Annotated in this window: 441 protein-coding genes, 5 tRNA genes and 8 pseudogenes (2 of these 454 only partly in view); 188 read left to right on the top strand and 266 right to left on the bottom strand. The window is 45.4% G+C overall.

The features are described from left to right. The 3 genes from gyrA to H3H32_RS12095 form a co-directional block, all read right to left on the bottom strand. Window positions 1-907: the start of a DNA gyrase subunit A gene (gene gyrA, locus H3H32_RS12105; RefSeq protein WP_182462953.1), read on the bottom strand. 1,607 nt of this gene lie to the left of the window's left edge; the window shows 907 of its 2,514 coding nt (coding positions 1-907); it begins with the start codon at window positions 905-907; its stop codon lies beyond the left edge, outside the window. A gap of 266 nt (window positions 908-1,173) precedes the next feature. Then, entirely contained in the window at window positions 1,174-1,623 is a 450-nt protein-coding gene (locus H3H32_RS12100) for an RES family NAD+ phosphorylase (protein WP_182462952.1), read from the bottom strand. A gap of 9 nt (window positions 1,624-1,632) precedes the next feature. Next, window positions 1,633-2,016 (bottom strand): Xre family toxin-antitoxin system antitoxin, encoded by a 384-nt coding sequence (locus H3H32_RS12095; RefSeq protein WP_182462951.1) that lies wholly within the window; start codon window positions 2,014-2,016, stop codon window positions 1,633-1,635. Between the two features lie 128 nt (window positions 2,017-2,144). Between H3H32_RS12095 and H3H32_RS12090 the strand changes: the two genes are divergently transcribed. Further along, complete coding sequence (locus H3H32_RS12090; RefSeq protein WP_182462950.1) at window positions 2,145-2,723, top strand: DUF4142 domain-containing protein; 579 nt, start codon at window positions 2,145-2,147, stop codon at window positions 2,721-2,723. Window positions 2,724-2,891: 168 nt separating this feature from the next. Beyond that, window positions 2,892-3,692 (top strand): metallophosphoesterase family protein, encoded by an 801-nt coding sequence (locus H3H32_RS12085; RefSeq protein ID WP_182462949.1) that lies wholly within the window; start codon window positions 2,892-2,894, stop codon window positions 3,690-3,692. Between the two features lie 18 nt (window positions 3,693-3,710). Here H3H32_RS12085 and H3H32_RS12080 read toward each other — a convergent pair whose 3' ends face one another. Beyond that, window positions 3,711-4,577, bottom strand: coding sequence for an alpha/beta fold hydrolase (locus H3H32_RS12080; RefSeq protein ID WP_182462948.1), 867 nt, complete (start codon window positions 4,575-4,577; stop codon window positions 3,711-3,713). Window positions 4,578-4,664: 87 nt separating this feature from the next. Here H3H32_RS12080 and H3H32_RS12075 point away from each other — a divergent pair, with 87 nt between their 5' ends. Then, on the top strand, window positions 4,665-5,042 hold the full coding sequence (locus H3H32_RS12075) for a VOC family protein (protein WP_182462947.1): 378 nt from the start codon (window positions 4,665-4,667) through the stop codon (window positions 5,040-5,042). A gap of 13 nt (window positions 5,043-5,055) precedes the next feature. On the opposite strand, the gene H3H32_RS12070 is transcribed toward H3H32_RS12075, so the two are convergent. From H3H32_RS12070 to H3H32_RS12060, 3 genes are all read right to left on the bottom strand, one after another. Next, the gene (locus H3H32_RS12070; protein WP_182462946.1) at window positions 5,056-5,562 is read right to left on the bottom strand and encodes a shikimate kinase; all 507 of its coding nucleotides are present in this window, start codon (window positions 5,560-5,562) and stop codon (window positions 5,056-5,058) included. Window positions 5,563-5,667: 105 nt separating this feature from the next. Then, complete coding sequence (locus tag H3H32_RS12065; RefSeq protein ID WP_182462945.1) at window positions 5,668-6,813, bottom strand: BT_3928 family protein; 1,146 nt, start codon at window positions 6,811-6,813, stop codon at window positions 5,668-5,670. An 85-nt stretch (window positions 6,814-6,898) separates the two neighbouring features. Next, window positions 6,899-7,435 (bottom strand): DUF1599 domain-containing protein, encoded by a 537-nt coding sequence (locus tag H3H32_RS12060; RefSeq protein ID WP_182462944.1) that lies wholly within the window; start codon window positions 7,433-7,435, stop codon window positions 6,899-6,901. Between the two features lie 73 nt (window positions 7,436-7,508). Between H3H32_RS12060 and folP the strand changes: the two genes are divergently transcribed. The 6 genes from folP to H3H32_RS12030 all read left to right on the top strand — a co-directional run bounded on the left by folP (window position 7,509) and on the right by H3H32_RS12030 (window position 17,210). Further along, on the top strand, window positions 7,509-8,366 hold the full coding sequence (gene folP / locus H3H32_RS12055; protein WP_182462943.1) for a dihydropteroate synthase: 858 nt from the start codon (window positions 7,509-7,511) through the stop codon (window positions 8,364-8,366). 81 nt (window positions 8,367-8,447) lie between these two features. Continuing rightward, a tRNA-Lys gene (locus H3H32_RS12050) sits at window positions 8,448-8,520 on the top strand. A gap of 881 nt (window positions 8,521-9,401) precedes the next feature. After that, window positions 9,402-13,979 (top strand): glutamate synthase large subunit, encoded by a 4,578-nt coding sequence (gene gltB, locus H3H32_RS12045; RefSeq protein ID WP_182462942.1) that lies wholly within the window; start codon window positions 9,402-9,404, stop codon window positions 13,977-13,979. A gap of 6 nt (window positions 13,980-13,985) precedes the next feature. Then, window positions 13,986-15,476, top strand: coding sequence for a glutamate synthase subunit beta (locus H3H32_RS12040; protein WP_182462941.1), 1,491 nt, complete (start codon window positions 13,986-13,988; stop codon window positions 15,474-15,476). 366 nt (window positions 15,477-15,842) lie between these two features. Beyond that, window positions 15,843-16,391: an RNA 2'-phosphotransferase gene (locus H3H32_RS12035; RefSeq protein WP_182462940.1), complete on the top strand. Its 549-nt coding sequence runs from the start codon at window positions 15,843-15,845 to the stop codon at window positions 16,389-16,391. A gap of 33 nt (window positions 16,392-16,424) precedes the next feature. Then, a complete protein-coding gene (locus H3H32_RS12030; protein WP_182462939.1) occupies window positions 16,425-17,210 on the top strand; it encodes a nucleotidyltransferase domain-containing protein in 786 nt (261 codons plus the stop codon). A 111-nt stretch (window positions 17,211-17,321) separates the two neighbouring features. Here the strand turns inward: H3H32_RS12030 and H3H32_RS12025 are convergent, their stop codons facing one another. The 5 genes from H3H32_RS12025 to H3H32_RS12005 form a co-directional block, all read right to left on the bottom strand. Further along, window positions 17,322-18,032 carry a DUF2461 domain-containing protein gene (locus H3H32_RS12025; RefSeq protein WP_182462938.1) on the bottom strand — a complete coding sequence of 237 codons (711 nt, stop codon included), beginning with the start codon at window positions 18,030-18,032 and terminating at the stop codon, window positions 17,322-17,324. Between the two features lie 503 nt (window positions 18,033-18,535). Beyond that, window positions 18,536-18,766: a hypothetical protein gene (locus H3H32_RS12020; RefSeq protein ID WP_182462937.1), complete on the bottom strand. Its 231-nt coding sequence runs from the start codon at window positions 18,764-18,766 to the stop codon at window positions 18,536-18,538. Between the two features lie 81 nt (window positions 18,767-18,847). Continuing rightward, on the bottom strand, window positions 18,848-19,030 hold the full coding sequence (locus H3H32_RS12015; protein ID WP_182462936.1) for a hypothetical protein: 183 nt from the start codon (window positions 19,028-19,030) through the stop codon (window positions 18,848-18,850). Window positions 19,031-19,146: 116 nt separating this feature from the next. Next, on the bottom strand, window positions 19,147-19,332 hold the full coding sequence (locus tag H3H32_RS12010) for a hypothetical protein (protein ID WP_182462935.1): 186 nt from the start codon (window positions 19,330-19,332) through the stop codon (window positions 19,147-19,149). 134 nt (window positions 19,333-19,466) lie between these two features. Further along, window positions 19,467-19,610 (bottom strand): hypothetical protein, encoded by a 144-nt coding sequence (locus H3H32_RS12005; protein WP_182462934.1) that lies wholly within the window; start codon window positions 19,608-19,610, stop codon window positions 19,467-19,469. Window positions 19,611-20,394: 784 nt separating this feature from the next. Between H3H32_RS12005 and H3H32_RS12000 the strand changes: the two genes are divergently transcribed. Both H3H32_RS12000 and H3H32_RS11995 read left to right on the top strand, forming a co-directional pair. Further along, on the top strand, window positions 20,395-20,622 hold the full coding sequence (locus H3H32_RS12000; protein WP_182462933.1) for a hypothetical protein: 228 nt from the start codon (window positions 20,395-20,397) through the stop codon (window positions 20,620-20,622). Window positions 20,623-20,960: 338 nt separating this feature from the next. Next, a complete protein-coding gene (locus H3H32_RS11995) occupies window positions 20,961-22,001 on the top strand; it encodes a hypothetical protein (protein ID WP_182462932.1) in 1,041 nt (346 codons plus the stop codon). Window positions 22,002-22,088: 87 nt separating this feature from the next. Here the strand turns inward: H3H32_RS11995 and H3H32_RS11990 are convergent, their stop codons facing one another. Next, window positions 22,089-23,024, bottom strand: coding sequence for an AraC family transcriptional regulator (locus H3H32_RS11990; RefSeq protein ID WP_182462931.1), 936 nt, complete (start codon window positions 23,022-23,024; stop codon window positions 22,089-22,091). A gap of 115 nt (window positions 23,025-23,139) precedes the next feature. Here H3H32_RS11990 and H3H32_RS11985 point away from each other — a divergent pair, with 115 nt between their 5' ends. The 3 genes from H3H32_RS11985 (at window position 23,140) to H3H32_RS11975 (ending at window position 25,735) form a co-directional block, all read left to right on the top strand. Then, window positions 23,140-24,654, top strand: coding sequence for an aldehyde dehydrogenase family protein (locus H3H32_RS11985; protein WP_182462930.1), 1,515 nt, complete (start codon window positions 23,140-23,142; stop codon window positions 24,652-24,654). A gap of 89 nt (window positions 24,655-24,743) precedes the next feature. Continuing rightward, window positions 24,744-25,124, top strand: coding sequence for a DUF779 domain-containing protein (locus H3H32_RS11980; RefSeq protein WP_182462929.1), 381 nt, complete (start codon window positions 24,744-24,746; stop codon window positions 25,122-25,124). A gap of 176 nt (window positions 25,125-25,300) precedes the next feature. After that, window positions 25,301-25,735: a DoxX family protein gene (locus H3H32_RS11975; RefSeq protein WP_182462928.1), complete on the top strand. Its 435-nt coding sequence runs from the start codon at window positions 25,301-25,303 to the stop codon at window positions 25,733-25,735. Window positions 25,736-25,865: 130 nt separating this feature from the next. On the opposite strand, the gene H3H32_RS11970 is transcribed toward H3H32_RS11975, so the two are convergent. Then, entirely contained in the window at window positions 25,866-26,918 is a 1,053-nt protein-coding gene (locus tag H3H32_RS11970) for a spore photoproduct lyase family protein (RefSeq protein ID WP_182462927.1), read from the bottom strand. Between the two features lie 243 nt (window positions 26,919-27,161). Between H3H32_RS11970 and H3H32_RS11965 the strand changes: the two genes are divergently transcribed. After that, window positions 27,162-28,709, top strand: coding sequence for a c-type cytochrome (locus H3H32_RS11965; protein WP_182462926.1), 1,548 nt, complete (start codon window positions 27,162-27,164; stop codon window positions 28,707-28,709). A 5-nt stretch (window positions 28,710-28,714) separates the two neighbouring features. Continuing rightward, complete coding sequence (locus H3H32_RS11960) at window positions 28,715-29,242, top strand: YceI family protein (RefSeq protein WP_182462925.1); 528 nt, start codon at window positions 28,715-28,717, stop codon at window positions 29,240-29,242. 26 nt (window positions 29,243-29,268) lie between these two features. Here the strand turns inward: H3H32_RS11960 and H3H32_RS11955 are convergent, their stop codons facing one another. The 5 genes from H3H32_RS11955 to H3H32_RS11935 all read right to left on the bottom strand — a co-directional run bounded on the left by H3H32_RS11955 (window position 29,269) and on the right by H3H32_RS11935 (window position 32,544). Then, a complete protein-coding gene (locus tag H3H32_RS11955) occupies window positions 29,269-30,087 on the bottom strand; it encodes an ATP-binding cassette domain-containing protein (RefSeq protein WP_182462924.1) in 819 nt (272 codons plus the stop codon). Further along, a complete protein-coding gene (gene modB, locus H3H32_RS11950) occupies window positions 30,084-30,749 on the bottom strand; it encodes a molybdate ABC transporter permease subunit (RefSeq protein WP_182462923.1) in 666 nt (221 codons plus the stop codon). Before modB ends, H3H32_RS11955 begins: the two co-directional genes overlap by 4 nt. A gap of 112 nt (window positions 30,750-30,861) precedes the next feature. Continuing rightward, window positions 30,862-31,599 (bottom strand): molybdate ABC transporter substrate-binding protein, encoded by a 738-nt coding sequence (gene modA / locus H3H32_RS11945; RefSeq protein ID WP_182462922.1) that lies wholly within the window; start codon window positions 31,597-31,599, stop codon window positions 30,862-30,864. A 46-nt stretch (window positions 31,600-31,645) separates the two neighbouring features. Then, window positions 31,646-31,918, bottom strand: a complete 273-nt coding sequence (locus tag H3H32_RS37475) for a cytochrome-c peroxidase (RefSeq protein ID WP_240543754.1) — start codon at window positions 31,916-31,918, stop codon at window positions 31,646-31,648. A 110-nt stretch (window positions 31,919-32,028) separates the two neighbouring features. Beyond that, a complete protein-coding gene (locus H3H32_RS11935) occupies window positions 32,029-32,544 on the bottom strand; it encodes a molybdopterin-dependent oxidoreductase (RefSeq protein WP_182462921.1) in 516 nt (171 codons plus the stop codon). A 229-nt stretch (window positions 32,545-32,773) separates the two neighbouring features. Here H3H32_RS11935 and H3H32_RS11930 point away from each other — a divergent pair, with 229 nt between their 5' ends. Then, entirely contained in the window at window positions 32,774-33,361 is a 588-nt protein-coding gene (locus H3H32_RS11930) for a hypothetical protein (protein WP_182462920.1), read from the top strand. Beyond that, a complete protein-coding gene (locus H3H32_RS11925) occupies window positions 33,358-34,764 on the top strand; it encodes a glycosyltransferase family 39 protein (protein WP_182462919.1) in 1,407 nt (468 codons plus the stop codon). The genes H3H32_RS11930 and H3H32_RS11925 overlap by 4 nt, the downstream gene beginning before the upstream one ends. 47 nt (window positions 34,765-34,811) lie before the next feature. On the opposite strand, the gene H3H32_RS11920 is transcribed toward H3H32_RS11925, so the two are convergent. The 18 genes from H3H32_RS11920 to H3H32_RS11835 all read right to left on the bottom strand — a co-directional run bounded on the left by H3H32_RS11920 (window position 34,812) and on the right by H3H32_RS11835 (window position 52,837). Next, window positions 34,812-35,357 (bottom strand): DNA-3-methyladenine glycosylase I, encoded by a 546-nt coding sequence (locus H3H32_RS11920; protein WP_182462918.1) that lies wholly within the window; start codon window positions 35,355-35,357, stop codon window positions 34,812-34,814. 358 nt (window positions 35,358-35,715) lie between these two features. Continuing rightward, on the bottom strand, window positions 35,716-36,960 hold the full coding sequence (locus H3H32_RS11915) for an RNA polymerase sigma factor (protein ID WP_182462917.1): 1,245 nt from the start codon (window positions 36,958-36,960) through the stop codon (window positions 35,716-35,718). A gap of 63 nt (window positions 36,961-37,023) precedes the next feature. Continuing rightward, on the bottom strand, window positions 37,024-37,362 hold the full coding sequence (locus H3H32_RS11910; protein ID WP_182462916.1) for a YciI family protein: 339 nt from the start codon (window positions 37,360-37,362) through the stop codon (window positions 37,024-37,026). Window positions 37,363-37,375: 13 nt separating this feature from the next. Next, window positions 37,376-38,050 (bottom strand): succinate dehydrogenase cytochrome b subunit, encoded by a 675-nt coding sequence (locus tag H3H32_RS11905; RefSeq protein ID WP_182462915.1) that lies wholly within the window; start codon window positions 38,048-38,050, stop codon window positions 37,376-37,378. A gap of 17 nt (window positions 38,051-38,067) precedes the next feature. Further along, the gene (locus tag H3H32_RS11900; protein ID WP_182462914.1) at window positions 38,068-38,517 is read right to left on the bottom strand and encodes a carboxymuconolactone decarboxylase family protein; all 450 of its coding nucleotides are present in this window, start codon (window positions 38,515-38,517) and stop codon (window positions 38,068-38,070) included. Window positions 38,518-38,594: 77 nt separating this feature from the next. Beyond that, a complete protein-coding gene (locus H3H32_RS11895) occupies window positions 38,595-39,500 on the bottom strand; it encodes an oxidoreductase (protein ID WP_182462913.1) in 906 nt (301 codons plus the stop codon). A gap of 76 nt (window positions 39,501-39,576) precedes the next feature. Further along, window positions 39,577-40,482, bottom strand: a complete 906-nt coding sequence (locus H3H32_RS11890; protein WP_182462912.1) for a helix-turn-helix domain-containing protein — start codon at window positions 40,480-40,482, stop codon at window positions 39,577-39,579. A 209-nt stretch (window positions 40,483-40,691) separates the two neighbouring features. Beyond that, the gene (locus H3H32_RS11885) at window positions 40,692-41,774 is read right to left on the bottom strand and encodes a dipeptidase (RefSeq protein ID WP_182462911.1); all 1,083 of its coding nucleotides are present in this window, start codon (window positions 41,772-41,774) and stop codon (window positions 40,692-40,694) included. Between the two features lie 211 nt (window positions 41,775-41,985). Continuing rightward, a complete protein-coding gene (locus tag H3H32_RS11880; RefSeq protein WP_182462910.1) occupies window positions 41,986-42,318 on the bottom strand; it encodes a helix-turn-helix transcriptional regulator in 333 nt (110 codons plus the stop codon). Beyond that, a complete protein-coding gene (locus H3H32_RS11875) occupies window positions 42,318-42,653 on the bottom strand; it encodes a type II toxin-antitoxin system RelE/ParE family toxin (protein WP_182462909.1) in 336 nt (111 codons plus the stop codon). The genes H3H32_RS11880 and H3H32_RS11875 overlap by 1 nt, the downstream gene beginning before the upstream one ends. Before the next feature lie 178 nt (window positions 42,654-42,831). Further along, window positions 42,832-43,653: a DUF3050 domain-containing protein gene (locus H3H32_RS11870; RefSeq protein WP_182464321.1), complete on the bottom strand. Its 822-nt coding sequence runs from the start codon at window positions 43,651-43,653 to the stop codon at window positions 42,832-42,834. Window positions 43,654-43,871: 218 nt separating this feature from the next. Continuing rightward, window positions 43,872-45,152: a sensor histidine kinase gene (locus tag H3H32_RS11865; RefSeq protein WP_182462908.1), complete on the bottom strand. Its 1,281-nt coding sequence runs from the start codon at window positions 45,150-45,152 to the stop codon at window positions 43,872-43,874. A gap of 107 nt (window positions 45,153-45,259) precedes the next feature. Further along, complete coding sequence (locus H3H32_RS11860) at window positions 45,260-46,633, bottom strand: sigma-54-dependent transcriptional regulator (protein WP_182462907.1); 1,374 nt, start codon at window positions 46,631-46,633, stop codon at window positions 45,260-45,262. A 108-nt stretch (window positions 46,634-46,741) separates the two neighbouring features. Then, a complete protein-coding gene (locus H3H32_RS11855) occupies window positions 46,742-47,896 on the bottom strand; it encodes an ABC transporter permease (protein ID WP_182462906.1) in 1,155 nt (384 codons plus the stop codon). Window positions 47,897-47,982: 86 nt separating this feature from the next. Further along, window positions 47,983-49,230 (bottom strand): ABC transporter permease, encoded by a 1,248-nt coding sequence (locus H3H32_RS11850; protein ID WP_182462905.1) that lies wholly within the window; start codon window positions 49,228-49,230, stop codon window positions 47,983-47,985. 90 nt (window positions 49,231-49,320) lie between these two features. Beyond that, the gene (locus tag H3H32_RS11845; RefSeq protein ID WP_182462904.1) at window positions 49,321-49,983 is read right to left on the bottom strand and encodes an ABC transporter ATP-binding protein; all 663 of its coding nucleotides are present in this window, start codon (window positions 49,981-49,983) and stop codon (window positions 49,321-49,323) included. Window positions 49,984-50,096: 113 nt separating this feature from the next. After that, window positions 50,097-51,566, bottom strand: coding sequence for a TolC family protein (locus H3H32_RS11840; RefSeq protein WP_182462903.1), 1,470 nt, complete (start codon window positions 51,564-51,566; stop codon window positions 50,097-50,099). A gap of 11 nt (window positions 51,567-51,577) precedes the next feature. Continuing rightward, the gene (locus tag H3H32_RS11835; protein ID WP_182462902.1) at window positions 51,578-52,837 is read right to left on the bottom strand and encodes an efflux RND transporter periplasmic adaptor subunit; all 1,260 of its coding nucleotides are present in this window, start codon (window positions 52,835-52,837) and stop codon (window positions 51,578-51,580) included. A gap of 350 nt (window positions 52,838-53,187) precedes the next feature. Between H3H32_RS11835 and H3H32_RS11830 the strand changes: the two genes are divergently transcribed. Further along, window positions 53,188-55,476 carry a GH92 family glycosyl hydrolase gene (locus H3H32_RS11830; protein ID WP_182462901.1) on the top strand — a complete coding sequence of 763 codons (2,289 nt, stop codon included), beginning with the start codon at window positions 53,188-53,190 and terminating at the stop codon, window positions 55,474-55,476. A gap of 142 nt (window positions 55,477-55,618) precedes the next feature. Here the strand turns inward: H3H32_RS11830 and H3H32_RS11825 are convergent, their stop codons facing one another. From H3H32_RS11825 to H3H32_RS11815, 3 genes are all read right to left on the bottom strand, one after another. Further along, on the bottom strand, window positions 55,619-56,371 hold the full coding sequence (locus H3H32_RS11825) for an SDR family oxidoreductase (protein ID WP_182462900.1): 753 nt from the start codon (window positions 56,369-56,371) through the stop codon (window positions 55,619-55,621). Between the two features lie 114 nt (window positions 56,372-56,485). Further along, the gene (locus tag H3H32_RS11820) at window positions 56,486-57,094 is read right to left on the bottom strand and encodes a Crp/Fnr family transcriptional regulator (RefSeq protein ID WP_182462899.1); all 609 of its coding nucleotides are present in this window, start codon (window positions 57,092-57,094) and stop codon (window positions 56,486-56,488) included. 20 nt (window positions 57,095-57,114) lie between these two features. After that, entirely contained in the window at window positions 57,115-57,603 is a 489-nt protein-coding gene (locus H3H32_RS11815; RefSeq protein ID WP_182462898.1) for an HPP family protein, read from the bottom strand. Window positions 57,604-58,388: 785 nt separating this feature from the next. On the opposite strand from H3H32_RS11815, the gene H3H32_RS11810 reads away from it, so the two are divergent. Continuing rightward, the gene (locus H3H32_RS11810; RefSeq protein WP_182462897.1) at window positions 58,389-60,125 is read left to right on the top strand and encodes a T9SS type A sorting domain-containing protein; all 1,737 of its coding nucleotides are present in this window, start codon (window positions 58,389-58,391) and stop codon (window positions 60,123-60,125) included. Between the two features lie 69 nt (window positions 60,126-60,194). On the opposite strand, the gene H3H32_RS11805 is transcribed toward H3H32_RS11810, so the two are convergent. From H3H32_RS11805 to H3H32_RS11795, 3 genes are all read right to left on the bottom strand, one after another. Next, entirely contained in the window at window positions 60,195-61,274 is a 1,080-nt protein-coding gene (locus tag H3H32_RS11805; protein WP_182462896.1) for a DUF4421 family protein, read from the bottom strand. 365 nt (window positions 61,275-61,639) lie between these two features. After that, window positions 61,640-62,614, bottom strand: coding sequence for an NADPH:quinone oxidoreductase family protein (locus H3H32_RS11800; protein WP_182462895.1), 975 nt, complete (start codon window positions 62,612-62,614; stop codon window positions 61,640-61,642). Between the two features lie 143 nt (window positions 62,615-62,757). Beyond that, window positions 62,758-64,137: a hypothetical protein gene (locus H3H32_RS11795; RefSeq protein WP_182462894.1), complete on the bottom strand. Its 1,380-nt coding sequence runs from the start codon at window positions 64,135-64,137 to the stop codon at window positions 62,758-62,760. 136 nt (window positions 64,138-64,273) lie between these two features. On the opposite strand from H3H32_RS11795, the gene H3H32_RS11790 reads away from it, so the two are divergent. From H3H32_RS11790 to H3H32_RS11780, 3 genes are all read left to right on the top strand, one after another. Further along, window positions 64,274-65,113, top strand: coding sequence for an alpha/beta fold hydrolase (locus H3H32_RS11790; RefSeq protein ID WP_182462893.1), 840 nt, complete (start codon window positions 64,274-64,276; stop codon window positions 65,111-65,113). Between the two features lie 12 nt (window positions 65,114-65,125). Then, on the top strand, window positions 65,126-65,773 hold the full coding sequence (locus tag H3H32_RS11785; RefSeq protein WP_182462892.1) for a 3-keto-alpha-glucoside-1,2-lyase-like domain-containing protein: 648 nt from the start codon (window positions 65,126-65,128) through the stop codon (window positions 65,771-65,773). Between the two features lie 356 nt (window positions 65,774-66,129). Continuing rightward, on the top strand, window positions 66,130-67,230 hold the full coding sequence (locus H3H32_RS11780) for a hypothetical protein (RefSeq protein ID WP_182462891.1): 1,101 nt from the start codon (window positions 66,130-66,132) through the stop codon (window positions 67,228-67,230). A 5-nt stretch (window positions 67,231-67,235) separates the two neighbouring features. On the opposite strand, the gene H3H32_RS11775 is transcribed toward H3H32_RS11780, so the two are convergent. The 9 genes from H3H32_RS11775 to H3H32_RS11735 form a co-directional block, all read right to left on the bottom strand. Beyond that, on the bottom strand, window positions 67,236-67,931 hold the full coding sequence (locus H3H32_RS11775; RefSeq protein ID WP_182462890.1) for a LytR/AlgR family response regulator transcription factor: 696 nt from the start codon (window positions 67,929-67,931) through the stop codon (window positions 67,236-67,238). Between the two features lie 284 nt (window positions 67,932-68,215). Continuing rightward, window positions 68,216-69,856, bottom strand: coding sequence for a sensor histidine kinase (locus tag H3H32_RS11770; protein ID WP_182462889.1), 1,641 nt, complete (start codon window positions 69,854-69,856; stop codon window positions 68,216-68,218). A 142-nt stretch (window positions 69,857-69,998) separates the two neighbouring features. Further along, entirely contained in the window at window positions 69,999-72,647 is a 2,649-nt protein-coding gene (locus H3H32_RS11765) for an ABC transporter permease (protein WP_182462888.1), read from the bottom strand. An 88-nt stretch (window positions 72,648-72,735) separates the two neighbouring features. After that, window positions 72,736-75,429: an ABC transporter permease gene (locus tag H3H32_RS11760; protein WP_182462887.1), complete on the bottom strand. Its 2,694-nt coding sequence runs from the start codon at window positions 75,427-75,429 to the stop codon at window positions 72,736-72,738. A 111-nt stretch (window positions 75,430-75,540) separates the two neighbouring features. Continuing rightward, window positions 75,541-78,177, bottom strand: coding sequence for an ABC transporter permease (locus H3H32_RS11755; protein ID WP_182462886.1), 2,637 nt, complete (start codon window positions 78,175-78,177; stop codon window positions 75,541-75,543). 124 nt (window positions 78,178-78,301) lie between these two features. Further along, window positions 78,302-80,947 carry an ABC transporter permease gene (locus tag H3H32_RS11750; protein ID WP_182462885.1) on the bottom strand — a complete coding sequence of 882 codons (2,646 nt, stop codon included), beginning with the start codon at window positions 80,945-80,947 and terminating at the stop codon, window positions 78,302-78,304. A gap of 16 nt (window positions 80,948-80,963) precedes the next feature. Then, on the bottom strand, window positions 80,964-81,299 hold the full coding sequence (locus H3H32_RS11745) for a PadR family transcriptional regulator (protein ID WP_182462884.1): 336 nt from the start codon (window positions 81,297-81,299) through the stop codon (window positions 80,964-80,966). Between the two features lie 430 nt (window positions 81,300-81,729). Next, window positions 81,730-83,961, bottom strand: a complete 2,232-nt coding sequence (locus H3H32_RS11740) for a B12-binding domain-containing radical SAM protein (protein ID WP_182462883.1) — start codon at window positions 83,959-83,961, stop codon at window positions 81,730-81,732. Between the two features lie 180 nt (window positions 83,962-84,141). Further along, window positions 84,142-84,342: a hypothetical protein gene (locus tag H3H32_RS11735; protein WP_182462882.1), complete on the bottom strand. Its 201-nt coding sequence runs from the start codon at window positions 84,340-84,342 to the stop codon at window positions 84,142-84,144. Between the two features lie 312 nt (window positions 84,343-84,654). Here H3H32_RS11735 and H3H32_RS11730 point away from each other — a divergent pair, with 312 nt between their 5' ends. From H3H32_RS11730 to H3H32_RS38230, 3 genes are read left to right on the top strand one after another with little or no spacing between them, the layout of a single operon-like run. Next, window positions 84,655-85,857 carry a glucuronyl esterase domain-containing protein gene (locus H3H32_RS11730; RefSeq protein ID WP_182462881.1) on the top strand — a complete coding sequence of 401 codons (1,203 nt, stop codon included), beginning with the start codon at window positions 84,655-84,657 and terminating at the stop codon, window positions 85,855-85,857. 16 nt (window positions 85,858-85,873) lie between these two features. Next, window positions 85,874-86,068 carry a SpoIIAA family protein gene (locus H3H32_RS11725; protein WP_182462880.1) on the top strand — a complete coding sequence of 65 codons (195 nt, stop codon included), beginning with the start codon at window positions 85,874-85,876 and terminating at the stop codon, window positions 86,066-86,068. Next, window positions 86,020-86,232: a SpoIIAA family protein gene (locus H3H32_RS38230; protein WP_182464320.1), complete on the top strand. Its 213-nt coding sequence runs from the start codon at window positions 86,020-86,022 to the stop codon at window positions 86,230-86,232. The genes H3H32_RS11725 and H3H32_RS38230 overlap by 49 nt, the downstream gene beginning before the upstream one ends. Window positions 86,233-86,355: 123 nt before the next feature. Here H3H32_RS38230 and H3H32_RS11715 read toward each other — a convergent pair whose 3' ends face one another. Further along, window positions 86,356-88,872: a bifunctional UDP-N-acetylmuramoyl-tripeptide:D-alanyl-D-alanine ligase/alanine racemase gene (locus H3H32_RS11715; protein WP_182462879.1), complete on the bottom strand. Its 2,517-nt coding sequence runs from the start codon at window positions 88,870-88,872 to the stop codon at window positions 86,356-86,358. 80 nt (window positions 88,873-88,952) lie between these two features. Further along, a complete protein-coding gene (corA, locus tag H3H32_RS11710) occupies window positions 88,953-90,077 on the bottom strand; it encodes a magnesium/cobalt transporter CorA (protein ID WP_182462878.1) in 1,125 nt (374 codons plus the stop codon). A gap of 104 nt (window positions 90,078-90,181) precedes the next feature. On the opposite strand from corA, the gene H3H32_RS11705 reads away from it, so the two are divergent. Beyond that, entirely contained in the window at window positions 90,182-91,369 is a 1,188-nt protein-coding gene (locus H3H32_RS11705) for a hypothetical protein (RefSeq protein WP_182462877.1), read from the top strand. A 224-nt stretch (window positions 91,370-91,593) separates the two neighbouring features. On the opposite strand, the gene H3H32_RS11700 is transcribed toward H3H32_RS11705, so the two are convergent. After that, on the bottom strand, window positions 91,594-92,526 hold the full coding sequence (locus H3H32_RS11700; protein ID WP_182462876.1) for an alpha/beta hydrolase: 933 nt from the start codon (window positions 92,524-92,526) through the stop codon (window positions 91,594-91,596). Window positions 92,527-92,886: 360 nt separating this feature from the next. Between H3H32_RS11700 and H3H32_RS11695 the strand changes: the two genes are divergently transcribed. Then, on the top strand, window positions 92,887-93,534 hold the full coding sequence (locus H3H32_RS11695; protein ID WP_182464319.1) for a DNA-3-methyladenine glycosylase family protein: 648 nt from the start codon (window positions 92,887-92,889) through the stop codon (window positions 93,532-93,534). Here the strand turns inward: H3H32_RS11695 and H3H32_RS11690 are convergent. The 6 genes from H3H32_RS11690 to purL form a co-directional block, all read right to left on the bottom strand. Then, on the bottom strand, window positions 93,487-94,896 hold the full coding sequence (locus tag H3H32_RS11690) for a DUF4403 family protein (RefSeq protein ID WP_309547154.1): 1,410 nt from the start codon (window positions 94,894-94,896) through the stop codon (window positions 93,487-93,489). The genes H3H32_RS11695 and H3H32_RS11690 overlap by 48 nt on opposite strands. A gap of 29 nt (window positions 94,897-94,925) precedes the next feature. After that, window positions 94,926-95,087 carry a FeoB-associated Cys-rich membrane protein gene (locus H3H32_RS11685; protein ID WP_182462875.1) on the bottom strand — a complete coding sequence of 54 codons (162 nt, stop codon included), beginning with the start codon at window positions 95,085-95,087 and terminating at the stop codon, window positions 94,926-94,928. A gap of 65 nt (window positions 95,088-95,152) precedes the next feature. After that, a complete protein-coding gene (locus H3H32_RS11680) occupies window positions 95,153-95,701 on the bottom strand; it encodes a YfiT family bacillithiol transferase (RefSeq protein WP_182462874.1) in 549 nt (182 codons plus the stop codon). A gap of 216 nt (window positions 95,702-95,917) precedes the next feature. Then, complete coding sequence (locus H3H32_RS11675; RefSeq protein ID WP_182462873.1) at window positions 95,918-96,718, bottom strand: inositol monophosphatase family protein; 801 nt, start codon at window positions 96,716-96,718, stop codon at window positions 95,918-95,920. Window positions 96,719-96,738: 20 nt separating this feature from the next. Further along, window positions 96,739-97,356: a Uma2 family endonuclease gene (locus tag H3H32_RS11670; protein ID WP_182462872.1), complete on the bottom strand. Its 618-nt coding sequence runs from the start codon at window positions 97,354-97,356 to the stop codon at window positions 96,739-96,741. Between the two features lie 21 nt (window positions 97,357-97,377). Beyond that, window positions 97,378-99,636 (bottom strand): phosphoribosylformylglycinamidine synthase subunit PurL, encoded by a 2,259-nt coding sequence (purL, locus tag H3H32_RS11665; protein WP_182462871.1) that lies wholly within the window; start codon window positions 99,634-99,636, stop codon window positions 97,378-97,380. 174 nt (window positions 99,637-99,810) lie between these two features. Here purL and H3H32_RS11660 point away from each other — a divergent pair. The 3 genes from H3H32_RS11660 (at window position 99,811) to H3H32_RS11650 (ending at window position 103,115) form a co-directional block, all read left to right on the top strand. Next, a tRNA-Ser gene (locus tag H3H32_RS11660) sits at window positions 99,811-99,895 on the top strand. Window positions 99,896-100,108: 213 nt separating this feature from the next. Continuing rightward, window positions 100,109-102,328: a DEAD/DEAH box helicase gene (locus H3H32_RS11655; protein WP_182462870.1), complete on the top strand. Its 2,220-nt coding sequence runs from the start codon at window positions 100,109-100,111 to the stop codon at window positions 102,326-102,328. Further along, a complete protein-coding gene (locus tag H3H32_RS11650) occupies window positions 102,321-103,115 on the top strand; it encodes a DUF2290 domain-containing protein (protein WP_182462869.1) in 795 nt (264 codons plus the stop codon). The genes H3H32_RS11655 and H3H32_RS11650 overlap by 8 nt, the downstream gene beginning before the upstream one ends. A gap of 103 nt (window positions 103,116-103,218) precedes the next feature. On the opposite strand, the gene H3H32_RS11645 is transcribed toward H3H32_RS11650, so the two are convergent. The 4 genes from H3H32_RS11645 to H3H32_RS11630 all read right to left on the bottom strand — a co-directional run bounded on the left by H3H32_RS11645 (window position 103,219) and on the right by H3H32_RS11630 (window position 107,875). Then, window positions 103,219-103,830 carry a hypothetical protein gene (locus H3H32_RS11645; RefSeq protein ID WP_182462868.1) on the bottom strand — a complete coding sequence of 204 codons (612 nt, stop codon included), beginning with the start codon at window positions 103,828-103,830 and terminating at the stop codon, window positions 103,219-103,221. Window positions 103,831-104,481: 651 nt separating this feature from the next. Next, the gene (locus H3H32_RS11640; protein WP_182462867.1) at window positions 104,482-105,144 is read right to left on the bottom strand and encodes an outer membrane beta-barrel protein; all 663 of its coding nucleotides are present in this window, start codon (window positions 105,142-105,144) and stop codon (window positions 104,482-104,484) included. A gap of 363 nt (window positions 105,145-105,507) precedes the next feature. Continuing rightward, window positions 105,508-106,413: an NAD(P)/FAD-dependent oxidoreductase gene (locus tag H3H32_RS11635; RefSeq protein ID WP_182462866.1), complete on the bottom strand. Its 906-nt coding sequence runs from the start codon at window positions 106,411-106,413 to the stop codon at window positions 105,508-105,510. A 232-nt stretch (window positions 106,414-106,645) separates the two neighbouring features. After that, window positions 106,646-107,875: a GTP-binding protein gene (locus H3H32_RS11630; protein WP_182462865.1), complete on the bottom strand. Its 1,230-nt coding sequence runs from the start codon at window positions 107,873-107,875 to the stop codon at window positions 106,646-106,648. 341 nt (window positions 107,876-108,216) lie between these two features. On the opposite strand from H3H32_RS11630, the gene H3H32_RS11625 reads away from it, so the two are divergent. Next, window positions 108,217-108,783, top strand: coding sequence for an outer membrane beta-barrel protein (locus tag H3H32_RS11625; protein ID WP_182462864.1), 567 nt, complete (start codon window positions 108,217-108,219; stop codon window positions 108,781-108,783). A 161-nt stretch (window positions 108,784-108,944) separates the two neighbouring features. Here H3H32_RS11625 and H3H32_RS11620 read toward each other — a convergent pair whose 3' ends face one another. The 15 genes from H3H32_RS11620 to H3H32_RS11550 all read right to left on the bottom strand — a co-directional run bounded on the left by H3H32_RS11620 (window position 108,945) and on the right by H3H32_RS11550 (window position 127,831). Beyond that, complete coding sequence (locus H3H32_RS11620; protein ID WP_182462863.1) at window positions 108,945-110,717, bottom strand: hypothetical protein; 1,773 nt, start codon at window positions 110,715-110,717, stop codon at window positions 108,945-108,947. 91 nt (window positions 110,718-110,808) lie between these two features. Beyond that, entirely contained in the window at window positions 110,809-112,425 is a 1,617-nt protein-coding gene (locus H3H32_RS11615; RefSeq protein ID WP_182462862.1) for a RagB/SusD family nutrient uptake outer membrane protein, read from the bottom strand. Between the two features lie 20 nt (window positions 112,426-112,445). Continuing rightward, the gene (locus H3H32_RS11610; protein WP_240543753.1) at window positions 112,446-115,835 is read right to left on the bottom strand and encodes a TonB-dependent receptor; all 3,390 of its coding nucleotides are present in this window, start codon (window positions 115,833-115,835) and stop codon (window positions 112,446-112,448) included. A 112-nt stretch (window positions 115,836-115,947) separates the two neighbouring features. Then, window positions 115,948-117,033: a FecR family protein gene (locus H3H32_RS11605; protein ID WP_182462861.1), complete on the bottom strand. Its 1,086-nt coding sequence runs from the start codon at window positions 117,031-117,033 to the stop codon at window positions 115,948-115,950. An 83-nt stretch (window positions 117,034-117,116) separates the two neighbouring features. Then, window positions 117,117-117,731 (bottom strand): RNA polymerase sigma factor, encoded by a 615-nt coding sequence (locus H3H32_RS11600; protein ID WP_182462860.1) that lies wholly within the window; start codon window positions 117,729-117,731, stop codon window positions 117,117-117,119. Window positions 117,732-117,908: 177 nt separating this feature from the next. Beyond that, window positions 117,909-118,286 (bottom strand): hypothetical protein, encoded by a 378-nt coding sequence (locus tag H3H32_RS11595; RefSeq protein WP_182462859.1) that lies wholly within the window; start codon window positions 118,284-118,286, stop codon window positions 117,909-117,911. A gap of 93 nt (window positions 118,287-118,379) precedes the next feature. Then, entirely contained in the window at window positions 118,380-118,883 is a 504-nt protein-coding gene (locus tag H3H32_RS11590; protein WP_182462858.1) for a DinB family protein, read from the bottom strand. A gap of 107 nt (window positions 118,884-118,990) precedes the next feature. Continuing rightward, window positions 118,991-119,734: a SanA/YdcF family protein gene (locus H3H32_RS11585; RefSeq protein WP_182462857.1), complete on the bottom strand. Its 744-nt coding sequence runs from the start codon at window positions 119,732-119,734 to the stop codon at window positions 118,991-118,993. Then, window positions 119,734-120,102, bottom strand: coding sequence for a VOC family protein (locus H3H32_RS11580; RefSeq protein ID WP_182462856.1), 369 nt, complete (start codon window positions 120,100-120,102; stop codon window positions 119,734-119,736). Before H3H32_RS11580 ends, H3H32_RS11585 begins: the two co-directional genes overlap by 1 nt. 78 nt (window positions 120,103-120,180) lie before the next feature. Further along, window positions 120,181-122,895 carry a DNA gyrase/topoisomerase IV subunit A gene (locus H3H32_RS11575; protein ID WP_182462855.1) on the bottom strand — a complete coding sequence of 905 codons (2,715 nt, stop codon included), beginning with the start codon at window positions 122,893-122,895 and terminating at the stop codon, window positions 120,181-120,183. A 155-nt stretch (window positions 122,896-123,050) separates the two neighbouring features. Continuing rightward, entirely contained in the window at window positions 123,051-123,983 is a 933-nt protein-coding gene (locus H3H32_RS11570; RefSeq protein WP_182462854.1) for a D-2-hydroxyacid dehydrogenase, read from the bottom strand. Window positions 123,984-124,110: 127 nt separating this feature from the next. After that, window positions 124,111-125,403: an acetylxylan esterase gene (locus tag H3H32_RS11565; protein ID WP_182462853.1), complete on the bottom strand. Its 1,293-nt coding sequence runs from the start codon at window positions 125,401-125,403 to the stop codon at window positions 124,111-124,113. 72 nt (window positions 125,404-125,475) lie between these two features. Next, entirely contained in the window at window positions 125,476-126,756 is a 1,281-nt protein-coding gene (locus tag H3H32_RS11560; protein WP_309547153.1) for a lipoprotein N-acyltransferase Lnb domain-containing protein, read from the bottom strand. Continuing rightward, entirely contained in the window at window positions 126,737-127,465 is a 729-nt protein-coding gene (rsmI, locus tag H3H32_RS11555; protein ID WP_182462852.1) for a 16S rRNA (cytidine(1402)-2'-O)-methyltransferase, read from the bottom strand. The genes H3H32_RS11560 and rsmI overlap by 20 nt, the downstream gene beginning before the upstream one ends. A 138-nt stretch (window positions 127,466-127,603) precedes the next feature. Further along, entirely contained in the window at window positions 127,604-127,831 is a 228-nt protein-coding gene (locus tag H3H32_RS11550; protein ID WP_182462851.1) for a 4a-hydroxytetrahydrobiopterin dehydratase, read from the bottom strand. A 438-nt stretch (window positions 127,832-128,269) separates the two neighbouring features. Here H3H32_RS11550 and H3H32_RS11545 point away from each other — a divergent pair, with 438 nt between their 5' ends. The 4 genes from H3H32_RS11545 to H3H32_RS11530 all read left to right on the top strand — a co-directional run bounded on the left by H3H32_RS11545 (window position 128,270) and on the right by H3H32_RS11530 (window position 134,725). Beyond that, window positions 128,270-129,583 (top strand): glycoside hydrolase family 2 TIM barrel-domain containing protein, encoded by a 1,314-nt coding sequence (locus H3H32_RS11545; protein ID WP_182462850.1) that lies wholly within the window; start codon window positions 128,270-128,272, stop codon window positions 129,581-129,583. A 141-nt stretch (window positions 129,584-129,724) separates the two neighbouring features. Next, the gene (locus tag H3H32_RS11540) at window positions 129,725-130,561 is read left to right on the top strand and encodes an FkbM family methyltransferase (protein ID WP_182462849.1); all 837 of its coding nucleotides are present in this window, start codon (window positions 129,725-129,727) and stop codon (window positions 130,559-130,561) included. Window positions 130,562-131,682: 1,121 nt separating this feature from the next. Then, window positions 131,683-132,072, top strand: a complete 390-nt coding sequence (locus H3H32_RS11535) for a hypothetical protein (RefSeq protein WP_182462848.1) — start codon at window positions 131,683-131,685, stop codon at window positions 132,070-132,072. A gap of 1,438 nt (window positions 132,073-133,510) precedes the next feature. Then, on the top strand, window positions 133,511-134,725 hold the full coding sequence (locus H3H32_RS11530; protein WP_182462847.1) for a site-specific integrase: 1,215 nt from the start codon (window positions 133,511-133,513) through the stop codon (window positions 134,723-134,725). Window positions 134,726-135,315: 590 nt separating this feature from the next. Here the strand turns inward: H3H32_RS11530 and H3H32_RS11525 are convergent. Beyond that, entirely contained in the window at window positions 135,316-136,524 is a 1,209-nt protein-coding gene (locus H3H32_RS11525) for a DUF4062 domain-containing protein (RefSeq protein WP_182462846.1), read from the bottom strand. A 545-nt stretch (window positions 136,525-137,069) separates the two neighbouring features. Between H3H32_RS11525 and mobF the strand changes: the two genes are divergently transcribed. Both mobF and H3H32_RS11515 read left to right on the top strand, forming a co-directional pair. Next, complete coding sequence (gene mobF, locus H3H32_RS11520; protein ID WP_240543752.1) at window positions 137,070-139,826, top strand: MobF family relaxase; 2,757 nt, start codon at window positions 137,070-137,072, stop codon at window positions 139,824-139,826. Beyond that, a complete protein-coding gene (locus H3H32_RS11515) occupies window positions 139,804-140,202 on the top strand; it encodes a hypothetical protein (protein ID WP_182462844.1) in 399 nt (132 codons plus the stop codon). The genes mobF and H3H32_RS11515 overlap by 23 nt, the downstream gene beginning before the upstream one ends. Before the next feature lie 158 nt (window positions 140,203-140,360). On the opposite strand, the gene H3H32_RS11510 is transcribed toward H3H32_RS11515, so the two are convergent. The 6 genes from H3H32_RS11510 to H3H32_RS11485 form a co-directional block, all read right to left on the bottom strand. After that, a complete protein-coding gene (locus tag H3H32_RS11510; RefSeq protein WP_182462843.1) occupies window positions 140,361-140,594 on the bottom strand; it encodes a hypothetical protein in 234 nt (77 codons plus the stop codon). Between the two features lie 337 nt (window positions 140,595-140,931). Continuing rightward, on the bottom strand, window positions 140,932-143,058 hold the full coding sequence (locus tag H3H32_RS11505; RefSeq protein ID WP_182462842.1) for a hypothetical protein: 2,127 nt from the start codon (window positions 143,056-143,058) through the stop codon (window positions 140,932-140,934). Between the two features lie 152 nt (window positions 143,059-143,210). Beyond that, window positions 143,211-144,161 carry an ArdC family protein gene (locus H3H32_RS11500; protein WP_182462841.1) on the bottom strand — a complete coding sequence of 317 codons (951 nt, stop codon included), beginning with the start codon at window positions 144,159-144,161 and terminating at the stop codon, window positions 143,211-143,213. 255 nt (window positions 144,162-144,416) lie between these two features. Beyond that, window positions 144,417-144,707, bottom strand: coding sequence for a JAB domain-containing protein (locus H3H32_RS37470; protein ID WP_240543751.1), 291 nt, complete (start codon window positions 144,705-144,707; stop codon window positions 144,417-144,419). Between the two features lie 137 nt (window positions 144,708-144,844). Further along, on the bottom strand, window positions 144,845-145,816 hold the full coding sequence (locus tag H3H32_RS11490) for a DUF8464 domain-containing protein (protein WP_182462840.1): 972 nt from the start codon (window positions 145,814-145,816) through the stop codon (window positions 144,845-144,847). 3 nt (window positions 145,817-145,819) lie between these two features. Then, the gene (locus H3H32_RS11485; protein WP_240543750.1) at window positions 145,820-146,071 is read right to left on the bottom strand and encodes a helix-turn-helix domain-containing protein; all 252 of its coding nucleotides are present in this window, start codon (window positions 146,069-146,071) and stop codon (window positions 145,820-145,822) included. A gap of 371 nt (window positions 146,072-146,442) precedes the next feature. On the opposite strand from H3H32_RS11485, the gene H3H32_RS11480 reads away from it, so the two are divergent. Continuing rightward, the gene (locus tag H3H32_RS11480; RefSeq protein WP_182462839.1) at window positions 146,443-146,649 is read left to right on the top strand and encodes a helix-turn-helix transcriptional regulator; all 207 of its coding nucleotides are present in this window, start codon (window positions 146,443-146,445) and stop codon (window positions 146,647-146,649) included. A gap of 348 nt (window positions 146,650-146,997) precedes the next feature. Here the strand turns inward: H3H32_RS11480 and H3H32_RS11475 are convergent, their stop codons facing one another. The 3 genes from H3H32_RS11475 to H3H32_RS11465 form a co-directional block, all read right to left on the bottom strand. Beyond that, complete coding sequence (locus tag H3H32_RS11475; protein ID WP_374191835.1) at window positions 146,998-147,966, bottom strand: IS3 family transposase; 969 nt, start codon at window positions 147,964-147,966, stop codon at window positions 146,998-147,000. Next, complete coding sequence (locus H3H32_RS11470) at window positions 147,921-148,298, bottom strand: transposase (protein ID WP_182462837.1); 378 nt, start codon at window positions 148,296-148,298, stop codon at window positions 147,921-147,923. The genes H3H32_RS11475 and H3H32_RS11470 overlap by 46 nt, the downstream gene beginning before the upstream one ends. A 684-nt stretch (window positions 148,299-148,982) precedes the next feature. After that, window positions 148,983-150,164, bottom strand: a complete 1,182-nt coding sequence (locus tag H3H32_RS11465; RefSeq protein ID WP_182462836.1) for a tyrosine-type recombinase/integrase — start codon at window positions 150,162-150,164, stop codon at window positions 148,983-148,985. 501 nt (window positions 150,165-150,665) lie between these two features. Here H3H32_RS11465 and H3H32_RS11460 point away from each other — a divergent pair. Then, window positions 150,666-152,846 (top strand): AAA family ATPase, encoded by a 2,181-nt coding sequence (locus H3H32_RS11460; RefSeq protein ID WP_182462835.1) that lies wholly within the window; start codon window positions 150,666-150,668, stop codon window positions 152,844-152,846. Window positions 152,847-152,947: 101 nt separating this feature from the next. Continuing rightward, a pseudogene (locus H3H32_RS11455) lies at window positions 152,948-154,112 on the top strand (IS3 family transposase). Between the two features lie 167 nt (window positions 154,113-154,279). Here H3H32_RS11455 and H3H32_RS11450 read toward each other — a convergent pair. Then, complete coding sequence (locus H3H32_RS11450; RefSeq protein WP_182462834.1) at window positions 154,280-158,473, bottom strand: hypothetical protein; 4,194 nt, start codon at window positions 158,471-158,473, stop codon at window positions 154,280-154,282. Between the two features lie 330 nt (window positions 158,474-158,803). Between H3H32_RS11450 and H3H32_RS11445 the strand changes: the two genes are divergently transcribed. Further along, window positions 158,804-160,003, top strand: coding sequence for a sensor histidine kinase (locus H3H32_RS11445; RefSeq protein WP_182462833.1), 1,200 nt, complete (start codon window positions 158,804-158,806; stop codon window positions 160,001-160,003). Beyond that, the gene (locus H3H32_RS11440; protein ID WP_182462832.1) at window positions 159,969-160,718 is read left to right on the top strand and encodes a LytR/AlgR family response regulator transcription factor; all 750 of its coding nucleotides are present in this window, start codon (window positions 159,969-159,971) and stop codon (window positions 160,716-160,718) included. The genes H3H32_RS11445 and H3H32_RS11440 overlap by 35 nt, the downstream gene beginning before the upstream one ends. Window positions 160,719-161,321: 603 nt before the next feature. Here the strand turns inward: H3H32_RS11440 and H3H32_RS11435 are convergent. Both H3H32_RS11435 and H3H32_RS11430 read right to left on the bottom strand, forming a co-directional pair. Then, complete coding sequence (locus H3H32_RS11435) at window positions 161,322-161,492, bottom strand: hypothetical protein (RefSeq protein ID WP_182462831.1); 171 nt, start codon at window positions 161,490-161,492, stop codon at window positions 161,322-161,324. Window positions 161,493-161,558: 66 nt separating this feature from the next. Continuing rightward, window positions 161,559-161,732 (bottom strand): transposase, encoded by a 174-nt coding sequence (locus H3H32_RS11430; RefSeq protein WP_182462830.1) that lies wholly within the window; start codon window positions 161,730-161,732, stop codon window positions 161,559-161,561. Window positions 161,733-161,790: 58 nt separating this feature from the next. On the opposite strand from H3H32_RS11430, the pseudogene H3H32_RS11425 reads away from it, so the two are divergent. Together H3H32_RS11425 and H3H32_RS11420 are read left to right on the top strand one after the other, a co-directional pair. Beyond that, window positions 161,791-162,069, top strand: a pseudogene (locus H3H32_RS11425) (IS701 family transposase); the annotation flags it as partial. 198 nt (window positions 162,070-162,267) lie between these two features. Beyond that, window positions 162,268-162,420, top strand: a pseudogene (locus tag H3H32_RS11420) (IS3 family transposase); the annotation flags it as partial. A 165-nt stretch (window positions 162,421-162,585) separates the two neighbouring features. On the opposite strand, the gene H3H32_RS11415 reads toward H3H32_RS11420, so the two are convergent. Then, window positions 162,586-163,191: a hypothetical protein gene (locus H3H32_RS11415; RefSeq protein WP_182462828.1), complete on the bottom strand. Its 606-nt coding sequence runs from the start codon at window positions 163,189-163,191 to the stop codon at window positions 162,586-162,588. A 1,093-nt stretch (window positions 163,192-164,284) separates the two neighbouring features. Between H3H32_RS11415 and H3H32_RS11410 the strand changes: the two genes are divergently transcribed. The 3 genes from H3H32_RS11410 (at window position 164,285) to H3H32_RS11400 (ending at window position 167,036) form a co-directional block, all read left to right on the top strand. Then, complete coding sequence (locus H3H32_RS11410) at window positions 164,285-164,773, top strand: hypothetical protein (RefSeq protein ID WP_182462827.1); 489 nt, start codon at window positions 164,285-164,287, stop codon at window positions 164,771-164,773. A gap of 48 nt (window positions 164,774-164,821) precedes the next feature. Beyond that, complete coding sequence (locus H3H32_RS11405; RefSeq protein ID WP_182462826.1) at window positions 164,822-165,352, top strand: hypothetical protein; 531 nt, start codon at window positions 164,822-164,824, stop codon at window positions 165,350-165,352. A 127-nt stretch (window positions 165,353-165,479) separates the two neighbouring features. Next, window positions 165,480-167,036, top strand: a complete 1,557-nt coding sequence (locus H3H32_RS11400; RefSeq protein WP_182462825.1) for a T9SS type A sorting domain-containing protein — start codon at window positions 165,480-165,482, stop codon at window positions 167,034-167,036. A 341-nt stretch (window positions 167,037-167,377) separates the two neighbouring features. Here H3H32_RS11400 and H3H32_RS11395 read toward each other — a convergent pair whose 3' ends face one another. The 6 genes from H3H32_RS11395 to H3H32_RS37130 form a co-directional block, all read right to left on the bottom strand. Beyond that, window positions 167,378-170,404: a lantibiotic dehydratase gene (locus H3H32_RS11395; RefSeq protein WP_182462823.1), complete on the bottom strand. Its 3,027-nt coding sequence runs from the start codon at window positions 170,402-170,404 to the stop codon at window positions 167,378-167,380. Window positions 170,405-170,744: 340 nt separating this feature from the next. Beyond that, complete coding sequence (locus H3H32_RS11390; protein ID WP_182462822.1) at window positions 170,745-171,515, bottom strand: LytR/AlgR family response regulator transcription factor; 771 nt, start codon at window positions 171,513-171,515, stop codon at window positions 170,745-170,747. After that, window positions 171,481-172,644, bottom strand: coding sequence for a sensor histidine kinase (locus H3H32_RS11385; protein WP_182462821.1), 1,164 nt, complete (start codon window positions 172,642-172,644; stop codon window positions 171,481-171,483). Before H3H32_RS11385 ends, H3H32_RS11390 begins: the two co-directional genes overlap by 35 nt. A gap of 167 nt (window positions 172,645-172,811) precedes the next feature. Beyond that, window positions 172,812-172,976: a transposase gene (locus H3H32_RS37140; RefSeq protein ID WP_240543748.1), complete on the bottom strand. Its 165-nt coding sequence runs from the start codon at window positions 172,974-172,976 to the stop codon at window positions 172,812-172,814. Continuing rightward, a complete protein-coding gene (locus H3H32_RS37135) occupies window positions 172,942-173,301 on the bottom strand; it encodes a hypothetical protein (protein ID WP_220472634.1) in 360 nt (119 codons plus the stop codon). The genes H3H32_RS37140 and H3H32_RS37135 overlap by 35 nt, the downstream gene beginning before the upstream one ends. A gap of 41 nt (window positions 173,302-173,342) precedes the next feature. Beyond that, entirely contained in the window at window positions 173,343-173,450 is a 108-nt protein-coding gene (locus H3H32_RS37130) for a winged helix-turn-helix domain-containing protein (RefSeq protein ID WP_240543821.1), read from the bottom strand. A 502-nt stretch (window positions 173,451-173,952) separates the two neighbouring features. Between H3H32_RS37130 and H3H32_RS11375 the strand changes: the two genes are divergently transcribed. The 7 genes from H3H32_RS11375 (at window position 173,953) to H3H32_RS11345 (ending at window position 178,734) form a co-directional block, all read left to right on the top strand. Beyond that, on the top strand, window positions 173,953-174,369 hold the full coding sequence (locus H3H32_RS11375; protein ID WP_182462820.1) for a hypothetical protein: 417 nt from the start codon (window positions 173,953-173,955) through the stop codon (window positions 174,367-174,369). Window positions 174,370-174,373: 4 nt separating this feature from the next. After that, a complete protein-coding gene (locus H3H32_RS11370; RefSeq protein ID WP_182462819.1) occupies window positions 174,374-174,682 on the top strand; it encodes a hypothetical protein in 309 nt (102 codons plus the stop codon). Window positions 174,683-174,690: 8 nt separating this feature from the next. Then, window positions 174,691-174,972, top strand: coding sequence for a hypothetical protein (locus tag H3H32_RS11365; protein ID WP_182462818.1), 282 nt, complete (start codon window positions 174,691-174,693; stop codon window positions 174,970-174,972). Between the two features lie 27 nt (window positions 174,973-174,999). Beyond that, the gene (locus H3H32_RS11360) at window positions 175,000-176,127 is read left to right on the top strand and encodes an ATP-binding protein (protein WP_182462816.1); all 1,128 of its coding nucleotides are present in this window, start codon (window positions 175,000-175,002) and stop codon (window positions 176,125-176,127) included. Between the two features lie 158 nt (window positions 176,128-176,285). Continuing rightward, window positions 176,286-176,648, top strand: coding sequence for a hypothetical protein (locus H3H32_RS11355; protein WP_182462815.1), 363 nt, complete (start codon window positions 176,286-176,288; stop codon window positions 176,646-176,648). 2 nt (window positions 176,649-176,650) lie between these two features. After that, on the top strand, window positions 176,651-177,835 hold the full coding sequence (locus H3H32_RS11350) for a hypothetical protein (RefSeq protein ID WP_182462813.1): 1,185 nt from the start codon (window positions 176,651-176,653) through the stop codon (window positions 177,833-177,835). A 605-nt stretch (window positions 177,836-178,440) separates the two neighbouring features. Next, window positions 178,441-178,734 carry a transposase gene (locus H3H32_RS11345; RefSeq protein WP_182462811.1) on the top strand — a complete coding sequence of 98 codons (294 nt, stop codon included), beginning with the start codon at window positions 178,441-178,443 and terminating at the stop codon, window positions 178,732-178,734. 235 nt (window positions 178,735-178,969) lie between these two features. On the opposite strand, the gene H3H32_RS37465 is transcribed toward H3H32_RS11345, so the two are convergent. Continuing rightward, window positions 178,970-179,314: a beta-barrel domain-containing protein gene (locus tag H3H32_RS37465; protein WP_240543747.1), complete on the bottom strand. Its 345-nt coding sequence runs from the start codon at window positions 179,312-179,314 to the stop codon at window positions 178,970-178,972. Between the two features lie 295 nt (window positions 179,315-179,609). Beyond that, a complete protein-coding gene (locus H3H32_RS37460) occupies window positions 179,610-179,942 on the bottom strand; it encodes a biotin/lipoyl attachment domain-containing protein (protein ID WP_240543746.1) in 333 nt (110 codons plus the stop codon). Between the two features lie 407 nt (window positions 179,943-180,349). Between H3H32_RS37460 and H3H32_RS38425 the strand changes: the two are divergent. Beyond that, window positions 180,350-181,208, top strand: a pseudogene (locus tag H3H32_RS38425) (IS982 family transposase). A 167-nt stretch (window positions 181,209-181,375) separates the two neighbouring features. Here the strand turns inward: H3H32_RS38425 and H3H32_RS11330 are convergent. From H3H32_RS11330 to H3H32_RS11310, 5 genes are all read right to left on the bottom strand, one after another. Then, window positions 181,376-181,669 carry a hypothetical protein gene (locus H3H32_RS11330; RefSeq protein ID WP_182462810.1) on the bottom strand — a complete coding sequence of 98 codons (294 nt, stop codon included), beginning with the start codon at window positions 181,667-181,669 and terminating at the stop codon, window positions 181,376-181,378. Between the two features lie 170 nt (window positions 181,670-181,839). Continuing rightward, window positions 181,840-182,478, bottom strand: a complete 639-nt coding sequence (locus H3H32_RS11325; RefSeq protein WP_182462808.1) for a DJ-1/PfpI family protein — start codon at window positions 182,476-182,478, stop codon at window positions 181,840-181,842. Between the two features lie 32 nt (window positions 182,479-182,510). After that, on the bottom strand, window positions 182,511-182,918 hold the full coding sequence (locus tag H3H32_RS11320) for a hypothetical protein (RefSeq protein WP_182462807.1): 408 nt from the start codon (window positions 182,916-182,918) through the stop codon (window positions 182,511-182,513). A gap of 118 nt (window positions 182,919-183,036) precedes the next feature. Then, window positions 183,037-183,804 (bottom strand): copper chaperone, encoded by a 768-nt coding sequence (locus tag H3H32_RS11315; protein ID WP_182462806.1) that lies wholly within the window; start codon window positions 183,802-183,804, stop codon window positions 183,037-183,039. A gap of 15 nt (window positions 183,805-183,819) precedes the next feature. Then, window positions 183,820-185,436, bottom strand: a complete 1,617-nt coding sequence (locus H3H32_RS11310) for a tyrosinase family protein (protein WP_182462804.1) — start codon at window positions 185,434-185,436, stop codon at window positions 183,820-183,822. A 948-nt stretch (window positions 185,437-186,384) separates the two neighbouring features. Between H3H32_RS11310 and H3H32_RS38225 the strand changes: the two are divergent. Together H3H32_RS38225 and H3H32_RS38220 are read left to right on the top strand one after the other, a co-directional pair. Beyond that, window positions 186,385-186,714: pseudogene (locus H3H32_RS38225) on the top strand (DUF7010 family protein); the annotation flags it as partial. A 19-nt stretch (window positions 186,715-186,733) separates the two neighbouring features. After that, window positions 186,734-186,967 carry a DUF7010 family protein gene (locus tag H3H32_RS38220; protein ID WP_374191822.1) on the top strand — a complete coding sequence of 78 codons (234 nt, stop codon included), beginning with the start codon at window positions 186,734-186,736 and terminating at the stop codon, window positions 186,965-186,967. A gap of 225 nt (window positions 186,968-187,192) precedes the next feature. Here H3H32_RS38220 and H3H32_RS38215 read toward each other — a convergent pair whose 3' ends face one another. After that, window positions 187,193-187,396 (bottom strand): hypothetical protein, encoded by a 204-nt coding sequence (locus H3H32_RS38215; RefSeq protein ID WP_374191834.1) that lies wholly within the window; start codon window positions 187,394-187,396, stop codon window positions 187,193-187,195. 63 nt (window positions 187,397-187,459) lie between these two features. Next, window positions 187,460-187,696 carry a hypothetical protein gene (locus tag H3H32_RS11295; protein WP_182462802.1) on the bottom strand — a complete coding sequence of 79 codons (237 nt, stop codon included), beginning with the start codon at window positions 187,694-187,696 and terminating at the stop codon, window positions 187,460-187,462. 220 nt (window positions 187,697-187,916) lie between these two features. Between H3H32_RS11295 and H3H32_RS38210 the strand changes: the two genes are divergently transcribed. Beyond that, window positions 187,917-188,084, top strand: a complete 168-nt coding sequence (locus tag H3H32_RS38210) for an integrase core domain-containing protein (RefSeq protein ID WP_182462800.1) — start codon at window positions 187,917-187,919, stop codon at window positions 188,082-188,084. A gap of 820 nt (window positions 188,085-188,904) precedes the next feature. On the opposite strand, the gene H3H32_RS38205 is transcribed toward H3H32_RS38210, so the two are convergent. The 5 genes from H3H32_RS38205 to H3H32_RS11260 form a co-directional block, all read right to left on the bottom strand. Then, on the bottom strand, window positions 188,905-189,252 hold the full coding sequence (locus H3H32_RS38205; RefSeq protein WP_182462798.1) for an HNH endonuclease: 348 nt from the start codon (window positions 189,250-189,252) through the stop codon (window positions 188,905-188,907). 159 nt (window positions 189,253-189,411) lie between these two features. Next, window positions 189,412-191,049, bottom strand: coding sequence for a nucleotidyltransferase domain-containing protein (locus tag H3H32_RS11275; protein ID WP_182462797.1), 1,638 nt, complete (start codon window positions 191,047-191,049; stop codon window positions 189,412-189,414). A 12-nt stretch (window positions 191,050-191,061) separates the two neighbouring features. Then, complete coding sequence (locus H3H32_RS11270; RefSeq protein WP_182462796.1) at window positions 191,062-191,832, bottom strand: SMODS-associated NUDIX domain-containing protein; 771 nt, start codon at window positions 191,830-191,832, stop codon at window positions 191,062-191,064. 58 nt (window positions 191,833-191,890) lie between these two features. After that, complete coding sequence (locus H3H32_RS11265) at window positions 191,891-192,049, bottom strand: hypothetical protein (protein ID WP_182462794.1); 159 nt, start codon at window positions 192,047-192,049, stop codon at window positions 191,891-191,893. Window positions 192,050-192,103: 54 nt separating this feature from the next. Next, window positions 192,104-192,328 (bottom strand): DUF2188 domain-containing protein, encoded by a 225-nt coding sequence (locus H3H32_RS11260; RefSeq protein WP_182462793.1) that lies wholly within the window; start codon window positions 192,326-192,328, stop codon window positions 192,104-192,106. Between the two features lie 110 nt (window positions 192,329-192,438). Here H3H32_RS11260 and H3H32_RS11255 point away from each other — a divergent pair, with 110 nt between their 5' ends. From H3H32_RS11255 to H3H32_RS11225, 7 genes are read left to right on the top strand one after another with little or no spacing between them, the layout of a single operon-like run. Continuing rightward, window positions 192,439-193,113, top strand: a complete 675-nt coding sequence (locus H3H32_RS11255; RefSeq protein WP_182462792.1) for an RNA polymerase sigma factor — start codon at window positions 192,439-192,441, stop codon at window positions 193,111-193,113. After that, window positions 193,103-194,380: a hypothetical protein gene (locus tag H3H32_RS11250; RefSeq protein WP_182462790.1), complete on the top strand. Its 1,278-nt coding sequence runs from the start codon at window positions 193,103-193,105 to the stop codon at window positions 194,378-194,380. Before H3H32_RS11255 ends, H3H32_RS11250 begins: the two co-directional genes overlap by 11 nt. 16 nt (window positions 194,381-194,396) lie before the next feature. Further along, window positions 194,397-194,990 (top strand): DUF4186 family protein, encoded by a 594-nt coding sequence (locus H3H32_RS11245; RefSeq protein WP_182462788.1) that lies wholly within the window; start codon window positions 194,397-194,399, stop codon window positions 194,988-194,990. A 7-nt stretch (window positions 194,991-194,997) separates the two neighbouring features. Continuing rightward, entirely contained in the window at window positions 194,998-196,002 is a 1,005-nt protein-coding gene (locus H3H32_RS11240) for a hypothetical protein (RefSeq protein ID WP_182462787.1), read from the top strand. Then, window positions 195,993-197,216 carry a hypothetical protein gene (locus H3H32_RS11235; RefSeq protein WP_182462785.1) on the top strand — a complete coding sequence of 408 codons (1,224 nt, stop codon included), beginning with the start codon at window positions 195,993-195,995 and terminating at the stop codon, window positions 197,214-197,216. Before H3H32_RS11240 ends, H3H32_RS11235 begins: the two co-directional genes overlap by 10 nt. Continuing rightward, on the top strand, window positions 197,213-197,746 hold the full coding sequence (locus H3H32_RS11230; RefSeq protein WP_182462784.1) for an ASCH domain-containing protein: 534 nt from the start codon (window positions 197,213-197,215) through the stop codon (window positions 197,744-197,746). The genes H3H32_RS11235 and H3H32_RS11230 overlap by 4 nt, the downstream gene beginning before the upstream one ends. 10 nt (window positions 197,747-197,756) lie before the next feature. After that, complete coding sequence (locus H3H32_RS11225; protein WP_182462782.1) at window positions 197,757-198,278, top strand: AAA family ATPase; 522 nt, start codon at window positions 197,757-197,759, stop codon at window positions 198,276-198,278. Between the two features lie 165 nt (window positions 198,279-198,443). Here H3H32_RS11225 and H3H32_RS11220 read toward each other — a convergent pair whose 3' ends face one another. The 3 genes from H3H32_RS11220 to H3H32_RS11210 all read right to left on the bottom strand — a co-directional run bounded on the left by H3H32_RS11220 (window position 198,444) and on the right by H3H32_RS11210 (window position 202,781). Beyond that, complete coding sequence (locus tag H3H32_RS11220; RefSeq protein ID WP_182462780.1) at window positions 198,444-200,126, bottom strand: hypothetical protein; 1,683 nt, start codon at window positions 200,124-200,126, stop codon at window positions 198,444-198,446. Window positions 200,127-200,443: 317 nt separating this feature from the next. After that, a complete protein-coding gene (locus H3H32_RS11215) occupies window positions 200,444-201,730 on the bottom strand; it encodes a T9SS type A sorting domain-containing protein (RefSeq protein WP_182462779.1) in 1,287 nt (428 codons plus the stop codon). A gap of 112 nt (window positions 201,731-201,842) precedes the next feature. Continuing rightward, window positions 201,843-202,781 carry a hypothetical protein gene (locus H3H32_RS11210; RefSeq protein WP_182462777.1) on the bottom strand — a complete coding sequence of 313 codons (939 nt, stop codon included), beginning with the start codon at window positions 202,779-202,781 and terminating at the stop codon, window positions 201,843-201,845. A gap of 377 nt (window positions 202,782-203,158) precedes the next feature. Here H3H32_RS11210 and H3H32_RS11205 point away from each other — a divergent pair, with 377 nt between their 5' ends. Further along, window positions 203,159-205,069 carry a hypothetical protein gene (locus tag H3H32_RS11205; RefSeq protein ID WP_182462775.1) on the top strand — a complete coding sequence of 637 codons (1,911 nt, stop codon included), beginning with the start codon at window positions 203,159-203,161 and terminating at the stop codon, window positions 205,067-205,069. Window positions 205,070-205,524: 455 nt separating this feature from the next. Here the strand turns inward: H3H32_RS11205 and H3H32_RS11200 are convergent, their stop codons facing one another. The 6 genes from H3H32_RS11200 to H3H32_RS11180 form a co-directional block, all read right to left on the bottom strand. After that, window positions 205,525-205,674, bottom strand: coding sequence for a hypothetical protein (locus tag H3H32_RS11200; RefSeq protein ID WP_182462774.1), 150 nt, complete (start codon window positions 205,672-205,674; stop codon window positions 205,525-205,527). A 114-nt stretch (window positions 205,675-205,788) separates the two neighbouring features. Next, a complete protein-coding gene (locus H3H32_RS37440) occupies window positions 205,789-206,187 on the bottom strand; it encodes a Fic family protein (RefSeq protein ID WP_240543743.1) in 399 nt (132 codons plus the stop codon). 37 nt (window positions 206,188-206,224) lie between these two features. Further along, window positions 206,225-207,322 (bottom strand): Fic family protein, encoded by a 1,098-nt coding sequence (locus H3H32_RS11195; protein ID WP_240543742.1) that lies wholly within the window; start codon window positions 207,320-207,322, stop codon window positions 206,225-206,227. A 150-nt stretch (window positions 207,323-207,472) separates the two neighbouring features. Next, window positions 207,473-207,952 (bottom strand): hypothetical protein, encoded by a 480-nt coding sequence (locus H3H32_RS11190; RefSeq protein WP_182462772.1) that lies wholly within the window; start codon window positions 207,950-207,952, stop codon window positions 207,473-207,475. Window positions 207,953-208,017: 65 nt separating this feature from the next. Then, on the bottom strand, window positions 208,018-209,352 hold the full coding sequence (locus H3H32_RS11185) for a radical SAM/SPASM domain-containing protein (RefSeq protein WP_182462770.1): 1,335 nt from the start codon (window positions 209,350-209,352) through the stop codon (window positions 208,018-208,020). Continuing rightward, window positions 209,300-210,160 carry a recombinase family protein gene (locus tag H3H32_RS11180; protein WP_182462768.1) on the bottom strand — a complete coding sequence of 287 codons (861 nt, stop codon included), beginning with the start codon at window positions 210,158-210,160 and terminating at the stop codon, window positions 209,300-209,302. The genes H3H32_RS11185 and H3H32_RS11180 overlap by 53 nt, the downstream gene beginning before the upstream one ends. An 851-nt stretch (window positions 210,161-211,011) precedes the next feature. On the opposite strand from H3H32_RS11180, the gene H3H32_RS11175 reads away from it, so the two are divergent. Continuing rightward, entirely contained in the window at window positions 211,012-211,284 is a 273-nt protein-coding gene (locus H3H32_RS11175; RefSeq protein WP_182462766.1) for a hypothetical protein, read from the top strand. A 27-nt stretch (window positions 211,285-211,311) separates the two neighbouring features. Next, window positions 211,312-213,282, top strand: a complete 1,971-nt coding sequence (locus H3H32_RS11170) for a tetratricopeptide repeat protein (protein WP_182462764.1) — start codon at window positions 211,312-211,314, stop codon at window positions 213,280-213,282. A gap of 44 nt (window positions 213,283-213,326) precedes the next feature. Here H3H32_RS11170 and H3H32_RS11165 read toward each other — a convergent pair whose 3' ends face one another. Next, window positions 213,327-213,764 carry a hypothetical protein gene (locus H3H32_RS11165; RefSeq protein WP_182462763.1) on the bottom strand — a complete coding sequence of 146 codons (438 nt, stop codon included), beginning with the start codon at window positions 213,762-213,764 and terminating at the stop codon, window positions 213,327-213,329. Between the two features lie 67 nt (window positions 213,765-213,831). Here H3H32_RS11165 and H3H32_RS11160 point away from each other — a divergent pair, with 67 nt between their 5' ends. Continuing rightward, window positions 213,832-214,116, top strand: a complete 285-nt coding sequence (locus tag H3H32_RS11160; protein ID WP_182462761.1) for a hypothetical protein — start codon at window positions 213,832-213,834, stop codon at window positions 214,114-214,116. Here H3H32_RS11160 and H3H32_RS11155 read toward each other — a convergent pair. Together H3H32_RS11155 and H3H32_RS11150 are read right to left on the bottom strand one after the other, a co-directional pair. Beyond that, the gene (locus tag H3H32_RS11155) at window positions 214,113-215,051 is read right to left on the bottom strand and encodes a relaxase/mobilization nuclease domain-containing protein (protein ID WP_182462759.1); all 939 of its coding nucleotides are present in this window, start codon (window positions 215,049-215,051) and stop codon (window positions 214,113-214,115) included. The two genes, H3H32_RS11160 and H3H32_RS11155, sit on opposite strands and share 4 nt — an antisense overlap. Beyond that, on the bottom strand, window positions 215,020-215,400 hold the full coding sequence (locus H3H32_RS11150; RefSeq protein ID WP_182462757.1) for a plasmid mobilization protein: 381 nt from the start codon (window positions 215,398-215,400) through the stop codon (window positions 215,020-215,022). Before H3H32_RS11150 ends, H3H32_RS11155 begins: the two co-directional genes overlap by 32 nt. A 320-nt stretch (window positions 215,401-215,720) precedes the next feature. On the opposite strand from H3H32_RS11150, the gene H3H32_RS11145 reads away from it, so the two are divergent. The 4 genes from H3H32_RS11145 (at window position 215,721) to H3H32_RS11130 (ending at window position 219,031) form a co-directional block, all read left to right on the top strand. Then, entirely contained in the window at window positions 215,721-217,430 is a 1,710-nt protein-coding gene (locus H3H32_RS11145; RefSeq protein WP_182462755.1) for a type IV secretory system conjugative DNA transfer family protein, read from the top strand. Window positions 217,431-217,566: 136 nt separating this feature from the next. Next, a complete protein-coding gene (locus tag H3H32_RS11140) occupies window positions 217,567-217,899 on the top strand; it encodes a hypothetical protein (RefSeq protein ID WP_182462754.1) in 333 nt (110 codons plus the stop codon). After that, the gene (locus H3H32_RS11135; RefSeq protein WP_182462752.1) at window positions 217,883-218,587 is read left to right on the top strand and encodes a hypothetical protein; all 705 of its coding nucleotides are present in this window, start codon (window positions 217,883-217,885) and stop codon (window positions 218,585-218,587) included. Before H3H32_RS11140 ends, H3H32_RS11135 begins: the two co-directional genes overlap by 17 nt. A gap of 96 nt (window positions 218,588-218,683) precedes the next feature. Continuing rightward, a complete protein-coding gene (locus H3H32_RS11130; protein WP_182462750.1) occupies window positions 218,684-219,031 on the top strand; it encodes a hypothetical protein in 348 nt (115 codons plus the stop codon). Window positions 219,032-219,141: 110 nt separating this feature from the next. Here the strand turns inward: H3H32_RS11130 and H3H32_RS11125 are convergent, their stop codons facing one another. From H3H32_RS11125 to H3H32_RS11115, 3 genes are all read right to left on the bottom strand, one after another. Then, the gene (locus H3H32_RS11125; protein WP_182462748.1) at window positions 219,142-219,552 is read right to left on the bottom strand and encodes a hypothetical protein; all 411 of its coding nucleotides are present in this window, start codon (window positions 219,550-219,552) and stop codon (window positions 219,142-219,144) included. A 2-nt stretch (window positions 219,553-219,554) separates the two neighbouring features. Continuing rightward, the gene (locus H3H32_RS11120) at window positions 219,555-219,824 is read right to left on the bottom strand and encodes a helix-turn-helix domain-containing protein (RefSeq protein WP_182462746.1); all 270 of its coding nucleotides are present in this window, start codon (window positions 219,822-219,824) and stop codon (window positions 219,555-219,557) included. A 343-nt stretch (window positions 219,825-220,167) separates the two neighbouring features. Next, window positions 220,168-220,254, bottom strand: a tRNA-Ser gene (locus H3H32_RS11115). Between the two features lie 1,463 nt (window positions 220,255-221,717). Here H3H32_RS11115 and H3H32_RS11110 point away from each other — a divergent pair. The 3 genes from H3H32_RS11110 (at window position 221,718) to H3H32_RS11100 (ending at window position 223,016) form a co-directional block, all read left to right on the top strand. Then, window positions 221,718-221,990 (top strand): hypothetical protein, encoded by a 273-nt coding sequence (locus H3H32_RS11110; RefSeq protein WP_182462744.1) that lies wholly within the window; start codon window positions 221,718-221,720, stop codon window positions 221,988-221,990. Between the two features lie 173 nt (window positions 221,991-222,163). Continuing rightward, window positions 222,164-222,493, top strand: a complete 330-nt coding sequence (locus tag H3H32_RS11105; RefSeq protein ID WP_182462742.1) for a hypothetical protein — start codon at window positions 222,164-222,166, stop codon at window positions 222,491-222,493. Window positions 222,494-222,869: 376 nt separating this feature from the next. Further along, on the top strand, window positions 222,870-223,016 hold the full coding sequence (locus tag H3H32_RS11100) for a hypothetical protein (protein WP_182462740.1): 147 nt from the start codon (window positions 222,870-222,872) through the stop codon (window positions 223,014-223,016). Window positions 223,017-223,395: 379 nt separating this feature from the next. Here the strand turns inward: H3H32_RS11100 and H3H32_RS11095 are convergent, their stop codons facing one another. Continuing rightward, entirely contained in the window at window positions 223,396-223,992 is a 597-nt protein-coding gene (locus H3H32_RS11095) for a helix-turn-helix domain-containing protein (RefSeq protein WP_182462738.1), read from the bottom strand. A 135-nt stretch (window positions 223,993-224,127) separates the two neighbouring features. Here H3H32_RS11095 and H3H32_RS11090 point away from each other — a divergent pair, with 135 nt between their 5' ends. The 32 genes and pseudogenes from H3H32_RS11090 (at window position 224,128) to H3H32_RS10955 (ending at window position 239,448) form a co-directional block, all read left to right on the top strand. Beyond that, entirely contained in the window at window positions 224,128-224,403 is a 276-nt protein-coding gene (locus H3H32_RS11090) for a hypothetical protein (RefSeq protein WP_182462736.1), read from the top strand. An 8-nt stretch (window positions 224,404-224,411) separates the two neighbouring features. Continuing rightward, on the top strand, window positions 224,412-225,068 hold the full coding sequence (locus H3H32_RS11085) for a helix-turn-helix domain-containing protein (protein WP_182462734.1): 657 nt from the start codon (window positions 224,412-224,414) through the stop codon (window positions 225,066-225,068). Further along, window positions 225,061-225,195: pseudogene (locus H3H32_RS38460) on the top strand (hypothetical protein); the annotation flags it as partial. The gene H3H32_RS11085 and the pseudogene H3H32_RS38460, both read left to right, overlap by 8 nt. A gap of 58 nt (window positions 225,196-225,253) precedes the next feature. Continuing rightward, on the top strand, window positions 225,254-226,231 hold the full coding sequence (locus tag H3H32_RS11080; RefSeq protein WP_182462733.1) for a P-loop NTPase family protein: 978 nt from the start codon (window positions 225,254-225,256) through the stop codon (window positions 226,229-226,231). 1 nt (window position 226,232) lies between these two features. Continuing rightward, entirely contained in the window at window positions 226,233-226,907 is a 675-nt protein-coding gene (locus tag H3H32_RS11075; protein WP_182462732.1) for a hypothetical protein, read from the top strand. Next, window positions 226,904-227,170 (top strand): hypothetical protein, encoded by a 267-nt coding sequence (locus H3H32_RS11070; RefSeq protein WP_182462731.1) that lies wholly within the window; start codon window positions 226,904-226,906, stop codon window positions 227,168-227,170. The genes H3H32_RS11075 and H3H32_RS11070 overlap by 4 nt, the downstream gene beginning before the upstream one ends. 1 nt (window position 227,171) lies before the next feature. Continuing rightward, the gene (locus H3H32_RS11065) at window positions 227,172-228,257 is read left to right on the top strand and encodes an adenine nucleotide alpha hydrolase family protein (RefSeq protein WP_182462730.1); all 1,086 of its coding nucleotides are present in this window, start codon (window positions 227,172-227,174) and stop codon (window positions 228,255-228,257) included. Then, the gene (locus tag H3H32_RS38420; protein ID WP_445265558.1) at window positions 228,247-228,450 is read left to right on the top strand and encodes a DUF7220 family protein; all 204 of its coding nucleotides are present in this window, start codon (window positions 228,247-228,249) and stop codon (window positions 228,448-228,450) included. The genes H3H32_RS11065 and H3H32_RS38420 overlap by 11 nt, the downstream gene beginning before the upstream one ends. Window positions 228,451-228,508: 58 nt before the next feature. Next, entirely contained in the window at window positions 228,509-228,865 is a 357-nt protein-coding gene (locus H3H32_RS11060) for a hypothetical protein (RefSeq protein WP_182462729.1), read from the top strand. A gap of 570 nt (window positions 228,866-229,435) precedes the next feature. Further along, a complete protein-coding gene (locus H3H32_RS11055; RefSeq protein WP_182462727.1) occupies window positions 229,436-229,648 on the top strand; it encodes a hypothetical protein in 213 nt (70 codons plus the stop codon). A 124-nt stretch (window positions 229,649-229,772) separates the two neighbouring features. Continuing rightward, complete coding sequence (locus tag H3H32_RS11050; protein WP_182462726.1) at window positions 229,773-229,973, top strand: hypothetical protein; 201 nt, start codon at window positions 229,773-229,775, stop codon at window positions 229,971-229,973. Next, complete coding sequence (locus H3H32_RS11045; protein ID WP_182462725.1) at window positions 229,970-230,170, top strand: hypothetical protein; 201 nt, start codon at window positions 229,970-229,972, stop codon at window positions 230,168-230,170. Before H3H32_RS11050 ends, H3H32_RS11045 begins: the two co-directional genes overlap by 4 nt. A gap of 256 nt (window positions 230,171-230,426) precedes the next feature. Further along, the gene (locus H3H32_RS11040) at window positions 230,427-231,146 is read left to right on the top strand and encodes an AAA family ATPase (protein WP_220472683.1); all 720 of its coding nucleotides are present in this window, start codon (window positions 230,427-230,429) and stop codon (window positions 231,144-231,146) included. 366 nt (window positions 231,147-231,512) lie between these two features. Next, window positions 231,513-231,731, top strand: a complete 219-nt coding sequence (locus H3H32_RS11035; protein ID WP_182462724.1) for a hypothetical protein — start codon at window positions 231,513-231,515, stop codon at window positions 231,729-231,731. Next, window positions 231,718-231,966: a hypothetical protein gene (locus tag H3H32_RS11030; protein ID WP_182462723.1), complete on the top strand. Its 249-nt coding sequence runs from the start codon at window positions 231,718-231,720 to the stop codon at window positions 231,964-231,966. The genes H3H32_RS11035 and H3H32_RS11030 overlap by 14 nt, the downstream gene beginning before the upstream one ends. Before the next feature lie 147 nt (window positions 231,967-232,113). After that, a complete protein-coding gene (locus H3H32_RS11025) occupies window positions 232,114-232,353 on the top strand; it encodes a hypothetical protein (protein ID WP_182462722.1) in 240 nt (79 codons plus the stop codon). A 330-nt stretch (window positions 232,354-232,683) separates the two neighbouring features. After that, window positions 232,684-232,959, top strand: coding sequence for a hypothetical protein (locus H3H32_RS11020; RefSeq protein WP_182462721.1), 276 nt, complete (start codon window positions 232,684-232,686; stop codon window positions 232,957-232,959). 324 nt (window positions 232,960-233,283) lie between these two features. Then, window positions 233,284-233,577, top strand: a complete 294-nt coding sequence (locus H3H32_RS11015; protein ID WP_182462720.1) for a hypothetical protein — start codon at window positions 233,284-233,286, stop codon at window positions 233,575-233,577. Further along, a complete protein-coding gene (locus H3H32_RS11010) occupies window positions 233,574-233,804 on the top strand; it encodes a hypothetical protein (RefSeq protein WP_182462719.1) in 231 nt (76 codons plus the stop codon). The genes H3H32_RS11015 and H3H32_RS11010 overlap by 4 nt, the downstream gene beginning before the upstream one ends. After that, window positions 233,801-233,932 (top strand): hypothetical protein, encoded by a 132-nt coding sequence (locus tag H3H32_RS37840; RefSeq protein WP_256432991.1) that lies wholly within the window; start codon window positions 233,801-233,803, stop codon window positions 233,930-233,932. Before H3H32_RS11010 ends, H3H32_RS37840 begins: the two co-directional genes overlap by 4 nt. Window positions 233,933-233,940: 8 nt before the next feature. Further along, a complete protein-coding gene (locus H3H32_RS11005; RefSeq protein ID WP_182462718.1) occupies window positions 233,941-234,186 on the top strand; it encodes a hypothetical protein in 246 nt (81 codons plus the stop codon). After that, on the top strand, window positions 234,183-234,509 hold the full coding sequence (locus H3H32_RS11000) for a hypothetical protein (protein WP_182462717.1): 327 nt from the start codon (window positions 234,183-234,185) through the stop codon (window positions 234,507-234,509). Before H3H32_RS11005 ends, H3H32_RS11000 begins: the two co-directional genes overlap by 4 nt. Then, on the top strand, window positions 234,506-234,859 hold the full coding sequence (locus H3H32_RS10995) for a hypothetical protein (protein ID WP_182462716.1): 354 nt from the start codon (window positions 234,506-234,508) through the stop codon (window positions 234,857-234,859). Before H3H32_RS11000 ends, H3H32_RS10995 begins: the two co-directional genes overlap by 4 nt. Before the next feature lie 88 nt (window positions 234,860-234,947). Continuing rightward, complete coding sequence (locus tag H3H32_RS10990; RefSeq protein ID WP_182462715.1) at window positions 234,948-235,265, top strand: hypothetical protein; 318 nt, start codon at window positions 234,948-234,950, stop codon at window positions 235,263-235,265. After that, on the top strand, window positions 235,262-235,387 hold the full coding sequence (locus H3H32_RS37835) for a hypothetical protein (protein ID WP_256432990.1): 126 nt from the start codon (window positions 235,262-235,264) through the stop codon (window positions 235,385-235,387). The genes H3H32_RS10990 and H3H32_RS37835 overlap by 4 nt, the downstream gene beginning before the upstream one ends. Further along, window positions 235,384-235,575: a hypothetical protein gene (locus H3H32_RS10985; protein WP_182462714.1), complete on the top strand. Its 192-nt coding sequence runs from the start codon at window positions 235,384-235,386 to the stop codon at window positions 235,573-235,575. Before H3H32_RS37835 ends, H3H32_RS10985 begins: the two co-directional genes overlap by 4 nt. Further along, complete coding sequence (locus tag H3H32_RS10980; RefSeq protein ID WP_182462713.1) at window positions 235,572-235,787, top strand: hypothetical protein; 216 nt, start codon at window positions 235,572-235,574, stop codon at window positions 235,785-235,787. Before H3H32_RS10985 ends, H3H32_RS10980 begins: the two co-directional genes overlap by 4 nt. A gap of 272 nt (window positions 235,788-236,059) precedes the next feature. Continuing rightward, on the top strand, window positions 236,060-237,115 hold the full coding sequence (locus H3H32_RS10975; protein WP_182462712.1) for a DNA cytosine methyltransferase: 1,056 nt from the start codon (window positions 236,060-236,062) through the stop codon (window positions 237,113-237,115). 41 nt (window positions 237,116-237,156) lie between these two features. After that, window positions 237,157-237,360 (top strand): hypothetical protein, encoded by a 204-nt coding sequence (locus tag H3H32_RS10970; protein ID WP_182462711.1) that lies wholly within the window; start codon window positions 237,157-237,159, stop codon window positions 237,358-237,360. Next, complete coding sequence (locus H3H32_RS10965; protein WP_182462710.1) at window positions 237,357-238,115, top strand: hypothetical protein; 759 nt, start codon at window positions 237,357-237,359, stop codon at window positions 238,113-238,115. The genes H3H32_RS10970 and H3H32_RS10965 overlap by 4 nt, the downstream gene beginning before the upstream one ends. A 15-nt stretch (window positions 238,116-238,130) precedes the next feature. Then, complete coding sequence (locus H3H32_RS10960; RefSeq protein WP_182462709.1) at window positions 238,131-238,688, top strand: hypothetical protein; 558 nt, start codon at window positions 238,131-238,133, stop codon at window positions 238,686-238,688. Between the two features lie 370 nt (window positions 238,689-239,058). Then, window positions 239,059-239,448, top strand: coding sequence for a hypothetical protein (locus H3H32_RS10955; protein ID WP_182462708.1), 390 nt, complete (start codon window positions 239,059-239,061; stop codon window positions 239,446-239,448). A gap of 60 nt (window positions 239,449-239,508) precedes the next feature. Here H3H32_RS10955 and H3H32_RS10950 read toward each other — a convergent pair whose 3' ends face one another. The 18 genes from H3H32_RS10950 to H3H32_RS10860 all read right to left on the bottom strand — a co-directional run bounded on the left by H3H32_RS10950 (window position 239,509) and on the right by H3H32_RS10860 (window position 256,350). Beyond that, entirely contained in the window at window positions 239,509-240,018 is a 510-nt protein-coding gene (locus tag H3H32_RS10950) for a D-Ala-D-Ala carboxypeptidase family metallohydrolase (RefSeq protein ID WP_182462707.1), read from the bottom strand. A gap of 282 nt (window positions 240,019-240,300) precedes the next feature. Beyond that, window positions 240,301-240,534 (bottom strand): hypothetical protein, encoded by a 234-nt coding sequence (locus H3H32_RS10945; protein WP_182462706.1) that lies wholly within the window; start codon window positions 240,532-240,534, stop codon window positions 240,301-240,303. 31 nt (window positions 240,535-240,565) lie between these two features. Beyond that, window positions 240,566-240,907 (bottom strand): HNH endonuclease, encoded by a 342-nt coding sequence (locus H3H32_RS10940; RefSeq protein WP_220472631.1) that lies wholly within the window; start codon window positions 240,905-240,907, stop codon window positions 240,566-240,568. Between the two features lie 98 nt (window positions 240,908-241,005). After that, on the bottom strand, window positions 241,006-241,272 hold the full coding sequence (locus tag H3H32_RS10935; protein ID WP_182462704.1) for a hypothetical protein: 267 nt from the start codon (window positions 241,270-241,272) through the stop codon (window positions 241,006-241,008). 611 nt (window positions 241,273-241,883) lie between these two features. After that, window positions 241,884-242,276: a hypothetical protein gene (locus tag H3H32_RS10925; RefSeq protein WP_182462702.1), complete on the bottom strand. Its 393-nt coding sequence runs from the start codon at window positions 242,274-242,276 to the stop codon at window positions 241,884-241,886. A gap of 1 nt (window position 242,277) precedes the next feature. Then, window positions 242,278-242,637: a hypothetical protein gene (locus H3H32_RS10920; RefSeq protein ID WP_182462701.1), complete on the bottom strand. Its 360-nt coding sequence runs from the start codon at window positions 242,635-242,637 to the stop codon at window positions 242,278-242,280. Window positions 242,638-242,980: 343 nt separating this feature from the next. After that, on the bottom strand, window positions 242,981-243,559 hold the full coding sequence (locus tag H3H32_RS10915) for a hypothetical protein (protein WP_182462700.1): 579 nt from the start codon (window positions 243,557-243,559) through the stop codon (window positions 242,981-242,983). Then, a complete protein-coding gene (locus H3H32_RS10910) occupies window positions 243,556-243,834 on the bottom strand; it encodes a hypothetical protein (RefSeq protein ID WP_182462699.1) in 279 nt (92 codons plus the stop codon). Before H3H32_RS10910 ends, H3H32_RS10915 begins: the two co-directional genes overlap by 4 nt. A 109-nt stretch (window positions 243,835-243,943) precedes the next feature. Continuing rightward, window positions 243,944-245,572 (bottom strand): hypothetical protein, encoded by a 1,629-nt coding sequence (locus H3H32_RS10905; protein ID WP_182462698.1) that lies wholly within the window; start codon window positions 245,570-245,572, stop codon window positions 243,944-243,946. Beyond that, entirely contained in the window at window positions 245,559-246,488 is a 930-nt protein-coding gene (locus tag H3H32_RS10900) for a hypothetical protein (RefSeq protein ID WP_182462697.1), read from the bottom strand. The genes H3H32_RS10905 and H3H32_RS10900 overlap by 14 nt, the downstream gene beginning before the upstream one ends. Before the next feature lie 4 nt (window positions 246,489-246,492). Beyond that, complete coding sequence (locus H3H32_RS10895) at window positions 246,493-248,316, bottom strand: hypothetical protein (RefSeq protein WP_182462696.1); 1,824 nt, start codon at window positions 248,314-248,316, stop codon at window positions 246,493-246,495. Then, window positions 248,276-248,821 carry a hypothetical protein gene (locus H3H32_RS10890; protein ID WP_182462695.1) on the bottom strand — a complete coding sequence of 182 codons (546 nt, stop codon included), beginning with the start codon at window positions 248,819-248,821 and terminating at the stop codon, window positions 248,276-248,278. The genes H3H32_RS10895 and H3H32_RS10890 overlap by 41 nt, the downstream gene beginning before the upstream one ends. Continuing rightward, window positions 248,821-251,004 (bottom strand): hypothetical protein, encoded by a 2,184-nt coding sequence (locus H3H32_RS10885; RefSeq protein ID WP_182462694.1) that lies wholly within the window; start codon window positions 251,002-251,004, stop codon window positions 248,821-248,823. Before H3H32_RS10885 ends, H3H32_RS10890 begins: the two co-directional genes overlap by 1 nt. A gap of 2 nt (window positions 251,005-251,006) precedes the next feature. Continuing rightward, on the bottom strand, window positions 251,007-252,521 hold the full coding sequence (locus H3H32_RS10880) for a hypothetical protein (protein WP_182462693.1): 1,515 nt from the start codon (window positions 252,519-252,521) through the stop codon (window positions 251,007-251,009). Next, window positions 252,518-254,563, bottom strand: coding sequence for a hypothetical protein (locus H3H32_RS10875; RefSeq protein WP_182462692.1), 2,046 nt, complete (start codon window positions 254,561-254,563; stop codon window positions 252,518-252,520). Before H3H32_RS10875 ends, H3H32_RS10880 begins: the two co-directional genes overlap by 4 nt. Before the next feature lie 119 nt (window positions 254,564-254,682). Continuing rightward, window positions 254,683-254,901 carry a hypothetical protein gene (locus tag H3H32_RS10870; protein ID WP_182462691.1) on the bottom strand — a complete coding sequence of 73 codons (219 nt, stop codon included), beginning with the start codon at window positions 254,899-254,901 and terminating at the stop codon, window positions 254,683-254,685. Window positions 254,902-255,047: 146 nt separating this feature from the next. Continuing rightward, window positions 255,048-255,902: a hypothetical protein gene (locus H3H32_RS10865; RefSeq protein WP_182462690.1), complete on the bottom strand. Its 855-nt coding sequence runs from the start codon at window positions 255,900-255,902 to the stop codon at window positions 255,048-255,050. 127 nt (window positions 255,903-256,029) lie between these two features. Further along, a complete protein-coding gene (locus H3H32_RS10860) occupies window positions 256,030-256,350 on the bottom strand; it encodes a hypothetical protein (RefSeq protein WP_182462689.1) in 321 nt (106 codons plus the stop codon). Window positions 256,351-256,487: 137 nt separating this feature from the next. On the opposite strand from H3H32_RS10860, the gene H3H32_RS10855 reads away from it, so the two are divergent. From H3H32_RS10855 to H3H32_RS10840, 4 genes are read left to right on the top strand one after another with little or no spacing between them, the layout of a single operon-like run. Next, complete coding sequence (locus H3H32_RS10855) at window positions 256,488-257,057, top strand: TerD family protein (RefSeq protein WP_182462688.1); 570 nt, start codon at window positions 256,488-256,490, stop codon at window positions 257,055-257,057. Between the two features lie 6 nt (window positions 257,058-257,063). After that, a complete protein-coding gene (locus H3H32_RS10850) occupies window positions 257,064-257,774 on the top strand; it encodes an HAD family hydrolase (RefSeq protein ID WP_182462687.1) in 711 nt (236 codons plus the stop codon). Then, a complete protein-coding gene (locus H3H32_RS10845; protein WP_182462686.1) occupies window positions 257,767-258,579 on the top strand; it encodes a phosphoribosyltransferase family protein in 813 nt (270 codons plus the stop codon). The genes H3H32_RS10850 and H3H32_RS10845 overlap by 8 nt, the downstream gene beginning before the upstream one ends. Beyond that, the gene (locus H3H32_RS10840) at window positions 258,579-259,298 is read left to right on the top strand and encodes a TerC family protein (protein WP_182462685.1); all 720 of its coding nucleotides are present in this window, start codon (window positions 258,579-258,581) and stop codon (window positions 259,296-259,298) included. Before H3H32_RS10845 ends, H3H32_RS10840 begins: the two co-directional genes overlap by 1 nt. A 271-nt stretch (window positions 259,299-259,569) precedes the next feature. Here the strand turns inward: H3H32_RS10840 and H3H32_RS10835 are convergent, their stop codons facing one another. The 13 genes from H3H32_RS10835 to H3H32_RS10775 form a co-directional block, all read right to left on the bottom strand. Then, window positions 259,570-259,800 carry a hypothetical protein gene (locus tag H3H32_RS10835; RefSeq protein ID WP_182462684.1) on the bottom strand — a complete coding sequence of 77 codons (231 nt, stop codon included), beginning with the start codon at window positions 259,798-259,800 and terminating at the stop codon, window positions 259,570-259,572. Continuing rightward, on the bottom strand, window positions 259,800-262,244 hold the full coding sequence (locus H3H32_RS10830) for a tape measure protein (protein WP_182462683.1): 2,445 nt from the start codon (window positions 262,242-262,244) through the stop codon (window positions 259,800-259,802). The genes H3H32_RS10835 and H3H32_RS10830 overlap by 1 nt, the downstream gene beginning before the upstream one ends. Before the next feature lie 6 nt (window positions 262,245-262,250). Continuing rightward, entirely contained in the window at window positions 262,251-262,427 is a 177-nt protein-coding gene (locus H3H32_RS10825; RefSeq protein ID WP_182462682.1) for a hypothetical protein, read from the bottom strand. A gap of 116 nt (window positions 262,428-262,543) precedes the next feature. After that, window positions 262,544-262,966 carry a hypothetical protein gene (locus tag H3H32_RS10820; RefSeq protein WP_182462681.1) on the bottom strand — a complete coding sequence of 141 codons (423 nt, stop codon included), beginning with the start codon at window positions 262,964-262,966 and terminating at the stop codon, window positions 262,544-262,546. 2 nt (window positions 262,967-262,968) lie between these two features. Then, window positions 262,969-263,394, bottom strand: a complete 426-nt coding sequence (locus H3H32_RS10815; RefSeq protein WP_182462680.1) for a phage tail tube protein — start codon at window positions 263,392-263,394, stop codon at window positions 262,969-262,971. A 22-nt stretch (window positions 263,395-263,416) separates the two neighbouring features. Then, the gene (locus H3H32_RS10810) at window positions 263,417-263,848 is read right to left on the bottom strand and encodes a gp17 family tail completion protein (RefSeq protein ID WP_182462679.1); all 432 of its coding nucleotides are present in this window, start codon (window positions 263,846-263,848) and stop codon (window positions 263,417-263,419) included. Beyond that, a complete protein-coding gene (locus H3H32_RS10805) occupies window positions 263,848-264,270 on the bottom strand; it encodes an HK97-gp10 family putative phage morphogenesis protein (RefSeq protein ID WP_182462678.1) in 423 nt (140 codons plus the stop codon). Before H3H32_RS10805 ends, H3H32_RS10810 begins: the two co-directional genes overlap by 1 nt. Continuing rightward, on the bottom strand, window positions 264,267-264,575 hold the full coding sequence (locus H3H32_RS10800; RefSeq protein WP_182462677.1) for a hypothetical protein: 309 nt from the start codon (window positions 264,573-264,575) through the stop codon (window positions 264,267-264,269). Before H3H32_RS10800 ends, H3H32_RS10805 begins: the two co-directional genes overlap by 4 nt. Further along, the gene (locus tag H3H32_RS10795) at window positions 264,575-265,189 is read right to left on the bottom strand and encodes a phage gp6-like head-tail connector protein (RefSeq protein WP_182462676.1); all 615 of its coding nucleotides are present in this window, start codon (window positions 265,187-265,189) and stop codon (window positions 264,575-264,577) included. Before H3H32_RS10795 ends, H3H32_RS10800 begins: the two co-directional genes overlap by 1 nt. Next, window positions 265,190-265,405 carry a hypothetical protein gene (locus H3H32_RS10790; protein WP_182462675.1) on the bottom strand — a complete coding sequence of 72 codons (216 nt, stop codon included), beginning with the start codon at window positions 265,403-265,405 and terminating at the stop codon, window positions 265,190-265,192. Between the two features lies 1 nt (window position 265,406). Continuing rightward, entirely contained in the window at window positions 265,407-265,763 is a 357-nt protein-coding gene (locus tag H3H32_RS10785; RefSeq protein WP_182462674.1) for a hypothetical protein, read from the bottom strand. Between the two features lie 62 nt (window positions 265,764-265,825). Further along, window positions 265,826-267,091 carry a phage major capsid protein gene (locus H3H32_RS10780; RefSeq protein WP_182462673.1) on the bottom strand — a complete coding sequence of 422 codons (1,266 nt, stop codon included), beginning with the start codon at window positions 267,089-267,091 and terminating at the stop codon, window positions 265,826-265,828. Between the two features lie 14 nt (window positions 267,092-267,105). After that, the gene (locus tag H3H32_RS10775) at window positions 267,106-267,813 is read right to left on the bottom strand and encodes an HK97 family phage prohead protease (protein ID WP_182462672.1); all 708 of its coding nucleotides are present in this window, start codon (window positions 267,811-267,813) and stop codon (window positions 267,106-267,108) included. Window positions 267,814-267,909: 96 nt separating this feature from the next. Here H3H32_RS10775 and H3H32_RS10770 point away from each other — a divergent pair, with 96 nt between their 5' ends. Further along, a complete protein-coding gene (locus H3H32_RS10770) occupies window positions 267,910-268,278 on the top strand; it encodes a hypothetical protein (RefSeq protein WP_182462671.1) in 369 nt (122 codons plus the stop codon). Between the two features lie 3 nt (window positions 268,279-268,281). On the opposite strand, the gene H3H32_RS10765 is transcribed toward H3H32_RS10770, so the two are convergent. The 27 genes from H3H32_RS10765 to H3H32_RS10640 form a co-directional block, all read right to left on the bottom strand. Continuing rightward, the gene (locus H3H32_RS10765; RefSeq protein WP_182462670.1) at window positions 268,282-268,491 is read right to left on the bottom strand and encodes a hypothetical protein; all 210 of its coding nucleotides are present in this window, start codon (window positions 268,489-268,491) and stop codon (window positions 268,282-268,284) included. 15 nt (window positions 268,492-268,506) lie between these two features. Then, the gene (locus H3H32_RS10760) at window positions 268,507-269,451 is read right to left on the bottom strand and encodes a hypothetical protein (RefSeq protein WP_182462669.1); all 945 of its coding nucleotides are present in this window, start codon (window positions 269,449-269,451) and stop codon (window positions 268,507-268,509) included. Beyond that, entirely contained in the window at window positions 269,451-269,819 is a 369-nt protein-coding gene (locus H3H32_RS10755; RefSeq protein ID WP_182462668.1) for a hypothetical protein, read from the bottom strand. Before H3H32_RS10755 ends, H3H32_RS10760 begins: the two co-directional genes overlap by 1 nt. 13 nt (window positions 269,820-269,832) lie before the next feature. After that, window positions 269,833-270,072, bottom strand: coding sequence for a hypothetical protein (locus H3H32_RS10750; protein WP_182462667.1), 240 nt, complete (start codon window positions 270,070-270,072; stop codon window positions 269,833-269,835). A gap of 5 nt (window positions 270,073-270,077) precedes the next feature. Beyond that, window positions 270,078-270,206 (bottom strand): hypothetical protein, encoded by a 129-nt coding sequence (locus tag H3H32_RS37830; protein WP_256432989.1) that lies wholly within the window; start codon window positions 270,204-270,206, stop codon window positions 270,078-270,080. Window positions 270,207-270,472: 266 nt separating this feature from the next. Then, window positions 270,473-271,039, bottom strand: coding sequence for an NUMOD4 domain-containing protein (locus H3H32_RS10745; RefSeq protein WP_182462666.1), 567 nt, complete (start codon window positions 271,037-271,039; stop codon window positions 270,473-270,475). 98 nt (window positions 271,040-271,137) lie between these two features. After that, entirely contained in the window at window positions 271,138-271,995 is an 858-nt protein-coding gene (locus tag H3H32_RS10740; RefSeq protein ID WP_182462665.1) for a phage minor head protein, read from the bottom strand. Between the two features lies 1 nt (window position 271,996). Next, entirely contained in the window at window positions 271,997-272,188 is a 192-nt protein-coding gene (locus H3H32_RS10735) for a hypothetical protein (protein ID WP_220472630.1), read from the bottom strand. Window positions 272,189-272,368: 180 nt separating this feature from the next. Continuing rightward, on the bottom strand, window positions 272,369-272,572 hold the full coding sequence (locus H3H32_RS10730) for a hypothetical protein (protein ID WP_182462663.1): 204 nt from the start codon (window positions 272,570-272,572) through the stop codon (window positions 272,369-272,371). Between the two features lie 52 nt (window positions 272,573-272,624). Then, on the bottom strand, window positions 272,625-273,035 hold the full coding sequence (locus H3H32_RS10725; RefSeq protein WP_182462662.1) for a hypothetical protein: 411 nt from the start codon (window positions 273,033-273,035) through the stop codon (window positions 272,625-272,627). A gap of 3 nt (window positions 273,036-273,038) precedes the next feature. Beyond that, on the bottom strand, window positions 273,039-273,302 hold the full coding sequence (locus tag H3H32_RS10720; protein ID WP_182462661.1) for a hypothetical protein: 264 nt from the start codon (window positions 273,300-273,302) through the stop codon (window positions 273,039-273,041). Next, window positions 273,302-273,553, bottom strand: coding sequence for a hypothetical protein (locus tag H3H32_RS10715; protein ID WP_182462660.1), 252 nt, complete (start codon window positions 273,551-273,553; stop codon window positions 273,302-273,304). Before H3H32_RS10715 ends, H3H32_RS10720 begins: the two co-directional genes overlap by 1 nt. After that, a complete protein-coding gene (locus tag H3H32_RS10710) occupies window positions 273,550-273,888 on the bottom strand; it encodes a hypothetical protein (protein ID WP_182462659.1) in 339 nt (112 codons plus the stop codon). Before H3H32_RS10710 ends, H3H32_RS10715 begins: the two co-directional genes overlap by 4 nt. Window positions 273,889-273,943: 55 nt before the next feature. After that, window positions 273,944-274,504: a hypothetical protein gene (locus tag H3H32_RS10705; RefSeq protein ID WP_182462658.1), complete on the bottom strand. Its 561-nt coding sequence runs from the start codon at window positions 274,502-274,504 to the stop codon at window positions 273,944-273,946. Continuing rightward, complete coding sequence (locus tag H3H32_RS10700) at window positions 274,488-275,861, bottom strand: phage portal protein (RefSeq protein WP_182462657.1); 1,374 nt, start codon at window positions 275,859-275,861, stop codon at window positions 274,488-274,490. Before H3H32_RS10700 ends, H3H32_RS10705 begins: the two co-directional genes overlap by 17 nt. After that, complete coding sequence (locus tag H3H32_RS10695; RefSeq protein ID WP_182462656.1) at window positions 275,858-276,031, bottom strand: hypothetical protein; 174 nt, start codon at window positions 276,029-276,031, stop codon at window positions 275,858-275,860. The genes H3H32_RS10700 and H3H32_RS10695 overlap by 4 nt, the downstream gene beginning before the upstream one ends. A 3-nt stretch (window positions 276,032-276,034) precedes the next feature. Further along, window positions 276,035-277,513: a phage terminase large subunit gene (gene terL, locus H3H32_RS10690; RefSeq protein WP_182462655.1), complete on the bottom strand. Its 1,479-nt coding sequence runs from the start codon at window positions 277,511-277,513 to the stop codon at window positions 276,035-276,037. Further along, window positions 277,513-278,049: a terminase small subunit gene (locus tag H3H32_RS10685; RefSeq protein WP_182462654.1), complete on the bottom strand. Its 537-nt coding sequence runs from the start codon at window positions 278,047-278,049 to the stop codon at window positions 277,513-277,515. The genes terL and H3H32_RS10685 overlap by 1 nt, the downstream gene beginning before the upstream one ends. Window positions 278,050-278,113: 64 nt before the next feature. Next, window positions 278,114-278,410 (bottom strand): hypothetical protein, encoded by a 297-nt coding sequence (locus tag H3H32_RS10680; RefSeq protein ID WP_182462653.1) that lies wholly within the window; start codon window positions 278,408-278,410, stop codon window positions 278,114-278,116. Next, window positions 278,407-278,847 (bottom strand): hypothetical protein, encoded by a 441-nt coding sequence (locus tag H3H32_RS10675; RefSeq protein ID WP_182462652.1) that lies wholly within the window; start codon window positions 278,845-278,847, stop codon window positions 278,407-278,409. The genes H3H32_RS10680 and H3H32_RS10675 overlap by 4 nt, the downstream gene beginning before the upstream one ends. 75 nt (window positions 278,848-278,922) lie before the next feature. After that, window positions 278,923-279,174, bottom strand: a complete 252-nt coding sequence (locus H3H32_RS10670) for a hypothetical protein (protein WP_182462651.1) — start codon at window positions 279,172-279,174, stop codon at window positions 278,923-278,925. Window positions 279,175-279,657: 483 nt separating this feature from the next. Continuing rightward, on the bottom strand, window positions 279,658-280,149 hold the full coding sequence (locus H3H32_RS10665; protein WP_182462650.1) for a hypothetical protein: 492 nt from the start codon (window positions 280,147-280,149) through the stop codon (window positions 279,658-279,660). A 313-nt stretch (window positions 280,150-280,462) separates the two neighbouring features. After that, entirely contained in the window at window positions 280,463-280,711 is a 249-nt protein-coding gene (locus H3H32_RS10660; RefSeq protein WP_182462649.1) for a hypothetical protein, read from the bottom strand. Between the two features lie 57 nt (window positions 280,712-280,768). After that, complete coding sequence (locus H3H32_RS10655; protein ID WP_182462648.1) at window positions 280,769-281,119, bottom strand: hypothetical protein; 351 nt, start codon at window positions 281,117-281,119, stop codon at window positions 280,769-280,771. 5 nt (window positions 281,120-281,124) lie between these two features. Next, window positions 281,125-281,412, bottom strand: a complete 288-nt coding sequence (locus H3H32_RS10650; RefSeq protein ID WP_220472629.1) for a hypothetical protein — start codon at window positions 281,410-281,412, stop codon at window positions 281,125-281,127. Further along, window positions 281,409-281,738: a hypothetical protein gene (locus tag H3H32_RS10645; protein WP_182462646.1), complete on the bottom strand. Its 330-nt coding sequence runs from the start codon at window positions 281,736-281,738 to the stop codon at window positions 281,409-281,411. Before H3H32_RS10645 ends, H3H32_RS10650 begins: the two co-directional genes overlap by 4 nt. A gap of 62 nt (window positions 281,739-281,800) precedes the next feature. Then, entirely contained in the window at window positions 281,801-282,724 is a 924-nt protein-coding gene (locus H3H32_RS10640) for an RNA ligase family protein (protein ID WP_182462645.1), read from the bottom strand. 99 nt (window positions 282,725-282,823) lie between these two features. On the opposite strand from H3H32_RS10640, the gene H3H32_RS10635 reads away from it, so the two are divergent. Next, a complete protein-coding gene (locus tag H3H32_RS10635) occupies window positions 282,824-283,039 on the top strand; it encodes a hypothetical protein (RefSeq protein WP_182462644.1) in 216 nt (71 codons plus the stop codon). 71 nt (window positions 283,040-283,110) lie between these two features. On the opposite strand, the gene H3H32_RS10630 is transcribed toward H3H32_RS10635, so the two are convergent. The 16 genes from H3H32_RS10630 to H3H32_RS10555 form a co-directional block, all read right to left on the bottom strand. Beyond that, window positions 283,111-283,452, bottom strand: a complete 342-nt coding sequence (locus H3H32_RS10630) for a hypothetical protein (RefSeq protein ID WP_182462643.1) — start codon at window positions 283,450-283,452, stop codon at window positions 283,111-283,113. Window positions 283,453-283,643: 191 nt separating this feature from the next. Continuing rightward, a complete protein-coding gene (locus tag H3H32_RS10625) occupies window positions 283,644-283,886 on the bottom strand; it encodes a hypothetical protein (protein ID WP_182462642.1) in 243 nt (80 codons plus the stop codon). 23 nt (window positions 283,887-283,909) lie between these two features. Beyond that, on the bottom strand, window positions 283,910-284,284 hold the full coding sequence (locus H3H32_RS10620; protein WP_182462641.1) for a hypothetical protein: 375 nt from the start codon (window positions 284,282-284,284) through the stop codon (window positions 283,910-283,912). Window positions 284,285-284,561: 277 nt separating this feature from the next. Beyond that, window positions 284,562-285,101, bottom strand: coding sequence for a helix-turn-helix domain-containing protein (locus H3H32_RS10615; protein WP_182462640.1), 540 nt, complete (start codon window positions 285,099-285,101; stop codon window positions 284,562-284,564). 1 nt (window position 285,102) lies between these two features. After that, window positions 285,103-285,450, bottom strand: coding sequence for a hypothetical protein (locus H3H32_RS10610; protein ID WP_182462639.1), 348 nt, complete (start codon window positions 285,448-285,450; stop codon window positions 285,103-285,105). 270 nt (window positions 285,451-285,720) lie between these two features. Next, window positions 285,721-286,014 (bottom strand): hypothetical protein, encoded by a 294-nt coding sequence (locus H3H32_RS10605; RefSeq protein WP_182462638.1) that lies wholly within the window; start codon window positions 286,012-286,014, stop codon window positions 285,721-285,723. Between the two features lie 507 nt (window positions 286,015-286,521). Continuing rightward, complete coding sequence (locus tag H3H32_RS10600) at window positions 286,522-286,734, bottom strand: hypothetical protein (protein WP_182462637.1); 213 nt, start codon at window positions 286,732-286,734, stop codon at window positions 286,522-286,524. A gap of 128 nt (window positions 286,735-286,862) precedes the next feature. Beyond that, window positions 286,863-287,162, bottom strand: a complete 300-nt coding sequence (locus H3H32_RS10595; protein ID WP_182462636.1) for a hypothetical protein — start codon at window positions 287,160-287,162, stop codon at window positions 286,863-286,865. Window positions 287,163-287,220: 58 nt separating this feature from the next. Further along, window positions 287,221-288,420, bottom strand: coding sequence for a site-specific integrase (locus tag H3H32_RS10590; protein WP_182462635.1), 1,200 nt, complete (start codon window positions 288,418-288,420; stop codon window positions 287,221-287,223). Between the two features lie 257 nt (window positions 288,421-288,677). Next, window positions 288,678-288,764: transfer RNA gene (locus H3H32_RS10585), tRNA-Ser, on the bottom strand. 82 nt (window positions 288,765-288,846) lie between these two features. Further along, window positions 288,847-289,947, bottom strand: a complete 1,101-nt coding sequence (locus tag H3H32_RS10580; protein WP_182464313.1) for an asparaginase — start codon at window positions 289,945-289,947, stop codon at window positions 288,847-288,849. A gap of 76 nt (window positions 289,948-290,023) precedes the next feature. Further along, complete coding sequence (locus H3H32_RS10575; protein WP_182462634.1) at window positions 290,024-290,833, bottom strand: TatD family hydrolase; 810 nt, start codon at window positions 290,831-290,833, stop codon at window positions 290,024-290,026. A gap of 77 nt (window positions 290,834-290,910) precedes the next feature. Beyond that, entirely contained in the window at window positions 290,911-291,927 is a 1,017-nt protein-coding gene (locus H3H32_RS10570) for a glycosyltransferase (RefSeq protein WP_182462633.1), read from the bottom strand. Further along, window positions 291,914-292,561 carry a polysaccharide deacetylase family protein gene (locus H3H32_RS10565; protein ID WP_182462632.1) on the bottom strand — a complete coding sequence of 216 codons (648 nt, stop codon included), beginning with the start codon at window positions 292,559-292,561 and terminating at the stop codon, window positions 291,914-291,916. The genes H3H32_RS10570 and H3H32_RS10565 overlap by 14 nt, the downstream gene beginning before the upstream one ends. Window positions 292,562-292,637: 76 nt before the next feature. Continuing rightward, window positions 292,638-293,768: a glycosyltransferase family 2 protein gene (locus H3H32_RS10560; protein ID WP_182462631.1), complete on the bottom strand. Its 1,131-nt coding sequence runs from the start codon at window positions 293,766-293,768 to the stop codon at window positions 292,638-292,640. Between the two features lie 105 nt (window positions 293,769-293,873). Beyond that, complete coding sequence (locus H3H32_RS10555) at window positions 293,874-294,845, bottom strand: lysylphosphatidylglycerol synthase domain-containing protein (protein ID WP_182464312.1); 972 nt, start codon at window positions 294,843-294,845, stop codon at window positions 293,874-293,876. A 47-nt stretch (window positions 294,846-294,892) separates the two neighbouring features. On the opposite strand from H3H32_RS10555, the gene ruvC reads away from it, so the two are divergent. The 6 genes from ruvC (at window position 294,893) to H3H32_RS10525 (ending at window position 299,638) form a co-directional block, all read left to right on the top strand. Further along, a complete protein-coding gene (gene ruvC, locus H3H32_RS10550) occupies window positions 294,893-295,483 on the top strand; it encodes a crossover junction endodeoxyribonuclease RuvC (RefSeq protein WP_182462630.1) in 591 nt (196 codons plus the stop codon). 84 nt (window positions 295,484-295,567) lie between these two features. Further along, window positions 295,568-296,680 (top strand): sensor histidine kinase, encoded by a 1,113-nt coding sequence (locus tag H3H32_RS10545; protein WP_182462629.1) that lies wholly within the window; start codon window positions 295,568-295,570, stop codon window positions 296,678-296,680. Continuing rightward, window positions 296,677-297,420: a LytR/AlgR family response regulator transcription factor gene (locus H3H32_RS10540; RefSeq protein WP_182462628.1), complete on the top strand. Its 744-nt coding sequence runs from the start codon at window positions 296,677-296,679 to the stop codon at window positions 297,418-297,420. Before H3H32_RS10545 ends, H3H32_RS10540 begins: the two co-directional genes overlap by 4 nt. Window positions 297,421-297,538: 118 nt before the next feature. Further along, entirely contained in the window at window positions 297,539-298,297 is a 759-nt protein-coding gene (locus H3H32_RS10535) for a dioxygenase family protein (protein ID WP_182462627.1), read from the top strand. A gap of 84 nt (window positions 298,298-298,381) precedes the next feature. Next, window positions 298,382-298,909, top strand: coding sequence for a hypothetical protein (locus tag H3H32_RS10530; RefSeq protein WP_182462626.1), 528 nt, complete (start codon window positions 298,382-298,384; stop codon window positions 298,907-298,909). 6 nt (window positions 298,910-298,915) lie between these two features. Then, complete coding sequence (locus H3H32_RS10525; protein WP_182462625.1) at window positions 298,916-299,638, top strand: pirin family protein; 723 nt, start codon at window positions 298,916-298,918, stop codon at window positions 299,636-299,638. A 23-nt stretch (window positions 299,639-299,661) separates the two neighbouring features. Here the strand turns inward: H3H32_RS10525 and H3H32_RS10520 are convergent, their stop codons facing one another. Further along, on the bottom strand, window positions 299,662-300,510 hold the full coding sequence (locus H3H32_RS10520; RefSeq protein ID WP_240543740.1) for a toxin-antitoxin system YwqK family antitoxin: 849 nt from the start codon (window positions 300,508-300,510) through the stop codon (window positions 299,662-299,664). Between the two features lie 96 nt (window positions 300,511-300,606). On the opposite strand from H3H32_RS10520, the gene H3H32_RS10515 reads away from it, so the two are divergent. Then, a complete protein-coding gene (locus H3H32_RS10515; protein ID WP_182462624.1) occupies window positions 300,607-301,029 on the top strand; it encodes a secondary thiamine-phosphate synthase enzyme YjbQ in 423 nt (140 codons plus the stop codon). An 83-nt stretch (window positions 301,030-301,112) separates the two neighbouring features. Here the strand turns inward: H3H32_RS10515 and H3H32_RS10510 are convergent, their stop codons facing one another. The 3 genes from H3H32_RS10510 to H3H32_RS10500 form a co-directional block, all read right to left on the bottom strand. Continuing rightward, window positions 301,113-301,997 (bottom strand): hypothetical protein, encoded by an 885-nt coding sequence (locus tag H3H32_RS10510; protein WP_182462623.1) that lies wholly within the window; start codon window positions 301,995-301,997, stop codon window positions 301,113-301,115. 221 nt (window positions 301,998-302,218) lie between these two features. Beyond that, the gene (locus tag H3H32_RS10505; protein WP_182462622.1) at window positions 302,219-304,255 is read right to left on the bottom strand and encodes a thioredoxin domain-containing protein; all 2,037 of its coding nucleotides are present in this window, start codon (window positions 304,253-304,255) and stop codon (window positions 302,219-302,221) included. A gap of 221 nt (window positions 304,256-304,476) precedes the next feature. Beyond that, window positions 304,477-306,120: a T9SS type A sorting domain-containing protein gene (locus H3H32_RS10500; RefSeq protein WP_182462621.1), complete on the bottom strand. Its 1,644-nt coding sequence runs from the start codon at window positions 306,118-306,120 to the stop codon at window positions 304,477-304,479. 123 nt (window positions 306,121-306,243) lie between these two features. On the opposite strand from H3H32_RS10500, the gene H3H32_RS10495 reads away from it, so the two are divergent. The 9 genes from H3H32_RS10495 to H3H32_RS10455 all read left to right on the top strand — a co-directional run bounded on the left by H3H32_RS10495 (window position 306,244) and on the right by H3H32_RS10455 (window position 316,214). After that, window positions 306,244-306,699, top strand: coding sequence for a hypothetical protein (locus H3H32_RS10495; protein ID WP_182462620.1), 456 nt, complete (start codon window positions 306,244-306,246; stop codon window positions 306,697-306,699). Between the two features lie 636 nt (window positions 306,700-307,335). Beyond that, window positions 307,336-308,106 carry a polysaccharide biosynthesis/export family protein gene (locus tag H3H32_RS10490; protein ID WP_182462619.1) on the top strand — a complete coding sequence of 257 codons (771 nt, stop codon included), beginning with the start codon at window positions 307,336-307,338 and terminating at the stop codon, window positions 308,104-308,106. A 17-nt stretch (window positions 308,107-308,123) separates the two neighbouring features. Beyond that, complete coding sequence (locus H3H32_RS10485) at window positions 308,124-310,472, top strand: GumC family protein (protein ID WP_182462618.1); 2,349 nt, start codon at window positions 308,124-308,126, stop codon at window positions 310,470-310,472. A gap of 11 nt (window positions 310,473-310,483) precedes the next feature. Next, window positions 310,484-311,143, top strand: coding sequence for a sugar transferase (locus H3H32_RS10480; RefSeq protein WP_182462617.1), 660 nt, complete (start codon window positions 310,484-310,486; stop codon window positions 311,141-311,143). Window positions 311,144-311,166: 23 nt separating this feature from the next. Beyond that, a complete protein-coding gene (locus H3H32_RS10475) occupies window positions 311,167-312,528 on the top strand; it encodes an oligosaccharide flippase family protein (protein WP_182462616.1) in 1,362 nt (453 codons plus the stop codon). Further along, window positions 312,512-313,153, top strand: a complete 642-nt coding sequence (locus tag H3H32_RS37965) for an acyltransferase (protein ID WP_182462615.1) — start codon at window positions 312,512-312,514, stop codon at window positions 313,151-313,153. The genes H3H32_RS10475 and H3H32_RS37965 overlap by 17 nt, the downstream gene beginning before the upstream one ends. Continuing rightward, window positions 313,150-314,562 (top strand): hypothetical protein, encoded by a 1,413-nt coding sequence (locus H3H32_RS10465; protein ID WP_182462614.1) that lies wholly within the window; start codon window positions 313,150-313,152, stop codon window positions 314,560-314,562. The genes H3H32_RS37965 and H3H32_RS10465 overlap by 4 nt, the downstream gene beginning before the upstream one ends. Window positions 314,563-314,573: 11 nt before the next feature. Then, the gene (locus H3H32_RS10460) at window positions 314,574-315,446 is read left to right on the top strand and encodes a glycosyltransferase family 2 protein (RefSeq protein ID WP_182462613.1); all 873 of its coding nucleotides are present in this window, start codon (window positions 314,574-314,576) and stop codon (window positions 315,444-315,446) included. A gap of 27 nt (window positions 315,447-315,473) precedes the next feature. After that, window positions 315,474-316,214, top strand: a complete 741-nt coding sequence (locus H3H32_RS10455) for an acyltransferase (RefSeq protein WP_182462612.1) — start codon at window positions 315,474-315,476, stop codon at window positions 316,212-316,214. A gap of 48 nt (window positions 316,215-316,262) precedes the next feature. Here H3H32_RS10455 and H3H32_RS10450 read toward each other — a convergent pair whose 3' ends face one another. The 3 genes from H3H32_RS10450 to H3H32_RS10440 are packed head-to-tail and all read right to left on the bottom strand — an operon-like array spanning window position 316,263 to window position 319,218. After that, window positions 316,263-317,465, bottom strand: coding sequence for a glycosyltransferase family 4 protein (locus H3H32_RS10450; RefSeq protein WP_182462611.1), 1,203 nt, complete (start codon window positions 317,463-317,465; stop codon window positions 316,263-316,265). A 2-nt stretch (window positions 317,466-317,467) separates the two neighbouring features. Then, a complete protein-coding gene (locus H3H32_RS10445; protein ID WP_182462610.1) occupies window positions 317,468-318,421 on the bottom strand; it encodes a glycosyltransferase family protein in 954 nt (317 codons plus the stop codon). 8 nt (window positions 318,422-318,429) lie between these two features. Then, window positions 318,430-319,218, bottom strand: coding sequence for a WecB/TagA/CpsF family glycosyltransferase (locus tag H3H32_RS10440; protein ID WP_182462609.1), 789 nt, complete (start codon window positions 319,216-319,218; stop codon window positions 318,430-318,432). Window positions 319,219-319,403: 185 nt separating this feature from the next. Between H3H32_RS10440 and H3H32_RS10435 the strand changes: the two genes are divergently transcribed. From H3H32_RS10435 to H3H32_RS10420, 4 genes are all read left to right on the top strand, one after another. Next, complete coding sequence (locus H3H32_RS10435) at window positions 319,404-320,198, top strand: tyrosine-protein phosphatase (protein WP_182462608.1); 795 nt, start codon at window positions 319,404-319,406, stop codon at window positions 320,196-320,198. Between the two features lie 34 nt (window positions 320,199-320,232). Further along, complete coding sequence (locus tag H3H32_RS10430) at window positions 320,233-321,096, top strand: alpha/beta fold hydrolase (RefSeq protein WP_182462607.1); 864 nt, start codon at window positions 320,233-320,235, stop codon at window positions 321,094-321,096. 96 nt (window positions 321,097-321,192) lie between these two features. Continuing rightward, a complete protein-coding gene (locus H3H32_RS10425) occupies window positions 321,193-322,509 on the top strand; it encodes an MFS transporter (RefSeq protein ID WP_182462606.1) in 1,317 nt (438 codons plus the stop codon). A gap of 77 nt (window positions 322,510-322,586) precedes the next feature. Then, window positions 322,587-322,661: transfer RNA gene (locus tag H3H32_RS10420), tRNA-Val, on the top strand. 93 nt (window positions 322,662-322,754) lie between these two features. Here H3H32_RS10420 and H3H32_RS10415 read toward each other — a convergent pair. The 3 genes from H3H32_RS10415 to H3H32_RS10405 form a co-directional block, all read right to left on the bottom strand. Beyond that, window positions 322,755-323,126: a type II toxin-antitoxin system VapC family toxin gene (locus H3H32_RS10415; protein ID WP_182462605.1), complete on the bottom strand. Its 372-nt coding sequence runs from the start codon at window positions 323,124-323,126 to the stop codon at window positions 322,755-322,757. Further along, the gene (locus H3H32_RS10410; RefSeq protein ID WP_182462604.1) at window positions 323,127-323,291 is read right to left on the bottom strand and encodes a hypothetical protein; all 165 of its coding nucleotides are present in this window, start codon (window positions 323,289-323,291) and stop codon (window positions 323,127-323,129) included. A 98-nt stretch (window positions 323,292-323,389) separates the two neighbouring features. Next, a complete protein-coding gene (locus H3H32_RS10405) occupies window positions 323,390-324,511 on the bottom strand; it encodes an acyltransferase family protein (RefSeq protein WP_182462603.1) in 1,122 nt (373 codons plus the stop codon). Between the two features lie 318 nt (window positions 324,512-324,829). Between H3H32_RS10405 and H3H32_RS10400 the strand changes: the two genes are divergently transcribed. Next, complete coding sequence (locus H3H32_RS10400) at window positions 324,830-325,561, top strand: TlpA family protein disulfide reductase (protein ID WP_182462602.1); 732 nt, start codon at window positions 324,830-324,832, stop codon at window positions 325,559-325,561. Window positions 325,562-325,740: 179 nt separating this feature from the next. Beyond that, window positions 325,741-328,113, top strand: coding sequence for an alpha-L-rhamnosidase-related protein (locus H3H32_RS10395; protein WP_182462601.1), 2,373 nt, complete (start codon window positions 325,741-325,743; stop codon window positions 328,111-328,113). Between the two features lie 386 nt (window positions 328,114-328,499). Here the strand turns inward: H3H32_RS10395 and H3H32_RS10390 are convergent, their stop codons facing one another. The 3 genes from H3H32_RS10390 to H3H32_RS10380 all read right to left on the bottom strand — a co-directional run bounded on the left by H3H32_RS10390 (window position 328,500) and on the right by H3H32_RS10380 (window position 334,346). Continuing rightward, complete coding sequence (locus tag H3H32_RS10390) at window positions 328,500-329,933, bottom strand: TolC family protein (protein WP_182462600.1); 1,434 nt, start codon at window positions 329,931-329,933, stop codon at window positions 328,500-328,502. Next, complete coding sequence (locus H3H32_RS10385; protein WP_182462599.1) at window positions 329,926-333,129, bottom strand: efflux RND transporter permease subunit; 3,204 nt, start codon at window positions 333,127-333,129, stop codon at window positions 329,926-329,928. The genes H3H32_RS10390 and H3H32_RS10385 overlap by 8 nt, the downstream gene beginning before the upstream one ends. Window positions 333,130-333,257: 128 nt before the next feature. Then, window positions 333,258-334,346 (bottom strand): efflux RND transporter periplasmic adaptor subunit, encoded by a 1,089-nt coding sequence (locus tag H3H32_RS10380; RefSeq protein ID WP_182462598.1) that lies wholly within the window; start codon window positions 334,344-334,346, stop codon window positions 333,258-333,260. 643 nt (window positions 334,347-334,989) lie between these two features. On the opposite strand from H3H32_RS10380, the gene H3H32_RS10375 reads away from it, so the two are divergent. Next, window positions 334,990-335,691 carry a response regulator transcription factor gene (locus H3H32_RS10375; RefSeq protein ID WP_182462597.1) on the top strand — a complete coding sequence of 234 codons (702 nt, stop codon included), beginning with the start codon at window positions 334,990-334,992 and terminating at the stop codon, window positions 335,689-335,691. Window positions 335,692-335,806: 115 nt separating this feature from the next. Here the strand turns inward: H3H32_RS10375 and H3H32_RS10370 are convergent, their stop codons facing one another. Continuing rightward, window positions 335,807-336,724, bottom strand: a complete 918-nt coding sequence (locus tag H3H32_RS10370) for an MBL fold metallo-hydrolase (protein ID WP_182462596.1) — start codon at window positions 336,722-336,724, stop codon at window positions 335,807-335,809. A 203-nt stretch (window positions 336,725-336,927) separates the two neighbouring features. On the opposite strand from H3H32_RS10370, the gene H3H32_RS10365 reads away from it, so the two are divergent. The 6 genes from H3H32_RS10365 to H3H32_RS10340 all read left to right on the top strand — a co-directional run bounded on the left by H3H32_RS10365 (window position 336,928) and on the right by H3H32_RS10340 (window position 342,443). Beyond that, a complete protein-coding gene (locus H3H32_RS10365; protein WP_182464310.1) occupies window positions 336,928-337,824 on the top strand; it encodes a helix-turn-helix domain-containing protein in 897 nt (298 codons plus the stop codon). Between the two features lie 146 nt (window positions 337,825-337,970). Continuing rightward, on the top strand, window positions 337,971-339,170 hold the full coding sequence (locus H3H32_RS10360) for an iron-containing alcohol dehydrogenase (RefSeq protein ID WP_182462595.1): 1,200 nt from the start codon (window positions 337,971-337,973) through the stop codon (window positions 339,168-339,170). A 10-nt stretch (window positions 339,171-339,180) separates the two neighbouring features. After that, window positions 339,181-340,035, top strand: a complete 855-nt coding sequence (locus H3H32_RS10355; protein ID WP_220472628.1) for a carboxymuconolactone decarboxylase family protein — start codon at window positions 339,181-339,183, stop codon at window positions 340,033-340,035. A 215-nt stretch (window positions 340,036-340,250) separates the two neighbouring features. Continuing rightward, window positions 340,251-341,294, top strand: a complete 1,044-nt coding sequence (locus tag H3H32_RS10350) for an NAD(P)-dependent alcohol dehydrogenase (RefSeq protein ID WP_182462594.1) — start codon at window positions 340,251-340,253, stop codon at window positions 341,292-341,294. A gap of 45 nt (window positions 341,295-341,339) precedes the next feature. Continuing rightward, window positions 341,340-341,735, top strand: a complete 396-nt coding sequence (locus H3H32_RS10345) for a cupin domain-containing protein (protein WP_182462593.1) — start codon at window positions 341,340-341,342, stop codon at window positions 341,733-341,735. Between the two features lie 117 nt (window positions 341,736-341,852). Then, window positions 341,853-342,443, top strand: coding sequence for a DapH/DapD/GlmU-related protein (locus H3H32_RS10340; RefSeq protein ID WP_182464308.1), 591 nt, complete (start codon window positions 341,853-341,855; stop codon window positions 342,441-342,443). A gap of 89 nt (window positions 342,444-342,532) precedes the next feature. Here H3H32_RS10340 and H3H32_RS10335 read toward each other — a convergent pair whose 3' ends face one another. From H3H32_RS10335 to H3H32_RS10310, 6 genes are all read right to left on the bottom strand, one after another. Beyond that, window positions 342,533-343,744: an MFS transporter gene (locus tag H3H32_RS10335; RefSeq protein ID WP_182462592.1), complete on the bottom strand. Its 1,212-nt coding sequence runs from the start codon at window positions 343,742-343,744 to the stop codon at window positions 342,533-342,535. Between the two features lie 26 nt (window positions 343,745-343,770). Beyond that, on the bottom strand, window positions 343,771-344,430 hold the full coding sequence (locus tag H3H32_RS10330; RefSeq protein ID WP_220472627.1) for a FadR/GntR family transcriptional regulator: 660 nt from the start codon (window positions 344,428-344,430) through the stop codon (window positions 343,771-343,773). A gap of 91 nt (window positions 344,431-344,521) precedes the next feature. Further along, window positions 344,522-345,292: an MBL fold metallo-hydrolase gene (locus tag H3H32_RS10325; protein ID WP_182462591.1), complete on the bottom strand. Its 771-nt coding sequence runs from the start codon at window positions 345,290-345,292 to the stop codon at window positions 344,522-344,524. A 120-nt stretch (window positions 345,293-345,412) separates the two neighbouring features. Continuing rightward, window positions 345,413-348,601, bottom strand: coding sequence for an efflux RND transporter permease subunit (locus tag H3H32_RS10320; RefSeq protein WP_182462590.1), 3,189 nt, complete (start codon window positions 348,599-348,601; stop codon window positions 345,413-345,415). A gap of 68 nt (window positions 348,602-348,669) precedes the next feature. Further along, the gene (locus H3H32_RS10315) at window positions 348,670-349,797 is read right to left on the bottom strand and encodes an efflux RND transporter periplasmic adaptor subunit (RefSeq protein WP_182462589.1); all 1,128 of its coding nucleotides are present in this window, start codon (window positions 349,795-349,797) and stop codon (window positions 348,670-348,672) included. Between the two features lie 112 nt (window positions 349,798-349,909). After that, window positions 349,910-351,250: a TolC family protein gene (locus tag H3H32_RS10310; RefSeq protein WP_182462588.1), complete on the bottom strand. Its 1,341-nt coding sequence runs from the start codon at window positions 351,248-351,250 to the stop codon at window positions 349,910-349,912. A 438-nt stretch (window positions 351,251-351,688) separates the two neighbouring features. Between H3H32_RS10310 and H3H32_RS10305 the strand changes: the two genes are divergently transcribed. After that, window positions 351,689-353,431 carry a glutamine--tRNA ligase/YqeY domain fusion protein gene (locus H3H32_RS10305; RefSeq protein ID WP_182462587.1) on the top strand — a complete coding sequence of 581 codons (1,743 nt, stop codon included), beginning with the start codon at window positions 351,689-351,691 and terminating at the stop codon, window positions 353,429-353,431. 120 nt (window positions 353,432-353,551) lie between these two features. Here H3H32_RS10305 and H3H32_RS10300 read toward each other — a convergent pair whose 3' ends face one another. Further along, window positions 353,552-354,877, bottom strand: a complete 1,326-nt coding sequence (locus H3H32_RS10300; RefSeq protein WP_182462586.1) for an ABC1 kinase family protein — start codon at window positions 354,875-354,877, stop codon at window positions 353,552-353,554. Between the two features lie 88 nt (window positions 354,878-354,965). Next, window positions 354,966-355,643 (bottom strand): TetR/AcrR family transcriptional regulator, encoded by a 678-nt coding sequence (locus H3H32_RS10295; protein WP_182462585.1) that lies wholly within the window; start codon window positions 355,641-355,643, stop codon window positions 354,966-354,968. Window positions 355,644-355,759: 116 nt separating this feature from the next. On the opposite strand from H3H32_RS10295, the gene H3H32_RS10290 reads away from it, so the two are divergent. The 3 genes from H3H32_RS10290 to H3H32_RS10280 all read left to right on the top strand — a co-directional run bounded on the left by H3H32_RS10290 (window position 355,760) and on the right by H3H32_RS10280 (window position 358,510). Further along, entirely contained in the window at window positions 355,760-356,311 is a 552-nt protein-coding gene (locus H3H32_RS10290) for an ABC transporter permease (RefSeq protein WP_182462584.1), read from the top strand. Window positions 356,312-356,384: 73 nt separating this feature from the next. Next, on the top strand, window positions 356,385-356,951 hold the full coding sequence (locus tag H3H32_RS10285; protein ID WP_182462583.1) for a DUF4890 domain-containing protein: 567 nt from the start codon (window positions 356,385-356,387) through the stop codon (window positions 356,949-356,951). A gap of 113 nt (window positions 356,952-357,064) precedes the next feature. Next, entirely contained in the window at window positions 357,065-358,510 is a 1,446-nt protein-coding gene (locus tag H3H32_RS10280) for a tetratricopeptide repeat protein (RefSeq protein ID WP_182462582.1), read from the top strand. Window positions 358,511-358,580: 70 nt separating this feature from the next. Here the strand turns inward: H3H32_RS10280 and H3H32_RS10275 are convergent, their stop codons facing one another. The 5 genes from H3H32_RS10275 to H3H32_RS10255 form a co-directional block, all read right to left on the bottom strand. Beyond that, a complete protein-coding gene (locus H3H32_RS10275; protein WP_182462581.1) occupies window positions 358,581-359,189 on the bottom strand; it encodes a Uma2 family endonuclease in 609 nt (202 codons plus the stop codon). Window positions 359,190-359,225: 36 nt separating this feature from the next. Next, the gene (locus H3H32_RS10270) at window positions 359,226-361,379 is read right to left on the bottom strand and encodes a ComEC/Rec2 family competence protein (protein ID WP_182462580.1); all 2,154 of its coding nucleotides are present in this window, start codon (window positions 361,377-361,379) and stop codon (window positions 359,226-359,228) included. Continuing rightward, the gene (locus H3H32_RS10265) at window positions 361,376-361,828 is read right to left on the bottom strand and encodes a GNAT family N-acetyltransferase (protein WP_182462579.1); all 453 of its coding nucleotides are present in this window, start codon (window positions 361,826-361,828) and stop codon (window positions 361,376-361,378) included. The genes H3H32_RS10270 and H3H32_RS10265 overlap by 4 nt, the downstream gene beginning before the upstream one ends. A gap of 125 nt (window positions 361,829-361,953) precedes the next feature. Beyond that, entirely contained in the window at window positions 361,954-363,312 is a 1,359-nt protein-coding gene (locus H3H32_RS10260; protein ID WP_182462578.1) for a M43 family zinc metalloprotease, read from the bottom strand. Further along, a complete protein-coding gene (locus H3H32_RS10255; protein WP_182462577.1) occupies window positions 363,293-364,258 on the bottom strand; it encodes a PhoH family protein in 966 nt (321 codons plus the stop codon). The genes H3H32_RS10260 and H3H32_RS10255 overlap by 20 nt, the downstream gene beginning before the upstream one ends. Window positions 364,259-364,617: 359 nt before the next feature. Here H3H32_RS10255 and dnaB point away from each other — a divergent pair, with 359 nt between their 5' ends. The 3 genes and pseudogenes from dnaB (at window position 364,618) to H3H32_RS10240 (ending at window position 369,049) form a co-directional block, all read left to right on the top strand. Beyond that, entirely contained in the window at window positions 364,618-367,221 is a 2,604-nt protein-coding gene (gene dnaB, locus H3H32_RS10250; RefSeq protein WP_182462576.1) for a replicative DNA helicase, read from the top strand. Window positions 367,222-367,267: 46 nt separating this feature from the next. Further along, window positions 367,268-368,347 (top strand): annotated as a pseudogene (locus H3H32_RS10245) (replicative DNA helicase). 126 nt (window positions 368,348-368,473) lie between these two features. After that, on the top strand, window positions 368,474-369,049 hold the full coding sequence (locus tag H3H32_RS10240) for a DUF2911 domain-containing protein (protein WP_182462575.1): 576 nt from the start codon (window positions 368,474-368,476) through the stop codon (window positions 369,047-369,049). A 95-nt stretch (window positions 369,050-369,144) separates the two neighbouring features. Here the strand turns inward: H3H32_RS10240 and H3H32_RS10235 are convergent, their stop codons facing one another. Together H3H32_RS10235 and H3H32_RS10230 are read right to left on the bottom strand one after the other, a co-directional pair. Next, window positions 369,145-369,945, bottom strand: a complete 801-nt coding sequence (locus tag H3H32_RS10235) for an LOG family protein (RefSeq protein ID WP_182462574.1) — start codon at window positions 369,943-369,945, stop codon at window positions 369,145-369,147. A 293-nt stretch (window positions 369,946-370,238) separates the two neighbouring features. Next, entirely contained in the window at window positions 370,239-371,450 is a 1,212-nt protein-coding gene (locus H3H32_RS10230; protein WP_182464306.1) for a pyridoxal phosphate-dependent aminotransferase, read from the bottom strand. 250 nt (window positions 371,451-371,700) lie between these two features. Between H3H32_RS10230 and H3H32_RS10225 the strand changes: the two genes are divergently transcribed. Beyond that, entirely contained in the window at window positions 371,701-372,522 is an 822-nt protein-coding gene (locus H3H32_RS10225; protein ID WP_182462573.1) for a hypothetical protein, read from the top strand. 152 nt (window positions 372,523-372,674) lie between these two features. Continuing rightward, window positions 372,675-373,166, top strand: coding sequence for a hypothetical protein (locus H3H32_RS10220; protein WP_182462572.1), 492 nt, complete (start codon window positions 372,675-372,677; stop codon window positions 373,164-373,166). Window positions 373,167-373,331: 165 nt separating this feature from the next. Here the strand turns inward: H3H32_RS10220 and H3H32_RS10215 are convergent, their stop codons facing one another. Continuing rightward, window positions 373,332-374,213, bottom strand: a complete 882-nt coding sequence (locus H3H32_RS10215) for a TraB/GumN family protein (protein ID WP_182462571.1) — start codon at window positions 374,211-374,213, stop codon at window positions 373,332-373,334. 170 nt (window positions 374,214-374,383) lie between these two features. Between H3H32_RS10215 and H3H32_RS10210 the strand changes: the two genes are divergently transcribed. Together H3H32_RS10210 and H3H32_RS10205 are read left to right on the top strand one after the other, a co-directional pair. Then, the gene (locus tag H3H32_RS10210; RefSeq protein ID WP_182462570.1) at window positions 374,384-377,797 is read left to right on the top strand and encodes a methylmalonyl-CoA mutase family protein; all 3,414 of its coding nucleotides are present in this window, start codon (window positions 374,384-374,386) and stop codon (window positions 377,795-377,797) included. 25 nt (window positions 377,798-377,822) lie between these two features. Continuing rightward, a complete protein-coding gene (locus H3H32_RS10205; RefSeq protein WP_182462569.1) occupies window positions 377,823-378,905 on the top strand; it encodes a glutaminyl-peptide cyclotransferase in 1,083 nt (360 codons plus the stop codon). Between the two features lie 3 nt (window positions 378,906-378,908). On the opposite strand, the gene H3H32_RS10200 is transcribed toward H3H32_RS10205, so the two are convergent. Continuing rightward, window positions 378,909-379,553 carry a hypothetical protein gene (locus tag H3H32_RS10200; RefSeq protein ID WP_182462568.1) on the bottom strand — a complete coding sequence of 215 codons (645 nt, stop codon included), beginning with the start codon at window positions 379,551-379,553 and terminating at the stop codon, window positions 378,909-378,911. 277 nt (window positions 379,554-379,830) lie between these two features. On the opposite strand from H3H32_RS10200, the gene H3H32_RS10195 reads away from it, so the two are divergent. Continuing rightward, the gene (locus tag H3H32_RS10195) at window positions 379,831-380,847 is read left to right on the top strand and encodes a bile acid:sodium symporter family protein (RefSeq protein ID WP_182462567.1); all 1,017 of its coding nucleotides are present in this window, start codon (window positions 379,831-379,833) and stop codon (window positions 380,845-380,847) included. A gap of 120 nt (window positions 380,848-380,967) precedes the next feature. Then, a complete protein-coding gene (locus tag H3H32_RS10190; RefSeq protein ID WP_182462566.1) occupies window positions 380,968-381,390 on the top strand; it encodes a hypothetical protein in 423 nt (140 codons plus the stop codon). Window positions 381,391-381,485: 95 nt separating this feature from the next. On the opposite strand, the gene H3H32_RS10185 is transcribed toward H3H32_RS10190, so the two are convergent. Next, complete coding sequence (locus H3H32_RS10185) at window positions 381,486-381,731, bottom strand: hypothetical protein (RefSeq protein ID WP_182462565.1); 246 nt, start codon at window positions 381,729-381,731, stop codon at window positions 381,486-381,488. Between the two features lie 323 nt (window positions 381,732-382,054). Between H3H32_RS10185 and H3H32_RS10180 the strand changes: the two genes are divergently transcribed. The 4 genes from H3H32_RS10180 (at window position 382,055) to H3H32_RS10165 (ending at window position 387,142) form a co-directional block, all read left to right on the top strand. Continuing rightward, complete coding sequence (locus H3H32_RS10180) at window positions 382,055-382,459, top strand: hypothetical protein (RefSeq protein ID WP_182462564.1); 405 nt, start codon at window positions 382,055-382,057, stop codon at window positions 382,457-382,459. Between the two features lie 115 nt (window positions 382,460-382,574). Next, window positions 382,575-383,963, top strand: coding sequence for a GH1 family beta-glucosidase (locus H3H32_RS10175; RefSeq protein WP_182462563.1), 1,389 nt, complete (start codon window positions 382,575-382,577; stop codon window positions 383,961-383,963). 512 nt (window positions 383,964-384,475) lie between these two features. Then, the gene (locus H3H32_RS10170; RefSeq protein WP_182462562.1) at window positions 384,476-385,726 is read left to right on the top strand and encodes a DUF4249 domain-containing protein; all 1,251 of its coding nucleotides are present in this window, start codon (window positions 384,476-384,478) and stop codon (window positions 385,724-385,726) included. Between the two features lie 132 nt (window positions 385,727-385,858). Next, window positions 385,859-387,142: an acetyl-CoA hydrolase/transferase family protein gene (locus tag H3H32_RS10165; RefSeq protein ID WP_182462561.1), complete on the top strand. Its 1,284-nt coding sequence runs from the start codon at window positions 385,859-385,861 to the stop codon at window positions 387,140-387,142. A 27-nt stretch (window positions 387,143-387,169) separates the two neighbouring features. Here the strand turns inward: H3H32_RS10165 and H3H32_RS10160 are convergent, their stop codons facing one another. The 6 genes from H3H32_RS10160 to H3H32_RS10135 form a co-directional block, all read right to left on the bottom strand. Next, on the bottom strand, window positions 387,170-387,508 hold the full coding sequence (locus H3H32_RS10160) for a hypothetical protein (protein ID WP_182462560.1): 339 nt from the start codon (window positions 387,506-387,508) through the stop codon (window positions 387,170-387,172). 73 nt (window positions 387,509-387,581) lie between these two features. After that, window positions 387,582-388,472 carry a sugar phosphate isomerase/epimerase family protein gene (locus H3H32_RS10155; protein WP_182462559.1) on the bottom strand — a complete coding sequence of 297 codons (891 nt, stop codon included), beginning with the start codon at window positions 388,470-388,472 and terminating at the stop codon, window positions 387,582-387,584. A gap of 139 nt (window positions 388,473-388,611) precedes the next feature. Next, window positions 388,612-389,655 carry an alpha/beta hydrolase family protein gene (locus tag H3H32_RS10150; RefSeq protein ID WP_182462558.1) on the bottom strand — a complete coding sequence of 348 codons (1,044 nt, stop codon included), beginning with the start codon at window positions 389,653-389,655 and terminating at the stop codon, window positions 388,612-388,614. 185 nt (window positions 389,656-389,840) lie between these two features. After that, window positions 389,841-391,163, bottom strand: coding sequence for a PQQ-dependent sugar dehydrogenase (locus H3H32_RS10145; protein ID WP_182462557.1), 1,323 nt, complete (start codon window positions 391,161-391,163; stop codon window positions 389,841-389,843). Between the two features lie 207 nt (window positions 391,164-391,370). Next, complete coding sequence (locus H3H32_RS10140) at window positions 391,371-393,083, bottom strand: GMC oxidoreductase (protein ID WP_182462556.1); 1,713 nt, start codon at window positions 393,081-393,083, stop codon at window positions 391,371-391,373. Window positions 393,084-393,197: 114 nt separating this feature from the next. Continuing rightward, window positions 393,198-393,707: a gluconate 2-dehydrogenase subunit 3 family protein gene (locus H3H32_RS10135; RefSeq protein WP_182464305.1), complete on the bottom strand. Its 510-nt coding sequence runs from the start codon at window positions 393,705-393,707 to the stop codon at window positions 393,198-393,200. Window positions 393,708-394,072: 365 nt separating this feature from the next. Here H3H32_RS10135 and H3H32_RS10130 point away from each other — a divergent pair, with 365 nt between their 5' ends. The 4 genes from H3H32_RS10130 (at window position 394,073) to H3H32_RS10115 (ending at window position 398,687) form a co-directional block, all read left to right on the top strand. Then, on the top strand, window positions 394,073-395,536 hold the full coding sequence (locus H3H32_RS10130) for a S41 family peptidase (protein ID WP_182462555.1): 1,464 nt from the start codon (window positions 394,073-394,075) through the stop codon (window positions 395,534-395,536). A gap of 302 nt (window positions 395,537-395,838) precedes the next feature. After that, complete coding sequence (locus H3H32_RS10125; RefSeq protein ID WP_182462554.1) at window positions 395,839-396,912, top strand: Kelch repeat-containing protein; 1,074 nt, start codon at window positions 395,839-395,841, stop codon at window positions 396,910-396,912. A 62-nt stretch (window positions 396,913-396,974) separates the two neighbouring features. Then, entirely contained in the window at window positions 396,975-397,325 is a 351-nt protein-coding gene (locus H3H32_RS10120; RefSeq protein WP_182462553.1) for a DUF4907 domain-containing protein, read from the top strand. Window positions 397,326-397,337: 12 nt separating this feature from the next. Continuing rightward, window positions 397,338-398,687 carry a DUF4270 family protein gene (locus tag H3H32_RS10115; RefSeq protein ID WP_182462552.1) on the top strand — a complete coding sequence of 450 codons (1,350 nt, stop codon included), beginning with the start codon at window positions 397,338-397,340 and terminating at the stop codon, window positions 398,685-398,687. A gap of 211 nt (window positions 398,688-398,898) precedes the next feature. Here H3H32_RS10115 and H3H32_RS10110 read toward each other — a convergent pair whose 3' ends face one another. From H3H32_RS10110 to H3H32_RS10100, 3 genes are all read right to left on the bottom strand, one after another. Further along, complete coding sequence (locus H3H32_RS10110) at window positions 398,899-401,376, bottom strand: glycoside hydrolase family 95 protein (protein WP_182462551.1); 2,478 nt, start codon at window positions 401,374-401,376, stop codon at window positions 398,899-398,901. Between the two features lie 175 nt (window positions 401,377-401,551). After that, a complete protein-coding gene (locus H3H32_RS10105) occupies window positions 401,552-402,274 on the bottom strand; it encodes a LolA-like protein (RefSeq protein ID WP_182462550.1) in 723 nt (240 codons plus the stop codon). A gap of 135 nt (window positions 402,275-402,409) precedes the next feature. Next, the gene (locus H3H32_RS10100) at window positions 402,410-404,974 is read right to left on the bottom strand and encodes a TonB-dependent receptor (protein WP_182462549.1); all 2,565 of its coding nucleotides are present in this window, start codon (window positions 404,972-404,974) and stop codon (window positions 402,410-402,412) included. A gap of 692 nt (window positions 404,975-405,666) precedes the next feature. Here H3H32_RS10100 and H3H32_RS10095 point away from each other — a divergent pair. The 3 genes from H3H32_RS10095 to H3H32_RS10085 all read left to right on the top strand — a co-directional run bounded on the left by H3H32_RS10095 (window position 405,667) and on the right by H3H32_RS10085 (window position 409,100). After that, window positions 405,667-405,927 (top strand): hypothetical protein, encoded by a 261-nt coding sequence (locus H3H32_RS10095; RefSeq protein WP_182462548.1) that lies wholly within the window; start codon window positions 405,667-405,669, stop codon window positions 405,925-405,927. A gap of 20 nt (window positions 405,928-405,947) precedes the next feature. Next, window positions 405,948-406,376, top strand: coding sequence for a hypothetical protein (locus H3H32_RS10090; RefSeq protein WP_182462547.1), 429 nt, complete (start codon window positions 405,948-405,950; stop codon window positions 406,374-406,376). Between the two features lie 354 nt (window positions 406,377-406,730). Then, window positions 406,731-409,100 carry a T9SS type B sorting domain-containing protein gene (locus tag H3H32_RS10085; RefSeq protein ID WP_182462546.1) on the top strand — a complete coding sequence of 790 codons (2,370 nt, stop codon included), beginning with the start codon at window positions 406,731-406,733 and terminating at the stop codon, window positions 409,098-409,100. Here the strand turns inward: H3H32_RS10085 and H3H32_RS10080 are convergent. From H3H32_RS10080 to H3H32_RS10070, 3 genes are all read right to left on the bottom strand, one after another. Then, entirely contained in the window at window positions 409,083-410,792 is a 1,710-nt protein-coding gene (locus H3H32_RS10080) for an N-acyl-D-amino-acid deacylase family protein (RefSeq protein ID WP_182462545.1), read from the bottom strand. The genes H3H32_RS10085 and H3H32_RS10080 overlap by 18 nt on opposite strands. A gap of 196 nt (window positions 410,793-410,988) precedes the next feature. Then, the gene (locus H3H32_RS10075; RefSeq protein ID WP_182462544.1) at window positions 410,989-411,537 is read right to left on the bottom strand and encodes a YceI family protein; all 549 of its coding nucleotides are present in this window, start codon (window positions 411,535-411,537) and stop codon (window positions 410,989-410,991) included. A gap of 469 nt (window positions 411,538-412,006) precedes the next feature. Further along, window positions 412,007-413,563 (bottom strand): serine hydrolase, encoded by a 1,557-nt coding sequence (locus H3H32_RS10070; RefSeq protein ID WP_182462543.1) that lies wholly within the window; start codon window positions 413,561-413,563, stop codon window positions 412,007-412,009. 97 nt (window positions 413,564-413,660) lie between these two features. Between H3H32_RS10070 and H3H32_RS10065 the strand changes: the two genes are divergently transcribed. After that, a complete protein-coding gene (locus H3H32_RS10065; RefSeq protein WP_182462542.1) occupies window positions 413,661-415,172 on the top strand; it encodes a M28 family peptidase in 1,512 nt (503 codons plus the stop codon). A 102-nt stretch (window positions 415,173-415,274) separates the two neighbouring features. Here the strand turns inward: H3H32_RS10065 and H3H32_RS10060 are convergent, their stop codons facing one another. Both H3H32_RS10060 and H3H32_RS10055 read right to left on the bottom strand, forming a co-directional pair. After that, window positions 415,275-415,952, bottom strand: a complete 678-nt coding sequence (locus tag H3H32_RS10060) for a response regulator transcription factor (RefSeq protein ID WP_182462541.1) — start codon at window positions 415,950-415,952, stop codon at window positions 415,275-415,277. Between the two features lie 163 nt (window positions 415,953-416,115). Continuing rightward, window positions 416,116-417,489: a hypothetical protein gene (locus H3H32_RS10055; RefSeq protein WP_182462540.1), complete on the bottom strand. Its 1,374-nt coding sequence runs from the start codon at window positions 417,487-417,489 to the stop codon at window positions 416,116-416,118. 349 nt (window positions 417,490-417,838) lie between these two features. Between H3H32_RS10055 and H3H32_RS10050 the strand changes: the two genes are divergently transcribed. Next, entirely contained in the window at window positions 417,839-419,014 is a 1,176-nt protein-coding gene (locus tag H3H32_RS10050; protein WP_182462539.1) for a serine hydrolase domain-containing protein, read from the top strand. Window positions 419,015-419,138: 124 nt separating this feature from the next. Further along, window positions 419,139-420,374, top strand: coding sequence for a TlpA family protein disulfide reductase (locus H3H32_RS10045; RefSeq protein ID WP_182462538.1), 1,236 nt, complete (start codon window positions 419,139-419,141; stop codon window positions 420,372-420,374). Between the two features lie 69 nt (window positions 420,375-420,443). Here the strand turns inward: H3H32_RS10045 and H3H32_RS10040 are convergent, their stop codons facing one another. Next, window positions 420,444-420,662, bottom strand: a complete 219-nt coding sequence (locus H3H32_RS10040; RefSeq protein ID WP_182462537.1) for a VF530 family protein — start codon at window positions 420,660-420,662, stop codon at window positions 420,444-420,446. Window positions 420,663-421,116: 454 nt separating this feature from the next. Between H3H32_RS10040 and H3H32_RS10035 the strand changes: the two genes are divergently transcribed. Beyond that, window positions 421,117-423,789, top strand: a complete 2,673-nt coding sequence (locus H3H32_RS10035; protein ID WP_182462536.1) for an MGH1-like glycoside hydrolase domain-containing protein — start codon at window positions 421,117-421,119, stop codon at window positions 423,787-423,789. Between the two features lie 135 nt (window positions 423,790-423,924). Beyond that, window positions 423,925-424,536 (top strand): FAD-dependent oxidoreductase, encoded by a 612-nt coding sequence (locus tag H3H32_RS10030; protein ID WP_374191833.1) that lies wholly within the window; start codon window positions 423,925-423,927, stop codon window positions 424,534-424,536. Window positions 424,537-424,673: 137 nt separating this feature from the next. Here H3H32_RS10030 and H3H32_RS10025 read toward each other — a convergent pair whose 3' ends face one another. After that, window positions 424,674-426,071 (bottom strand): amidohydrolase, encoded by a 1,398-nt coding sequence (locus tag H3H32_RS10025; protein WP_240543738.1) that lies wholly within the window; start codon window positions 426,069-426,071, stop codon window positions 424,674-424,676. A gap of 392 nt (window positions 426,072-426,463) precedes the next feature. Between H3H32_RS10025 and abc-f the strand changes: the two genes are divergently transcribed. Continuing rightward, window positions 426,464-428,056 carry a ribosomal protection-like ABC-F family protein gene (gene abc-f, locus H3H32_RS10020; protein ID WP_309547152.1) on the top strand — a complete coding sequence of 531 codons (1,593 nt, stop codon included), beginning with the start codon at window positions 426,464-426,466 and terminating at the stop codon, window positions 428,054-428,056. A 203-nt stretch (window positions 428,057-428,259) separates the two neighbouring features. On the opposite strand, the gene H3H32_RS10015 is transcribed toward abc-f, so the two are convergent. From H3H32_RS10015 to H3H32_RS10000, 4 genes are all read right to left on the bottom strand, one after another. Continuing rightward, a complete protein-coding gene (locus H3H32_RS10015; protein ID WP_374191821.1) occupies window positions 428,260-430,392 on the bottom strand; it encodes a M3 family metallopeptidase in 2,133 nt (710 codons plus the stop codon). Window positions 430,393-430,557: 165 nt separating this feature from the next. Further along, entirely contained in the window at window positions 430,558-431,067 is a 510-nt protein-coding gene (locus H3H32_RS10010) for a hypothetical protein (protein WP_182462534.1), read from the bottom strand. A 196-nt stretch (window positions 431,068-431,263) separates the two neighbouring features. Next, the gene (locus H3H32_RS10005) at window positions 431,264-432,535 is read right to left on the bottom strand and encodes a dicarboxylate/amino acid:cation symporter (RefSeq protein WP_182462533.1); all 1,272 of its coding nucleotides are present in this window, start codon (window positions 432,533-432,535) and stop codon (window positions 431,264-431,266) included. A gap of 132 nt (window positions 432,536-432,667) precedes the next feature. Next, complete coding sequence (locus H3H32_RS10000) at window positions 432,668-433,195, bottom strand: acyl-CoA thioesterase (protein WP_182462532.1); 528 nt, start codon at window positions 433,193-433,195, stop codon at window positions 432,668-432,670. A gap of 220 nt (window positions 433,196-433,415) precedes the next feature. Here H3H32_RS10000 and H3H32_RS09995 point away from each other — a divergent pair, with 220 nt between their 5' ends. The 7 genes from H3H32_RS09995 (at window position 433,416) to H3H32_RS09965 (ending at window position 439,292) form a co-directional block, all read left to right on the top strand. Beyond that, window positions 433,416-433,865 (top strand): DUF2147 domain-containing protein, encoded by a 450-nt coding sequence (locus H3H32_RS09995; protein WP_182462531.1) that lies wholly within the window; start codon window positions 433,416-433,418, stop codon window positions 433,863-433,865. An 87-nt stretch (window positions 433,866-433,952) separates the two neighbouring features. After that, window positions 433,953-435,101 (top strand): flavin-containing monooxygenase, encoded by a 1,149-nt coding sequence (locus H3H32_RS09990; protein ID WP_182462530.1) that lies wholly within the window; start codon window positions 433,953-433,955, stop codon window positions 435,099-435,101. Window positions 435,102-435,158: 57 nt separating this feature from the next. Beyond that, entirely contained in the window at window positions 435,159-435,344 is a 186-nt protein-coding gene (locus H3H32_RS09985; protein ID WP_157589654.1) for a CsbD family protein, read from the top strand. A 465-nt stretch (window positions 435,345-435,809) separates the two neighbouring features. Continuing rightward, window positions 435,810-436,562: a YHYH protein gene (locus H3H32_RS09980; protein WP_182462529.1), complete on the top strand. Its 753-nt coding sequence runs from the start codon at window positions 435,810-435,812 to the stop codon at window positions 436,560-436,562. Window positions 436,563-436,927: 365 nt separating this feature from the next. Then, a complete protein-coding gene (locus H3H32_RS09975; protein WP_182462528.1) occupies window positions 436,928-437,200 on the top strand; it encodes a toxin-antitoxin system YwqK family antitoxin in 273 nt (90 codons plus the stop codon). Window positions 437,201-437,522: 322 nt separating this feature from the next. After that, the gene (locus H3H32_RS09970) at window positions 437,523-438,518 is read left to right on the top strand and encodes a YHYH protein (protein WP_182462527.1); all 996 of its coding nucleotides are present in this window, start codon (window positions 437,523-437,525) and stop codon (window positions 438,516-438,518) included. 141 nt (window positions 438,519-438,659) lie between these two features. Further along, the gene (locus H3H32_RS09965) at window positions 438,660-439,292 is read left to right on the top strand and encodes a hypothetical protein (protein ID WP_182462526.1); all 633 of its coding nucleotides are present in this window, start codon (window positions 438,660-438,662) and stop codon (window positions 439,290-439,292) included. 117 nt (window positions 439,293-439,409) lie between these two features. Here the strand turns inward: H3H32_RS09965 and H3H32_RS09960 are convergent. Further along, window positions 439,410-439,769 (bottom strand): annotated as a pseudogene (locus H3H32_RS09960) (gfo/Idh/MocA family oxidoreductase); the annotation flags it as partial. A gap of 88 nt (window positions 439,770-439,857) precedes the next feature. After that, a complete protein-coding gene (locus H3H32_RS09955) occupies window positions 439,858-440,709 on the bottom strand; it encodes a sugar phosphate isomerase/epimerase family protein (RefSeq protein ID WP_182462525.1) in 852 nt (283 codons plus the stop codon). Window positions 440,710-441,278: 569 nt separating this feature from the next. Between H3H32_RS09955 and H3H32_RS09950 the strand changes: the two genes are divergently transcribed. From H3H32_RS09950 to H3H32_RS09940, 3 genes are all read left to right on the top strand, one after another. Continuing rightward, window positions 441,279-444,170: a M16 family metallopeptidase gene (locus tag H3H32_RS09950; RefSeq protein ID WP_240543737.1), complete on the top strand. Its 2,892-nt coding sequence runs from the start codon at window positions 441,279-441,281 to the stop codon at window positions 444,168-444,170. A gap of 184 nt (window positions 444,171-444,354) precedes the next feature. Beyond that, the gene (locus H3H32_RS09945) at window positions 444,355-445,779 is read left to right on the top strand and encodes a leucine-rich repeat domain-containing protein (RefSeq protein ID WP_182462524.1); all 1,425 of its coding nucleotides are present in this window, start codon (window positions 444,355-444,357) and stop codon (window positions 445,777-445,779) included. Between the two features lie 120 nt (window positions 445,780-445,899). Next, window positions 445,900-446,820 carry an EamA family transporter gene (locus H3H32_RS09940; RefSeq protein WP_182462523.1) on the top strand — a complete coding sequence of 307 codons (921 nt, stop codon included), beginning with the start codon at window positions 445,900-445,902 and terminating at the stop codon, window positions 446,818-446,820. Between the two features lie 74 nt (window positions 446,821-446,894). On the opposite strand, the gene H3H32_RS09935 is transcribed toward H3H32_RS09940, so the two are convergent. The 6 genes from H3H32_RS09935 to H3H32_RS09910 all read right to left on the bottom strand — a co-directional run bounded on the left by H3H32_RS09935 (window position 446,895) and on the right by H3H32_RS09910 (window position 454,410). Continuing rightward, window positions 446,895-447,674 (bottom strand): SDR family NAD(P)-dependent oxidoreductase, encoded by a 780-nt coding sequence (locus H3H32_RS09935; protein WP_182462522.1) that lies wholly within the window; start codon window positions 447,672-447,674, stop codon window positions 446,895-446,897. 102 nt (window positions 447,675-447,776) lie between these two features. Next, entirely contained in the window at window positions 447,777-448,610 is an 834-nt protein-coding gene (locus H3H32_RS09930) for a hypothetical protein (protein ID WP_182462521.1), read from the bottom strand. Between the two features lie 34 nt (window positions 448,611-448,644). Continuing rightward, complete coding sequence (locus H3H32_RS09925) at window positions 448,645-450,351, bottom strand: IlvD/Edd family dehydratase (RefSeq protein ID WP_182462520.1); 1,707 nt, start codon at window positions 450,349-450,351, stop codon at window positions 448,645-448,647. 104 nt (window positions 450,352-450,455) lie between these two features. Further along, complete coding sequence (locus H3H32_RS09920) at window positions 450,456-453,110, bottom strand: DUF3857 domain-containing protein (RefSeq protein ID WP_182462519.1); 2,655 nt, start codon at window positions 453,108-453,110, stop codon at window positions 450,456-450,458. Between the two features lie 157 nt (window positions 453,111-453,267). Beyond that, the gene (locus H3H32_RS09915) at window positions 453,268-453,546 is read right to left on the bottom strand and encodes an Rdx family protein (RefSeq protein WP_182462518.1); all 279 of its coding nucleotides are present in this window, start codon (window positions 453,544-453,546) and stop codon (window positions 453,268-453,270) included. A 12-nt stretch (window positions 453,547-453,558) separates the two neighbouring features. Continuing rightward, complete coding sequence (locus H3H32_RS09910; RefSeq protein WP_182464301.1) at window positions 453,559-454,410, bottom strand: CvfB family protein; 852 nt, start codon at window positions 454,408-454,410, stop codon at window positions 453,559-453,561. Window positions 454,411-454,770: 360 nt separating this feature from the next. Between H3H32_RS09910 and H3H32_RS09905 the strand changes: the two genes are divergently transcribed. From H3H32_RS09905 to H3H32_RS09890, 4 genes are all read left to right on the top strand, one after another. Further along, entirely contained in the window at window positions 454,771-455,604 is an 834-nt protein-coding gene (locus tag H3H32_RS09905; protein WP_309547151.1) for a lytic transglycosylase domain-containing protein, read from the top strand. A gap of 170 nt (window positions 455,605-455,774) precedes the next feature. Beyond that, on the top strand, window positions 455,775-456,584 hold the full coding sequence (locus H3H32_RS09900) for an MlaE family ABC transporter permease (RefSeq protein ID WP_182462517.1): 810 nt from the start codon (window positions 455,775-455,777) through the stop codon (window positions 456,582-456,584). A 56-nt stretch (window positions 456,585-456,640) separates the two neighbouring features. Then, window positions 456,641-457,411 (top strand): ABC transporter ATP-binding protein, encoded by a 771-nt coding sequence (locus H3H32_RS09895; RefSeq protein ID WP_182462516.1) that lies wholly within the window; start codon window positions 456,641-456,643, stop codon window positions 457,409-457,411. A gap of 74 nt (window positions 457,412-457,485) precedes the next feature. Continuing rightward, a complete protein-coding gene (locus tag H3H32_RS09890; protein ID WP_182462515.1) occupies window positions 457,486-458,511 on the top strand; it encodes an MlaD family protein in 1,026 nt (341 codons plus the stop codon). A 131-nt stretch (window positions 458,512-458,642) separates the two neighbouring features. On the opposite strand, the gene H3H32_RS09885 is transcribed toward H3H32_RS09890, so the two are convergent. Then, window positions 458,643-459,506, bottom strand: a complete 864-nt coding sequence (locus H3H32_RS09885) for a sigma-70 family RNA polymerase sigma factor (RefSeq protein ID WP_009282104.1) — start codon at window positions 459,504-459,506, stop codon at window positions 458,643-458,645. A gap of 75 nt (window positions 459,507-459,581) precedes the next feature. Beyond that, window positions 459,582-461,373 carry the 3' portion of a polyribonucleotide nucleotidyltransferase gene (locus H3H32_RS09880; protein ID WP_182462514.1) on the bottom strand. 335 nt of this gene lie beyond the right edge of the window, so the window shows 1,792 of its 2,127 coding nt (coding positions 336-2,127); its start codon lies beyond the right edge, outside the window; its stop codon occupies window positions 459,582-459,584.

Raw genomic sequence — 461,373 nt, 5'->3', positions numbered from 1 at the left:
CCCGATCTGATTCATCCCGGAATGCCGTAATACCCTCGATCTTTTTGTCGTTGATTAACTCAGCCGTTTTCTCCAGCATCACCGCTTTGTTCACCATGTACGGTACATCCGTAACAATGATCTGGGTTTTGCCTTTGTTTTCTTCAATTGTTGCATGCGCCCGCATCACAACACGACCACGGCCGGTTTTGAAGGCCGACTTCACGCCCTCCATCCCATAGATCGTAGCACCCGTTGGAAAATCAGGGGCTTTCACGAACTGCATCAGTTCTTCTACCGTAATATCGTTATTATCCAGATAAGCGATAATACCATCGACCACTTCGGTCAGGTTGTGGGGTGCCATATTCGTGGCCATCCCTACCGCAATACCCGACGATCCGTTGAGCAACAGGTTAGGGAGTTTACCCGGCATAACCGTTGGCTCTTCCAGCGAATCATCGAAGTTGGGTTGAAAATCAACCGTTTCTTTATAGATGTCGTTCAGAACCTCTTCTGCAATCCGCTTCAGTCGCGCTTCGGTATACCGCATCGCAGCGGGTGAGTCACCATCAATAGAACCAAAGTTCCCCTGACCATCGACCAATGGATACCGCAACGACCAGTCCTGGGCCATACGCACCATAGTGTCGTATACCGATGAATCGCCGTGGGGGTGATACTTACCCAATACTTCCCCTACGATACGAGCCGATTTTTTATGGGGTTTATTGTAACTAACGCCCAGTTCAGCCATTCCGAACAACACCCGACGGTGTACCGGCTTCAGCCCGTCGCGAACGTCGGGCAGAGCACGCGAAATGATAACCGACATTGAATAGTCAATGTACGCGCCACGCATTTCGTCCTCAATGTTGATGGGAATGATGTTACTGGGGGCTTCGAGGTCGGGATTTTCGTCCGCCATTTGTTAAAGGAGTTTCGAAGAAAATTACTATTCTGACCTGCACAATCTGCGCAAATCACGTTATAGACAAATATACAAAATTTTCAGGAGAAAACAGAAATAAACCCGTAAAATAGCGCGTAAACAAGCGAAATAAGCCCTGAATTTAGCGTCTACAAATCCGATTTATCCGCTATTTGAGAACGAACATTACCCATCTGAAATACAATTATATTCCAACTGAAATATATCGAGTCAAATCTATTCGATTGGCGCGAAATCAGCTGCTATCCCTTAATCCTTGGATCGAACGTAAACGGCTCAGTCCGTAGTAATTGAATACGGGAGAAATCGGGGTGAGAAGGGCTAATCAGGAAATTCCACTCGTTGGGAATAATGGCCGAGGGCACGCGCAAAACAGCAGACTGGCCCATTCGCAGCCAATCATTTCCAATCCGTTGACAGGCATCATACTGCTGAAAATCAAACCAATTGTCGGGTAAGTTTTCGGGGGCAATCGTCACAACGGGGAGTGTATCCGGAATCTCGATCACCATAACCCGGAAGTTATCCAAAAGCCCCTCCCCGCTTCGGTGAACAACATTTTCGAGACAAGCTAATGCGCGGGTTGCAGCCGTATATATAACAAACTGCCCGCGACTATTCCAGCGGGCAGCTCCCCCGGACGCCACTAATCGATCGGCATAGGTCGCTTTGGTAATTCGGTAAACGAGCATTCGGTTCTTTTAGGCTAAATCACCGTATTCGATACGAATCACCTCATCCATCACCAGGTCAATTCCTCCTGATGTATGAAGCAGTTCGAATGGAATTTGATTGCCTAACCCATAAGCCGGCTTATCCATCCACCGCCGAAAGGAATCCCCGGAGCCGAAAACCGATTCACCGGTCTGAAACAGCGCCATGATCTTGAGGACTTTCTCACTATCCTGTGGATTTAGTTTCTTATGTTCCCGCTCATACCGCTGAAAGGTTTTGAGCGAAGTATCGAACACCTCCGCGAGCTGTTCACGTTTATAGCCGGTTAAGTCCGCTATCTCAAAGAATCGAGTAGCCGGAACTCCTTTGAGAGCCGAAAAGACGAGTGCTGTGCGATCAGATAGTACCATAGGACAAACATAGGAATTTTGTCTTACAAACACAGAAATTTGTCTATAAATTCCAGAATATCATTTTTCAAAACCTAACCAGCCCCAGACAGGTTAAAGCACACAGAACCATAATCATTAATTACGTTATGAAAAAGGTAAGTTTAATTTTACTAGTAGCTGTTAGCACGCTAAGCTTCCAGGCCTGCAGCAGCAAAAAGACAGAGAGTACAGATAGCGTCGAGAACGCTGAGAAATCCAACGAAGCCAAAGAAGAAGCAGGAACCGGTCAGCCTGATGACACCAACGAATTTGCGGTGAAAGCAGCCAATGGGGGTATGCTGGAAGTTGAACTGGGTCGCCTGGCCGAAGAAAAAGCAGCCAGTAAGGATGTAAAAGACTTTGGTGCTATGATGGTAAAAGATCATTCTAAAGCGAATGAAGAATTAAAGACGATAGCAGCCACCCAAAATATCACCTTGCCCTCAACACTCGGCGAGGATGAGCAGAAACATGTCAATGAAATGGCAAAATTGTCAGGGGCTGATTTCGATAAAAAGTACGTTAGCATGATGGTCGATGATCACAAGGACGACATCGAGGAATTTAAGAAAGCAGCTGAAGATGAAAAAACGAATCCAGCCGTTAAGGATTTCGCCACGAAAACACTGCCAACGCTGCAAAAGCATATGGATGCCATTAACGCGATTGACAAAAAAATGAAGTAAGTCAGTTCACGTTTGTTGCTTATCAAACGGCCTTTGTACAGGAATACGGTCTATCCGTGCTGTACAGAGGCCGTTGTTTTTTATAGACCCACGCTTATCGCTGAACCTCCTCGATTTATCTTTGCCCTTAGTTAACTCTAAAAATACCCACCGCTTACCCACTCAACGATGCTAAAAATTGCCATTCTCAGTGATATTCACGGAAATCTACCCGCTTTTAAAGCTGTTCTGAATGATATTGATGCCCAAGGTGTGGATCAGGTTTTTTGTCTGGGCGATTTGGTTGACTTTGCCCCCTGGCCGAATGAAGTAATTGATTTACTCAGAAAAAACCGCATTCCGAGCCTACTGGGTAATCACGACGAACGAATTGCGTTTGATCTCCCGATTATTCCGCTCCAAAAACATAATGCGGCTGAAACGGAGGCTCGGGTAGCGGCTATTACCAATACCCGTCAGGTCATCCATCCTGAAAACAAACGCTTCTTAGCCAGCCTACCCCGGGAATTGATGATCACCTTTTCTTTTCAGGACACCCCAATAAACATTTTACTGGTCCATGCCAGCACACGCTCCATTGACGAATACATCTACGAATCCCACGATCAGGCTGACCTGATAACCATGATGAATGAGCGCAAGGCTGACGTTCTACTAATGGGGCACACACATCAGTCTTATATCCGGAGACTAGAAACGGAGAGCGGTACTAAACCTTCTTCGATTAAGATGGCCATTAATTGTGGGTCGGTTGGTCGCACAAAAGAAGCAACGGCTTCAGCAACCTATCTTCTCCTGACTGTTTCTGACCAGCAAGCTCCCTATAGCGCCAGCTCAATCCAATATGATCTCATTCGGGTAGACTACCCAATTGAGCAGACGATTCAGGCAATTCGGCGCAGTGACATTCCTGATTTTTACGCCGATTTCTTGGCCGAAAAACATAAAGGCCACTTAGCAACTTTCTAAAACGGATGTTTCTTACACTTACTCTAGCTTTGCCATTCCATCAATTTTCCGAAAAGGCGTTTTGAAAAACTCTCCTACGATTTGATTGAATAAATCTTTGTAGCGAACGAGGGTCGAATGGCCGGAATTGGGTAAAATCCAGAGGTAAGCATTCGGAAGAGCTTCGGCAATAGCCAGCGTGTGTTTCGGTAGAATCACGTCATGATCACCCCCGATGACCAGCGTCGGGCAGTTCACTTTTTTCAACGCGGTGGTCGAAATATGGGGATTAAACGCCATCAGGTTAAGCAGCTTTTTCTCCGCCTTTACCGATAGGGTTTGCGTAACCTTACCCAGGCTATCATTACGTGAAACAATCCATTGAAAAAGGCCCGGTTCAATGGCCGTTGTATCGGGCCACAGGTTAGCGCCGGTAATGGCTAGTTTCTTTACTTTTTCGGGATGCCGCATAGCCAACAGCAACCCATTGATGCCGCCATCGCTCCAGCCAATCACGTAGCACGAATCGAGATGAAGCTGATTCAGGAGCGCATTGAAATCGTCGGCCATCATTTCGTACGTAAGCGAATCGCTGGTATCTACCGATTCACCCTGCGCCCGGCTATCAACGGCAATCACTTTGTAGTTTTTGGCGAAATAAGGAATCTGATTACTAAAATTATTGATAGAGCCCCCGTTCCCATGAATCAGAAGCAATGGTTTACCAGTACCATATACTTCATAATACATCCTGAAACCCCGGATAGTAGCGTATTTCCCGGCTTTGACATTGTTACCGAACCCAGCAGTGCCGCCTGAAGAAACAGCTACGGTTGACTGAGCAACGAGCGAATGGCCTATCAGGTGGGCCACAAGAAATATAAATACCGTTTTGCTAATGCTCATGCGTATGTTTTGGTAATTTGGTAATGAGGTACGGTAAATATCAACAAAAACCGTAGTTTATCTTATTCCATTATTTACATTAGATACATGAAAAAAGTAACTGGCATAGGCGGCATCTTCTTCAAATGCGATGATCCGCAGAAAATGAAAGACTGGTACGCTCAAAATCTGGGATTACCTATGGATGCTTATGGCACCACCTTCAACTGGCTCGATGCAGACGACCCCAGCAAAAAAGGATCAACCGTTTGGGGAGCTTTTGACAAAAACACCCAATACTTTGAACCCTCCAAAAAGGACTTCATGATCAATTACCGGGTCGAGAATATTGAAGAACTGGTAGAAGAACTAAAACGTAATGGCGTAACGATACTGGATGAAATAGCCGTTTATGACTATGGCAAGTTTGTCCATATCCTTGACCCGGAAGGAAATAGCCTTGAGCTTTGGGAAGATATCAGTTAATTCTTTAGACCTCCTACAGCCACGCACCTACTCGTCGCAGGATTTCATCTTCGGTTGTTTCGCCCGAAACCGTAATCGTTGCCTGCGCATAAATAGGCAATCGCGTTTCGTATCGTTTTTGCAAAACAGCGAGCAGCTCTGGATCATTCGGGTTATTTAGCGGTCGATCCTCATGCCCATGCGCCAAAATTCGACGAACGAGTACCTCAACGGGTACATCCAGAAAAATAGATACGCCCGTCGATTTGATATAGTCCATATTTTCGTGGAAGCAGGGCATACCGCCCCCGGTTGATACAACCAGACTATCACCCGGCCGTATGGTGCGTAACACCCGGCGTTCAACTTCCCGAAAATACTCTTCGCCCGATTGGGCAAAAATTTCCGGGATAGAACGTCCTTCCTCCCGAACAATAATCTTGTCGGTATCAATAAACCGATAATGCAATACATCGGCAATTCGTTTACCCAGCGTACTCTTGCCCGACGAGGGCATACCAATCAGGAAGATATTTTTCATCCGCAATGAGCGAATGATTGAGTGATTGAGTGATTGAATGATTGAGTGATTGAATAATTTTTGCGTCAGCTATTCAATCACTCAATCATTCAATCACTCAATCACTCAATCATTCAAAATTCTTTTAACCTCAGCCGCATCCGGCGTTGAATTATAATGCCATTTGCCGCGCACGATACCATTGCTCATTAGCCAGGTACCAGGGTTCGATCGCATGATGGTTTTCAGAACGGTGGCGTCGGCTTTATAATAGGGAACGTTTTCTAATTGATACTCTTTACGGAACGCTTTAATCTCATCATCGCTGGTAGAGGTCAGAATATAAGGAGCGATGTTGGTACCCCGTAAACCCTCGATCAAGGCACGAATGGCGGGCAGGCTTCCGGCGTCAATGCCTTTTGTATTTTTTACGATGATAAACAGCTTGTTCCCTTCAAACGTCTGCTGCGTAAAATCGCCCTCATCGTTCCAGACACGGTAGTCTGTAATTTTGGGTTTGGCTTTTTCATTAACCAGCACCATTTCTTTGAACTTATAGCTCTGGTCGGTTGGGTACGTTTCAAACTCCTCCGTCTTTCCATCTTTCTCCATCACATATTTGTAACGCAGGGGTTCAGACGGCTTCATTTGTGCCGGAATACTTTTGCCAACGGCATAAGGCAGCATATCGATTGGGGGCAAAAACTGAACGGCATATACCCCAAGCGCCAGCGTCAGGGCAACGGTAATACCCACCAGCCAACCCGTATTACGCGATCGAAGCCGGTTTCGGTGACCAATAATAAACAGGATCAATACCATCAGGACAATATCTTTCGAAAAGGATGTCCAGGGTTTGAGCTTAATGGCATCACCAAAACAGCCGCAGTCGGTTACCCGATCAAAATAAGCCGAATAGAACGTCAGGAAGGTAAAAAAGGTGATCAGAAAGAACAGCAGCCAGACCGTTACTTTCGGCTTGTAAGACGCTAGTAAAGCCACGCCAAGAATGATCTCTGCCGCGCAGAACAAGACCGACATAAGTAGCGTGAACGGCACTAACGCCATGAAGAAATCGTGCAAAAACGGAACATCCTGCGCGAAAACCTCAAAATATTCTTCGAACTTAATCTGTGTCCCAACGGGGTCGTTGAGTTTGATCAATCCTGAAAAAATAAAGACAATCCCGACCAGAATACGAGCAATACGGGCGGCAATCAGCATGGGTGGCGTGCCGGTTTTGACTTTAGGCTGCGATGTAGTTGGATTCATGTAGGTTAAAATGAATAATTGATAATGGCTAATGAATAATGAATCGATGTCCGTTCATTATCCTTTATTCATTGTGCATTATCCATTAATTAGTAAGCTTTATCAAGCAGAAAACGGCGTAATTAATCATATCCATATAATTAGCTTCTACGCCTTCGGATACCAGCGTAGCACCCCGATTATCTTCAATTTGCTTCGTACGCAGTAGCTTCATCAGAATAATATCCGTCATGGAGCTAACCCGCATCTCACGCCAGGCTTCGCCATAATCGTGGTTCTTGGCAAAAAGCAACTCAATAACCTCGCCAATTTCTTTGTCGTAAAGCTGCTCAAGTTCATCGGTTGGGATATCGGTGCGTTTGTCCTCAGCTAACTGCATCTGGATCAGGGCCATAACGCAGTAGTTAATGATACCCACAAATTCAGGCTCAATGCCCTCCCCTACGCGACTCACCCCCGTTTCCTGCAACGTACGAATCCGTTGCGCCTTAATAAAAATCTGGTCGGTGATGCTCGACAGCCGCAGAATACGCCAGGCGGTGCCATAATCTTTATTCTTTTTCAGGAAAAGGTCTTTGCAGCGTTGGATAACCTGCCGATATTCGGATTCTGTATTGTTCATAGTCGATAGCCAATAGTCATTAGTCGATGGTAAGCTACTGGCAATTATCGACTAATGACTATTGACTCTTTTTATGCCGAAAGTTACGAAAAAAACGCTGAACTGCCGGGGAAGGCTGGTTGATTTGAGTCAACCTGTGGTCATGGGCATTCTAAATGCAACCCCCGATTCGTTCTTTGCCGATAGCCGGATCATACCCGACAAAACGGCTACGTTGATGGCCGTTGAGCTAGCGCAACAAATGCTCGACCAGGGGGCTACCTTTTTAGATATTGGTGGTTACTCAACCCGACCCGGCGCTGCCCCCGTTGGCCCAGCCGAAGAAGCCGACCGAATATTGCCGGTCATCGAATCGATCCGGGCAAACTTCCCGGATGCCCTGATCTCTATAGATACCTTTCGCGCATCAGTAGCCCGACAGGCCGTACAGTCAGGAGCGTCTGTAGTCAACGATGTGGCAGGTGGCACCCTCGATCCGGCCATGTTCGAAACGGTAGCCACGCTCGGCGTTCCGTATATATTGATGCATATGCGCGGCACTCCGCAAACCATGCAGTCGCTGGCAACCTATACCAATGTAACTTCGGAGGTTATCGACGAATTAGCGGTTCGACTAGCCGAGTTGCGGGCCCTGGGCGCTAAAGATATTATTTTAGACCCTGGATTTGGCTTCGCGAAGACCCCCAAACAAAATTTTGAATTACTCAGTAAACTGGACGCTTTTCAGCTATTCGATGAGCCTATTTTAGTGGGTCTTTCCCGCAAAACAACCATCTGGAAAACCCTGAACATCAAAGCCGATGAAGCCCTGAATGGCACTACAGTTTTAAACACGGCAGCCCTCCTAAAAGGGACCTCCATTTTGCGGGTTCATGATGTTCGTGAAGCCGTTGAAGCCATAAAACTGACCCAACAATTAACTTTTTTTTAGGGTGGCTATTGCATTCTTAAAAACAAACCTCTACTTTTGCATTCCCAAACGACGAACGACACCGTTTACCGAAAGGGAAATGATTTGGTAGCTCAGCTGGTAGAGCAATACACTTTTAATGTATGGGTCCTGGGTTCGAATCCCAGCCGAATCACAAAAACTGCAAAGCCGCTCAATTGAGCGGCTTTTTTTATGCTTTTTACAGCTATTCCCTATCTATTTTTTGGCTTACTGGTTAATCCAACTGCCTTGCCTCAGCCTAATCATACGCTCTTTTTTCTCGGAACGAATGATAAAGGTCGCTCTCGGGTATGCCATTCGGCTGATCCTATCTGCGAAAACTTCACTAACTATTATTGATGATCCTATTTTTTGTCCTTTCAACGTCAGGAGAAATCTCGAGTCTTGTTAATATGGAAGTTTGAGATTTCTCCTGACGTCGAAAGGACAAAAAATCAATTTAGTTTCAACAGAAATTAGAAAGTCTAAAACAGCTTCAATAATAATTAAAGGACATTTTTACCAACTGCAACATCCTTACAGGGTGCTGTTAATACAGGCAGCCAGCCTATTAGTATATATAGGTACTATTACTCTATATGCTGCTGGGCTTGGTCGCTATCCGAAAGACAAGTAAATAGACTATTCATTACGCTGTCCGTTTTCCAATCCAGTTATCTCTACCAGATAAACGCGGCCATTTACTCAACCCGTACCCACAAACGGCGCTACATTGTATCTTCGTATGTCTACTTGCCACTATTAAATTGGCATTTTTCAAGAACATTTATGATCAAATTCACAATTAATACCATTTACTATAAAATTCTGGAAAAGGCTGTTTTTGCCAATTTTTTTTGGTAGTATATTGCATGACTTTGTCACAAACGCCCTTCAGCCCGACTACCATCTCCGGATTTAAGAATCGCCGGGCTACTAGTTAATTTAGATTTTCTTAATAATCGCCCTAATTTTTTGCGATTCTGTTAATCAGATGAGCGGGAAACAACGGCCTTATCCAACACTGTTACGACCATGTCTGATCAGGTTGACCAATTGGCGGGACTTTACCGCCCCGAGTTTGAACACGACAATTGCGGTATTGGCTTCGTGGCCCATATTAAAGGTCGCAAGTCTCACCAGATTGTATCGGATGCGCTCCAGATGCTTCGGCGTATGGAACACCGGGGAGCTGTTGGGTCTGAACCCAACTCCGGCGATGGCGCTGGATTACTCATCCAGATTCCGCACGAGTTTTTCGTGGACGAAACCCGTAAGCTGGGCGTTCACCTCCCACCTGCATTCGAATACGGTGTAGGGATGGTGTATTTCCCGAAAGACGTGTGGCTTCGCGAAGAGTGCCGGGCGATCCTGAATCGGAAGATGAAGCGGCTCGGGCTTGAACTCCTGTGTTATCGGGTTGTGCCGGTCAATAACAGTGATTTGGGCAACGGTTCGCGTTCGGCAGAACCGCAAATGGAACAGGTGTTTATAAAACGCCCGGTCGATGTGACGACTGCCGAAGATTTTGAGCGGAAACTCTACATTCTGCGCAACTACAGCACCCGTATCATTAACGAGACCATTGCTGGCGTTGATCACTTCTATTTTTCCTCGCTCTCCTGCCGGACAATTACCTATAAAGGCCAGCTAACAACCTTACAGTTAGAGCCTTATTTCCCTGATTTACAGAACGAGGAAGTCGTTTCGGCACTGGGCGTAGTTCACTCTCGTTTCTCAACGAACACATTCCCATCGTGGAAACTGGCTCAACCATTCCGCTACATTGCCCACAACGGGGAAATCAATACGGTACGCGGTAACGTAAACTGGATCAAAGCGGCTGAAGGTCTGCTCGAATCATCCAAGTTTACGAAGGATGAGATGGATATGTTATTGCCCATCTGCGACCCTAAACAGTCTGACTCAGCCAATCTCGATAATGCGATCGAATTATTGGTGATGAGCGGCCGGTCGCTGCCGCATGTGATGATGATGCTCGTTCCTGAAGCCTGGGACGGTAATCAGCACATGGACCCTGTTCGGAAAGCGTTTTACGAATTCCACGCGGCTCTGATCGAGCCCTGGGATGGCCCGGCGTCCATTTCATTTACAGACGGTCGCATCGTAGGCGCTACCCTCGACCGTAATGGGCTACGTCCATCCCGGTTCTGGGTGACCAATGATGATATTGTCATCATGGCGTCGGAAGTAGGGGTTCTGGACATCGATCCAGCTACGGTGGTTTCGAAAGGCCGTTTGCAACCGGGCAAGATGTTCCTGGTTGATATGGAACAGGGCCGCATTGTATCGGACGAAGAAATTAAGGCCGAGATTTGTGCCCGTCAACCGTATCAGCAATGGCTCGACGACAACAAAATTAGAATTCAGGATTTAGAAGCTCCCGTTCGGACGTATAGCCCTTACGAACCCGCGAAGTTGCTCCGGATGCAACAGGCCTTCGGGTTTACATCGGAAGATCTACGGATGATTCTGGCGCCGATGGTTGAGACTGGTAAAGAAGCGCTTGGCTCAATGGGTATCGATATTCCTCTGGCAATCCTGTCGGAACAGAGCCAGCACATGAGCCACTATTTCAAGCAGCTATTTGCGCAGGTAACCAATCCACCGATTGACTCCATTCGGGAACGGTCTATTATGTCGCTGATTTCGTTTGTTGGCGCAACGTATAACCTCCTGAGTGAATCACCCGTACACTGCCGTCAGGTGGAATTGGATCAGCCGGTTCTGACAACCAAGGAGTTTGATAAACTTCGGTTTATCGATAAGCCTAATTTCCAGGCAAAAACCATTAACTGTCTGTTTACCGCTGATGGGGAAGGTCGCTCACTCGAACGGGCACTGGATCGTATTTGTCGGTACGCGGAAGATGCAATTGAAGACGGATACTCCATTCTGGTTCTGTCTGACCGGGCTATTGATTCGAGCCATGCACCTATTCCATCGTTATTATCAACGGCCGCCATTCACCACTACCTGATTCGTCAGGGACTACGGGGGAAAGTCGGGATTGTGGTCGAAGCAGGTGACGTTTGGGAAACCCACCACGTAGCTACGCTTATTGGCTATGGCGCGTCGGGCGTGAACCCCTACATGGCGTTCGAAACGATTGCCCACATGAAAGCGAAGGGCTTGCTGGCTGTAGATTATGACCTCGACAAACTCTTTAAGAATTATGTAAAGGCGGTCAATGGTGAGTTGCTCAAGATCTTCTCGAAGATGGGTATCTCAACGTTGCAATCGTATCAGGGTGCCATGATCTTCGAATGTCTTGGCTTAAACCAGGATGTGGTTAGCCGCTATTTCACCGGTACGGTGTCTCGCATTGGCGGTATGGGCCTTGACGAAATCGCGAAGGAAATTCTCGTTCGCCATTCGGTTTGCTTCCCCGACATGTCGGTTTCGGCTCCTCGCCTGGAAGTTGGTGGTATCTATCAGTGGAAACAACGGGGTGAAAAACACATTTTCAATCCCGATACGATTCACTTACTGCAACAGTCTACCAAGAAGAACGATTACTCGATCTTCAAGAAATACTCGCAGCTCATTGACGATCAGACCCAGAAGGCAATTACCCTTCGTGGTCTGCTGAAGTTCAAGAAGGGCACACCCGTCCCTATCGACGAAGTTGAACCGATCGAAAGCATCTTCAAACGCTTTGCGACGGGTGCCATGTCGTTTGGGTCGATCTCCTGGGAAGCCCACACTACGCTGGCGATTGCCATGAACCGTATTGGCGGTAAAAGCAACTCGGGCGAAGGTGGTGAAGATGAACTCCGCTATACTCCGCTCGAAAACGGTGACAGCATGAATTCGGGGATTAAGCAGGTAGCTTCGGGTCGTTTCGGCGTAACGAGTTACTACCTGACCAACGCTCAGGAGTTACAGATCAAAATGGCCCAGGGAGCAAAACCTGGCGAAGGTGGCCAGCTTCCTGGTTTCAAGGTCGATGACTGGATTGGCCGGACGCGTCACTCAACACCCGGTGTTGGCCTGATTTCGCCCCCACCTCACCACGATATTTATTCGATCGAGGATTTAGCGCAGTTGATTTCTGACCTTAAAAATGCTAACCGGGCCGCCCGAATCAGCGTTAAGCTCGTGTCGGAAGCCGGGGTTGGTACAATTGCCACTGGGGTTGCCAAAGCCCATGCCGACCACATCCTGATTTCAGGACACGATGGCGGAACGGGAGCCTCTCCCCTTTCGTCGATTCGCCACGCAGGTCTTCCCTGGGAGCTTGGCTTGGCCGAAGCGCACCAGACACTGGTTAAAAACAAACTACGCGGTCGCGTAACGGTACAGGCTGATGGGCAGATGCGTACCGGTCGTGACTTAGCGATTGCTGCTTTGCTCGGTGCCGAAGAATTTGGGGTGGCTACGGCTGCGCTGGTAGCTACGGGTTGTATCATGATGCGGAAGTGTCACCTGAACACCTGCCCGGTGGGCGTGGCCACGCAGAATAAGGAACTCCGCGCGCTGTTTACGGGTAAGCCAGAACACGTCGTGAACATGTTCACCTTCCTGGCGATGGAGTTGCGGGAGATCATGGCTGAACTAGGCTTCCGCACGATCAACGAGATGGTTGGACAGTCGCAAATGCTTGAACTACGGAATAACCTGGCGCACTGGAAATATAAGAAAGTCAACCTCGACGCGCTGATCTATAAAGAGCCAACTAATCTGGACGTGGCCCTGTACAAACAGGAAGAACAAAACCACCACCTGGATGACGTACTCGACCGTAAGTTAATTGAGCTGGCCCAGCCTGCTATAGACGGTACCGTAGAGTCCGTTTACGGAGAATTCACCGTACAGAATATCGACCGGAGTATCGGCACGATGCTGTCGAACGAGATCTCGAAAGTGTACGGTGGTCCGGGACTGCCTGATAGCTCGATTCATATCAAACTCCGCGGCACAGCGGGTCAGAGCTTCGGCGCATTCAGCACGAGTGGTATTAAACTCGAACTCGAAGGCGATGCGAATGACTACTTCGGCAAAGGTCTCTGTGGGGCACAATTGATTGTGTATCCAGATCGCACCGCTCAGTTTAAGCCTGACGAAAACAGCATCGTTGGTAACGTATCGTTCTACGGAGCAACATCGGGCGAAGCGTTCATTCGTGGGATGGCCGGTGAGCGGTTCTGTGTTCGTAACTCAGGCGCTAAAGTCGTTGTTGAAGGCGTGGGTGATCACGGCCTGGAATACATGACGGGTGGCTTGGTAGTCATTCTGGGTCAAACCGGCAAAAACTTCGCGGCTGGTATGTCGGGTGGTGTGGCTTACGTCTATGATCAGGACGGCACATTTGCCTCAAAAGTAAACCCAGAAATGGTAACACTGGAGGCTTTAAACGGCGAAGATCAGGGCATCATCCGCGAGTACATCGATAAGCATTTCCAATACACAACCAGTAACGTTGCCTTGGCCCTGATTCAGGACTGGGACAATCAGATGAGTAAGTTTGTGAAGGTAATGCCAAGTGACTTCCGGCAGGCACTAGCTGGTCGGGGTATCTCGCTCGCTGACCAGATTCGCGACAAAAACATTGTTTATCAGGACATAACCGTAGACGTGACGCAGGGGTAAAATACGATGGGAAAACCTACTGGATTTTTAGAATTTACGCGTGAACTACCCAAAAAGCGCGACCCGCAACAGCGGATTCATGATTACAAGGAAATTGAAATGCCGCACTCTGAGCAGGATTCTCAGCGGCAGGCTGCCCGTTGCATGGACTGCGGTACGCCGTTCTGCCACAGCGGGTGTCCACTTGGCAACATCATTCCTGAATTTAATGATGCCGTATACGAACAGAACTGGGCGTATGCCTATGAGATTCTGAGTTCGACGAACAACTTCCCGGAGTTTACGGGCCGTATTTGCCCTGCTCCCTGCGAAGCTTCGTGTGTATTGGGCATCAACAAGCCGCCCGTTGCCATTGAGTTCATCGAAAAATCAATTATAGAAGCGGCTTTCGAGCATGGCTATGTAACGCCGAAAATACCCAAAGAGCGCACGGGCAAAAAAGTAGCCGTTGTTGGTTCCGGTCCAGCCGGAATGGCCGCTGCTGCTCAATTGAACAAAGCGGGCCATACGGTTACGCTCTTCGAACGGGCCGATCAGATTGGCGGCTTGCTTCGGTACGGTATCCCTGATTTCAAACTCGAAAAATGGACCATCGACCGCCGAATAGCGGTCATGGAAGCAGAAGGGATTACGTTCAAAACGGGGGTTAACGTAGGGGTTGACGTGAAAGCGAAAGACCTACTAAACGATTTCGATTTAGTGATGTTAACGGGCGGTTCCACCGTTCCACGCGATCTGCCAATTCCCGGTCGTAACCTGAAAGGGATTTATCCGGCTATGGAATTCCTGAGCCAGCAGAATAAGCGGAATGCGAACATTCCTGTGCTGGTCGATCATCGGGGTGAAAAATACGGTGATGGTGAACTGCTCGCAACGGATAAAAACGTGGTCGTTATTGGTGGTGGTGACACAGGTTCCGACTGCGTGGGTACCTCGAACCGGCACGGAGCGACCAGTGTGACGCAAATCGAGCTGATGCCGATGCCGCCGAAAGACCGGGCTGAAAATACGCCCTGGCCGAACTGGCCAATGATGCTCCGCACCAGTACCTCGCACGAGGAAGGTTGCGATCGGCATTGGTCCATCAACACCAAAGAATTCATTGGTGACGAGAACGGCAATCTGAAAGCACTCCGTATTGTTGATCTGACCTGGAAAAACGAAAACGGCCGGATGCAGATGGTTGAGCTACCTGGTTCTGAGCGCGACGTTCCCTGCGAACTGGCGTTGCTGGCCGCTGGCTTCCTCCACCCACAACACAACGGTTTGCTAGATGATCTCGGCGTTGAGTACGACGAACGAGGTAACGTAAAAGCGGCCAACTACCAGACAACGACCAATCCGAAAGTATTCGCTGCGGGCGATATGCGTCGGGGACAATCGCTGGTGGTATGGGCCATCTCGGAAGGTCGTGAGGCCGCCCGCGCTGCTGATTGCTACCTGATGGGTGAAAGTCTGCTCGAAGCAAAAGCTGTCTCGTTGATAGCTGTGGAGTAAAATTTAGATTCTTTATTTATATAAAAAGCCTGCCGTTTACTCAACGGCAGGCTTTTTTGTTGGTGACGTTTCTTCAATCACGTTAACTAATATCAAGTCTACAAACATTTGATAATCTCTACTATTCACAGTAATTAAAACTGGCTAAAGTTCTCACTAGAATTTTGAATCACGCGATCTTCCATAGTCTGCACATCGCTATATAACCTACACTGAAATAAGTTATTATGGCACTAACTCTAAAATGATATAATTTTGATTCAGCAGGAAAGTTAGAGTTTGGTATAAAATGCCTTTTAGATAGTGAAGAAGGTTTTACTGTAAGCCAGCACACTTTATGAGAATCGCTAAAAATGGCCAGAATTTATGAGTAATAACGAAACAAATATTAGCAGATTTTTGAGTTTGGTGTTACGACACCAGCCTGAAATAATTGGCATTCAACTAGATCAAAATGGCTGGACAGATGTTAATGAATTAATTGAAAGATCAAATAATTACGGAATTAAGTTTGACAGAGAAATTTTAAACCATATTGTCGCAACCAACTCAAAAAAACGATTTGCCTTTAATGAAACTCTTGACAAGATTAGAGCCAGCCAAGGACATTCTGTAGCAATTGAATTAGGCTATAAAAACCAAAAACCACCAGAGATACTTTTTCACGGAACAGGCGAAAAATCGGTTCAATCAATTTTGGACACAGGACTCGAAAAAGGAAGCAGACAACACGTTCATTTAAGTAGTGATATTAATACAGCCATTAAAGTTGGGCAACGACATGGAAAACCGTTTGTATTTAAAGTATTTGCAGAACAAATGTATAATGACAAATTTGAGTTTTTTATTTCAGACAATGGCGTCTGGTTGACAGACAATGTGCCGATAAATTATTTAAAACGAAATGATGAATGAAAAATAGCAATTTTAAATACAGTACAGTAAATAATGACAGACGAAATAAAAAACGAACTTTTAAGACTTGAACTTCAGCACGACATCAAAATTTTATATGCAGTTGAAAGTGGCAGTCGTGCCTGGGGTTTTGCTTCTACTGATAGCGACTGGGACGTGAGATACATTTATATTCATCGACTTGATTGGTATTTGGAAATTGACGGCAGAAAAGATAATCAAGAAGAAATTTTGCCGAACGAAATTGACCTTGCGGGTTGGGAGCTAAAAAAAGCGCTACGGCTTTTTAGAAAATCTAATCCACCTATGTTAGAGTGGTTAAGAAGTCCGATTGTGTATCTACAACAGTTTTCGATAGCAGACAAACTTCGTGACCTGACAAAAGAATATTTTAATCCAAAATCTTGCCTTCATCATTACTTACATATGGCAGAAGGTAATTACAGAGAGTATTTACAAAAGGACAACGTAAGAGTCAAGAAGTACTTTTATGTTCTACGACCAATACTAGCTTGCGACTGGATTAAACAGACAAATACGATGGCTCCAATGGAGTTTCATAAACTCCTCGACAGCCAAGTAACAGACCCAAAAATAAAGAGTGAAATTCAAAACCTATTAACAAGAAAAATGGCAGGAGAAGAACTTAATGAAGAACCTAAAATAAAAATTCTTAACGACTTCCTTGAACAGAAAATTCAGTTTTACAGCGACTATGTCAAATCATTAGGACAGATATTACAACCAGAAACCGAGAAACTTAACGAACTGTTTAGACAAACAATTTATGAAGCGTGGCCCGAGAACGGCAGCTACTAACTCAGGTTTTATGTCAGGCAGGCTTCGATACAAAACTAAACGGCAGTTATTTGTACTGAAGCCGAAACCCAACCTATGACAATACTTTGTTCGTTAGCTCTCCCCCCCCTCCTACAACGTCACCTGCTCTTCCTTCTCGTCGTAAAACAGATAATTCAATAAGTCGCAGTAGGGTTTGATGATACGGCAACCGCGTACGATTTCATCGGCGAAAGTAGGTTTCAATACCTCTTTATCGGTGTAGCGATGCATGAAGAATAACTCCTTCCGGCGCAGTAAGTCAATTTCAGGATGATCGGCGGGGTAACCTTTGGGCATCACTTTTAACGTTTCGCCATGTGCTTCCGGGAAATACGTTTTGAATTCGTCGGCTTCAATAATGTCTTTCAACTCCTGAACATTGTAATCTACCTCCTGCCGAAACTTGGCTAGATTAGCCGGTGTGGGCTGCCACATACCCGCGCCCAAAAACGATTGGTTGCCCGGTTGAATATGTACGTAATAATCAATACGGCCCGAATGCCGTCCGCCGGGACCAATGGCAAAGGCAAGATTTGATTTATAGGGCGCTTTATCTTTCGAGAAGCGGATGTCGCGGTTGATCCGGAAAATACAATCTTTTACGCTGGTATTCGCCAGTGGTTCAAACGGGCTGAGACCTGCCAACACGCGTTCCACCACCCCACAAAGCTCGGCTTTAGCTGCATCGTAGCGAGGCCGATTCGCCTGAAACCATTCCCGATTGTTGTTTTGAACGAGTTCGCTCATGAACTCTAACGTAGGTGCTGTAAAGACAGCTTTTGCGGCAGTTTTTGCTTTCATCACTAAACACTACATGTAACTAACTATCGACCAGCCACTTACATCAATAAATAATTAAAAAGGCACCAAAAATGATCAAAAAGCAGTAAATCATTTAGTAAGAACGGACTTACTATACTGCTACTCAAAAATACGGCACAATTAGCTGTATTGGTCAAAAATGAAAAATAAATGAACAGGCCGCATTACTCTTACCTTTTTGCTCAACTAGTGCAAATAAGCCCGACCCAATACCTATTCCTAATTTGATGAAACCTCACCGCGGCTACCGATTGAAAATTGGTCGTTGAAACCAATGCTCTCAACAGAGATGTCTCGGGCTCCAGGATGCTCCTCCCGAAAACGTTGACTCGCACTTTCTTCACTACTATTTAAATAGGCTGTCCGCCAAGGTTTGGGTGCAACAGAGCCGTATCCGGTGACAATAACTAATGTGTTCGTGGTCATAAGTAAAAAAAATTAGATTGGTTTAATGTAGACCCTTGCCTATGACTCGTTTACTCTTACATTGTGGAGACCTTATTTTTGACCGAAAGCTCATCCTGATGGGTTAACTTTCCCTTCCTTATCCAGGTATAATAGGCTCTTCCCGCTATCAACGCCTGGTCTTTATCCCCGCTGCGGAGCGCATTCTCATAGGCTAATCGCAACTTATTCGCTCGGTTATGCCGGTTGGAATAGTTGATAAACAGAATGGCGGCCACAACCACAACAATAAGGACAAGGGCTTCCATAGTTGAATAACTTAACCGTAAGTGAACAAGGTGCTTACCCTAGTGTGCCAGTGATAGGGCGTGCTCTGCTGCTAGTTATGTTTACACTTTGGCCAACTCTTTGGCAGGTGTAGCGATTCCTATACCCGTGCCATAATAATCAACAAACACAAAATTCGCATTCAGGCTGGTCACAGTTCCCGTTCCCAGATCTGGGTAGCCGGAACCAGTATAACGCACACGGTCGCCTTTCTTAAAATCGGTTGATTGATTTATAACTCTCATACGTACTAATCTCTGATTTAATCATCTCTAAAGTAACTAAAATCGACCTTTATTACAAATCGATCGTGAGCCCAAACGAACGTTCCATAGAATTGTCGACGTGTATTTTGTCACTATTAGCTATATAAACTGCGATAATATCGGCGCAGGCTCGTTAACCGAATCTGGTTTTTAGCTAGCTTCTCTGTATTTAGGTCTGCTTGTATGGTATTCCATGTCTGGGTTTCTACATCAGAGAGTTTTGTGATGGCTTCCTGCAGAATAAGAATATGGTCTGCCAATAATTGTTTGTGACTTATCATGAGCGTAGTGTATGTATGATAACTATCTTACTCTAGTACTGGCAACTCACATTTGCCAAAAACTATCTGTTTGACACAGAGATATCCTTATCCTGTTAAACAGATAGTTTTTGACTACTCTATTTGTGAATAGCTTATTTATTGGATTTAGTGCTGGGCTTGAGGGGCGTTGGAGCCGAATCTGCTTCGCGCTGGGCATATTTAGGTACTTTAGCTACACCTGCTACTTTAGCTGCCTTGGTTGCTATTTTTTTAGAATTTTTCGAATCGTTAGCCATGAGAAAAATCAGTTAAATGTGTTGTTATTTAGAGGTAAACGTGAATTAAAAAGCGCATCCAACTGGGTCCTAAATCTATTTCAGGACGTAACAGAGAAAGCGTTGGCTCAATACGAAAAAGAGATTGATTAGTCTAATTCGGTAAAGATCAATTATGATTTACTGTGTTTGCCTGCTGGAAAGCAAACGGGGTGCAAGGCTGGTAGTATGATAACACGGCTGGCGCGGAAACGCTTAAAAATAAATCAATTAGTTTTCGGCGAGGTGTCAGTACTAGTTTGACAAGCGCAGAATTATAATTGAACAAATTTCCCTTATAACCGCTTTAACCACTTGTGCAAGTTGACCAGGGAGCAACGAGCCCAATAATTCTTCCATAGTGCATCCAGACCTGGAGTGAATAACTGTAAAGACTTTACGCGCGGATCAAGAACAGGAATTTTCCGTCTCAAATAGGTAAGTAAACTTCGTAGCCTCCTGCCCCCTCAGCGTTCTCCGAAATTCACTAAAAACAGCCAATACGTTTCCGTTGGACATACTTTCCAATGTGTTCAGCTAGTTCTTCCAACCATAGATTTTCAGGTGCTTCTTGGGGTAAACACAGGTGATCAAGGAAGGTATATATCTAGTGAAGGTGAATGAAAAACTGCTCTTGAGACTAGAAAAGTAAATGCTGCCACTTATTCCTTATCAAAGCAAGTGAATTAGTGGCAGCGTATGACAGACAGAAAGTTAGCTAGAAATAAGCAGCTAGTTGGTTGAAATATAGACTGAGAAAAAGGACATGCGAACGGAGATTTTGTGGGTGTTGGGAATCAAGGGAGTCGGGGAGTTTATTCGATGGACGGTCATAGGGATTGCCCTGATGTTAGGTGGCTTTCAGGTCCATAACATACTGGATTATAATGACAAACTGGCGCAGGGACCATTTCAAGTTACCGCGGATTCACTTCATCACTCGGATTCGCTGTTTCTTAAACGGGTAAGAGAGTTGATACTAACCCAACAATAAGTCATCAAGTTATGCACAAGATCAGGACAATTGAGGAGATTGACCATCAGATTGATAAATATGGTCAGATACAGGTGGGGTTTGAGCGAATGCTGGTTAGTGTTACCCAGCCCGGCGAAGAGTCTTCCCAAACGGATAGACTTCTACTGGATATAGCTAATGATAATATATGCAATTGTATTAACAGAATCCATCAACTCAGGCAGCTACGGGATAAGTTGAGATAATGCAGATACACGGTTATCCCTGGATTCTATTTTTTCGCTGTATTACAGCCCTAGCGGCCAGCGTTTGGATACGCTTTTACGTCTTAGTCAGAAAACCTTACTTAACTAAGCATGAAAACGATCCAGGTTATTATCCGACTAATACTCATAGGGGTTGGTCTCAACTGGCTGAGCGCGGGCTGCGGCAAGCAAAAGGATAACGAAGTGACAGCTGCCAATGGCTGCCGCATTCAGCATTCAGCGAGCACTTTCCATAGCCAAGGTAACGATGGGACTATTCAACTCGATTATGCCTACGATGCCCAGGGGAATCTGACTAACAAAACCAAGATTAGTCAGAGCAACTCCTCAACGGTCGCCAGCGACAAAACGACCACCACAGACACTTATACCTACGATGCCGCTGGTTTTCTGACCCGTTCGGTGACGGACCTTCATCAACAATACATGTTTGCCGGAAAGCTATCCGAGTATCATTACGTATCGACTAAGACCTATTCCTACGCCAATGAGCGGTTAACTAACTACATCCAGACGGATGTCATCTATGATTCCCATATCACCAGCGGCCCTCAGCAACAAACGAGTGTCACTACTACTTCGTACACCTATGACGGCTCCGGCCAGCTTACCAAACAAACCAGCAGCAATGGGGAAAGTATTACCTATCAGAATGGTAAGGCCCTTACACTGACCAGTGGTTATGCGTTCGAGCTACAAGATGGCCTGGTGGTTAAAGCGACTTTTCCAGGAACGGATGGCAGTGGAGCAGCCCACACGCTGGTGCAAGTCAACGAGTACGATACGAACCGACGCCTAATCAAGCACCAGGAATACATCAATGATAGCCTAAGCACCTACTACACACAAGAATGGCAAACGGGTCAGCCGGCGGAATCAAGCTTACCGGCTTTTAAAGGACATCCTACTGTGCTTTCACTCTTCGGAGAGTCAGGTTTATTAACGCGCTACCGCGCTTATTCGGTAAATAATCAACACCAAGTCGTCCAGTATACGGATCAGACGTTCGAGAATCAACTCAACGCAGGAGGTTACATTCTGAGCACAAAACAAGCTAACCAAATTTTAACCAATGGGTCGCAACAGCCTGACCTGACTACCATTAGCTATACTTACACGGGTTGTCAATGAAGTATGTATGATGTATGATGTATGATATAGTTGACGCGGAATCAGTACATCCTATATTCTACATCATACATCCTACATACTTCATTCCTAGTTCAGCCCTGAGAGTTGCCGTTTGAATTGGCGGGGGCATATGTTCTCTACGGACCGAAACGCGCTACTGAAATGCGTCACACTGTTAAAGCCCGATTCGTAGCAGGCATCTGTAATGGTTTTAGCTGGATTGCTGAGGATAGTTTTAGCCCGACGAATACGCTCCGTTAGAATGAATTGAGCCGGAGAGACACCCAGTTCGCTTTTGAAAAGTCGGAAAAAGTGAGATTTTGAAAGACAGGCTTTATCGCACAATTCCTCTACCGATAAATTACGCGTGATATTCTCCCGAATATACGTCACGATATACGCCAGCCGATTCGTATTTATATGCTGATTCGTATGCAACAGCAAGCCGGTTCGTACCTGCGTTTGTGAAAGTCGGACAATCAGTTCGCGCAGGGTATTCTTAATAAAAAACGTTTTGAATGGGTTGTTCTCCCGAAATAACCGAATGAGTTTATCCCGTAACGAGCTGATTTCCGGGTCGTTTTGTAATAGATAATTATCCGTACTCAGCTGCCATTGATCCACTGTTTCTACCCGCGGAATGTTCTCATTCAACTCCGCAATGGTTTCCCGGATAAACTCGTCGGATATCGTTAGGGCCAGGCAACGTGTCGGATCGTCGGTGGTTGCATCCGGAAAATCGATCTGCATCAGCCGATCGGAAGGTAACAGCAATGATTCTCCGGGTTGATAATCGAACGGGTCCATTTCGCGCAGATGCATCACTTTCCGGCCGCTCAACATGCTGGTCATTACGGGCGCATTGAACCGTAGTTGAATCAGATCGGCTTGCTGAAATGTCTCGTATAAATGCAGCTCGGCTTCGTCATGACTAAGGGTTAACTTATTCTCTACCAGCGTATCCAACCGTGCTCCCCACGCGCTGACGGCTCCATTCGTACTACCTTTTCCTATACTTTTCATGCGTTTGAGGATGGGACGATTCCGTAAGTATTTGAGATTATAACGCAATTATAATTGTACAATTTCGGCAAAATTTGTGAAGAAGCTAATTAAATCACATAAATCCTTTTAAACCATGCAAACTGTTGAAGCACCGAGCAAAATTATGCCCCGGCCAATGTTCAAGACCCAATATGAAAACTACATTGGCGGTAAATGGGTGCCTCCCGTTGGTGGCGAATATTTCGACAACGAATCGCCGGTGGATGGCAGCCTGATTGCAAAAATGCCTCGTTCAAAAGCAGCTGATGTCGATCTAGCCGTTGATGCGGCTCATAAAGCGTTTGAAACCTGGGGGAAAACGTCGGCTACGGAACGCAGTAAAGTATTGCTCCAGATTGCCGATGTGATTGAACAGAATCTGGAGTTTCTGGCCCGCGTTGAAACGGTTGAAAATGGTAAGGCTCTTCGTGAAACAATGGCGGCTGACCTGCCTTTAGTGGTTGATCACTTCCGTTATTTTGCGGGAGTTATTCGTGCCGAAGAAGGTTCGGCAACTGAACTGAATGCCGACACACTGTCGCTGATTATCAAGGAGCCAGTTGGGGTAGTTGGCCAGATTATTCCCTGGAACTTCCCGTTATTGATGGCAACCTGGAAACTGGCGCCTGCTTTGGCCGCTGGTTGTTGCGTCGTGATTAAACCAGCCGAGCAAACACCTACGTCGCTGGCCATCATGATTGAATTGCTGGAAGGTATCATACCTCCTGGCGTGGTGAACATCATTCAGGGATTTGGCCCCGAAGCGGGTAAGCCATTGGCGCAGCATAAGCGGGTGAACAAAGTGGCGTTCACGGGCGAAACCACCACTGGCCGACTGATTATGCAGTACGCTTCCGAAAACCTGGTTCCTGTTACGATGGAGCTGGGGGGTAAGTCACCGAACATCTTCATGAAATCCATTGCCGATGCCGACGATGAGTTCTTCGATAAATGTGTGGAAGGTGCGGTGATGTTTGCCTTGAACCAGGGCGAAATCTGCACCTGTCCATCACGTCTGCTGGTTCACGAAGACATTTACGACAAGTTTATCGAGCGCGTGATCGAACGGACCAAAGCCATCAAACTAGGCCACCCGCTCGATCCAGAAACCATGATGGGTGCGCAGGCCAGTAACGATCAGTACGAGAAAATTCTGTCGTACATCAACATTGGCAAGCAGGAAGGTGCCGAAGTATTGACAGGTGGCGGCCCAGCCAACAGCGTGGAAGGTGGATTCTATATTCAACCAACCATTTTCAAGGGCAATAACAAGATGCGGATCTTCCAGGAAGAAATCTTCGGACCTGTTTTGTCGGTTACGACGTTTAAAGATGCCGACGAAGCCGTTGCCATTGCCAATGATACACTTTATGGCTTAGGTGCTGGTTTCTGGTCGCGGGATGCGCATGAGCTGTACACCATTCCCCGGCAGATTCAGGCGGGTCGCGTGTGGGTGAACTGCTATCATGATTACCCCGCTCACGCACCGTTTGGTGGCTACAAGAAGTCGGGCTTCGGACGAGAAAACCACCTGATGATGTTAAATCACTATCGTCAGGTCAAAAACCTCCTGATTTCGTACAGCAAAAACAAACTTGGGTTCTTTTGATTAATGACTGAATGACTAAGTGATTGAATGGCTGGCGCATGTGTCTATTCAATCATTCAATCACTTAGTCATTCAATCACTCATTAACTATGAACAGAATAGACCTCACTCCGGCGGCTGCCGAGATTATCAGTAAACTCCGCGCTGAAAATGGACCGCTCATGTTTCATCAGAGTGGCGGTTGTTGCGACGGTTCCTCCCCCATGTGTTATGCCGTGGGCGAATTTATTATTGGTTCGTCGGATGTGTTGCTCGGGCAAATTGATGGTTGCGACTTCTGGATGTCGAGCGACCAGTTTGAGTATTGGCAACATACCCACTTAACCGTCGATGTGACCCGTGGACGGGGAGCAAGTTTTTCGCTCGAAATTCCACTGGGCGTTCGGTTTCTGATTCGGTCAAGACTCTTTGACGACGATGAATATGCGAAGCTGCTGCCCGTTCATGTTGGGCCTTTGGAGGAAGTTTAAAACGGTTTAAGGTATTCGGTTTACGGTGACTACCGTCAGAACTAATTAAGCCGAAACAACTCATTTTATCGTATACCAAAGACCGCAAACCGAATACCTTAAACCACTAACAATCAGCTTGTTTTTCAGTTACCATATCTGTAGATTCGATTAGTTTTCACTAAATGCTTACAGGTATGAATGTTTTAAATCGAATTGAAAACTGGGGTGATACGCATCACCCAGCCTGGACCGACGCCCTACGCATTATGTTGGGCATTATACTGGTGCTGAAAGGCGTCAGTTTTATTAGTGATACGGCCTACCTGACCCGTTTGGTCGGTGGTTTGCACTTTAGCCTCTGGCCAGTTATGCTGGTCCACTATGTAGCGTTTGCCCACCTCATGGGCGGTTTTCTAATTGCACTCGGTTGCCTGACCCGTTTAATGGTCATTCTCCAATTACCCATTCTGGTGGGTGCGCTCTTCTTCGTCAACATTCGTCAGGGGTTCTCTCCCATGAATTCTGAACTTTGGTTGTCCGTTATCGTCTTACTGCTTCTTCTCTTATTCCTCGTCATCGGCTCAGGCCGGTTTTCAATGGATGAATATGTGAAGCAGCATAGTCATTGAACCTGGATTTTTATGATTTTACTGACCGACTATGATTTCTTTGCTTCGCTTTCTTTGAAAGCTTTTTCATGTTATTAAAATCATAGTCGGTCAGTAAAATCACAAAAATCCCGCGGGGCCGCCCGTGCGGTCAGAAAATGTACCGAATTCCACACCACGGAATCTCCTCTTGCACCAACTGCTCAAAAATGGCAATCATTTTCCGTTTCAACTGATGTTGGTAACGGATATTCCACCCGCCAAATTGACTGACTTTACTCTCCTGTAATTCAGGCACCCATAGCAATTCTTCGGCTTTTGGGTTAATGGTTAAATTGGCCTGATGCTGCCATTGGTTATGGGTCAGGAAAATAACCTCGCAGTTGAGCTGCTGCCGGACCTCAGGACGAACAGCCGCGTTGAGCTGGCGAAATAGCTCCCGATAGTCATTCCGCCAGGCCTTTTTGTCGCCGTCGGGGCCACTGTAAACGATAACGGGCGAGAAATTAACGTGAACCTCGTAGCCCGCATCATAAAAGTCATTAATGGCTGAAATCCGCTTTTCGATACTATCTGTCCGAACATCCACGAGCTTACTAACATGGCTGGGCATCAGGCTAAACCGAATCCGTATTTTTCGTTTTGGGTCGAAGTTCAATAGTGCAGGATTGACAAATTTGGTAGCAAAGGTGGCCTTGGCACGCGGATGATCGCGGTAAAAAGCAAATACCTGCTGTATACCATCCATCAGATCATAATCAATCGAGATATCCGAGTTACAACCGATGTCGTACGTCCAGAAAGTTGAATCGGTCTGGTTGGCGGGTTTGGGCCAGGCCAGTGAATGAACATGCTGATCAACGCTGGCCAGATTCTCATGAATGTTGGTAAACAAGGTAATTGGATTGACATTTTTATGCCGATCGACGTAACAGTACGTACAGGCTCCAAAACATCCATTCGCCAGACTCGGCGCAATATAATCGGCACTACGCCCGCTCCATTTAATATCCTGGGCCTTTAACTTACCCAGCACCAGCACATCGGACTTAACCTTAAAATGATTCATACCCAACTCGGGTAGTCGGTTATGCTGCTTCAATTCGAGCGTCTCGGCATTCGGGAATTGGGCCAGCACAGCTTCACCCCGTTCGTTGAGCGAATCGGCTGTATACAGGATAATCGATGGATTGAAATCAGGCATTAATCAGCGGTTGAGTGTCTAGTAACTAAACGCCTTATTGCATGGCTAAGTTCAAAATAAACTAATCTCAACATGCTGATTTACAATCAAATACCAGTTCACCAAAAGCAAAACAGTCGTATTTTATACTTCTCTGGAGTAATCACTCATAGCCTTACCTTCTTACAACCTTGACCGCACGCTCAAAGAGTTGTTAAAGCCAATGCCTGATGTTATATTTTGCTAAAAAACCGGTTATACCGCATGAAGCAGGTTCTATCTATCCTCTTACTAAGCTGTTTATTTCTGGGTATTCTTAGCTACACGACTCAGGAAAAAGGCGATAAAGCCAACTTATCCACTCCCTTCACTCCCGATATTCCACGCACTTGGGACAGTACTGCAATGGCGACCGTTGAACTGCCTTTAGCTACCTCAAAGGCTTCTCCCAAACACGTGTCGAGTGATTATTATTATAAACTGCCCGAACGGGTTATTTATAAAAGCTATCCGGTTTACGCACCAGGGCGTGAACCCAAAGGCTATTGGGAATGGCTGAAGAAACAGGAGCCTCAGGTTGTTTTCGATCCAGCAAAGCTCAAAACCGAAGCGGACTGGATCAAGGCGGGCGAGGTGCTTTTCGATACGCCTATTGACACCGACGGAGCTATCCTATCGAACGAGGACGTTCGCGATCCGGCTTTTTATGCGTATACCAAAATGCCGGTAACGAAAGAGGGCATAATGCCCTATGCACGCTACGTTATTGCAGAAAAAGGGAAAGTCCTCACGGGAAATCTTGCCTGTAGTATGTGCCATACGCGTGTTGAGTCGAACGGTACGGTACTCAAAGGCGCTCAGGGCAATTTCCCTGGCGATCTGGCCACCGCCTGGTTGATCCGTAATCCTAATTTCCCGGAAGCAGGCGCCCAATTTTTAACGGGTGTTTTGTTCGATGCACCCTTTGTCAAAGACGATCCCAATAGTCAACTTAGCCATAGCTCAAAAGCGGCTATTGTTAAAGCTTTCGAAGCCGTACCGCCTGGCGCATTTGGGCGTCAGGGTACCAGTATTTTGTTCCCTCCTTCGGTGCCCGATTTAATTGGCGTTCAGGAACGCACCTATCTGGATCACGGCGGATTATCCCGTCATCGGAATATTGGTGATATGATGCGTTACATTGCTCTCAATCAGGCGCTGGATTTTTTAGGCGATTATGACGGATACATTCCCGTTGGCGATCAGCATAAAACGCGACCCGAAGCCGGCAAAAGTCAGTTTACAGGCACATTCGATCGGCATAGCGAAGCCCAGTTGTATGCCATATCCAGGTACGTTTATTCACTGAAACCACCCGTCAATCCCAATAAATCCAGTGCGCTGTCGAAGCGTGGCGAAACCATTTTCATTGAGCAAGGCTGTGTTAGTTGCCATACGCCACCGCTCTATACGAACAATATGCTAACTCCTGCCGATGGTTTTACCGTGCCGGATGACCATCTGAAAAAATACGACATTTTCGATATTTCGATCGGGACAGATCCGGGTTATACGATGAAAACACGACGTGGAACAGGCTATTATAAAGTGCCATCGTTGAAAGGCGTCTGGTATCGGGGGCCTTTTTTACACGATGGTTCGTTAGCCACCCTACCTGATATGCTCGACCCAAATCGGCTACAGGACAATTATGTACCAACAGGATTTAAAGGAGCCGATGTTAAAACGAGAGCCGTTCGGGGACATGAGTTTGGGCTTGAGCTATCAGCAACCGATCGAAGTGCGTTACTGGCTTTCCTAAAAACGCTTTAACTAGTATGTACTCACGTTCACGGCTTTGTTTGCTGCTTTGCCTGTTTATCGGCGCTACTTTTTCGCGCACCAAAATTGACGAATCGGAAATCCGTTTTCAGATCACCAATGCGGGATTAACTGTAAATGGCTCGTTTACAGGCCTGGAGACAACCATTCAGTTTAATCCTGAACACCCTGAGCAGGCTCAAATTTCAGCATCGGTTCCGGTCAATACCATCAAAACGGGGTTGGCTCTACGAGATAAGCATTTACAGAAACCGGATTATTTCGACGCCGAAAAGAATCCATTGATTACGTTACAGTCGAAGAGCATCCAAAAAATCAGTCCTAACACGTACGAAGGCATTTTTGAACTGACCATGAAAGGCATTCATCGAGAGGTAAAGATGCCATTTTCCGTATCTGCCAAAAACGAATTTGTCGGTAGCCTGAAAGTCAATCGACTGGATTTTAATATCGGCAAATCCAGTCTAGTTTTAGCTGATGATGTAACGGTCAGCATTCGGGTTAAAATGGGCGAGGGATCATAATTCCACCTAAGCTGATTCACGTTGGTCTATTCTCCCCCGATCCGAATTAAATCGCCCACGCGTCGATTTGCCCAGTTCGGATTAGACGATTGAATTTGTGTCGTCGCGGTTTCAACCACCCATTGTTGTCGGACGTCATCATAGACAATATGAAGAATTTCTTCCAGTTCACTTTTGTCAGCAATTCGGTTGGCCATAAACTCATCTAGTTGAATACGACCTTGTACCAGACGAACGACCCGGTCGGCGAGTGTCCGCACATCTACCTCGTGATGGCTCACCAGTAACGTCGTTGTTCCCCACGTCTGATGAAGCGTCAATAATACTTGCCGAAGCGTTTGGCTGGCCTCAGCATCCAACGCGGCAAACGGTTCATCCAGCAGCAAGAGCTGCGGCCGACGCACCAACGCACGGGCCAACGCCACTCGCTGACGTTGCCCTCCCGACAAACGCTCAGGTTTCTGGTTGACCAATGCGTTTAGACCCGTAGCCTCAATCAATTCATACAGTAGCGTTTGCTGGCCTGCTGGGGCAGCGTATTGCATATTTTCCCGAACGGTCATATTTGGGAAGAGGGCTGTGTCCTGAAACACATAGCCAATCGATCGTTGTTGAGGTTTCCAATTTATTCCCTGCTTTTTGTCTAACCAGACCTCATCCCCAAACACAATTCGACCCTGTTTCGGATTCTCCAGACCAGCCAGCAATCGAAGCAAAGTCGTCTTCCCCGAACCAGAAGGCCCAACGATTGCCGTTAAAGTACCCGATGCTATCTCAAGTTGTACGTGAAGGTCACTGGCTCCTTCAACAAACAAGCGCGGCATTACAACGTCGATGTGGATCATACCGTTACGCGTTTATTGATCGCATAGACCAGCAACAAAATAGCAAACGAGAGACCCAGCAAGAGCGCTGCATAGGCATGAGCTGTTTCGAAATGAAGCAATTCGACTTCATCATAGATAGCAATTGACGCGACTCTTGTCTGACCGGGCAGGTTGCCGCCAATCATTAGCACCAGACCAAATTCACCAATGGTATGGGCGAATGTGAGGACAATTCCGGTGAGCAAGGCAGGTTTACAATTGGGTAAAAGTACCCGCCACAAGGTTCGCCTACGCGATTGACCTAGTGTGTAAGACGCTTCTCGCCAGGAAACCGGCAAATTTTCCAATCCGGCCTGAATCGGGTGCACCATAAACGGCAAGCTATACAACAGTGAAGCCACCACTAAGCCCTGAAACGAAAAGACGAGTTGTAGATTGACCGTTTTCAATAGCCAGGCCCCGAACGCACTCGTTGGGCTGAACGCGAGCAGCAAATAGAAACCAACTACCGAAGGAGGCAACACCAGCGGAAGGCTGATGATAGCCTCAATGACTGGTTTTAGTCGAAATTTACTAAGTGCCAGCCACCCCGCCAGCGGAACGCCAATCAGGAGTAGAATGAAGGTCGTGATACCCGCTAAGCGCAACGTTAGCCAGATGGGCTCCCAATCGATGGGCATATATATAAAAGGGATAAGGGGGATGAAAGGGAAGAAGGGGAAGAGAGGAAAGAGCAAAAAACTATCGACTTGCCCTTTCCTCCCCTTCCTCCCTCTCCTCCTTTCTTCCTTTTCAATGATACCCAAACTGTTGCAAAATACGCCGGGCCTGTGGGCTACGCAAAAACGCCATGAACTGCTCAGCCTCTTTAGGGATTGTAGTCCGTTTCAACACGACTACGCCCTGCGCAATGGGCGAATAACCCGTTGTCGGCAAATCAATCCAGTGACCGCGCTTCGTCAAACTAGGGTCGAGCACTACCGATTTGGCCGTGAAGCCTACCTCTGCCGCTCCCGACAGAATGTATTGATTCACTTGCGCAATGCTTTCACCGTATACAACTTTAGGTTGCACCTGATCCAGTAACGCTTTATGTTTCAGCAACGAAACAGCCGCTTCGCCATAGGGAGCCGTGGCTGGATTGGCGATGGCAACATGCCGAACCGCCGGATCGGAGAGTATTTTCAAATTGGTCGATAGCGGTAAATCCGTCAGCGTCCACAACACCAGCGATCCATAGGCGTAGATTACCGGCGCTGCCACCGTGAGTCCGGCTTTGTGGAGTGTTTGCGGATACTCCATATCCGCCGACAAAAAGATATCGTAAGGAGCACCCTGTTGAATTTGGGTTGTCAATTTGCCTGACGAATTGACGATCGATTCTACCTCAATGCCCGTCTTTTTCTGGAACGCCGTTTTCAATTGCACCATCACAAACTGTGCATTAGCCGCCACCGCCACCCGCAGCGGTTGTGCCTGAACGAACAGAGTTATGGGAAGCAGAAGAAGGAGAAGGGTTAGTCTTTTCATATCCATTGTAGCCTGGACGTCCACGTCCGGGTGAAAATTAAGATTACTAAGAACAATTACTCACCCGGACGTGGACGTCCAGGCTACTATAAATAATGGTTTTGGTAGAAGACAACCGGGGTTCATAGAACAATAGTCGCCCCAGATAAACCCCTTCCTGTGTTGTTGGATTATCAGCAGGGATAGTAAACCGCCCACCAAACGACGCAGGGTAATGCAGCATATATGGCCCAGTTGGCACAGGTCCATCGGCAGCCGTCCAGGCCGAAACCCAAACAGCAACAAATGCCAAACCAAGACCGATATACCCCTTTCGCATTATGTGTTTCGCTTGAATAGATAATGTAAAATGGATAATGTAAAATGAATGATTACCAGCAAAATACATTACACATTATCCATTCTTCATTTTACATTATCCATTAATAATTATTTCGCAAACCGCACTTCGATCGATTTCACCTCCCGAATCCAACGAGCTGGCTTTTTCTCACCGGGAACCACTACTCGGTAAGGTCTAACACCCTGAGGCAGTGGCGCTCCATCAACGGCATCGGCTAAGATAATGGTCCGGGTTGCAAATTCAGGATCGATTTCAGCGAGCGCGAAGATGACTTCATAGCCGTCGATGGCTTTTATAGCCACATATTTCGTCAGGTTTTCACCCCGAAGTGCGCTCCCCAGCGTAGCGCCCGCTTGCTTGAGCAATTCGGAAAGAGGTATGCCCGAGTACTTATGTTCTTTGCCATCCCGGTCATTCCCCGTTACTTCGGCATGCGGCATCGCTTTCAAATCAGCCGCCTGGAGAGTCAAAGGTTTTGTTACTTCACCGGAGATAGTCAACACGGTCTGGGCCCGACTAACCAATGTCGAAAAGAAAAAGGAAAGTGTTATGGCAATGAATAAGCGATTGGCAGACTGATTTCGGGATTTCGGTTGGTTCATGACACGTCTTATAAATTGGTGATTACTAGGTGAACAAAGAAATTTCGCCCCGCCCCTGGGAAACCTTCTGCCAGCACATAGTTCCGACCAAAGAGCTACCTATGTAAAGTTGAGCAAAAACCAGGTCGCTATAGTTCAACAAATATAACGCGATAAATCAGCTTAGATAAACCGTTTGATACTATCTATCCTGACTTTGCGCTTTATCTTCGCCGATTGATTTTGTGGTATGGCAACTCTTCACAAATTTCCAGGCCCGGCAGCACGCAGGCAATTCTGGAAGATGCAGGTTATTTATCTGGTAGCAAGTGGTCTTTTTTTGCTGATCTTTCTCCTCTTGCCCAGGAATCAGAAATGGCTGACGACAACCATTGATCGGTTTTATAAACAACGCCAAACGCTTGGGCAGCAAAGCGATATTTCGATTCGAAAACAGGAAGGTTATAAAGACGCCTACACCTATACTGAATTAATCCGAAAACGTTGTCAACCAACTGATTACTTTCTGATTCCTCCACAACGCTATCTTATTCGGAACGCCTGGCAGCAAGGCAAAGCGAATGGCTATAACTGGCTGTACCCCAGCGTGCTCTATTATCTCTTGGGCAAGTCGGTTCACCTGCTGGAAATGACGGCACCCGATTCGCTGTTACAGCGGGCAACGCATACGTTTTGGGTGTACGAGAACAAGGTTTTCCTACTGACATTCAAGGATCATAATCGTCCTTTAGTGATGGCTGAATTCAAAAAATACGACCCTCATTTTTTTGCCTATACCCCTGAACAGGCACGGGCCTACTACCAATCGAAGCCATGAGTTCAGCTACCATATTTGTTGTGCTAACCCAATTCCTAATTGGTTTCGGGCCAATAACCCGACTTAGAGCCGTAAAAAGTGGGTATAGTCTGCTGGGGCTGGCGATGCTAACAGGGCTTGGACTTAGTTCGATACTCCCTCTTCTGTTGCAATTTTTACACCTACCCATAGCCACCACGCCCCTATTTATTGGTCTGGGTTTGCTGGCTGCGTTCTCGCTCGTACTGCTACGAGGGCAATGGCTATATCTGTGCGAAGCCTTTAGCTCAGAGCAACTTAAGATACAGCTCTACGAATTGCCTTTTCTGGGATTCTGGGGTTACCTGTTGTTCATAAGCGCCTGGAAATGTGCGTGGTTCTCAAATCTACCCTTCGATACCATTGTCGGGCCCGATCTGGTTGCCACCTACGCCGTTCGTGAACATACCTTGGTATCATCTGTCTTTACGCAACACCTCTCCTCGGTGTCGACCTTTAGCAACCAGCCATTTTATGCGCCGTTTACGGCGATGCAACAGATAATCTATTTACTGGCTGCCGACGGTGTGGGACCTTTTGCATTCGGGAAAAGCTGGCTTACGATATTGGTCGTTTCCTTTGGTCTGTTTTTCTACGCCGAGCTACGCGAGCGTATTCATCCAATTCTGGCAGGTATACTTCTCACAATTCTGGCCTGCTCCCCAGAGTTATTTGCCTACACATTTCTGGTTCAAACCGATTGGGCGAATGCAGCCTTCTTTGCGACGGGGGTTATTTTACTACAACGCTATTGTGAATCAGGGCAGCGAGGTCCATTTATAGGGAGTGCACTATTTCTGGCCTTTGCCTGCTGGACACGCACCGAAACGATTTTCTTCGTGCCAATTGGGGCGTTATTAGTACTAATCCAATCCCCCGGCATTCCCAGAAACAAAGCTATTCTTCGGGCAATTGCTTTATCAATTGCCTGTTTGCTGCCAGTCATTTTCTGGAATTATATCTTTTTACGCGGGTATCTTCCCCTACCCGCCAATGCAAAGCCGGGTTTACTTCATGGCATCACCGACGACTATCTAGCTCAACTTATGCGAACATACGCCAACATGGGTAAGGAGGTGGTCTTCCACAATGTATATTGGGGCTACGCAGTATGGTTTTTTCTACTAGTAAGCGTGGTTAATATCCTGGTTTTCAGAGATAAGCAGGGTCTTTTCACGCTTATCTGGATTGTAAGCATTTACCTACTCTTTGGCCTGATTATTCAGCATGTCGATGGCGCGAATGTCCCCTTTACGTTCCGGCGTGGTTTCTTCAAGCTCCTTTTTCTAATGTATTTCTATCTCGGCACGACCAGCCTATTTCACTGGTTGTCAGACCGGATTAAGGTTTTTTCGACAGGATTTACAGAATTAACAGGATCATAATTGCAGAAAAAAATCCTGTTTTATCCTGTAAATCCTGTCAGAAAAAACTATTGGGCCCATACTGGTTTAGCCTCCACTACCTTGCCATAAATCGCACAGTCTTCGGTATGGGCACCGGGCAGGTAGCCAATGCTCATTAAGAACTCGTTCACAATTTCACCGCCTGTAAACCGGAACGTCTTTTTAAACAGCTTCACCCACTCGGCCTTGGTTTTTGGGTGATTCGATTCCAGCCATTTTTCAAACGATCCGTACTCTTCTTGCAGCCGCAGGATGGTTTTGGCATTGTCAATGGCAGCATTCACTTTCAGTCGATTACGTATGATACCCGGATCAGCCAGCAGACGTTCCCGGTCAGCATCGGTGTAGGCGGCTACAGTTGGCAGGTCAAAATTATCATAGGCTTTCCGGAAGGTGACTTCCTTTTTCAGAATGGTTTCCCAACTCAAACCAGCCTGGTTGATTTCCAATACCAGACGACAGAACAATTCATTGTCATCATGGATGGGGAAACCATAGAGGTGATCGTGGTAGGCTTTGTGTAAAGCTTTACGCTCTTCGGGCATAAAGTCGATGGCACGGCAGTAAGACATAGAATGGGTGAGTTTGGGCTTAAAAATACCGCAAAACTCGAACATCATCCCCAGAAAAATGTATCCAAATCGAGGTTCGTTGTAGGAAAACTAAACTTTAAGTGAAGGCATTTCTAGTCTAAATTGAGAACAAGTCGCGTTAGCGACGTGATGTTTATAGGAACATGCTAAATTGGGTGCTGAGCGTGCCGTTAGGTACGCAACTTGAGGTGAACATTGCGTACCTGACGGCGCGCGAACCAGTTCTCTTCACAAATTTCTATAAACATTTCGTCGCTACGCGACTATCGATCATTACTCAATTTGGATTAATCATAAGTCCAATCACTTACTAATCAATCTAATAAACAGCCACTTGCTATAAGGCTACTGGGTTCATCAATCGATCAATATTTTTAAGTAGAGCCGTTTTAACAGTGATTGAATCAGTCAAAGTTAAGGCTGTTTCAAAATGACGTACTGCCTTTGTACTGTCAATATCAGTGTATAGATAGCCTAGCAAGGCGTAGTAATAGTGGTTATCGGTGAGTTTTAGCTTTTCGGCTTCGCGAATGGCTTCCTGCTTTCCGTTTGCTTTGGCCAATGCAAACGTTCGGTTTAATGCCGCTAACGGTGAATAGTCCAGCATAAGCAATTGGTTATAAAGCTGCAAAATACTCTCCCATTTTTCGGGGGTATCTTCTTTATGCGTATGCCAATAGGCGATGCCCGCTTCCAAATGAAATTTGGTCAGTCTAGTACCGGTTGACGCCTGGTTTAAATAATAGGTACCCTGTTCAATCAACTCCTGATTCCAGCGTGTTTCATCCTGATCCTGATACAGAATAATGTCGCCCTGGTCGTCCGTCCGGGTATCAAATCGAGACGCATGAAAACTCATCAGCGCAAACAGGGCATTAACAGAGGGCTTGTTGGTCGCTTCATTCTCGATCAACAAATAGGTCAGGCGCATGGCTTCGGCACACAGATCTTTACGAAGAAGTATGTTTTGAGCCGTCGAAAAATAGCCCTCAGAAAACAGTAAGTATAGGGTTGTCAGAACAGTATCCAGCCGATTGCTGATTTCCGTTACTGTAGGTTGCTCAATTTTTATCTGAGCTTCTTTTAGCGCTGATTTCGCCCGATTTATTCGTTTATAAATGACGTCTTTACTGGTCAAAAAGGCATCTGCTATTTCCTGAATACCAAAGCCACAAAGCAAATTTAAGGCTAAGGCAATTTGCGATTCGCCCGAAATGCATGGGTTACAGACAGTAAAAATCATGGCTAACTGACTGTCAGCGATGTTCTTTGTCGATAAATCCAGATCCAGTTCTTCGCCTTTGTGCGCATTGTATGTTAGATCGGTCGAAAGTTTCTGATCAAAAAGGGCATTCCGTTTTAAGTAATTTTTGGTCTTGTTTTTCGCAACCGTATACAGCCAGCCGGTTGGATTTTCGGGCACTTTATTGAAACTCCATAGTTCAGTTGCCGACAGAAACGTATCGCTGACAATATCTTCTGCAATTTCAATATGCTCAATCCCAAACAAATAACAGAGTACCGAAACCAGCTTTCGGTACTCTGTTCTGAATAAATGTGGCAACAGGTCACTGTTTTCCATAGCGTTGATAAAACGACCTCCACCAGTTGGCAGAGGCCATTTGGGTAAAATTTACGGCATAGTTCATAAAGCCATACGCACTTCCACAACGGCTCCCCATTCCAGAACGGGGCAGCCCTTGGCTATTTCGACGGCTTCATCGTAGTCGGCGGCCCGAATCAGGAACAAACCGCCTACTGATTCCTTAATTTCGGCATATGGCCCGTTGATAACTGTATTATTTTGTTTGATAACCCGACCACCGCCGTCCCAGCGTTTAGGTTGACTGACTAGTTTGTTTTGGGCAGCAATACCGCCAATCCAATCCTGGAAAGGCTTGATGGAAGCCTGCATTTGTTCGGGCGACGGGCTGGCATCTTTGCTGATCAGGTCCCGATGGATCACTAACAAGAATTCGTTCATGGCGTGTTTTAATTTAGAAATTTAAATGACCGAAATGATGATACAAAGCGATAACGATAAAACCGGCAGGTACAACAATGGCAAATCCCCTGCCTAGTTTGCTTAAGGCTCGTGCATACTGATTGTTAAACCCAATCGATTGCAGGGATGAAACAACGCCGTGCCATAAATGAACCCCTAATAGCACGAAGGCCACACAATACAAGCCTGTACGTATCGGACTTTTAAACTTATGGACGAGTTCATCATAGTACCTCGTGGCATTGGGTGCCTGCTGTTCCAGAAACTTGTAATCGAGTTCCCTGAACCAGAAGTCGTACCAGTGCAGGCCGAAATATGCCAGAATCACCAACCCCGAAACAATCATATTCCGGGAGGCCCAGGTTGAATTGGCGGAACCGTTATTGACGACATAACCGATTGGTCTGGCACGCCTATTTTTCAACTCGAGGGCTATTCCGGCGATGAAGTGAAAAAACACGCCAAAGGCGAGGATGGGTTGCAACAGGTACTGAACAACAGGATTATACCCCATGAAATGAGAGACGCTATTGAACGTATCCCTGTCGATTACCGATGTCATATTCAGCGAGACATGTAGCGCCAAAAACGAGATCAGGAAAACACCCGAGAGTGCCATAGTCACTTTTCGACCAATGGATGAGTTTAGGAGTGTTGATGCTGCCATTGTCTGTCACAAGCGCATCAAAATTGGCCGACCTGATAGCTTCCAGGCGTGTTTTCAAACGCATGATTCATTCGATTCCAGGTATTAATGGTCGTAACGGCCAGCGTCAGGTCAATTAATTCTTCGTCGGAAAATTGGCTTTTTGCCAGACTATACACGTCATCCGGCACATGACAGGCCGTGACTGCTTCGGCCCAGGCGAAAGCGGCCCGTTCCCGGTCGGTATAATAGGGAGATTCCCGCCAGGCACTCAGGCCATATAATCGCTGCTCGGTTTCGCCGTTAGCGCGGGCGTCTTTGTAATGCATATCCAGGCAATACGCGCAACTATTGATCTGCGATACCCGAAAATAAATCAAATGCTGAAGGGCCGGTTCAACCGAAGATTTCCTCAGATAGCCTCCGATTCCAAAAAGTGTTTTCAGGGCAGCCTGCCCTTTTTCGTGGACGTTCAGTCGTTGTTCCATGGTTTACGTTTTTGTTTTACGCCCCATTGACAATCGAACTTCCCAGATTGGACAAACTGACAAAACTTTTTTAAATTTTATTTAGGAAATCGGACTCCCGTCGCATGTTCGGCAAATTCCCAGAGCTGTTTAGCAGCCTCTACAGTTCGGGCCGCATCACTGATCTTGACTAATGCTGGATAACCGTGCAGCTCACTTTCGCCATCAGGTCCGTAATAGTCACCACCGTTTACGGTTGGGGACGTCGCGGCAAACAGCGTTGGCAAAGCGCCCTGCCAGGCAGGCATTAGTTCACCAAATTGGGTAATGGCTGCCTGATAAACAGCATCGGGCATATGGCGTGATAAGGCTGTTCGGGTTACACCAGGGTGGGCAGCTACCGAAATAAGTTTATCGCCTACCCGCTCAAATCGCCGTTGTAATTCGAGGGTAAATTGTAAATCGGCGAGTTTACTGACTGCGTACTCCCGATTCGGATTATACGATTTTTCGGATCGTACATTAGCAAAGTCGATCGCAGCCACAAACCGGTGGGCGCCACTGCTTAAGGTCACAATTCGGGCACCGGCCGTTTGTTTTAGTACTGGATACAAATGACCCGTCAGCGCAAAATGACCCAGGAAATTAACTCCAAACTGAAGTTCAAAACCATCCTCGGTCTTACTGGCGGGTGGCACCATCACCCCGGCATTATTAATGAGAATCTGGAGCTGATCATGCTTTTTCCGGATCGACTCCGCGAATTGGTTTATTTGACGAAGGCTGGCTAAATCCAGAACACCGACTTCAAGTGTACCCTTTCCTCCTTTTGCCTGAATCGTGGAAGCCGCCTGTTCGGCTTTGATGGCATCTCTGGCAGCCAGGATGACATGTGCTCCGGCAGTATATAAAGCCTGTGCTGTTTCATACCCTATTCCACTTGTTGCCCCCGTTACGAGCGCCGTTTTTCCCGTTTGGCCGGGGATGTTTTCGATTGTCCACATAGCGTTTTTTTATGGGACAAATTTCAGTGTATGCGTCAGGAATACGCTACCAAAACGAAACCAGTAAGTACAAAAATCAATCAATAGTTAAAACGCGAAACTGTTTGGCTGTTAGGCCGGTATTATGCTTGTAAAAGCTCGAAAAATGATTGGGTTCATCGAAGCCCAGGCTCCAGGCTATTTCATTAACCGACCAATTTGTGGTTTTGAGAAGACTCTTTGCCTCCTGAATCATTCGTCGGTTGATTAACTGCGACGTGGTTTGCCCCGTAATTTCTTTAAGCGCTTTATTGAGGTGGTTGACATGAATGTTTAATTGATTGGCAAAGGCTGAAGGCGAACTCAGTTTCAACCGTTGCGTAGCTACCTCAATCGGGAATTGACGTTCCAGTAGTTCCGTAAACAGAAGTACAATTCGCTCATAGGCAGTTGAGCCAATGGAGGGTTTCCCAGCAGCAGGCTGTTTCTTCTGCGATTCGAGAATGATTTCCAGCAAAAGACACCGTAAGAGGTCATATTTGAACGTATACTGACCATTAAGTTCAGCAATCATTCGTAAAAAGAGGACATGAAACTGGCCAGCTTCGTGTGTATTTAACGGAACGACCGCGCTGGCTGCCGATGTAAAAACCGGGTAGTCGCTGACTTTCCCAAATCGGCTGAAAAAGTCCTCGGTAAATAGACAGATAAAACCTGTTTGCTCTTCGCTAATCCGTTCCCAACTATATGGAATCATCGGGTTAGTAAAGACCAATGCGCTTTCCTTAATCTCCATACACTGATCGGCGTAATGAATTTTACTCTGGCCAAAAACAAGGCTCACCTTGAAATACGACCGGCGGCTATAGCTAACCGGTTTATGCCTGGGAAGCGCCAGCTCTTCAACTTTAATGATATTAAAATGGCCAGTTTCCGTTGCAGGCGGTTCAATAATACCACCTGTATTAGCATAAAATGAGCGAAGATCGAGTACAGAAGTCATTCAGTAAAAGTATAAAAATCAATACGCAATGCGATAAGGTCTTAGCTAATGACAATAATCCCGGTATGCCTCTATCCGGGGCGTATAGGTATAGAAATCGCAATTTCTGTGGGCTTATGACTTCGATGGAGTCATACCGAGATGAGCTTTCGTATTGTACTCTACCTTATTAGGGGGTAAAAGGTTTTTCTTTTCTGTTAAATGGTATCCTACCCTTTCCTGGATCTTGACTTCGCGATCTTTCCCAACACAATCCTGGCGTTTTCGCCCATAATTTTATCAACCTCCTGACTGGTAAACCCTTTCGATGCCAAGGTTTCGGCTACCTGAGGATATTGCATATAATTAGTCAGTACCGGCTGAAAATTAGCCGACATGTCGGTCCCAATCCCGACGTGATCGATACCTACCACATCGACCAGGCGCTTAATATTATCGACGTATTCATCGAAGCTTTTATTGAATCCTGACGGCCAGGCCCCGATAACGCCACCCGTATCGGCCACAACTTTCGCATGCTCTTTTGAGATAGCTCTGAGCGCAATGGGTCGATCGGCCTCCATTTGCAGAATACTATGTGATAAAATGATCGGCGCTTTGGTCAGATTGGCCACATCTTTCGCCGTTTGAAATGAAGCATGGGCCAAGTCAATTGCCATACCCAGTTCATTCATCTTCCTGACCACATCTTTCCCAAAAGGCGATAAACCATTAAAGGTTGCTTCGGCCGTCTGAAGATCGCCCAGGTTATTGGGTGCGTAGTGAACCAACTGAATGGAACGAACGCCATCCTGATACGCTTCTTCGATTCGGCTCAGCTGGTCATCTAAAAAATCGCCCCCTTCCACAGCCAGGTAGCCAATTGGTCCGCTGGCTTTGGTACTCAGATCATTCAGATCGGTAGAAAACGGCATACCTACCTGCGTAAAAACCTCTTTAAGTCGCTGAAGCTGGCGTTTATATTCCGTCCAGCCGTCACCCGGCGAATATTTGCGAGTAATAATGATTCCTTTGGGGCCTGGTTTTATCAAAGGAGCATCGGCTACCAACGCCAGAAACCCGCTCGTCAAATGGCCTTCTTTCATCTCGCTTACCGTCTCGGGCAACTTTGTTTCCGCATTATTGGCAAAGTTGCGCTCGGTCATCGACCATCCCGGATGACAATGAAAATCAAAATAGATTGATTTTTTGGGGGCAGGCATGGAAAAGGCGGCCAGTTTATCGACGGATAGCCAGGATGCCCCAGCCGCGATGGTGCAGGCATTTTTCAAAAACTGCTTTCGTGTTTGCATAGGAAGATTTTTAGCGGTTGCATTCGCAACTGTAAGATAAGCACGAATGAACCAAGCGCCTTCACTTCCTCTCAAAAACCTTTTTCAGCTTATCGCTAAGGCTATACTCTTTCTTTGACCCAACTCTACCGATCAGAAAGCCATACGGTTTTAACGGCTCTACATGATCGCAGATGATCTTTACGATTCCCAGTGCTGGCAGCTGACCTATTCAGGAAAGAGTCATTTGCTTATCATCCAACTCCACATTAAAATTCACTTTTGCCCCCAAAGCAGAAAACACTTTTAGAATTGTTTCAAACCGGGCGTTCGTTACGCTGTTTTCTAATTTCGATATCTGTGCTTTCTGAACGCCAACCAACTCACCCAGTTGCTCTTGTGTTAAATGACGCTCTTTTCTTGCCTGTCTAATGGCATTCCCAACTAATTCAATTTTCAATTCATGCTCAAAAGCATCGCGCCGTTCCGAACCGACTTTACCGATGTGTTTATCAATCATTGTGTCAAGCGACACCGTCTTTAGCTTTTTTTTTGTGTCTTTCATTATTTTTCGTTCAAATATTGTCTTCGGATATTTTCGGCTTTTTCAATTTCTTTCGATGGCGTCTTGTTTGTCTTTTTTAGTATTCCATGCGTGGCCAAAACTAACGTATCTACATTGCCAGTCTTATCCCAAAACGCAAAAAGCCGATAAGCTTTACCTTGGTATAAAGTTCTGAACTCCCATATATGGTCGTTTAGTTTTTTGAAGAGCTCATTATCATTAATATGCTGGGCTTTTCTGATGTTGTAATAGATTTTCTCCCGCGCTTTATCATCAAGGTTTTCCAAAAAATCAACTGCATCTGGCAATAACTCAACAACAAATTTTTCGTCCATACTTATTTCTCCAAAGCTAAAAGTTTCCTCATCAAGAAACAACCATTTAAAAATATACTCCTTTAGTCCACAAAAAATCCGCTACATCTACCTTTCACAAGTAGACGTAGCGGACAAATTAGGTCACTCTAGGATCGCTCTACGTTTATTGAGCTTAACTGACTGCGTTAGTTGACGATTAAACCAAGTCAATCACTTCTGCTTCCTGTTTTTGACTACTACTCTTTCGCATCTGCATGATCGCATCATACACACCATCCCAGAGATCGATGCGTTTCTGCAGAGCCTGCCGAATGGCTTGTTCAGCTTCCAGCCAGTTTTGTTCGTTATCCCCGCACAAGTTCGAGGTCATTTGCAAGGCAAGCTGGCTATGGTGATCGCCATCTACTTCAATGTGGCGTTCGAGATAATATTTGAAGATCGATAGGCTGTCGGGGAATTTCTTGTGCAAATCGTTGATGATCGAAATGAACATACCGGGAATCAGGTCTTCACGCCCAAACGTAAATACCGCCGATTGCCGATGTTCCCGATCACTGGAAATCACATCGAATGTAAACTCGACAAAGTCTTTGACGGCTTCAGGAGTCGCTGAGACCGTAAACGCCTGATTGAAATCGCCCGTTTCCTGTAGCACGGCTACAAATGTTTCAATGGCCGACGTATCGGCTCCGCATTGCTGCATGGCATCCAGATACAGCTCGAAGTGGCTTTTCCGAATTCCCTCCCCATCCACATCCGATTCTTCCCCAGCTACGATTTCATTGATCAAATAGCGAGTCTCCGCCGAACCCTTTGGGAACCAGGGAACCGACGTACAGGTCAATTTAAGCTGTAGCGCCTTGAGTAACGACATGAAGTCCCAAACGGCAAACACATGGTATTGCATAAAGACTTTCACGTCCTCAATAGTCTGTATTTCAGCATATACCTTGTGGTTTATAATCTCTTGCCGCAAAGGTTCAATTCCTTTTTTAATCTGTTCAATTCGTGCATTCATCATTGAAAAAAATCACTGTTTACTGACTATGTACGGTTAAAACCTGATCATAGATGGCATGATGGCGCAAGGCCGGGCCACGTTGGCTCTGGCCTTGTGTCTATTATTCTCCGGCCTCTGGCCAGTATCACAAAGATACAGTTGATAACTCAGCCAGAGGCTGATGAATAGTAGACACGAGGCCAGAGCCAACGTGGCCCGGCCTCGCGCCATCATCGTCACGAAAACTCAATTAAGAATTCGGTCCAGCCGTCTTCGTTGGTTTTGAGCGAAAAGGGAAATTGGTGATTGAGGAGAATTTCTCGGGTGAGCGTTAGGCCAATGCCCTGACCTTCAGGTTTGGTGCTGTAAAATGGGTTGAACAGATTGGCTTCAATGTCATGCAGAATCGGCGCTCCATTGTCGCGGATAATCAGATGGCGAGCAGTGCTGATGATCTCCACGCGCTGACCCGATTCGCAGGCTTCGAGGGCATTTTTGACGATATTGACTAGCACCTGCTCCATCTGCTCAACGTCAACTACCTGAACGTTAATCTCCTTCGTGGCAAGTTGCAGACTAACTCCGCGCAGTTCGGCCTGCGGCTGCATCAATCGAACGACACTTTGAGCAATTTCACTAATGTCGACAGCCCGTTTTTGAGGTTGAGGTAATCGTACCACATCGGCAAACCGACGCATAAAGCGATTTAGTCGGTTGTTGCGCTCGATGGCGATACCCACGGCATGCTGAACATCGGGGTCATTTACATAGGTTTTGCTAACGTCGAGAATGGAATTGACGGCTCCGATGGAATTATTCACCTCGTGTGCCATCATCCGAATTACCTTGCTATAGGCTTTCTTTTCGCTGGCTAGAATCTCGGGAGTAAGTTCTTCAATGATCAGAAACGAACGTCGGAAACCCCGATCCATGAAATTCGATCGCAACACCTTGTAGGTTTCGAGCCCATTGGGTTTCATAATCCGGGATTCCCCATCGGCCAGATCAGCAATCTGGGCGAGCAACGAAAACCCAAGCTCCGCCAGTTGTTTCCCTACAACATCACCGGGTTTTATGGTCAACAGCTGACTGGCTCTAGGGTTAACCGACGCCACATTCCCATCGAAATCAAAAATCAGGATCGCAATGGGCGCTGCTTCGATGAGTTTTTCCAGAAAAAACTGCTGCTCAACCTGTCGGGTCCGCTCCTGCCGAAGTTGATCGATCATCAGGTTATAAACCGTTATCAATTCGTCTACTTCCTGATTTCCCGTCGGCACAAATTTGACCGTAAAGTCCTTATCCCGAATGGCTTCGATACCCGACGCTATGAATTCTGACGGTTGCTGAAACGCCCGATAAATGCTGATGGCCATGATAATCGAAATCAGTAACCCAGCTTCGCTAGCGATAAAAACAAGTTTATTCTCCCGTAAAGCCAAAAACAACAAACCAGCCATCGCTATGTGAATAGCGATAATGTAAACTAAGTATCGGGTACGAAAGGTTAGCTTCATCAGGTAGCCTGGACGGCCACGTCCGGGTGAATTTGTGAGATTTGCACTTAGCTCACTTTTGCAAGCAGTGCATCCTGTGAGCGTTTACCCGGACGTGGCCGTCCAGGCTACTCTTCCGCATACGGAATTCCAAATTTCTCTAATCGACGGTAGAGTGCAAAACGGGTGATGCCTAATGCCCTGGCTACTTTGGCAACCCGATTCTGATGAAAAGCCATTGCCCGGTGAATCATCTGGTATTCCATCTCTTCCAGCGTCATCGTGCCTATTTGTGGCAAAGAGGTTTGGGAAGAGGGCATTGGGTTAGGCGCGGAGGTCAGGTTGCGCTCAAAGTCCTCAACCTGTAACTCGTCGTTGGCTGAGAGTAGAACGGTTCGCTCAACCACATTCTTTAACTGACGGATATTACCCGGCAAAGCCAGGTTTTTCAACCACTTCTGCGCCACGGCACCCACTCGCAAGTCTGGGCGATTGTAAATGGTTTTTAAGTTGTCGACAAAGTAATTGACCAGCAACGGGATATCCCCAGGCCGCTCCCGCAAGGCAGGCAGCCGAACCGTAATGAGGTTGATTCGATAAAACAAATCTTCCCGAAACTGACCTTTACTGACCATCTCTTCCAGATTGCGGTTGGTGGCACAAATGACCCGTACATCAACCGTTCGGGATTTGCTGCTTCCGAGTGGCTCAAACGTCCGATCCTGTAAAACACGCAACAGCTTAACCTGGCTGGCAGGGTCAAGGTCGCCAATTTCGTCCAGAAAAATGGAGCCTTTGTTGGCCAGTTCAAAGCGTCCTATCCGATCGGTTTTGGCATCCGTAAATGCCCCGCGTACATGGCCAAACAGTTCACTCTCAAACAAAGTGGATGATATACCGCCCAAATTGACTTTCACGAATGGGTGGCGTTTCCGGCGACTATTTTGGTGAATGGCCTCAGCAATGAGTTCTTTCCCCGTACCACTTTCACCCGTAATCAGTACAGGCGCGTCGGTTGGGGCCACACGCCCGATGGTGGTCAGAATATCCAGTAAATTCGGGTCCTCCCCAACGATATTATCGAACCGGAACTGCTGATCAAGCTTTCGTCGATTGGGCGATGCGGCTACAGACTGGGCCAGATTCAGCGCCGTCCGAACCGATTGCAGCAGGTGGTCATTCTGCCAGGGTTTGGTAATGAAATCTTTCGCTCCCGACTTCATGCCTTCTACCGCCAGGTCGATACTTCCCCAGCCGGTAATCAGAATTACCGGCACGTTAGGCAGCCGCTCCCGAATCCGGCGCAGTAACCGAAGGCCATCATCGCCAGAGGTATCGACCGAGAAATTCATATCCAGCAGTATCAATTCCGGCACTTCTTCATTCAGAACTTCAAAGGCTTCAAACGGCCCATCGGCCAGTCGCACGGTGAATCCTTCTTTCCGAAACAACAAGGAAAGTGAAGTCTGAATAGCAATATCGTCGTCGATGATGAGGAGCATACTTTTTAATGAATAATTTAAAATGAACAATGGATAATGGCGGAGAGCAGTCTATTATTCATTTTCATCATTCGTTATCCATTTTACATTATTCATTATCCATTAATCTTACTCCTCATGCAACGCTACCGCCGGTTGAATCATGGCGGCTTGTCGGCTGGGGAATAGGGCGCAGAGGGTGACGATGCCGTAGATGATCGCCACGGCAATCAGAATAGCCGTAACATAAACGCCTGACGACAAGTCGAATACATTCAGCAACGGAAATTGAGCCGCAAACAGAAGCCCGATCAGCATGGCAAAGGTAGCCAGTACCCAGATTTCGCTGATAAATTGGGTAGAAATTCCGTTCCCAGTAGCTCCTAATGCCCGACGTAGACCAATCTCTCCCCGGCGTTTGGCAATGCTCAGGTTCAGGACCCCAAATAAGCCGAGCGCCACGTTGATCAGCAAAAAGCTACTTACAATCAGCGCAATGATAATGGGAACCAGCACCAGGTTATGCTGATTTTTGCGCGAATCGGTCAGGTAGTCGACTTCAACGCTCCAGCCCGTCATCATCGACGCAACGTCTTTCACAATTTTAGCTTCAAACACCGCGTCGGTGCCGGGCTTCACTTTAATTATCATCGTATCAATCCAGGTCGCATCAACTTTTGCCAACTCAAAGAGAGTTGGTTTATTCGACATAAATTCCCCTTTTGCTTTGAAGTTGTCGATCACGCCAACAACCCGAAACCGCTCACTGATGATCTTTCCCAGTGGATTTTCGTCGCCAAACAACGCTTCTTTCGCCTTTCGATTGATGACTACCGGTGTGAATTTCCCGACACTATCAGCGTTCCGATACCAACGACCAGCGACTACGGGAATGTCGAGTGCTTTGGCATAATTCTCATCAGTTGTGTACGATTCAGCTAGTACCTTATGCTTGTTGTACTCAATGCCGTTATTGGTTTGATTGGCCGAAAACGGGAAATTACTGCCCATTCGGGAAACCGACTCTACTTCAGGGTACGCCCTCAGACGCTGTTGAACCCGTTGTAATTTTTCGGCAATTCCCGTCGTGTCCTGGTTTGCCTTCAGGCTGATGGCCCAAACGTTATCGTAGTGAAAGCCTAACGGCTCCCGATAGTTGCCCACATTCACAACGATCAATGTGGCCAGCCCGAAAAGGACCATAAACGACGCCCAGATTTCGACAATCAATAAAGCATGCGTCTTCTTCTTATTCCAGATTAATTTAAACAGGTGAGAGATCATAATTAAAGAGTGAAAGAGTGAATGAGCGAAAGAGTGGCCAAGTGATCCAGCCTTTTCGCTCTTTCACTCATTCACTCTTTCGCTCTTTAAGATTTGAGCGCTTCAGCAATGCTTAGTTTCGACATGCGGAGAGCGGGTAGTACGCCTGATAAAAGCCCGAAAATCAGGCATACCAGGAGGCTGATCAGGAACACACTCAGGTTGATGGTCAGGTCGGCGTAGGCGATCATGCCACTGGTGTTGATCAGATGAATAACAATCAGTGTCAGGACTAAAGCGATGGCCCCGCCAATGAACGTAATGAAGACGTTCTCGATAATAAACTGCCAGACCAGCGTTCGTACAGGTGCACCAAATGCCTTTCGGATACCGATTTCGGAGGCTCTTTCCATAATGCGACTGACATTGATGTTTACCAGATTGATGGCCGGAAGGCCCATCAGCATAAACAGCACAAACCCAATTACCCCAAAAAAGATAGCCTTTATGCCCGGATTACCGTCCAGAATACTGCCCAGAAAATTCTGCAAATAGGGCTCGCTCTTCACATTCAATGTGGCATACTTAAATCCGTCCTGAATACCGGGTAACGGAATGCGATTAATGTGCCCCTGAAACTCATCCTGAATGGCTTTAAAATCCGATTTATCCTTAGCCAGGATCATTGCCACATAGCCACCCCGCATACTGGTGTTCTGGTAATTGCTTTTGGGAGATGTATACGGAAAGAAAACATCGGCATAGGTAAACGGGCGGGTAACGGGACTGGCCTTTACGACGCCAATTATCTTGTAATGAATGTTTTCGATTTCAACAGTCTTACCAACAACGGGCTCGGTAACATTGCCAAAATAGTGCTTTTTAAAATCATCGGTAATGACGGCCACGTTGTCGCCATTGGCCATATTCTGTTCATTGTAGGGCTTACCTTCCAGAAATTCAAAGTCGGCGACTCGCCAGAAATCGGCATCGGTAAATTTGGTATTGAGTTTGATTTTCTGCGAGCCTACATAGGCGTTCGAACTATTGATCAGTGTACTGATGGCAACCCGCTCCGGCGTTTTCAGTGACTTGGCATGTTCCGTCAGAAACTTAAAACTCATAGGTCCCGAACTGCGGGATGTCATACTGGAATCCCGTTGCTCCATGGTCATGATGTAGAGCGATCGATCCCGCTTCGTTTCAGGATAATGACTGCCAATCAAGTGATCCAGAAACGAGGTCAGCACCATCAACACAGTCAGTGTCAGGCTAATGCCGAAAAGGGTAATAAAGGTGAAGAACGGATGCCGAAGCAACACCTTCCAGGCGATTTTGATGTAGTTGGCTAACATAATTAAAGAGCGAATGAGTGAATGGGCGAAAGAGTGAATGAGTGGTTGGCGCCTGATTTTCGCTCTTTCTCTCATTCATTCTCTCGCTCTTTATAAAACTTGCGTTCCGTCGAACAACCTCACCAGTCGGTGGGTGCGTTTGGCCATTTGTTCATCGTGGGTAACCATTACGATGGTGGCTCCTTCGTCGTTGAGTTGCTGGAGAATGTTCATGATTTCGTTGCCCATTGCACTGTCGAGGTTACCGGTTGGCTCATCGGCCAGAATAATGTCGGGGTTGCCGACTATGGCGCGGGCGATGGCCACCCGTTGCTTCTGCCCACCCGATAGTTGCTTCGGGAAGTGCTTCATCCGGTTACTTAACCCTACTTTCGTTAGCGCTTCTTTCGCATAATCCTGACGCGGCTTGCCATTAGTAGCGCGGTAGAGCAACGGAATCTCCACATTGTCGAGCACCGACAGGTCGTTAATGAGGTGAAAGCTTTGGAAGATGAAGCCGATTTTCTGGTTCCGCAGTCGTGCCAATTCTTTGTCGGTATACTTCGTCACTGGCTGACCATCCAGTTGCACCGTACCTTTAGAGGGTTCATCCAGCAAGCCCATCACGTTCAGGAGCGTACTCTTACCACAACCCGATGGCCCCATAATAGAGACGAACTCACCTTTCTTGATTTCCAGGTTGATGTTGTTCAAAGCCAGCGTCTCAATGGTGCTGGTCCGGTAAACTTTTTCGATGTTTTGGAGAGAGATCATAGTTTTAAAGGAGGAAGGAGAAAAGGGACGAGAGGGAGGAAGAATTAAGGAGATAGGTGAAAGAACATTTTTTTAATCCTCCTCCCTTTCTACCCCTTCCTCCCTTTTCTCCTTCATTTTATTTTCTGGTTTGTGTCAAAATCATATAAGGTTAATAATCGTAGCGTGTAATACGCCTGCCAATAGTCGCGCAGGGCCAGGATGGCATCGCGACGGGCGCGGTCTTTTTCCTGGGTTGCAATGCCTAAATCCGTAACACTCAGGTCACTTAACTTGAAGCGATCCTGGGCAATCTGGTATCGATTCTGGCCAATCTCGTCGGCTTTGGCAGTCAATGTCACTTGCTGGCGAAGCATCTGTAAGAGCGTCACCTGCGTAAAAATCTCCTGTTCGAAAGTTAGCTTGTCCTGCTCAACGGTTTGCTGCGCCAGTTCGCGGTTTGCTCTGGCGGTTTCGACAATGGCCTGTGCCCGCCCCCAGGTCATAATGGGCAGTGTGAACTGGAGCGATACGTACTCGCGGTTCTGCGGCCGGATGTACACATCGATAAGGTTAGGACCTTGATTCGATAAACCAAAGCCTGCGGTGAGTGTCGCATTGAGGCCGTTGTTTTTTCGGGCTTTTTCCAGATCCCGCTCAGCCTCCAATAGTCGTCGTTTAAACGCAATGGCGGCCGCCCGATTGGCAGTGGCTTCGTTGATCGCCCGATTCACATCGACGGTTAAATCGGGAATCTGGTTCGGAATAGCCAGCTCTAGCGGGCGCGTCTGACCAATAACAGCCCGATCGTTCCCTTCATTGCGGTAGCCTATAAACGTTTTCAGTTTTAACGACGCTACGGCTGCTGTTTGCCGGGCCGAGGCCAGATCTTTTTCGGCATTGAGCACGCTCAACTGCAACTGTAACAGGTCGTTCTGCGAAATCTTGCCGAGATCAAGCTTGTGTAAGGCAATTCGGTAAAGCGTATCATTATTGACCCGGTTGGTTTCGGCAATTTGCAGATTGACCTGCGATACCAACAGATCGAAATACAAATTTGTGGCCGTCAGGGAAACCTGTTCCAGTGATTCAATCAGTTGCTGATTTCCTTCGGCATACAAGAGCGGCTGAATTTTCCGATCCCACCGCATTGGATTGAATTGAAAGAGCGGTTGCGACAACCCAATCCCAAACGGAATTCCATTATAAAGTTTTGTATCCTGAATAAAGTTATCGAATCGCTGAAGTTGCTTCTGCACAAAAATGGTCCCACCCGTCGGGGCAATTGTCTGGCTTAGCGACAAATTCAGAATCGAGTTATTATAGGATACAGGTTCAAACTGAATGTTTCCATCAGGTTGAGTTACCTGTACATACGAGCGAGTAAAATTAGGCAGCGACCCATCCAGACTGAGTTGTGGTTTATACTGCGCCAAAAACGATCGAAAAGCCCAGATGTTGGTACGCTGTTGCGTATTAGCCCGTTTTGCCGACACCGACTGCGCCTGCGCCAGTTGCAAAACCTCGTTTAAGGTAGTGGTTTGTGCCGATGTTTGCCCAACGATACCAAGCAAACCAAATATGACTAAATAAAAGCGGTTCATAGCGGTCTGGGTTAGTGTTTTGGCTCGATGGTGAGTTCTTCCAGATGCTCGTATTGACTCAGATCCGTCAGGATTACTTGTTCGCCCGCTTGCACACCTGACTTTATTTCCACAAAGTCGAAGTTCGACAACCCAAGTGCGATCTCGCGACGATGTGCTACCTGGCTTCCTTTTGGCAACACATATATGTACTGCGTCCGCTTGCCTTTGAACGCTGGTCCGTTCGCTACCCGAACCGCCTTTGCTACCCGATCGGTAATGACGAACACTTCCACTTTCATATTAGGACGGAGGGACGCGTGGTGGCTGTTGTCCAGTTGAATCACAAATTGCACGATCCCGTTTTTCACGGCTGGCTTTACCTGTGTAATCAGTCCGCGCAGATTGGTTTCGTTTACTTTAATCGCAACCGGAAGTCCGACTTTAACCTGATCAGCATAAACATCTGAACAGGAACCTTCGACCCGGAAACTAGCCAGATCAGCCAGCTTCGCCAGCATTTCCCCCTCATTGACGGCCGAGCCAATGTTTTCATTTACCCAGGTTAGTACTCCGGGCCGGTCGGCTATGATGTCGGCCTGCTTTAGTTTATGGGTCAACTCTTTCAGGTTTTTCTCTTCGATCTGCGCCTGTAAGGTCGTTTCGCGCAAGCTGGCACTCATCGACTGACGATTGTATGTGAGATCATTTTCGAGTTGCTTCTTCTCCAGCTCGGCAACACGGAGGGAATTTTCGGCGCGGGTTACGTCTTCGCCCGTGCTCCCTCCTACTTTCTGAAGCCGTTTCGCACCTTCCAGGTCAGCCCGTAATCGATTGATGTTGAGCAGCTTTATTTGATCATTCACCTCGGCATCGTACAAGCTCTTATTGAGTTTCATCCGCAACTGATCGATGCCGTTGCGTTTAAGTGCCAGTTGGTCATTGAGTTTTTCGAGTTCAATTTCCGTAATTGACTTATCGAGGTCCATTATGGGCTGACCGGCTTTTACGGCTGTGCCGGGCATAAGCAAAACACGCCGGATACTGGCCCGAATGGGGCTGGTATAAATCTGTTCGTAAGCCGGAATAACTTCACCCGTTGCATTTAACGAGTTTTCGACTGGGCCAATTTCAGCGATTGTGGTTCGGATTCGCTCCCCTTCGACAGAGGTTTTGAGCGCATTTCTCGTCCAGAGAATGACCAAAGCCAGTGCCACAACGACAGTCACCCCAATGAGCAGGTTCCGGTTGCGGCCACGATTGGCAATTTCTGGGGCAAGTTCTTTGTCCATCTTCTATATTGTAATTCACAGATAGAAGGCCAAACAACGTGCCACTAGGTAATACACTAACAGTCAACTCGTTGCTTAAAGTTAACTATAGGAAAACTGTGCGAAATCGCACAGATTATTGCAATTTCGCACGTCTAGTCGCTTAAGTGATGTCGATTACTCATAACCGACACCTTAGGTTTCTTAAAACCTATAGGTATTAACAGTAGGTTTTTAGAAACCTAAAATGTCAGGTGTTAGCACCTGACACCACGTCAAACATCACCAACATGTGCTTCCCGCTTAGCTTTCCGAAAGGTTTTCGTACCTTTTTACCCCAGTATCAGAGTCAATGGATTTTCCTTCAAAAAATGACAAAAGTTAGCTTTACAATCCTCTTCCAATTTCTCGCTTTTCTTTCCTTCGCCCAGCAGAACCTCGTTCCCTATGTCCACCCGTTGATTGGCACCGAAAAAATGGGGCATACCTTTCCTGGTGCTACGGTGCCGTTTGGTTCGGTTCAATTAAGTCCTGATACGGACACCCTCTCGTATGAATTTAACGGTAAGTACAATGGGGATGTCTACCGCTATTGTGCTGGCTACAAATACGAAGACAAAACGATTGTCGGGTTTAGTCACACGCATTTCAGCGGTACCGGCCATTCCGACTTGGGTGATTTTCTGATCATGCCTACGCAGGGCGCGTTGCAATTGAACCCAGGGGTGGCCTTAAATCCCAAAAGCGGCTATCGGTCAGCGTTTTCGCACGCAAACGAAGTTGCCGAAGCCGGATATTACAAAGTCAAACTCGACGATCATGCGATTACGGCTGAGTTGACGGCCTCTAACCGAGTTGGCTTTCACCAGTACACCTTTCCAAAGTCCGACCAGTCGCACATTATTCTGGATTTGATCCATGGTATTTACAATTTCGAGGATAAGGTTGTCTGGACGTATGTGCGCGTTGTAAACGATACCCTGATTACCGGCTACCGGCAAACCAACGGCTGGGCACGCACCAGAACCGTTTATTTCGCACTCTCGTTCTCGAAACCATTTAAATCCTATGGGCAACAGAATCTGGATAAAGCACAGGTGTACAAGGGTTTCTGGCGAAAATTCGATCAGACGAAGAATTTCCCCGAGCTGGCGGGCAAGAAGATGCGGATGTACTTTGATTTCGACACGAACGAAGGCGAAAAGATAAAGCTGAAAATGGCACTGTCGCCGGTAAGTCAGGAGAATGCACTGGCCAATATGCAGGCTGAAATTCCACATTGGGATTTCGACCAAACGAAGGCTCGTGCCCAGGCCGATTGGAACAAAGAGTTAAATAAAATCCAGATCGACGCGTCGGAAACCGACAAGGTGAACTTCTATACGTCGCTATACCACTCGTTTATCAACCCAACGACCTACATGGACGTCAACGGTCAGTATAAAGGACTGGATCAGGGCGTTCACTCGGCAACCGGTTTTACGAATTACACCACCTTCTCGCTCTGGGATACGTACCGAGCACTCCATCCGTTTTTCAATCTGATTCAGCCTGGCCGAAACAACGACATGGTGCAATCCATGATGGCCCACTATGAGCAGAGCACGCTCAAAATGCTGCCGATCTGGTCGCACTATGCGAACGACAACTGGTGTATGAGTGGCTACCACAGCGTTTCGGTGCTGGCCGATGCGGTGATCAAGGGAACCTACAAAGGGGATGCTCAGAAAGCGATGGATGCGTGTATTGCCACTTCCAATCATCGTGATTATGAAGGTATTGGCGAATATATCGATAAAGGTTTTATCCCTTCAACATCCAATAGAACCTCCGTATCGAACACGTTGGAATACGCCTACGACGACTGGTGCATTGCCCAGATGGCGAAAAAACTAAACCGAACCGATGTGTATGCTACCTACCTGAAACGCTCCGAAAACTGGAAAAACGTGTATGATACATCCATTGGGTTCATGCGCCCCCGGTTGGCTGATGGATCGTTCAAAAAAGAATTCGACGTGTATAAAACGGAAGGACAGGGTTTTATTGAAGGTAACTCCTGGAACTTCAGCTTTTTCGTCCCGCAAGATCCAGCCGCTCTGATGCAGGCGATGGGTGGCCCCAAGAAATTTACTGCCCGACTCGATACACTTTTCTCGATGCATTTGCCCGACGAGTTTTTTGCCGAAACCGAAGACATTACTCGCGAAGGCATCATTGGTGGGTACATTCATGGCAACGAGCCCGCCCACCACATTGCCTATCTGTACAACTGGGCCGGGCAACCCTGGAAAACACAGGCGCGTATCCGCATGATTCTCAACATGCAGTATAAATCGGCCCCCGACGGTTTGGGCGGCAATGATGACTGTGGCCAGATGAGTGCCTGGTATATGTTTTCGTCGATGGGTTTTTATCCAGTTGCTCCGGGTTCAGAAGCGTACTCGTTGGGAAGTCCTTCGGTTAAAAGTGCCCGCCTGAACCTCGAAAATGGTCAGACGTTCACCATCGAAGCCATTAATCAGAGCGACAAAAATGTCTATGTACAAAAGGTGCTGTTGAATGGAAAGGAGTTGACTCAGCCCGTAATTTCCCATTCGGATATTATGAAAGGCGGTAAACTAACGTTTTACATGAGCGCCAAGCCGACGAAAAAGTAGAGCTGCTATTAACTTTGAAATTTGCCACTCATTTTTTGTCATTCCGACGCTAGAAGGAATCTCGAAGCCCTGTATCAGTCAAGCTTGAGATTCCTCCTGGCGTCGGAATGACAAAAAATAAAGATCAATGTCAAACTATTTCCTAAACCAACACTGCTCCACCATCGACCGTAATGATCTGCCCGGTGCTGAACGGCTGACGCAATAAATACAGATAGGTTTGTGCAATATCTTCGGCTTCGCCCACGCGCTTAACGGGCAGCGAATTGCCAATCTGGGAGTACATACCTTCCCGGTCGGCCTCTGACATTCCCGCCCAAAGATTGGTTTTTACAACTCCCGGTGAAACGGCATTCACTCGTACAGGAGCAAGCTCCATTGCCATTGCTCGCGTAAAGCCTTCCATTGCCGCACAGATGCTGGCTCCCAACGACCAGCCTGCATTGGGCCGTTGACTAGCAATACCGCTGGTGAGCACAATGGAACCGGTTTGGCTGATATGCGGATAGCCGTATTTGACCGCCAGAAAGGCACCCCAATACCGGATATTGAAGTACGTTCGAGCCTCGTCGAGCTGTGTATCTGCGAGATTACTTAGCTTAATTCCTTCTCCGGCCGTATACACCAGATGGTCAAATCCGCCAATCTGATTAAAAAAACTGGCTATCTGGTTCTCGTTCGTTAAATCGACCTGATAGCCTTCGCTACCTGTAGGTAGTTCGGTAAGAGCCTGATCGATACGTTGTTGGTTACTGGAAACGATAACGACTTGTGCTCCTTCGGCGGCTGCGGCTTTAGCCGTGGCCAATCCAATGCCTGAACTTCCTCCGAGTAGAATGATTCGTTTCCCGCCTAAAACACCGTTTACTGTTTGCTGATTCATAACTTGATTCATTTGCTTTTTGACGAAGCAAAGTTCCGTCAGCAAACGGAGCTGTCATTTACCAAATGGTAAAAACGGAGGAATAGTTGATACATACGCCATATCTTTGGAGATATGGCGTATGTATCAACTATTCCTCCGAATTCGGCTCAGCGATTGTTGCGTAATTCCTAAATAGGAAGCAATACTTTGCAAGGATACTCGTAAAGCGATCTCTGGCTGACGAATCAAAAACTGTTGGTAACGCGTCATGGCATCTTCACCTAAATAGGCATTCCGGATTTGAATTTTGTAGAGGAGCGTCTGCTGGGTCAGTTTTTCAATTAGTTCTTTCAGGTAGGGAAAGCGTTCGTAGAGGACCAGTAAACTGCGTTTAGGCAGCACAATCACCTGGGTGGGACAAGCCGCCAGAATGCTTTCGTTAGCCGGAACAGCCCGGTTAAAACTATCCAGAATGGTTACCAATTGGTTTTCCTTCAGGAAATAATGCGTTAGTTCCCGCCCCTGTTCATTCTGGGTGACAATACGAACAACGCCATCACAAATAAAAAACAGATTCGTCGCCACAGTCCCCTCTTTCAGTAGATATTCTCCTTCCGCTACGTTGCGATACCCTAACTCTCGTTTAATCACCTCAACATCAGCCGATGGAATAGCCTTAAAGAGACGCAGATAACTGAATAGCGGATTAAACAGGGCAGTATTATCGCCCGCTATGGGAGATTGATTATCCATATTGAAACGTAACGTTTCGTTTACCTTACTGTTTCGAAGAAGTTTGTAGCCACCTGTGGTCTGGGTATTACTGGGGCTGTTCGAAATAATTGCTTTATAAACCATTGGCCAGCCAGGTGTAGGGCTAACAAGCCACCCATCAGACACAAAGTAACTAAATATGACTGAAAAGGGTGAGAAGAATTAGCCAAATGAAATAACAAGGCCACCGCTGGGGGATGAATACAAGGAACAGCCGCCATAATTCCGACCACAAGCAGCGTCATCACAAACAGACAAAACAGATCATTACCCCAAAAAACGCTATTGATCAACCCCAGGTGTCCCACCACTATATAGGCAGTCAGTACAGTTACAGGCCGCGCAAACATTCCCTGCGGATTGGCAGCCAATAAGATGCAGGAAGCTGCTAAAGGCGGCACAATAGCTAAAAGCCCAGCCCGAAAAGCCACTAAAAAAAGGATTTCGATCCCTATGATACATAACGCCCAGCGAATCGCGGTCTGCATAAGAAATGACCATTTGGCCCAATAAATAATTCAGACAACGTCCCAGAATTAGCAGCTATCACAGTTCCAATCAAGCCAAATTCCACGATGGGTAACTTCTTCATAAACTAAGTCTACACTTAATCATAGAGCTATTTTTATGCCAAATCGCCTTTCGCTCAATTTTAGAGACTGTCTAAAAATTAGTTTTTCATTTATTTACCCTACCCTCCCCCCCCCCTGAATGGGGCTTATTTCCACGATGAACTAAGCCCCATTCAGGGGGGAGGGGTAAAACCGAGACTATTTTTATGAAATTTAGGCAGTCTCTTAAACTGAAGGAATACCGTTAAAACATGCCCCAATATCCTCTACGGAATGTTTTACAGGTTCGTACAAAATCCGACAATAGCTGGCCGTTCTGACGCCTTACCCAAGTTACGAATGACAACTAATATCTATAACAGGGGTGTTTTAGACTGTTGGTTCCTCAGAATCTTCTTAATATTTCCATAGGTCGGTGCGTTAAAGCGAGTCAAAGGCGATACTCGAGACTTTTATAGACAAGTGTGCTGGTGACTATTTAATACATTACTCGTCAAAGAACATCTCAATTACTATCCATATTTCCATAATATGAAGAGATAACCAATAAATCTCAAACAAACCGGAGTGGCATTTCAGACCAGATGGCAGTAAAGGCCTCCCTGAAGGATGCCTTGGACAGTATGAAACGTTTCCAGCACTTATGAGCCTATTCCATCGATATATATCTATTCCCTATGCCTACGCACTACTTACCAACTATGAATACCCTAACTGACCGTCGCTCTGTCACCAGCGGCCCACTTCGCACCCTGGTTCTTCTGCTGGGGCTGTTATTGACGCTGTTTCGCCAGACAGCATTGGCCCAGGGTACTACCTGGACTAGCCAAGCCTCAGCCGCTGATAACCAATGGTTTTCAATTACCTATGGTAATGGTCTGTTTGTGGCAGTGGCAGGTAGTGGTACTGGCAACCGGGTGATGACCTCTCCCGATGGCATCACCTGGACTAGCCGGACTCCAGCGACCGATAATAGCTGGAGTGAAATCACCTATGGGAATGGGTTATTTGTAGCTGTGTCGAGTGATGGCAGTGGCAACCGGGTGATGACCTCCCCCGATGGCATCACCTGGACCAGCCGAACGTCAGCGACCAATAATTACTGGGCTTCAATCACCTACGGCAATGGGTTATTTGTGGCGGTGGCTGAGAGTGGCACTGGCAACCGGATAATGACCTCTCCCGATGGAATTACATGGACCAGTCGAACTTCAGCCGCCGATAATCTTTGGCTTTCAATCACCTATGGCAATGGCCTATTTGTAGCGGTGGGCAATTCTGGCACTGGCAACCGGGTGATGACATCCCCCGATGGTATTACATGGACCAGCCGATCCTCGGCCGCCGATAATCAATGGAGATCGGTGACCTACGGCAATGGCCTGTTTGTGGCCGTGGCCAGTTCGGGTACTGGCAACCGGGTAATGACTTCCCCCGATGGCATCACCTGGACTAGCCGATCCTCGGCCGCCAATAATAACTGGAGTTCGATCACCTATGGCAATGGTCTGTTTGTGGCCGTGGCTGATAGTGGTACTGGCAACCGGGTAATGACTTCTCCCGATGGTATCACATGGACCAGTCAATCTTCTGCTGTCAATAATGAGTGGAGATCGGTCACTTATGGCAATTGTCAGTTTGTAGCAGTGGCCGCAACAGGCACTGGAAACCGGGTAATGACCAGCAGCCTGACCACCGCCATCACCGCTACCCCCAGCCTCAGCATTACTCAGGGACAAAGTGCCACCCTCACCGCGACTGCCGGGGCCACTTCCTACACCTGGAGCAACGGGGAGACTACCCCCACCATCTCCACGACTGCCCCTGGCACCTACTCCGTGACGGCCACTACCGGAGCCTGCTCGGTCACCGCGTCTGCCCTGGTCAGTCCAATCAAAAATCCCCTCTCGGTAAACCTGCTCTACTTCAATGGCCGAAACACCCCACTCGGCAACCTGATTGAGTGGAAAACCGCTCAGGAAATCGACAACGCCGGATTCACTATCCTCCGAGGGGCTAACCCCACCAGCCTGGAAGCCATCGGGGAAGTTGCTTCACAAGCCACAAGTGGCAACGCCCACCAGCCCCTGACCTACTCCTTTCTGGATACAGCCCCCCTGCCCGCACTGAGCTACTACCGATTTGTGCAAACCGACTTCGACGGCACAAAAACCCTGAGTGCCATCATCGCCATTCGTTCCAACGACCAAACTCCGGTTCTGTTTCCCAATCCTGCCCCCAGCAATGGTGTGCTCCGGTTAGAGCCACCCCAGGCCTTCGAGCGCTATGAACTCATCGACGGCAGTGGCAAGATCATCCACTCGGTGGAGCAGGCGGGTACGCTGAGTGAGTTGAGCTTGCCCTCAAGTGCTCCGGGCACTTATTGGTTACGGCTACAGAACGGGGCAACTCGACAGGTGTATCGACTTGTTAAATAAGGAAGAATGACAAGACAAGCATGATAATAGGGTCTCTAAATTCATTTAATCGCAACAAAGATGTAACGGTTACAAACCCGGAACCTGCTTGATTATACCTTTGGGCTGATAGCGGATTCGCTTGCCAAAAACCAGCCGTAGATAGCCCATATTGGTGTTGATCAATCCCGACGAAAATGTACGATTCATCAACATCGTTGATCCATATAAACCGCCATAAAAGCTGCTCGAACTATAGCCAATAGTTGCGGATGCGATTCCCTCCCATCCCAATTGTACTCGACTTTCAATACCCGTTAGCTCGTTACTGGTTTGTTGGATCATAACCGTCAAGCCCGGTCGTACGGTAGCGCTGACAAAGTAATGTTTCCGAAAAACGATGGTCTGGCTATAACCCAGATCGATACCAGCAGTCAGCGATTTCAGGTTCAGCAAACGAGCTTCCGGCCGAAAATCATCTTTCAGTGAAGTGGGCACTACTGATGAGTCGGCCCGAATGAGCTGGTAGGTCAATGAGGCTCCGACGTTCCAGGAGCCTGCCCTTTTCCGTTGTTCTTCCCGCTGGAGTAGCGTTGCCGGTGTAGAGAGCTGGAGCGGATTGAACTGGTATAACAATCGACTCGAAACGGTCTGACTCCGAAGGTCGTCGCGATACGGATAAGACGAATGATGATCAAACCAGTTCGACTGTAGGATGTCGGGATTGCTGATATAAAAACCCCGATAAAACTGATACTGGGTCGATAACCAGAAGCGTCGATTGTTTAAGTTGATGGTCAGCCCAAACGGCTTTGTTTTTCCTCGCAGATCATTGTTGTAACCGAAGAGGGGGAGTTTAACCGTTATTTCCGTTCCGAACCATTTGTAGTTGATTCCCGGCCCAAGCGTCCAGGCTAAATTGGGCCTATAAACTAATGTAGTAGGCGACCCAACCACTCGCAAGGTGTAATCCTGTCGATCACTGACTCCATAGAGATGAAGCTGTCTGTAGTAGGTTGTTATATAATTACGATCGACTCGGGGTATCTTGGTTTTCAGTAGGGTATCCAGCGGAATTCCCAGAAAGCTAAGCCCCTGCCCATAACCATCGAAGTGACTCCCGATCAGCAGGATAAGCAGTAACCAGTTGCCCCGTAAAACTTTACCCATGCGCTAAAAACAGGAAATTATCGTAGACCCGCGACGGCGGCCCGGACTGATTTTTATGATTAACGTGAATTTTGGAGGATTTACGAATAGAATTATACTGTATTTTCTGTCATCCCGACGTCAGGAGGGATCTTCGGCAACTGGTTATTTACAAAAGATCCCTCCTGACGTCGGGATGACAGAAAATACAGTATAAATACCTGGAAATCAGTTAATAATTTCAGAATCAATCCATTATTCACGTTATGATTAGTTATGAAAGTTGTTTTTAAACTTTTCTTAAAGGACAAAAAACGCGAAGCGATTAAATCATAACTGATCATAAAATCAGCGTTCTATTGAACATGAGCAAACTAGAGAATGTTTTAGAGGACAACAACGGCTTTGCCAATCACCTTTCGTTCCATCATATCAGCCAACGCCTTCGGAGCTTCGGCCAATGAATAGTGCCGGGAGATATATGGCGAGATTTTGCCCTCCATGGCCCAGGTGGCGATGTCCTGCATGTTTTGACGACTCAAAGCGGCCTCTTTCTGCGTGAACATCCCCCAGAAAACGCCCACCAGCGAGCTTCCTTTCAGCAAAGCCAGATTCAGGGGAATTCGGGGAATTTCACCACCTGCAAAACCGACAACCAAATACCGTCCACGCCAGGCCAATGACCGGATGGCGGGTTCAGCCCACTTGTCGCCCACAGGATCATAAATCACATCGACGCCTTTTCCCTGCGTGATGTCTTTAATCCGTTCGCGAAGGTCTTCTTTGGAGTAGTTAATCATGTAGGTCGCTCCTTTCTCATTGCAGACCGCCAGTTTTTCGTCGGACGACGCTGCCGCGATAACCGTGGCCCCCATCATATCCCCTAATTCTACTGCAGCCAACCCAACGCCCCCAGCAGCGCCCAACACTAAAAGCGTTTCTCCTGGCTGGAGTTGCCCGCGATCTTTCAGCGCATGGTACGAGGTACCATAGGCATACATAGTCGAGGCCCCCGTAATGAAGTCCATGCCATCGGGAAGAGGAATTGTCGTTCGGGCGTCCGAAATGCGCTCTTCGGCTAGTCCACCGTGCGAGCCGAAAGTAAAAACGCGGTCGCCAGGTTTGACGTGTTTGACGCCTTCGCCCACCTGCTTCACAATTCCCGACGACTCGCTCCCCGGCGAAAACGGCAGCGGGGGTTTGAACTGATACATATTACGTATCGTCAGGGTATCTGGGAAATTCAGGCTACAGGCTTTGGTTTCGATCAACACTTCGCCGGGGCCGGGCACAGGCGAAGGGATGTCTTCCAGCGTAAGGGTATCAGGCAGGCCGTACGAGCGGCAGAGAATGGCTTTCATTTTATAACGCAGTTATGATGGTTTAGGATAGCGCGAACGTCTACGTTCGTGCTGATTATTCTCCGGCCTCTGGCCGACTTATGCATTCACTACTCAAGCCAGAGGCCGGAGAATAGTCGGCACGAACGTAGACGTTCGCGCCATCAGCGCTGTTTATTCCCCTGTGCCCCTGTGTTTAAATCCTTTGATGAATCAAAATTATCTTCAAAAGCCATCGTTCCGTCCAATCGCTTAAAACGAACATAATCAACGGAGCCGGTGCCTTCAAATTCGTAGCTGACGCCTACAACATCGGTAAAGGCATTAGGCGCTATAGCTTCATAGGCTTTTTTATCACCCACAAAGAGCTGTACACGCTTGTTTCTGACTTCACACCGAACGTCTACCCATTTCGACAAATCAGCTCCGAAATTAGATAAATCGGTCGTCTTGGCTTCTGCCTCATGACCAGCCAAGTACAGATTCAGATTACCAATGCAGCCTTTTGCCGACAATGGAATGGAGAAATATTGGTTCTTACACAGAACCATTATCCGTATATACTGACAAGCCGAGGAGCCTTTTTCAAAATCATTTCTGACCCGCGTCTCGAATACAAAATTTTTGGCATTAAGCTGTTCAAACTCCCGCACATACCGGTAAAGTACCGTTGGAGGCTGAGGTTGCACCGGAATATTACGTTTCTTCATATCCTCAACCGACAAACCCAGGACTCCTTTTCGAGTCACGTCATCGGGTTTAAAATAGATTGGAACCGGTGTCCAAAAAACAGCCACGTGCCAGCCATCCGATGGAATCAACAGGTTGTGTTGCTTCACAATCTGCTTGCCAATCACCAGCTTGGCCCGATAGTAGCCGGGTGAGTAATAAATTGACGTGTATTCGTGGCCGTTTTTAGGTACCAGGTCGCGTCGGCTAGGGTCCCACGATTGCTGAATAAACACCGAATCGGTGGGCGAAGCGGTGGCATTGTAATGAAAAACGACTGAATTGGGAAGCCCTTTCGCCACTGGTTGACTACTGAATGAAAAGTCTTTGGGGGAGAGCGGTTTAGGAGTAGCATCTTTCAGAAAAAACGCGAGAACACTCAGTAAACCAACAAGCAATCCCGCGCCAATCCACCACCCTTTACCCGATAAACGACGTGTTTTGTCTGCTGATTTAGAGGCTGTCGTTACCCGTTCATCAATATGTTCGGTCAGGCTAACAGGCGGCTGAAATACCTGTGCATCCTGTGGTGCGTCATGGATCGAAACGTCTTTAAAACGCGACCAACTCTCATAGTTGATAAACTGAACCAGCGCATTAAGGGTCGTGGCAGTGGGTGCCGAATCGTACCGCACACGCCCCCACACCCGCTTGAGTGTTGTCACGCTGAGCGAGATCCCCGTTTCATCGGCAATCAGTTCACCCAATCGCTCAAAGTCCTGAGTTGACCAGTTGTCGCTTCTCCCCCAGCCTATTTTCTCCTCAATTAACCGACGACAGCGGGCGAGTTCTTTATCTTCCTGTTGAGCAATCATAAACCTATCCGTCAGCCAGTTAGCTGCTTGTATAAACTTGAACAGAAATTGAACACGGTTGAATAGTCCTTGATCGATCGACTTCGCAAGTTTGTTTCTGTTCGCGATCGATCAACCAAATGTACTCAAACAAACAATGAAAAAACGGTCAGCTATTCCAGCTTTTTTACTCCTGATTCTGACTCACTTCGTTCATGCACAACCCAATGTTCCTTATGGCAACAATCCGCTGGCTGGCCATTACTACAACGTTGGCGATGCTAAAATCTACTATGAGCTTTATGGAAAAGGTAAACCTATTGTGCTCCTGCATGGCGGGTTGTTCGGTTATATCAACGAATACGAGTTTCTAATTCCTAAACTAGCCCAAACGCACCAGGTTATTGCCATCGGCACACGAGGGCACGGCAAATCGGAGATCGGGACCAAGGTCTTTTCGTATCAGCAGCTCGCCAACGATGCGTATGCCGTTATCAGAAGTATAACGCAAGACAGTGTATTGGTGCTGGGGTTCAGCGATGGCGGCATAACGGGTTATAACCTGACTACTACTCACCCTGAACTGGTTCGAAAATTCATCGCAATTGGCTCACCCCGGCGCCCTACGGATCGGGTGTTGAGCAACGAGGCAGAAGGAAAAATGACGGCCGAGCGGCTCGACAAAATGGCGCCCGACTTCGTAAAAGGTAGAAAAGCAATTATGCCCAACCCGGAGCTATGGAGCGAATTTCTGGACAAACTGGATGTTCTGTGGAATCAACCCACCTTCATAACGGACGATGCATTGCGGCAAGTCAACTGTCCAGTTCTGGTCATGGCGGGTGATAAAGACCTGTATTTCAAAACCGAAAAAGTTGTCGAAACGGCTCATCTGTTTCAACATGGCACGCTGTCCATAATTCCCGGCTGTGGGCATGTTATCCTCTATTGCAACTTCCCGGCGGTTTGGGAAGCCATCGTTCCCTTTATCAAATAAACCCTTTTACGCATGAAAACCCTGTTATTCGCTTCAATTATCAGCTTGGTCACGCTGAAGACCACTGCCCAGTCGGTCGAGAATTACGGCGACTTTTCGCCCAAACAATGGACCTTTAGTAGTAAATACACCAAAGAAAACTATCTGGGAAAACCCGCCATTAAACTCATCCGCGAGAAAGAGACCGCAACAGGAGCTTTCATCGCTTATCTCAATGACTATATATTTTCGGATGGAAGCATCGAACTGGATATAGCAACTCCCCTGCCGAAGTCGACGATTTCCTTTCTGGGTTTGCTTTTTCATTTTAACAAAGTCGGCAATGAGCCGCGTTACGAGTGTTTTTACTTCCGGCCGTTCATGTCGGGACAATCAGGAGCGATGCAGTACATGCCCATCAACAACGGCCTCGTCAACTGGCCCGACTATCAGGCCGCTGTTTATCAGGGTGCTCCTATCTGTAAACCTCAGCAATGGTTTCACGTCAAAGTCGAGGTAAAAGGGCCGATGGCTACCGTTTTTGTCGACGGTAAGCAAGTGTACCAGATCAAAAATCTGGCTCGGGGCAGTTCAAAAGGGTCGGTTGGCCTTTGGTTGGGTAATACGCCAGAAGGGTATTTTGCCAATTTCAGGGTTACGAAAGCTTCGGTAATTAAATAGCGTGAATAATAGATAGAACCTGAAATTATCAACTGGTTGTCAGTTATTTATAATGTTATTTTTTGTCATACCGACGTCAGGAGGGATCTTGGGCAACTGGTTATTTACCGAAGATCCCTCCTAATGTCGGGATGACAAAAAACTAGTATAATTCTATTCGTAAATCCTCCAAAATTCACGATAAATAGCGTTTCGTGATTTCCATTGTGGCGTCAGATGTAAGCATCTGCCACGGCGAGGTTTCTTAAAAACTCGTCAGAAGGCAAAAGTAGGTTTTGAGAAACCTCCCTGTGTCGGTTTTAGAAACCGACACCACACTCATTCACAAAAAATCAATAATCAATTGATAATCAACAATGAAAGCATTACTGATTTCTTTATTAGCCGTAATTGGCAGTCAGGCAGTTGCCCAAACTACGGTACCTTTCGATTCTTCAGCCTGGATTTACGAAGGAAAAGTCACGAAAGAGTCATTTCAGGGTAAAGACGGCATTCGGCTAACGGATGGGCGGATTACGCTGAAAGACAACACGTTTAAAAATGGGATTATCGAGTTCGACATGACGCTTTCACCTGATCGTGACTTCCCCGGATTCGGATTTCGGATGCAGGACAAAGATGAGTTCGAACACATTTATCTTCGACCTCACCGGGTAGGCAATCCCGATGCAATCCAATACATCCCGATTTTTAATGGGCAGGATTCCTGGCAATTTTATTATGGCGACGGCTACTCGACAACCGTGAACTACCCTATGAATGAGTGGGTCCACATTAAACTGGTCGTTCGGGAAAGTCAGGCAGAAATCTACATTGGCCAATCGACGGAACCCTCGCTGGTGATTCATCAGCTAAAACGTGAGCCAAAAGCTGGGCGGATCAGCCTCGAAAACGGAGCACCAATTACGACTCGGTTTGCCAATTTTCAGTATACCAAAACCGATAATCCACCGATGGCGGGCAAATTCAAACCCGAAGCCGCTCCGCAACTGGGGACGCTCTTGAACTGGCAGGTCTCCAGCACGTTCGACGAAAAGCTGCTGCAAACCGACTATACCCTTCCTCAAGCAGTAGCCAGCCGACTGACGTGGAGCAACTTAACCGCTGAGAACTCGGGCAAACTGAATATATCCAGAATTCGCAAACGCAACGAGGAAGCCAATACAGTCTTTGTCAAACTCACAATTGTTTCCGATAAACCACAAGTCAAGAAGCTAGACCTCGGCTTCAGCGACCGTGCTAAAGTGTACCTTAATAGTCGTTTGTTGTATGCTGGTCACGATGAATTTCTATCTCGCGACTACCGATTTCTGGGCACCGTTGGGTATTACGATGCGATTTATCTAGACCTGAAGAAAGGACCAAACGACCTCTGGATTGCAGTTTCTGAAAACTTTGGCGGCTGGGGTATTCAGAGTATGATTGCCGATCAATCGGGGCTTACTATCAAACCGTAACGAAATTACGCACCAATTAACCGAGCCCGAATCGCTACCAGCGACTCTTCATACGATGCACCAATGGGAATGGCTTGTCCGGATACCGTAATTTCCTGACGGGCCATTTTTTCTATTTTAGCCACAGCGACGCAGTACGAACGATGCACCCGAATGAAACGGTCGGTGGGTAAGCTTAGAAGCAGATCAGTCATTGTTTGACGGCTTAAAAGCTTCCGATTTTTGAGCATGAATATCAGATAATTTCCTTCTGCTTCAATATACAGGATATCATCGAGCAGCACTTTTTCCTCTTCGTAGCCCGTTTTTACAAACATATACTCCTCCCCTTTTTCGGCACGCAAGGTCTGTATATCCAGTGCTTTTGTGCAGGCTTTCAGGAATCGGGCTAACGAAAATGGTTTCAACAGATAATCGATCGCATCCAGTTCAAACCCCTGCACGGCGAAATCCGAATAAGCTGTTGTAAAAACAACCATCGGTACTTTGTGCAGGGATTTCACCACGTCCACGCCCGAGATATCCGGCATTTTAATATCCAGAAACAGCAGGTCGACCCGGTTCATCTGCAACCACGAAATAGCTTCGAATGCATCCGTAAAGGTTGCTTTTAACTCCAGAAACGGGACTTTAGCCGCATGAAGCCTGATTACTTCCAGCGCCTGAGGCTCATCATCGATCGCGATAGCAGTAAGGTTCATAGTCGGTTAAGTCGTTTGCTTGCAGAATCATCAATACGGGATGTAATCGGCAGTTGGGTCAAATTTAATCGAGGCCTCATCATTTTTCGCAAAAAAGACGAGACGAGGTCCGGCGGTTGTACTTGACTGAATACAACCGGAATAAACCACAAAAGAAGCAGGATCGTAATAAGGTATTTCATGAGGAAAATGAGTGAATGTCAATGAGTGGTGTCAGGTTCTTCAACCTGACACCACAAGAACATTAATAGAATCCCAAGAATCTACAGAATCAATAGAATTGCTCACCAGTACATCAGCGTCAAAGACACAAAATAATCCTGCTCCGATTGTTGAATGTCGAGCTGATGACGAGCGGGATAAATCAACGCCAGCCGCTTCCGAACGTTGTCGAGCCCTACGCCAGAATGCTCTTCTTCAGGATCGTGACGGTCTACGGAGTCACTCGGCTTGTTGTGCAGGGAATTGTGCACTTTGAAATACAGCCGGGTATCGTCCAGCGTCAAGGTGATGTAAATCCAGGACGGATACCGGAGACTGATGCCGTGTTTGAAGGCATTTTCAACAAAGGGCGTCAGCATCATGGGTGCCAGATAAATCGGGCGGGTTGGCTCCTGAATAGTCACTCGAACTTCGATAGGATGCGTGTCATCGATACGCATTCGCTGAATCTCGATGTAGTTACGCAGATACTCAATCTCTTTGTCGAGTGGAATCCGGTCGCGGTTGTTGTCCTGCAACATAAACCGCATCATGTCGCCCAGTTTCTGGATACCATCAGCGGTTTTTTCGCTGTTTTCTTTCAGCGCCGTCGCATACAGGCTATTCAAGGCATTAAACAGAAAGTGCGGGTTAATCTGCGCCTGAAGGCTCGATAGCTCAGCCGATTTTGCCGATACCTGCGTCTGGAGCACAATTTTTTCTTTTTGCAGCGCCTGCCGAAGAAACGCAATAGAAACGGCTCCCGTCAGTACAATGAACATGAGCAGAATAGGGTCGCGATTGTCGTAGTGAAAGCCCGTACTGGCTCCCCACAAGATCATGTTGGCGACAATAATCAACAGTAGAAAAGTAGCAATTCGACTAGCCAGCGCCACTTCCGTTGTCGAAGACTTTAGAAACGGCATGACCACCAGCATATAGGTAGCAATACGACCAGCTCTAAATATTTCGGAAGTTGAGGAAGCCCTTAGCAGCGGGAGGATGTGTGAATAAAAAAATGACTGTAAGAGCAGAATCTGAATCGCTATTCCTGAAAATAGCAATACACTCCGGGTACTCCGCTGCCATAAAACTCCAGGATCATCGCCCCGAAACGCCATGCTAAGCACCAACACACTCAGCCCAGAGGCTAACAGATAGCTGACCATGCGAAAATGTGGCTCTGATTCCTGTCCAATTTTGCGGACCAGATACTGGTAATACTGAAATCCGATTTCGTACATGCCAAACACAATACCGAACCCAATAGCATCGGCCAAAACTGTCCGTTTGCGAAACAGTGAATAAACTTTCAGGCCAATGATATCGCCAACGCCATCTTGCTGAAAACGCACCTGTAACTTGAAGTAATAGTAAATAAACGTACTCGCCAGTAGCAATAAACCAGCAATTACCACATAGATAAACGCTTGCTGGTCATTGGTACGATCGTTGATGAGCGGGTACGCCAGATTATGAAACACATACCAGGCGCCTAGCAGTAAACAGACGCCCGCAATCAACGGAACATTGTTGTTCAGCGTGTGGTCATATAGGTTCAGATTTCGCCAGACAACCGACGAAGGAATCCGATTAAGTAGGGTCAGTTCTACCATATCATCGATTCGATCCACTTCTCTGATCAATCGACGAATGACATAAACAACTGCTGCGCTTAGTACGAAATAAAGCTCATAGCGCCGAATAAGGTGAACGTCCCGCATAGGTTTGGTTGATTTTTGACCAAAACTAGGCGGGACGCACAAGCCATATGAGGAAATGGGTTGAACGAGCCGAAAAATGGGATGAAATGGAGTGGATGAATTCGTAGAGACAGGGCATACCCTGTCTCTACGAGGGAAATGATTATTCTGATCGCAGAGATTTAACGGGGTTCATTAAGGCAGCTTTCACACTCTGAAAGCTCACCGTCAGTAAGGTAATGAACAAGGCACCCGCACCCGAAGCGGCAAAAATCCACCACGAAATTTCTGTACGATATTGGTATTTCTGAAGCCAGTTATGGAGAAAACAGTACGCAATGGGCGTTGCGATTCCGAATCCAATACAGACCAACACAACGAAATCTTTCGATAACATGCCCCACAAATTCAGGACAGATGCCCCTAATACTTTCCGCACGCCAATTTCTTTGGTTCGTTGCTCGGCCATGTACGAGGCTAGTCCGAACAGGCCCAGACAGCTAATCAAAATGGCCAGAATAGCGAAGAACGAAGTCAGCTTTCCTATCCGCTCTTCCGTACGAAACTTAGCCGCGTATTCATCATCGGCAAACTTGTAGTCGAACGGTGCGGATGGAATGATCTTTTTAAAGACCGCTTCAATTTTGGGCAACGCATCGCTGGTACTTATGGACGGGTTCAGCCTGATATTGATCCAGTTGGGGTTTCCAAACAGACAGAAGATTGTTGGTTTGATCGGCTGAAACGGCGACTCCATGACCATATCTTTTACCACTCCCAGGATTCGGAACGGCTTTTCTATGTTGTTCGTCATCCATTGACTTTTCCAGTGAATCGTTTCCCCTACAGGCTTCAGCAAACCCATCCGTTTGGCGGCCGTTTCATTGATGACAAAACCACTGGAATCCGAGGCAAATTCCTTCGAAAAGTTGCGCCCTGCTACAAATTGCCAGCCTACAGCCTCAGCGTACTCGGGCGTAACGGATAAGGTAGCAAATTGGTCGGTCGATGGTGTGGGTTGACCTTTCCACCGAAAGCCGTCATTGGACGACCATACTCCTGTAATCGGGCTTTGCGATTCGGCCACTTCGGTTACGGCTCCCGTGTTTTTCAATTCAGTACGTAACAAGTCGGTTTTGCCATAAAAATCGTCCGATTGCATTGGCACCATCAACAGGCCGTCCCGCGAATAACCAACCGGACGATTTTTCGCAAACTGAATCTGGCGATAAATAACTAACGTACAAATGATTAGCGAAATGGAAACCGTGAATTGTGTAATAACCAGTACTTTTCGAGGTACGCCTGCAAAACGACCCATCTGCACCTTCGCTAACCCAGCCCCTTTTAATACCTTGACAGGTTGGAAAGAAGTTAGATATAAAGCGGGATAACTACCTGCCAGCAAGTCCGTTAGCAGCATAAATCCGAGACAAGACAGCCAAAAGAAACTATTTGCCCAGGGAATAACCATTTGTTTGGCAGCCAGTTCATTGAACCAGGGCAAGGTCATTACTACAGCCAGAATTGCCAACACAAAAGCAAACGCTACGACCAGAAATGATTCGCTAAAAAACTGACCAATCAACTGAATACGAAGTGAACCAATTGCCTTTCGAATACCAACTTCTCTCGCTCGTTGCTCTGAGCGAGCGGTCGAGAGATTCATGAAATTGATGCAGGCCAGCAATAACACAAAAAAGCCAATCATGCCCACCAGCCATACGTATTGAATAGGGCCATCACTGACAATTCCGTTTTTAAAATCGGAGTATAAATGCCAGTTGTTCATGGGATTCAACCACATTTGCGGCTTTGTGGCAGCCTCTTCCTTCATGCTCTCCAGGTGCTTGATCACATTCAGTTCCGAGTCTTTTATACTGGCCGTAACCTTATCGAAGTCGGTATTGGGTTGAATCTCTACGTAAATATATAGCGCGTGGTTATCCCATTTCTTCTGGCTCATGTAGGCATTTGTCGCCACAAAATAATCCCAGGAAGCCAGGAACTGAGCATCATGAAGTTGCGTATTTTGGGGTAAATCCTCATAAATACCCGTTACGCTCACATCTTTGTCTGTGTTGATCTTCACCAGCTTACCTATTGGATCAGCATCCCCAAACAGCGCTTTGGCCGTGGATGCCGATAGCAAAATGGACTGTTGATCCCGCAACCCTGCCCAGGTTCCCTTGAGCATGTGTAACGTAAACATTTCGGGGGCCTCGGCACCAATGTATTGTCCTTTTTTCGAGAGTTTCTTATTTCCAGCAGACAGGATATGATCACTTGGGTGCGTAGCTGTTACGATATGCTTAAAGTGACGTTTGTAGTTCGTTGTCAATTCATGAATGAATGGATAGGGTAACGACTGAGAGGTCTGGGTCTCACCATGTACCACCTGATTTTGCATGATCTGCGCAATACGACTGTAGTTTTTATGGTAGGTATTAAACGACAGTTCGTCATACACCCACAACCCAATCAGCATAGCCACGGCCATACCCACGGCGAGGCCGCCAATATTGATGAATGAGTAGCCTTTGTTCTTGACCAGGGTTCGAAACGCAATTTTTAAATAATTCCGTAGCATGGCAGTAGTGGTTGGGGTTGGGTACTGATTGGATTGTCTCTTAATAATTGAGGGCCGCACATAGGCCATCACTTCCCGCCAGTAACGCCGTCGGGCTTGGGTCTCCCCTTCTCGCGCCACCCGTAACACATAGCGTTCATGCAGGTCACCCAGCACCTCTTCCCGTAAGTGAGGAGCGCAGAACCAGTTCAGCAGGCGATCAGCTAAGCGGGGCGGGGGCATAATGGATAATGAATAATGAATAATGAATAATGAATGGTGGGGAGTCTGTTTTAGCCCGAAGAATTGTTCATTCTAAATTATCCATTATTTATTCCGATCGTAGCGATTTAACCGGATTCACTAAAGCGGCTTTAATTGCCTGATAACTAACAGTTGTCAGGGCAATGGCCAGCGCCAAAATACCCGCCAGCAAAAACACCCACCATTCAACCTGAATGTGATAGGCGAATTCGTTCAGCCATTGATTGGTGGCCCACCAGGCTATCGGAAAGGCAATACCATTGGCAATTAAAACCAGTTTCAGGAAATCTTTCGAGAGCAAAGCGGTAAGATTCATCACACCCGCTCCCAGTACTTTCCGCACCCCGATTTCCTTAATGCGTTGTTCGGCGGCATAGGTTGCCAGACCAAATAGCCCCAGACAGGCAATGAAAATCGTAACCAAGGCAACCCAGATCAACAACGTCTCCCGTCGTTGGTCTTCGGCATAGAAGCGAGCCAGTTGCTCATCCAGGAAATGATATTCCAGCAGATGCGTAGGGTCAATTTTAGCCAGCACATCCCTCATTTGGACCAAGGTCGCTGGAATATCTTTGCCCTCAATTCGTGCGGTGAAATAATCAATATTATGCACCGGATTGCGCTGATAGGCCAAAACCATCGGGGCAATTTTTTCGCGAAGCGATTGAAAATGGAAGTCCTTTACGATGCCAATAATCCGTGCATGAAAAGGCTGATTTTCCTTATTCAGCGGTCTATAACTCCCGCCCATCGCTCGGGAAGGAATGTCTATTTGTTGACCCGATACCTCTTTAATATTGAGCAGTTTGGCCGCCGATTCGTTGAGAATGACGGAGGTAGAATCATCCATTCCCTTAAAATTTCGACCCGCCAGCAGTTGAATCTCAAAGGTTTTGGCAAAGTTTTCGTCGGCACCAATCCAGTAGGCAACTTTAGGCTCATTGGTGCTTTCCTGAGTTTTAACCTGAACCGTTGGAATGACCTTCCATTCGCCCGGTACTCTGGACGTAACTGACACCTGATTGACACCTGGTATTCGACTAAATTCCGTTTTTATAGTTTCGGCACTACTGCGCACTTTACCACTGTTGATATCTACAACCAGCAGTAATTTTTTATTGAAACCCAGATTTTTATCGTTCGCAAATTGAACCTGCTGGAACAGCACGATGGTGGCAATCATCATGACTACCGATATCGTAAATTGAAAAACGACCAACCCTTTTCGCAACGACAAATCTCCCCGGTTCTGAAGTTTAAGGTTCTTCAGCAACAGAAGCGGGCTGAACCCCGACAGGAGAAAGGCGGGGTAGCTGCCTGATAAAAAACCAGCGATACCAACCGCAAGCAGGCTATAGAGCCAAATTCGGTAATCGCTGTTAAAATCCAACGAGAGTTCTTTATGGGTAAATTTGTTGAAGGCAGGGAGTAATAGATTGACGAACACGATGGCCACCAGAAACGAGAGTATCGTTACAAGCAGCGATTCGGTCAGAAACTGCTGAATGAGGTGAGACCGGAATGCCCCACTGGCTTTCCGAACGCCAATTTCCTTCGCCCGATTAGACGCTCGGGCCGTGGCCAGATTCATGTAATTAATGCAGGCAATGAGGAGAACAAACAGGGCAACGAGTGCAAAGATTTTGATATACAGGAGGCTTCCCTGACTCATTGCTTCTACATTCGAGTTTCGGGCACCATCGGTAATGGCATCTGAGAACAGGTGAATATCGGCCAGCGGTTGCAATGTATAGCTGATGGAGTTTCCGGGCTCCAGCTTGGCGTTGGCATTGAGCAAATCCGTAATTTTTTTGGCCGCAATTTCCGGATTAGCTTTTTCCTTGAGAAGAAAGAAGGTCATGAAGGTTTGGGAATCCCAATTGGCTGTCCATTCTGCAAAATCCTCATCGTTGCTGACGGTCGCTTCGGAAATGATTGCGTTGAAATCGAAACTCGAATTTCGAGGATGGTTTTTCAGAACAGCCGTTATTTTCAGCTGCTTATTGATTTCAAAATCAACGGTTTTGCCAACAACATGGGTACTATTGAAAAGTCGTTGTGCCAACTCTTCAACGATTATGATCGAATTTGGCTCGTTCAACGCCGATCTACCACTCCCATCAACAGTCTCAAAATCAAACATTTCTAACAAACTTGGCGAACCAAATGCAATCGTCTCCTGAAACATGTTCTTATTTTCTGGATTCGATAGATTAGCTCTTCCCGTTCGGACAATTCGGGCTGACTTCTCAATTTCGCCAATACTTTTCGTTGCGGCCTCGGCCACTTTATAGCTCGCTGCCGCAATCGTCAAGTCTTCGGCAGGTGCTTTCTTATGTTGTATAGCCCGGTAAATCCGGTTTGCCCGACTGTGCTGCTGATCGAACGTCAGCTCATCGAAAAGGTATAAGCCAATCAGCAAAAAACAAGTAATTCCAAGAGTCAGTCCAGCTACATTTAGGGCGGTATACAGCTTGTGCCGACTTAAGGTTCGAAAGGCAATTTTGAAATAATTTCGTATCATATCAGTAGTTGTTGGAGCTTGATATTCAGTAGGCCCCTGGTTTGCTGGTTGTCGTTTAATCACCGAAGGCCGCACATAGGCCATCACTTCCCGCCAGTAACGCCGTCGGGCCTGGGTTTCCCCTTCTCGAGCTACGCGCAACGCATAGCGTTCATGCAGGTCCCCAAGCACCTCTTCCCGAAGGTGAGGAGCGCAGAACCAGTTTAACAGGCGGTCAGCTAGGCGGGGTGGAGGCATAATGGATAATGGATAATGATTAATGAACAATGGATAATGAGCAATGAATAATGAGATCTTGCGATTGGCATTAATTATCCATTGTCTATTAATCATTATCCATTAGCTATTCTATTCCGATCGTAACGATTTCACCGGGTCCATCAAGGCAGCTTTCACACTCTGGAAACTCACCGTTAGTAAGGCTATGCCAATGGCGAATAAGCCCGCCAGTCCGAGCATCCACCATTCTACCTCGATCTTGTAGGCGAAATCCTGTAACCATTGATTCATGGCATACCAGGCCAGCGGACACGCTAGTAGGATGGCGATGAGCACCAGTTTTATAAAGTCTTTGATAAGCAACTGGGTGATACTCGGCACAGAGGCCCCCATCACTTTACGAACACCAATTTCTTTGGTACGTCGCTCGATGACAAAGGCCGACAAGGCAAACAACCCCAGACTGGCAATCACAACAGCCAATAGCGCAAAAACAGAAAATAGCTGCTGCGTACGTTTCTCATTGGCGTAAAAAGACGCGAACTGATCGTCCAGGAATCGGTATTCAAGAGGTCCATTTGGGTTAAACGCATCCCACTGATTTTTCAAATCGCTAAGGAATCCGTTTACATCCGTAGTTTTTATTTTTATGACGATCCCTCCGAAATTTCTCCCCATCATCATCATAAGCGGTGCCACCTTCTGTTTTACAGATACGTAGTTGAAATCCTTGACAACACCGATGACTTTGTATTCTTGCTGACCAGATCTGACCATAGATCGGCCAATTGGATTGACGTGATTCCAACCCAATTCCCGAACGGCCGATTCATTAATAATTACACCAGAAGTAGAGTCGGTTGGAAAGTCTTTTGAGAAATTTCGTCCCCGTAACAATTGAATACCTAATGTGCGGATATAATCGTAGTCGACATGAAAAATATTCATGTGAATTTCGGCACCATTAGCGGTTTCATTCTTAGGGTAGACCTGGGTTCCGTCCATCATTTCTCCACCTGGAAAAAATCGGGAATTAGTAGCCGCCAACACCCGACTATTTTGTAAGAGCTGATCTTTAAAGGCAACCTGATTGTTCGCTAATAAACGCGTATCGGGCAAAGCAACAAGCTGATCTTTATCATACCCAAGCTTTTTTGTCTGCATGTATTGCAGCTGTTTATACACAACTATGGTGGCAATTAGTAGAATAGTCGATATAGAAAATTGAAACACAATCAGGCCACTATGCAATGATTTTTTCTGTGGGCTTTTCGCCAGTAGTGTTCCTTTTAATGTTTTAATAATTGAAAATGAAGATAGAAAAAAAGCGGGATAAATACCGGCAAGTATACCTGACAAAAAACTAACGATAAATAAGGTAAGGACTGCCTGATAGTTCAGAAAAAAGGAGAACCCAATGTTCCTGTTGGCAATCTGATTAAAATAAGGCAAGAATAGAATAATGAGCAGATAAGCCACTACCATTGCAAAAAAAGTAAGCAGCACTGATTCTGTTAGAAACTGGCTTATTATCTGCGTTTTTACGGACCCCATCACTTTACGAACGCCAACTTCCCGTGCTCGTTTTGCAGCCTGTGCGGTAGAAAGGTTGGTAAAATTTACACAGGCTAGTAATAGGATGAAGAGACCCAATGCAGAAAAAATATAGACATATTTTATATCCCCATTAGGTTCTAATTCATATTTCGAATTCGAGTATAGATGAATATCAGTGAGTGGTTGCAATAAGAACCGAAACGTGTCGACAGACTTTTGCGCTTCGGCCAAGCTAATGCCCATATCACGCTGCACTTCCGGAACTACATATTTTGCCACCAGTTGTGGAAATTTAGCTTCCAGTTTTTTAGGATCTACCTTATCGCTTAATTCCAGGTAGGTATAAAAACCAACATTACTCCAGGTTGGATTAATAATATGGCGCGTAGACAAACTTAAAAATGCATCATAATGAAAATGTGAGTTATCAGGTATCTTATCAAATATCCCCGTCACTTTGTAAGCCGTTCGCTGTGCACCAACTGCAATAGATTTTCCAATTGGATCTTCATGACCAAAATATTTAGCAGCAAATTCTTTCGACAAAACAATACTAGCTGGGGCAACAAGCGCATCGGCACTATTTCCTTCAATCAGTGGAATAGAAAATAATTGTAGAAAATTCGGGTCAGCAAAAGCAAGATGTTGTTCTTTAAATTGATTGTCTTTGTATTGTATATAATCGCTGGCAGGAAGCAGCCTTGTCGATGACGTTACTTCGGGAAACTCATGCTTAATTCCTTCACCAACGCCTGAATCTACATTTGGGTAAATTTCTGCATTTCCATTTCCCATAACAGAAATGTTCAGTCGATATATATTACTGGCATTTTTCGAATACGTATCATACGTCAATTCGGTATAAACAAACACAGCAATCAGCATAAAACAGCTTAAGCCAATGGCTAATCCAAAAATATTAATAAGCGAAAATGCCTTATTCGTAAGCAGGCTGCGCCAGGCGATTGTAACATAGTTTCGGAACATATCAGTCATTGATGGATTTGGATACTGATTGGTTTGTCTCTTAATAATTGCAGGTCGAACATAAGCCAGCACTTCCCGCCAATAGCGCCGTCGGGCTTGGGTCTCCCCCTCCCGCACTACCCACAATTCATAGCGTTCATGCAGATCTCCCAGCACCTCTTCCCGAAGGTGAGGTGCGCAGAACCAGTTCAACAGGCGATCAGCTAGGTGGGGTGGAGGCATAATGGATAATGATTAATGGACAATGGACAATGGATAATAAATGATGAATGATAGGTAATGAATGATGAGATCTGCGATTGGCATTCATTATCCATTGTCCATTAATCATTACCCATTAGCTATTCTATTCCGATCGTAGCGATTTAACCGGGTCCATTAGAGCAGCTTTTACGCTCTGAAAACTCACCGTTAGCAGCGTAACCAAGAGGGCACCCGCACCCGATGCGGCAAAAACCCACCACGAGAGTTCGGTTCGGTATTCGTACTTCTGAAGCCAGCTATCCAGGTAATACCAGGCAATGGGCGTGGCAATTCCGAAGGCAATAATGACCAGCAACACAAAGTCTTTCGAGAGCAATCCCCACAGACTGAACACCGATGCGCCCAGTACTTTCCGAACACCAATCTCTTTAGTCCGCTGTTCGGCAACGAACGAAGCGAGTCCAAATAAGCCCAGGCACGAGATAAAAATGGCAAGCGTGGCGAAAAACGACGCTAACGTACCTATGTTCTCTTCGGCCGCAAACTTCCGGGCATATTCCTGATCGGCAAATTTGTAGTTAAAGGGCGAAGCTGGGTCATATTTCTGAAAAACAGCCCCAATCTTACTCACGGCTTCGCTGGCGCTTATACCCGGACTAATGCGGATGTTTATAAAATTGCTGGCGAAATTCCCGAGATAAAACAGCGTTTGTCGCGCTGGTTCATAGGGCGACTCCATCACCATATCGTCGATAACGCCGATTATTTTATACCGTAAATCGCCCTCTCTAATCGTTTTCCCAATCGGATCTTTCAAGCCCATAAATTTCACGGCGGCTTCGTTCAGGACCATACCCATTGAATCGGTACCAAAGTTTTTCGAGAAGTCGCGGCCCTCTTTAAACTGCCAGCCAACCGTTTTTCCAAACCCGTGCGACACACCAACAACCGCAAAATCAGGTGATTGATCGGGAGCTTTTCCATCCCAGTCAAACCCACTATTCACATTCCAGACACCCGTTAACGGACTTTCGGACTCCGCAATTTCCGTTACTGCGCCAGATGCCAGTAAATCGTTTCGGAAAGCATCAAGGTGATTGTGAATGTCGGGGGTGGTCGTTTGGACATATAAAAGTCCGTTTCGACTGTAGCCAATTGGTCGATCTTTCGCAAACTGAATCTGTCGAAACACGATGATGGTGCCAATAATCAGGGCGACAGACACGGTGAATTGAACAACCACCAATACCTGACGGGGAACAGCCGCAAACCGACCCACCTTGAAAGTGCCCTTTAAAATTTTTACTGATTGAAACGACGATAAATACAAGGCCGGATAACTACCGGCAACCAATCCGGTGAATAGCGTAAACCCGATGCTACACAGCCAGAACTCCGAAACCGCCCAGGGAAAGGTCATTTGCTTCTCGGCCACCTCATTGAAAAAAGGTAACGCGAATTGACTCAGTAGCAGTGCAATACAAAACGCTAGATAAACGACCAGAAACGATTCACTAAAAAACTGGCTGATCAGCTGACTACGAACAGACCCGATCGCTTTCCGAATCCCAACCTCCTTCGCCCGTTTCTCCGAGCGTGCTGTCGAGAGGTTCATAAAATTGATGCAGGCCAAAAGCAGAACAAATGCCCCGATAATCCCAAATAGCCAGACAAACTGAATGCGACCGCCAGTATTTACCCCGTCTTTAAACTCCGAATACAAATGCCATCGACTCATTGCCTGGAGAAAAATTTCGGGCTTACTATTCGCAAGCGATGCGTTGATATGCCTTTGTTTGGCATCCTTTATTTTCGCCGAAACAGCAGCCATATCGGCGTGCTCTGCCAATTGGACAAAGATCTGGAATGAATTATTGTCCCACTTTTCCTGCGAATTTTTCACCCAGTCGCGCACCGCTACATTTACCTGCCAGGGAACCAGGTAATCGAGGTTACTGAACCGGGTATTGTAGGGTAAATCAGCATAAACACCCGCTACCTTTACCGCAATCTGGTTGTCGATCTTTATAATTTTACCCATCGGATTGCCGCTTCCGAACAAGGCAGTAGCCACTGATTCATTAATCATGATGGAATACGGTTCGCGTAAGGCAGCCCTTGTTCCCCGTCGCATGGTCAACGAAAGCATTTCGGGCGCTTCAGGCTCTATATAATTGCCCGTTTTCCATAGTTTCTTTTCGCCAAACGACAACGTGTGGCCTTCTGTCCAGGAGGAAAGTAGAATATACTTAAACGGCCCACCCGTTCGGTCGTATCCATAGGTCGTGCGAAGTTCATTGGCTAGCGGAATAGGAATACTAGGTCCAGTAAACACCTCTCCATTAGCTGTTTGATGCTGCATGACCTGCGCAATTCGGTCATAGTTCGGAAACGATTTTTCGTACGACAGTTCATCGTAAATCCATAGGCCAATCAGCATGGCTACCGCCATACCCACGGCCAGCCCACCAATGTTGATGAATGAGTATCCCTTATTTTTGACAAGGGTCCGAAAGGCTATTTTCAGATAATTTCGTAACATGTCTGTATTTGTTGGAGTAGAATATTCGCTTGTTTCACGCGCTAGAATAGAAGGCCGCATATAGGCCACTACCTCGCGCCAATACCGACGTCGGGCTTTGGTTTCTCCCCATTGTGCTACTTGTAAGGCATAGCGCTCGTGCAAATCGCCCAGCACTTCCTCGCGTAGGTGCGGAGCGCATAACCGCTCAATGACCCAGGTAATCCATTTGGGCGGCTCTCCAAAAGTTGGCTTCTCGGGCTGCATAACTGATCTGGAGTTATTACTGCCAATCCAATAACAGATGCGAGTCGATGCGCTCCCAAAGCCGATTACGGACAGCCCGTACTTCCTGTAGAATTCGACCACCCAAAGCAGTAACCGTGAACAGTCGCTTCCGCCGTCCTCCCCGCTCGGCCGTCGCTTCGCCCAGAAAGGACGAGACATAACCTTTTTGCTCCAATCGTTGTAAAGCAGCATGCACGGCTCCTGTGCTGACCGAATTGCCCGTTTCCTGTTCAAGCTCTTCGGCAATCACCACCGAATATGCTTTGGGAGAAAGGGCCGCTACAGCTAGTAACACAACCTCTTCAAACTCGCCTAAATCGCTACGTCGCATGAACCGAAAGTGGGGTTATGGAAGCTAGAATCTTATTTCCTCCATTTCTGTATATCAAATGATCGGCCAAAACAGAAAATTAGTCTCAATAGCCTTAAAATGGCCTTTTGGTCGTTAAAACGCGGGAGAACATTGTCCGTTTCTGGACAAAAGGTGTACGCATCTGGACAAGTTTTTGTGAAAGTTGGATGAGGGTGAGTCGGAATTTGTCTACTTACCGACCCCGTTTTGGAAGAGGGGAGCAGAATCGGCTTTTTAGCCCCTCTTCTGGTTTTCAGAAGAGGGGTTGGAGTAAGGCAAAATACATCAATCCTCCCTATCTACAGACCCTCTGTCGATCGTAGTATGGACTACAAAGCCGAGTCCACACCCCTCTCCCGTTTTGGGAGAGGGGCCGGGGGTGAGGGTAAAATACTCCAAGTCAACTAATTTACAGAACCAGTAACCCGGCTGCACGCCAATCGGCCCAGCCATCGGTTTGCTGAAATGCAGAGAAGTTGCCGAGTCCGGCTTGTTCAAATGTAGTACCAACCTGCTGAATGGTTATTGGCTCTGGCGCTTTCAGACTGAATTTTGGCCAGTTGTGCATCAACCATTCACCAATTGGTGCGGGTAGGTCAAGCACCAGGTCATCCTGCCGCCGGGCAAAGGTCAGCTCTGCCTGCGGAACGACACTTACCCGTTGGGACGCCTGTCGCCCCCGACGCGGTTGTACTACCGTCAGCGTGGGTGCATGACCTGGCCAGACGAGCAGTGCATGTGTACGGACACTATCTTCGGAGGTATCGGCAATCGCCCGTTCAATGTACTTGCGAGGTATAGTGGTCGTCGGTACCCGGAAGGTAAACCAGTTGGCTAATGGCAGCTCCAGGCCCACGCCGTGCATGTAGTTGAACAACGACTTACGCAATCCCTCCGAAAAGCGGGCATGATCGGCTCCCAACGGATCGGCATGCTCAAGGTCGTTATCAGCAAAAGGCCCATCGGTGGGCCCGATACGCTGTACGTCGAAACCGGCCGGATGTAGCCCTACGGGGCTGTGGGCTGTCATGGCAAACCGGTGCCAGAAGCCCGATTGAACAACGCCGATGGCAAACAACTGCCGTACCATTTCCAGTGAGTCGATGGTTTCCTGCGCGGTCTGCGTCGGGAAGCCATACATCAGATAGGCATGAACCATAATGCCAGCTGTAGTGAAATGATTAGCTACACGGGCAACCTGCGCCACCGTCACTCCTTTCTTCATACGGTCCAGCAATCGATCCGACGCCACTTCCAGACCACCCGATACGGCAATACAGCCCGACAGTTTGAGGAGTTGGCATAAATCCGTCGTGAACGCCTTCTCGAATCGGATGTTCGTCCACCAGACAACTGTTAGCCCCCGGCGAAGAATTTCCAGGGCCAGATCACGCATGAGTGCAGGCGGAGCAGCTTCATCCACAAAGTGGAAACCATTTTGTCCGGTTTGGGCCATAATGGTTTCGATCCGATCGCAGAGTAGCCCAGCCGTGAGCGGTTCATATCGGGCAATATAATCGAGAGAGATATCGCAGAAGGAACATTTCCCCCAGTAGCAGCCGTGAGCCAGTGTCAGTTTATTCCAGCGACCGTCGCTCCAAAGCCGGTGCATGGGATTCGTGACTTCAATAACCGACAGGTAATCGTTCAGGGGCAAATCGGCATAATCGGGCGTACCCGTATCGCGTTGGGCAACATCCCGATCGGAAGACCCATTCTGATAAACGACCTCCCCATTCACCCGCATAAATGTCCGCTTCAGTTTGGCCGCTTCCCGCTTTCCCTGGATATGTTCGAGCAAGGAACGCAGGGGCGCTTCGCCATCGTCCAGACTCACAAAATCTACGTAATCGAACAGGCGCGGCTCGCGCAGACTACGGAGTTCGGTATTAGCATAGCCTCCACCCAATACCACCCGAACAGTCGGATAGTGTTGTTTGAGGTGCCGACCACACAACAGGGCTCCGAATAGATTCCCCGGAAAGGGTACTGTCAGACAAACTACTGTTGGCTGATACTGAGCTATTTTGGCCTCTAAAAGTTCCAGCAACGTCTTACCCACCAGCGTATCGGGTGCCGTTAACGCAGCGTGTAAATCATCAAAATGCGTAGCGGTTCGGCCCAGTCGTTCGGCATACCGGCTGAAACCAAAATGTGGATCAATGGCTTCGGCCACTAAATCACCAATGTCTTCCAGATAGAGCGTAGCCAAATGGCGAGCTTTATCGTGCAACCCCATCGTTCCGAACGCCCAATCCAGTTCATCTACTTCGGCAAAACGAGACGCTTCAGGCAGGTAACTCCGATCAGCAATGGCGTGAGCCAGGGTGGGATTTCGGTGTTGCAAAAACCGGATTGTCGGGCCAATCGTTGCCACATAATCGGCCTGAAGCCGCAACATCCGCTGGCTATTTTCACTCAGGTCCGCCACTGTAGAAGCCGCCGAAAATACCTCGCTCAACCCTTGCGTAGAGAACAGGCGTACAATTGTTTCAATACCCAAATCCGCCTGATGCGCCACCACCGAGCCACCATCAGCCAAGGCAAGGGTGTTTAAGTAACCTTTCAGATAAGCCGTGGCCGGATAGGGTGTATTTAGTTGGGTAAACGGGGGCGTCAGCAACAGTACGCGGGTGGTCATGATCGTATTCCAGAAGGGTAGTCCGGGCGTTAATGAATAACTCACCAACGAATACAGTCGCTAGATCATTCCAGTATGCCCGGTGAAAGTTCCACTCCCAACGCCCAATCATCGCAACAAAAAATACCCCAGTCATTACTGACGGGGGTATTTATAAGCGTAGAAACAAGACTATCCGTCTTATTTTTTTACTGAATCAGGGATAACAATCTTGGCTGAATCGGTGATCACTTCCGTACTATCGCCACTGACGATCGTTTCGCTCTCAACGACAGTAGCCGTATCTTGAGTCGTTGTTTCAGATTCCGTTTTCTTCGACTGACAGGCAACCGCTAACGAGAACATGGCAGCCACAAATAGAGTTGATTTGATGGTTTTCATCAGAAATAAGTTTGAATGATAACTCAGTAGCCCACAGATTTTTATGACGATTAAGATCAGGTATGATTTTATTGTTTCCACTAAATTCCAACTCTAAAATTCAAGATGGTTTATTCAGTTAAAATCTGTGCAGATCATATCAATCCTAAAAATCAGCGTGCTATTGATAGGTGATAATTTGCCCTTAATGCGCGAGTAAGGAAAAAGTAACCCACGATTAAGCAGAATTTAATCAACCTCTACCGAGGAGATACTTAAGTAGGTTGAGCGACTTCACAAGCTTTTTAGGACTGTAAGCCTTACTCAAACGTCATGCAGCATTTAAGAAGTTTTGCCTTCTTTTTCTTCGCGATCCTCATCAAGGTACATGCCCAGCCTGGGTTTCAAGCCAATTACGACGAATCGAAAGTTCCGCCCTATACCTTACCGGACGTATTGACAACAACGACCAACGTACCTATCCGAACGAAGGCAGCCTGGGAAAAAGTAAGGCGGCCCGAAATCATTAAACTCTTTGAAGAGAATGTATACGGCCAAATGCCCAAATCCTATGACCGACTTACTTACTCGATAGCCCATAAAAATACCAGCGCCATGACTGGTAAGGCAACTCTGAAAGAAGTAACGATCGAGGTTGTTAATCACAACAAGCCGATTCAAATTCACCTGGTTTTATTTTTGCCCAATCAACGGAAAAAACCGGCTCCGCTGTTTTTGCTGATTAACAACCGGGGCAAAGACAATATGGACCCAACCCGCGCGCATAAAAGTGATTTCTGGCCCGCCGAAATGGTTATTGACAGTGGCTATGCGGTAGCGGCATTTCATGTAAGTGATCTGGCTCCGGATGATACGGCTAAGTACGTCAACGGTGTACTGCAATTGTATCCAGAGCAATTGACGGCCAATGATGGCATGAAGGCGATTGGTGCCTGGGCCTGGGGGGCCAGCCGTGTTCTGGACTATCTGGAAAAAGACGCCGATATCGATGCGAAAAAGGTAGCGGTTGTGGGGCACTCGCGGGGTGGGAAAGCCTCCTTATGGGCCGCAGCCGAAGACCCACGCTTTGCGTTATGTGTTACAAATTGTTCGGGAAATACCGGAGCAGCCTTATCCCACAGACGATTTGGCGAAACGATAGGCCGAATCAATACCGTATTCCCGCACTGGTTTGCCAACAATTACAAAAAATACAATACCAACGAAGACGCCTTACCCCTGGATCAGCATATGCTACTGGCCGCTATCGCCCCAAGGCCGCTGTACGTAACCAATGCGTCAAAAGATCTCTGGGCAGACCCGACGGGCACATTTTTATCGGCAAAATATGCAGAGAAAGTATATGCCCTTTACGGTCTTACATCAAATCTTCCGACCAATCCTCCTGCTATAAATCAACCGATTACGCTCCCTCCTATCGGCTACCATAACCGGGAAGGGGAGCATAACTTAACGGCCTACGATTGGCGCAATTTTATCCAGTTTGCCACTATTTATTACAAGCAAAGAAAGTAGCTAATCATTCAGCCCCATGATTCAGACGATTGAGTTAAACGATGACCGCATACTGGGCTATCGCATCGATGGCGACATTACCCTACAGGACATGACACCCCTGATCGAAGAGATCAAAAACAAAGTAGCCCATCACCCAACCAAATTACGGGCCTATGCTGAATATGTGCGTATTGGTTCCATTTCCCCCAGGCCTTTTGGGAAGACCTGAAAGCCGATGCCACTTATTTAGGTGCCTTTGAGAAAGCAGTTGTTGTTACCGATAAAGACTGGATAGGCTGGCTGGCCAAAGTGGGAAATCTATTTCCAGGCCTGGAGATTAAAGTATTTCCCTTTTCCGAACGGGAGCAGGCTCTACAGTGGATAACGCAGTAAGAAGAAACCTGAACTGCATTTTTTGTCATCCCGACGCAGGAGGGATCTTAACTCATCCTTACTAGAGAGCTATGCAGCCATAAGATCCCTCCTGCGTCGGGATGACAAAAAATGCAGTTCAGGTCAATTACCCTCTTTAAAAAACACCCGCTTCACTCGTTCGCTCACGCCGGTCAGTATCTCGTAAGGAATCGTATTCATTTGTTTGGCTAAGTCGGTGATGGGCACCTCTGGACCAAAAATCAGTACGTCATCCCCTTCGGAAGCCAGGGCCGATGTGACATCGACCATCGTCATGTCCATACAAATATTTCCTACGGTTGGGCACAGGGTTCCGTTTACCCAAACGTGACCAACGCCATTTCCCAATCGGCGGTCGTAGCCATCTGCATAGCCGATAGCCAGGGTAGCAATACGGGCTTCATGATCCAGAACGCCCCGGCGACTATAGCCAATCGACTCGCCCGCCCGAACGGTTTTAATCTGACTAATCACCGTCCGAAGCGCACCAACAGTTTGTAAAGCATCCTGATTCATACCACTGGCTTCCACGCCATAAAGACCGATTCCCAGGCGTACCATATCGAATTTGTATTCAGGAAATCGTACAATTCCTGCCGAATTCAGCAAATGACGGGTGGGCCGATAACCCAAGGCCGCTTCAAGCGCGGTTGTAGTGCGCAGGAACGTTTCGTATTGCTGCTTCGAAAACGAGTTGAATTGGGCATCATCCGAACCCACCAGATGGCTGAACACTGTAGCCACACGCAGATTCGAATGGCTTTTCAAATAACTCGCCACCTCATCCAGCTCTTCCTCCAAAAAGCCCAACCGATGCATACCCGTGTCGATTTTCAGGTGGATACAGTGCTGGGCAAAAGGCGTAGATAGACTGCTCTCTGCCCCCTGTCCTTTGCCCTTTGCAACAAAACGCCCCCACTCCCGCAAAAGCCGCATACTGTATATTTCCGGCTCCAGGTTGTAAGCCAATAAGGCGTCAAAGGTTTCGGGGGCTGGATTCATCACCATGATGGGTAGCTCAATTCCATTTTGTCGGAGAGCGATACCTTCATCTGCATAGGCGACACCCAGATAGTCGACCCGGTGAAATTGCAGTAGTTGAGCCACTTCAGCACTACCACTGCCATAGGCAAATGCCTTCACCATGACCATAATCTTGGTATCTGAGCCGACTTTCTCGCGGTAATAGTTCAGGTTGTGCGTCAGGGCATCCAGATTTATTTCGAGGATCGTGCCATGTACTTTTCGCTCCAGCCGTGCTACGATCCGCTCAAATGAGAATGGTCTGGCCCCTTTCACCAACACCGTACTGTCGCGCAGTTCGGCAAATGGAAACTGCGCTAAAAACGCATCCGTTGTCGGGTAAAACAGACTACTGTCGGCGAAGAAATGAGCATTCCGACTCACTACGGGCCCAATACCCACAAACTGCCCTACGTCGTTAGTCCGAATCAATGCACCCACCTGTTCATACAAATCGGTCTCCGCCTGACCAGACTGTAATACATCGGACAAAATAACAACCCGGCGAGCGCGTGTATTTTGCTGATTCAGAAAACTAAGGGCCAGTTTCAACCCGGCAACGTCGTTGTTGTACGAATCGTCAATCAGCACACAGTTGTTTATACCCTCCTTTTGTTCCAGACGCATCGAAACCGGTCGCAGGCGATTAAGGCGTGCCTGCAACGTTTCATTTGTCCAGGTATGCAGGGCCAGCATGGTTACAAGACAGTGTACCAAATTCTCAATCGATGCCGGATCGGTAAATGGCAATGTCAGCTGAATGGGCGTTGCCTCGGGGCTGGCCAAGGTTAGTTGATCGCCCTGCACGGTGGCCTGATACGTTGCAGACCTCCCTGTCAGCGACCAGGTTACAAACTGCACGCCCGGATTGACCGCTTTGAGCAACAGATGAGCTTCTTCATCGATATCGGCGTAATCGGCGCAGTAAATGAGCGTATCCGCGTGAATAAACAGCCGGAGTTTCTCGGCGATTTTTTGTTTTCTCGTCCGGAATCCTTCATCGTGGGCCGTACCAATATTTGTAAAAATGCCAATCGTGGGTCTTATAATGGTTTCCAGCGCCTGCATCTCGTGTGCCTTCGAAATACCCGCTTCGAAGATACCCAGCGTATGCTTTTCGTTGAGCTGGTGAACCGATAAAGGTACGCCCAATTGCGAGTTGTAGCTCTTGGGGCTTTTGGCAATAATGAAATCCGTCGATCCTTGCCCCCCTTCGAGCAGTTGAGCCAGCCACTCTTTCACGATGGTTTTGCCATTACTGCCGGTAATCCCAATAATCGGAATATGAACCTTTTGCCGTTGTTCAGCGGCCAGTTCCTGAAGCGTTTGCAAGCTACTGTCTACTTCAATGATCGTAGCATCGGCATAGTTCATCAATTCCGTTCGCCGGTCGGGCGTTAAAGCCGACCGTTCTACAACAAACTGACGGATACCTTTTCGATATAAATCGCCAATGAACTCGTGGCCATCGTGGTGTTCGCCCTGAATGGCAAAAAAAACAGCATCGATTAGCTGCGAGTCGGTAGTATTACCCGTTACCTGCCGGGAATCTGTAAACCACTGGCGGTTAATTAATTCTAAATTCTTCGTTTTCATGGTACTTGATTACAAACCCATAAGGTCAAAGACCGCTCCGGCGTTCCGGCTTATAGGTTTAAACGGACGAGATCAATTCATTACATCCACCCCCGTCGGCGGAAGTAAACAATCATTCCTACTGTTACGAACGCCATTATACCTAGTACAACAAAATAGCCGTACTTCGTGTCCAGTTCAGGCATGTATTTAAAATTCATACCATACACGCCCACGATGAACGTAAGCGGCATAAAAATCGCTGAAAAAATCGTGAGCGTTTTCATGACCGAGTTCATCCGATTACTCACAATGGAATAATAAACATCCATTAGCCCCGAAATAAGCTCTCGGTAAGACTCCAACGTTTCAATCACCTGATTGGTATGGTCGGCCAGATCGCGCAGATACGGCTGGGTATTGTGCTGGATCACGTCCGATTCTTCGCGAAGTAACGTATTAATGATGTCGCGTACCGGATAAACCGTACGCCGAATGAAGGATAATTCGCGCTTGAGTTTATAGAGGGTGGCCAGGGTCTGTTGAGTCGCCCGTTCTTCCACAATCTGCTCTTCGAGTTCATCCATCTTATCCCCAATCCGCTCCGTAATCAGGAAATAGTGATCCACAATTACGTCCATTAGCGCATACAGCAGGTAATCGGCCCCATTTCGGCGGGTTTTGCCCGAAGAAGCTTTTATTCGCTCGATAACGGGTTCAAAAATATCCTTCGTCCGCTCCTCCTGAAATGAAATCAGGTAGTTTGGTCCCAAAACCAAACTAACGTGCTCGACATCGATTTCCTGACGCTGCCGGTTGTGATGCAGCATTTTCAGGGTTACATACACCACCGGTCTCGCCGATTGATCGACGCCATTTCCATTCACGGAAGCGGTTCCGTCGTAGATATCGATCTTGGGTTTCTGTTCCGTATTGAGCACATCCTCCAGCAACAAAGGGTGCAGATGGTACTGATTGCCCAGGGCCGCCACTACTTTGGGTTCGTGAATACCATCCACATCAATCCAGTTGATGTACGGCGTGGTGAGACCGGGCAGCCGACAGGCACTTAGCTTGCTGCTCTCGTCGATGCGATAATCGGTGGCATTGTATTCAATGCGTTTAATCTTGGTAGCGTGTTCAATTTCCTCACCAACGTAGGTCAACGTACCGGGCGAGGCTCCCAGGGTTTTCTCGGCAGAACGGTACCGTTTGTGCTTCGACATAATTTAGCAGCTAGGCAATCCAACGGACGAATCCATTTTGGAATCAAAGATAAACCAACTACACGGCGCGTTGTCAAAAGTTCAAAAAAACGTATTTTAACGCCATGTTCCGATTCCTCTTTTCCTTATTGACAACAGTCGTTTTGCTCACCGCCTGCAGCAGCGGAAAAACGGCGCTAAACCGGAATAAATTCGATCTGGCCGTTCAGAAAGCCTCAAAGCGCCTACAACAACGACCCGGTTTGGGTAAACGGGGACACACGACGGCGGCACAGGTTCTAGAACAGGCCTTTGTACAAGCGTATGAACAGCACCAGACCACCATTCTGAAGTTATCTGCCCCCAATTCCAGCGAGCCATTCCGGTGGGAAGCTGTGTATCGGGAATATGAGCAGCTACAAACACTCACCGACAATGCTCGCCGTGGATTCGCCAAACCGGGTAGTTGTGAAAACTGTGCAGAATGGTTGGCGGCTTATCCAGCATCCTATCAAGACCGCCAGAAAGACACCCGCGAACTGGCAGCTGCCGACCGCTATGAAGCGGCAGAACAGGCGATTGTATACGGAAAAGAGAATCGTTTGGCCGCTAAAGACGCGTATCTGCACTATCAAAAAGCAGATGAATGGGTATCAGATTACCGGCAGGCTCGTGCCAAAGCGGCTGATGCGCTCCCTTTCGCCATTCTCCGCGTGGTAGTTGAGCCCCTAAGCGAAACCCGCGAAATTCATCCGCGCGAAAATGAGGAGCTACAACAGCTGATTCTGCGGGAGCTGGATCGAAACACAACGCCCTCGCCGTTCGTAAAACTATACCCACCCGTCGAATCGGCTGGTGATGGCTTCCCCATTCATCAGGCAATTCAGATGGTCGTGACAGGTTATTCCCCCTTTCGCGAAAGCAATTCATCGTCGTCGACAACCGTTTATAGCACTCAGGAGTATAAAGTCGGCGAAAAGAAAATCAACGACTCAACCAAAGTCGACATTAAAGAAAAAGTATCGGGTACGTTGACCACCTACCGTCGCGAAATAACGGCGAACCTGGATCTCCGTATGCGGGCCATTGACACAAAATCGGGCAATGTGTTGTGGGAAGAGCCTGTTTGGGAAAGTCGCAGTTGGAATACCGAATGGCAGACGTTCAGCGGTGACGATCGTGCCCTGAATGGCCAATCCCTGAAAACGGCGAGCGCCTTTTCGCCCTCTCGCTGGCAACTCTACGATAGCATGCGCGATGAACTGGCAGGAGACGTGGTCCGGCGATTGTTCACCAAGTACAAAAAGGAGTAATAACTTAAGAGGTTCATTCTTAAGTTAACGTGAATAATGGATAGAATCTGAAATTATTAACTGATTGTCAGTTATTTATAATATTGTTTTTTGTCATCCCGACGTCAGGAGGGATCTTCGGCAACTGGTTATCTACCGAAGATCCCTCCTGACGTCGGGATGACAAAAAACTAGTATAATTCTATTCGTAAATCCTCCATAATTCACTCTTTAGTCATTACTCCTTACTTCAAATAGGTATCCAACCACTCGAAAATAGCCTTTTGGTTGAAATCGCTATCGAACATGGTGCCGTAATGGGGTGCCCCTGGCACAATGATCAGCCGATTTTTAACCTGGGCAAGCGTTAGCCAGGAGCTGAACAACACCGATTGAGCCGCTGGTACCGACTCGTCTTTTTCGCCTTGAATAATCAGAAAAGGCGGGTCATTTTTATCTACATAGGTGACAGGACTGGCAATCTTCGCCAGATCAGGACGGCGCAAAGGCGATGCACCCAATAACCGACTTTCGGATGTAGCAACCGCCGTATCGGCCAGTGGTGCATCCCGACGGATAACGGCCAGCAGATCGGCTGGGCCGTAGAAATCGACAACGGTTTTAATACGAAATGATGGCTTTTTCCTGTTGACGTAAAAGTCAGGATGTGTACTGTTATTGGACAACGCCAGCAATGATGCCAGATGGCCACCTGCCGAAAAACCAATTAAGGCGATCCGGTTTCGGTCGAAACCATACTTGGCGGCATTCTGATATAAAAACTCCAGTGCTTGATTACAGTCCTGAATCTGAGCCGGAAACGGAGCCGTTGTGCTATACCGATAGTCGATCGACGCAAAGGCGTATCCTTTTTCTAATATCGATCGAACGGTGTTTTTCATGTAGCTCATATCGGCATACTTGTCGTTGAGCATCCACGCGCCACCATGCACCCAGACCACTAATGGCGGGTTGGTGCCAGCTGTGGCAGGCAGGTAAATATCCAGTAAATGTCGTTTCAAGGTATCGCCCGCATAGGCGACGTTCGCAATAAAGCGGGTATCCGGTGGAAAAATCGCCTTGACAGGATTTGGCCTTTGCGCCCGGCACACGGTGGTCAGCAGTAATAAACCGGCCAGGGCAACTAGACTTATTTTTCGCGTCGACAGAGGATTCATAATCAGTGAAGCTGTTTAAACTTTCTAAAATCAAGTACTAATCGGTGTGTTTCTGTCATCCCGACGCAGGAGGGATCTTCGGGTGATCCCCTAAAATTATCCTTTACCGAAGATCCCTCCTGCGTCGGGATGACAAAACGCTATTAAAACAAAAGTTTAAACAACCTCAGTGTTAAAATTCTGTTTTGTAATTCAGGAAGAAAGGTTGAAAATAAGTTACAGGCTAAGAAATTTACAGCTCCCAACGCTTGTTAATCTATTGCCGCATCACCCTTTCATACGAAAGCCAGCTGGCCGAAAACCTACCCGTTGCAAACTTTGGAGGATTTAGCCATTACCCACTTACAGAAAGACGTTATCATGGCTCGTCTGATAGCCGAGACGCCTTTTCCTAAAATTTTCAATGATTATGCCGATACCCAGGCGGCTGACCGTGTATACCTTGCGTTACTCGAAAGTATTGTTGCTCAGCAGATTTCAACTAAGGCTGCCGATGCTATTTTTGCCCGTTTCCGTGCCTTATTCCCCGATAATTTCCCCGAAGCCAATGCGCTGTTAGCAAAAACGACCGACGAGTTGCGGAGTGCTGGGTTATCATTCCAGAAAATCAAGTACGTACAAAGTGTTGCAGAGTTCGCCGTCAGAAATCCCTTAGACAGAATACACCTCGACGCCATGACCGATGAAGAAATCGTTCAATACTTACTTCCGATCAAAGGCGTTGGTCGCTGGACGGTGGAGATGGTGCTTATGTTCGTGCTTGGACGACCTGATATTTTCCCGATCAATGACTTGATCATTCGCCAACGGATGATTCAGGCTTACCCGGAACAAACAAAAGACCTGACAGGAAAGGCCTTATATAAAGTGCTGCACCAGATTGCCGACGCCTGGCGACCGCATCGCACGACAGCCAGCCGGTATTTATGGCGCTGGAAACCTGTTTTGACGCTCAGAGCGTCAAAACCTCTTCACTTTGACCGCTACTTTGGATTCTACCTTGATTAGAATCTGAACGCCTTTGGGTTGGACCAAAATTCGCTGGGGAACCAGCTTAAAGGTATCAATATCGAGATCGGTTTTCTGCCCGACTTTCGCTCGGGCAAAGGCCGTTTCTATTTTTTGGGGTATAGTTGAAATGGGCTGTCTTAGAGGTACCACCATGGCCGCCTGAATGGTATCCCGCAAGTGGTCATGCAGTAACCAGTCGGCGGTGGAGAATAAGCGTTCCTTTGTCTCCACATCGAAATCTACATTCTGAATGCGCAGGGTATTGGTGAGCGTATCATAGGCGGGTGTACCATGAAAATAGAGCGTTCCGTGTACTGTTCCTCCCACATCGGCTTTCAGAATCAGCTTCTTACCACTTCCGTAAATGCTTGTATTTTTAACCGTTATGTTCCCGCCCATCAGGTTTAATTTCTGCTTTTCCAAAGTCCGGGCCAACACCTGACTCACATCAGCATAAGGAATAAAAGCCAGCACTTCCAGCCGAGACGCTTCTGGCACTTCTTTTCGACGTAGAAGCTTGGGCAGTTGTTCCAGACTATCAAGTACGGGTTTCGGTCCCAAACGGGTATCGACCCTAAAGGCAATCTGAATCGGCACAATGATCTGTTTGGTATTTCCATACACTGGGGCGGTGGAAATGCTAAATGGCTTCGGCAGTAGCCATATGTTTTCGGGCACCTTGGCAATTCGAAGCGGTTTTTGCATATCCCGCCAGATTTTTCCAACCTCCTTATCCAGACGCAGGCCGTGATGAACAGCTTTATCGATGGCCTGCTCAATATCGGCCTTACGTTTATCCAGAATGCTTTCGGCGATCTTTTTTACGCTAATTTTTACCCCAAGCAATCGCACCTGAGGCTCCTGAGTCCAGTGATAATCTTCGAAGCGAGCCTTTGTGAGTAATCGCCAGTTTGGCCCTACGCCAACAGGACTGGTAAAATTAACAGCCAGCGCGCACAATGGTCGGCTTTTACGATTGGCACTTTTCCGGAGACCAATGGGATTGCTATACCAGACCTGCAAAGGAGCCGAAAAAAACACCCGCCGATTTTCGTAGCGAATCTGTACGGGTCCGGTACGTTCTACCCGGAGTCGCCAGGCCTCCCCTTTTCGCCCCTCAAATGTTTGCTCTGAAACCAGCGTGGTCGATAGTCCTTTGTTTACTTTTCGCTCCAGGTCACGAATGTTGAAGGTCAATTTCCCCGCCATATAGGATACGGGATCAATTATCGGCGGTTCGAATGCTTCGGCAGCGGGAGCTTCAGGGCGTACACGTTTACAACCATCGAGTCCAATTCCGATGGTCAGTATTATAAAAAAGCCGATGATCCGTTGAGCATTCATTGCTACAAGAACCATCGGAATACTAAAATGTTAGCTAGCAATAATTATATCCGCTTTTCGGTAGTATGCAACATGGTCTTTGCATCCGTAGCGCACCCGCAGCCTTTACCACAACCCGCCTGTTTCTTCGAAAAACTCCCGTACATCCGCCGACCTAAATAGGCCAACGCAGCGGCAAAAACGAGAAAAATGATGAGCTCCTGCATAAGTATGTATGATGTAGTATATATGATGTATGACAGGCTATCAATTATACATCCTATATCATACATCATACATATTTTTCCTCCCAACCGTTCCGTTCGGCGAGCCGAAACGCGTGCTGGTAGTGATGTTCACTATGCCAGGCGTAAAGGGCAATAACTTCACGAATCGCAAAGGTGCGCTGGCTACCGGGATGATAATATGTCCGTTGCAGATCGGCGTCTGTGAGTGACTCAAGAATCGTTACCCAGCGTAGATGCAGGCTTTTCAGCAGAACAAGCGATGGAGCAATTGGCAATTCAGAATCTGGTAATTTCGCCCATTCGCCTTCTTCGTAGGGGCTGATCGTCGGGTTCAATTCGGTCAACGCGAGTTTTGTCCGAACATAGGCATTCATATGGCTATCGGCCACATGATGAACCAGTTGCCGGACGGTCCAGCCGCCAGGCCGATAAGGGGTATCGAGCCGATCGTCGCCCCACTTCCCAACTGACTCGGTCAGTTTTACGGGTAGTTCGTCAATAACGGCAATGTGCTGTTTGGTGTCATCGTCGGTAAACGATTGGCCATAGACAAAATCGCCAATCGGGAAACGGAGGGCTTCAATATCCTGCATCGTCTTAGTAGCTTATGGTAGGTAATCTGCAACACTGACCACAAATATGGCATCATTTCGGACTAGCCAACTCATCCGATTTGCAAACTATAGCTAGTCCAGTTAGACCGAAATGAATTTTTCCAAAATTCTTAATTGATCACTATTTCCTTGGCCTGTGAGGACACAGGCCAAGGGATAGCGGTTGATACAAACAGCCAGGGACTGTTTGAGCCATTACGTCCAAAATTCCTGAATAACCTTAATCACTTCAGGGTGGACACCACAGCCAGCCAGTACATCGCCCCGGAACAGGAATTCGTCACCTCCTTCAAAATCGGTCACGATTCCACCGGCTTCCTGAATGAGTAATACGCCCGCGGCCATATCCCAGGAGTTCAGATTGTACTCGTAAAATGCCTCAAAGCGACCACAGGCCACATACGCCAGATCGATGGCCGCAGATCCCATCCGACGTAGCCCATGTGTTTGGGTCATGAGCGATTCCAGAATGCGCAGGTATTTCTGCATCTGATCGAAATGGTAGTATGGAAACCCGGTCGCAATTAAGCTCTCGCCTAGCTGCGTAGCGGGCGACACCGAAATCTTGTTCCCGTTGCAATAAGCCCCTCCGCCTTTCCAGGCCGAAAAACACTCATCGCGGTTAGGATCGTAGACAACTCCGGCAATAGGCGTTTTCCCCTGCGCCAGCCCAATGCTCACCGAAAACACAGGCAGGCTATGAATAAAGTTAGCCGTTCCATCGAGCGGGTCAATAATCCAGTTTAGGGCTTCTTTGTCAGCCTCCTGGCCCGTTGTCCCTTCTTCGGTAATAAAACCAGCTTCGGGGAGCAGTTGGCTCAATCGGGTGACGAGCTGCTTTTCAGTTTCCTTGTCGACGTAGGAAACCAGGTTGTTTAGTCCTTTATATTCAATGGATTCGCGCTGAAATCGGCTTCGTTCCTGTAAAAGAAACGCACCAGCATCTTTGGCAATGGCAGCTATTTCGCGGGTAAGCACGGCTAAGTTGTAAGGCATATTTCCTGTTTTGAGGAGATTTAGGAGCGTTCTTCTGTTGGAATATCGTCGTCTGATGGTATTAATTCAATCCCATCATAGATGGCGCTAACGCTCAATTCAGCATTAAGCCGAGGTAAAACGATCGTATCTTCCAGAGATTCATAAATTGTATTGATCCATTCGGCCGTTTCTTCAATCCGGCTGTATAGTTCGACCGTAACAGCATATTGATCGATCAGCATATAATACCAGAGTGATGGGATTTTGCGGTATTTCTGCCATTTAAAACCCCTGTCTTTTTTCGCCGTAGATTTAGACAATACTTCGACTAAAATGCGGGGCTGCCGAATAATTAAATTATCACCCCGTAAGTCAAAGGGATGGCAAGTCAATACAACATCTGGATAAGGCATGTAGATGCCAGACATGACATCCACTTTCATATTTTCGGAGAATACGCGACAACCCCTACTCTTTGTGCTTGCCTTTAACAAGTCTTTTACATTATCAATGAGCAGGTTATGATTCACCGTCCCGCCAGCCATGGCGTAAATTTCGCCATTATAAAACTCATGACGTACCTCGCTTTTCTCTTCAAAAGCGAGGTATTCGTCAATCGTATAACGGTGTGATTGTTTAGTCTGATCGGCAAGCATAGCTAAATCAGGATTAAACGTTTACTTCATTATTTCACCCAACGCGTTGTCGTACAACAACTTCGCATCAGCCAGAGTCAGAATCGGTGTTTCGTCGATGGCAAAGGTATCGGTTGTTACTGTACCTAATAGCAGGAAGGGGATTACGCTATCATTAAGATATCCCTCTACATGTTGCTGATGATCGGGCGAAATCGAGATTATAACCCGACTTTGGCTCTCGCCAAACAGGAACGCATCCATACGGTGCCGGGTATCCGGATGAATCTGGAAGCCGGTATTTCCCGCCATTGCCGATTCGGCCAGCGTTACGAACAGACCACCATCCGATACGTCGTGCGCCGACTGCAGCCAGCCGTGGCGATTCATGGTTTTAATACCTTCCTGGGTCCGCCACTCCGTATCAAAATCAAACGACGGCGCGGGTGATGCCTTGATGCCCCGGTACGAATACAGGTATTCCGACGACGAAATATCATCTTCCGACGGACCGACCAGATAAATCAGATCGCCTTCGTTTTTAAAGTTCAACGTCATTCGGTGATCCGGATTTTCCATCAAGCCCAGCATCCCGATAGTAGGCGTTGGGAATACAGGTCCATGATCGGAGCTTTGGTTGTAGAAACTCACATTACCACCCGTAACCGGGGTACTGAATCGGCGGCAAGCTTCGCCCATGCCTTGAACAGCCTCTACAAAATGCCAGTAAACTTCCGGCACATACGGATTACCGAAGTTCAGGTTGTTGGTAACTGCTAGCGGTTCACCGCCAGAGCAAACAATATTGCGGCAGGCCTCGGCTACAGCGATCATAGCCCCCTGACGTGGGTTCGCATTCACATAGCGGCTATTGCAGTCAACCGTGATTACAATCGACTTATTGGTAGCAGGCAGTCCAGGCCCTTTCACCCGTACAACGGCGGCATCTGAAGGCGCATTGGTACTACGGTTGGCGGTACCAACCATCGAATCATATTGTTCATACACCCATTTCCGCGAGCAGATATTCGGATGTGATAACAGATGTACAGCGACCTTTTTGATCTCATCCGTATCAATGTCGTCTACATCGTCAATTTTGAACTTGGCAAACTCCTTGATGTAAGCGGGTTCTTTGTATTCACGATGGTATTGGGGAGCACCTCCCCCTAACACAAGGTCGTAGGCTGGCACATCGGCTACCAGTTCACCATAGCGGTAGAAATGCAGGCGACCAAGATCGTTTTCACCTTTTGGGGTTACCTCACCGATCTGCGCGCAATTCAAATCCCACTTATCGAAAATCTCCTGAATGATGTGTTCTTTTCCTTTCTCGATCACCACCAGCATCCGCTCCTGCGATTCTGACAGTAGAATCTCAAACGGTGCCATATTCGGTTGGCGCGTTGGCACTTTATCGAGGTCGATAATCATACCGTGCTCACCCTTCGCACTCATTTCGGAGGTGGAACAGATGATGCCCGCAGCACCCATATCCTGAATACCAATCACATAACCCGTTTCGATAATTTCGAGCGAGGCTTCGAGAAGCAGTTTCTCCATAAATGGATCACCTACCTGCACCGCTGGTAACTTATCGGTCGAAGCGGCCGAGATATCTTCCGATGCAAACGTAGCACCGTGAATACCATCTTTACCGGTAGCCGAGCCAACAATAAATACAGGGTTACCAACGCCATACGACGTCGCTTTCGCTGATTTGCCTACTTCAACAATACCAGCCGAGAAGGCATTAACCAGCGGATTCGTATTATAGCACTCATCGAAAAACAGTTCTCCGCCCACCGTTGGGATACCGAAAGCGTTACCGTAATCGCCAATGCCTTTTACGACACCACGCAGCAGCCGCTTGGTTTTGGCCAACGACAGATCGCCGAAGCGAAGTGAGTTGAGTTGGGCAATGGGTCGCGCCCCCATCGTAAAAATGTCGCGATTGATACCGCCCACCCCCGTAGCTGCTCCTTGATACGGTTCCAGCGCTGACGGGTGGTTGTGCGACTCAATCTTGAATGAACAAGCCAGCCCATCGCCAATGTCGACCAGGCCAGCATTTTCTTCTCCAGCTTTGGCCAACATCCGATCGGAGTCACGCGGGAGCGTTTTTAACCAGACGATAGAGTTCTTATAGGAACAGTGTTCCGACCACATCACGGAGAAGATACTCAGTTCCGTAAAATTGGGCCGACGTCCTAAAATTTCGGCAATCCGATCAAATTCTTCTGGCAACAGGCCCAATTTTTGGGCAGTTTCAAGCGAGGGTAGCGATTCGATTGTATCCATAAATGGCGAAAGAGTGAAAGAGTGAAAGAGCGACTAAATAGGCGTTTTGGGACGCTCATTCACTCTTTCGCTCTTTCGCTCTTTAAAACGATGAGACAAAATTAGACTTTTTGCCTGAAAATGGGCTTCAGGGAGTTGACAAATATCAAAACGCTCGTATATTTGCACCCAGAAAGAGAGATGGCAGAGTGGTCGATTGCGGTGGTCTTGAAAACCACTGACTGTAACAGGTCCGGGGGTTCGAATCCCTCTCTCTCTGCAAAAGAACCTAAAAGCTGCTGAATATTAGTTATTTAGCAGCTTTTTTCGTTTTATACATCTGAATATGTATCCGCATTAATTTGCATACTATTTGCAAATTTCATACTACGTAAATAAGCTAAATAAAATATAGCGTTACCATATTTTATTTTAGTTTTTTTTGACCAGAGATTATTTCATTAATAATAGTCTTAATAAACAAAGCTTCTCAATGCAATTATTGGCAGGTTCATTAGATATAAAAGGAAAGCCTTTTGAGCAAAACATGTGGGATACTTTGGTTGAATACACTAAAGATCATGAAGGTATACTTAGTTATCAAAATCCTTCATTAGGAATAACAGATTTAGATGAAATCCCAAGCTTTATAATAAGATCTAATTCGTTTGGGATTATTTTATTCCAAGTTGTTGACGAAACGGTAACTGATTTATCTGAAGAAGATGACGAATTTTGGAAAACAACTAATGGATTTATATATTCTCCTGATATATTATTGAATAATTATTATCAACAAATCATTAGCCGTGTTTCAAGTGAACCAAAACTTTATAATCGCAAGGAAGGCACACTTAAATTTGATATTAGAAAATATATTGTATTAATATCTAATAAATCTCATGAGATTAATAATCTCCAGAAAGGAAGCAATAATTTATCAAGTGAATTAATCTTCCATGATAATTACACACAGTCTTTGAATGAGATTTTTACTATTGGCGGCTACTCTCTTGAGGAGGAAAAATTAGATATTATTGATTCTTTAATCGATGGCACTATTGTTTATAAAAAAACTAGAAAAGATAAAATATTACTTGAGCCATTAACAAAAAACGATTTCATTAAAATATCATTAGATCATACATGGAAGCTTGATTCAACTCAGCGAGCTGTTGCTATGCAAATACCGTCTGGCCCACAAAGAATTAGAGGATTAGCTGGTACAGGAAAAACTATTATTCTTTGCATGAAAGCAGCTAATGCACATAAAACCTTAGAAGATTTTAAAATACTTTTCGCATTTAATAATCTTAGTATGTATTCTCAAATACAGAAACATATTCAAGATTATTATGTTTGGGAGACTAAAAAAACTTACAATCCTGATAAATTACAAATAAGGCATGCATGGGGTGGTAAAAATATTAGAGGGATTTATTCTGATGTTTGTGAAGATATAGGTATTACTCCAAAAACATTTTTTGATGTAAAACATTTGCCTGACCCCAACAATGCTATTTTTGAGGATTTATTAAAATTCCATAAAGATAAAATAAAACCAAAATATGATTTGGTTTTAATAGATGAAGCTCAGGATTTTTCTCCAGCTTTTTTTGAAGTGATTTTTCTTTTGACAAAAAAGGAGAAAAGAATTGTATGGGCTTATGATGAATTTCAAACTCTTAAAGAACTAAGGATAAGAGAGCCTGAAGAATTATTTGGAATAGATAGTGATGGCAAACCAAACTTACCAAGTAGTACACTCGAGGGAGAATACAGTGGTGGCATTCAAAAAGATTTTATTTTACCAAATTCTTATAGAAATCCACGTGTCAACTTGTTAATAGCTCACGGAGTCGGTTTAGGTTTATATTCGCAAAAATCTAAAATCCCAATGCCTGACAAGAAAACATGGGAAGCTAGAGGATATAAAATTATTTCTCCAGATAAGCCAAAATTCGATAAAAATGATAATTTAATTATAGAACGTCCAGAAAATAATAGTAGGAATATTTTAGAGAAGTTGTTACGAACACATTATCATAATGAAAAGGAACTTATACAAATAAAATCATTTCATAATAAAAAGGATGAGCATGATTATGTAATAAAAGAAATTGAACATTTAATTAAAATTGAACAGGTTGAACCAGATGAAATTATAGTTATTACCTTAGACACTAAAGATTCAGATCAAGATCTGAAATATATAAGATCACACTTAAATACACTTGGAATTAAGTGTATAACTCCCGGATTTATTGAAGATAACAGCCAATTCAAGGAACTTGGTAGGGTTACATTGACAACTGCATTTAGGGCTAAAGGTAATGAGTCAAACATAGTATTTGTAATTAGTGCTAATAAAACAATTAACGACTTTACTTTCAGATATAGAAACGCTTTTTTTGTTTCTGTTACAAGATCTAGGGGCTGGTGTTATATCACATCGAATTTATATGATAGTAGAATTAATGAAGAACTCTCGGGCATATTAAATAATTACCCTCAATTCAAATTTACTTTTCCTGACGCTGTTGAGTATACAAATTCAATCAAGATAATGATGACTTCCGATAAGCAATTAGATACTTATCAAAAAGACATTGATAGCAAGTTAAATGATGATGCTTATCGGGCAATTCTTTTAGAGACAATAAAAAACAATCCAAATTTTGCTGAAGAGATAAAGAAAATTTTAGATGAATGATTTAGATTTTGTACTTGACAGGCTTTCTAAAATCAACAATATCTTTTCAGATTTTATTTTAGAAACAAATTATATAAGAAATAACAATACAATTAGTTGGCCCGACTACAAGCCCGGTTCACATAAATTTCTCTATGCAAGAGAATATGAATACTTATTAAAGTTAAGACAGTACTCTTTTCTTTTTTCTGATAAAAGCTTTATACAATGCTATTATAACTTTGGAGCTTTGGATGGCAAAAGTATGCTAAAAGAAGTTAAGCTTTGCTACTATCCTTACCCTGTCTTATTAAAACAATCGTTAAATGATTATGAAGATTTATTTGATAATACTGAAGATGATAATTTAAAACAGTATTATTATGATTTATACTTATGTATGTCCGATGAGTTTGGATTTAATATTCACTCCCAAATTGATAATGCAAAGATAAATTTTGAAAAGAAATATGGGTATAATTGGGAGCCAGATACTTTGAGGGGTTTACTTTTCGATAAAATATATAAAAATACAAATTATTCTCATTTTCGAATGGATTATGATTATGCTGTAACAACCCACCAAAAATGTGAGCTCCAATTTGGTGCTGTAAAATCTATCAGGTTTCCTATAGATAGAGTGTTAGATCCATTTCTATTTTTCGATTTAGTATTTAAATCATTCCTAAAAGATGACTATGATAATTTAATTAAATATGACTATAAAAAGCACTTTATTCTTGGGAAACGTTATTCAATTCTCATTGATAATTTCAAAGAAAATAATATTTTTAAAACATTAAAGTAATTTATTTAAATATCATAATTTCAACTATAACACTTAAAATATTGAAATCATTTATTTTAAGTATTATAGTTGAAAGAACTTACATCTATCTTAAGTACAATATTTATATATTTCTATCTCGATTTAATTGTTCTTCTAAAAAAACTTCTAATCCCTTTGAAGTAATAAAACTTGAAGAATCTAGGCTGTCATCAATAACATTAAAAAGCGATGTATCGTCAAAAATAGTCAATCCATTTTTACCTCCCCTATAGCCTATTAATCTTTTGGTTAAATATTCTCTAAAATTCATTGCCTCATGACCAATTAAGCTTCTTGCATGATTAAAATCATCTAAGTCAATAATTAATATTTCTCTGTTATCAATATCTGGCTCGAGTGGGGCACCTTTAAAAAATTTATCTATTGGATAGTTATTAAATAATAATTGTTCAAACCCTTGAACACCATTCCTCCTTAAATAACATCCAACTTGGGCATCATATATTTCGTTTTCGTATTTAAATGTCCCATAAATAACATGGTGCATTTTTGTTAAATGAAACTCCTTAAAAGCTGCTGTTTTTACATTGGCTTCATCTCCTAAATATCTATATGTTTCTAGATTATAAAGTAGAATAAATAAGTTAGGAGTATTTACTACCTGTTGCGGAATAAAATCAACTTGGAATGGTTCTTCATTCTCTTTTCCTTCAATAAATACCCAAATTTTCATGCTTAAAATTATGTTTTCTTCGGAGTTAAACAGGATATTAATAATAATAAATCTTTCTAAATAGTCAATGCAATTTAAATACTAACTATGATAGTACTTCAGCATTATAAGTATATTTTTTTTTTGACTAAGTAAATTAATATTGATATCCTAAGAAATAAAGTCCATTGATTATCAGCACTTTACAATGACACCAAAGAATAAAATTGTATCCTTTTTTGACACAGTCTTGCCTTTTAACGTCCTAATTAGGTCTTGACTTAACACTACCAAATCTCTGATTTTCAAATACTTACTTCTTAATCTTTCATATTTTTATAATTATCTAATATTGCTGATTTATCGGAGAAAGCTCTAAAAAAAGCTTTCTCCGATAAATTAATTTCTACTAATCATTTTCAACTTTAATCTTCGTGCTGCCTTAGCACAACGATAGCAGCAGAAGGCCGAATCCATCCGGATACTTTTGTACTTGCCATTGCAGTGTAGGCAAATCTTTTGGTAGTATACACGCGATCCACAGCGTTCGGCTCGTTGGGACTTCGTCCAACGAAGAGTCCTGCATAATCTGGACTAAACTAATGGGCACTAGACCCACGGCGATCTCCATAGCGCCAGATAGTATCACGGGCACATCCTGGGCTGGCAAAATCAAAAATTAATGCCCGTCGTGAGCGAAAAACTCTCAAACTTTACTTGCATTGGTTCGCCAATACTCTGCGATGGGTTAAGTATGTCATAATTAGGAAATTCGTAATTATTAAGGTACCGTTCATATTGTAACGTAATCGGAATGCTAATTTTTTCCAATTCAATAGTATAGCCAATACCTGCAATTCCACTCACCGCAGACTTGTTTGAAGACGGGGTATCCGGTCCTGTATTTGGGCAGGGGGCGGCAAAACAGACAATATCCCACTGTCTACGCATGATACTGTTAGTCAGATAATTGTAGCTCAATCCCGCTTGAGCAAAAAACAGTTTCCGATTAGGGGAGATATACTGCCGATACAGTAAGGGGGCTTTAAACGTGCTAATATTTAGCGTAACATGGTTAGACTGAGACTTGGCCTGGGTCCAGGATGGCTGGAGATGTAACGACGCATGATTTGGCAAAGAGTACTGAACATCAATCCCAGCTAAAAAGCCAGCCAGAGGCTTAATATCTTGATAAGTTGAAAGCGAACTCGTATAGGTAAAGCCAGCCAACACACCTAATTTGAACGGACTTGCCGTCGCCAATGAATTCTCCTGTGCTTTTAAGCTCGTGAACCCTAAACTGAAGGCAACTAACGTGATAAACAGAGTTTTCATAAATGGAGGGAGTAGAAAGGGTTGCTGTTATTAAAAGCGAGTGAGAGCTCCAATCTAACGGAGTTTATTTTTGGCAGAAAGGTTGTAAAAACTAGACCGCTCTGGTGAAGAGAGGATTTGAGCCAGCTATCTCTCTTATCTGGGTTATTTTAAACTTGCCTTTTTCGTTTTAGTGCTGATTTTCACAATGTAGCGTCGTCGGACCAAAACAAAGGCAGTGAAGCCCGAATTAACGTTAAATAATGTATCTACTAAGAACATGAGTCATCCCATAGGGCTCATGATTGGCTTAGTTACATTCGCCTATTGGCTGGACCGGGTTTACCACTCCCCTGTGGCTTCATCACATTGGGCGTTTTATGATCATCTACTTAATATCAGCTCCCGGCTCAGCATGGCACCCGCTTTGGTTCCGGCAGCAATAGCCGCGGCCACCGCCCGCATCATCGTACTGTTGTCGCCTGCCGCATATACACCCGGCACAGTGGTACGACTCAAGTCATCAACCTGAATAAGACCCTGTTCAGTGAAAGTACAGCCCAGCCGTTTAGGAATATCTGTCTGTTGCTCAAAAGGAGGCCGAGCATACAAGGCGTCCAGACTCTGCTCCGTGCCATCCGCAAACACGAGCGCGTTTACATACCCGCCTTCATGACGGATTTGTTGAATCTCTTTTTCTACAATCGGAATCGATCGATCAGTCAGTTGCTGATGCTGCTCTTCCGTAAGCGTCGATTTTCCATTCGTAAACAGGGTTAGGTTAGGCGACCAGTTACGGATAAATAGGCTCATTTCAACGCCAGCGTCTCCGTTCATCAAAATGCCCGTGCGCTGGTCCCGGTATTCGTAACCGTGGCAAAAAGGGCAGTGAATGACCGAAATTCCCCAACAATCCGAAAAGCCGGGTAACGATGGGAGCTGGTCACGTAAGCCCGTAGCAAACAGGATTTTCCGGGCTGTAAATCGTTGGTTTGCTCCCGTCACTACCTCAAATTGATTTGAAACGCCCGTCACCGAAACAACCAACCCTTCTTTCAACTGAACGGTTGGATAAGCCAGCACCTGCTGCCGCGCTTTTTCGGCAATGGCCGCTGGTGTCTCGCCGTCCTGCGTAATCAGATTATGTGAATGTGGCGTTTGCTTATTGCAGGGCTGGCCATCGTCGATGATCAGCACCGTACGAATGGACCTTCCCAACGCCATAGCGGCCGATAAACCCGCATAGCTTCCTCCAATAATAATGACATCAAATTCCGGTTCACTTTTCATACAAACTACGGCTTATTGTTTTTGTGATTTTTTGATAATTTCCTTTGATTATCAAAAACTTAACATTTATACCATTTGAACTTTTTGCTAAAAAATATGGACTCATTTTTGTCATTCCGACGCCAGGAGGAATCTCAAGTTTGACTAATAAGAGACTTTAAGATTCCTCCTGGCGTCGGAATGACAAAAAGTGCAATTCAAATTCAACAGAAATAAGAAAGTTTAAACGACCTTACTCCCAAACAGGAAACGGGTCTTTAAAAGCACCCCGACTCTCCATGTGTTTGAGTTCCAACTCAGTACAAAGGCACGCCTGCAATTCGGCCTTAATGATTGCCTGATCCAGGTCCTGTCCGATGATGACCAGTTCGTTTTGCCGATCACCAAATCGTTTGTGCCAGCGTGCTTCGATGGCTTTCTGATTTTCTAGAAAAGCCCCGTACTGGCTTCGTTGGGCAAACGGCATGGAGGCCCACCAAACACCTGCCGCTTCGGCTCGAAGGCTACCACCAGCCTGGCTAAAATTCAGCGCATCGTTTGGACGCGAGGCCAGCCAGAATAACCCTTTGCTCCGTAGGATACCCGCTGGAAAAGACTCACTCAAATAATTCCAAAAGCGGTTCGGATGAAATGGACGAGGGTCGCGAAACACAAAGGACGAAATACCATACTCTTCGGTTTCGGGCGTGTGGGCTTGTCCATTTTTGTGATTTTGCAGCTCCTGAATCCAACCCGCCGACTGCGAAACCTCGTCAAAATCGAAGCGGTATGTATTTAAAATCTGTGCAGAATCGACTTTTGAGAACTCCGATTCGATAAGTTGAGCCCCCGGATTCAGCTTCTGTAGAATTGCCTTGAGTTCACCCAACTCGTGGCGACTTATTAAATCCGTTTTGTTCAGAATGATCACGTTCGCAAACTCGATCTGATCGGTCAGGAGATTGACAATTGTGCGTGTATCGGCAGGATCGGCCTGATCGGCGTTCTGGTTTAGAGTCCGCTGATAGACATTTTCTATTGAACCAAAATCACGACCAAAATTGAGCGCATCCACGACCGTTACGAGCGTATCCAATCGCGCAAACCGAGACAAGTCGATTCCCTGCCCTTCTTCAGGCTGAAACGTGAAGGTTTGCGCAACGGGCAGGGGTTCCGAAATTCCGGACGATTCGATGAGCAAATAATCAAACCGATTTTCGAGAGCCAGCTTCTCGACTTCCAGCATCAGGTCTTCACGCAACGTGCAGCAGATACACCCATTCGACATCTCCACTAACTTTTCTTCCGTTCGCGACAACGTATTTTGGCCTTTAACCAGTTGAGCATCCACGTTTACTTCGCTCATGTCGTTGACAATCACAGCAACTTTCAATCCCTGCTTATTGTGCAGTACATGATTCAATAAGGTGGTTTTGCCCGCGCCCAGAAAGCCACTTAGCACCGTTACAGGTAATTTTTTCATCAGACGGATCGATTAAGTCTTAAGATTGCCCAATGGTCCTACCCAGAAGCACACAGCAATCTTTATTATGCACCAAAATGCAACAATGTTGCAAAAATGAAAATATTACCGACGCAATCCAAGCGAAGGCGGCTTTTTATTGCAACAACGTTGCAATAAAAAGCCGCCAGCAACCAGCCCTAACTGGGTTCATATTTTCTCCCTACAACAGCCTTAGTTCCAGGCAAACTCTTCAACAGTTGCTCTTGCCAGCACAGCCGTTAAAAAAGCCTAAAAGCCATACTCGTTTACAACCTATTCGATCAGGCCAACATCTCTAAATGAAACCAAACATGATCAACATGAAACGTTGTGTATTACTATTCGGTCTTTTCTTACCCTTACTCGGATTTACTCAGATGGCTCCTAATAAGCACCAGAATGATTTATTGGGAAAAGGGCATGTGAATGTGGGTTTCTCCCTTGGACAAGGCTACAAAGGAAGCTCCTCAACAACAACGTATTACGTACCCAGAATCCAGTATTTCCTTGCGGATGGCTGGTCGGTGGCTCTAGAGGGGCGTTACCTAACATCGAACTCGTTTTATCCCTTTACCTATTTGGGTGCTGGATTATCGACCCGGTACTACTTCTTGCGGGGAAATCGGTTCGCACTCTTTGCTCAGCTTGGCGCAACTTACGGTCAGAGCAAATATGACAAATACGATCCAATAGATCCCTTTGCCTCTATGAATGGAATTCGGAATAACAATTGGCAAACAAATGCGGGTTTAGGTGCCCATTACAGATTAGGAAAACGCTGGTCTTTGGAGGCAACCGCTGAACGAAGTTGGTTAGAGTCTTCTTACTTAACCCCAGCATATAACCGTTGGCAAGCGAGTATTGGCATTAATTATCGATTGAAATAAGGTTACGATAGTGGCTATTAACTAAACACTTCGGCCTTACCATTCAGCTAATAAAACGAGGCTTAACTCAAGACTGCCGCTGGTAATCTTGAGTTAAGCCTCGTTCGAAAATACAGGGAGTACAGCCGAAATAGAGATTAGTCTATTTTCTCAGTGTACGTCTAACCAATCGTAATTTTATGCTCAAAGGGCGTGATTCCGGTGAAGAAAACGTGCATACCCTCTGTTCGCAGACTGCCAAAATGAGAGCTATATAGCTCACCTTCAAGACCCGTAAGTTTGGCATGCTTAAAGATACCTGGCCCAAATTTTATTGCGTTATTCCCGAAACTGTACTCACCCTGGCCGCTTTCCAGGGTGTAGCTATCCGAAAGCGTATCCAGTTTTTTCAGGCCCGTCAGGTTGCCGCCTTCTTTGAAGCAGAACTCAATGACCACGTGTACGCCATCTGTGCCTTTGGACGAAAACGTCAATTCATTCGAGCCATTTTTCTCCTCGACACGAATAATGGTTTCCAGCGTATTGATGTTACTCTGTGGCCTATGTTCGAAATCCATCTTGTTCCAGAACCTACCGTCGGTACTTTGCGCGTGCTTATAATTCCCATCCGGCCGCTTAAATTTGGCAGGTAAAGGCTGATAATAAGGCGCTTCTATTTTTTGGTGTAGCACATAGGCGTTCCCCGATTTCGTGATGCCTTGACTATGAAAATAACCTGTGCTGAAGAAATCGGTGGAAAAGCGCATGTATTTCAGAATAGCCTCTCCTTTTCGGTACGCAAAAAAGTTGGGGCTATTAGACCGACCGGACGCAATGATGATCGGGAAGTCGGTGCCGCCGAAAATAGTCGTGGTGATATCACTCCGTCGGATTCGGACCAGATTGGTTTCGGGAAAGAACTTCTCAAAGTTCACCGATGGCGCTTTAGGCGTGGGTAGTGGCTTTTTATAGAGTGGATCTTCCAGGAAATAGACGAGTAAATCATTCAGCACTCGACTGTCGAATCCGTTTAGTGTTTCGATGTACTTGGTAATGGCCGCAAATTCAGGGTTGTTATCCTGAATAGCCAGATAGTAAAAGTCGTGGTAAAAGTACAGGATATTGATCGGCGCATACTGATCCTGTCGGCGCGAATCGACGGTAACTAACTCACCATTAGGCTCCGAATGATAATAAACCAGCCGAAGGTTTTTACGAACGGGTTCAAACAAGGATGGCATCTTGAGCAACCGACCAATCGTGATCAATGATCGGTCAATCACTGCTGAGTAGTTCATGCTCCGCTCTAAGTAGTTGCCGTCTTTGTCACAATAAACACCCTCCGATAGCCACTCATTGATCCGTTTCACATAAGCCGGATTCGGAAACAACGAATTGATCTTTGCCAGTGCTGCCGATACCACCCAACGGTGATTAGGTGTGTGAACGCCCCCGAGTCGAAGGGCCTCCCCTGCTTTAAAAATAAATTCTTTTAGTAATGCTTTAACCTCGTTCAGCGAAGCGGTATTGTTGGTCTTCAGGATTGTTCCCGCTGCACAAAGCGGCTCCAGAATAAAGGCGGTATCGGGCGGTGAAGCTAAATTGCCAAAATCGAGTGTACCGTCGGCATGCTGGGCTTTGACCAAAAAACTGATTATTTTGGTCATGTAAGGCACCAGTTCTTCTTTCTGATAATAGGCTGATGTAGGCTCGCAAAAAGCAGCGACTAAATTAGCCAGCTCATACCCTGATCGTCGGCGGACTTCAGTTATCTCCGGTGCTAATGATTTAAGTAATTTGGCGACATCCTGATTGTTAGCCAGAACAATCTTCTGATAAAACTCATCGTCTGTAGATCGGGTATACCACGCATTTACCACCGCTGGCGATAGACTGACCAACGCCCCAGCACGCAAGCATTGTTGTAAAAAAGACTTTCTCGAAATGGTTTCCATAATGAAAGAGTGAAAGAACGAAAGAGTGAATGAGCGAAAACCATTCGGCTAACTCACTCTTTCGCTCATTCACTCTTTCACTCATTAAAATTTAATAGCCAGGATTTTGAGTCAGGGCTGGGTTGACGGTGAACGCGTTTGTGGGGATTGGGAAAATTCGGCGCGTTACATCCGCATTAGTTTTGAATCCCCACTTACCTTCATACTTGCCAAACCGAATCATATCATTACGGTGCCAGGTTTCCCAGGCAAATTCACGGCAACGTTCGGCATATACGTCATCTAACGTCACGCTCGAAAGGGCAGCGCTCGTTGTACGATTGGACCGAAGTTGGTTAACCAACGAAACAGCCGTCTGTCCCTGCGTGGCGGCACCACCGCGAAGAATCGCTTCGGCTTTCATCAGAATAATATCTGAGTACCGGAAAAGCGGCACGTCGTTATTCTGGTTACGAGAGGTCGATGAGGCATCGGGATAGAACTTAACGTTACGATAACCCATATTCCAGGCTATTTCGTCGTTACCCAAATCGAATGTAGCAACGTCCTGACGAAGGATAATGTCAGGCGTAAGGTTTACCTGATACGTATAGGCAGTTCCTCCATCCGAACCCGTATAGAATTGGTCGTACCCTTTCTTGGTGGTGGTTACTGTAACAGGGGTTACGCCGTCATTCATATACTGCAATCCCTTGAGCCACTGTCCATTTCGAACATCGTTCTGATCATTGAAATTGACATAAAATTCGGGCAGCGTACTTCTGGGAGCACTAGGCGTAAAAGGCAAATTGAATTTCTTCGTCTCTGACCGCGGTACATCATAACGCGCATGGTACATCATGCCATTGGTACCGGACATGGCCCCAGCCGCCGGATCATAGGGAATGGCAAAAATGAACTCCTTCATCTGCGGCCCATTATTCGGATAAAACATCTGGAGATACGATGACCGGGGCTCAATGGCGTACAGGCCGGAGTTGATGACGCTATCACAAGCCACAACGGCATCGCTGTAGCGTTGCGTGCCGGTGTAATATTCAGCGTTTAAATACATCTTGGCCAGTAAGGCAAAGCCCGTGAATTTGTTGGCCCGGCCATACGTTGCCTGACCCGACACCCGGCTCAGATACGGCAGCGCGTTTTTCACTTCTTTCTCAATGAACGAAAAAACTTGTGCACGCTCAACTTTCGGGTGGGGCGAAAAATCACCGTAGGTCGTATCAATCGGCACATTGCCGTAGAGATCCATCATCATGAAGTAAGCCAGTGCTCGAACCATTTTCAGTTCGGCCAGGTTCGTCGACTTTGCCGTCGAAGCGGGTATCGTCTGTCCTAAAATAGACAGGGCCTGATTGGAAGTACCAATTACGCTCGACAACCAACTCCAGGTACTATTCGTTGTCCCGTGATCTTTCGTCCAGGAATGGTAATGCAACATGAGGTATCCCTGATTATCATACCAGTTACCCCCGCGGGCAGGCAGAATGGCTTCATCCGTACTGAGGGATTGCATAAACCAGTAATCTAAGGAGAAATTACCCCGCAATGCGGCATAAGGAGGGCCCGATGCCTGAATAAACTGCGAGGAATTTTGGGGAAAAATATCGGGAGTCAACTCGGTGTTGACAGGAACAGTCACATCGTGACAGGCGGTAATCAGGAACGTAATCAGCCATAAAAACGCGCCGGTAGTTAGTATATTTTTCATTGGTGTTTTCCGCTAAGGTGTTAGAATGATGCGTTTAGGCCGATCAGAATCGTCCGGGTTTTTGGATAGAAGTTGTTCGCATCTATCCCCGGCGCAATGCCCCCCTGATTCACTTCAGGGTCGATTCCTTTGTAGCTGGTGATAACAAACGCATTGTTCACGGAAGCGTAGAGCCGAATGGTTTTTACATATTGGCCCAGGTTTTTGAAATTGTAACCCAACGTGGCATTGTCCAAACGAACATAACTACCGTCTTCGATAAAGCGGCTCGAGTATTTATAGGAGTTTACATCCGTTGCCGATTCATTCGCTACATCGACCAGAATATTGGTGAATTGAGCCGTACTGGGCCGGAACAGATCGGCACGGGTGGCATTGAAAATCTTATTCCCGAATACTCCTCTGAAAAATACGTTGAAGTCAAGATTACCATAACGCAACGTATTCGTCCAGCCCACCAACAGTTTAGGCTGCGGACTGCCCATGTACTTATAATCGGTGCCAATAACCGGCGTGGTGGTCAGATTACCATTGTGGTCAACGTACTGCGAAACCCCTTTGTCATTTTTACCCGCATATTGCAGCGTAAAGAATTGACCCAGTGGCATACCCGCTTTCAAAATCTGCAACGTACTGCCCGTCTGGCCAGCACCTTCGGGTTGCGTTATCCGAACCGAGTCACCACCAACAAACAGTGGGTTCGTTAAGCTATTGATCTTGTTGGTATTGTGCGCCAGATTTAAGCCCGTTGTCCAGGTAAATTTCCCTCTCTGAACTGGGGTTGCGCTCAGGCTCACCTCAATACCTTTGTTACTCATGTTGCCGCCATTAGCAATAATGCTTCCCACAGGCACCAGAATGGGGTCAACCCGGTACGAGTAAATCATACCCGTTGTCTCTTTGTTGTACCATTCTACCGTACCGCTCAGTTTGCCTTTCAGGACCGTAAAATCAATCCCGATATTGGTGGTGGCTGTTTTCTCCCATTGCAAATTGGGGTTAGCCGCCTGCGTAGGCCCGTACGCTGCCGTTTGCACACCGTTGTAATAGTACGTACCGAGGCTACCCGAAATGAACTGTGCGGTATAGGCATTGAAACCCGACGAGTTACCGGTTACGCCATAACTAGCGCGTACCTTCAGGTCGTTGAACAACTTCTGGTTCTGCATGAAATCTTCCTGATTCACACGCCAGGCGATACTACCGGCGGGGAAATAACCCCACTGATTGTTCGTCCCAAACACCGAGCTTCCATCGCGACGAACCGATCCCTGAAGGAGGTATTTGTCTTTGTAGTTGTAGTTCAAACGAGCGAAATCGGAGATCAGTTTTGTTTCCTGATAAATTCCGTCAGCACCAAAATTGATGCGGTACGACGATACAGCGTAGGGGTTACTCAACGCGAAATTGCTGTAACCAATATTATCGACCGGGAAGTTGGTACTCGACGTCTGGAAACCATCGCCCGAAATTGACCCCTGATACGAATACCCTAACACGGCATTAATCGTATGATCGCCAAAGCTTTTGTCCCAGGTAAGAAAGGTTTCCAGCACTTTCCGCGTCGTCTGATACGTATTCCGAAGTGCCGAACCATTGGTACCGAAGTTCAGAATGCTGTGTACGGACGGTGGATCGGGGTTATTATAGAAATTCGCGCTGTTGTATTGAGTATAATAACTATCGTAGGATTCGCCATGTAGCGAGGTGTTGTTCTGATACGACAGGTTCATGTCGTACGAAAGACCAAATGGGAGAACCACATGTGTATTGAACGACCCAACCAGGTTGTTGTATTTGGTATTATCCTTGGCATGATTGATCATAGCCACCGGGTTGAAGTAGCCCGTATTCTGAAAATTCTCAAAATAGGTACCATCCGTATTGGTAATTGGCGAAACCGGTAAGTGATTGATCATCTGCAACAATACGTTGTTGCGCAAGGGAGTATTGTTGGCGTTGCTGTTTGAGTTGGTGACGTTCAGACTAAACTTCACTTTGTCATTTAAGGCATATTGTTCGACCGCTAAGCGGGCAATAACCCGGCTCAGCGAGCTACCCTGCAAAATACCCTGTTTATCCAGGTAGTTGATGCTTGCGCTATAATTGCTATGCTCCGAGCCGCCACTAATCGATAGGTTATGGTTTTGCGAGATAGCCGAATTTTTCTCGACAGCCTGTTGCCAGTTTGTGTTAGCGCCTTTATCATCATTGGGCGAAAACGACTGGCCGTTTTTCGACAGAAAGTCCCGCAGTTGGGTAGCATCCATCATGTTCAATTTGCTGGACACTTTTTCGATACCCATATAGCCACTGTAGCTTACCTGCATCTGGCCTTTTTTACCCCGCTTGGTGGTTACCATAATTACGCCATTGGCGGCACGGTTCCCGTAAATAGCGGTGGCTGCGGCATCTTTCAGTACGTCGATGGACGCAATATCGTCGGGGGCAATGATCGAAATATCGGCACCCGGTACGCCGTCAATCACATAGAAAGGGCCCTGTGAGCTGTTGATGGTGGACGCGCCCCGCAGCACAACGGCCGATGGCGTATTCGGGTCGCCACTGGCCGAAATGTTCAGCCCTGGTACTTTACCCTGTAACAATTGACCCACATCGCTGATGGCCCCTCGGTTCAGTTCTTCTGGTTTGATGGTGCTGATAGCCGTCGTGAGGTTTTTGCGGGATTGTGTACCATAACCCACTACCACAACTTCGCTTAGCTGCTTATTATCAACCGCTAACGTTACATCAACCGAACTCCGACTACCAATCAAAGCCTCTTGACTGGCGTAGCCGATAAAAGAAAATATCAGGGTTGCACTCGACGTATTGTATTGATCGGGAATCGACAGTTTGAATTTCCCTTCGCCATCCGTCACGGTACCCAGACGAGTGTCTTTCAACACCACGCTAACGCCGGGTAAGCCCGATCCATTAGCACCATCCAGCACACGTCCTGAAACAGTGCGGTCGGCAACGGCTTTACCTAACTGACCCGAAGCGAGTTGGTCAGGATTACCACCCGCGTCTGTGCTTCCTGACGATGGATTTTTGAACAAGGCAATCTGTTTGCCTGAAACCTCGTAACTGATGCGTAACGGTGTTAGTAACTCGCTCAGGAAATCTTTCAGCGTAACAGACCGGGCACTTAGGGTCAATCGTTGTTCAGCCTGAATCTCTTTAGGATTGTAAATAAACCGAACATGTGTGTTTCGTTCCAGCAGCGCCAGTGTACTTTTCAGATTTGTACTACCGGCTTTAATCAGCACATGCTGATCGAGAAGCTCCTGCCCACGGGCACTATGGGCCCAGGTGGTACTCATAAATATACCAGCGATCAGAAGTTGAATTACCGATAGCTTCATGAGTCGAATGAAGAATGGGGACTTGGAATAGAGTTTATCCATGAGTTAAACGGGTATTTACTCACGGATAGCAAGTCGATTAGGTAGATACTGTCTTATTTGTAATTATTTTGATAAATATTTTTCAGTATCTACTTAACCTGGTCAAATATACCTACTTATTGTCACATCCGGCACTATGGATGATGATCTGCCCATCAACAATTTCGTAGGTCGCGCGGGAAATTCGGCAGATCAGATTGAGCTTATCAAATAGTGACTCGTCGGCGAGATTAGCCGTGATAAAACAATTTTTAACCGTCACTGGGTCATACAAAACGGGTAGACCATACGTCTTTTCCAGTTGATTAAACACCCTATCGATTGGGGCTTCTTCAAAAACATAGTCGCGGCTTTCAATCTTCTGAAGAACAATTGGTTGCGCAACGATGGACTTTACCAACCGATCTTCTTTTTCAATAAAATCTACCTGCTGATTAGCCGTTAGCACCACTCCTACCGATTCGTTTTGCTGCAAGCGCCGAGCCGCCCGAATATCTTTTCGGGTGTAAACCGACACCCGCCCTGAACGCACTTCTACCTTGGCATTGTTACCTTCTGTTTTTACCATGAACGAAGTCCCCAGCACCTGGGTCGAAATTTGGTCGGCATGCACCCAGAATGGCTGTTTTGGGTTTTTAGTGATCTTAAAAAAGGCCTGCCCGGATAGGTATACTTCGCGGAGTTTAGGCAAAAACTGTTTTGGATAGCGCAATTTACTGTGCGTATAAAGCGTAACAACGCTTCCGTCCTGAAGTGTAATATCTTGTGGTTCAGCCTTATTATTTTCTACTTCGCTATAGTTAGCGGCCAATACAGGGCTAATTTCGGCCAGTTTATCAACTCTTGACGATCCGGGCTGGTGCACTAAAAACAAATAACCAAGCCCAAGAACAACCAGAATCGACGCAGCTATCCGTAGCATGGGGCTCGTCCAGAGCGGCCGTATGCGTTGCTTATCCTGCTGAATAATATCCTCGGTAAGGTTGGCTAACTCATCCTCGGGAAGGGCTGTATTTTTTTCCTCAAGTGCATACAGAAAAGCTCTGGCCAACTGTACTTTTCCAGATGCTTCGGGGTGGGCCGCTAACCAATCGGCCCAAAGTGCTTCGCTCTGCGGGTCCCTTAGAATAACCCACCGTCGAAACAGTTCATCCTGTGTAAAGTCTTCGACACTATATTTCTGATAATCGGGGTTCATCGTGTGCTAGAGAAAGTCTCAATTCGTATTAGATAATAGTAGATGGCCAAATTGAGGCTTAGATACTTGTTTTTAGGCAGAGATTAAAAAGAAGAGTGACTGAGAATATTGGCCAGCAGGATCAAACCAGCCCAGTTTTCCCGGAAATTTTTAAAAGCTGACTGTAGCAGGTTCGATATAGACTGTGGATTAACCCCCATGATGGCCGCAATTTCGTCGCGCTCGAGATTTTGGTAGTAGCGCAGGTATATTACCTCCCGTTGCCGTTTAGGCAGTTTATTAAGTGAGTCGGCAATACGATGCGTGGTTTCGGCTACGCTCTCCTGCTCGATCAACAACCATTCCGGCGAAAACTCAACAAAAGTCAACTCGTTTTCCAGATCGATAGATGCATCGTCCCGCATGATATGCTGGCGATATCCTTCCCGAAGCACTCGTTTCCGAACGCAACTGAGCAGATAAGCCCGAACGCTATCAGGCGTACTGACCCGGTCTCGCCGATTCCAGATTTCGATAAACACTTCCTGAACACAGTCTTTCACAAAATCTTCATCCCGAACAAACTTACAGCCATAGTTTTGCAGTGGATTGAAGTAGTTGGCCAGTAGCTTACCAAAGGCCAGCTCACTCCCATTTTTTAGCTGCTCCCAAAGCTGAATATCGGTCTGTATTGAATTTGATGTAGGACGTATAGCCATGTTGTACTACGGGAATTCGGCTGTAGAAGTTGACTAAAGAAATTTATTACTGTTTTATAGAGTAGCTTTATTAGTAGAGGCAACTTACGCGAATGCAAAACAGGCACTTCCTCAATAAACGGGAAAGTGCCTGATAATTGTGTTAGATCTGAAAACCTGAGTAGGCCATTGCATGGCCTATTCCTGCGATTCTTCGACTTTTGGGGCTTCTTCGACAACCTCAGTGGCGGTTTCAATTGGCCGAATACTGACCGAATTCATACCACTGATTTTGACCCGATATTCCCAGTCTTTCTGGATTTTATTTCCAAAATACTCCTTCAGGGAAGGATGAGAAAAGCTGGCTCCGTGCTTAGATGTTTTCTTCCGTTCAATGGAGCAATGGACTCGTTGATCATTCGGAAGAGTTACTACGACAATTTTACCATGCTCGCCAAAATACGAATCAACGCTAGCGGGTACGTTCACAACCCCCTGTTTATGAGCGGCTGATTGAGCGGTAATCGTGAAAGCGGGTTGACTCGGTAGTTTGTTCGGTTGACTGTCTGTAGACATGAGAATTTCTTATAGTGAAACACAAAGGTATATAATAATAAAATCAGTAATTTATCGAGCGGGCTAGAATTATAAATTAGGCAGATTTTCGGCTCATTTTTTCCAGGCTCCCAGCAACCGCCGGATGATAATTATTTCTCCTACATGATAGGCAGTATGATCGCCAATGAGCAGGGCTTCGCGAAGCAGATTCTGTCCATCACCATGGGCAAAGGGGGCGTATAAATCACGTTGAGAGTCGTTTAGTAGCTCAATAAAGGCCGCAAGGTCTGCCCGAATCTGATCCAGTGCCTGTTGCCAGACGTCTTCATTTGGGGGCGCAATTTCTTTTGTCCAGTACCCATCCGGCCAGGCAGGAGATTGGTGATCAGGATCGCGGGAAAATTCGAGAATGTCCCATTGGACAATCCGTATATGATCTACTATTTGCCAGATGCTATACGGAAGATTATCGGGTTTTACTCCTCGCAGTTCGACAGGTAACCCCTTAACGGCATTATCGAACGACTGATGGGCATTGCTACCGGTAAGGAAACTGATTAATTGCTTCCGAACGGCGGAGTTAATGTCTGTACTGGTTTGATTGGATTGAGTCATAACGATAGTAGTCTGATCTGCGTTTTCGTTCCGCTACTTATTTATGAACTAAACCCACGGGTGGATGTTCAGGCAGAATTCGACTAATGCTTTGGCAAAATAGAGTTTTACGGGGCGACATCAGCCGTCCGACGCCCGTGCGATTGGCGCTTATTTGCGCTTCGTTGCCAGTTGCCTTTTTCGGGTTGTGGACGCAACACATGCACATCGAACAAGGCATAGGGCCGGGCAAGGTATTCCCGAACAAGCGTCTTCAGCGAATAACCATCAGGTACATCCTGCGCAGCAAAAGCAATGGCTTCCATACCCTCATGATTACCAATATAGAGGGCGCGGGCATTGTGAAAATTCTGGGATATGATCGTAATCTTTTCCTGATTGAATTCGTCCTTGCAACGCACAACCGAATCGAACGTTCGATAGCCCGCATAATCGAGCTGCATCACCGAGGCTGGAACGCCCAGACGGACCAAAGCTCGCTGCATATCGGCGGGTTCATTGTAGTACTCTGAATCGTTGTTGCCGCTCAGGATCAGGTATTTTACTTTACCTTCTTTCCAGAGCCGGGCAGTGGCTTCCATCCGGTAGCGAAAAAACAGGTTTTCTTTCCCTGTTCGAACAAACTTACTGGTGCCCAGTACTAACCCGTAATCATTGGCGGGCAGCTCATTGATGTCAAAATAAATCTGGTCTTTGGTATTGTATACAATCCACCAGTTGCTGATCAGGACAACGATGGCTCCTGCAAACATCAGCACAATTATGAGCTTAATGACACGCTTGACAATACGAACTCCAGCCGCTTCGTGGTGCCTTTCGTCGCTGTAGTCAGTAGCCAAAGTCGTGTTCATTAGTAATTACTAAAATGAGGGTTTTCAATTACACCAATCACGTTGCCAAAGGGATCGCGCACGGCGGAAACTTTAATACCCTCTCCTACATCCTGAATATCCGAGTGTAGCGTAGCGCCCAGGCTAACTAAATTCTGAACACTCACCCCAATATCCGAAACGCCCCAATAGGTTAACGTGCTTCCTTCCACAATCTGTGCATTCGGATCGAGCCCCAGTTCAAAGCCACCGATGTTAAAGCCAACATAGAACGGCTGGTCGAAATAGGGCTCAACGCCAAACGCTTTCGTGTACCATTCTTTTGTTTCGCTAAGGTTAGGCGCGGCATAAATTACTGTTCGCAAGCCTAAAAACGTTGTATCGGCCATCGGGTTATCGCTAGTCGGACTATAGTTTTGGTTTATGGTATTCGGGTAGCCCAAATACCATAAACCTATTACTCTAAATTACGAAAAAAGACCTAGTTGAATAGGTTCTGATTCTTTTTCTTCTGCCTCGATCGTACTGACCGTATCGGCTATTGACGTCGCTTTTACAGCCTCTTTAACAATCTTAGGAGCCAGTAGTTTAACGTCTTTCACTCGGGCAAATGGCAACTTATTGCCCAATGCCTTCCAACCGCGTACGTCAATAAATCCTTCAGGTTCCAGAATCATGGTTTCCATCGGGCCTCGGTCTTTTACCTGATGAATGACCTCGATACGCGGATAACGATCTGTTGTAACAGCCAGTGCTTTCGATCCTTTTGTATCGCCGATAAAGCTAAACTTCTTGTCTAAGGTCGTCGTTTCAACTTTAAATCGCTTTACATACCAGGCCTTCTGGTTAGCTTCGTAATACACCACCGACAGCACCATTTCCGGGTCAAACTTTATCAGCGTAGTGATGTCGTTGGGTTCGTACCGATTGGTCAGATCAAAGCTCGTCAGTTCATATTGGCCGTCTTTATAAACGACCAGAATGCTGTCTTTCGCATCAAAATTCCCTAAAAGCCGACCACGCTCATCGCGGTTAAGCCGACCCAGGTGTTCGTCGTACCAGATGTCGAGGCCGCCGAGGGTGGATACACCACCCGTTTTCTGCGTAATTTTCCGAACCGGGTACTTTGTCAGGATATTACCCTGCGCCGAACGGTTTTTAATGCCAACGGATGCGAAATCATAATCGAACTGCTTGATTTTGGCGGAACTCTGAGCCGTCAGGTTAACCGTAATCACTTCGGCCTCTCCGTTATCGTTAGCGCTAAAATACGTTAGCTTCGATTTCGGATTGCCCATCGTCAGGTCATATTCCCGATCGCGGGTAACCCCAGTCACTGGGAAGCGTTTCACCATCGAAATCCCGGACTTCCCGTCTAAATAGATCAGGTTATAAATCCGGCGCTCGTCGTTTTTCTTGAATACCGAAACGTACAGAATATCCTTGCCGACAAACACTTTATCCTGAACTTTGGTCACCATACACTTACCATCACGCCGAAACACGATGATGTCGTCGATATCGGAACAATCGCTGACGTATTCTTCTTTTTTCAACCCATAGCCAATAAAGCCACCTTCGCGGTCAACATACAGCTTCTGGTTGGCAGCCGCTACCACATTGGCAGCAATGGTATTAAAGGCTCTGATTTCGGTTTTACGCTCACGCCCTTTGCCATACTTTTTCTGTAAGTCTTTGTAGTAATTGATGGCATAGCGCGTGATATTGGCCAGATTATCTTCTGTTTCGGCTAGTTCCTGCTCCAGTCGACGCATTAGCTCCTCCGCCTTGAAGCCATCATATTTGGAAATCCGTTTGATTTTGATCTCCGTCAGGCGAATGAGATCATCCTCCGTAATGGTCCGATAGAATTGTTTCTTGAACGGCTTAAGCGCTTTATCAATCGCTTCAAGTACCGCTTCAAACGTTTCGCACTCCTCAATTTTCCGGTAAATCCGATTCTCGATAAATATCTTTTCGAGCGAGCTGTACAACAGACGCTCCATCAACTCACTCCGACGAATCTCCAGTTCCCGTTGTAGCAACTGGACCGTTTGGTGGGTGTTGACCCGCAGGATATCCGTTACGCTAACGAAATGGGGTTTATCGCCAATGATGACGCAGGCATTGGGTGAAATGCTGACTTCACAATCTGTAAAGGCATAGAGCGCGTCAATCGTTACATCGGGCGAAACGCCAGGCTGCAAGTGAACCAAAATCTCTACGTCCCTGGCGGTATTGTCAACCACTGCGGCCACATTCCGACTGGGTGCCTTAATCCGTATTTTCCCTAGCTCGGCCGCCTTCACAATTGAGTCGATCAATTGTGGGGTCGTAACGCCAAAGGGCACATCCCGAATCGCCAGGGTTTTCTTATCAACCTCTTCAATTTTGGCTCGCACCCGAACTTTACCACCCCGATGCCCATCGTTGTAATTACTGACATCAATGTGGCCTCCGGTCTGAAAATCGGGAAAGAGCGATACGGGCTTATCTTTCAGAATCTGAATAGAAGCCTCAATCAGCTCATTGAAATTATGGGGTAGAATTTTGGTCGAAAGTCCAACGGCGATCCCTTCTACACCCTGCGCCAGCAACAGAGGGAATTTTACGGGCAAGGTAATCGGCTCCCGTTTACGCCCATCATACGACAATTGCCACTCAGTGGTTTTATCGTTGTAGATGGCATCGAGCGCAAACTTCGAAAGCCGAACTTCAATATACCGTGGCGCAGCGGCTCCGTCGCCTGTACGCACATCTCCCCAGCTACCCTGGGTATCGAAAAGAAGCTCTTTTTGCCCGATATTGACGAGAGCTTCTCCAATAGAGGCATCACCGTGAGGGTGAAATTGCATCGTCTGCCCAATTACGTTGGCCACTTTGTTAAAGCGGCCGTCATCCATTTCTTTCAGGGCATGCAGAATTCGGCGCTGAACGGGTTTCAAGCCATCCTCAACAGCAGGTACGGCCCGTTCGAGAATAACGTAGGATGCGTAATCGAGAAAATAATTTTCATACAATCCTGACACGACGGTTTGAGCATGCAGGACTTCATTAATAGGGTCAGCAGGTTGTTCCTCCAATGCAAGGGCATTAGTCAGCTCAGTTCCATCGGCTAATGGAAACTCGTCAGGTTGCTGGCTATCGTCCTCGATCGGCTGTTCATTTTCTTCGTTTATCATTGACTTGCTTCAGGAACTATTCCAGTGGATAAGTACGGAGACTAAGCGAACGTTTGGTGTCGCGTTCGACTCCTTAAATATACAAAAAAAAGTTGAAAAACGGGCGTATTAGCCATTAAAAGGCTAGTTCCAGAAAATTAAGCGTATGTTATATCTCAATAGCCACGCTTTAACTCTACTTCATTCTCGACCGCTTCGCCAGCCTGAAAACAGGCTAAATTCCGAAGAAATTGATCGACTTTACCGCCGTCTTCATTCGGCTGTCCGCCACCGGTATGTTGCGTAAGGAGTACATTGGACAACGACCAAAGTGGATTATCGGCAGGCAACGGTTCAATAGCTGTTACGTCCAGAACAGCCCCGCCAAGGTGTCCCGATTGCAACGCTCTGATCAGCGCTGGTTCGTCGGTCGTGCTACCACGCCCAACGTTAGCGTATATACTTCCGGGTTGCATAGCGTCGATTAGCTCGGCAGTGTAAAAACCCGTTGCCGTACCGGGCAAGCAATTCACGACAATATCGATTTTAGGAAGAAGCGCTTTGAGTTCGTCGGCCGAATGCAAATCAGCGTGCAGATCGGTGCGGGCCAACATGTAAATTTCACAGTTGAATCCCGCTAACATCTGCCGCACCGCCTGACCAATAGTGCCCGTACCCAGAATGACCACTCGTTTTTTCCACAACAAATTCGTTCGGGAGCGAATAGGGGCCCCTACCCACTCAGAACGACTTTGTAGAATGGCCAATTCGGGAATAGCTCGGTAGAGTGACAGAATACCTGCTACCATCGTTTCGGCGCAGGGAAGGGCAAAGTAATCACCCATATTGGCAATCGTTGCGTCCAGTTGAACGGACTTATACCCATCAAAACCGGCTGAATCCAGTTGCCAGAATTTCAGATTAGGAAGCGATTCGGCAAACCAGGCTGCGGGTGGGTTTCCTAAAACAAAGTTGGCCGTTTGGAAGGCCGACTGTTGTTCAGATTGAGGTAAGTCAGCCCGAAATACAACTGTGATATCAGGTGGAATTTGTTCTTTAAGTTTTGCTTTAAGTGTATCGTCGAGTGCTGGATTAACAAAAAGTTGCATACCGTTAGTAGTTTTTAAACGCAAAGAACGCAAGGTTCACGCAAAGTGCACAAAGAAGTTGGCGTCTTGTGTTCTTTGCGTTTTACCCTGCGCTCTTCGCTGGTTATCCGATGGAGTAACTAAATCCTTATTTTCCGCCTTTCAATTGTCCCAGCAACCAGGTAGTCATTTTTTCGGTTTGCTCCGGATACGTCCAGTGACCTGTATCGAGGACTACATCCAGCATTTTGGGGCCAGGAATCACGTTGTAAGCGGCATACATAGAAGTTGGTGGGCAGGTTTCGTCATTGAAGCCCCAGGAGTAATAACCCGGCACATTCACTAGTCTGGCGAAATTCACCACGTCGTAATAGCCCGTCGTTTTAATTCTATCCGGTTTGTTGTTGTACGCCAGGTTATCGCCAGTAAACATATGAGGCCATCCTCCAGCACGACCGCTGAGATAACCCGTAACATCGGCCAGAGCGGGATAATAAGCGCCTAACCACTTGATCCGCGAATCCAGACCAGCCGTCACAATGCTAAGGGCTCCGCCCTGACTACCACCCGTAACAGCCAGATTTTGCCCATCATACTGGGGCATACTCACCAGAAAATCGACCGCCCGGACACACCCCAAATAAACGCGCTTGTAGTAATAACGATCCCGGTCGTCGAGGTTAGCAAATGGATAGCCGTTGAGTGCACCCCGGCTAAGATTATCATACACAATAGGGTCCATCGTGACCGGAACACCATGAATACCCACTTCGAGTGTGATGAAGCCTTTTTCAGCTTCGGCGATCATCCCGTTGTACGGGCGAACACCAGCCCCAGGTACCCGTAAAATAGCAGGGTATTTACCTTCTTTTTTTGGTACGCACAAAATCCCATAGAATCGAGAATTGTTGATGTTTTGTAGATTGAGCTGGTAAACGTTCGTCAGTTCGGTGCATCGTTCGGGGAGAAGCGTCATGCGAACGTCCATAGGAATTTTGGCCAGATCGGCCTTAGCCTGATCCCAGAATGCCTTAAAATCGGCAGGATTCGCTACGGTTGGCTTAATGGTTAATGGTTCGAAACCAGCCGTTGTCAGTCCTCGATACTCCTTACCATCCAGTTCGACGGTAGCGATGCAACGAAGGAAACCTCCCTTTTTCATTGTCCCTCCTTCCAGTGCTAACGTCCCATCTTTCAGGGTGACTGTTTCTTTTTTGGTGGGCTCCATCTTTTCCGGCCCAATTTCATAACGGAGTTTAGCGCCTTTCAAGAGTACATTACTCTTATAAACCGACACGTTGAATTTAACGGGTTCGCCGGTTTTATAGAGCCAATCGGCATGATCGGGCGTCACAATCACCTTAACGAGCCGCTCAACAGGCTGAGCCAACGCGTTTGTAAACCAAATGAGTAATAAACTGGGAAGCAGCAGTTTTTTCATGGAATGTAGCACGAGGATTTGTTCTATCATTCACAGAAAGCACTTCCAGCCCCAATTATAACCGGAAAAAGATCAATCTATTCGGGCCGGAGTTCGATAGGCCTGACGAACCGGTTGCATATTCACGATACAACGAACAAGCAACGTCAGCGGAAATAAAACATCGAAGCCTCCTGGTATTTTCGAGAAAAGTATACCCAGTAGGATCAGCAGGGCTGTCAGACTAAAATAAATGGTCCGACGGCGTGCGGTAGCAGTTGAACTGGTAGCCCAGAAAATCAGAGGCAAGTGGAAAGGCATCAGATAGAGCAGCGTCGGATTCCAGCCGGTCACACCATCATCTCTAATCAGCCAAAGTACTAGTAAAAACCAGCCGAGAAAGCCGACAATGCCAAATAGGAGTCGATCGAACCAGCCATCTACTTTACCAGCCACTTTATAGCGACGAATGGTAAACAGGGCCACCAGAACACCCAGGATCGCAAATACAACGTCGGGATCGAACAGGATCGAAACTTGCTGACGAAACGTATGCTGGGGTTCAAATATCGTTTGCGTACCACTCACTAACGGAACAATCTGTCCATTCGCCTGCCGAAGTGTGGAATGAGCGAACTGATCAAATAGCTGCTCGGGAAGGTACATCGCGCGCCAGCCATCCGTTTGCTCATCAGACGGATGCCCAATAGCCAGATTCATACCCAACTGATACCAGGGCATTTCTCCCAAATAATCGTTCATCAGATCGCGGTACGACTTACCCGTCATGCGCGAACGCGACGGAATCGTCAGGCTATCTCCACACGCCTGAACAATCATGTCGCGAGGGCGGGTAGAACAGTTATCGTAATAAAACTTGTACCGATACTCTCTGTTTTGAGGGAGATAATTCTCCTCCAGAGCCGTCAACAACCGTTGGCGTTGGGTGGGCGATAGGTTTAGCACCTGCTCGCGAACACTTCGGTTTGTTTGCTGATAGTAATACAGAACCTGGTAAATGTTATGAACCGTCAGGTTATAGGGAAGCGTACCCCGCAAAAATTTTATGATGAAATAGTCGGCCCGATAATCAAATCCACCAAAGCTATAATCCTTATCGAGACCAAGCATTGGATCGGTAAAACGTATTTCGGTATGCCCAAAAACCGACGAAATATCGTCTGCGCCAGGCCCATAGGTAATCAGACTGACACGAGCAGCCGGAGAAAGCGTTTGGGCAAATGATAAATGATGAACGAAGAATGATGCAGATACGATAAGCATCAGCAGAAATGACCATTTTCGACTTTTATGCTGAGTAGCCCTGAGCCCCGAGCCCCGAGCCCCATACCCACTACTCATCTTCTTCTTCATCAACATCATTGTCGTACACTCGTTTAGCCTTGCCTCGGCTTGGCTCTTTCCCCTGGACACAGATAACCAGTTCACCTTTGATTGTTTTTTGGGCAAAATACGTAATAAGTTCGGACAATGGGCCGCGCCGATTTTCTTCAAACAGCTTAGTGAGTTCACGCGAAACACTGGCTGGTCGATCGGGGCCAAACACCTCCGCAAATTGTTGAAGGGTTTTCAGAAGTCGGTGGGGCGACTCATAAAAAACCATCGTACGCTCCTCCCCCGCCAGCTCGGTCAGGCGCGTTTGTCGTCCTTTTTTGTGCGGCAGAAACCCCTCGAATGTAAATCGATCATTGGGTAAACCAGAATTTACCAAAGCGGGTACAAAAGCAGTTGGGCCGGGTAGGCACTCAACCGAAATATCATTTTTGATACACTCGCGCACGAGCAAAAAGCCAGGATCTGAAATTCCGGGCGTGCCCGCATCCGACACCAACGCGAGGGTTTTCCCTTCTTTTAGTTGACCAATTAACCGCTGTACGGTCTGGTGTTCATTAAAAATATGGTAGCTATGAAGCGGCTTGCTAATGTTCAGATGACGGAGTAAAACGCCCGATGTCCGGGTATCTTCGGCCAGGATTGCATCAACACTCTGTAACGTTTTAATCGCCCGCAGTGTGATATCGTCAAGATTGCCGATTGGTGTCGGCACGAGGTACAATTTCATGCCGCAAGATAGTTTATGGTTTTGGGTTTACAGTTGGGGGTTTGTAGTTCGAGGTTTGTAGTTTGTAGTCGTCCGACGCGAAAGCAGCTGTACGTCAGCTAACTACAAACCTCGAACTTCAAACCTCAAACTTGAAAACTATATCTTATCAATAGCAGCAGCCAGTTTACGATCCTTATCGGTTACAGTGTTTCCGGCATCGTGGGTTGATAGCCTGATTGTGACCTGGTTATACACATTCGACCACCAGGGATGATGGTCCATTTTTTCGGCGATCAGAGCCACACGAGTCATAAAAGCAAAGGCTTCGCTAAAATCAGTGAACTGAAAATCGCGGGTGAGTTGGTTATCTTTTTCCTGCCACATGGGAATAGGCGTTTACGGGTTTGTTTGACTTTAGAACCGCTGATAGAAGGCGAGTGTTTTCTATATATAAATCCCTTATCTGTAGAGCAGGCCTTCTCAATCTAACAAGGCGTAGCTAAGTCAGGTCAACTAAAAAACACTGATCCCAACAGAATCAGTGTTTAAATACTCCTTTTTCCAGCCGCAATTATCGGCTTGCTACAAAGTATGCCTATTTTAAGAATGGCTATAACTTATTGACTAGACGGTGTACTGTTCGTATCATTTATGGCTCATACCACCAAAAAGGGCCTGATAAATTTGAGCAGAAATCAGGTCGACCAGGTAGCATTATCAACCGTTTAGTAAGCCTACCCCCTTAATGATGTTTTAATCTTGAAGTGACTAAAAGTTAATCTATTAGTCAACATAGAAACTTAACTTTTCATTGCGTTCCTAATGCGACTAGCTTTAGCGGTAGTAATTTTCATAGTCAGCACATTCATTAGCAGCTGTACCGAAACCAGCAAGTCTCATTCCGAAACGTCGGCAGCCGTTAAACCTACGTCAATACAGCGAAATGGACAGTCTTATCAACTGTTACGCTTTGGAAAACCCTACTTTATTAAAGGCGCTGGGGGCGTCAGCCATTTAGCCCAATTAAAAGCCTGCGGAGGCAACTCAATTCGCATATGGGATGACCTGGAAGCTGAATCTATCTTAGATCAATCTCAGAAGTTAGGGCTGACCGTATTTTTTGGCTTATGGGTAGAGCGCGAGCTGGAAGGCTTCGACTACGATGATCAGACAGCCGTTGACCGACAATTTGAACGCATTCGTAAAATCGTTTTGAAATACCGGAACCATCCTGCTTTATTGATGTGGTGTGTTGGCAACGAGTGGGCGATGGAAGCAAGCAATTTCCGGGTATACGATGAAGTCAATCGACTTGCCACCTTAGTTCACGAGCTTGACCCTAATCATCCGGTTGCTACCGTCATTTCGCCTGATAGTGAACGAGCCATCTGGCTTGTTCAGGAACGGTGCCCAGCTCTTGATGTGCTGGCCGTTAACTCCTATGCATTGACCGAGAAGTTACCCCAGTTCTTAAAAAAAGGCGGTTGGGATAAACCCTATCTCATTTCTGAATATGGTGCCCAGGCTTATTGGGAAACGCCTGTTGCTCCCTGGAAAGCGCCACTCGAGCCAACTAGTCAGCAGAAATATGACTATGTAAATACGTTTTATCGGCAGTATATCGGATCTCAGCCGCCTAATTGCCTTGGTTCCTACTTGTTCTATTGGGGCTTTAAACAGGAAGAAACACATACCTGGTTTAACGTTTTTGACGATAAAGGTCGCTCAACTTCGCTGGTAGAATTGATGCAACTGCTCTGGTCCGGAAAACAGACAATGAATAAGGCGCCAGTCATTCAACCTTTACAAATCGATGGCAAGGCTTTGACTTACCAATCGTATACAGCCTCCTTGATACCGCATCAGGCACAACTATTGACAAACGATCCAGAAGGTGATTCTTTAACATACTACTGGGAAATCAAACGGCGCGCTCAGTTTTCGGCCGATTATGCAGGAACGCCAATGCCCGCCTTAAAGGGCTTGATAGCTACTCCCGAACGATCGTCCATTTCGTTTCAATTACCGGATAAACCAGGGGCTTATAGGTTATTTGCCTATGTGTACGATACACACAAGCATGTTTCTTCGGCCAATTTTTCCTTTGAAGTAAAACCAGCCAATTCGGCAAAATAATAAACAGCCATAAGTCAGGTCCGGAATTTCTAATGCAAAATTGTATCAGAAATTAAATCATTTTTGATTACCTCTTTTTACACTATTTACTTGAATCAAATTTCCTCAATAAAGCTACTTATTCACAATTGACAATTATCCATGAGAAATGTTATCGGCCTTGCTAAAAAAGTATTAGGTATTCACCCACAACAAGGCGTGAAACCTTTAAATAATCTTGTCCATATTGGCTCACATTTTCATGGATACCATCTACCCGATAACTTATTAACCAGTAATTCTATTTGCTATTGCATTGGCGCTGGCGAAGACGTTTCGTTCGACACCGAATTAAAAGTTATTTATGATGCCCAGGTGTATATTTTTGACCCGATGCCTGAGGGTATCAACCATTTCCGGAAACTCAAAGAATGCGTAAAACAGCAGATTCCGCTGACTATTGAGCCAACAGTGCCTTTTACGTACCGAATATCTGATGAACAGCTGGAGTCGATCACATTTGTTGAAATCGGTGTATGGGATCAGAAAACGAACCTAAAGTTTTTTGCCCCAGAACGTGACGATTATGCCTCACACTCGCTTTATTTATTTCAGGAATCAAACGAATATATAGAAGCCCCCGCCGATCGATTAAGTAATTTAATGACTATGCTGGGTCATAGCAGTGTAGACGTTGTTAAACTTGAAATTGAAGGAGCCGAGTATAAGGTTATCGATACAATTATTGATGATAAACTAGACGTAAAAGTAATACTGGTAGAATTTGACGAAGTTCACAATGCGAATGATAAATCATTTCATTTTCGAATAAAGAAAACCTGTGCTAAGCTAAAAAAAGCAGGCTATGTACTAGTTCATTCTACCCACAATTTAAAACGTACATTTATTCGAGAAGACGTGTATAATTCACTAAAAACATTAGAGCGTGCTTCTAAGATTAAATCGTCCACCCAACAACAGGCTTTGTCGTATTCGTGAGCAGATAAATCAATTAACTAAAGTGTACAAAAAACGCTGACTCTACCAGAATCAGCGTTTCCCATGCTCAAATTCTAATCAATAGCACAAACCATTTACGGGTTGCACTCCACCAAACATTAATACGCTCTCTATTGAGCTAACGTTGCATTAGCTATCTTTTCTTAGTAGTCTATATAGTTCTGCTTGCGCCATATCTCTGATTATCAATATCAACTAACCAGCTATTCAGGTATTTCAACCTGTCGTTACACGGGCATCAACGTAGATGAATCTGTTGGTCCAACCTGATAGAATCGTTTCCCGCAGTCCCGACAATGATAAGCTTTGCAGGGAATTAACTTCATTACTTGAGATCGGTCTCTTGGGACAGGATACGGATTACCACACCGTGGGCAACTGGATATATTCTTAAAGGATGTTAGTAACGAAACCGGAGCGATAGCACCCGTCAGGAGAAGAATAATTTTGAACGTCATGGTCATAGAGGGAGTTGACCAAATTTCGCCAAAAAGAGGCATTTAGCCCTCCAAAGACCATTAGTATTCGCGTATGTATTTATTAATAGGCTATCAGGTCACGCTAGAAAACAAGCTTCAAAATTCCTTCTGCTACGAACCAGAAAAGTGAAGCCGAAATGAGCAATATCAGCGTCCAGGGACCAGGGATCGGTAGTGTTTTCTTTGTCGTTTTCATACCTCAAAGCAAAGAAAACGAGATAAAGGCGGCTTTAACCAGGGATTAAATTTAGATGAAAAAGGGCCTTAATTCATCCTGAAGCAAGACCATTTTATTAACATATGTCCACCCATTAGACTGCCACAGCAGGAATTTTCAATACATCTCATAAGGAGTTTCGCTCATAATCTTGTCAGCGTAACTACGCTTGATAGTCTTATTAAGCACCATACCTAGCCGGGCACGGCTCTGAGCGAAAACCCTACTTACTTAAGCCTGTTTTATTCGATGAATTTTCCTTTACTTTGCACTTTCCATAAGTGTAAATGCCTACATTAACCTCAAACCCCATTTACTTAAACAAATTAGATTATTTACAGATATTATCACCTAAACTATTAACTATCAGACTATTTATTAACAACTAGATATCTATAATCTTTATGAAAAAAGTAACTATATTATTATTTATCTCTTTTTATTTAATAAGTAGTTGTACTCAATCGATTAGCCCGACCACTGTATTTGATGTAGTTGGCTCATATGAACTTACTGAATATCAGACTACATCACTAATTGATGAGACTCCCACTGGAACCGTGAGCATAACACAGGTAGATAACCAACATGTTAATATTCTGGTCAAAGGCACCTCTGGAAAAACAAAGATTAACTATTCCTATTCGAATGTTACAGTAGTGGCTTACGATAAAGAAGCATACTCCTTACAATATAAAGGCAAGCAGATTGGACTAGCAGGAAACGACGGGATTAGCCGATATGTCAGTCTTTACCCTACAACTACGATTACGATTCAAGCTGTAGAGTTCTGAACTCACTTATTCTAGTCAAAATACTGCTCCAGGTGAGTGAGTATACTACCGTAACGTCAAGCGGATTACTAGAATTAATAGCCCTGGCACCAGAAATGCTGGCTCTATGGTATTAGAGGCTTTAAGCAAGCTCACTATAGCTCCTTCACATAACTCTTGGGAGACTTAAAATAGCCTATCTGGAAGAAACGCTGGCGACAGGATGAACACTGCAGGGTTCTACCAGGTATAAGTTTCAACAGCCCAACACGGCGGATTCGGTGGGTGTCTAGATTGCCACACTTGGGACAAGTACCAGAAAAGCGAAATGATTGAAATAAATTAGCTGACAAAACAGTATTAATGGGTGGAATGAACAATTTACTTCAGACGAACAGAGTCTAAAAAGTAACAACGATCAAATTGATCTAAAATGGATAATCTGACCATTAAAAAATTTATGATAAAGATCTTGCTGCTTGAAAGGTACTGAACTTACCATTAGGGCATCCCGCTTGTTACGGCTGGTTTTACTCTCCTATCCTGATCACGTTTCGCATCGCGACCTCCATGGATAACTACAGTTCTTATGGACCTGGGTAGGATCTCCCGAAAGTTTGTACTATCTGATAATCCTATTTAAAAAGTTACTTTGCGAATGATTGAGAAAAAAAGGCTAACCGCAACGCGAATAGCCTTTCTAACTCTAAACTATTTTGCCCAATGGTGGGAAGTTAAAAAAGATCGCCAGCAATAGAAATCACTGACGATCTAACTCTTTCCCATTTCAAGAGCACCTCAAATTTACTAAAAACCGTAGATACAAATACAGAAACTCGTTTTTTAATAGGTAACTTTTGTAAGTCGTAGCCCACATAGAAGGAAAAGCAGGCTGGCTGTCAATCGTCTGGCTCCATTGAAGTAGACTTTTTTTTTACATCTATAAATCCAGATGTATCAGCTGTACCGTATGTATAATGAGTTAGTTGGCTTTTCTTTTCGACATTATATGGCTTGATTCCTCTTTGGAGTTAAGCCTTTTTTATTTTAACTCTAATTGTAGTGTAGAATCAAATACTTTCTAAATCTAGGCCCCGTCAATTCGCAAACAGAACACACCAAGAACGGATATTCATAGGTTTTATCGAAAATCCAAGTCGTATAGTGAATGATCATAGTGCTGAGCCTCTTGCAGAAAAACAGTTCAAGCATATTTAAATCACAAAAAAAGTCCCGTAATTACCTTATTTACAGGCAACTACGGGATTCTTTTTTGCAGAGAGGAAGAGATTCGAACTCTATTTTTTTGGTTTAATATGAACCAATACGAACTTAAATTACTCATTTACTGATACTTATAAATCATATTACTTCGCAAAAATCCGCAAAAAACCACAAATTGTTGTACCTATGTTGTACCAATTCCGTATCTTTATAGTGTTCTCAATCACTTCTCATTATGGCTAAGGTTAAAATTGTTTTGCGTAAGAAACCCAACAAAGACGGTACTTTCCCTCTGGCGCTTCGTATTACGAAAGATAGAAAAACATCTTATATCTATCTCAAACACAATATAAAAGAAAACGAATGGAATGAAGCAGAACAGAGCGTTAAATCATCGCACCCCAATTCTAAACGTCTGAACAATTTCATTTTAAAAAAGAAACACGAGGCAAGCGACAAATCAATTGAAGCGGAAACACAGAACGATGATATTTCGGTGAAAGCCATTAAACGCAAGGTAAAGCCAGTAACTGGAGCAACCTTCGTCCCACAAGCTCAGCTTTTTTTAGATCGGCTGAAAAATGCCGGGAATTTCAATGTTTACGCTGCCGAAAAATGCCGCTTAAAAATATTTAAAGATTTTATAGGTGGCCACGACATTGCGTTTTCAGATATCACTGTTGGTTTGTTGGAGAAATTTAAGCGGCATCTTAAGTCGGACAGAAAGATCAGTGATAGAACGATTGTAAATTACCTGATTACTATTCGGGCAGTTTTCAATCAAGCTATTAAAGAGGAATCTTTGGATAAAAAATATTATCCTTTCGGTGGCGAAGATAAGATCAATATTAAGCTTCCCGAAAGCACCAAGATTGGTATCAGTCTGGACGATGTTGTTAAGCTTGAAACAGTCAAACTGACCAATCCAACTCATGACCACGCCCGTAATCTCTGGCTTACCTCCTATTACTTTGCAGGCATGCGCATTTCCGATGTTTTGCGGTTGCGATGGTCTGATTTCCAAAATGAACGCCTGCATTACACAATGGGTAAAAACAACAAGGTGGGTTCATTGAAGCTGCCTGAAAAAGTTCAGCGTATTCTGGAGAAATACGAACCATTAAAGACCTCTCCCGACGATTTGGTTTTCCCGAACCTGAAGGGTCTAGATTTGAAAAATACCTTTGAGGTCAAAAAGAAGATTGCCTATGCCGTTAATCGCTGTAATAAGATATTACAGGAATACATTACCCCTATTGCCAAGATACAGGGAAAGCTCACCACGCACGTAGCTCGACACACATTCGCGACGCTAGCTGGCGATAAAGTACCCCTGCAAATGCTACAAAAATTATACAGGCACAGTGATGTCAGGACGACAATGGGCTATCAATCTACCTTTATCTACAAAGATGCCGATGAAGCGCTGGAAGCAGTGATTGGCTCTTAAAGCTTCTATTTGAATAGTTAATTTGGCATACCGAGTCGAAGAACGTTTAAGATAAATGAGTGTCTTATGAACGAGCTAAGTAGTTCATAAGTATCAAGTCGAAAACCACCTTTTTAAGAAATTCAAGATACCCTAACAATACTATAACACGGGGTTAGAATGGCCTCCAAATGATGATTAGGATGAAATGATCTCCCATAAGCGGCTAAATTTAGCCCACATCAATAGCAAGGTTGCTATAAACTCCGTCAACTAGCTATTCAAGCTGATGGAAGTTGGCGGTGAAACATTTGGGAGTATTTTTTATACGTATTAAAGGCAATAGACTTTTGTGAATCCCAGTTACTACAGGAATTGTTGCGTTAATAATTACTATGCACTACAATTCCTGCTACAAGTAATTAATAAATAATATATTAGCAATTTATCGAACAATCGGCTAACTCTAAGTTTTAAGATTGTTGACTTCTGTAGCTATATAAATTACAGCTACAGAAGTCACATCTGTAATCTAATTGTTTTTACTTATCCTCCACTACCGCCACCGTTTGATAAATAATGATTAATTTTGATTTCGGGATGTGTCATTGTTAACTCCGTTTAAAATTTGCTATTAGATTCATGCTATTAAGCAACGATATCTTAGCACTTGAAATTGAAATTTCAAATACTGATTTATCCTTCCCCTTACCTGAAAGAAATACTGTTTGTACCTTAGACAAAAGTGGGTCAAAATAGTTTATTCTCAAAATTTCTGGTACTCTATCTTTAAATTCGACGACAAATGTGTAATAATCTATTACATTATCATATGAAAATCCAGAAGTTATAAAATCTTCTTCATCCAAATACATTGTATTCATCTGTGTATAACTTAATTCTAGATCAAATGGATCATCATTTTTTAGAGGTTTATCAAAAATTACAAACAATTGCTTAACGTTGTCTTTGTCCTGATCCCTACAAGTAACCTTTAGATCTACATTGTTAAGTAAATCTTTACAATACATTTTCATGCTTGCTTTGGCTGATGGCACCGATGATACACTATTGAATGACATCATGGGCGATTCATGGGGATGCTGATTTTTTCCTTTAATATGAAATTTATTGTGCAAATCCGTTCCGTCCACAATGGCATGATGAATTAAAGATGAAAATAGTAGTGATTTATTTTTACTTTTTAGTGCATCTGTTAATAATTGAAGCTGGGCTCCTGCATTTATAAGCATATCTTTTCTTTCGATATCCGCTTGAGGATTAGCTAAAATACCTCCTATTGATTTTTGTAAATGGATTCTAAAGTCATTCTTGAATTTTTCTATATTATCTGAATTGAACTCGCTGTATAAGATACCAAGTCTTTTTAATTTATTTTTAAATTCATCGATTTTCTTTTTCTCCTTTTTCTGAAAGTTTGTTAGTGCACCACTAAGTTTTTTAAAGTAAAATAAGATTTTCACATTTTCACCAGCTTTGAAACGAGAATATGCAATATCAAACTCTTCTTCTGTACCAGAATCAGCTTTTGCTGTAGGGGTTCCAAACCTATCCCACATCAAGCCGATGAATAAATCATAAGTGTAACCAACTTGGTCATTAATTGTCTCCTGTGCATAAGAGCCACTTGCCGAAGGATACGTATCATTCTCCCATCGCAAAACATCTACAACAGAATTATGAGAAAATCTAATTTGTCGGTTAAGTTCATCAACGATAGAACAAATCAAATCTCGTTCGTCTGTTAATCCCCCAGGTGATGATAAAAAAGCTGTAATGTGTTGAACTAAAGCTGGCATGAATAATATGTTATTAAAAAGGCAAAAAAGGTTACATTTTTTCGAATTTTGCGCTTTATTGATGAGAGCATTTAAGGTTTTGAACAAATAGGGTACAGTCACTTGTTTGGCATAGTATATATAATTCACCCAAACAATTTTATATATTTATTAAACCAAGACCTTGAGTATTTTTTTGCAATTATGCCATTTTTCATCAAAAAGAGTTTGTAGAAAACTTTAGTACAGCTTAGGGAAGATGTCTGACGGTTTTTCTTTAACAGAGACAATGGTGTTTAGGATCGCTAATATTAGCACGACTGTGTACTGATATTATACTACTCGAGCCCCAATCCGACATATTTTTGTAAAAATGATTAGCGACTTAATCTATTACAAGGGGAAATTTCCCGTATCTACAAGCTTAAAAAAGTTACAAAATAGATCATTCTAAATTTTATCAGCTAAATCCTCACAGTACTTAATCAACTTTTATTGGCTATAATAAACTAACAATCTATCCAGCCACTGGGTATTTCTGATGTATAGAATTATACATGATCCGTATGATTCAAAGTACCTCGTCTGGACAAGCTAAAGAGTATTTCAACGAATCTTTGCACCAATCCGATTATTATCTCAATAATCAAGAACAGCCTGGCCAGTTCTATGGTAATGTAGCCGCTCGTTTTGGCATTGTGGGTGTAGCGACACAAAACGCCTTTCAAGCTCTCTGTGAAAACATTAACCCAGTTACGGGTCAGGCTCTCACTCCACGTAAGAGAGACAATCGCACGGTTGGTTACGACATTAATTTCCATTGCCCAAAATCCGTTTCCATCCTGCATGCCCTGACCGATGACAATCATATTCTGAATGCGTTTCAGGAAAGCGTTCAGCAAACTATGCTGGACATTGAAGCCGACGCTCAGACACGAGTTCGCAAAAATGGTAAAGATGGAGACCGACTAACAGGTGGACTGATCTGGGCGGATTTTATCCACCAAACGGCAAGACCCGTTGATAACGCTGTGCCTGATCCACACCTCCACTGTCATTCGTTTGTGTTCAATGTGACATGGGATGCGGTTGAACAGCAGTTCAAGGCGGGGCAATTCCGGTCGATCAAACAGGATATGCCCTATTATCAGGCGAGGTTTCATAAACGACTGGCCGATAAGCTGGTTGAACTTGGCTATCGTGTCCGGCGCACCGACAAAGCCTTTGAAATCACTGGTGTGCCGGAGCATATCATCGACCTGTTCTCCAAACGCACCAACGAAATCGGCCAGATTGCCAAAGAACTCGGCATTACCGATCAAGCCAAACTAGACCAATTGGGAGCACGAACCCGCGCTAAGAAGCAAAAGGGTCTAACTATGAACCAGCTCAAGCAAGAATGGCGCAGACAAATATTCGCGCTGGGCATGCACGATAAAGACGAAGGCGATCAACCGATCCGTTTTGCCCCAGTCAAACCTGTAGCATCGCCCTCCCCCAAACAATGCGTCGATCATGCGTTGGCGATGCGGTTTGAGCGGGTGTCGGTCATGCAGGATCGGCGAATTTTGGAAGTCGCCTATCGGCAGGGTCTTGGCTTTCCAACGCTGACCGTTGAGCAAATTACCAACCGCTTTGCAGATGATAAGCGCATTATTCGGGTCAAGGATGGAGCCAAAACACTCTGCACGACCAAAGAGGTTTTGCGTGAGGAGAAACGGATGGTGGCTTTAGCGCATCAGGGCAAAGGCAACCTGCCTCCACTTTATCCAGTTGCCCCTGTAATTCCATTGGAAGGCGAACAACATGAAGCAGTATCCCATGTATTGACCACTACCAACCGCGTGTCAATCATCCGAGGACGAGCGGGAACCGGCAAAACCACATTGATGAAAGAAGCCATTCGACTAATCGAGGAAACGGGGCGTAAAGTCACAGTCGTGGCCCCGACAGCACAAGCGGCACGGGGCGTGTTGCGGGATGAAGGATTTAACGAAGCCGAAACGGTTGCCAAACTACTTTCTTCTTCGGAACTGCAAGCAGGTTTAGCCAATGGTGTGTTGTGGGTTGATGAAGCCGGATTGTTGGATACCAAGGATATGACCGCCCTGCTCACGCTAGCCATTAAAAAAAACGCACGGCTGATTTTAAGCGGGGATACCAGGCAACATAGCAGTGTCATGCGTGGGGATGCTTTACGGATCTTAAATACCGTTGCGGGTATCCGATCAGCCGAGGTTAGCCGCATCTATCGGCAACGCAATCTAGACTACCGCAAAGCCGTTCAAGCTTTAGCCGATAACAAAGTCGGAGACGCATTTTCTACGTTGGATGGCATGGGAGCGATCATTACCCTTGATCCGGCCAATTCCTTTACCGTCTTAGCCGATGATTATATGGCTACTTTGAAAAAAGGGAAAACGACTTTGGTGGTTTCACCGACGCACAAGGAAGGCGAACAGGTCACTAAAGCCATTCGAGAGAAATTGCGCGAGACAGGACGGATTGCCAGCGAAGAAACAGGCGTTGTGCAACTGGTCAATACCAATTTGACATTGGCTGAAAAAAGTGATCTGCGTAATTATCGCTCCGGTCAAGTCATCCAGTTTAACCAGAAGCTGGCTGGCATCGAGCGCGGTTCGCGGTGGGTAGTTCATTCTGTGGCCAATGGCATAGTCCATATTAAGGATACCAGTGGCAAGCACACATTCCTGCCCTTGGATCGCATGGAGCAATTCGACGTGTACCGACCCAGCGAAATCGCGCTGTCGAAAGGCGATAAAGTACGCATTACCCGTAATGGATACGATGCAAATAAAAAACGGCTGACGAATGGGCAAATGCTGGATGTTATCGCCATCGCCCCCAATGGAGCTTTGCGCCTACACAACAAGGCAAGCAAAGCCACTTATACCGTTCCAGCCCATTTTGGCCATATCGCACATGGCTATTGCCTGACCTCGCATGCCGCACAAGGCAAGACCGTCGATGAGGTGTTTATTGCGCAACCGCCCAGCACCTTTTCGGCCACCAATCTCAACCAATTTTATGTGTCGGTGTCACGGGCGCGCGATGGTGTACATATCTATACCGATGATAAACCCGCTTTGTTAGTCCATGCCTCTGAATTAGGAAATCGGTTATCAGCATTGGAACTCGTGAAACGCAGAAAGTCAAGGCATAAAGCAGTCGAGTATTTAATCCAAGCAGCACGACCCTTACCACCGAAAGTAAAACCGTCAATCAAGCGTATGGAAACTCCAGACAAGCCGAAACCCATTCAGCGAAAGCCAAACAATCGTGCACCCCGTCCAACTCTTTAGAGCGAATTTCGCTCAAGATGAGGTGACAGATGAAGAGAGCGATAAACCGGTCGGTTATGCGATTGGTAGCACAGAATTGTATGATACGGGCAGTAGCGTACGTAACCTCTATTTTGTTTGGGAGGATGGAAGACGTACCTTTTTCAATTATTCCGATCTTGCCTGGGGCGATCTAATGCTCACTGACAGTGTGAACGTGTTGCTGCTTTACTTCGGTGGACAGGTCGTCACCTTGAAAGGCTATCAGTTACGCTCACTGTTCGAATTGCTATCTAATCATATCCCAAAAACCATTACAGCTCGCAATCCCCGCTATTATATTGACAAGGAAGCTCAGCCTATATTCGTTACCGAAATTCACATCAGAAGCGAGTGAATTAGGCTTTGAAACCACCATGTGGTATTATACTGTGTGCCCAGGAAGTCACTCACTGAGTGAAGCACCGGTTACCAGTTGAATATGGCTCCATCCAAGAGCCCATAGAATAAGGGTTAATAAGCCGGATGGTCCGATGACCATCCGGCTTATTCGGTTTAATCCGTTTTAAACTTATCTCGACGGATGACTAAGGTAGCATCTGGGCCACCCATATGATTTAAGGATAGGGCCGCTAGATTGATCTTTAGATTAAGACCTTTCTGGTCACCGTGTTCCCACGCTGCACCGACTTTAAACCAATCGGATTTGTCTTGGCTGCCTTTGGGGTTGACAGCATAAATGATGTGGGTTGGATAGTGGGGTTTGATTTTAGGTTGTGTCGTCATCATCAAATCTCCTTTCTATTGTTGTTGATGATGGAAGCTATTGAATGCAAGAAAGCTGTGACAGCTCCCCGAAAGTCAAAAATCGATGTGCAATGTCTATTTTTGGCTGAAGTCTAGAACCTTGTAAGGTGGGATGAGCGCCATCAAAAGCGATTGCATTAAGCTACCATCACCTATCAACCGACAAAGAAAGGGTATGAAGTCAAGACAGAACGATAAACATAGATCTATACTATTATACATTGCCCAAATGCGCGATTAACAAAGAAACATCTGTAAATTAAGGTCACTTGCTTTTTGTGCATGGAATTAGCATGGTGAATAAAGTGATCTCCATAGTTCAATACTTACTGCCAAGAATGGCTTTATTCCTTTTAGTCAACGCTAAGTCTAGATAAGGTTTCGCTTTGATCTGTCGGTTGATGAAAAATTGCAGACTATCGAACGCAAATGGTTGACTGGAACGAGGTGACGATTTCTTATTCGCGTCTAAGTAGGCACTGTCCGTCAGCATTTTTATTTTATCAGCGGTTTCTTGACAGATATACCAACCCAAGGGGAAATTAGTATCACTCCGTTTCAATTTTAAATTGATGTAAACGGTTTTCTGACTAAATTTCCCACTCAAACTTTTATACAGTTTATCACGCGTGATGCTGCTTCTCCCCCACGGATTATACAGACTGGCAAGTGGTTCTCGAATCCCTCGCAGGAAATGGATAATTGGGTCTGAATCCATTTCTTGCTCCGCCGTGGAGTTTTGAATGAAAATAATATAAGGCACTACTTCGATTCCCCTCTTTTTTAGCGTATCCATTCTAGGCCTAAGTGTATTGAGAATCTGAAGGGTCGTTTCTATACCTGTATTATCAAAATAGCCTCCGTCTGTTACATGCCCAATATCTATAGGTCTTGCGTTTTTTCGCTCTCTTCGGAGCCAACCTCCCCCAGTTACCACAGGAAAGCGAGCACACAATAATGCCGCTGTTTTGGCAGGAACCGAAGTATTAATCGTATCTAATACATCCAGTACGTCTGTAAACGGGCCTTGATCTTTCGTTAAAGGGGCAATGTTGATGTTTGTTGTAATGACTTTTTGGCCTGATTCAGCGAGCGTTCCATTCAGGAAGAGCGCTGGTAATATGCGTTTCGTCGTTGACGACTTGCCTTTCCAGATATCTAAAAAATTATGCTCCAAAGTTGGCAACCCTAAATCCTGCTCATAGCCTTTGCCCCAGGAATTTTCAAGCCATTTGGTTCGATCTAAATAAGAACAACGAAAAGGTAATACACTTTGCAGCGTGTTTAAAAACAGCATTGCTGCCACTACAGGGGCTAAATAATCCTCATGCAGCGATTGTTGAAAATACTCATTGTTTAGTTTATCTTTTTCAAGATCACCGTTTACCAATTGATCATGTTGGTAAGCCGTGTAGAAGGTGCCTCCCACCCCACCTCCCGATACGCCACTGATGGCATATAAATAATTATCGAATTCGGGAATGCGTTTATTTAAAGTAAGTAGCATGTCTGCCGTCCAGTTCATAGCTCGTATTCCTCCCCCTTCAGCTGCCACCAGAATCATAGGCAATGTCTGGTTTTTCTTTGGTTGATGCGCTTCAATCCACGCATCAAAATGATCGACTAAAATAGGACGTGTATTTGGCGCATCTCCTTCTACCGTCTGAATAAGTGAATTATCGTTAACACGGGAAAAGAGGATGATCAAAATAATGGCACCCGCTGTCAGCGGGCGACTTCTATTGTTGTTGAAATAGATAACCGGCGAAACCACTAAAGTGAAAAAGGCTAACCCAAATAGAAAAACAGCCGCTGTTCCTACCACTGGCGACACGGTATAGGAAAGTGGCGTAAAAAATAGAACGACACTTGCCATGACGAGAAAAACGTTGATCCACAAATTAATACGGATATCCGGCTCGAACTGATGTAGATAATCGTCTTTAAATGATTGTTGAGCAGTCAGCACCTTCTTCGGCTTGGTTTTACCGATCATCCAGATATGCAGATAGAATTGCAAGCCGAGTGCTAAGATGAGTACAAACCAATATCCAAGTGACTTCATGAAAGGGTGAGCCTCATGATCAGCCAATGCAGTAGTCGTAATAATGTATGGTCCTATTGAAAGAAAGAGAGGTAACCAAGTACAAAGCCACAGCACCGGGATATGCGTATTTGTCGGAACATCTTGAGGAGCTCGTTCCAATAGTAAGCGACAGCATGTCAACAGGGTGAGTGACCAAACGAAAACAGCCCCTATCACAAACCAATAATGAGCGCTCGTAAAAACAGAATCATTAAGGGTCAGTGCAAAAATAAGCTCCTTCGCCTGATCGGGCTTAGTTAAAACAAGACCACCTAACACTAAGACCAGGATAGGCCACAGAACATTACGCAAAACTCGTAGGACGATACTATAAGCAGGCCACTTTTCTTCGGCAGGCATGATTTGATAGGGTCAAAGATGAACAGAAATGCTCGACCAATGCTTGCTTTCTTATTAGCGAAACATCGACAAAACCGTTAAATAAGGTATGAAATTAATCATCAAGAGGATATCATTTCAACGGGAAAATTCCCCTATTCTCCGATTAGCCCTTAACCAGAAGGCCCTTGTAGGTGATAGATATAATCAACAGCTTTCTGCGCCTGTGAGGCAGCCGAAAAAATGAAGCGCTTATCGTTTTTTAATACCTGGAGCCAGGATTGTACGTAAGCCGCATGATGCGATTCTGGTACGGGTTCAAAGCCTAAGTCAGCGGCTAGAAAACAAGCGCCTAATTCGGCCACGAGTTCCTCTTTGGCGTAACCTTCATCACCATACGTTTTACGACCTAAATCCCGATCTAAGCGTTTAGGGTGTTTAGTCCAATGTGTCAATTCATGGGCTAACACCCCATAATAGCGAACAGCTGTTTCAAAGCTTTCGAACGGCGGCATTTGAATGCTGTCCGTACTTTGCGCGTAATACGCTTTGGAAGCAATATAAATTTCCGCTTTCGTCTGCGCAAAAAACTGTTCGAGTTTCGGATTGCGCGTCTGCTGATTGATAACAACGGGTTCCAGGGTTTTATAAAAGCCGTCGGATAAGCCATCAATTTGGGCAGCATTGAAGACCGTGTAGCATTTGAGAAATGGAATACGATTGGATTTAATGTCGCCATTGGCATCCTCTTCTGCTTTGGTAAAGGTATCGGCAAAGACAATCTGAGTTCCCTTCTCCCCTTTGCAGATATTGGCTTTCATCTGGTTTGCCTGTTTGAACGTCATCCAGTAAGGCGAGGTAAAGCCTCGTTCACTAGCAACATTCCAGAGAAGGAGCGTATTGATCCCGGTGTAAGGAATATCGTTCCAACGTAGCGGACGCATGACCTGACCAGCTAAATGCGCAGAATTCCAGGGCTTGCGCCACGATAAATTTCCCTGTTCCAGATCATCTAGAATTTTAGCCGTGACACGGGCGTAAATATCCTGTTGAGAGGATACAGGTGAACTGGATGTTGGATGTTGCTTAGTTAGGTGTGCATTTTGAGTAATTGGATTGGTCATGGATCATGCTCCAGAGGTTCGAGGTTGTGTGGGAGAAAACCTGGCTGCTTAGCGAGCGAACCAGCGAACATCGCACAGCCAGAATGTTGTCGCGCAAGGACGGTTGCAGACTTGGGGAATCCACCGCATCGGCGGACCGCCCAGGAAAAAATTGTGGTTGGAGAGCGATTGGCGTCGGATATATCCTGTAAATAACCTCTCCTCTGGGGTATTCATGCCAACTGCTGATCTTGTTCAATGCGGCATAAGCCTGCATCAGCAAAGGAATAGTAATTGCTCGGCGTAATGGTCCAATACAGCGGTGTTGAGTAATTTGCCGCAATCAGCGAGTTTGCGGGTCAAGGCTAAATCTTGTTGGCTCGGTTGCTGGCTCCCCGATGGATGATTATGCGACAGAATAATTCCAGAGGCATTGGCATTTAAAGCTGTTACAAAAAACACTTTTGGATCGACAAGGCAAGCACTCATACCACCGGTCGCAATGTCTGAAATCGCTAAACAATTGTTCTGGCAATCCAACAGCAAGATTTTGAACTGCTCTAGCAAGTCCAGTTTAGTTTCACCCCAAGCTTGGAACGGATAACCTGAATTCGATCCTGATACGGCGTTTTGTTACGATAGTGGATTTCGACTTCGGCCACTGTAAAAAGCGATTGAAGACTCATCTGCATTGTTCCGACCTCTCAAGCTGCTGAACGTAGCGTATGGCGATACCAGCTATGAACATTGTCATGAAGCTTGTACAATTTGTTCATTGGCTGATGGCAAGTCCCAATTTCCGTTTGCAAAAACTGACTAATGGAATTGGTTGCCTGCTGACCAAGATCGGTATTATTCAACCAGCTATACGCGGTTTGGTAGCCATACTGACGGATATAAGCAGGCACCTGAGACAGACAGGACCAGGTGTTCAGAATAATTACATCTTCATCCAGGTCTGTTCGATTGAGGTAGCTCAGCACCGATAGAAAATCAAACCCTTCCTTGAAGAGATGAATGCCGTTAGGCTTCGGAACTCGTCCGCGAATAAAGGAAATCGTCGGTAACCCAATCGACCGCTCCAGATAAGCGGTACGCAAGGCAAAACCACCTTCGACGGTTGGCAAACCAAGGGCAATGAAATCCTTACCTGTTTGTCGGTTGCGGGCATGGATTTCTTTCATGTACCGACGGGCAAGCGACAAGGCGATCCCTTCCCGCTCCAGATAATGGAGCAGACCAGGATATTGAATTGTTTTTTTATGTCGGAGTTCTATTCTTTGCCGATCAATCGGATCGGCTATCGGCTCGGGCAAACAGACGCTCATATTAGCTATCCAGCGCAACGCGTCTAGTTCGGTATGGGCTTCCCCACGAAACCGCAGGTATTGAACCACCCACTCGATCAGGTTGCCATTTGAGATGGCTGCATCTGACCAGCGATTAGTGAGTCTATTAACGATCAATGTTGACCGCCGTTTGCGATCCCAAAGGGGCGTATAATAAAGGATAGGTCCTTCACAACGAAGGGGCTTCAGATCAAGCTTGCCTAGAATTTCGGAAATAGGTATCGTATTGGCATGTTCTGGGTCCATTGCCCTCTCCATCAAACCGGGTGTGAAAATGTGATCGGGGACTAGGGACGAGAACGTTTTCGTAGAGCGTTCTCGTCCCACCTTTTAGTCCACTAGTCGTTGGTCGAGAAATTGATCCAAATCCGCTAAACGATAATGCACCAGTTTGCCCACCAGAATCGGATTGAGATGCTTTTGTTTGGTGCAATCCCAAACCGCTAACGTGCCGGGCGAAACACCTAGATAACGAGCCGCCTGTTTGCGATTGAGTAAGGGATTGAGCGTGTTTTTGTGGGCCATTGTTGAAAGCTCCTGGTTGAAAAACAAAAACAGTAAGCCGGACATAGCATTGGCCATGTCCGTGATGGATGGTAGCTAAATACTTTTGTACTGGTCTGTCAATTCAATTGCAGTTCCATTAATGGTCAAACGTAGTTGGATGTTGTCACCCATTGTTTTTTGGGCGCCTACAATGATATTGTCTGATAATACGACTTGCGCTTAATCGTCATATTTCTGTAAAAACTTGGTTATCAAAGCCTAACCTGATTTAATATATGATTTTTTCGTCCTGGATTTTACGAGTTGCCATGTATACTAAAAACTGATCGGACCTGCGCTTTCCCATCCACTGTTACGGCAATGTGACTGACGTATCCAAACAATACATACATGGAAAGTACTACCCGATTTTTCCTAATAACCATACCACCGTATGAGCATACATCATGATTGATTTTCCTCAAAACCAGCTTGTGGGTTTCTTACGCTTAGAGCAGGTTCTAGAACTAATTCCAGTGAGCAAAGCCACCTGGTGGAATGGCTGTCGAAGTGGCCAGTTTCCCAAACCCTATAAGCTGGCTCCGCGCATTACGGCCTGGAGAGCGAGTGATATTCAAAATTGCTTGAACAGTTTTCAATGCGGCAATTACTGACTGGCCAACATGAGTTATCCTCAATATGGTCTCCAGGGCAAAGACAATTTGGGATGACTCATGTTGTAAAGTAATCTCACCTACTCATCTATTAGTAGGGCAAAATAAGACGATGATTTGTGAGATGGCTATTTGCTACAGATAAATACATCAAAGCAAAACTCGACATAAGAGCCGCCATCAATCTCTCTGAATAGGCGTTTAATGCGACACATCCTGCCTTGACCCGTCCTGAAAAGCGTTGACCGTTGTCCGATCCTGAAAATAAGTTGTCAGTTTTTGAGTCAAAAAATATTGGCTCATCTTAATCCTGATATAGCGTTGTCAAAGTAGATAAAACGGATGGGCTTACCCAAATTGGCCTTGGTCTCGGACAACCTTGGACCGTTTATATACTTTCGGTTTCCAGTGCTTTTTCAGCGGTTGCTCGCTTTGATGAGCCATCACTGGAGTCAAGTATCCACAGCTCATGTGGGGACGCAGATGGTTGTAATTATAAATACTTTTATGAACCGCTTTCTCAGCTTCCTCAAAAGTAATGAACACTCGGTTTAGCCGGAAATCCGTCTTTAGAATTCCATTGACCCGCTCCGCGATTGCGCTTTCATAAGGGTCTCCTTGCTGAGTTATACTGATCAAAATGTTTGCCCCTTTCAACTTGCGAACGTAGTCAAAACTACAATATTGGCTGCCTCGATCAGAATGGTGAATTAGTTCTTCTTCCCTTTCCAAATGAGTTAATAGAGCCATATCCAATGCTTTGAGACTGCCTTCCGCCGTCAAGAATGGATGAAGACAGTAACCCACAATCAGCTTTGAATAAGCATCCGTTATTAACGATAGATAGCCAAATCCCAATCCAATATACAAGTAAGTTATATCACTAACCCAAACTTGCCTGGGAGCATCTATAACCCTATCAATAAGCAAGTTAGGGTATTTATGTAGACGGTGATTGGAATCCGTTGTTTGTGGCGTCTGTCGACCCTGACGGATAACCATAGCATGATTGTATAAGATCTTGTGCAACTTGTCACGCCCTAATTTGATGCCACTTTTGGCCAGCGGTTCTGCCAGCAGAAGATGTAATTTCCGGGTGCCCAAACCAGGAACGTCTCTCCTGAGAGCCGTCACCAGGTCCAGTACTAACATCGCATGGCTCACCGAACGCTGAGCACGTTGTTTTCGAGCGTGAAAAGCTTGTCGGCTCACACCAAACAGTCGGCAAAGGCTTCCGACACTCACCTTTTCTATCTCGTTTTCACGAAGGTTTAAGACCGTTTGGTGCCAGACTTTTTTCTGATTGGTACATTTAATTCTTTTTCAGCAGTCTCAATCATGGTGTTGAGCGCCAGGATCAGCAGATTGGCTTGCTGTAGAGTCTGTTCCAACTCCTCATTTCGCTGTTTTAAGGCGGCCATGTCGCGTTTTTGTGCTTGCTTCATGGCAGGTAAAGTTAGCAGGCCGGTCTTCATCTTCTGGCGATAGAGTTGGACCCAGCTGCGCAGTGTATGACCACTGTGAATTCCTAAACCATCCATCACTTGGCTTACTTCTTCCCCGCCAAAAAGGATACGAAAAACGGCGGTCTCCCGGAGCTGCTCACAGTACTGAAAGCGACTCAGTAGGTCGCGAATGTGATCTTGCATGGTTGTCGATTTTTGGTGAAAATCTGACAACCTATTTCAGTGTAAGACAAATGAAAGTACGAAAACGTATAAGGGTCTATTCCACTAAAAACGTTCGTTTGTATTAGGAAAAGGTCAATAAACTTTGCAACATTCGAAATTAATTATTTCATTTGTGTCCCTCTAAAAAGGGGAAGGTTGACTAGCCTCTTCAATTTCTCTGGATTAAACCGACGATGATGGGAGTCGGTTAAATAACATATCAATCTCCGGGCAAAGAGGCTGCTTTGGGGTTGGATTGCAAACTTTAATTGCTGTTCAACCAGTAAGCAGTACTACTATGTCTGGCAAAAATCTTCCAAAGCTCCCCAAAGGGAGTGTTCAGTCTACGAACTGGCTTCAAATCATTAAATATATCGTTTGGGCAACAGTGCTTTTAGGGTTAGCTTTAGCTGCTAATGAGATCGCTGTGGACTTTAAGGCGACTAATATTGAACTTCATATCCGTCGCAAATGAACTGTACCGTTTGGGTGTTTAATTTTTACAAACGTATGGCTAAGGTCTTGCTTCCTTTCGTACTTTACTTCCTAAAGTACGAAAAGACAAGTCTCAAAATAGGCTCTTTGGAGAAACAAAAATGAATCATACTGAACTGTCTTTGCCCACTCATAGATGCAAAATTCGGCATGACCATATTTGATCCATTATATTTGCTGTAGGGCTTTATCTAGTAGATCAGCATAATCCTGCATCATTTTCTTACGCTCTAGTAAGTAATCAGCGCGGTTATAGGCAGAGCGGATTTTATCGCTGTCTTCATGGGCTAATTGCCGTTCAATCACGTCAGGCGGATACCCTTTTTCATTCAAAATTGTACTGGCTAGCGATCTAAATCCATGGCCTGTCATGCGGTTTTGATAGCCCATGCGTCGTAAAGCCATTAGCACGACACCGTTACTAATGTGCTTGCTCTTGCTGGCTCCGCTATGAAAGATATGGTCTCGATGGCCAGTAACGGGTTGTAAGACATTTAGAATGGTGATGGCTTGTCGTGATAGTGGCACGACATGGGGCCGCTTCATCTTCATGCGTTCGGCGGGGATATGCCATTCGGCACTCTTCCAATTTATTTCTGACCATTTGGCACCGATGAGTTCACCGGTGCGCACAAACGTCAGAGCCAATAACTTCATGACTGCAATAGTGAGGTGATCACCGCTGTAAGCCTGGATGGCCTTCATCAAAGCCGGCAACTCTTTTGGATGGATGCAAGCATGATGTTTTTCTCTGACTGTGGGCAAAATATCTCTCAGGTCAGAAGCGGGGTTGTGAAGGCATAAACCGCGCTGAGCCGCATACCGAAAGATTTGGCTGGTCATTTGTTTGACCCGTTTGGCGGTTTCAATCGTACCCCGTTGTCCGGTTTTCTCCACGACACGAACAACGTCTGGTATCGTAATTTCGGTTATGGGCAATGCTCCGATTAATGGGAACACATACTGTTGAAGGCGTGTTCGGCATTGCTTGTGGTATTTATCTTTCAGTTCTTTTCCTTTCACGGCTAACCATTGCTGGGCTACTCGTTCAAACGTGTTTTCACCTTCAGCTATTCGGCGCAGTTTTTCAGCCTTTTTCTCACGAGTCGGATGTTTACCGATTTGTTGCTGTTTCCGAGCCTCATCGCGTTTGTCTCTGGCTTCGGCCAATGACACAAGGGGATACCGACCCAAGGCCAGCATTTGCGGCTTACCGTTGTAGTAATAACGCCAGCGCCAAAGTTTGCCCCCAGCCGGTGTTACTTCCAGACAAAGCCCACCACTATCAGCAATCCGATAGAGCTTTTCTTTGGGCTTAAGGGCCTTAATGGTGAGTTCGGTGAGCGGCATTTATACCACTCATTCTACTCATATTCGTATTGAATTACAAGGAATCTGTTTAAACGCAGCTAAACGCAAAAATCAATGAATACAAGGGCTTGAGGTGTATTCTTAGGCTCTATTGGACGGTAAAATATGAGTAGATGGCTCCTCGAGCAGAAAACGAATAAATCTTATAATACCTTGAATTCAATCCGAAAATAGAATTCGGAAAAAAAATCTACGCATTTTTCTACTCATCCCATACTTAGGTTTTATTGTACTATAGTAATTTAATAACTTGCAAGGTGTCAAGCAGACATATGTTTCGGTCCCACTATCAGCCCAAGAGCCGAAAGCAGCCAAAGCCACAGCGGGATATTTCTGAAAGGAATAACGATCTTGCGTAGGACCACTCAAAAGTAGATAGTAGCAGCGTTACAGTGTTTTGAAAACCTAGCGTTTGGCACCGCAGCTTCGGGCATAGGAAAATAATTATCACACCACACAGATAAATTAGTAAGTGCAATAATGATTTCTAAAATATTATTAGATCAGGTAGCTAGCTATACTGAAAAAGTCGAATTTGAACCATCTGAAATTAATTATTTATATGGAAGTAATGGTACTGGAAAAACGACAATATCTAATTTAATTGCAAGTCAAGATTTGTTCACAAATTCATCAATAAATTGGAAAGCGTCACAACTTGACACCCTTGTATATAATAAAGTTTTTGTAGAGGCCAACTTTGGACAAAGTAAGAAAATAAAAGGAATTTTTACGCTTGGGAAAAATTCTGTTGAAGCATATGAATATATAAGTAATATGCAGACGAAAATAAACGCTATTGATAATGAAATAATCAATCTTAATAGAAGCTTAGTAAATATATCTAACGATATTACTGCTAATGAAAATGCTATTATTAAACGTTGTTGGGCGTTAAAAGATACATATGATAGCAATTTCAGTCCAGCATATATGGGACTTAATAGTAATAAGAAAAAGTTTTTAGATAGATGTATAGCAGAACGCGCAGTTAATAAAGAGCCATTATATACTGTCGATGAAATAATAGCGAAGTGCCATACTATTTTTAGTAGTACTATTAAAATTGAAGAAAATGTTCAGCAATTCAATTTTGAAGATTTGCCGAGTATAGAATTCCCTGAAATATTATCAACTATAATAATTGGGAAAGAAAACGTTAATATAAGCGCACTTATTACTAAGCTGAACAATAGTGATTGGATCAAAGAAGGTGTGGGGTTCTTGGAAAAATCCGAAAACTTTTGCCCGTTTTGTCAGCAAGAAATGACCGTAAATTTGCGCGATGAAATTGAGAATTTTTTTGATGAAGAATATTTGGAAAAATGTAAGCAGCTAGAAAATTATAGATTGTTATATAGTAACTATGTAGAAGCAAAAAAAATACAGTTAAGAAAAATACTTCAGCAAAATATATCAATAATAGATACAAATTTGTTAATTGCGAAGGTCCAAATATTTGCTGGAATAGCAGATAGCAACTTATCGATTATCGATAAAAAAATAAAATACCCAAGTTTGCTCGTCACTTTAGCTTCACTAACTCCCAGCTTAGAGGATATTAAACTTGTAGTAAATTCATATATTGAAAAGATCAATTTAAACAACAATTCTTTCAATAACTTAAAAGCTGAACAGGAAAAGCTTAAGAAAGAAGTATGGCGTTTTACAACTAACGAATTAGATATAGATATTGAAAGTTATATAAAAAACGCTGATCGTTTTATTAAAGGTAAGGAAGGAATTACAGAAAAAATAAAACAATCTGAAATTCTCAAAAACTCTCTCCTCACAAGTATTCGTGGTAGAGAATCAGAGGTAGCCAATACTGCGCATACCGTTAATGAAATCAATAAAATTCTGAAACTTTTTTCGTTTACGAATTTTAGTTTGGCCCAAGCGACTGAAAAAGGGTTCTATAAAATTATTCGTGAAGATGGTTCGGAAGGCCATGAGACTTTAAGTGAAGGTGAATACAGATTTATTACCTTTTTATATTTTTATCAATTGCTCAAAGGTAGTACATCTGATTCTGGTGTGACTAGTGATAAAGTTGTCGTATTTGATGATCCTATATCAAGCCTTGATAGTAGTGTATTATTTGTAGTTAGTAATCTTATCAAAAATGTAATCCAAAGCTGTAAAAATAAAACTGATGGAATAAAGCAGGTTTTTATTTTAACTCATAATGTTTATTTTTTCAAAGAGGTTACTTTTAAAGGAGCTAGAAACTCAGCAAAATGGGTAGGGGAAACTTTTTGGGTTATAAAAAAACTGGGCAACAAGTCTAAAATTATTAAACACAACTCTAATCCGATTAAAACATCCTATGAATTACTGTGGAAAGAAATAAGTGATATAAATCATGTTAGTAACATAACAGTTTTTAATACCTTAAGGCGTATACTTGAATATTACTTCAATACTATAGGTGGTATTAATTATGAGGAATGCATAAATAAGTTTGAAGGTGAAGAACAATTTATTTGCAAATCATTACTCTCTTGGATAAATGATGGCTCTCATTCAACTCATGATGATTTAGTATTTCATGTTGAGAGTGAAGATGTTCAAAGATATTTAGAAATATTTAGGCTAGTTTTTGACAAAATGGACCACATAAGTCATTACGATATGATGATGAGAGTAGTGAATGATTAGGTATGCATTTTTTATTGATCCGTGCATTATAGTGCTCTCCTAAACTTGGACAGTAGCGATAAGTGTAAAACCAATAACTTAGACCTACAAAATGTCCAATTATGGCCAAAGCAACTCGGCGCGTTCACGACGCCCAATTCAAGACCAAAGTCGTCTTGGAAACCTTAAAGGTGCACAAAATACTGGCTCAACTCAGTAGCGATTTGGTATTCATGCCAGCCAAATTGCTCAGTGAAAACAACAAGCCTTAGAGGGTTTACCTACCCTATTCAATGGGCCAGTGAGTCCGTCTATGACAGAGCACGAACGGGAGCAGATCGAAGCCCCCTTGTTTCAACAAATTGGGCAAATGAAAGTAGAAAACGACTTCCTCAAAAAAAATTACGAACGACTTAGTCAGTGACCGGCATCGCCTGATTGAGCCTGATAATGATCAGTTGAGTATTAGCCAACAGTGTGAGTTATTGGACATTCCTCGCGCTAGCTACTATTACCAGCCAGTGGGTGAATCAGTAGCGAACTTGGCCTTAATGGCACGGATCGACAAACTCTTTACCGACCGGCCTGAATTGGGTGTGCGCCGAATGCAGCAAGAGCTAACCACAACCGAATACCCTATCAATCTCAAACGAGTACGTCGGCTGATGCGGTTGATGAGCTTGGAAGCGATCTATTACAAACCGAATTTGTCTAAGCCTGTTGAAGGGCATCAAATTTACCCTTATCTGTTAGGTGGAGTAGCCATTGAAAAGCCTAACCATGTTTGGTCAACGGACATAACCTACATTCCCATGGCCAATGGCTTCTTGTATTTGTGTGCCGTCATCGACTGGTATACCCGGTTTGTGCTGAGTTGGCGGTTGTCGAATATGTTGCAAGTTGATTTTTGCATTGACGCTTTACAAGACGCGCTTAAGTACTGGGGCAAGCCTCGGATTTTCAACCGCGCAGGCGGCCCCGACCGATCAAGGTAGTCAGTTCACCAGTCCTCGTATTTCAGCCCCTTTGAAAGCGGCTGAAATACAAATCAGTATGGATGGAAAAGGACGAGCGATTGATAATATCTTTATCGAGCGGCTATGGCGAACGGTGAAATACGAACATGTATATTTACACGCTTACCCAGACGGTTTGGCTTTAGAACGCGGTTTAACGAAGTACTTCCATTTTTATAATTATGGTCGTAAACACCAATCTCTGGATTACCAAACTCCAGCTCAGTGGTATATTGAAGGGATAAAAGGGATGAAAAATACAATTCCTTAGTTGGCTGGCATTCTCTTAAATTGACCCGCTAACTGTCCAAAGGTTGGGGAGCACCACCTTCCTAGCCTTTGGCTAGAAAGCGTAGTCACGCTTCCTTTTCATAAGAGGCATGACTACGCTTAGTAACTTTACAGATACGCTAATCTCAATGGCTACGGCCAGAATGGTCAATGGCTGAACCTTTTTAATGTGGGCCACTTACCAGTGGTTGTAATGGTGTCGGTCCAACCATTAGCCAATTGAACCGTTAACGTGAATTTATCAGCTTCTCCGGCAAATGGATTAACCGCCATCACAAAAGCCTGATTACCCACTACTTTCTTCAGGACAATGTGCTGCTTGTTAGAGGCCCGATACAGAATAGCCGTCTCCCCTTCGGTATTTAACCAGGTGGTGCCACCATCTAAACTAAACTGCGCATCTTCAGCATAACCTCCATTTAAAATATCGTTGACCTGAGAAAGTTTATACTCCGCCAAATTAACATGCTCGTTATAATATTGGGGTTCACGAGGATAACAATTTGCATGGTCTCCAAGAGGAGATTGAGCATTACCTATTGGGTCCCAGGAATCTGAATCGTCACCCCAGAAGCAGGCATTTTCAGGATTATTACTTGAGCTGCGCTGGTCGTGAAAGGGTATATACCCATCGTTTATCAAATAACCAATGTACGTCTCGGCTTCTACTGTAGCAGCCGATTTATACCGACGTGCATAATTCCCTACCCAGCCTTTGCCCGGAATTTCACGCTTGAGCGTATAGCCTATGTCTTGATCGGTTCCAGCCCAGGCATACGAAATGATTTTCTGCGTACTCGAAACTAATTTACGACTGATGCGACTATCGTGAACGGTTGAATAAAGTCGGTAGAGTTCATATTGGTTATCGGGATCATAGGCCTGCCTGCCATAGTTATCCACCAGCCATACCGTGTACAAGTTCCGGGCGCTAACCGTTGTGCCATTCTCCCGGTTAAACGGTCGATAAGCCTCCTGAATGGCACCATTAGGATTGGTATAATGGTCTTTATAACGCTGCTCGAGAGGATTAGGGCGCCCATCGCCTGAATCGGGAAATCCTTTGTTATTTACCAGGTACCGGTAATAGTCCGTGATCAGTCGACCTGGGTGTGAAGCAATCAGGGCTTCATGATAGGTGTATAGTTTTCGGATCGTAGCGTCGTTATCGCCACTAAGCGCAACGTCCGACCAGCCTTTATTTTCTGTCTCAAAATCAGTAAAATACAGGGCGGTTACCCCTTGTTGTTGAGCCATCGTTTTGATATAGTCATCCGATAGTTGATTAAATTGCTGGCGTGTTAGCGAATTCGGCCCACCATCATCCCATGGGGAACCCGTAATAATCTGAATTTTATTCGGGTTAGTTTCTGAAGCATTGCGGCTCAAATAATTAGCCCCCAGGCCATAGAGTTGGACATCCGTATGAGCCATATTATACTTCACTTTAGCCGTTATCTTACCCGTTAAGGTATCATGGGCTGGAATCATAGCTACACTATTATCAATGTAGTTTTCTGAAGGTACGAACGACGATGGTGTTTGAATAGCCCCGACCTCATCCATAGATCCGGGCAGGATAAACTCCATTCGGAAGGCTTCCATTCCATTGATAAAGTTTCCGTTCGCATCTTTATCATAACTATTACCTCGCCACCGGGTCATTTCAATAATATAGCGTCCTCCTCGTTGCCCGAGCTTATAGCCGTTTAATGAACCCACGGCCACATGGGCTCGATTGATCTGATAACGACGGGGTCGATCATCGGTATAAGTAGCGGCAGTTACCTTATCTCGAATATACCAATCGCCATTTAGTTGATACAACTCCGGGTCGAAGACACTTGCAATTGACCGCCCGACATAAAAATGGGGCGTGGTGGTCGTACTACTACAATTAGTGCTTATAGCAACGGTAGCAGTCGTACTACTACAATTCGATTTAGATAGCGTGATCGTATAGTTGTAACTACCGCTACCCGTCGGCACAGTTGCGCTAACCGACTGCCCACTCTGAGTAAACCCATTGGGACCCGTCCAGGCATACGTTACGCCACTACAGTCCGAACCCGTACACGAAGCACTTAAAGACACCGTACTGCCACAAGCAGGCGCAGCATTAGTAACACTAGCTGTAGGCGTAAAATTACATGGAACACTGGTGGCCACGGTAACATCCTGAGCGGTGGTGCAGCTGCCCGAGGTGAGCGTCACCCGGTAATGATAGGTGCCCGCTGAAGTTGGTACCGTAACGGTCGTGGTGGCGCTGTTGCTACTGGCAATGCTGCTGCCCGATTCCAGCGCCTGCCAACTGTAGCTGGCGGAACTTCCTCCACCATTACTGTTGATCTGAATATCATCCAACACAAACGCCTGCTGCCAACTGCTGCCAGTTGGCACCTGAATCGTGAACGGAACACTACCCGACGTGGTGGCCGTCCAGCTCCCACTTAACTGAACCCAGCCACCACTGCAACCTGGGTTTGATGCTCCAAAGGTCGGACTGGCCAGCACCACGCCATTCGCTTTGAGCTGCAAGGACTGTTGGGTAGCCCCACTGGCTACACTGCCATTATAGATGGGCTGAACCCATACGCTGAAGCTGTAGGTAGTGCCACTGACCACGTTCAGACTCTTCTCCCAGATACGTCCGGTGGACTCCCCATTGAAACGCAGCAAGCTGCCTCCCGCGCCAGAACGGTCCGTCACCGAACAATAGTAAGTATCGGTGCCATTCTGGGCATTGGCAATTACTTTGACCTGATCGCTGTAATCGGACTGAAAACTGGTATTGGGCACCTGTCCATCAAAGTTGGTGGTGTAAAGGAAGCTACCTCCACCACTGCTACAGCCCGAACAACTGGCCGATAAGGTCACCGAGCCTCCGCCACTTATTGTGGCTGGACTCGCCTGAGCCGATAAACTAATCCCAGAACAGGAACTAGTTCCAGTCACTGCCACGGTAACATCCTGAGCGGTAGTGCAGCTGCCCGAGGAGAGCGTCACCCGGTAATGATAGGTACCCACTGAAGTTGGTACTGTCACAGTCGTGGTGGCATTGTTGCTACTGGCAATGTTACTGCCCGTTTCCAGCGCTTGCCAACTATAGCTGGCCGAACTTCCGCCACCACTACTATTAATCTGAATATCATCCAGCACAAACGCCTGTTGCCAACTGCTGCCAGTTGGCACCTGAATCGTGAACGGAACACTACCCGACGTGGTGGCCGTCCAGCTCCCACTTAACTGAACCCAGCCACCACTGCAACCTGGGTTTGATGCTCCAAAGGTCGGACTGGCCAGCACCACGCCATTCGCTTTGAGCTGCAAGGACTGTTGGGTAGCCCCACTGGCTACACTGCCATTATAGATGGGCTGAACCCATACGCTGAAGCTGTAGGTAGTGCCACTGACCACGTTCAGACTCTTCTCCCAGATACGTCCGGTGGACTCCCCATTGAAACGCAGCAAGCTGCCTCCCGCGCCAGAACGGTCCGTCACCGAACAATAGTAAGTATCGGTGCCATTCTGGGCATTGGCAATTACTTTGACCTGATCGCTGTAATCGGACTGAAAACTGGTATTGGGCACCTGTCCATCAAAGTTGGAGGTATAAAGGAAGCTACCTCCACCACTGCTACAGCCCGAACAACTGGCCGATAAGGTCACCGAGCCTCCGCCACTTATTGTGGCTGGACTCGCCTGAGCCGATAAACTAATCCCAGAACAGGGGTCATCCAAGCGAGCAGCCCCCTTCGTTTCCGCCTGAACGACTAATTGTAAACGCGCCTTCTCTTCGTACAAACTCTGGCTATTGGCTTGTCCGTCACCCCGCAGCAATCGAAACATCTCCCCCTCGCTAGGCGAGCTAAAGAAACCCCTCAGGTGATAAGTAGCCACGGTAGTTGCGGGAGCGGTCAGTTCTCCCCTCACATACTCACTAAAATCACCACCGGTCGATTGGAAACCACTGGGCGTAAGCAATTTCAACGTATAGGCATTCGAGCCCGGCAGGAAAAACATCAAATTAGGCGAGATAGTCATTAATTGTGCTGTAACGGTCAGCTCAACCTCTTCGCCTACAGTCAGCTGACGCTTACTAGCTTGTAAGGTAAAGCGGATGGGGTCATTGCTCACCGGAACCTGTTGACGCTTCGTCCGACGCGGTTTAGTTTTAAAGACTGCTCCGGAAGGTTTATCCGGAATTGACTTAAGCCCAGGACGAAGCGTCGGATCGTCAACTCGTAGTCGAGCCTGGCTTCCATACGTTAGTAATAACGCCAGCGTCAGCAATAAACCAAGCCAGTGGCTCCCTGGCTTCGGTAGTAAAGTCTTCTTCATAACTAATTGGGTTTAACGGTGAAAAGTAGTCAGGTTACATCGACATTTGCTAGCTCTTCGCTAAAACTAAAACAGTAAAATTCAGACGATTGCGATTCAGCCTGGCGGCAGTCAACGTAGCGGTCCGAAAGAACGGCTAGTCGGGAAAAGGAAGCAATTTTTTGCGACCAATAGGTCGTTGTCGTAGCTAGATAACTAGCTGGTCGCGACGAATGAAATCTGTCGCAGAAGTGCTGGAAATCAAAAAAGAATCCAGTACTTAAGGGTCAAAATAATATAAGTAGAACTAATGATTGATTTGATTCAATAAAATAGGCTTTCTTATGTTTCATGCGCCTACCTATAAGCCTCATTCACCAAGTAGCCAGCCAGCTTAGTCATCTTCGAACCACGATTGGCCCAACAAGGCTTTCCCAGTTTAAGTGGAAGAAATGGCTACTATATCTGCTCGGCTGGTCAATTGCCTGGGCACTCATGTCCTGGGTTTTCTGGCAATTTCTACACAATGCGGGTCTTAATCGACATGAAGCGAACCTGACAATTTCCCTTTGGCTTGGAGGGAGTAATATCGTGGTACAGGTAATCGCCTACTATTGGATTACCCGTAAGATAATTCCGGCAGCCATTACTAGTTCCTGGTTAATCGTCGCGGGTCATTTACTACTTCTTCACGTGAGCATTTCGCTTGGCAGGGCCTATTTACAAGTAGGCATTGGCCACTATTTTGCGGGTTATAATCCACGACTTGATCAGCTTACGGAACGAATTGAACGAACTAGTTTCCTTCAATTGCCCTTCAGCCTGATGCAGTTTTTTGACAACTGGATTTATGTTTACAGTGTGTTGCTGGCGCCCATCTGTCTGAAAGTCATTAAAGAGATTTATATTGCCCGCAATCAGGCACTCCAACTCGAATTGAATTTATTACGAGCCCAGATCAATCCCCATTTCGTCTTTAATACCCTGAATAATATTTACTCGATTATCGAGGAAAAAGATGCGTATGCCGCCGATGTACTGCTTAAATTTAGCCATATCCTACGCTATACATTCTACGAAACTGAAAAGGATTTTATCCAATTATATCGAGAAGTTGACTCGCTCAATGCCTATGTCGAATTGGAAAAAATTCGTCATGATCAGCACGTCAGCATTGACTTGCAAATTGGAGCAATCGATTCATCGTTTCCGATTCCGCCCCTATTGCTGGTTTCATTTGTTGAAAATGCCTTTAAACATGGCATCAATTCAACGATTGGAGCCTCCTGGGTACGGATAAACCTGCGGGCAAGCCAGTCTAGATTAGAGTTTGACATTGTGAATAGTAAACCGCTACTCAACTCGATTAATGTTTCGATGAAAGGTCCAGCCTTCACCCACCAAGTTGGCTTGACTAATATTAAACGACGTTTGGAGTTACTCTACCCGAAAACACATCAATTAGTCATTACGGACTTACCCGATCGTTTTTCAGTCCGATTACTTCTTACTCACGATGGAAAAACCAATAACCTGTTTACTGATCGATGATGAGCCCTTAGCTCGGAATCTACTTGAACGATTCATCGCTCGTGTACCGTTCCTGAATTTAGTCGGTACCTATAGCAATGCTATCGATGCTATGGTGCCGTTATATGAGACAAAGCTTGACTTACTGTTTCTGGATGTACAAATGCCTGAAGTGACAGGTTTTAATTTATTAGACATGTTAACGGCCCATCGCCCTCAGGTTATACTGACGACGGCCTATTCCCAATATGCCGTTAGTGGCTTTGATTATAATGTGACGGATTATTTGCTGAAGCCCATTCAGTTCGAGCGATTTTTACGAGCTGTCCATAAAGTATATGCCCAACAGGAAAATGTCCCAGCCTTACCAACCTCCTCTAGTCAAGTAGCCTCCTTACCCCAAACGGACTCACCACCAACATCAACTGATCCTTATATCTGGATTCCAGTGAATAAAACCCGTTTACATCTGAATACGAAAGACATCGTATTTATCGAAAGCCTCAAAGATTACGTCAAAATTCATTTGCAAAGTAAAACCCTGGTGGTTCGCCTGGCCTTATATAAAATTGAACAGCTCCTGCCGATTCATCAATTCATCCGTATCCATCGCTCTTTTCTGGTTCGTCGGGATGCGATTTCCGCAGTTCACGGATCGATGGTCGAGTTTATGAATAAGCAGCAACTTCCGATCGGCATCAGCTATCGAGAAAGTATACGAGAGAAATTAAAGTGATTGTGCGCCAATTTAAAACAGTGGCTACAGCCTGAGGGCAATGCCCCGTTAAGCATCTGATGAGATGCACCGCAACGTAACCTGCACCGCTATACAAGTACAATCAGTAATACCCCTATTTTACTGATTATTGTTGGGCAAAATAGGGAGAAAATTATCAAAAGTGAGCTAATTCAGTACTCTACGTTTAGCGCCCGATGAGCCTGCTTACTGTGTTTGATTATCCTTGCAATATAAAGGGGTTCCGCGGCTACCCAGTTGCGTAGTTCGTTCAGCGGAAGCTTGAGCTCAACCTGCGTCTGAGTCTCTTTATCCCAAGTGGTAAGGATACAACCGAGGAAATGGGGGCTATGACTTTCAATACAAACAATCATTGTCGGAATTGAAACGAGTAGTCTGTTCATCAGGCGATACTCAAAACTGCCCAAAGGTGATTCCATTACTTGCAAATTAGTGATAATAAAAAGAGGAAGGTACGACTTGATTTTAGGCTTAACAGGCTACTTGAACCTGGAGCCTTCTACAGGCTTATCTGAACTCGGGTAAATTATAAGCGCAATACGCTTTTACGGACTTACCCATCCTGGTCATAAGTATCCAGAATTACTGTGGCTTCTGAACGTTTTTTTCTAAGCTTTTCACCGCAATATGAACCGATTTATTCGCTTCGTAACGGTGGTCAACCGCTCGAATATAGTCAAGTAATAGTTGTTGGAATTGATCTTTGGGGTCATTCGTATCGTGCGGATTAATGTTCTTTGATGGTGCGGGCATTGTTTTCAAACGGATAGTAATTCACTGATTTACAATACATTGCAAGCTACTTGAATTAAAAGCAAATTAAAAATTACTTATTGAGCGGTTGCCTAAATATCTTGAGACACCCGGAAGGCTATCACTGATGCCCATTTTACGGGCTACGGCCATGATGGGTTCACCATTGGCAACTAGCCGTAGCACATCAGCTTTGAACTCAGCGGTATACTTTCGTTTGGGTAGTTTGGATTGGTTCATGGTACACGAAGTTAAAAAGTTTCGTGTCCAGATTTTTTGGACCATATCACAACAGGACGGCCGTGCCGCTGAAGAAAAAAGCGAAGCGTCGCCCGGCGGTATTCGCTGGACGGTCGAGCAGTTTCATCGAGAAGATAAGCAAATCACAGGCCTTGAATGCTGTCAATGTCGACTGGGTCGTAGTCAGCGCAATCATCTTGGGTTGGCCAATTTGACCTGGTTACGTATTAAGCAATTGGCCTATCAAACAAAGAAAACGGTTTATCAACTCAAGCAAGGTTTATTGGATAGCTATCTTCGTCAAGAGTTAGTCAATCCCCCAGTAGTCTTTGCGTAAGTCCTATGAAGATAAAGTCTAAAATCCCAGCAGAATCTTTAATCGGTCCATAGGTCGCGAGCCTTGCCGAAGCGTTAAGGTATCTCTGCTGGGGTTGGTCGCTCACCCTTTGTGAGTAGCATCAAGTTACATGACTCATCTTGGAATCGTGCAACGGCTCAAATCTAAAGGCCGAAGCGGCCTCCTGAAGGCTGAGTATTTCTGAGCATTGAAGATGCACATACTGAGATCTTCGACTACATTGAGATCTATTATAATAGGCAGAGAAAGCATTCGTCGCTGGGCTATCAAAGCCCTGAACAATTTGAACAGGAGTATTACACAAATCTGACAAATTCAGTGTGCCGCTAAACCGGACCACCTCAAGCTAATTTTTAGCTGTTAACTGATTCAGAACTAAAGCATTTTTCCTGGCCACTTGATTCCGTGCGGACTTTGCAACACCCACTAGACTTAATATTATTGAAATTAACTGAAAATGATAGGATAGCCAATAGAATACCGATTTTGAAGTAATTATAAACGTACTCGGAGTTGAGGTCCAAAATAGGAGGCAGCTAATGGCCGACCCAGCTGCAAAAAAGTACCAGCCTTTATCCCTAAACCGAATCGTGTACCTAGCCTATAATAGGCTTCTAGCTTAAGTGGTATTTCAACGATGCTAAATGATTCCTCACCTGTGAAGATTTGTTCCCCGTAGTGACTAGCCTCTAAATTAGCTCCGGCGGCTCTGTAAGGAAATTTTAAGCGTTGGGTGAATAGCCCGATACCTGCCCCAATTTGAACAGAAAACCTTTTTCCATGTATAACTGAGTAAGAAGCAGTCAAGTAAGCATGCGATTCATACCCCTTAGCGTTGGTATAATCATCATTTGAATAAGCATTACTTCGATAATCCTCATAGTAGGCAAATTGACCACTCAAGAAACCAGATGAGATTGCCCAACGCTTTGCTATATAATAATCAAAGTCAGCAGCGAAGAAGTTTTTGTTGACAGCCTGTTTATACATAGGCGCTTGATAGAATCCGTAACTTACTGCAATATCATATTTGCCTTGCTGAGCAAAAAGCGTTTTTGTTCCTATACACAGGCAGAACCAAATTAAAATTAGTTTATTCATCTCGTTAAGCTGGTTGTCTAAATCAGAATGAATTGTTCTATAAATGACACTATGTTTAAAAGCCCCCAAATGCCTAGTTATAACGATTAGTGGCGAGCGGACGGATTTCACCTATTTTGTCACAAGATAACGGCCACTTGTGCTGTCGCACTATTACTATCCTATTTCGTACTTTTCTTCCTAAAATACGAAAGGTAGTGCCCATTTTACCACTTCCCTCTCTTAAAATTTGCTTTTTTTTTGATTTCGGATACCTTCATTTTCTTATATCCTAGAATAATACGAAAAAAGAATTAGTCGAATTATATCCGCAATTGCGAGCCATACATCTGAACAGCCAATACGGAAAATTTCTCCCCTTCTAGGAAGTCATTTTTTCAGGATCTTACCAAAGAATCTCCCCTGATCAGTAACACCCTTCAACGCCAGATTAATTCTTCGGCTACTCAAGCGTATTATATAGTCTTTATTTCTACTCGCCTACTTGTGGCCATTGTCGCCAGAGTGCAGGCCGTAGCTAGCCCTATTGAATTTTCGCTAAACTAAATCAGCATGACCAGCCGCTGGTGCTTTTTCAAAGTTTGACTGATCCCTCCTGCGGTGAGCCCTAAAGCCTGGTCTAGCTTGCTAACAGCTTTGTCCTTTTAGCATCGTCAGATAATCAGTCATGGCACATAAAGAAAAAGTCTTTACAAACCTACCTACAGATCAACAAACCTTGGAAGTGGTTGAGATAGCCTTGCTCTATTCTAAAATTCACTTCGTCTATTTTAAACGGGGTTTAGTCTAATTTATTTTACAAAACTCAAAAGAGTGCATTATTTTACAACACCAGAAAAAAAACGATCCTGTCTAAATCTAAATATTTTATTTTTCGCAAAGCTATTGTTCGTATAGCCATTTAATTATGGAATTATATAAAAACCCAATAAGCAACGCTCATTGACAATATTAGCAATTTAAATTAAATTTTAAAGTATTAGAATGAATACTATTAAGATTTAATTTTTCATTTTTTTAAAATATTCATTTGTAATTCAACAAATATAATTCCGCTTTTTCTGTTTCAATTCATAAATTAAACCAAAATAATATGAAACGATTCTCCATTTTTACCATTATTACATTTACAGCATTTGCCTGTAACACAGAGCGCCAATCTTTGGCACCAATATCAACGGGAATTTCTACTGAGTCAGGATCATTGCGTCAAAGTGGAAAGATCGACATCTCTTCCTTTTCTAGGCTACAAAAAATTAGCCTTGTATCAAAATTGCAGGTTTCTTTAAAATCCCTTGATGGAGTAGAAATTAACGATGTGTCTCTATTACAACCCAATACCACATATCGATTAAATCTTGAAGGTCAGGGAGCAAACAAAGTCCAGATTCGTGCCTGCTTTGGGTTTACATTAATTTCAAGTGAAGAAAAATTAGGCGGAAATCAAATAACAGCAAGTTATCTTATAAAAACTTTGTCTGATGTCTCCGATCCACTAATGATAAGTTTTCTTCCAATCCGCACTGTCGGTACGGCTACATTCCGAGAACAAGCCCAGAATTTTTGGCTAGCTAAGAAATAGGATATACAAATCACGTTTAAAAAAGTCCAATTAAATCTTTTATTTCATATGAAAACTTTTAATTTGTTTGTTCTTGGGTTTATGGTTCTAGGCCTATTAAATCAGGCTATAGCACAATATGCCAGCTGTCCCAATTCTGGTACTGATGTTACTGGCCACTTAGCGATGAGATTAAGAAATCCAACAACAGGAGTTCTTTATACTGGTGCTCCACAAGCAAATACTGTTTATCAATTAGAAATTTACGAGACACCTTATAGTGTGGTACCCCCCAATTATGTACACTATGAAAATATAGGTATTATGGGAGTTGCCGATGGTTTCAAATTGTATCAATCCGCAAGTACAGCTCAGAACTCTCCTAATGACTATTACAGTGCTGCGGCTATTAGTTCTGGTGTTGGACCTGATGTAGGGGCTTCTGGCGGCGTTGCCGTATTTGGAATTAAAACGCTTGATGCCAGTGATCCGGATTGGTCTGGGCAACTTTCGGCTATTAAAGCCTACGGTGAATGTACATCTAGTATTGCAGGATATCCTGCAAAATATTATAAAAAAGTGCTGGCCATTGTACCTTAACACTTGAAACCAAGGCCAATTATAAGTACCGAACTAAATTTATTGTTTTGCTTTCTACAACCTGTCTAAATGGATTTTAGCTATTTAGACAGGTTGTTCGCTTAGAAAACATTATAAATTGTGGGCTATGAGCACTATCAGGTTTATATTATTTTTCATTCCATTCAGTTACATACCTTTCCATACACAAGCCCAAAAAGAAGCGACCAATTGGTTTTTTGGAGAGAAAGCAGGTCTTATATTTTCTTCAGGCACTCCAGTTGCCGTCAATAATGACTATTGGTATACATATAATGCATGTGCTACGCAGTCTGACCCCAAAACAGGGGAATTGATGTTTTATACGAACTCAGAACAGGTTTGGGATAAAACAGGTCAAATCATGCTTGATGGAACTGGCCTGAATGGAAACTCAACGATAACTCAGGCATGTCTGATTATTCCAAATCCAGGAGATGAGCATCAGTATTACATCCTGACGTTGGCTAATTTAAGTTTGTACAATACCTACGATAATACTCTCTCCTATTCGCTGGTTGATATGCGTCTAAGCGATCGAAGAGGAAATATAGTTTTGTCTCAGAAGAACCAGTTTATCGATAGCGGTTTAAGTGAAAAATTAACAGCTATTCCCCATAAAAATGGACACGACTTTTGGATTATCACCCACCAATGGGATGGAAATATCTTTTTAATTTATTTATTAACTGCTTCTGGTTTAAAGAAGGTGAATGAAATACCAATTGGTTCGGATTATACCTTTTCGTATTCTAATAGCTCTAATATTGGCTATATGCAAGCGTCTCCTAATGGCACAAAATTGGCCTGTGCCGTTTTTAAAACAGCTCAAAACGAGCCTAGCAGCCATCCACTTGATTTATTTGATTTTGATAACCAATCTGGCTTACTATCAAATTATTTAAATTTAGGCCTACTTTCACGACAGTATGGGGTTTGTTTTTCCCCTGATAACACAAAATTGTATGTGACTCATCAAACAATAACATCGGACTCTTTACACATTGATTATGTTCGACAGTATGACCTAGGAGCTGGTCATAATCAGGCGATAATAAATTCTGGAATGAGTGTATTGGTTGGAAATTCTAGTACCAATATTCCTGAAGTAAAAATCATCAAACCAACTACTAGTACAAATGCTACATTTTACGCCTTTTCAATTCAAAATGCGCCTAATGGTAAGATATATGGGACTACTTTTGGTGGTTTTTGTAAGGTAGAGGATTGTGGCGAGGAGCATCCGCATCGGTTCATTGTTATTAATCGCCCCAACGCAAAAGGATTTGAATGTGATATACAATTACAAACTATTGATTTACGACAAGGTAGTATCACAAATGCTGCCGGACTACCTAATTTTTTACAATCTGTTTTTAATAATTTACAGCCAACTCCAGACTCGCCTATTACTGCTTGTCCAAATGTGTCAATTAGTGTTTATCCAAATCCCGTTCAAACTGATTTCTATGTAGATTATAAAGGAAATTGTTTCTTGCCGTATCGGCTTCGTCTGGTCTCGTTACAAGGTAAAATTTTATTGGAGACAACCATACAATCACCCTATTCTCCAGCCATCTCAATGGGCAATCTATCGACTGGTGAATATTTTATCGAGCTTTTAACGAACCCCAAAAGAGTTGTGGTAAAAATAATTAAACAGTAATTTCTTAATAGAAATATTCATTGAATTTCGATATCTAACTGATCTATTATTTCAACATTTTTTACGTTAGTTAAGAGAGTATATGTACAATACGTATTTTAATCTTTTAACCTACTTCCTAAAATTATTTAACAAATTTACTAAAGTGTTTGTTGCTTGTATATTTAAGTCAATTACGACATTATAAAAAATAAATCTTTGTATTTAAGAATATTATTGGTGATTGGTGATCGATTTCAAACCAAGGGATAATAATATGCAAACTATGAATTTAGCAAAAGCAGAAACGACGTAATCCACTTACATAGCAATTGTATTTCTACCTTTCATCCAAAGCGAATTTAGTTGGATTGTGCCGTGTACGATTGATAAAACCTATAGAGATGATGATATATAATCAATTCGTACTTAATCTGGTGCTGATCAAATAGACGGTTCACATATAAGTGTATCAAACTAGAAATATAAGATTGCGGTTGATTTACAAAGATAGAGTTTAAGTAGGTTTTATTTCGGGAACTACGTTTTTTGAACAGTTTATGGTATCGTGAATATAATTCTGATTCTGGAGCCTCTTTTGCGCATAATGCTTCAATTAAGCCTTGATTTTGCCGGTATAGGATCGCCAATTGTTTCCGAAGATTGACGCTGCTACCCTGCTGATCAAAAATTATCTGAAACCCTTGTTGGTAAAAAAGTACTCTTGCAGATAAGGGGTAATTAAAATCATCTAAATACTTATCAACACCTAAAAGGCCCACGGCCAATCGCATTTGTTCATTCAGTTGATCCCGAGCTATTGTCAAAACGGCATCACTATCAACCCAAAATAAACATTCGGTAACCACTATACGTTCTGCTCCATAGCGCTCTATCTCTCGTTGGTATGTATCAAGTTGCACTCGATAAATTTCGTCAGTGTTTATCATAGATTGTAGTTGACGCTGACAGTCAGACAGTATGTCATTATAGCTTGCTTGGGAAATCAAATGAAACCGAAATCGAAGATGAGGTTCGGGGTCTTGATAGCGGATAAAAAACCAATGACTAATCTTTTTCGAACGAATATAGATACGGGCAAGTTTACCCAACCTCAGCAAAATTTTTCGACTGGCCTGTGTCCCACAGTATACTTTGAGGTATAACCATTCCGATCCAGGTATAAAGTTCCGGGCGATTCCATGATGATCTAATCTTGATGCCCGCTGCATAGGCTTTGTCTGTTCGTGGAGAAAAGGTAAAATAACTTCGTGGGTTAATTTACCATCCGGTCCATCTATAGGACATTGATCTGGGGTTCGTAACCATTCGAATATCTGAAGGACTTGTAATCGACGAAGAGTATTAATTAAAAGCTGCTGGCAGCCCTCATGTTCGAGATCCAAGAACAGTTCTTGATCGGCTTGGGCTATCGAAATAAATCTAGGCCATTTCCACTCAAGACGCCAGACGCTGACATTTTCGCTTTCCGTAAGAGAAGCTTGATAGTCTGACCAAGTGAGTCTCCAGCGTGCTTCCTGTAAAATTATTTGCCGATATTGAACACGGGGTAGAAACCGATAATTGCTTAAACCGCCCCAATGCCAATAGATAGACAGTTCGCTTTCCTGTTGTTGGAGATCACACAGAAAACGATAAATCGGTAAACCATTTTGGTAATTATGGGCGGTCGTCAAGCGAGGTACAATCTCTTTGCCTAATCTCCGTGAACGAAGGACAACTCGTTCGCCCTTGGGAATAGAAATCCATAAGTCATCAATAGAAATCTGTTTTTCTATAGGCAACGTTGAGTGACCCAAATACGAAATTTCGTACTCACTCATATGAGGTCTTTGAACTACATTTCCAATTGCAGGAATTGGGATATGAACGATCTCAGCGTAAACACGATTCGGATCATTTTTTTGCAGTTGTTTAAAAGCATTTTGAATCTTTTGCTCTAGTTGTTGATCTACTCGACAGAAGCGTCCTAGTAAGGGGAAGGCCGAAGGACCAGCAACGAACTTGCATCTAAAACGATAATCCCCCCTATCTAAAGCTTGCGAGGAAGAACTTAGAAAATAACCGAAGACGTAATAGCTAGCTGGAAGTTGAGTAGATGTATCAGACCAGTGATTCAAGTCCGTATCTGTTAATTCTAAAATGGAATTGCCAGTAGCAAACCAATTATTATATACATTCCGTAGCCAATGGTCCAGCTCAGGACTAAAGATTTCTTGTTGTTGATTAACAGGATCGCCAGCTTCGATTAATGTTTGAATCATAAGATTATCACCCATGAATGGATGATCCCCATAACCTATGCCTGACTCTGCATCCAAAGCTAATGCCAGCGGTATTTCACGTTCTTCATAACGGGCATAAAACTTCCGCTTAAATAGAAGAAGTGAGTCTTTCTGTTGAAAAGCATTGCTTAAGCTAAATAACTTTTGAATTGCTTTCTGCAGGTTCGTCAGTAACGTACGACTTAACTGATGCTGCTTGCCCGTAAATAAGCTATTCCCTTGGATAATTGATGCATCTGGCAAAGAAAGGCCGATTTCTTTCTTAAAAATACTCTGAATTGCTGTGTGCTTTTTTTGCACTGAATCTTTTCGCATCAATAAAACCTGAACTTGGCGAACTAATTGAACCCATGGTTTCCCCTTGGGAATTGACTGAAGATGGCCTATCAAGTTTTGCAATGGATCTACTCCTGTTCCATTCAAAACAAATTGGCTAACTAGAACTTGATCTATAATAAGCTGATCAACACAAGCTTGTGCTTGATCTATGGGATACCCTCGTCCGATTAAATCATGAATTAGTTCAGCTATTGTTGCTCCTTTTCGGGCTTTACGAAGTATCCATCGAATTGGATGGCAGTTAGCGATTTGGCTAGTAAAAAAACGGATCTGGGTATGTTCTTTCTCTAATTCTAAATAGCGGAATTGGTTTCCAAAAGAATAAAGGCTAGAATTAACTTGATAAGGAATTTGTGATCGGATTTCGGAATGCTGATTCAAGTAGTGCGTTAATTCCCAAATAACTGTCATATTTAACTCGTAATGGCAAAACAGCTGCCGGTCCGATACATTCAAATCTGTGCGATCTGCTATCTGACCTAACGAGCATCCAGCAAATAATCCAAATGGAGTTGATCGGCTCCCCATACGCAGTACATATTTCAACGCAGTCTGGCGTAGCTTTTTACTCGATAATGTCGGATCAGCTAGGAATTCATTATATAAAGTGGGCGAAGCTAAAAAAATAGCTTCGCCCATCAGGTTTTCTTGGACATAGGCAGGTAAATCATCTTCCTGGAGTAAATCCAATAGCCGCTGCAACGACAATGTTGGCGTTCGTAAATAATAAAAATCGAGCTCCATTATGCCCGTATATTGATAGAGATAATAGTTGCCTATGAAAAGAAACAGGAATAACCTGAGTTAAGCTGTTTTAAGAATAGCGAAACCTGTACTAGTTACTGTAGTACATAGATCTGTCGTAATTGTCTGATTACTTTTACCAACAGTTTGATTGGGCAACATGTGAGTAACGATCCTTACCTTCTTGTAGGATAGAGATTTAGATTTCATTATAAAGGAAAGTTGAACAGTTGTGATAGAAATTCGATCCTTAAAGCTATATCCACATCTTGGTTAAGTTCGTCTTTTTCGACAAAAAGCCTTTTAGAATAGACAAAGCCCCCTTTAGTATCGACTAATCTTAAATAAGGGCTGCAACGTATTTTTTTAATTCGTCTCGGTAAAGGGGCCCGAGCACTAACTCCTTCTTGTTAGTTAAGGTAATGGTATTGCCATCAATTAGCCGGACGGCGGCTAATCTTACAATAAATGATCGATGAATTCGAACGAATTGAGGGGTGGTAAAAAGTTTTTCCGCTTTTCCTAGTCCTATGTGGGACACAATAATCTGATCTTTTAGATGAACCTTCACGTAGTCTTTTAAACCTTCAATATATAGGATTTCACTGTATGGAATTTGTAAAAGCCGCTTTTCCTCCCGTAACCAAACTGAATTAGAATCTGAGTCAAATGTAGTGGCGATCTCAGATTGGGCGGCCCGTGGAATTGCCTCGGTTGATTGCCAGTCTGTAGAATTTAAGGATAACTGCCTTTTCTCCCTGAATTTGACAACCGATTTCACAAATCGGTCGAAAGCAATTGGCTTTACTAGATAATCGAGCACAGAAAATTCGTAACTAGTTAGTGCATATTCTGGGTAGGCCGTCGTCAAAATAATTTCAGGGCGATGTACTAATGGTAACTTCATTAGATCAAATCCTGTCATTTCCGGCATCTGAATATCCAGAAATAAGAGGTCGGGTTTTAATTCCTGAATAGCGATTAAACCTTGCATCACATTTGAACTTTTATTAACGCACTGTAAGTCAGGCACCTGACTTACAAATACTTCAATTAGATCGCGAGCGGGGGGTTCATCATCTAACACGATCACTCGATAGGGCATTTTCATGGAGGTCAAGGGATAATTTAATGGAGAACTGATGTGACGAATGCTCAATAGACAAAGTATGGAGATGTGGAAAAAAATGAGCTAAGCGCTTCTGAACATTCCGCAATCCGAGTCCAGGTTGGGTTTCCGGCACAATATTAGGAATACTATTATCAACGTATAAAGATACCGTGTGGGGTTGAATACTGAGTCTAATATCTACCCAGGAAGATTTCGCCGTTGCCTGAATACCATGCTTAAACGCGTTCTCAATAAATACAATTAATAGCAGAGGAGGAATGACTTGATTGGTCGGTTGGCCCATAATTATAAATTGAATGGTTACATGATCATCGTGTCGGATACGCTGCAAATCAATATAGCTTGTCAAAAAGGCAATTTCTTTAATTAAAAGAACCTGATCATCATTCGTTTCATATAGTGTATACCGCATCAGATCAGAAAGTTTCAATATTGAATTTGGTACTTTTTCAGGCGATCGGATTGAAAACGAATAAATATTGTTCAATGTATTGAACAAGAAGTGGGGATTTATTTGAGCTTTTAAAAAATCAAATTCTAAGCGTAAATTATCTTTTTCAAGTTCAATACTACGAAGTTGAGCGGTAAATAAATCTTTAAATACTTTAAGACCTATGGCGTATAAGAGATAGTTATAAAAGAGTGAAAAGGAAAATAGCCAAACGACTATTCTATCGAACGGCGCCATCCAGAAGGGTAATTGCTTAATATGCTCCGCATACGTTTTATAAAAGCCAGGCAATTTCTCAATCGGGAAGATCGCGTAAAATAAGTAAAAATGAGTAAGGACTAATTCCGAAGCTACCAAATGAACCAGAAACAGACCAAGAGAAAAATTTTTAAGGTTAAACTTGAGAAGGAGATTGTTTCGGATGAGAATTGTAATTACCCAGTAAGCAGCAGCAATTAAGCTACCAAAGAAGATAGTTGAAATAATACTATATCGCCAAACATCCCCTGACGAAGCCTTTATGATAGTTGTAGCTAGATAGTGAAATCCCCGATATATCAGAAATATTCCTGTTAACAAGAGTAATCCATAGCGAATAAGACGAAATAATAATCTGGAATTAACCAACAATTCAAAAAAGAACGGTTTATTTGCCATAAGGTATACACTAAGTAATTGCGAAAAATTAAATTATAGCTCCGTGAATTAAATCGTAATAAAACCGATTTCTTTTTTATTGGAGAACGCTTGTACCAATTTGGGCTCTTTTTCTAAAAGCTTAATTTGTTCCAAAACATCCACTGCCAGCTCTTCCTAGCTGGTAATTACTTGGTTTTTAGACTTCGTTTTAGTTGACTCCATAGCAATTCGACAGGGTTAAGTTCAGGACTGTAAACGGGTAAACGCACCAAATGAATCCATCCAGACTTGGTTCGCAGTAAGTCTTTGATGGCTTCACTCCGATGAATTGATGCGCCATACCAAATCACTAACAAGTTTCTTTTTCGATACCGATGGCAAAGTTTGTTTAGAAACCAATCGGATCGCCGAAGCGACGATGTCTTCACTAGTAAAAGGCTGATCCTGACCAGCTACGTACAAACGCCCATTAGGCGCAATCGCGGCAATCAAGCTTAAATGGACACGACCTGCTTGCTCAATAAATACGGGTGTCTGCCCGCAAGGAGCCCACGTATTGGCTAAAAGCAGCAGTAGGTAACAGGCTGACTCATCAACATATAAAAGCACCCGCCCCTCCTCTTTAGCTTTTTTGAGTTCAGGTAAGCGATCTTCGCGCCATTGTGCCACTGCCACAGGATTTTGCTGTCGGGCTGTAGCCTGTGGTTTCTGTCGACTCAGCCCACCTTCTTTAGGTTATGTCCTACTTGAGACGGATCATAACTGACGCCAAATAATTTCTTGATGACTTCATTAACACGCGGGCGCGTCCAAATCGCGCCCACAAATCCATGATGCTCAGCACCTTTATTGAGTTCATCCACCAGCTGACGGCATTGGTCGGTTGTTAACCGAGTGGGTGCTCCAGTAGGTTTTTGCCATTGCAGGGCAATTGCTCCTCATTCTCGGTATTTCTTTAGGGTCTGACTCACCCAGCCTTGAGTCAAACCTAATGCTTAAGAAATAGGACTCTGCTTCTAACCCGCATGATCCAGTTCAACACAACGTCGGCGGAGTACTTCTTAATCTGATTGTTTGTAGGTTGCCATACTGACAATCAGATACGATGATCATAAGCTTACTCACGGATCAATAATATATAAATAATGCTCCTTACGCTTGGTCGATGTTAAACCCGCCTTGGTCGATTTAAACATCAAGTTAGTCTAATAAACTTTCAATGGCTCCTGTCCTTAAATAGCTTTATAAGCATTTATTTATCGATCTTATTAGATCGAAGTTTCGATAAATTCAAGTCTTCTTCAATTTCAAAGCAAGCCGATATACATGATCTTGCTGAAAAGATTTGTGTTAAATTCAAAAATAAGTAAAAAAATGTTAAAAAGAATATCTGACTTAATTACTGGAAAGTCAAAAAATGCGTTCAATGACGTTGTTGATTTATTTATCGAATTAACAGATAAAATCCCTTTTCTTGGGCCAGATGTATTAGATAAGCTTAGTTATGAATCTGTCATTGAGTTTTTTGTGGAAAATCAACCAGAAGATCTCGTTGTAAAAGGTGCACTTTTAAGACAACCTCATGAACAAGGTTGGATTGCTATTCAAGTATTTTTAAATAACAATAATCAGCTTGTCCATAAAGTAAATAATACCTTATATGGCAGAAAATTAATCGTGCATGATATTGATTTAGAGCTAAAGAATCTTTTTGGCCAAAATGATATAATTATCTTCGAATAAAATCATGATACTTGAATTATTTGCTTTACTATTGGCCGCAACAACAGCAGTAAGTGTTGTTATTGTCTTAATTTTAACGTTCCTCGAAATCGTTGACTGGTTTACAGATCGAAACGATTTAAAGCTAGAAGATGAAGATAATATTGCTTTTACACTACAAGAAAAGCTTGAAACAGGCGACTACAAAACGGTTCAGGGGATTTTCAACAAGAGGACCAATACGCTTAAGGATGCTAGAAAAGTACAGTCGAACAAAATAGACAAAGAATTAAAAAGCCTCCATAAGGACAATGAAATTGTTATATACGAATAAATATTTTTATGCTAATAGAAACCCTGATAGCGCTACTATTTGCTGGCGCAGTAATTACTCTCTTGGTTTGGAATGATATTTATACTTGGCTAAATGGTAATCAAGTTAGCGAGGCAAAATATGCAGAGATTATCAAAGAAAAACTTGACAATGGTAATTACAAAGTAGTGGCAGGGGTCTTTACCAAGAAAGGTGCTACTTTAGCAACTAAAGCCTGGGAAACAAAAGAGCTTGATAAAGATCTGCAATCCAAATTTGGATGGAACGATAAAATTAAAATTACTTACTAATCCATACTAAACTCCGTTTAATGACTCATGAAGCCATTAAATATATTAATTGAAGGCATTCCTGATACTGTTAAAACGACTACTGCGGCTATATACCGTTCTAGGCTAATCACAACAGTAGAAGACCTGTGTAAATCTGCTAATATTAAAGAAATAAAAATTAGTATCGGTACTCCATCATTAATGCAGGCTACTGCTTCTAGTGATCCCCATAAAGGCGAATCAGTAGAAAATGATAATATATCGGTAGAAAAGCGGTCAACTCAATATAAAGCACAATCACCGTTATATAATTTTGACTTCTTAATTTTACCCAGAAGTGTTAAGGAAGACCTTCTTACTTGCATCGATTTAATAAAAGTAGAAGCCAAAGTCTTTAATGAATGGAACCTTAAATCAATCGAGCCCTTCCCTAAAACGGCGTTAAACTTTTATGGAGAGCCTGGTACTGGAAAAACATTGGCCGCCCATGCAATTGCTAGCTACCTAGGCAAAAATATTATAGTGGCTAGTTACGCCCAGATTGAAAGCAAGTATCATGGGGAAGGCCCTAAAAATGTAGAAGCTTTATTTTTGGCCGCTGAACGCAATAATGCGGTCTTATTTATTGATGAAGCGGACTCTTTATTATCAAAGCGCTTAACAAACGTTACCCAAGGTTCTGAGCAGGCCATTAACTCGATGCGCAGTCAATTGCTTATATCAATAGGTCAGTTTAAAGGAACTGTAATTTTTGCCACAAATTTGATAGAAAACTATGATAAAGCTTTTGATACCAGAGTATATAATATCCATTTCCCTTTACCTGATACAGAAGCACGTGCTCAACTATGGACCGCCCATTTACCCAAAGAGCTTCCTCTTTCGGAAGATGTACTCATACAAACATTGGCTGAAGTAGACAACATTTGTGGGAGAGACATTAAAAATGCCATTGTAAACACAGCCGTAAAATGCGCGCTGAATAATGTCGACCCAATAACGCTTAAAGATTTGCTTAATGGCATTGCACGCATCAAACAATCCAGAACCACTGGTTTTGTAGAAACGCTAGAGGCTACCGAGGAAGGTGAATTAATAAACAAATTAAAATCGCATATTGACTCAGGTCAAGCTCAAGTAAATGAATTACCTAATCCATCAAGTATTGGTTGAGTCCTGCCAAAATATTCCGAACGCTTCTAAATTAAGAAGTCAATTATAGGATCTTTATTTTTAGGCTAAAATATAACTGACAAATACCAAATCAAATGGCTTATTTTAACTAATTAAGATAAAAATCTAATACAGAAAATCTCCTAAATATTGTTAATATGTCTACAAATTTGAAATACGATACCTTAAAAACAATCTTCCCTGGTGAATGTAGTGTAGTTGGAGAAGCAAATGTAAATAATATTATCTCTGGACCTGTAGAGTCAATTAGGGCTACAGGAGGATCCAATTTAGATATATCTCAAATAGTTAGTATACTAATAAATGCCGCCGCATTTACTGATGCAATAATTAACATATATAATTTTTTAAAAGAAAAAGACGAAAATTCTGCAACCGTAAATAATATATCAATAAACATTATTAATAATCCTCAAATTAATATTGAATTATCTGAAATCAAAAAAGAGAAAATAATAAGATACATAGTAGACATAAATAGGCAACCTGAAAATATATAACAATGGACGTTACTAGTGACGAAAGTAGAAGGAGTATTATTTCTTATATATGGAGTCGAAATAAAATAGATTTTATACGAGCGTTGTTAAATGGTGTGTTACGAGAGCGCCCATTAATGTTTTTTTTTACAATTTTATCATTAAGAGAACTAAATTGGGCTTCACCGCTAATAATATTCTTAGCATTCCTTCTGAATCAATTTATAAATGAAATTTTTGGATTAATTCGGATAATATACTTACGACTCAAAGTTTTATCAGGGTTTATTTTTAAGTACGAGCAGGATCTTCCAAATTTTAAATTAAAGAAATACCTTTTAAGCAATTACCTACCTTATGAGCAGTATTTAGATATTAATAAATTTTTTTTTCAAAAATGGTTTAACTTATTAGGGGTTAGAAATGTTCAACTTAATGATATAGTACACTTATATTCGGTATCATTGAATGGAACAGGTAAAATCGCAGAGAATGCTATTTGCTATCATATGGCGCTATTTGGATCATATATATTTTTAAATTCACCTCCCGGTGAAACAAGCTCTTTTCAAAAATTCAACTTATTTCACGAGTTAGGCCATGCCGCTTTAAGCGCAACTAGTTTTAATTTTTTTGCAAAAAATGGCTTAAAAGTACATATAGTTTTTTTACTATCAATCTATTTTATCTTCGATTTAAAATTCAGTACACTATATCCGTTATTCGTTATCTTATTCCTGATAGGTATTGGAATAGTCGAACAAAATAAGGATAACAAAAACCAGAAATTGAACGATGAGATTCAAGCTGACGCTTTCGCGTTCCTTTACCTTGATGACGAAGATGTGAAATTCATTGATGAGAATTCATATATATTAAAAATATTTCGAGATAAAGATATCAATTCATCCCAAAATGATATACGGTTAAATACGATCAATAAACTTTTACAGTATAGAATGCAGGAAGATGATGACAAAATTTTAGATATATTTTCAAAAAGCTATACTAAACCAAGTTTTTTCTTACTTTTTTTAAATGCTCTTGCTTTCGCTTTACCAGCTTTTTTTGTTACTTCTTATACGAATAATATACTAGCAATTATGACTTATATTTTTATAGCTTTATTGATAGTATTAGGGATATTACTTTTTTTGCAAATGACTATAAGTGAGTTAGTTAATAGAAGGCTAAATTTACACATATAGCGAATTACTATTGACTCGTGAGTAGGTTTGTAATGAATAGTTCTTGGCTAGCCATAGCAGCTTACAAGCCTTCTTCCTGTGAATTATTACATTGGCGATGCCCAGAACTAAATTAGGCTGACTGGAAACAAACCAAAATCGCTCAGATTCTTGGGCCTAGTTTAAGGCTAGGTTAGCCAAACACTGAAAATATAGGCAAGATGCTAGTGCAGCTTTAGCTTTGTATAAACCGCCTGTTCCCAATAGCCGCTTAACCAACCAACAGCTAGCTCAACTGGCTGAGGAGTTGAACAAAGACTAACCTCTCCAAATCCTCTTGAAGAAAGTTCAAAACTTCCTTTACAGCCAAACAATCACTTTGATGAAGATTTAGATATTGCCCACGTGTTAGCTTAATTGGGACCTGTAGTAGAACTAATGCAGATTTAGGCAAACCAAATTCTAATCTTACCAACAACTCATCGAGTTCTGTTAAAAACTCTAATCTCTCAGGGTATAATGCCGTCAGAATTTGATGTGCAGATCTCAAGTGAAATCTAGTATTTTCTGTGATCCTAGTTATATCGCTATAGGATATCGTACCTTGAAATGAATTGATTAGTCAGGTGCATCAGCTGAGTTTATGTTTCAAGCAACTCATACAGGATCGGCAAGCGGACGAGTTAGCTAGCTGGTGTGCCGATGCCGAAAGGATACCTGTCTTGAGTGGGTTTGTGCGAGGGATGCGTCAGGACTTTGCCGCTGTTAAAGAAGCGTTTCGATCGGAGTGGAGTAATGACCAAACTGAGGGGCAAGTAAACCGGCTAAAGACTATCAAGCGAATCATGTATGGCAAAGCAAAATTTAATCTATTACGCCTGCAGGTGTTAACCCGAAATTGGACGACTCCCTTAGATTGACGCTGAACCGACCTCTCCGAAATATACAATTAAACATGACAGGCTAAACGGGAGCACTCTAGGGGCTCAGGAGACCAATTTGTTGGAGAATAGCCATTAATCATATTAGGGGCGCTATCTTTTCCTTAGGTATCTGTGGTTAACCCTGCTCTAACGACCGTCATGTGTCTCCCCAATACCTAAGACTGCACCGAATAGGCAACAGATTTCGAACATAGTTTATTTTGATCTATTTTCATCTACCATTTGCACCCTTTCTTAATTGGTAAAATAACTTCATGAGCAATCGGCTATCGTCAGTAATAATCTTGGCTAAGGCAATCAATCCTGTTTTGTATGAAATTCTTCTTCCATAAGTAGTTTTTAACCCATCAAGCAAAGTAACTTTTGCCAGAAAAACACTGTTATTTAAGGACATATCCGCAAAGGTTGTTATACGTCCTCTTACTACTCCATATTCCTGGTATGGATATCCAGCGAATTTAATCAATACCTCTTGCCCAATTTGCACTATACCTGCATTACGTTGTGGCACTCTTAATTCACCGAAGTAATCGAAATTAGGTGGAGCTATTTGCACTTTGGAGTGTATTAATAGCTTGGATAAACTTGACGCGTGCTTCGACAACATCTTTATCCAATTCTAAAATTTCTTTTTGTTTGGCTCGTTAAGATGTCAAATTAGTAATTAAGGCGGCACTGGTTTGTTGATATGGCAGTCTTCGAGCATTGTTTTTACTTTCTTCACGCTTTAATTCTAATGGAGCAATAACCTTATCATTTACTAATTTGAGTTGGATATCATAATCTTCTTGAGCAAGCACTATATCCTTTGCCTGAATTTCATGTTGTATCTGTAAGTTTTCAGCTAATGCTTACAAATCTTTGATTTCCTGAAGAAGAATATTTTTTTTCTGGCAATAAAAACCGTTAGTTGAATAGGCCTTAAGCTGTATATGTGACTGATCAAATTCTTGGTAAGCATTTTGTAACTCACCCAGTTGGCTGAAGTTCGCTAAATTTAAATGACTCAGTGTTTCCAGGTTTCCTTTACTAGCTATTGTCAATGCTTTTGTAAGCATATGCGATAAAAGCAGAACATTACTATGCCGGGCTGTACTTTCGATATATCCAAGCGTCTGACCATTCTGTACAGATTGTCCTTCCTCTACAAATAATCTTATTAGTTTACCATCCGTATGGGTCAAAACCACCTTAGGTGTTTTAACAGGGATGAATTTAAAAGATGCAGATACTAATTCAGGATAATGAATTACCCATGTTCCGGTAATTAGCAGTGTTACAATTAAAAAAATAACTGTAATTCCTCAGTGCAACAACCATTTTGGTGGTCGAGCCATTAACTCTTGTACTTCTTCGGAATGAAGTTCATTGAAATAATTAGTGCTAGGATTCATTTCAACTAAGAATAATACCCGTATTTTATTTAATCGTAGGTCATCAAATACAAGACTAACTTTATAGATTAACATGAGTTCTGGATTAGGAATAGCTAAAAAGTGCAATAGGGGCTAATCAGATAGATTTGTGGTGTCGAAGCCAACTTATCTACTATGTAACCCCTATGTAAACGCAAATCTGCGAAGAAAAACTCATTGAAATCTTTATCACTGTGGATGATTTTGTTACCCCGTTCGAGCAATGGCTGGCTAGTCGTACCCTAACCGAGTCAGGACAACCCACTCGGCAAACCGATCTGACAGCCAGTGAGATTATCACCTTGCTCGTCTATTATCATCATTCGGGCTACAAAAACTTCCAATACTATTATCAGCGACTGGTCTCAACCAGATGGCTACTTACTTTCCTAAACTGGTCAGTTATGGCCGACTTATTGAGTTATTGCCCCGGCAAGCAGCCACCCTGCATATGCTAACCAAGTATCTTTGTTTGAGCAGTAAGCGCACGGGTTGCTACTTTGCCGATTCGAAGAAACTGCCCGACTGCGACAATAAACGTATTACTAGTAATAAAGTCTTTGCTGCTATCACTGGGCGGGGTAAATCCTCGACGGGCTAGTTTTATGGTCTCAAACTTCATCTTATTATCAATGAGTTAGGCCAGATCATGAACTTTCTCATTACACCTGCCAACGTTTCGGACAATAATGATGCGGTGTTACGCCAATTATTGGGTCGCTTCCAGGGCCGCTGTTATGCCGAAAAAGGCTACTTGAGCAAGCTCTTCGAGGAGTTTTATCAGCAGGGCTTACGACTGGTGACCAAAGTACGCAGCAATATGAAGAACCAACTTCTGGAATTGGATGATAAGTTACGTTTAAAAAAGCGGCCTTAATTGAGTCGGTGTATGATATTCTAATGAGTGTACAGGATGTAGACCACACGCGTCACCGGTCTCCCCTGAATGCGTTGGTGCATACAATGGCCGGTTTAGTAGCTTACCATTTTTATGATACCAAACCCTGCGTATTTGTTAAGCCTGTTCAAATCTAATCCCGAATTCACGTTACTTAGCTTTTTGTCCAAAAAAAAGTAGCAAGACTAATCGTTACCTGATATTACTTGGTAGATATGAGTCAAAAAACGCCCTGGCTGCTGCCAGAGCGTCTTTATGTTGAAACAATAATATTCTGTAGGTTATCAGCTACAAAAAACAAATATTATGACTTCGTAACGGGAATACGCGTGCCTTTATCGTCCCCACAATGAATAACCACGTACTCGAATTCGCCCACTTTTGTCAGATTCTGCGTTGCTTCCAAATGGGTAATGGTTGCACCAGCTGGTACTGAATGTTCAATTGTAACGGGGAAAACGTTAGCAGGATGAAATGGGGGTGTTCCTTTTTTTAAAGTTGGAGCAACAATCCCAGAAAACGCTTCTACTTTGACAACTAGTAGAGGTCCAGCTATTCCGTTTTCTTCAACGGCAGAGGCCGATTTGTAACAGCTCATAATACAAATAGTTTAGGATTTAAAACTTGGAGTTAAAAGTGCATATATATTTATTCTATTGCGAAAAAAAACCTTTTTTCTACCGTTAAAATAGAATCTAAAAGCCTCTAACCAGTGATGGCTGTAGGTTTGCTTTATTGCCTTTGTATAGACACCGACCCATAAAAGGGTCAAGTCAGGAGCGTATTAGGGGGCAAAGGTGCTTCCCGGTTATAAACCATTATATCAGCAATCTTTTGTGAAAAATCAGGGTCCTCCATAGTTTCAAGCAGGTAAAGTGCGCCGTCAATACCTGAGGTGACACCACCTGTCGTTATGATATTCCCATCGGGCACAAAACGTACATTTTTTACAAGCATGATATCAGGATACTGCTCTTGGACATCGCTTATTGAGAGCCAATGTGTTGTTGCTCTCCTATTGGCTAGCAAACCAGTTTTTGCGAGAATGTAGATACCTACACAAACAGACATGATGGTTATTCCGGTATGTTGAGCCTGCTTTTTTATCCAAGTGATTAACTCGTTAGAGACGCTACCAAATCCCTCTGGACTATCGGTAGACATGATCTTTCCTGGAATGACGATAATATCGGGCTGAGGGCTATTACTGAGTGCATAGTCTGGCGTTATGCGCACTGTCGAATGTTCGCTTCTGATTTCATCAAGCGACTCAGCAACCGTGAATACCTGGTACACGTTCTTGTGCTGATTGTAGCGATTCGCTTTTACAAACACATCGATCGGGCCATTCATATCAATCAGTTCAAAACCTGGATAGACCAAAACAGCCACATTTATTTTCGTCATGGTGAATTATGTGGATGAGCTTTTTAAAAAGGTTATGTTGTCAAGACCATATAGAAGGTTGCAGTTACGCCCGCTTTTGATGATCCATGATCTACACTTCGTATCACGCTACCCGTGATAGTAGGAGTTTGTGCCACAGCGTTGGGCCAGATAGGATCAATTAGACCAACGTAATCATAAACCCACTTGTCGGTAGCAGTACCCGGTATGCCGTTGCCGGTCATTCTCAAGAACGAATTTTTATCTTCCGAGAAAATGGTCCCTTTTAGGGTCATTTCATACCCTTCTCCCATGTTGAAAGTACCCTTGATTGTCCCATCTGCATCTGAAATGGTCATGATACCTCTGCCAAATTCTAGCTCATTAAACTCGGTCTGTAGCACCTTGTTATTTATCAGGCTCCGGTATAAGTAGATGCCGCTTATGTTTTTTTTGTTCATAAGTTTTTTAGGTATTTGTTTCGGTATCTTGCTTAATGTAGGATGATATTGAATGCATAAACTGACGAAAAGGGTAAAATCAATGTCAGCACAAATTTTTCAAAATCTACTTTTGAAATTAGATCGTGCCCTGAACCTGTTTCAATTTTATTTGAGTTTGAGCAACAAGTATTCGGAGCAACTTGGTACGAAAATCAATGCGCCATCGTGGAATTTGTGGATGCTCCAAATGCTCGCTGAGCATAATGAAAGTAACCATGATCATAGCGAGATTGTGGCCGTTTGGCAACAACATAGGCCAAAGCATTAAGGCCCAACCAGAGCCCACGCACCATGTTCCATGCATTAAACCAAATAAAAATGCATCACGGTATGCGGGCCATCCAAATACGGCTAACCTCCTATGATCGTGCCCTTGATTAAGGCATCGCTGTTTTATTGGTGAAAATTGCCATATCACTGCAATAAAAAAAACGCCTAATGCTGGTATATAGGACATTGGCAGAAGCAGATTCAAGCTTATAATTGCACCGACCATAAAAACACCTACAAGCATCCAGGCTGATACATAACCAAACACAAATAGTAAAGAAGTTAACAAGCGATTCTCCTTAAAATTTTGTATACAAATATATTGAATCGGTACAATTAATTTAGGTAACATCATTGCAACTACCATAATTCCCCATCCAATTAGTTGCGATGAAAATGGATTCATTTCTAGTAACATTTGAAGTGATGCAGTCGATGGACCAGAGGTTGAAACATGACAATGCTCTATTGTCATTATATGACCTGGATTGATCAGAAGTAAAACCCAAACAAAAAGACTTATGCTTATTATTACAAGGTTAATTGTAATACGATTCTTCCATGAAAGCTTCATAGATCAATTTTTAGATTATTGACTCACACGGTAAACCCCTATTCGATCAATTGTAATTTCATCGCCTTTATGTAAAGCGTCTTTAGCCTTTACCTGAACATTTAGTGAGTCAATATCAATATTACCAGCTAGATGCAAATCATCAATAATGTTTGTGATATTGAATTTGAAAGTAAGGCCAGCACCACCATGAAAATTATTCTTCATTGATGCAGATAAGAGACCAAAAAGTGATACTGACTTTACAAACTTTTCATTTACATAAACAGAAAGAAAGTTTGAGTCGCTACCCCCATTTACACCTTCTAATTGAAGAAAAACTTCATCAGGAATGCTCGGAATAGGCGCTATAAAAAAACTCCTTGAAACAGACTCCCATGCTGTCGTATTAAGTTTAACAGTGGCTTGCGTTTCTGAATTTTTTATTTTTAGGGTTCCACTGCTTGCTCCAACTAATTCAGTTTTTCGATCATTAGTCATTTTAATTACATTATGCAAATCTCTTATACCTAATTTTGCAAATCTTTCACTTATCCTCATAGGCTCACTTGGTGGGGCTTTTTCAAAAGAAGTTAACGAGAGATCATCATAAGTATAAGAATATGTTGTACCATTATACTTCAAATTATTTGTACTTTGAGTGTCCGCCGGAGTATAAAACCATGGGTTTCCTTTTAAATCTAAAGGCATAGCAAAACGTGAATTACCATGAGCAGAAGGTCCTACCAACCAACTAGGCTTAGAAGAATTCTCGTTTTTCCCAGTTTCATTCCACGCTGCCCACATTCGGTCAACATTCGCATGATGCAGATAAAAAACGGGGTCGAGAGCTGCTGTATTAGGAACTCCCATCAAGCCTGTTTGCTTTTTCTTGTTTCGACCACCTACCATTCCATGAACAAAATTGTGAGGGTTCATCTCGATATCTCCAGTTTCCGAACCGCCTTCATGCATGAATCCAGTTTCACCCCCACTATAAAAGTAGCCTGTTGAATCACCTGGTCCTAGTGGGGCAGGTGAAGACCCGTCACTGTAAATTGTATCAAATTGGCATATATCATTTGCAGAATTTTCTGCATTACCAATTTCTATTATTGACCCATACCTTTCTACTACATGTAAGGGGTTTGGTTTACCATCGGGTAAACTAACATCTGTGAATGCCGGAGGGATATTTTGTTCTGTATTTTGAGTAGATTGGTTTAGATAGTTCCAATAAGGCAGTGCCCAGTCCTCAGGGCCTTTTAGTTGATTTATTATTATATCGCGAAGAATATTTTCAATAGAAACTAAATACCCCCTATGCCAAGGTAAAAAATACCAGGTGGCATGCTGGCACTGGTCCCAAAAAAGATCTGTCAATTTTTGGGCTGGGATCTTGTCTATTTTGGCAGTAGTTGCAATGTATGATATATTTATCCAGTTTAAATATTGGTAGTCGGGAAATGACGAAGGTATCATAGATGCAGGCAATAAATATTCACCATGAATCGCAGCGTAGAACCACCAACTAGTCGGGTCGCTTATTGGTCGGGATTGCATTACTTGAACGGCTTTTGCATACCACAATAGATCGGGATTATCGAATGTACCGTTATTATTCCAAGCATTTTTTCTCGTGAATGTAGCCATATGTGATTTTAGAGGTTTGGGAAGAGGGTAATGGGTATAAGTAAATATTGAAAAAATATGAGAATTTATTGTACCTCATTTACGTGCAAGTAATTATCGAGTTTAACCTTGATAAAATATCATTTACTTATTAAGCTATAAAGAAACAAACCTCCTTTTTCCGAAAGAACATTTACATAGTTTTCAGCACTGTATTAGCGGAGCACTTCGTATTCATTTTGTAGCTTGATATACTGGACGCACTTGCGTAGCTTTCACTAATCCACTCAAGCATTGATAATAACTGTGGATGCTCATTCAGCCAGTAAAATTCTAAACTCGTCCTCTCAATTTCAAGGGGGAAAATACCCTTTTTTCAAATTGTGATAGATATGATTTCATCTTACAATTTTCTCCGATAATTTTATAGTTCACTGTTCCTTTAAAAGCCCTATTCTTGAAGCAGATGAATGAAGATTTTATCGTCTCATAGTGGGGAGCGTTTCCCGAGAATTTTCATATTTCATTGGTTACCTTATCGTTTACCACAGTCCAGTGGACCCGCTCATTCGTTGCTGCAGCATTCTGACCAGCTAATCCAGTTCAATCAGTATGTGAGACAATATTGCTAGGCAGTTTTGGCTAGAGCAGAAAGCGAACAAACTGTATAAATCAGTGAATTCACTAGTGAAAATTAATTTGAAATAGAAATCCACGCCTTTTTCTACCTATACCGCTTCAAGATCTAATTATACCGCATTAGGCCTATTAGACAAAGCGTCAAATAAGGCTGTCCTTGATGTGTAAAAACGGCTGTTATCATTCTGTATTACCTTGAATGAAGCTGACCTGGTCAATCTGATAAACCACCGTTCACCATCCCGATTTACCTCCAAGCCTGTTTTGGTTGTAGGATTGGAAACCATTGAATTAATTTAGGGTCATTTTAGCTTGAATGTACGTTTACCCATGCAGCACAACAACCCATTAGAGTCAATAACAGCAGCCCAAACCCACATGAGAGACCAGTTCCGTAATGGCGCTACGGGGGTACTTGTCTCAGGAATTGTCTGGCTCACAACAGCGGTTGTCCTCAACAGATTTTCAACTAAACAGGCCATCTGGGCACTCCTGGTCGGCGGTGCGCTCATTTACCCCATTAGTACGCTGATCGACCGACTAAGCGGTACCAGAGTGCCAACCCACCAAAGCAACCCCTTAACTGGCCTGGCTATGGAGGGAATCTTTTTTATGCTGATGACCATCCCAATCGCCTACGGACTCTCACTCCAACGGCCCGAGTGTTTTTTTTCAAGGCATGGCCCTAATCATCGGTGGCCGCTACTTAACGTTTCGCACCCTGTATGGCAACAAACTATACTGGGTATTAGGAGGTCTGTTGGGCCTATCGGCTTATGGTTTATTTATTACAAACATGCAACCATTGGTCACTACACTTATGGTTGGATTCATCGAAGTGATGTTCAGCGTTGTGCTTTTTTATGACTTCTCCTCGAAGAAAAAAACAGAGTCGGTGCGGTTGTACTCATAGTGTGATCGACACCTGGTTGATACAATGCGAACCGACCCAGCTACAAGGAGCTTACTGATTGAAAATCCAGTTAGCTATTATCAACCAGATAGGCCAGGTCTTGAGTGTACATTATACTGATTGATTAAGCCAGTCCTGAAACCATAAAGTAGACCTTAAGCAGAGGACAATCTTGAGTAGAAACACCATGACGACTCAAAAAAAGACGTCTAAACTGTCCTTCAATCAGGAATGAGCAAATGCTAGGAGTAGATCATAATCACCTTTGTCAGCCGCTCGAACAGCCGTCAAATAAGCAGCACGGGGTTCCCCTTTATAAATCAAGTTCTGACTACTCCGGGTAAAAATCTCACCACCAAACAGACGTTCAATCACGACATCGGCTGCTAAGCGAGAGTGACGACCATTACCATTTGAAAAACAATGGATGGCGACTAAACGATGTTTAAAGCGGATCGCAATTTCATCTGGACTGAACGTCTTATGCTCAACTCAATAACGACAATCATCGAGTAGCATGCGTAGTTCTATGCCAATCTGATATTTATCGACACCGATATTTTTATTGGTGTTGCGAAACGAACCGGCCCATCGCCACACACTGCCAAACATACGCCGATGTAATTCCTGGATGAATGGCTCTGAGAGAATTTCGTCTACAGTAAATTTCCGTCGGCGTCGTATGAGCCATAAGATATACGTATGGGTACAAGGTGAACGGCGGAACATACTATATGTTCAGGTCCTTGATGTTTATAGCAGCAAAATCTTGGACCGGCTGTCCCAAGGCAGCATTCGTCAAATTGACCTGATCAACCTGCTACGACGAGTAAACCAAAGTCATCAACTGAAAGGGGTCATTCTGCGTAATGATAACGGCAGTCAATTCATTGCTCATTCGGTGCGTAACTTTTAGAAAAGCTCAGAGCTTAAGCAGGAGTTCACCCACGTGGCCACACCGGAGGAGAACTCTTACATTGAAGCCTTCCATAGCATTCTGGAATACGATGTCATTAAACGGAATGAATTTTCCAGCTATTACGAAGCTAAAAAGACGTTACGGCGTTATTTTTCCCATTACAATTACATCTGCTTCACCGTTCCATTGGATTTGTAACAACCCGGCAAAAGTGGGAGGAATCCGAGGTGGTTTACGACAAAACCTTTTCAGAAAATCTGTCTAACTAATAAGGGGGCTAAGACAAACCTTATAATGGTGTCTTCGCTCAAGAGTTGGCTAGATGGAGCCTTGATTTTGAAAAAGCGTCTCGTCCTGAATCACCTCTGGGCTTTGTGCCCGTAGCCAAACGGTGGGTATTGGAACGGACTATTGCTTGGGCGAATCACTTCCGAAGGATTGTCAAAGATTATGAATACACGATATCGTCTTCGGTTTGCTGGCTGTACTTAGCCAACATTCAGATTATGTTGCAACGGATCATTTGATTGGCAAAAGATAATTCCCAAACACATTCTTAGGCAAAGGCGCACTTGAAGCAATATTTTTTATCTCGATAAAGCGGGGATTTATTTGTGTTTTCTTTGAGCCAATCCAGATAACCGTCTAATTCAGGGCCACCTATATTTATAGTGAACTCAATTCCTTTAATTGCCAGCACAAAATATATTTCTTTATGATCTGTAACTAAAAAATCAGATTCAAAAAACCATATCTACAAAGCTTCCATCTGAGTAAAAGAATTTTTCATCCTCAGCTTAGATTTGGCGGACATGATAATCCCATAGATGTATGCCAAGATTATATCTGACGTAATTTCTTAACAAATCAAATTGATTGTCACTAATCCAGAGCTCCAACCACTCTTTATTGTCTAATAGCCGTTGCGCGAACGATTCTAGTGCTACCTTACCCAAGAATCTAGCAATCTGAGAGTTATTTTTCTCAGGGCGCTGCACATATGGAACAATCAGGTGATCTACCATTCCGACATGATGAATTGGGCGGAAAGAGGATCAACAGTAACTACATTCATCCCTTTATTCGAAATGTAAATTTCTCCCTCAGAGAAAGTTATAGTACCTAAAACTTTCTCTGAGGGAGAAATTCTACCTCGCTTGGATTCAATAGCATTACGATGCCTCAAATTTTTGAAAAACTCCTGCTCAAGAAGTACTTTCTCTATTTTCAAGGCGAAATATTGATTACATCTATCACATACAACACCCGTAGGCAAAACATGTGATTTATTGCCTAGTGATTCAGGAACAATGTGTTCAACACTTCTAGAGCCTGAGGAATCTTGCTTACAAAAAATACACCTCATAGGCTGTATATGAGCGAGAAGAATTTTGCTCGTAATAATTAACAAAGTTACAGACACGCATATTTCTGGAAGATGTTTTACTACACTACTTACAGAAATACATGTTACTCATTATTTAACTTTCTATTTTATAAAACATTACAGATAGACGAAATTATTCTAATGCTTCACTTCTTCCCCCTCCCATTTACCAGTCAACTTCCAAAATTCGTAACACACTAACCATTCCGCAATCCAAGGTATCGTATAAGCGGCTACCGATGTGCGATGAGTCCACTTAATATCTGGTGGATAATGTAAACATAAAGCGCCGTTATTATACATGTGAATGTCATTACCTGGCTTTATTCGATGACTATTGATGAAGACCTGAGGGGGAATGCCCGGCACATATTGAATTGTCAAGCTATACTCTTCGCAGTCGCTAGTTGGCCTAATCTTTCCCTTACACGTAAGCGTACTATTTCGAACGGTAAAAGCAAATACACCAGGATATGTCTGCTCAATCCAACGTTGTTGAAGGTAGTTTGTTCCAGCGGAGAACTGTGTAGAATGCAAAGGAAACGCCTTTCCACCAAACCGACGAGCAGGTTGATTTTGTACAGGAGCGGGTTCAAAGGTCGGCTTTACAGTCGATGTAGTCCCAAGTGTACCTAATCCGGCGGCTTGCGCGAAAGGCATGAGTCGATTAGCTTTCTCAACTTTAAATCGGTAATCACGTTGTTCAGCAAGCAGCCGTTTGATTCTAGTTTCTCCAAAGGCTCCTTCTAGTAAAGACTCTCGCAAAGTCAGATTTGTCGATGCTTTGATTGAATCCCAAATTCGTTTTAGGTTTCTTATGAAGCCCAGAAATGCATCGAAAAGCTTACGATCCTCAAACCATTTCTCACTGAAATTTTCTTTAGGATTGGCTGGATTCGGAACAGAAAAAGGCTCAATTCGGCCAAAGAGATTGCGTGGCTTTTGCTCAATATAACTGATGATGTGATTAATTGCCTCAAATACAGATAACTCCCCGCTATAAGCTTCGGCAGCTAATGTTGTCAATATAATACTGGCCGTGGCTAATTCTTCCTGGTCGTAGAAGTATACGTCTCGTCCGCGTTTCAAAATCTGTACGGCCCGTTCGAGCGGTGCCTTTAATTCGTACGGAAGTTCGGCAGGTAGGTTTTCGCTTGCACGGATTTGCATGTTACGAGCATCAAAAGCTTTTAGGAGTAATTCTTGGCGTTCAGGAGCCAACTTCGCTTTAGCCGTAAACCAATCACCATAACCAATAGGGTTACTCGCAGTCCAGTCTTTTGTCTTACAATCAGGTACAATAATTCGGTTGGGCTCGTAGTATGTCTCCTGACAGCCCACCATAATATCCATATGAAAGTCGTTGGCATAGGTAATCCGAATACAGCGATTCTTCCGCTCAACCATACCTTTGTAGGTTTCATTTTCACGTAGCCGACGTTCCAACTGGTCCAGAACTTTCATGGGATCGTAGTTCTTACCTGTTAGAAAATCCAGATGGACGACAAAATCTAAGTCGAATTCATTTCTTTTATATGGCTTAGCAGTAGTTCGAATTCGAAAGGAACCCTGCGGATATACATTCAGAAGAGCCGTTTTAAAGAACATTTCGTCGCGTTCAACCCAATCGGCGACAGTTTTATAGCGCTCTTCTGCTAAGCGTCGGCGGGTTGGGTCTAACTGTAGGCTTTCCCCTAAACGGTTTAATAGGTCGTCAAGATCACTAATTTGAAATTCGGAACCCGATGGTGTTGCAAATGGGGTTGCAGGTATCATTACGGTGAGTGTTTAATGGTTAAACAATTTATAGTCTTTACTAATCAGCAAGCGAGCGTGTTCTCCAATCTGAAATGGTTTGCGCTTTAATCGTTTGTCATGCCCTAACATCAAAATACTCTCTTCATCAACCCAAACGTATTGATCGGAAGGAGTGTCTTTCAGTTGTCGCATAGCTTTCTCCTGTTCGGAATTCAGTTTCACATCAAACACTTCATGATAAAGTAACTCCTGACATTGAAAATGAGCTGAAAAGTGAAAGGTTGGCACCGTGTACCGATATTGAGTTGCTATAGGGACGAAAAGATCGGCAGACAGGAAGCCAGGTCTAATTAATTCTTCAATGAACTCACGCTGTTGGTCAACTTCACGGTCCTCACGACTTTCATACCAGGTTAGAAAGCGAAGCAATTTGCGAGCTGGCACGCGAACACGCAGATCATGTCGACTTATATCGTCAATCTTCAGACAATCGTCGTCAAGCACCCCTAGTTCAGACAGAATTTTGGCAGAAGGGTATACCTTTCGCACACCGCCAACTGGTTGATATTGGTCAATTCGACGTCCTTTAATCAGTAAATATTCGCCATCTATATAAATGCGGTATAGATAGGCGATGGAAATCCGAAAATACTGATTAGGACTCGCCAGTAAAGAAGCTCGCCATAACGCCAATCGCTGGCCCCTCGGCAATCGATCAGAAAGAAAGGTATCTAGTCGATTCGACAAAATATTTACGGCTATGTTAGAACCTGTGGAAAGAACAAATTCGGTTAGTGCCATTGATAAAAGAAGTTAGATTGTGTAAGCGGGATAACAGATTTATTACCCCGCTTACGGTTTAAAGGCTTTTTGCTATGGCAATTGCCACAATCAACAGACAAACAATTGCAGCCAGAGTCATCAACTGACCATTTTGTCCGCTGGCCTCAAATTCTGCTACATTTAAAAATCTTAAGCGAACAGAATCGCCAGAAGTAATTACATTTGAATTCTGCATTTTTCAATTAATTTGGTTAATGGACCAGCTATGTGGCCATGAGTACAAATACGGTTAACCTCGTGGAGGATAAGGATCATGCCCGTAAGAGTCACGTCGATTGATCTGACCATCTTGGTTATGAATGATTAACTCAACCTGCTGGTGACGAGCTATATTGCGACCGACATCTATAGCATCTTGTTGTGTGTCGACAAGACGAGTTGCTCGTTGTCCGTTAGCACGTTTTACGGCCCACTGATCACCACGGGGCACAATGTGTACGTTTGATTTTGCCATATTTAGAAGCGTTTATTAATAGAAGTAGCAACCGTGACATTACCCCTTGTCACGGTTGCTACTTCTATTAATAAATCACCTCGCTCAAACGTGATTAATCAACAGCCAATATGGTCAACAGTATATCCGACCCAGAGCTACTCAAACTGATTGCCCAGCAACAAGACGAGATCGAACGTAATAAGGCATTTGATATTTTCTACATTAGGCACCGGCCATTTTTGTGGAATGTCCTATCTCGTATATGCCGTGAAGACTCATCTGATGATGAAGTCAAACGAGCTATACTGCAGAACACATTTTATCAAGTTCTGATATATGCTGGCTCTTTTCAAGCAGACTCTGAAGGTACCCCTGAAGTAATTGAGCGAAATGTACAAGGCTGGCTAATCGTTATAGCTAGACAGGAATATCAACGCCTGCTCAGTGATCGTCGATATCCGCCTGATGATGCTATTAATGCCTTTAAGATAATGAAACAGGCTTCAAACTCATCATCAAAGGTTACCTATAAAGAAGACTTGGTGCAACAGGCATTGGCAAAGCTTAGTCCGCGCGATCGGCACATCCTTTTGACTTATTACAATTATTATGAAAAGGGAAAGGGAAAACAAGCCCGTAACCTACCCCCAGATGTTTTAGAATCACTTGCTCGACAATACAACGTGAAGAAAGATAACCTTCGGAAGATAATACAGCGAGGTAATGATGCTGTAAAACAGCATATTGAAAATCAACTCAAAGCCGATAATCGAACCTTATATATTAAGCGCGATGAACAATAACCCGCTCAAAAATTCTCACGAGCCGGATTCCGATGCTTTTGAGCAGATGTTCCATCAGTCGCTCCAGCAGCACGGATTCATATTCCCTGAAAACGCAGAAGATATTGAAGCTCTCCGTCAACAAGTTTTAACATCAAATATACCTGTTCCTGATGACCTTCCAAGCTCAGCAAGTATTCTTAATCAAGGTCGAATTGAGACTATTAAAGGTTGGAACTTTGTCTCGCAGCCTGAAGATGAAGCAGCCATTTCGTGGCAGCGCTTATTAGCTATGTTGAAACAAGTGGGGTTTTCGGAAGTTTTTGTCAAAAGACGTTTATTACCTACATGGGCGACAGATATAATAAATCGTTTCGATAGTAATGATGAATCATATCAGTTAGCAATAAAACAAACACTAGCTAAGGTTGCCAAAATTTTCTCTATATCTGCCGAAGATATTGTTGAACTACAATCGCTTCCTTTACCTGCTTATCAGCACTATAACACTCGTTACAAAAAACCTATCAATACAGAGGTAACTGATATTGCTGCTTATACCCTTTATGCAAAAACGCTAGCCGAAATCCTCTTAAAAGCAAGTGCAAATCTGCCAGTAAAATCCATCCCAACTGATTATCACGAATTTCGTTCTCAAGTAGAAGTCACGTTCGGTCCGCTTACTTTTGAAAACACGTTACGATATGTTTGGTCACTAGGAATTCCTGTCTTGCCATTAACCGATACTGTAAATTTCCACGGTGCCTGTTTTCGAATTAGTGGGCGTAACGTAATTGTGCTTAAGCAAAATACTACATCTATAATTCGCTGGCTATTTGATTTGTTACATGAGGTGAAGCATGCATCAGATTATTTGGATGAAACAGTACGAGAAGTAGTTGAAACTTCTGCTCTCTTCTCGTCCGAAATGAATCTTTCAGATGAAGAAAAAGCTGCCAATCAATTCGCGAATGATGTAGTCTTAGATGGGCGTGGAGGAGAATTAGCATTCAAAGTAGTAAAAGCCGCCGGTGGTCGGGAACAGGCATTAAAAGCGAAAGTAATCGAAATAGCTAGTCAGGAAAATGTTCCCCCAGGAGCATTGGCAAATTATCTTGCATACCTTTTAAAGCTTCAGCAAAATCGGAACTGGTGGAGCACGGCTGTAAGCCTTCAGCCAACAAATCCAGATCCTCGTCTTACTGCTAAAACCATTCTAAATGAGTACATTCGCTTTGATATATTGAGCATAGAAGAGAAAGAAATATTAGAGAATGCATTAAGCTAGATTTATAAAAATCCACATGGCAAATGACGATCAAATAATCTTACCTAAAATAAGCTGCACTAGTACTAGGTGTGAGGAAGATCTACATTGTTTTCGACCTAAAAAAGGGAAACTAAAGATTGAAGATTATCAAGGTGGTAAATGTCAGGCTTGCGATGCTGATGTTGTGGACTGGAATAAAGTGTATAATCGTGACCTTAACGATACCGATACTCTTTTTGCTGCTTTACGTAAAGAGTATATCCGTCATCTTTTCTGGACAATTAAGTTGGATCAAAAAGTAAGTTGGAGAAAATTCCAAAAGGGACGTGAGCAAATGCAGAAGGACATTTATAAGCGGCTTCAGAGCTCAATAAGTGATTCAGGTAGAGAGTCTATTTGGGATGGCAGGCAGACTCCAATGACACCGAAAAACATTATATATTGTGCTCAACATGCTACGGCAACTTGTTGCCGGAAATGCATTCGCTACTGGCATAACATCCCCTATGATCGTGATTTGACGGAAAATGAATTACAGTATCTGACCGGACTAGTAATGCGCTATGTTGACATTCGTCTTTTCGAAAGTCCTCCAGCAGGCACTCAATTAATACTTTCTTTTAGTTGATGAATTTATGGCCTTAATTAATACGTATGAACATTCGGAGCAGCTACGAAAAAAGGGGTTTAATAAAGAGAATGAACAAATACTAATTACGCAATTTTCTGGTAGCGCTCAAAGTAATGATTTGACATTGCCTTATAATTGCTCTGGGTATGGTAGGGTTCACCATTTTCGTAGAGAGTCTTCGGCAGGGTTTCCTGAAAACTCTTTGCCGATTGACCCGGCACATCATGCTTTGCAACTTCCTTTTGAAAATCTTGTACGTGTGCAAGTATTTCAGAACGCTGTTTGTAGTTGGAGATGTTGGTACTGTTTCGTTGATTACAACTTGTTGAGCGGTAACCTCAAGCATGCTGCTTATTTAACTGTTGAGCAACTACTAGACCTTTATCAGGCAGAAGAGCAACCATTACCAATTATTGATTTATCGGGTGGTCAACCTGATCTGATTCCGGAATGGATACTCTGGTTCACGGATGCTGTCCGTCGCCGGGGGTTAGTAGGAAAAGTATATGTATGGTCAGACGACAATCTGAGTAACAATTACCTATGGGAACACCTATCGAAAGAGGAAATCGGCCGACTTGCAGAACCTAGCCTTTACGGGCGAGTTGGTTGTTTTAAAGGTTTCGATCCAGAATCTTTTTCATTCAATACAAATACTTACCCAGAGCTATTCGACCAACAATTTGTAATAATGAAACGGTTAGTGGAAAGCCGCCTAGATATGTATGGTTATGTTACTCTAACAGCGCAAACAGCGGATAGCTTACAGAATAAAATGATTAGTTTTATGGATCAAATACAGGAAAGAATTCATCCTAATTTTCTCCTGCGTACTATTCCACTACCAATTAAAACATTTTCACCATCTATACCTCGAATGGCCTCCCTTCACCACCAAGCTATTAGTATACAGCAAGAAGCCGTTGCCGTGTGGAATGATGAATTGCAGAAGCGATTCACAGCCGAACAGCGCTATAAACGTGTATTCGAGCATATGATATGGGATTAAGCAAAGAAAAGAAGAGTGTTGATGCTTCTTATCAGAAACGCCTTGTAGCCCGTCTACAAAGAGTGCATCAGCGTCATTCTGGTGATATACTGCCTTTAGCCAATTATTTAGATGAAAGTTTAGGAGCCTTCCCTACGGATGTTGAGAAGGCTCTTAATCAAGCACTTATTCCTTATTCAAGTAATTATACATTCGAACAGGTAACGAAAAGACGGGCAGTGAAAGACACCTCTTTTCTAGCCGATGAGCATCCCAATGACTTCGATTGGCGTTTTGACCTTGAAACAGTTAATTATCTTGTAAAGCGTGTCGGACGCAACTTTAATTCAAACGAACGAGTCGCTCTGTTCGGAGTAAAAACCATACTACCTGCGTTAGTCGAAGGGGGAGTCAATACGGTTTTATATGAACGTAGTACCTCGCTTATACAAGACTTTTATCAACAAGGATATGCTAGTTCAGTTATTCAGCACGACCTATTAAAACCAATTTACGATGGTCGAACAACTTATGATTTAGTCGTGGCGGATCCCCCTTGGTACCTTGATTTCTACGAAGCATACCTTGATAGAGGATCAGAACTATTGGAAATAGGAGGTGAATTTTGGCTCAGTGTCTTACCTTCTCTAACTCGACCTTCGGCCTCATCTGACCGGCGAGCAATTCTGGGAATTGCAACTCAACGAGGATTTCAATTAATGAGAAAGATACCTAGGGTATTAATTTACAAAACGCCAGCTTTTGAACGTCACGTATTGAGTATCAATGAAGTGAAATGGGATAATTGGCGATCAGGCGATTTATGGATTTTTAAGAAAGTAAAAGATACTTTGATAGCTCCACAACATGCTCTACATTTGAATCAAGCCGCTTGGACTGAATACCGGATAGGATATAAAAAGATACAACTGCGTAAGGAAAGCGATGACCGACAGGGATACTTTAATTACTGGCCTACCAATCCAGATGGAAAGTTTTTTCATTCCGTGTCACGTCGTGCTACCGAGCGAAATCAGATAACTATATGGACTTCTGATAACATAGCTTTTACAGTCGTTTCGGTTCATAAGTTAATCCCATTCTTAGATTTTCTACAATCTGGTTATTCTTTATCAGAAACAATCAATCGAGTTTTCAGTGTGCAGTCGCTTGCCCAGGCAGAGCAACATAAAATTGTTGCATTACTGAAAGAACTTGACATTTCGACAGAATGACACGCTCTACGAATCAATTATTCATTTCATATCATCACGAATTGTCCCAAAGGGGCAAGCTTATTACAGTACTTCACAACAATCTTCATTCCAACAACTTCTGGTCCACTAGAATTGAGCAATTGACTCAAGATCAGTCCATTAAGATACACTTAGGTATCTTTGTAGAACCGTTCTTACAGTATATTTTTGAAGGTCGTAAAACTGTTGAGTCAAGATTCTCAATCAATAAGACTGCCCCTTACGATAAAGTAAATGTAGGAGACGTTTTATTACTAAAGCGTTCTGGTGGACCCATTATAGGACTTTGTCAGATTTCCCAGATTTGGTCTTATCAGTTGACTCCTTCTCTATTTAAGCAAATACAGCGGACATTTTCTTCTGCTCTATGTGTAGAAGGGTCTGATTTTTGGCAACGGAAGAAAGAGTCTCAATATGCAACTCTGATGGCTATTGATGAAATAGCTTGCCTAGATTCATATTTGTATATTGATAAGCGGGATCGTAGAGGCTGGGTTATTTTAGGTTAATACTCAAATTATGGTAGTAGCATTCTCCGGTAGAATTGGCAGTGGTAAAACTACATTAACCACTGAATTAGCAGATCAGTTGGGATGGCCCCGAACTAGCTTTGGCGATTATGTGCGCTTACAAGCAATGCAAAGCAATATTGACCCAACCCGTGAGAACTTACAGAATTTAGGTGAAAAACTTTTGGAAGAAGATCCCAGACTGTTTTGTGATAACGTTCTAAATCAGATAGTATGGCGATCTGAAGGCAATCTTATCATTGATGGAATACGTCATGTTCAGGTAATCAGCTTAATTAAAGAGTTGGTGAGTCCATTTGAGATGATTCATGTCCATATTGAAACAGATGTACAAACCCGTTCCGAACGACTCTATCTCCGTTATTCATCTGTTGAACTTCAAAAAATAGATAATCACTCAACTGAACTTGATGTTAAACATGTATTGGGGGAACAAGCAGATATAGTTATAAAAGGTGATTCTACAATCGCTTCTTTAGTCAAAGAAACTCGAGAACATTTGAAGTTATAAGGAAAGTATAAAAAAATATGTCAATTGCTTCCTTTCTAATCACCCGTTTAGTTTGAGATATAGTACCATATAAGCTTAAATACTCAAAGAAGTGACCTAAATTAAAGAGGCTACCTCTTTGAGTATTTAAAAATAATGATCGATTTTTCTAACTAATTTATTAGGTCACTTAGTAGGATTTTTGTTAGTCAAGCTAACATACAAGTCTATTTCTCTGCGTTTTAGTCCATCTATTTTTTGATTTATATGGTTTACTAGGGATGATATTTTTTCAATTTTTGCTATTATCCCTTCAATTTGTCCATCTATAATTGCAATTTCTTGATTGCATTGCTTCAGCTGCTTTTCGGTTAAATCTTTATCTGTTGTACTCGCTGAATGAGTAGTTTTTTGCTTTATAAGGACTTTGGTGATTTCAAGTGTATCTGAGCTTATTCGAGAACCATTATTTTGACGATCCATTTTTCCTATTTCTGAAATTGCACCTCCACTTTCTATGATGATTTTGGAAAGGTCTTTGATTTTATTTTCTAGAGATCCTTTCGATTTATTTAGAGTGCTTAATTCTGACTGCTTAGCTTTTAATTCTGTATTTAAAGCTTCTAATGGTGCTTTTATAATTGATTCTTCATTTTTTCTTACTACTTCAAGATCGGCAATTGAGCTTTTTATGATTTCTAATCTAGCTTTATCCTCCTTGCTAATAATTGAATCTTTTTCACTTTGCCGCTTTTTAGGGTATACATAAATCATAAATTCCTCAAACTCATACGGCTGTAATGGGGCTGTTCCATTGTATCTTTCATGCGTTTCAAGATATTTGTTGTATCCGCCATTCATGTAAGTTGTATATGACTGTTGTAAGGCTTCGCTAAGATAAATTCGCACTCCACGAGGTTCATATATTTTAAGCAATAGCAAGGAAATAAATATAAATAGTAGTAGAGCCTGGATCGTCATCTCCGCTCTTGCCGCTTCGCTTGTCTCTAGAATTGGATTGATAACTTTACTACGCTCAACCATCGAATTTTGAGGAATGTTTATTCCCCATTTCTTCGCCAAATCAGAATACTTTTTATCTTTTACTAAACTATCGAAATCTTTTAGGGAGTTTTCTTTCTCCTTTAGAAGGTGATTTAACTCATTTGCTTTAGTTTTTTTCTTTTCTTCTATGGCTTTGGCAGTTTCTCCCTTTCCTTTCCTTCTTGTAATTCCAGCTCCTCCGATCTCTTTTATCTCTTCATTACTTGCTGAGTCTAATTCTTTTCGTACATGATTTATCTTTGCATCGGCTTTAAACTCAATACTTGTTCTTTTATTAGAAATAATAGCGCTTGATTGTTTTTCAATTGCCAGGTTTATATCTTTATTAAATACTAACTGAGTTAAATATGGTGCCGTAAAAAACAAAGAACCCCCGGCCAACAAGGTCCGAGTTAATACCGCAGCTGAAAGAACTTTGTTATCAGTTACTTTAGATAGATATTCCAGCATCTTTCCAAATTGCCCGTTCTTTACAACCTCCTCCTTTTCTTCCATTTGATATATTTTCTCATCATAAAAGGTTTTACCTCTGTCGAGTAAAACTAACATTGTATCTAAGGCCCATACTATAGTGAATACAATAAGTCCGAGGCTAATTCCTGTGAACCAACGAATTGTCTCATCATCCGCGAATAGCCAGCCCAAATAGCCCCAAGATATTGACTCCAAAAAAGCCATAATAAATACATTAGATCGTGTAATATTTAGCCATTTTTTGGTGGTTTTGGTTAAGAGATTTGCTCCATTAACCTTGTAGGAAAACACTTCTCGTAAATTAAACTTACTCACAGAGTTCGTTTTCATGGCAAATCATGTTAAATGGTTTTACATTTATTTAGGTTTTACTTTTTTTGTAAAAAAAATCAAATAATAGAGACGCGCAATTTTTAAACGAAGAAACCAATAAAGGCCAACCTACTAATCAATAAATCAGTTTATTGATTAAGATTTAGCAAAGAATTGCCTTTATTATGGCAATAATGCATAGTTGATATAGTGAATGATTTCATAATTGAGTTTGCAACATGAAATCATGAAAGCTGACTTATTGGGGTTGATAAAAAAAGAAGCTATAGTTGATAAAGACCCACTGGCGAGAGATATTGAGCCCCTTAAACGTACTATAGCTTAATAAGTTTCAGTGTTTTGAACTGCCCATTTTGTGATACCGTTAAGAGATAAACACCTGCCGGGTAGCCTACTCCGAATTGTTCTTCGTGTTTACCCTCGACCAGCACCATTCTGGTTTCAATGGGTATGCCAAGCGGTGAAACAACTTGAATAATGGCTTCGCTTGTAGGGTTACTGCTTCTGATTTTCAAGTTAAAAACCGAAGAACTTGGATTCGGAAATACCACAATGTCTAGTTCACCCTCCTCAGTTTCTGAACTCAGAAGCGAGCCCGACGCAGCTTCCCGCGCACCACTCAATTTTTTGATAGTGCGACCGATGTAGGACGTGTAACCCAAAGTGGCACAGTTTCCATTTACCGATAGGCTTACCCAACCCGAAGGCACGGCATCTCCGCAGATATTCAGTGTCGTGTTTATTGGCAAGCCCGTTAGTTTCTTGATCGTGCGGCTGATGTATGAGGTGTAGTTCAAGGTTGCACAATAGCCATTGATCGATGTAGTTATCCAGCCTGCAGGTACGGCATCCCCGCAGATCGTAATGGATGTACCGGCTGGCGCACCATCGATCTTCCGAATAGTGCGGCCAATGTAAGACGTATAATTCAACGTGGCACAATTACCGTTGATGGATGTCGTCACCCAACCTGCAGGCACGGCATCTCCGCAGATATTTAGCGTCGTGTTATACGGCAATCCGTCGATCTTTTTGATCGTTCGTGAGATATAAGACGTATAATTCAGCGTGGTACAATACCCATTGACGGCTGTGGTTATCCACCCGGCTGGCACATTGTCCCCACAGATTGTGATGGATGTTCCGGCTGGTGCGCCGTCGATTTTCCTGATCGTGCGCGAGACGTACGACGTGTAGTTAAGCGTGGAGCAGTAACCGTTAATCGATGTGGTAACCCAACCTGCAGGTACCACATCCCCACAGATAGTGAGCGTCGTGTTATACGGCAATCCGTCGATCTTCTTGATCGTCCGCCCGATGTACGAGGTGTAACCTACGGTGGCACAGTAACCGTTGATGGAGGTGGTGACCCAACCTGCCGGAGGGTTGTCACCACAGATGTTGAGCGAAGTACCCGGTGCCAATCCGTCAATTTTTTGAATCGTCCGGCCAATGTAGGACGTATAGCCATTTTTGGCGCAGTAACCGTTGATGGAAATAGTTATCCAGCCAGCTGGTGGCAGGTCGCCACAAATGGTTTGTGTTTGGGCGTACCCAATCGTGACACTAACAATCAGTAGAAGTGTAATCAAATTTTTCATGGGTTCTTGGCGTTTAACTTTCTTTGGGTAAAAAGATGACGGGGGTTGAGTCCCGCCAGCCTTCTCCTTCGATTAACTCGTCAGCGTTTCTTCGACGCATCGACTGCGTTGATCAGCGATAAAACCGGGAGGCTGCTGGAATGGACGATGATGTAGACCGAAAAGCGGTGCCCGGCGGTGTGACCAACGTATTTGTCACTCTCGCTGGAGCGTTGGTAAAATTGGTCGTAAGCCGACGATACTCAATTGCACGTGATGAGGTAGTCACTCGGCCATTTATCATTTCTTCATTAATGACTGAATACGTGACAGTTTCGGTTTTGCCCGCCCGATCTTGGCTTATGAGCTGTACCCGCGTTGAAACGCTTGTCACTACTGAGTGGTTAGCGGTGCTGTGCAGCCAGCTGTCTCCGCGAGTAGGCGTATAATCATTGCCAAGTGGTCCGGTAAAGGCGTAACCTCGCGGCTGAACAGCCAGGCCCAACTCTACCCGACGTTTGTTAACATACCAGATGCTGCTCTGATAATAGCGGCCATTGATTATCGGAAGAGCAGTGAACGTCGTGCTGACTGTTTGGCCATCAGCAATGGTCACCGTTACACGAAACGACAATGGAACTGCACTGACAGTCGAAACCGCGCCGAGAACAATCTGCCTATTGGACCAGCTAAAAAAGGAAAACTGATAGCTGCTCTGCGTTCCTGAAGTCGGCATAATCGTAATAGCCTTCCCTGTGGCGGTACCGAAATTCGCACCCTCAATGATGATCTGATTCCTCACATAATCCACCGGTACAGATGTTGCAGGCATTGAGGGAGGGCATTCATCGCAGCTGGTTCCCCGTAGCTGATTAATAACCGGAGCTGGAGCTGCCGACCGTGCACTACCACCTGTTGTACTCCCCAGACCAGCGAGAAGATTACCTTCAAACAACGTCTGCGGTTGTTTGCTAGATGGCGCAAATGAATCTGGCTGTGTTTCCAAAGTGCTCTGATTACAGGCACCTGCTAAAATTACCAGAAGAGCGAAAATAAATGGTTTGATTGGCATAGGGGTAATCGGTTAGGTTTCACTGTTGCAATCGTCTTTACTCTCCGATCTCCGCTGCAGTCGGTTAGCTTCGGCTTAGACTTAATACAAATTTGGGCTTTGCTTAAATGTCGAAAAAGTGTAGTCAACTGATTGATTTCCAAGAAATAACTCGCTCTTCCGGGAATGCTATCTCGCCTGGGAAAAGATATAGATCAGCCGTATGAATTCCTGGGAAAGCGCGAGAAAGCGAGGAGGAAACTGTATACCTGCTGAGTACGGAAGAAGAATATTGGCCCATCCAGCCATCAGGAAAATGATGAGATAGATTTCGTTTTTTTGCAAATGATGGTATTTTTACCCGGTAAAATGCAATTTCCACATCCGTTCACTATAAGATGTCTGAGTCCTCGATCACCTTTGCCCAAGCTGATCTGCTGCTGGGAAATCTCTTGGAAAAATTTTTGTTAGCCCCAGCGCCCGCTTATAACGATGGAGAAAAAATACTCAGAGCGGGAAAGGCCCGTGGATCAATCAAAGATGCTCAAACCAGAGCGTTGAACACTGATGCCACTGATGAGATTGCTCACACACTGCATATAGGAGAAAATCTGGTAAACAAGTTTGTACGGACGTTTTGGGACACAAGAGGTAATCGGCAAAAAAATGGCTTCGCAGAAGTTGAGCAAGCCAACGTTCTAAACAGCACACTTTATAAATTAGGAAAGAAGGCCTTTCCGTCGATTAAGGAACCTGAAGACCATGCAGGATATGCCTATGAACTGCTGAAAAAATTATCGTTACTCCTGGAAGATCTGCCGCCAATAACCGGTGGAGTCGAGCCAGACAAGCCTGCACCTAATCCGACCGTAAACAAAATTAATTTGCTACGGAAGGGGTCCTATAGGCTGTTCTACCGCAATGTTGTTGATGGTTCGATTGGGCATAACAAGATTGATTTTAAGGAGCATACTGGCAAGGCAGGCGTAGTAGAGATAAGTAATGGTGACAAAATGATCTTTCATGGCACTTACACCGCTTTTAATGATGATCGTTATCTGGGCATCAAACTAAAGCGGAGATCCAAGGTGGTCTGGTCAATGAACTTTGACTTAGGTAACGACGATAGCGGGGCAATTCCGAATATTATTCTGGGGATTAGTCATCGTTTTTCCCCAACAGACGAGTTAATATCGGGGGCAGCTGTTCTGACCAATTTGCAGGAGCAGGCAGAAAATGTAGTCACTGATTTTCTGAACAGGCAAGAATACGCGCCCATTAAAATTCCAAAGGAGTTTTTTGTAACTACATCCGATATGGAAAAATGGCTGACTAGTAATTCAGCCAAACACAAGTCTACAGCTCATCCCTTCCATATGGAAGATAATCTACTCAAAAATCTAGCGGGTGATTATGTCTATTTTGCCTTGAAAATTCCCTCTGAAAGCGATGACGCGCTCGGCGGAAAGGCAATTCCTAATCAAGACCAGTATCGGTTCATAAAAGCCGAACTGCGTATTGAGACGAACGGGGCTGCCTACTTTTCCGGCATAGATTATTTTGAGAGCAAAATTGAATTTGAAGGAACCTGCCAATACAGCCAAAATGAGGTGTTGCAAATCAACTTGCATGATCAGGGAAAGAGAGGGCGGCTGCTAACCTTACAAGCATATCTGGTCCGCGAACGGCTGCAAACTCCTATTAAGCTGCCGATTATTGGCATTTCGCTCTGGCGGGAAGAGTATCTGGAGGGTAAGATAATCGCGTTGGTCAGAAAACATCCAGACGATAGAGACGCGACAGGTATCATCGGCCTTTACCCACAGGCCGATCTTCAGAAACGAATTTTGAACGATCAACTTTACGATGGAGTACTTAGTTACCTGAGCGGAAAAGTAAATCGGTTCTTACATACGCCCAGAAAGTTTCACAAAGGGCCATTCCGGCCCCACCAGGAAAATCACCGTCGGCTCTATTTTGGATTGGCTTTTTACCTAGCTAGTCGCAAGCCGGTTGATTCCAAAGAGGAGGATGCCTGGAGCAAGAAGGTAAAATCAGCCCTTCATGAAGCCTGGTTACACGGATTCGCAGCCAGTCATTTTGCTGGTTTTCCGTTAGAAGAAGCTATTCGTAATGCTAAGAAAAAGGAAAAAGATGACGATAGTAAAGAATCACTTTTTGGTTTATTAGTCAAAGATTTACAAAAGGTTTTTGACGAACAGCAGGAGCTTAAAACTGTTATGAAAAATGAACTGAAAGAATTTATTGCTTATGCCAGTGACTACTGGAGTTTCCTGAAAGAACCCTAACATCTCTATTCAGCTTACTCATAAAGCAACGCTTTAATGGGATCGAGTTTGTTGGCCCGGATGGCCGGATAAATGTCTGAAACCATGTCAATCAATCCCGATAAAACTACAGCCCGCCCGTCGATCAACAGTACCACCCTGCCCTACTACCACCTATGACCACGAAATAACTGCCGGAGAACTTTTGAACATAGAGTATTAAAAAGTGTGGGGTAATAGAGCGGAGTTCTCATTCCGATTACTTCTAACAAGGCTATTCGAGAATTGAGATGTCTTTATAAATAGGGGAAATTTCCCCTATTTATGACTTACAATCTCTTACAGTTTTGAAGCCATATTATTACGGGTTATGAAAGCCAAACACTTTTCCTGAACCCATAAAAGTGAGCCAGTGAAAAGTAGGGTAAAAACTTAACTATCACTAGTAATCGAAAAGGGAATGAAGGCAACATGATTTACTGAATCGCAGATTGTGGCGAAGGCTCCGGCGTCCCGGTCTCAAACAACAATATAGCGGCCAGACCGTCACCCAGATCACCCGAGAGCATGGTACCAGCGAGGCTACTTTTTACAATCAGCATCGCCACATCTCCGACCATTAGCATTGCTCCCTATCTAAAGCCCATTACCCAATGAACTGGGCATGGCCGCATTATGTAGTTATTTTCAAGGCAAGTAAAGTCATCTATGGTAGCTAGTCGCTTGCATATGTTACGGATTTACACTACCTGATTGTTTCTGACCAGATTGGCTAGAAAAACGGCAAAATCAGTAATGTCCTGTTCGGTACTGGCTTTCTCTAAAGCATGCATATACCGGCTGCGTTCACTCAAGGGAATAATTGTCCAGGGATAGCCACCTGAGGCCAGCATGGTATTCATTAAAAAACGACCTATTCTGCCGTTGCCGTCCATATATGGGTGAATATAAACGAAGATAAAATGACCAAGCACGACCCTGACAGCAGATTCCGTTTCCGCCTGGAGTAATTCAAAAAACACGGGCATGACATCCCGCACCGCATCCCGATTGAGCGGAACATGCTTGGATCCCCGGATATAGACCTGTCCATTGCGATAACCAGCTAGATCGCTGGCTTTTAACAGGCCAACACTCACGCTGGGCGCGAATAATTCCCGGTACCAGATACGATGGTCACTGTCGATTGCTTCCCCCTGCGTTTTGCCCCTGCAAAACGGAGCGGATTGTTTGCCTGACGGTCTGGTGAGCTTGCCAATACCCACGAGCAGCTAAGGCATTCTTTTGGTCTTGATCGGATTCCACCTGGTCAGGATTCCACTGGCCTTGCCGAACGCGCTCAATCAGCGCAGGTGTTACCTGATACCCTTCGATTGAAAGCGAATTATATGCATCCGTCACAAAGGCATCATCCACCTGTTTCAGATAAGTGTCGATGTCTTGCGGAAGGCCGGGGGCTGCCGGAAAGACAGCTAAAACGCGTTCCCGCATACTTTGCCACATCAAACGAACCCGGTTCACGTAAGGGGAGGTCTCCCGAAAGGATAAGATACCCGAAAATTTTGCGGTAAACGGATCATCTTCCCGCACCTCATACCCAGCCGACCGCATCGTCTGGACTATCTCATCCGCTATGCGGTTATTGCCAATATTACGAAAGGCTCCTGCTAGCCGCCCAGCTACCACTGTATGCCCTCCCCGCAGTAGGATAGTGAGCAGATCGGATGCATCCCGTACCAAGGCTAGTACGTTGCGGGCATCCATCGGGGAGCGAACAAAATAAATTGTGGAACAGAACACCAGCGCAGCCGTCAAGGAATAAATTCGTATCCCCTCTTCGATAACGACTTCGTCATCCACGGGCAGATTGACTCGGATGTCAAATAATGAAGTGCCGAACAGCAGTTTGGTTTCGTTATTATTGGCGTTGGCGGAGCGAACCAGAAGTTGACTAGGAACAACCCAATTGCCGCTGTGAAGCGCTAAGGATTGTTCGGGTGAAAGCACCCATTGATCGCCAAAGCGTTCATTCAGATAAGTCGCGCAAAATTGCCAGAAGGAGGTATACCAGCCGGTCGTATCACCGGGTAATTCGTCGGGTCGGGAAGTAATGTACCAACCTTTCAGAACTTCTTTTAAAAAACCATGTTTCAGCAGCCGTTCCCGGTGGGTACGGGTCAAATCGGTGGTTCGAATAGCAACTATCTTTTCGGTTTGTTGCAGAGTATGTAAGGCTTCAAGTGACTGAGCCAATTTTTCCGCTGGGGTTGCCATAATGTACGTCTATTCGTTTTTCATGCCGCATCAAAATTAGTTTTTTATGTTGTACTATAATTCGTTTTTCATGTCAATTTTCAACAACTAATGCTGGATGTAGCATTAAAAGCATCTTTAATGATGTCATTTCTATCATTAAAGAGGTTATTATACCTGACCTTCTTTGACCTCATGCCTGGCAAACCACTGAAAGTCGCGCTCAATGATCATCCTGTTGTCGTAAATGTCGTGGAATTCAACTGTCAATGTAATTGGGCTTAGTTGTTGGCGGACCCGGCGTGCATCTTCTTTTCCGGCCTCTAGCCGCGTTTCAAAAATGATCAAGTGGCCATTGGGTAAAATTACTTTTTGTACAGACTCGTTGACCTCAATGGCCGTATAGGATTGGCGATCCAGCGGCAAACACTCCTTAATCGCGGTATACTTTTTACCATCTTTGTAAAAAACGAACCGATCAATAATCATTGGTCCCAGACCATTGTTGGTGATGCGAACATACAGATGTCCCTGCCGGTCTTCCAGATCAATCTGGCCTAACGGTTTAAGCGATTTTTCGTTGTGCGTCCGTTGCAGGTACAATTGACAAATCAGGCCCACCAACGTCAACCACGCAACAAGCGCCGTCATATCCACTGTCATGAGCCACCTACCCTTTCCTGTTCAGCTTTGACAAGAGGATAGCCCATAAGGGGTTAAAGGATCTTAAAATCCCGGAGCGTTTTCAACCGTTCCTTGGCCTGGAGATCGTAGAGTACCGGAATAATCCGGTGGTATAGACTGCATTGGGGGTCTTTACCATTCACCCGGTAGACCGGACAGCCACTGGTACAAACCGCACTGTAGCGGCAAGCCTTGCAATCAGCCGACCGGTTATCCTCTTCATGACTGCCCTGCTGGATCATATCCACCAGATCTAATTCAGGGTCGAAGATGGAATGGGATGATTGGGTTTTATCGCCAAAATGGACATGGCAATAGTTAAGCGTGCCATCGACATAAATGGCGCCACCGGAAAAACCAGACGCACAGGTTTGAAACCCTAGTTCCTGGGGTTTGAGATCACAAAACTGATGCCGACGCGTGAAAGACCAACCCGTTTGAATGGCCTCTTCCATAATGGCATAGGATTCCAGAAGATTAGTTTCTAAAAGATCGCCATCAAGTGCTTCTCCTTTGACAATCGAATAACGAAACGGCACATCTAGGTCAATCAGATAGCGCGTCAAGGCGGGTAGGCCCTTCAGATTCTGATTGTTGACCACCGTATTGACCATCACTGGAATCTGATGAGCCATTAATTTTCGCAAATTTCGGTCAATGTGTTTGAAGCTCCCTCCGCCCTGTTTGAAAGGGCGGCTAGCATCATTGTCATCTTCTAGCCCATCCAACGAGATACCAAAGCCAATATTCTGTGCCTTGCAAAACGTGATGATCTCGTCAGTCAGGATCGTCAGATTGGTGATGAAGGACGCTTCAAACCGACATCCGACGTCCTGTAATCGCTGCCGAATTTGGGGAATAAACACTTTCCAGGATTTGAACTGGGTTAAGGGTTCACCGCCTGCCAATCGAAATTTGATGTGTGTGAGCTTTCGCTTAACGACTGTTTCAACCACCTTCTCCAATAATTGCTGTTTGGTCCCATCGGACATGCCTTCGGTGGTATGCAAGGTCGAGATGTAGCAATAGCTACAGGCCAGATTGCAACGATTGGTGGTGTGAATCCAAAAATTAAGCGATTGCGGAGTGGTTGGTTTTTGAGGTTTACTAAACCGATCATCAAAGCGAATGATGTCCGTTTGAGCGAGCAGGCTTAAAAACTCCGCCAAAACCGTTGGCGGAATAGTCAGTCGCTCGCTCAAATCGGACACCGTAGACTGCCCATCGATTGCCGCCAGGATAGCCGCTTGCGGTCCAGTTAATAGACGCAATGACTGTGGATAGGCGCAATTGACGACATAGGTAAAATCTTGCTCAATAGGTCGCAGTAGCAGATGCGGTGATTTGGTGGGTATTAACGAGGTCATCGTTTTCGGTTGAATAGTAGGCGGAACAATCGCAATTGGCATTGATCGAAGAGACTTTTAAAGCGTCTTTACCGAGCGCTGTTTCTAGGAGCGAACGATCATCAAAGAAAATATCGGCCTCTTGTGTGGGAATCATAATGGGTTGTGTTTGCATGGTTATTAGTTTTTTTGGTTTTAATCGCTTTTGTAATCCACAAATCGTACTGGGATGCCAGTGGCTATCGCCCCGAAACGTTGGAATCCCCTGCCGGTTGAGTTCCTGGGCAATGGCTCGTACCGTAATGATGCCTTGTTTCTTTAAGGATTCAAGCATTGGTAAAAGCTGGCGCGCAAATTCGTCGGCGGCTTTTTTATTTTGTTCGGCCTGTATTTTTCCCTGTTTCCCAAGAATAACTCCCCGATTTCGAGCCGCTGCCAAAGCCGCTCTGGTGGTTTCACTAATACGCTGTCGTTGTTCTTCATCGACAGCGGCTATAATATGAATGGTAAATCGATTGGCTTGTGGATTATCCGTTACCACAATGTCCACATCCGATTTTACCAGTCGCGCAATTTTTTCGACATCGCGCCCTAACCGATCTAATCGGGCGACCATGAGTGTAGCTTTTCTGAATCGGCATCGCTCCATAGCCTCAAAAAGGCCATACTGGTGTTTGCGCGTTGATTTCACTTCAACTACTTCATCGACAAGCTCATAACCATTGAGCTGACAATAACCTGCCACGGCTATCTGTTGTGCTTCAAGTCCTAATCCACTTCGTCCTTGTCGGCGCGTGGAAACACGGTAATAGGCAATCGCCTGTTTCATAGGGGTTTAACCGTACTCTTGTTCAGATGTAAACGATGGATTACCTTTGAACAGGTTTGAATAAAAAATCGATTAGTCTTGTATGAAGAGCCCCTGTTTTATAGGGATTTAGCTATGAAGAACGATTGAAAAAGAGTGAGTGGTGTACAGGGGTTAACGATCGTTTACTCCCGAACAAATTTTGGGGGAAGAAATTGGTACGACCTGCTCTTTCATCCGTTTGAAAATGAAAAGTAGGGACTAAGGGGAGGAATTTACAATGTGTTAGGCAGTTTCTGGTTTCACTTAAAAATGGAACGGATCGGCCAACGGGAATTCAAAAAGGTGGGATTAGAAATAGACTATTCAGATCACAATGTCATGAAACTCCACATTTACTATAACATTTAGGAGCATCTGTCCAACCACTAGGCTCAAATTGAGACCAGCAAGAGCGTTGGGGCTTAAAATAAACCCGTAATAACATCGTGATGACAGAATCTAGTATATCTATAGAAGTAAGCAGGAATCTTTAAGAACAGATTTTACAAGCAGAAAGGAGTTGTTATAGCAGCTGATTAATTTAAAACAATAACTAGTCGTAATATTTGTTGTACCTCACAGTTGTAGAAGGTTTGTAGAAGAATCAATTGCTGGTGGTTGACTTTAATCTAAAAGGGTAATCAAGCAAAGCATCATAACAATCTATCTAGTAGAGTTGAGGCAAACGATAAAAAGTGAATCAGTAATCCCTACCTATCAGATTATGAACTTTATTTGCATGAGTATAAGGCAAAAAAAAAATCTTTAAATCATGCAAGATATGCTTGACATAACGGAATTTTACGATTATAATTAATCAATCTTAAGTTATGTTGGAGATTTCAATGCCAATTCGTGACGATTTATCAAATTTTCCAAGTCGTACATATTGGGTTATTCTTTCGGCTATTTTAGCAACTCAGGCAGTATATTTCGCGTATAAATCATCTAATCAAACGGAGATAGAGAATATTAAAGCTGAAATGTTAAAATCTCAGAGTACCTCTATTGTAACGCAACATCTCATTAATGGCAAAGAAGTTACAAATGAGATACCTGCACATATAATCCCTGATAGCTTAATTCTAAAATTACATAGATAAAATTTTCAACTGAAAATTTTAATTTTTATGGCTAAGTGGAAAGCGAGCGTATTATTTAGAATTAGATTTTTTTTCAATTCTTTAAATATTTCTGATAGGATTGCAATAACAACATTTTTATTAGGGGTTATAGTAGCTGTCACATTAGCTGTTTTAAGCGATGTCATTAAAATAAACCCTAACAAGCCTACTGAAAATAGTCCAGATAAAATAGTCAAAAATATTAACAAAAGTAAACTTCCATTTCCAGCCAAATTCAACAAAGATCAATTATATATTTTAATAACACAGTTTGAAGACTATATACCTCATATAGAGTCTGAATGCTTTGGCCGTTCCCTAGAAAAAAGAATTGTAGACATTGCAGAAAAATACAATCTACCAATCCATGTTTACTATGAGAAAAAATCTCTTAATTCTTTATCCGAAGCAAAAAATGTTCAAAGATTCTATAACGCTGACCTAGTGCTTTGGGGTGACATACTCGAACTCCCAAAAGACTGTTCTCATGGGTATGTATGTTTCAAAAGTTCACCAAGTGATACGCTGATAAAAATAGCTGGCGGGAAAATATTACTTGAGAAGTTGGATTTACATTATGAGAAAAATATTAGTCCATATGATATAACTCAAGGTAATTTCCATATCAATAATGAAATTTTTGATAATTGGTTATTGTCTATTTATAACATCAAGGTGGGGACTAATAATCCCGATGCGTACTTTATAAATAAAAGTCAACCCATCGCTTACCAATCAGAGTCTTATATAGTATTAGGAGATTTATATTATGGTTTAAAGCAATACAACAAAGCTGAAATAAGTTATAAACGTGCTATAGATTTAAAGAAAAACAACTTTTTAGCCTACAGAAAATTAAGTTACATAAATAGCTGTTTAGGTAACTTTAAAGAAGCAGTTAAAAATGCTACTTTCTCTATAAAACTAAACTCGATTAACCCTGAATCTTATTTATATCGAGGAATAGCAAAAACTAATTTAAAAAATTACAAGGCTGCTCTTATAGATTATAAACATTCAATAAAACTCGATTCTCAAAATGCACTAGCATACAGCTATTTAGGTTATAACTTCGCCGAATTAAAGGATAAAAAAAACGCACTTTACAATTATATTATTGCCAAAAAATTAGACTCAAGCAATTCATATAACTACATAAATATTGGAAATATAATGTTTAGGAGTAAACATTATACTGAAGCGTTATTTAATTATCAAAGGGCTATAGAATTAGAGCCTAAATCTATAGATTTATATTTATATATAGTCGAATTAAAATATTTACTAAAAGATTATAATGGAGTTATTGATGCTTCAAAAAAAGCATCAATAACGAATAAAAATACAGAAAAGGAGATTTACTATTTTAGTGCTAGAGCAAAATTAAAATTAAAAGACTTCAAGGGAGCAATTATAGATTTTGATAAATTTTCAAAAAAGGAACCTTATATTAATGAATCTGTATATTTTGATAGAGGGCTTGCAAAATTCAATATAGAAGACTATGAAAATTCTATCATTGACTTTAACAGAGTACTGTCAATAAATACTGACCATTATTTAGCTACAAATATTTATGGATATATTAAGTACGGATTTGAAAATTACACAGATGCACTTGATGCATTTAATAAAAGTATATGCTTGAATAATAGAGAATCGTATATTTACTATAGACGTGGGCAAACAAGGGCCAAATTGGAAGATTATATAGGAGCTATACAAGACTATAACAGAGCAATACTTCTACATACCGATGCGGATGAGTTACCTTCTATTTACTTAGAAAGAGGGAAAGCAAAAGTAAAAATTGGCAAGTTAGAAGGTGCGAGAAATGATTTATTTAAATTTTGTCAACTCAAAAAAAACATTATTAGTATCATATATGCTTATATCTATTTCGAAGATGGAGACTTATTTTTACTTACAATAACATTACTATATTTTATTACCTATGCAATAAAAAAATATAGATAAATGTACGTGAGCAGAACTGGCAAAACAGTTTTGTTCCAAACTGTTTAACGATCGTCATCGCCAGGGACATGTCGGTCTTGCTCCTGCTGTTTGCGTCGAAGCGCGGCAAATACATCGTCTGGATCAGGTTTTTGGGGATTAGGTTGCGATTGTTTCGAAGAGATGTCCTGTACTGGCTGTTGCTTTTGTTTTAATTGCTCAAATATATCAGGGGTTGGGTCTTTTTCTTTCTGAGACTTCTCCTGTTGATAGCGATATTCCAACGGATTAAGCGGATAGGCTTCAAGCTCGGCCTGGTGTTGGGCTCTAAGCCCATGCAGCCGCGTGTTACCATGCTGTTGATCCCATTGCTGATAAACGTCAGTAGGAATGTTACCCTTGCCGTACCGCTCGTTTAAAACGTTCCAGCTAATCTGCTGGTCTTTCATTAAATTTTTCATCTCCCGGTCATGCCGGGCGTACATATCCTCAAGCGTCGCCATAATCATCTGGTTAAGAGTTGCTTAAAGTTATTGATTCTTATGGGAATATGTGATATGGTTAGCCACGATGTACAAAAAAGCCATCAAACCAAAAGCGGCCAATGATAATTGGCACGATCAGTATAACTGGAATTTCCTACACACTTGGCTGGAATTCTGGCTGGACAGACAGAAAATCCCGCTCGACAAGTGGAATTATAACCGCGCCATTCATTATACCTATGAACTGTTTAACCGACCTTGGCTACCGGAACGCTTCCGCACACGCGAGCTAACAAATTGGCTTGAATATGAGGCCATATCGCAAGGCTTTGCTGTGCGCGAACTGACCTATGCAGATTTACCCCCTTAGCGTTCTAACCCTCTATCTCGTTTGCGGGTTTGGTTGACCTGTTTGTCTTTCAGTTGCTCGAAAATATCCCGCTCGCTGTTGTAGGATTGGGTGTCCGAATTGACTGTACCTTCTTGCATTAAGTGCCCGCGCCGATCGCGTTCTTTAAGCTGCTGGAACACATCATTTGATCCATTCTGCGTCCGCGAACGTGCCTGAACTGATTTGAGGGCCTGGGCCTCAGTTGGTAGGTCGTACCTTTTAAATCGCTCGTACACGTCACGTTTCCGGTATCCATCAAGCTGACGCACGAGATCAATGCTCGTACCTTCTGGCGTGATTACCCGGTAGGGATGGCGGTCTAAGCCCTGGGCGATTTCATAGCCTGCTGCCTGTGCCTGACTGACAAAATCGGCAGCGCTGCTACTGTCCCGCCAGAGCTCCGTTAATCGCTGTTTATGGCTCGGCTCCTGCGTTCGATCACGACGTGCATTGGTGTGTTCATGACCTAACTTTTTCTCAATTTCAAAACGGGCTGCATTGTGTTTGTAAAAATTATATGTATCAGACCTGAGCTTTCCCGTATTATAGTCGTAGCGAAACCAGACGACATGGATATGCGCCCGTCCACCTTTTTGATGCCGGACGATCATTCGAGGCAAACCTTCATACTGTAAATGCTTTTCCATCATGTCAGCGGAAAATTCCCACTGTTCTGCTGTCATGGAAATAGCCTCCCCTTCCCGCGGGTTGATGATGCCATGATAAAACGGTTTGCTTGATCGGCTGACGGCAGCGGCATCCAAGGTCGCATTGACCAGAGCATCTACGGGATCAGTATCGGCAAAACCACGCATCTGTAAAAGCTGGGGTTTCTCGTCGTTGTCGCGTTGCGCCAATAAATAGCGTGCTAGTTGTTTACCATCACCCCTGGCTTTCCCGCGAATAACTGCCATGACGAAGCAATTTAAGGACTTCCTGATTGATCTCCTGAAGCTGATCTAAAACGGTTTGAGTCGCGTATGCTGTTGTGCTTGAATTGGCCGTCGTCAATTGTTGCATCAACTGGTTTAGGTTATTCCCCGCACGGCCAATTTCACCCCGCACGTACAGCAAAAAATCAGCCTCAGCTAGAGGTAGTCTCGGTGTGAAACGTCGCTTTAAAGCCGTATCACGAAGAAACTCACTCGGGTTCATCCCAGCAAGGCTGGCTCTAGCCAATAATGCTTTGTCTTCCGCTTCCGTAAAGCGCACCAAGCGGCTTATATCACGGCGTAGTGCATCTGGTTTCCTGGGGCGTGCCATTCGTTTTTATAATTGATGCGAAGCTCCACACGGGTTTGGGGTGCAGGGGAAAGGGCGTAGCGCCTGCCCCTGCCAAGACCGTTTCTGGATGTCAAAACCCGACCATAGGAGGGTTTTTAATATACAGAAACATGTCTTGCATACACTGTCCAGGTAGGCCCAAAGCCAAATTGGCTCAAGCGAACTTTAAGGGCAAAAATAAAGAACTGAACCACTACGATCCAATCGTAAACCATCAAAAAAATAGGGGAAAATTCCCGTTTTTTTCATGCAGTCAAGATGCATAAATTACAGACTTTCACACCTTTAACCTTTTTTGTATGTCTGCACTGATTTTCCTGACTTGTTTTGCCTACCTCGGCTGGATCTTCTACATCTCCTTTAAAAAGACCATCCCCCAGTGGATGCACAAATTCTTTTATTCCCAGCGCCACATTGACGTCAGTCAGGATTCTAACGCATCAAGTGCCGTTGGATTTTTTCAATGGGCGCTCGTCTTTCTGGCTTGTTTTGCGCTCTATTATATTCTAGGCACGATGGGCCTTGGTTTTGACTATATGCAGAATCACCCTGCATGGCTTCTTACTTTTATTATTATTTGTATCGGCATTATTTTTCTTATCGGCAATAATTTTAAGAATCACTTTGCTCACTATACGGACAATGTTTTCCAAGAAGAAAAAAAGAATGAAGTACGTCAAGCGTATGGCGCAAAGGGATGGGCTTCACCGGAATTATTAGAAAAGTCATTAGGCGGTCGTGGTAAAGGGCTACACGTCGGCTCTCATTTTACGTGGAATGGTCAAGGCCACATGATGACAGTTGGCGGTTCTCGTGGCGGTAAAGGTGTAAACCTCATCTTACCAGCTCTGCTGTCGGACGATTTGAAGATGCCAGACGCACCATCTTTTGTCGTGCTTGATCCGAAAGGCGAGAATTTAGCGGTAGCCGGTAATTATCTAAAAAGTGCCGGGTATAACGTTTTGGCCGTAAACCCATTTGCTATACCGGAAGTCGCTCAGTTTGGAAACGCCCGCTTTAATCCATTCGATTTATTTAACGGCAATGACCCCGACTTTGATAAATACGCAGACATGATTTCTTTCGCACTCGTTCCTCAAACGAGCCATGCGAATGACTACTTTGATAAATCCGCCCGAAATTATATGACGCTCTACATCCGACACATGATGACCCAGGATGTGGAGGCAAAGAATTTCCGCACTCTTTATAAATGGTTGCGCCTATCCGGTACTGAACGGACAGACTTGCTGCAACAGATGTCAAAAAATGAAGCCTTTGACGGTGACATTAAAGACGAAGCAAGAGCCATTGCAGGACAAATGTTGAATGATGGCGGGCGAACCGTAGAAAGCATTTATTCCACTGTAAGAACAGCAACCGATGTGTTCAAAGACACACAATTACGAGACTCGGTGTCTGCATCAGACGTTGATTTAAAAACACTCGCAAAAGAGAAAACGGCGGTGTTTGTGTGCTTAAGCCCTGCCGATCTTGACCGTTGTCAAGCCTGGCTTCGGCTTTTTTTCGGTTCGATTATGAGAGGTCTGACTAAATATTACAACCCAGCGCGAAAAGTCGTGCTACTGATGGATGAGTTCCCAACTCTTGGCGCACTAAAAGAATTTGAAATAGCGGCTGGTTTCCTGGCAGGTTACAATGTCACGCTCTGGCCTGTTATGCAGGATTTGACCCAATTGAAAAACCTATATCCGAATTCGTGGGAAACATTCGTCAACAATGCCATTGTGCGGCATTACCTCGCAGTTGGGGACAATTTCACAGCCGACTATTTATCCAAACGGATGCCGAAAGATTTAAAATTCCTTGGCAATAATCATGACGGCTCTCCACGTGAGATGCAAAAATATCTTTTAGAACCACAAGAAGTGATGGCCTGGCCAAACATTATCCTGGAAGTGAAAGGAGTTGATAGACCTGGCAGTTTAAAGAAAATTCCTTACTGGGAAATCAATCAGAACGCTAGCCCAAATCCATTCAGAAATTGATAATTTTAACCCAGATGATCTATATTTAAAATTAATATTGTCTAATGCCGTGATGGTATATCATTCTATAGAGGAGTTTGTTGGCAAAAATGTAAGGTGGATAGTTCCCTCTACGCTTTTATTGCTTCAGTTACTAATGAAAATTTTCGTAGCAGAAAAGACTGATCTGGTAAAAATATGGGCTGCTTTTTTATATTTACCAGTGCAGATTGGTTTTTTGGCTTTATCATTTAATGCTACTATTTTATTAGGGGATCAGAATAAATCAGGTTCAACATTCGGCATATGTATGATATACATATTGTTTTTGTTTGTTTCAATAATTATTTGGAAACATACTCCAGTCCTGTTTATAAAGCGTGAAATTCACATCGCCATAGGCCTGACAATAGTAAATTTATCCTTCACAGTATTAATGCTTGTAAATAGCATTTTAATGATCTTAGATTTCTATGGACACGCCCATTAAAGACCTCATAATCTATGCTATACCAGCATTTTTAATAGCAGTGATTGCACTTATATCAGTCGCTTACAAAAATTTGAGGTTAGTTAGGCAAGTGGATAGGTATAAAGATGATTTATATCGGCAGTCTATAGAAACAAAAATCAACGAATTACAACAACAATTATCGATATCTCAAACAAGATTTGAGAACGTTAATCATCTTCTAATTGAAGCCCAAAAAGCTGTAGCTCCCAACAATAACAATTTAAAGAAAGCGGATTTTTTTGACTCCTTAGGCGTTAATATAGATGCAAAATTAGACGAAACTTTAGTGATGGTGCTAATGCCTTTTAATAATCAATTTGACTTCACTTATGCAACCATCAAAAAAGCGGTAGAAGATGTTGGGTTGGTATGTAAAAGGAGCGACGATAATGTTGAATCAGCAGCTATTTTACCGCATATAGTTCAAATGATGGTCAGAGCGAAAGTAATTATTGCTGATATTACTGGTAGAAATCCTAATGTTTTTTATGAATTAGGCATTGCCCATTCACTTAATAAAACAGTTCTTATGGTAGCTCAGTCAGTAAGTGATATACCTTTTGATGTGAGTTCTGTCCGTGTTTTAGTGTACGATTCGCCCGTAGATTTAAGAGCTAAAATAAGAGTATGGTTAGTAAACTCACTGAAAGCAAAAACTAATTAATCAAATGGCAATGGCTTTGCAAGTTGTATGATAGAGCTTAAATTAAATTGCTAATAGATTTATAATCTACAACTTAAATTTTATAAAACATTTCATATGTCCGCACTACAAGTAGCATTAGGAACAATTTTGATATTGAAAAGTAAACTGTTCGATGGTGTATATTCATCGTTAGAAGTAAACGATTACGATGCTGAGATTGATGAATTAAATGCAGGTATTACTGGAATGGAAGGTAGCACTCAACATGTATTCCATTTGCTTGTAACTCCTATGCGAACAAGATTTCCATTCTATATCGTACAGGTAAGTCTGGTTTTAGGACACAAAGTAAGAGTACAAGTGTCTGGAAAAGACTTGCTAGATTTTCTACTTAATGCTAAAATACGTTACGATTATAGCGTTAATCAAATTTTTCTTGATTACGAAATTCCACAATCATGAGAATATTATGTGGAATGAGATTTATTAGTTAGTTCTGATTTTCGCTATGTGTCCGGCGGGCATTGCCATCGGGCAATGTCGATTACTAAAATGCATAGACACTAATTTATTCATGGTTCAATATCAAGGCCTTTGTGCCCCTGCTCCTGTTTCTTTTTTAGTTGAGTAAATAGGTCACCCGTTTCTTCGGGTATCTGTTGACCGGTCGTCGGAGGTTGTGTTGTTTGAATTATATCTTTGGCTTGGGTCTGCTGACGATAAAGTTGAGCAAATACGTCCGTTTGAAACATAGCATCCTGAGCTTCTTGTCGATCAGGTTCAAAATTTTCTTTTTGCTGAGTTTGTACTTGTTCTGTCTGAAATTGTTCCCGACCAGCTTTAAAACCAGCAAGGCGAATAAATTCACTGTCGATACTGGCTAAGGTTTCAGCCAATTCAGGATTGTGCTGAGTGAGCATATATCCTTCGTTAAATCCTCTTAAATAGTCTGGATCAACCTTGTCTTCTTCCTGTTCTTCCATTGTTAAAAGGTGTTTCGAGCGTTCTCTTCAAGATAGACATTAATCGAGTGGCGGTCGTAAAGGATAATTTTTTTCTGTGGCTGACTAAAACGAATTTTACCTTCGTCGCGCAAAGCTTGTAAAGTCGTCTTAGACTTAATATTGAGTAATTGCATGGCCTGTTCACCAGAAACCCATTTCTCCGGTTCAGTGCCTTGTTTTTCCTTAAGCCGAGTAATAACCTCGTCTATAAGAGCATAAAAGGCTTTATCTTCAAGACAGATAACTTGCATCAGTATTATGAAGTAGGGTTAATTCCACTATATAAAATGCCCGTGTTCGTAACGAGGTGAATGATTTTAGTTAAGCTCTAATATAAGCCTTATATTTTATTTGTTTCTTCATTACTATTGACCACGTGAGTTAATTTTCATTGTTATGATTTTCGTAACTGCTTGATAGTAAGCCGCAGATGTGATTTTGTAACCAGGGGATTAGAAAATAAAGAAAGCCGCTCCCTAATTCAAGTGCGGCTTTCCTGTAAAAGCATGTCAAGCGTGTTGTACCTATGTTGTACCAAATATTTGAAAGTACAAAAAAACCTGCGCTAATGCAGCGCAGGCCCTTTTTTCAATGCAGAGAGGAAGAGATTCGAACTCTCGATACGGTTGCCCGCATACACACTTTCCAGGCGTGCTCCTTCAACCACTCGGACACCTCTCTGTGTGTCTTACCCCATCGTGTTAATTATGAGGTGGTTATGCCATTTGCTTTAGCTTTCTTTTTGTCTTCTATTTTAATAACTGCAACTCTAATTTGAATCAGAATTGCTTCTAGAATGCCAAACGGAGCGCAAAATAAGCGAATTTGATGGTTATCTACAAATGGTAAGTAGTTTTTTGTATTTCACTATTTCATCGACAACAATGGGTATGGCTTGCAAGTCGATTCTATTAGAAGCGGGTTATAACGAATAGATAATACACTTAGGTAAGAAGAGGGTGAAAACATAACTATGCCAAAATCTGCATGTTCATCCTAAACGGGTTGGTATTGAGCCATGAGTAAGCTAATAGATTTCTGGATAGCTAAAGGAGATGTCGTCCACTTGCCTTTATAGTAGTATCGACAATTGAATTTAAATACCTATTCAGTACAAGTTGATGCCTGTTTCTGACAATCAGGTTGAGAAAGTGTTAGCTAGTTGCCTGAGGGTTCAGCCCAATCATGCTGAAATGACTGCCCTAGTCGCTTGACTAGTGAGGAGAGCTTTCTACCTAGCGCAAATAAGACGATAAGGGGGGCAATAGCAACTACGGCAAGTACAATGATTGCATAAGTGACGATAAGAATTAATAGGTAAAACTTAGTGCCAAGATGATCATATCCCATACTCTTAAGATGTCAATTTCCATAAAGTGGTCACGAATAGAATACGAAAATAACCCTCTTGTAGACTATCAATTCATTAAAATATACAATTAAAGTACTTAATTATACAAATTTGATGTCTATTAAGGTATTAAAAATCGATAATTCTATTTACACTCCAAACATTTGAAACTATTGATGAGCTCTTTACTTAACTGCTTATCAACTGTGTTCTCTCCTATCCTAGTTGTTACCATTTCTGATTCTGGATCTACGTAGATGATCAGAATTACTTATCACCATTTCGGGATCTGATTCCATATGAAGTCAGATTATTTTGATAAGTCAATAAAAAAGTTAGCCAACACAAAACCTTTCTGCACTGGCTAACGTAAGTTTGAGATAATTTTTGGTTAAAAAGAGGAAGGTTCAAAAACGCCCGGCCAATTTGCGTCGGGTATTTTTATTTATACTTCTTTTGACTTTGAGTAAGTGCAAAGGGTTACTTTTTAATTCTAGATCAACTCGTTTAGTTTATTAAACGGCTAGCACATGAATGACTATGGAATCGGCTATCCTTTTAACAAATTGGCGAAACGTAACTGGTGGCCCTCCTCTATCAGCCACTATTAATCAATCTTGATCTATTTTAAAACAAGCTTTTAGAATTGTTCCTGGTTATGCCAGCTTGAAATAATAGGTCCAAGTAGATGAGACAAGAAATTTGGCCAATACGGTTAGCTGTTCTGCTTTATCTGACGGGTAAAGTAAAAGGTATTTTGCCTTAAAAGCACACATAAACCAACTAATCAACGATGAAAACGCTTCATTTTACTATCGACCTACGTTCGTTTTTTCTGGGTGCTCTAACGCTACTAGGGGTTCTTCTACTTGCTAATTTCACGCCTTCGCCAAATAATCAACCCGAACAGGATAAGACTGAGAATCGACGCTACCAAGCCGTTACGGGTGCATCAGGGAGTTTTATTCTAGACACCCAAACCGGGGAGTATATCCAGATATATGGAGTGGGGAAAAACTCACGTACCAGGTTTAGCTTCAATGATCTACAGCCACAAAGCAAATAACGGTTCTGAATCGTTCGCTCCAAGTCACCCGCCACGACCTACTCGCCGTGGCGGGTGAGAGCTTAAAAGTTACTACGCTTAATAAACAAACCAGGGAAATCTCGCAAAAAATCCATTTAATCTCTAGGATATTGTTTCTTTAAAACGGCATTTACCTCTTTAAAATCTCAACCATGAAACTATTTTTCGCCATCTTGATCGCTTCGCTCTGCTTTTCCCAATGTCAACAGAAGGAGCTTTTGTCTCCCACTGAGCAGACAGTTAAATTCGTTGATGAACTCAGACCACAACTTATTGGAAGTTGGGCTATTCAACAAGCCCAGATTGACCAAAAAAAGTTGCTTTCTTTACAGTACCCTGTTGCCATTACAAAAGATACGCTCATTCAGAATTTAGCAACTCTCACTTTCCAACCATCATCGCAAATAATCAGTGACAAACGTATTCTAGAGCTAGAAGGGGTTTTAAACTTCCGCAATGTAGTACCTACCTATCTACGCTAAAATCTATCCTATTCAGAACAACTCTAAGTTGAAGGGAAGTATGTTTTTAACTTATAATTTCAAGGGTGTAGACGATAGAATAACATCTGCTGAGGTAGACTATCTTCAATCCATTGGACTAACGGGTGAAAACTTCCATGTTGAAATTAACCAAGATAATCCTTTAATGGTCTGGCGTGGTTTGAATAGAGCTATAGTCTACGCTAACCTGCACAAAAACTGAATCCTTTGCAGGGTCAAAATCTGAGTTGACTTTAAACAAGTGTTACTACTAAATCCACGATTAGCCAGCCGTGGTTTTTTTTTGCGGCAGTATAGGTCTTCCTGTCCTTTTGGTCACATCACACCCGATTAGCTTTCCGAAAAAACCCAAACAATGGAAGCAGCAAGCGGCTATTCGGGAGATACTAGGGCCGAATGGCTTAACAACAACCGAGATGCACCCCAAACACTAGATAACTACATCGTGCAAGCAGAGCGCAGTAGTTTAACTAGCCGGTCGCTACGTTCTGGCCAGCGGTAGAGACCATGCGAACACGGATGTACTACCTGGAGCAGCTGATGAATCTGGATGAGGTAGATCTGGCTACTCTGGATTAGAACCAAAAGGTGGACATCAATGATGTGGGTGAAGGCAGGCGGGGGAATTATGATTTTCAGAAGAAAAAACAAAAAAGCCCGTTTTTAGCGGGCTTTTGGTGGACATCAAGAAGATTAACAGTCCTTTCAGCAGAGAGCGAGGTACTGAATACAACGCGACTCAATATGTCTTAATTTGCAAATTTGGCGGTTTTTAAGGTTGGGAAAAACAGAAGTTGTTTTATCTGTGTGTAACTCCCCTCCTATCCGCTCATTTATCTTCCACCGACAGCGCCCGTAGCGCCGTCTGACAAGTAGCCCGCTTAGTAATGCAATGCGCGAACAGAATTTGTATAGACATACATCGGCAGCACCTTACCTTCATTCCTCTTTTCAAGATATGAAGGTTTATAGCCGATCGTTTGACGGTCGGCTTCGGCTGCAATGAAATCCTGTTCCTGTTTGCGAATAACATCCTTGACGGTGGACCAGCTACTTGCCCCTAACTTTACCGGGGAATCGTCATTGTCCTGCATTTTCCCCTGGCGTTCCAATACTTCAAGCGTAAGCTTCTCATTTAGCCTACTTAATTGAATGCGTTCAGCGCGTTCGTTATAGAATAAGGCCTTCCAGTCCTCCTGATCAACGGAGGACTGTGTAGTCTCTTTACTATTCGATGAAGGGTGAATGCTGAATGCCTCCTCTAGCAATTCATCAAAATCACCAGGAAATGCCCTAGAGAACGACAACAATTGGTCCAAGGTAAGAGTACTACGACCACTTGCGAGATCACGCAAACTTTGTACGCCTATTCCAACCTTTTTCGAAAAATCTCCTATCCCTTTCTTCATTTCCTCCTTTTCTACATCGTAGTAATAAGGTAGGATTTTCGCCTTAAGCCTCTCTTTGATCGGTTGCATAGTTTTTCATTATTTAACAACGTTTGTTTGTATTACTAAATACGTTTGTTTAGATTTGTCATAAAAACTACAACATTTTTGTTGTAAACGTTTTTGGTATCACAAACAAACGCATTGCAAACGTAAACAATACATATGAAAGCTGCAACAGGTAAATACTCGGAAGAGGCCAAAAAGTTGTTAAGCGGCAAAATAACGCAGTTTAGCTACACAACAGAAGTGTTGAGTGTACTTGCAAAACGCAAGATTCGTTTATATGCTCCTAGCTACATTCGTTTAGTGGTTACTGAACTCAGAAATCAAGACGCGATTTGGGATGCGATCGTAGAGGTTATTGCTGACCGCAAGAAAATAAAAGATCAAGAGCCAGTTTTGACGGCCAATATTAAGGAACTTGTAGAGGTAGACTAGCTTAACCCATGAATGATTTTAGTGGTATCTGGCTACCGGCTACGGTATTAGGCCTAACTGGCCTCAACCTGTCGGAAAAGGTGGTATTGTCTCAGGTAATCATGCTTTCGCGAGACGGAGAATGTCGGGCAAAAAACGACTATCTCTCCCGGCAAACGGGCGTGACCGTGACAACCATCAGCACAACTCTGACCCGGTTGCAAAAAAAAGGGTATATCCATATTGAAGATGGAAAAGAACAAGGCAATAAGCGCCAGATGTACCCCTCTTTAAAATCCTTAAACACCCTCTTTAAAAATCTTAAAGAGGGTGACGTTGCCTCTTTAAAAATCTTTAAGACCCTATATAAGAATTTTAAAGAGGCTCTTAAAGAAATTGAAAGACCCTATTTAAATATTTTATATAGCCTCTTTCAAAATTTTAAAGAGCTTATATATAGGATTGATAATAAAGAGGAAAATAAAGAAGAGAATAAAACTGAAAAGGTTTTTAAAGAAAAAAAAGGCGCTAAGGCGCTTTTCTGGTCAGTGTTAAAATTGACTGATGGGATTTATAAAAATAAGGCTACTTACGAAGCATTCATAAAAGCCGAAAAAAAAAAGAACCCAAACCCCCAGTTCCGGGCCGCCCCCTTTCCCTTCCGATTGGAACCCAGCCATGTGTAGGCTATATGAAGACTGGATGAAGTTCTATCGAAAAAAGGCAGGGAAAAATATGCAGCCACAATCAATAAAGCTTCAGCTCGAAAAATTATCGAGCCTTAGTGAGGAACAATTGAAAGCTTGTATTGAAAATTCTATAAGCAATAACTATCAAGGGCTATTTCCAGAAAAATTCAACACTCAATCCAATGGCATTACCTCAAACTCCAAGCATGGCACCACCAACCCCTACGGACAAGGAGCTATCATTCCCCCAGGAGCCACTTATAGACCTCAGGCATTCGGACGAAGAGATAAAGCGGGGATTGGGAATACCTGATGAAGAGACTCAGAAAGCGTATAACGATGCCCATAGGAAGGCACTTGAAAGGCTATCAAGTAAGGGTAGCTTTTTTAAACCAGTTGACGAGTCAAAATTAACGGAGAAAGGCAAGGCAGACCGTCAACGCGTAGCCGAAGCCAATAGAACGCCTACACAGTTAGAAGCTATTTTATCTCGACTTGACCAGACTATCAAAGTTAATTACCGTCAGCAGGTATTATCCTTTGAGATTGCCAGTGTCGTTGTTGAGAAAATATATGGCCTTGAGCTTTCTCGAAAAAACAAGGCAAGCTGGTTTACTGACGAACAAAGGGAAGTACTTGATAATGTGATTAAGTATTTCATCGGAGATCCACAATGTCCGTATGCACTCCACAAGGGGTTATTTGTTTATGGTGGATACGGACCAGGAAAGACATTCTTGTTTCGCGCCATGCAAACCTTGTGTAAGATAGCTCCTATTCCAGATATGCAGTTCGATGAGGTTTCAACTAAAACGTTCGTCACTGCATGGAAAAATCACAAAGAAAGTAAGGATAAAAAAAACGACCCAGTAATTAAGTATTCGCGCAATCACTTGTTATTGGATGATTTAGGCGAAGAGAAGCAGGTTATTATCTCCTACACCAATGCCGAAAATCCGATTGATGAATTACTATCTGAACGGTATATCGCTTTTGATCGATTCGGACAGGTAACCCACGTAACAAGCAATTTAGGGCAAGGTGACAGCGAAACAGCCCTAGAAGATCAACTTGTTCATCTCTACGGCAGTCGGATACTCGACCGATTCAATGATATGTTCGAGGTTATTTTACTTCCAGGCGACAGCAAACGGGGATGATATGGACTATCCAAACAACTCAAAACCTTCGCCAATAGAGCCAGCATCAGCACACATATATTCAGCTGTATTTAGACACTTTGCTCAAAACTATTACCGAATTGCCAATAGCTATATATATCGTTGGGAGTCCGACTTCTTTTGTCAAACAAAAGCAGGGTATTCGATAGAGGTGGAAATAAAAATATCTCGTTCTGATTTTTTCGCTGATTTTAAAAAGACCGAAAAACACAAGTTGCTAAAGGGTCATAAACAGGAAAATATTTATAGATTCAGAGGCGAAGAAAGATATGGAATGGTTGATGGAAAATATCAGAAATTAGATGGAATAGCGAGTAGCATTGAACCTGTGAAAGTTAACGAAAGTATTCCGAATAGATTTTACTACGCAATGCCAGTAGGATTGGTTGACCCAAAGGATATTCCTGATTATGCCGGGGTATTATACTTACATAAAACAGAAAGTTATTGGGGTATATCTAATTCAATAAGAGTTGAGCGTGAAGCAAAGCTCCTTCATAAAAATAAACAGGATTTGAGATCAGTACTACTGGAAAAGTTTTATTGGCAATCAATAAATAACAGAAATAAAATCACTGATTTAAAAAGAGAACTTAAGGAGAAACAGGAATTTATCGATAAGCACATAAAAGGCTACCAACTGGAATTGACATGATAAGTAACGATAGACTGCCTCATTATGGCTCAATGTCGGGTATCCACCCAAGAGCCAAGAAAATTATCTGGCTGCAAAAGAAACTGCATATCGACGGAGAGGATGCGACAATGGCTATAAAGATAGGCACATTCGCCCAGCGAGAAGCCTTTGTCGATCAACTACCCGATGCGATTTGCTACGACGGATACGAAGGACTAGAAGAAGCATTTAGTGAGTGGCTGGCACAGGAAAGGAATAGGGGATTTAAACCGAAGAAATGAGATGACCTTTTATAAATTAACCCGAGCTGAACTGGAAATACGTCTTAACTGGTCGCTTGAGCAGAAACTTATTCACTTCGCCGAAACATACGTTGATTTCTATCAGGATTTTGATGGAATGGTGTACGGTAGCTTTTCGGGTGGAAAAGATTCTCAGGTTGGATTTGATATAATCGATAAACTCCATTCAGGCGAGTTTTCCTATTTGTTGCCCATTGGCCTTGCTGCCTGGATTAAAAAGCAACCTGCACCGATGAAAGTCTTCTGTAATACTGGCTTAGAGTTTCCCGAAATCGTTGATCATGTTAAGCAATTTCCTAATGTGGTTATCCTCAAGCCTAAAATGGGCTTCACTCGGGTCATTAAAGAGGTAGGCGTAGCGGTTGGGAGTAAGAAAATAGCGATGCAGGTAGCACGGCTAAAGAACTACATTACTAACCCATCTCCAAAAAATGAAGCGACTAAAAATCTTTATCTGAATGGAATTAAAAAGGATGGCTCGTTTAGTTGCGCGTCAAAACTGCCGGATAAATGGAAGAAGCTACTGACCGCCCCTTTTCTGGTTTCTGATCAGTGCTGCAACATCTTCAAAAAAGAGCCATTTCGTCGGTATGAAAAAGAAACGGGTCGTTATCCGATTGTATTTACGACCGTTGGCGAATCGTCAGATCGACTAGCCTCTTACCTAAAAACAGGTTGTACGAGTTATGAAAAAGGGAAAGTCAAGTGTCGCCCATTTAGCATTTTCACCGATGCCGATGTATGGGAATATCACAACCGATTTGGCTTGCGGTTTGCCGGGGTGTATTACGATCGAACCCAGCCAGTTGAGCAATTGGACGGTTCTTTTCAAATAGAAACGCTTCCCGCTGAGACACGTACAGGTTGCACGTTTTGCATGTTTGGTCTTCATCTGGAAGATAAGTCGAAAAACAATCGCATTCAGCGATTAGGTATTTCTCATCCCAAATATTACGATGTGATTATCAATAAATGCGGATTAGGTATTGTATTGCTTTATCTGAAAATTCCTTTTAAACCTAAACGATCCTGCTCACAAATGGGCCTATTTGGTTATGCAAACTAAAAAAGATTCTTTAATCGAAGCAATAACTAATGTATTCATTGGGTTTTTGGTCACGCTTGTATTTTCTCCTCCTATTTACTGGATTTGCAATGTAAAAATGCATTATACACAAATGGGAATGGTGACAATACTTTTTACCTTTTTATCAATCGCTAGATCATATATTATTAGGCGATTTTTCAATAAAAGGTGATCGTAATACAGATTTTAGATGATAACTTCTCGAAATTTCTCGGACGCGAATTAAAAACATGATCGAACTCAAAGAATATCAGGAATTAATACAATTAGAGAAAGACACCTTAAGGAAGTACACTCAGGGTATTAATCAAAACATAGACAACCTTATAAAAGGGTATCGTAGGGAACACGCTAAACTAAAAGTAGGCGATATAGTCAGGTTTGATAATTACAACTATAAGATTATTGAGCCAGCAGAATTACGCTCATTCTCAACATTAGACGAACTGGTATGGGACTTGGTTTATATCGGACTTCGCATGAAAAAAAACGGAGAAACCTACCATGATTCGCAGTCAGGATATAAACGTCGAGAAATTTGGCAAGGATATTTAGAGCGTGGTATTGCAACTAAAGTCTCCAGTTGAAGCTGGCTTTTCTACCGCACTAGGAATAGATGTAATTATAAGTGAACTGCCAGCCCTTCCCCGGCTGGCTTTTTTGTGTCCAGGCTTCAAGGTGCGAAAATGATTGGAGATAGGCAAATCATAAAAAGCTGTAAAACAAATGTTTATAGTCAATTCAATACAGATGTTTCTATTTTTTAACGCGTTTGTTTGTATTACTCAAAACGTTTGTATACCTTTGAATCATCAAATCAGAAACAGCACAACGATAGCAGGATAGACTCCGGTAGGGCCCGGACGGAAAGCGCACCGAACGAATGCAGCACCCTGATCGCAAGTACTAAATCTGCACGATAACCAACATATCACTGCTGACCGGAAGGTTGGCGACGCCAGGGCGGACACGAGCGACCATAAGTCTCGGACACGGCAGCGAGAATAACAGCTTAATGCGACTACCCGTTCGGGTAACTGTTCCAAGTCAGTCAACGCAGAGGAGGCTTACCCTACACTTAACAAACTCTTTTGGCAAAGAGACTGCCCGGGGTGTGAAAACGCTCCGGTCAGATTTAGTTTAAACTACAAAAAAACATGGGCAACCTAAAGCACCTCCCAACTCATCCTGACCAACTCGTAAGCGCGACCGGATATTCTGAGTTTGATACCCAGACCCTTACAAAGCGTGAATATTTTGCCGCAATGGCCATGCAGGGATTATTAGCATCAGGTGAAAGCGTAGCCGATTCAGCGAAAAGAGCTGTTCGGGCGGCTGATATTCTCATTGAAGAGCTAAACAAGGCCTAACTATGACAACACCCTCCAACCTCCACCCTCAATCGGCAAAAAGCCTCAAAAGTGATGCACTTAAACTGATTAATGCTGCCTTGAAAAAGGCTATTGATCATTAAACCCCCCTTCCATTACTCGAATGAACACACACCTAATCACCACCAAAATCCTCGTTGCGCCCCGTAAAGGCAACTTTACGAAAGGCGAAACCCTAACTCTTTATGATAGCCAGGGGCAACAACATAGTGTTGTTTTCTTCGGTAAAGACGGGGCTGGTCGCTCATTCGTGAAAAAAAATGGCAGTATTCAATCCGTGTACACCTATCAACTACGCCGATGACAACCACTTTACACCATTCCGGTATTCGCGTTCAGATGGCAACGCCAAAGTTTAAAAAAGGCCAATCCTTAATCGTAACTGATTGCTTCGGCAAGCCCTGGCCTTGTGCATTTGAAAAACGAATGTCGAGCCAGTTGGCTCACGTCAGCATCAACGGCAGCACGTTCGGGGTACACCCGTCGCAGCTTAGCTTGTAAAGTCATTTGCGGAGGTAAAAGTGATCGTAGGCCCTCACGATCTAACTGCGGGTGGTCGGCTCCAGAATCGACAACAGGCCACCTCCGCCAACATTTTTAACAATCAACCTCTTTCTACAATGGCGCAACTACGCAAAGCCACTCGCCAAAAGGCGAAAATTAGACTTGGATTAAGCGCCCCTAGTGGGGCCGGGAAGACTTTTAGTGCATTGTTGATCGCTAAAGGTTTAAAGGCGACTGGTCAAAAGTAGCTGTAATCGATACAGAAAACGGATCGGCGGATCTCTATTCACATCTGGGCGATTACAACGTATTGTCCCTGACCGCACCATTCTCGCCAGAGCGATACATCGACGCAATTCGGGACTGCGAAAACGCAGGTATGGAGGCTATTATTATTGACTCCATCAGTCATGAGTGGGATGGCAAAGGCGGTTGTCTGGAAATCGTTGATCAGCTAGGCGGTAAGTTTCAAAACTGGGCACAAGTCACACCTCGCCACCAGTCGTTTATTGAGGCTATCGTTACAAGTTCCTGTCACATCATTACCACTGTCCGACGCAAGCAGGATTACGATATGACAAAGGATGATAAAGGGCGCGTTCAGGTTCAAAAAGCGGGCTTGAAAGAGATTACCCGTGAAGGGTTCGAATATGAGCTTACAGCGAACATTGAAATGGATACCCGACACAATGCCACGGCATCCAAAGATCGAACAGGCTTGTTTATGGGAAAGCCTGCCTTTATCCCCTCCGAGCAGACTGGTGAGTTGATCCGAGAATGGTGTGAATCAGGTATTGACATTGAACAGGAAACCAAGTCGGCCATTGCCAAACTAGCTAATTGCGCCAGCATAGATGAGTTAAAAGAGTTGAAGGCTACATTATCTCCGCTGGTTCATCAGCACCCTGATTTTATGAAGGCGGCCAAGACTCGGTACGCTGAGGTTCAAAAGCAAGTCGCGACAATTGAGTAGAATAGAGAAAGGGAGTGTATAGGGCCTGGCCAGTCAACGAATCTGGCTGGGTTTCTTTTTGCCTCCCATAACAGCATTACAAATGTGGATAGAAGGCCGAGAATCCACCTGACCCCGATTGGCGGGTGGACTTCTTTAGCCAAGTCGCCGGATGTAGATGTAACTAACCCATAAGTAGTTCTAAAGCAGTTGGCGGGGGAAATTACCAGGCTTTCCCCAGTATTATTGGTAGAAGGGTTGCGGTTACAATTCCGCTGAACGTAATGAAGCCAGGAGTACCCCGCCAAAAAATTAATCAATCATTTAACTACGTAAAAGTCGCCTGATAAGGGAAGGCGCTAAACCTAACAAAACAACAACTTTACAATGGAAAACAACGAAAATAAGAATATCAAACGCTTGCAGGCAATTCAAAGTCTGAAAAAGAATCCGGCATTTATTAGTCTAATGGCTGAGTTTAAGCGCACTGAATTTACGGGTAGCTATATCATGGCTACACAATCCGAAAACGAAGAGGAGTTGGCCGCCAATTGGCTGAGCGATCAGGAAAAAACGATTTTCCAGCAAGCCGATGCGACATTCTAGTTCCGAGTCAGCAAATACACAACTTTTTAAGGTTGCCTACGGCACTTATTGGGACATTGTAAAGAACTCTCTTGATGAGTGCGGATGGTGTTACGCAAATGACGTACCCCATTTAACCGATGCCTATTTTGAGCATAATACAGGTAAAGATATTCAATTCGAAAAGTCATATCCTGGCGCGTATAAAGGATATCGCTGGCGCCCCAAAGAATTAGCGACAAACCAAACGCATTAACGCCCCCTCCCCTCCGAGCGGGCAACGACAGTGCAGGTTACACCAGAGATGTAGTTCCTGCCATTATAGAGGAAGAAGACAGGAGATGCCGTCCGGCGCGAATCGGACGGCAGTCTTTCTCACAGGTCACAACTAAACACAAATACAATGGCAAATACGAAATACAGCCCAGAACAAGCGGCAGCATTGGTAGCCAGCGATGAACCAACGTTCATCTTACGTGCAAAAGATATTCACGCATTGGCGGCAATCCGCACCTACAAAAATTCTCTGGTCTATGGTGAATTTAAAGACTACGAAGGGGCGGCTAAAGTGCGTGAATGCGAAAAGCTATTTTCTGAATGGCAAGCCAACAATTCCGATAAGCTACAATTCCCCACGCTTTAACGCCTAACCCACACACCCCGATTGGCGGGGGAGCGAAACGACGATGAGCGAATATATACAAACGCTAAGCAGCACGGAGCCCAGGGCGCGGAAAGAACATGACTGTGATGCTTGTATCTGGCTAAGAGATTATATCTCTGAAATCGACGCTGGTGTGTTAACCTGGGGCGAAAAAAGAACTATTGTGTTGGCAAGGCAAGTCAACTGGAAGATTCAAAAAGGTCAAGTACATATTCATCAGCGGAATATTATGGATGGGCACTTTTATACATGGAGAGCCATACCCGCCATTCACGAAATCTGCATAAAGTATAACCTATACCCTGACTTATGACCACCACCCCTTTACGCGTCACGGCCAGAGGCACCCCCTATACGATTCAGGACTTAGAAGCATGGAATACGTACCTGGCTGGGGTTACGACACCCGAAGGGCTTAAGAAAGCGAGAATGATGCTACTTACTGGTTGGGAGGGAATGGCTTCGCAAATCCCCTTCTTCCCTGGTTCTGACGAGGCAAGGGAAGCCTGGAAAGCGCTCAACTTTAGGGCCTACAAGCTGGGCTTTCGGTGGGATGGGATTTTTAAACGATACGCACCGATTTAAAAGGCTATGGACGAAAAAGAGAAGCTAAAAAAGCTGAGCGAAGCTCTCCAGAAACGAGGATTCTGGAATCCACATGATGTTTTCAATCACGAGCCATCTGTGATACCCTTAAAAAATTCTAAACGGTACGAATACTTGGTTGAAATACACAAGTGGAATACTTCAAGCGCCAAGCTTATTAGAGTTGGCGCTAGGTGGGATGGAAAACAAGGTAGATACTTATTGTCAACCTACGCCACTGGCTCTATTGCCGCACAAAAGCATGGTGAAAAAATGCGATAACGCACCCCCCTCTAACCGCCCGGACGGGCACCAACAAGCAGGATGAAACCCTTTAACGCTAAGTGGAGAATTGAAACGGTTGATGATTTTAATGAAGTAGCCTCTGAGTTATTCGGTGAATTTCTGGAAGGATTCACTGTGGATGATAACTTAATCCGGCCCGTCCGTGAGGATGATTTGGTCAAAGAGAACATAGCCTTCCTTTACACCACAAAAGGCCAGCGACTGGCTGAGCGGTATCAAAAAAGAATGCTCACTGTTGGCGCAGCCCACTTTCCCGAAGATGACGAACACGGCTACTTAGAAGTTTCTTCCCATTTATTCCAAGACGCATGATGACCCCACCCACCCGCTACCGCTACGGCAGCCGCCACCTGTTCGCAGAAGGCTGGCTCTGCTTCAGGGAAGGACTCTTTACGCTCTGGCGAATTGAGTTGCCCGAGCTACTCGACGCGTTGATTGCCAACCCTGTCACCAGGGAAATTCTGGCCATCCTGGTTGCCCTTAGTGGCTTTGGGCTTGCACTGGGTACGCTGCTCCTGCTAATCCACCTACGGCCATGAATGATAAACCAAAATCGGGCGACTTCGAGCAGCCGTGGTCTGGGATTGTCTACCTGCTTGTGTTCGCTATATCAAGCGCGCTGATGGTGCTGGTTGGATGGGGAATTGTAAACTACTGGATAAACTAATTATAGAGATGAGCTACATAGTTGACGAAATTCTATATGATAAAATTAGCGACATCGCCATTCAAGTGCTTGAAAAGGAACGGGGTGAACCTTTTGAACCCAACGAAATTTGCTCACTTGAAGTCGATATATCTGGCAATCAAACGCCTGATGATCTGATTATGCTTGGCGTGTGGCTAATCAATACGGCTACAGAGATTAAGAAAAAGTACACCTCGATCGGGAAGGTTCGCAAAAGCCATAAGAAGCCATGAACTCAACCACCCCACCCAATACCCTCCCCATTCGTGCCGGGCAGACCTTGCGCAGTAAGCTATCGGGCCTGTGGTATATCCACAACGTCAGCCGAAAGACGGGCGTCGTCAGAATGGAGCAGATCACCGAAGCGGGTTATCGTACCGGTAACATCATTGCCACTAAAACCAGTCACTTTCCGGCCGATGCGTGGAGCTTGCATAAAGAGGCTGAAATTGGGTTTGCGTTGGAACGTATAACCTCTGCCGTTCGCTACGTGCCACATGCGCTGGGAGCCTGTGTATTGCTAGTTAGAAACGTGCTAAACCTGTTTGAAGGATGAAAACCCTAGAGCGATTAGTGATTGAGGCAATTGACTACAACACTAAAGAAGTTGCACGAATTAAGGCTCTACTAGATGTGAATCCATATAGTGCTATTCTAGAGTTAGAGCACGATACAATTGAGGAATGTAAGAAACTTTTCCAGGCTGGCGAATCGGCAGTAGCAACTCGGTTACTTGACTCTGCACAACTAAGGAAAAAGGAGCTAATGGAAATTGTTGAACAGCAAAAAGATACTACAGGATTAATCAGTCGCATGGTTGACTTAGAGCATGAATTATATGATCTGTATATCGAAAAGGCAAGAATTGACCGTCAAAACGAAAGAAAAAGAAACTCCACAACATGAGCGAACAACACCAACACAACCAGCGGATGTTTCGCCTAATCGCCCTGATGGCGGGTATTCTCGTCTGTTTATTTCTCCTGTTTACACTATGAACGAGATATTAACAGCGATGATAAGAAAAGCTGACCTGAAGCTAAATGGTCAAGCGGGATGGGAAAGTAACGACATGCAACGGTACGCTAATCTTCTCATTCAGAAGGGTAGTGTAGAGGTAGGTTGGCGCGAGTCCTGTGGCACTACACACCCTACTGTAAAGCAATATAGAGCGTGGAAATCTATTGTCTCCTCTATGCGAAAACAAGGTTATGTGGTTGAGGAAACCAGAGTACACCACCCAAACGCCTACGCTTCGAACAATGGAGGCTTCTGGAACAGTATCATTTACAAACTCATTGACAGGCCATGATAACCCACAACAAGCGCCATCTATTCATCCGGATTCGCCTTATCCTGTCCCTGTTGCCCGTTCTGGCTGCGATTGTCGTGTGCCTGATTGCGCGACCCAAGCAAACCGATCCTGAGTTATGAAAACACCAAAACTAATCGGCTACATCAATGTATTCCTGCATGGTATCTACACGGAAGCTACCAATCCGTATCCGACCCGAAAAGAAGCCGACCGATACGACAAAACAATCTGGCCAACTTCCGAGTACACCCGCGTTGCCTGTATCGAAGTATTTGAGGGGCAGGGGTTAAAACCGGAAACGAAATGAACACCGGGACTCAAATTGATTTATTCGCCCCGCCCGAAACGGCCCATTGGATTGATAAACGACTCTATCAACTTCGGGAGCATGAGCGGGACTGGACACGGGACTTTTTGAATGCCAATGATGAGAAACAGGGCGAAATTAGTCTAGTACTGGTTCACATTAAGATGCACATTGGTGACCTAGAGAAAGCTAAGCAGGAACTAGGCTTATGAAACCCATCGCCAAGACCATCGCCCGCAAACTAGAAGGGCCTTTGCTCTCTACAGGAACGTGGATGGCGATCACCCTCTACACCGAAATTCCATTCGCATCGAGCGCCCGTACTGCTCTTTAGACCCCCGCAAGAGTGGCCTGTTTTGGAGGAGAGTGACGCTCATTCGCACAGACATCTCATTGGCTTATTGGAGGCTAGTGCGTGGCGGGATATGAGTTGCATAAGTGATTGATTATTAGTAAATTGTTAAGGATTTAAGCAGCAAAAGTAATGATTCTTTTAGATTTATTTTCGGGGATACACGGATTTGAAAAAGGGCTGTCTGATGCTGGATTACCAATTACTGAACACTATTATTCGGAGATAGATAAAGACGCGATTGCTATTTCAAAATACAATTTCCCCCATGCCCATGAACTCGGAACAGTTAGCGCTATTTCAGGACAGAAAATCCCCAGACCCAACCTTATCACCTTCGGAAGCCCTTGCCAAGATTTTAGCTTGGCTGGAGACGGGGCCGGAATGGCTGGAAATAAAAGCGTTCTTATCCGACACGCAATTAGGCTCATTAGTGAAACAAGACCAGACGTTTTTATCTGGGAAAATGTTAAAGGCGTTATCACCTCAAGACATCGAAAAGATTTTTGGGCGATTGTCCAGGCCTTTGCCAACATTGGGGGCTATCGACTTGAATGGCAACTGCTTGATACAGCATGGGTATTACCCCAAGATCGAGAGCGGATTTACCTTATCGGACATCTTGATGGACGAAGTAGACCCGGCGTATTTCCTTTCCGAGAAGGCGAAGTTGGGACTTCTGAAGGGGCAGCAAAAGCCGCAAGTGTTAGAGCTCTGACGGGTGGTGGTAAGCCTGGCGGCCACCATTCCGGTATGACGCTTGTTCGCCAAATCAATACCACAAACAAAGAGTCAGGCGGGCAGCAACCTTACCAACAAAATCGGGTGTATGACATCAATGGATTAGCCCCTTCACTATCCAGTCAGTGTATGGGTAGAGGTCCAGCTATAGTGACGAAAGCGAGGGGATTCAACCAAGGTCGGAGCTCAGCAACTTGTGGCACTATTTCATCACACTCATTCGAGCAAAATCATTTTGTCAGCCTGCTAGATGGTGATATACGCCGTCTCACTGAAATAGAGTGTGAACGCTTACATGGCTATCCTGACGATTGGACCAAGTACGGCATCTATGATGGCGTTATAAAGCAAGTTGCAAAAACCAATAGATACCGACTTCTGGGAAATACGGTAACCAGGGATATAGTTGAACTGATTGGTAGCCGACTTAAGAATTGCCTATTCTAACCACCCCCGCCCCCGCGCGGGACAACCCAACACGAAGCGAGATGGACGTAAATGAATTTACAGAACGAATTATTAATGGAGACACTGGCTTTAAGGTCTGGGAAGATCGAGAATGGGTAGTCTTTAAAGACAGAGAAAAGGGCATTGCTGACTTCGTGATCAGATGTTTAGCTAATCCACATTGCGAAGGCAGCCAAGAAGTGTTGGACGCGATTAATGAACGACGAAAAGAGCTTACAAAATGACCGCCACCCTCTACACCGATTCCAAGCCCGCCTACGTCAGCTTCGACGCGGCCAAACTGCCCTCGCTACTAGAAAAATACGGCGAGCGATTGCGGGTTCACCATAGTGATGTCCCCCTTGCACCAGCGGCCGAAAGCAGGGCGACAGTTCAGACCTGGCAGGGGGAGCCCACAAAGAAAACCGTTAAGCCAAAGCCGAAGCCTGTTCAGGCCTTAGCGCCTAAAAAGGAAGTTTCAACCTCGCCCGTAGTAGCTAAAAAACCTCGTGCGCCCCGACCACAACGGGCCGTTATTCGCCTGCCTGACCTGACCTTTTACCCCAATTCGGGGGAAGCAGCCGCAGCGATCGAGGTGGAGCGAAGTATGATTGGCAAAGTTATTCGGGGAGAACGCCCCGGCGCGAAAGGTCACTATTTCCGCTATGCTACCGATGCCGAGGCAATAGTGGGTAAGGCGTTGCCAGGAGTCGACAATACGCCTAAACTTGTTCGGCGCAGCATACCCCCAACCGCTAAGCCTGTTGTTAACCTCACTACTGGAGCTTACTATGTGTCAGCAATGCAGGCCTCTAAGGATATTGATTGTCACGTTGCGACACTGTGTCACTTTCTCAATAAGCGCGTCAAGCCCAGAAAGACGAACCGGCGATTGAAAGTGAAAAAGCAGCGAACCGTCAGGGGCTTTCTGTTTCGCTACGCGACGGAGGAAGAAATTAAAGTAGGGCATTATATACCCCAAGCCGAGCGGCTGGGATAAACAGGAAGAGAGAAGATGACGCACAAAGAATTAGTTAAAGCCGCCTATCGCTGGGTACTTGGGTCAACCTCCTGCGGCATGGCCATACGGGAACTTGCCAGCGGAGCTAGAAACGGAGAATATCCCGATGTAATCGGTTTCGGGGCGGGAATGTCCGTACTGGTTGAATGCAAGGCCTCCCGTTCCGATTTCTTTGCTGACAGAAAGAAGCTATTCCGCCAGTACCCGGAAATGGGTATGGGAACCTATCGCTTTTACTGCTGCCCAACAGGACTCTTAACCGTTGAGGACCTACCCGAAAAATGGGGTCTGATTTACGTCAACGAAAAGGGAAAGAATCGAACCATTTTCAATCCCTACAACGGCAATAAAAGTGATTATTCTAATGTTTGGAGCAACGGATTTGTTGCCAATATCCGGGCTGAACAGGGTATTATGTACAGTGTTTTGCGTAGGCTTCATAAGTCAGGGCACGTCGAAAGTATATACCGAAACGGGTATGAGGACGTTGAAGACCTCCGCCAAGAATCACTTTTAACCACGCCCGAGGCATTGGCCAATGAAAAAAGATGATGAAGGAAAATAATACTCAGGAGTCAGAACCCTGTCATTGCGGTGAATGCGGAGCCGTTAATGTTCGATTGTATAGACCGTACGGCATGTTTTATCGCCCAAAAGATAATCGCTGTAATGGTTGTTTACCAACGAAATTCGATGATCGCGGTTGGTATGTACCCTGCATACAGGATGAGGACGGTAGTATTTGGGGATATAGCTCAGTGCCAGAAAAAGCACTACAAAAATGGTGTAGTTTAGGCGAAAAAGACAGTAATAGGCCATTTTGGAATATTACTAAAAGTACTTGGTCGGACAGCAGTTTACTGCATGGGCAATACTAGTATTATAACCGCCACCCGCCCGGCGATACGGGGCGAGGAAAGTTATGGGAGCACCCGAAAAACAACCCAACGAAACGTATCGTAAACAGGGTAATTACTACACCTGTATTGATATACGCCCGCCAGACGTTCCGTCGTCGGAGTGGAAGCGACTTTACTTCTTTCCAGATTCAACGCAGGAGTCAGGTTTTTATCAATACGAAAAGCCCGATTACGACTGGTATATTGAAACAGCTATTGAGAAGTTGGATAAGTTGCCTATAAACGAACAGGTGGGACTGACATGGGAGTTTGTATTCGACTTCCGACAGGCGATTCGTCAGCGATTTCAGCGCACGCATGATACCAAGCCCTACGATCATCCACCATGTCGAAATACTAGATCGGCAGTGGGGAAATGGATTGAAAGGGTGTTTGAAAAGTATGGGGATTAACAAAAAAAACTACCTGACCCCACATCGGAGCCAGGTAGTTGCCAACCAACCTATGAGAAACTAAATAGCTTCGTATATCGTCTTACTCCCTTTGCGAATCATTCGCAAAACCTGCCCTCGATTCGGTTGCCCGTCCCGATTATTAGCAATATGCACCCAGGAAGGATTGTTGTGCTGGTCGGGATTTTCAAGGATTAGCTGATCGAAGTGAAGATTGGCGCGGCACCAGTTGAATAGTTCCAAGTTCGTCGGCCTACCTAGTCCATCACAATCCAGATCAATAGCGTTGCCTGACATGTGGGCGCTCGTGGTGGCCCCACCAATAGCCTTATTGAGCGCTAAAGAGCGAAAAAACGAGCTTACTGGTAGTTTACCAAACTTCGTGCAAATAGGAACATAGAAATCGTTATAAACACGCACCATGTTCTTGTACTGGTCTGCGTTTGGCACGTTGGCAATGCCTTTTCGGATCGCTGTTGCTGACTTAACCGATTCGTTGTAGGTCAGGAGTTTGCCGAAGTCGGGGAATACGACGGGGATAGAGGGGGCTATGATGGGGTTCTGTGGCATGGCTAAAATTCCTCAACTGTTGGACGTTCTTGGAAACTATGTACATAAGCCGTAGGTGTGCTATTCCATGAGTTTTTATGGGTCACCTTCTCATGTCCACATGATCTGCAACGTATGCCCGATTCGGAGTTGAGCATACCGCATTGACGAGAGAATGATTCTGTGTAGTTCACCACTCCGCACTGACTACACTTTTGATCTGGGCCTTGACTATGTAAATACATCTTGCTTGCGTCTAAGTTCTTTATTCCAACTTGAGTGGGTTAATTGGATTATAGGAATTTATAATCCAGGTTGAGGTACGTAATACCAATACTGTTGATCGCCCATTCCCGAATGATCATGTCCAATGGCACGTTGAAAATCTTCAAAGTCACGCGGAAACCGAAGCTCTCCTTCGTAAAGTCGAATACCCTTCGCTATGGCTTCCGTATCTGTTACCGATTCAACAATCGCCTCCGCAAAGTTCCAGCTACCATCGGCAATCAATCTGTCACCTATCTCTAGTCTTCTCATTATCGCTGCTGGCCGGACTATCCGGCTGGGGTTAGTTGTATTGTTCGAGTAATGTCTTATCCCGATGGCATGGAATGCAAAGCGTCTGGAAGTTATCCAGGTCACAGTAACCTCCTCCTTTATGAACCGGTACAATATGGTCAGCCTCCCACTGATTGCCGGGTGGCTTGTTGCCGCATCTGGCACAAACCCCATTATCCCGATTCGCCAATGCTACCCGTATGGTGTTGCTATCGCCTTGTAGGATACAATAGAGTTCTACCGCCTTATCCTGACAGGCTTGGGATGCCCAGCGCGTTTGTCTGCCCTTCAAGGCAACACCGCATCCACATGCACAGGTTTTATCCGCTTTCATGGGATACAGGTCAGCCATACAGAAGTTCACCTGCCTACGTGCAAAGTGGTTCGGGGTAAAGGGTCGGTATCTCATGCTTCTATCCCGCCTGCTCTGATGAGTCGGCGGTTTTTACATCAATCAAAAAGTGGCTCATCGTACTCTGGATCTCCATCAAAAGGATAGAAATTGGTTTTACAGAACGCGAAGAACTCCTCGACTGTCTTTGTAGATGTCAATGCCTCCAGTGTCTTTATCACGCTTCTCGTATCACTCCCCATCCAGCGACCGCCATTAATGCGGTACATTGCACTTACTGTATTCAGGCGAAAATTGACGTATGGCCCTGCCTGATCGCAGGACTCCGCTTCTATTGTTTGCCCTAGGTGTATTATTGTTCTCATCGCTGCTCGCCGGTCGGCCCGGAGGGGGTTAGTTGTTTCATTAGTTCCTGCCATTCCGGGTCTACCGCTAATTCAGCGATTAGCTTTTTATCAGATAGGCACTCGTCACATAGAGTACCTGCACTTGTAATTTCGTCGGGCAAGCAATAGTCTCCACACCCCTCACACTTTTCAAGTACCGTGCCGTCCAAATCAATCACGTTGCCTTCGAGGTCTCGTCGTAATCCGTGCAAAAGTCCCGTTTCGGTGTCGTTACTCATCGGCTGAGGGGGTGGGCGGTTATAGGGTTAGCGTAAGCAGTGGATTATCCCATTGGACATTCGGGCTATCTCAATCTTCTGGAAAAAGACCTTTTTAAACACCTTATTAAACCACCATCTATCAGTCTTTGATTCTTTCTTTTCGTAAGAAATAAACTTATCGGACACCCCCATAATGCGAATATCCAGTAGTTTTTCTATGTTAGGATATTTTGGCTTTTCCATACCTAAAAATAGCAAATAAATATCTGAATATCAAATACTTGTACTTATATTTGTGTGCGGAAAATCCGCTAGAAAATTCGCATTATGGGAAAATCGGGGAGTTCGCTTGCTGCGGGTTCCCCGATTTTATTTACCCGCCACAATGGGGGCGCTGGCCGCTTCGATCTGCTGTTTCTGTCGGTTGCTCTCCGAGCAGGAGCCGACGATTAAGAGCAGCATCGTAATGATCATACAGCTCCCCGAGAACCTAATGACAGTCAGATGGTATTGGTGTAGAATCATGTACAGCACGTAGGTAATGACCATGACCCCAACACCCACAAACGCAATCGCGTCGGCATGGGTCTGCATCTGGCAGTTGTGGAATAGCGAACCAAACACGCCACCGAATAGTATGGAGACCAAGAACAGCCCATAGCGCAAAGCGGACGGGGTTTTGTGGTCGAGGTCGTAGAGGATAACCAATATTCCAAAGACGACAGCCAGGCACGTAACCTGGGCAATGTGAATCCAACTCATCTCATTTCTTTTTTGTAAGGTTTGTAATTTTCCTGATGATGTTGAGTACTACTGCGGATGCTCCGTCTTTTTCGATTGTTTTTCCATCTTTGGCAAGTCCAGCCAGCCAGCTATTGGCCATGTATCCGGCCACGCCACCCATCGCCCCCATTACCTTCGTTGGCAACTCCAGTCCGACTAGTCCTAATAGCCACTCAAATATGTAGAGTAAACAAAATAGAACGAAAAATGGCGTGATTGCCAGCACTAAAGATTGGAAAATGGGTTCTTTTTCGGGCTTCCCGGCACGGAGATTCACGCCGATGAACAGCGCCAGGATAACAAACGTATCCCGGCCAATGAACTCGATAATATAATCCATGCCTTGGGTTCATCTTTTTTTGAGAGTGGGTACTATTGAACTGTTGTTGGATATATATGGGTATTAATCAGTAACTTAGGTGTATGAGAAAAGCAAGCAGGGTTTTATATGTGTCTGGTTTATGGCTCATGGCATCCGTTCTAGTCATTGCATTGGTCTGTTTAATTGCCTGCGCATTTCTGACTAAGCAGGAGCAATGGTTAATCCTTTCCCCGATACACAAATTCATTTCACTGCCGTTTTCAATACTTGCAGCGATTTTGTTAGTCGCATCAGATATTATTAAGAAACCCGCCCGAGTTGAACGCGTTCAGCGATTCCGCAGACTCAAACGTGACCGAGTTTAGAGTTCAATCCCCCGCTTAGCCTCATCCCGCAATTGAGGATTCCGGCCCGTGAAAAGGCCCTTCTTACTGGCAATCTCCCGCATCCGCCGTTCCTTCCTCGCGTAAGCCTTTAAGCTGTCCTGTGCCAAAGCAAGCCTCACTCCCGTATCGGCGTATTCAACCCTGTAAAGGGTATCGTGCACCATAATGGTATCGCACACGGTTAAGGCAATCGCTGTGGCCTCCACGCGTGCGGTATCACCTGCTTTCAGGTAGTTGTGACGCAATAGGTAGTCGCCGATTATACGTTGCTGCTCAGCTAGGGGCAGGGCCTGAACCCGCAGGGTTACGGTCGGAATTGTGGCCTTTTCCCCCGCACGGGCTAAGGCGGTGCTCTGGGTCGACAGGTAATTGATTTTCCGCTCTTCCGAGAGTTGCGTTTGAGCCTCTTTCAGCTTCTGGTTTAGAGTGGCTATCTCGTCGGTCTGAACCGCATCGTTTCGTTCCCAGAACTTTACACCTGGCACAAAGTGAATGAGCAGAAAGGCAATGACGCCCGCTAGTGCTAGTAGTCCCCACTTTAATCCTGTGCTCATGATGGCTGCTTAGTTTGATCGGTGGGCGTATCACCTACCTGTGGAGTTGAAGGCGTTACGATAGGCAGCTGAGCGATAACAGCAGTTGCAATCGTCACAATAAGCGTAGTGGTCGATTTGAGCCACAACAGCCATTCAGGAACAGCAACGTCGGCCTTGGTGAGTGCCAGTGACACGGCAGCCACAATACCCGCAATGGCCTGAATGATGGCGAAGAACTTGGGTGTCGCGCTGGTTAAGCGCTGATAGAACTGAGTGAAAAAGTTAGTTGACATAGTTGTTGTGTTTGCTTAGTTGCTTCATTTACGGTTGAGAGAAGAATAAGTTGATTGCGTTCATTGGTGTGTTTTGGTTAGTGAGCATTTCCCAATATATGTCCGGCTGTTAATTATTGGCCCACCATTCCCAGGTTGGCGCAGAACTGTATACTAGCTTAATTCGACCACCAGCTGGAACTCTAACTTGCCCAGGAGAGGGCACACTACCATACTGGGCGTTGTAGTACGTATCCGTTCCGCTTACGCTTGCCGTGACTCCTGTGCCTCCGGACAAATAAATTATTACGTCGAAAGGGAAGTCGTTGAAGATGAGGCTACCACTGCTAGGAACGGACGGTTGGTTAGCCAGGGTAATGCTACTTAGAAAGGCATCGACGGGCATCCCACTAGCCTGCGTATACTGCACGTTGGGGCCGCAGGGGCCGATTAGGGTATATGGCGTCGCTGTTCTCGCATTGTAGGAGTAATTCACATTTGCGTCAATGCGTGTGGTTCGGCATGCGTAACGTATTAGTCCATTTGCGGTTTCCGAGAAGCGGATATTTACATCGTTGCCAACGTAGGTGCCACCTATCACCGCAACTTCCGCACCCAGAACGGTAATTGTCTGACCTACCGAACTGCCCGAAGGCGCATTGTTCAACACGACCTGCGTAGGAGAAATATATTGCTTGATACGAAGGACAAGGCCAAAGAAAAACACCTTTCGGGTTTCCATGTGCTTCTCGAACAGAGCTGTAGAGACCGTAATCGTATTGCTAGATACGGCCGTCACGGTCGCCTGACCTGGTACGCCCTGAATGAGAAGGCCCGCGTTGTAGCCAGTACCCGTACTCCACCCTGTTGCCGTGCAATTGATAAGGCTTATAAAGTTCCCGCCCCTTGTGTTCAGCATCCGAAAGCCGTAACTTTCTGACTGCAATGCCCCCGGCGCACCTGCCCGGTTTTGATCCAGAGTGTAAGGGGCCACGCCCGTTTCAAACCCATCTCCCAGTTTTTTTACGGTCGTACCACCAGCTATACAGGTAGTATATGAGGCATAAAAGCATTGTTCCTGATTGAAGCCTATACTCTGAATATTATAAGCCTTACAATTGGTATAACTTATATTGGACGACAAATAGGAGGCATAGCCTTGCGCTCTGAAACCATCAACAAAGCAATTTCGATACGAAATATCTGTCGTGTAGGCATCACCCATGCCCGAAGCAGAAGCAATACCCGTGGCTGTAGTAGAGCAATTGTCTACATCAACATTCTGGCAGACAGAAAACAGGATTGCGAAGCTTTCAACAAAATCACCTGTGGTCATTGTCCCGGTTCCGGGAGTATTATTAGCTGCGACATTTCTTAGCTTAACGTTGACCACACGGGTAAAGACTAGCCCCTGAATCGCGTCAGCGGGTTGATTGGATGGATTGGCATCGAATGTAATATTCTCAATCCCCATGTTTTTGTCTAGGCCCGTAGTCCGGTTATAGCCGTCATTGATTAGGATTCGATTCTTGGTGCTAATCATCGATGTGAAAGTGCCGTTGGCTACTTTGATTGTTGTGCCAACGGAGGGCCCAACCAATCGTATATCATTTCTCATGACAATACATGTCACCATTGTCGAATAGGCTGCTGCATAGGTCACGTAAGTACCTGCCTGGAACCGAATTTCCTTAATGCCCAATGCATTAGCCGCGTCAATCGCCCCCTGAATTGCAGGTCGATTATCAATTGCAGTCACGCCCCCCCCCAAACATTTCAGGCGTTAGAAAACTACCCACTCGCCGAACGTAAACCCCTCCTCCATTAGCTGAAAACACTGTGCCATTATCCACCGTATAGCCGGAGAAGAACCAGGTAAATTCCCCTCCGCGCACGGGATCGCGGACGATTACACTCGTTACATTTCCACGCACCAAAGCGGTTAAGCTTGCAATGTCTGAGACATAGGTAGGCTTTTGGTCTACTAGTGCCAAGTCAGCTGCCCGCCTTACGTTGGCTTTTGTCGAGTCAAGTTTAGTAGCGGCATAAGTTTGATCAACAACTCTTCGTACATTCGCTTTTGCTGAATCAAGCTTCGCGCCAATCAGGCTTTGGTCAACTGATCTGGCGTTGTAGTACACGATTTTCTTTAGCAGTCCAGTAGAGTCTACATTGGTTGCGTTTGGGGCTATGCCGGACAGCTTTGCTTTATCTATATCAGGATACAGTCCATTGCCAGATTGCTTGTCCACCTTCCCATTCAGGGCAATTGGTAAACCTAAAACCATATCCTGTGTGACTAGCGAGCTACCCGCCAAGGCCGATATGCTGCCTAACTGCAAATAGCCTACGATCCGAACGGTTCCACCTGTAGATACTTCAATATATGTTTTCGCGCCAAGCGCCTTTGTTGTGCTGGAGGAAAACGTAACTACTAGTGAGTTGCCTGCTATTGAATAGCTAGGCTGTAGCCTTGCTGGTACAGCGACAAAGGGGCTTCCTTGGGGATAATATGCTTTTACTGAAGCCGTACCCGTCCAAGAAGGGTCCAGTGTAACCGTCTTGATGATTTCATCCCCAGCATTGCCTGTCCAAGCGAAAGGCTGGAACGTTTGACCGAGGGCAAAAAAAGGTAAAATGAGGGCAAAAATCAGTAACTTATTAGATAGTTTCATGGCTTTAGTTGGGGTTAGTTTTGCCGATATAGGTGGGTATAAACTTCTCGTTGCCCGTAAAGGAGCCGTAGGGATAGGGATTGGTGAGTTTCACAAATGCAATCATGCCTGACCAGTTAGTGACGCCATTCATCCGCACCGCGTAGGTTCGCTCGACGCCATCGCCTTGTACGGTAAATGTTTTGTTATTGAATTGCGCGATTTGAATCTCTGTCTCGCCGGGACGCTTCCATTGCAGGTTCATGGTCATTGATGACGCGCCGTAAAATCGACCTCGTACGTAAATCGTATCAATCGTATTGGCCATCCACGACCCTTCGGGTGAATAGAACCGACCCTGCCCACCATTGCCGCCGATGTTGATTTCGTATCGGTTATCTGAATTGAGCTTTCCCGATACGTTCTCCGACCACCAACCGTTTGTCTTACCAGGCGTGAACGAGAACGAAAACGGCATTTTAACGATCCCTGCGCTATTGTACCAGGTGCGAAAGCTGGTTAGGCTCCCGACGTAGTAACTGGCACTCGCCAAGAAATTGGTGCCGGGTAAATCGATGTTTTGCAGGTGAGGGCCTGCCGTAATGTACGCGCTCGCGTTACTATTTTCGTCGCCGGAGCGGGATTGAAACTGCTTACCAACGAAATTGCTGTTGTAGGGCGTGACGATAAATACGCCGTTGTTACTCTCATCGAGTGCTCCGATCCAGTTACCCGTACTCGTCCAGTTGCCCGTATCGTTTTGATTCGGACATCCAGCCGTTCCAGCCCCTTCACAGGGCGAGGAAAGATTAATTTGGGTCAAACCCGTCGTTCCGGTTTCGCCCGTTGGGTTGGTGCCCGTATAGACGAAATAGCGGTAATGCGGGGCAGTAATGTACATAAACGGCCCTTCCTGTAGCCGCCCCCTAAACTTCTGTTGTCCATCGGTTCGGAAGGTCTGAATAATAAACATGACCTTCACCTCGCGCCCTTTCAGCCAATAAAATACGTGTCGGTACGTACTGTCAACGACGCCCCGCAATTCCCACTGCATGGGTTGCGTTTTAAAGTAGGTTACTTGCCGGAGTCCGCCGTCCCAATTAATCGTCCTAGTTTCGTAGTGCAAAATCCGACTTGTATCCTGACTTATCGAGCCGCCCGCTACCCAGTTATAGCCGATACCCGAATCGCGTTGCTGCGCGTTCAGAATGGGCGAATACGCCGTGTAGGGATCACCACCCCCGTTCTGATTGTATCCAAACGGTGTACCGTAGCCAGCCCAATCCGACTGACGCCCGTTTTCCCGTCGCGTTTGTCCCTGATAGGTCGTGGTAATACTCGCATTGTTGTTAATCAGGTTCGGACCGCTACCATCTTTTAGAATGGTCAACGACCCCCCTAGCCCCTTATGCCACCCGATCGTAATCGTATCATTAGTAACCGTTTTGGCTGAGTTTCCGTACGCCCAACTACCAAACTGGTTCGTCGAGGGAACAAACGGAGCCATCGCCAGTAAATCAGATAAACTGCCCTCGGCAAACCCGCCCGCCAAAACCGCCGAGTTCGTGTAGGGTGAACTAATGGTCGTTTGCGTGGGGGGTGTTGTGGTTGTTCCTGATACCACGCTCGTACTACTTGCCCGCGCGACGGTGATGTAGTTCTGAAAAAACGGCGTCGTGTTGCTTGAATTACTACTACCTCGTACGCGGATGGTATTGGGTCCCGCATTGAGCGTAAGACCCGTAAATACCGCCGTCCGGTTTCCGCCCGATGCGTCCGTAGCCGTAAAACTTATTGGCGAGCCAGAGTTAACAACAACCTGCCCTGTTGTGTAGACGGGGGGGGTCAAACGTGGTCATGTAGTTGAGACTTAGCGAATACGCTCCGTCCGTAATGGGTGCTCCGGTTATCGAATAATCGGCCCAGTCAGCATTGGTGAGAAACTGGTTTGTGTGAAACCCACCATTGCTACCGGCAAAACTCGACTTGGTTGCGCTCACGTAGGCAATCGTTTGGGTAAAGGCTGGAATCGTGATCGTCGTTTGCGTCGGCGCGGTTGTCGTACAGGTCGGCGGGGTCGGGCCGGGCTTGGTTCCGGCGAGAATGACGCAACCCGAAGGGATGACGGTCAGGCTGAATGCGCCCGACGCGATGGCCTTCGCCCATCTAGTGCCGCCCTCGTCCGTGCCGGGGTAGCGTTTCCAATTGCGCAAGAGCGAAACCGTATAGGCCGTTCCCGGTACACCCGTTTTGGGTGTAATGACCACGGTTTTTGTGGTGATCGAGTCGGGTTGGGCGACAACTGACGACAGGGTCGAATACAGACAAAGGATAAATGCCAGTAGCTTTTTCATTAGGCTAAAGCGGGGGGAGTGGGGTGAGAAGTGATTTTAGCGTCGCGATAGTCGCCCGTCCAGGTGATTAGCTCGTCGAGAAGGCTATGGAACTGAATGCGCACGTCGGTAGCGTCGAAATCGGGGAAATCAACGGGTAATTGCCACTGTTCGGCGAACGGTTGTCGACCAACGAGTTTAAATTGATAGCCGGGTGACAGTGTGCCGGATTTGTTGACCCAAATCGTTACGGTCGTTGTCCGGTCTTCATCCTGACAGGGCCAAACGCCTTGTTTGATGACCAAAACCCGCCGACCGGAAGCCGTCGCAATAGCTCCGCGAATGATTGGCTTACGCGCAAAATGCTCGTCGTCGTCGGGTGTCGAGACAATGCCCTGTTTTTTGAGCCATAATTTTGGCTCGATCGGCTTATAGGTCGTATCGATCAACCAATCGAAGTTTGCCGCCCGGTGGAAGCCTTTCGCGTAGATTTCCGCGCTTGCCCGCGCCTTTTGGGCATTCGACCCGATTGCTGATTGAGGTTGCGACTCCATCCAACCCCGGATATAATCGGAATTGTAATACATGCTCATCGCATAATCCTCGACCCAATTGGGATATAAAGGCCGGGAATTCAACATACTAAACTCCTCGCCGGTTAGTCCGATTTCTTCGGGTGTCAGGCCGGACTGAACCTCCGTATCGAGTCGGAATTGGGAGGAAAAACGAATGTTTTCATACCCCGTACCGCGCACGTTCGACGCGGCTAAATGCACAGACCCGGCGCGTAGGAAATAATTTGCGTAATGACTCGCTTCGATGCCGTAGCGTTTTATCATCGCCAAAAAATTATCATCCTTGTAGATAACTGTATCCTGACCCGTCACCGTCGCGCTGCGCTTATCGGTTCGCCAAACCGGATTTCCCGACACGACCTTTAGAGTGCCGTCGCTGTTTTTCTCAAACAGACTTTGGCCGTCGCTGGTATGCTGCAGGTAGCGACCTACGCCAACAAACGCCTTACCCGCTAGTACCAGCGCCCCGCAATCGGTATTGCCCGCAATCGGCGCGGCTTGCGTAGCGCCCCGGTACGGCTCCTCGACCCAACCCAGACCCATATACTTAGGGTAGCCGGTCAGGTGCGTTGGTCCCGACTCGTTGTCGATGTCGTCAAAGAAGTACGGCGCGCGTTGTGACAAATTACCCCAATCGGTCATACCCGATTTGAGGGTCACGCCTTCCAGCGCGGCCCAATTGATAATCGCTTTCGTTAACCAGCCAACTTGTCTATACCATTCCAAAGTGGGGTTGTCGGTTCGGCCGATATACACCTCATGGTTAACTGAGAAGTATTCCACGCCCGCGCCTTTCTGGTCAGTTTGCTTAAAAGATTGCCACCAGTATTTTCCATATAACTGGCAACTAGCCTCGTCGTCGATAAATAGGTGATTGCCCTCAAAGGCAGGGAGCGGACCCGCCCAGGCCAATAGCTTTGCTTTTTGGGCGCTGGTCGCACTGGAATCGTTTGCCGCCTGGTAAGCGGCCTGATAATTCGCGGATTCAATCGCGCGCTTGATATTGGTTGGATATGTATCAAGCGGAAATTTCATACTTTCCGAGCCGTGCGTCCAGCCATGCCCAACAAAGCCGTTATCCGCGTCGGTCGTGTAGAGTCCACCGGGGAAAATCAGGATTTTGGAGCTATGGGGCGTAAACGGCGGAATTCGCTTGAAGATAACCGCGTTTTGTGCCGATTGTGGAACGAAACTATACCAGTTGCCGGTAAGACGCGGTTTGCTCTGCGTAACCGCGTTGAGAATAGGAGCGGGTGTTAGCAGGATTGGTGTACCCTTGTAATCCGTTGCGGCCGCGCGCGTAAACGTATAACTATTATCGAAGCCGTCGCCGGTTGTTACCGCGTACGGATCGCCTGAATTATCCCAAATGACCTCGATTTGGTCGTTGTTAGCGCAATCGCGCACAATGACCGTGTAGCTGGTTGGAATGGTGGGCGCGGTTTTACTACACTGCGCGAGTAGGCTTTTAGCCTGCGCCACGGTCAAGCCCGTAAACAGGGCGACAATGCCGTCACAGTCGATTAGTTCCGTGCCAGGTGGAACGTAGTACATCGTACCCGATTCGACAACTGTATCGTTGTGGTATGCCTGATAGCGGAATTTAGTAAAGATGTTAAGCGTCGCCATAATTAGGGATAGATTGCGTTAAGGGTGACGGCGGAGCCTAGCGTAACGGTATGCTCGAAAATGACGACGGTGCCGTCCACGTAGTAGAATTCGTGCTTAATGATCGCGCCGACATTTTGGCCTTGTATATAACTCTTTCGGGTATAGCCGCCCGCGTCCACAATCGACGGCGTGATTTGCGTGGCGGTATCGACAAGCGTACCATTTACGTACGTTTTGGCCGCGACATCAACGGTAGATTTGAGATAATAGGTAAGGTCTCTCAGCGAGGAATTGCCCGCATTGACGACTACCTCATATTTTACCCCGAGTAAGCCCGACGCGAGTAGTGTAAGCGTTTCCTCGGCGTAGGACGTACCATCACCCGGCAAGGTGAAACGGAGTGTGACGACCCGGTCGATTGGCGTCGTGCCAATGGGATTGCCCACTTTGGCGGTTGCCGATGCGCCGGGCGTCACGACTGCTCCTGCGGGCCAACTACCTTGTTTGGAGTAAGTGCCCGCTCCGATGTAGGGAGCTTCCGAACTATCGGAATAATTGGCCTTCATGCGGGCGTTCCCTTCGGCTCCTCCGGCCACAGTCGCACTAGCGAGCAATACGTACTGAACGATGTAGGGCGCGGGCGTGCCGCACGTAATGGCGTTCTCGGCGCCGGTGTCGCTTGAGGCTTCGACGCTACTAGTCCCGCCAAAAAATCGATAAGTATGCGGTTTGCCGTCGTTGTCGTCGGGACTTTTGTCAACAATCCAGCTAAAGTTTTCGCGGGAAGTAGTGACTAGTCCCTGATTTTGCAGATACAGCCGTACGTCGTTCCCCCTGGGCCGGTCGGCCGTTACGTTCTTATAAAAAATACCGTCGCGCTCGACGCGCACAACAACAGGTACGAGCGGGTAATTCGTATTGGCAAACCAGCCGCCCGCCTGACCGGGATTTCCATTGGTTCCACAATTATTAAAGTCGAATCGACCGATATACGCGTCGGGCAACGCTCCCGCGTCGGGTACGAACTGATAGTGTTCGAAGTTATCGAAGACGATGCTAGTAATGTCCTGCGCATTTGAAGCTACCTTATACAGGACGCCATCGTCTCCTACAATTACGTAGGCCCCGTCAGGTTTTTCATCCAGATTAACGGCGAGTCCACCATTAAGGTAGGGCATCGTATCTGCCACGGGGCCGTTCTGCAATATCTGCTGCAGCGTGAGGGCGCTTGCGGAATTGTTGTTGTTGGTGGTATCTGTGCTTTTTGTTATGCTAGTCGCATCACCCCCATACAATATATTCAAGCTCTGATCCTCGTTGACCTTAAATGCATACAGTAACGCGTCGGGCTGCTCGATGGGATGCTTCGCCCAGAGTCGGTATTCCGCGCCGGTGACAAAGTAATTACCATCCTTGTCCCGGGGGAAAATGGGATTGGCTGTGAAATCACCGGGTACAAAGGCTGTGTCCGACTCCTGTGCGTACAGCCAGCCGTCTCCCAGATCGAAGGTTACCCCAGACGTTAGCTGACTCATAGTAGGTGGTTAAGGTCTATGGCTTTGCGAAAGCCGGGTAAGAATGTGCCAAGCGGAAACCCGTTATTGCCGAGTACCGTCAGTGTCGGCACCCGTTGGCCTGCGGGCAGGGTTAATTGTAGGTGGCCTGGCACAATGGGCGACAGTTGGGGTTTTGGCAGTTTAATGCCCGCCAGGATTGCGTTCTTCAGGAATTGCTGGTGGGGGGTGAGGGGCTGGTTAAATACTGGCTCAATCGGGTTGCCATCATCCCCCTCATTCATAGGAATCACGCCATCGGGCGTTTGCCACTGGTTGAGCTTATCCAGACTAGACAGGTCGGCAGTGGGCATGATGCGAGGGCCACGGGCTTTCTGTTCCGCTTCGCGCAGTTTCCAACTCCACCGGGTCAGTGTATACGTTGCCGACAAGCCTTCCACGTTAACTGCTGTGTGTGGTCCATACGGAAAACGTCCGACCAGTGGTCCATCCCAAAGGGAGGTGCCAAACATGGATTGATACGCGACCAGTTCAGCCAGCCAGGTAAGTAGTGTTTCGCCTTTGTCTTTAGGAGCTGGCGTGGTTGCCGTTATATCCGCATCAGGCCGATACCATCGGGTGGTTGTTACCGGCGTATCGGAAATGCCTCTGGTGAATAGCGTACCCAATCGGCTGTAGGGCGTAGCGCCATCGGGCACATCACCTAGTACAACCGATTGCGCTGTTCCATCCGGAACTTTACCGGGTTTGGCAATCGTGCGCTGCGTTCCGTCCAGGTTTAGTCCTTCTGTCGCCACTTCCATCCGCATGTTGGCGTACTCAATCCAGGGCGTTGGTGGGCCGGTAAAAACAGAGCCGTTGCGTACCAATGCCCGGCCTGCACCTAGCCCAATCCGAATTTCTACGACCCGATCTAACCCATCCATTGGGATGTTGATCTCACAAGGTCCGGGTGTGCTATACTCGACGTTATCCAGCGTGTAGGCGTGGCGAATATTGATCGCTTGCGATTGTTCGTTGGTGGGATTGCGAACCCACGAACCACCTTCCTGTAAGGCGTAAAGAGCCGTTGCATCCCCCGACTCACAAACGGCAATGACGCCAATCTGAGCGCCTGCCGTGCCTGAGTTCCAGAATGTGCCCTTTAAGGTTCGCTTTAACGACTTGGTGTATTCGGCGCTCTTTGCCTGGTCGCTTGGCGTTCGGTAATCGATTCGCGTCGTCACAACGGGCATGGTAGCCAGATACGGCCCCGCAAATCCGTCGATGTGAAGTCGGAACAGATCTGTATCGGCTCCGGTGCCAACCCGGTAGGCGGTGGACTGCGTGAGCCCTAGTGCTCGCGTCCAGTTAATTGGGAGATTGGTTTCGTCAACCGTCAGGAAGTTGCCGTTCGGTAATTTCGAGCGGTAATTACCAAAGGATTGCTCGACGCGAATCGCGTTTTTAAGCTCCTGTAAGACCGTTTCGGGGCCTTCGTTGATTACCCGAAGTTCGCCCAGATGGTCGGTGAATACGTTTAAATCAATCGATTCATGCGACGATGGTGGGGCGGAAAGGCTGGAATTTGTGTAACGCCGAATATGAATACTGGTATCAGTCCCACTAGGCCACACGTCCCAACTTCCAGATGCCTCGGGCGTTCGAATAATCCACCAAATCCCCTCTAGTTGCGTAATGCGAAGACCCGGAAACGCGTGGAGTATTTTACCCAGTGCTTCATAGCAGTTCATGGCCGTGCCATCACTGTTAAGAAAGAACTCGGCATTGATCAGCGTTTGATAGAGGCTGTCTCGCGCGGGATTGGCCAGACCGTCAATGGTTTGACCAGCGGCCATGTCCGACGTTTCGTAGAGGTTCATGCCCGTTACGATCTGCGAGGAAATGCCCGTTTGAAACAGGATTAAGCGCAGTAAATGCGATACCGAGTAGTTGCCCTGTAACCGCTTACCGTCTGTTTCCAGCAAGGGGCGCGTTTTGAGCGTGGCCAGCCCGCACATGGCCGATATATCGACCGGGTAGGGCTTCGGTCCGTAGGGTTCCCGCAAATCAGATGGCACCACCCAGCCCTTGCGTAAGGTCTGGTAGTTGGTGCCCCCTGCGTAGTCGACCTCGATATGGATTTGTAATTCCCGGTCGGAGGTAACATAGAAGCCCGATGCCTCCCAATAATCCTGGCAGGCTAGTGAGAAGTCGTACTTCTGGGAAGAATGGGGTCGAAAAAATCGTCTTTTTCGTCCTCTGTTGATAAGGCTGCGGGAGAATCGGTGGGGAGCAGTTCGATGATACTACCCGTATACCCTTCGCGCAGAAAGCTTAGCCGAAAACGGGCAGGCGTTAGTCCTACCGAATCGGTATACGCTTCAAAGAAAGAGTATTGATATTGAACTGCTAGGGCCACTTTGGGAGCATACCGCGCTAAAAAGCGGTGTTAGCCCAAATTTCCCACGTAGAATTGGTGGATTTAATCGCCTTTTGGCGAGGGTATAGACAAAAAAATACCCACTTTTTAGGGTGGGTAGAGGTAGAATATACGCTAATCGTACATTAACGATGGGAGGACAGTAAGGCTACACTTAATGCGATCGCAAGTCCAGAACCAATGCCGAAATTACTCCAGACCTTTTTCGACTTTATACGCCGTGCCTCCTGAGTGTATCCGGCAACGTAATTAGGATTTTGTGCGAGTCTAACGTTTGGCATACCTAGCCGTTCCGGCGTCGGCGGGGTTGATGAACATGCCGCAGCAGGAATAAGACCAATAATGGGTCCAAATAAAAAGGAAGTGAAAAATGTACCCGTTCCTGCGCCAGTATAGCCTTTGTAATATCTATTGGCGTCAACCTGACCTCGCAACAAGTCTGCATTGTTCTGATAAATTGAAGCTTCTGAGTTGCTGTTTCCCGTTGGCGATCCAACCTCTTCTGCCTTTTTTACAAGGATCATATTACTAAATGCACGATTGACCTTTATGTTGGTTCCGTTTTTATTTAGGTCAATAACAGCCTTTGCCCTTCTTTTATTGACTTCAATTACTTTGCCTTGACACATTACGCCAAAATAGTCGGTAGCAATTATGTCGCCTATATCAAAACTTCCGGGATGTGAGACATCGGCGGTTATAGTTGGGTCGACATACGAAGCACCTGGGGAGTCTTGTATTATTTTTTCCACCACTCCATTTTCGTATTGAATAGAGGTGGCGGTGCTTTTTAGAATTGTAATCATCGGCCCATTCGGATTATCGAAGCGCTTATACTTGATTTCGGCGGGGGTTATCTCCTGAACCTTTACTTTTAACTCATCGCCATTCTTAAACTTTAAAATGTCTTGAGCAATCGAGTTGATGCAATTGCAAGTTAGGATTGCGAAAAACGCAACAGAAAGGGATATGTGCTTCACGGTGGGAAGTTTTAGGTGAGTTTTCCACCAAAGCACTACAATTTCAGCAAATACTCAAATTCACTTTAGTAAACGGTAGGTATGGGCATGAAAAAGCCCCGTTGTGGGCGGGGCTAGATGGTTTCTATTATTCACCCAAGCCTTCATTAGCCTTATTCCGAATATCGCTCAAAGTCGCCCTGTAGAGTGCAATGTCTTTCATTTGTTCAGGTAGAAGCAAAATCGGAGGTTCGCCACTCAGAACGTAATTCAAATTTACATTAGGGTTGTTTTTCTTGAACGCACTTAGATGGCCAGCTCCTAAATGACTCTCATCATTCATGTGCTGATAAAGTCGCTTGGCATGATTTAGTCCCATTCCCCTGGCTGCATCGGATATAGACAGCCCAAGGGCTTCGATAACATCCCGAAGCCAAAAGCCCTTCACCTCTCCTAATACTTTCGTCACCCTTAGTCTCTTTCCCGTAAACATACCCTGTCTGTAATATTTTACACAATACTATGAAATATATTACACATTATTGTTTGTTATTGTGAAATATATTACACAATTTTGATTTAGTAATTCACAAAATCAAAACAGCAATGGAACAAGGTCTGATGCTCGTCAAAGACGAGAAGGTTGATTTGACAAAAGGGAATCCGGGGTTGAAAAACGTAAACGTCGGCATGGGGTGGGACGTTTCAGGCGGTGCATCAAGTTATGATTTAGACGCCTTTGCGTTTGCTTTAACGGCAAACTTTAAGCTGGCCAGTAATAATGATGTATTGTTCTTTGGAAACAAAAGCATTTTAGGCGGGAAAATAAAGCACTCAGGCGACAATCTAACTGGCGCAGGGGATGGTGACGACGAGACAATTAACATTAAGCTTTCTGAGCTTCCCGACAATGTTGAAGCAATCATTTTAGGGGTCAACATCTATCAGGCTGAACAGAAGCGCCAACGTTTCGGCATGGTAAAAAACGCATTCATTCGACTGTATGACGCGGATAGCAAACAGGAGTTAATGCGCTACGACTTGTCTGAGGATGGCGGTTCGGCAACTGGCTTTGTACTCGGAAAAATGTACAAACACAACGGCGAATGGAAGTTTCAATCTGAAAGCTTTCCGTCAAATGGAGATATTAATCAAATAGCCGCTCAATACCGATAGGAGCTAATGGCCATTAAGCAAATCAGTTTCGATTTCTGGAACACGTTATTTCGAGCCAATCCAGCCTATGGGGAGGCTCGAAATAAGTATTTGGCCGAAAGTAAGTTCAACCTAAACGGTCTATCCGCCAGTGAGGTGCATGACGCCTATAAATCCGTTGATTGGCGAATTGATTGGCTGATTGACCGTACAGGCTATTCCTACGCACCGGTTCAACTCTACGGAATGGTAGCTTATGAATTGGGTTACCATCAGGCTACTAGCGGTGATTTGTTGAGTATGGGTGAGGCCTTTGCCGAGTTATTTCAAAAGCACCCTCCAACTCTATATAGTCCAGACACACTTCATGTACTTAAGGAGTTATCAGGTCTGAGTTATGGGATAAGTATTGGTTCGAATACGGGTTTTATTCCAGGTTCATTATTGCGAAATGTTTGCTTAGAGCCATTAGATATTGAGTTCAATTTCATGGTTTTCTCTGATGAGATTCACTATGCAAAACCACACGCTGGATTCTTTGGAGAGGTTTACGGAAAGGCAGATAATGTGTTTCGATTTAGAGGTATTAATAGAAAGCAAATTCTACACATTGGTGATAATCTAATAACTGATGTTGCCGGACCAATGGCGGCTGGACTGGATGCTTTCCTGATAAATGATGGCACGTTTACCATTTCCGATCTAATGACCAAAATCAGCCACGAAGCTAATGTATAATCGATTCGCTGCCCACTACTTTACGACTCAGAACGATATACCGTTTTGTCCTGACCAATACAGCAGGTTTAAGTTCGGGTCAAACGAACTGGCTAAACAATTTGGCTATGAACTGGCCCAAAAGTTCTTCGACAAACACGCTGACTTGCTGCTGTCGAATAAAGTAGTCGTCTTTGCATCGCCCTACAATTTCGTTCAGAATGCCGCGTCAATTATGGCGAATCATTTTGTCCATAAGCTAAACCGCTTGCTGGTAAACGCTAACGGTCAACACGTTGAAACCAGTGTGATTCATCGGCGGGTAACGTACGTGAACGACTATGGTTTCTTGAGCAAAGAGAAACGTAAATCATTGATCAGTAACGATACGTTTTACCTCAACAAGAAATTCATCAAGGGTAAAGTCCTGTTGTTTTTGGATGATATACGTATCACAGGTACGCACGAAGATAAATTGATTGAGTTAATACAGGCCGAGAAGCTGACCAACAACTGCATGTTCCTGTACTATGCTGAATTGCTGGGTGATTCGGTAGGGGCTGATATTGAAGCGTATCTAAACCTACACGCTATTAAGAGCCCCCAAAACCTATTGTCGGTTATGGAGCAGGAAGGGGCTCATTATAATCTGATTGTCCGACCGATTAAGTATCTGATGGGTCAACCTGCACCTGAATTTTTGATAGCCCTACACGCCATGCCCAAACCATTGCGAGAGGAACTGTACTACAGTTGTCTGGGTGAGGGCTACTACTGCGTACCGGCTTATCAAACCAATTTCATTCAACTATCAACCTGTATCTAATGGAAATCATCGGACTACTATTAACCCTGTTAAATATTGCCCTTTTGGAGTGTAGCTTATCGCTAGACAATGCCAGCGTGATCGCCCTCATCGTAAAAGACTTAAAGTCAGAGGAGCGAGAAAAGGCGCGGTATTATGGTTTGCTCGGAGCTATGATCTTTCGGGGATTGTCGCTGTTTATTGTGGCTTGGGTGATTCATTTCTGGCCACTTAAAATATTGGGTGGACTATATCTAATGCGACTCGGTTATACAGGACTTACACCAGTCATTGATTCACCCGAAGAAGGAAATGTAAGCTGGCTATCCTTTCTGGAGAAGCGAATGGGTAAATTCTGGTTTACCGTCTTATCGGTTGAGGTAATGGATATAGTATTTAGCCTGGATAACCTTGTTGCTGTTGTATCAATGTCCTCTAATTTCTGGGTGATATTTACGGGTATAGCGATTGGCATTCTAGCCATGCGATTTGCCTCAAAAATATTCTCAATTCTCCTAGAACGTTACCCTCAGGTTGAGAAAATGGCGTTCTATGTGGTGATTGTACTTGGCATAAAGATCGGCGTGTCAGGTATTGCTGATGGCTTTGACATTGTTTGGCTGCTTTCCATTCTGGAGGGCCACGCTACCGATGCCATATTCTCAGTATTGATTGTGGGTTTATTCGCCTATCCGGTTATTGCTAGTTGGTTTAGTGGTAAACAACGAGTCGCCCACTAGTCAATAGTAGTACTTTGATTTGAACGCCCAGGCTGATGGCTTGGGCGTTTTTTTTGTGCAATATAAAGCCCCAACCGGGATGGAAGGGGCTTTATTTAATATCCGCCAGAAGGTTGATTGCCTTTACCTCAACTGTTTGCAATCAATTAAGTTATTACGCGCTCGCCCGCTTTGTATACCGCCCGGCCACGGTCAATGTACGCTTGTGCACATACAAATATAAACAAAAAAGCCGAAGCAAGTGCCCCGGCTCCTTGCCAAACCAACCTAATTATGCCCCTACACACCCCGCGACCTTGCGCTTGGCGTTGTTCTTGGTGAATTGTCGCATGTAGGACACGAAATCGGTGTAGGCCCGTTCGTGTTTATCATCTACGCGTTCATGAATCTTTTCTGTTTCCTCGTAAGCCTTAACATGCGTCATGCCGTGCTCACGTAACTTTTGTACATGAGCCGCAAACCCGGATGGCTTTAGGATATTGGCTTCTTCGCGTGTGAACATTAGCGGAATGTTTTCTTTTGTTTTTGAGCGAGTTCGATGGCCAGCAGCAGCGCTCCGCCCGATATCCGTGCGTCGCCTGTCACCTGAACATCTACCTTTGTACGGCCACCAGGATCATAATTATGTGGCATGGCCTTCATGGACGGCATTAGCGAACCCATATCTTTTAGGATTCTAGCGCCGATCAAGTCTGCCCCTTTCTGGACGGGTGCAACAAATTCCCCACCCCCTGCACGAGCTTTGTGGGTTTCTGCTACCCGTATGGTTGATTCTCCAGTAAAAAAGCCACCATCTTCATAGCCTGGAGCACTTTTGCCTAGATTTGATACGCCTGCCTTTACGGACGATCCAATAGCAATCAATGCGACACCAGCAGCAATAGCAACAAATCCATTTAGGCTTTTTAGCGCCGTCTTTATGGCCTCAACCCCCAATCCTGCCGTTATTGCCATTTGACCTAACTGTTCTAGCAGTCCACCCAAGACACCTAATAGCATTTTAGGTAGTTGGTCAATGCCAGCAGTACCGGAAATGAGCGCACCGATAACTTCACCCATTCCAATCAAAGCGGTTTCTGCCGCTCGGGTAAGCCCTTCTGATATATCTCTGTTAAGATCAACGAAAGCTTTTTTTATTGGCTTAAAGGCATCAGTTAAAGACTTCAGTGTTTTATCTAAGTTTGGCAACTTTGGCTCCCCAACATCACTTTTCCCGATTTTAGCGATCACATTCCACATGTTGGACACGGCCTGCATTTTCTGCTGAACCATCGTAAACATGTTGAGCATACCCGCCAGTGTGCCACTTCCGAAGTCATTAGATTTTACCTCTGTTTGATTCGGGATAGCAATTGTGTTGAGCCTGCCCCCTAAGTCAACCGGCTTTGCATTGGCCCGCTCCTTATCGGCTTTGACCAATTCCTCAAACAACGCCTTTTGCTTGCTTCTGGAATTATCCGCCGTATCGCCGTACTGTTTTAACTCGAAGGTGAGCCGCTTTAAGATTTGCTCATTACTGGTTAAAGCAGGAACATTACTGACCTGCGCAATGGTATGGCGCTTAGTGGCGGCTGTGGCGCGGTCAATCTGAGCAGTTAACTTATCGTACTCAGCCCGAACGGCAGCCGGAACGGCCTTTCCGCCACCAACCAGGTTTTGAATCTGTTTGGCTAACGCATCCTGCCGATCCTTTGCCTTGTCGATATCAAAGCCCGAAGAGCCAACTTGATTCTTTCTAGCTGCTTCATCCGCCTGTTTTTCGCCCTGTTGAATGATGAAATACATCTGCCCATACAGACGTTTCATGAAATCCAGCCGCTTGGACAGGTCCGCTTCCCGCTTTAGTACATTGTCACTAGGAGCCTGAGACGCAAGGCCATCTAAATTAACCTGTGCCTTGCCGATTTTACCCTGAAGCTCTTTTAGGCGATCTTTTTTATCACCAGCAGACAAGCCATTAAAATCGTCTATTTCGGACTGAAACGCTCCGGTTTGACTCCGGCGAAGCCCTTTTACCGTATCGGCAATGCCATTCAGGACCTTTGTAAAAAAGGTATCTATCCCTTTGGTCTTGGAGAACTCGCTGACAAATAATTTTAACTGATCGGTTGCACGAGTGAAACCGCCTGTCATGGTGGCTACATTATTTGCCGCAGAAACCCCAAACGTTTTATCAATCTGGGTAGCTAATTTGGGCAGGAGGTCGACGGCCAATACGTCACCCGACTGGAGCATTTTGTTAAGCTCCATTGTGGTTACGCCCATTGCTTTGGCGGCTAAGCCAAACGCATTGTATAGGCGCTCGCCGACCTGTCCTTTAAGTTCTTCAGATTGTACGGTGCCTTTACTAAGCATTTGCCCAAAGGCTCGTAGTGTGCCTGTGGTGTCTTCCGTACTTAATTGTAAAGCTGCACTGGCCTTGGCCACTGATAGGAATATACGCTCAGCCTCTGCCCCTTTTAAGATCGTATCGTTTGTATTGGCTTTAAACGAAACGTAGGATTTAGACAGTGCTTCAAGTGAAAGGCCATACCTATCGGAAGCGGTGCGCAAAAAAGCCTGAGCCCTTGCAAAATCAAGTGTAGAGGTCGATACAGCCCTTAAGGAAGCATCTAGGCGCTGAAAATCAGAGATAACAACTAATCCCTGCTTTAACAGGGCTAGTGCGGCCTGGGCCGAAACAAAACCCTTGGTTAGGTTAACCAGAGAGTTTATCGGGGCATTGAATGAATTATTTAACTGATTTCCGGCCGATTGGCTAGTATATACTAGTTGCCGAATTGATGCAATTGCCTGGGTAGATCCCCGTTGTACAGCCGCGCCAAGCTGGTCACCCATTCGTTGCGCGGACTGGCCTAAATTCGCAAACTGCCGGAGAGCTGAATTGATGCCCGGTGTTAGTCCACTCAGGTCCGCCCCAATATTTACCGACAGATTGCGTTCCATTTCTACTTAATTTTCTGGCTTACTAAAAGCCTGTTTCATCATATCGATGAATACATGTGGCGGGACAAAGCCTTCTGGCTTTTTAGGAGGATCGCCGGGTAATGGCATGAATTCTTCCGGTGTGCATTGGTGTTTCTTTTCAACATTGGTGTTATACATCAATGTCAGAACTTGACGAGCCATTCGCCAATATTCGGTTTGGCGTCTGCGATACCCCACCACAATTCGCGTCCATTCCCAATAGGTCAGACACCAGAAACGGTCTCGGGGAATACCTATTTCACCGAGACCCGTTTCTTCTATTTCTCGCCACTCACTGAACCAGTCGCCGGGGTCGATTCCTTGGTGGCTTTCGTCTTTCCCGCCGAAGCATCGTTGGGCGCCGTAATGGTAGGATCAGAGAAAGCAGTAAATGAACCATTAAATGCTTCCATCAACTGAGAGAAAACGCCAGGCTTGTCAAAGAGTGACAGCAATTCTTCGTCATTATAGGCAAAGACTGTATTTTCCAATGCAACTACTGACTCAGCGCCAACTTTGATGAGCACTAACATCAGTTCAAGTTGATCCTCTTCTAGTGCTTCATTGATTTTCCCGCTCAATTCAGAGAGCTTACACTCAAAATGTTTGCAGAGCCTACGAAGGGCCGAAAGACCATAACGGACTGGAATGACGTTGCCTTTGGCGGAAGTAAGTTTGATGTATCCTGTTTCGTTTTCCATGACTAAGTGTTTGCAGCGCCAGTTACGTCGCCATCTGAGGTTAGAGTGAATGATACAGTAGCTCCGGTTTCAGTCTCCCCCGATGAATTGAAATCGGTCAGATGGAAATTGCCCGTAAACCCAAAGTCGCCGGTAACGCCGGTAGTGAACGCACAGGCTACCGATACTGTACCATTGTACATTGCCCATAGCTGCGCGTAAGTAAGGTGGCCAGACGCTGCTGTATAGTTTATAAAGGCTTCGCACTGAATCTCGCCCGACTTGAACGAGGAAATCCGTTTGCGCCAAGGCCCCGAATCCTTATTAGTTGTCTCGAAGGTTTCTTTCTTTGCGCCGAATGAAACTTTAGTTTCTTCTGAAACCAACAGAGGGGTAGAGCCGCCTGTAGGGGTTATTTTGAGCCGTAATAGAGAGCCATTAAATGCCATAATTGCGGTGAGCGAAGCCCGGTTAAATCTCTGTTAGTGTATGTTGTACCGTTATTATTTTTCGTCGTAGCCCCTTGGTATTCAGTTCGTCACTGATGTCCAGCGTGGCGGTAATTGCTGTCATCCAGACCCGAAAGCCCGGAGCTGTGAGCACTTCTGCTGTTGGTGTTGGCTTTAGTAAGCTGGTGATCAGGTTCCCAATCTCGACGCTAGGCTTTCGGCTGGACTGATCTCCGACAAAGCCGGTGACGATATCCAGATTGATTTCGCCAACCTGACCAAAACTATCCTTGGTATTGCCCGAACGTGCCTGCCAGGGGCCTAGAATCACGTAAGGAAACGTGGCCGTGTTGCTGGCTTTCTGGTCGTACACCTTTACCTCCTGCCCGTTATACGTTAGTCCTGCCAGCAGGGTGGCGTAGGCAACAGAAAGGGCAAAGGATGCGTCGTTCATTACCGGAATATCCGCCCGAGAGCGTCGTCAATTCGTTTATAGTATGCCTCGCTGTGTCGCAAAAAGGCGGGTATCAAAAAAGGCTGTGCCGCCCGGTTGATCGTTCGCTTACCCTTCCCTTTGTAGGGTCCGGCCAACTCTTCAAAGCCTTCCGGCACCTCGACCAGTCCGCCTGTCCCAAACTCCACATAGGCCCAGTATTCTACGTTAGCGCTTAAACTGGCCGCAAGGCCTCCCTTGGTAATTTCAAAGGTGATGCTCTGGCGAAGCTTGCCTGTGTCAACCGGCGCATGTTGCATCGCATCAGCCTGCATTTCCCGAATCGAGGCCTCCGTAGCGATCTGGCATTCGCGTTTTGTTCTGGGGGCCAGATTGAGCAGAAACCGTTCCAGCTCGTTGAATCCCCGAATACGGACGCTCATTGTGATAAACCCGTTAGCTGGTAGCGGTTCGCTGTAGCATCCGTGAAAGTCAGGTTCTGAATTGTCAGGCGTTGGCCTTTAACAATTACAGTCGACCCGACTTTTGGCGTGTAGCGCTTAGTTACCCACATCTTCAGCAGATACGCCTGCTTTAGTATATCCTGCGAGGCTTCCAGTGTTCGGCTGGCCTTGATCGGTGTCACCTCCACATTGCACTCGTATACAGTTTGCTCAGTGCTGATCGTACCCACACCCCCATCGGAGACGGGCACTTCGTCCAGAAACTGCGCACGTTCTACCTGCATTAGTCAAAGCGTCGTTTAGGCCCGGCCAGCACTTTCCAGTACGTGCCGGGATTGCCTGAGCCTGTCACACCACCCGCCCGAAACGAACTTGCCGCGTGCTCCAATACCGCCCCAATCAATTCATCCGGTACAGGGCGAATGCTGTCCTGCGCCCGTGAATAGCCACTTGTATAGCTAACCGTTCCAGCTTCGAAACTGCCATTGATGTAGGGAAAATCCCCGTCTGTCAAGGCATCACTCGTACCATTGTTGAATGTCACTGTACTCCCCGTTACGACTGGCGTTACGACGGGGTTCGGATTTAAAGCCCAAACCGGCCCAAACGGTAGTGGACCACCTTCATACGAAGTGTAGCGAACCACTACCGTTTGGGGCTGAATGGCTAGTCGGGTATACGATTCGACCGCACCAATTGCTGTACGAAGCAGGGCCAGTAAGGCGTTATCGTAATCCTCAATCTCCAGATCGATAGATAATCGCTGTTTCAGATCGTCTTTGTAAAATATAGCTTCCCCTGACACGCTTTGTCCAGTCTGATCGGTGACGACAACCGGCGTCCGCTCGATGACGGGAGCCAGAATAGTAGCCTGATTGGATGTGTAGGGGAAGCTCATTTACTTAGTGTCAATCTTACCGGCAGATTTATCCTCTTTGGTCTTGCGCTGGTCGGCAGGCTTGGATTCTTTTTTCTTAGCCTCAATTTCCTTTACCCGGCCATCAGCTAGTAACGGCTTGGCGTGATGGGGATAGATATGAACGGTTTCTCCTACCGCTTTGCCAAAGGCAATTGCCGTATCCGGGTGGACCAGTTCGACTTCGATTCGCTCCATCCTAGTTGGTGTTAGCCTTCAGATACGTAGCTTTTTGCGTCGACGTTTGCGTAGATGGGTTACCCCCCGCTAAGGGAACGTAGATAGCTGATAGTAACGCGGAGGCTAGCACCTGGCTGTTATTGCCTTTGCTATAGATAAATAGCTTGGCCGTAGCGCCCGCACCTTTGATGGCCACAAACACATCGCCCCGACGTGGTGACCAGTAATTTGTAGAAGCGGCTAACGTGTCTTCTAATACCAACGATCCGGTTGCCGACGTTGGGGCGGTTACTTTCGTAATAGAGCTGATGATCTGGGCGTTTGCGCTTAGGGAAGCCAGTACCAACATCAGTCCGAATACCAGTAGTTTTTTCATTGTGTTGCTATGAGATTGACATCAGGCTACTGGGTTAGAGTAGCCTGATGAGATGGGACAGATTAAGCGATGGCAGCGATAGCGTCGGTGAATGTACCCTTGATGATTGCCTGTGGCCGGTAGATTGGGAAGGCCAGGCGTTCTTCGATTACGCAGGTAACCAGGTTCTTGATTACGTTGTCACGGTCCTGGTCAAACAGGCGAACCGTTGACTGCATCCGGTCGGCGATCTCCATCCAGCGCGTGTCCAGCACAACAAACGAACCCGTATTGATGCGGTTATTCTGAATGATGGGTGTACCATCGACGGTGATCGTGTCTGTGCCGGGTAGAACCGGGAAGATATATTCACCCGTCGTCGCCTTCGATAAGCGCATTTTAGCGTAATCTTCGGGCGATACCCAAACAAAGTTTGGCACCAGGTTCAGTAAGCGAAGTTGCTTTTTAGCCGCTACCAGTACGTCAAAATAGTTTGGCGTTGTGATGCCCGTTAAGCCCCCCGCTGCAAACTGAGTTGCTACCTGGAATACGCCGGAAAGTTGTTGACCTGAGCCCGTACCGTACAGGATTTGCTGATCTTCCTTGTTTTTCAGCTCTTCCATACCCCGAGTCGTCAGGTAGGTAAGCAGGTACGGAATATCATCAATCATTTCCTCCGGCAACCGGAAAATACCCGCGATCTTACGAACGGGGGCATCTACGATATCGAAATCCCAGTCGATTTCTGGCTTTTCCGCACCTTCTGCCACCATATCAAAACCACCTTCTGATGTGGTTTCCCGTACGTAGCGAACGAGTGGCTTTTCGGTTGTGGTGGCTGGAATGGTTGGGCGTAGGTGAGCGTCGAACAGAGGGCGAATCGTTACGCCTGGACGAAGATCATACCCCTGAAAATAGGTGCCCGTCAGGTTACCCGCCGAACTCATATCGGCAACCGCTTTGATGTTGACATCAATGCTGTTTTTGCCCATCGAACCCGAGGCCATGCCTTTGATTCGGTCGACAATAGATAAACTACCTGCCTCTTTCTTGTTAAATTCCTCGAAAAGAACTTCGTTCAGGGACTTGATACTACCGGGCTTCCCTGAATTACGAAGGGTAGCGATGTCAGCGAATTTCTGATCGATCTGCGTGGCCAGTGTTTCGTGCATCTTGGCCAGCTTTTCAACCTCGGCTTTGAGGGCTGGGTCTACTTTGGTGCCGCCTTCTTTAAAGGTTTCTTCGATTTGCTTGAGCTTGGCATCAAGCGGATCGGTAATACCCTTTACCTGCGCAACTAAGGCTGTTGCTTTGGCTTCAAGGGCTGCTATGAGTTCCTGTTCGTTCATGAGCAGTGAATGCGTTACAGCGTGAGATTAAAATGGTTAGTGACTAGATCGGCGGCTTTGAGTGCGTTGTGCTGCTCCTGACTTGTAGATATCAGGGTTGCTTGTCGAGATTTCAGTGCGATACCGAATGCGTCGTGATGTTTTTGTATAAGCTTGAAACCCTCATCTGACCATTCGCCAGTATGTAGGGCTTTTTCAAGTGCATTGTAGATGGACACCATGCCCGTTAGGTTCATGGATTTAAGTTCCGTTACGGGGGTGTTTGGATTAGCTCCATAGAAGGTTAGTGTTGAGCCTTCCCAAAGCTTTAGCTCATTGAGGTAGTTGCCATCCGCCTTTTTCTCGGTCTTGCCAGGAATCTCATTGTAGCCAATTGAGTGCTCCAGATTGACGCCTTGCGCAACGGCTGCCATAACCAGTTCGGCATCTGGAATAAACTTTCCGTCAGTGCCTTTCAGGAGTTGAGAGACATAGGCAAGTCCAACCTGATCGGGGTTAAGCTCTTTGATAGAGCCAAGAAGCCAGTTAGGATTGTGATTGAGCAAATGCTTAATCTGATTTGATCCCTTTGGTCCGTGATCCTTGATAGTGCGATCAAAGGCTGACTTTGTGATAATGTCGCCATCGCTGTCTTTACTGCCAAAATGAGCGAAATAACCTTTAATGATGCCCTGTGCGGGATCAACGTCGGCAGCAGCAGAAGAAAGATTCTTAAAGAGCACGGCAGCAGTGAATGGAGTAAATTCGTTGCCGTGAAATTGGGGAGGTTAAAAGGGGTAGAACAGTGACAATGTCACGTATTATTCATAGATTGAGGTATGAAAAAGCTACATACTAGACCGTCAAAGCTACTGCCAACTATCGGCGGCCAACGAGTTAATTGGTTGGTTTATGACCAAGTCAGTTATGGGCTTGGTGTCACATGGCGTATTCGCGCCAAAGAGGGGGCATTCGCTAGTTATAAGGGTGTCCTAAAAATTGCTACTACTATTTTTAGCGACAATAGAAAGATTCCGGAATATGAGATAATTATAGGATGGAAGAAAGGCATTTTCGAGGGATACAGCGAACTGACAGGCACGTGCATTGGCGCAGAACATCTTCGGGATTTCCTATTAGATTTTGATGCAATGAAGTTGCGCGATATGTCTATATCTTTCTCGAGACATGAACTAACGCTTGATTAAAGTTTATTCCCTTTTCTGATCATACCGCTTCTTTACCCGGTCAAACGAGCTAAACCCCCCAGGATAACGCGGGTTGCCTGTAATGGCAATATGGGTGCGTTCGGCCTCTTCATAAGCCATTTCGAGGGGCAATTCGGGCGTTAGCTGCTTGACGGTATTATAAAACCCCTTTGGGGTCAGGATTTCAGATAGTTGATTGGTGAGTAAGCTCATAGCGTTGCGGGTGGGTTAGATGCCAGTTACAGTTGCGAGTAGTGTTATGTTGGTAAGGGGGGAGGCTGCGACTGATGGGCCACCCGAAAGCACGTTAATACCTAAGATTGTCACAGTGGCGTTATTGGGCTGCACAATATTCAGTACTAACTGACTGGTGGTATAGGATTTAATAGCCACATTCGGTACCTGCATTGGGTCAGTGGTATTGCGCATGGCAATAACCTGGACACTCAACACCTGACTAAAGCCAGCACTGGAAATATCCACCGTTTGCCCAATGGCCGAGGTAGGCACGAGCGTTGTGGACCATATCTTGGTAGTACCGGATACTAAACCCGAACTCGTATAAAGTGAGGCATTGCTACCATTGGTGCCCGCTGGTCCAGTTGAGCCACTAGCTCCTGTTGCGCCTTTTGGAATAACGAAATTAAGTATTGCCGCCGATGCTGTTCCGGTATTGGTTACACTAGCCGAATTTCCCGATGCTGTTGTGGTAGTCGTGCCAATGGTAATAGTTGCCGCAGTCCCCGCCTGACCTGTTGCGCCTGTCGGCCCTTGTGCTCCATCAAGCCCATTTGGTCCACGAGGTATGCCAAAGTTGAAAACGGCTGCCGATGATGTTCCTGAATTACTTACCGTCGCCGTACTGCCAGATGGTAAGGTCGTAACAGAGCCAACAGATATGGTAGCAGCCTGCCCATTTGTGCCATTTGTTCCGTTGGTACCATTCGTACCCGGATTGCCCTGGATTCCCTGCGGGCCTTGTTGCCCACCAGCTCCCATCACATTCTTCAAACTGTCAATTCTAGCCCGAATCGCAGACAAGGAAGCAGGCAGGCCCGTCACTTGCTTCATGGTTGTGACACCGTACTTATTGACGCTCATGGGCTGCTCTTTGCCTTGTCCGAAACAGCAGAACGATAGCAGCAAAAAGGGCATGAATAGGGCGTGTTTCATCACATTGTCGATAAACGGGGTGTAACAACTAACCAGGCTGGCACTGTAGCATCCATTAGGCAGAACTGAAAGCCAGGTAAATCAAACTTGTCCACAGAAATTGGATCACCAGGTGCGGCCGATATGCCTATCTTGGATGGATACGCATTCGTAAAGCCCGCAAGGAATGGGTGATTGGTGGTGTTTACATTCCCATTGGTAGCGGGTATCTGGTCTCCGTAGGTGTATAGTATCGAACCTCCTACACTGAGTACCTGAATGTCTACCTGAAGCACCGGAAATGTCTGTAGCTCGGCCGGTAGGTGGGTTGCCTGAACAGGCACTTCAATAACCTGAGTCTTTCCGAGTTTACCGTAAATCTGTGGCATGGTGGTGGTTAGTTTATCTCTTTATTGCTTGCACCGAAAATGTGTTATCCATTTGACGAGAAAAACTTACTTCATATTCGGCTCGCCCTGGCTCAAATAGATCGCTTTCAAATAGCCACATTTGCGTTGATGGATGTCGAGCCATTTCCTTTAGCTCACAAATGGGCTTCATGAACTGAGCCAATGTAGTCCAAGCCGTGAAGTCGTCACGGAATTCATTACTTATTTCAACAATACCTTCTCTTTTTTCCATTGTACCTAGTTTAAGTATTCCCGTGCTGGCACATACGCAATCGCACAACGACAGTTGCAGCATTGAGCCGCCCCGCCATTTGGATCGCCGGGATACTTCATGGGCATTACTTTAATGTCCTTATAGACAGACATAAGCCAAAAAGAACGTACATTTTACAGTTGGCACCAACACGTTCACTAAAAAGCACTAAATGCCTCTTAGGATCTTTTAGCGAGAATAGTCTTCCAAATAAGCGAAGTCTAAAAATGCAATTTGAATCGAACGATATTTCCATATCTGGCTTTTTTTTTAGTCCTTACCTTGACTGGCTCTATTTGCTCATAGAGTCGCCTACAAGGCGAATAATTGTCTGCATTAACAAACAGTCCATATTCGTCTTGTAGGCTATAGTCTACTTTCATTGTACGTGCTTCCATGTGTATCCAGTAATGACTCTCTCAGCCAATTGCCTTATTACGCCGAAATGATTAGCAATTTCCCTATAGGTCATATTTGTTTCTTTGTACATTGCTCTCATTTGCCTGACTATATCATCATTGATTTGAGCCGTAGGTTGATTAACGCCGGAAACATTTGTTAAACCCATTGCGATAGCGTGCCGAACATTTTCTTTTGCAGTACACCATTCTAAATTCTCAACCCTGTTATTTATTTTGTTACCGTCAATATGATTAATGAATGGCTTATTGTCTGGATTTGGAATAAACGTTTTCGCAATTGCTCGATGGACAGGGGTTTTAGTTTTCCTGCCGTTTAACCCTACAAAGCGATACCCAGACGACTTATGTATTCCGGGATTTAAGACTTTCTCTTTAACTTCCTTAAAACATTGCCCATGTCCACCCATTACGGCAACTCTTGCTAAACTTTTGATTCTACCAAGATTACTAGCTTGGTAACGACCTTCATAACCTGGAATATCCTTCCATACCTCACCCAAACCCTCTACATTTGTAGCAGTCATAACAGTAGTGCTTTACTAGTTGTGATTAGACCCCGTTTCGTGTGTCCAGCACGTTGCGGGGTTGTCTATTTTAGACAACACAAGATACTAAATATCAGCTAGTTATCCAAATAATTTCTAGCGGGAATATAGGCTAATGTACATCTGCAATTGCAGCAATTTTCTGGGCCACCATTGGGGTCACCTGGAAATTTCATTTGCCTTCCGCCAACCATAAATACCCCATCCCTCGGCACGGGCTTCGCGTTCAGCATGGCCAGATGCGCGTCACGCGTCCGGGTGTCGGCCGTAGCAATCCATTTCTTTTCCAGCCGGAGCAATGTTGTCATGGCCCCCGCTTCGTGGCCTGCACTAGCCGCTAATGTCGTTTCCGTTCGGGCAATCAGTAATGCACGAGCTTTATCCGCTACTACATTACGAATACCCTTGGCGATTTTGGCAATACTCCAGCCGTTCGCCCCTGCGTCGGCCAGTACGTTTCGAATCAGATCACGGGTTTTCTCCGTCATTTTGGTAATGCGGGCCGCCGTTTCGCTGCTTCGGGCGAGTTCCGCCATTTTACTACGCCATTGCTGAGAGTAGAAAGCGATCGTAAGGTTACCCGATGGTTTGGGCGATTGTGGGGTTAAAGAGGGAATACTTGGGTCTTTGTCTTTGGTCAGCATCGGCACCCCTGCGCTTTTGGCTTGTGGCAACAAGCGCTCATATTCGCGCTGTGCCGCGTTTACGCCCACGGCGGTGTAAATGGTACTCAGGATTGAATTGTGAGCCTGCGTGGACACAATAACGTCAATCATGCCTGCTAACGTGGCGGGTGTACCCGCGTTTAAGGTATGTATTAACGAGCCTGCTAATTGCCGGAACCGAGCCATCACGACACGCACGGCAAAACGCTCCTGTTGGACATGCCAGCGGAGGTATTGACGGTGGTAGGTGGTGGCTTGGGCGAGGGTCATGTTAATTATTTCCTATACCTAATCGTTTTAGCCATTGAGTATTAACCCATTCCTTAAACTTATCAAGTGCTCCCTCGAATTTATTGCCACTTACCTCAACTTCAACATATACACTTGAGCTATTAGCGGTAATTTTATCAATTAAGGCGTCCCACTCTTCCTTGTTATAGTCACCAGGCTGCTCAATAGTCATTTTGGTACTCTTGAAGTAATAGGTCATTTTCATAGCCTCTTTATTTGTTTAAGTGACCAATAATTAGCCCAATAAAGAAAAAGCATCCATAGCGCCTTGCCTTTCCAATAGCAGAATAGATACACCCACATCATGACGTAGGTAAGAACGATAAGGGAAATAATCCAGAATATATCATACCTAATTCATTATCAATCGATTCTCCAAAACAAACAACTCGCGCATATTGCAGGGAAAGTACTTGTCGCCTTCGGGCCACTCTACAGTTTCGACTACATAACACATATCTGGAAACTCTTCGCCTTCTTCCCGCTTCCATCCTGTAAAATCAAATAACCAACGGGCTATAGGTAGCGTCTTAGCTAATCCAGCGGATTTGTGCATGATTGGCCATCTACCGTCCTCTAGACCTAGCACGATTGATGTTCGTATCATCTCAACATTCCGCTAACCCTTCCTCGTATTCTACTGCGGATTCGGCCAGATTCACGAATAGCGTCACGGTTGCAGTTGGCAACTGGTCAACGTTACTGGTGTAGGTCAGCCCAGTTTGCGTAGGAATAATCGTACCATCGGGCATTCTAAGTATTGCCGTGCCATTTTCTATAAACAGTGTACACCATGCCTTATCTTGGTGGGTACTTATGATGGGCGAAGCTTTGGGCCACTTCTTTAGTCGTTTTATATCCTCAGCGTTTGCCTTTATTGCCTCGGAATTAAGCTCCGTAATCTCAATCCAATTGTCTATCCGAGCCTTACTCAGCTTATAAAGCTTGATTCTTAAATAGAAATCAAGAGCCGTTAAGACGACAATAAGCACACAAAATCCTATTGCGTATATTTCCACGAGTTAGTATAAGTTAGTTTTCAACATTCCTTTAGGTTTGGCAAATGGCCCGAACGTGCCGCGACGTTTGCGGTCCTGTGCTTCGTCGTGCATATTAAAAAGCCGTTGGCGCTTTTCCCCGTAGTCTATTTGTGGATAGGGCAAGCCAGGTCCATTACCAAACAGTAATTCTTGATCCATATTTTCCATAATCGTCTGCAAAGCCGCTTTCTCGGCAACAAGCCGAACTACGGCACTAGCAAGGCTCTTCTCCGTTTCTGTTGGCATTACCGATACTCGTTCTGGATTTTCTTGGCCCGATCCAACACTGTAAACAAATCCGTGCTACTCACCTTGATATGAGTCTGCATAGTCCGAACGGGCGCACTAAGGGCACCCTCAAAATCAAATTTCAGCCTATCCACTGGCGTCACCACCTCCGCACTCTTGCCCGTATCCTTGCCCAATACAATCGGCACAGAGTTCTTAATCACAGCACCGGCAGCGAAGAGGCTGCCAAAGAAGTTTCGTCGTTTCATCCTAATATGCGTTCAGCTAGTTTGGTGTAATCAAAGCCTTTTTCTACATCCCAATACGGATAAATATCTCCTGTTGGATATAGTGTAAACGTTGATGCCTGTTCAACTCTAAGCTCAACAAACAAAGCCTTGCTGTTGTAAACCAACCCCGCATAGGCATAAACCTCTTTGCCGGGATTTGCCTTTGTAAGTCCAGACAAAAGCAGGGAATTAATTACGGCCTGATCCTCTACCGTGATGCCCCTTTTGTAGAAAATTTGTGCCGGAGTAGCGAATGTCCGAAAAAAATCTTGCCTCAACTGACCCTGATTAATGCCTGCTAATACGCCACTCATATCCATAAACTATAAGTATTTATATCCTACTAAATTACAACCGAACGGCTGAATATCAAAGCGTTGGACTAGGTTCTTTGTATAGATCATTTTGGCAATACTCGCCATACCAGTTGCGCAAAAACACAAAGTCGCTTTGCTCGAAGTAGACGCTGAACCATTCCTTTTTTGGTGTGACAGAAGGGAATAGTGCTTTAAACAAATAATACCCAATTGTCTCTGCCTGTTGCTCTTCGCGAATCAAGTCACTAAGTAATAATGTACGTTTATCAAAATGCCCCGATCTTACCTGTATGGCATGACCCATTTCATGGCAGAGGGTTAGTTTCTTATTGATTAACGAGTACTCAGAACTGATAGCAATATTTTTGGCGTCAATCTCACAATACCCACCACAACCTGAATAGATTGACTCAATTAAATTAAAGCCAGTCAATACGCCCGCTATCTCGTGCAGGTTACTACTATTGATCAGATTGCGTTTATGTGCCAATGTAATGACTTCATGAACAATACGCCCAACATCTCCGGTTATTAACAGTGGCGATATTGCGGGCATTATTGCCGCCTGATGATCTCGCAATAGCGTTAGGCTCAACTCAGTACGTATTATCATTTTTTACTGGTGGTGCGTCGGGGCTAAACTGAGACAATGGCGTTTTATCGTTTGGCATCCAGACCTCATCCATTAACGGGTTGGGGTCGGCCTCATAGTGCATAGCCTCCAATATCTGGTTGGGCTTAAACGGCCCCTTTATCATGCGATCCATTACCTTGTCCAGATCATCGGCCAGTTCGGGGAAGTGCGTCACGTCGGCATCAATGTAGTTACGTTCGCCCTTCACGTTAAACGGCTCAATCATAGTGTTTAAGTCATCCCCCCAATCCTCAACGGCAGGTATAACCGCGTTCACAATAGCCGCCTTGCCCGCATCGGTCTGGTTGTTCATGGTCGAGGCTGCGTTATCGTTAAACAGCTTACTGTCCAGCCCATAAGCCCTACACATGGCTCGAAGATCAAATACACCCGATTGTAGGATATCCAAATCAACGGGCGAAAGGCCCAGGGCGACCCATTCGGCGTGCATACCGGTAATGTTGATACGTCCCCGGTTGTTAGAGCCGTTACGACGGGCCAATCTGGCTTCGTACTGCTCCGACTGTTCGGGTGAAAGCGGCACCTCATCATCCGTCAGCGATAACAACCCTGGAGGACCTGCGTTTTGATACTGCCGCAGACCCGATAGAATGCCCTCGTTCGATTTCTGAATCTGTAGCGCCATGACGCGCAGGGGGGATAGCCCCCGTAGCTCATCCCCATAGCCACCCATGGCGGGGTGAAACATTTTGGAGAAGATAATTTCTTGTGGCGTTAATTCGCTTTGCGTGGGCCGGTAGAGGTAACTTTCAATTTCCAGATACTTATCGCCCGTTTTTACCTCCATCTGCGTAGGGGGTAGGATGAATAGGCGTGTTACTGGACTTAGTCCCTCAATGCGTTGCAGGAACCGCTCACCCGTCAGTAATTTATATGCCACAGCCGCTTCGGTAAGCACTTTGAAACTTTGGCTCGGGTTGGGCTTGGTCAGTAAAGCATCAATACCCGGATTTACCGTGTTCACCAGGGCTTTTGTCCGTACCTTACGGGCTTCTTTCAGGCTGGCTTCATTAGAGCCTGGGCCTTTAAGCATCCGGTAGTCGGCCAGCGCCTTTTCATCAACGACCTTGTAGTTAAAATACTTGGCGCGAAGGGCCTTGTTGACGATATAGCGAACAATGGCATACAAGTCCGCATTGGCCATGTAGCTATTGCGAATCAGGGTTTCCGTGCCATCGCCATATAACGTCACCTGCCCGTTGAGGATCTTGATTTTACCATCGCCAAGCACATCGCGGGTGATTTCCCGGTTTGTTGGCTTGGGTGGCTTAGCAGCTTTACTGGCAGCCAGGGAAAGGGAAGAAAATAGGCTCATACGTGTAGTGCCGCTATGGTGAACAGAAACAAAGTAGTACAGGCCGCTATGCCTGAATAGATCAAACTACCGGTACGCCCCTCCTCTTCCTTGATGGCCTGCATCAGAAAGTAAGCACAGACGAGCGCCTGAATAGTGGCAAGGAGAATGGCGGGAATGAATATTAGCATGGGTTACAGGAATACGCGTTCAGATTTATCTTTACCAAAAAACTCGACCATGCCCGTCAAGGTATCCGGAGCATCGTCATGGGCATTCTTACCTACCGCCATATACGTCTTTACTTGCTGGGCAAATTTTGGCCAACGGGCTTCCCAATCTTTCGGGAAGTGAATTAGGTTAAGGACGGTATTGGAATTGGTGAATATGCGAGCGTATTTATTCTCGCCCTGATGGAACCACACAAAGCGCATGCGTAGATTACCCAGCAGACGAACCTGTTTTTCAACATTGCGCTGAAAGCCTTTACCCCCGTTATTAGATTCAACCCGGCACACATCCACTTCATCTCCCCATACCATTTTAGCCGTTTGGGTTTCGGTAGTCTCCATGCTTGCCTGTGTAAAGAGAATATCTGTTACGTACATGGCCGTGTCGGTTTCGATGTAATCTATAGAGCACAAAAAATCAGAACCCTCATCAGCCGTATCGGTATAGTTCTTACGAATTGGCTTCTTAACCGTTACAGGAATAACCTCGTAAGTCTTGAATGGACGGTCGTAGAGAAATCCTTCGGCGGGTGTTGGATTTTGCTGCATCTGCCGCTCGAAGACGACAGGGTTTTGAGTACGAAGGGTTATCAGTTCACTTAATTTGTGCTTGAATGGCCACAAGGCATACTGTCCGCCATTGCTATCTTCCTGAATGCAAGGCAGACTTAGCACAGTCCATTCTCCAGGTTCATTTTTCAGCAAATAGCCACACAGATCATTATCATGAGTGCGCTGACCCATCAATATTATGGGAGTGCGACGGGAGTTAACGCGATTCTTGATGGTGCTGTCATACCGAGCATTGATTCGATTTCGACGGTCTTCGCTGTCAGCGTCTTCAGGTTTAATGGGGTCATCAATAACTAATGCGCCACCAAAACCGGTATTAATGCCTATTTGATTTAACAGTGAGTCCAGTTCACTTAAAAACTCTTCCTCATCTTCTTCCTTGTCAACGTGACCCGCCCCGAAACCAGTCACCTGGCCAGCTGTTGAGGTCGCATAAACACCACCTCCAGCAGTAGTATACCATTTCTTTTTGGCTTTGGAATCTTTCTTGATCTGAACTTCAGGAAAAAGGGCTTGATAGGCTTCGTGTTCAACGATAGCTTTTACCCCTTCGGAGTTATCCAGCGCCAGGTCATCCGAGTAGGACAGGTGAATGTACTTAGAGGCTGGATTGAGGGCTAGGCCATGAGATATAAAATTCTTTACAGCAATCTCCGTTTTTCCATATCGTGGAGCAATGTTAATCATCACCTTAGTTACCTCACCTTTAATAACTCGATCTAATAGCTCACAAACAGCCTCGTGGTGTGAGTTAACGACAAACTTTCGACCATATAGCTCTTTAAAAAAGTAGCGGGTATGATTCAATAGGCTCTCTTGTGTATTGAGTCTATTGAATTTCCACTCCTTTATATTGAGTTCATCAACCATTAATAAGTCTTATTGAATTTGGCGGAGAATGCGGCAACGTCCTCAGGTGTAAGCGTGTGCGAATGTTGGATTGGTCCACCATCTTTACCCGTAACTTCCTTACTATCAGTCCATCCAAGATTTTTCAAGGCAAATATGGCCCCCGTTGGTCCCTGTGACATGAGGGCATCTTCATATATACTCTCAATGATTGTAAGGGCCCTTTTAATCGGGTAACTAAACTCTTCCTTCTGTGAGTAGTCATGCAGGGTTTTTCTTGATTCAAACCCCAAAAACAAGGCTAAATTCGTCCATGTTGGCCGCTCTGGGTCACGATCCCAAACCGTGACCATAGTTTTCACCTCAACCGTTTCCATCTTTTTGGTGGTTGGGTTTTTCTGCTTTTTCTTCTCTGTCCGTTCTTCCTCGTGACTCTCCCCCTCACAATAAGTAAAATAGGCTTCGATGTTAGTCGCCAAATCCTCTACACTGCTGTAGATCGGTGGTCGCCCTCCCTGATTGCCTAATGCATACTTATTCCCCTTCGGTGCTGGCATTTGAACTTACTTTCTAAAACAAAGTTCTTCTTTTTTCAAAGTAAATGTGCAAAAAAAATACGAGTCAAGCAAATTGCATCTCAACTCCTGCTGCATTGAACATGGCAACAATGCGAAAGATGTTAATGCCTAGATTGTAACAACGCACCTCAATAGTGCCGGATTGGAAAAGCTCAACATTTCCATCGCACAGAACAACATAGTGACCGTAATTGGTGTAATCTAGGTCTTGATAGTCGCAGGCATATCGCTGTAGTTCTGAGAAGAAGTCTATCTGGCTGCCTGGCTCAATCCCTAATAAGGTAGCCAATGCGGGATTTGCCAGTAGTTGGGGGTTGTTGGTTAGTTCTCGAAAGGTCATACAAATTCAACAAACTCCTCCTCAATAGTTCCTGGCACGTACACGGCAATGGATTGCAGGTAGGCGTATAAAGGCGCTGTGATTCCGCTATAGTGGCGGTCGATAGCGATTTCTCCATTAAAATACAGAATCAACTTCCCATCCATACCGATATAGATACAGTCCTCTGCGCTTCGATCAATCCGGGTATCACCATTAAATTGAAATTCTGGATTGTGTTGCTCGGTTAGTTGCATGAGGGTTTCTACTTCCTCATCCGTCAGGCTGTCAATGCGTCGGAGGTGGAGCTTGAAGCTCCTGACCATTGTCTCTTCCAGATCGCGCATCACATCAGCATCAACCAATAGCCTGTGGTGGCTTTTTTGATGTGAATCAATATAAGATGCAGTATATGTACCCCAATAGCTGGCAATCGATCGTAGTTGCTGGGTGGTCATTGTGATAGTTTGGTATGTCCTGATTCCTGCGTCATTCCAATCCCTCGGCGGAGGGGGCAGGTAGTGGTTGGCGTTTCATAGGTCCCACACCGGCACATCAAATATGACGTACTTTTTAATCCCTTCAAATCTGACTGCTCGGCCAACATCACTATTTGCTTCCCATACGTCCATTCCGTATTCAGGATAATTATTTTCTGGATATTCTAAATGGATATTGTATAGTGGCCACCCGGAAACGATACACCCATCAAAAATAAAGGCTACCCGACCAACTAATTTATCCATGTCAGGCAGTCCATCTCTCTCAATATCAAATACTCTCATATTCAATTGTAATAATTATACTATGTATACCTGGTTTTCTTGCCCTGCTGGGGGCGTAGGTTGCGACCTCTGCGTGAGGGCAAAGGGCCATACTGGGCTGGATTTATCAACTTTTCAAGACTAATGTGAATGGGTTGCTTTGCTCGGATCACGCTGACTAATATAGGCGGGAAAAAGCCATTGCAAAGCAATAAATCATCAATACTAGTCCCCATTAATGCAAGTTGCCTACAATTGTCTCCATGAATCGTCAGGTATGAAGCTGGGCTCTCATGTGACCACGACTTATCAAGTAATTGGGCTACAATCTCTTTGGCAGGAACGGGATCATTGAGGATATGTGCTAAAGAAATTGTTAGCGTATCAACCTCCATGCGAATGCGGAATGACCACATACAGTCAGTAGCATACGTAGCCTTATTGACTTCCCGATATGCTTCCAGGTTAGTGTGATATGTAATTGTTTGCTTCTTCATTTCTCTGCTAATCTACTATAAACTTCACCCCGATCGACTCCAGGTAGCGAACCAAAGCCGGGGCGTTAAAAAAGGGCGAAAACATGCGCTGGTCTGGATAGTACGCAGTTGCTGCCATTTGTCCGTCGCTCAATATTGTTATATCGATCCGCTCCCCATCTTTTTCATAGGCATAAATCTCAATAGCTCCCTCTTCTGGACTGACCCCAGACATTGCATATTGTTCTAGTGGGGAACCAAACGCAACCTTAAAGCACTCCCTGGCTTCGGCTTCGGTGATCTCACCTAATCCTCTACTACTCACTCCTTGCAACTGCTCGGGCGAAAACGGGTAACTTTCCGAATCGCCCTCAACAAGTACCCATACCTTGGGCTCTTTCGGGTCTCGGTAGTCAAGTCCGGTAATGGTCGCTGAGCTACCCGCAAAGCCATGCTCTGCCTGGGTGATGACGACACGCTGGTGGATGCTTAAGGGGCGGGGTGGTGGTGGAGTAGTCATTCGAAATAAACGCTTGGTATTACAATCTCATTTGATTCGAAATACGTCTCCTTCATGCCCATGTAAATGTGTGGGCCAAACGTTTGCATAAACATCCACAGGCAAAATCGAACATATCCATTAGCGTCTTGCTGATCCTCATAATAGGATAATGGACGCTGAAACTCCTTCGGCAGGATAGCATCATCATTGGCCTTCCACCTTGCAAAACCTTTGGGTGTAAGCCTAACACCAATATGATTATTTATATTAAATCGTAGTCCTTCCATCCCTTTTCTTCCTCCTGTCTCCCCGCGCCGGGGGTGTGGTTTAGTTAGTTCGGCAGCGCTGGCAATGGGCGCCACCAATAGAATTCAATTACCTCGCTGGTATCAGTTCCGCCAAAATAGCCTTGTGTACCACTCTCAAAGCTTAAATTGTCCCAGCGTTGCCAATCAATGGTTTGCCATGCAGCGAAGTCATAAGGCCCCCAACACATGGCACTATCAGGCACTAAAACCAAAAACCATGATCCGTCTTTAGGTGCTGATTCTTTGGGAAACCAACCGTTATTCTCTTCCATCCTTATTTCCTCCTCATTTTTTTTTGGCTACCCGGCTTGTGATCGACTGGGGGGCAATTAAACTATATTATAAGGCCTCAATACATCCATGACCAGTTTTGAATCCTGATAATCGAAGCTATCCAATCCACACAACTTCATGAATGCCTTCTGGCATTCAGCCCGATAATCTGGACCTGAATCAAGCGTAAGCGCGTAGGCGATGGCTTGCAACGCGGATTTGTGGTCAATGGGTAGCGCCCTAGCGGCCATGTTAATCTGTGCCTTTCGATTCAGCCGATCCAACACCTGGGCGACCTCACTAACAACTTCGTGGGGTTGGTAGCCCTCATCGGTCAGGGCGTTGCACTGTTCAGCACTGAGGTCCAAAAGGGATTCAAGCGGTTTTAGTAGTTCGTGTGTTGGCATGGGAATTAGTTTGCTTTTCTTCGACTAAACCAGAACTCAATGCCTTTTGACTCCCAGAACATGCTGCTAATCGGTATACCGCTAGCTTTCGATTCATCATATAAATTGACTAGATCAATACCATATTCTATAAGCACCTTCATGTTAAGCATACAAACTCCCTCGTGAATTGGGCTAACATCTTCATTAACTGAAATGACATCGCCCAACTGTTCATCAAAGAAATAACGTATTTCCTCAATGCTTGGCAAAATACCTAGTGACTGATCTTCAACTCTCTTCTCCATCTTCATTTCCCAGACTTAAGTATTGTATAATAGTCTCGATTCTTGAAAGGCGTCACCTCAATAACCTTAATTCGCTTCTTGTCGGAAGCCACACCAACTGAACCTACGATTGGGTAGGGTTCGGGCCAGTGAAGCGCTTCGGTCGTAATTTCGCAGCGAAGGACGCTTAAGCACCTACTCCCCTTTGGCCCTTTCATGACCGGCGCAATATGCCAGACGCGGGTAGCGGGTACAAAATAGGCATAGTAGGTTTTGATAGGATCTCGGTCTTTGGCAATGCGCTTCATCGCATCATCCCAAATCGATTCCAGTATCTCTTCTGCGTTTTTCATCTTTCTCTTCCTGTTTTGCCCCCATGCTCCCGGTTCGTGGCGGGGGAGGGAGTGGGGGGGGGCTAAAATAAGTGTGGCAGGCTACTTTTCACCTTCATGATAGTCAGGTGATGAAGCGTACTGAAATTGATAGATGGATTCTTATGCTCTTTGATGAACTCCCAACTATTTTCTCTAACCAAATCATAAAAGACAGTATTCAGCAAACGCGGAATCATCTTACTTGACCAACCCTGAGCTTCCAATTCGATTTTAGCCAGCACCTTTTCACATAGAGCAACAGTAACGTATTTTTCTACAATCTCCTCCTCAACCAATCGCTTCCCTTCAAGGGAACTCGCGCCCATCACTTTGGCGTGTTGTTCTTTAAATTCAGAGGTAATGATTTTAGCCCACGTTTGACGATTGTATTTATTACGAAACGCATAGTTCTTGATAACAATACCCTCGCCGACACCTTTTCCATCATCGACTAAAAAAACGTTTTTCGATAATTGGTCGACCAGCTGCTCATAGTTAGCGTTTCTGATTTTGCTGATTGGAGGAATGTAATCAATACCAAACTCATCCAGGCCCGGCTTGTAGATTTCATAGTGTAGGTAATTCAATCTACTATCACCTTCATGAAGTAGGTCTGACTCCTCTTTGTCAATCGCTACATCGAACACGTAGAAACGACGCCAAGCGTTCTGTCGGTAGGTCTTTAAGCTATGAGGAACAAGCCATTCGCCGAACAAACGATGGTTGGGAAAGCATTTGAAATATTCGAGTAGGTTAGGTTGCTCAAGAGCCCAGGCAAAGAATCCAGCATTGTCCTTTTCAAGCGTCAGGTGTCTATTACGAGAACCGGCCTGTAAATTTTCATCCCTGAACCATAATGACGCGTTCGTTCCGTCGATCTTGGGAAATACATAACACTCACCTAATTCAATTTGTGCTACTTCGGTGGTGCCGAACCGTTCAAGATGCTGATAGCCGATAAACATGGGTTTGTCTATTGATTTACACCATAAATGTACTACAAATGTCGTACAAAACAAAACCTTTATGTACTATTTTTATCGTACTTTTCGCATCTTTGTGCTATGGAGTTACGGAAGTTTCTAAAGAGTATAAAGGAGGATATTAGTCTTACCTCGCTGGCACGAAAGGTATGGCCTGACAATAAAGATGCAGAATCCTATCTGACTCGAAAAATAAATGGTGGACGACCCTTAACGGCGAAGGACGAGGAAAAGATTAGAACAGCTTTGCAGGAGTTGGGTTATAAACTAATCTCAAACACCCAACCTAAGCCGTAGCAATCCCCTACTTTACCCCCCCCTGGCCGGTTGACGGGGTAAAGAAAGCCCGGCACATGGGGGGGGGGTAATTATGGTTTCATAGGTGTATTTTCCAAGTCGGCATACGTTTTGTTTAGCCAGTCAAGCTCCTGACTTTCTTCAGGTTCTAACGTAGCATATTGATCCTTTGCCTGCAAGGCTTGAATCCTACTATAAAGGTAAGCCGCATGAGCTGACTTGCCACCATTGGTATAAGTTTCGTACTGCCGCAGGCAATGTTCTATGTGAGCAGTGGCATTTTTGATCGAATCCGATTCGAGAATAGTTACAATGTCCTGCGAAAAATTATAGGGACCCTTCTTCTTAGCTTTAGTTTTTTGTTTGGTCGGCGGAGTAAGGGGTGATCCGTCGCTATGATATCCTTTTGACATTTCAAAAAAAGTTTAGTAGGTTTGCTGATACTAGCTCGTGCCGCATCATAACTCAGCTCCTGTTGGGGGTCGCCAGTATTGGTCGCGGGGTGGTAAGGGTTAGTACCTTAAAAGAACTTTGCTACTGGTTTATGTAAGAGTTTGCTAGTAGTTACCCTCACACCCGGCAAGGTGTGAGGGTTTTTTGTTTTCTAGGCTTCGTAATTATCTACAGTAGCCTTATAGTCACCCACATAATTATCGCCACTGGTAAAGATAATGCAGTCTAATTCGTCGACTGACTCAAACCGAAACACATCGTCATTACTTCCGAAGGAAGTCCGATCAATCGCTTCATTTTTAGCGGTTTTGAAATCTACTAGCGAGGTGATAACCAAGGTGTCTGTATTGTAGGTGACGACCTGAGTTCCAAGGGTTATTTGTGCAGTTGCCATTGTCGTATCTTTTTTTGGGTGGATTATTTAGCGATGATTTGGGTCATTGATTCAATACGCTGGGCGATGCCCCGTGGAGTTGATTGCAGGAATGATTTGCCTGAAATCAGATCAATGTAGCCACAATCGGCAGGTGACGATTTAGCAAACAGGGCCCGAACATACAAACGAACTTTTCCATCCTTTTCCCAGACTTTACCAACGACCGATCCTGTTTCGTAGATGGTTTCGGGTAGAACGACACCGAATTTTGCAGCAGCCGTGGTGAGGATGTTTTTGCCAGCGTTCTTAGCAATTGCCCAGGCTGATTTTAATGCCTGCGAGATGGTTTTGCCGGTAGAACGAACGATAGACCAGGCAGAAGAGAAGATTTGCGATTTGTTGAATTTGGTAGACATTGTTGTAAGAGTTTTATCGGGCGGCAACCCGTTGTCCTTTCGTTAGGACATGATAAAGGTAGCAATAATTTTCCTAAAGTCAATACTTTAGGAAAGTAAAACACTAATATTCTTCATAAAGTACAACGAATTATTGGTAATTCGCATATTTATTTTCCCTTGGGCACAAAAAAGCCAGTCCCCACCCATTGCGGAAGCTGGCAACAAAAGCCACTACCCATCCCTGAGTAGGGGCGATAAACGCGAAAGCCAGCCCCACAGGGTCAATCAAAAATAATTATAACTGCCCCTTTAAGCGAAGGATTTCAACAACGGTGGAGGGAATTTTTCTAACTCCGGACTCCCAATCCTGAACGGTGCGTTTTGCTGAATTGCCCAGAAACTCGCCAAACTGTTCCTGAGTTAATCCGAGGTTGCTACGAATACTTTTCAAACGTTCACTATCAACTTCCTGTTGAACGGGATCGGTGTATTGTACTTTCTTGTTGCCCGGGAAAAGATCAATGACCTTGTCAAGCAATTTGTCAATTAGATACTTAACCAATGCCTCACGCTCTTTCCTGGCATCTTTGTAGGCAGCTCCGCCGTTCTCCCATACAGAATAGCGGTGTCCTGTATTTAAAACGCCCTCGTAATGGGGTTGAGTAGGAAACACGACAGGATCAAGCATGGGAGCGCTGGTTATTTGAGCAGATGGCCCTAATCGTTTAAACGAACTGTCTTCATTTTGAACGACTAAATAGAGCGAATCACCTTCAATTTCAACCAAAAACGTTTGCCCGTGATGCTGCATGTAGACACGTGATGAGTAAGCCATATTAGTAAGCGATTGATAAGTTGAATTGACTAGCAATTTGAGAAGCGATAGTAGAGGTGTTGCCCATGAACGAGACTTTACGAGCATCAAGGTTAACAAATACCTTGTCTGACTTTTTACCGCGAAACGTAACTTCAACTTTCTTTTCAGAAGCAATCCAGCCAAAGCAGGCAGGAATTGAATCAGAGAAAGTTTTTACAAGCTCAGCAGTCAGGGCAACGGCTGGCGCTTTTGCTTGCGCCCATGCTTGTTTCATAGCAACAGAAAGCAACTCACTGTATTTAGCAACTTTATAAAACCGATTTGCCTTAACCAATTTGTGAGCGATCGACATTACCTGAGATTTCATCGTCGTGTTTGTTTGTGTTATTGATGAATCAAAGGTACGCATTGCGTGCTTTCGTGTCAAGTAAAAGTTGAATTATTTGTACGCATTGCGTGCTAATTTTATTAAACGGCAAAAAAGAAAGCCACTACCCATCCCTGAGTAGGGGCAAAAAAACAGAGGGTGTGCCATGATGATCTGATCAATGCGCCCAGGATTTCCTTCTGTTTCTTTTTAGTTAAGCGAACGGACATAGCTAGTAAATCAAACAGCCTATTGTGATGCCATTTATAGCTATCTAGGATCAGGTTCGTTAAAATAATAATATGCCATACCACTGTGGCCACCACTCCCATCTGGCAAATCATCAATGTAGAGTTGGTTGTTCGCCAACATTTCTGTCACGTCTTCCTCTGTAAGACCCGAATCTGCTAGACCCCTGTAATCCTCACTTACTAATTCATCATGTGTAGTTCCGTCGTCGTGAATAAACACCTGAAAATTTGTAAGCTTGGGATCGGCTTTAAATTCATCTACCCAAAATTGTAACCTGAAATTTGCGTCTGGGCCTGCTAGTGATGTTTTCATTTTCTTTTTTTTATTGTAAAGGACTAGCCCTCAGAACGTAATCTTTTTACGTCATTCAGAATTATTTATCAGAACCCTGAGCCGTGGACTTTCGATCCCATCGGCAGGCGTGGGGGAAAAGGTGGTGGTGATAAACGCGAAAGCCACGCCTGATCAGGGCAAAAAAATACCCCGGAGGGCGTACCATTCCGGGGGCTGGCGAATGCTTCGCTTTTACACGTCACGCCTGTTAGTGTTAAATAGAGTGTTCTTGCCCGCGCCCGGGCTTACTTTTCATGGCGGTTTGGTGGCCTCCCACTACTAACGGGCTTTCGCCATTCCTCTGCTCTCCAGGCAGCTAACCAGATTCACAAAGTTTACCACTGATTGTCTCTCTATTTGCACAACGGGACAGATTCGAACTATCATCAACGGTTTTGGAGACCGCTATTCTACCCTTGAACTACCGAGGTGTGTAACATGACAAAGATAATTATTTTTCTGTATGCAATAGCATACCTAATTTTTCTAAATCAGGTCATTGATCAGCGACCGACGCAACTGATCGAGCTTATCAAGTTCTTCAGCACTAAAATAGCGCCCCTGAGTTCCTTTGAGTTTATTGCTCAGCTCTGCCCGTGTCGCTTTCGTGTTTTCGCCGTATAACTGTTCGGCTACCCACGATTTTTTAATGGCCCGATGCGTAAGGAATTTATGTACTGATTGTTCGATGATGGTCACTCTATTCCGTTTTTAGGGGAATATAAGAGTGTCGCACGAGGGGTAAATGGGGAAGAAAACGGGATGTATGCAAGTGCATACGATGAGGGTGTAAAAAGAGTACCCCGCACTTGTGGGGCACTCCTCTCCTACTCCGCTGGATTGGCGACCAACATCCACTGAGGATTATTCACCTCAACCTGTTGCCAGGTCAACGACTTGTTAATTTGATCTATACTAAGTAGCAACTCATCGACCAGATCAACAGGCGTATATCGTTCAGCATAAGCGTAAAACTTACCTTCATAATGAGAATAAAAGCCTTCCTGGATGTGCTCATTTATTAAGAGCACAAGGGGTAATCCGCCGTATTTCTGGGTTCGTTTGGGTGGCTTCTTATCGGAAGTGTACCAAACAAAAGGTTTAACATTTTCAGGTGAGGGTGACATAGTTAGATTTGAGGTATTAAGTTGCAAAAGTGACCTTTTTTAAGTATAAATACACAAACTATTCCATCAGTAGGTCTTTAGGGAACTCAGAAATCAGTCGCTTTGATTTAATTTTTCGATAAGGCGTGAGCTCTTTGGGGTCTTTCTGTCCCATTGCAACAATGGTTGCCTCATCACTCATCATAATTTCATTGATACACCAGTCAGCAAAGGTTTTTCGGGCTGTGTGGGTCGTGATTCGCTTCTTAATGCCAAGCAAAAACATGATATCTTTCAGATAGGTATTGTACCGCTGATTGGAAGGCAATGGAAGTTTAACGCCGTTATATTTGACCATCAATTCATTTACAATCGGGGTTACGGGTACTATATACTCGGTACCCGTTTTATTGCGATTGCCGACAATACAGCGTTTACCTTCCTTTACCTGTAGATTTTCGGGGCTCAGATCCTTTAGGTCCTGATAGGCAAGTCCGGTATAGCAGGCAAAAATAAAGCAGTCGGCAATGGCCCGAAGTTGCGGCATTAAAGGGGCACTCCGCACAATCTGCACCTCCTCCTGGCTAAGACATTCCAGGTTTGGGGTTTTATCTACCCGAATGCGGGTATTGAGCAAAGGGTTAATTTTGATAAGTCCAGTACCGGCAGCCCACAACAAAATTGTTTTGACAACCTGGCGCGATTTGTCGGCCGTCCGATCCGAATTTTTCCGATCTACCATCAGATAGGTCTTATAATTCTCCAGTAATTCGGGAGTGAATTCTTCTGCGGGAAGATTCAAGTAATTGAATTTTGTCAGGAAGGCGGTAAACGGACGAAACTTAAACTGATATGTTGCAATTGTGTTCTCATTGCCTCGTTTGTCAGTTCGATCCTTGATGAAAGCATCCATCAGTAACGGCAAGGTCGGTCGGACTCTGGTTTCACCAAAAAACAAGAGCTTTAGCTGTCTCCCATTCATGGTGATATCAAAGCCTTCATGCTGGGCATATAGTTTATTTAGCTTTTCTTCGCACTTGCCAATGGCTTTATTTATGACTAACGCCTGATCGGATACCCGGCGAACGCGTTGTTCTTTGGCGTCCCAATGCTTGGCTTTTATCATCATCACTTTGGGTAGTCGTAGCCCCGACACAGAGGTGACAGCCCCCAAAACAACACGCTCTTTATTGATTGTTACCTGAACGTAGATTGATCCTATCGTATCGTCAACCGTAGATGGTCGAAAATAGAAATTTATGTGCATGGTGTTGGTCATATCTTACGGGATTTAGGTGTATTGTGTAATTTTTTCACCTAAAAGTACCAGATATAAGGAGAGATTAAAAAAAGTGATTGAGCAAACGGAAAGTATTTCTTCCGGGTACTGTAACAAAAATTGCAGTACCCGCCCTTGTGTCCTAGTCGTAGGATTTTAGGATATGGCGTAGCGTAGTCGAAATGGGCTTTAAACAGAAAACCCGCTGGTTTCTAGCGGGTTTTGTAGTGGCAGAAGATGCATTTGCCTTTAAGATGCAGAGAGCGAGGGATTCGAACCCCCGGTACCCTTGCGAGTACTTCTGATTTCGAATCAGACCCATTCGACCACTCTGGCAGCTCTCTGTTTGGTCGTCCGACGCGAATCGGAGTGCAAAGATGCAGGATTGATTGTAAAAACGCAATATGTAATCCGCAAAAAAAATACCTATTCGCTCATTTCACCGCTAATCGGTTCAGCCAGAAGGGTTCGTAAACGGATTGATGCAGCTACTCCACGGTCACTTTCACGACCGAGTAACACCATAAGCTTGGTAATTGCGGCTTCAGTCGTAATATCAGCGCCACTGACCACGCCAATTTGCAGAAGTTGCTTGCTGGTTTGGTACTGCCCTTGTGTAACACGCCCTCCTTCGCATTGCGACACATTGAAGACCAATACTCCCCGATCAATAGCTTCTTTGAGGGTATCCAAAAACCAGCTATCGGTAGGGGCATTACCCGCCCCGAAAGTTTCAAGTACTATTCCGCGCAAATTAGGGATGTTTACAATCGATTCGACGACCGCCTGTGTAATGCCTGGAAAGAGTTTCAGAATCGTTACGCTCGAATCCAGTGCAGTTCTTATGATAAGCGACTGGTCGGGCTGGTAAGCACGGATGAATGGTCGGTTATAATCAATACGAACACCTGCTGTAGCCAGGTGAGGGTAATTTTCCGAAGCAAAGGCGTTAAATTGAACACTTTCCCGCTTCGTAGACCGATTCCCTCGTAACAGTAGGGAGTTAAAATACACACACACCTCCGACACAACCGGGCATTTATTCCCCTCAGCATCGGTATCTACAGCCGCTGCAATTTCAAGCGCTGTGATAAAATTCTCACGTGCATCGCTTCGGGCTACCCCAATTGGCAGTTGCGCGCCAGTAAGAATAACGGGTTTATTAAGCCCATCCAGCATAAAACTCAATGCCGATGCGGTATAAGACATCGTATCGGTGCCATGCAGAATAACAAAGCTGGTATACTGGTCGTAATTCGTCTGAATAATACGCGCCAATTCAACCCATGCATCGGGCTTCATATTCGACGAGTCAATGATCTCGGGCAGGGTCAACAGTGTTATATCAAAGTCAAGCCGATTTAGTTCAGGTAAACGGTCAAGTACTCGCTCAAAATCGAACGGAACAAGCTGACTGGCTTTTGTATCATAAACCATCCCAAATGTACCGCCAGTATAAATGACTAATACAGACGAACGAGAGCTTTTGACCGAGGTTGGATTAATGTGAATGGTTCTATAATTCATGCGCAAAAACTGGATAATCGAAGGTTGCTCCTCCTTGAACTGGAGTAATTGTGGTTTCATTTTAAGGTATGCCTTACTAATTGCCAGGAAGCAAATTGGCATATAAAGCAGGCAATAACGATACGGCATTAGCGGTTGTATGCCGGGCAACATCATCAATGTGTACTTGCTTGATGTCGGCAATTCGCTGGGCAATAAGTCGAATGTAAGCAGGTTCGTTGCGTTTTCCGCGATGGGGAACAGGAGCCAGATAAGGCGCGTCGGTTTCCAGAACGAGGTGTTCTAAACTAATATGAGGAAGCACCTTGTCGAGTCCTCCATTCTTGAAGGTACACACTCCCCCAATGCCTAGCTTAAAGCCTAACTCAATGGCTCGGTTGGCTTCATCAAGGGTACCGACAAAGCAGTGAAAAATGCCCGTCAAATTTGGCAAGGCTAACTTTTCAATCAAATCGGCAGCTTCGGCAAAGGCGTTTCGATCATGCCCTGATCGGGTATGCATCGAAACCGGCAATTTCTGTTCGGAGGCCCAGCGCAATTGGCTTTCGAACGCCACGAACTGCTGATCTACGTAAGTCATATCCCAGTAGAAATCCAGCCCGATTTCGCCAACAGCCATAAACGCCGTTTTATTCAGCTGCTCATTAACAACGGCAAGCTCCTGCTCGAACGTATCATTCACGTAAGCCGGGTGCAAACCCATCATGGGCAAACAACGATCGGGGTATTGGCCAGCAAGGTCCATCATACCGGGTATTGTTTCAGTAGCACAGTTTGGCATCCAGATTTGGCTAATCTGTTGCATCTCGGCCCGCTCAAGCATCGCTTTTTGCTCGTCGGCAAACTGCTGATCATAAATATGAGCGTGGGTATCAATTAAAATCATTGGAAGTAAGTTGTCAGTCGATAGTCAAGAGGCACAAGTTTGAGGATACACATCCACTAACGACTCTTGGCAATCGCCTAATTATAGGTTCGTCCTTTCCACTCAACCGTCGTAGGTAACAGGTAGAAGACGACCGATATTGGCCCGACGATGAGTTGGTAAATCTCAAAAAGCAACGCATACGGCCACAACTTGGTTTGCTTCAGACGACTTAATCCAAACGAAAGTACCATCGTTTGGATGAACAATTTGACCAGATACAGGCCTAAAGCCAACACGGGGGCAACAAAAGCCAGCCCGACTAACAGTGGAGCGGCCAGGTATTGCAGGTATAACAGGCTAACCATCCAGATTGGTAAACTGGTTGCGCCCCGCATCCATCGTTTACGCTGCTGCAGGAAAGCTGAAACAGTCTCAACGGGCTTAGTATGAGCCAAGACCCGCTCATCCAGTAAATTTCGGAATCCATAACCTTGCCGAATGATGGCCTCAAAGAGCGCGTAGTCTTCCGTTACTGAGAACGGAATCGACTCATATCCTCCAACGGCATCGTACGCTTGCCGACTCACGGCCATATTATTGCCCATTGCGGTAATGGGAATCCCCACACTACTCACTAAATGGGTTAGCGTCAAATTATAGAGCCAGTCGATTTTTTGCAGTTTATGAAATAGTCGTGGGCCTTCGGGTAAGGTAACGCCAGTAACAACGCCCACATTTCCGTTAAACTGTCGGCTCATTTCGGCAAGCCAGCTCGGCGGAACCTGCGTATCAGCATCGGTGAAAAACAAGATTTCTCCCTGTGTCTGGCGCACCAGCTGAGCCAACACATTCGCCTTTCCCGCTAATCCAGGAACGGTTTGTGTAATAGAGATTAATCGAAAATCAGGATGGTTGTCGATAAACTGAGTTGTCCGTTCGGCCGTTTGATCGGTAGACTGATCATCGCCAATTACCACCTCAACGGTACCGGGACTAAACTTAAGTTGATCAATCGCCGAAAGACACTCCTGAATCGCTGCCTCTTCATTACGAGCAGCAATCAGGATACTACTTGACGGTCGATTTGAGACAGGCTGGTTAATATCCAGCATAAACAGGTTGGGGAACAGCCCGGAACGAATAGCCTCGTTCCGAAAAATGAGCCAGCATTCGGGGCAACACTTTTCGCATAGTAGGCCAGGCCTTCAGGCTATCATGAAACACCACAATAGAACCGGGTTTGGTGTATTGAATTGTTTTTTTCAGGCACACCTCAGCAGGCAGATTACGGTCGAAATCACCCGTAAGAACATCCCACATAACGATGGAATAATTTTCCATAACCTGGGCAGCCTGTGTCTTTTTAATTCGCCCGTAGGGTGGGCGAAACAGCGATGTTTCTACCCCTAAGTGCTCCTGGCATTTTTGGATATTTTCCAGATAAACCGCATCATCTGTTTTCCAGCCATTCAGATGGTTAAACGTATGATTGCCGACCATATGCCCCGCTTCGAGTACTTTGTAAAGCATATCCCGGTGCTTACGAACGTTGTCGCCAATGCAGAAAAACGTTGCCTGAGCCGAGAATTTATCCAATTGCCCCAGCACAAACTCTGTAACCTCGGGAATAGGTCCATCGTCGAACGTCAGATAGATTGTCGGTTCGGACTCATCTTCGATCTTCCACCAGCATTCAGGATAGACTGTTCGAAGTAGAAAGTTTGACTTATGCAGAAAAAAAGACAAAATAGTTTACGGTTTATAGTTTACGGTCTACAGTTAGTGGATTCATGACGAACCGTAAACTATAAACCAAACCTGTTCAACTTAACTTGCGGTCTTTCCAGACATACCCTTTTCCCTGGGCAGCTAACCCGAAGAAAATAACGTACAGCGGGTAAATCAATTGCGTCAGTGGAATGACCCTGACTGACATTTTTTTTTGTAAAAAAACAAGAATCTGTCGTAAAAACAAAAACTCAGGTACTGCTTTTAATCCTATAACTACAAGAGCCGTATTTCCGTTTAAAAATCCAGCTAACCAGCCCACTATGGCTACCACAGGAACGCTATTACTTAGAAAAACGAAAATGGCCAGCAACGAAGGCAGGTAACTCTCGTAAGCACGCCATTTGCTCGCCCATCGTTTCCGCTGATTATAAAATGCCCGCAACGACCGGTGGGGTTGTGTGCGAACAATGGCCTCTTCACTTTTCAAAAACCGAACGCCATCCGGATAGCGGGCAGCAATCTTATGCATCAGGAACTCATCATCGCCAGAGGCCAGATGATCAACACCCGCAAAACCACCTACTTCGGTAAATATTTCCTTTACGTAACAAAGATTGGCTCCGTTGCACATGGTCGGAAAACCTAACGACATGGTGCAGGCTCCTGTACCAATCAGGCTCGAAAACTCTACGGTTTGTAAGGAGTCAAAAATGCCTTGTTCGGTTGTAAAGGTTACCGGTCCCGAAATCAATCGAGCGCCAGTTTGCTGATAAAAAGAGGCTATCGTCGTCAACCAGTTGGGACCAACCCGGCAATCGCCGTCGGTTGTAACAATCAGATCACCTGCCGCCAGCCTGATGCTTTGCGTAATGGCTCGTTTTTTGGGTGACGCCGTTTTCTCATTGGCTAAAGCAAGTGGCCGCAAGGTAAAAGAGGCTCGCTGAGCATATTGCTGGACAATTGAGAATGTGGCATCGGTCGACGAATCATCAGCAACAATTACCTCAAAGTTTTGGTACGATTGTCGGTTAAGATCGTCAAGCAGGTTTCCAATCTGCTCCGCTTCGTTGCGGACTGGAATAACGACGGTTATAAAAGGCAACGTTTTGGCGTCTGTTTCTATAAGTTGAGGTAGAACACGCGGAATTCGTAACCAGGCAACCCATAGCGTAAGCGTAAACAACGCATATAGTAGACTAACTGTAAGTAAAAAGAATGTCATTAACGTTACCGATGTAATGAATAATGACTAATGTACAATGGATAATGTTGGCGATCGGTGATTATCCATTGTACATTAATCATTAATCATTATTCATTGATTGCTTTACCGGTTAATTTTCAGTTTCCACACCCAGATCAGGCCCACCAACACAGGCGTCAGAATATTTACCAGCCAGAGTGCCAGGGTTGCTGTGAGTAATACTGGAGCTGCTGCATTATGCGTTTGTTCGAAGGGAGAAAAAACCCATAAAGCAGCAGCTTCCCGAACACCCAAATCGCTCAGTAAATTGAAAGCAGGCGTAACCGTTTTTACCAGAAATACCAGTCCAATGCCAGAAGCCGAAATGGCGGTCGGTAATGCAATTCCCACCAAACGTAAGGCGCAGTAAAACTGCACCGAAAAAATGACATATCGCAAGGAGGCCACGCCTAAGGCTAACCCAATCTCGGCGTTTGTGTATATGCCAGCCACCTTCCAATAGGTAGCAAAGCGCGCTAACGAACGTCGCGACGAAAGCCATTGAACCAGTCGGCGACGCACTAATCCAAACCCGATCCCGCCGAACGATAGTATGCTTAGGCCAATGAGTAAGCCTTTTCCCGTTGGTGTATTTCGTTCAGGTACGATTTCCAGATGTTTAGCCCAAGCTAGTGTTCCAAATACGAGAGCTACGTAAAATTGCATCCCCCCAGATACTAATGACGCCCCGATTGCTTCGGCCCGATGGGTATGCACGGATAATACACGCCCAGCCGTATCGCCTAATTGTGCAGGCAAGGCAAAACCCAACGAAACACCCGTCAGGACGCCCCGATAAGCCTGCCAGAAGGACGTTTTTTCAACGCGTTGGAGCAAAATCTGCCATTTGAGCGCTTCAAATCCCCAGTTCATAGGCGTCAAAAAGAGCAACCCGAGCGCCCATCGTTCGGGATGGTCAACTGTCCGGAATTGCGTTTTTACTATTTCCCAATTGAATGGTTGCTGTCGAACAACATGAGCGATGTAGGCCAGTAGCCCCGAAAAAACGACAACTTTAGCCCAAAAGACGATTTTTTTATTCGGTTTCAGCGTCAATACGTAGGAGAACACGTTACTTTGTACAAGAGCCCAACGCCCAGTTTATGATTACAGCACCGACTTCATCTACCCTTACCAAAGAAAAAATTATTCTCGGTGTCGATCCCGGAACCCAAATTGCTGGCTATGGCATCATTTCGGTAAAAGCGGGCGCCATGAGTATGATGCAGTATGGCGTGGTTCAATTGACCAAATATAGCACTTACCAACTGAAGCTACAGAAACTGTACGAAACCATTCTCCGTTTAATCGACGAATACCATCCCGACGAGATGGCTATTGAAGATCCGTTTTTCGGAAAAAATGTACAGGCCATGCTTAAACTTGGGCGAGCACAGGGCGTTGTGATGGCTGCTGCCTTGTCTCGCAATATCCCCATTGTTGAGTATGCTCCTCGCCGAATTAAGCAGTCGGTAACGGGTAATGGAAATGCCTCTAAAGATCAGGTATCGCAAATGGTAAGTCATTTGCTGAAAGAAGATTTAGACCCTCAATACTTCGACGCTACGGATGCGCTGGCGATTGCCATTTGCCATCATTTTCACGAAAATGCATTGCCTGTGGCTCCGGGCAAAAAAACGAAAAAAGGTGCCTGGGGCGCCTTCGTCAGCGAGAATTCAGGGCGAGTGATGTAGCTATTCACCGACACATTTTGCCTGCTGACCACAATTCTAGCTACAGACCAACCGAGTTAGCCGATTGAGGAGTAATTTCCCTGCATGAATAATCGGCTTTCGACCATCGCCATTCATGTCCTTGGTTGTCTCACCTTTCTGGCCCTACCCTATATTTTTGCGTCGAATGGATTGGCAAAGCTGGCTGAACTCCCTCGAAATCCGCATGAGCAACGCAACCTGGTTTCGTATTTATTGACGATTGCTTTTTTCTACGCGAACTACTACATCCTGATTCCAAAGCTGTTTTTTCACCGAAGCTATGTTCTCTATGCATTAGCTTCGCTAGGCTGCTTTTTGTTGATTGAAAGTGCGCTTGTCGTGATCAACAAACAAGGATTGGGTTCATCTGTGAGGCAACCAGAACCTCCTCCTGGCGAACGAATGGAACACCGGTCCCCACCACCCTTCCCCAACGGAGAGCGCCATCCTTTCCCGTCAGAGGGGTTTCCAAATCCAGGTCCTGAACGATATAATTTGCCTTCGGAGCTTAGTCAGACGTTTTTTCTGACGCTGGTTGGCTTTCTGCTGGCGCTGGCTATCCGCATTAATAATCGATGGCGGGAAACCGAACAGGAAAAAATTCAGACTGAACTGTCGTATCTCAAAGCCCAGATTAACCCCCATTTTTTATTCAATACGCTCAACAGCATTTATTCATTGGCCATTGTCGAATCGCCCCCAACGGCCGATGCCATTGTTAAACTATCTTCGTTTTTACGCTACGTTATTCAGGAGTCCCAGAAAAATCTGGTTTCACTCCGAAACGAGCTAGATTATATTGATCAATATATTGCCCTCCAAAAGCTGCGGCTGGGCGATACAGCTCAGATTAATTTTACAGTTGCAGGTCATGCCAATGGTAAGCAGATTGTGCCCCTACTCCTGATTTCGTTCATCGAAAACGCATTCAAATACGGTGTCAGTCCGGAAGAGCCATCGACTATCGACATTTCGATTTTTCTTAAAGGCGACGAACTTCATTGTTTCGTAGCCAATAAGAAAGTACGTGTCTTTCAGCCAACGGCGGTTGCTAGTGGCATTGGGCTGACCAATACGCAGGCTCGTTTACAAATCCTGTATCCTGAACGGCATCGCCTGATTATCACGGACAAACCGGACAGTTTCACAATCGATTTATCCATTACTCTCTCATGATACGTGCCATTGCCCTGGACGACGAACCACCTGCTTTACGGGTGCTCACCCACTTCTGCCAGCAAGTAGACTTTATCGATCTGCAAAAAACCTTTACGCGTACCGATGAAGCCTTGCGGTATATCGAGCAATTTCCAGTCGATCTACTGTTTCTGGATATCAACATGCCGTCGATGTCGGGCATTGACTTTTACAAGGCTATTGGTTCAGCTTCGGAAGATCGGTCGTCACCCACTCTACCGGCGAATCGTATGGTTATTTTCACCACGGCCTACGCGGAATATGCGGTGGAAGGCTTCACCCTAAACGCGGTCGATTATCTGTTAAAGCCATTTACGTTCGAGCGTTTTTTACAGGCCACGAATAAAGCGGCTGATTTCTACCGCTGGCAGCAACATTCCGATAAGGTCCACGAAGCCTACATTTACGTCCGAGCCGATTACACCTTACACAAAATTGCGTTGGCCGATATTTTATTCATTGAAGGTTTAGACGATTATTTAAAAATTCACTTTCAATCCGAAAAGGGTGCCGCGAACCGACCTATTGTTGCCCGAATGACCATGAAAGCGATGCTGGAACGACTCCCCAGCGATCGATTCAGCCGGGTCCATCGCTCTTATATCGTTCCCTTACAACGCATTGAGGCCGTTCGAAACAAAACTATTTTACTGGAAGGTCGTGAGATTCCGATTGGTGCCAGCTACGAAACCGACTTACTAAACCGGCTCGGACAATAAACCTTATGTTTACCGACACAAACGGACTGTTTACCGCAAACCCTACTAACAAAGCAACATTAAAGAGAATCGCTGCGTACTAGCTGGTATAAATCAACTTCCTGTTTAATCCTATAGTATGGAACGCAAAGAGTTTTTGAAACGTGGTTTTGGTAGTTTATTAGGCATCGCTGCCGTTGCACCGCTTGTTGGAGGCTGCTCATCCTCAACCATTGATCCGGCGTCGACCACAACAACGAGTTCGGGCACCAGCACATCAACCGGCTCGACCAATGGAAGTTCATCAAGCAATTGTAGCGTTACCCCCAGCGAAACGGAGGGACCTTTTCCTACTAAAGTTCCTGCTAATTTCGTCCGAAAAGACATCACGGATGGTCGAACAGGCGTAGCGTTTACTATGAATATCACGATCAAAAATGCCAACAACAGCTGTGCTGCTTTGTCGGGCGCGCTAGTTGATGTCTGGCATTGCGATAAAGACGGCTATTATTCGGAATACGGTGGAACGGGGATGCAAAGCGTTAATTTTACGACTGTCGACTTCCTGCGCGGTCGACAAACAACCGACAGCAATGGGTTAGTCTCGTTCACGTCTATTTTCCCAGGATGGTATGCAGGTCGGGCTCCTCACGTTCACGTACATATTTATAACTCAGCCGGAAAGTCGTTGCTCGTGACCCAAATTGCCTTCCCGTACGACATCACGACCATTGTTTATACAACTGCTCAGTCGTATGGGTACACGAAAGGCGTTCAGGATACTAAAAATGAATCGGATAACGTATTTTCGGATGGCTTTACAACCGAATTAGCGACCGTTTCGGGAAGTATATCGGGTGGGTATACGCTTACCCATACGATTGTCGTAAGCGCTTAAGTTAGTTACGATGTACGAATTACGGTGTATGAATTAGTACTGAAGCGCACCGTAATTCGTACATCGCACATCGTAAATCATTTTATGAGTAAAGGGATCATTCGCCTGAGTTATCGGAAAATTATCGATGTTACGTCTCAGAAGCCCTGGGACAAATTCGTTTTTGAGGATACCTACATGGAGTTCTACATGCAGGCACAGTATTATAACCAGGAAGCTAACTACAGTACTTTTCAGGAATTACTGGACAACGTTCCCAACGCCGATAAACTCCATCAGTTGACCAGTAGGGCGGCTATTGGGTATATCCGGCAGTTGAATCAGATCATCCCAGATATTGCAAACAGCTCCGGAAAACTGTGTCTTCCCTTTACGCAATTCAAGTTTGAGATTATCCAGTCGCATGTTCAGGCCAAAGATGCGCATCGAATAGCCATTGTATTCTACAGTGAACCGCTCACCTGGATCGACACCGTTCATGATCGGTTACTCATTGCGTACGGTGATCAACGGGAAGCATTACAGGCAAGCAACGACCTAGAAACGGACTTCATTGCGCTGCAACCGTATCTGAGCATTTCGTCGTATCAGCAGGCCAACTTATCAGTTTAAGCTTCTATGGATAACCAAACGCAGGCCCAGCTCTACCTGGCCGATCAGAGAGGCTGCTCCCAAATTGAGTATTTTCGAAGTTTTCACGGGTTTAATTTTGGCAGCTATGTGAGCGAACATAGAACACCGTTTGGTGCCCTGAAACTCCTGAACGACGATACGTTAAAGGCCGGCAGTACGATTAGTATGCAGGTCGAAGAAAACACAACCGTCATGCTGCTTCCAGTGGCTGGTGGACTTGAATTCAAAAGTAGTCTGGAGGCTGGGTTTCTGGAAGCGGGGCAGGTTCAGATTTTGTCGCTGGCGGCTGGTATGAGCTACGAGGTCAGCAATCCATACGAAACGGAGCTTATTAATTTTATCCAGATCTGGCTGACGGATCAATCCAATGAGTTGGCACCCGCTAGCCATCAAACAAATTTTGATCTGACCAACAAAAATCAGCTCCTTCCCCTAGTAGCCATTAATACCGACGATCAGGCTAACCATTGCCAGCATATTGGTTTTATTGGTAGCTATACTGGCCGGGAAGAAGCTGTTTATCAGACAAGAAAAGCGGAAAATGGCGTCTTCGTGTTTGTTTTAAACGGTGCATTCGAAGTACAGAATCGGCTGCTTCACGAACGCGACGGACTCGCGTTATCGTCTATACGAAACGGTGAAGTTGATTTTGAGGCTTTATCTAACGAAGCTCTCCTCTTATTATTGGAAGTCCCGATGTATAGTTAGTAAGCAAGCAGAATTAGAGGCACTTACAGCCGATAACTCATATAGCATTGTACGCCTGAAGTTGTTCGATAAATTGACAAAACGCAGGTTGATGAGGTGGCTTCTCCATCATTGATGGCAGGTTTCCAGTTTAATTTTTCGGGAGTCCACTCGGGCATGTTTCGAATTACCTGCTGGACATAATTGCCAACAGCGGGCACCTGCGACTCATAATAGGGAGCTGTATAAACAGACACGCTAACCCGAATTACCTGACCTATCTCATTGATTGTCAACGACGCATTGACTCGTCTTACCCGCTCTCCATCCAGTACGGTTGCCAATTTTTGGCCCAAGTAGTTCTGTAAATCTTTGGGTTTACCCAAAAACTTCGCTGGTTGGTAAAACGGTTCGCATTGTTGCTCTACTCCATCCAGCGTATAACACTTACTCTTGGTAAGGCGCCCACTCTTATAAAACTCTTTGCGCTTGATAGTGCCATCTTCATAAAAAGCCATGAAGGGCCCATTTAGCACATCCTCCTTATATTCGCAGTTTATGTATAACTGGCCGGAAGGATACATAATTTTGGTAGGTCCGTGATGAATTATCCGGCTTATACTATCCAGTTGAAACCCGTTAGCGAGCGTTTTGGGCAATAAGGTATAGGAATCGGTTCGGAATAGGATGCCATTTTTCCGGTAAATCCGAACAGTAAAGTACTGGTTATGTTTTCCAAAGTACAGGATTTCTTCATTGTAGTCAGCAAACTCATGACGAACTGAATATGCAAGTCCAGTATGAGCAGAATCTGCCTGTGCCCATACCGGTTGACTTACTAACCAAAACATCAGGAAGCTTAGGCCATTGAGCCAATACTTCTCGTTGAGCATAATCCTCATTTCACAACTATATAAGCTTTACGCAATCACAACTGATGAGTGCCTAAGATAGTTATTCTTCCAATAGTGCACCATTAACTTTCCATTATGGCCGTCTACCAACGCACCCTTCACTTACCCGCTTACGCTCGTGGCTTTCATCTGATCACCCGACTTATTGAACGGGAATTTACTGATCTACAACGAATTCGGGTTGGCCTGTTGCATGTGTTTATTAAACATACATCAGCTAGTTTGACCATCAATGAAAATGCGGACCCAACCGTTCGGGGCGACTTTGAGCGATTTTTCAATAAGACCGTCCCTGAAAATGAACCTTACTTTCAGCATGATTACGAAGGCTCCGACGATATGCCTGCCCATTTAAAAGCCGCCATGCTTGGCCATTCGGTAACCATTCCAATCACAAACGGGAAACTAAATTTAGGTACATGGCAGGGTATTTACCTGGGCGAGCACCGCAATGATGGCGGCCGACGAACGCTGGTCATAACGGCCTGGGGAGAATAGGAAATGGCGCCTGGTTTTAATAAAACCAGGCGCCATTTCCTATACATAACTATTAATCAATTGCTAAGTTGAGAGTTATGCGTTTAGTAACTTTCATATTCAAAAGTTAATGTCTCAACTACATTACCGCCAGTAGTCGTGATACGCCTGATTGGCAAATTGTTAACATTGTACGTGTACGAATAGAAGGTCGTGGTACTACCTGCTACGGCTGAGGTTACATTATTCTGACTCATATTCAACGAGTTATCAATTCCACCGTAATAGGTGTAAAAGGGGCCAAGCACTCCCGATCCTGCAAAAGGAAGAAATACACCTGGGGCCGGAATGACAAATACGCCATAAAACGGATTTATTTTATCGTCGAATGTATAGGTGGTGTTTACAGATCTACCATACACTGGCGGGAAAGTCGATGGCTCACCTATACGTCTTACCGTAAATTTCTCAGAGGACGAGGTCAGGTTACTTCCTGTAAAGGTAAACGAACCACCTCCGCTGGACACCAGACCGCCTACTGCAATTGCTTTAGTATAGGTTGAGACCTGATTAGCCGTATTATATTGAAGGCCAATCGTATAGGTGGATGGTGAATTCAGCAATCCCGACAGTTGCCCGGCTGAATTGTACGAAAACATGTAAGTTTCAGTAGTTGATCCGCGCCTAACCACCGAGTGTTGTGCCTGCGTAAGCCGACTTTGACTATCATATTGGAAAACTGTGTTCTCTACAGAAGTTGTACTACTATCAAGAGCCTGGTATCCAATAATCAGACTAAGACGTCCTTGTGCATCGTATTTAAATGCGCTCACCTTAGATGTATTACTACCTCCATCCTGAGTTATCGTTTTTATCCGAATTCGACTATCTCCGGGCGCAATCGCTGGATTTAGATGATCCTTACACCCAAAAAAGCCCACCAAAAGGAGCAGAACACAAAAGCTTTGCAGTAAACGTGTAGTATTCATAGCAGTATAGTGGTAAACTATTATGTTTCAAGTTATACACTTAAGACTGTATCAAATAAGCGTCTATTTATCAGAGCTATAAAACAGTAGCGCTTAGTTGATTTAGACTATACTAATCTGCTATGAATGCATTTAATTTCCTAGTCAATTTCAATATCTTTTTGGACAAAATACAGAGCAAGTACACAAAGTACACGATACCAGCTATAATGAGTCGCAAGTCAGTGCAATAGCTGCCATACTTCCTCTACACTTGTTACGGGTAGCTGGCAAGCGCGGTTATAGCAGACATAAATCGCCGTTTCTCCGTTTACTAAATCCCGTTGTTCTAGTAAGGGCAGATTACTTTTTTCAGATGTACCACTCAGGACTTTGTTCGGATAAAACTCCGCATCAAGCTCAGCTCTAAACTGGTCTGCTTTGGGGCCAACAATCGCAATTTCAGCAGTAGGTCGTGAACGCAGGGCAAACTGAGCGGCCCAGTTAGTGAGGTAATCGGCATTTTGTTGCACAAGCGGTTGCATCCGTCCCAACATCTGATCGGTCCGTTCGACATATTCAGGCCGGTCAAGTAACAGGCTCAGCGTATAGAGATTTTCGGCCATCATCGAGTTGGATGATGGTATCACATTGTCGAACAACTCTTTTCGGCGGGCAATCAACTCTTCTCCATTTTTATCAGTAAAGAAAAAAAGGACTTCGGGACCCGTTAACTCATCTTCAGACGCGTCGCTAAAATTAGCCAATACGTATTTTGTTAGCTGATCAGCTTCAGAAAGCCAGCTCTCAGCAAAAGTAGCCTGATAGAGAGCCAATAATCCATCAATGACCGCAGCGTAATCGTCCAGGAAACCAGCCTGACGGGCACGGCCCAATTTGTATGTATGCCAGAGTCGCCCATTTCGACTATCCCGCATTTTTTTTAATAAAAAGTAAGCTAACCGAAGCGCAAGTGTCAAAAATTCAGGCTCACCGAAAACGCGGTAAGCAGTTGCCAACCCTTTTAGCATCAGACCATTCCACGAACACAGAATTTTGTCGTCCAGCCCAGGTCGTATACGTGTATCCCGCACTTGCAGTAGTCGGATATGGGTGGCATCTAAACGAACGTTCAGGTCGGCCAGTGACCAACCCATCCGCTCAGCAAACGCTTCGTCCGACTCAGTACGGTGCAGAATATTCGTATGTTCCCAGTTGCCGGTGTCGGTCAGGTTGTATAATTCAGCGAACCAGTCATAATCTGGCCCTAGTATTTCCTTCAACTCCGGCGTGGTGAAGGTGTAAAACTTACCCTCTACACCTTCGCTGTCTGCATCCAAAGCCGAATAGAATCCGCCTTCCGGGCTAAGCAGCTCCCGTTGTGCAAAGCCAATGGTCTGATAAACCACATGTTTATAGAGTGGGCTTTTCGTTAAACTATACGCTTCTCCATATAAAGAAAGGAGTTGACCGTTGTCGTACAGCATCTTTTCAAAATGGGGAGCCAACCAGTCACCATCTGTCGAATAACGGGCAAAACCGCCCCCAAGCTGATCATAAATACCGCCTAAAGCCATCCGATCAAGTGTCAGTTTCACCTGATAAAGAGCAGCCTCATTTCCGGTCGCCTTATAATAGCGTAACAGGAATCGCCAGATACTTGGCATCGGAAACTTCGGTGCCCGACGCATACCTCCCTTTTCATCATCCGCTTTCACTGCCACTTTTCGATACAGCACATCGATCGTTTCGGGCGCAAACAAAGGATCATTTTGAGTTAGTCCATAGCGCTCGGCATCGGTCAGGTTCAGCTCTCTGGCAAACCCCTCTGCCGATTGCGTTAAATCCTGCCGGTGTTCCGCAAAAGCAGACCGAATACTATCGAGTAAATTGACCCAGTTCTTTTTGGGTAGATAAGTCAACCCGTAGAAGGGCTTGGCATCTGGCATCAGAAAGACGTTGAGTGGCCAGCCACCCTGCACGCCCATTGCCTGCACCGCATCCATATAGATAGCGTCAACATCCGGTCGTTCTTCACGGTCAACTTTAATGCAGACGAAATTCTGATTCATCACGTCGGCCACGTCTTCTTTCTCAAAGGACTCCCGCTCCATCACATGACACCAATGGCAAGCCGAGTAGCCGATGCTAACGAGAATCGGTTTGTCTTCGGCAATGGCTTTATTGAGCGCTTCTTCGCCCCAAGGGTACCAGTCAACTGGATTTTCGGCGTGCTGAAGTAAATAAGGGCTTGTTTCGTATTGGAGTTGATTGGGCATAATCAGTAAGTAGTCAATAGCCGTCAGGCAACAGTCAGAAATGGTCAGGCTTCGTTAAACCCGTAATCCTGCTTCGATCGGAATATAGTTTTAAGGAGAAGTCAAGACTAGTGCTTTTCCAAAATAGTTTTTTTTGATTCTACCAGATTCTTTTGATACTAGATGCCTGATTATCAGAATCTACAGAAACTATAGAATCTAAGTTGGAAAAGCACTGGTAACTATCGATTTATAATTATTTTTTTCGTCTGACTTCCGATTTCGTTTTGAATCCGGAGAACATATAATCCGGCGGGCAAAGCAGCTACGTCAATAACCTCCTTAACACTGTTAACCCCTCTCCTAACGACGGGCTGGCCATTTGTGTTTAATAAAATCAGATCGGTGGCGACCGTAGGCAGGCTTCCAAACGACACGATTAAGGTAGTTTGGGTCGGGTTTGGGGACACCGTAAGGTCGGCAAATGCAGGATCTACTCCGGTTACAGTCCCTATATCAAATCGGCATAGGTACACTTCCGTACCGGTTAATTCAATGATGCGCTGCCATGATTTATAACGAACTGTAAGGCTGGTTTTCACGCCATCGGCCGCGTACGGATTTTGCGCAGCAATCAGGATTTTAGTATCCTTCACGACACCCCGCCAAACGGGCAGTTGCTTATCCATCAGGTCTCGTGCTGGTGTTTCAATCACCAGCTCAAACGGCGCCTGAAACATATCGGCAAAGCGAGACAGGCGATAAAGACCGTGCGTAAAATGCTCGTAAGCTGCATAGATATCTGTACGCGTTGATGCCAGTGTCGGGTTCTCCCAAAGCCACAAGCCCGCTGCGCCAGAAAAGAAGGGAAAAATGGCGGTTGCTTCGGCCATGAACGGCTGAATGAAGTTCAGGGCACTACTTGAGACATCGTCGTGATACCTCATCCAGACCCAGGGCACGACGGGCTTTGTACTCCACGCCCGCTGCACCTCGACCTGAAACAATAGATAGGCCAGATAATCCTTTGCCAGCGGGTTCGGATAGTCGTAATAATAATAAGCCGAGGGCGATAAGGCATCGAGTTGATCGTAATAAGGCCCCCCAATACCACGCCCCAGCGAATCCTGCACCATGTAATTGGTTCGACTTAGGTTAGTCGTCCAATCGGTCCAGGTAAAGGTTGGAACGTTCAGGTACGTATTTAGTACAGGAGTGTCGGCATAACTTGTCACACTACCCCCCGAAAGATCGGCGTGTTGGCGTACATACCGCATGCCCTCGGCGTAGAGATTGCGCATTGCTTTTTTATAGGCCGTCACAAAGTCAGCGTCGGAAAGGTTACGATAGGCGTCAGGAACCCGCGTATCTGTTTTGATTTTCAGGATTCGGGTGTCGGTTTCCAGAAAGCGTTCAATATCTAAAGCCAGTCGATTTACGGGAATAACATACAGGCCAGCTGCATTTTTCTGCCCACCTGACAGATCCGACAAAAAACGATCCCACTTGGCCCGATAAGCAGTCAAATCATTCGACCAGGGGCTTTCGATCGTCTCCCACGGCTGACCTAATCCGTCTGCAAATCCGTAATACACCAAGGCTCGTTGCTTCGCCTGTACCAGTGAACCATACTCATTATCTTTAATATCCACTAAATGGCTAAAGCCATGCCGAAGTGGGCTGGCCTGCGTATCGGAAAAACGCGGCCCACCGTAGATAACCGGGAAGGGGAGTGTAAAATCAGGGAACTTACTCCACTCAATCTGGTTAGGTGTGCTGACCGGCGTGAAGCTAAGCGGAGCAGCACACTCCTGGGCGTTGGCCGTTGAGCAAAAACATAGCCAACATCCAATAAGCCAGACAAAAATGCCAAATGAGACGCGCATGGGTTGAAATTTCGCCAAAACTAGTGAATTTTAGGGGCGCAAAATGACCCGGTTGCTAAACGAATTGGCAAACACCGCTCGTTATTTCGTTAAATAGGTCTAATAAAACGACTTTATCTCGTTATGAATACACTCCGATTTTTGATGGTATGTACCACGTTGTTGCTTACACTGACTCACTGCTCTACCGATAGCAACAACCCCACTCCTACCCAATCCTCACAAACCGACTTACTGGTTGCCAACAATTGGCGAACCGTTCAGGTATCGACTCCCGACGGACAGGCCATCAACAAAAGTCGTCTAAACCTGGTGACGCAGGTACTTTATGACCTAAATATGCAGTTTCGAAACGATGGTACTGTACGCGCCCTTGATCCAAAGCAATCCAATTCGGTTGTCAATGGTGGCACCTGGAAATTAGCTACCGACAACTTATCGATCGATGTAGATGTATCGGGTTTTAAAGGCAACTTCCCTATTGTTCAATTGACAAAGAACAAGCTTATCCTTCGCCAGCGGGCTCCAGTTGATGGAAAAGACGCCGATATCAATCTGGAGTTCGATCCTACATTATAAATACTCGCCACTTTAGCAGCAAAACAGTCCGACAACTATAAGCGAGAATTGTCAACCTAAAAAGTTACGTTTATACCCTATCGTTAACTTCAAATAGGTAATAATCGAAATCAATATAATTCCCCTACAATGCACCTCTTTTAAGAAATTAAGGGAGGTGCATTGTCTTTTACACCCTGTTTTCATCAATCGTAATCTGAATCCTCTCTAGCTCACAAAACTGTTCAGATTCGCGCCTAACTACATTGCCCAACTCGGCTGAATTTACGTAGCCTTGAGTAGAGTGGCCAGTGACTATGCGCCCAAACAGCGTCTAAGAGCTATTATACATTAGAGCACAGCACAAACTTATTATTAAATAGACAATTATTCATAGATAGATATTTATTGGTATAAATTTTGCTAAAAATAGCTTATTAATTATCATAATCTCTTTTCTCAAACTGGCTGTTTCACGTATTTTTTACTGATAATTAGCCAGCCAGAATGAGCTTGATTTAGTCTGCCCAAGAACTGTCTTAGGACGGCATAAAATCTTGGTTTTTTGACCTGTTTATGGATTTCTACCGAAATAGAATAGTACCCTATTTGAACGGTTGGACTAGTTTTAGTCTAACAATTCTTCGTGTAGTCAGAATGCTCACCATCTGGGGAGTATTAGGGCATATGATGGGATGTGTATCGTCTAAGCAAGTTGTCTATTTTCAAGACAATGCCGGAGCACGAAATAGTGTCCAACTTGCGGAGGCTTACATACCAACTATAAAACCGGGGGATGTCCTGTCGATTCAGGTTAGTAGCCTTAACCCGGAAGCTAGTGTTTACTTTAATCCATATACACCTACCAGCACAGCTAGTGTACGCACTCAGCAACAGACCAATACCAGCGGATTACCCGAAATGGCCGGTTATCTGGTAACCCCATCCGGCGATATTGAGTTGCCCCTTGTTGGCCGTCTGACCGTTTCCGATCTGACCATCAGCGAATGTAATGCACTGATTAAAAAGAAATTGACACCTTTCCTGAAGGAACCAACCGTTAATATCCGAAATCTAAACTTTCGTATTTCGGTACTTGGTGAAGTAAATCGTCCGGCTCTTTTCACGATTCCTAATGATCAGGTCACGTTAATTGAAGCGATAGGGCTGGCGGGAGATGCTACTATTTATGGGCGCCGGAACAATGTGCTGGTTATTCGGGAAGAAAATGGCAAAAAGACATTTGCCCGAGTCGACTTAACACAACGCGACCTCTTCCGCTCCCCTTATTACTATTTGCACCCTAATGATATTGTTTATGTCGAACCGGGTAAAGCTCGCGTAGCAAATGCCGACCGCTTTTACCTGATTGTCCCAACTGTACTCAGTGCATTGTCATTCATCGCCATTTTACTCACTCGAAGTTAAGTCAATGCACCCGCGCTATGTCTAATACATCTACTTATTCTTATGTGCCTTACCAGGTAATGGATGCCGATAGCAACTTTCGAGCAACGTTGCTTCGCTATGCCCGCCACTGGTACTGGTTTTTACTAACGATTGGGCTGATGCTATTAGCTGCTTATTTTTTCTTACAGTTTAAGCAGCCAATCTACCTCAGTCAGAGTAGTTTGTTAATAAAGGACGAGAAGAAAGGGCTCGATTCGGATAATATTCTGAAAGACCTGGAGATTTTCGCACCAAAAAAAATAGTTGAGAACGAGATCGAAGTGTTCAAATCGCACACCCTGATGAATCAGGTAGTACGAGAACTAGGGCTCGACGTAACCTATTATCACGATACCCCTTACGGTCGGCGGGAAGTATTTCAGCAGGCCCCTGTTCGACTTATTATTGAACAAGCCACCAACGCACTATATCAGAAAAAGCCATTTACGGTTCAGTTTATCGACGCCAATTCGATTAAAGTCGACGATAAGCTGTATTTGCTTAATACCAGCATACAAACGCCCATGGGACGCCTGCGATTCTTTCCCCGACAGGCCGTTTCTGCTAACACCGAGCCATTACTCATTCAGGTATCACCCCGCAACCAGACCACGAATAATTTTCTGCGCGTATTGAAAGCAGAACCCACCAGCAAGGCATCTACCGTGATTATGCTATCCATTGAAACGGGCGTCCCCGACAAAGGAGAAGCGATTTTGAACCGGTTGATTGACTTGTACACTAAGGCCTCTGTATTGGATAAGAACCGGGTTGCCTCCAATACCCTGAATTTTATTGACGACCGATTGCAACTGGTATCCGGTGAATTGCAAACGGTTGAAAAGGGAGTTGAAAACTATAAATCATCGGAGGGAATTACTGACTTAGGCATTCAGGCGAAAGGGTTTCTGGAAAGCGCGCAGCAAAACGATACCGAACTGAATCAGGTAACTATTCAGCTCAATGCACTGAACGACATTCAGAAGTATGTAAGCAGCCAGCCTTCTCATCGCAGTGGTACACCCGCAACAATAGGGTTAAGTGACCCTACACTGCTGGGTCTGTTCGAAATGTTCATGAAACTGGAAGCACAGCGCGATCAGTTAATGCGGACCACATCTGAGCAAAACCCATTGCTGCAAACGGTTAATAGTCAGCTTCGGACGGTTAAATCCAATATTTCAGAGAATATTGGCACGATGCGGGAAATTCTGTCAGGGACCCGGCAGCAATATTTAGCGAACAACCGAAAAATAGAGAGTGTCATTAAAACGATTCCTGCCAAAGAACGTATTCTGTTGAACATTACCCGGCAACAGGCCATCAAGAACGACCTGTATACCTATTTGCTCCGAAAGCGGGAAGAAACGGCCGTTTCATACGCATCGGCTATCTCGGACTCCCGCGTTATTGATGCTGCCCTTACGGACGAAAAGCCAATTAAGCCAAACCAGTCTTTATTTTATCTGCTGTTTGCTCTGGCGGGTCTGGCGCTGCCAACCGCTTTTCTGGGCGTATATGATCTGGTCAATAATCGGGTTATGCATCGCTCCGATGTCGAAGAAGGTACGCACGTTCCTATTCTGGGTGAGATTATAAAGAAAAGACAGACAGAGGCCGTTGTAGTTGCGAACCGAAGTAACACCGTCATTGCGGAACAGATCCGAATGCTACGGACGAACTTAAACTATCTGCGCAGCAATCAGGACAGTAGCCAGGTTCTATTATTCACGTCCAGCATTGAGGGAGAAGGGAAATCCTTTATATCGTTGAACCTTGGCGCTAGCCTGGCCTTGGTCGGGATGCGAACGGTAATTCTGGAAATGGATCTTCGGAAACCCCGGCTTCGACAATCCCTTAATTTACCCGATGCACCCGGCCTGAGCGAATACCTTTCGGGCGAAACAACACTGGGCCAGATTGTTACGGCTTTACCCGATAAACCGAACTATTTTATCATTACCAGTGGTGCCCTACCGCCCAATCCATCGGAAATTCTGGCGGGAACGCGGCTACAACAACTCATTCTCGAGCTACGAAAACACTTTGATTATATTCTGATTGATGCCCCGCCAGTTGGCCTGGTCACCGACGCGCAACTGATTGCCAACCATGCCGACGCCACTCTTTATATTGTTCGACACGACGTAACACCCAAAAACTGCCTGAGAATGCTGGAAGCCCTTTATCGGGAGAAACGGTTTAATAAACTCAATGTCATACTCAACGCCGTACAAAACGATGCCTCCAGCTATTACAGCTACGGTGGCTACAAAAGCGATTTGTATCAGGCCAAAGGACCCCTGAAAAAGAAGACATTTCTCAGTCGATTCAACCTAAACTAAAACCGGCAACTATGGTCTCCGAGGCAGTTAAATCCCAGGGGGTTGAGCAACGTAAAGCCCAGCTTCTGGCAACGTATTCGGTTCGTTATTCCACGAAACGGGTATTCGATCTGGTAATGAGTAGTCTGATTACTCTCCTTTTTCTAAGCTGGTTAATTCCGCTTATCGGAATAGCTATTGTGCTTACGTCGCCGGGACCAGTCATTTTTGTACAACTTCGCTCCGGTCGAAATGGGCAGCCGTTTCGATGCTTAAAATTCCGGACGATGTATACATCGAAAGATGCTTTTTTGCCAGCGGCTAAAAATGATCCTCGCGTAACCCCGCTTGGGCGCATTCTTCGTAGGACAAACTTGGATGAGCTGCCGCAATTTTTAAACGTGTTGATGGGCGACATGAGCTTGGTTGGACCACGTCCCCACCCGCTTAGCCTGGACGCCGAATATTGGCATACATTACCCAACTACCCCCTCCGTTACGGCATTCGCCCTGGTATTACGGGCTTGGCACAAATACGAGGTTGCCGGGGTAGTATTAGCTACAACCTGATGATGAAACACCGGGTTCGCTACGATCTATTCTACATTCAGAAAGCGTCATTTATGCTTGACACCCTCATTTGCCTACGAACACTGGTAGCTATGTTCTCAAGCAATACCGATGCTTTTTAACTTTCATTAATCAACGTCCATTTGTGATAAAATCTACGTTTCGTCAACGCATTGATGCCCGGAGCCTGATCGTCTATCGAAACATAGTCGAGTCGATCCTTCTTAAAGGGGCTGGTGTCTTGATCGGCTTTCTGACGGTTACCCTGACTGTTCAGTATATAAGTGTTAAAGATTTTGGTATCTGGATGACTATTACTTATCTAACCAGCTGGTTCAGTTTAGTAGATGTAAGTTTTGGAAATGGATTGCGAAATAGCCTGATGCTCTTTTTTGATACCGGCGACGATGAGCAGGCAAAAAAATATGTCAGTACGCTTTATTTCCTTTCGGGCATGGTTGCGCTGTTACTCTGCGTTGTCTTCGGCATTATTCATTTTTTCCTGGACTGGACACTTCTGCTCAATATCGACAGCAATCAACCTGCGCTTATTAACACAATCATTACCTATACCTTACTCAGTTTTAGTATACAGCTTCTGCTAAAACCAATCAACTCTATACTTCTGGCCGATCAACGAGCTTCAGCGGTCGCCGGAATTTTATTCTTTGTCAACCTACTGATTATTAGTATAATCTATATCGCATCAATCGTATTACATGAATCGTTGTTAGTCATTGCGCACATTTATAATGTGGTGCCCGTGCTTGTGTATGGTGGTGTTTCGGTCTATTATTTTCGAACTACCTATTCGCGATTAGGCCCCGGTATTACACACATAGACGTTACGTTAATCCCCAAGTTAATCACTGTAAGTGGCCAGTTTTTCTTTCTACAGCTGATCAGCGTTATTGTATTCACGTCTGGCGGCCTTTTCATTTCCTATTATCTTGGTTCCGATAGCGTGGCACCATATAGTATCGCGAACAAGTATTTCAGTGTGTTGCCCTTTATTTACGGCATTTTCATAACCCCATATTGGTCGGCATTTACGGATGCCTACCTCAAACAGGATACTGCCTGGATTCAGGCTACAATTCGACGGCTCAACCTGATCTGCGTTGCTACGGCTGGGCTTGCGTTACTCATGCTGGTAGTAGCTCAGCCTGTATTTTCGGTCTGGATTGGGACTAAAATATACATTCCAACCAGCCTGGCCATCTGGCTGACAGCCTATGTAATCAGCTTTATATTTCTGAGCAATTACAATTATTTCGTCAACGGTGTTGGCCAAATCAAGCCACTCGTTCATGCTTCTCTGGCGGGCATTGTCCTGTACTTCCCGCTCAACTACGTGCTTTTTCGGTTTACGGATGCGGGTGCAACCAGTGTCGTTATTGCTGGTACGATCTGGAATTGCTATTTGCTGATCGTTTGCATGAGACAATACCGTCAGATTATGACTAGACTAAACCATAAACCCGCTGTTTATGCTCTTCAGGATTAGTCGACTTGCCTATAGAAGTGTTCGATTCGTAAAAAGGAGAATCTGGCAGGTAGCTCAACAGGCACTCACTCAACTGCATTTCTACCTGAACGGGGTACGTTATGGAAAGGGTATGAGAAGCTATGGCGTTCCGGTTATCGACATTGTGGATGGAAGTCTAATGATCGTAGGTGAGTCGTTTGTATTGATCAATGGGATGAATTATAGCAATCGGATTGGCAGGCAGCAACCCTGTTTTTTCATTGCGAATCTGGGCGGAAAAATCCAGATCGGCGATCATGTGGGCATGAGTGCTACTGCCCTGGTCTGCCACGAGTCGATCACGATTGGCAACAACGTGACCATCGGTGGCAACACGGTCATTTACGATACCGATTTTCACAGTCTGGATGCTACTATCCGAGCAGGCCATGCCGACAATGCACTGGCAGCCACGGCTCCTGTGCTTATTCAGGACGGAGCCTTCATTGGCGCTCACGTTACCATATTGAAAGGAGTTACCATTGGCCACCACGCCGTAATCGGTGCAGGTTCCGTTGTTACCAAAAGCGTTCCAGCCAGGCAGATCTGGGCGGGTAACCCTGCTCAGTTTGTGAAAGATCTATCTACCGACTCAGGATCATGAAAAAGTATCTTCTGATCATCGTTTGTTGTCTGGCAGCCCAGCTAACACCGCTCCTATACCGGGCTGTATTCAACTACAATGAGTATTTTATCTATCCATCTTTCCTGAGCCATACCTTATTAATTGTCCCCATCTTCATCTTATTCCACTTAAAGAATCGCTTTACCAAAACCTTCCTGACCTTTTGGATATTGTGGCTCCACCTTGGAGAGCTCAAAATATTAAACTACTACTCCATTAATCCGTATTACATTTCAATGGATGAAGGGTGTATCATTTACAATCTCTTCCTGATTGCCATGAGCATCGGGATGCTCCTCTACGATGTAAACCACACCATTCCACCCATCACGCCAGAGCAAGCCGAAAAAGGTCGCCCCCTCTTGAATGATTTGACCTGGTTCGAATACCCACTTTTACTTTTCCCGCTAATCTGGTTTATCGACTTCTTTCGTAATGTAGGGTATATCCCCATTTTTTCAGGAAGCGACGTAACCGAAAAAATGTACCATATCAACTATGGCTACGTGTATAATTTTGGCTTCTTCAATTGTGTTTCCTCACTCCTGCTCTACGACCGTTTTCTGAAAAGCAGCCGAAAATCCGAGAAAATAGTCTGGCTTTCGATGACGATACTAGCGATTCTGATTACCTCAATCGATAGCAAACGCTTATTCCTGCTCATATCCATTGCTTCTATTTTTTTCTATGAAAAAATTATGGCGGGCAAATTCACGATTAATCTTCGATCGGTGGGTATGGTTTTCGGAGCAGCCATACTTTATATCAGTTTACAGAACTTACGATTAGGAAGTAGTGCAGCTTCCCAATTTGCCAGAGAAGGTCTTCCTATGGGAGTCGAATTTCGGGAGTATATCCGGGCTGTGAATGAATTTAAACCGGGCGAAATTCCTGGTTACGACCTCACCGCCAGTACCTTGGCCAACCTGATTAATTCAGCGATTCTAAACATAGCGGGTATCAACAAAATTGACCTGGTTATGAAAGACAGTGCCATGACATTTATGACTCTCTTTGACCCAGACAATATAATGGGGATTCGTACGGGTCTGATTTCGGAACTATACTTTGCCTATGATTTCTACGGGCTGATTATTATGCTGGTCTTCGGCTATATGGTCAGCTATGTGGCCTATGCCATGTTGGCTGCGCAGATGAAATCCAATATGCTTCTGCTTATTGTTATTTTTTCGCTGTTGATGCTAACTGCTTTTGGGCAAAGTTCAGTAACAGCGGGCTCGTTATGCGTGCTATTCTACTTACATCTCGTGATTCGGTGGGCCCGACCAACGCGCTATACCAATGACGAGGATTCCCTCGATCGGGAAGGCGAACCGTTCGATAAACACCCAATGGAGAGTCCTGATCTAACGTATCCGGTACGATAACCTCTGAAGTTATGATCTACGTGGTTATTCCAGTTTATAATCGAAAGCAATATACCCGAAAATGTCTTTCCTGCCTGAGCGCGCAAACAGAGCGTGCGCATACGGTAATCGTTGTTGATGATGGGTCTACTGACGGAACAGCAGAGATGATTCACGCTGAATTTCCTGAGGTGATTGTCTGCACAGGAACGGGCTCGCTCTGGTGGGCAGGCGGCACCAATTTAGGGATTCAATACGCACTGAAAAATTTGCCTATTACTGAAAATGACTTCCTATTGACCCTAAATGACGATACCGAAGTAGGCCCCGATTACTTAACCAATTTATTGAAGGCGTTCAACACAAACCGCCCCTGCCTGATCGGTTCAATATCCATTGATAGTCAGGACCCGAACCGTCTGCTATATGCCGGAACAGAGTTGGACATGGCATTCGCCAAGATACGAGACGTGGCCCAAAGCCGCTTTCATCAGCAGTACGCAACGTTAGCCAAAGGTCCGCTTTACTTGCCTACAGACTGTTTGCCCGGTCGTGGCCTATTGATTCCCAAAATCGTCTTTACTAAAATTGGGCTATTCGATGAAACCCACTTTCGGCACCACATGGCCGATCTTGATTTTTCAATACGCGCCCGAAAAGCCGGTTTCCCTTTAGTTATTGCCACCGATTGTGTAGTCTTTGAACATGCTGACGCAACCGGCTTGATCTACAACAAAACGACCTCGCTACGCCAGTTCTGGGAAGCTTTATTTACGATCCGTTCGCCTTTAAACCTCAACACACGGTATCACTTCGCCCGAATTCACGCGCCGATCATGCCGCTCTATTTCTCATTCGATCTGGCTCGCATTTTTGGTGGCTACATTCTGCGAAAAATGCGCTAAAACTACCCCATTTAATTGCCCCCCCGAATGAAACAGCGAATCAAGGCATTTATCAAGCAACACCCGATGTTAGTAAAGCTAGCCCTGGTGATTCAAACGGGATCGTTGCTGAAGCTAACGTTAACGAAAAAGATTCGGGGCAAACAAAACAGAATCACGGTTGCTCTCTCCGCCTTTTGCGTAAACTGCGTGGTTGATATTGTCGGCAGCAATAACATCATTATCGTAGAAGAAGGAGCTCGGCTTAACGGGGTCACGTTCTACATCAGAGGCAATGAAAATCGTATTTTTATTGCTAAACAGGTGCGGTTCAATAAGGGAGGCAGTCTCTGGATCGAAGACGAACGGGGAGAAATCAGTATTGGCGAACGAACCGAAATTGAAGATGTGCATGTTGCGGTTACAGAACCTGGCTCCGCCGTCCAGATCGGCAAAGGCTGCTTATTAGCGTATGATATTGATATACGTACTGGGGATTCACACTCAATACTAGATGCCGCAACCCAGCGACGAATTAACTATGCCAAAGATGTGATCATCGAAGATCATGTTTGGGTTGCTGCCCACTGCAGCATATTGAAAGGAGTCCGTGTTCGAAAAGACTCAATCGTAGCCACCCGATCGGTATTAACAAAATCATTTAATCAGGACGGTATAATTGTTGGCGGCAACCCTGCTAAAATTTTGAGGGAGAATATAACCTGGAACCGGGACCGTATTTACGATCCAAGTATGACCCCGATGGGGTCAAATGTTTGTAGAAAATGAGCTTTCACTATAAATATTTGACCCCGTCGGGGTCACACAAGATGTCGATCAACTCAACTCTGCTTGATTACTTATCTTTTTGCCCTTGATTAACGTTTCATACAGATTCAATGTCGCCTGGTGCGACGCTTCTTTAGAATACGGCTCATACCGTTGTCGACTGGCCATAGCATATCGTTCTCGCAACTCCGGTTGTCGGTTGATCTGATCAATAATCCGGCTCAGATCGTCGCTGTTGCCGGGTGCAAACAAATGTCCGGCGGCCGGAGCCTCCCCTACCTCCCGCAGATTACCCTGGTCTGAACAGATTACCGGCGTACCGGTAGCAAACGCTTCGAGCACCACGAGTGGCAAAGCCGCTTCGTAACAAAGCGACGGGACAATGAGGGCACGGCACGTTTTCATGGCTAAGGTTACGGCGGAGCGGTCCTGCCAGCCCGCGTAGTCAATGCCAGACTGAGCGGCTGCGGTTTGCAACACCTTATTTTCCAAGGGGCCACTACCAATAATTTTGAGGGGGAACGGGGACTTCCGCACTGCATTGAGCAGCACATCTATCCCTTTCTCACCTGATAATCGGCCTACGTACAAAAAGAAATCCTGCCGCCCAGTAGCGTCAGCCTCACCCGAATCGGACACAAAATTCGGTTTGACCACCACCTGAGCAGTTGATAGGTTCAGCGACGACGCGAGGATTTTCTGACGAACAAACTCAGTTAGAACAACAAATCGGTCCACACTTCGCCAGATGCCAGTCAGTTTATGCAGCGTCGTTATTAGACTTAGCTGTGCCGATTGCAGATGCGAATCACGGAAACAGCCATGACGGATCCCCGCCAGCGGAACCATTTGCGTCAGGCAGGTTTCGCAGGGCACCTTGCCTTCACGCATGAGCAAGCCATTTAAGCACAGCAAGCGATAATTGTGTACCGTCATGACCACAGGCACACCACGTACCTTAGCCACCCGGATCACAGCTGCTGTAGCGGTATAAAACAGATTGTGAATATGAACAACATCGGGTTTAAACCAGTCAATAACGGCTTCTGTTCGGGCGGCCGACTTGGTATTATATAAGGATCTGGTAACAGAACCCAGCTTATTCAGCAGGGATCCCTCGAAGGTTTCATTCGTAAATGTAAGCGTCTCAACCTCAACGCCATTTTCGCGCAGTAAATTGGTCTCCTGGTAAAAAACAGTATCCTCTCCCCCAGCTTGCTGATAAAAATTATGAATGAGTAATACGCGCATAGTTATTTCCCAACCCAATTAGTTATTCCCCCACCACTTTTAAGAGCAGATAGTCCCAGCATCAAATATGTCTTCAGCTTATTCCAGGCTCGAACCGGAATACTGAATTTTCGACGAAACCGCTGGGCATAGTCTGGATTGATTACTACAGAGGTAGGTAAGTAAAACTGTCGGCTTACTCCCGAATCCAGAGCGGTTTTATAGCGGTTGTAAACAACCTCAGTCGTTGAATCAATGGAGTCGACACCAATATTGATCGTTTTGGAAACGGTCGGATAAACGGTTACTCCATTCGCTTTAAACTCACTATAACACAGACGAATATCCCAGGCATCAATTTCTTTCGTTTGTGCTCGTGTCAACATCCGAACCCGATCCTGACCATCTTTATTAAACGCCTTTCGGGCTGCTTCGTCGGCAATGAACGCGTCAAAATCGGTCAACTCCCAGTCTACTTTCTGCCAACGATCGGCCCAAATGGCCCACCCCCAGGCACAGCTTCTTCCGAAGAAATACACGTCTGACTCGTAGCCAGATGGTCGTGAAAATGGAAACGTATACCCCCCTATCGAGAATACCTTGGGGGTATCGGCATATTCTGCCAGACACTGGTTCATGTAATCCAGGAAGTTTCGGCTGGTTACGATATCGTCTTCCAGAACAATCACTGACTTATGTTTCTGAACGACAGACGTTACGCCTGCAATAATCGAATTAGCACATCCCTGATTCTGCTTTTGATAAACCCGATGTACTTGTTTAAATCCGGTTACACAATCTACTAACGCCCGAACAGCGTCAACTTTAGCCGCTTCATCCGCCCGTTCGGGTCTGGGTCCATCCACAAAAACGTACAACTCACTTTCAGAAGCTAAGTAGTTGTTCTGTAGGGCCGTAAGTGTTTGCTGAAGTTCGTCAACACGTTTAAAAGCGAATAAAACTATTGGGGCTGGCATAGTAGTCGTTAGTCTGACTTCTGGAGAAACCATTGCTTCAGGAGGTAATACACAAACAAGGAATTGGTCATAAAATAGCGTGAGAACAAACGGCGTGGCTCCTGAAGTAACCGATAGAGCCACTCTAGACCAGCCAGTTGCATCCAGCGGGGAGCTCGTTTTTGCACACCCACAGTTACGGGCAATGCTCCTCCTACACCGAGCAAAACAGCAGGAATTCGATGGGATAAACCAGCCATCCACTTCTCCTGCTTTGGGCAACCTAACACTACAAAAACCAGGCGCGCTCCCGACGCGCTGATGCGTTCCACAATGTCCTCTTCTTCGGCAAACGTAAGGGATCGAAAAGGTGGAGAATACATACCCGCAATCGACAGGTTAGGGTGGTGATGCCGACAAAAATTAGCGCAGGAGTCGAGGACTTCAGGCGTCGAACCATAGAAATAAACGGGCACGTTCTCCGAAGCCGCTTCCTGTAGTAATGTCGGGAGTACGTCTAACCCTGTAATCCGTTCCTGCCGAATGCCGTATAGGAACCGCAGTGCCCAGGCTACTGGTACACCATCAGCAGTAGTCCAGGTAGCGGCATTGACTCTATTGGCAAAAGCCGGATCGCGAGTGGCTTCAACAACCATGTGTGCATTGGCAAAACACGCGTAGCCCGAACGGCGTTGGTGAACCGCTTGCAGTACTTCCCGAATAAACTCATGATACGAAACAAGCGTCACCTCCAGACTACCAATTTTCTTCCGAAAAGAGAGCAGTGCTTGTGCGTCGGAAGTAATTGAAAATGACATAGTACCTACGACTAATAACCTATTGCTAGTAGACGTAATTTCACCTGAAAGTAACATTGTTCAGGAATTCGCCGGAGCGTAGCTTAACGATAGAAAGCCGATTAGATGAACCTTCTCAATGCAGTTTACTGTACATTTACAAGCAGATGAGTTGAACATCTGACATTAGTCGTGCCTTCCACCCAATGAATCGTGTAAATAAATTACTAAGCCGCCTGCTTTCCCTGTTCCGAAATCAGCCTGGCTCGTCTACTGAACCACCCACTTGCTACTGGCAAACGGACATACACTCTCATTTTCTGCCAGGTGTCGACGATGGGGTCAACAGTCAGGAAGAAGCGCTTATTTGTCTGCAACAATTTTCGGACTGGGGAATTCGCAGAATCATTACTACACCACACGTTAGCCAGGATTGGTATCCAAATACGAAAGCGACATTACTCGACGGGCAGGCTATGCTACAAGCTTTAGTGAACGAACACCAGATTCCACTGGTCGTTGAGGTGGCCGCCGAATATCAAGTCGACGAATTATTTCTGGATCTGCTACGCGATGACCAGTTACTGAGTTTTGGGAGCCAAAAGTATGTGTTGTTTGAAACGGGATGGGCGGCAGCGCCTACCTTTCTGAACGAAATAATTTTTCATTTACTCACTCAGGGATATCAGCCATTGTTAGCTCACCCTGAACGTTATACGTATTACCACAACGACCTGAAAGCCCTGTCAGATTTGCGCAAGGCGGGCTGTTTGTTTCAATTAAACTGGGGCTCTATGACCGGCCGTTATGGGCGAAAAGTGCAAGCCCAGGCCCACCGCTTATTGACGAACAAATGGGTCGATTTTATGGGATCGGATATTCATCGACCAGCTGATCTGAGCTTGTTTAACCAATTAGTCACTTCGGCAGATTATCCCCTTCTGGCCCAACAACCGCTCCGCAATCAGGCATTGTTCGATGAGCTAAATCAAGTTAACTAACCTACTTTACTTTTATTCTGACCTGGTCGCACGTATGCAAGCTCTACGCTTTGAAACTGAACCCGGATTTTTTATTACGGCCGATGCCTGGGGCGATCCGGCGAATCCCCCTGTGCTGCTATTACATGGTGGTGGCCAAACAAGACATTCTTGGGGCGATACCGCTCGTTGGCTGGCCGATGCAGGCTGGTACGCGATTGCCTTCGATGCACGCGGGCACGGCGACAGCGACTGGTCGGCTGAGGCCCATTATAGTATTGACTACCTGGCCAGCGACCTCCGCGCTTTAGTATCTCAACTCGATCAGAAACCCGCTCTGGTGGGTGCATCGATGGGTGGCATGACGGCGCTGATTGCCGAAGGCGAGCGTCCAACTGGTACCGAATCCATCTGTACGGCCATTGTTCTGGTCGACATAGCACCACGAACTGAGCAAAAAGGCATTGAGCGGATTTTTGCCTTTATGAGTAACAATCAGAACGGATTTGCCAATCTGGATGAAGCTGCCGACGCCGTTGCGGCTTACCTCCCCCATCGTCCGCGTCCATCCGATCACAGCCGCTTAGAAAAAAACCTTCGTCTGCGAAAAGGCCCATCTGGTGAGCCTCGGTACTACTGGCACTGGGACCCAACTATGTTGGCCGTCTGGAGACAAACGACAGACCCGGCCAGGCAGACTCAGAATGAAGAACGCTTGTACAAGGCCGCCCGGGCGCTAACCGTGCCCACGCTGATTGTTCGAGGAGGAATCAGCGATGTAGTCAGCGAAAAAGTAATGGCTGAATTTCTGGATGCGGTTCCACACGTGCACAGCGTGAGTGTTTCCGATGCCGGCCATATGGTTGCCGGCGATTCAAATCATGCATTTACTAAAGGCGGTCATAAACTTTTTAATTAGCGAAAGAGTGAATGAGTGAAAGAGCGCGTCACATCAACAACTGCGTTTCGTATCTTCACTCTCTCGCTCATTCGCTCTTTCACTCATTCACTTTCTATGTCCAAAAACTCCCCCCGCATCCTGACTGCCTGGACTTTTTATGACTGGGCCAATTCGGTGCATTCGCTGGTCATTGTGTCCAGTATTTTTCCGGTTTATTTCTCTGCCACTGCGCTCAATGAGGCCGGTGGACCCATCATTAACTTTCTGGGCATTTCCATTAAGAACTCAGTCCTGTTTTCCTATACCATCTCGGCTGCATTTCTGTTTACGGCCCTGTTGTCGCCCCTTTGCTCAGCCATTGCCGATTATAGTGGCCGGAAGAAAACGTTTATGAAAGTTTTCTGCTATACCGGAGCTATTAGTTGCAGTCTACTTTATTTTTTCACGAAGGAAACCACCACATTCGCCATTATCTGCTTCTGGATCAGCCTCATAGGCTGGAGCGGCAGTATCGTATTTTACAACTCCTACCTGCCCGACATTGCCACCGAAGATCAATTTGACCGCGTCAGCGCGCGCGGCTTTTCGATGGGGTATTTGGGGAGCGTATTGCTCATGATTCTGAACCTGCTGGTGATTCTGAAACGGGAGTGGTTTGGGAATATATCGGAGGCTATGGCGTCCCGAATTGCCTTCCTCACTGTTGGCTTATGGTGGGTTGGGTTCGCGCAAATTCCGTTTAGTAGGCTACCTGACGGCGTTAAAAAGGCGACTGATAAAACCGGCAATTACCTGCTCAATGGCTTTAAAGAGTTGCAGCAGGTATGGGGCACTTTGCAGGAGCGCCCACTCGCCAAACGCTTTCTGATATCGTTTTTTGTATATAACATGGCGGTAATGACTGTTATGTACGTGGCCACCATTTTCGGAAGCGATGAATTAAAACTACCCGGTCAAAGCCTGATTATTACGATTCTGCTTATTCAGCTGGTAGCCATTCCGGGGGCCTACGGATTTTCCTGGTTATCTGAGCGAATCGGCAATACGTATGCCCTAATGACGGCGGTTTTCATCTGGATTCTGATCTGTACCGGGGCCTATTTTGTGCAAACCGAGACGCAGTTTTTTGCCCTGGCAGCCGTCGTAGGCTTAGTTATGGGCGGTATCCAGTCGCTGTCTCGTTCGACCTATTCCAAGCTCATTCCGGCTACGAGCGATACGGCCTCTTATTTCAGCTTTTACGACGTCATCGACAAGACATCCACGGTATTTGGCACGCTGGTTTACGGATTGATCGAACAACTAACGGGCAGCATGCGCAACAGTATACTAGCGCTATTGGTCCTGTTTGTCATTGGGTTCCTACTTTTATTGCGAATTCCTTCACAAAAAGTTTACCACACCCCTTTAGAAACTGAGGAAGTTTTGTAATTTTGCACTCCCTAAACGGGAATGAATAATGTATAGTGGATAATGCATTATGCCATTGAATCATTGTCATTCACTAAAGGAGGTTAGCTCAGTTGGTTCAGAGCGCTGCTTTGACAGAGCAGAGGTCAGCGGTTCGAGCCCGCTACTTCCTACTAAAATCCCCAAATTCGCTGAATTTGGGGATTTTTATTTGCGGCAGTGCACACCTTACTAAAGCTAATAAATAGTATTTTTTTTTTGGATTCTTAACGCTGTGGGAGCATTATTACATCAGTACCACGTAAGCTACTAAACTTCTCGTCGGCCGTTACTAAGGGTAATCCAGCCTCTATAGCCGATGCACCAACGATTGCATCCATTAATTTAAGTCGGGTTGATAAGCGGACCTTGATAGCCCGATCTTTAATTGCATCTGTCAGATCGACAATGATGCAATAGGATAATAAATCACGAATAATTGCTCGTTCACTCGCCTTGATATTTGGTTTGCACTGCATTTCCATCTCAGTAATAGCTGAAATATAGATCCGCTTTTCAGCCAATAAAGCACTTACTAGAGCATCCCCTTCTAATAACCGGATTAGGGCGTTTGTATCGCAAAACAGGCGTTCTTTCATTTATTCACCCCGTAATTCGCGCTGATATTCCACAGCATCCTGCCCCCACTTTATTTTTCCCGAAAATCGGCTCACATCCAAAGGCTGCCCAGTAGATGGCTTGATTTTGTCCAGGGCTTCCTTAATCTGTTTAGGCGTAGCGTCCTTCTTTAGCCGAATAGTCATAATAATGTAGTAGGATTATTTGTCGTAAAGATAATAGTCCTGAACCCCAAAAAGCGAGTTAGTGAAATCATTGTAAGTTTATAACAGTTGCGTCCCAGTTATGATTTCATATCTCCTCTATACCGCTTCCCATTCAAATATCCACGAAGTGGAATATCGTACAAGGTCATGGCGATATAGGCTTGCACGATCATGAAAACGATGGTTAGCGATATAATCAGGAAAAGTTCTTGGGCGCTGAGTTTGTGGTTGCTGATGTAGTAGGCAAATAGCCAGATAGCCCAGTAATGCGTCATGTACAAGGGATAGGACAATTTCCCCAGGAAATCCGAGAAATTGACCATGCTGGGCGACAATGTCGAACCCGCTCCCAACGAAATGATAAGCGGGAAATACACTAATACTACCAGCGCTTCGGCAAGCCAATTCCAGTTACCATATGGCATCAAGAAGGCAAACGATACGAATACGGCCAGCCCAAGAAATCCGATTTTGTTTTTGATAATCCAGTTAGCCCGGTAGATGAACAGGCCCGCCGAAAACGAATAGGAAACACGGGCACAGCCATCCCAGAAATTGTCTTTACTCCAGCCACCCATCAGATTCCCGGTCTGGTAGCTAATCCAAAAAATCCACGCGCCTGCCAGTATGGTCAGCACAGCCAGATAACGACGTTTGAGCCGACAAAGAATAAGCACATAAACCAGATTGGCGATATACTCCCAAAACAATGACCAAGCAGGGGCATTGAAGCCAAAGAGGTTAAAAACACGCTCCTTCATGATGGGAAGCGGAATCACAAGAATCGAGCAGGTAAATAGCAGTATAAGTTTACCGATCGTGTAGGCCTCCGAATTATCGACAAACGGATCGGCCAGAAAAGCGATCAGGCCCAGCACAGACCCTAGTATAACCAATGGATGCAACCGGATTAGTCGGGCTTTTAAGAACTCCGTAATCCCTATTTTTTCAATTCGGTCATCATAGGCATACCCGATAACAAATCCGGATAGACAAAAGAAAAAGTCGACGGCTAAAAAACCATGACCAATAAAGTTTTGGCGAGGCTCGGGGTAGACGCATTCCATGAAATGAAAAATCACCACAGCGAACGCAGCTATGCCTCGTAATCCGTCAAGAATGACAAAATGCGATTTCGGCTTTAGAAGCCCAGGAATATGGGAAGTACCAACAGAAGTCTCGACGTTTAGGTTGGTCATGCTTGTTTTGGAGGAGTTAATCCGAATAAAATTATGTACTAAAAAGGGACGGTTCAGTTTTTGTGGCAAAAGTACACTGTTTGTTTTTGTTCTTTTTTAACCGCAGAGAGCGCAATGAATTATCGCTTTTTTTGTCATCCCGACCTTAGGAGGGATCTCAAGCTTCGTACTAGTCAAACTTGAGATCCCTCCTAAGGTCGGGATGACAAAAGTAGCCTAGCCTAGATTTTTCAATAAAAGGAAAAGTTTAAAGCGTGTACAACTAACGATAAGGGTACTCCCGCTAATTTTGGGCGAACATTACCATCCATACAACCCATGAAATTTGTCCTTCTCGTTGTTTTATTCGCCTTCGCACTTCGGTCTTCATTTGCTCAAATGCCCCAAACAAGTCAGGTCGGCATCAGACGGGCCGTAAAAATTGATAAGAACACCCGATTCATTGACAAAGTTACAGGCAAACCCATCTCCTATTCGGCGTATCAGGAGTTGATGACCAAAGACCCATTTGGCTACCATTTAGAGCCTATTATCGATGAATACGGACAGCCCAGCGCCTACAGCATTCGGGCTTGCACCCCCGAAGAGCGAACAACGCATAGTTTCAACGATATTGATATAACGCTGCGACCTAAAATAGGCGAACCAATGCAGGAATTTATCATGAAGGGGATCGATGGGAAAGTATACCGATTATCAGAATTAAAAGGTCAGGTCGTTGTTTTGAGCTTCTGGGTTAGCTTACAGAAACCGTTTTGGGGTCCCAATGATGCAAAACGATTCGCCGATGCCTTGCGACCTTTCCAGTCAGAAAACGCGCCTATTATCTTAGGCATTTTACAGGATTCGAAGGAAGAAATCGCCAGCGTAATGGCCACCGAAACCCTTCCGTTTATGCCAATTCCTGATTCTCTCGGCTTTAATAGCAAATTTCAGGTAACAAGCATACCCAGTTTTATCATCATTGATCGCTCCGGCAAAGTGGCCAATTATATTGAGGGGTCAGATTATGATCAACTCCAAAAAGCCCTGCAGACAGTAGCTCGCTAAGCAAGATTGGCTTTTGACTATTTCCTAGTTAGACCACTGATTTTTATGACGTTTACGATGAGGTATGATTTTGTTGTTTTCGCTTAAAATTGTAGCTCTGAGTGAAATCCCTAACCCAATTAAAATCAGCAAAAATCACAGAAATCATAAAAATCAGCGGTCTATTGACCCTTAAGCGTATGCAAAAACTTCGTTATACGGCCTTTTTGGTCGTATCGATACTGGCCGGAATGGCTGCGGGCACTTCGTTCGCCCAAACTAAAGAAGTGTACAGTGCTGAACTTATGCGTGGCCTCTCAAATAAGGGGGCGCATGTAACAAAACCATACATTACCGCCGGGGATCGAACCTACATTGTCGGCACACAAAACGGCGATTTCCCCGATCTGGGGTCGCATGTGAAGGGAGAAATGGGGGGATTATGGATGGCTCCGATCAAACTACTAGATGGATTCTGGTTAAAATTGACGGATTCAGACAAAAACGATGCTACCTGGCTAAACGATGCCAGCGAGTTTATCACCTATCCCTACGGTAGCAAATTTTCCTATAAACCCGTGCTGGATGGCATTCAGGTCGAGCGGTTCCAGTATTGCCCACAAGGTAAAGAGGGCATGATTATTACCTACACGCTCGCTAATACGACCAATAAACCGCGTCGTTTACAACTGGATTTCGTCGTCAAAACAGACGTTAGCCCCGTGTGGTATTCGGCGGAAAACAATATTATTGACGCGCCCGATTCCATCTCATGGAATGCCAAACGGGCGGTTTATTCGGCAAAGGATACCAAACATTCGTGGTTTACGGTCTGGGGGTCTTCTGTACCCACTAGTGGTCATGCACTCAATGTTCCGACGCCCACGGAAACCATTGGCCTGGGCAAGTCAGCCTCATCAACGCACTCGGTGGCCCTTAAACCAAACGAACACCTTACCGCCGTTTTCGTTGTAGCTGGTTCTACTAAAACCAGTGAATTGGCGCTGGCCAGTTATGAAGCTATTTTAAAAAATCGGGATCAGTTACTGCGCGAAAAACAGGCGCATTACGCAGCTATCATTAACCGGGCCAAAATTGACATTCCAGACAAGAAACTGCAACAGGCCGTCAATTGGGGGAAAGTAGATACCGAGTGGTTAGTTAGCGATCTCCCTGGTATTGGCCGTTTTCTCGGCGCTGGTGCCATCGAGTATCCCTGGCTTTTTGGCTGCGATAACTCCTATGCGCAACAGGGAGTCGTTGCCCTTGGCGGGCACGAACTGGCAAAATCTACCCTCAGAACGATCAAGCAGGTTTCCGAGAAAACGAACGCTAATGGCCGTATTATCCACGAAATGTCGTCCAATGGATTTGTCGGCAATAAAGGCAATACACAGGAAACGGCTCAGTTTGCCATAGCTGTCTGGAAAGTATTTGAGTGGACGGGCGATGTTGCTTTTCTCCGGGAAATGTACCCGTATATTCAGAAAGGAATCCATTGGCTATTAGTGGATCAGGATAAAAATGGCGATATGTTTCCTGAAGGCTATGGCATTATGGAGGTGAAAGGACTGAATGCCGAATTAGTCGATGTAGCCGTATACACACAGCAGGCATTGGAGGTAGCTGCTAAAATGGCCGCCATTGTTAACGACCCCAAATCGCAAAAAGATTATGCGCAGAAAGCCGCTCTGCTTAAAAACAAAGTCAACACGTTATTCTGGGATGAAACCGAAGGGAGCTACTGCGATTTCTATGGCACTCGCGAACAGGCCATAACGACCACCAAAGGAGCGATAGAACAGGTTCAACTCGATCTCGAAGCGGATAAACAGTCGGCGGCTCTAGCCAAAAAACAAGAATTTTACAAGACACTGCTTGCGCATCTGGAAACGCTCCCTGCTGGTACTCAGAGAGGGTGGTTCACCAATAAAAACTGGGTGATCAGTACACCAATCGAATCGGGGATTGCCCCATCCGCTAAAGCCATCCGATTGCTTGACAAAGTGCGTACTGAACATACGGGCGAGTATGGTCCCTACCTGTCGGCTGTTGAACGACGGAACATGATGACCATTGCGACCGGTGTTCAGGCAGTGGCAGAGGCTGCCTATGGACGTACGGATGAATCCCTGTGGTACGTCAATAAAATTGTGGAAACGTTTAGCCGAGTCCTGCCCGGTTCTATTTCCGAAATGATGCCTGATTACGGGTGCCCTGCCCAGGCCTGGACAATTTACGGGCTGGCGGTACCGCTTGTTACCCACGTTTTTGGTGTGCAACCTGATGCCTACAAAAAAGCGATCACGTTTGCGCCACACCTGCCTTCTGGCTGGGATTCTATCAGTCTGGCCGAACTCCCGGTTGGCGATAACCTGATTTCGTTTGCCGTACAAAAAACCGGCAAAGGTGTCCAGTATACGCTTAACTCGAAGACCGCGGACTGGCATTATACACTTAAACTTGCGAATCTTAAGGGCAAGAACTACGTATTAAATGGGAAGACATTAGTCGCCAATTCGGACGAGCTGCCTATTCAGGGCAAATCGGCTACGGTATTGATTCTGGATTAATCTATAAATGACGAGTACTTGTCCAGTTTAGATTCTAGAGATTCTTTTGCTTCTAATTGATGGCTTATACGCTGACTATCAGCAGAATATTAACGTGAATTATGGCCAATTTACAACTAGCATGATACTAGTTTTTTGTCATCCCGACGCCAGGAGGGATCTTCGGTAAATAACCAGTTGCCGAAGATCCCTCCTGGCGTCGGGATGACAAAAAACAATACTATAAATAGTTAACAATCAATTGATAAACCCATATTTTATTCATAATTCACGTTAAGATTACCAATAAAATCAACTTTGGTAAAGCACGAGTCCCGAACTGGATTAACAGCTTATGGTTAATCCAGTTCGGGACTCGTTTATTGTCTAGTTAACGCGCGACTCGCTTATTTCCAGCCGCCACCCAATGCCCGATAAGTATTGATCAGGGCATGCATTTGCTGCATTCGGGTTTCAATAAGCTCCATTCTTGCTTCAAGTACATCACGTTGAGTCAGCAGAACCTCCATATAATCGGCTCTGGCAGATGTGAATAACTTGAGCGATATGTTAGTCGACTGGGTAAGTGCCTGCACCTGATTATTTTTTGCGTCGTATTTTTTACTCAGGTTATCAATATTTGACAACTGATTGGCTACCTCAATATAGGCGTTCAGCACCGTTTTCTGGTAGTTATATACGGTCTGGATTTGCTTGGCATTAGCGCTTTTGTATCTGGCCGTAATGTCATTTTTGTTCACAATTGGCCCCACTAAATCGCCAGCTAATGAAGCGACCAACGCTTGTGGAGTATTCAGAAGATACAACGGACTATAGGACATCACGCCTAGAAATCCTCTTAGATTGAGCGAGGGATAAAAGTTTGCTTTTGCAACACTGATATCCAGTTTAGCCGCTTCCAGATTCCATTCGGCCTGTCTGATGTCGGGCCGATTGGCTAACAGTTGCGATGGAATGCCCGCCTGGATTCTAGGTGGCACTAATTCGCTAAAACTCTGCGAATTCCGCTGAACATGCTGCGGAAAACGTCCCACCAGAAAGTTGATCCGGTTTTCTGCTTCAACAATCTTCTGCTGAATTTCGTACTGAAGACTCTGCGTCTTAGATACTTCAGCCTCAAATCGGCGAACAGCCAGTTCAGTAACCTTAGCCGCTTCTTTTTCCTGCTTGGTGATCGATAAAGCGTTGTTCAGGATAACCAGGTTACGCTGTATGATATCCAGTTGTGTATCCAGCGCCAGAAGTTCATAGTATGAGTTGGCGATTTCGGCAACCAGATTGGTTACCTGGAAATTTTTCCCTTCGATAGAAGCCAGATAACTCGCTACAGCTGCTTTCTTGGCATTCCGTAGTTTGTGCCAGATATCCACTTCCCAGCTAGCTGTGGCACCAAAATAGAAATTCGGTAAAACAGCTGGAGTGGGTACCCCCGGTTTAATTTCTGAAATCTCATCACTGGCTCCCTGACTGGTATACCGGGATACTTTGTCAATACCAGCTCCACCACCCAGACCAACGAAAGGTCGGTAGGCCCCGCTTCTGGCGAATACTTCGTTGTTGGCAATCTGGATTTCCTGTAACGTAACATTAAGTTCCTGGTTGTTATACAACGCCGTGTCAATCAGGGCCGTCAGATTGGCATCTGTAAAATAGTCCCGCCATCTGGACTGCCCTGTGTTGGTGCTATCCAGCGAGTTATTGTAACTCGCTGGCACTGCTTTATTCACATCTTTCTGGACCAGAAGTGGTACCGTACAGGAAGCCGCGAATAGAGTAATAAACGTTACTCCTAATCCGCTTACTATTCGTTTATTACTCATTGATTTCACTTTCTTCAGGTTGGTGGAAACTGTCTACTGAATGAACCAGGTTTTCAGTTAAGGAACTATCATCTTCATCTTTAATCATCTTCCTGCCATCGGCCAGACTACCAAATATGTAGTATAGTCCAGGGATGATGATGACCCCAAAAATGGTTCCGAATAACATACCGCCCATGGCCGATGCACCAATTGTACGGTTACCAATTGCTCCAGCTCCTTTTGCAACAATAAGTGGAATCAAACCAGCCACGAACGCAAAGGAGGTCATCAGGATCGGTCGGAAACGAACCTTGGCACCCTCGATGGCTGCGTTCAGAATGGTTTCACCCTGCTGACGTTTCTGAACCGCAAACTCCACAATCAGTACGGCGTTTTTACCCAATAGACCTACCAGCATGATCAGACCGATCTGTGCATAAATGTTGTTCTCCAGCCCCATTGCTTTTAAGAGGAAGAACGAACCAAAGATACCAACCGGCAGCGAGGTTAATACCGCTAACGGGATGATGAAACTTTCATATTGGGCAGCTAACACCAGATAAACGAAGGATACCACAATCAGGAAGACGATCAACGTTTCGTTACCCCGAATCGATTCATCGTATGAAAGACCTTCGAAGGCAATGTCATAGCCTTTTGGCAAGGTCTTCGCAGCAACTTCCCGGATGGCCGCGATGGCATCTGCCGTCGTGTAGCCTTTCGCTGGTTGCCCCTGAATAGCCGCTGAATTATACAAATTGAAGCGGGTAATTTCGTTCGGACCCTGACCTTTTTTCAACTTCATGAAAGCTGAGTAAGGCACCATTTCACCCGCGTCGTTTTTAACAAAGAGCTTCAGAATATCAGAAGGTAGTCTTCTGAACTCAGGATCAGACTGCACGTATACCTTGAAGAACTGGTTGAATTTAATGAACCCTTGCTCGTAGGTACTACCGATCATGATGTTTAGGTTATCCATCGCTTTTCCGATGGATACGCCTTTCTGCATGGCCAGGTTGTTGTCAATTTCCAGTTCGTACTGAGGATAGTTGGCTGCAAAGAAGGTAAACAAGCCCATCAGCTCTTTACGTTTGCCCAAATCCTCCATGAATTTTTTGTTAACAATATCAAATTCATGGTAGTCTGTTTCGGTATTTTTATCCAGCAAACGCATGGAGAAACCGCCCGATGTACCGAAACCTGGGATAGCTGGTGGCTCGAAGAATTCGATGGTCGCGCCAAGGTTTCTTGTTTTTCCTTCCAGCTCTTCCATGATTTCCTTCACGTTCTTAGAACGATCGCCCCAGGGCTTGAGGTTGATCAGACAGGTACCGGCGTTAGAACCCCGACCTTCTGTCATGATCTCGTAACCAGCCAGTGAAGACACCGATTCGATACCTGGAACCTCTTCGCAAATTTTCTGAAGCGATTGAGAAACCTGGTTGGTTTTTTCCAGCGTGGTGCCTGGTGGCGTCTGAATGATGGCGTAAATCGTACTCTGGTCTTCGTTCGGGATAAAGCCCGATGGCAGAATCTGGTTCTCGTAGGCAATACCCAGACAGAAAGCGACTAAGATCAGGAACGTAACGAATCGTCGGTTAACGATCAGTCGCAACAGACTTACATAGCGTCCGGTCATCTTGTCAAAGCCCCGGTTGAAACTGTCGATCATCCGGGTTAAGATATTTTTCTTGTGCTCATGACCATGATGGTTTTTCAGCAACATGGCGCACAACACGGGTGTCAGCGTTAGAGCGATCAGCGCCGAAATCACAATGGAGCTAGCCATTGTAATAGAGAACTGACGATAGAAGGTACCAACCGGACCCGTCATGAAGGAGATCGGCAGGAATACCGATACCATCACCAGGGTAATGGCGATAATAGCACCACTAATCTCACCCAGTACTTGCTTAACAGCCCCAAAGGGAGACAAATGCGGTTTTTCTTCCATCTTGGCGTGTACCGCTTCCACGACCACGATGGCATCATCAACCACGATACCGATAGCCAGTACCAACGCGAAGAGCGTAATTAAGTTGATGGAAAGGCCAAACGCCTGAATCACGAAGAACGCACCAATCAAGGATACCGGTACCGCAAGAATTGGAATCAGGGTTGACCGCCAGTCGCCCAGGAATATGAACACCACGAAGGCCACCAGAATAAAGGCATCCCGCAGTGTATCAATTACCTGCTCGATCGATGCATCCAGGAAGTTCGAAACGTCGTAGCTAATTTTATAATCCACGCCCGGCGGGAAGGACTCCTTCATTATTTCGAGCTTCTTTTTCACCTGCTCAATTACATCACTGGCATTACTACCGTAGTTTTGCCGCAACACGATAGCCGCCGATGGGTGTCCATCCAGATTGGAGTAGATGTTCACGAATTCACTACCCAATTCAACCCGGCCAATATCCCTTAAGTGAATACTTTCCCCCTGCGAGTTAGCTCGGATAATAATACTTTCGTACTCTTTGGGTTCGCTATACCGTCCTTTATACGTAAGTACGTATTCAAGCGATTGAGCAGCAATACCGGAGCTTTGACCAAGTCGGCCCGGCCGACCAATGATACTTTGCTCCCCTAAGGCCTTCATTACTTCTTCTACCGAAATGTTGTAGGCCCGCATACGGTCAGGATTCAGCCAGACACGCATAGCATATCGTCGGCTACCCAATATTTGCGCCCTCGCCACCCCTTTCGTCCGTTGGATTTCGGGGATCATTTTAACTGTAGCGTAGTTGAACAGGAACTTCTCGTCAATCCCCTTTTCCTTGGCGTAGAGGTTAACGTACATCAACATACTAGGCTGGATTGGCGTAATGATAACCCCTTCCCGTTGAACCAGCTCAGGCAAGAGCGGCATAACCTGGTCAACCCTTGTTTTTACCCTGATAACGGCGTCGTTCGGGTCGGTTCCCGGTTCAAAAATAATCCGAAGGGTAGCTTCACCGGCGCTGGTTGCATCGGTTGCTATGTATCGCATGTCCTGAACCCCGTTGATCGCCTGTTCCAGCGTAATCAGCGTGGATTTAACCAATACATCAGCGCTGGATCCTGGATAGTCAATAAATATGTTTACGGTAGTAGGCGCAATATCCGGGAATTGAGAAATCGGCAACTGCTTGATTGCCAGCACACCGATAAAGACTATCATGATGGAAATCACGATAGCGAATACCGGTCTGCGAATAAATTGTGTGAACATGTCTTTTGCTTTAAGTAAATGAATAATTCAAAATCGGGGCTGCCCGCGCGGAATAATGTATAATGAGTAATGGCCTGATAATGAAGTGAATTTCATTGCCCATTAGTCATTAACCATTAACCATTTACTTACTCGGCATAAAGCCCTAGATTCGAGATTACAGCAGCAGGTTGCACGAATTTGTATTCTATTTTTTCGTTCTCTTTTACCTGCCGTAAACCTTCCAGAAGAATCTTATCATCTTTGTTCAGACCCGATCGAACAACAAAAATGTGCGGCATCTCTGCGCCGATTGTGATCTCTCTCGACCGAATTTTGTTTTCTTTATCCACTACATATACGTACTTCTTTTCCAGAACCTCGAACGTAGCTTTCTGCGGGATAATCATGGCGTTTTTGAGCGGCAAAGTCATCTGAATATTGCCGGTTTCGCCGTGCCGTAACAAGCCACTTGGATTTGGGAAGGTAGCCCGGAAAGCAATGTTACCGGTTTCATTGTTAAAGTCGGCTTCAATCGTCTGAACCACACCCGGATAGTTATAAATCCGTTGGTTGGCCATCAGTAAGTTTACGCTGTTCAGGTTTTCCTGCTGCGCGTGCGTTTTGTAGTTCAGGTACTCGGCTTCCGGAACGTTGAAATACACCCACATTTTACTGTTATCCGAAAGTGTGGTTAACAAATCACCTTCGTTCACAAGGCTTCCCAATCGTACCTGAAAGTGATCCATGATTCCATCGAAAGGTGCTCTTACTTCCGTAAAGCCCAAATGCACTTTGGCTAACGATACTTCAGCATTTGCCTTATCGAGTTTCGCTTTTGCCAAGGCTAACTCGTTTTTCGAGACAATATTGCTGTCGGCCAGCGCTTTGGTGTTTTTATACTCCACACCAACAAAATTGGCTTCCGCTTCTGCTTTTTGTAATTCAGCCTGATATTGAATCGGCAGAATCTGGAACATCAGTTGCCCTTTCTTGACGTTTTGACCTTCATCCACAAAAATCTTCTGAAGGTAGCCCTTTTCCAGCGCTCTTAACTCAATGTGCTGGATGGCCTTAATTTGACATACGAACTGATTTGTAATTGTCGTGTCTGTCACCAAAGGGCTACTGACCGAATATTTAATTTCCTCCTCTTTTTCCTCTTCTTTATGAGTGCAGCTTGTATAACCTAATAACGTACACAAGCTCATAAGCATTAGCATCAGACTTCTCTTCATGATAATCTAAATTTATTACAAGAAACTTTTTTAAAATTTTAATAAGTGAGCGCTAGCCAATTGGTTTTGTTGTCGAACTTTTTGATTTTCAAGGCCTACATCAGCCCGTCTGGTTTTTTCTACGACTGCTGTTAACGGGCAAACCGAGCTTGACAAAGCTACTAAAAGCGACCATGACTAAAACATTTTTTAATGTAACGACTGCATCATAGGTCGGTTGATCTGATCCCATGTCCGTAGAGTATACGAATTTTCAAACGGATTGTCGGCGGCTTCGGCAAGTTGAAGAAGGGCTCGCTGGGCACAGAGAAATCAATGGGACCTAGACGCCTATGGGCTTAGAATCGACTTACACAAAGGTATTTTACCAGTACGCGGACTACATTAAAAAAAACTTAAGACCCGATTAGAAATTCTTTAAACAATTATTTTTTTTTGGATAATACCGGGTCAGGCCCATTCTATTCTGATTTTCATGCGGTTTTAATTGTACAATTCAAATAAATAGTTGTCATTAAAATTGACTTAAGCAAAATTGGTTAAAGAATGATGAAAAGATTATTAAAAACAGGTTAGAAGTCATTTTAATCATTTCCAGAAAGAATATGGTTTATAAATTTGACGAGGTTAAAGCGCTATTCTTATGCAAATCTTACTGGTTGACGAAGATGTTAAACTGGCAATGTCTCTGAAGCGTAGCCTAAGGGAGTATGGCTTTAAGGTGTCTGTAGCGCTCGATGGGGCAAGTGCCCGAAAGCTAATTGGGTTTGGGGGGATTAATTTGATTATAACCGAAATTAATCTGCCCGATATGAGTGGGTACGAACTCTGCCGTGACATCCGGTCTCAGAATATCCAAATCCCTATTATTATCCTGACGACCCAGGGAGCTATTGAGAGTAAACTGATCGGGTTTGAGACTGGCGCCGACGACTATGTGGTTAAACCTGTCGAGTTTAGTGAACTACTCGTTCGAATTAAGGCGAATATTAAACGTAGTTACCAATCCTACGATGTTGAACTAGCCGAGTCAACTCAGTTAACGATGGCCGACTTAACGCTCGATCTTCGAACAAAGACGGTTAATCGGGCCGGAAATAAGCAGATCAATGTGACACCCCGCGAATTTGCGTTGCTGGAATACTTCTTACGAAATAAAGGAACGGTACTCAGTCGCGAAGAGATTACGCAGAATGTTTGGGAAATGCCAACGAACGTTGGCAACAATTTACTCAACGTATATATGAATTCGTTGCGTAAAAAAATTGACAAGGATTTTGCGATAAAACTGATTCACACCCGGAAAGGAATCGGTTTTGTCATGAAGGAATATGACAATGCCTAAACCATATTAGGGTCATTGGAGAGCCTCTTGTTGGGGAACTAATCGATAAAACGAAGAAAAGGCCATATACATCAACTGGTCCAGAATCGCTGAGTAGTACAGGTAAACGATTAGATTACTTCGTTGTCGATTTTTTTAGCTTACTGAGCGTAAATGGTTCGCCTGGTGCCAGGACTTTGATCCGTCCCGGATTGACAATTGCTTTCGCCAGTTTTTCGGGGTCGCCGTTGAACGGGTTGAAATCAGGTGCATCGACTGAGCCCCAATGGCAAAGCAATAGCGGGGTGTTGGGGTATGCATTGGCAATTTTCACCGCACCGTCGAAGGTGAAATGCCACTCACTATCGGAGAAATCAAAGAAAATAGCATCGGGAGTGGGCATCGTCAGGTGGCTCGGTGTCAGGCGGGAATCCCCGGTTGCCCAGATATTGCCATCGGGAGTTTCGATCCAGAAGCCACAGGCGTCTTCATTTCTGAATCGTCGCTTACTCATCCCCGGATACGCATTTTGGTATGCGTGATCCGCACGTGTTAGCTTCACCCGGATAGGACCAAACTTGAACGAATCCCCAATATCATGACCGACAGATGGTAGGCCTAAGTTTTTCATCAGGGAATCGACATAAACGGTTGAGTGATAGACACGAGTCACCCCTTTCAGATCCTGATTGGTCGGCACGCTGAAGTGATCGTTATCCGCATGTGTAACTAAGACAGCATCCAGCCGGGGGACGTCTTTTGGGGCAATGGGAAAGTCAATCAGCACAGGCATATCAAAGCCTTCTAACAGCGGGTCTACCATAAACGTGGTTCCACGGGAGTTGACAAAAAAGCCTGCGAATCCCAGCCAACGGATCGTAGTTTGTTTGGAGGCTGCAAACGCACTGCCCCCAAAAGGCTGGGTTTTGGGTGCTCTAGCCTGGTATTTCTTAACGGTCTTTTTGGTACTGTCGGCCGCTGTTTGCGCTTGTGCACTGAGCGTCCAGAAAATGCCAGCTACGACAAGAAATCCCAATTTGTTTACCCGTATCATTGGTGTACTTTTTAGCTCTCCCAGAAGTAAAAGCGTTTCGCTCCCAGTCGATTGGATGATTAGATGGCACAAAGGTCCTTCGCTTTTATGGTCAGCCACTTATACAGATTCCGGTTTTACTTACCAATATTACCGATTGAGGCTATCGGGTGAACACTCCTGAAATCCGGCTGTTACTTTTGAGTCAGTTGACGCATAAGCCGATGGATAAAATCAAAAAAGTAGAGAGCGTTGCCCAGTTCAACGCACAGCGTGGACAGCAAACCCTGCATCCGCTCGTGACGGTGCTGGATCAGTCGAAATCGTCACCGATTCATCCCTTTCGGCACCTGTCGGAGCTATACATTATCTTTTTGAAAGATGCCCATTGTTCGCCCCTGACTTATGGACGCAATCAGTATGACTATCAGAATGAGACTCTGCTCTTCATTGCGCCCGGCCAGGTCTTTGGCTTTGAGGAAGGTGAAGAAACGCTGCAGCCCAATGGCTGGGCGCTGGCTTTTCATCCCGATCTGATCCGGGGCACGGGGCTGGGCAGGCACATCAAGGACTATACTTTTTTTGGCTACGACATCAGCGAAGCGCTACATATTTCAGAGCGCGAGCGGCAGGTTGTACTCGAATGCTTTCAGAAAATCCAGTACGAACTGGATCACCCTATTGATAAACACAGCCGGACGTTGATCGTCAGTACAATTGAGCTGTTTTTGAACTACTGCGTCCGGTTTTATGATCGGCAATTTATTACTCGGGAGCATTTGCATAAAGATATTCTGGTCCGATTTGAGGACCTACTGGATAGCTACTTTGACTCCGATAAACCACAAAACTTAGGGCTGCCGTCGGTGGGCTATTGCGCCGATCAACTGAATTTGTCAGCTAATTATTTCGGCGAGTTGGTCAAGAAAGAAACCGGCAAATCGGCCCAGGACTACATCCAGACCAAAGTCATTGAGGTTGCCAAAGAAAAGGTCTTCGATGTCAGCAAGTCGCTCAGCGAGATTGCCTATGAAATGGGCTTCAAATACCCACAGCACTTTACGCGACTCTTCAAGCAGCATGTGGGTCAATCGCCTAATGAATACCGACTGTTGAACTAAACAATTACGACTTGCGGTGATGTCAGATTCTTAAATCTGACACATGAGGTTTCTCAAAACCTATAGGTGCGGACAGTAGGTTTTAAGAAACCTACCGTGTCGGTTATAAGTAACCAACATCACTAAGAAATCAACTGGCTTACATCATGTACACCAAACTAAATTTCAGCCTGTTCGTCCCTACCCGGATTGTCTTTGGTGTAGGCGAATTTAACAATTTACATAGCCAGCCGATGCCGGGCAAGAAAGCGTTACTGCTCATTTCTAAGGGCAAATCGACCCGACAATATGGCTATCTGGCGCGTACCGAAGCGCAGTTGAAACAGGCAGGGGTTGACACGGTGCTATTTGATCAGATCGAGGCTAATCCGTTCAAATCGACGGTCATGGCTGCCAGTGTCCTCGCTCGTCAGCACCAGTGTGATTTCATTGTGGCGCTGGGTGGAGGGAGCGTTATCGATGCATCGAAAGCCATTGCGGTGATGGCGACTAATCCGGGCGATTTCTGGGATTATATTCTCGTAGGTACTGGCAAAGGAAAACCAGTTGAACACAAGCCCTTACCGATTGTCGCCATTCCAACCACCGCCGGAACTGGCTCTGAAGTCGACCCGTGGGGCGCAATCATCAATGAGGAAACGGCTGAAAAAGTAGGCTTCGGCATCGACGATACGTACCCCGTACTCGCGGTAATCGACCCAGAACTTACTCTGAGCGTTCCACCTGCTTTTACGGCCTACCAGGGTTTCGACGCGATGTTCCACAGCATCGAACGCTACGTATCCAAAACAGCGAATGCGCTGAGCGATTTGATCACATTAAAAGCCGTTGAAATCATTGCGGGCCACATCACCCAGGCTGTTAATCAGGGCGATAACCTCAATGCTCGAGCGCAAATTGGGCTGGGTAATTTGATGTCGGGGCTCATCATGAAACTCAGCAGCGGCATTTCGCACCACTCGCTCGAAAATGCGATGACGGCCTTTTATCCCGATTTACCGCACGGCGCAGGCCTGCTTATTCTCTGCGAAGCCTACTTCACCGACATGATCAACAAGCACGTTTGCGATGAACGGTTTGTGCAACTTGCCCGAGTTATGGGTATGCCTAAAGCGACCCAGCCAATGGATTTTATAACGGCCCTAACCCAGCTGATGGCCGACTGTGGAGTAGCCGATCTGAGCATGGCAGACTACGGCATTTCGCCCGATGAGTTTGCCAGGTTTACCCTGAATGCAAGGGCCACGATGGGCGGCTTGTTTCTGGCCGACCGTACTCCCCTTAGTGACAACGATTGTGTAGCCATCTATACAGCCGCCTACCATAAACTAACTCACGCAAACTAAGCTTAATACGATGAAAATCAGCCTTTTAGTCTATACTCTTACATTCTTTTCGATAACCTCCACAGTACTCGGGCAAGTATCGCCCAAAGGAACCACCCCCAAATCAACGGATATGAACCGCATCGAACGTACCGAGAAAAAATACCAGGAATTATTCCATCAGCAGATCATGGCCAGCAAAACCGATCCTGAACTGCTGACCATTCTGCAGCGATTCATCTTCGGCGAGGTATTTTATATTGGTAATCTGAGCGATAAAACACGGGAGCTGATCACGATTACTGCTCTGGCTACCAATCAGACGATCCCGCAATTAACTCCACATACTAATGCTGCCCTGAATGTCGGAATAACGCCCATCGAAATTCGGGAAGTGATTTATCAACTTGCCCCATTTATTGGCTATCCAAAGGTGTTGAATGCGATGGAAGCCATTAACAAAGTCTTTGAAAGTCGGGGCATCAGCTTGCCGCTGGCCAATCAGGGAACAGTTCAGGAAGGCCAGCGTTTCGATAAAGGAAAAGAAAAGCAAGATCCTCTTTACGGTGACGGCATGAAACAAAACATGAAAACATTGCCGGGTGAATTCGCCGATGCAGTGCCCAGAATCCTGACAGAGTCCTGTTTTGGTGATTTCTATACGCGGGGCGGACTGGATCTGAAGACAAGAGAACTCATGATCCTCTGTGCTCTGGCTACCTTAGGTGGTACCGAACGGCAAATGGTATCCCATGCATCGGGTAATCTGAAAGCGGGCAACGACAAAGAAACGATGCTGTCGGCAATGGTGCAGCTCTATCCTTACATTGGCTTCCCGCGCATTTCAAACGCCATCAGCGTGATCAGGGAGGCTAAGCTGGAATAGCTCTAAAATCCCCTGTCTCAACGGTTGATTTTCTTAACTTTGCCACATGGATAATCCTTGTGTCTTCAAAAAAATGACAGAAGCGGCTCCCAGATCCTTACACGGGCAGGCTGTTTGAAATCCTTAACTTTTGGTTTGATAATCGTCACCCGCCCCTGAGCAGGCTACATTAGTTTTGCTTTGGTTTTATCGAGTACTCAACTTAATACACAGTTATGATTGCAGCAAAAGGCTATGCCGCTCAAACAAAAGAGACGGATCTGGCACCCTGGAATTTTCAACGTCGGACGGTAGGGCCGCACGATGTTCAATTTGATATTACGTATTGTGGTGTTTGCCATTCCGATCTTCATCAGATACGCGACGAGTGGGGCGGCAGTATTTTTCCAATGGTGCCCGGACACGAGATTGTCGGTCGTGTTGTGGCAGTTGGCAATCATGTGACAAAGTTTAAAGTAGGCGATCTGGCGGGCACTGGCTGTATGGTCGACTCCTGCCGGGTTTGTGACAACTGTCAGCACGGACTGGAACAATACTGCACCAACGGAAATACGCTCACCTACAACAGTCTGGAACAAGATCATAAAACCCCGACCTATGGTGGGTATTCAAATACCATTGTCGTTCACGAAGATTTCGTGCTGCACATCTCCGATAAGCTAAATCTGGCGGCTGCGGCTCCCCTACTTTGTGCGGGTATTACGACCTACTCTCCTCTGAAACACTGGAAAGTTGGAAAAGGACACAAATTGGCGGTATTAGGTTTGGGTGGACTGGGCCATATGGGCGTTAAGTTTGGCGTAGCGCTGGGAGCAGAGGTAACTGTTCTGAGCACCTCGCCCAAAAAAGAAGAAGATGCCCGGAAACTGGGCGCACACAAGTTTGTGGTGACTAGCGATCCAGAACAGCTTCAATCTGTAGCGGGTTATTTCGATTTTATTCTTGATACCGTTTCCGCCGAGCACGATTATAACCAATACCTGAATTTACTAAAAAGTGATGGCGTACACATATGCGTGGGTGCCCCTCCGTCTCCTTCAGCTATCATGTCCTTCAGCCTGATCATTGGCCGAAAAAGTTTAGCGGGCTCAAGCATTGGGGGCATCGCCGAAACGCAGGAAATGCTGGACTTTTGTGCCGAGCACAACATCGTTTCCGACATTGAAATGATTGACATCAAGGATATTCACACAGCCTATGAGCGAATGCTTAAAGGTGATGTGCGGTATCGGTTTGTGATCGATATGGCCACCTTATAAGCAAAAACCTGATTGTCTGGTATATTACCATGAATATAACGCAACATGGACAAGCAAGATCAAGATAAGGGTATACCTGAAGGTTATCAACTGGGTGCCGTACAGTATTTTTCGGGGAATGTATATGTGAAGCCGTTGGTTGTCGCAGACACTATAACCAATTGCAGTATTACCGACGTGTACTTCGAACCGGGGGTTATCAACAACTGGCATACTCACCCGAGTAATCAGATATTACTGGTAAAAGAAGGCGTATGCTACTATCAGGAGGAAGGCCAGCCGTTACAAAAATTCCAGGCAGGTGAAGTTATCAACGTTCTACCTGGCATTAAGCATTGGCATGGCGCATCGCCGGACGGCAGAATGATCCATACAGCGATCAACATCAACACTGAGAAGGGCGTAGTGACCTGGCTAGAACCGGTAGCAGACACGAAATAACCCTTGATTGATTTGCATTATTATAGACTCTTTGTTGAGCGTAGTGTGAACTACGATCAACTGGGACTAATAAAGGTTACTGATTCAATTCGATTTAGACAGCACTATCAAAATAAGATGAGTCAGGAAGTGAATAAACAGCCAGTAACTAGCCCAGATATTTTCGAGCGGCTAAGCGCTGGGGAGTTTTTACGAAAGGACGATCCTGAGTATGGGAAATTTGCTGAAGTGGTTTCACGCACCATCCGGCTATGCGTTCAGATGAATGCCACGGCTACCGATGTTGATCAGGTTCGGAATCAATTGAGTGATATTATCGGCAGCCCGATTGATCCGTCTTCAGCAATCTTCCCGCCCTTTTACACCAACTTTGGTCGGTCTATCCGTCTCGGTAAGAATGTATTTATCAATCATGCCTGCTCTTTTTTGGATATTGGCGGCATCACCATCGAAGACGATGTGCAGATCGGCCCCCGAGTCAATCTGACCTCGGAAAACCATCCATTAGATCCTCTTGATCGGCAAACACTGATCCCTAAGCCGGTTGTCATTAAACGCAATGCCTGGATTGGTGCAGGAGCAACGATACTTCCCGGTGTTACTGTTGGGGAAAACTCGGTTGTCGCGGCTGGTGCCGTAGTAAATCGAGATGTTCTGCCTAATAGCGTAGTGGCAGGTATCCCAGCGCAGGTGGTAAAAACCTTGTAGCGACCTATAAAGACACTACCTCCTTGACCATTCGGCTTAATGATCAAAGAGGTAGTTCTTTTATAGATAAGAAGTTCTTACATCAGAAATTATTCCTTTTCCAAATTGGGCAGAAAAGCGGTTAAAATACCCAATAAAGGCAAAAACGAACACACATAAAACACGTAGTTAATGCTTGTCTCATCGGCAAGTTTACCAAGCAAAGCCGACCCAAGACCGCCCATGCCAAAGGCAAAACCGAAGAATAAACCGGCTATCATCCCTACCTTGCCGGGCATCAACTCCTGAGCGTAGACAATAATGGCAGAAAAGGCTAATGAGATCAATAAGCCAATACATACGGAAAGTACACCTGTCCAAAACAGATTCCCGTAGGGTAGCAACAGTGTAAACGGAGCGGCTCCCAGAATAGAAATCCAGATAATATATTTTCGCCCGAATCGATCGCCCAGTGGGCCGCCCGCCAAGGTGCCTACGGCGATCGAAGCCAAGAAAATAAACAACTGAATCTGAGCACTTTCGACCGATAGTCCGAATTTATCCATTAAGTAAAACGTATAATAACTGGTCATGCCTGCCAGATAGAAGTACTTGGAAAAAATCAGTATCAGCAGAATTGCCATCGAAGCGATGATCCGGGCACGACTCAAGCCTACCCGATTCTCGGTAAGGGTTTTACTTACTTTGGGCAAAACAACCGTTTTATACCATTGCCCTATCTTCGTTAGCAAAACAATTCCGAATAAGGCGACCAGGCCAAACCACATCACACTTCGTTGACCAAATGGAACAACGAGCAAGGCAGCCAGCAACGGCCCTAAAGCACTCCCCGCATTACCACCCAGTTGAAAAATCGATTGAGCCAATCCCCGTTTTCCACCCGACGCTAAATAGGCAACCCGCGAAGAATCAGGATGAAAAATAGAAGACCCGATTCCGATCAGGCTGACAGAGGCCAAAATCCAGTAAAAACTCGAAGCGTAAGCAAGACTTACTAGCCCCAACAGCGAAATACTCATGCCGAAGGCCAACGAAAAAGGCTTAGGGTGCTTATCTGTATAAAAGCCAACAAACGGTTGAAGAATTGAAGCCGTTAACTGATACGCTAACGTCACCAGCCCAATTTGGGAGAAATCGAGGTGGAAGCTAACCTTAATCAGCGGATAAATGGCAGGGATGATCGCCTGGAGCATATCGTTCAACAAATGAGCTAGGCTAATTGAGTACAAGACTGAATAAGCGGTTTGCTGAATACGCTCTTCAGGTTGTTGGATAGGTGCCAGTTGTCCATCATTCATCATATCATCTGATGTTTAAACCTAAAAAATTAATGTTTCAAAATCTGGGTTGCATAGTTCAGCGCTTTTATCTCATCACGCTCTTTAATACTCTGAAGCAGTGCTTTATGCAGACCATTAGTCTGAACAAATGCCTTTGTATCCGGATAAATCTGCAGAAACCAACTTTTCAGGCGAGCCGAAAAAGCTTGATACATGTCGGTCAAAATTGCATTACCCGATGCTTCGGCAATACTCAGATGAAAGTTAATATCGGCCTGGATGCATTCTTCCAGAAATCCGTTTTGCGCTGCCTGAACACGTTGTGTAAGAAATTGTTCCATACGCTCAAGCTGTTGTTGCGTCCGATTGATGGCGGCTTTCTGCGCAATTTTCACTTCAATTAGTTGCCGCACCTCATCAATGTCGCTGGCCTCTGCTCGCTTTAAGCGCTGGTCCAATGTCTCATTACTAGATGAATACGCCTTAATGAATGTTCCAACACCTTGCTGAACGCGCAATAAGCCCGAATTCGCCAGCATGCGAACGGCTTCCCGAATGGTCGATCTACCGACACCATACTGTTTCATCAGTTCGGGTTCGGTAGGCAGTTTCTGTTCAGCCACGTAATGCCCTGATTGAATGTAGTTGCTGATTTGATTCGCAACTTCTTCGGCAAGTGATCGTTTTTGTATTGGACTATTCATCATATCATCTGATGACAAAGGTAGCCTGTTTTTCGAGCAGGTCAACTTTTTACCTAAATTTTAACGTTGCAAGCCGTCGTAATTTACTGATTGGCTAACCGGCTGTAATTGTAAATACCGGCGTTTCCTGAAAACGGGAAGCCACAATAAGCTTGGTGTTGCCCATATGAGGTGTAAACAAATCGCTGGCCACCTGCGGGCAATTATTGTCTTTTGAGAGGTGAGCCAATAGCACGTGGCTCATGTAGTCGGGCTTATGTGCTCTGAACAAATCCAACGCCTGCTGATTGGACAAGTGCCCCTTTCCACCCCGAATCCGTTGTTTGAGGAAATACGGATAACGACCATTTGCCAGCAAATCATCGTCGTAGTTGGCCTCTAGAAAGGCCGCATGACATTTCTGGAAATGATGAATCAGATGCTCACAGGGAGCGCCAATATCTGTGAAAACGCCCACATTCGTTTCTTTGTAAGAAACCAGAAAACTATGCGGATCACTGGCATCATGCAACTTAGGGAACGCCGTAATACAGAGATCACCAATCCAGACCGGCTCATACCCGCGCAAGGCCCGAAGTGGGAATGTTTGAATAGAAAAGCCCGAATTCTGTAACGTACCGGGTGTAATAAAGACCGGCAACTGATATTTTTTGGCCAGCTGAGGAATACCCCGGATATGGTCGGAGTGTTCGTGAGAAACAAAAATTGCCTTCACTTTATCCATCGATAAACCCAGACGCAGCATCCGCCGTTCGGTTTCTTTACAGGAAATTCCCGCATCAATCAGGACTGCTTCCTGCTCATTTCCAACGTAATAGCAATTTCCGTTACTGCCCGAATTTAAGGAGGTAATAAACAAACTCATGATAATCTAACAAGCTACGTATTGACAATGATTCTGTAGATTCGGCTGATTCTATGTGTATAGAATCAGCCGAATCTACAGAATCAAAAATTTACTCTGTCAGACGAAGATACGCCTTTATCAGGCATGTGCAGGCTGTTCACCCTCTTTCGGGTCATCTTTTTTTGCATTCGCCTTCAGGGCCGCCAGGCCTTTCTTGCCATAGGCCAGTCGGGTAATACCAACGTATAAAACCGGCACTACGAAAATAGCCAGTGACGTGGCAGCCAGCATACCACCTAACACGGTACGGCCAATGGTAGCTCTGGCAACGCCCCCTGCCCCACTCGCCAGGGCCAGTGGAAACACACCCAGGATGAATGCAAGGGATGTCATCAGAATTGGTCGCAGTCGCAACCGAACGGCTTCGATCGTCGATTCGAGCAAGTCTTCACCTTTATCGACCCTCTCTTTGGCAAATTCCACGATCAGGATAGCGTTTTTGGCCGCAAGCCCAATCAGAGTAATCAGACCAATCTGAGCGTATACGTTATTCGTTAGATAGGGAAACAGAATCAGTGCCGTGATCGCCCCTAAAGCCCCAATTGGCACGGATAGAAGTACAGAGAACGGCACCGACCAGCTTTCATACAAGGCTGCCAGGAACAGGAATACGAAACCAACCGACAGCATGAAGATGTAAATCGAACTGCTACCCGCATTGATCTCTTCCCGACTCAATCCCCCAAAGTCATAGGCATAACCAGCAGGGAGTACCTTAGCTGCCACTTCCCGAAGGGCGTCGTTGGCCTGACTACTGCTATACCCTGGTTTAGCAACGCCATTCAGTTCGACAGAACGGAACAGGTTAAAGTGGGAAATCAACGGTGCATTCTCGATCACACTGGTTTTAATAACCGTACTGATGGGTACCAATTGGCCCGCCCCATTGCGAACATAATATTGATTAAGTGCCTTTATATCATCCCGGTACATGGTATCGGCCTGCGCAACGACCCGGAATTTTCGACCGTAAATAATGAAATCGTTAACGTACTGACTTCCCAGAAGCGTCTGCATGGTCGTATAAACCGAACTAACTGAAATACCCAGTTTTTTACATTTATCCCGATCGACATCGACCCGATAAGCAGGTGATTTGGCCGTGAAATATGTAAAGGCGCGGCCAATTTCCGGGCGTTTGTTAGCCTCAGCCAGAAAATTCTGTACAACCCCATCAAATGCCTGGACGTCATCATTGGTTTCGCGCTGTTGAATCTCAAATGTAAATCCTGACGATTGCCCCAATCCCGGAATAGCGGGTGGCTGCAACACCTGAGGTCGGGCATCGTTCAAGCCCGATAATGCCTTTTGTAGCTTCACCACGAGTGAATCGGCCTGCATATTTCGCTCCTTCCGTTCATCCCAGGGTTTTAAGGACATAAAGACCGTCCCACTGTTTGATTTGGACGCAAACGTAACTGCGTTCAAACCACCCAGAGCGGCAAAGTGGGCAACATAGGGCTGCTCTTTCAGGATACTCATAATCTTGTTGAGCACCACCAAACTACGAGTCGTAGAAGCCGCTTCGGGAATTTCGTAGGTAACAATCAGTCGTCCTTCATCTTCAGTCGGAATGAAGCCGGTTGGTTTGGCGCGGAACAATAAGCCTGTGCCAATGTAGACCACAACCAGCCCCACAATGACTAGTGGTGTGGCCTTGATGAGCCGCTGCACACCATTGGAATAGGCATTCGTAACTCGCTCGAACCACTGATTAAACTTATAAAATAGCTTATTCAGACCCGTTGCTTTTTCATCAATATGCATCGGGCGTAACAGCAGCGTACACAATGCGGGGGTCAGCGATAAGGCGACAAAAGCCGAAATCAGTACCGACACCGCAATCGTGATCGCAAATTGCTGGTACAAACGACCGACGATACCTGGAATAAAGCCTACCGGCACAAACACAGCGGCCAGAATCAGGGCGATGGCAATAACCGGAGCCGAAATTTCGCGCATGGCTTCTCGGGTAGCCTCCTTGGGTGTCATGCCCTTGTCGAGGTTAACCTGCACGGCTTCCACCACCACAATGGCATCATCCACCACAATCCCAATCGCCAATACAAACGCAAAGAGTGTCAGTGTGTTAATGGTAAAGCCCAAAGGAACAAACAAGGCGAATGTACCCACAATGGACACCGGAATGGCCAGCAAGGTAATGAGGGTAGCCCGCCAGCTCTGGAGGAACAGGAACACAACAAGGATAACCAGAACCAATGCCTCCAAAAGCGTTTCGACCACTTCAGAAATAGATACCTGAATCACCGATACCGACTCAAAGGGAACGACATATTCAATATCTTTCGGGAAGGTTTTTTTCAGGTTATCCATGGCCGCATACACACCTTCGGCAGTGGCAAGTGCATTACTACCCGGAAGCTGATAGACAAGCAGGTACGAAGCCCGTTTGCCATCTACGAATGAATTGCTGGCATAGGAAAATTTCCCTAGCTGCACACGCGCTACATCTTCGAGGTACACAAGAGACCCTTTAGAGGGATCGCTACGAACAATGATTTTTTTAAAATCCTCCTCCTTACTCAGTCGGCTATTGGTAAAAACAGAATATTCAAAAGCCTGGGAAGCGGGCTGGGGCGAAGCACCTACCGAACCACCGGCCACCTGTAGGTTTTGTTCCTGTAAAGCAGCGACTACGTCATCGGGGGTCATTCCGAGTTGGGTCAACCGGTCGGGTTTGAGCCAGATACGCATGCTGAAATCATCGGCCCGGCTGAAAATATCACCTACACCTGGTACCCGTAATAAGGCATCCCGAATGTAAATGTTTGTGTAGTTATCCAGAAACGAGACATTGTGCGTACCATTTGGCGAATAAATAGCCACCAGCATAAACAACGATGGATTCCGTTTACGAACCACAACCCCCAGACGAGTAACTTCCTGTGGCAATTGCGGCTGAGCAATACCAACGCGGTTCTGCACATCGAGGGCTGCAATATTCACATCGGTACCAACCTTAAATGTCACGTTCATGGTCATCCGACCATCGTTCGTGGCATTGGTTTGTACGTAGTCCATACCCGGTGTACCATTCACTTGCGTTTCAATGGGCGTAGCCACGGTCTGTTCTACCGTCTGGGCATCAGCACCCGTATACGTACCCGTCACCTGCACAACCGGCGGTGTAATGTCGGGATACTGGCTAACGGGTAAACTCAATAAGGCCAGCACGCCCAACGCAACAATCACAACGGATGCGACGATGGCCGTAACGGGTCGATTTATAAATATTTCTGCGAACATAACTTAATGAGTGAATGAGTGAATGAGCGAATGGGTGATTAAGCGATCCTGGTGGAACACTCTTTCACTTATTCACTCTTTCGCTCATTTGTTGTTACCTGCACCTTTGCTCCATCACGAATTTTCTGCGTCCCCTCGGTTACAATAGTTTCGCCTTCGGTCAGGCCGTTTTTCACGATTACCTGACCGTTAATGCGAGCGCCCAGGGTTACTTTTTTCTGACTGACCTTACTGCTATCGCCCACTACAAACACAAAGTATTCACTCATCTGCTCGGTTACCGACTGGTACGGAATCAGCAATTGGGGTTCCCCACTGCTGTTTTTCACCCGAACGTTGGCATTCAGTCCCACCTTCAATTGTTTATTGGTGTTTGGAAAAGCAACCCGAACCCGCAACGTACCCGTTTGGGGATCAACCGCCCGGTCAATGATCTTCACAGTACCAGGATATGGGTATTTACTGCCATCGGGCAACACAAGTATCAGCGTTGAATCGCGGACGACATTGGGCTGGTTCTGTAATTTGAGAAACCGTGGAATCTGCGATTCATCAATCTGAACATCAGCCGCAATCGGATTGTCCGACGAGATGGTGTTGAGTGGTGTTGAGCCGGGTGCCACAGCAGCTCCTAGTCGTACCTGCGAGATACCGATTGTACCATCCATTGGAGCATAGATAGTTGTGTATTTCAGATTTGTCGCAACTTGCTGGATGGTGGCCTGAGAAGCTTCAACCTGCATTTTAGCTGCTTCCAGCGTAGCATTGGCATTATCGACCAGTTGCTTGGCTACCGCATCCTGCTGCGCCAGCGTATTATAACGGTCAGCATCTTTCTGGGCCCGGTTCAGGTTGGCTTTCTGCACATTCAGATTGGCCACAGCCTGATCGTAGGTTGCCCGATACTGCTGAGGGTCAATGGTGTAGAGTTTTTGCCCTTTACTAACGTGTTGACCATCCTGAAAAAAGATCCCCGTGATATTTCCGGCCACCTGCGGCTGAATATCCACCTGCAGAAGAGCCGTTACCGTTGCCGGAAATTGATCGTAGTAAACAGCACTGCCTTTAGAAACCTTCACAGCCGTTACTGCAGTAGGAGGTGGTGGGGCTTGCTGTTGGTTTTTATCTCCGCCACAGGCGGTAAGTAACAAGGCCAGGAAAGATCCCGAAATGGCCAGATTTATAGGATGCTTCATAATTCTGAGAGTACGCTTGTCATGTTTCCTTCGTCAGCATGACAAAAAATATTAGTTGCTTTTTCCGAAGATGCTTCGGCACCGGCCGCCCGGCTTCGTCAGCATGACAAAATCAAATCTGGATTACGCCGAGGGAGCGCTGAACGTCTAATTTGCTGACTAGCACTTGATATAATGCATTAAATACATTTAATCGGGCAGTGCGAAGATCGGCTTCCGCAATGGTCACATCCAGGTAGGTTTTGATGCCAGATCGATATTGCAGGTTAATAACTCGGTATACATCTTCGGCTAACTGCTGATTTTCGACCAGTGCCAGATAATTCGCCAAGTTCCCTTTATAGTTGGCCAAAGCCGTTGCATACTCCGCGTCGACAGCACTATTCAGGGCGGCTAAATCCCAGTTAAGTCGTTGAACCTGCAACTCCGCAATCTTTGTCTGATGGATACGCCGTCCTCCCTGAAAAATAGGCAGTGTTAGTGTTAACCCAACCAGTGAGTTCGGAAAGGAAAGACTGTAAAGCTGCCCGAATGAACTATTCTGATACAACAAGTTATAGTTGCCAAAGGCCGATACCGAGGGTAAATAGGCCCAGCGATTGTAACGAACATTGGCATCCAGCAATCGGCCCTGCGTTTGCAAGAGCTGATATTCAATTCGGTTTTGCGGGTTCACCAGTTGCAACGTATCCAGGGCAACCTCGCGAACTAATTGCAGGGTATCATACGACACGGCCAGTTGGCTGTTCGGTGGATAGCCCATGGTTTGTTTTAGCGTCTGGTATTTGGCCCCAATCAGATCTCGATACTGCTTCCGCTGGGCCAGCGAATTGTTGAGGGCAATCTTCGCTCGCTGGGGATCGGTTTTATCGACAATACCGCTTTGATACTGGTTCGTCGCGTCCTGCAAACTGCGCTGCAATCGGGCAATGTCCTGACTCAGAATATCAACCTGGCGTTGCGTTAGAATCAGGTCATAGAATGCTTTGCTAACATTGACCACCACATCAATCTTATTTCTGACGGTGGTTTGTGTAGCCTGCGTCCGATAAACATCAGCAGTCCGACTAGCTAATAAAACATCCCGATTAAAAATACTTTGCGTCACCGAAAGCGAAGCGGTCGAGGTGTTGGCCGCTCCCAGGCTTACCGGCTGTTTCTCGCCCGTAGTGGCGTTGGGAATGAGTGTGACAGGTAGTTTGAGGTAGTGAAGCAGGTTGTACGAAGCATTGATTTGCGGATACCAGGCGGCTAATGAACTTTGCACGGTACGTTCGGCAATATCCTGATCGATAATCGATTGGCGAACAACTGGCTGATGGCCTAAAGCGTACTGAATGCAATCGGCTAAATAGGCTTGCCTGGCTAAAGAATCCGTTGTTTTCTGAGCTACTACATCAATTGAAAAAAACCACCCAATCGTAAAAAGAAAGGCAATAAACGTTTTATTCATACAGAACACCCGTCGTTCGAATATAGTCAACAGCGTGTACTACTTACAACTCGTTCGAGCAACCATTTTGTTCGCGCATGGTCAATAAATTAGCGATTGGCACAGGCTACTTAAGTAATTTTGCGGCCCTACCTATCCGTAAAACAACTTTCTTTATTAGCCTGATAATGAAGCGATTTGACCGATGGCTAGTTTTTGAACGATGCCAATAAGCGCCATGTTAAAATATCTTTAATCTGTTCATTGAGGCCTCCAATAACACTAAAACGTCCAGCCAACGGTCCCCCGTTCAGCTGGATTTTTGCGAATGCGATAGGGCCTTTTCGGTACCTATACACCACAACCTAAAATCCGTTCGTTTTTGCTTTAGCACAGTTTGGGTTTGCCAAAGCGGGGCAAAGGCCGTAATTTTCGCACTATTTATCAGTACGCAACCACATGACTGAAGCAACTAAAGATTCCGGCGAAGGCGTTACCAACGAAAATAATTCTGCCAATGGCAGCGGTGTTGGCAATTCCCTCAACTTTATTGAACAAATCGTAGAAGAAGACCTGGCCGCTGGCAAGAACGGTGGGCGTATTCATACGCGCTTTCCACCCGAACCCAACGGCTATTTACATATTGGCCACGCCAAATCTATTTGTCTGAATTTTGGGCTGGCCGATAAATACGGCGGGCAGACAAACCTCCGTTTCGACGACACCAATCCTGTTACGGAAGATACCGAATACGTCGATTCGATCAAGAACGATGTTCGCTGGTTAGGCTTTAACTGGGAGAACGAATTCTATGCATCCGACTACTTCGATACGATTTATTCCTTCGCCGAAACTCTGATTCAGAAAGGATTAGCGTACGTAGATGATTCGACATCGGAGGAAATTGCCGCTCAGAAAGGTACACCTACCGAACCGGGTCGCCTGAGTCAGTATCGTGACCGGAGCGTTGATGAAAATCTCGATCTGTTCCGTCGGATGAAAGCGGGTGAGTATCCCGATGGCGCCAAAGTTCTCCGGGCGAAAGTTGATATGGCCTCGCCAAATATGCAGTTGCGTGATCCGATCATTTACCGCATCAAGCACGCGCATCACCACCGTACGGGCGACGCCTGGTGTATTTACCCTATGTACGATTTCGCACACGGGCAATCCGACTCGATTGAGCACATTACGCACTCGCTTTGTACGCTGGAGTTTGAGGTACACCGCCCTTTGTACGATTGGTTTATTGATAAACTCAATATTTTCCCTTCTCGCCAGATCGAGTTTGCACGACTCAATTTAACCTACACGGTTATGAGCAAACGTAAACTGAAACAACTGGTAGAAGATGGTCATGTAAGTGGTTGGGACGATCCCCGGATGCCAACTATTGCAGGTATTCGTCGTCGTGGCTATACGCCTGCCAGCATCCGCGAGTTTGCCGACCGTATCGGGATTGCCAAGCGGGATAACCTGATCGATGTAGGTCTGCTAGAATTTTGTATCCGTGAAGAACTGAACAAAACGACTCACCGGGTAATGGCCGTTCTCGACGAAAAGCCGTTGAAACTCGTCATTACGAACTATGAACTGGGTCGTGAAGAGATCATGCGGATAGAGAATAACCCAGAAGATGCAACCGCTGGTGAGCGCAACGTACCGTTCAGTCGGGAGGTGTATATCGAGCGGGATGATTTCATGGAGAATCCACCGAAGAAGTTCTTCCGATTGTTTCCGGGGGGTATGGTTCGTTTGAAAGGGGCCTATATCATCAAATGCGACGAAGTGGTAAAGGACAATGCGGGTGAAATCATTGAACTGCGTTGCACATACATCCCCGAAAGCCGCAGTGGCTCCGACACGTCAGGCATCAACGTAAAAGGCACGATTCACTGGGTATCGGTTCCGCACGCAGTCGAAGCCGAAGTTCGTCTGTATGACCGTCTATTCTCGGTAGAAAATCCTGCCGCCGACGAACGTGAATTCCGGGAGTTACTGAACCCAAATTCGCTGGAAGTTGTGCGTGCTTTTGTTGAACCGGCTTTGGTTGAAGCGGCTCGTTCTGGCGCACAAAGTAACTTCCAGTTCATGCGTAAAGGCTACTTCATCCTCGACCAGGACTCCACCACCGACCGGCCCGTATTCAACCGGACCGTTACGCTAAAAGATGGCTGGGCGAAGGAGCAGAAGAAGGGGTAAGAACGACGTTGATATATCAGAATGAATAAAAAAGGTCATCCTGTGTGTAGGATGACCTTTTTTATTCATTCTGATTACAAACCTATAAGGTTTCCAAAACCTTATAGGTTTAAATGTCACCTAAACCAGCTCCTTTTTCGAGCGCAGCCATTCGGGCTTGGTGGTTGTTACGCGGGCTTTGAGTTCGTTCAACATGGCGTATAAGCCGTAATACGTGCGGTTTACGTACAATCCATCCTGCGATCCCCGCGCCACTTTCGAGTTTTTCAGTTCCTGTATGTTCGCCAATCCTTCGGCAAAGGCGTACACTTTCGTGAAATAGGCATCGTCGCCAAAATCGAACGAATCGACGGCAAAAGGCTCAGCCAACATAAGCGTCATTTCTTTGAATAAATCCGAGAAAAAGACACGCTCCTTTGGTGAATCGGCTGGGGTTAAAAACTCCAGATTCTCAAAAATTTCCTCGGTCAGTTCCGCATTCTCAAGCGTGTCGGGGTTGACCAATCGGAAGTAATTATCGTAATAGAAATCAGGAATTACTTTCACACAGCCGAAGTCAATCACGCCCATAGTGCCATCGGCCCGCATCAGGAAATTACCGGGATGTGGATCGGCATGGACCTGTCGGAGCGTGTGAATCTGAAAATCATAGAAATCCCACAACGCTTGCCCAATCCGGTTACGGATTTCCTGATCTGGATTGGTCTTCAAAAATTCTTTCAAATGCAATCCATCCAGCCAATCCATCGTCAGGATGCGCTTCGACGATAGTTCTGGATAGTATTTTGGGAACACCAGATCGGGAATGTTCGCACAGGCTTCCGAAATCTCAATGGACCGGCGAAGTTCAAGCTCATAATCCGTTTCTTCCAGCAACTTCGACTCCACCTCGCCCATGTAGCGATCAATGTCGCGTTCGTTCAGATTTAACAATCGAACAGCCAATGGCTTCGCAATCTTCAGGTCGGAACTCACGGCATCGGCAACGCCCGGATACTGCACCTTCACGGCCAGTTTCTTTCCGTCTTTCCAGGCTTGATGAACCTGCCCAATACTCGCGGCATTGACAGCCTGACTATCAAACCTATCGAACAGTTGCGTCGGAGTTTTGCCAAAATACGTCTTAAACGTTTTCACAACCAACGGGCCCGACAACGGAGGAGCTGAGTATTGGGCCATTGTGAACTTGTCGGAATAGGCAACTGGCAACAGCCCCCGGTCCATACTTAACATCTGAGCCATTTTCAGGGCAGACCCTTTCAATTCACTCAGGGCGTCATAAATATCAGCGGCATTATCATTATGGAGTTCCTCCTTCGATAAATCGGGGTCGAGCAGCTTTTTGCTGTAATGCTTAATATAGTTCCCACCTACTTTTACTCCGGCTTTCACAAACTGGCTGGCACGGGCAACTTTAGTCGTCGGAACTGAGGTTTGGCTTTTCATACGCTGGAAAGAGCGAAAGAATGAATGAGCGAAAGAGTGATTTGCTTACATAGGCCTTTTGCACTCTTTCGCTCATTCATTCTTTCACTCATTTATTTTGGTACACAAACTTGGCGAAATCGAAGAGCGTATCCAGCGGAGAACGGCCAATGAGGTCGAAGGCTGTATTTACTGACTTTTCGATAGCCGAATCGGTTTTTTCGAAATTTTTGCTCACATCACGCACCCAGAAATCGAGCAGAAAAAGCGTTTGCCCCCAGAGTGCATTCGGGTAACGGTCGGTTACAAACGGGCGTGGCTCTACTTCTTTACTTTCCCGACCTTCGGCCAGCAGATCGCGGGCATAATCAAAGAAAGCGTCTTTAAACGGATTCAACACCGGCGATTTTTGACCAGACATCCAGCCGCTCTGCCCTATGTTTCGCACACCAGGCTGTCGGCTTTCTGCGCGTAAGCGCCCATAGCTATAGACCACAAAACTGCGTTGGGCTTTCAGTAGCTCAATCCAGGTGTAATAGAATGCCAGAAGCTTTTCGCGGACTGAATACCCCTGATACGTTTCGTCGGCTTCGACAGTTGACTGGGCTTCGGTAAAAAACGTGAGCCAGATATCGGCTTCGATCGCATCAAAGGAAGCATAATTGGTATAGAAGTCAGCTTCCGCAATTTTCAATTTCTTGGCAAACTGAAAAACTGAGGTCGGTTGCTTTCCATTCTCAAGTACATATTCCGTGTACGCCTTGCGGATTTTTTCGAGCGTTTCCATATAAAAGGTCAACGGTCTGTACGACGGAAAAGTTTGGTATCGTTCTTACAATATCTTATCCATTGCATCTGTTTTTCTTGTAAATTTCGGATACTATTTATCCTCTTGATATTCGCATGAATAACTGCTCTGTTTGCCTGCTTATTCTATTGGGCGTTGCGCTGGTCTTTCCCACCTTTGCCCAACAATCGTACGAAATCAAAATAAACCAACCGGCCCAAATCAACGGTATCGAGTACGGCTACACGATTCGAACGGAATGTAAACGAGAAATCAATAATCTGGGTACCTTCAAACGCTATGAGCTGACGGTCTATGCCACCAATAAAAGTGGTAATACGAAAGTATTCAGCCCTCGCCAAACGTCCTTCGGTGTTCGGGATCAGGATCTGTTAGCCCGTTTCGACTGTATCAACGCTACGGGAGCCAAATTAACGTCTAAAACGATTAGCCTCCGCGCTCGTCCCGTTTCAACATCCTATACCGCTTCAGCCAGCACAACCGAGTCGCCAGAAAATCCGGAGGATATGAGCCTGCGTGTTCAGACAGGACATACGTTCGAAAATGGCGAAACATTGACAAACAACATCGTTGTACTTGTACCCGATGGCGAGGAGCCTCACTTACGGGTTCGTATAAAGCCCCTCGAAAAGGCACCAATTCGATAACAGCCAGGGTTTTGCTTTTTTTTATCGAACTTTGCCCCAAAATCATCCTATTCGTAACTAGCTAATCAACATCATGACTTCGTCGTTACCCCGTTTATTCCTTTCTTGCCTTGTATGCCTAAGCCTTAGCTTGTTCCTGACAGCCCATAGCTTTGGCCAGTATGGTGGCTATGGTGGCGGATATGGAGGGGGTGGGTATGGCGGAGGCCGCATGGGCGGAATGAGTGGCATGAATCAGATGCCCAGCACACCCCGATCGTCGGTACCGAACATTGCGGGCGATATGGCCATGAAGGAAACGAAATGGCTTAAAGAGAATTTGTCACTGACGAAAGATCAGTTAAAAGAAGTCAAACGTCTTAACAACGAATACGCCAGCCAACAGCAGGATGCCATTAAAGACATCGTAGGTGCGAATGGAGGTGCTGGTGGTCGTCCTTCTCCTGAGACGATTAAGCAGATTCGGGAAATGATGATGATGTTCAATGAAGAGAAAGAGGAAAAGCTGAAACCTATTCTCACTCCCGAACAGTGGACGCTGTATCAATCCAAAAAAGCAGATATGCAAAAGGAAATCGGTGGCTTCCGCCCACCTGCTCCTAAAGCTGACTCGCTGAGCAAAGTGGGTAATCAACCCTAACTCCGGTTCATTTTCCCGTTTAATCGACTTTTGGCGCATAACGCTGGCCAAATAAGTCTACTTGTGGATTTACTACGTAAGTGTGGCGATAACCCGTTTGACTCGTCCCGCTTATGAAATCCTTACTCACATTACTTTTCGTACTGAATTGCTGGGGGCTGACAGGCTTCGCTCAGAAAGCCACCAGTCTTCATCAGGCCATCCGCTACATTAAGCTGGCCAACACCCTCCGGGAAGTTGACAAGTCGGATGCGGCTATCAATCTGCTGCAACGGGCTTTGCCCGCTACCAAAACTACCAGTTTATATTGGGAAGCTGTCACTAATGAACTATTGGGACTTTCGTACAGCGATCTACACGATACCACTACGGCTGTCCGATATCTCCAGCGAGCGGGCGCTCAGTACCTCAAACTGAACTATGTGGCCAGCGCATGGGGAGTCAATGAGATCGTACGGGGTTTATCGAATAAAAATCTGTATGCAGGCATCCAAATTGGTTTATCGAGCATCAAGCTGGCGATTCTCAAAACGAAATACGAAACGGATTTTTACGAGAAAGACATTAAGTCGATTGCTGAAATTGCGAATCCTTCAACGACTCTTTTCGCCGATGCATCGAAAGGCTTTCGGGCCGAACAGGATGCGTTACGAACCTGTATTGATTCTATTCAGCGCTACAATATTCCAAACGAGCGCGTTTTCATCGTTCTCAGTAATGACGTTCGGGAAGAGCTGGCCCGTAACCCCGACAGTCGACGAAAAGTATACGATCAACTGTTGCGTGCCCTCCCAAACAGTACGCTAAAAATAGACACAACGCTTACGGCAGATCGGGAAGCGGAATTATTTACGACTGGGGCTATTCCCCGTAAAGTGTGGCCTACCACCTCGGCGCTGGACTTAGGAAAAAATAGTACCATCGGCGGCTATTTCGATGTAGGCACAGGACTGGGTTCTAAAACATTTCATAGCCTGAATCTCTCTTTGGGAACAAGTTCGTTCGTGGATAAGATCGAAGCGAAGCGCTCGTTATCTATGGATGCTTATAAACGCGAGGCACAACGGGTCATCAAAACCATTGCCGACTCGGTCTTTACCAGTGGTTTTATGGCAGGCAATCGAGGGCTACAACAGCGCAATACAGTTGGCATTGGTGGCGATATTGTTTGGGCCTTAGTCACCTATCTGCACCCCGAACGAGCCGGGCTTGTGGCGGTTCCAGTTACCATGGATGATGTGAATCAATTTAAACGACTTGCGTTAACAGATTATCGGGAGCTTACAAAGCCCAATCTGAATGCCATCCTGGCCCCAGCAATTCGCGATAAAGCGGAGAAAGATATCATGACACTCCAAAGTCAACTCACTGAAAAACAACTCATTGCTGGTGCCCTTTGGTTAGAGTCCCTGATGAAAGCTTATTCAACAGCCTCCTCACCCAAGCGGTTCGTTTTCGTCCGCAATGCCGATGTTGGCTGGGTGACGGGTAAGTTTCTGGAAACTATTAATTACGAATACGAGTCTACCATAGCCAAAGGAGCTTTGTATACGAGGTAATTGCTATAGCTTGCCGAAAGCGCAAACTCTTTTCGGGAAGCTATAGCAATTGGTATCGCGTTCAAAAAAGTTACCGAAGCAGTAATCGTAAATTAAATTCAAACCCTGGCAGAATAGCCTCTCCAGTGAGGGGGTTCTCAAAATCAGTATGTCGGCTAATCGTACCATCAGCCCGATAAATCATGACTTCCTCATTTTTAGGATCAATAAGCCATCCTAGCAACACACCATTCGCAATGTATTCCTGCATCTTCTTTTTTGCATTCGTAATTGAATCTGTCGCTGACATTAATTCAACTACAAACTCAGGGGCAATTGGTGGAAACTTTTCCTGTTGACTGGCCGTCAGCGAATCCCATCGTGTATCACTTATCCAGGCAGCATCGGGAGAACGTGTCGCTCCATTTGGAAACTTAAACGCTGTCGACGAATCGAATACAAGTCCGCCAAATGATTCTGACCAGAAATCCAGTCTAGATGTCAGTTTTGTGTTTCTATTCCCAGTTTTTCCGCCTGTGTTTGGCATCGCAATAATAGTTCCGTCAGGTTCGCGCTCAAATTTCAGATGTTCGTTTTGACGACAAAAATCGTAGAACGCATCATCGTCCATCTGATAATTAGCAAATTCGACAGTTGTAGGACGCTGCTCTTCCGGTAAGTTTGCAATATTGATTGTCATTGCCGTAGTATCTTAACGTCGTAAAGTTAACCAAAATCAGTCCAAATCAGCGACATAAGCCCCCATTTGGCGAACGGAATAACAGGCAATTCCTTGTTGTTTCGCTTCAGCTAATAACCTGTCTGTGAGTGGTGTTTTGTTCGAGTCATCAAAAATAATATGTCGAGCAACTACCCGCCCGCTGAGCTGCCCCCACTCCTGCAACGCATTTCGACGAATGATGAGGTAATCCACCACCGCAGGTAGTCGCCAATTACTCGAACTGGAAAATTTATTAACCAATAACAGCGATTTCCCCTTTGACACCCACAACGCATAATCCTGATTTCGATAGGAAGTTGGAATGCCCGTTAGTGATGTGGCTGATTGATCAGTTGGTTTCGCCTTGATAATCGTCATATCCGAAACACCCCACTGCCCAAACGTATTTTTGAGATAGAAATCGAACGAGCGGGTATCGTTCGTATCTAAATCAGTTAGGAGTGTGCTATGGTGCCCGTAGGTAAGGCTAATTGCCGTCCGATGTGGCAGGAAATGGACAGCTATTTGTTGTTGGTGAGCCTGGCGATATTCTTCCCAACAGGTAAAAACCGCCAAGAGAACAGCCGCCATTGTGGTCATCCATATGTACGAACGGTTACGAGTTAGCACTAAGGCGATTCCTCCAAAAATCACAGCGTATACAAGCAGCATCGGAAAGGTAGATAACCATAATCCATCCCAGGCAGCTCCTGGTAGCTGGCCCGTTTGTGTAACAGCGTAATTGAGAAACCAAGCTGCTTTCTGCAACAGCCATCCCAACCCATCATTCACAAACGGCACCCAACTCAACGCCAGAGTCGCCATCGCCAAGGGCAATAATATTTCCGACATTACAATGACGATTGGGTTTGCCAGCAGGAAATAAGTGGGAAACTGATGAAAGTAATAGACCCCAAGCGGAAATGTGATCAACTGGGCAACTAAAGCTACTGCCGTTAATTTCCAAAGTTTATCAGCCCATTTACTTCGAAAGGTGATCGACTGATATAACGGTGATTGCCAGGCGCTAATGCCTGCTACAGCCAGATATGACAGCTGAAACCCAGCCGAAAACAAGGCGTATGGATCTAAACAGAGAATAAAAAATGCCGACGCGCCTAACGTATTGGGCATCTGTTGTTGACGTCCAAAGGTATTCGCCAGAATAACCATGGTAAACATAGCGGCTGACCGAAGCACGGGTGGCGAAAACCCAGTAATGAGCGCATAGAACCACAAAATGGTCAGCTGTAGGGCGGCCATCAGGAGTTTACCACGCGGCCGTTTAGCCAGAAAGCCAAGTAGGATTGTGAGGACCTGAAACAGTATGCCCACATGCAACCCAGATACGGATAAAATATGGACGGCCCCTGCTGCCGAATAGGCTCGATACAGTTCGGTATCCAGATCATCCCGAACGCCCAGAATCATAGCGTTCACAATACCGTATTCGGCCCGATCGCCAATCTGACGGGTAAATACACTATCTGCCCAACGATTGACAACGGTGGCAATCTGCGTAATTCGGCTGGAGGGATCGAGCCCTAGAATTTGCCGCTGAAACGGGCGCAGGTATTGCTGGTGATAAATGTTCCGATAGCTGAGATACCGTTTGTAATTAAATTCGCCAGGGTTCAGCGGAGGGTCAATTGAGCGGGGCGCGCCCGATACCAGCCAAATCTCTCCATACTGCGGTCGTTGCTGCCCCACTTTATCCAGATAAACAATAACTCGACCACTGAGCGGTTTCCAGGCACCGGTCTCTGGTTGTAGCTTGTTTTGCCGATCGCTCGTTTGAAACGTAGCCCGACGGATTTCCAACTCAACCCGATAGGTTTTGGCACGTTCTTCAGGTTGCGCTGCAACGACTCCCTCATAAGCTCGTAAGGTATCCGCGACGTGACTAATGTTATCTGGTCGATTGCTGGCTGTGCGTTGATAGGTAATGGCCCAGCCTAAAGCAACAAAGACCAGTAAGCCTCCAACGCCTTGACTGACTTGGACTGGTTTAGTTGCTTTTCCCGAAGTTTGTACAAATCCCCAAATCAGCATAGTAAGCCCGAGGACCAGTCCACCTAATGGCAAAACAGGTAACTCGGGCAGAAATGTGTAGAGAATGATACCAGTAATTAGAGCGACTACGTAACGTACAAACGGCTGACCTTTCATTCTTTCGAGTAAGCAGCGCCGGGTAATACCATTTTATAGTGCTGGATACCCGCTTCCTCAAACATGGGGCCAACCGCTACAAACCCAAAGCTTGCATACAGGGGCATGGCCGTTATCTGTGCGTGAAGATAAATACGCTCAATGGGTTCTGGCTGCTGATTAAATACATCGTTCAAAACAGCCTGAACAAGAGCCTTACCAACTCCTTTCCCACGAAAGGCAGGCAAAACGGCAAACCGCTCTAGCTTAATACCATTCGACGTTCGTCGCCAGCGGGACGTACCGCAGGGAGTACCGTCTGAATAAGCCAGGAAATGAGTGCTCACTTCTTCAAATTCATCATACTCCTCCTCTGCCGACACATGCTGCTCCTCCACAAATACCGTTCGACGAATAGCAAAAGCTATGTCAAGATCAGCCGGAGTTGAAATAGGTAAAACGTTAATCATAAAGTTTATAGCGAGAAATGGTCGTATACTACAGGTTTTATGACTGGTTAATACGCGATTCGTATCTACATCAGTCAATTTTAAATCCTACAGACACGCTCTAAACAGAATATCTTAAACCAGACTTAGGGGACCAGAAGTCGTTTGCTGACCATTTCGCCGTCTGTTTTTACGCGTACAATATACACACCAGTTGCTAATCCGGTTACCGAAAGTGTAGTACGGGTACTAGGTGCATCGGTAAATGTGGTAGTGCGTAACTGCCGACCAGTTGCATCGAACAAAGAAACATTGAACGACTGAAATCCTTTGAGCTGAACATCAACAGTAGGATCAGCAGTGGCTGGATTCGGGTAAACAGTCACGGTGAGAGCTTCGGTTTCGGGTAAAGGCGATGAAACCGATTTAAGCAATTTAACCCGTCGCGGACTCAATTGAAGAACCGCTCGCATTCGGGCAACCTGACCCGCCGTAAACATATTCATACAGGCATCCGGCCAGTAATTCATATAATCTTCCATCAAATCACGAACCTGACCTTTACCGTCGCAATTCGAATACGTCTGTTTGCAGGATTGCTGCGCATTCGACCCATCGGCCATTAACGGGGTATCGGCAACATAATCCTCATTACAACCAAGCCCATCACCCCAAGGGTGTATGAGTCCAAGCCAGTGCCCAATTTCGTGCGTAACCGTTCGACCAAGCAGGTATAACGACCGAGTAACTGTACCAGTTTGACGCCCAAACGTTCGATGATCAATGATTGACCCATCGGTTAAATCGTTCGTTGAGGGTGGCAAGCCTTTTAACGTGTCGGCTGCTGTCGGAAATTGTGTATAGCCTAAATAGTTGCTATTCAAGTTGGTTACCCAAATATTTAAGTAGCGATCACTAGGCCAGTAGGCAATCTGAGATAGCAATACATCATCTGTCTCGATATCAAATGATGATTTTTGTGCGTAATAATGTCGCGTAATGCCTGTAGTTGGTTGACCATCCGGATCAGTGGTAGCCAAAAAAAACTCAATGCCCGCATCGGCACCAATAGCACTTGTATTATAGCCATTCGTACCTGCCTGACGTCGGTAATCTTCGTTTAACACCTGGATCTGAGAAGCAATCTGGGCATCAGAAATATTGCCATTGTTCGTGCCGCCAATTACACCGGATGCGTTACTATGCACCACATGAACAACAATCGGAATTCGATAGATCGTATTATCAGCTTGTTGCCGTAACGACTTCTTGTTTTCCAACGCCTGTTGAACCTGCTTGTTCAGATTCGTCAACTGGCGAAGTCGATCAGGGTCTCGTTGCTGGAGAATGAGTTCATGGTCGACTATGGCGCACCGCTTATAGATTGGCTCCTGGAGCGTTTGCGCCCCTGCTACCGATGTCAGTAAACAAACAAGCGAACCAGCCAGCCAATGCCAGTTGGTCCGCTTGTTTCTAATCAGGCTATTATTGCCCAGCTTTATCATACGCTGTAATAATTTCACGAACGAGCCGGTGGCGAACCACATCGCGTCCGTCTAGTTCAACGAACGCAATCCCTTTGATGTTTTTTAAAATAGCTACCGACTCAATCAATCCAGACTTTTGCCGGTTCGGTAAATCAATCTGCGACCGGTCGCCGGTAATAATCGCTTTCGACGCTGGTCCCATCCGGGTCAGAAACATCTTCATCTGCATCGGCGTTGTGTTCTGGGCTTCGTCGAGCAGAATAAAGGCGTTATTTAATGTTCGTCCCCGCATGTAGGCTAGTGGCGCAATTTCAATAATCCGATTCTCCGTATAAAACTTCAGCTTCTCAGCCGGAATCATATCATCCAAGGCGTCATAAATCGGGCGCAGATAGGGATCAATTTTTTCCTTCAGATCACCGGGAAGGAAGCCCAGATTTTCGCCTGCTTCAACCGCCGGACGCGTAATAATAATTTTCTTGACTTCTTTGTTTTTCAGCGCCCGCACCGCAATCGCTACAGCCGTATAGGTTTTACCCGTACCGGCTGGCCCAATCGCAAACACCAGATCAGACTTTTCGGCCGCTTCAACGAGACGTTTTTGATTATCGGTTCGAGCCCGAACAACCACCCCCCGATTGCCGTACACCAGTACTTCATCGTCATCAGGAGGGACAGGCGCAGTGGGTAAACCACCATTCACGGGTTGCCCACTATGGCTAATATAATTCTGGACATTTTCCTGGGTAATTTTACCGTATTTCTGATAATGCTCGATCAACGATTCCAGAATGTCGCTGATCCGGCTAATCTCGGGCGTAGTGCCCTTAATACGGATTTCGTTGCCGCGGGAGATAATTTTGCTCATTGGGAACGCAGCTGCCACTTCTTTGATGTTGTGGTTCTCTACGCCCAGAAAATCGATGAGCGATACATTGTCGAGGGTAATGACTTTTTCGACCAAACGATGAATAGGTTTACGTGTGATATCCGAAAAGTAAGCGATTTCTTTACTTCTTCAACGCGTTTTACTAAAAAATTATTCGTTTAAGTCAGTTTCTTATTCATTGCCCTTTTTTGCGTAAACCCCGTGCTTATTGGGGATAAATACTTATCTTGCTGACATACAGTTGGCTGCTTAGTTTCAGTATCTAGTACGCAAATCCTGCCCTCCACCGTTGCTTAAAAAAATGAATTTTTTTTTGGCGAGATAGCGTCAACATTACCAGAATGTTACGAACAATTTAGCCCGGTTGATGTGTATACGTCAGACGGGCAGAAGTTGCCTTTTGCGAGGAGGATTGCGTAAACTTGCAGTAAGACATGGAGAATAACGCCCGCCCCAATCAACATCTTCGAAAACCATCGGCGTTCGCCGGAGGTCGGCAACAGGCCGGAAATCATTGGCTTGATACAGGCCTTGGTAAACTCCCCCCACAAGCCCTTGACCTCGAAGAAGCCGTACTTGGTGCGTTAATGATTGAGAAAGATGCCCTGTCATCTGTTGTCGACATTCTCAAGCCTGAAACGTTCTATAAAGAAGCCCATCAGCGGATTTATCAGGCTATTCTAACGCTGTTCGGAAACTCCGATCCTATTGACTTACTGACCGTTACGAATCAGCTACGTAAAACTGGCGAGATCGAACTTATTGGTGGAGGTGGCTTTGTGGCCGAGCTGACCTTCCGGGTTAATTCGGCGGCAAACATCGAGTATCACGCTCGTATTGTATCGGAACAGGCGCTCAAACGGGCACTCATTGCCATGTCGTCAACGATCCTTCGGGATGCCTATGAGGACACAACCGACGTGTTCGAACTCCTTGACCGCACGGAACAATCGCTCTTCAAAATTTCGGAATCGAACATCAAGAAGAACTATGCTGACATGAGCACCATCGTCAGGATGGCGCTGAATGAGCTTGAAACCAAGAAAAACCAGGAAGGTTTAACGGGTGTGCCGTCTGGATTTACGGGTCTGGACCGAGTTACATCGGGCTGGCAGCCCACCGAATTGATCATTCTGGCGGCTCGGCCAGCGATGGGCAAATGCCTCGGGAAAGGGACTAAAGTTGTGATGTTCGATGGGTCACTTCGAAAAGTCGAAGATGTACGTGAAGGCGATCTGTTAATGGGCGACGATTCTACTCCTCGTAGGGTTCTCTCTATTGCCCGTGGTCGGGAGCGAATGTACTGGGTAAAACAGAATAAGGGCATCGATTATCGGGTAAATGAAAGCCACATTCTATCCCTGAAACGAAGTCGAAATGAAGGTGGACATACCAAAGGAGATGTGCTTAACATAACTGTTCGAGACTATCTGACGAAATCGGATAAGTTTAAGACCAATTATAAAGGGTATAAAGTTGCCGTAGAGTTTCCAGAACAGACCGTTCCGCTTGATCCTTATTTTGTGGGGTTGTGGCTAGGAGATGGCCATTCCTATAGCTCCCGAATTACATCTGTCGATAACGAAGTCGTTGATTATTTAAAGGGTTATGCAGATGACCTGAATCTAACGTTTTCGACCTATCAACAAGTTGGGAAAGCACCTAATCACGCTATTACAACGGGGCAACGAGGTGCGAAAGTCGCGTTTAATGTTCAGGAACAGTTACGTGGATTATCGGTCATTGAAAACAAGCATATTCCACGATCTTATCTGATCAATTCAACTGAAAACAGATTAAAACTGCTGGCCGGACTGGTTGACAGTGACGGCCATTATCAGGAAGAATTCAATTGTTACGAGATTACCCAGAAAAATAAAGAACTGGCTGAGCAGCTAAAATACCTTTGCGATACACTCGGTTTTCGGTGTTCATTGAAAGAAAAACAGGCTACAATTGCCAAGATAGGTTATATCTCTACAGTTTATCGGCTCCGTATTTTTGGTAATCTGGATTCGATTCCTGTTCGTATTGAACGAAAGAAGGCACGTGCGCTCAAAGCGCGGGCCGACTGGCGTGTTACAGGTATTCAGGTTGAATACGATAAGGTAGATGACTATTACGGTTTTTCTATCGACGGAAATCGTTTGTTTCTGCTCGAAGATATGACCGTGACGCATAACACGGCTTTCGTCGTTTCAGCTCTCCGAAATGCGGCTGTCGATCATGGAAAACCGGTAGCGATTTTCTCATTGGAGATGTCGTCGGTTCAGTTGGTCAATCGTCTGATCTCGGCCGAAGCCGAAATTGATTCGGAGAAAATCCGGAAAGGAACGCTGGCCCCACACGAGTGGACGCAGTTGCACCACAAAATTCAGCGGCTGACCGAAGCGCCTATTTTTATTGACGATACCCCTGCCCTATCCATTTTGGAACTTCGGGCCAAATGCCGTCGTCTGAAAGCGCAACACGACATTCAAATGGTCGTAATCGACTATCTTCAGCTAATGTCGGGGGACTCGTCAGGGCGGATGGGTGGTAACCGTGAACAAGAAATTGCGTCGATTTCTCGAGCGCTCAAAAACCTGGCTAAAGAGCTAAACGTTCCGGTTATTGCCCTGTCGCAGTTAAGTCGGGCTGTTGAAACCCGTGGTGGCGACAAGAAACCGCAGCTCTCCGATCTTCGGGAATCGGGATCTATTGAGCAAGATGCCGATATGGTTTGCTTCTTATATCGTCCTGAATATTACAACATTACACAGGATGAGAACGGTAACTCGACAGTCGGTATCGGAGAGGTAATCATTGCCAAAAACCGGAGTGGCTCACTCGATACAGTCCAACTTAAGTTTATCGGCAAGTTCACTAAGTTCTGTGATCTTGACTCGTATTTTGAACCCGTTCAGACTCATGGATTTTTACCTGATGTAAATGGTCTTAATAGTTTTGAAGGACCACAGTTAGGTAGTACAATTAAGAGCAAGGCTAACAATATGAACTTCGGCAACGCCGATCCAAGTCAAGAGACTCCTTTTTGAGTAATCTTTTTTGTTTTGTAGCTTAACTTTAATAACCACCCTTATTATGGATAACGCACCATATGATTTCGACCCAATTCAAGTTGATTCTGCGATTCCAAATTTGGGGGATACTCTAAATAGCGCGTTAAACGAGTTAGACAATAAACAGTCTTTACTGGGCTTGACCGGTGTTCCATCAGGACTTACAGCTTTAGATAGAATTTTTTCTGGATGGCAAAAGTCGGAGCTAATTATATTGGCGTCACGTCCATCAATTGGTAAATCATCTTTTCTTCTATCAATCCTTAGAAATGCCGCAGTTGACTTTGGAGCACCCGTAGCTCTCTTTTCGTTAGAAATGGGAAGGAATCAAGTACTAAATCGTTTAATGGCAGCAGAAACAGAAATTAATTTAGAAAAATTTCGGTCAGGGTCGTTTGCTCCTCATGAATGGGTAAAACTATCATCTCTCCAATTCCAACGATTCAGTGAAGCGCCAATTTTCATTGACGATAATCACAACCTAAAATTTGAAGATTTGCGAGTCAAATGCTTGCAAATGATAAAGCGACATGATGTTAAGTTAGTAGCTATTGATAATATACAACTTATGCTATCTACTAACCTAGAAGAATCTACTAGTGAATACGAAGAATTATCAAAGCTTATTAGAAGCCTAAAAGCACTATCCTCTGAGTTAAAAATACCCATAATAGCTTTATCTCAAATAAACCGAACAGCTGAAACTCGAGTATGAGACAAAAGGCCACAACTTCACGATTTACGAGGTTCAGGAGCAATAGAAGAACATGCAGATATTGCCATGATATTATATCGTCCTGAATATTACAATATTACAGCCGATGAAAACGGTAATTCGACATTGGGCATTGGTGAAGTCATTATCGCTAAAAACCGGAGTGGCTCGCAAGATACCGTCCAACTTAAGTTTATTGGCAAGTTCACCAAGTTCTGCGACCTTGATTCGTATTTCGAACCCATTCAGGCGCAGGGTTTTGCAACCGATGTAAATGGCATGAGCAGCTTTGATGCTCCCCCATCAGCAGGCAGTGTATTTAAGAGCAAAGCCAAAACCATGTCGAACTTCGGTAACGCCGATCCAAGTCAGGAAACTCCGTTTTAAATAACAGTCTTTTTAACCACAGAGGCACAGAGAACACAGAATTTAATTGCAATAATAGAATTAAAACTCTGCGTTCTCTGTATCTCTGTGGTTACATTTATACTTCAATTATACCCCTTCACAAACATGAAATTTATTGGTTTACTCGCCTGCCTGCTCATCGGTTTTACCTCAATTTCTCAAGCACAAAAATTAAGAGGTCTTGACAAAAGTCCGATGGATATGGCTTACTATCCTGACGATTTTGCCCACGACCGGAAGTTTGCTCCCGCCAAAGTAGGCGACAAAGTATTTGCCCGAGTAACCTACAGTCGTCCGGCTAAAAATGGAAGAGAAGTGTTTGGTAAACTGATTCCCTACGGTAAAGTGTGGCGGGTTGGTGCAAACGAAGCAACTGAAATCAAGTTTTTCTCGGATGCCACGATTCAGGGGAAAAAGATCAAAGCGGGTGTGTATTCGTTTTATGCAATCCCCAACGAAACCGAGTGGACGCTTATTTTTAGCTCTGATTTAGACCAGTGGGGCGCCTATAGCTATAAGGAAAGTCTGGATGTTTTACGCGTGACCGCTCCTGTTAAGAAACCAGAAGAAACGGTTGAAAACCTGACGATTCAGTTCAAAAAGGCTGGAGAAAACGTCAAAGAATCTATAATGATGATTGCCTGGGACAATACACTGGTTGAAGTTCCAGTTTCGTTTTAAGATCATTTAATGTACAAGTAACGCGGCTGGAAAGCCGTGCATCTTATAAAGCTATTGTTTATAAGATGCACGGCTTTCCAGCCGCGTACAGTTTATCAGAAGTTTGGCTTCAGCAAGTATTTATTGTAGAACTCATCAATGACTTTAACAGCCTCTGTGGGCGTGTCAACAATACTGATGAGTTTCATGTCTTCCGGATTGATGTTATGCTGTTCTTCCAGCATGACATTTGTGATCCAGTCGATCAAGCCCTGCCAATAGGACTTTCCAACGAGTACGATTGGGAAACGGGCAATTTTTCGGGTCTGAATCAGCGTCATGGCCTCAAACAGTTCATCGAGCGTACCCATACCTCCGGGCATAACCACAAAGCCCTGTGCGTATTTGACAAACATCACCTTCCGCACAAAAAAGAAGTCGAAGTTGATGCTCTTATCGGGGTCGATGTAAATATTACTATGCTGTTCAAAGGGTAATTTGATGTTTAGGCCAACGGATTTGCCCCCCTGTTCAAAAGCTCCTTTATTACCAGCTTCCATAATACCAGGGCCACCACCCGTAATAACACCATAGCCGTGACGTACTAACTTGGCCGCAATTTCTTCGGTCATTTTATAGTATGGATTGTCGGGCTTGGTACGGGCTGAACCGAAAATGGATACACAGGGACCTATCTTGGCTAATTTATCAAAACCCTCCACAAATTCAGCCATCACCTTGAAGATAACCCAGGAATCTGCGGTTTTGATCTCGTTCCAATCGTGGTCCTGAAAAGCTTCTTTAATGCGTTGTTCGTCGGGTGTAAGGAGTAACTCGTCGCGCTTAGGTAAATCGTGTGCAATTCGTTCGGTGCTCTGCGTTTCAGAGCGATGAACATTTTCTTTTGTTTCGTCCATGTATGTACTAAAAAAGGCAGTGGGCGCGAATCGTACTCACTTCGTTAAGTTATATAATAGCCATCCAAACTAATCAAAAATCTCGTTGATAGCCTTACCAACGAGATTTATTACTGAGAAAGAATCTATTAACAAGCGATCTTGTAAAAACGTTTCCAGACTTTAGAAATCGTTTATTGGGTTAAAAATTGATTAACCCGTAGGCAAAACACCTTAGTATCAACGCTGTGTAAAAACAGAAATGGCCCGACTAATTCGGGCCATTTTACGTATATCGTTCTTATTAACCTTGTTTATTTTCGTCGGCTTTCAAGGAAATATTCGATCCGATCCATTGCTACATTTAGTTCATCGACAGTTGGCAGACAGACAATTCGGAAGTGATCATTCTTGGTATAGTTAAACCCATTTCCTGATACAACCAGTACTTTTTGCTCCGTCAATAGATTTAGTACGAAATCGTCATCGCCTTCCAATCTAAACTGGCTCAAATCAATCTTCGGAAAAATATACAATGAACCTTTGGGTTTCACACAGGTAATACCCGGAATGGCCGTCATGCGGTCATACGCCAGCATCATTTGTTTGTATAAACGACCCGTAGGAAGCACTAAATCATTGATGCTCTGATAGCCGCCTAAAGCTGTTTGAATCGCATACTGTGTTGGAACGTTGGCACAAAGACGCATACTTGCCAGTAAAGTCAGGCCTTCGATGTAGGATTTAGCTCGTTTCCGCGCACCGCTCAAAATCATCCAACCACCCCGAAAACCAGCGGCCCGGTAATTTTTCGACAATCCGCCCATCGTGATACAGAGCGTGTCGTTAATCATTTTAGAAATTGGATAATGAACGGCTCCGTTGTATAGAATCCTATCGTAGATCTCGTCGGAAAAGACGATCAGTTTATGACGCTCGGCAATGCGGGCAATGCCTTGCAATACCTCTTTATCATAAACTGCCCCCGTTGGGTTATTTGGGTTGATGACAACGATGGCCCGTGTACGGGGAGTAATTTTACGCTCTAAATCAGCCAGATCCGGATTCCAATCGGAAGCTTCGTCACAAACGTAATGGACTGGTTTGCCGCCACAAAAAGCAACCGAAGCTGTCCACAGCGGATAATCGGGAGAGGGCACCAGTACTTCGTCGCCTTCATTCAGGAGCGCTTGCATAGAAAGCATGATCAACTCACTTACCCCGTTACCGATGTAAATATCGTTGATAGTAATACCAGGAAGGCCAATATTCTGTGTGTGGTGCATAACCGCTTTTCGGGCGGCAAACAAACCCCGAGAGTCAGAGTACCCCTGCGCATTACGGATATTCAGAATAATATCATGGACAATTTCGTCGGGGGCATCGAAGCCAAAGGTGGCAGGATTGCCAATATTCAGACTGATAATTTTAAAACCCTGACTTTCGAGTTCAAGAGACTTCTCATAAATAGGTCCCCGAATATCGTATTTCAAATGCGTAAGCCGATCGCTTTTCAGTATTTCCATTCCAGGTACTTCTACAACTTCTTCTATGCACGCTAATTCCATGCCGCAAAAGTACGGAACTGTTGGGTAAGTTGGGTTATACCCAGTCGTTGTTGTTCTTTTTTGTGGAGTGAGATCAAAGAGAAATAACCTAATCTATTTTAAATCATTCCCTCAAAAGGAGACACGGGTAGGTATCCATAAGCACCTGATGCCTTTTCTGTCAAACTGAATTTTCAGTCTGCCAATCTGGACCTAAATCCCTCTTCCTATGCGTTGTCTCCATCGTACTTTGTTCTTGCTAAGTCTTTCCTTTTTCTGTGTTTCGGGTGTCATAGCGCAATCGAAAGCGACCCAGAAAACATACATGTATTTGATTTACCACAAGCTAAATCCAGGTCTTACGATTCAGGACGCATTGCCCGTTGAACGGGAGTGGAAAAAGGTCAATCAGGCGGCTGTCGATGAAGGAAAACTGGAAGGCTGGTACATGACCGTTAAGCAGTTTACCTCGAATCCGAACCAGACGGAGTATGACTATGTGACTCGTATCGTTACACATGGGATGTCCATCAAAGGAGCATCACCAGAGGCAATGGCGCGTATTTACGGCGATAGTGTTCAACAGAAAATGGCAGACCTGCAACGACGGGATCGTAATACGGCACCTGTCGTCAAAATAGAAATCTGGGAGATAACCGACGGCACCTTTGCGCCAAAATTTGCCCCCGATGGCACGCAACTGATGGTTATTGATCGGATTCGTCGTCGGAACCCTGGCGCTGATTACGATGGTGTTGTCAGTCAATTAAAACGACTTGGCGAGGAACGCATCAAACGGGGAACGCTGCTGGGTTGGGACTTCTCGTCCTTACTTATTCCGAACGGAAGCGAAAAAGGCTATGAGTTCAGTATTGCCAGTTACGTTTCCACTATGGAAGCCGTCGCGAATCCAGTTCTCGCCGATACACCCAACCCCGTCATAGCGGCTCCAGCCTACAAACAACTTCGTAGCCAGACGGCCCAGATGTTCGATTTTGTCCGGCAGGAAGTGTACCGATTCATGGAATACACCACAAAACCCAGCAATTAATCGTTGAAACCTGCCAGAATATTTCTGGCAATTCTACTCATTTATTACAGCTCCAGGTAAGAAACAGTCTTATCTGGAGCTGTTTTTTTGGCCGAATTATTGATGGAGGCAAAATAACACCTAGTTACTCTACCTCATTCACTAAAGATCAGATGCGTTTTTTAACCGTTTTACTTGGCCTGTTCCTCTGGACATCTGTCTCCTTTGCTCAACGAATACACATGCCAGACTTATTCCAATGCTTAAGTGCTTCAGCCGATAAATTTGAGTACAGTATGTTTCAACAGGGATTTGTGTGCTATAAAAGCTCAGGCGGTTTGAATGGCTGGACTTGTTTGTTTGCGTATCATCCAAGTCCATTACAACAAGATCCATCGAAAGCAACGGCTATAATACAATACGACCGCAACAGCCGGTCAGATGTGCTTACGTACCAGGTCCGTTCAAAAGAACAGTATGAACTTCTGCGAACTGAGTTAATTAAACTCGGCTATACAATTGACCCTGTTGTCGTTGATCGAGAGTTGTTTACCTCAGCGAAAGACGCAAATACGGTAGTTAGTTGTCAACCAGCCACGAATGCAACGGGCATGTCGGGTAATTATGAAGGTTATATGTTTACCCTAACTCACCGGCGGTATTGATCAGGTTCAAACTTTTTCTTCAATAGAAAAATCCAGACTGACTTTTGTCATCCCGACTTTAGGAGGGATCTCAAGTTTGATTAGTACGAAGCTTGAGATCCCTCCTAAGGTCGGGATGACAAAAGACAATTCAGTTTTAGGTGGGAGATCTAATTCCAACACCAGTTATTGCACAGGTTTCACGGTGTACCCCTTTTTGCGAAGCAGATTCACAATGCCCTTTTCGTTGCCCAAATGCCCGGCACCGAAGGCAAAAAAAGTTGGTTTTTCTTTAGCCGCTTTTTCAATAACCGGCATCCAGCTTACATTCCGCTCGCCCAGCAAACTCTCTTCAAACTGCGAAAAATCACCTCCGCTAAATTTGCTGGATTTCATGCCGCCCATCAGTTTATTCAGGTCATGCGCTTTATAATTATCAACCATTTCTGAAAACTCCTTCTTGGCTTCATCGGGGTTTCTAGCCATCTCAACCAACCCTTTTAGCTGTTCCGACAAGGGAATTTTATCCAGCGCAGCCATCTCAGCCTCAAGCGTCTCAAGTCCAAACACCTCTTTTTTATCCGTTGCGGCCATCTGCGCAAACGTCATGTCGTAGGAAGCAGGCTGACAGGGAAGCATAGTCATGTACATCATCGACATAATGCCAATGGGTTTAAACATACCCATCTGAGCCAGGCCCATGCCCATTTTCTGCTTCAAATAATTGTCCAGGACAGTATAATCATCGGCGGAAAGTAGATCTTTAATTGTTTTTCCACCCGACATCATAACCGCTTTTTGCATGTTCATCATCATGTTAGGATCATCCATATCCAACTCCAGATAAACTTGCTGGGAATCGCTCATTGCTTTCTTGATCGCGTCCGTTATTTGCAAATCGGCCGGGCAAATGAGGTGGAATGTGCCATAGAGGTAGGATGGTTTAGCCAAGCCAGGACCCGTAACTTCATACAGTAAGGCTTTATCCTGAGCCTGAACCGCTGTAGCTGCTATACTGGTTACTAATAAACCTGCCAGCGCAAGTTTAGACGCTATATTTTTTCTCATGCTCGTTATCAAAGATATTCGGTAAAGCTACCTATTAACGCAATTCATCAGCGAAACATTGGGGGCAGTAAGCCGTTTAGCAGGACGAACGGCGGATAAATTGCATTCACGTTCGATTCGTAACGCGTACCTTTGGTGCAATCTAGTTCAATGTTTGAGTCAATAATCCGATGATTGCTCAATCTCCTAAACCAGCCGCCCAGCAACCGCAACCGTTTACGCATAAAATCCGCATCGTTACAGCGGCTTCGTTGTTCGATGGGCACGATGCAGCCATTAATCTCATGCGCCGACTGATGCAGGCGTCTGGCGCTGAAGTCATCCACCTTGGGCACAATCGATCGGTGGCCGAAATTGTCGATTGCGCTATTCAGGAAGACGTACAGGGTATTGCCGTAACGAGTTATCAGGGAGGCCATCTGGAGTTTTTCAAATACATGTACGACCTGCTTCACGAACTGGGCGCAGGACACATTAAGATCTTCGGTGGCGGTGGTGGCACCATTCTACCAACAGAAATTGAGGAGCTTCATAGATATGGGATCACCCGGATCTACTCGCCCGACGATGGGCGAGCGATGGGTTTACAGGGTATGATTGACGATTTGCTTCGTCAGTGCGATTTTGCCTTGCCGCCAATTACCCAACCCACGCAATCGCTCAATACCAACCAAATAGCCCGGCTCATCAGCACCGCCGAAAACTATCCAGATCAATTTAAACAATCGTCCTTTCTCTCATTTGCGCATTCGCCCAAAGTTCTGGGCATTACGGGTACGGGGGGGGCAGGAAAATCATCATTGGTGGATGAGCTGGTGCTACGGTTTCTACGGACGTATCCCGATCAGACGCTGGCAATTATTTCGGTCGATCCGTCGAAACGAAAAACGGGCGGTGCGCTTCTCGGCGATCGGATTCGCATGAATGCAATCAGTGCCCAGGTTGGAGAGCCCGGTCGAGTATATATGCGTTCGCTGGCCACTCGCCAATCGAATCTGGCGTTAAGTCGCTACGTACAGGATGCCATTGATGTTTGTAAAGCCGCTCAGTTTGATCTGATTATTGTCGAAACATCGGGCATTGGCCAGTCGGATACCGAGATTACGGAGCATGCCGACAAAACGCTATACGTGATGACGGCTGAATACGGGGCAGCCACGCAGTTGGAGAAAATCGACATGCTTGACTTTGCCGACGTTATTGCGATCAATAAATTCGACAAACGGGGCTCGCTGGATGCCCTACGCGATGTACGCAAACAATATCGCCGGAACCATAACCGCTGGGATATACCCGACGACGAATTACCCATTTTGGGAACTATAGCGTCTCAGTTCAACGATGCGGGCATGAATGCCTTGTTTGCTCGTTTGATGAGGCTGTTGGGAGAAAATGGTAAAGAGCAGGAAGCAGAGAGCGGGGTCAGCGAGCAGAGAGCAAACGCCAAACACTCAGCTCAACAGGCCATCATTCCGCCCGATCGCGTTCGTTATCTGGCGGAGATTGTAGAAGAGAGCCGCCGGTACGATCAGTTTGTACAGGAACAGACAACCATGGCCCGACAGCTTTACCAGCTTGATGGAGTCCTGAAACTTGTTTCTGACAGTTCGGCTCAGGATGAATTAAAACGAATTTCAGAGCACCTCAGCACCAGACTTCAGCCAGATTGCCAGGCGATGTTGCAACAGTGGCCCGATGTTCAGAAACGCTATGCGGCCGAATTTTATGAGTTTAAAGTCCGGGACAAAATCATTCGGCAGCCGCTCTATTCAGAAACCCTTTCGCACCTAAAAATCCCGAAAGTCAGCCTGCCGAAGTACAACGATTGGGGCGACATTCTGCGCTGGCTCCTGACCGAAAATGTGCCCGGTGAGTTTCCGTTCGCTGCCGGTGTGTTTCCCCTCAAACGTGAAGGTGAAGATCCCACCCGCATGTTTGCAGGCGAAGGCGGACCAGAACGCACAAACCGCCGATTCCACTATGTATCGAAAGGGTTACCCGCCAAACGGTTGTCGACGGCCTTTGATTCGGTTACACTTTACGGTGAAGACCCAGCTTTTCGGCCCGACATTTTCGGCAAAATCGGCAATTCAGGTGTCAGCATCTGCACGCTTGATGATGCCAAGAAACTCTATTCCGGCTTCGACCTCTGCGACCCGGCGACATCGGTCTCCATGACGATTAATGGCCCCGCACCTATGCTCCTCGGATTCTTCCTGAACGCAGCAATCGATCAGCAGTGCGAGAAATGGTTGAGGGCGCAACCCCACCCCAACCCCTCCACTTATTTCAGGGGAGGGGCTAGCCACAACTCCCCCTCTCCTTATTTCAAGGAGAGGGGGCCGGGGGGTGAGGTCACCTACAACGCCCCCCTCCCCGACGGCAATGATGGTCTTGGCTTATTATTATTGGGTACTACAGGCGATAAAGTTTTGCCCAAAGACGTTTACGAGCAAATTAAAGCCGATACGCTTCGGAAGGTTCGCGGGACGGTGCAGGCTGATATTTTAAAGGAAGATCAGGCGCAAAACACCTGCATTTTCTCGACAGAATTTGCCCTTAAAATGATGGGCGATATTCAGCAATACTTCACGGACAATCAGGTTCAGAATTTCTACTCCGTTTCGATTTCGGGCTATCACATTGCCGAAGCGGGTGCTAACCCCATTTCCCAGTTGGCCTTTACGCTTTCCAATGGGTTTACCTTTGTTGAGTATTATCTGAGTCGGGGGATGCACATCGATGCCTTTGCGCCCAACTTGTCGTTCTTTTTCTCGAATGGCATGGACCCGGAGTACACAGTTCTTGGACGTGTGGCCCGGCGCATCTGGGCCAAGGCTATGAAACATAAATACAAAGCCAACGACCGTTCGCAGAAACTCAAGTACCATATTCAAACTTCTGGTCGGAGTCTACACGCGCAGGAAATCGCATTCAACGATATTCGGACAACGTTACAAGCGCTATTAGCCATTTACGACAACTGTAACTCACTGCATACCAATGCGTACGATGAAGCCATCACCACCCCTACCGAAGAATCCGTTCGGCGGGCAATGGCCATTCAGTTAGTAATTAATCGTGAGTTTGGTCTGACGAAAAACGAAAATCCATTGCAGGGCGCGTTCATCGTAGAAGAGCTTACTGATTTAGTGGAAGAAGCGGTCTATCAGGAGTTTTTAGCTATTAACGAGCGGGGTGGTGTACTGGGGGCTATGGAACGGATGTATCAGCGTAGCAAGATTCAGGAAGAATCGATGTATTACGAAACGTTGAAACATAACGGCGATCTGCCTATTGTTGGTGTGAATACCTTTCTCGACCCAGCTGGTTCGCCAACTATTATTCCCAGCGAAGTTATTCGCTCGACCGATGACGAAAAACGCTACGCCGTTGAATCTTGTAGGGCTTTTCAGGAGCGCAATCAGGTTGAAGCAGAAGCTGCTCTGAACAATTTACAGGCAACAGCTTTAACGAATGGCAATATTTTTGAAAGCCTGCTGGAAGCCACCAAAGTGTGTTCCTTGGGTCAACTATCCAACGCACTCTATGCAGTGGGTGGTCGATACAGACGAAATATGTAAGCAATAAATTAGTTAGAAATCACCAATGCAACGTCCCAACAAGTTAGCCCGTTACCGTTTTTTATTCATTGCCCTATTAGGTTTGTCGGTGCTCACCTGCAAACAGAAAAAGGAACAAACGACGACCACCGAAGATACTAAACAACCAATTGCTTCGCTGACCAAGTCGACGTACACCCTTGGCGATACGATAACCATTCAGCTCAGTCAGCCCTTGAGCGAGGCTACCGTTTCGCTCGATGATGTTGGCTCACCACTGGTTCAGAAATCCGCAACGTCACTTTCTATCCATACTGGGGCTGAAAAAATAGGGCTACACCAACTAGTTGTCCGTGGTAAAACGGCCAATAACACAGTCAATGCGGATACCCTCAGCGTTGAATTTTGGTCTGATATTAATCCGCGATCCATTACTTACACGGTGCTCAAAACGCTTCCTCATCAGTCCAGTAGTTTCACACAGGGACTTGAGTTTTATAAGGGGACATTGTACGAAAGCACTGGACTGAATAGCCAATCAAAGCTCATGCAGATTGACCTGGCAACGGGCTCCACGATTAAATCTGTATCACTAGACAGTCAGTATTTTGGCGAAGGTATTACCATTCTGAACGACCGGATTTACCAGCTCACCTGGACTTCGGGCGTTTGTTTCCAGTATACGATGGATTTTAAGCTTGCCAAAACATTCGCATACCCAACGCAGGGCTGGGGGTTGACCCATACCGATTCGGTTCTTATCCAGAGTGATGGATCGAACAAACTCTATTTTCTTTCGCCAGATTTCCAGCGCAAAGGCGAACTCGTTGTCTATGACAACATGGGGCCTGTCATGAATCTCAACGAATTGGAGTATGTAAACGGGTATGTGTACGCCAACGTCTGGCAAACCAATCGGATTGTCCAGATCGATATCAAGACTGGAAAGGTTGTTGGCAATCTGAACATGGAAGGCATTCGCCCAACGAACATCGATAAAGAGAATGTTCTGAACGGCATAGCGTTCCAACCTACCGAAAACGCGTTTTACGTTACGGGCAAAAACTGGCCGACGCTTACCAAAATCCAGCTCAAGAGTAAGGATAAAAAACTGGTTGCCAGCCGTTAAGCATCATCTGCCGCCCAGCTTATAATTCAGTCCTGCCTGTAATTGCCAAAGTATCGTGTAACTGTCTATTTTCGAACCAGGCGATACCGCTTGATCCTGTGAAGTAACGGCTAAATCAATCCATAAAGCTCGGCTGACGCCCATACTCAATCCCGCGCCCATCGAACGGGTGTAGATCAAATGGGGTATTCCATCGCTAAACACATACGATCCACTTGTTGATGTAATCACCTGACCACCAACAACCTGCGTCTGAGTAGTTGTGCGACTATCAGCCCCTGAAAGTGTACGCTGCCCGATTTGACAGGAAGCTGTCAGGAAAGGGGAAAGACGAGTACGGGTTATCTGGTAGCGAATCATAGGGCCTACCGAGTTGATAATTTCCCGAACCCGATCAAATCCTTCCTGACTTATGGTACCAGTTACCCCAAGTAGTAGCTTATTGGCGACAAAATACCCGCCATATGGATGAATCGTGAGATTACGGCCAAACCATACTCCTTGGGAATAGCCCGCTTGCAAGCCAATCAACCCGGAACCTCTCGCAAACGGTTGGGAATAGTTCACTGGTGTTTTTAGCCGTGGAGTTTCCTGCGCTCGAACATAACCCGATACGCATACTAGCAGAAGCAGTAGTACTTTTCTCATAAAAAAGGTGTGTTTCCTCCTTAACGGTTGTCCTCATTACTCTTCTTATAAATAATTTATTATTAGGCATTTTCCTTCATACCCAAGACTCTTGATTTTGCTTGTACCCACGGGCTTCAGCCCGTATATGTGTGTGAATTAAAACACGGGCTGAAGCCCGCGGGTACAAGCGAATTACCCAATACACGAACTCCTAAAGCGGTTGACTGGTTAGCTCTTGTACATACACTTGGCTAGTACGACCATAGTCATCTGCCTTTCCGATACCGAGTAAATTATGGCAAAAACGTCCCTAGGTTCTCTCCTCTCCCGCGCTGGACTCGATTGGTTTATCTTCGCTTTGCTAGCCATGATCGGCCTGGCCAAACTCTGGCCCGAGCCGGGTATCCAAGAGGGCATATTTTCATTGTCGACCCTGGCCACCTACGGCGTTTCGTTGATTTTTTTCTTTTATGGCTTAAAATTGAATTTCAGCCAGTTGCGCGAAGGACTGCGAAATCACCGACTTCATCTGGTTATTCATCTTACCACCTTCGTCGTATTTCCGGCGGTTGTACTGGCTGCCCGCTCGCTGTTCCTAACACCAGATACTGAGTTGCTTTGGCTGGGCATTTTCTATGTAGCAGCCTTACCCTCAACGGTCTCATCATCGGTGGTGATGGTCTCTATTGCGGGCGGAAATCTGCCGGCTGCGATCTTCAATGCCAGCATTTCCAGCCTGATTGGGGTATTCATTACACCTATCTGGATGAGTTTTTTACTGGCCAATACCACTGGACAATATGACCTCGCCGGTGTCATTGGCAAGTTAACCCTTCAGGTTATTCTACCGGTCGTACTTGGGCTTTTACTGAATAAGCGCCTGGGCTGGCTGGCTTCCCAGCATAAAACAGCACTCCGGTATTTCGACCAGTTCACCATTTTACTCATTGTTTACACTGCCTTCTGCGAATCGTTTGCCCTTCATTCATTTGAGAAGATTTCAGCGAGCGATCTACTTTGGCTGGCCACCCTGATGCTGGCCTTGTTCTTTCTAATTTACGGACTCATCACATTCCTCAGCCGACTCCTGAATTTTAACCGGGAAGACCGAATTACAGCGTTGTTTTGTGGTTCCAAGAAATCGCTGGTACAGGGTAGTGTGATGGCAAATGTCCTGTTTCCGGGCAGTATGGCGGGCATAGCATTACTGCCGATCATGATTTATCATGCCCTCCAGCTCATTGTTGCTAGTATTTTAGCACAGGCAATGGCTCGGCGACAGACTGAAAAAATAGAGGTCATTCAGGAGTGATTCAGCCGGGTTCAACGGACCAAAATGGGCATTCAACCAGATGGACTTACAGGCCGATTAAACGCTGTTGAGTGGTTCGCTTCTAAGAATCAGTAACGCACAATTAAACACATACTGATCATGAAAACGACACTCATTTCCGCTATTGCCCTTTTTAGCTTAGCTACTACAGTAACGTTCGCACAAGGCATATATTCGAAACCATTTAACAACAATCGGCCTGGTCAGCCACAAGTTCAGGCTCCTCGCTTTGGCAACAACGATCAGTTTCAGGATGATCTGAAAATCGATCAGTTGGATAACATGGTGGGACTATCCTTCAAACAGGAAAAAGAGCTGCGTAAAATCGAGAACAACTATGACCGACTCATGGCTAATCCTCGACAATCAGTCGATGCCAAACGCCAACTCCAATTGCGCAAACGTCAGGATATGCTTGCCGTTCTAACGTCGGCCCAGCGCGATCGGTTGTTCGCCTATCAGTCGCAGCCAACTAATCGATACAACAAAAATCAGCCAATGCCTTATGGCCGTCGTGGCTAGTTTTGGGATATAACACAGATAGACAAAGACCGCAGAGAGTGTAAAAACTCGTTGCGGTCTTTGTGTTTATACCATTCCTTACGAATAATGATACACTACGGTCCTACGCTTCCACCTACCTGCATCACAACACTGCTCATTGTAAATGATGTTGACTGTGTGCCTGATGTATACGCGCCACTGGTGTAGATACCATTCACGTTTGTACTAACCGCCGACACACTTCCACCCGTAAATACCTTGTAGGTAGTCGCTGATTTCAGCTGCGGCACGCCCAGGGTATGCTTTGTAAAAAAACGGCCGATACTACGATTCTGACGTTGACATTCCTTTTCGTTCATGGTGTTCTAATTTGGGGTCCTTATTCTCTTTGTATTGGTATCGTCCACTAGGCTATAACTGCCAGCGCCCCCCTATATCGCAGCGCAAAGCGATGCCGTTGCAGGATAATGTTAAGTAAAGAGTACTATGGCAACTACACGCGTCAAGGTACCAGGCTAAAAAATCAACTGATAGATAAATTTTATTCGGCATTCAGAAGGCCGTTCAGCGGTTTTAACAGCTAAAAATGGGCATTCGGCCAGATGGGCCTATAGCCTTATTAAACGATGAAGCCTAGTTCGCTTCTAAGAATCAGTAACGCACAACTAAACACGTACTGATCATGAAAACGATAATTGCAACCGCCTTCACCCTCTTCAGCTTAGCAACCACGGTAACCTTCGCTCAGGGTGTTTATTCAAGACCTTTTGACAACCGCCCTCCACAACACGGCAACTCTCGTTACGACTACGACCAATATCAGGACGAGGTAAAAATTGACAGAATCGACGCCATTGTTGGGTTGTCTCGTCGTCAGGAGAAACAATTGCATAAAATCGAAGACAATTATGACCACATCATGCAAACCTCGCGCATGACGCCCGACGGTCTTCGTCAGCTCCAACTACGCAAACGTCAGGATATGCTCGCCGTGTTAACCCCAATCCAACGCGATCGGTTATTTGCGGCTCAGCAGCCTAATCGATACAACCGGAATCAGCCTGGCCCTTTTGGCCGCCGAGGATAATCCCACCTAACCTGTAGCGTGTCCCCCAATTCGGTATGTTAAATTATCGAGTTGGGGTTTTTCGTTGCTTACCAGGCGGTACTTTTGCGCACGATTTACCTGTGCCAACGTATTGATGAACCCATCTGATCCACTAAATTTTGACCGCCATACCTTCGGTTCCGACTTTGTTTGGGGAACTGCTACAGCTGCCTATCAAATTGAAGGAGCGGTTGACCGCGACGGACGAACGCCCTGCGTCTGGGATACGTTCGGGCGGCAAAAAGGCAAAATCAAAACGGGCGAAACGGCCGATATAGCCTGTGAATTCTACGACCGCTATGAATCGGACCTTTTGTTGCATAAAGAACTCGGATTCAATGCCTTCCGTTTCTCGCTATCGTGGTCACGAATCCTTCCCGACGGTGTAGGGCCAGCGCATGGCGGACGTATCAATGAAGCCGGAATTGCCTTCTACGACCGCCTGATCGACCAGTGTCTTCAATTAGGCATTACTCCCTGGATCACACTCTACCACTGGGATTTACCGCAGGCGCTTGAACTAAAAGGCGGCTGGCCCAACCGAAAAATTGTGGATTGGTTTGCGGATTTTGCCGATGTCTGTACAAAAGCGTATGGCCACAAAGTGAAGCATTGGATTATCCTGAACGAACCACTGGCATTTTCGATACTGGGCTATTTTACGGGACAGCACGCACCGGGTCGGCGGAGTTTCCGGAATCTGTTGCCCGTTATTCACCATACCGCGCTGGCCCAGGCCGAAGGTGGGCGCATTGTTCGGCAAAATGTTCCCGATGCGTTAGTTGGTACCACTTTCTCCTGCTCCCCCATCGATCCGTTTACCCCTGGCGATCAGTCTGCTGCCATTCGGGTGGATGCGCTCATGAACCGGCTTTTTATCGAGCCATCTCTCGGCCTTGGTTACCCCTCGAAAGAGCTGCCCTTCCTGGCTAGCATTGCTAAAAAAGTGGCTAAACCCGGCGACATGGAACGGCTCGCATTTGACTTCGACTTTATTGGTTTACAGCACTATTTCCGGGCAGTGGTCGAGCAATCGTACTTTATGCCGTATCTGTGGGCAAAAGATGTAACGCCCCTCCGGCGAAATGTACAAACCATTACGGAGATGGGTTGGGAGGTATACCCCGAAAGTATGTACCGAATCATAAAACAATTCGGACAGTACGAAGGCATCAAAAAAATCTACATTACCGAAAGTGGTGCGGCCTTTTACGATCAGGTGGAGAAGGGACAAGTGCATGATAAAGCCCGAGTCGAATACCATCAGAATTACCTACAGCAAGTACTTCGGGCTAAACAGGAAGGCCTCCCGGTTGAGGGTTATTTTGCCTGGACATTCCTCGACAATTTCGAATGGGCAGAAGGGTATCGCCCCCGCTTTGGCCTGGTCTATGTCGATTTCCGAACGCAGCAACGGATTGTGAAGGCATCAGGGCGCTGGTTCCAACAACTATTAACCGAAGAATTGGTGGCTGTCCGGTGATTTTAGTCGATGATGCACACGTAGGGAATAGCTGGTTATTTTGGAGAAAATATATATTATTTTTTATTGGCACCCTCGTTCTCTTAAGCACTGTAAGTGCGACCTGTTAATAGAAAAATAAACCTATTCCATCCAGTAAGCGCTGTAGGTGCGACCTAATTCTTAGTATATAGGTCGCACCTACGGCAGACCTTTGTTCGGCGTAGTGTCTGGACTACGCCGTGGTGTTTCCGCCGGGTGGCCGTTGCCATCTCCGACCGGTTTTTCAATTTAGTTCACTCCGGTCAAAGACCGGATAACACTCGAACGTAGTCCATACTACGCTCAACGAGGGAGTTGCTCCACCAGCATCCGAGCTTTGTATATATCGTAGTTGAGGACACATAACGAGGATAGGCAGCGGGCCCAATTCGGAGGCTAATGAATTCAAATCAGACAATTACATCAAGCAGTAAATTCAAAAAAGTAGAATCTATTCGTAAAGCGGTTTTGGTCTAACATTCCAGCTATGTATGCGTTCGTTAGCTCTACTTGGACTTGGCTGTTTAACGGCTCTGCTTCTACCATTCGCTTGTGTAGATCCCCTCGCCCAAACCCTGGCCGATACCGTGGATGTTCTTGTTGTTGACGGGACGATTACGAATGTAGCCGAACCGATGGTCATTCGACTTAATCGTTCGCATGCTGACCGGCTAACTGGACGAAGTGGAACACTACCCGTTACCAAAGCAACGGTTGAAGTAATACTCGATTCGTCGGAGGTGATTAGCTGTCATGAAACAATAAATGGCAGCTATCAATTGCCGAACGATTTTAAAGGGCAGATAAACCACGCTTACCAACTCCGCTTTACCCTGAGTGATGGCACTCGCTATATATCCACGCAACAGGTGATGCCCTCCGTTCCTCCCATTAGCCGGGTGACGGTTCAATTCAACCCAACCAGTCTTTCGCCCATTGAAGCAATAGATGGCCATTATCGCGCAGCGCATGACGTTTACCTGGACACCCAGGACCCTGTCAATGAGCACAATTACTATCGATGGTCCTGGATGCTTTATGAGCCCCAGGAGTATTGTCGGACTTGCTATCAGGGTATTTATGCCGTCAATGAAGTTTTGCCGTTTAATAATGGCGTATTTCAATCGACCAATAAACCTTTTGAGGATTGCGTTTATCCACCCGCTAGCTCACAGGCCTATTTGTACGTTCAGGGTACCTCGTTCGATTATTTCTGTCGAACGCAATGCTGGGAAATCCTCTACAGTCATACCATCAATGTTTTCGATGATAAGTTTACGAATGGTGGGCTTATTTCCCGACAACTGGTTGCTCAGGTTCCCTTTTATCAGCATAGCCCTTGTTTGGTCGATATTCGACAGGAAGCGCTCACTAAAACGGCTTACGAGTACTTCAATTTTTTCCAGCAACAGACACAATCAACAGGTGGATTGACTGACACACCACCGACGGTAATGATCGGCAATATTCGAAATGAGGCCGATCCAAAAGAAAAAGTAATTGGCTACTTTACCGCTTCGGCTGTTTCAATAAAACCGTATTACATTGATCGAAAAGACACGGATGGCATTCCGCCTACCTTGTTTTACGCCTTGAACGGCCGTATCCCTAATCCAGAATCGCCACCTCCTCCCTCTAATGGCCCTACATTTCTTGTAGGTGGTCCGGTTCGCCCGCCCACTGCTGTTTGTGGTCCTATTGACCAGCGTACCCCGATTGCTCCCATAGGCTGGCCAAATTAGCGTGAATTTTCCTGACACTTTTTCCTGCAAAAACCCTGATTAAACTCAGCCAACCATGCCGAAATTAATCACCTCATGCAGAAGCACTAACACCTACTTTTGTGGCGTCAAAAATTACGCTTTTACCTAACAATGCCTGTTCATCTTCCGCTCACTAGTCCCGAAAAAGCCGTTTCGGCTATTCAATCGGGCAATCGCGTTTTTATACATAGTGTTGCCCAAACTCCTCATATGCTCATCAAGGCAATGGTCGATCGTGCTCATGAGCTTCGTGATGTAGAGATTTGTCATATGCATACCGAAGGGCCATTGCCCTATCTGGATGCCCAGTACCAAAATTCGTTTCGACCTAATTCCTTCTTTATCGGTGCCAATATGCGGAAGCAACTCAATCAGGGCATCGGCGATTACGTTCCAGTTTTTCTGAGTGAGGTCCCTCTTTTGTTCCAGCGAAACATATTGCCCATCGATGTAGCGCTTATTCAGGTATCGCCCCCCGATGCGCACGGTTTCTGTTCGCTGGGTCCTTCGGTCGATATTTCGTTAGCGGCCATTCATTCGGCGAAGTATGTGATTGCCCAGGTGAATCCACGTGTACCTCGCACGCATGGTGACGGCCTGATTCCAGTTTCGATGCTACACGCGGCCGTTGAGGTAGATGCGCCCGTTTACGAAGTGTTGCCTGGTCAGATCAGTGATCTGGATCGTAAGATCGGCCAAAACGTAGCGAGTCTGGTTGAAGATGGTGCCACGCTTCAGCTTGGCATCGGCGGCATTCCGAATGCTACGCTATCGGAGCTTATCCATCACAAAGGGCTGGGCATCCATACCGAAATGTTTTCGGATGGGGTGATCGATCTGGTTGAACGGGGGGTGATCACCGGTGAACATAAGACAGTGCTACCCTATCGCCTTGTTTCGGCCTTTGTAATGGGCAGTCAACGAGTTTACGATTTCATTGATGATAACCCTGGGGTCGCTATGAAACAGGTCAGTTTTACCAACGATACGGCTATCATTCGGCGCAACCCGAAAGTTACGGCCATCAATTCGGCCATCGAAATCGACCTGACAGGGCAAGTTTGTGCCGACACGATTGGGACCTACCAATATTCAGGCGTAGGTGGCCAGATGGATTTTGTGCGGGGAGCCAGTCTGTCGGAAGGTGGAAAACCTATTTTCGCGCTGGCGTCAACAACCACTCGGGGAGAGAGTAAACTAGTTCCGTTTTTGAAAGAAGGGGCCGGCGTAACGACCACTCGCGCGCATGTGCATTACATTGTCACAGAATACGGTATTGCTAATTTGTTCGGCAAGAACCTCCGCCAACGTGCCCGTGCCCTTATCAACATTGCCCATCCCAATCATCGGGAAGAACTGGAACGAGAGGCATTTGCGCGATTTGGCAGTGTATAATTTCGCACAAAACTGGGTGATAATCAATCAAATCAACGAAACAAGGATAATACAGAGGGCCAGAAGAATCTGAATGACTACTTTAATAGTAAGGGGCTGGTTATAATGCAACGGATAGAGGAAGGCACCAACGATAACGCCCGTAGCAAAAAACAAGAATCGATTCGACCACATGGAGCCATTGAACCCTTCTACACCATATTTGGAAGCTTTAATCCATAACCAGGTGCATCCTAGCGCCAGCACGTATGGTATCGGCGACCGAATCCAGTTTGGCATTTTGAATTGCCAGTACATGATATACCAGTGGCCAAAGGAACCAATTAAAAACAGGCCGATCGCCAGGAGTATCTTAGAAACATTCATCGCTCAAAAATACACAGGCCAAACGAAACCGAGGAGTTTCGTTTGGCCTGTAAACGGGTTAATCGACCTAGATTTATACTTTCAATTTTTCCACATTCTTAAAGCTGATCGCAATTGACTCCAGTGGTGGCAGTTTGCAGACATCCTGTTCAACGAAGTAGTGCGTCATGCCCGCTGTTTTCTTCGCGTCGAAGATTCGCTGGAAGTTAATAGAACCCGTACCAACTGGCGCGAATGCCCGTTCAGCCGTTTTTTCCATGTCTTTGATGTGCCAAAGCGGGAAACGACCAGGGTGCTTCTTGAACAAAGCAACGGGGTCCTGATTCGCAAACGTAGCCCAGTACAAATCGAGTTCGAGTTTGACCAGGTTCTTGTCGGTACCGTTCAACAGGACATCATAAGGCAGTTTGCTATCCATTGCCTTAAATTCAAAATCGTGGTTGTGGTAGCAGAATTGCATCCCGGCCGCTTTCACGACTTCCGCCGATTTATTGAATAGATCCGCAAACTGTTTGTAGTCATCCAGTTTTTTCCGTTCGTCGGGGAACAGGTAAGCACAAACCATGTACTTCTGTCCGATAGCAGCAGCATCGTCAACCGCCCGTTTCCAGTCATTGGTGAGGGTGCCTTTCGCATTTGGCATTGTTTTGCCCGTTGTATAGTGTCCGCTGGGAACCGATAAACCCAGGCTTTTCAGTTGGGCTGCAAATGCTTTAGGTGTTTTGCCGAAGAATTTACCATCTGCGTAACCAAACAACTCAACTTCTTTGTAGCCAATTTCGGCCACTTTTTTCAATGTTCCATCCGGGTCTTTCGCCATCAAATCCCGCAGTGTATACAATTGCAAACCAACCTTTTTGGTAGGGGCTGCAAACGCATCTAGCTGAGGTAACAAAGCCGCCGATGTAGCTAAGGCGCCTAGTTTAAGAAACTGCTGGCGGGTGATCTTTTCGGAGTAATTCATAAAACAATAGGTCGGTTAATGGGCAGCAGACGAAGTGCCTGCGCACGGGGTATAAAGGTATAGATTGGTTTGGTTTACTGTTCTGGCACCCTCAATCCACTATCCAACGTATTGGTTTCAGCATTTCGTACCCATTGAGTTAATGAAGCCTGAGCCAGTCGAAATACTCCTTTTCGACAACAACGCCGTTATAGACTTTATCGATAACCTTCCCCTTCGCATTATACGTTAACTTGTAATACGTATGGTCATGATTAGGATATGCCTTCAAACTAAGATTCATTTTGCCACGACGAGCAAACTCAAGCGGTAGGATATCGTTCGAGGTCGAGCCCACATCGGCAGTGCCATAGATCACACGAATGGGTATGGTTAGGGCAAGCAGATACTCTAAATTGTGATTATGCGAAAATGAATAGGTTGTCCGTTTAGGATCGCCATAAGTCGATGTCGTATTGAGCGAGTCTTTACAAATCTCAATCCATTCCCGTTGCAACCCCTCAACGCTTCGTTGAGCCTCCTCTTGCGTATACTCGCCTGTATACCCTTTCATTCGCTCGGCACGGATGATCGACTGGTGTCGGCCTTCCAACCCGCCTGATGATACAATTAAATGGGTAACCCTTGGATTTGTATAGGCCGTTTTAATCGCTACATGGTAGCCTTCTGACCCACCGGCTAGTACAACTCGTTTAGTATCCACCCAAGGCTGTTTAAGCAGAAAGTCAAACACAGCATTCGTCTGATGAACGTAATAATCAAGGTAGTTATGACTAAAATACGTCGACGTATACATTGTGGGCTTAGGCCTGCTACGGGTAGTAAACAGCGTATCTAAATACGCATCCTCAACAACGAGAGGTACCCCCGGTTTCGCAATCATAATTGAATAATAGTCAGCTTCGTGGTCGTAACAGGTAATGGGCAATTCTGTTAAGGCAGGCTTATGGGTCTTCGGATTAATGGTAAACAGCGGAATCGGCAGGGAACCCTGACGAAATAGAAAAATTGGCTTCTTCTTCGTCAACTCACCTTTTCGAGTGACAACAGCAAACGTGATCGAGTCTCCTTCAAATGGAATCGTAAAAACAGTATAGTCTCCAACAGAACGTTGGGTATGCTGACCAATTGCCAGATTAATGATAAGACTGTAAAGGACTAGTGTCAGAAGTAAATAACGCATCGTTTTAGCAGGCGCTTAAGCCGCCATAAAGATTCAGTATCAGGCACATCCGTCCAAGTTAATGTTTGTTAAAAAGGTCTACGAAAAACCACTTTGCCTCAGTATGATCCGGTAAAAGGAAGCACAAAAAAGCCACCTACTAGCTAGCGTAGATGGCTTTAGTTAATCGTTAATAATTCAGGCTGTTACTTCTTTTTCGAAGCCGTCATTGATTTCTGGCCTTTGGCCGACCCTTTATAACTGATTTTAAATAAGGTACCGTTCAAATCATCCGTTACATAGATAGAGCCATCGGGTCCCTGCGCCAGACCACAAGGACGATGTTGTACGGGACCTTGTGGTTTTTCGAGGTCGACACCCGCAAAATTATCGGCAAAGATTTCCCATGGGCCCGCTGGCTTTCCATTTTTAAACGGCACAAAGCCAACTAAATAGCCTTTGTGAATTGGTTGCGATTGGGAGTGAAACGCAATGAAAGCGCCGTTTCGGTAACGCTCGGGGAAGGCCGTTCCCGTATAGAACAGTAATCCATTAGGCGCCATATGAGCCGGGAAAGCGACTACTGGACTGATCGCTTTTTCACCACCCGTTTTTTTGCCATCTCCACCATATTCAGGAGCCAGCATTTTCTTTTTCTGAACGGGGTCGTAATAAATATAAGGCCAACCAGCATCATCGCCCTGATGAACTTCATACATCGTTTCGGCGGGTAGCTCAGCACTATTTTGCGGTGTATAGTACTGTGGGTAGAAATCATCGAATTTCCCCCGCCCATGCATCAAAACAAACAGGGAGTTGTTTTTGGTATTCCAATCCAGCCCCACAACGTTTTTCAAACCAGTGGCATAGCGTGTGCCGCTCGCAAAGGATTGATCGGCAACATTTGCTTTAAATTTCCAGATACCTGCTGCCGAATCCAGCAGCGGGCAGGGCATTAACCCTTTCCCGGTCCCGGCTTCCCGGCAAGCATCGTTATCCGAAGCGATATTCACGTACAAGTTATTCTGATTATCAACCGCAATCGACTTCGACTTATCTCGGTCTTTTTCCCGTAAGCCCGACACCAGTTTTTCAGGCTGATCGGGGCTATCAACCTCCTGCTTATCGTTGAGTTTGTAGCGATAAACACTTGAATTAGACGAGGCATAGAGATATCCATTGTTAATGAAAATTCCGGTTCCGGGATAATCCCCGAAGCCCGTTGTTTCATCAATCAGACCATCTTTGTCGGTATCCCGAAGCCGATAAATTCCTTTCCCGTCCTTGAGTTTAGCCAGCTTCACGTAAATGTCACCGGTTTTGGTAATCGCAATATGACGAGCCGAACCCAGATCCTGCGCGACGATCGTGCCTGAAAATCCAGCTGGAAGTTTTAGTTCAGATGACGGATCTGATTTCTTATGTGTACGAACGGCTTTTGGATATTTGCCCGTATGGTTTTCGGCCAGGCTATCCCACGAAAGCAGTGAAGCCATCAGGCAGGCAATCCCGATAAAAGTTTTAGACATAATAGGGGAACGAGAGGTATACGATTTCAATGGTTTTCCTTAAAAGTTAATTAACCCGTAGAAATACTTCTGGCGCGTGCATTTGCTCGTGCTTATAATTTCGTCAGCATCCGCCGACCTACCAGTTAATCGTGCGCTAGCGAATGCTAGCCAAAATAAAAGGCACGGGTAAATACCCGCGCCAGATACAAAAAAATAAAATGATACCTACACCAGCCCCTTTTTCATAGCTTTCACGGCATAATCGGCAGCGCGGGCTGTAAGCGCCATATAGGTTAATGATGGGTTTTGCGTGGAAGTCGAGGTCATGCTGGCTCCATCTGTTACGAATACGTTTTTCACGGCATGAAGTTGGTTCCACTTATTGAGCATCGACGTTTTGGGGTCTTTACCCATCCGCACACCACCCATTTCGTGAATATCGAGGCCAGGTGCGGCATGACTGTCACGTACCCGGATATTTTTGAAACCCGCTTCGGTAAACATCTCCGTTAGTTGCTCCTGATAATCCTTCACCATTTTATCGTCGTTATCATCGTAAGCAATCGAGATTTTCAGTTGGGGAATACCAAACGGATCTTTTAGCGATGAGTCCAGCGCAAGATAGTTCGATTCTTTCGGGATGGTTTCACCCATCATATGTGAGCCGACGTACCAACCGCCCAGTTTAGGATTCAACAGGCTCTCTTTCAAGTCGGCTCCAATTCCATTTTGATCAGACCGCGAAATCCGCCCGGCCGAAAAACCAGAGGCATACCCTCGTAAGAAGTTCGTTTCCTGTTTTAGCACATTTCGGAAACGGGGAATATAAGGGCTGTTTGGCCGACGACCATCTGTTGTCGAATCAAGATCTCCATCGTATTCACCCGAAATACCTGCCCGATAATTGTGGAAAGCGACATATTTACCCAAAACCCCACTGTCGTTGCCCAGACCATTCGGGAAGCGATGAGATGTTGAATTCAACAGCACTAGATTGGAGTTTAATGCTGCCGCATTCAGAAAAATGATACGAGCATAAAACTCCTGCATCTGTTTGGTATTAGCGTCAATGACGCGCACCCCCGTTGCCCGGCCTTTGGCCTCATCGTAGATGATCGAGTGAACAACCGAGTTGGGACGTAAGGTCATTTTACCCGTTTTAGCTGCCCAGGGTATGGTTGACGAATTGCTACTGAAGTAGCCACCAAACGGACATCCGCGCTCACAGATGGTACGGTGCTGACATTGCGCCCGTCCCTGCTGAAAATGAATGGGTTGTGGTTGCGTTAAATGCGCGGCCCGCCCCATAATCACATGCCGATCCTTATATTTGGCCGCCACTTTTTGTTGAAAATGCTTCTCTACGCAGTTCCATTCGTGGGGGGGCAGAAACTCACCATCTGGCAAAGTGGCCAAGCCATCTTTGTTACCGGTTATTCCGGCAAATCGTTCTACATGGCTATACCAGGGGGCAATGTCGGCATAGCGGATCGGCCAGTCAACGGCGAATCCATCACGGGCAGGTCCTTCAAAATCGAAATCGCTCCAGCGCTGTGTTTGTCGTGCCCACATCAGCGATTTGCCGCCTACCTGATAGCCCCGTATCCAGTCGAAAGGCTTTTCCTGAACGTAAGGATGCTCAGCGTCTTTCACGAAAAACTGTTCGGTACCTTCATAAAAAGCATAGCACTTGCTGATAATCGGGTTGGCTTCCCGAACTTCCTGCTTAAGCTGGTTTCTATGTTCAAATTCCCAAGGTTGTTTGTTGGTCGTAGGATAATCGGTTACGTGCCGAACATCGCGTCCCCGTTCGAGAACGAGGGTGCGCAGGCCTTTGCCAGTCAATTCTTTGGCTGCCCAGCCGCCACTAATGCCTGAGCCAATGACAATGGCATCGTAGGTGTTTAAGGCTTGCGCATCTATATTAAAGTAAGACATTTTCAAGAGTGGTTAGTTTACAGTATTCGGTTTGAGGTATTCGGTCTACGGTGGCTGACGCGAAAGCAACTTCGTACGTCAGCCACCGTAAACCGAATACCTCAAACCGTACACCTATTTTCCTTGTGAAGCTGCTTTTTGAGGTACAGGCACGCAACCGTGGTAACGACCTGGAATAAATTCGTAGTGCGTAAGATTGGTCATCACATACTCCGACGTCATATAGCCTCGAATAGTGAGGTTCTTCACTAGCGAGTAAAACTCCTTTTGATCCGGCGATTGAGCCAGTTGCGTCAGTAGTGCTGTCCGTTGAGCCGTATCGCCTTGAGCAAAAGGTTTGCTAAATGATTTCTGAGCCAGATCATTTAACGAATCGAGTCCTTTGTTCAGGTTTTCCTGTGCCGTTTTAGGGTAACAATCGGCCACCATTTTCTGCACGAACTGATGAACGTTCAGGGCTTTTGCGCCAGGCGTATCGGTAGCCGGAATAATCGTTTCGACCATCTCTGCCAGCAATTCAGTTTGGCCTACAGAGAGAATTTTTCGGGTTGTCAGGACAGTTTCGGTCGTCCAGCCATTTGCCCAGGCAGGCAAGCTAATTAGCCCACCCACGGCCCCAGCCATTGTTTTTAACGCATTACGTCTTTCCACAGATTTGTTCTACTAGGTTTCATTAAACTCATTATCAAAGATACAACACAGTCGCAACTACTTGCTGTGTATAGTTTGGCAATCGAGTGTTGATTCTTAAAAAACTACGCTCTATCTGTTTTATCAACCAGGCCGCCTTTCTAGCGTCAACAACGGCCAACCCAAATCAACTCTGAAAATCAGCGGCCTCCTCTCCTACTAAATCGCAGCGATCAGAATTAAATGACTATTAAATTATGGAGAGCGTATTACCGGCTGCAACAAACGGTATTTCACCAGCGTAACCATTATAGATTAAGACGCTTTTTTATTCAACTTACTCTATAGATAAGAACGATATGAATTACACGCGTAGAACAACAAAAGAGTTACTTCATCAGCAGATTTGGTCAATACTTTTCATGGCAGGTTTCGCCTTATCACTGTCGGCCTGTAAGAAGACAACAGACGATGTCACCCCTCAAACATCGGCCACAACATCTGAAAACCAAACGATTGATTCCTGGATTCTTTCGAATATGCGGGACGTGTACTACTGGAATACCAAAATTCCAGCCAATCCCGATACTACACTGGCACCCGATGTTTTCTTCAACTCTATTCTGAATACCTATAATGCTACCTCGAATCCAGATGGTGATCGGTTCTCGTGGATTGAGAATGATGCCAGCACATTAACTGCTGAATTAAGTGGCCAGACCACCACTACGGGTATGGAATACAACTTATACCTACGTTCTTCAGGCTCTACGGGTGTTATTGCTCAGGTTTTGTATGTACTGCCAGGTTCTCCGGCGCAACTGGCTGGTATCAAGCGGGGTGACATTATTTCGAAAGTAAACAGTCAGTTATTGACAACCAGCAATTATTCGGACTTATTGTTAACAGGAACAACCTTTACTTTTGGATTTGCTACCATAAGCGGCTCATCGTTGGTCGATACGGACAAAACAATCAGTGTAACCGCTACAACCTTCCAGGAAAATCCGGTGTTCCTGGATTCCATTTATACCGTTGGCAGCAAAAAAGTTGGCTATTTAGTTTATAATCAATTTGTTCCAGGCGCTAACGGGAGCGAGGCCGATGAGTATGATGCGCAGGTAGATGCCGTTTTTAGTAACTTCAAAGCGCAGGGCGTCACCGAATTAGTACTGGATTTACGCTATAACCCAGGTGGTTATACGTCTTCCTCGGCGAATATGGCCAGCCTTATCGGTAAGGGGGTCAGTTCCAGTAAATTGTACTTCCGGGAAGAGTGGAATACCAGCATTACACCCCTGTTACAGCAGGCTTATGGCTCCAGTTTCTTTATTCAGAATTTCCTGGATAAGTCTCAGAATATCGGCGATAACCTCTCGCGGGTCTTTGTACTTACCACCGATCATACGGCTTCAGCCAGCGAACTTATCATTAATGGCTTGCGCCCATACATGACCGTAACCACAATTGGTACAACGACTTATGGAAAAAATGTAGGTTCCATTACGGTCACCGACGATTCTGGAAAAATTAAATGGGGTATGCAGCCTATTGTTTTCAAATCATACAACAGCCTCGGACAGTCTGATTACGCAACCGGATTTACTCCCAGTATAGAGGTTGACGAACCGATTAATCTGCTGCCACTGGGCGATACCAATGAAGACTTGTTAAATACTGCGCTCAGCCAGATTTCGGGAAGTGTAGCCAGTGGCCGCAAAGCAACCAGCAGTGGTAATCCATTGATCAATTTAGGGTCGTCTATTCAACGCAAGGCGGGTGGTCATTCAATGATCCGGGAATTGAAGAGCCTTAAATTTTAACCTTTTTTAAGGAAGTTACATTCCAACGGCTATGATGCAAAGCGAGTCTTTGTGTCATAGTCGTTTCGGTTTTTCCTTAAGTGTCTTTAAATCACCCTAACAATTAAGAATTTTTATGAGTCCAGCACGTTAGCAAGTAACACCCCTTTGGCGTAATTTTGTGCGACCTATTTGATACATGACTTCGCCCGAATCGGGCTACCAATTTTGTCAACTCGTGCTGGTAAGACTATCAAACCATCGTTCTTAACGCAAATTCCTATAACTTTACGTTTTAATTCGTTCGTTCACGCTCGTTTTTCATGATTCATTTACCATTTCGATTCCTTTCGGCGACCAACTCTCAGTCGAAAGCAATATCAACTGAGACTACCCTCTCTAACGCTACGAAGAAGACCAAACGCGTCAACTGGACACTAGCACTGGTCGGCATTGGCTGGGCCGGACTCCTCATTGGTTGTAACAACTCATCAACAGTCGACACGCTGGGCGACTGGAATTCAAGATCTGAATTAGAAGGCCCTGCTCGTTTTGGAGCTGCCAGTTTCGTAGTTGGTACTATTGCTTACATGGGCACTGGAACCGATGTTAGCAACAACCGTCTGAAAGATATGTGGGCTTATGACGCAAGTCGAAATGCCTGGACACAGAAGGCTGATTTTCCAGGTGTAGCCCGTAACCTTGGCGTAGGCTTCTCGGTTGGTACGAAAGGCTATATCGGTACAGGTCTGGATGCTAATTCGACTCGCTTAAAGGATTTCTGGGAATATGATCCAACTGCGAACAGCTGGAAACAGGTCGCAGATTTTGGTGGCACTGCCCGTCAAACAGCAACCGCCTTTGCGATTGGCACAAAAGGCTATGTAACGTGTGGATTCGACGGCAACTATCTGAAAGATATGTGGTCGTATACCCCAACAACCAATACCTGGACTAAAGTGGCCAGTTATGGTGGTTCGAAACGCGTAGGAGCTGTTGCTTTTGTTATTAACAACATGGCTTATGTTGGTACGGGTAACAACAACAACTCAAATCAGCTCGACTGGTATGTGTATGATCCAGCACAAGATTTGTGGACCCAAAAGCTGAATTTCATTACCGACCAAACCAGCATTGCCCGTAGCTATGCCGTTGGCTTTGCGATTAATGGTTTAGGGTATATCACAGGTGGTGACGCGACAACGAAAGACGTTTGGGAATATAATCCAACCGCCGATACCTGGACAACAAGAGGTGTATTTGAAGGATCTAGCCGGACGTATGCAGTTGCCTGGTCGATCAACAACAAAGGCTATATTACAACAGGTGCCAATGGTACAAGCCGTTTCGACGACCTGTGGGATTTCGATCCGACTGTAGTACAAGTCATTCCTTAAATCATACACCTTGCCAGTACGATCAGGCCCTTTGCGTTGATACGTTGGTAAGGTAAGTTAAAATGACGAACGATTCGCAGCCTACGTCTCGACCATCCTTAGTTCGGCTGGGCCTGATTTTTTGCCTGATTTGTTTAGCGATTGTCACGGTTTATTTATTTTACCCTCGACAGCCTCATTATCAGGTACAGGTATTCAAGACCAAAGGTGGCTGGGGATATGATATACTGAATAACAAAAAGATGGTTATTCATCAGCCAACTATACCAGGACAATATGGTATAGTTGGCTTTACCTCCCAGGAAGAAGCTCAACGAGTGGGTAATTGGGTGGCTGAAAAAATGAAACAGACGGAGGCTATGCCTACGCTGACAAAAGAAGACTTACGCCAGTTGGGCGTAAAAATCCCCTGAATTAGTTAGATTATGCGTACTCTCTGGTACGCCGGTTTGCTACTGCTGACCGGTATGGTGCTATTTTCCTGCCAATCGGGCGATCTTCGTGTAGGACAGTCGGTCATCAGTCCTCAGGAACTGTTTGTACAGTCTGTTGATACACTGACGCTCAAAACCTCAACGGTGATGCGGCCGGATTCATTCCTAACGTCGGGTGATGCGAATATCGTCGTTGGGCGTTGGTCAGACGCGCAAACCGGTAAGATGACAGCCCGCGCTTTTGCCGCGATTAATTATGCCAGTAATTCTTTCCAGGGCCAAACCAATCAGCGCCTGGATTCGCTTGTACTGGAATTGACGTATGCGTATGTATATGGCGATACAACCTCTGCGTTTAACATCAGTCTACACACATTAGACAAACCACTCGTTTATCAGGCGTATTACAATACAAATTCTGTATCGTACTCCAGTAAACCATACCTACAGAAAACCGTTTTACCGCAGCCGCTGACGCTCACCAGGAAAATTTCGTTTCGACTGCCTGCCGATGTTGAGCAGACTTTTTTCAATAAACTGGTCAATGGCGACATCGTTGATGCGACAACCCTAGCTGAATACTTCCCTGGGTTTGCTCTGAATTGCAATTCAACTTCCAATGCATTTGCTGGTTTTGCAACGGCAAGTAGCGGCTTACGACTCTATTACCATGCTACCGATGTCGATCTAGCGCAATCGAATCTATTGTTCCCCATGTCGCTGGGTTATTTTACGCAGATAACGAATGATTTGAGTGGCACGCCATTGAGTGTATTGAAAAATCGGTCGGATGCCGTTAGTAGTCGTCTAACCAACAACACTACGTTCATTGTACCAAGTGCCCTGCTCCATACACGCCTTGAAATTCCGTATCTAGATCAGTTTGCCAAACCGGATGGCTATGCAGATATCAATAAGGCAACGCTGGTCATTAGCCCCATCCGAACCACAACGAAAGATAATAGTAACCCTCCGGGCTATCTAGCACTCTTTTTCACCAACACTCAGAACGATATATTACCCACTGCTGTGCCAGGTGGAGCAGGTGGTACCTCATCAGCCATTGCTCAGTACAATCCACAAACGACATTTGTGCAAAATGGTCCTGATACAGGTGCTTTGCCTCTCGTGGACTCTTATTCGTTTGATTTAACGTATTATATCGGGCAGATTATTAAGCGTAAACTCGCTAATCAACCCTTGTTGTTATCGATTCCGACAGAAACTCAGCTTCAGACTTCGCTGACTTTACGAGAGCGGCTCCAGCGAGTAACGATTGGCGATCAGTTAAAAGCAAATGATCAAATGAAAGTCCAGTTGTTTATCACATCTGGAAATTAATTGATCAAAGAAGATAATAAACGAATAAGGGGCCGATTTAGTAAATCGGCCCCTTATTCGTTTATTATCTTTCTACTTCCGGCGTCTTGACAAAACTACCCTTTAACTTAGACGTTTTTTTGTCCTCCCGACGCAGGAGGGATCTTAAAAATGTCCTTACTAGAGCATTAAGAAACCCTAAGATCCCTCCTGCGTCGGGAGGACAAAAACGCTATAAACCTGTCACCTCATACTTACCACCTTTTTGTGTCGTAAATGAGGTAACGTATCCTACATTCGTTTGCTTCGATTCCGTCTGGATACCTTTTATTTTTACAGGGCGGGCAGTTCTGATTTTACAAAGTCCACCGTTTAAGGATTGAACGGTAGCGGTTGTTAACCGATGGTTTTTCCATTGGATACCAACCTGGAACCCACCCCGCGCTTTCAGGCCCGATACACTCCCTTCTTTCCAGGCAGAGGGCAGAGCCGCTAATAAATGAATATCATCCAGATGGCTCTGAATTAGCATCTCGGCCATGCCCGCTGTTCCCCCAAAATTACCATCAATCTGAAACGGCGGATGAGCATCGAAAAAATTCGGATAGGTTCCACCTCCTCCCCGACTTCCATAATTCGTAGCGGTTTCGCTGGTATAACTCAACAGCTCCCGAAGCAGTAAATAGGCATGATTACCATCAAGCAATCGTGCCCAGAAGTTAATTTTCCAGGCGCGGCTCCAGCCAGTACCTGCATCTCCCCGTATTTCCAGGGTTTTCTTAGCGGCAGCGGCAAATTCAGGGGTCGAAATCGGCGAAATTTGCCGACCGGGATGCAATCCAAACAGGTGTGACACATGTCGGTGCTGCGGATCTACATCTTCGTAATCTTTATTCCACTCCTGAAGATTGCCTTTATGACCGATGTGTAAGGGGTAAAACTTCTTCCGTTTCTCAATAAGGAGGTTTCGAAACTCCGTGTCGGTATTCAGGACTGTAGATGCATCGATCAGGTTGGTGAACAAATCCCACATGATCGACATATCCATTGTCGTTGCCACCGACACAGCCGCATGCTGCCCTTTTTCATCGATAAAATCATTTTCGGGGGATAACGACGGCGATACTACCAGATAGCCATCTTTATCTTCTATAAGCCAGTCTAAGTAAAACTGAGCGGCCCCTTTCATGAGCGGGTAAGCGCGTTCCTGTAGAAACGTTTTGTCGCCCGTAAACCGGTAATGTTCCCAAAGGTGCTGACAAAGCCAGCTTGCCCCCTGATTCCAGTTGGCCCATTTGGGATCGCCCTGACCTTTATCACCAACGGGGTTAGCGATGGCCCAGATATCGGTGTTGTGGTGCGCAACCCAACCATGCATGTTGTAAAACTCCTTAGCGATCAAGGCCCCATTTTTGGCCAGCGATCCAATAAAACTAAGCAGCGGCTGATGTAGCTCCGACAGGTTAGTTACCTCAACGGGCCAGTAGTTCATCTGGGTATTAATATTGATCGTGTAATTGGAACTCCAGGGCGCTCGTAGCTCTTTGTTCCAGATTCCCTGCAAGTTGGCTGGTATGCCCGGAACTCGCGAACTGGAGATAAGTAAATACCGGCCGTACTGATTATACAACACCTCCAGACCAGGGTCGTAAGCGCCCTTCGAGTAACCCTCTAACCGCCTATCGGAAGGTAACTGAGCATTCGGATTTGTCGCCGTTGTATCCGTGATTTGCAGAGAGAACCGATTAAAATAGGGCTGATAGTCGTTCAAGTGACTACTTAACAGTGTTAAATAATTCTTTAGGGTAGCTTTTCGGATAATTTCTTCGGCTAATTTATTTTCGTCTTTTCCATCTTTATCAGGGCATTTATCATATCCATTAAAACTTGTGGTAGCCGCCACCAGCAGTAGAACCTCAGAAGCATTACGAATATGAATCCCATCTGTGTTGGTTTGAACGGTTCCTCCTTTGTTGATTGCTTTAAGCCGAAGCTGAAAACGCATCCCTTTACAACCCGTTACATCTTCATAAACGACATGCTCCCGATCTTTGGGATTGTAATAATTAGGCTCCACCTGTGCAGGTGCTTTGCCTTTCATCACCCATTCATTCAGTCCGTTGCCACTGCTTTGGGCATGAAGTTGACTTTGGGTGCTAGCATCGAAACTGATCTGGCCGGGTTTGTTAGCCGTTAGTCGAATAACCATGACCTGGTCTGGTGCAGAGGTGAATATTTCTCGTTTATACCCGATGCCATTCACTGTAAACGTTGTCGTGGCGATGGCTTTCTGAATATCCAGGTCGCGGTAATAAGCCGAGGGCTTAGCCCCTTTAAAGTCCTGTTTTAGTACTAAATCGCCCAGCGGCATATACGATTGCGTATACAATCCCTGCATTTTTTTGGCTAAATCGGTGGCTTTCTTATAATCTCCATCAGCCAACGCTTGCCGAACCTGTGGTAGATAAGTAGGAGATTCTGGGTTGACCGGTCCACTTACTGGCCCGCCTGACCAAAGCGAACTCTCATTAAGTTGAATTAGCTCTTCATCCACTCGCCCGAAGATCATTCCACCAATGCGCCCATTGCCCACAGGCAACGCTTCGGTCCAGACAGCTGCGGGTTGATTATACCAGAGTTTAAGGTTTTTTTGTGCGAAAAGTGGAGAAGAAACGAAAAGTAACAGAAACAACCAGGGGTTTCGATTCATAGTAGATCAAGGAATTTTAAGCAAAAGTAAACTGGTCTATCAAGAACCTGCTATCTCATAAAGCATAAATAGCCGGTATTATCCTGAAATGGTCTCTAAATTTTGTGATCCTGCAAAAAACAGAAAGCCACTCCAAGTCGGAGTGGCTTTCTGCACAGGTGAAGATAGAATAATGTTATTTGGCCGGCTTTTTAAAGATGGTTTCGTCGACCTTAGGGTTAATCGTGATTTTGGTGGTAACCATCGTCAGGGTGCCCATTTGCGGATTTGCAATTTCCATGGTGTTTGCAAACGGAATTCCATCAACGGCTTTGTAGTCCGAGAACCCGATTTCGCCTTCCTGCCCGTTCATAGTCGCCTTAACTTTACTAACCATATAGGTAGTCGCGTCAACGTATTCATCCATCACAACTCCATCTTTCGATGTCACTTTCAGGTGATAGTTGTCCTTGCCATCTACTTTTTCTTTGCCAACTAGTTCAACTTTGTTGCCTTTGTCTTTGTAATTGACTAGTGGACCAAATGGGTCAATTTGCCCTTTGTTCTGCTTAATTACATCGGCGGGCATATCTTCTGGCTCACCTGTTCCCTGCATCATAGCCGGACGTAGCATCCAGCCCGTTGCGCCTGCATTATCGACAACCTGAATCATCGAATTGCCCATAATCGAGGATTCGGAACGCATGGCTTTACCCACCAGGATCGTCGTTTTGCTGGGTATTTCCATTCCCTGTACAGATAGCGACCGTTCGGTTACCAGTGTGGTTACTCCCTTCAGTTTATCCAGACCGCCCATGGCCGCAACGTGTTTGTCGACAATCTCATCGACTGTTTGAGCATAAGCACCAACTGATACAAGCGCGGCTACTGTAGCGGCTAGAAATGTGTTCGTTTTCATTAGGTGATAGGGATTATGATTTCTCTTCAATAAATTAACTTAGAGTCATTTATTCAACATTTGCCTGCAAATTAGAAATGATTACTTAAAAACAAATCCCTAGTATTCATTTCTCCAGGATCAAATTACTTCTAACTAGCGGGGCGTTCCACCACCAGGTGTACCTCCTCCTGCTGGCTGACCACCACCTTCACTCTTCACGTCATCGTTATTCACCGACTTCGCTTTCTTGCGAGGTGCATCCATCGTCATCTTGCCAATTTTGTAGGTAAACGTCAGGCGGATACCCCGGTTGTAGAGATACACATCATTTACCTGATTGAATTGTGCTGAATTCAGGACCGTGTGGATGTTAAACCGGTTCGACAGGAAGTTTTCTGCGGCTAGCCCAACACTACCTTTTTTGTTATTGATATCTTTCTTGATACCTATTGTGTAAAATCCGAAACCACCTTGCGTACCCTGTAACTGTACCTGCGATCCCTGCATAAAGCCAAAGGCCTGAGCACCCCAGCCGTGGCCAAATTGTGCGTTGGCAAACGTACCCCCGCTTACGTTAATACCAGTGTTTGTCAGATCCTCTGCAACTCCATCCGCATTTGTTGTCTGACCGGTAAGGCTGGTATAGAACGCATTCAAAAACAAGCCAACGTTGATTTTCGACGTTATGGCCACGTTAGCAAACGTGTTGGTTCCGTAAGCATACTGACGACCAATGTTCTGGTAGGTAGTAACAATTGCGCCCGCCAGCGTATCAGATGGCTGTCTGACCTGCGTAATGGCATTGTTCGTTACCCGGCCAAAGAAAGTAGCATTGATAAACGTCTTCTTGATGGTTTTGCTCAAACCCACTTCAAAATTGTTGGTAAGTTCGGGACGAAGGGTCGGGTTACCAATCGTGATGTTCTGTGGGTTGGCTGTGTTAAAGTTGGGATTCAACTGCTGAAGTCCAGGGCGTTGAATCCGGCGGTTATAACCTAACTTAACAGTTGTTCCTTTAAACGTTTTAGAAGCATTCACACTGGGCACCAACACACCGTAATTACCAATACCGAGCGTACCTTTTTCTTCGGTGCTTGCGTCGATGAAGGTGTGTTCATAACGCAGGCCACCTTTCAGTGTGTACCGTTGTTTGGTTGTGTATGTGTATGAGGTATAGCCAGCAGCAATGTTCTGGTGATACAACAAGGCACCCCGCGTACCATTTTTCTCGGTAGTATACTCTCCCGTTGGGCCAGCTAGCAAGTACTCATAATTACTGTTAACCTGGCGTAAAATGCCTTTCGCTCCAAACTCAAGCAGCTGGTTTTTCTTGATCGGTGTTTGATAATCAGTCTGTACTGTAAATTCCTGGTTGACGTTACCATTCAAATTCTTCTGACGGCCTGTGAGTGCACCGGTACTATTCAACAGATCGGCATTGAAATTATTCGTCAAATCATTCCGGCTGTAGAGCGTCGAAATACTCCACTCCTGCTGAGGTTTGAAGGTATGTAAGTAATCGATATTAGCATCTACCGTTCCCGACAGGTTTCGGGTATCTACATTCCGGTATGAAATTGAGCTAGGAGTTCCGTTAGTAAACAACTGAGTAACCAGATCCTGCGGGCTAATCATATTCCGGACACCATAGCGGACACCCGCTGTCAGGCTTTGGTTTTTAGCCAGATCGTAGTCAAATCCTAAGTTATACTGCCCGAACAAACCCCGGCTGGTTCCATTACCGGTTTGACGAGTCAGGGTAGAAACGCCGTTAACCTCACTCGTTTGATCGAGATTCGTTTTGGTAATGGTGTTATAGATACCCCGGCCAAAACCACCAATCGTAAAACCAGCTTTGCCCTTTCGGTAACTACCATTCAATGACAACATAGAACCCCGGTTACCAACACCTGAATCTACGTTCAGATTCAAGCCCTGTAAACTGTTCTTTTTGGTAATGATGTTGATGATCCCTCCCGAGCCTTCAGCATCATATTTGGCCGATGGGCTGGTAATAACTTCTACCGTTTTAATCTGATCAGCAGGAATTTGCTTGAGTGCATCCGAAACACTGCTGGCGACGATGGTGCTGGGTTTGTTGTTGATCAAAACCCGGATGTTTGAGCTACCCCGTAATGAAACGTTGCCATCCAGATCAACGGTCAGCATGGGCACTTTACGCAAAATGTCGGTAGCGTCTCCCCCTTTAGCCGTAATGTCTTTATCCGCATTGTAAACCAGACGATCCACTTTCTCTTCAATGAGAGCAGCCTGACCGGTCACGGTAACTTCTTCCAGCGTTTTTACGGCTGAGCTAAGTTTAATGACGCCCAAATCCAGACTTTGACCGTTGGCCAGAACCAGATTATCGATCGTTTTATTCCTGAAACCAACAAATGTGATTAGCGCTCTATATTCGCCAGCCACCAGCTTCGTCAGCGCAAACTTACCTTTATCATCGGCAACTGTTCCGTCGACCGCTTTTCCTGTGGCTTTATTATAGAGAGCAATGCTGGCAAATTCAACTGCTTTCGCCTGTGTCGAATCGACGATCGTACCAATGAGTTTGGCACTTCCCTTGGGGCTTTGGTCGCCTGCTGTGCCGGGCAGGGCTTTTGGCTGAGCAGCGCCACCCATTCCAGGAAACTGAGCCTGGGCTGGTGTTAGCAGACTGAATGCTAATAATGTGGCAGCAATAAGTAAACTGTACGATTTCATAGAGGTTGCTTTAATGCTACAAAGGTGTAACCGCATCTGCAAACCCAAAACTGAAAACGGACAAAGGGCTGAATCGACCGGATGGACGTCGGTTTATTCCTGACGAACGTATTTAGGTGAGAGTTGAACTTATAGCTTATCTTCTCTAGAATCCTTTCCCATCCCCTCGAACCCTAATCTTGTAGGGGTTTTGAGAATTCTATTTAAGCCGGTCTAACATGGAGCTTTTTTACCCCTAAATCCCCTGAAGGGGACTTTGTTCGTGCTTGGAAAAAGTCCCCTTCAGGGGATTTAGGGGTAAAAAAACCACTAAAATCTACCTCTGCATCATCCAGATGAAACCCTTACAAGATTAGCGAACCAAACGTCAGGTTTCTCGATCATTGGTAGCACAATTGGGTTCTTATTGATCTATTCTTTACTAAACGTTGCAACGGTCGAGCCACGAAACGACTCTTTTTGCCGTACTGGTAAATAGAAGCAAATAGGCCATTATAAGCTCAGAAAGGGCATTATAAATCGGCAAAACACACTATCTGTGAATTGAAGTCGAAGAAACGCTAACCTGTCTACCTGTTAAAAAGTATTAAAAGCAACCGTAAACCCCGAACGCTCAAACACCCTATTCGATGCCATAGCTGTACGTTACCTTTTAACCCGTGAAACAGCGGATAACCTGAATCGCTCATCCAATGAAACGTACACATAACACCACCCCAACCAACCAGGCACCAGCAGCTAACCAGGTGGCCCTGCAAGTTTTATTATCTCAGTCTGAAGACGATTTTTATGGTAGCCTGCAACGCATTTGGAACAATGTGGTGCAACTCGAAGATATGGGGATCATCCAGCAGGAGAACGATAAGTTTATGTATGCCTACCGCTTTGCCGAAGCCGAGCTAAAGCGAGTGTATGTCGATCAGTACACCCAAAACTCAACCCAGGCTCTTTAACTCACGTTGATTCAGTTCGCATGAAAACCTACCAGAATGAGCATCTTATGGTGGAAGTGGATTGTAGTATACACCTGTTGCAACAAACCTGGATAGGCTTACCAAGCAGCGAAAACTTCCGGGATGGTTCCCTGGCAATCCTGGCATTAGCCAAAAGACATCAGGTAAAACGGTGGCTAATCGACTTAAGGCAGTTACGGTTATTCAACCCCACGGATTTGCATTGGTTTATCCATCATTGGCTCCCACAGGCGCACTCGGGCGTGGTTTTACCGCAACACGCCCGAGTCGCTATCATTTTGAACGACCTCAATCAGTTCGGAAAATTGGGATCGGATATGTTATTAAGGGCTTCTGGCGCCCTGAATGACTCGTTAACCAGCCGCTATTTTGTGGAAAGTGAAGACCCACGGCAGTGGTTACTCATAAACCCATACCTAATCTTTTAATACGCTCCATCAGGGGCGTACCATTTATCATTCAATCTCATTCTGTATAAATACTCAAAATTGATTTAATGGTCGTTGCAACAGAATGAACGACGTTAGCGTATTCCCAAGTACGCGTTAACAGCTGCGTATTCATTGATGAGGCTACCCCAGTTAGCCCTCCCTATCAATCCGCTAAGCTGGTCTTAGATCGCGTTTACTACTAATTATCTAGAGGCCCTATTGACTTACTTCATAATTATTCGGTAACTTGTTAATCTTCCACCAGTTAACAAGCCTTTGTAAGTAAAGAAAATGCTCCCCACCACACAGTCGTATTGAGAGAATGATCATGAGATATAGAACGGCTTGTATATGCGTCTTTTTACTTTTCAGCTTTTTGCATGGCTTTGGGTACTGACTTCTCCTATCACAGCATTGGCAACACACCAGGTTGGCGGCCAGATAGAAATGGTTGCAATTGGGGATGTGCCGGGACATTATCGGATAATTGTGACCAATTATCTAGAAGATGGTACGCAGGGGATTAGTCGGCAGTCAAGCACAGGAACACTAGGTATTTTTCGCATTAGCGATAATGCCCGGATGCTGACTTTTACCGTCCAGCAAACAGGTTTAAAAGCCGCCGTTACTTACTCGAATACGTATTGTGCGTCTCAGCGAAATTTAAAGTTTGTTGTCTGGACGTATCAAGCAACTATTCAACTAGCTCCAGGTACCTATAACGATACGCAAGGCTATTATATCTCCTACCAGACTCGTAATCGGAACGCAGGTATTAACAACATTAGTAACCCCGACCAGACAGGGTTTACCTTTTATCTTGAATTTCCTGCGCTCTTACAAAATGGGCAGGCTTTTGCCAATTCATCCCCTCACTTTGGTGCCATCAATGGCGAATATGTTTGCATTGGCGATAACTTCAAATTTCCCTTTGGCGGTACCGATCCCGATGGTGATGAACTCAAGTATTCGATGGTAACGCCCCTTAATCAAAAAACAACCGGCCAGAATACTGTATCGGCAGGCCCTTACCCTGATATAACCTGGCTGCCGGGATATGGGCCGAACAATGCTATTCCGGGAAATCCCAGCCTGAGTGTCGATCCTCAGACGGGCGAGTTATCTGTTACCACCACTCAGTTAGGTTTATTTGTTTTCGCCGTGAAGGTCGAAGAATATCGAAACGGTATTAAGATTGGCGAAGTACGGCGTGATTTCCAGTTGTTAGTTGTCGATTGCCCTCCCCAAACCACCCCCGACCCTGCCGTCCAGATTTTGAACCTCCCCAACATAATGAGTAAAACCATTTGTCAGGGCGATTCAGCCATTCTCAAAGCAGCCGTCGATACTACCTGGAATTATCAATGGCGTCTCGATGGCATTAACATCTCAGGAGCAACAAACCCAACGTTAACAGTACGGCAGTCGGGTGAATATTCTCTGGTTGTTTCGCAGAAAGCAACCTGTAGTAAAGTGGGAAATTCAGAAGTGCTAACCATTACGGTCATCGGAAATGATGCCAAACTATCGGTAGCCGGACATCTATGCGCCACAACAGGAAGCGTATCTCTCTATGCCACCAGCAATGTTAACGTAACCTACCAGTGGTATCGTGACGGGCAACTACTTTCTGGCCTCCCATCAATTGACTCCATGCAAACAAGCCAGCCAGGAAAATATTGGGCTGTTTTAAGAGAAAGAACACTGGGTTGCAAGGCGAATACCGATACGGCAGCAATTTCCCGTTCGGCGGCTGTTACAGCGGTTATTACGTCAGCCTCCGGTTTTAATCGCATTTGCCCAAGTGATTCGTTACAACTAAATGCTAGTGGTGGCATTAGCTATAGCTGGCAAATGAACGGCACTAAAGTTGGCACTACTAGCTCGTCTTACTTGGCCAGCCAGGCGGCAAGCTATGTGGTTGTAGCGACCGATATCTTTGGTTGTGAAGGTACATCATCACCCGTTTCTGTCACTCAACTCGCAGCTGTAGTTGTCACATTTGATTCAATTCCAGGCGTTTGTGGTCCAAACGTACCTGCGTATCCACTGATTGGCTCCCCGCCAGGAGGTACATTTGTTGGTGCCGGTGTAACAGATAGTACATTTAGTCCAAAGTTGGCGGGAGTAGGTAATCATCCAATAACCTATACCGTTAAAGCTGCCCCAGAATGTGCCGGAACAGTAGCTACGCGAATCGCTGTCGTGGCACCCATTCCCACGATTCAACTGGCCAATTCTATGACGACCTATAAAGGCAATACGTTCACGATGAACCCGGTTTATTCTGGAAATCCGGTTCAGTATCAATGGGCTTCTGCTACATTTTTAGATAGTGCGGGTAAAGCAAATCCATTGGTGATGGATATACAGAATGATATAACGTATACCATCGATGTAAAAAACAGTACAGGTTGTGAAGCCAAAGACACTATTAGCATTACAGTATACGAACGTCTGTTTGTACCGGACGCCTTCAGTCCGAACGGCGACGGAGTCAACGACACCTGGGAATTGTTCGGAATCGAAGCCTTCCCCGAGGCCATTGTAACCATCTTTAACCGCTGGGGCGAAGTAATTTACTCCTCTGGGAAGGGCTATAGCAATCCCTTCGACGGAACATTGAATGGAACCTCGTTACCCAGTGGTGTGTATGCGTTTACGCTGTATACCGTACCTCAGAAACCCGTGATTCGAGGCAGTTTAATGCTGGTTCGGTAGTTTTTCTTTCTTTCGCCCCGGCCCCCAGATAGCCCGGCCTGGAAAAACGTTGGTGTGCTCGCCATCTTTCAGGACGAGCTTGCCATTAATCACCACATGTTGTACGCCAACAGCATATTGAAATGGATCGGCAAAGGTTGCTTTATCGGCAATAGTTACCGGATCAAAAATGACAACATCGGCAAAATAACCTGGTCGTAATAATCCCCGATTCGGTAGTTTATGATTGGTTGCGGGTAAACTGGTTAACCGACGAATGGCTTCTTCCAGCGACATAACCTGCTCATCTCGCACGTATTTGCCAAGTAACCGGGCAAAATTCCCGAACGTTCGGGGATGAACGATTCCATTGTCCTTACGATCCTGCGAAATGGACGCGGCATCAGAACCGAAGGAAACCCAGGGCTGACTGATGCCTTTTTTTACGTTTTCTTCCGACATCAGAAAATAGGTCGTCTCAACCCGACTCTTATCGGCAACAATTAAATCCATGACCGTTTCAACAGGATCTTTATGCCAGATCGTGGCTATCTGGCCAAGCGTTTTTCCATTGTATTTTTTTAGCGAATCAACCTCAAAGGCCGTTAGCAGGATGTTGTCGGTAGAACCAGCTAGCTGAAACATATTCTCCCAATCGTTGCCTTTCTGCTGTACTTCGGCCTTTAATTTCTGGCGGGTAGCAGGGTCTTGCAGTCGCTTCCAGCCCGCCATGAATCCGCCATTGAATAGATAGGGCGGCAGACAGGAAGTAAGACCCGTTGCGCCTGCCGTATAAGTGTACATATTGGCAGTCACATTCTGCCCCTGCTTTCGGGCGTTATTAATCAACGTAATCATCGATTCCATTCTGGGCCAGTTGCGTTGTCCCGATGCTTTAAAATGATAGAGTTCTACAGGTATGTTGGCTCGTTTACCAATGGTAATCAATTCATTAACACCTTCTTCAAGTCGGTCTCCTTCGCTTCGAATATGAGCAATATATCGCCCTCCGTAACGTCCTGCTTCCTGACACAGCGCCACAAGCTCGTCGGTATCAGCAAAAGAGTTAGGTGGATAAATAAGTGCTGTTGTTATCCCTAAAGCCCCTTCTTCCATCGCTTTGCGAACAATTGCCCGCATTTGGTTTAGTTGCGCAGGCGTTGGTTTTACATCGGCCTCGCCCAGCACCACCTGACGAACCTGAGCAGCACCAAGGTAGGAAGCTATGTTAGAGGTAATTCCTTTCTTCTGGAGCTTAGTCAAAAACTCAGCTAGTGTTGTCCAGTCGCAAGTCAGCTTGTACGGCTTTAAATAGCCGTTGACCTGTTGCCGTTGCTCATCAGTACTGATTGGCCCCCAGGAATCTTCGCCAAACACTTCCGTTGTGATTCCCTGTTTGGTATCGCTCATGGAATGGCCATCCCGTAAGAATTCAAGTCCCGTGTGCGACAGCACATTGATAAATCCGGGCGCTACCGCCTTTCCCTGGGCATCTATGATTGTGGTGGCCTTTGCTTTCGGTAGTTTCCCAATTGCAACAACCCGATCGCCCCGTATACCTACATCACCTTGTTGAGGGGGCTGACCCGATCCATCATAGATTAGTCCATTTCGGATCAAAATATCGAACTGGCCGGTTGCTGGTTTTATCGACTGAGCAGACAAGTGACCCAGGCAGGTCACGAAGAGAATGAGGAGAGGTATAAATCGCATAGCAGGTTGTTTGATAACCCAAAATACGAACTGGCTATCAGAAACCCATTTTGAATGAAAACTTTGTTCATTGAACCCATCGACTACTTTCTGTAAGGCGGCTTCTGAACGCAAGCCATAAAAAAATCCGCTACGAACTGATAGATGATCAGTTCATAGCGGATTCAATTTGTGCCTATGTAATTCAGGCTATATCTTAAGCTTGTTTCGTCAACTGGATGTTCAAAACGAGTTTAACATCGTCGCTCACGACTACGCCACCAGCTTCGGTTACACCATTCCAGGTCAAGCCAAACTCTGTGCGCTTAATTGTACCAACGATCTCGAAACCAGCTTTGGTCTGGCCATAAAAATCCTGCATCTGGCCGCCATGTTCAACCTTCAGCGTCACTGGCTTCGTAATGCCACGAATGGTTAGATCGCCAGTTAGGCTATAGGTGTCATCACCGGTTTTGGTGAAGCTGGTTGATGTGAATGCCAGTTTGGGAAAATTTTCAGCATCGAAAAACTCAGCTGACTTCAGGTGGCCATCGCGTTGTTCCTGACCTGTGCTAATACTGTCGATATCAGCCGAGAATGAAATTTTTGCATCAGCAAAATCATCACCTACTGTTTCAACCTGACCTTCAAACTTACCAAACGAACCCGTTACGGTTGAAATAACCAGGTGTTTTACTTTGAACTGAATTTCGGAATGGAGGGGGTCAATAACCCAAGTTGTTGCGGTTGCGGGTTGCGTTGCCATATTGTTGTGTTTCTTATTACGTGTAATGGTATTTGATGTATATACATTTAATTAGAGCAAAATGTTTCAGCGAACGTAAAACTTTTTTCAAATTGTACGCAACAGGAAGATAACTAAAAGAAAATCAATGATTAGCGATTCAAAACAACAGTAAAACTGAAGTAATTACACAAAGAACCTGTTTAAACTTTTGACTTAATAGTGTTTTTGTCATCCCGACGCAGGAGGGATATTTGGGTAAGCCTGTGAAATGACCCTCACTCGAAGATCCCTCCTGCGTCGGGATGACAAAAAACTCCAATTATGACTCGACTACAGAAAATTTGAACCTGTTCAAATTCAACCTAATCATCTTCTTATTGTGTGACCCCGATGGGGTCAGATGTTTATAGCACCGATAATCTTTCTACAAACATTTAACCCCATTGGGGTCACACAAATATACTTCAATTTAGTTCTGTGTAATTGCTTACCGTTCCCCAGTCTTTTTCTCTGTAACTTCTGGAGTTTTAGTCAACTCCATACCGGCACCACTTAGTTTAGCAACTTTCCCTTTGGGGTCAAGATTGAAACTAACCAGGTCGTTCCCATTCCAGAACTGATCGTACGTGAGCCGAAAGGTGTCGAAATGCCAATGGTCCAGATAGCCAGTCAACAGGTTATTTATACTTGCATAGAGTCGACCGTCCTTTATGGTCACGTCTATTTTTCCATAGAGTGGGTCTGTGTATGCCCCTACATAGGCGGTTAACGGCAAAGAAGGCTTTGTATTCAGGACACGCGTGCTGTCGGCTTTCCGTTCGGCAGCCTTCGCATGCTGCTTAAAGCCACCATATAGTTTCAGAAAGTCAGCGCTCCAGTCATTTGATAATCCTAAGCCGAACTCATCGAAGGCGCGGTACATGAGTGCATGACGCAGCTCGGCATGATCAAGATTACCCTGCACATAGACAGCCAGTTTTTGGTCGGGCAGTTGCCCATGAATGGCGACCATGCCAGTCAGGCTTCCGGTATGGAAATTCACCCGATGCCCTCGGTAATCGTGCTGAAACCAGCCTAATCCATAGGTTTTCCAAACGGGCTTGGTTAGCTGCTGCGTCGGATAAAACTGTGCATCCGTGACCAGCGTCTGGGGTTTAAATAACTCAGCCCAGGTGGCGGGTTTCAACAAGGCTTTGCCATTAATTCGGCTACTGTCGAGCATACAAATCATCCAGGTAGCTACATCGTCGGGGCAAGTCCAGATGGAACCGGCCGGACCGACGGCATCAACCAATCCCTCTTCCAATGGGCTGTTTACAGCTCGAACAGTATCATGAACCTCCATATGTGGTTTTGCCCGATTGGTTTCACGGGCAACTTCCCGGAAAAGTGCCTTTGTCCGGCGCATACCCAGCGGTTCAAAAATGCGGGTACGAATGAAAACATCCCAGGGCTTACCGCTCACTTTCTCAATGACCTTCCCAGCCGCTAAATACATGATATTCTGATAAATGAAGCTCGACCGAAGTGAGTAGGTTGGTTTGATGAGCCGCATCCGATGCAGGATTTCATCGGACGGAATTTGCATGGCTGCCCAGAGAACATCGGCATTGCCCACCCCCGTATTATGAATCAACAAATCGCGTACTCGTATTTCGCGCGTAACGGCAGGGTCATAGAATTGAAAATCCGGCAGGTAATTAACCACCAGATCATCCCACTGAAGTTTACCTTCATCAACGAGCATACCAATACAAGCGGCCGTCATGGCCTTGGTTGTTGAAGCCATTGCAAAGAGCGTTTGCGTATCTACTGACTCCGAATGGCCTAATTCGCGAATACCGTAGCCCTTCTTCAGTAGCACTTTCCCGTCTTTCACGACCGTGACGGTCAGTCCTGGTACATGCCAGTCTCGAACCGCCTGCTGAACATAGGCATCGTAACGCGCAACGGGGTCAATGGCTTTTTTCTTCGATTGTGCCCAAAGGGGGTGAATGATAAAATTGCTGACCAGCAGCGTAAAAAAGAGGAGAGTAGATTTCATAGGAGGTTGTTTGTTGGCCTAATATAAGATTTTCCAGGCGCAGTGTCGAACGGAGCGCTGCGTATATTTGTCAAAACAACTTCTTATCTGTACAACCATGAATTCCATCAACAAACAGGAAATACGGCGTTGGCTGACTGCTCTTCTTATGTTGCCAGCGCTTCTCTTCCCATTTGTAAGCTTTAGCCAAACGAAAATTGCAGCTTCCAAAGCCACAAATGGTTTATCGGCAATTAAAGAGAGCGATATTAAACGGGATCTTTTTGCGCTGGCGGGTGATCATTTCCGGGGTCGTGAAGGTGGTTCGCTTGACGAACTAAAGGCTTCGGCCTGGATCGCCGATCAACTACGGGCAATGGGTTTGCAACCCGCTGGCGATGACGGAACCTTCTTCCAGTTTTTTCACATTCAACGTACCCGTATCACCGAAACAAGCCGTTTGGTCATCGGAAGTCACCAGCTCACTCACGGTCAGGATGCGTTTATCCTGGCACCAGCCATTGCATCGGTCGATGCCCCGCTCGTATTTGTGGGTAAAGGCACGCCCGAAGAATTAGCGAAAGTCGATATAAAAGGAAAGGCTGTAGCGCTGGAGTTTTCAGGAACAGGCCCTGCCGAACTAAGCTATCGCCGGTTTTTATTTGGCACGATGAGCCGCCGAGCGGCTGAGTTAGTCAAGGCGGGCGCTTTGGCAGTAGTTTGGGTCTCCAATGAGCAGGCTCAATTTTATTTCGATCGATGGACAACGGGCCTCGAACGTGGTCGGTACGATTTGCCGGGAGGAGCCAACACCCGTGTATTTTCGCAGGCCCCAACGGTTTGGCTTCCGGCCAGTGCGCTCGATTGGATAAAACAACCGAATCAGCAGTTTACCAACGTTGTTAACGTCGAGAGTTTCAATTACCCCTCGGTCAACATCGTCGCGAAAGTGCCGGGTACCGACCCAAAACTGAAAGATGAGTATGTTCTATTTAGCACGCACCAGGATCACGACGGTGTTAGGCGGGCTGTGGCAGGCGATTCGATCTGGAATGGAGCCGACGATAACGCCAGCGGCTGCGTGGCTACGATGGCTATCGGACGAGCTTTTGTTCAGAAACCGGGCAAGCGCTCAGCACTCATCGTCTTTCATGGTGCTGAAGAGCGTGGCTTATTAGGCTCTCGCTATTACGTTGAGCACCCGACTGTGCCTAAAGAATCTATTGTAGCAGTACTCAACGCCGAGATGATTGGTCGTAATGATCCAGACAGCGCTGCCATATTGGGCCAGCAGTCGCCACACCGTAACTCAACCGATCTGGTGAATGCGGCATTGGCCGTTAATGAGTCGGAAGCGCATTTCAAGTTGGATATGCTTTGGGACAAGCCAGACCATCCAGAAGGCTGGTATTTCCGTTCGGATCACCTCCCCTACGCCCGTGCGGGTGTTCCGGCTATTGCCTTCACAACCTTGCTACACCCAGATTACCATACGCCCAAAGACGAACCTGACCGGATCAATACCGCCAAAGTGACGCGGATTGCCAAGTGGATTTATCTAACGGGTTGGGATGTTGCCAATCGGCCGACGCGCGTACGGGTCGACGAAGGCTTTAAATTGGAGCGCTGAGATTCGTAATGGCAGGTTCTTCCGTGATGTCAGGTTCTTAAACCTAATGTGTCGGTTATAAGTAACCGACACCACAGACAATGAATTTGATACCTCTATCACCTAAGGCGCTCTTAACACATAACCCTCGCCAATAACCGTATGAATAAGTTTGGGAGCACCGTCCTGATCTATTTTCTTCCGTAGCAGGCCAACATATACCTCAATCGAGTTACTACTCATGGCGTATTGCATATCCCAAACCTGTTCGGCAATTGTAACTCTGGAGATAACCCGCCCCTGATTTCGCATCAGATATTCCAGCAATTGAAATTCTTTCGCCGTCAAATTGATCGGGCGATTGCCACGCCGGGCGGTCCGTTCGTCCAGATTCAGGACCAGATCAGCTACAGCGAGCGTCGTTTCAGATTTTAAATGACCTGTTTGCCGTCGAGTCAAGGCCCGGACCCTGGCCATAAGAATATCGAACTGAACTGGTTTCACTAAATAGTCGTCTGCACCAACATCTAAACCGGTAACGATATCCTGCGTTGTTCCCAGCGCACTCAGCATCAGAATGGGTGTTTCCATTTCCTGTTTTCGGAGCGCAGCCACCATATCCTGCCCATTTTGCCGAGGGAGATTAACATCGGCAATAATCAGGTCATAAGGGTAATCGAGGGCCATTCGTTGTCCCATAATTCCGTCGGATGCGATCTGAACATGAAAGCCATTCGCTTCTAACCCTTTCCGAAGAAATCCGGCAATCGACGCTTCATCTTCTACGATGAGTATATGCATAGTTTGTGATAAACGTTGGGCGAAAATAGAAAAACTTCGTCAGCAACGTATCATGGAAAGCTTATCCCTGATCCGGCAAATCCTGACAGAAAGAAAAAGTAAAGCCCCAAATCAACTGATTCGGGGCTTTGACGATAGGTAATCGTTGTACTGATCAATTCATTTATCGACGGCCACCGCCACCGTGGAAACCACCACCGCCGTGGAAGCCTCCGCCACTAAAGCCACCACCGCCAAAGGATCGCATACCGCCACCACCCCAGGATTGCGAGTGATAGGTATTGGCGTTGGTGCCCATGTAACGACCGGGCGATGCTACCCGAGCGCCATTGTTTACCGTGCCTGATGACCGGGTGTATTGACCGGCGTTAGTTAGCCAGTTACCGCGTCCAATGCCATTGGTTGGTCCAAATGTCCGACGAGCAGCCGACATGAATCCCGCATTGCCAGGTGTCAGGAAACGGTTTGCTCCAATATTGCTGGTATAGTACGTATTGAAGCGATTATAGAGGTGTGGGTATACATATCGGCCTGTACCAAAAAACCAGTTGGAGAAGCCCAGCGAAGGCAAACCAAACAGCACCATATTACCACCCAATCCGTAATAGAAACCAGTTCCATACCACCAGGCCGATGGATACCACATGGGTGATGCATACCAGTAAGGGTAGCCAAAGAAATAGGAATACGGATTCTGATAATAGTACGAGCTATTTACCCAGGCTGGGTTCGGATTTATGCCGCTGTTGTACCCATTGGCCTGTGCATAAGCTTGGCTGGCCTGCTGTAATTCCTGTTTAGCCTGAGGGTCATTATTCAGTTGATTCTGATAATCAGCTAACTCTTGTTGATTTTGTACCTGCAGGCTATCGTGCAGCGCGGTCAGATCTTTCGTAACCTGATCGGGATTGGCAATGTATGCCAGCCCTAACTGAGTCGTTTTGTCGATCTGATCGGTGAGTTGAGTCATCACATCAGGCATTTCAATCAACTGACGGAACGCACTTTGCGTGGGTACATCAAGCGGATTAATCAGGTTATCGAACGCCTGCTGTGCCTGCTGATTAATGTTGTCGACCTGAACCAGATCGGCATTATGATGACGATACAGTTTCCAGGTTGATGTCTGCGACTCGGCAGGCATATTTTTGGTCAGGTTATTCACCGTTTGTTCGTTCGATCCCGCAGGCAACGTGGCCAGTGCATGAAGGACGTCTGGGTAACGAGACAGGTCATAAAACCAGGCCTGTTTAGTCTGACCATACGATTGAATCACATTATTAAATGCCTGTTCGCTATTGGCCCGCTGTTGCGCTAGGGCTGTGAGTATACCAGGTTGTACGCTGGCTAATAAGATCGACCGGCGCACATCGTCGCGATAGGGCGCAATGGCCGAAACGATAGCTTTATCGTCGGCAGGTGCGGTTTGTTGATCTGGTACTGTAGTTTGGGCTATGGTAGTTTGCCATCCTGCCGACAACAGCCCAAGGGTAAGCACCAGTGCTTTTGTTGGGATGATTTGGATGAACGTTTTCATGATTGTCGATAAGGCGTTAAGCCTTCTTTTTCAATTACAGTTAGTTAATTTAACCATCAGCAGGCAGGTCCGATTTCGGCAAAAATTCGGTGCAAACTTAGGTCGCATCTGCCCGTCTTACTGACTATACAAACAACGCCAGACGGGCTAAAGAAGGATTAAAAGGTGGGTTAATGTTCGGTTAAAAATATTTTTTCTGACAGGATTTACAGGATAAAACAGGATTGGTTTCTAGACTTATCAATCCTGTTTTATCCTGTAAATCCTGTCAGAAAAAAAACTTGACTAACTTCGGTGCGAGCTACTTCTTTACATGTACAATCTGAATTAAAAACTACATCAACAACGTATGCCATTTCGTCTTATACCTAAGCTTACTCTCTGTACACTGGCTCTGGCCACCCTGCTAGCCTGCCACCAACAGCCTGTAAAATCAACAGCCTATTTCCCCCCAAAAGGTGACAACTGGGCACACGTTGCTCCCGAAAAAGCGGGTATGGATGCCGCCTTGCTCGATCAGGCCGTTGCTTTCGCCAAAACCCAGGAGACGACCCAGATGACACCTAACTTTTCGACTCAGGAAGAAATTTTCGGTAAGTTACTCGGTCCAATGCCCACCAGCCGGGCTGCTACCAATGGTATTGTGCTACGGCACGGGTATATCGTGGCCGAATGGGGCGACACTCAGCGTCCTGACCCAACGTATAGTGTGGCCAAAAGCGTATTATCGACGGTTACGGGCATTACTCTCGAACGGGGTATGATTCCAGACATCCATGATCCGGTAGCGAAACTCATCCACGATGGTGGGTATGAATCGGAACAAAACAAAGCGATTACCTGGGAAGATCATCTGACCCAAACCAGCGAATGGGAAGGGAATATGTGGGGCAAAAACAGTGATTTCGTAGGGAAAGAAGCCTTTGGTAAAGGGGAACGTAAACCGCGCGAATTGAAAAAGCATGGCACTTATTACGAGTATAACGACGTTCGCATCAATCGCCTGGCCCTATCGCTTCTCCGTCTGTGGAAAAAACCAATCCCTGATGTTGTCCGGGAACAAATCATGAATCCCATCGGTGCTTCCGACACCTGGCAGTATATCACCTACCCAAATGCAGTGGCCGATATCGATGGCAAACAAATGCCATCGGTAAGTGGCGGAACCCGGTGGGGCGGTGGCTTGCGAATCAACACCCGCGATGAAGCCCGCTTTGGCTACTTATTTTTACGACAGGGCCGTTGGGGTAATCAGCAAATTGTGTCGGCGGATTGGGTAAAGAAGGCAACCGCTCCAAGCCCGTTTGGCCCGGATTACGGTTATTTATGGTGGCTCAATACAGGCACAAGTTCAACCGGTAAGAAAGCCTGGCCCGATGGACCATCCTCGAGTTATGCTGCCATCGGCGCAGGCTCCAACACTATCTGGATTGACCCAGAACACGATATCGTCATTGTCTGGCGCTGGCACAACGGCAGCCCAAATGAGTTAATTAAGCGTGTGCTGGCCGCCGTAAAAGAGTAATTGGAATGATGTTTGCCCGAATCGTAGCGTGGACATCTTGTCCGCGTAGCTGTAGTTTAAAATAAGAATATACAAATTAGCCTACGGCTACGCGGACAAGATGTCCACGCTACATAAAACACCTATGAACAAGTTAAAATTTACCCTCCTACTCTCCCTTATTAGCTTTGGGCAGCTATTCTCTCAATCTATTTATCAGGGGCCTCAGCCCGAAGCCATATTTACGGCAGCGGCTGAAAAAGCATTTCTAACCGATTTCAACACAAAGTTTAAGGCTGATTTCAACGCCACGGGTCAATATGCCAAGTTGCAAACAACTGGCCTGGATAGCTGGGAAATGGAGCTTTTCGACGCTCGTAAAGCCCAGTCGGCTTTCTACAAATCATATCCGCAGGCTGCCGAGTTCTCGGAAGGGTTCAAGCAGTACATCGAAGCCTGTATTCGGTGGAATTACTGGCACTTGTTGTTAGCCTATCCGATCCTCCGTGGGAATGCCCAAATGGCCCAGGCAAATGTGATGTCGCTCCCATCGGTTATGGTTGACGACTTGGCGACAATGAAGGTAAACGACGAAGCGGCCTTGCCAGCCGAACCCTATCAGAACTTCCTGTTTTTCTACGTCACGTACTTTAACTCGAAGGCTCGAAATTTTGCCAAATACAACCAGAACGACATTAAAAACAGTTTGTCTGAAAAAGCTACATTTGCCCGACAACACCTAACAGGCAAACCTTATCAGTATGCTTTGGCACGGATACTCGTCGAAAACTGCGATAAAACGCCCCCTTCTTCGGTTCGGGAAACGTTTGGTTTCCTGAGCAGTACCCCTAATTCGGCGGGTTATGTAGCCGTTGTGAAAACGCGTTGTGGGGAGGTCATGGCCCGAAAAGACGAACCCGTTGTGTCGGCAACCGACAAAAAGAAAGTTGTCGATCCTAAAGCCTTCTCATTTGCCAACCAGAATGGAGAGCCTGTTACACTCGATGAGTTTAAAGGCAAAGTCGTTTACCTCGATGTATGGGCTAGCTGGTGTGGCCCCTGCCGTGCCGAGTTCCCATTTTCCAAACAACTCCAGGATCGCTTATCGAAAAAACAGAAAGAACAGGTCGTCTTTCTCTATCTGTCCATCGATGACACGGAAGAAGTCTGGAAAAAAGCACTCAACTCCCTCCAATTACAGGGCGAGCAAGGCTTATCGAAAGGAGGATGGAAATCCAGAACCGTACAATATTTTGGCATTCAGAGCATCCCGCGTTATATCCTGATCAATAAGAACGGACAGGTTACCGATGCGGACGCCAAACGCCCCAGCATGACCGACGCCATTCTTCAGGATATCGTAAAACTGATTGGTGAATAGCTAAACTCTCACTGATCGGTTGATTTTTAGGTCTATCCGGAAGATCATAAAAATCAGCGTTCTATAGGTTTAACGCATAACCATCTGCAAATAAAGTTCTTCTACTTGTTTCCTGGCCCAGTCTGTTTTGCGTAAAAACGTCAGACTTGACTTGATGCTGGGATTACTCGTAAAGCAATTAATTCTGATTTTCTGACCAAGTCGTTCCCAGCCATAGTGAGCAACCAGTTCTGTTAAAATCGCTTCGAGGGTTTTCCCATGTAATGGGTTATTAACTTGTGTATTCATGAGGCAAAAATCAATTAAAAAACAATATAGAGCCGTTAAAGCTAGACGTTCACGACTAATTATAAAGTTAAAATCACAGAAACCAAGTCGGTACAAATTCCAAATAGTCATGCTGTGATACAGCCAGTTAACGCTCTAGTCGACTAAAAATGGTTACCACATTAAAGCATCTGTAAACAAAGTTTCGGCCTATTCAGTGACATACTAAAAGGCAGCTACGTCTAAAGAGCACAATTTCGCAAAAATAAGTATGCGTAAAGCCGGGTTAGATTTTCAGCATCAATTAGTTAATTCAACGGCTTTTTCGTCAATTCACACCGCAATTGCAGTGAAAAACATGCCTACTTCAAGCGAAAATTTTCAAATATACTCGGCACGCATACTATCTTTGATGCCTGTATTTGCCTAAATATCTATCTCAACCCGCCGTAAGGGTCAACTTATATATACTACCATGCCGATAGCTGAACGCGAACGCATTTACGAACGAGCCGATAACAAAGGCTGGAAAAAATGGGGGCCTTATCTTTCTGAACGTGCCTGGGGCACTGTTCGTGAAGATTATAGTCCGTATGGCGATGCCTGGAATTTCGTTTCGCACGATATGGCCCGCTCACGCGCCTACCGCTGGGGCGAAGAAGGAATTGGTGGTATTTCTGACAACAAAGGCCATATCTGTTTCGCACTGGCGTTCTGGAACCACAAAGACAACATCCTGAAAGAGCGCCTTTTTGGACTTTCAGGCCCAGAAGGTAATCATGGCGAGGATGTAAAAGAGTTGTACTATTATTTAGACAGTACGCCGACTCACTCCTACATGAAGATGCTCTACAAGTATCCTCAGCAGGATTTTCCCTACAACCGGTTAGTGATTGAAACAATGCGTCGGGATCGGCAGGCTCCCGAGTTTGAGTTGACCGACACCGGGATATTCGATAAAGATGAGTACTTCGATATTTTCATCGAGTACGCCAAAGCCGATCAGAATGACTGGCTGGTAACCATTACGGCCCACAATCGTTCCGACAAAGAGGCTCCGCTCACAATGTTGCCAACGATTTGGTTCCGGAATACCTGGTCATGGGGTTACGAGCAATACAATACCCGGCCTATGCTTCACGGCATTGCCAACAATCAGATTGAAGTAAACCATAAGCAGTTAGGAAAGTATAAACTCTATTGCGAGGATGCTGACCAACTGCTATTCTGCGATAACGATACCAATACCGAGCGGCTATACGGGCGCCCTAATGTGGCGAAATACCCAAAAGATGGAATCAATAATTACATTGTTTCGGGAGGCAAAAAAGGATTCGTCAATCCTAATCAAATCGGAACTAAGGCGTCAGCTCAATATACAAGGAAGGTTCCTGCCGGCGAAAGTGTAAGTATCCGACTGCGTTTCAGCGATCAAACTCATATGGCTCAGCCTTTTGACGATTTCGATACCATCTGGAAAAAGCGTCTGACAGAAGCCAATGATTTCTTTGCCAATCTGCAAAAAAACGTCAAAGATCCTGAACTTCAGGCCATTCAGCGGCAGGCGTATGCCGGTATGCTTTGGAACAAGCAATTCTATTACTACAATGTAAACGAATGGCTCAAGGGCGATCCTAAAATGCCGGTGCCATTTCAGGGACGTGTTTATGCCCGGAACGAATCCTGGCGGCATATGTACACAGCCAATATTCTTTCCATGCCCGACAAGTGGGAATACCCCTGGTTTGCGGCCTGGGATTTGGCATTCCACACCTTGACGCTGGCTCGCTTAGACCCCCACTTTGCGAAGCGCCAACTGGCCGTTATTCTGCGGGAATACTATATGCACCCCAACGGGCAAATTCCGGCTTACGAATGGAATTTTGGGGATGTGAATCCACCTGTACATGCCTGGGCAACCTGGAAAGTTTACGAAATTGACCGCGACTTAAACGGTGTGGGTGATGTAAACTTCCTGGAGCGCGTATTCCATAAACTGTTGCTGAACTTTACGTGGTGGGTGAACCGCAAAGACGTCTCGGGCAACAACATTTTTGGTGGCGGCTTTCTTGGTTTGGATAACATTGGGGTATTCGACCGCAGTCAGCCGCTGCCCATGGGTGGACGTATTGAGCAGGCTGATGGCACTGGCTGGATGGCGATGTATACGCTCAATATGCTTCGAATTGCCTGCGAGATTTCGCTCACCCGGCCTAGCTATCAGGATATGGCTAGTAAGTTTTTCGAGCATTTTCTGCATATCGCTTCGGCCATGAATAACCTCGGCCGTCAAAATATCAGCCTTTGGGACGAGGTAGACCAGTTCTACTACGATGTGTTGCACATGCCCGATAACAACGCCCGACTGCTGAAAATCCGGTCGATGGTGGGATTGATTCCGCTATTTGCCGTCGAAATTCTGGACGAAGAATTGTTATCGAAACTACCTGATTTCAAACGTCGGGTTGAGTGGGTACTTACAAACCGTCCCGATCTGGCTTCGCTCGTTTCGCGCTGGCACGAGCCGGGTAAAGGCGAAACGCACTTGTTAAGCTTGCTACGTGGGCACCGGATGAAGATGATTTTGAAACGGATGTTCGACGAAACCGAATTCCTGTCTGATTATGGCATTCGGGCGCTGTCGAAATTCCACGAAAAGACGCCTTATCAATTTGAGTTAAACAGCGAGGTTTTCCAGGTTCGTTACGTTGCCGCAGAGTCGGAAATGAGCATGTTTGGTGGCAACTCCAACTGGCGTGGCCCCATCTGGTTCCCGCTCAACTTCCCGTTGGTTGACTCACTCCTGAAGTTTTACCAGTATTACGGTGATGATTTCGAAGTGGAATACCCAACCAATTCTGGGCAAGTGATGAGTCTTAAAGAAGCCGCTATGCATGTCACCGAACGGCTTATCAATATTTTCCGTCGTGACGAAAACGGTCGAATAGCCGCTTTCGGGCATGATAAAAAACAACAGGACGACCCACACTTTCAGGGACTTTACCTATTCTACGAATACTTCAACGGCGACAATGGTATGGGCTTAGGCGCCAGTCACCAAACCGGCTGGACAGGCCTTGTTGCCGATCTGATTGAATATTGGTATAAGTTCCAGCCCGAAACCGTGGCACTACCCGCAGGGAAGTAATGAATTAATTATCAGCAGGTATTAGTTATAATAAACAGCAAAAGCCGGGTGCATATCCCGGCTTTTGCTGTTTATTGACCAACAGAGTCAGATACTGTTAAAGCAATACGATGAAGTTTAATAAAGTAATAGCTCATCAAGAATTTTTGCACGACTCGTATAAATATCATTAGAAAAGCCATTTATGACGACCATAAAGCCTGGACACTCGGGTTAATGTATTATCTGGCCAATGATCCATCGGTACCGGAAGCCTTGCGGACCGAAACGGCGTCGTACGGACTTAGCGCGGATGAGTTTAAAGACAATGAAAACTTCCCGTATTATCTCTACGTGCGCGAAGCCCGGCGTATGATTGGCGCTTATGTTCAGAAGCAGCAGGATATTTTAGAGGAACGAACCAAACCCGACGCCATCTGTCTGGGATCGCACTGGATCGACAGTCACCATGTACAGCGAGTAGCCGTTTCGAAAACGCAATTCGTCAACGAAGGCCGAATCTGGGAATCAATTACACAACCGTACGAAGTATCGTACAGGGCCATTACCCCGAAAGCCACCGAGTGCACGAACCTGCTGGTTCCCGTTTGCGTCTCAGCATCGCACGTAGGTTTTTGCTCATTACGGGTCGAATCAACCTGGATGCAGCTTGGCAATAGTGCCGGTATTGCAGCCGCTATGGCAGTTAAGCAAAAGAAGTCGGTTCAAGCTCTAGCAACGCCAGATTTACAACGTGTACTAAAGTAGAAAGGCGTCATTATCAGCGTCAATCATCAGGTTTGGGACGGAACAAAAGATGTTCGATGAGGAGTCAACCGTTTCCGGGTATTGTCTTTTTAGCCCCTCCCCTGGTTTTCAGAGGAGGGGTTGGCCCAAGCAAAACCTTACTTCCGATAATCTAAAGGTGGCTTACGATCTCCTGCTAATGATTTATAGGTAAATGCCTCTCCCCCACGCGCTTTATACAACTCCGCTTTGGCCTGTTGAATGGCTGCCGGTTGCTGAAACAGATCGATAGCTGTTAACGAGATTGTTTTAGCCGCAACGAGCATTCCTTTAAAACCAATCGACATACCATCACAGGCAACCGCCTGCCAGCTATGCGCCGGAACGCCGGGAACCCAGGTTGCCGTCGACAAACCCGCCGTTGGGAGAACCCAGCTTACATCACCAACGTCGGTAGATGCCGACCCTACTCCGTTCAACGCATAGGGCTGAATTTCGGAAGCGCGACTTAAGGGTGGGAGGCTTTCTGAATTGACCGTCTTGCGAATTTTATCGGCAAACTCTGTTTCGGTGGCTGTGTAGCGGATACCGCCCACTTGCTCCAGATTCTTTTGCATCAGTTTAGCCAGCGTTTCATTGGGGAGCAGGTTATACAAACCAGCCAGTACTTCATAGGTCATCGTCGTTTCTGTACCCAAGGCTGCGGCCTGGGCCGTTTTCATCAAACGCGCCCAAACATCTTCCAAACCCTTAGCTGTTGGATGACGAATCGTGTATTCCACTTCAGCGTAATCGGGAACAATATTCGAGGTGAGCCCGCCCTTCTTGATAACGTAGTGAATACGAGTGGTTGAAGTCACGTGTTCACGCATCATATTGACCATGTAGTTCATCGCTTCTACGGCATCCAAGGCTGATCGACCTTTTTCTGGCGCGGCTGCCGCATGAGCCGCCAGTCCGTGAAATTGAAAATTAGCAACGCGATACGCCAGCGATGAAGAAGGACTAGCGCTGTTGCCATCACCGGGGTGCCAATGCAACACAGCATCGACATTGTTGAAAAGGCCCGCCTTAACCAGATACGTCTTTCCGCCACCCGCGCCTTCTTCGGCTGGGGTACCAATCAGTTGAATTGTGCCCGATTTACCCGACTGTTGCAGGTAGTTTTTAGCCGCAATAGCTGCAGCTACCGAACCGACCCCAAATAAGTTATGGCCACAACCATGCCCATACGCATTGGGGACTAATGGTTTACGCGTCGGAACAGAATCTTGTGATAAGCCCGGCAGTGCATCCATTTCCGCCAGAATACTAATTACGGGAGCGCCTTTACCAAAACTGGCTACAAACGCAGTAGGCATATCGGCGACGCCAGTCGTAATGGTGAACCCCTGACTCTGCAGTTCTTTCTGTAAAAGACTGCTGGTTTCATTCTCCAGATAACCTGGTTCTGCTAGTTTCCAGATTCGTTGAGCCAGCGCAGCGTAATGAAGGTACTCTTTATCCAATTGGGCAACAACCTTTGTTTTTTCTGGTTGAGGAAAGGCTGGACTCACCAAACAAAATACAAATACTAGAGAAAATAAAGATTTAAAATAAAACATAAAGAGTAATTTTTGGTACAAAATTTCAAAAAGCAGGCAAAAATCGAAATAGATAAATCAGGAATTGAATATAAATAGTAAGGTGTAAATTACCTACTTTGGCTAGCTTTTCTAAGGACTGCCAATTGTAGTAAACATGCCTGTCCGGATACCGTCGACTGGTACAACTCAACCCAGGCAGTAAAGGCGGATTCAAAGCGTCATGAAGTATATTTTCTAATTAAATCGTAAATTTGCCGTTGTAAGCGTACCAACAGATCATGTAGGATTCAATTTCTTTCAGAGGAAAATAGTAGTGAAGCCGCCAAGTGGCTCGCTATATCTATTCACTTTTTACGAAAGAAATGATGCTTACGCTACAAAATCTCTCCTATATACATCCCAACAAAGATTTATTGTTTGACGACATAAATCTTTCAATTAACAGGCACGACAAGGTTGCCCTGATTGGTAATAATGGCAGCGGGAAGTCAACTCTTTTAAAGATCATTGCCGGCGTTTTACAACCATCAACAGGCAGTGTAAAATTTGACTCTGTACCTTATTATATACCCCAACATTTCGGTCAGTTCAATGATGTTACCATTGGTCAGGCGCTCCAGATCGAGGATAAATTAACGGCCCTTACCGAAATTCTTGCTGGTCACGTTACGGACGCAAACCTGACTTTATTGAATGATGACTGGACGATAGAAGAACGTTGTCAGGAAGCTCTGACTTATTGGGGATTGGCCGATTTTGCGCTAACCCAAAAGATGGAAACCCTCAGTGGTGGCCAGAAGACCAAAGTTTTTCTGGCGGGAATCGCCATTCATCAACCCGAACTCGTACTGCTGGACGAGCCGAGCAACCATCTCGACACCTCAGGCAGGCAATTACTGTACGACTTTATCAAATTCAGTTCGATCACATTGATCGTCGTTAGTCACGATCGAACACTGCTCAATCTGCTCGATTCGGTTTATGAATTAAGTAAACGGGGCGTAGCTGTATACGGTGGCAATTATGATTTCTATATCGCGCAGAAGCAAATTGAAAGCAACGCCCTGACGCAGGATGTCCGAAGCAAAGAAAAAGCCTTGCGAAAAGCCAGAGAGGTTGAGCGGGAAACAGCCGAAAGGCAACAAAAACTGGATGCTCGTGGTAAGAAAAAACAGGAAAAGTCAGGGCTTCCGACTATCCTGATGAATACCTTTAAGAACAACGCCGAAAAAAGTACGTCACGACTGAAAGGTGTTCATACGGAAAAAGTGGGTGCTATTTCGCAGGAGTTGAGCGAGCTGCGATCGGCGTTGCCCGAAACCGATAAAATGCGCTTTGGCTTCGATAATTCGGCCCTTCACAAAGGCAAAATTTTAGTTACAGCCAAAGGCATTAACTACGGGTATAATCATCGGTTACTTTGGCAACAACCAGTAGATTTCCATCTTATTAGTGGAGAGCGGGTCGCCTTAAAAGGATTGAATGGCTCGGGAAAAACAACATTGATAAAACTGATTTTAGGCCAACTCTCACCTACCATTGGCACTATTTATCGGGCCGATAATCAGTCGGTGTATATCGATCAGGACTATTCCCTGATTACTAATCGACTCAGTGTTTACGAGCAGGCGCAGCAATTCAATACGACTGCCTTGCAGGAACATGAACTGAAAATCCGGTTGAACCGATTTCTATTTACCAAAGACTATTGGGACAAGCCTTGTAGCGTACTTAGTGGTGGAGAAAAAATGAGGTTAATGTTGTGCTGCCTCACAATTCGGAATCAGGCTCCCGATATTATTATTTTAGATGAGCCAACGAATAATCTGGATATTCAGAATATAGATATTTTAACCGCTGCTATTAATGAATACCAGGGTACGCTCATTGTGATATCACACGATCAGTATTTTCTGGAACAGATGCACGTAGAAACGTTTATTCGTTTAGAATAATCAGGCTATTTTTTTTGACCACAGAGACACAGAGCTTAAACGACTAAAACAATACGTTGAATATCTGTATCTCTGTGATTAAACATCAATTTTCAGCTACAAACCTATAAGGTCTTTGAGACCTTATAGGTTTAAACAGATAAACATAAAGGCGACCATTTATTGGTCGCCTTTATGTTTATCTGACTTTATATATTTCGTTTTTACAAAATCAAGCCACTTCGTCGTAACATCGCTTTGGGGGATGGTTCGCGGCCCCGGAATTTTTTGTAGAGTTCCATTGGTTTCTCACTGCCACCCTTTTCCAGCACATTCTTCCGGAAACTATCGGCAGCAGCTTTGTTGTCCAGCCCACCCTTTTCTTTGAAGAATTCAAAGGCATCGGCATCCAATACTTCGCTCCATTTGTAGCTGTAATAACCAGCCGAATAGCCACCCGCGAAAATGTGCGAGAAGGCTGGGCTAATGGCTACCCCGTCGACATGTGGGAACAAGTTAGCCACCGAATCCACCCGACCTTCAACTTGCGAAACCGTCTCACCGGTTGGTTTCTGGTTGTGATAATACATATCGATCAAGCCTAAACGCAATTGACGCAGATTAGCCATACCCGCCATGAAGTTCTGACTGGCGCGAATCTTCTCGATCAATTCATTTGGAATGACTTCACCAGTTTGGTAATGCTTGGCGAAGAGTTTGAGCGCTTCGGGATCGTAGCACCAGTTTTCCATCACCTGCGATGGCAACTCTACAAAGTCGCGTGGCACACTCGTACCACTAAGACTCTCAAACGTTCCGTTGGCCAACATGCCATGCAAACCGTGTCCAAATTCATGGAATAGCGTTGTTACTTCATAGAAGGTCAATAACGAAGGTTTCGTATCGGTTGGGCGGGTAAAGTTGCAGACGTTCACAATGTGCGGACGGATGTTTTCGCCGTTCTCTACTTTTTGCCCCTGCACGTCGTTCATCCAGGCACCACTACGTTTGCCAGGGCGAGGGAAATAGTCGCCATAGAACACCGCCAGAAACTTTCCATCTTTATCGAAAACGTCGAACGTTTTTACTTCGGGATTATAAACCGGGATGTCTTTACGCTCTTTGAACGTGATGCCATAGAGTTTGTTCGCCACCGTAAACGCCCCGTTTAGCACGTTTTCGAGCTTGAAATAAGGCTTCAACGTCTCATCGTCGAGGTCGTATTTTTCTTTCTTCAACTTTTCAGCATAATAGCTATTATCCCAGGCTTGCAATTTATCTTCCGTAAAACCGTGTCCTTTAGCATAGGTTGTCAATTCCAACAATTGACGTTCAGCAGCCGGACGAGCGTAGGTTACCAGTTCATCCAGAAAGCCCTGCACTTTGGTACGCGAACCAGCCATACTTTCTTCCAGTACAAAATCAGCGTGGGTTGGGTAACCCAGCAAGTTTGCCCGCTCGTAGCGCAGGTTGATTATTTTCTGGATAGTTGCCGAATTGTCGTTCTTGTCGCCGTGGAAACTACGTCCGTTGTAGGCCATGTACAGTTTCTTACGGAGTTCCCGGTTATCGGCATATTGCATAAATGGGCCGTAGCTGGGCGCCTGTAAGGTGAATACCCAACCTTCTTTTCCTTTTTGCTTGGCCGTTGCTTTGGCAGCTTCAAGGACATAATCAGGAAGACCAGCAAGGTCCTTCTCCGATGTAACAGGCATCGTGTACTCGTTCGTTTCGTTAAGCACGTTCTCCCCAAACTGGAGCGACAATTGCGAAAGCTCTTTATCTATAGCACGCAAACGCTCTTTTCCTTTTTCGTCCAGATTGGCCCCATTACGAGCGAATCCTTTGTAGCTTTTTTCGAGCAGCATAGCGCTCTCGGGGTTCAGTTTCAGGCTGGCGCGCTGGTCATAAACGGCTTTAACGCGAGCAAACAGCTTCTCATTCAGGCCAATATCGTTCCGATATTCACTTAACATCGGCGAAGCTTCTTTCACAATTTTCTGAAGCTCAGGCGAAGTTTCGGCGCTGTTCAGGTTAAATAATACTGACGTAACTTTTCCCAGCAAATCACCCGATCGCTCAAGCGCAACGATGGTGTTTTCGAACGTTGGTTTGGCCGGATTATTCACAATGGCAGCCACATCACTACGCCCCTGGGTCATGCCTTCTTTCAGCGCAGGTAGGTAGTCGGCATTGGTAATCTTGTCGAATGGAGCCGTTTGGTGGGGTGTTGAATAAGGTACTAAAAATGGATTTTGCGACATCTTAGGTTGAGGGGGCGACGGCTGAGCGAACGTTGTCGACGCGACAAGGGTCAGCAATACACCTGTTTGTTTGATTCGTTGATGACTTAACATACAGTTTTGCAAAATGAGTTTCCCGGAAAAATACGAAATAAAGACAAGTCGGCCAATGCAATGTTGCACAGGTGGTTGTCTAATTATATAAGTGGAAACAGCACAAAAAAAGTCGACCAAACTGGCCGACCTTTTCTACACTCCCTTCCTCTATTCTACTCAATGTCAGTAGCGACCATAACCGGGTCCGGGTCCATAGCCACGGCCTCGTTGCGCCGAACGCGATCCGGGGCCCATTTCATAAGGACGCATGTGAGCAATTACCTGATCGCGTTGTTGTGGAGCCAGTACCGCCATCATATCGAAAAATTGGCGTTGACGAGCCTGCCGGAAAAAATCGCGCTGCCGGGGATCACGGTAATCGATGTTCTGGGTTTGCTGATTGAAACGATCGCGAATCCGACGAATTTCTCGCTCCTGCCGACGGGATAGATTCAACTCCCGATCCCACCAGTCGAGGTGGCGGTCGAATTGATAATCGTCATAGTCGTAGTTATAATTGGGTTGGCCGTAACCGGGTTGGTTATAGCCCGGCTGATTGTAACCGGGTTGGTTGTAGCCAGGTTGTTGGGGATAATTATTGGGCGATGATTGTGGGTAGTTGTAACGTTGAGCAAATACGCTGGTCGAGAGAAGGACGACCAGCGTAGCGCCAGTCAGCAGGGCTTTTTTCATGGTAGTGTATTGTTTTCAGGTTGTATTTGTCCCTTTGAACAATCACGCATGAAATGGTTTAATTAATTCTTCTAAAAAGTATAAAAAAGGTTTTTGGTTTACGGTTTTAGGTATTTGGTTTATGGCTGTCGTATGAGTTACTGACACCGACCTACTGGTACAACCAGCCAAAAACCGAATACCTAAAACCGTAAACCTAATACTTATAGTCTGTTAACTCATTCGCATCTTCCTTTTTAAGCACTAGTTCGTATTTTGCTCGATCGAATTCACCTTCGTTATTGGCGATGAAAATAGTGGCCACTGTATTGCCAATAATGTTGGTGATCGAGCGGGCTTCGGACATGAATCGGTCTACGCCAAGCAGCAATGCCAGCCCTTCTACGGGAATTACTTTAATGGCTGTCAGGGTACTGGCCAACACGATAAATCCGCTACCGGTCACTCCTGCTGCCCCTTTCGAGGTTACCATCAGAATACCAATAATGGTGAGTTCCTGCCCCAGCGTAAGATCAACCCCAAATACCTGCGCCAGAAAAATGGTTGCCATAACCAGATAAATTGTTGTACCGTCGAGGTTAAATGAGTAGCCCGCCGGAACAACCAGACCCACCACCGACCGCGAGCAACCCAGCGTTTCGAGCTTATCCATAATCTGGGGCAATGCCGATTCCGACGACGAGGTGCCCAGAACAATCAGTAATTCTTCTTTAATGAACTTAAGCACTGCCCACAAACTGATTTTGTAGTAGCGTAGAATCAGATTCAGTATAACGAAAATGAACAGAATCATCGTCGCATAAACTGTGCCCATCAACTTCGCCAGAGGCAATAGCGTGCTCAAACCGTATTTACCTATCGTAAAGGCCATTCCCCCAAACGCGCCCAGTGGAGCCAATACCATTACGACGCCCAGGATGTTAAAAAACACTTTAGAGAGCCGCTCGAAGGTTTGAATCAGTGGCTTCCCTTTTTCGCCCATGCGGGTTAGTCCCACACCGAACAGCATCGAAAAAACCAGCACCTGTAAGATATCGCCTTCAGCAAAGGCTTTAATGGCATTGCTTGGAACGATGTGCAGAAAGAACTCCGTCCAATCCATGCCCGCTCCCTGTTCCGTGTATTTGCTAATGTCTCCTCCTTTCACAGCAGCGGTCTGAACCCCATCGCCTGGCCGGATAATGTTGGCCAAAATCAGGCCAATCGCCAATGCGCCAGTCGTTACAATTTCGAAATAGAGCAACGCTTTCCCTCCTACCCGACCTACCTTTTTCAGATCACCCATATTACTGATTCCCAGCACAATGGTTAGAAAAATAATGGGAGCAATCACCATCTTGATCAGATTGATAAAGAGGTCACCCAATGGTTTGAGCTTAGCTGCTGTTTCCGGGAAAAGGTAACCCGTCAGAATACCCAGGGTAATGGCAATCAGTACGCGAACGGTGAGGTTATTGAGAAGTTTCATTCGATAATGTATAATGAACAATGTGAAATGAATAATGGAGACCTACTAAAATGAATAATGGATAATGTACAATGAATAATGGGCATGAGGTTACCCATTGTACATTATCCATTACTCATTTTACATTATCTATTACAAGCTATGCAACTGCACAACCTGTTGCTTGATTTCGTGGATGCGTTCGTTAAAATTGAGGCTCAAAAAATCCACGTTCGGAACGATAATAGCCTCGAGTAATTCTTTCACCCAATCGTGATGCGGGATGCGCCTGCCGGTCTCCACACTCACATATTTGGACGTTACCCAGAGCACATTTTTGAGATGGGTTTTGCCATCGTCGGTCATGATGTACTCCGTCACGGTGGTGTCTTCGTTCACATAAATCAGCCTCGACATGATGCGTACCCACTCACTAACCTGCGCGGGCCGCACATAGGCGATTTGATGCTGATAAACGACCCAGCTTGCTTTCAACTCCCGAAACAATTGTCCAGTACTAAAATCATAGAGCTTGGCCACCTGATCTTCCCGAGCGTTGAAATAATAGTCGAAATATTTAGCGTTGTTAAGGTGCTGGAGTGGATCGCAGTCCTGAAAGCGGATAATCACCCGCGATTCGGTTTCGGTAGGATAACTGCGGTTAGGGTCACGTTTGAACATATACGTCTGAATTTACCGACAATCCGGCAAGATTTATTTGATTAGATTAACCAATGAAACTCGTTACGCGTTGTTATAAGAAGCAATCCATTTTGGAAAATCAATAATAAACAAAATCAAAGGAATCATTTCAATCAGACAAATCCCGGTTCAGACATTTTTGTGCAATATTTACGTTAGTACAGAAAATTTTCTGTTTCATTCCAATTCCTAAGCACGTATGAAAGGTCTTCGTTATGTATTGCCACTTGTGGCGCTATTTCTTGGTCTAACATCGTTCGTTTCCATCGACGATTCTGATGCCGTTGTTGGCACCTGGTTAAACGGCACAAAAAAAGGGCACGTCCAGATTTATAAACAGGGAGGCACCTATTTTGGTAAGCTCGTCTGGCTAGGTCAGCCCACCGACCCGGCCACCGGCAAACCTCGTACCGATGAAAACAACACAGACCAATCGAAGCGGTCACGCCCATTGATGAACATGGTTCTGATGTATAATTTCAAGTTCGAAGGCGGAAATGTCTGGAGTGATGGCAAGATTTATAATCCCGAAGACGGGAAGGAATACAATTGCAAAATGACGCTGAAAGATCCCAATACACTCCTCGTTCGTGGGTATGTGGGTGTTTCACTTCTTGGCAAAACCCAGACCTGGACGAGGATAAAATAAGTTACAAAGTTGTAAGGTTAAAGAGTTATTTAGTTGTAAAGTCTAATCAATTATTCACCCATTATTACATTCATAGACTTTACAACTATGCAACTAAATAACTTTACAACTCTAATAATCGGCGCTGGACCAGCGGGATTGGCGATGGCTGGTCGACTTGCCCAGCTTGGTTTGCCATTTACCGTACTCGAAGCCAGCGATCACATTGGTTTCTCATGGCGGAATCATTATGACCGGCTCCACCTCCACACAGTTAAAGAGTACTCAGCCTTACCCCATCTTCCTTTTCCGGCCAGCTACCCTACCTATGTTCCTCGCTTACAGTTCGTTGAATACCTCGAACAGTATGCCGAGCATTTTAATATAAGACCGAAGTTCAACCAGAAGGTCAGTAGTATTCACCGTGAACAGAATGGCCTCTGGCAGGTTCAAACGGAAACCGACTTGTTTACAGCAGAGCGCGTTATTGTGGCGACAGGCTACAATCGTGTTCCGAATGCACCCGAATTGCCTGGTCAGCGTAATTTTCGGGGTATTATCTGGCATAGTTACGAATACCGAAATGGAGCACCCTTTCGAAATGAGAATGTACTGGTGGTAGGCATGGGTAATACAGGGGCTGAGCTGGCGCTGGATTTATTGGAAAACGGGGCGAAACCTTTTATTTCCGTGCGAAGTCCGATCAACATCATTCGGCGGGAAGTATTTGGACGACCGGCCCAACCCATTGCCATTCTGCTGAGTAAGCTTCCCAACTGGCTTTGCGATTATCTATCAACATTAACGCAACGGGCAAGTGTGGGCGATGTATCTGTTTACGGCCTTGGCAAGCCTAAACACTCCCCTACTTACGACAACCGGCGTGGCAAAACGCCCGTTATTGATGTTGGCACTATCGATCAGATTAAGGCGGGTGCCATAACGGTTGTGCCCGCCATTGAACGCATTAATGCCAAAACGATAACCTTCTCCGACGGACGTGAGCTGCCGTTTGATGCCATTATTCTGGCAACAGGCTATCGAACGGGGCTGTCCACTTTTTTAGGAGATGCCTTATCGGCCCAACTAGTAAATGATCGGGGTTATCCGAAAAAACTTTGGTTCGACGAGGCTCCTTTTCAGGGTCTTTATTTCCTGGGCTTTTCGGTTCCCGTAACCGGCGTACTAAATCTCCTCAATAGAGACTCGGAGCGTATTATTGACCATATTGTCGAAAACAATTTGATCTCGGTATAGTTCTAAATATGTAATCAAGGTGATTACAGAATTAATCAACGTTATAACTATACGATCATGAACGAGACAACCATAAAAGGTGGCTGGAACGAATTAAAAGGTAAAATCAAGCAAGCTTACGGCGATCTAACCGACGATGATTTAACCTATCAGGAAGGCCAGGAAGATGAAATGTGGGGTAAAATCCAACAAAAAACAGGCAAAACCAAAGACGAAATCAATAAAGCCATTGCCGATTTATAGTTCAAATTGGCAACTTATAAAAAAAGCCGGGGCTTACAAGCCTCGGCTTTTTTGCATTCTATTATCAACTATTTGTACATTAACTTATCTTGAGGACTCATGAATCATCATCCCAATAATAAAGAGTAGGTCTGCGGAAAAGTACGGCATCGGCCGCCCGGATAAGTTGTCAGTTGGCCCTTCAAAGGCATGTGCTACCAAAATCGCCCCAAGGTTCAACAAAGCGGTGAGTACGGTATAAACTCAAATAAGAGCAGAAATACCAACTAAAATTTCTCAACTCATTCTTGAAATCTGGAGGTTTCCTTCTTGGGGTAATTGACTGCTAATTAGTGCGTTAATTGGGAGAGGCAAGGCATATTGAACCAATAGCAAAAAAATATCTACTTAGCCGTATGTTTTTTTCAAAAATCACGTCTAAGACGGTTAGTAGCAGAAATGCTTTAAACCATCAAGTTGATTTGCATGAAAAAAATTATTTTTCCCATGATGTTTCTGGGGTTAATGGCTTGTAAAAAAGACGACTCGGCTACGCCAAGCACCACAACAACCACAACCAGCGTGGACGTTACCAGCGTGCTGAAATCTAAGGTAACAAGCGATGTGACTGTTTCGATTAGTGGAGATAATATCATCCTCAAAAGTGATGGGCGTCCTCACAACCATAAATCGCCTTACTGGGGCACAAGTAATGCTTTGTATGAAGCTCCTCCTACTGGTCATGTAGTTAACCCTAATGCGATGCTCTCGCAAAACTACACCATGACCATTCCGGCCAAGCCTACCGCAGCCAGCACGCACGAAGCGACCAGTATTGGTGCCATTGGGATGGCGCTTAATGGTGTAGCCATTTACAACAACCAGGAAGGGCCTAATACTGAGTTAGATGCTGGTAAGATTTCGTCGTTGGATGGTGCAGGTGCACACCCCGAACAAACCGGGGCTTACCATTACCATGTTACGGGTACGTATACCACACAGGACGATGCCAAGCTGGTTGGTTTCCTTCGTGATGGCTTCCCAATCTACGGGCGCAAAGATATGGATGGCACTTATCCCAGCAACCTCGATGCCTACAATGGGCATACGGCTCCTACAACTGAATTTCCGAACGGGATTTATCACTACCACACCCGCAACGAAAACTACCTAAATACGGGTTATTATATTCTCAAATCTGGTAGCTATTATGGTACAAAAGGCACATTCACCCAGTAGATTAAGACTATTGACAACTGCTTATTGCTGCTTTATAGCCGTAATAAGCAGTTGTCACCTGGCGACTCAAAAGTCAACCGCCAATAACACCCAATCAGCCAAAAACTATAGTATAGACACGACGCACGTTCCGCACGATACCGTATTGATTCTTGATCAACGATTGTCGTTGAAAAACGGCATTTATTTTTTAAAGAACCAGAAATATTCAGGTATACTTAAAGATTGTTACCCCAACGGCACGGTAAAATCGTATGCATCCATCTTTCAGGGCATGTTACATGGCCGATTCAAAAGCTTTTACGAAAACGGAAATCCTTCTGAGGTAAGGCTTTACAAAAACAACCTCAGTACCGGAAGACATTATGGCTTTTGGTCCGAAAAAAGGCGTACTTAAATTTGACTATACCTACTACGAAGAGAAGCGGGAGGGCAAACAAAGACGTTGGTACAGAAGTGGCAAGCCCTACATTTTTGCCAATTACGTAGATGATCATGAAGAAGGGTTGCAACAGGGCTGGCGAGAAAACGGGAAGATCTATCTGAATTATGTAGCCAAAGAAGGCCATACCTACGGCCTTCAGAATACGGCTCTGTGCTACTCGCTCCGCGACCAAAAAATAAAGTTTAAACAATAACGGCTCCCGTGGCAATGAAGGATTAGCTCGTATTCGTGGCATTCTATTCAGCAGATAGTCAGCCGTTTTCTTAGCCAAGCGGATGGCACAATGCCTACTGGCCGGTGGCATTGTGCCATCTGAAAAGGTATAAATACCAACCAAATTGATGTGGTAGGATCAGGGCTTTTTTCTCAACGGGGCCAAAAGCAAATACAATGTGTTTTCAATAGGCTACTTACCCCCACTACATCAGCGTGAATAGTTCGTCAAATCCGCCCAATGCCCGTAGGAGCTAACGCTACGCGTCGTCTAAACTATTGGTATCAACTTCCAGTTAGCTATGTTTCTCTACCCCAAAAAGCACTACGCTGCCTTAACAATTTTCTGTGTGGGAGTAGCCGCGTCTCTGATTTTAATCACGGGCGGCTGTAGTAAAGACGCCACAACTGTCAATCCAACCGATGAAGTGGTTATTGAAGTAGACCCAAGCCTGTTTATTCAGGCAGGGTTAGCAGAACCTATCACCAAAGTAACAAAAACTCTTTCGGATGGGACGTCTACCACCTGCTACAAAATTGTCACCAACAATACACCTACCGAACATGCGGTAGGCCCCTGGTGTCCGACCAACATTACAGATAATGCGAGCAAAGGAGGCATCTGGTTTGAAGTAGGTAAAGTGTACGATGTGGATGGTGCATTTATCAAAAATCTCGCTAGTTTTTACAACGATGCGGTCTGGAAATTATACAATACTGACGGCAGTATCAAAGTAACCAACACCAAAACGGCTTGCGAAGCAGCAGCCAGGCCCAATGTTGATCCGGCCTATAACAACTACTGCGTAGAATGTCAGCCGTCTTATGTGTCAGGGCTGAAAAAAACGTTTTATATCCCGGTAAAACCGGTGAAACTGTCGAAGCCTGTTTCTGTCATGGGTATGATGGGAAGCGTTATCGGCATTGCCTTTAATGGCGTTAATTTTGACCCTCCCGCACCCACATCAGCCATACTTGGTGCACATACGCTGGCTCCGATGGACGATGCCGGCGGTCACGTCAATACGTCTACAGGGTATCACTATCATGCCGCCACTGGCATGACCAAAAAAGTAACCCAAAGCGATGGACACGCTGCCATGATTGGGTATGCTTTGGACGGCTACGGGATGTATGAACGGCTGGATGCCAGCGGGAAAGAACCCAGCGATCTGGACGATAGCCGAGGGCACTATGACGCAACGCGCGGCTATCATTACCATGTAGCGTCTGCTGGCAGCAACAGCTTTATTAACAATTTTCGGGGCGCGCAAGGCTCATTCTCAGTGAGTTTCTAAACGTACGTCCTAAAGAATTACAAGTTTATGTCTTCAGAAGATAAGCCTTCGATTTATCTTCTGAAGACTTACCCGTTGATTAGTGCCCTTAGCACTTTTTGCGTCTGCGCACCTTTAAGAATCACCATTCACCTACGCAAAATGAAAAAGCTCCTGTTCATATCGCTGTTTATGTACATGCCAATTTCATTATTGGCGCACAACCCACAAATTTCGACGCTTGTGTTGGTCCAAAATGAGCACAAACAGTGGAACCTGATAATTGGCTCAAGCCTTACCGCTTTTCAATACGCTTTACAAAACAAGGGATTACTAAACCCATCGGACACTATTCAGGCGGCCAGATTCCAAAAATTAATTCTGGACTACCTGCGGGAAAATATCCAGCTTAGTTCGAACGGCGACCAGCGCATTACCTTGAAAAATGGCATGATGATTTTAAATCATCAAACGGATGTTCGCTATGATTTGCCCGAAATGCCCCAGCAGTTACAGACCCTGATAATCCGCCAGCAGAGTTTTGCCAGCCTTAAGAATCACTACTGTCTGCTGAAAATTTCCCCATATGGCGGCACATCCAGTAGTTTTATATTGCAGCCCGACAACGATTTCACGATTTCGTTACAGCTAGAAGGTAATCACCTGATTGAAGTACCGCATCAGCCTAATCCGTATGGAACGTGGTTGACGGTGCTGGCTGGAGGATTGGCTTTATTCGGTTTTTGGGGTTGTACGCAGCATAAAAAGCGTACATTGAGTGTTCAGAGCTTATGAAGCTACGCCGACGAGTCATGTCCACCAGGCACTCTTACATCGGGTAGTTGTGCAGAAAGGTACATTTTTCACCATTTGAACTACTCTTGCTAGTGAACTAGTTGATCCTCTTTGCACTTACATTGGTGGCTCCCAGCCTTTTTCGTACTGACGACTCCACAATTTCATGGCATCAGCGTCTTTGATATGTCCGTTCTTTGAGTCGACCGAAAATGATTTATTGGTTCGATAAGCAATGTTGGCCAAGTGGCACAACAACGTACTCCGGGCACCCTGCTCGATGGTTGAATTCTGTTTAGCTTTACCCCGAATAGCCTCAAAGAAGTTGACCATATGCCGGGTCGTCATATCGCCACCACCCCCTAAAGCTGTTCCTGCTTCTTTCTCCTTCGACTTACTATCTTTAACAACCTTGCCATCCCGGCTATACAGCGTATAGCCATTTCGGTCAACATAAACGGTTCCTTCGGTTCCGTGTTTGAGGTTTAAGGTTAGCTAACGCGATAATAATTATGCGAACCGGTTCACTAACCTCAAACTTCAAACCACGAACTTTAAACTCATTTTATGCTTTCCTCTTCCCTTGTTTCGTTGCGTCGCAAACGCCTTTAAAGTATCCGACCGATTCGGCAATTCCCGCGAGCGGATCTTTCATATCTTTTTCGTATTCCAGGCTGCAACAGCCGTCGTATTTTACTTTTCGTAACATACTCACGAAGGCAGGAATGTCAATAACGCCCCGGCCCAGTTCGCAGGTCGTACCTGATTTAGAGGCTGCTGTCACGTTTTTCAGGTGAATATCGAAAATACGTTTGGCGTACTTCTCCAAATCAGCAATTGGATCATCGCCGTACCGTTTATCGTGCCCCATATCGAAACAAAGACCCATTCGGGGGTCAAGGTCTTTAACGGCGTCATAGACAGATTTCGCATTCGGAAACAATTGAATATCAGGACCGTGATTATGGATTGCATACCGAAAGTTAAATTCCTTCACTTTCTTGTCGATATAAGGCAGGTCTTCAGGGTTCGGAATGCCGATAATCATGTTGACGCCTACTCGTTTTGCATAGTCGAAGCCGTTGTCAATGTCCTGCTTCGTTTTCATATAAATAGGCCCAACTGCGTAACCCGTAACCTCCGACTGCTTTAATTTTTCATGAAAAGCGGCAATTTCCTCGGCAGTACTGGCATAAGGGAGATGGAAATCTTTGATACACAGGTAGTGTACGCCTGTTTTCCGCATCATAGCCAGAGACTCGTCCAGCTTGAAATTAACAAAGCTGAATCCAGCCATACCTAATTTAAACAGGTCATCGTTGGCAGCATGCTGGGCATCAATAGGGCTAACAGGATTTAGGCTAGCAAGGGCCATAGAGCCACCTGCGCTTTTCAGGAAGGATCGACGTGAGGTCATTTTAAGGGCGAATAAATGAGGGTGATATGTATGATAAAAACGATCTCCTTCCTTTTCTACTGACAAAAAAACGATCTATTACCCCACCTTTCACAGCTACATTTACGATCAGGGATTAGCAGTACTTCCTCTAATCCAACCCCTCGACTCCTTTGCCGATAGAAGTATGCCAACTGGTTAGTAATGACTTAATTGGAGTCTAATCTCCTCGTAAGTATCACAGCTACAGACAGTAGCGAATTACATCAGCACTGTTAAAAAAATAAAAAATCATACATCCTATTCAGTTTCTTTGTAACTATACACCTAGTTCACCTTACCCTATAAATCACATCATTATGTTCACCACCCTTAAGCCAATCCTAGCTAAGCAAGCCCGTTTGTACAACCTGGTTGCCTTACCCAACTGCATTACTAAAGTCGCATCTGTTCAGGATTTGGTGAGCAGGATCTAAAGCAACCGCTCATCCTATTTTTTTGCAAGTCGCTGTAAAACCTGTTGATTGCAACTTTATTTATTCTTATCTATACAAGATTAGTTTTTTCAGTACCCAACTAACTGTTTTTTTATGCGAAATAACCTTATCCCGACTGGACTAACCCCGACCGGATGGTTTCGAATGGGCACGCTAGCTACAACATTAGTGGTCGGTAGCTTAACCTTCTCGTCTGCCCAGGACAAGCCAGCATCCCCTGAAGTCACGAAATCCACTACCACCTTCTCTAGGGTTTCCCTTCCAGCAGCCGTAACTATTCCTGAAGGTATTACCAAGGGCGCGTCTGTTGAGGGCATCACAGAATACAATCTGAAGAATGGCCTTAAAGTATTGCTCTTCCCTGACCAATCGAAACCAACCGTTACTGTCAATATTACGTATCTGGTTGGTTCCCGGCACGAAGGTCTGGGCGAAACAGGCATGGCTCACTTATTAGAGCACATGGTGTTTAAAGGCTCGACCAAACACACCAATATTCCGCAGGAACTGACCTCACACGGCGCACGCCCGAACGGCTCGACCTGGCTCGACCGCACAAACTATTTTGAAACATTTGCTGCCACCGACGAAAACCTGAAGTGGGCGCTTGATCTGGAAGCCGATCGGATGATTAACAGTTTCATCAAGAAAAGCGATCTTGAAACCGAATTTTCGGTGGTTCGGAATGAGTTCGAAATGCGTGAGAACTCTCCACAAAACGTACTGAATGAGCGTGTTGTTTCATCGGCTTATTTGTGGCACAATTACGGCAAATCGACTATCGGTAACCGCTCCGACCTCGAAAAAGTCCCCATTGAAAACCTACAGGAATTTTACAAAAAATACTATCAGCCTGATAATGCAGTGTTGGTCGTAGCCGGAAAGATCGACGAATCGAAAGTGCTTTCTCTCGTTAAAGAGTACTTTGGAGCCATTCCTCGCCCAACGCGGGTGTTGCAACCAACGTACAGTGTCGAACCCATTCAGGATGGAGAGCGCAGTGTAACGCTTCGTCGTGTGGGCGATACGAAAGTAGTTTCGGCCTTGTATCACATCATGCCAAGCTCGCACCCCGATTATCCGGCGATGGACGTACTAACCGATCTGCTAACCGATGAGCCTAGTGGTCGATTGTATAAATCGCTGATCGAAACCAAGAAAGCATCGCAGGAGTATGGCTATTCGTTCATGACGAAAGATCCAGGCTATGTATATTTCGCGGCTGAGTTACTGAAAGAAAAATCGCTTGCTGATGCCAAAGCAACCCTACTCGGCACACTTGATTCAGTATCGATTAAAACGCCAACGAAAGAGGAAGTGGAGCGCGCCAAGGCAAAGTTGTTGAAAGATGTGGAAATCAGCTTTAAAGACGTTGAACGCCTGGGTCGTACATTGAGCGAATACATTGCTACGGGCGACTGGCGTTTAGGTTTCCTCTACCGAGATGCCCTTGAAAAAGTAACGCCTGCCGATGTACAACGGGTGGCTAAATATTATTTCAAACCATCGAACCGTACTGTAGGTGAGTTCATTCCCGAAGCCGCTCCCGATCGTGTTGAAACACCTGAAGCGCCAAGCATGGAGTCGTTAGTGAAAAACTACAAAGGTCGCGCTGTGATTGCCAGTGGTGAAGCGTTCGACCCATCACCCGCTAATATTGATGGCCGTACCCGCCGGATTGAGCAACCCAACAGTATCGAACTGGCTCTGTTACCTAAATCAACCCGCGGTAACGAAGTTAACGCCCGTCTGACGCTTCGCTATGGTGATCAGAAAAGCCTTATGAATAAGAGCGCCATTTCGGTGTTCACGGCTTCGATGCTCGACCGCGGTACGACAACCCGTACTCGGCAACAGATCAAAGAAGAGTTCGATAAACTGAAAGCGCAGGTTGGCGTGTTTGGTGGCGGCAATCAGGTTAATATCACCATCAAAACGACCAAAGAAAATCTGCCCGCTGTTATCCGTATTGTGAGTGATATGCTCAAGCATCCGGCTTTTGATGCCAACGAATTCGAAAAACTGAAGCAGGAACAAATGGCACAAATTGAGTCGCAACGTTCAGAACCACAGAGCCTTGCCTTTACTGCATTCCAACGCCAGATGACCCCATATCCGAAAGAAGATATCCGGTACACCTCTACGCCGGATGAAGATGTTGCGGATGTAAAGGCGTTGAAGCTCGATGATCTGAAACAATTCCACAAAGACTTTTATGGTGCTCAGAACGCAACCATGTCGATTGTTGGAGATTTTGACGAAACCCCTGTTCGGAAAGTAATTACCGATGAATTGGGCACCTGGAAAGCGAAGAAACCTTTCAGCCGGTTGGTTTCAACCTATAACGATATCAAACCAACGCCCCAAAGCATCGAAGCGCCCGACAAGGCTAATGCATTCATGGTGGCAGGTGTAAATATTCCGCTGCGCGACGATGATCCTGATTATCCAGCTTTGGTTCTGGGCAACTACATGCTTGGTGGTGGCTTCCTGAACTCGCGCTTAGCAGTTCGTATTCGTCAGAAAGAAGGTATCAGTTACGGGGTAGGTTCGCAGCTTCAGGCCAACCCCTGGGACAAAACGGGTATGTTTATGACCTATGCGATCTATAACCCAGAAAACGCTGAACGGCTAGAAAAGGCCTTCCGCGAAGAAATGGAGAAAGTTGTGAAAGATGGTTTTACAGCCGACGAACTTAAAGCGGCCCGTTCGGGTCTGTTGCAATCCCGAATGGTTTCGCGGGCACAGGATGCTGGTTTGTCCAGTACGTTAAACAACTACTTGTATCTGAATCGGACCATGAACTGGGATGCTGATTTCGAGAAGAAATTAGAAAGCGTGACTCCCGAACAGATCAATGCAGCCATGAAAAAGCACATCGACCCATCGAAAATCTCGATCATCCGGGCCGGTGATTTTGCCAAAGCGGCCAAGAAAGCCGCCGAGAAAACACCGGCTTCGTCGGTGAGTGGCGGTAAGAATTAATCAGACCGCGCGGGCGGCCCCGCCGGGATTTATTTGATTTTACTGACCGACTGTGATTTTATATTCTCTTCGGCAAAGCCGAAAAAAAGAAATCACAGTCAATCAGTAAAATCAAATAAATCCCGGTTCTTTTTTGGCATATCAACTATAAATATCGTTATTCACCTAAATTTTACGTTTCACTATGAAAAAGTATTTGTTACTCGTATTATTTGGGTTGATAACGGTATCTGGAAAAGCTCAGGTCAACGTTCGGCCTATGAGTGATAGCTCGGTAGCTTACAAAACGCTTAGTAAAGAGTACCCTCAGGCGGTTTCTCTCCGAGAGCGGGCTACGCTTCGTGATCTTGTCTTCCAGAAATTGCTAGAAGATTACTGGGGTGACTTCAGACGTTTCCTAAAAAAAAGAAACTTCCGCCCCGATAGCTCCATCATCTGGAACACCGAAGTCTTTTTTCGAGCCGATGGCCATGCGGATTGGTTGCTTTACCAATATTCGCAATTTTCGAGACCTACGACACGACTTCCAAAAGAGAAAGAACAAACGCTAATCACGTTGCTAACTGAGTACCTTAACCAACATGCTCTCCCGGTCTCGTCAAGGTACGTTTGGTCGCCATTTCGACTAGGTGGCGTACTAATTATTACAGGCCCGTCCTCCCGAAAACTACCCAAAGGTCGCGGGGTTATTGGTGATCTGGCTTCGGCAAATCAAACGACACGCCCCGATACTGTAAAGACCATTTCATTTGGTGGCTTAGAACTCGAACAAGTACCGGACGTCATTTACCGCTTCACCAATGTTGAAGAAATTCATCTGGGAGGAAACTACTTAACGTCCCTACCCGCCAAAGTAACAGCACTTCCTAAGTTACAACGACTTAACCTGCTATCGAATCGACTAACGGAAGACAGTCTGTTTTTCACCCGAAACAAGGTTGTAAAATCGATCAATCTTCAACGCAATTCGTTGACCGGCATACCAGCCTCGATTAGCCAAAATCGCCGACTCGAGAGTTTGTGGCTGGGTAACAATGATCTGGTTGATTTAAACCTAAAGCCTTTGCATTCACTTCGCCAACTGAATGATTTAAATCTCTATAACGTCGGTCTGACCCAAATCCCCAAAACCATAGGCCGGCTGAAACATGTAAAAGTGCTGGATTTATACTACAACAAGTTCACCGAATTACCGCGCCAGCTTGGGCGAATGAAACGGCTTGAGCAGTTAGCCATCGCTCATAACAACCTGAAAGAGATACCTGTGTCTTTTGCAAAATTGCGTCGGCTACAAGTCTTGTATGCCCATCATAACCACCTCAACCAGTTACCCACGAAATTGAAGCGGCTACAGCGCTTACACGTTCTAGACCTGGGATACAATGAGTTAATTACTGCGCCAAGCGTATTGGGCGCTTTATCTGGACTGGAAGAACTCTCGTTGAACAATAACAATCTCCAGGATTTTCCGACAGTTTTATTGTCGTTAAAGAACCTCAAGCATGTATACATGAGTAGCAATCCACTGTGGGGCCGAGAAGCCATGAGCAGTCCGTATGCTTCTCAGATTAAACAGTTAGAAGCCAACAACACAGAAGTAAAGTATTAACCAAATAATATTCTGATTAGATTTTTCATAATCTATCTTAGAAAGAGCGAAATAATAGCCTGGCAACGGAGAAAAATCCAATCTTTTGGTGTTAAGAAAGCGTAGTAAGTACGTATTTCTATGCAAGCTGTTTCGTCTCCTGTTACCAATTCACCAACCCGCTTTGTTCTGTGGGGGAATTTAATCTCGGTCTATATTTTATGGGGATCAACCTATCTGTTCATTCATTTCATGACCGAACAGATGCCTCCCCTGTACATGGTATCCATACGTTACCTAGTTGCGGGAGCGCTTCTGTATGGCTATGCACGGCTGACGGGCACCCCCGCTCCTACACGAACCGAATGGAAATCAGCAGGCATCATCGGTATTCTCTTACTCGCTATTTCAAACGGTTGTCTATCAACAGGATTACAATACATTCCGAGTGGTATGGCGGCCTTATTAGGTGGCTTACTACCCGTTTATTTGCTTACCCTCAACTGGGTTTCATTCGGGAAGAAACGGCCTAGTAATCTGGCTCTGGCGGGGCTGGTTGTGGGGTTAATCGGTATTTATCTGCTGGTCAAACCCGATAAATTACAAGGCACGGGTGACCTTGATTCCAAATTAATTGGGGTGGGTCTGGTAGCTGCCGGAAACTTTGTATGGGCCATTGGCACACTCCTCACTCCCCGACTTTCACTGCCATCGCCCACGATCTCAAGCGGTATTCAGATGATTGTTGGCGGACTTGTTTTACTCCCTTTTAGCTTAGCGGTAGAACCGGTTTCGCTTTTCAGCATCTTCGACGCCCCATCCAAAGCGATTGGGTCCATGATTTATCTGGTGATTTTTGGGAGTATTATTGGGTTCTCCTCGTACTCCTGGCTCGCTCGTAACGCATCTCCCCAATTGCTGTCGACGTATGCGTTCGTAAACCCCGTTGTGGCTATGTTGTTGGGAACAACCTTTGCCGGTGAAATCTTCTCAAGCCAGTCATTCGTCGGCGCTGTTATTGCCCTAATCGGTGTTATTCTGATTACACTGGGAAGGAAATAATGTTTAATGTAAAATGAATAATGGATAGCGCATAAAATGTTATCCATTATTCATTTTACATTAAACATTATTCATTACTCAACCGGTGGTGGGCTCACACTCGTCCAGCCGCCATCGACAACCAGACTTTGTCCGGTGATGTGCCGCGATGCCGGTGCCAACAGAAATAAAGCGGCATTCGTAATATCATCTACGGTTCCTGGGCGACCCATCGGCGTAATACGCGACCAGATGGGTACGTAGGTCGGATCATCAAGTGTACGCTCAGTCAAGGTAGCGCCCGGTGCTACCGCATTGACTGTAATACCCAGGGGCGAAAAATCGATAACGAGTTGTTTGGCCAGCATTTCCAAACCCGCTTTTGTCATGCTGTACACAGGTAAACCGGGGTGCGCCTGATGCCCAACTACCGACGACATAAACAGAACGCTGCCGCCTTTACCCTGCTCTCGCATTTGTTTAGCTGCAGTCTGCGCCAGGAAGAAGCTCCCTCTTAGATTTAGATCGACAATTTTTTGAAAGGCTTCGGGCGTAGTCGTAAAAATATCACCAAAGATCGTTATACCCGCGTTGGCAATCGCCAGATCGACCGATCCAAACAGACTAACGGCCTTTTCGACCATCTGTTGAATAAAGATTACATTCGATGCATCGCCAGGGTAGGCTTCACATTGGCCGGAAGCTGCTGTACTTTCTGCTCGAATCGTTTCAACCGCTTTTTGCGCTGCCTCCTCATCATAATCATTGAGTAGTACATTGGCTCCCTGTTGAACTAAGGCTTTTGCTATGGCGAATCCAATGCCAATGCCAGCTCCTGTAATCAGGGCCGTTTTATTGATAAATATTTGAGTCATAGAGCTTATTAATAGGCCGCTAACTAGTGCTTCCTTTTTGTTGCAACTTGTAGGATTTTCATCGAATCCGAACGATACAATAGTTTTATCCGCATCATTAGCTCATTTATGATTCTCCGGTTCCAAATCAAACGGTCTGTCCGTACGTTTTCGAGGAGCTTCTTCATAAACCTGACTTAAAACGGCCAAAAGTTTGGTCATAACGACCGGAGGAAACATAGTCTCAACTGTTTTTTTCTGCCCATTGAACTGTATCGATAGTTTTTTCAATGGGGCATCACAACATAGGGCAGGCTCCACAGTTAATTGCCGCAGGTAGCAGGTTTGTAAGGCATCGATCACCTTTCGATACAAACTATCCGGGACCTCCCCAATGAAATAACCTTGTGCCGTCGAATCTCGGATAAAACTATGGTTCGCAAAAGCCGTAATAATATGGAGTCGAAAAACCTTTTTATTAGTCAATTCGTACTCATATTTAGGACACGACCCATGACAAAGGCCCGAAGAAAATACAAGCTTCTCAAACCGAATAGTGGTATCAGCCGTGTATTCCTGTCGTTTAAACAAAATCGACTCGTCACTGCCAAAGAAGTCAGACGAGAATTTAGAAACGGGTTTTACTTCGAGCGTATGCTGTTCAAATCGGACAATTTTAAAATCATAACGGTCTGTATAGAGTTTTTTAAAATTGGTTGCCGATGACGTATAGCGGTTTTGAAAGCTTAGTGTATCGCCATAAAGCTGAAGTTGAAATGAACTCGACAGTTTTTTTGTCGATAAGACGTTATTGTTCGAACTGCTGCTTGTATCGTTGATGATCATAGCCTGCATCTCAGGATTTATCCATGTTCCTTTCAGAGCACTAACCTGTCCTGCTGCCTTTGCCACAACGAAAAACAACAAACAACCAAACAGACGTGCTGATAGCTTCATAGATCAATCTGATAACCGAGCACTGAACAACGTATCAATGCGAATCTCGCTTTACTTCGCTTCCAGAGCCACCTTGAAGGAAATCGAAATCAGCTCCCTGGTGGGCCTGGGTAACGTGCCGAATATACATATTCACATAACCACGAGTGTAGCCGAGGTCAAGCGGTTTAAAATGAACCAATCGAGCCGCTAGTTCTTCATCTGAAACGTGCAGATGGAGATTTCGATTGTGTACATCCAGTGTAATCAAATCGCCATTTTGCACTAAAGCGAGGTTGCCACCAACCGCTGATTCGGGCGATACGTGCAGCACTACTGTTCCGAAACCGGTACCACTCATGCGGCCGTCCGAAATCCGGACCATGTCATGTACTCCCTGCGCCAGAATTTTAGCGGGCAGCTGCATATTTCCGACTTCGGGCATACCCGGATAGCCTTTGGGACCAACGTTTTTCAGAACCAGTACGCAAGTAGGATCAACATCCAGTTCAGGGTCGTCGATACGCGCTTTATAATCATCGATATCCTCGAAAACAACAGCCCGGCCTGTATGCTGCATCAACGCCGGAGAGGCTGCGGAGGGTTTGATTACGGCCCCATTCAGACAGAGATTGCCCCGCAAAACAGCCACCCCAGATTCAGGCTTGAAGGGCTGCTCAACCGAAGCAATAACGGCTGGATCATAGCATTGCGCTTCGGCGCAGTTTTCGCCAATCGTATGCCCATTCACCGTTATAGCATCGTTGTTCAGGTATTGACGCAGTTCACGGATAACGGCGGGTAGACCACCAGCATAGAATAAATCTTCTACAAAATGCTCTCCTGATGGCTGCAAATTGGCCAGTAAAGGAATTTTTGCGGATAACGTATCGAAATCGTCCAGCGATAAATCGACACCAACCCGTCCGGCAATAGCCGTCAGGTGCAGGATAAAATTGGTGGAGCCGCCGAGAGCGGCATTAATCATAATGGCATTTTCGAACGCTTGCCGAGTCAGAATCTGCGATGGCTTGACGCCTTCTTTCACCAATTCAACCATGCGGGCACCTGTCATATGTGCCAGCACTTTCCGGCGCGAATCGGCAGCTGGAATAGTTGCATTATCGGGCAACGCTAACCCCAGTGATTCCACCATAGCCGCCATGGTTGAAGCAGTTCCCATTACGGCACAATGTCCTTGCGAACGAGCCATACTAGCCTCAGCGGCAACGAACTCAGCCTGGGTCATTTCGCCCATTTTGAAGGCTTCGGCAAAGCGCCAAAGGTCGCTTGTACCAATTTTCCGCCCCTGGAATCGACCCGCCAGCATCGGCCCACCCGATACGACCATCGTTGGAATATCGACACTACAGGCACCCATCACGAGCGAGGGCGTCGTTTTGTCGCAACCGCACATCAGGATAACCCCATCAATTGAATTGCCCCGAATGCTTTCTTCTACATCCATGCTGGCCAGGTTACGGAACAGCATCGCTGTAGGCTTAATCTGGCACTCCCCTAGCGACATCACCGGAAATTCAAGTGGAAATCCACCCGCTTCCCAAACACCCCGCTTAATGGCTTCGGCCAATTCGCGAAAGTGCGCATTACAGGGAGTCAGTTCCGACCACGTATTACAGATACCGATAACCGGTTTTCCTTCAAATTCATGGTGCGGAAACCCCTGGTTTTTCATCCAGGCACGATAAATAAAGCCGTCTTTTCCGGTGCGGCCAAACCAGTCTCGGGAGCGTAATGGCATTTTTGTTAATCAGTTTGCAATAACTCGTAAATTCCGTCGGGGCTAATCAAAAAAGAATTCCTGACAATCAATCTATCGCTAGTAAAGCTTTCTTTCAGTATTTATTACTCCATAGAAGTTTTAGGATCTATAGCATCCGTTTCTTCTGAATTTGCAATTGATGCTTCGGTTCCAGTATAATGAAGCTCCCCATAATCATTATCTATCAGACGATTCAGATAGGGAATAACAAAGGTTTGACGTACCCTCGTCGACTTGTTTAAATAGGGAATCCAAATAGCCAGGATGATTATGGACCGACCAAGCTCTCCATATTCATGGTCATCGATTTTGATATCAAAAACTTCTCCAAACACCACCGTATCAACTATAAGAACAACTATACGACTTGCCAGAAATACACTATACAAAAGTGGGAAGGTGCTACGTTTCTGAACAAAGAGAATAGCACACAACACGGAGAAACAAAACAAGCCCAGATTTAATACTCCCTCAAGATAAACACTTATGTGCAACAAGGCTGTTTTTAGTGTCTCAGCGTCTTTCAGTGTAGCCCATGTACTGGCATTCCAATAAGCTGGCGTTGTAATGAATTGATAGGCAAGGACAAATGGGCTAAGCAATACGCTAAATGCCATTAGCAATAGCCACCCACCAATTGATCTGGAAGTATTTGAATCTGAAGTAGGTAACGGAGAATATTGATACCAACGCCACCCCATATAAGCAAACCCAAGCAATGCCAGCAGAAAAAATATTACGCTCCCTGGATGAATATGCCCTCCCTGCCCATCTAATTTACCATTGTAGGAAAGTTGGTACTCTAGCTCATCTGTAATCTTTTTCACATCGGCCCGATAGGTGTCTACAGTTTCAGCTGGCAGGTGTTCGGCCAGAGTTTTGTAGTGATAATGTAGCCTCAATGTACTATCTGCGGGGTCATAAAACCGATCAAATGACAATTCATAGCCATCACGCTTAATAGCCCATTGGTCATCTACTGCACTCCAGGCTTCTGGCAGTTCCAGTTGAATGGTATAATCCATTTCAAATGGAAATGGTAGCGCCAGCGGTTGATGGCGTTTTTCAGCTGTCAGCTGATGAAGATTATTATAAAACGTTCGGCCAAACACTCCAAATGTCGCTACACCTGATGTGCTGTCCATTTCCCAAGTATTCGCTAAGGAATAACCTTCATAACTCATTAGGGTATTAGACCTAAGGTCATCTTCTATCCGCAGACTATCGAGCAATTCAACCTGATGTCGTTTATAATTCCCCTGGTAAAAATCAAGGTACGATTTCTCAAGTGTTGACAGACTAGCCGCTGCCAGTTGCGCCCGCATATTGTCGGCATGATTGGCAGAATAAATAGACACTACCCGAAGTTTACTGAGTGCTTCAGGTGTTCGGGGCGGAGGGATAATAAAGGTTTCGGTAACGTCAATCGTGCCACGTTTTGAGGAAATCACAGGCCTTAGAGCCGTTTCACCTGGTTTCAGAACAAGAGCAGCACCGTAGGACGGCACCCTGAACATGCCATCGGCATTTCCCTGATGTGAAATCGTTGGATCGATCCAATAGGTTATGCCCGAAACCTGCATCCAGACAATAGCATGGTTAAATACGGTTGGACCAGGCAATGACTGATTCATTTGTGGACCTGCATACGTGCTGGTCAGAGCGGGATAGGCATCAGTCTGATTTGCCTGAAGCAACGTGCATAAAAGCAACGACTTATCCTTACAATCACCATAACGTTGATTAATTACTTGTGCCGGATTATGGGGGCGGTGCGAATACTCGCCAATTTCTATACCCATGTACCGAACGTCATTCTGGACAAATGCAGTGGCCAATTGTGCGTATGCCAATGCATTGCCTTTCGCCTGTTTTTTCCATTCAGAAATTAGTGTTAGTAATGGCGCTGACGCAGGCTGCACTGTATACATCGGTAATGCCCAATTAACAACATCCTGCCAGCTTCCATACTCACTGACCTGAACGTGTGCTTCTCGATCGTTCCATTCGGGCTCATAAGGCTCTTTCAATGGTGACTTTAGGTTGTAGGCATCCCATTCATATAGTTTCAGGCCATTCTGAGAAGAAATTTGCGGTTTCGGTGGATTATTCAGACTTCGCAAAGTCAATTTTCTGCCAGGACTTACCAGAAGAACCTGATGCCGATGAGGGAGTAAATCCGCTGAACTAAAATAAAAATCATTGGCGAACCGTCCTCCAAATACAGGATTCGTCCCTGTGATGGTATAATCATAATCAATTCGGTCACCAGGCCGGACATCGTCGAGCAGCAACGTGGCTATATACGAATCGTTGTAGATAAATCGATCTCGTTCAGCTTCAATAGGAGCAATTTTGAATGCTCCTGCTTTTAATTTACTAATTGGCTTTCCTCCCCGATACAGCGTCACGTTATGGAAAGCCAAACGCTCGAATGCTGGATTAAAATAGACACTGATCTGCGACCCATTCTGAACCCCTTCCGTCGTTTTTATTTCCCGGATCAAATGCGAATAATGTGCCTGCAATTCAACATGTGTCTGCAAATCAACTAAAGCCACATAATAGCCCTCCGTAAACTCTTTTGGGAGCGGAACACGCCCGCCTGCCTTTACAGGCAGTCTCCAGGTAGGTGCAGGTGCAATATCGACTCGTGGGGTAGCCAGGACAGCTAATGCTGGCGTCAAAAGGCCAAAAAGGACTAGTAACTGCAGGAAATACTTTATTCGTAAGGTCACAGGTGTAGTATAGAAAACAAGGAAAGATGATGGTGGATTGTTTCCCGAAAAATAGAAAAAAACAGGAGGAAATCCACCCCTTGGTTCAAAAGAAGCCTAAAGGAATAAAGTAGTAGTTCGCTTCTAGTCTAATGTTGCTTAGTAAGCCATCAGAGTATCATTTCCGCTCTGAGTGCCCCAGGTCTTTTTCAGGATTTACAACATCCCGCACAAGTTGCTTTAGCTCCTTGATCTCCGGAAAGCGCCCTTCCACCTTCCGATCAAAAATAACCTGCTCATTACTGCGAATCGAAAAACGTCCACTAAATTCGGACGGATGTAACAGCACGCCATGAATATTGTCTGTAAACGTCGTAAGCAACTCCTGCGCCATCCAGGCCGACCGCAATAGCCAGCCGCATTTTGGGCAGTATTCTATACTAATTGTGGGTTTCATCTGCTCGAAAAATTATACCAATCGGATACCGCTTTCCTCCAACACAATTTTCCGTTCCCGGTAGAGAGTTCCGATTGCCTTTTTGAATGTCTTCTTACTCATTTCCAGTGCTTTGTAAATAGCCTCGGGTGAGCTGTTATCATTCAACGGCAGGAAGCCATTTTCGGCTTTCAGGGTAGCAAGAATACGCTTGGCATTCGGTTCAACATTGTCAAAGCCCGTTTTTTGCAGGCTCACATCGACCAGACTATCGTCGCGAATGGTTTTGATATAGCCAATCAGCGGGTCGCCGGGCCGGACCGTTCTGAAAATCTCGTTGGCATACACCAACCCTTTGTAGCGATTATTGATAATGACGTTTACGCCCAAATCGGTGGTTTCGTAGGCAAGTAACTGTACCTCATCGCCAACTTGCAAATCGCTTACGTCGGGATCTAAAAAGCGGGCTACCTTGCTGGATGCAACTAATCGATTAGTGCGTCGGTCGAGATACATAAACACGACGTACCACTGGCCTTTTTCCATAGGGCGCGCCTGTTCGCGGTGGGGCACCAGCAAATCTTTTTCTAACCCCCAGTCCAAGAAAGCTCCAGCACTAGTAACGGCAACGACTTGCAGGGCGGCAAATTCGTCGCGTTGTATAGCCGGGGTTAATGTAGTGGCAATGGGCCGATCTTCCGAGTCGGTATAAACGAACACGTCGATATCGTCGTCAACGGCCAGCGTATCAGGCACATATTTATTAGGCAGCAAGATGTCATTATTAAAATCCTGCGTTCGTCTGTCCGACAGGTCTCCCAAAAAGAACCCAACGCTGGTTTCGCGTAAGGCTGTAAGGGTATTTATTCGTCCGATATCAATCATAAGTACTAAAAAACTTCCCGAAGTTAGAGAGCCTAGCCCCCTTTCACAAGTTTGTTCGTGCTGATCTCCTGACTTTTCCGACTCAACAATCTGCCAGTCAGCATTTTTCATTCGTCTGACAAGCCTGCTTTATTACAAAAAATTTAACGAAACGGTGCTACTTTATACGTCACGAGTTTTTTACAAAGAAAGCGTTGACCCTCAACCGGTTCGAAATCAAACAGGTTGAAATAGCCTTTCTCAAGAAACCAAAATTCAAATATCGCATTGATTATCAACGCACTAATATTAAATGACGGTCGTTATAAACACAGTACCATCCTGAATAGTGTTTTGTTTAAGCGTATTGGATTTTCAGTCTTGATAGCCGCGTTACGTCCGGCTGTCGCTATTGCCGCAAAGTTTATCCCTCTACATTTTGGCCCTGCTTCGCTCCTAAATCTTGCTAAAAGCAGCATTGTCACGAAATCAGATGCAACGGCATCCAGCCACAATCGGTCAAGTTCGATGTCGTTACTAAGGCCACTCACCAGTGAAGCACCTGATTTACCCCTACTCGATGTCGATTTTTGTGGTGAATGTTTACCGCTCGATCAAACCGATGTTGTTGACCGCTGGAAACACGTTTTTACCTTATTTCGCCCACATGCCAGCGACCTTGGCGATCTCCGTCAACGGGCCAATGTGTTCTTTCCGATTATTAATCCCATTCTTGAGAAATACGGCATCCCAGACGATTTCCGATATGTTCCCCTGGCTGAGAGTGCGCTGCGGCCAAAAGCGGTTTCAAGAGCAGGCGCGGCTGGCTACTGGCAGCTTATGCCCGGCACAGCCCGCGACCTTGGCCTGAAAGTAGGTAAACGAATCGACGAACGATTCAACGTTCAAAAAGCCACGGATGCGGCCTGTCGGTATTTACGGGCGCTATACAATCAATTGGGTTCATGGTCATTGGTAGCAGCTGCGTATAATGCTGGACCGGGTTTACTTAAGAATCAGCTAAAACGGCATGATCACCGCGACTATTATCGAATGAGTTTACCCCGCGAAACCCGATATTATCTCTATCGGGTCCTGCTTTATAAGGAAGTAATGTCGCGCCCAAATGATTATTCGTCGTTTCTATCACCAGCTCCTGCTCAGCAAACAGCCTTTCATTTTTGGCGGCATACTGAGTCTCTTCAGGCGGCCTAGCGTCGTTTTTTGAGGAAAATTTGCAGAAAACCTAACTTGGCTAAACTCAACACGTTGGAAAGTTTAGCCAAGTTTTTTTTTTAATTAAAACTACAGCTTTCTAAATCAGTTATGTAAGATACAGCCACTAGGTGCGTATCTTGTCGGCTCTTTCTCCATCCAGCGTTTGAATGCAGTCTGATAATCCAAAATCGACAAATTCGTCATCGGGCCGCGCCGTACTATCTCGGGGGTTCGATAAATTCTTTATTAATCTGGCCGATGTTTCGGCTTTTGTTGGCCGCTTCTTTCGGGAAGTCGTCTTGCCACCCTATGAATTCAGAGAGATTGTTCAACAATGTTACGAGGTTGGTTACCGATCTCTGTTGCTGATTTCTACTACAGGCTTCATCACAGGTATTGTATTCACCAATCAGTCGCGGCCTTCGCTGTCTGAATTTGGCGCTACCTCCTGGCTCCCCAGATTAATTGCCATTGCTATCGTGCGGGCATTAGGGCCTCTCGTTACGGCGCTGATTGCAGCCGGAAAAGTAGGGTCGAGTATTGGTGCTGAGCTAGGGTCTATGAATGTAACAGAACAGATTGACGCGATGGAGGTGTCCGGCACCAATCCATTCAAGTTTCTAGTTGTTAGCCGCGTTCTCGCTACCTCGATTACGATTCCCATTTTAACGATGTACACTATTTTTGTGGCGCTAATGGGCGCTTACATCAATGTCAATCTGAATGAACAAACTAGTTTTATTTCATTTATCCAGGAAGTTTTTGGTGCTATATCGTACGTAGACATTTTTGCCTCTGTGCTTAAATCAACTGTATTTGGTTTTACAATTGGCATGGTTGGTTGTTACAAAGGCTATCATTCATCGAAAGGCACCGAAGGCGTGGGTAAGGCAGCCAACTCGTCGGTTGTAACGGCCATGTTTCTGGTTTTCATCGAAGAATTGCTCTCACTTCAAATTGTTTCTGCGTTTCGGTAGAGAGGCTAAAACACAGATTCCTGTATTTAAAAAAATGTGTAACGATCTGTTACTGTATGAGTAAGGCAAAAGCGAATACCCAACCCGATTCGGTCATCTCTATTCATGGCCTTCGTAAGTCATTTGGCGATTTGCATGTCTTACGGGGTATTGATTTAGAGGTAAAGCGGGGCGAAAACGTAGCAGTACTGGGTCGATCCGGAACGGGAAAGTCTGTCCTGATTAAAATTATGGTTGGCTTACTCAAGCCCGATGCGGGTAAAGTGATCGTACTGGGCCAGGATGTTGAAACGCTTCGAGATAAAGACCTCGATGCCTTTCGGCAGAAAGTCGGGTTTTCCTTTCAAAGCAGCGCCTTGTATGACAGTATGAGTATCCGGGAAAACCTGGAATTTCCACTGGTACGAAATGTCCGGAATTTGAGCCGGGCAGAAATCAATGAGGCAGTGGAAAAGGCGTTGGCTGACGTGGGCTTATCGCAGACCATTAACCAGATGCCGTCAGAGTTATCAGGTGGCCAACGGAAACGGATCGGGATTGCCCGAACGCTAATTCTGAAACCCGAAATCATGCTTTATGATGAGCCAACGGCTGGTCTGGACCCCATCACGAGTATTGAGATCAACAATCTGATCAACGATGTACGTGAACGCTTAGGCGCTACCTCCATCATCATCACCCACGACCTTACCTGTGCAAAAACCACTGGCGACCGTGTGGCTATGTTGTTGGACGGAAAATTTGAGCGAGTTGGTCCGTTCGATGAGGTATTTAGTGATCCAGACGAACGTATTCAGCAATTTTATAATTACAAGTTTGTGAATTGAACACTATACGTCGTTAGTGGTTAGTCATATGGAGAATCTACTATTGGCTGACGGCTAAAGACTTACAACTATTTATGAGTACAGAATCAACTAAGCGGTCCGTTGTTGTCGGCATCTTTGTCCTGCTGGGCATTTTAATTTTTGTTGCGGGGGTATTTGTGCTGGGTGGTCAGCAAAAGCGTTTTACTAAAAGTATTCGGCTCATTGCCCTTTTCAAGGATGTGGGTGGCTTGAAAGCGGGTAATAACGTCTGGTTTTCCGGAGTTAAAATTGGGACCATTAAACGAATCAGCTTTTATAAGAATGCGCAGGTAGAAGTGGATATGAACATCGAGGAAAGCTCGAAACAGTATATCCGAAAGGATGCCAGCGCCACCATTGGTTCGGATGGGCTGATTGGCAATAAAATCGTCGTAATTTCCGGCGGCACAACCCGCCATCCAGAAGTAGAAGATGGCGATCAGATTCGAACTTCAGAAGCGTTAAGCTCGGACCAAATTATGGCCACCTTGCAGGAGAACAATAATAATCTCCTGCGCGTAACCAACGATTTCAAAGAGCTTGTTGGTAATCTCCGCAAAGGCAAAGGCACAGTAGGTGCCGTACTTACCGATTCATTGGTGGCCGAAAACTTCAAAAAGGCTATGGTTAATCTGGAAAAGGCATCGGATAATACGGTAAAAATAACCGGTTCTGTTTCGCAGTTTGCCGCCCGATTAAACACCAAAGGAACACTGGCCCACGATTTGGTTAGTGATACAACGGTATTCCGACGTCTGAGCCGATCAGCCAGCCGTTTCGAGTCGGCAGTTACGGCAGCCGATCAGAGCGTTAGTACCCTACGACAAACCTCCGAAAATTTGGGAAAAGCCTCGGAAAAGCTGAATAATCCGAACAGTCCATTGGGCGTGTTACTCTCCGATCAGGAAACGGCCAGTAATCTTCGCACTACACTTCGTAATTTAAGCCAGAGCACCGTATTACTTAACGAAGATCTGAAAGCCGCTCAAAACAATTTCCTGCTGCGTGGCTATTTTAAAAAACAGGCAAAAGCTACAGCCAAACAAAAGGCCGATAGCGCAGCTGCTGCAAAGCCTTAGTAACTCCTTTTTTATACTTTTGCAGCAGCGGCTATGGTAAGCAAAAATTGCCATAGCTGCTGGCCTGCTTTCTAAACACAAAAACGGCCCCCACTTGCGCAGGAACCGTTTTGCATAAGCAAACAGGAAGGTTAGCCTAAGTACGTCTTTAACGCCTTTGACCGTGAGGTATGGCGCAGACGACGGATGGCTTTTTCTTTTATCTGCCGAACCCGTTCGCGGGTTAGGTTAAATTTTTCACCGATTTCTTCGAGCGTCATAGCATGCTCGCCATTCAGACCAAAGTAGAGCGTAATTACGTCTGCTTCACGCTGCGTTAATGTCGAAAGCGCCCGTTGCACTTCTTTCCGTAGCGAATCGTTGATCAGACCCGAATCAGGCTTGTCCTCACCATCATTTTCGAGCACGTCGAGCAGGCTGTTTTCTTCACCCTGCACAAACGGGGCATCCATCGATACGTGACGACCCGAAATTTTTAGTGTATCAACAACTTCAGCCGCCGAAATTTCCAGAACAGCCGCTAACTCTTCAGGCGAAGGCTCACGTTCGAATTTCTGCTCTAAATCAGAAAACGTCTTGGAAATTTTATTCAGCGAACCTACCCGGTTCAATGGCAAACGTACAATACGAGACTGTTCGGCCAAAGCCTGCAGAATAGACTGACGAATCCACCAAACGGCGTACGAGATGAATTTAAATCCACGCGTTTCATCAAAGCGTTGAGCAGCCTTAATCAAACCAAGGTTTCCTTCGTTGATTAAGTCACCCAGCGAGAGACCCTGGTTTTGATACTGCTTGGCAACCGAGACCACAAAGCGTAGGTTTGCCTTCGTTAAGCGTTCCAGCGATAGTTGATCACCTTCCCGAATTTTCTGGGCCAGCGTTACTTCCTCGTCAGGCGTAAGTAGGTCCACTTTACCAATCTCCTGTAAGTACTTGTCTAACGACTGACTTTCACGGTTGGTAATCTGTTTTGATATTTTTAGCTGTCTCATATTACGTTGTCCCCAGTGGAGTCACTATATAACGCTCACTTTTGACGTTGCATTACACAAAAAAGTAACAATCACTTACGCATTTTTGTTCTCCGGCTTCGGTAACAATACTTTGCGCGATAAACGGTACTTTCCTGTCTTTTTATCTACATCAATTAATTTCACCGTTACTTCCTCTCCTACCTGCAGAACACCATCCATTGTTTCTAGACGTTCCCACTTAATCTCGGAAATATGCAATAAGCCATCTTTACCTGGCATGAACTCCACAAAAGCGCCAAAGGGCTGAATTGTTTTCACTTTACCTACGTAGGTTTCGCCTACTTCTGGTACAGCAACAATGCCTTTTACACGCGACACGGCTTTATCCATGCTCTCTTTGCTGGTAGCAAAAATGCTAACCCAGCCAGCATTATCATGCTCGTCGATGTTAACAACGGCACCCGAATCTTTCTGGATATCCTGAACGACTTTACCACCAGGCCCGATAACGGCACCAATCTGGTTCGTATCAATCTTGATAACGACGGCACGAGGGGCGTGTGGTTTTAAATCATCACGCACTTCGGCGATGCCTTTCTTCATTTCTCCCAGTATATGCAACCGGCCTAAACGTGCCTGCTCCAGCGCCTGGGCTAGTACTTCGTACGATAGTCCATCAACTTTCAGGTCCATTTGGCACGCTACAATACCCTTTTCGGTACCAGTTACCTTGAAATCCATATCACCGAGATGATCTTCGTCACCGAGGATATCCGACAATACAGCATATTTATCGCCATCTGAGATAAGGCCCATAGCAATTCCGGCTACAGGCGCCTTGATTTTAATACCAGCATCCATCAGCGCCATCGTACCAGCACAAACCGTTGCCATCGACGATGACCCGTTCGACTCCAGAATATCGGATACAACCCGGATGGTATATGGATTCTCAGCTTCTGGTGGCAATACTTTTTTTAGCGACCGGTGAGCCAGATTACCATGACCAATTTCACGACGACCAGCACCCCGGTTCGGTTTTACTTCGCCGGTAGAAAAACCGGGAAAATTGTAATGCAACAGGAATTTAGCGTATCCCTGATACATTGTTTGGTCAACAATCTGCTCATCCGTTTTGGTACCGAGCGTTGCTGTTGTTAATGATTGCGTTTCACCACGAGTAAACAGAGCTGATCCGTGTGGGCCAGGCAGAATACCCGCTTCGGCCATAATTGGACGAATTTGATCCAGTTTACGACCATCCAGACGAACGCGCTCATCCAGTACCAACCGACGCGACGCTTCCCATTCCAGATCGTGGAAATAGGTTTTTATTAAACCTACATTCACGTCCGAACCTTCTGGAAACGAGGCAATATATTCGTCACGAATTGCTTTTGCAGCTTCAGAACGACCTTTTTTACTTGGGTTCTGTTGGCTGACAGCGGCATAAATCTTATCGTACGTAGCTGCTCGAACAGCCGCGCGTAACTCTTCATCGTGCGTTTCGTGATTGTATTGACGTTTTTCGGTCTTCCCTACTTTTACCGTCAATTCTTTCTGAGCAGCACACTGAACCTTGATCGCTTCGTGAGCAATTTTAAGTGCTTCTACGACTTCGGCTTCTGAACATTCGTCCATTTCGCCTTCCACCATACAAATATCTCTTTCGGTAGCAGCCACAATCAGATCAATCGTAGCGCGTTCGAGATCAGACGTTTTTGGATTAATCTTATACTGTCCGTCGATTTTGGCAACGCGAACTTCAGAAATAGGCCCATTGAATGGAATATCTGATACTGCCAGAGCCGATGAAGCAGCCAGAGCCGCTAAGGCATCAGGCTGAACTTCGGCATCAGCCGAAATCAGGGTAATCATTACCTGC

It is taken from the genome of Spirosoma foliorum, from assembly GCF_014117325.1.
Classification (GTDB): Bacteria; Bacteroidota; Bacteroidia; order Cytophagales; family Spirosomataceae; genus Spirosoma; species Spirosoma foliorum.
This window is presented reverse-complemented; position numbering and strand designations above follow the sequence as displayed.

Coding starts and splice junctions, on each gene's coding strand:
- H3H32_RS12100 (WP_182462952.1), bottom strand. CDS start 1,623: ATGCTCGTTTACCGAATTACCAAAGCGACCTATGCCGATCGATTAGTG.
- H3H32_RS12095 (WP_182462951.1), bottom strand. CDS start 2,016: ATGGTACTATCTGATCGCACAGCACTCGTCTTTTCGGCTCTCAAAGGA.
- H3H32_RS12090 (WP_182462950.1), top strand. CDS start 2,145: ATGAAAAAGGTAAGTTTAATTTTACTAGTAGCTGTTAGCACGCTAAGC.
- H3H32_RS12085 (WP_182462949.1), top strand. CDS start 2,892: ATGCTAAAAATTGCCATTCTCAGTGATATTCACGGAAATCTACCCGCT.
- H3H32_RS12080 (WP_182462948.1), bottom strand. CDS start 4,577: ATGAGCATTAGCAAAACGGTATTTATATTTCTTGTGGCCCACCTGATA.
- H3H32_RS12075 (WP_182462947.1), top strand. CDS start 4,665: ATGAAAAAAGTAACTGGCATAGGCGGCATCTTCTTCAAATGCGATGAT.
- H3H32_RS12070 (WP_182462946.1), bottom strand. CDS start 5,562: ATGAAAAATATCTTCCTGATTGGTATGCCCTCGTCGGGCAAGAGTACG.
- H3H32_RS12065 (WP_182462945.1), bottom strand. CDS start 6,813: ATGAATCCAACTACATCGCAGCCTAAAGTCAAAACCGGCACGCCACCC.
- H3H32_RS12060 (WP_182462944.1), bottom strand. CDS start 7,435: ATGAACAATACAGAATCCGAATATCGGCAGGTTATCCAACGCTGCAAA.
- folP (WP_182462943.1), top strand. CDS start 7,509: ATGCCGAAAGTTACGAAAAAAACGCTGAACTGCCGGGGAAGGCTGGTT.
- gltB (WP_182462942.1), top strand. CDS start 9,402: ATGTCTGATCAGGTTGACCAATTGGCGGGACTTTACCGCCCCGAGTTT.
- H3H32_RS12040 (WP_182462941.1), top strand. CDS start 13,986: ATGGGAAAACCTACTGGATTTTTAGAATTTACGCGTGAACTACCCAAA.
- H3H32_RS12035 (WP_182462940.1), top strand. CDS start 15,843: ATGAGTAATAACGAAACAAATATTAGCAGATTTTTGAGTTTGGTGTTA.
- H3H32_RS12030 (WP_182462939.1), top strand. CDS start 16,425: ATGACAGACGAAATAAAAAACGAACTTTTAAGACTTGAACTTCAGCAC.
- H3H32_RS12025 (WP_182462938.1), bottom strand. CDS start 18,032: ATGAAAGCAAAAACTGCCGCAAAAGCTGTCTTTACAGCACCTACGTTA.
- H3H32_RS12020 (WP_182462937.1), bottom strand. CDS start 18,766: ATGGAAGCCCTTGTCCTTATTGTTGTGGTTGTGGCCGCCATTCTGTTT.
- H3H32_RS12015 (WP_182462936.1), bottom strand. CDS start 19,030: ATGAGAGTTATAAATCAATCAACCGATTTTAAGAAAGGCGACCGTGTG.
- H3H32_RS12010 (WP_182462935.1), bottom strand. CDS start 19,332: ATGATAAGTCACAAACAATTATTGGCAGACCATATTCTTATTCTGCAG.
- H3H32_RS12005 (WP_182462934.1), bottom strand. CDS start 19,610: ATGGCTAACGATTCGAAAAATTCTAAAAAAATAGCAACCAAGGCAGCT.
- H3H32_RS12000 (WP_182462933.1), top strand. CDS start 20,395: ATGCGAACGGAGATTTTGTGGGTGTTGGGAATCAAGGGAGTCGGGGAG.
- H3H32_RS11995 (WP_182462932.1), top strand. CDS start 20,961: ATGAAAACGATCCAGGTTATTATCCGACTAATACTCATAGGGGTTGGT.
- H3H32_RS11990 (WP_182462931.1), bottom strand. CDS start 23,024: ATGAAAAGTATAGGAAAAGGTAGTACGAATGGAGCCGTCAGCGCGTGG.
- H3H32_RS11985 (WP_182462930.1), top strand. CDS start 23,140: ATGCAAACTGTTGAAGCACCGAGCAAAATTATGCCCCGGCCAATGTTC.
- H3H32_RS11980 (WP_182462929.1), top strand. CDS start 24,744: ATGAACAGAATAGACCTCACTCCGGCGGCTGCCGAGATTATCAGTAAA.
- H3H32_RS11975 (WP_182462928.1), top strand. CDS start 25,301: ATGAATGTTTTAAATCGAATTGAAAACTGGGGTGATACGCATCACCCA.
- H3H32_RS11970 (WP_182462927.1), bottom strand. CDS start 26,918: ATGCCTGATTTCAATCCATCGATTATCCTGTATACAGCCGATTCGCTC.
- H3H32_RS11965 (WP_182462926.1), top strand. CDS start 27,162: ATGAAGCAGGTTCTATCTATCCTCTTACTAAGCTGTTTATTTCTGGGT.
- H3H32_RS11960 (WP_182462925.1), top strand. CDS start 28,715: ATGTACTCACGTTCACGGCTTTGTTTGCTGCTTTGCCTGTTTATCGGC.
- H3H32_RS11955 (WP_182462924.1), bottom strand. CDS start 30,087: ATGATCCACATCGACGTTGTAATGCCGCGCTTGTTTGTTGAAGGAGCC.
- modB (WP_182462923.1), bottom strand. CDS start 30,749: ATGCCCATCGATTGGGAGCCCATCTGGCTAACGTTGCGCTTAGCGGGT.
- modA (WP_182462922.1), bottom strand. CDS start 31,599: ATGAAAAGACTAACCCTTCTCCTTCTTCTGCTTCCCATAACTCTGTTC.
- H3H32_RS37475 (WP_240543754.1), bottom strand. CDS start 31,918: ATGCGAAAGGGGTATATCGGTCTTGGTTTGGCATTTGTTGCTGTTTGG.
- H3H32_RS11935 (WP_182462921.1), bottom strand. CDS start 32,544: ATGAACCAACCGAAATCCCGAAATCAGTCTGCCAATCGCTTATTCATT.
- H3H32_RS11930 (WP_182462920.1), top strand. CDS start 32,774: ATGGCAACTCTTCACAAATTTCCAGGCCCGGCAGCACGCAGGCAATTC.
- H3H32_RS11925 (WP_182462919.1), top strand. CDS start 33,358: ATGAGTTCAGCTACCATATTTGTTGTGCTAACCCAATTCCTAATTGGT.
- H3H32_RS11920 (WP_182462918.1), bottom strand. CDS start 35,357: ATGTCTTACTGCCGTGCCATCGACTTTATGCCCGAAGAGCGTAAAGCT.
- H3H32_RS11915 (WP_182462917.1), bottom strand. CDS start 36,960: ATGGAAAACAGTGACCTGTTGCCACATTTATTCAGAACAGAGTACCGA.
- H3H32_RS11910 (WP_182462916.1), bottom strand. CDS start 37,362: ATGAACGAATTCTTGTTAGTGATCCATCGGGACCTGATCAGCAAAGAT.
- H3H32_RS11905 (WP_182462915.1), bottom strand. CDS start 38,050: ATGGCAGCATCAACACTCCTAAACTCATCCATTGGTCGAAAAGTGACT.
- H3H32_RS11900 (WP_182462914.1), bottom strand. CDS start 38,517: ATGGAACAACGACTGAACGTCCACGAAAAAGGGCAGGCTGCCCTGAAA.
- H3H32_RS11895 (WP_182462913.1), bottom strand. CDS start 39,500: ATGTGGACAATCGAAAACATCCCCGGCCAAACGGGAAAAACGGCGCTC.
- H3H32_RS11890 (WP_182462912.1), bottom strand. CDS start 40,482: ATGACTTCTGTACTCGATCTTCGCTCATTTTATGCTAATACAGGTGGT.
- H3H32_RS11885 (WP_182462911.1), bottom strand. CDS start 41,774: ATGCAAACACGAAAGCAGTTTTTGAAAAATGCCTGCACCATCGCGGCT.
- H3H32_RS11880 (WP_182462910.1), bottom strand. CDS start 42,318: ATGAAAGACACAAAAAAAAAGCTAAAGACGGTGTCGCTTGACACAATG.
- H3H32_RS11875 (WP_182462909.1), bottom strand. CDS start 42,653: ATGGACGAAAAATTTGTTGTTGAGTTATTGCCAGATGCAGTTGATTTT.
- H3H32_RS11870 (WP_182464321.1), bottom strand. CDS start 43,653: ATGAATGCACGAATTGAACAGATTAAAAAAGGAATTGAACCTTTGCGG.
- H3H32_RS11865 (WP_182462908.1), bottom strand. CDS start 45,152: ATGAAGCTAACCTTTCGTACCCGATACTTAGTTTACATTATCGCTATT.
- H3H32_RS11860 (WP_182462907.1), bottom strand. CDS start 46,633: ATGCTCCTCATCATCGACGACGATATTGCTATTCAGACTTCACTTTCC.
- H3H32_RS11855 (WP_182462906.1), bottom strand. CDS start 47,896: ATGATCTCTCACCTGTTTAAATTAATCTGGAATAAGAAGAAGACGCAT.
- H3H32_RS11850 (WP_182462905.1), bottom strand. CDS start 49,230: ATGTTAGCCAACTACATCAAAATCGCCTGGAAGGTGTTGCTTCGGCAT.
- H3H32_RS11845 (WP_182462904.1), bottom strand. CDS start 49,983: ATGATCTCTCTCCAAAACATCGAAAAAGTTTACCGGACCAGCACCATT.
- H3H32_RS11840 (WP_182462903.1), bottom strand. CDS start 51,566: ATGAACCGCTTTTATTTAGTCATATTTGGTTTGCTTGGTATCGTTGGG.
- H3H32_RS11835 (WP_182462902.1), bottom strand. CDS start 52,837: ATGGACAAAGAACTTGCCCCAGAAATTGCCAATCGTGGCCGCAACCGG.
- H3H32_RS11830 (WP_182462901.1), top strand. CDS start 53,188: ATGACAAAAGTTAGCTTTACAATCCTCTTCCAATTTCTCGCTTTTCTT.
- H3H32_RS11825 (WP_182462900.1), bottom strand. CDS start 56,371: ATGAATCAAGTTATGAATCAGCAAACAGTAAACGGTGTTTTAGGCGGG.
- H3H32_RS11820 (WP_182462899.1), bottom strand. CDS start 57,094: ATGGATAATCAATCTCCCATAGCGGGCGATAATACTGCCCTGTTTAAT.
- H3H32_RS11815 (WP_182462898.1), bottom strand. CDS start 57,603: ATGCAGACCGCGATTCGCTGGGCGTTATGTATCATAGGGATCGAAATC.
- H3H32_RS11810 (WP_182462897.1), top strand. CDS start 58,389: ATGAATACCCTAACTGACCGTCGCTCTGTCACCAGCGGCCCACTTCGC.
- H3H32_RS11805 (WP_182462896.1), bottom strand. CDS start 61,274: ATGGGTAAAGTTTTACGGGGCAACTGGTTACTGCTTATCCTGCTGATC.
- H3H32_RS11800 (WP_182462895.1), bottom strand. CDS start 62,614: ATGAAAGCCATTCTCTGCCGCTCGTACGGCCTGCCTGATACCCTTACG.
- H3H32_RS11795 (WP_182462894.1), bottom strand. CDS start 64,137: ATGATTGCTCAACAGGAAGATAAAGAACTCGCCCGCTGTCGTCGGTTA.
- H3H32_RS11790 (WP_182462893.1), top strand. CDS start 64,274: ATGAAAAAACGGTCAGCTATTCCAGCTTTTTTACTCCTGATTCTGACT.
- H3H32_RS11785 (WP_182462892.1), top strand. CDS start 65,126: ATGAAAACCCTGTTATTCGCTTCAATTATCAGCTTGGTCACGCTGAAG.
- H3H32_RS11780 (WP_182462891.1), top strand. CDS start 66,130: ATGAAAGCATTACTGATTTCTTTATTAGCCGTAATTGGCAGTCAGGCA.
- H3H32_RS11775 (WP_182462890.1), bottom strand. CDS start 67,931: ATGAACCTTACTGCTATCGCGATCGATGATGAGCCTCAGGCGCTGGAA.
- H3H32_RS11770 (WP_182462889.1), bottom strand. CDS start 69,856: ATGCGGGACGTTCACCTTATTCGGCGCTATGAGCTTTATTTCGTACTA.
- H3H32_RS11765 (WP_182462888.1), bottom strand. CDS start 72,647: ATGCCCCCGCCCCGCTTAGCTGATCGCCTGCTGAACTGGTTCTGCGCT.
- H3H32_RS11760 (WP_182462887.1), bottom strand. CDS start 75,429: ATGCCTCCACCCCGCCTAGCTGACCGCCTGTTAAACTGGTTCTGCGCT.
- H3H32_RS11755 (WP_182462886.1), bottom strand. CDS start 78,177: ATGCCTCCACCCCACCTAGCTGATCGCCTGTTGAACTGGTTCTGCGCA.
- H3H32_RS11750 (WP_182462885.1), bottom strand. CDS start 80,947: ATGCAGCCCGAGAAGCCAACTTTTGGAGAGCCGCCCAAATGGATTACC.
- H3H32_RS11745 (WP_182462884.1), bottom strand. CDS start 81,299: ATGCGACGTAGCGATTTAGGCGAGTTTGAAGAGGTTGTGTTACTAGCT.
- H3H32_RS11740 (WP_182462883.1), bottom strand. CDS start 83,961: ATGACCACCCGCGTACTGTTGCTGACGCCCCCGTTTACCCAACTAAAT.
- H3H32_RS11735 (WP_182462882.1), bottom strand. CDS start 84,342: ATGAAAACCATCAAATCAACTCTATTTGTGGCTGCCATGTTCTCGTTA.
- H3H32_RS11730 (WP_182462881.1), top strand. CDS start 84,655: ATGCAGCATTTAAGAAGTTTTGCCTTCTTTTTCTTCGCGATCCTCATC.
- H3H32_RS11725 (WP_182462880.1), top strand. CDS start 85,874: ATGATTCAGACGATTGAGTTAAACGATGACCGCATACTGGGCTATCGC.
- H3H32_RS11715 (WP_182462879.1), bottom strand. CDS start 88,872: ATGAAAACGAAGAATTTAGAATTAATTAACCGCCAGTGGTTTACAGAT.
- corA (WP_182462878.1), bottom strand. CDS start 90,077: ATGTCGAAGCACAAACGGTACCGTTCTGCCGAGAAAACCCTGGGAGCC.
- H3H32_RS11705 (WP_182462877.1), top strand. CDS start 90,182: ATGTTCCGATTCCTCTTTTCCTTATTGACAACAGTCGTTTTGCTCACC.
- H3H32_RS11700 (WP_182462876.1), bottom strand. CDS start 92,526: ATGAATCCTCTGTCGACGCGAAAAATAAGTCTAGTTGCCCTGGCCGGT.
- H3H32_RS11695 (WP_182464319.1), top strand. CDS start 92,887: ATGGCTCGTCTGATAGCCGAGACGCCTTTTCCTAAAATTTTCAATGAT.
- H3H32_RS11690 (WP_309547154.1), bottom strand. CDS start 94,896: ATGGTTCTTGTAGCAATGAATGCTCAACGGATCATCGGCTTTTTTATA.
- H3H32_RS11685 (WP_182462875.1), bottom strand. CDS start 95,087: ATGCAGGAGCTCATCATTTTTCTCGTTTTTGCCGCTGCGTTGGCCTAT.
- H3H32_RS11680 (WP_182462874.1), bottom strand. CDS start 95,701: ATGCAGGATATTGAAGCCCTCCGTTTCCCGATTGGCGATTTTGTCTAT.
- H3H32_RS11675 (WP_182462873.1), bottom strand. CDS start 96,718: ATGCCTTACAACTTAGCCGTGCTTACCCGCGAAATAGCTGCCATTGCC.
- H3H32_RS11670 (WP_182462872.1), bottom strand. CDS start 97,356: ATGCTTGCCGATCAGACTAAACAATCACACCGTTATACGATTGACGAA.
- purL (WP_182462871.1), bottom strand. CDS start 99,636: ATGGATACAATCGAATCGCTACCCTCGCTTGAAACTGCCCAAAAATTG.
- H3H32_RS11655 (WP_182462870.1), top strand. CDS start 100,109: ATGCAATTATTGGCAGGTTCATTAGATATAAAAGGAAAGCCTTTTGAG.
- H3H32_RS11650 (WP_182462869.1), top strand. CDS start 102,321: ATGAATGATTTAGATTTTGTACTTGACAGGCTTTCTAAAATCAACAAT.
- H3H32_RS11645 (WP_182462868.1), bottom strand. CDS start 103,830: ATGAAAATTTGGGTATTTATTGAAGGAAAAGAGAATGAAGAACCATTC.
- H3H32_RS11640 (WP_182462867.1), bottom strand. CDS start 105,144: ATGAAAACTCTGTTTATCACGTTAGTTGCCTTCAGTTTAGGGTTCACG.
- H3H32_RS11635 (WP_182462866.1), bottom strand. CDS start 106,413: ATGAAAAGTGAACCGGAATTTGATGTCATTATTATTGGAGGAAGCTAT.
- H3H32_RS11630 (WP_182462865.1), bottom strand. CDS start 107,875: ATGAAAAAATTACCTGTAACGGTGCTAAGTGGCTTTCTGGGCGCGGGC.
- H3H32_RS11625 (WP_182462864.1), top strand. CDS start 108,217: ATGAAACGTTGTGTATTACTATTCGGTCTTTTCTTACCCTTACTCGGA.
- H3H32_RS11620 (WP_182462863.1), bottom strand. CDS start 110,717: ATGGAAACCATTTCGAGAAAGTCTTTTTTACAACAATGCTTGCGTGCT.
- H3H32_RS11615 (WP_182462862.1), bottom strand. CDS start 112,425: ATGAAAAATATACTAACTACCGGCGCGTTTTTATGGCTGATTACGTTC.
- H3H32_RS11610 (WP_240543753.1), bottom strand. CDS start 115,835: ATGGATAAACTCTATTCCAAGTCCCCATTCTTCATTCGACTCATGAAG.
- H3H32_RS11605 (WP_182462861.1), bottom strand. CDS start 117,033: ATGAACCCCGATTATCAGAAATATAGTGTCGAAGACTTTACACAGGAT.
- H3H32_RS11600 (WP_182462860.1), bottom strand. CDS start 117,731: ATGGCTATACGTCCTACATCAAATTCAATACAGACCGATATTCAGCTT.
- H3H32_RS11595 (WP_182462859.1), bottom strand. CDS start 118,286: ATGTCTACAGACAGTCAACCGAACAAACTACCGAGTCAACCCGCTTTC.
- H3H32_RS11590 (WP_182462858.1), bottom strand. CDS start 118,883: ATGACTCAATCCAATCAAACCAGTACAGACATTAACTCCGCCGTTCGG.
- H3H32_RS11585 (WP_182462857.1), bottom strand. CDS start 119,734: ATGAACACGACTTTGGCTACTGACTACAGCGACGAAAGGCACCACGAA.
- H3H32_RS11580 (WP_182462856.1), bottom strand. CDS start 120,102: ATGGCCGATACAACGTTTTTAGGCTTGCGAACAGTAATTTATGCCGCG.
- H3H32_RS11575 (WP_182462855.1), bottom strand. CDS start 122,895: ATGATAAACGAAGAAAATGAACAGCCGATCGAGGACGATAGCCAGCAA.
- H3H32_RS11570 (WP_182462854.1), bottom strand. CDS start 123,983: ATGCAACTTTTTGTTAATCCAGCACTCGACGATACACTTAAAGCAAAA.
- H3H32_RS11565 (WP_182462853.1), bottom strand. CDS start 125,403: ATGAAAAAACTGCTGCTTCCCAGTTTATTACTCATTTGGTTTACAAAC.
- H3H32_RS11560 (WP_309547153.1), bottom strand. CDS start 126,756: ATGAAGAAGAAGATGAGTAGTGGGTATGGGGCTCGGGGCTCGGGGCTC.
- rsmI (WP_182462852.1), bottom strand. CDS start 127,465: ATGAAATTGTACCTCGTGCCGACACCAATCGGCAATCTTGACGATATC.
- H3H32_RS11550 (WP_182462851.1), bottom strand. CDS start 127,831: ATGTGGCAGGAAAAAGATAACCAACTCACCCGCGATTTTCAGTTCACT.
- H3H32_RS11545 (WP_182462850.1), top strand. CDS start 128,270: ATGCGACTAGCTTTAGCGGTAGTAATTTTCATAGTCAGCACATTCATT.
- H3H32_RS11540 (WP_182462849.1), top strand. CDS start 129,725: ATGAGAAATGTTATCGGCCTTGCTAAAAAAGTATTAGGTATTCACCCA.
- H3H32_RS11535 (WP_182462848.1), top strand. CDS start 131,683: ATGAAAAAAGTAACTATATTATTATTTATCTCTTTTTATTTAATAAGT.
- H3H32_RS11530 (WP_182462847.1), top strand. CDS start 133,511: ATGGCTAAGGTTAAAATTGTTTTGCGTAAGAAACCCAACAAAGACGGT.
- H3H32_RS11525 (WP_182462846.1), bottom strand. CDS start 136,524: ATGCCAGCTTTAGTTCAACACATTACAGCTTTTTTATCATCACCTGGG.
- mobF (WP_240543752.1), top strand. CDS start 137,070: ATGATTCAAAGTACCTCGTCTGGACAAGCTAAAGAGTATTTCAACGAA.
- H3H32_RS11510 (WP_182462843.1), bottom strand. CDS start 140,594: ATGATGACGACACAACCTAAAATCAAACCCCACTATCCAACCCACATC.
- H3H32_RS11505 (WP_182462842.1), bottom strand. CDS start 143,058: ATGCCTGCCGAAGAAAAGTGGCCTGCTTATAGTATCGTCCTACGAGTT.
- H3H32_RS11500 (WP_182462841.1), bottom strand. CDS start 144,161: ATGACCAATCCAATTACTCAAAATGCACACCTAACTAAGCAACATCCA.
- H3H32_RS11485 (WP_240543750.1), bottom strand. CDS start 146,071: ATGGCCAATGCTATGTCCGGCTTACTGTTTTTGTTTTTCAACCAGGAG.
- H3H32_RS11480 (WP_182462839.1), top strand. CDS start 146,443: ATGATTGATTTTCCTCAAAACCAGCTTGTGGGTTTCTTACGCTTAGAG.
- H3H32_RS11470 (WP_182462837.1), bottom strand. CDS start 148,298: ATGCAAGATCACATTCGCGACCTACTGAGTCGCTTTCAGTACTGTGAG.
- H3H32_RS11465 (WP_182462836.1), bottom strand. CDS start 150,164: ATGCCGCTCACCGAACTCACCATTAAGGCCCTTAAGCCCAAAGAAAAG.
- H3H32_RS11460 (WP_182462835.1), top strand. CDS start 150,666: ATGATTTCTAAAATATTATTAGATCAGGTAGCTAGCTATACTGAAAAA.
- H3H32_RS11450 (WP_182462834.1), bottom strand. CDS start 158,473: ATGAAGAAGACTTTACTACCGAAGCCAGGGAGCCACTGGCTTGGTTTA.
- H3H32_RS11445 (WP_182462833.1), top strand. CDS start 158,804: ATGCGCCTACCTATAAGCCTCATTCACCAAGTAGCCAGCCAGCTTAGT.
- H3H32_RS11440 (WP_182462832.1), top strand. CDS start 159,969: ATGGAAAAACCAATAACCTGTTTACTGATCGATGATGAGCCCTTAGCT.
- H3H32_RS11435 (WP_182462831.1), bottom strand. CDS start 161,492: ATGCCCGCACCATCAAAGAACATTAATCCGCACGATACGAATGACCCC.
- H3H32_RS11430 (WP_182462830.1), bottom strand. CDS start 161,732: ATGAACCAATCCAAACTACCCAAACGAAAGTATACCGCTGAGTTCAAA.
- H3H32_RS11415 (WP_182462828.1), bottom strand. CDS start 163,191: ATGAATAAACTAATTTTAATTTGGTTCTGCCTGTGTATAGGAACAAAA.
- H3H32_RS11410 (WP_182462827.1), top strand. CDS start 164,285: ATGAAACGATTCTCCATTTTTACCATTATTACATTTACAGCATTTGCC.
- H3H32_RS11405 (WP_182462826.1), top strand. CDS start 164,822: ATGAAAACTTTTAATTTGTTTGTTCTTGGGTTTATGGTTCTAGGCCTA.
- H3H32_RS11400 (WP_182462825.1), top strand. CDS start 165,480: ATGAGCACTATCAGGTTTATATTATTTTTCATTCCATTCAGTTACATA.
- H3H32_RS11395 (WP_182462823.1), bottom strand. CDS start 170,404: ATGGAGCTCGATTTTTATTATTTACGAACGCCAACATTGTCGTTGCAG.
- H3H32_RS11390 (WP_182462822.1), bottom strand. CDS start 171,515: ATGAAAATGCCCTATCGAGTGATCGTGTTAGATGATGAACCCCCCGCT.
- H3H32_RS11385 (WP_182462821.1), bottom strand. CDS start 172,644: ATGGCAAATAAACCGTTCTTTTTTGAATTGTTGGTTAATTCCAGATTA.
- H3H32_RS11375 (WP_182462820.1), top strand. CDS start 173,953: ATGATCTTGCTGAAAAGATTTGTGTTAAATTCAAAAATAAGTAAAAAA.
- H3H32_RS11370 (WP_182462819.1), top strand. CDS start 174,374: ATGATACTTGAATTATTTGCTTTACTATTGGCCGCAACAACAGCAGTA.
- H3H32_RS11365 (WP_182462818.1), top strand. CDS start 174,691: ATGCTAATAGAAACCCTGATAGCGCTACTATTTGCTGGCGCAGTAATT.
- H3H32_RS11360 (WP_182462816.1), top strand. CDS start 175,000: ATGAAGCCATTAAATATATTAATTGAAGGCATTCCTGATACTGTTAAA.
- H3H32_RS11355 (WP_182462815.1), top strand. CDS start 176,286: ATGTCTACAAATTTGAAATACGATACCTTAAAAACAATCTTCCCTGGT.
- H3H32_RS11350 (WP_182462813.1), top strand. CDS start 176,651: ATGGACGTTACTAGTGACGAAAGTAGAAGGAGTATTATTTCTTATATA.
- H3H32_RS11330 (WP_182462810.1), bottom strand. CDS start 181,669: ATGAGCTGTTACAAATCGGCCTCTGCCGTTGAAGAAAACGGAATAGCT.
- H3H32_RS11325 (WP_182462808.1), bottom strand. CDS start 182,478: ATGACGAAAATAAATGTGGCTGTTTTGGTCTATCCAGGTTTTGAACTG.
- H3H32_RS11320 (WP_182462807.1), bottom strand. CDS start 182,918: ATGAACAAAAAAAACATAAGCGGCATCTACTTATACCGGAGCCTGATA.
- H3H32_RS11315 (WP_182462806.1), bottom strand. CDS start 183,804: ATGAAGCTTTCATGGAAGAATCGTATTACAATTAACCTTGTAATAATA.
- H3H32_RS11310 (WP_182462804.1), bottom strand. CDS start 185,436: ATGGCTACATTCACGAGAAAAAATGCTTGGAATAATAACGGTACATTC.
- H3H32_RS38220 (WP_374191822.1), top strand. CDS start 186,734: ATGGCCCTAATCATCGGTGGCCGCTACTTAACGTTTCGCACCCTGTAT.
- H3H32_RS11295 (WP_182462802.1), bottom strand. CDS start 187,696: ATGTTCCGCCGTTCACCTTGTACCCATACGTATATCTTATGGCTCATA.
- H3H32_RS38205 (WP_182462798.1), bottom strand. CDS start 189,252: ATGAGGTGTATTTTTTGTAAGCAAGATTCCTCAGGCTCTAGAAGTGTT.
- H3H32_RS11275 (WP_182462797.1), bottom strand. CDS start 191,049: ATGATACCTGCAACCCCATTTGCAACACCATCGGGTTCCGAATTTCAA.
- H3H32_RS11270 (WP_182462796.1), bottom strand. CDS start 191,832: ATGGCACTAACCGAATTTGTTCTTTCCACAGGTTCTAACATAGCCGTA.
- H3H32_RS11265 (WP_182462794.1), bottom strand. CDS start 192,049: ATGCAGAATTCAAATGTAATTACTTCTGGCGATTCTGTTCGCTTAAGA.
- H3H32_RS11260 (WP_182462793.1), bottom strand. CDS start 192,328: ATGGCAAAATCAAACGTACACATTGTGCCCCGTGGTGATCAGTGGGCC.
- H3H32_RS11255 (WP_182462792.1), top strand. CDS start 192,439: ATGGTCAACAGTATATCCGACCCAGAGCTACTCAAACTGATTGCCCAG.
- H3H32_RS11250 (WP_182462790.1), top strand. CDS start 193,103: ATGAACAATAACCCGCTCAAAAATTCTCACGAGCCGGATTCCGATGCT.
- H3H32_RS11245 (WP_182462788.1), top strand. CDS start 194,397: ATGGCAAATGACGATCAAATAATCTTACCTAAAATAAGCTGCACTAGT.
- H3H32_RS11240 (WP_182462787.1), top strand. CDS start 194,998: ATGGCCTTAATTAATACGTATGAACATTCGGAGCAGCTACGAAAAAAG.
- H3H32_RS11235 (WP_182462785.1), top strand. CDS start 195,993: ATGGGATTAAGCAAAGAAAAGAAGAGTGTTGATGCTTCTTATCAGAAA.
- H3H32_RS11230 (WP_182462784.1), top strand. CDS start 197,213: ATGACACGCTCTACGAATCAATTATTCATTTCATATCATCACGAATTG.
- H3H32_RS11225 (WP_182462782.1), top strand. CDS start 197,757: ATGGTAGTAGCATTCTCCGGTAGAATTGGCAGTGGTAAAACTACATTA.
- H3H32_RS11220 (WP_182462780.1), bottom strand. CDS start 200,126: ATGAAAACGAACTCTGTGAGTAAGTTTAATTTACGAGAAGTGTTTTCC.
- H3H32_RS11215 (WP_182462779.1), bottom strand. CDS start 201,730: ATGAAAAATTTGATTACACTTCTACTGATTGTTAGTGTCACGATTGGG.
- H3H32_RS11210 (WP_182462777.1), bottom strand. CDS start 202,781: ATGCCAATCAAACCATTTATTTTCGCTCTTCTGGTAATTTTAGCAGGT.
- H3H32_RS11205 (WP_182462775.1), top strand. CDS start 203,159: ATGTCTGAGTCCTCGATCACCTTTGCCCAAGCTGATCTGCTGCTGGGA.
- H3H32_RS11200 (WP_182462774.1), bottom strand. CDS start 205,674: ATGCTAATGGTCGGAGATGTGGCGATGCTGATTGTAAAAAGTAGCCTC.
- H3H32_RS11195 (WP_240543742.1), bottom strand. CDS start 207,322: ATGGCAACCCCAGCGGAAAAATTGGCTCAGTCACTTGAAGCCTTACAT.
- H3H32_RS11190 (WP_182462772.1), bottom strand. CDS start 207,952: ATGACGGCGCTTGTTGCGTGGTTGACGTTGGTGGGCCTGATTTGTCAA.
- H3H32_RS11185 (WP_182462770.1), bottom strand. CDS start 209,352: ATGACCTCGTTAATACCCACCAAATCACCGCATCTGCTACTGCGACCT.
- H3H32_RS11180 (WP_182462768.1), bottom strand. CDS start 210,160: ATGAAACAGGCGATTGCCTATTACCGTGTTTCCACGCGCCGACAAGGA.
- H3H32_RS11175 (WP_182462766.1), top strand. CDS start 211,012: ATGTTGGAGATTTCAATGCCAATTCGTGACGATTTATCAAATTTTCCA.
- H3H32_RS11170 (WP_182462764.1), top strand. CDS start 211,312: ATGGCTAAGTGGAAAGCGAGCGTATTATTTAGAATTAGATTTTTTTTC.
- H3H32_RS11165 (WP_182462763.1), bottom strand. CDS start 213,764: ATGGCGACGCTTGAGGATATGTACGCCCGGCATGACCGGGAGATGAAA.
- H3H32_RS11160 (WP_182462761.1), top strand. CDS start 213,832: ATGTACAAAAAAGCCATCAAACCAAAAGCGGCCAATGATAATTGGCAC.
- H3H32_RS11155 (WP_182462759.1), bottom strand. CDS start 215,051: ATGGCAGTTATTCGCGGGAAAGCCAGGGGTGATGGTAAACAACTAGCA.
- H3H32_RS11150 (WP_182462757.1), bottom strand. CDS start 215,400: ATGGCACGCCCCAGGAAACCAGATGCACTACGCCGTGATATAAGCCGC.
- H3H32_RS11145 (WP_182462755.1), top strand. CDS start 215,721: ATGTCTGCACTGATTTTCCTGACTTGTTTTGCCTACCTCGGCTGGATC.
- H3H32_RS11140 (WP_182462754.1), top strand. CDS start 217,567: ATGAAAATTTTCGTAGCAGAAAAGACTGATCTGGTAAAAATATGGGCT.
- H3H32_RS11135 (WP_182462752.1), top strand. CDS start 217,883: ATGGACACGCCCATTAAAGACCTCATAATCTATGCTATACCAGCATTT.
- H3H32_RS11130 (WP_182462750.1), top strand. CDS start 218,684: ATGTCCGCACTACAAGTAGCATTAGGAACAATTTTGATATTGAAAAGT.
- H3H32_RS11125 (WP_182462748.1), bottom strand. CDS start 219,552: ATGGAAGAACAGGAAGAAGACAAGGTTGATCCAGACTATTTAAGAGGA.
- H3H32_RS11120 (WP_182462746.1), bottom strand. CDS start 219,824: ATGCAAGTTATCTGTCTTGAAGATAAAGCCTTTTATGCTCTTATAGAC.
- H3H32_RS11110 (WP_182462744.1), top strand. CDS start 221,718: ATGAAAACGCTTCATTTTACTATCGACCTACGTTCGTTTTTTCTGGGT.
- H3H32_RS11105 (WP_182462742.1), top strand. CDS start 222,164: ATGAAACTATTTTTCGCCATCTTGATCGCTTCGCTCTGCTTTTCCCAA.
- H3H32_RS11100 (WP_182462740.1), top strand. CDS start 222,870: ATGGAAGCAGCAAGCGGCTATTCGGGAGATACTAGGGCCGAATGGCTT.
- H3H32_RS11095 (WP_182462738.1), bottom strand. CDS start 223,992: ATGCAACCGATCAAAGAGAGGCTTAAGGCGAAAATCCTACCTTATTAC.
- H3H32_RS11090 (WP_182462736.1), top strand. CDS start 224,128: ATGAAAGCTGCAACAGGTAAATACTCGGAAGAGGCCAAAAAGTTGTTA.
- H3H32_RS11085 (WP_182462734.1), top strand. CDS start 224,412: ATGAATGATTTTAGTGGTATCTGGCTACCGGCTACGGTATTAGGCCTA.
- H3H32_RS11080 (WP_182462733.1), top strand. CDS start 225,254: ATGGCATTACCTCAAACTCCAAGCATGGCACCACCAACCCCTACGGAC.
- H3H32_RS11075 (WP_182462732.1), top strand. CDS start 226,233: ATGGACTATCCAAACAACTCAAAACCTTCGCCAATAGAGCCAGCATCA.
- H3H32_RS11070 (WP_182462731.1), top strand. CDS start 226,904: ATGATAAGTAACGATAGACTGCCTCATTATGGCTCAATGTCGGGTATC.
- H3H32_RS11065 (WP_182462730.1), top strand. CDS start 227,172: ATGACCTTTTATAAATTAACCCGAGCTGAACTGGAAATACGTCTTAAC.
- H3H32_RS38420 (WP_445265558.1), top strand. CDS start 228,247: ATGCAAACTAAAAAAGATTCTTTAATCGAAGCAATAACTAATGTATTC.
- H3H32_RS11060 (WP_182462729.1), top strand. CDS start 228,509: ATGATCGAACTCAAAGAATATCAGGAATTAATACAATTAGAGAAAGAC.
- H3H32_RS11055 (WP_182462727.1), top strand. CDS start 229,436: ATGGGCAACCTAAAGCACCTCCCAACTCATCCTGACCAACTCGTAAGC.
- H3H32_RS11050 (WP_182462726.1), top strand. CDS start 229,773: ATGAACACACACCTAATCACCACCAAAATCCTCGTTGCGCCCCGTAAA.
- H3H32_RS11045 (WP_182462725.1), top strand. CDS start 229,970: ATGACAACCACTTTACACCATTCCGGTATTCGCGTTCAGATGGCAACG.
- H3H32_RS11035 (WP_182462724.1), top strand. CDS start 231,513: ATGGAAAACAACGAAAATAAGAATATCAAACGCTTGCAGGCAATTCAA.
- H3H32_RS11030 (WP_182462723.1), top strand. CDS start 231,718: ATGCGACATTCTAGTTCCGAGTCAGCAAATACACAACTTTTTAAGGTT.
- H3H32_RS11025 (WP_182462722.1), top strand. CDS start 232,114: ATGGCAAATACGAAATACAGCCCAGAACAAGCGGCAGCATTGGTAGCC.
- H3H32_RS11020 (WP_182462721.1), top strand. CDS start 232,684: ATGACCACCACCCCTTTACGCGTCACGGCCAGAGGCACCCCCTATACG.
- H3H32_RS11015 (WP_182462720.1), top strand. CDS start 233,284: ATGAAACCCTTTAACGCTAAGTGGAGAATTGAAACGGTTGATGATTTT.
- H3H32_RS11010 (WP_182462719.1), top strand. CDS start 233,574: ATGATGACCCCACCCACCCGCTACCGCTACGGCAGCCGCCACCTGTTC.
- H3H32_RS37840 (WP_256432991.1), top strand. CDS start 233,801: ATGAATGATAAACCAAAATCGGGCGACTTCGAGCAGCCGTGGTCTGGG.
- H3H32_RS11005 (WP_182462718.1), top strand. CDS start 233,941: ATGAGCTACATAGTTGACGAAATTCTATATGATAAAATTAGCGACATC.
- H3H32_RS11000 (WP_182462717.1), top strand. CDS start 234,183: ATGAACTCAACCACCCCACCCAATACCCTCCCCATTCGTGCCGGGCAG.
- H3H32_RS10995 (WP_182462716.1), top strand. CDS start 234,506: ATGAAAACCCTAGAGCGATTAGTGATTGAGGCAATTGACTACAACACT.
- H3H32_RS10990 (WP_182462715.1), top strand. CDS start 234,948: ATGAACGAGATATTAACAGCGATGATAAGAAAAGCTGACCTGAAGCTA.
- H3H32_RS37835 (WP_256432990.1), top strand. CDS start 235,262: ATGATAACCCACAACAAGCGCCATCTATTCATCCGGATTCGCCTTATC.
- H3H32_RS10985 (WP_182462714.1), top strand. CDS start 235,384: ATGAAAACACCAAAACTAATCGGCTACATCAATGTATTCCTGCATGGT.
- H3H32_RS10980 (WP_182462713.1), top strand. CDS start 235,572: ATGAACACCGGGACTCAAATTGATTTATTCGCCCCGCCCGAAACGGCC.
- H3H32_RS10975 (WP_182462712.1), top strand. CDS start 236,060: ATGATTCTTTTAGATTTATTTTCGGGGATACACGGATTTGAAAAAGGG.
- H3H32_RS10970 (WP_182462711.1), top strand. CDS start 237,157: ATGGACGTAAATGAATTTACAGAACGAATTATTAATGGAGACACTGGC.
- H3H32_RS10965 (WP_182462710.1), top strand. CDS start 237,357: ATGACCGCCACCCTCTACACCGATTCCAAGCCCGCCTACGTCAGCTTC.
- H3H32_RS10960 (WP_182462709.1), top strand. CDS start 238,131: ATGACGCACAAAGAATTAGTTAAAGCCGCCTATCGCTGGGTACTTGGG.
- H3H32_RS10955 (WP_182462708.1), top strand. CDS start 239,059: ATGGGAGCACCCGAAAAACAACCCAACGAAACGTATCGTAAACAGGGT.
- H3H32_RS10950 (WP_182462707.1), bottom strand. CDS start 240,018: ATGCCACAGAACCCCATCATAGCCCCCTCTATCCCCGTCGTATTCCCC.
- H3H32_RS10945 (WP_182462706.1), bottom strand. CDS start 240,534: ATGAGAAGACTAGAGATAGGTGACAGATTGATTGCCGATGGTAGCTGG.
- H3H32_RS10940 (WP_220472631.1), bottom strand. CDS start 240,907: ATGGCTGACCTGTATCCCATGAAAGCGGATAAAACCTGTGCATGTGGA.
- H3H32_RS10935 (WP_182462704.1), bottom strand. CDS start 241,272: ATGAGAACAATAATACACCTAGGGCAAACAATAGAAGCGGAGTCCTGC.
- H3H32_RS10925 (WP_182462702.1), bottom strand. CDS start 242,276: ATGAGTTGGATTCACATTGCCCAGGTTACGTGCCTGGCTGTCGTCTTT.
- H3H32_RS10920 (WP_182462701.1), bottom strand. CDS start 242,637: ATGGATTATATTATCGAGTTCATTGGCCGGGATACGTTTGTTATCCTG.
- H3H32_RS10915 (WP_182462700.1), bottom strand. CDS start 243,559: ATGAGCACAGGATTAAAGTGGGGACTACTAGCACTAGCGGGCGTCATT.
- H3H32_RS10910 (WP_182462699.1), bottom strand. CDS start 243,834: ATGTCAACTAACTTTTTCACTCAGTTCTATCAGCGCTTAACCAGCGCG.
- H3H32_RS10900 (WP_182462697.1), bottom strand. CDS start 246,488: ATGAAACTATCTAATAAGTTACTGATTTTTGCCCTCATTTTACCTTTT.
- H3H32_RS10890 (WP_182462695.1), bottom strand. CDS start 248,821: ATGAAAAAGCTACTGGCATTTATCCTTTGTCTGTATTCGACCCTGTCG.
- H3H32_RS10885 (WP_182462694.1), bottom strand. CDS start 251,004: ATGGCGACGCTTAACATCTTTACTAAATTCCGCTATCAGGCATACCAC.
- H3H32_RS10880 (WP_182462693.1), bottom strand. CDS start 252,521: ATGAGTCAGCTAACGTCTGGGGTAACCTTCGATCTGGGAGACGGCTGG.
- H3H32_RS10855 (WP_182462688.1), top strand. CDS start 256,488: ATGGAACAAGGTCTGATGCTCGTCAAAGACGAGAAGGTTGATTTGACA.
- H3H32_RS10850 (WP_182462687.1), top strand. CDS start 257,064: ATGGCCATTAAGCAAATCAGTTTCGATTTCTGGAACACGTTATTTCGA.
- H3H32_RS10845 (WP_182462686.1), top strand. CDS start 257,767: ATGTATAATCGATTCGCTGCCCACTACTTTACGACTCAGAACGATATA.
- H3H32_RS10840 (WP_182462685.1), top strand. CDS start 258,579: ATGGAAATCATCGGACTACTATTAACCCTGTTAAATATTGCCCTTTTG.
- H3H32_RS10835 (WP_182462684.1), bottom strand. CDS start 259,800: ATGTTCACACGCGAAGAAGCCAATATCCTAAAGCCATCCGGGTTTGCG.
- H3H32_RS10830 (WP_182462683.1), bottom strand. CDS start 262,244: ATGGAACGCAATCTGTCGGTAAATATTGGGGCGGACCTGAGTGGACTA.
- H3H32_RS10825 (WP_182462682.1), bottom strand. CDS start 262,427: ATGGCTCGTCAAGTTCTGACATTGATGTATAACACCAATGTTGAAAAG.
- H3H32_RS10820 (WP_182462681.1), bottom strand. CDS start 262,966: ATGGAAAACGAAACAGGATACATCAAACTTACTTCCGCCAAAGGCAAC.
- H3H32_RS10815 (WP_182462680.1), bottom strand. CDS start 263,394: ATGGCATTTAATGGCTCTCTATTACGGCTCAAAATAACCCCTACAGGC.
- H3H32_RS10810 (WP_182462679.1), bottom strand. CDS start 263,848: ATGAACGACGCATCCTTTGCCCTTTCTGTTGCCTACGCCACCCTGCTG.
- H3H32_RS10805 (WP_182462678.1), bottom strand. CDS start 264,270: ATGAGCGTCCGTATTCGGGGATTCAACGAGCTGGAACGGTTTCTGCTC.
- H3H32_RS10800 (WP_182462677.1), bottom strand. CDS start 264,575: ATGCAGGTAGAACGTGCGCAGTTTCTGGACGAAGTGCCCGTCTCCGAT.
- H3H32_RS10795 (WP_182462676.1), bottom strand. CDS start 265,189: ATGAGCTTCCCCTACACATCCAATCAGGCTACTATTCTGGCTCCCGTC.
- H3H32_RS10790 (WP_182462675.1), bottom strand. CDS start 265,405: ATGGAGCGAATCGAAGTCGAACTGGTCCACCCGGATACGGCAATTGCC.
- H3H32_RS10785 (WP_182462674.1), bottom strand. CDS start 265,763: ATGAAAAAACTACTGGTATTCGGACTGATGTTGGTACTGGCTTCCCTA.
- H3H32_RS10780 (WP_182462673.1), bottom strand. CDS start 267,091: ATGAACGAACAGGAACTCATAGCAGCCCTTGAAGCCAAAGCAACAGCC.
- H3H32_RS10770 (WP_182462671.1), top strand. CDS start 267,910: ATGAAAAAGCTACATACTAGACCGTCAAAGCTACTGCCAACTATCGGC.
- H3H32_RS10765 (WP_182462670.1), bottom strand. CDS start 268,491: ATGAGCTTACTCACCAATCAACTATCTGAAATCCTGACCCCAAAGGGG.
- H3H32_RS10760 (WP_182462669.1), bottom strand. CDS start 269,451: ATGAAACACGCCCTATTCATGCCCTTTTTGCTGCTATCGTTCTGCTGT.
- H3H32_RS10755 (WP_182462668.1), bottom strand. CDS start 269,819: ATGCCACAGATTTACGGTAAACTCGGAAAGACTCAGGTTATTGAAGTG.
- H3H32_RS10750 (WP_182462667.1), bottom strand. CDS start 270,072: ATGGAAAAAAGAGAAGGTATTGTTGAAATAAGTAATGAATTCCGTGAC.
- H3H32_RS37830 (WP_256432989.1), bottom strand. CDS start 270,206: ATGTCTGTCTATAAGGACATTAAAGTAATGCCCATGAAGTATCCCGGC.
- H3H32_RS10745 (WP_182462666.1), bottom strand. CDS start 271,039: ATGACTGCTACAAATGTAGAGGGTTTGGGTGAGGTATGGAAGGATATT.
- H3H32_RS10740 (WP_182462665.1), bottom strand. CDS start 271,995: ATGACCCTCGCCCAAGCCACCACCTACCACCGTCAATACCTCCGCTGG.
- H3H32_RS10735 (WP_220472630.1), bottom strand. CDS start 272,188: ATGACTATTGAGCAGCCTGGTGACTATAACAAGGAAGAGTGGGACGCC.
- H3H32_RS10730 (WP_182462663.1), bottom strand. CDS start 272,572: ATGCACAAATCCGCTGGATTAGCTAAGACGCTACCTATAGCCCGTTGG.
- H3H32_RS10720 (WP_182462661.1), bottom strand. CDS start 273,302: ATGCCAACAGAAACGGAGAAGAGCCTTGCTAGTGCCGTAGTTCGGCTT.
- H3H32_RS10715 (WP_182462660.1), bottom strand. CDS start 273,553: ATGAAACGACGAAACTTCTTTGGCAGCCTCTTCGCTGCCGGTGCTGTG.
- H3H32_RS10710 (WP_182462659.1), bottom strand. CDS start 273,888: ATGAGTGGCGTATTAGCAGGCATTAATCAGGGTCAGTTGAGGCAAGAT.
- H3H32_RS10705 (WP_182462658.1), bottom strand. CDS start 274,504: ATGATAATACGTACTGAGTTGAGCCTAACGCTATTGCGAGATCATCAG.
- H3H32_RS10700 (WP_182462657.1), bottom strand. CDS start 275,861: ATGAGCCTATTTTCTTCCCTTTCCCTGGCTGCCAGTAAAGCTGCTAAG.
- H3H32_RS10695 (WP_182462656.1), bottom strand. CDS start 276,031: ATGCTAATATTCATTCCCGCCATTCTCCTTGCCACTATTCAGGCGCTC.
- terL (WP_182462655.1), bottom strand. CDS start 277,513: ATGGTTGATGAACTCAATATAAAGGAGTGGAAATTCAATAGACTCAAT.
- H3H32_RS10685 (WP_182462654.1), bottom strand. CDS start 278,049: ATGCCAGCACCGAAGGGGAATAAGTATGCATTAGGCAATCAGGGAGGG.
- H3H32_RS10680 (WP_182462653.1), bottom strand. CDS start 278,410: ATGACCTTTCGAGAACTAACCAACAACCCCCAACTACTGGCAAATCCC.
- H3H32_RS10675 (WP_182462652.1), bottom strand. CDS start 278,847: ATGACCACCCAGCAACTACGATCGATTGCCAGCTATTGGGGTACATAT.
- H3H32_RS10670 (WP_182462651.1), bottom strand. CDS start 279,174: ATGAGAGTATTTGATATTGAGAGAGATGGACTGCCTGACATGGATAAA.
- H3H32_RS10665 (WP_182462650.1), bottom strand. CDS start 280,149: ATGACTACTCCACCACCACCCCGCCCCTTAAGCATCCACCAGCGTGTC.
- H3H32_RS10660 (WP_182462649.1), bottom strand. CDS start 280,711: ATGGAAGAGAATAACGGTTGGTTTCCCAAAGAATCAGCACCTAAAGAC.
- H3H32_RS10655 (WP_182462648.1), bottom strand. CDS start 281,119: ATGCCAACACACGAACTACTAAAACCGCTTGAATCCCTTTTGGACCTC.
- H3H32_RS10650 (WP_220472629.1), bottom strand. CDS start 281,412: ATGAAGATGGAGAAGAGAGTTGAAGATCAGTCACTAGGTATTTTGCCA.
- H3H32_RS10645 (WP_182462646.1), bottom strand. CDS start 281,738: ATGAAAAACGCAGAAGAGATACTGGAATCGATTTGGGATGATGCGATG.
- H3H32_RS10640 (WP_182462645.1), bottom strand. CDS start 282,724: ATGTTTATCGGCTATCAGCATCTTGAACGGTTCGGCACCACCGAAGTA.
- H3H32_RS10635 (WP_182462644.1), top strand. CDS start 282,824: ATGGAGTTACGGAAGTTTCTAAAGAGTATAAAGGAGGATATTAGTCTT.
- H3H32_RS10630 (WP_182462643.1), bottom strand. CDS start 283,452: ATGTCAAAAGGATATCATAGCGACGGATCACCCCTTACTCCGCCGACC.
- H3H32_RS10625 (WP_182462642.1), bottom strand. CDS start 283,886: ATGGCAACTGCACAAATAACCCTTGGAACTCAGGTCGTCACCTACAAT.
- H3H32_RS10620 (WP_182462641.1), bottom strand. CDS start 284,284: ATGTCTACCAAATTCAACAAATCGCAAATCTTCTCTTCTGCCTGGTCT.
- H3H32_RS10615 (WP_182462640.1), bottom strand. CDS start 285,101: ATGGCTTACTCATCACGTGTCTACATGCAGCATCACGGGCAAACGTTT.
- H3H32_RS10610 (WP_182462639.1), bottom strand. CDS start 285,450: ATGAAATCTCAGGTAATGTCGATCGCTCACAAATTGGTTAAGGCAAAT.
- H3H32_RS10605 (WP_182462638.1), bottom strand. CDS start 286,014: ATGAAAACATCACTAGCAGGCCCAGACGCAAATTTCAGGTTACAATTT.
- H3H32_RS10595 (WP_182462636.1), bottom strand. CDS start 287,162: ATGTCACCCTCACCTGAAAATGTTAAACCTTTTGTTTGGTACACTTCC.
- H3H32_RS10590 (WP_182462635.1), bottom strand. CDS start 288,420: ATGACCAACACCATGCACATAAATTTCTATTTTCGACCATCTACGGTT.
- H3H32_RS10580 (WP_182464313.1), bottom strand. CDS start 289,947: ATGAATTATAGAACCATTCACATTAATCCAACCTCGGTCAAAAGCTCT.
- H3H32_RS10575 (WP_182462634.1), bottom strand. CDS start 290,833: ATGATTTTAATTGATACCCACGCTCATATTTATGATCAGCAGTTTGCC.
- H3H32_RS10570 (WP_182462633.1), bottom strand. CDS start 291,927: ATGCTGGATATTAACCAGCCTGTCTCAAATCGACCGTCAAGTAGTATC.
- H3H32_RS10560 (WP_182462631.1), bottom strand. CDS start 293,768: ATGACATTCTTTTTACTTACAGTTAGTCTACTATATGCGTTGTTTACG.
- ruvC (WP_182462630.1), top strand. CDS start 294,893: ATGATTACAGCACCGACTTCATCTACCCTTACCAAAGAAAAAATTATT.
- H3H32_RS10545 (WP_182462629.1), top strand. CDS start 295,568: ATGAATAATCGGCTTTCGACCATCGCCATTCATGTCCTTGGTTGTCTC.
- H3H32_RS10540 (WP_182462628.1), top strand. CDS start 296,677: ATGATACGTGCCATTGCCCTGGACGACGAACCACCTGCTTTACGGGTG.
- H3H32_RS10535 (WP_182462627.1), top strand. CDS start 297,539: ATGGAACGCAAAGAGTTTTTGAAACGTGGTTTTGGTAGTTTATTAGGC.
- H3H32_RS10530 (WP_182462626.1), top strand. CDS start 298,382: ATGAGTAAAGGGATCATTCGCCTGAGTTATCGGAAAATTATCGATGTT.
- H3H32_RS10525 (WP_182462625.1), top strand. CDS start 298,916: ATGGATAACCAAACGCAGGCCCAGCTCTACCTGGCCGATCAGAGAGGC.
- H3H32_RS10520 (WP_240543740.1), bottom strand. CDS start 300,510: ATGCTCAACGAGAAGTATTGGCTCAATGGCCTAAGCTTCCTGATGTTT.
- H3H32_RS10515 (WP_182462624.1), top strand. CDS start 300,607: ATGGCCGTCTACCAACGCACCCTTCACTTACCCGCTTACGCTCGTGGC.
- H3H32_RS10510 (WP_182462623.1), bottom strand. CDS start 301,997: ATGAATACTACACGTTTACTGCAAAGCTTTTGTGTTCTGCTCCTTTTG.
- H3H32_RS10505 (WP_182462622.1), bottom strand. CDS start 304,255: ATGCCCAATCAACTCCAATACGAAACAAGCCCTTATTTACTTCAGCAC.
- H3H32_RS10500 (WP_182462621.1), bottom strand. CDS start 306,120: ATGCGCGTCTCATTTGGCATTTTTGTCTGGCTTATTGGATGTTGGCTA.
- H3H32_RS10495 (WP_182462620.1), top strand. CDS start 306,244: ATGAATACACTCCGATTTTTGATGGTATGTACCACGTTGTTGCTTACA.
- H3H32_RS10490 (WP_182462619.1), top strand. CDS start 307,336: ATGCTCACCATCTGGGGAGTATTAGGGCATATGATGGGATGTGTATCG.
- H3H32_RS10485 (WP_182462618.1), top strand. CDS start 308,124: ATGTCTAATACATCTACTTATTCTTATGTGCCTTACCAGGTAATGGAT.
- H3H32_RS10480 (WP_182462617.1), top strand. CDS start 310,484: ATGGTCTCCGAGGCAGTTAAATCCCAGGGGGTTGAGCAACGTAAAGCC.
- H3H32_RS37965 (WP_182462615.1), top strand. CDS start 312,512: ATGCTCTTCAGGATTAGTCGACTTGCCTATAGAAGTGTTCGATTCGTA.
- H3H32_RS10465 (WP_182462614.1), top strand. CDS start 313,150: ATGAAAAAGTATCTTCTGATCATCGTTTGTTGTCTGGCAGCCCAGCTA.
- H3H32_RS10460 (WP_182462613.1), top strand. CDS start 314,574: ATGATCTACGTGGTTATTCCAGTTTATAATCGAAAGCAATATACCCGA.
- H3H32_RS10455 (WP_182462612.1), top strand. CDS start 315,474: ATGAAACAGCGAATCAAGGCATTTATCAAGCAACACCCGATGTTAGTA.
- H3H32_RS10450 (WP_182462611.1), bottom strand. CDS start 317,465: ATGCGCGTATTACTCATTCATAATTTTTATCAGCAAGCTGGGGGAGAG.
- H3H32_RS10445 (WP_182462610.1), bottom strand. CDS start 318,421: ATGCCAGCCCCAATAGTTTTATTCGCTTTTAAACGTGTTGACGAACTT.
- H3H32_RS10440 (WP_182462609.1), bottom strand. CDS start 319,218: ATGTCATTTTCAATTACTTCCGACGCACAAGCACTGCTCTCTTTTCGG.
- H3H32_RS10435 (WP_182462608.1), top strand. CDS start 319,404: ATGAATCGTGTAAATAAATTACTAAGCCGCCTGCTTTCCCTGTTCCGA.
- H3H32_RS10430 (WP_182462607.1), top strand. CDS start 320,233: ATGCAAGCTCTACGCTTTGAAACTGAACCCGGATTTTTTATTACGGCC.
- H3H32_RS10425 (WP_182462606.1), top strand. CDS start 321,193: ATGTCCAAAAACTCCCCCCGCATCCTGACTGCCTGGACTTTTTATGAC.
- H3H32_RS10415 (WP_182462605.1), bottom strand. CDS start 323,126: ATGAAAGAACGCCTGTTTTGCGATACAAACGCCCTAATCCGGTTATTA.
- H3H32_RS10410 (WP_182462604.1), bottom strand. CDS start 323,291: ATGACTATTCGGCTAAAGAAGGACGCTACGCCTAAACAGATTAAGGAA.
- H3H32_RS10405 (WP_182462603.1), bottom strand. CDS start 324,511: ATGACCAACCTAAACGTCGAGACTTCTGTTGGTACTTCCCATATTCCT.
- H3H32_RS10400 (WP_182462602.1), top strand. CDS start 324,830: ATGAAATTTGTCCTTCTCGTTGTTTTATTCGCCTTCGCACTTCGGTCT.
- H3H32_RS10395 (WP_182462601.1), top strand. CDS start 325,741: ATGCAAAAACTTCGTTATACGGCCTTTTTGGTCGTATCGATACTGGCC.
- H3H32_RS10390 (WP_182462600.1), bottom strand. CDS start 329,933: ATGAGTAATAAACGAATAGTAAGCGGATTAGGAGTAACGTTTATTACT.
- H3H32_RS10385 (WP_182462599.1), bottom strand. CDS start 333,129: ATGTTCACACAATTTATTCGCAGACCGGTATTCGCTATCGTGATTTCC.
- H3H32_RS10380 (WP_182462598.1), bottom strand. CDS start 334,346: ATGAAGAGAAGTCTGATGCTAATGCTTATGAGCTTGTGTACGTTATTA.
- H3H32_RS10375 (WP_182462597.1), top strand. CDS start 334,990: ATGCAAATCTTACTGGTTGACGAAGATGTTAAACTGGCAATGTCTCTG.
- H3H32_RS10370 (WP_182462596.1), bottom strand. CDS start 336,724: ATGATACGGGTAAACAAATTGGGATTTCTTGTCGTAGCTGGCATTTTC.
- H3H32_RS10365 (WP_182464310.1), top strand. CDS start 336,928: ATGGATAAAATCAAAAAAGTAGAGAGCGTTGCCCAGTTCAACGCACAG.
- H3H32_RS10360 (WP_182462595.1), top strand. CDS start 337,971: ATGTACACCAAACTAAATTTCAGCCTGTTCGTCCCTACCCGGATTGTC.
- H3H32_RS10355 (WP_220472628.1), top strand. CDS start 339,181: ATGAAAATCAGCCTTTTAGTCTATACTCTTACATTCTTTTCGATAACC.
- H3H32_RS10350 (WP_182462594.1), top strand. CDS start 340,251: ATGATTGCAGCAAAAGGCTATGCCGCTCAAACAAAAGAGACGGATCTG.
- H3H32_RS10345 (WP_182462593.1), top strand. CDS start 341,340: ATGGACAAGCAAGATCAAGATAAGGGTATACCTGAAGGTTATCAACTG.
- H3H32_RS10340 (WP_182464308.1), top strand. CDS start 341,853: ATGAGTCAGGAAGTGAATAAACAGCCAGTAACTAGCCCAGATATTTTC.
- H3H32_RS10335 (WP_182462592.1), bottom strand. CDS start 343,744: ATGATGAATGATGGACAACTGGCACCTATCCAACAACCTGAAGAGCGT.
- H3H32_RS10330 (WP_220472627.1), bottom strand. CDS start 344,430: ATGATGAATAGTCCAATACAAAAACGATCACTTGCCGAAGAAGTTGCG.
- H3H32_RS10325 (WP_182462591.1), bottom strand. CDS start 345,292: ATGAGTTTGTTTATTACCTCCTTAAATTCGGGCAGTAACGGAAATTGC.
- H3H32_RS10320 (WP_182462590.1), bottom strand. CDS start 348,601: ATGTTCGCAGAAATATTTATAAATCGACCCGTTACGGCCATCGTCGCA.
- H3H32_RS10315 (WP_182462589.1), bottom strand. CDS start 349,797: ATGAAGCATCCTATAAATCTGGCCATTTCGGGATCTTTCCTGGCCTTG.
- H3H32_RS10310 (WP_182462588.1), bottom strand. CDS start 351,250: ATGAATAAAACGTTTATTGCCTTTCTTTTTACGATTGGGTGGTTTTTT.
- H3H32_RS10305 (WP_182462587.1), top strand. CDS start 351,689: ATGACTGAAGCAACTAAAGATTCCGGCGAAGGCGTTACCAACGAAAAT.
- H3H32_RS10300 (WP_182462586.1), bottom strand. CDS start 354,877: ATGAAAAGCCAAACCTCAGTTCCGACGACTAAAGTTGCCCGTGCCAGC.
- H3H32_RS10295 (WP_182462585.1), bottom strand. CDS start 355,643: ATGGAAACGCTCGAAAAAATCCGCAAGGCGTACACGGAATATGTACTT.
- H3H32_RS10290 (WP_182462584.1), top strand. CDS start 355,760: ATGAATAACTGCTCTGTTTGCCTGCTTATTCTATTGGGCGTTGCGCTG.
- H3H32_RS10285 (WP_182462583.1), top strand. CDS start 356,385: ATGACTTCGTCGTTACCCCGTTTATTCCTTTCTTGCCTTGTATGCCTA.
- H3H32_RS10280 (WP_182462582.1), top strand. CDS start 357,065: ATGAAATCCTTACTCACATTACTTTTCGTACTGAATTGCTGGGGGCTG.
- H3H32_RS10275 (WP_182462581.1), bottom strand. CDS start 359,189: ATGACAATCAATATTGCAAACTTACCGGAAGAGCAGCGTCCTACAACT.
- H3H32_RS10270 (WP_182462580.1), bottom strand. CDS start 361,379: ATGAAAGGTCAGCCGTTTGTACGTTACGTAGTCGCTCTAATTACTGGT.
- H3H32_RS10265 (WP_182462579.1), bottom strand. CDS start 361,828: ATGATTAACGTTTTACCTATTTCAACTCCGGCTGATCTTGACATAGCT.
- H3H32_RS10260 (WP_182462578.1), bottom strand. CDS start 363,312: ATGATAAAGCTGGGCAATAATAGCCTGATTAGAAACAAGCGGACCAAC.
- dnaB (WP_182462576.1), top strand. CDS start 364,618: ATGGAGAATAACGCCCGCCCCAATCAACATCTTCGAAAACCATCGGCG.
- H3H32_RS10240 (WP_182462575.1), top strand. CDS start 368,474: ATGAAATTTATTGGTTTACTCGCCTGCCTGCTCATCGGTTTTACCTCA.
- H3H32_RS10235 (WP_182462574.1), bottom strand. CDS start 369,945: ATGGACGAAACAAAAGAAAATGTTCATCGCTCTGAAACGCAGAGCACC.
- H3H32_RS10230 (WP_182464306.1), bottom strand. CDS start 371,450: ATGGAAATACTGAAAAGCGATCGGCTTACGCATTTGAAATACGATATT.
- H3H32_RS10225 (WP_182462573.1), top strand. CDS start 371,701: ATGCGTTGTCTCCATCGTACTTTGTTCTTGCTAAGTCTTTCCTTTTTC.
- H3H32_RS10220 (WP_182462572.1), top strand. CDS start 372,675: ATGCGTTTTTTAACCGTTTTACTTGGCCTGTTCCTCTGGACATCTGTC.
- H3H32_RS10215 (WP_182462571.1), bottom strand. CDS start 374,213: ATGAGAAAAAATATAGCGTCTAAACTTGCGCTGGCAGGTTTATTAGTA.
- H3H32_RS10210 (WP_182462570.1), top strand. CDS start 374,384: ATGATTGCTCAATCTCCTAAACCAGCCGCCCAGCAACCGCAACCGTTT.
- H3H32_RS10205 (WP_182462569.1), top strand. CDS start 377,823: ATGCAACGTCCCAACAAGTTAGCCCGTTACCGTTTTTTATTCATTGCC.
- H3H32_RS10200 (WP_182462568.1), bottom strand. CDS start 379,553: ATGAGAAAAGTACTACTGCTTCTGCTAGTATGCGTATCGGGTTATGTT.
- H3H32_RS10195 (WP_182462567.1), top strand. CDS start 379,831: ATGGCAAAAACGTCCCTAGGTTCTCTCCTCTCCCGCGCTGGACTCGAT.
- H3H32_RS10190 (WP_182462566.1), top strand. CDS start 380,968: ATGAAAACGACACTCATTTCCGCTATTGCCCTTTTTAGCTTAGCTACT.
- H3H32_RS10185 (WP_182462565.1), bottom strand. CDS start 381,731: ATGAACGAAAAGGAATGTCAACGTCAGAATCGTAGTATCGGCCGTTTT.
- H3H32_RS10180 (WP_182462564.1), top strand. CDS start 382,055: ATGAAAACGATAATTGCAACCGCCTTCACCCTCTTCAGCTTAGCAACC.
- H3H32_RS10175 (WP_182462563.1), top strand. CDS start 382,575: ATGAACCCATCTGATCCACTAAATTTTGACCGCCATACCTTCGGTTCC.
- H3H32_RS10170 (WP_182462562.1), top strand. CDS start 384,476: ATGCGTTCGTTAGCTCTACTTGGACTTGGCTGTTTAACGGCTCTGCTT.
- H3H32_RS10165 (WP_182462561.1), top strand. CDS start 385,859: ATGCCTGTTCATCTTCCGCTCACTAGTCCCGAAAAAGCCGTTTCGGCT.
- H3H32_RS10160 (WP_182462560.1), bottom strand. CDS start 387,508: ATGAATGTTTCTAAGATACTCCTGGCGATCGGCCTGTTTTTAATTGGT.
- H3H32_RS10155 (WP_182462559.1), bottom strand. CDS start 388,472: ATGAATTACTCCGAAAAGATCACCCGCCAGCAGTTTCTTAAACTAGGC.
- H3H32_RS10150 (WP_182462558.1), bottom strand. CDS start 389,655: ATGCGTTATTTACTTCTGACACTAGTCCTTTACAGTCTTATCATTAAT.
- H3H32_RS10145 (WP_182462557.1), bottom strand. CDS start 391,163: ATGTCTAAAACTTTTATCGGGATTGCCTGCCTGATGGCTTCACTGCTT.
- H3H32_RS10140 (WP_182462556.1), bottom strand. CDS start 393,083: ATGTCTTACTTTAATATAGATGCGCAAGCCTTAAACACCTACGATGCC.
- H3H32_RS10135 (WP_182464305.1), bottom strand. CDS start 393,707: ATGGCTGGGGCCGTGGGTGGGCTAATTAGCTTGCCTGCCTGGGCAAAT.
- H3H32_RS10130 (WP_182462555.1), top strand. CDS start 394,073: ATGAATTACACGCGTAGAACAACAAAAGAGTTACTTCATCAGCAGATT.
- H3H32_RS10125 (WP_182462554.1), top strand. CDS start 395,839: ATGATTCATTTACCATTTCGATTCCTTTCGGCGACCAACTCTCAGTCG.
- H3H32_RS10120 (WP_182462553.1), top strand. CDS start 396,975: ATGACGAACGATTCGCAGCCTACGTCTCGACCATCCTTAGTTCGGCTG.
- H3H32_RS10115 (WP_182462552.1), top strand. CDS start 397,338: ATGCGTACTCTCTGGTACGCCGGTTTGCTACTGCTGACCGGTATGGTG.
- H3H32_RS10110 (WP_182462551.1), bottom strand. CDS start 401,376: ATGAATCGAAACCCCTGGTTGTTTCTGTTACTTTTCGTTTCTTCTCCA.
- H3H32_RS10105 (WP_182462550.1), bottom strand. CDS start 402,274: ATGAAAACGAACACATTTCTAGCCGCTACAGTAGCCGCGCTTGTATCA.
- H3H32_RS10100 (WP_182462549.1), bottom strand. CDS start 404,974: ATGAAATCGTACAGTTTACTTATTGCTGCCACATTATTAGCATTCAGT.
- H3H32_RS10095 (WP_182462548.1), top strand. CDS start 405,667: ATGAAACGTACACATAACACCACCCCAACCAACCAGGCACCAGCAGCT.
- H3H32_RS10090 (WP_182462547.1), top strand. CDS start 405,948: ATGAAAACCTACCAGAATGAGCATCTTATGGTGGAAGTGGATTGTAGT.
- H3H32_RS10085 (WP_182462546.1), top strand. CDS start 406,731: ATGCGTCTTTTTACTTTTCAGCTTTTTGCATGGCTTTGGGTACTGACT.
- H3H32_RS10080 (WP_182462545.1), bottom strand. CDS start 410,792: ATGCGATTTATACCTCTCCTCATTCTCTTCGTGACCTGCCTGGGTCAC.
- H3H32_RS10075 (WP_182462544.1), bottom strand. CDS start 411,537: ATGGCAACGCAACCCGCAACCGCAACAACTTGGGTTATTGACCCCCTC.
- H3H32_RS10070 (WP_182462543.1), bottom strand. CDS start 413,563: ATGAAATCTACTCTCCTCTTTTTTACGCTGCTGGTCAGCAATTTTATC.
- H3H32_RS10065 (WP_182462542.1), top strand. CDS start 413,661: ATGAATTCCATCAACAAACAGGAAATACGGCGTTGGCTGACTGCTCTT.
- H3H32_RS10060 (WP_182462541.1), bottom strand. CDS start 415,952: ATGCATATACTCATCGTAGAAGATGAAGCGTCGATTGCCGGATTTCTT.
- H3H32_RS10055 (WP_182462540.1), bottom strand. CDS start 417,489: ATGAAAACGTTCATCCAAATCATCCCAACAAAAGCACTGGTGCTTACC.
- H3H32_RS10050 (WP_182462539.1), top strand. CDS start 417,839: ATGCCATTTCGTCTTATACCTAAGCTTACTCTCTGTACACTGGCTCTG.
- H3H32_RS10045 (WP_182462538.1), top strand. CDS start 419,139: ATGAACAAGTTAAAATTTACCCTCCTACTCTCCCTTATTAGCTTTGGG.
- H3H32_RS10040 (WP_182462537.1), bottom strand. CDS start 420,662: ATGAATACACAAGTTAATAACCCATTACATGGGAAAACCCTCGAAGCG.
- H3H32_RS10035 (WP_182462536.1), top strand. CDS start 421,117: ATGCCGATAGCTGAACGCGAACGCATTTACGAACGAGCCGATAACAAA.
- abc-f (WP_309547152.1), top strand. CDS start 426,464: ATGATGCTTACGCTACAAAATCTCTCCTATATACATCCCAACAAAGAT.
- H3H32_RS10015 (WP_374191821.1), bottom strand. CDS start 430,392: ATGTTAAGTCATCAACGAATCAAACAAACAGGTGTATTGCTGACCCTT.
- H3H32_RS10010 (WP_182462534.1), bottom strand. CDS start 431,067: ATGAAAAAAGCCCTGCTGACTGGCGCTACGCTGGTCGTCCTTCTCTCG.
- H3H32_RS10005 (WP_182462533.1), bottom strand. CDS start 432,535: ATGAAACTTCTCAATAACCTCACCGTTCGCGTACTGATTGCCATTACC.
- H3H32_RS10000 (WP_182462532.1), bottom strand. CDS start 433,195: ATGTTCAAACGTGACCCTAACCGCAGTTATCCTACCGAAACCGAATCG.
- H3H32_RS09995 (WP_182462531.1), top strand. CDS start 433,416: ATGAAAGGTCTTCGTTATGTATTGCCACTTGTGGCGCTATTTCTTGGT.
- H3H32_RS09990 (WP_182462530.1), top strand. CDS start 433,953: ATGCAACTAAATAACTTTACAACTCTAATAATCGGCGCTGGACCAGCG.
- H3H32_RS09985 (WP_157589654.1), top strand. CDS start 435,159: ATGAACGAGACAACCATAAAAGGTGGCTGGAACGAATTAAAAGGTAAA.
- H3H32_RS09980 (WP_182462529.1), top strand. CDS start 435,810: ATGAAAAAAATTATTTTTCCCATGATGTTTCTGGGGTTAATGGCTTGT.
- H3H32_RS09975 (WP_182462528.1), top strand. CDS start 436,928: ATGGCTTTTGGTCCGAAAAAAGGCGTACTTAAATTTGACTATACCTAC.
- H3H32_RS09970 (WP_182462527.1), top strand. CDS start 437,523: ATGTTTCTCTACCCCAAAAAGCACTACGCTGCCTTAACAATTTTCTGT.
- H3H32_RS09965 (WP_182462526.1), top strand. CDS start 438,660: ATGAAAAAGCTCCTGTTCATATCGCTGTTTATGTACATGCCAATTTCA.
- H3H32_RS09955 (WP_182462525.1), bottom strand. CDS start 440,709: ATGACCTCACGTCGATCCTTCCTGAAAAGCGCAGGTGGCTCTATGGCC.
- H3H32_RS09950 (WP_240543737.1), top strand. CDS start 441,279: ATGCGAAATAACCTTATCCCGACTGGACTAACCCCGACCGGATGGTTT.
- H3H32_RS09945 (WP_182462524.1), top strand. CDS start 444,355: ATGAAAAAGTATTTGTTACTCGTATTATTTGGGTTGATAACGGTATCT.
- H3H32_RS09940 (WP_182462523.1), top strand. CDS start 445,900: ATGCAAGCTGTTTCGTCTCCTGTTACCAATTCACCAACCCGCTTTGTT.
- H3H32_RS09935 (WP_182462522.1), bottom strand. CDS start 447,674: ATGACTCAAATATTTATCAATAAAACGGCCCTGATTACAGGAGCTGGC.
- H3H32_RS09930 (WP_182462521.1), bottom strand. CDS start 448,610: ATGAAGCTATCAGCACGTCTGTTTGGTTGTTTGTTGTTTTTCGTTGTG.
- H3H32_RS09925 (WP_182462520.1), bottom strand. CDS start 450,351: ATGCCATTACGCTCCCGAGACTGGTTTGGCCGCACCGGAAAAGACGGC.
- H3H32_RS09915 (WP_182462518.1), bottom strand. CDS start 453,546: ATGAAACCCACAATTAGTATAGAATACTGCCCAAAATGCGGCTGGCTA.
- H3H32_RS09910 (WP_182464301.1), bottom strand. CDS start 454,410: ATGATTGATATCGGACGAATAAATACCCTTACAGCCTTACGCGAAACC.
- H3H32_RS09900 (WP_182462517.1), top strand. CDS start 455,775: ATGCAGTCTGATAATCCAAAATCGACAAATTCGTCATCGGGCCGCGCC.
- H3H32_RS09895 (WP_182462516.1), top strand. CDS start 456,641: ATGAGTAAGGCAAAAGCGAATACCCAACCCGATTCGGTCATCTCTATT.
- H3H32_RS09890 (WP_182462515.1), top strand. CDS start 457,486: ATGAGTACAGAATCAACTAAGCGGTCCGTTGTTGTCGGCATCTTTGTC.
- H3H32_RS09885 (WP_009282104.1), bottom strand. CDS start 459,506: ATGAGACAGCTAAAAATATCAAAACAGATTACCAACCGTGAAAGTCAG.